This window comes from Allochromatium vinosum DSM 180, assembly GCF_000025485.1.
In the GTDB taxonomy this organism is placed as follows: Bacteria; Pseudomonadota; Gammaproteobacteria; order Chromatiales; family Chromatiaceae; genus Thermochromatium; species Thermochromatium vinosum.
In genome coordinates, this window is record NC_013851.1 from 1,083,629 (window position 1) to 1,541,033 (window position 457,405).

The 457,405-nt window shown below is 65.2% G+C and carries 399 protein-coding genes, 4 tRNA genes and 4 pseudogenes (2 of these 407 cut by a window edge); 264 read left to right on the forward strand and 143 right to left on the reverse strand.

The features are described 5' to 3' along the window. A protein-coding gene (locus ALVIN_RS04665; RefSeq protein WP_043795527.1) for a hypothetical protein crosses the window boundary here: on the reverse strand, positions 1-3 show its start. It extends 309 nt beyond the left edge of the window; only the first 3 of its 312 coding nucleotides appear in the window; its start codon is at positions 1-3; the stop codon falls past the left edge of the window. Positions 4-96: 93 nt separating this feature from the next. Between ALVIN_RS04665 and ALVIN_RS04670 the strand changes: the two genes are divergently transcribed. Continuing rightward, entirely contained in the window at positions 97-1,428 is a 1,332-nt protein-coding gene (locus tag ALVIN_RS04670; protein WP_012970161.1) for an IS4 family transposase, read from the forward strand. Between the two features lie 96 nt (positions 1,429-1,524). On the opposite strand, the gene ALVIN_RS04675 is transcribed toward ALVIN_RS04670, so the two are convergent. Beyond that, on the reverse strand, positions 1,525-2,613 hold the full coding sequence (locus ALVIN_RS04675) for an ATP-binding protein (protein ID WP_012970162.1): 1,089 nt from the start codon (positions 2,611-2,613) through the stop codon (positions 1,525-1,527). After that, positions 2,610-3,344 (reverse strand): response regulator, encoded by a 735-nt coding sequence (locus tag ALVIN_RS04680; RefSeq protein WP_012970163.1) that lies wholly within the window; start codon positions 3,342-3,344, stop codon positions 2,610-2,612. Before ALVIN_RS04680 ends, ALVIN_RS04675 begins: the two co-directional genes overlap by 4 nt. Here ALVIN_RS04680 and ALVIN_RS04685 point away from each other — a divergent pair. The 15 genes from ALVIN_RS04685 to ALVIN_RS04755 all read left to right on the forward strand — a co-directional run bounded on the left by ALVIN_RS04685 (position 3,343) and on the right by ALVIN_RS04755 (position 21,605). Further along, on the forward strand, positions 3,343-4,659 hold the full coding sequence (locus tag ALVIN_RS04685; protein WP_223295265.1) for an efflux RND transporter periplasmic adaptor subunit: 1,317 nt from the start codon (positions 3,343-3,345) through the stop codon (positions 4,657-4,659). The two genes, ALVIN_RS04680 and ALVIN_RS04685, sit on opposite strands and share 2 nt — an antisense overlap. Positions 4,660-4,675: 16 nt before the next feature. After that, positions 4,676-7,795 (forward strand): multidrug efflux RND transporter permease subunit, encoded by a 3,120-nt coding sequence (locus tag ALVIN_RS04690; protein ID WP_012970165.1) that lies wholly within the window; start codon positions 4,676-4,678, stop codon positions 7,793-7,795. 55 nt (positions 7,796-7,850) lie between these two features. Continuing rightward, positions 7,851-8,396 carry a hypothetical protein gene (locus tag ALVIN_RS04695; RefSeq protein ID WP_012970166.1) on the forward strand — a complete coding sequence of 182 codons (546 nt, stop codon included), beginning with the start codon at positions 7,851-7,853 and terminating at the stop codon, positions 8,394-8,396. Between the two features lie 230 nt (positions 8,397-8,626). Beyond that, the gene (gene ilvB / locus ALVIN_RS04700; RefSeq protein ID WP_012970167.1) at positions 8,627-10,390 is read left to right on the forward strand and encodes a biosynthetic-type acetolactate synthase large subunit; all 1,764 of its coding nucleotides are present in this window, start codon (positions 8,627-8,629) and stop codon (positions 10,388-10,390) included. Between the two features lie 17 nt (positions 10,391-10,407). After that, positions 10,408-10,899, forward strand: a complete 492-nt coding sequence (gene ilvN / locus ALVIN_RS04705; RefSeq protein ID WP_012970168.1) for an acetolactate synthase small subunit — start codon at positions 10,408-10,410, stop codon at positions 10,897-10,899. 61 nt (positions 10,900-10,960) lie between these two features. Then, positions 10,961-11,977, forward strand: coding sequence for a ketol-acid reductoisomerase (gene ilvC / locus ALVIN_RS04710; protein ID WP_190275529.1), 1,017 nt, complete (start codon positions 10,961-10,963; stop codon positions 11,975-11,977). An 82-nt stretch (positions 11,978-12,059) separates the two neighbouring features. Continuing rightward, entirely contained in the window at positions 12,060-12,482 is a 423-nt protein-coding gene (gene ybgC, locus ALVIN_RS04715; protein WP_012970170.1) for a tol-pal system-associated acyl-CoA thioesterase, read from the forward strand. A 13-nt stretch (positions 12,483-12,495) separates the two neighbouring features. After that, positions 12,496-13,170 (forward strand): protein TolQ, encoded by a 675-nt coding sequence (tolQ, locus tag ALVIN_RS04720; protein ID WP_012970171.1) that lies wholly within the window; start codon positions 12,496-12,498, stop codon positions 13,168-13,170. A gap of 22 nt (positions 13,171-13,192) precedes the next feature. After that, positions 13,193-13,636, forward strand: coding sequence for a protein TolR (gene tolR, locus ALVIN_RS04725; RefSeq protein WP_012970172.1), 444 nt, complete (start codon positions 13,193-13,195; stop codon positions 13,634-13,636). Positions 13,637-13,638: 2 nt separating this feature from the next. After that, the gene (tolA, locus tag ALVIN_RS04730) at positions 13,639-15,012 is read left to right on the forward strand and encodes a cell envelope integrity protein TolA (RefSeq protein ID WP_012970173.1); all 1,374 of its coding nucleotides are present in this window, start codon (positions 13,639-13,641) and stop codon (positions 15,010-15,012) included. An 18-nt stretch (positions 15,013-15,030) separates the two neighbouring features. Continuing rightward, positions 15,031-16,341 carry a Tol-Pal system beta propeller repeat protein TolB gene (tolB, locus tag ALVIN_RS04735; protein ID WP_012970174.1) on the forward strand — a complete coding sequence of 437 codons (1,311 nt, stop codon included), beginning with the start codon at positions 15,031-15,033 and terminating at the stop codon, positions 16,339-16,341. A 71-nt stretch (positions 16,342-16,412) separates the two neighbouring features. After that, positions 16,413-16,946, forward strand: coding sequence for a peptidoglycan-associated lipoprotein Pal (gene pal / locus ALVIN_RS04740; RefSeq protein WP_012970175.1), 534 nt, complete (start codon positions 16,413-16,415; stop codon positions 16,944-16,946). A 10-nt stretch (positions 16,947-16,956) separates the two neighbouring features. Continuing rightward, a complete protein-coding gene (gene ybgF / locus ALVIN_RS04745; RefSeq protein WP_012970176.1) occupies positions 16,957-17,826 on the forward strand; it encodes a tol-pal system protein YbgF in 870 nt (289 codons plus the stop codon). A gap of 38 nt (positions 17,827-17,864) precedes the next feature. Beyond that, positions 17,865-19,121: an HD-GYP domain-containing protein gene (locus ALVIN_RS04750; protein ID WP_012970177.1), complete on the forward strand. Its 1,257-nt coding sequence runs from the start codon at positions 17,865-17,867 to the stop codon at positions 19,119-19,121. Positions 19,122-19,169: 48 nt separating this feature from the next. Next, positions 19,170-21,605: a sensor domain-containing protein gene (locus tag ALVIN_RS04755; RefSeq protein WP_012970178.1), complete on the forward strand. Its 2,436-nt coding sequence runs from the start codon at positions 19,170-19,172 to the stop codon at positions 21,603-21,605. Positions 21,606-21,625: 20 nt separating this feature from the next. Here ALVIN_RS04755 and ALVIN_RS04760 read toward each other — a convergent pair whose 3' ends face one another. The 4 genes from ALVIN_RS04760 to ALVIN_RS04775 all read right to left on the reverse strand — a co-directional run bounded on the left by ALVIN_RS04760 (position 21,626) and on the right by ALVIN_RS04775 (position 24,417). After that, positions 21,626-21,946: a BolA family protein gene (locus ALVIN_RS04760; RefSeq protein WP_012970179.1), complete on the reverse strand. Its 321-nt coding sequence runs from the start codon at positions 21,944-21,946 to the stop codon at positions 21,626-21,628. Between the two features lie 58 nt (positions 21,947-22,004). Continuing rightward, the gene (locus tag ALVIN_RS04765; protein ID WP_012970180.1) at positions 22,005-22,892 is read right to left on the reverse strand and encodes a hypothetical protein; all 888 of its coding nucleotides are present in this window, start codon (positions 22,890-22,892) and stop codon (positions 22,005-22,007) included. Between the two features lie 61 nt (positions 22,893-22,953). Continuing rightward, positions 22,954-23,529 carry an ankyrin repeat domain-containing protein gene (locus tag ALVIN_RS04770; RefSeq protein WP_012970181.1) on the reverse strand — a complete coding sequence of 192 codons (576 nt, stop codon included), beginning with the start codon at positions 23,527-23,529 and terminating at the stop codon, positions 22,954-22,956. Positions 23,530-23,592: 63 nt separating this feature from the next. Continuing rightward, complete coding sequence (locus tag ALVIN_RS04775; protein ID WP_012970182.1) at positions 23,593-24,417, reverse strand: IclR family transcriptional regulator; 825 nt, start codon at positions 24,415-24,417, stop codon at positions 23,593-23,595. Positions 24,418-24,563: 146 nt separating this feature from the next. Between ALVIN_RS04775 and ALVIN_RS04780 the strand changes: the two genes are divergently transcribed. The 4 genes from ALVIN_RS04780 (at position 24,564) to ALVIN_RS04795 (ending at position 30,379) form a co-directional block, all read left to right on the forward strand. Continuing rightward, positions 24,564-26,816 carry a phosphoketolase family protein gene (locus tag ALVIN_RS04780; RefSeq protein ID WP_012970183.1) on the forward strand — a complete coding sequence of 751 codons (2,253 nt, stop codon included), beginning with the start codon at positions 24,564-24,566 and terminating at the stop codon, positions 26,814-26,816. A gap of 146 nt (positions 26,817-26,962) precedes the next feature. Next, positions 26,963-28,294, forward strand: a complete 1,332-nt coding sequence (locus ALVIN_RS04785) for a four-carbon acid sugar kinase family protein (protein WP_012970184.1) — start codon at positions 26,963-26,965, stop codon at positions 28,292-28,294. Positions 28,295-28,435: 141 nt separating this feature from the next. Further along, a complete protein-coding gene (locus ALVIN_RS04790; RefSeq protein ID WP_012970185.1) occupies positions 28,436-29,320 on the forward strand; it encodes an ABC transporter ATP-binding protein in 885 nt (294 codons plus the stop codon). A gap of 3 nt (positions 29,321-29,323) precedes the next feature. Then, entirely contained in the window at positions 29,324-30,379 is a 1,056-nt protein-coding gene (locus ALVIN_RS04795; protein ID WP_012970186.1) for an ABC transporter permease, read from the forward strand. Between the two features lie 106 nt (positions 30,380-30,485). Here the strand turns inward: ALVIN_RS04795 and ALVIN_RS04800 are convergent, their stop codons facing one another. After that, a complete protein-coding gene (locus ALVIN_RS04800) occupies positions 30,486-33,167 on the reverse strand; it encodes a calcium-translocating P-type ATPase, PMCA-type (RefSeq protein WP_012970187.1) in 2,682 nt (893 codons plus the stop codon). A gap of 124 nt (positions 33,168-33,291) precedes the next feature. Here ALVIN_RS04800 and lon point away from each other — a divergent pair, with 124 nt between their 5' ends. The 4 genes from lon (at position 33,292) to ALVIN_RS04820 (ending at position 39,029) form a co-directional block, all read left to right on the forward strand. Continuing rightward, positions 33,292-35,736 (forward strand): endopeptidase La, encoded by a 2,445-nt coding sequence (gene lon / locus ALVIN_RS04805; RefSeq protein WP_012970188.1) that lies wholly within the window; start codon positions 33,292-33,294, stop codon positions 35,734-35,736. 146 nt (positions 35,737-35,882) lie between these two features. After that, positions 35,883-36,140, forward strand: a complete 258-nt coding sequence (locus ALVIN_RS04810; protein WP_012970189.1) for a hypothetical protein — start codon at positions 35,883-35,885, stop codon at positions 36,138-36,140. Between the two features lie 267 nt (positions 36,141-36,407). Further along, positions 36,408-37,235 carry a GGDEF domain-containing protein gene (locus tag ALVIN_RS04815; RefSeq protein ID WP_223295266.1) on the forward strand — a complete coding sequence of 276 codons (828 nt, stop codon included), beginning with the start codon at positions 36,408-36,410 and terminating at the stop codon, positions 37,233-37,235. 117 nt (positions 37,236-37,352) lie between these two features. After that, on the forward strand, positions 37,353-39,029 hold the full coding sequence (locus ALVIN_RS04820) for a methyl-accepting chemotaxis protein (RefSeq protein WP_012970191.1): 1,677 nt from the start codon (positions 37,353-37,355) through the stop codon (positions 39,027-39,029). A 15-nt stretch (positions 39,030-39,044) separates the two neighbouring features. Here ALVIN_RS04820 and ALVIN_RS04825 read toward each other — a convergent pair whose 3' ends face one another. The 7 genes from ALVIN_RS04825 to ALVIN_RS04855 form a co-directional block, all read right to left on the reverse strand. Beyond that, positions 39,045-41,081 (reverse strand): response regulator, encoded by a 2,037-nt coding sequence (locus tag ALVIN_RS04825; RefSeq protein WP_012970192.1) that lies wholly within the window; start codon positions 41,079-41,081, stop codon positions 39,045-39,047. A 155-nt stretch (positions 41,082-41,236) separates the two neighbouring features. Continuing rightward, a complete protein-coding gene (locus ALVIN_RS16540) occupies positions 41,237-42,388 on the reverse strand; it encodes a DUF4340 domain-containing protein (RefSeq protein WP_012970193.1) in 1,152 nt (383 codons plus the stop codon). Between the two features lie 3 nt (positions 42,389-42,391). Continuing rightward, positions 42,392-45,301 carry a Gldg family protein gene (locus tag ALVIN_RS04835; protein WP_012970194.1) on the reverse strand — a complete coding sequence of 970 codons (2,910 nt, stop codon included), beginning with the start codon at positions 45,299-45,301 and terminating at the stop codon, positions 42,392-42,394. Continuing rightward, positions 45,294-46,232, reverse strand: coding sequence for an ABC transporter ATP-binding protein (locus ALVIN_RS04840; protein ID WP_012970195.1), 939 nt, complete (start codon positions 46,230-46,232; stop codon positions 45,294-45,296). The genes ALVIN_RS04835 and ALVIN_RS04840 overlap by 8 nt, the downstream gene beginning before the upstream one ends. Positions 46,233-46,476: 244 nt before the next feature. Next, complete coding sequence (locus tag ALVIN_RS04845; RefSeq protein WP_012970196.1) at positions 46,477-48,084, reverse strand: sensor domain-containing diguanylate cyclase; 1,608 nt, start codon at positions 48,082-48,084, stop codon at positions 46,477-46,479. 77 nt (positions 48,085-48,161) lie between these two features. Next, entirely contained in the window at positions 48,162-49,148 is a 987-nt protein-coding gene (locus ALVIN_RS04850) for a YhdH/YhfP family quinone oxidoreductase (protein WP_012970197.1), read from the reverse strand. Between the two features lie 120 nt (positions 49,149-49,268). Beyond that, positions 49,269-50,792, reverse strand: a complete 1,524-nt coding sequence (locus ALVIN_RS04855) for a fumarate hydratase (RefSeq protein WP_012970198.1) — start codon at positions 50,790-50,792, stop codon at positions 49,269-49,271. 251 nt (positions 50,793-51,043) lie between these two features. On the opposite strand from ALVIN_RS04855, the gene ALVIN_RS04860 reads away from it, so the two are divergent. The 13 genes from ALVIN_RS04860 to yiaA all read left to right on the forward strand — a co-directional run bounded on the left by ALVIN_RS04860 (position 51,044) and on the right by yiaA (position 61,124). Beyond that, positions 51,044-51,120: transfer RNA gene (locus ALVIN_RS04860), tRNA-Val, on the forward strand. 192 nt (positions 51,121-51,312) lie between these two features. Beyond that, positions 51,313-53,232 carry a threonine--tRNA ligase gene (gene thrS, locus ALVIN_RS04865; RefSeq protein ID WP_012970199.1) on the forward strand — a complete coding sequence of 640 codons (1,920 nt, stop codon included), beginning with the start codon at positions 51,313-51,315 and terminating at the stop codon, positions 53,230-53,232. Between the two features lie 60 nt (positions 53,233-53,292). Next, positions 53,293-53,826 (forward strand): translation initiation factor IF-3, encoded by a 534-nt coding sequence (gene infC, locus ALVIN_RS04870; RefSeq protein ID WP_012970200.1) that lies wholly within the window; start codon positions 53,293-53,295, stop codon positions 53,824-53,826. A gap of 163 nt (positions 53,827-53,989) precedes the next feature. Continuing rightward, positions 53,990-54,187 carry a 50S ribosomal protein L35 gene (gene rpmI, locus ALVIN_RS04875; protein ID WP_012970201.1) on the forward strand — a complete coding sequence of 66 codons (198 nt, stop codon included), beginning with the start codon at positions 53,990-53,992 and terminating at the stop codon, positions 54,185-54,187. 32 nt (positions 54,188-54,219) lie between these two features. Further along, positions 54,220-54,576, forward strand: a complete 357-nt coding sequence (gene rplT, locus ALVIN_RS04880; protein ID WP_012970202.1) for a 50S ribosomal protein L20 — start codon at positions 54,220-54,222, stop codon at positions 54,574-54,576. Positions 54,577-54,709: 133 nt separating this feature from the next. Beyond that, complete coding sequence (gene pheS, locus ALVIN_RS04885) at positions 54,710-55,741, forward strand: phenylalanine--tRNA ligase subunit alpha (RefSeq protein WP_012970203.1); 1,032 nt, start codon at positions 54,710-54,712, stop codon at positions 55,739-55,741. Positions 55,742-55,860: 119 nt separating this feature from the next. Continuing rightward, positions 55,861-58,239, forward strand: coding sequence for a phenylalanine--tRNA ligase subunit beta (gene pheT, locus ALVIN_RS04890; protein WP_012970204.1), 2,379 nt, complete (start codon positions 55,861-55,863; stop codon positions 58,237-58,239). A 6-nt stretch (positions 58,240-58,245) separates the two neighbouring features. Further along, positions 58,246-58,545: an integration host factor subunit alpha gene (ihfA, locus tag ALVIN_RS04895; RefSeq protein ID WP_012970205.1), complete on the forward strand. Its 300-nt coding sequence runs from the start codon at positions 58,246-58,248 to the stop codon at positions 58,543-58,545. After that, positions 58,526-58,900: a MerR family transcriptional regulator gene (locus ALVIN_RS04900; RefSeq protein ID WP_012970206.1), complete on the forward strand. Its 375-nt coding sequence runs from the start codon at positions 58,526-58,528 to the stop codon at positions 58,898-58,900. The genes ihfA and ALVIN_RS04900 overlap by 20 nt, the downstream gene beginning before the upstream one ends. Before the next feature lie 40 nt (positions 58,901-58,940). Further along, positions 58,941-59,017: transfer RNA gene (locus ALVIN_RS04905), tRNA-Pro, on the forward strand. Positions 59,018-59,306: 289 nt separating this feature from the next. Beyond that, entirely contained in the window at positions 59,307-60,308 is a 1,002-nt protein-coding gene (locus ALVIN_RS04910; protein WP_012970207.1) for a hydrolase, read from the forward strand. Between the two features lie 49 nt (positions 60,309-60,357). Continuing rightward, a complete protein-coding gene (locus tag ALVIN_RS04915; RefSeq protein WP_012970208.1) occupies positions 60,358-60,663 on the forward strand; it encodes a YebG family protein in 306 nt (101 codons plus the stop codon). Positions 60,664-60,683: 20 nt separating this feature from the next. Next, positions 60,684-61,124 (forward strand): inner membrane protein YiaA, encoded by a 441-nt coding sequence (gene yiaA, locus ALVIN_RS04920; protein WP_012970209.1) that lies wholly within the window; start codon positions 60,684-60,686, stop codon positions 61,122-61,124. A 315-nt stretch (positions 61,125-61,439) separates the two neighbouring features. Here yiaA and ALVIN_RS04925 read toward each other — a convergent pair whose 3' ends face one another. Next, entirely contained in the window at positions 61,440-62,405 is a 966-nt protein-coding gene (locus tag ALVIN_RS04925; RefSeq protein ID WP_012970211.1) for an ADP-ribosylglycohydrolase family protein, read from the reverse strand. A 296-nt stretch (positions 62,406-62,701) separates the two neighbouring features. Here ALVIN_RS04925 and ALVIN_RS04930 point away from each other — a divergent pair, with 296 nt between their 5' ends. From ALVIN_RS04930 to ALVIN_RS04940, 3 genes are all read left to right on the forward strand, one after another. Continuing rightward, complete coding sequence (locus ALVIN_RS04930; RefSeq protein ID WP_012970212.1) at positions 62,702-63,181, forward strand: cupin domain-containing protein; 480 nt, start codon at positions 62,702-62,704, stop codon at positions 63,179-63,181. A gap of 151 nt (positions 63,182-63,332) precedes the next feature. Next, positions 63,333-64,379, forward strand: a complete 1,047-nt coding sequence (locus tag ALVIN_RS16545; RefSeq protein WP_012970213.1) for a COG3904 family protein — start codon at positions 63,333-63,335, stop codon at positions 64,377-64,379. Positions 64,380-64,402: 23 nt separating this feature from the next. Next, entirely contained in the window at positions 64,403-64,684 is a 282-nt protein-coding gene (locus ALVIN_RS04940; RefSeq protein ID WP_223295267.1) for a lysozyme inhibitor LprI family protein, read from the forward strand. Positions 64,685-64,946: 262 nt separating this feature from the next. Here ALVIN_RS04940 and ALVIN_RS04945 read toward each other — a convergent pair whose 3' ends face one another. The 3 genes from ALVIN_RS04945 to ALVIN_RS04955 are packed head-to-tail and all read right to left on the reverse strand — an operon-like array spanning position 64,947 to position 66,293. Further along, on the reverse strand, positions 64,947-65,627 hold the full coding sequence (locus ALVIN_RS04945) for a M15 family metallopeptidase (protein WP_012970214.1): 681 nt from the start codon (positions 65,625-65,627) through the stop codon (positions 64,947-64,949). Between the two features lie 44 nt (positions 65,628-65,671). Continuing rightward, positions 65,672-65,998, reverse strand: coding sequence for a WGR domain-containing protein (locus ALVIN_RS18195; protein ID WP_317623703.1), 327 nt, complete (start codon positions 65,996-65,998; stop codon positions 65,672-65,674). Beyond that, entirely contained in the window at positions 65,988-66,293 is a 306-nt protein-coding gene (locus ALVIN_RS04955; protein WP_081442713.1) for an SDR family oxidoreductase, read from the reverse strand. The genes ALVIN_RS18195 and ALVIN_RS04955 overlap by 11 nt, the downstream gene beginning before the upstream one ends. Positions 66,294-66,518: 225 nt before the next feature. On the opposite strand from ALVIN_RS04955, the gene ALVIN_RS04960 reads away from it, so the two are divergent. Next, positions 66,519-67,292 carry a M15 family metallopeptidase gene (locus tag ALVIN_RS04960; RefSeq protein WP_012970216.1) on the forward strand — a complete coding sequence of 258 codons (774 nt, stop codon included), beginning with the start codon at positions 66,519-66,521 and terminating at the stop codon, positions 67,290-67,292. A 55-nt stretch (positions 67,293-67,347) separates the two neighbouring features. On the opposite strand, the gene ALVIN_RS04965 is transcribed toward ALVIN_RS04960, so the two are convergent. After that, a complete protein-coding gene (locus ALVIN_RS04965) occupies positions 67,348-67,947 on the reverse strand; it encodes a DUF938 domain-containing protein (RefSeq protein WP_012970217.1) in 600 nt (199 codons plus the stop codon). A 117-nt stretch (positions 67,948-68,064) separates the two neighbouring features. On the opposite strand from ALVIN_RS04965, the gene ALVIN_RS18200 reads away from it, so the two are divergent. Beyond that, complete coding sequence (locus ALVIN_RS18200; RefSeq protein ID WP_012970218.1) at positions 68,065-68,574, forward strand: bile acid:sodium symporter; 510 nt, start codon at positions 68,065-68,067, stop codon at positions 68,572-68,574. Here the strand turns inward: ALVIN_RS18200 and ALVIN_RS04975 are convergent. Then, positions 68,543-69,091, reverse strand: coding sequence for a DUF427 domain-containing protein (locus tag ALVIN_RS04975; protein WP_012970219.1), 549 nt, complete (start codon positions 69,089-69,091; stop codon positions 68,543-68,545). The genes ALVIN_RS18200 and ALVIN_RS04975 overlap by 32 nt on opposite strands. 8 nt (positions 69,092-69,099) lie before the next feature. Further along, positions 69,100-69,375: an oxidoreductase gene (locus ALVIN_RS04980; protein ID WP_043795530.1), complete on the reverse strand. Its 276-nt coding sequence runs from the start codon at positions 69,373-69,375 to the stop codon at positions 69,100-69,102. Positions 69,376-69,463: 88 nt separating this feature from the next. Here ALVIN_RS04980 and ALVIN_RS04985 point away from each other — a divergent pair. Together ALVIN_RS04985 and ALVIN_RS04990 are read left to right on the forward strand one after the other, a co-directional pair. Beyond that, a pseudogene (locus tag ALVIN_RS04985) lies at positions 69,464-69,706 on the forward strand (transposase); the annotation flags it as partial. Positions 69,707-69,777: 71 nt separating this feature from the next. Continuing rightward, a complete protein-coding gene (locus tag ALVIN_RS04990) occupies positions 69,778-70,104 on the forward strand; it encodes a YebG family protein (protein ID WP_012970221.1) in 327 nt (108 codons plus the stop codon). Between the two features lie 141 nt (positions 70,105-70,245). Here ALVIN_RS04990 and ALVIN_RS04995 read toward each other — a convergent pair whose 3' ends face one another. Then, complete coding sequence (locus ALVIN_RS04995) at positions 70,246-70,893, reverse strand: peroxiredoxin (RefSeq protein ID WP_012970222.1); 648 nt, start codon at positions 70,891-70,893, stop codon at positions 70,246-70,248. A 399-nt stretch (positions 70,894-71,292) separates the two neighbouring features. On the opposite strand from ALVIN_RS04995, the gene ALVIN_RS05000 reads away from it, so the two are divergent. The 5 genes from ALVIN_RS05000 (at position 71,293) to ALVIN_RS05020 (ending at position 74,945) form a co-directional block, all read left to right on the forward strand. Further along, complete coding sequence (locus tag ALVIN_RS05000) at positions 71,293-71,904, forward strand: NAD(P)-dependent oxidoreductase (RefSeq protein WP_012970223.1); 612 nt, start codon at positions 71,293-71,295, stop codon at positions 71,902-71,904. 225 nt (positions 71,905-72,129) lie between these two features. Continuing rightward, a complete protein-coding gene (locus ALVIN_RS05005; protein WP_012970224.1) occupies positions 72,130-72,519 on the forward strand; it encodes a hypothetical protein in 390 nt (129 codons plus the stop codon). A gap of 247 nt (positions 72,520-72,766) precedes the next feature. After that, positions 72,767-73,168 (forward strand): lactoylglutathione lyase, encoded by a 402-nt coding sequence (gene gloA / locus ALVIN_RS05010; RefSeq protein ID WP_012970225.1) that lies wholly within the window; start codon positions 72,767-72,769, stop codon positions 73,166-73,168. Between the two features lie 228 nt (positions 73,169-73,396). After that, a complete protein-coding gene (locus ALVIN_RS05015; RefSeq protein WP_012970226.1) occupies positions 73,397-74,269 on the forward strand; it encodes a PA4780 family RIO1-like protein kinase in 873 nt (290 codons plus the stop codon). A gap of 337 nt (positions 74,270-74,606) precedes the next feature. Beyond that, positions 74,607-74,945: a zinc ribbon domain-containing protein YjdM gene (locus ALVIN_RS05020; protein ID WP_012970227.1), complete on the forward strand. Its 339-nt coding sequence runs from the start codon at positions 74,607-74,609 to the stop codon at positions 74,943-74,945. Between the two features lie 24 nt (positions 74,946-74,969). On the opposite strand, the gene ybaK is transcribed toward ALVIN_RS05020, so the two are convergent. Then, on the reverse strand, positions 74,970-75,452 hold the full coding sequence (gene ybaK / locus ALVIN_RS05025; RefSeq protein ID WP_012970228.1) for a Cys-tRNA(Pro) deacylase: 483 nt from the start codon (positions 75,450-75,452) through the stop codon (positions 74,970-74,972). A 3-nt stretch (positions 75,453-75,455) separates the two neighbouring features. Further along, a complete protein-coding gene (locus ALVIN_RS05030; protein WP_012970229.1) occupies positions 75,456-75,635 on the reverse strand; it encodes a hypothetical protein in 180 nt (59 codons plus the stop codon). A gap of 221 nt (positions 75,636-75,856) precedes the next feature. On the opposite strand from ALVIN_RS05030, the gene ALVIN_RS05035 reads away from it, so the two are divergent. The 6 genes from ALVIN_RS05035 to ALVIN_RS05060 all read left to right on the forward strand — a co-directional run bounded on the left by ALVIN_RS05035 (position 75,857) and on the right by ALVIN_RS05060 (position 81,247). Beyond that, on the forward strand, positions 75,857-76,486 hold the full coding sequence (locus ALVIN_RS05035) for a MotA/TolQ/ExbB proton channel family protein (RefSeq protein WP_012970230.1): 630 nt from the start codon (positions 75,857-75,859) through the stop codon (positions 76,484-76,486). Next, positions 76,483-76,911: an ExbD/TolR family protein gene (locus tag ALVIN_RS05040; RefSeq protein WP_012970231.1), complete on the forward strand. Its 429-nt coding sequence runs from the start codon at positions 76,483-76,485 to the stop codon at positions 76,909-76,911. Before ALVIN_RS05035 ends, ALVIN_RS05040 begins: the two co-directional genes overlap by 4 nt. Next, positions 76,908-78,692 carry a lipid A export permease/ATP-binding protein MsbA gene (gene msbA / locus ALVIN_RS05045; RefSeq protein WP_012970232.1) on the forward strand — a complete coding sequence of 595 codons (1,785 nt, stop codon included), beginning with the start codon at positions 76,908-76,910 and terminating at the stop codon, positions 78,690-78,692. The genes ALVIN_RS05040 and msbA overlap by 4 nt, the downstream gene beginning before the upstream one ends. 33 nt (positions 78,693-78,725) lie before the next feature. After that, a complete protein-coding gene (gene lpxK, locus ALVIN_RS05050; protein ID WP_012970233.1) occupies positions 78,726-79,721 on the forward strand; it encodes a tetraacyldisaccharide 4'-kinase in 996 nt (331 codons plus the stop codon). Next, on the forward strand, positions 79,722-80,489 hold the full coding sequence (gene kdsB / locus ALVIN_RS05055; RefSeq protein ID WP_012970234.1) for a 3-deoxy-manno-octulosonate cytidylyltransferase: 768 nt from the start codon (positions 79,722-79,724) through the stop codon (positions 80,487-80,489). 161 nt (positions 80,490-80,650) lie between these two features. Continuing rightward, complete coding sequence (locus ALVIN_RS05060; protein WP_012970235.1) at positions 80,651-81,247, forward strand: EF-hand domain-containing protein; 597 nt, start codon at positions 80,651-80,653, stop codon at positions 81,245-81,247. Here the strand turns inward: ALVIN_RS05060 and ALVIN_RS05065 are convergent. From ALVIN_RS05065 to grxC, 3 genes are read right to left on the reverse strand one after another with little or no spacing between them, the layout of a single operon-like run. Then, positions 81,233-82,114 carry an SDR family NAD(P)-dependent oxidoreductase gene (locus ALVIN_RS05065; protein ID WP_012970236.1) on the reverse strand — a complete coding sequence of 294 codons (882 nt, stop codon included), beginning with the start codon at positions 82,112-82,114 and terminating at the stop codon, positions 81,233-81,235. The genes ALVIN_RS05060 and ALVIN_RS05065 overlap by 15 nt on opposite strands. Before the next feature lie 20 nt (positions 82,115-82,134). Continuing rightward, entirely contained in the window at positions 82,135-82,551 is a 417-nt protein-coding gene (locus ALVIN_RS05070) for an RNA-binding S4 domain-containing protein (RefSeq protein WP_012970237.1), read from the reverse strand. Continuing rightward, positions 82,544-82,810: a glutaredoxin 3 gene (gene grxC / locus ALVIN_RS05075; protein WP_012970238.1), complete on the reverse strand. Its 267-nt coding sequence runs from the start codon at positions 82,808-82,810 to the stop codon at positions 82,544-82,546. Before grxC ends, ALVIN_RS05070 begins: the two co-directional genes overlap by 8 nt. 110 nt (positions 82,811-82,920) lie before the next feature. Here grxC and pepN point away from each other — a divergent pair, with 110 nt between their 5' ends. The 8 genes from pepN (at position 82,921) to ALVIN_RS05115 (ending at position 94,009) form a co-directional block, all read left to right on the forward strand. Further along, the gene (gene pepN / locus ALVIN_RS05080) at positions 82,921-85,557 is read left to right on the forward strand and encodes an aminopeptidase N (RefSeq protein ID WP_012970239.1); all 2,637 of its coding nucleotides are present in this window, start codon (positions 82,921-82,923) and stop codon (positions 85,555-85,557) included. Beyond that, entirely contained in the window at positions 85,554-86,696 is a 1,143-nt protein-coding gene (lptF, locus tag ALVIN_RS05085) for an LPS export ABC transporter permease LptF (protein ID WP_012970240.1), read from the forward strand. Before pepN ends, lptF begins: the two co-directional genes overlap by 4 nt. 85 nt (positions 86,697-86,781) lie before the next feature. Next, positions 86,782-88,296, forward strand: coding sequence for an amidophosphoribosyltransferase (purF, locus tag ALVIN_RS05090; RefSeq protein ID WP_012970241.1), 1,515 nt, complete (start codon positions 86,782-86,784; stop codon positions 88,294-88,296). Further along, on the forward strand, positions 88,274-89,527 hold the full coding sequence (locus tag ALVIN_RS05095; RefSeq protein ID WP_012970242.1) for an O-succinylhomoserine sulfhydrylase: 1,254 nt from the start codon (positions 88,274-88,276) through the stop codon (positions 89,525-89,527). Before purF ends, ALVIN_RS05095 begins: the two co-directional genes overlap by 23 nt. Positions 89,528-89,573: 46 nt before the next feature. Beyond that, positions 89,574-90,215, forward strand: coding sequence for a vWA domain-containing protein (locus ALVIN_RS05100; RefSeq protein ID WP_012970243.1), 642 nt, complete (start codon positions 89,574-89,576; stop codon positions 90,213-90,215). 22 nt (positions 90,216-90,237) lie between these two features. Further along, positions 90,238-91,293 (forward strand): TerY-C metal binding domain-containing protein, encoded by a 1,056-nt coding sequence (locus tag ALVIN_RS05105; RefSeq protein ID WP_012970244.1) that lies wholly within the window; start codon positions 90,238-90,240, stop codon positions 91,291-91,293. Positions 91,294-91,298: 5 nt separating this feature from the next. Next, entirely contained in the window at positions 91,299-92,507 is a 1,209-nt protein-coding gene (locus ALVIN_RS05110; protein WP_012970245.1) for a PP2C family serine/threonine-protein phosphatase, read from the forward strand. 2 nt (positions 92,508-92,509) lie between these two features. After that, on the forward strand, positions 92,510-94,009 hold the full coding sequence (locus tag ALVIN_RS05115; RefSeq protein WP_012970246.1) for a helix-hairpin-helix domain-containing protein: 1,500 nt from the start codon (positions 92,510-92,512) through the stop codon (positions 94,007-94,009). A gap of 16 nt (positions 94,010-94,025) precedes the next feature. On the opposite strand, the gene ALVIN_RS05120 is transcribed toward ALVIN_RS05115, so the two are convergent. From ALVIN_RS05120 to ALVIN_RS17775, 5 genes are all read right to left on the reverse strand, one after another. Continuing rightward, positions 94,026-94,325, reverse strand: a complete 300-nt coding sequence (locus ALVIN_RS05120) for a HigA family addiction module antitoxin (protein WP_012970247.1) — start codon at positions 94,323-94,325, stop codon at positions 94,026-94,028. Between the two features lie 13 nt (positions 94,326-94,338). Continuing rightward, complete coding sequence (locus tag ALVIN_RS05125) at positions 94,339-94,620, reverse strand: type II toxin-antitoxin system RelE/ParE family toxin (protein WP_012970248.1); 282 nt, start codon at positions 94,618-94,620, stop codon at positions 94,339-94,341. Between the two features lie 114 nt (positions 94,621-94,734). After that, positions 94,735-97,104: a phosphoketolase family protein gene (locus tag ALVIN_RS05130; RefSeq protein WP_012970249.1), complete on the reverse strand. Its 2,370-nt coding sequence runs from the start codon at positions 97,102-97,104 to the stop codon at positions 94,735-94,737. Between the two features lie 96 nt (positions 97,105-97,200). Next, on the reverse strand, positions 97,201-97,824 hold the full coding sequence (locus ALVIN_RS05135; RefSeq protein WP_012970250.1) for a LysE family translocator: 624 nt from the start codon (positions 97,822-97,824) through the stop codon (positions 97,201-97,203). Positions 97,825-97,886: 62 nt separating this feature from the next. Beyond that, complete coding sequence (locus tag ALVIN_RS17775; protein ID WP_012970251.1) at positions 97,887-98,024, reverse strand: hypothetical protein; 138 nt, start codon at positions 98,022-98,024, stop codon at positions 97,887-97,889. Between the two features lie 171 nt (positions 98,025-98,195). On the opposite strand from ALVIN_RS17775, the gene rimO reads away from it, so the two are divergent. After that, positions 98,196-99,560, forward strand: a complete 1,365-nt coding sequence (gene rimO / locus ALVIN_RS05140) for a 30S ribosomal protein S12 methylthiotransferase RimO (RefSeq protein ID WP_012970252.1) — start codon at positions 98,196-98,198, stop codon at positions 99,558-99,560. 12 nt (positions 99,561-99,572) lie between these two features. Here the strand turns inward: rimO and ALVIN_RS05145 are convergent, their stop codons facing one another. Beyond that, on the reverse strand, positions 99,573-99,773 hold the full coding sequence (locus tag ALVIN_RS05145; RefSeq protein WP_012970253.1) for a YgaP family membrane protein: 201 nt from the start codon (positions 99,771-99,773) through the stop codon (positions 99,573-99,575). A 161-nt stretch (positions 99,774-99,934) separates the two neighbouring features. Between ALVIN_RS05145 and ALVIN_RS05150 the strand changes: the two genes are divergently transcribed. Continuing rightward, entirely contained in the window at positions 99,935-101,566 is a 1,632-nt protein-coding gene (locus ALVIN_RS05150; protein WP_012970254.1) for a bifunctional aminoglycoside phosphotransferase/ATP-binding protein, read from the forward strand. Between the two features lie 101 nt (positions 101,567-101,667). Continuing rightward, a complete protein-coding gene (locus tag ALVIN_RS05155; protein WP_012970255.1) occupies positions 101,668-102,969 on the forward strand; it encodes an EAL and HDOD domain-containing protein in 1,302 nt (433 codons plus the stop codon). Here the strand turns inward: ALVIN_RS05155 and ALVIN_RS05160 are convergent. The 3 genes from ALVIN_RS05160 to ALVIN_RS05170 all read right to left on the reverse strand — a co-directional run bounded on the left by ALVIN_RS05160 (position 102,935) and on the right by ALVIN_RS05170 (position 106,772). After that, the gene (locus ALVIN_RS05160) at positions 102,935-103,810 is read right to left on the reverse strand and encodes a DMT family transporter (RefSeq protein WP_012970256.1); all 876 of its coding nucleotides are present in this window, start codon (positions 103,808-103,810) and stop codon (positions 102,935-102,937) included. The two genes, ALVIN_RS05155 and ALVIN_RS05160, sit on opposite strands and share 35 nt — an antisense overlap. Continuing rightward, on the reverse strand, positions 103,807-104,811 hold the full coding sequence (gene dusA / locus ALVIN_RS05165) for a tRNA dihydrouridine(20/20a) synthase DusA (RefSeq protein WP_081442715.1): 1,005 nt from the start codon (positions 104,809-104,811) through the stop codon (positions 103,807-103,809). Before dusA ends, ALVIN_RS05160 begins: the two co-directional genes overlap by 4 nt. 62 nt (positions 104,812-104,873) lie before the next feature. Further along, positions 104,874-106,772: an LTA synthase family protein gene (locus ALVIN_RS05170; RefSeq protein WP_012970258.1), complete on the reverse strand. Its 1,899-nt coding sequence runs from the start codon at positions 106,770-106,772 to the stop codon at positions 104,874-104,876. Positions 106,773-107,004: 232 nt separating this feature from the next. Between ALVIN_RS05170 and ALVIN_RS05175 the strand changes: the two genes are divergently transcribed. Together ALVIN_RS05175 and ALVIN_RS05180 are read left to right on the forward strand one after the other, a co-directional pair. Then, on the forward strand, positions 107,005-110,379 hold the full coding sequence (locus ALVIN_RS05175) for an ABC transporter substrate-binding protein (protein WP_012970259.1): 3,375 nt from the start codon (positions 107,005-107,007) through the stop codon (positions 110,377-110,379). 81 nt (positions 110,380-110,460) lie between these two features. Continuing rightward, positions 110,461-111,132: a DUF3334 family protein gene (locus ALVIN_RS05180; protein WP_012970260.1), complete on the forward strand. Its 672-nt coding sequence runs from the start codon at positions 110,461-110,463 to the stop codon at positions 111,130-111,132. A gap of 63 nt (positions 111,133-111,195) precedes the next feature. Here the strand turns inward: ALVIN_RS05180 and ALVIN_RS17530 are convergent, their stop codons facing one another. Continuing rightward, the gene (locus tag ALVIN_RS17530) at positions 111,196-111,633 is read right to left on the reverse strand and encodes a DUF2934 domain-containing protein (protein WP_012970261.1); all 438 of its coding nucleotides are present in this window, start codon (positions 111,631-111,633) and stop codon (positions 111,196-111,198) included. 214 nt (positions 111,634-111,847) lie between these two features. Here ALVIN_RS17530 and ALVIN_RS05190 point away from each other — a divergent pair, with 214 nt between their 5' ends. The 6 genes from ALVIN_RS05190 (at position 111,848) to ALVIN_RS05215 (ending at position 120,140) form a co-directional block, all read left to right on the forward strand. After that, positions 111,848-113,230 carry a polysaccharide deacetylase family protein gene (locus ALVIN_RS05190; protein ID WP_012970262.1) on the forward strand — a complete coding sequence of 461 codons (1,383 nt, stop codon included), beginning with the start codon at positions 111,848-111,850 and terminating at the stop codon, positions 113,228-113,230. Positions 113,231-113,241: 11 nt separating this feature from the next. Next, the gene (locus tag ALVIN_RS05195; protein ID WP_012970263.1) at positions 113,242-114,714 is read left to right on the forward strand and encodes a polysaccharide deacetylase family protein; all 1,473 of its coding nucleotides are present in this window, start codon (positions 113,242-113,244) and stop codon (positions 114,712-114,714) included. 18 nt (positions 114,715-114,732) lie between these two features. Then, positions 114,733-115,809 carry a DUF2333 family protein gene (locus ALVIN_RS05200; RefSeq protein WP_012970264.1) on the forward strand — a complete coding sequence of 359 codons (1,077 nt, stop codon included), beginning with the start codon at positions 114,733-114,735 and terminating at the stop codon, positions 115,807-115,809. A 112-nt stretch (positions 115,810-115,921) separates the two neighbouring features. Next, the gene (locus ALVIN_RS05205; RefSeq protein ID WP_223295289.1) at positions 115,922-116,581 is read left to right on the forward strand and encodes an ABC transporter ATP-binding protein; all 660 of its coding nucleotides are present in this window, start codon (positions 115,922-115,924) and stop codon (positions 116,579-116,581) included. Then, positions 116,578-118,935: an ABC transporter permease gene (locus ALVIN_RS05210; protein ID WP_012970266.1), complete on the forward strand. Its 2,358-nt coding sequence runs from the start codon at positions 116,578-116,580 to the stop codon at positions 118,933-118,935. The genes ALVIN_RS05205 and ALVIN_RS05210 overlap by 4 nt, the downstream gene beginning before the upstream one ends. Further along, entirely contained in the window at positions 118,932-120,140 is a 1,209-nt protein-coding gene (locus ALVIN_RS05215) for an efflux RND transporter periplasmic adaptor subunit (RefSeq protein WP_012970267.1), read from the forward strand. Before ALVIN_RS05210 ends, ALVIN_RS05215 begins: the two co-directional genes overlap by 4 nt. A 16-nt stretch (positions 120,141-120,156) precedes the next feature. Here the strand turns inward: ALVIN_RS05215 and ALVIN_RS05220 are convergent, their stop codons facing one another. Both ALVIN_RS05220 and ALVIN_RS16550 read right to left on the reverse strand, forming a co-directional pair. Beyond that, positions 120,157-121,038 (reverse strand): HDOD domain-containing protein, encoded by an 882-nt coding sequence (locus tag ALVIN_RS05220; RefSeq protein ID WP_012970268.1) that lies wholly within the window; start codon positions 121,036-121,038, stop codon positions 120,157-120,159. Between the two features lie 144 nt (positions 121,039-121,182). Further along, positions 121,183-124,344 (reverse strand): hybrid sensor histidine kinase/response regulator, encoded by a 3,162-nt coding sequence (locus ALVIN_RS16550; protein ID WP_012970269.1) that lies wholly within the window; start codon positions 124,342-124,344, stop codon positions 121,183-121,185. Positions 124,345-124,879: 535 nt separating this feature from the next. Here ALVIN_RS16550 and iscB point away from each other — a divergent pair. The 4 genes from iscB (at position 124,880) to ALVIN_RS05245 (ending at position 132,789) form a co-directional block, all read left to right on the forward strand. After that, positions 124,880-126,229 (forward strand): RNA-guided endonuclease IscB, encoded by a 1,350-nt coding sequence (gene iscB / locus ALVIN_RS05230; RefSeq protein WP_012970270.1) that lies wholly within the window; start codon positions 124,880-124,882, stop codon positions 126,227-126,229. 64 nt (positions 126,230-126,293) lie between these two features. Next, positions 126,294-130,427: a PAS domain S-box protein gene (locus tag ALVIN_RS05235; RefSeq protein ID WP_012970271.1), complete on the forward strand. Its 4,134-nt coding sequence runs from the start codon at positions 126,294-126,296 to the stop codon at positions 130,425-130,427. Then, positions 130,424-132,088, forward strand: a complete 1,665-nt coding sequence (locus ALVIN_RS05240; protein ID WP_012970272.1) for a GAF domain-containing sensor histidine kinase — start codon at positions 130,424-130,426, stop codon at positions 132,086-132,088. The genes ALVIN_RS05235 and ALVIN_RS05240 overlap by 4 nt, the downstream gene beginning before the upstream one ends. Next, positions 132,073-132,789 carry a response regulator gene (locus ALVIN_RS05245; RefSeq protein WP_012970273.1) on the forward strand — a complete coding sequence of 239 codons (717 nt, stop codon included), beginning with the start codon at positions 132,073-132,075 and terminating at the stop codon, positions 132,787-132,789. The genes ALVIN_RS05240 and ALVIN_RS05245 overlap by 16 nt, the downstream gene beginning before the upstream one ends. Positions 132,790-132,907: 118 nt before the next feature. On the opposite strand, the gene queG is transcribed toward ALVIN_RS05245, so the two are convergent. From queG to ALVIN_RS05270, 5 genes are all read right to left on the reverse strand, one after another. After that, positions 132,908-133,981: a tRNA epoxyqueuosine(34) reductase QueG gene (gene queG, locus ALVIN_RS05250; RefSeq protein WP_012970274.1), complete on the reverse strand. Its 1,074-nt coding sequence runs from the start codon at positions 133,979-133,981 to the stop codon at positions 132,908-132,910. Beyond that, on the reverse strand, positions 133,978-134,475 hold the full coding sequence (locus tag ALVIN_RS17940; protein ID WP_012970275.1) for a universal stress protein: 498 nt from the start codon (positions 134,473-134,475) through the stop codon (positions 133,978-133,980). The genes queG and ALVIN_RS17940 overlap by 4 nt, the downstream gene beginning before the upstream one ends. A 37-nt stretch (positions 134,476-134,512) precedes the next feature. Continuing rightward, the gene (locus tag ALVIN_RS05260) at positions 134,513-135,913 is read right to left on the reverse strand and encodes a TRAP transporter large permease (RefSeq protein ID WP_012970276.1); all 1,401 of its coding nucleotides are present in this window, start codon (positions 135,911-135,913) and stop codon (positions 134,513-134,515) included. Beyond that, positions 135,910-136,455, reverse strand: coding sequence for a TRAP transporter small permease (locus ALVIN_RS05265; protein WP_012970277.1), 546 nt, complete (start codon positions 136,453-136,455; stop codon positions 135,910-135,912). The genes ALVIN_RS05260 and ALVIN_RS05265 overlap by 4 nt, the downstream gene beginning before the upstream one ends. 114 nt (positions 136,456-136,569) lie before the next feature. Continuing rightward, complete coding sequence (locus tag ALVIN_RS05270) at positions 136,570-137,562, reverse strand: TRAP transporter substrate-binding protein (protein ID WP_012970278.1); 993 nt, start codon at positions 137,560-137,562, stop codon at positions 136,570-136,572. Positions 137,563-137,930: 368 nt separating this feature from the next. Here ALVIN_RS05270 and ALVIN_RS05275 point away from each other — a divergent pair, with 368 nt between their 5' ends. The 11 genes from ALVIN_RS05275 (at position 137,931) to ALVIN_RS05325 (ending at position 159,127) form a co-directional block, all read left to right on the forward strand. Beyond that, positions 137,931-138,905 carry a TIGR01212 family radical SAM protein gene (locus ALVIN_RS05275; protein ID WP_012970279.1) on the forward strand — a complete coding sequence of 325 codons (975 nt, stop codon included), beginning with the start codon at positions 137,931-137,933 and terminating at the stop codon, positions 138,903-138,905. Positions 138,906-138,925: 20 nt separating this feature from the next. Continuing rightward, positions 138,926-139,921, forward strand: a complete 996-nt coding sequence (gene ubiU / locus ALVIN_RS05280) for a ubiquinone anaerobic biosynthesis protein UbiU (protein WP_012970280.1) — start codon at positions 138,926-138,928, stop codon at positions 139,919-139,921. A 28-nt stretch (positions 139,922-139,949) separates the two neighbouring features. Continuing rightward, positions 139,950-140,885: a ubiquinone anaerobic biosynthesis protein UbiV gene (ubiV, locus tag ALVIN_RS05285; RefSeq protein WP_012970281.1), complete on the forward strand. Its 936-nt coding sequence runs from the start codon at positions 139,950-139,952 to the stop codon at positions 140,883-140,885. A 12-nt stretch (positions 140,886-140,897) separates the two neighbouring features. Beyond that, positions 140,898-142,760, forward strand: a complete 1,863-nt coding sequence (locus ALVIN_RS05290; RefSeq protein ID WP_012970282.1) for a sensor histidine kinase — start codon at positions 140,898-140,900, stop codon at positions 142,758-142,760. Further along, entirely contained in the window at positions 142,757-144,115 is a 1,359-nt protein-coding gene (locus ALVIN_RS05295; RefSeq protein WP_012970283.1) for a sigma-54-dependent transcriptional regulator, read from the forward strand. Before ALVIN_RS05290 ends, ALVIN_RS05295 begins: the two co-directional genes overlap by 4 nt. A gap of 198 nt (positions 144,116-144,313) precedes the next feature. Further along, complete coding sequence (locus ALVIN_RS05300) at positions 144,314-146,419, forward strand: methyl-accepting chemotaxis protein (protein WP_012970284.1); 2,106 nt, start codon at positions 144,314-144,316, stop codon at positions 146,417-146,419. A 7-nt stretch (positions 146,420-146,426) separates the two neighbouring features. Further along, the gene (locus ALVIN_RS05305) at positions 146,427-147,110 is read left to right on the forward strand and encodes a TorF family putative porin (RefSeq protein WP_012970285.1); all 684 of its coding nucleotides are present in this window, start codon (positions 146,427-146,429) and stop codon (positions 147,108-147,110) included. A 67-nt stretch (positions 147,111-147,177) separates the two neighbouring features. After that, positions 147,178-149,808, forward strand: coding sequence for a transporter substrate-binding domain-containing protein (locus ALVIN_RS05310; RefSeq protein ID WP_012970286.1), 2,631 nt, complete (start codon positions 147,178-147,180; stop codon positions 149,806-149,808). Continuing rightward, the gene (locus tag ALVIN_RS05315; protein ID WP_012970287.1) at positions 149,805-152,042 is read left to right on the forward strand and encodes a two-component system response regulator; all 2,238 of its coding nucleotides are present in this window, start codon (positions 149,805-149,807) and stop codon (positions 152,040-152,042) included. The genes ALVIN_RS05310 and ALVIN_RS05315 overlap by 4 nt, the downstream gene beginning before the upstream one ends. A 242-nt stretch (positions 152,043-152,284) precedes the next feature. Continuing rightward, positions 152,285-156,136: a DUF3683 domain-containing protein gene (locus tag ALVIN_RS05320; protein ID WP_012970288.1), complete on the forward strand. Its 3,852-nt coding sequence runs from the start codon at positions 152,285-152,287 to the stop codon at positions 156,134-156,136. 117 nt (positions 156,137-156,253) lie between these two features. Continuing rightward, positions 156,254-159,127 carry a discoidin domain-containing protein gene (locus tag ALVIN_RS05325; RefSeq protein ID WP_012970289.1) on the forward strand — a complete coding sequence of 958 codons (2,874 nt, stop codon included), beginning with the start codon at positions 156,254-156,256 and terminating at the stop codon, positions 159,125-159,127. Positions 159,128-159,181: 54 nt separating this feature from the next. On the opposite strand, the gene ALVIN_RS05330 is transcribed toward ALVIN_RS05325, so the two are convergent. After that, positions 159,182-160,744, reverse strand: a complete 1,563-nt coding sequence (locus ALVIN_RS05330; RefSeq protein WP_012970290.1) for a glucan biosynthesis protein — start codon at positions 160,742-160,744, stop codon at positions 159,182-159,184. A 289-nt stretch (positions 160,745-161,033) separates the two neighbouring features. Between ALVIN_RS05330 and ALVIN_RS05335 the strand changes: the two genes are divergently transcribed. From ALVIN_RS05335 to cobJ, 3 genes and pseudogenes are all read left to right on the forward strand, one after another. Then, positions 161,034-161,660: a precorrin-8X methylmutase gene (locus ALVIN_RS05335; RefSeq protein WP_012970291.1), complete on the forward strand. Its 627-nt coding sequence runs from the start codon at positions 161,034-161,036 to the stop codon at positions 161,658-161,660. A gap of 5 nt (positions 161,661-161,665) precedes the next feature. Further along, positions 161,666-162,379: pseudogene (locus ALVIN_RS17945) on the forward strand (precorrin-2 C(20)-methyltransferase); the annotation flags it as partial. Positions 162,380-162,415: 36 nt separating this feature from the next. Further along, positions 162,416-163,219: a precorrin-3B C(17)-methyltransferase gene (cobJ, locus tag ALVIN_RS17950; protein ID WP_317623707.1), complete on the forward strand. Its 804-nt coding sequence runs from the start codon at positions 162,416-162,418 to the stop codon at positions 163,217-163,219. Here cobJ and ALVIN_RS05345 read toward each other — a convergent pair. The 5 genes from ALVIN_RS05345 to tcuA all read right to left on the reverse strand — a co-directional run bounded on the left by ALVIN_RS05345 (position 163,177) and on the right by tcuA (position 170,566). Then, positions 163,177-163,977, reverse strand: coding sequence for a cobalt-precorrin-6A reductase (locus tag ALVIN_RS05345; protein ID WP_012970293.1), 801 nt, complete (start codon positions 163,975-163,977; stop codon positions 163,177-163,179). The genes cobJ and ALVIN_RS05345 overlap by 43 nt on opposite strands. A 17-nt stretch (positions 163,978-163,994) precedes the next feature. After that, positions 163,995-164,543, reverse strand: coding sequence for a cytochrome b (locus ALVIN_RS05350; protein ID WP_012970294.1), 549 nt, complete (start codon positions 164,541-164,543; stop codon positions 163,995-163,997). Between the two features lie 106 nt (positions 164,544-164,649). Then, entirely contained in the window at positions 164,650-168,093 is a 3,444-nt protein-coding gene (locus ALVIN_RS05355; protein WP_012970295.1) for an EAL domain-containing protein, read from the reverse strand. Next, positions 168,094-169,224, reverse strand: coding sequence for a tricarballylate utilization 4Fe-4S protein TcuB (gene tcuB, locus ALVIN_RS05360; protein ID WP_012970296.1), 1,131 nt, complete (start codon positions 169,222-169,224; stop codon positions 168,094-168,096). Next, complete coding sequence (tcuA, locus tag ALVIN_RS05365; protein WP_012970297.1) at positions 169,211-170,566, reverse strand: FAD-dependent tricarballylate dehydrogenase TcuA; 1,356 nt, start codon at positions 170,564-170,566, stop codon at positions 169,211-169,213. Before tcuA ends, tcuB begins: the two co-directional genes overlap by 14 nt. A 147-nt stretch (positions 170,567-170,713) precedes the next feature. On the opposite strand from tcuA, the gene cobM reads away from it, so the two are divergent. From cobM to cbiB, 3 genes are read left to right on the forward strand one after another with little or no spacing between them, the layout of a single operon-like run. Beyond that, positions 170,714-171,523, forward strand: coding sequence for a precorrin-4 C(11)-methyltransferase (gene cobM, locus ALVIN_RS05370; protein WP_012970298.1), 810 nt, complete (start codon positions 170,714-170,716; stop codon positions 171,521-171,523). Positions 171,524-171,534: 11 nt separating this feature from the next. After that, on the forward strand, positions 171,535-172,761 hold the full coding sequence (locus ALVIN_RS05375) for an adenosylcobinamide amidohydrolase (RefSeq protein ID WP_012970299.1): 1,227 nt from the start codon (positions 171,535-171,537) through the stop codon (positions 172,759-172,761). Beyond that, positions 172,754-173,698 (forward strand): adenosylcobinamide-phosphate synthase CbiB, encoded by a 945-nt coding sequence (gene cbiB / locus ALVIN_RS05380; RefSeq protein ID WP_012970300.1) that lies wholly within the window; start codon positions 172,754-172,756, stop codon positions 173,696-173,698. The genes ALVIN_RS05375 and cbiB overlap by 8 nt, the downstream gene beginning before the upstream one ends. Before the next feature lie 3 nt (positions 173,699-173,701). On the opposite strand, the gene ALVIN_RS05385 is transcribed toward cbiB, so the two are convergent. Beyond that, positions 173,702-174,853: a hypothetical protein gene (locus ALVIN_RS05385; protein WP_012970301.1), complete on the reverse strand. Its 1,152-nt coding sequence runs from the start codon at positions 174,851-174,853 to the stop codon at positions 173,702-173,704. A gap of 271 nt (positions 174,854-175,124) precedes the next feature. Here ALVIN_RS05385 and ALVIN_RS05390 point away from each other — a divergent pair, with 271 nt between their 5' ends. Genes ALVIN_RS05390 through ALVIN_RS05400 form a run of 3 tightly spaced genes read left to right on the forward strand, consistent with a single transcriptional unit; the run spans position 175,125 to position 177,695 of the window. Further along, entirely contained in the window at positions 175,125-175,640 is a 516-nt protein-coding gene (locus ALVIN_RS05390) for a hypothetical protein (protein WP_012970302.1), read from the forward strand. Positions 175,641-175,693: 53 nt separating this feature from the next. Beyond that, the gene (gene mpl / locus ALVIN_RS05395) at positions 175,694-177,061 is read left to right on the forward strand and encodes a UDP-N-acetylmuramate:L-alanyl-gamma-D-glutamyl-meso-diaminopimelate ligase (RefSeq protein WP_012970303.1); all 1,368 of its coding nucleotides are present in this window, start codon (positions 175,694-175,696) and stop codon (positions 177,059-177,061) included. Continuing rightward, the gene (locus ALVIN_RS05400) at positions 177,051-177,695 is read left to right on the forward strand and encodes a flavin prenyltransferase UbiX (RefSeq protein ID WP_050750291.1); all 645 of its coding nucleotides are present in this window, start codon (positions 177,051-177,053) and stop codon (positions 177,693-177,695) included. The genes mpl and ALVIN_RS05400 overlap by 11 nt, the downstream gene beginning before the upstream one ends. Positions 177,696-177,830: 135 nt before the next feature. Here ALVIN_RS05400 and ALVIN_RS05405 read toward each other — a convergent pair whose 3' ends face one another. The 8 genes from ALVIN_RS05405 to ALVIN_RS05435 all read right to left on the reverse strand — a co-directional run bounded on the left by ALVIN_RS05405 (position 177,831) and on the right by ALVIN_RS05435 (position 186,710). After that, positions 177,831-180,071 (reverse strand): tRNA(Met) cytidine acetyltransferase TmcA, encoded by a 2,241-nt coding sequence (locus tag ALVIN_RS05405; RefSeq protein ID WP_012970305.1) that lies wholly within the window; start codon positions 180,069-180,071, stop codon positions 177,831-177,833. Between the two features lie 35 nt (positions 180,072-180,106). Further along, positions 180,107-180,268: a hypothetical protein gene (locus tag ALVIN_RS17780; RefSeq protein WP_012970306.1), complete on the reverse strand. Its 162-nt coding sequence runs from the start codon at positions 180,266-180,268 to the stop codon at positions 180,107-180,109. A 100-nt stretch (positions 180,269-180,368) separates the two neighbouring features. After that, complete coding sequence (gene fccB, locus ALVIN_RS05410; protein WP_012970307.1) at positions 180,369-181,664, reverse strand: sulfide-cytochrome-c reductase; 1,296 nt, start codon at positions 181,662-181,664, stop codon at positions 180,369-180,371. 15 nt (positions 181,665-181,679) lie between these two features. Further along, positions 181,680-182,279: a cytochrome subunit of sulfide dehydrogenase gene (locus ALVIN_RS05415; RefSeq protein ID WP_012970308.1), complete on the reverse strand. Its 600-nt coding sequence runs from the start codon at positions 182,277-182,279 to the stop codon at positions 181,680-181,682. A 138-nt stretch (positions 182,280-182,417) separates the two neighbouring features. Then, positions 182,418-183,389, reverse strand: a complete 972-nt coding sequence (locus ALVIN_RS05420) for an ankyrin repeat domain-containing protein (protein WP_012970309.1) — start codon at positions 183,387-183,389, stop codon at positions 182,418-182,420. 33 nt (positions 183,390-183,422) lie between these two features. Then, positions 183,423-183,977: a NapC/NirT family cytochrome c gene (locus tag ALVIN_RS05425; protein ID WP_012970310.1), complete on the reverse strand. Its 555-nt coding sequence runs from the start codon at positions 183,975-183,977 to the stop codon at positions 183,423-183,425. A 201-nt stretch (positions 183,978-184,178) separates the two neighbouring features. Then, complete coding sequence (gene nadA, locus ALVIN_RS05430) at positions 184,179-185,246, reverse strand: quinolinate synthase NadA (protein ID WP_012970311.1); 1,068 nt, start codon at positions 185,244-185,246, stop codon at positions 184,179-184,181. Positions 185,247-185,261: 15 nt separating this feature from the next. After that, positions 185,262-186,710 carry a dynamin family protein gene (locus tag ALVIN_RS05435; RefSeq protein ID WP_012970312.1) on the reverse strand — a complete coding sequence of 483 codons (1,449 nt, stop codon included), beginning with the start codon at positions 186,708-186,710 and terminating at the stop codon, positions 185,262-185,264. A 259-nt stretch (positions 186,711-186,969) separates the two neighbouring features. Here ALVIN_RS05435 and recA point away from each other — a divergent pair, with 259 nt between their 5' ends. The 6 genes from recA (at position 186,970) to ALVIN_RS05465 (ending at position 193,158) form a co-directional block, all read left to right on the forward strand. Continuing rightward, positions 186,970-188,013: a recombinase RecA gene (gene recA, locus ALVIN_RS05440; RefSeq protein ID WP_012970313.1), complete on the forward strand. Its 1,044-nt coding sequence runs from the start codon at positions 186,970-186,972 to the stop codon at positions 188,011-188,013. A 75-nt stretch (positions 188,014-188,088) separates the two neighbouring features. Continuing rightward, on the forward strand, positions 188,089-188,508 hold the full coding sequence (locus tag ALVIN_RS05445) for a regulatory protein RecX (RefSeq protein ID WP_012970314.1): 420 nt from the start codon (positions 188,089-188,091) through the stop codon (positions 188,506-188,508). Between the two features lie 39 nt (positions 188,509-188,547). After that, complete coding sequence (alaS, locus tag ALVIN_RS05450) at positions 188,548-191,151, forward strand: alanine--tRNA ligase (protein WP_012970315.1); 2,604 nt, start codon at positions 188,548-188,550, stop codon at positions 191,149-191,151. A 54-nt stretch (positions 191,152-191,205) separates the two neighbouring features. After that, positions 191,206-192,435, forward strand: coding sequence for an aspartate kinase (locus tag ALVIN_RS05455; protein ID WP_012970316.1), 1,230 nt, complete (start codon positions 191,206-191,208; stop codon positions 192,433-192,435). Between the two features lie 296 nt (positions 192,436-192,731). After that, positions 192,732-192,950: a carbon storage regulator CsrA gene (gene csrA, locus ALVIN_RS05460; protein ID WP_012970317.1), complete on the forward strand. Its 219-nt coding sequence runs from the start codon at positions 192,732-192,734 to the stop codon at positions 192,948-192,950. Positions 192,951-193,067: 117 nt separating this feature from the next. After that, positions 193,068-193,158 (forward strand) — tRNA-Ser (locus ALVIN_RS05465). Between the two features lie 106 nt (positions 193,159-193,264). On the opposite strand, the gene mutS is transcribed toward ALVIN_RS05465, so the two are convergent. Next, positions 193,265-195,886: a DNA mismatch repair protein MutS gene (gene mutS / locus ALVIN_RS05470; protein ID WP_050750292.1), complete on the reverse strand. Its 2,622-nt coding sequence runs from the start codon at positions 195,884-195,886 to the stop codon at positions 193,265-193,267. Between the two features lie 283 nt (positions 195,887-196,169). Here mutS and ALVIN_RS05475 point away from each other — a divergent pair, with 283 nt between their 5' ends. After that, positions 196,170-197,225: an OmpA family protein gene (locus ALVIN_RS05475; protein WP_012970319.1), complete on the forward strand. Its 1,056-nt coding sequence runs from the start codon at positions 196,170-196,172 to the stop codon at positions 197,223-197,225. 71 nt (positions 197,226-197,296) lie between these two features. After that, the gene (locus ALVIN_RS05480; protein ID WP_043795535.1) at positions 197,297-197,872 is read left to right on the forward strand and encodes a hypothetical protein; all 576 of its coding nucleotides are present in this window, start codon (positions 197,297-197,299) and stop codon (positions 197,870-197,872) included. Positions 197,873-197,886: 14 nt separating this feature from the next. On the opposite strand, the gene ALVIN_RS05485 is transcribed toward ALVIN_RS05480, so the two are convergent. Further along, positions 197,887-198,693 (reverse strand): RMD1 family protein, encoded by an 807-nt coding sequence (locus tag ALVIN_RS05485; RefSeq protein ID WP_012970321.1) that lies wholly within the window; start codon positions 198,691-198,693, stop codon positions 197,887-197,889. A 100-nt stretch (positions 198,694-198,793) separates the two neighbouring features. Continuing rightward, on the reverse strand, positions 198,794-199,555 hold the full coding sequence (locus tag ALVIN_RS05490) for a TSUP family transporter (protein ID WP_012970322.1): 762 nt from the start codon (positions 199,553-199,555) through the stop codon (positions 198,794-198,796). Positions 199,556-199,609: 54 nt separating this feature from the next. Between ALVIN_RS05490 and ALVIN_RS05495 the strand changes: the two genes are divergently transcribed. From ALVIN_RS05495 to ALVIN_RS05510, 4 genes are all read left to right on the forward strand, one after another. Beyond that, the gene (locus tag ALVIN_RS05495; protein ID WP_012970323.1) at positions 199,610-200,539 is read left to right on the forward strand and encodes an ABC transporter ATP-binding protein; all 930 of its coding nucleotides are present in this window, start codon (positions 199,610-199,612) and stop codon (positions 200,537-200,539) included. After that, positions 200,536-201,324: an ABC transporter permease gene (locus ALVIN_RS05500; RefSeq protein WP_012970324.1), complete on the forward strand. Its 789-nt coding sequence runs from the start codon at positions 200,536-200,538 to the stop codon at positions 201,322-201,324. The genes ALVIN_RS05495 and ALVIN_RS05500 overlap by 4 nt, the downstream gene beginning before the upstream one ends. A gap of 116 nt (positions 201,325-201,440) precedes the next feature. After that, positions 201,441-203,855, forward strand: coding sequence for a penicillin-binding protein 1B (mrcB, locus tag ALVIN_RS05505; RefSeq protein WP_012970325.1), 2,415 nt, complete (start codon positions 201,441-201,443; stop codon positions 203,853-203,855). 97 nt (positions 203,856-203,952) lie between these two features. Next, positions 203,953-204,756 carry a tetratricopeptide repeat protein gene (locus tag ALVIN_RS05510; protein ID WP_223295268.1) on the forward strand — a complete coding sequence of 268 codons (804 nt, stop codon included), beginning with the start codon at positions 203,953-203,955 and terminating at the stop codon, positions 204,754-204,756. 227 nt (positions 204,757-204,983) lie between these two features. On the opposite strand, the gene ALVIN_RS05515 is transcribed toward ALVIN_RS05510, so the two are convergent. After that, positions 204,984-206,315, reverse strand: coding sequence for an IS4 family transposase (locus ALVIN_RS05515; protein ID WP_012969763.1), 1,332 nt, complete (start codon positions 206,313-206,315; stop codon positions 204,984-204,986). Positions 206,316-206,375: 60 nt separating this feature from the next. Here ALVIN_RS05515 and ALVIN_RS16985 point away from each other — a divergent pair, with 60 nt between their 5' ends. The 11 genes from ALVIN_RS16985 (at position 206,376) to ALVIN_RS05560 (ending at position 216,747) form a co-directional block, all read left to right on the forward strand. Next, a complete protein-coding gene (locus ALVIN_RS16985; protein WP_012970327.1) occupies positions 206,376-207,053 on the forward strand; it encodes a DUF6602 domain-containing protein in 678 nt (225 codons plus the stop codon). 138 nt (positions 207,054-207,191) lie between these two features. Beyond that, positions 207,192-207,593 (forward strand): GFA family protein, encoded by a 402-nt coding sequence (locus ALVIN_RS16990; RefSeq protein WP_012970328.1) that lies wholly within the window; start codon positions 207,192-207,194, stop codon positions 207,591-207,593. A gap of 121 nt (positions 207,594-207,714) precedes the next feature. Beyond that, positions 207,715-208,461, forward strand: a complete 747-nt coding sequence (locus tag ALVIN_RS05520; RefSeq protein WP_012970329.1) for an SAM-dependent methyltransferase — start codon at positions 207,715-207,717, stop codon at positions 208,459-208,461. Positions 208,462-208,606: 145 nt separating this feature from the next. Next, positions 208,607-209,248 carry a hypothetical protein gene (locus ALVIN_RS05525; RefSeq protein ID WP_223295269.1) on the forward strand — a complete coding sequence of 214 codons (642 nt, stop codon included), beginning with the start codon at positions 208,607-208,609 and terminating at the stop codon, positions 209,246-209,248. After that, positions 209,245-210,600, forward strand: coding sequence for an MATE family efflux transporter (locus ALVIN_RS05530; RefSeq protein WP_012970331.1), 1,356 nt, complete (start codon positions 209,245-209,247; stop codon positions 210,598-210,600). Before ALVIN_RS05525 ends, ALVIN_RS05530 begins: the two co-directional genes overlap by 4 nt. A 338-nt stretch (positions 210,601-210,938) precedes the next feature. Continuing rightward, positions 210,939-212,132, forward strand: a complete 1,194-nt coding sequence (sat, locus tag ALVIN_RS05535) for a sulfate adenylyltransferase (protein ID WP_012970332.1) — start codon at positions 210,939-210,941, stop codon at positions 212,130-212,132. A gap of 417 nt (positions 212,133-212,549) precedes the next feature. Further along, entirely contained in the window at positions 212,550-213,371 is an 822-nt protein-coding gene (locus ALVIN_RS05540) for a hypothetical protein (RefSeq protein WP_012970333.1), read from the forward strand. Positions 213,372-213,415: 44 nt separating this feature from the next. After that, entirely contained in the window at positions 213,416-213,898 is a 483-nt protein-coding gene (gene aprB / locus ALVIN_RS05545) for an adenylyl-sulfate reductase subunit beta (protein WP_012970334.1), read from the forward strand. Continuing rightward, positions 213,898-215,760: an adenylyl-sulfate reductase subunit alpha gene (gene aprA, locus ALVIN_RS05550; protein WP_012970335.1), complete on the forward strand. Its 1,863-nt coding sequence runs from the start codon at positions 213,898-213,900 to the stop codon at positions 215,758-215,760. The genes aprB and aprA overlap by 1 nt, the downstream gene beginning before the upstream one ends. A 113-nt stretch (positions 215,761-215,873) precedes the next feature. Next, a complete protein-coding gene (locus tag ALVIN_RS05555; protein WP_012970336.1) occupies positions 215,874-216,224 on the forward strand; it encodes a hypothetical protein in 351 nt (116 codons plus the stop codon). A 13-nt stretch (positions 216,225-216,237) separates the two neighbouring features. After that, positions 216,238-216,747, forward strand: a complete 510-nt coding sequence (locus ALVIN_RS05560; RefSeq protein ID WP_012970337.1) for an FKBP-type peptidyl-prolyl cis-trans isomerase — start codon at positions 216,238-216,240, stop codon at positions 216,745-216,747. Between the two features lie 14 nt (positions 216,748-216,761). Here ALVIN_RS05560 and ALVIN_RS05565 read toward each other — a convergent pair whose 3' ends face one another. The 4 genes from ALVIN_RS05565 to cysC all read right to left on the reverse strand — a co-directional run bounded on the left by ALVIN_RS05565 (position 216,762) and on the right by cysC (position 218,645). Next, positions 216,762-217,079 carry a hypothetical protein gene (locus ALVIN_RS05565; protein ID WP_012970338.1) on the reverse strand — a complete coding sequence of 106 codons (318 nt, stop codon included), beginning with the start codon at positions 217,077-217,079 and terminating at the stop codon, positions 216,762-216,764. 108 nt (positions 217,080-217,187) lie between these two features. Continuing rightward, entirely contained in the window at positions 217,188-217,346 is a 159-nt protein-coding gene (locus tag ALVIN_RS17785) for a hypothetical protein (protein WP_012970339.1), read from the reverse strand. Between the two features lie 100 nt (positions 217,347-217,446). After that, complete coding sequence (locus ALVIN_RS05570) at positions 217,447-217,962, reverse strand: metallophosphoesterase family protein (RefSeq protein WP_012970340.1); 516 nt, start codon at positions 217,960-217,962, stop codon at positions 217,447-217,449. Then, entirely contained in the window at positions 217,959-218,645 is a 687-nt protein-coding gene (gene cysC, locus ALVIN_RS05575) for an adenylyl-sulfate kinase (protein ID WP_012970341.1), read from the reverse strand. The genes ALVIN_RS05570 and cysC overlap by 4 nt, the downstream gene beginning before the upstream one ends. A 244-nt stretch (positions 218,646-218,889) precedes the next feature. Here cysC and ALVIN_RS05580 point away from each other — a divergent pair, with 244 nt between their 5' ends. Genes ALVIN_RS05580 through radA form a run of 4 tightly spaced genes read left to right on the forward strand, consistent with a single transcriptional unit; the run spans position 218,890 to position 223,833 of the window. Beyond that, a complete protein-coding gene (locus ALVIN_RS05580) occupies positions 218,890-220,791 on the forward strand; it encodes an ATP-dependent DNA helicase (RefSeq protein WP_012970342.1) in 1,902 nt (633 codons plus the stop codon). A gap of 33 nt (positions 220,792-220,824) precedes the next feature. Continuing rightward, positions 220,825-221,895, forward strand: coding sequence for an HDOD domain-containing protein (locus ALVIN_RS05585; protein WP_012970343.1), 1,071 nt, complete (start codon positions 220,825-220,827; stop codon positions 221,893-221,895). Between the two features lie 45 nt (positions 221,896-221,940). Next, entirely contained in the window at positions 221,941-222,453 is a 513-nt protein-coding gene (locus ALVIN_RS05590) for a J domain-containing protein (protein WP_012970344.1), read from the forward strand. Between the two features lie 6 nt (positions 222,454-222,459). Next, positions 222,460-223,833, forward strand: a complete 1,374-nt coding sequence (gene radA / locus ALVIN_RS05595; protein WP_012970345.1) for a DNA repair protein RadA — start codon at positions 222,460-222,462, stop codon at positions 223,831-223,833. Positions 223,834-223,881: 48 nt separating this feature from the next. On the opposite strand, the gene pyrC is transcribed toward radA, so the two are convergent. From pyrC to ALVIN_RS05625, 6 genes are all read right to left on the reverse strand, one after another. Then, positions 223,882-224,931 carry a dihydroorotase gene (pyrC, locus tag ALVIN_RS05600; RefSeq protein WP_012970346.1) on the reverse strand — a complete coding sequence of 350 codons (1,050 nt, stop codon included), beginning with the start codon at positions 224,929-224,931 and terminating at the stop codon, positions 223,882-223,884. Between the two features lie 3 nt (positions 224,932-224,934). Continuing rightward, a complete protein-coding gene (gene pckA, locus ALVIN_RS05605; protein WP_012970347.1) occupies positions 224,935-226,536 on the reverse strand; it encodes a phosphoenolpyruvate carboxykinase (ATP) in 1,602 nt (533 codons plus the stop codon). 128 nt (positions 226,537-226,664) lie between these two features. Continuing rightward, positions 226,665-227,456 carry an ABC transporter permease subunit gene (locus ALVIN_RS05610; RefSeq protein ID WP_012970348.1) on the reverse strand — a complete coding sequence of 264 codons (792 nt, stop codon included), beginning with the start codon at positions 227,454-227,456 and terminating at the stop codon, positions 226,665-226,667. After that, on the reverse strand, positions 227,453-228,364 hold the full coding sequence (locus ALVIN_RS05615; RefSeq protein WP_012970349.1) for an ABC transporter permease subunit: 912 nt from the start codon (positions 228,362-228,364) through the stop codon (positions 227,453-227,455). The genes ALVIN_RS05610 and ALVIN_RS05615 overlap by 4 nt, the downstream gene beginning before the upstream one ends. 8 nt (positions 228,365-228,372) lie before the next feature. Beyond that, complete coding sequence (locus ALVIN_RS05620) at positions 228,373-229,509, reverse strand: ABC transporter ATP-binding protein (protein WP_012970350.1); 1,137 nt, start codon at positions 229,507-229,509, stop codon at positions 228,373-228,375. A 16-nt stretch (positions 229,510-229,525) separates the two neighbouring features. Further along, positions 229,526-230,632: a polyamine ABC transporter substrate-binding protein gene (locus ALVIN_RS05625; RefSeq protein ID WP_012970351.1), complete on the reverse strand. Its 1,107-nt coding sequence runs from the start codon at positions 230,630-230,632 to the stop codon at positions 229,526-229,528. A gap of 280 nt (positions 230,633-230,912) precedes the next feature. Between ALVIN_RS05625 and ALVIN_RS05630 the strand changes: the two genes are divergently transcribed. From ALVIN_RS05630 to ALVIN_RS05640, 3 genes are all read left to right on the forward strand, one after another. Then, positions 230,913-232,517, forward strand: coding sequence for an imidazole glycerol phosphate synthase HisHF (locus ALVIN_RS05630; protein WP_012970352.1), 1,605 nt, complete (start codon positions 230,913-230,915; stop codon positions 232,515-232,517). Between the two features lie 11 nt (positions 232,518-232,528). Continuing rightward, complete coding sequence (locus ALVIN_RS05635; protein ID WP_223295270.1) at positions 232,529-233,374, forward strand: COG3904 family protein; 846 nt, start codon at positions 232,529-232,531, stop codon at positions 233,372-233,374. 145 nt (positions 233,375-233,519) lie between these two features. Continuing rightward, on the forward strand, positions 233,520-234,740 hold the full coding sequence (locus ALVIN_RS05640; RefSeq protein ID WP_012970354.1) for an RNA-guided endonuclease InsQ/TnpB family protein: 1,221 nt from the start codon (positions 233,520-233,522) through the stop codon (positions 234,738-234,740). 52 nt (positions 234,741-234,792) lie between these two features. On the opposite strand, the gene trhA is transcribed toward ALVIN_RS05640, so the two are convergent. Together trhA and ALVIN_RS05650 are read right to left on the reverse strand one after the other, a co-directional pair. Beyond that, a complete protein-coding gene (trhA, locus tag ALVIN_RS05645; protein ID WP_012970355.1) occupies positions 234,793-235,446 on the reverse strand; it encodes a PAQR family membrane homeostasis protein TrhA in 654 nt (217 codons plus the stop codon). Positions 235,447-235,484: 38 nt separating this feature from the next. Next, positions 235,485-235,892: a DUF7884 domain-containing protein gene (locus ALVIN_RS05650; RefSeq protein WP_043795538.1), complete on the reverse strand. Its 408-nt coding sequence runs from the start codon at positions 235,890-235,892 to the stop codon at positions 235,485-235,487. A gap of 328 nt (positions 235,893-236,220) precedes the next feature. Between ALVIN_RS05650 and ALVIN_RS05655 the strand changes: the two genes are divergently transcribed. The 3 genes from ALVIN_RS05655 (at position 236,221) to ALVIN_RS16995 (ending at position 237,390) form a co-directional block, all read left to right on the forward strand. Then, on the forward strand, positions 236,221-236,781 hold the full coding sequence (locus ALVIN_RS05655; protein ID WP_012970357.1) for a lipid-binding SYLF domain-containing protein: 561 nt from the start codon (positions 236,221-236,223) through the stop codon (positions 236,779-236,781). Between the two features lie 157 nt (positions 236,782-236,938). Then, positions 236,939-237,115 carry a CsbD family protein gene (locus ALVIN_RS05660; protein WP_012970358.1) on the forward strand — a complete coding sequence of 59 codons (177 nt, stop codon included), beginning with the start codon at positions 236,939-236,941 and terminating at the stop codon, positions 237,113-237,115. Between the two features lie 110 nt (positions 237,116-237,225). Further along, positions 237,226-237,390, forward strand: a complete 165-nt coding sequence (locus tag ALVIN_RS16995) for a DUF3309 family protein (protein WP_407637051.1) — start codon at positions 237,226-237,228, stop codon at positions 237,388-237,390. A 73-nt stretch (positions 237,391-237,463) separates the two neighbouring features. Here ALVIN_RS16995 and ALVIN_RS17790 read toward each other — a convergent pair whose 3' ends face one another. Then, the gene (locus ALVIN_RS17790) at positions 237,464-238,024 is read right to left on the reverse strand and encodes a hypothetical protein (protein WP_190275524.1); all 561 of its coding nucleotides are present in this window, start codon (positions 238,022-238,024) and stop codon (positions 237,464-237,466) included. Between the two features lie 87 nt (positions 238,025-238,111). On the opposite strand from ALVIN_RS17790, the gene ALVIN_RS05675 reads away from it, so the two are divergent. After that, positions 238,112-238,504, forward strand: coding sequence for a hypothetical protein (locus ALVIN_RS05675; protein ID WP_012970360.1), 393 nt, complete (start codon positions 238,112-238,114; stop codon positions 238,502-238,504). Between the two features lie 47 nt (positions 238,505-238,551). Next, positions 238,552-239,976, forward strand: a pseudogene (locus tag ALVIN_RS05680) (diguanylate cyclase domain-containing protein); the annotation flags it as partial. A gap of 10 nt (positions 239,977-239,986) precedes the next feature. On the opposite strand, the gene ALVIN_RS17955 reads toward ALVIN_RS05680, so the two are convergent. Both ALVIN_RS17955 and ALVIN_RS05690 read right to left on the reverse strand, forming a co-directional pair. Next, the gene (locus ALVIN_RS17955) at positions 239,987-240,760 is read right to left on the reverse strand and encodes a Crp/Fnr family transcriptional regulator (RefSeq protein WP_012970362.1); all 774 of its coding nucleotides are present in this window, start codon (positions 240,758-240,760) and stop codon (positions 239,987-239,989) included. A gap of 194 nt (positions 240,761-240,954) precedes the next feature. Continuing rightward, entirely contained in the window at positions 240,955-241,674 is a 720-nt protein-coding gene (locus ALVIN_RS05690) for a Crp/Fnr family transcriptional regulator (protein WP_012970363.1), read from the reverse strand. Between the two features lie 248 nt (positions 241,675-241,922). On the opposite strand from ALVIN_RS05690, the gene ALVIN_RS05695 reads away from it, so the two are divergent. The 14 genes from ALVIN_RS05695 to ALVIN_RS05755 all read left to right on the forward strand — a co-directional run bounded on the left by ALVIN_RS05695 (position 241,923) and on the right by ALVIN_RS05755 (position 263,028). Further along, positions 241,923-242,111, forward strand: a complete 189-nt coding sequence (locus ALVIN_RS05695) for a Thivi_2564 family membrane protein (RefSeq protein WP_012970364.1) — start codon at positions 241,923-241,925, stop codon at positions 242,109-242,111. 42 nt (positions 242,112-242,153) lie between these two features. Further along, on the forward strand, positions 242,154-242,372 hold the full coding sequence (locus ALVIN_RS05700) for a hypothetical protein (protein ID WP_012970365.1): 219 nt from the start codon (positions 242,154-242,156) through the stop codon (positions 242,370-242,372). Between the two features lie 59 nt (positions 242,373-242,431). Continuing rightward, a complete protein-coding gene (locus tag ALVIN_RS05705; RefSeq protein WP_012970366.1) occupies positions 242,432-243,505 on the forward strand; it encodes a DUF2333 family protein in 1,074 nt (357 codons plus the stop codon). A gap of 73 nt (positions 243,506-243,578) precedes the next feature. Continuing rightward, entirely contained in the window at positions 243,579-244,169 is a 591-nt protein-coding gene (locus tag ALVIN_RS05710) for a carboxypeptidase regulatory-like domain-containing protein (RefSeq protein ID WP_223295271.1), read from the forward strand. Positions 244,170-244,220: 51 nt separating this feature from the next. Beyond that, on the forward strand, positions 244,221-244,511 hold the full coding sequence (locus ALVIN_RS05715) for a sll1863 family stress response protein (protein WP_012970368.1): 291 nt from the start codon (positions 244,221-244,223) through the stop codon (positions 244,509-244,511). 235 nt (positions 244,512-244,746) lie between these two features. Then, a complete protein-coding gene (locus ALVIN_RS05720) occupies positions 244,747-253,335 on the forward strand; it encodes a glycoside hydrolase family 94 protein (RefSeq protein ID WP_148217571.1) in 8,589 nt (2,862 codons plus the stop codon). Between the two features lie 78 nt (positions 253,336-253,413). After that, positions 253,414-253,830 (forward strand): phosphate-starvation-inducible protein PsiE, encoded by a 417-nt coding sequence (locus tag ALVIN_RS05725; protein ID WP_012970370.1) that lies wholly within the window; start codon positions 253,414-253,416, stop codon positions 253,828-253,830. 123 nt (positions 253,831-253,953) lie between these two features. Next, entirely contained in the window at positions 253,954-254,052 is a 99-nt protein-coding gene (gene kdpF / locus ALVIN_RS17005; RefSeq protein WP_012970371.1) for a K(+)-transporting ATPase subunit F, read from the forward strand. Between the two features lie 79 nt (positions 254,053-254,131). Beyond that, on the forward strand, positions 254,132-255,841 hold the full coding sequence (gene kdpA, locus ALVIN_RS05730) for a potassium-transporting ATPase subunit KdpA (protein WP_012970372.1): 1,710 nt from the start codon (positions 254,132-254,134) through the stop codon (positions 255,839-255,841). Between the two features lie 18 nt (positions 255,842-255,859). Then, positions 255,860-257,884 (forward strand): potassium-transporting ATPase subunit KdpB, encoded by a 2,025-nt coding sequence (gene kdpB / locus ALVIN_RS05735; RefSeq protein WP_012970373.1) that lies wholly within the window; start codon positions 255,860-255,862, stop codon positions 257,882-257,884. A gap of 9 nt (positions 257,885-257,893) precedes the next feature. Next, complete coding sequence (gene kdpC, locus ALVIN_RS05740; protein WP_012970374.1) at positions 257,894-258,520, forward strand: potassium-transporting ATPase subunit KdpC; 627 nt, start codon at positions 257,894-257,896, stop codon at positions 258,518-258,520. Continuing rightward, positions 258,517-261,192, forward strand: a complete 2,676-nt coding sequence (locus tag ALVIN_RS05745) for a sensor histidine kinase (protein ID WP_012970375.1) — start codon at positions 258,517-258,519, stop codon at positions 261,190-261,192. The genes kdpC and ALVIN_RS05745 overlap by 4 nt, the downstream gene beginning before the upstream one ends. Continuing rightward, the gene (locus ALVIN_RS05750; protein ID WP_012970376.1) at positions 261,189-261,899 is read left to right on the forward strand and encodes a response regulator; all 711 of its coding nucleotides are present in this window, start codon (positions 261,189-261,191) and stop codon (positions 261,897-261,899) included. The genes ALVIN_RS05745 and ALVIN_RS05750 overlap by 4 nt, the downstream gene beginning before the upstream one ends. 361 nt (positions 261,900-262,260) lie before the next feature. Then, the gene (locus tag ALVIN_RS05755; RefSeq protein WP_223295272.1) at positions 262,261-263,028 is read left to right on the forward strand and encodes a hypothetical protein; all 768 of its coding nucleotides are present in this window, start codon (positions 262,261-262,263) and stop codon (positions 263,026-263,028) included. Between the two features lie 29 nt (positions 263,029-263,057). Here the strand turns inward: ALVIN_RS05755 and ALVIN_RS05760 are convergent, their stop codons facing one another. From ALVIN_RS05760 to ALVIN_RS18280, 5 genes are all read right to left on the reverse strand, one after another. Then, the gene (locus tag ALVIN_RS05760; protein ID WP_012970378.1) at positions 263,058-263,711 is read right to left on the reverse strand and encodes a hypothetical protein; all 654 of its coding nucleotides are present in this window, start codon (positions 263,709-263,711) and stop codon (positions 263,058-263,060) included. A gap of 244 nt (positions 263,712-263,955) precedes the next feature. Then, entirely contained in the window at positions 263,956-264,270 is a 315-nt protein-coding gene (locus ALVIN_RS05765; RefSeq protein ID WP_012970379.1) for a DUF1840 domain-containing protein, read from the reverse strand. A 106-nt stretch (positions 264,271-264,376) separates the two neighbouring features. Continuing rightward, the gene (locus ALVIN_RS05770) at positions 264,377-265,726 is read right to left on the reverse strand and encodes a DUF2254 domain-containing protein (RefSeq protein WP_012970380.1); all 1,350 of its coding nucleotides are present in this window, start codon (positions 265,724-265,726) and stop codon (positions 264,377-264,379) included. A gap of 176 nt (positions 265,727-265,902) precedes the next feature. Then, positions 265,903-266,262 carry a hypothetical protein gene (locus ALVIN_RS18205; RefSeq protein ID WP_012970381.1) on the reverse strand — a complete coding sequence of 120 codons (360 nt, stop codon included), beginning with the start codon at positions 266,260-266,262 and terminating at the stop codon, positions 265,903-265,905. Positions 266,263-266,539: 277 nt separating this feature from the next. Then, positions 266,540-266,761, reverse strand: a complete 222-nt coding sequence (locus tag ALVIN_RS18280; protein WP_012970382.1) for a transglutaminase N-terminal domain-containing protein — start codon at positions 266,759-266,761, stop codon at positions 266,540-266,542. A gap of 149 nt (positions 266,762-266,910) precedes the next feature. Here ALVIN_RS18280 and ALVIN_RS05780 point away from each other — a divergent pair, with 149 nt between their 5' ends. From ALVIN_RS05780 to ALVIN_RS05825, 11 genes are all read left to right on the forward strand, one after another. Then, on the forward strand, positions 266,911-269,994 hold the full coding sequence (locus tag ALVIN_RS05780; protein WP_012970383.1) for a chemotaxis protein CheB: 3,084 nt from the start codon (positions 266,911-266,913) through the stop codon (positions 269,992-269,994). 33 nt (positions 269,995-270,027) lie between these two features. After that, entirely contained in the window at positions 270,028-271,536 is a 1,509-nt protein-coding gene (locus ALVIN_RS05785) for a sensor domain-containing diguanylate cyclase (protein WP_012970384.1), read from the forward strand. A 292-nt stretch (positions 271,537-271,828) separates the two neighbouring features. Then, positions 271,829-272,704, forward strand: a complete 876-nt coding sequence (locus tag ALVIN_RS05790; RefSeq protein ID WP_012970385.1) for a (Fe-S)-binding protein — start codon at positions 271,829-271,831, stop codon at positions 272,702-272,704. A gap of 138 nt (positions 272,705-272,842) precedes the next feature. Further along, positions 272,843-277,777 carry a 2-oxoacid:acceptor oxidoreductase family protein gene (locus tag ALVIN_RS05795; protein ID WP_012970386.1) on the forward strand — a complete coding sequence of 1,645 codons (4,935 nt, stop codon included), beginning with the start codon at positions 272,843-272,845 and terminating at the stop codon, positions 277,775-277,777. Between the two features lie 203 nt (positions 277,778-277,980). Continuing rightward, positions 277,981-279,366 (forward strand): electron transport complex subunit RsxC, encoded by a 1,386-nt coding sequence (gene rsxC / locus ALVIN_RS05800; RefSeq protein ID WP_012970387.1) that lies wholly within the window; start codon positions 277,981-277,983, stop codon positions 279,364-279,366. Between the two features lie 102 nt (positions 279,367-279,468). Beyond that, on the forward strand, positions 279,469-280,497 hold the full coding sequence (locus ALVIN_RS05805) for an RnfABCDGE type electron transport complex subunit D (RefSeq protein WP_012970388.1): 1,029 nt from the start codon (positions 279,469-279,471) through the stop codon (positions 280,495-280,497). A gap of 12 nt (positions 280,498-280,509) precedes the next feature. Next, complete coding sequence (locus tag ALVIN_RS05810) at positions 280,510-281,202, forward strand: FMN-binding protein (RefSeq protein ID WP_012970389.1); 693 nt, start codon at positions 280,510-280,512, stop codon at positions 281,200-281,202. 33 nt (positions 281,203-281,235) lie between these two features. Beyond that, positions 281,236-281,898, forward strand: coding sequence for an electron transport complex subunit RsxE (rsxE, locus tag ALVIN_RS05815; RefSeq protein ID WP_012970390.1), 663 nt, complete (start codon positions 281,236-281,238; stop codon positions 281,896-281,898). After that, positions 281,888-282,478, forward strand: coding sequence for an electron transport complex protein RnfA (locus ALVIN_RS05820; RefSeq protein ID WP_012970391.1), 591 nt, complete (start codon positions 281,888-281,890; stop codon positions 282,476-282,478). The genes rsxE and ALVIN_RS05820 overlap by 11 nt, the downstream gene beginning before the upstream one ends. Further along, the gene (locus ALVIN_RS17795; RefSeq protein ID WP_012970392.1) at positions 282,471-282,647 is read left to right on the forward strand and encodes a hypothetical protein; all 177 of its coding nucleotides are present in this window, start codon (positions 282,471-282,473) and stop codon (positions 282,645-282,647) included. Before ALVIN_RS05820 ends, ALVIN_RS17795 begins: the two co-directional genes overlap by 8 nt. Positions 282,648-282,741: 94 nt before the next feature. After that, positions 282,742-283,605 carry a ferredoxin reductase domain-containing protein gene (locus ALVIN_RS05825; RefSeq protein ID WP_012970393.1) on the forward strand — a complete coding sequence of 288 codons (864 nt, stop codon included), beginning with the start codon at positions 282,742-282,744 and terminating at the stop codon, positions 283,603-283,605. A gap of 97 nt (positions 283,606-283,702) precedes the next feature. Here ALVIN_RS05825 and ribF read toward each other — a convergent pair whose 3' ends face one another. Further along, positions 283,703-284,644 carry a bifunctional riboflavin kinase/FAD synthetase gene (gene ribF / locus ALVIN_RS05830; RefSeq protein WP_012970394.1) on the reverse strand — a complete coding sequence of 314 codons (942 nt, stop codon included), beginning with the start codon at positions 284,642-284,644 and terminating at the stop codon, positions 283,703-283,705. Then, entirely contained in the window at positions 284,641-285,912 is a 1,272-nt protein-coding gene (locus tag ALVIN_RS05835; RefSeq protein ID WP_012970395.1) for a Coenzyme F420 hydrogenase/dehydrogenase, beta subunit C-terminal domain, read from the reverse strand. Before ALVIN_RS05835 ends, ribF begins: the two co-directional genes overlap by 4 nt. 305 nt (positions 285,913-286,217) lie before the next feature. Between ALVIN_RS05835 and bchI the strand changes: the two genes are divergently transcribed. The 6 genes from bchI to ALVIN_RS05865 all read left to right on the forward strand — a co-directional run bounded on the left by bchI (position 286,218) and on the right by ALVIN_RS05865 (position 291,464). After that, a complete protein-coding gene (gene bchI / locus ALVIN_RS05840) occupies positions 286,218-287,246 on the forward strand; it encodes a magnesium chelatase ATPase subunit I (RefSeq protein ID WP_012970396.1) in 1,029 nt (342 codons plus the stop codon). Next, positions 287,243-289,063 carry a magnesium chelatase subunit D gene (locus tag ALVIN_RS05845; protein ID WP_012970397.1) on the forward strand — a complete coding sequence of 607 codons (1,821 nt, stop codon included), beginning with the start codon at positions 287,243-287,245 and terminating at the stop codon, positions 289,061-289,063. The genes bchI and ALVIN_RS05845 overlap by 4 nt, the downstream gene beginning before the upstream one ends. A 100-nt stretch (positions 289,064-289,163) precedes the next feature. Next, a tRNA-Ala gene (locus ALVIN_RS05850) sits at positions 289,164-289,239 on the forward strand. A gap of 84 nt (positions 289,240-289,323) precedes the next feature. Beyond that, positions 289,324-290,640 carry a sigma-54-dependent transcriptional regulator gene (locus tag ALVIN_RS05855; RefSeq protein WP_012970398.1) on the forward strand — a complete coding sequence of 439 codons (1,317 nt, stop codon included), beginning with the start codon at positions 289,324-289,326 and terminating at the stop codon, positions 290,638-290,640. Between the two features lie 131 nt (positions 290,641-290,771). Then, a complete protein-coding gene (locus tag ALVIN_RS05860) occupies positions 290,772-291,014 on the forward strand; it encodes a FitA-like ribbon-helix-helix domain-containing protein (protein WP_012970399.1) in 243 nt (80 codons plus the stop codon). 3 nt (positions 291,015-291,017) lie between these two features. After that, a complete protein-coding gene (locus tag ALVIN_RS05865) occupies positions 291,018-291,464 on the forward strand; it encodes a type II toxin-antitoxin system VapC family toxin (RefSeq protein ID WP_012970400.1) in 447 nt (148 codons plus the stop codon). On the opposite strand, the gene ALVIN_RS05870 is transcribed toward ALVIN_RS05865, so the two are convergent. Next, complete coding sequence (locus ALVIN_RS05870) at positions 291,455-292,030, reverse strand: hypothetical protein (RefSeq protein ID WP_012970401.1); 576 nt, start codon at positions 292,028-292,030, stop codon at positions 291,455-291,457. The genes ALVIN_RS05865 and ALVIN_RS05870 overlap by 10 nt on opposite strands. 330 nt (positions 292,031-292,360) lie before the next feature. On the opposite strand from ALVIN_RS05870, the gene ALVIN_RS17015 reads away from it, so the two are divergent. Next, entirely contained in the window at positions 292,361-292,792 is a 432-nt protein-coding gene (locus ALVIN_RS17015) for a pilin (RefSeq protein WP_012970402.1), read from the forward strand. Positions 292,793-292,894: 102 nt separating this feature from the next. On the opposite strand, the gene ALVIN_RS05880 is transcribed toward ALVIN_RS17015, so the two are convergent. Together ALVIN_RS05880 and ALVIN_RS05885 are read right to left on the reverse strand one after the other, a co-directional pair. Next, the gene (locus ALVIN_RS05880; protein ID WP_012970403.1) at positions 292,895-293,173 is read right to left on the reverse strand and encodes a type II toxin-antitoxin system RelE/ParE family toxin; all 279 of its coding nucleotides are present in this window, start codon (positions 293,171-293,173) and stop codon (positions 292,895-292,897) included. Further along, complete coding sequence (locus ALVIN_RS05885; RefSeq protein WP_012970404.1) at positions 293,173-293,382, reverse strand: TA system antitoxin ParD family protein; 210 nt, start codon at positions 293,380-293,382, stop codon at positions 293,173-293,175. Before ALVIN_RS05885 ends, ALVIN_RS05880 begins: the two co-directional genes overlap by 1 nt. Before the next feature lie 160 nt (positions 293,383-293,542). On the opposite strand from ALVIN_RS05885, the pseudogene ALVIN_RS16560 reads away from it, so the two are divergent. Beyond that, positions 293,543-294,034, forward strand: a pseudogene (locus tag ALVIN_RS16560) (PD-(D/E)XK nuclease family transposase); the annotation flags it as partial. A 52-nt stretch (positions 294,035-294,086) separates the two neighbouring features. On the opposite strand, the gene ALVIN_RS05895 reads toward ALVIN_RS16560, so the two are convergent. Together ALVIN_RS05895 and ALVIN_RS05900 are read right to left on the reverse strand one after the other, a co-directional pair. Beyond that, positions 294,087-296,579, reverse strand: a complete 2,493-nt coding sequence (locus ALVIN_RS05895; RefSeq protein WP_012970406.1) for an ABC transporter permease — start codon at positions 296,577-296,579, stop codon at positions 294,087-294,089. Further along, a complete protein-coding gene (locus tag ALVIN_RS05900) occupies positions 296,576-297,271 on the reverse strand; it encodes an ABC transporter ATP-binding protein (protein ID WP_012970407.1) in 696 nt (231 codons plus the stop codon). The genes ALVIN_RS05895 and ALVIN_RS05900 overlap by 4 nt, the downstream gene beginning before the upstream one ends. Between ALVIN_RS05900 and ALVIN_RS05905 the strand changes: the two genes are divergently transcribed. Both ALVIN_RS05905 and ALVIN_RS05910 read left to right on the forward strand, forming a co-directional pair. Continuing rightward, a complete protein-coding gene (locus tag ALVIN_RS05905; protein WP_012970408.1) occupies positions 297,270-297,887 on the forward strand; it encodes an arylesterase in 618 nt (205 codons plus the stop codon). The genes ALVIN_RS05900 and ALVIN_RS05905 overlap by 2 nt on opposite strands. A 124-nt stretch (positions 297,888-298,011) precedes the next feature. Next, complete coding sequence (locus ALVIN_RS05910) at positions 298,012-299,139, forward strand: NAD(P)/FAD-dependent oxidoreductase (protein ID WP_012970409.1); 1,128 nt, start codon at positions 298,012-298,014, stop codon at positions 299,137-299,139. 535 nt (positions 299,140-299,674) lie between these two features. Here ALVIN_RS05910 and secF read toward each other — a convergent pair. The 4 genes from secF to metG all read right to left on the reverse strand — a co-directional run bounded on the left by secF (position 299,675) and on the right by metG (position 305,146). After that, positions 299,675-300,625: a protein translocase subunit SecF gene (secF, locus tag ALVIN_RS05915; RefSeq protein WP_012970411.1), complete on the reverse strand. Its 951-nt coding sequence runs from the start codon at positions 300,623-300,625 to the stop codon at positions 299,675-299,677. Between the two features lie 13 nt (positions 300,626-300,638). After that, positions 300,639-302,495 carry a protein translocase subunit SecD gene (gene secD, locus ALVIN_RS05920; protein WP_012970412.1) on the reverse strand — a complete coding sequence of 619 codons (1,857 nt, stop codon included), beginning with the start codon at positions 302,493-302,495 and terminating at the stop codon, positions 300,639-300,641. A 102-nt stretch (positions 302,496-302,597) separates the two neighbouring features. Then, on the reverse strand, positions 302,598-302,933 hold the full coding sequence (gene yajC / locus ALVIN_RS05925) for a preprotein translocase subunit YajC (protein WP_012970413.1): 336 nt from the start codon (positions 302,931-302,933) through the stop codon (positions 302,598-302,600). A gap of 161 nt (positions 302,934-303,094) precedes the next feature. After that, the gene (gene metG, locus ALVIN_RS05930) at positions 303,095-305,146 is read right to left on the reverse strand and encodes a methionine--tRNA ligase (protein WP_012970414.1); all 2,052 of its coding nucleotides are present in this window, start codon (positions 305,144-305,146) and stop codon (positions 303,095-303,097) included. A 242-nt stretch (positions 305,147-305,388) separates the two neighbouring features. On the opposite strand from metG, the gene apbC reads away from it, so the two are divergent. Then, entirely contained in the window at positions 305,389-306,480 is a 1,092-nt protein-coding gene (gene apbC, locus ALVIN_RS05935) for an iron-sulfur cluster carrier protein ApbC (RefSeq protein WP_012970415.1), read from the forward strand. 49 nt (positions 306,481-306,529) lie between these two features. On the opposite strand, the gene modD is transcribed toward apbC, so the two are convergent. Continuing rightward, positions 306,530-307,384, reverse strand: coding sequence for a ModD protein (modD, locus tag ALVIN_RS05940; protein ID WP_012970416.1), 855 nt, complete (start codon positions 307,382-307,384; stop codon positions 306,530-306,532). Between the two features lie 351 nt (positions 307,385-307,735). Here modD and ALVIN_RS05945 point away from each other — a divergent pair, with 351 nt between their 5' ends. From ALVIN_RS05945 to ALVIN_RS05975, 7 genes are all read left to right on the forward strand, one after another. Further along, positions 307,736-308,269 (forward strand): ferritin, encoded by a 534-nt coding sequence (locus tag ALVIN_RS05945; RefSeq protein ID WP_012970417.1) that lies wholly within the window; start codon positions 307,736-307,738, stop codon positions 308,267-308,269. Between the two features lie 109 nt (positions 308,270-308,378). Then, entirely contained in the window at positions 308,379-309,758 is a 1,380-nt protein-coding gene (locus ALVIN_RS05950) for a hypothetical protein (protein WP_012970418.1), read from the forward strand. A 96-nt stretch (positions 309,759-309,854) separates the two neighbouring features. After that, a complete protein-coding gene (locus ALVIN_RS05955) occupies positions 309,855-310,409 on the forward strand; it encodes a SiaB family protein kinase (protein ID WP_012970419.1) in 555 nt (184 codons plus the stop codon). Positions 310,410-310,423: 14 nt separating this feature from the next. Then, a complete protein-coding gene (locus ALVIN_RS05960) occupies positions 310,424-310,819 on the forward strand; it encodes a DUF1987 domain-containing protein (RefSeq protein WP_012970420.1) in 396 nt (131 codons plus the stop codon). Between the two features lie 13 nt (positions 310,820-310,832). Continuing rightward, positions 310,833-311,654 carry a GGDEF domain-containing protein gene (locus ALVIN_RS05965; RefSeq protein ID WP_012970421.1) on the forward strand — a complete coding sequence of 274 codons (822 nt, stop codon included), beginning with the start codon at positions 310,833-310,835 and terminating at the stop codon, positions 311,652-311,654. After that, complete coding sequence (locus ALVIN_RS05970) at positions 311,647-312,453, forward strand: substrate-binding periplasmic protein (RefSeq protein WP_012970422.1); 807 nt, start codon at positions 311,647-311,649, stop codon at positions 312,451-312,453. The genes ALVIN_RS05965 and ALVIN_RS05970 overlap by 8 nt, the downstream gene beginning before the upstream one ends. Then, on the forward strand, positions 312,437-314,182 hold the full coding sequence (locus ALVIN_RS05975; RefSeq protein WP_012970423.1) for a PP2C family protein-serine/threonine phosphatase: 1,746 nt from the start codon (positions 312,437-312,439) through the stop codon (positions 314,180-314,182). The genes ALVIN_RS05970 and ALVIN_RS05975 overlap by 17 nt, the downstream gene beginning before the upstream one ends. On the opposite strand, the gene ALVIN_RS05980 is transcribed toward ALVIN_RS05975, so the two are convergent. Beyond that, positions 314,175-314,654, reverse strand: coding sequence for a DUF2939 domain-containing protein (locus ALVIN_RS05980; RefSeq protein WP_012970424.1), 480 nt, complete (start codon positions 314,652-314,654; stop codon positions 314,175-314,177). The genes ALVIN_RS05975 and ALVIN_RS05980 overlap by 8 nt on opposite strands. Positions 314,655-314,689: 35 nt before the next feature. Here ALVIN_RS05980 and ALVIN_RS05985 point away from each other — a divergent pair, with 35 nt between their 5' ends. From ALVIN_RS05985 to ALVIN_RS05995, 3 genes are all read left to right on the forward strand, one after another. Continuing rightward, positions 314,690-315,958, forward strand: a complete 1,269-nt coding sequence (locus ALVIN_RS05985; protein ID WP_012970425.1) for a multifunctional CCA addition/repair protein — start codon at positions 314,690-314,692, stop codon at positions 315,956-315,958. A 65-nt stretch (positions 315,959-316,023) separates the two neighbouring features. Beyond that, positions 316,024-318,270: a DNA topoisomerase IV subunit A gene (gene parC, locus ALVIN_RS05990; protein ID WP_012970426.1), complete on the forward strand. Its 2,247-nt coding sequence runs from the start codon at positions 316,024-316,026 to the stop codon at positions 318,268-318,270. A 147-nt stretch (positions 318,271-318,417) separates the two neighbouring features. After that, positions 318,418-319,539 carry a response regulator gene (locus tag ALVIN_RS05995; RefSeq protein ID WP_043795543.1) on the forward strand — a complete coding sequence of 374 codons (1,122 nt, stop codon included), beginning with the start codon at positions 318,418-318,420 and terminating at the stop codon, positions 319,537-319,539. An 11-nt stretch (positions 319,540-319,550) separates the two neighbouring features. On the opposite strand, the gene ALVIN_RS06000 is transcribed toward ALVIN_RS05995, so the two are convergent. The 3 genes from ALVIN_RS06000 to ALVIN_RS06010 form a co-directional block, all read right to left on the reverse strand. After that, the gene (locus ALVIN_RS06000) at positions 319,551-319,982 is read right to left on the reverse strand and encodes a DNA polymerase III subunit chi (RefSeq protein WP_012970428.1); all 432 of its coding nucleotides are present in this window, start codon (positions 319,980-319,982) and stop codon (positions 319,551-319,553) included. A 50-nt stretch (positions 319,983-320,032) separates the two neighbouring features. Continuing rightward, positions 320,033-320,548 (reverse strand): 3-hydroxyacyl-[acyl-carrier-protein] dehydratase FabA, encoded by a 516-nt coding sequence (gene fabA, locus ALVIN_RS06005; protein WP_012970429.1) that lies wholly within the window; start codon positions 320,546-320,548, stop codon positions 320,033-320,035. A 125-nt stretch (positions 320,549-320,673) separates the two neighbouring features. Continuing rightward, on the reverse strand, positions 320,674-322,392 hold the full coding sequence (locus tag ALVIN_RS06010; RefSeq protein WP_012970430.1) for a proline--tRNA ligase: 1,719 nt from the start codon (positions 322,390-322,392) through the stop codon (positions 320,674-320,676). Positions 322,393-322,568: 176 nt separating this feature from the next. On the opposite strand from ALVIN_RS06010, the gene ALVIN_RS06015 reads away from it, so the two are divergent. The 18 genes from ALVIN_RS06015 (at position 322,569) to ALVIN_RS06100 (ending at position 343,920) form a co-directional block, all read left to right on the forward strand. Beyond that, entirely contained in the window at positions 322,569-323,630 is a 1,062-nt protein-coding gene (locus ALVIN_RS06015) for a PilZ domain-containing protein (protein WP_043795544.1), read from the forward strand. Next, on the forward strand, positions 323,627-325,159 hold the full coding sequence (locus ALVIN_RS06020) for a bifunctional ADP-dependent NAD(P)H-hydrate dehydratase/NAD(P)H-hydrate epimerase (protein ID WP_012970432.1): 1,533 nt from the start codon (positions 323,627-323,629) through the stop codon (positions 325,157-325,159). Before ALVIN_RS06015 ends, ALVIN_RS06020 begins: the two co-directional genes overlap by 4 nt. Before the next feature lies 1 nt (position 325,160). Next, entirely contained in the window at positions 325,161-325,667 is a 507-nt protein-coding gene (gene tsaE, locus ALVIN_RS06025) for a tRNA (adenosine(37)-N6)-threonylcarbamoyltransferase complex ATPase subunit type 1 TsaE (protein WP_012970433.1), read from the forward strand. A gap of 100 nt (positions 325,668-325,767) precedes the next feature. Beyond that, positions 325,768-327,156, forward strand: coding sequence for an N-acetylmuramoyl-L-alanine amidase family protein (locus ALVIN_RS06030; RefSeq protein ID WP_012970434.1), 1,389 nt, complete (start codon positions 325,768-325,770; stop codon positions 327,154-327,156). 66 nt (positions 327,157-327,222) lie between these two features. After that, positions 327,223-329,151 (forward strand): DNA mismatch repair endonuclease MutL, encoded by a 1,929-nt coding sequence (gene mutL / locus ALVIN_RS06035; protein ID WP_012970435.1) that lies wholly within the window; start codon positions 327,223-327,225, stop codon positions 329,149-329,151. Positions 329,152-329,199: 48 nt separating this feature from the next. Beyond that, positions 329,200-330,153, forward strand: coding sequence for a tRNA (adenosine(37)-N6)-dimethylallyltransferase MiaA (gene miaA, locus ALVIN_RS06040; RefSeq protein WP_050750360.1), 954 nt, complete (start codon positions 329,200-329,202; stop codon positions 330,151-330,153). Positions 330,154-330,297: 144 nt separating this feature from the next. After that, a complete protein-coding gene (hfq, locus tag ALVIN_RS06045; RefSeq protein ID WP_012970437.1) occupies positions 330,298-330,549 on the forward strand; it encodes an RNA chaperone Hfq in 252 nt (83 codons plus the stop codon). Beyond that, the gene (hflX, locus tag ALVIN_RS06050; protein ID WP_012970438.1) at positions 330,546-331,877 is read left to right on the forward strand and encodes a ribosome rescue GTPase HflX; all 1,332 of its coding nucleotides are present in this window, start codon (positions 330,546-330,548) and stop codon (positions 331,875-331,877) included. The genes hfq and hflX overlap by 4 nt, the downstream gene beginning before the upstream one ends. Before the next feature lie 70 nt (positions 331,878-331,947). Beyond that, entirely contained in the window at positions 331,948-333,123 is a 1,176-nt protein-coding gene (gene hflK, locus ALVIN_RS06055) for an FtsH protease activity modulator HflK (protein ID WP_012970439.1), read from the forward strand. Continuing rightward, positions 333,123-334,004 (forward strand): protease modulator HflC, encoded by an 882-nt coding sequence (hflC, locus tag ALVIN_RS06060; protein ID WP_012970440.1) that lies wholly within the window; start codon positions 333,123-333,125, stop codon positions 334,002-334,004. Before hflK ends, hflC begins: the two co-directional genes overlap by 1 nt. A 146-nt stretch (positions 334,005-334,150) precedes the next feature. Continuing rightward, positions 334,151-334,333: a DUF2065 domain-containing protein gene (locus tag ALVIN_RS06065; RefSeq protein WP_012970441.1), complete on the forward strand. Its 183-nt coding sequence runs from the start codon at positions 334,151-334,153 to the stop codon at positions 334,331-334,333. Between the two features lie 56 nt (positions 334,334-334,389). Beyond that, positions 334,390-335,577 (forward strand): ATP phosphoribosyltransferase regulatory subunit, encoded by a 1,188-nt coding sequence (locus ALVIN_RS06070; RefSeq protein WP_012970442.1) that lies wholly within the window; start codon positions 334,390-334,392, stop codon positions 335,575-335,577. A gap of 48 nt (positions 335,578-335,625) precedes the next feature. Beyond that, the gene (locus ALVIN_RS06075) at positions 335,626-336,921 is read left to right on the forward strand and encodes an adenylosuccinate synthase (protein ID WP_012970443.1); all 1,296 of its coding nucleotides are present in this window, start codon (positions 335,626-335,628) and stop codon (positions 336,919-336,921) included. 197 nt (positions 336,922-337,118) lie between these two features. Further along, the gene (locus tag ALVIN_RS18285) at positions 337,119-339,518 is read left to right on the forward strand and encodes a DUF2868 domain-containing protein (RefSeq protein WP_012970444.1); all 2,400 of its coding nucleotides are present in this window, start codon (positions 337,119-337,121) and stop codon (positions 339,516-339,518) included. Next, entirely contained in the window at positions 339,518-340,954 is a 1,437-nt protein-coding gene (locus ALVIN_RS06085) for a GTPase/DUF3482 domain-containing protein (protein ID WP_012970445.1), read from the forward strand. Before ALVIN_RS18285 ends, ALVIN_RS06085 begins: the two co-directional genes overlap by 1 nt. Next, on the forward strand, positions 340,954-342,243 hold the full coding sequence (bioA, locus tag ALVIN_RS06090) for an adenosylmethionine--8-amino-7-oxononanoate transaminase (RefSeq protein WP_012970446.1): 1,290 nt from the start codon (positions 340,954-340,956) through the stop codon (positions 342,241-342,243). Before ALVIN_RS06085 ends, bioA begins: the two co-directional genes overlap by 1 nt. Positions 342,244-342,539: 296 nt before the next feature. After that, positions 342,540-343,244 carry a hypothetical protein gene (locus tag ALVIN_RS06095; RefSeq protein ID WP_012970447.1) on the forward strand — a complete coding sequence of 235 codons (705 nt, stop codon included), beginning with the start codon at positions 342,540-342,542 and terminating at the stop codon, positions 343,242-343,244. A 46-nt stretch (positions 343,245-343,290) separates the two neighbouring features. Further along, positions 343,291-343,920: a hypothetical protein gene (locus tag ALVIN_RS06100; RefSeq protein WP_012970448.1), complete on the forward strand. Its 630-nt coding sequence runs from the start codon at positions 343,291-343,293 to the stop codon at positions 343,918-343,920. Between the two features lie 21 nt (positions 343,921-343,941). Here ALVIN_RS06100 and ALVIN_RS06105 read toward each other — a convergent pair whose 3' ends face one another. The 4 genes from ALVIN_RS06105 to ALVIN_RS06120 all read right to left on the reverse strand — a co-directional run bounded on the left by ALVIN_RS06105 (position 343,942) and on the right by ALVIN_RS06120 (position 345,682). Next, positions 343,942-344,265 carry a DMT family transporter gene (locus tag ALVIN_RS06105; RefSeq protein ID WP_012970449.1) on the reverse strand — a complete coding sequence of 108 codons (324 nt, stop codon included), beginning with the start codon at positions 344,263-344,265 and terminating at the stop codon, positions 343,942-343,944. Further along, entirely contained in the window at positions 344,265-344,678 is a 414-nt protein-coding gene (locus tag ALVIN_RS06110) for a hypothetical protein (protein ID WP_012970450.1), read from the reverse strand. Before ALVIN_RS06110 ends, ALVIN_RS06105 begins: the two co-directional genes overlap by 1 nt. A 58-nt stretch (positions 344,679-344,736) precedes the next feature. After that, entirely contained in the window at positions 344,737-344,922 is a 186-nt protein-coding gene (locus ALVIN_RS06115) for a hypothetical protein (protein WP_012970451.1), read from the reverse strand. An 88-nt stretch (positions 344,923-345,010) separates the two neighbouring features. Further along, the gene (locus ALVIN_RS06120) at positions 345,011-345,682 is read right to left on the reverse strand and encodes a Bax inhibitor-1/YccA family protein (RefSeq protein WP_043796037.1); all 672 of its coding nucleotides are present in this window, start codon (positions 345,680-345,682) and stop codon (positions 345,011-345,013) included. 338 nt (positions 345,683-346,020) lie between these two features. Between ALVIN_RS06120 and rraA the strand changes: the two genes are divergently transcribed. Together rraA and ALVIN_RS06130 are read left to right on the forward strand one after the other, a co-directional pair. Continuing rightward, entirely contained in the window at positions 346,021-346,497 is a 477-nt protein-coding gene (rraA, locus tag ALVIN_RS06125) for a ribonuclease E activity regulator RraA (RefSeq protein ID WP_012970453.1), read from the forward strand. 4 nt (positions 346,498-346,501) lie between these two features. Next, positions 346,502-346,972, forward strand: coding sequence for a CYTH domain-containing protein (locus ALVIN_RS06130; protein ID WP_012970454.1), 471 nt, complete (start codon positions 346,502-346,504; stop codon positions 346,970-346,972). A 15-nt stretch (positions 346,973-346,987) separates the two neighbouring features. Here ALVIN_RS06130 and ALVIN_RS06135 read toward each other — a convergent pair whose 3' ends face one another. The 9 genes from ALVIN_RS06135 to ALVIN_RS06175 form a co-directional block, all read right to left on the reverse strand. Next, on the reverse strand, positions 346,988-347,836 hold the full coding sequence (locus ALVIN_RS06135; RefSeq protein WP_012970455.1) for an HDOD domain-containing protein: 849 nt from the start codon (positions 347,834-347,836) through the stop codon (positions 346,988-346,990). Positions 347,837-347,890: 54 nt separating this feature from the next. Then, on the reverse strand, positions 347,891-349,579 hold the full coding sequence (locus ALVIN_RS06140; RefSeq protein WP_012970456.1) for a Na/Pi cotransporter family protein: 1,689 nt from the start codon (positions 349,577-349,579) through the stop codon (positions 347,891-347,893). After that, positions 349,572-351,065 carry a metallophosphoesterase gene (locus ALVIN_RS06145; RefSeq protein WP_012970457.1) on the reverse strand — a complete coding sequence of 498 codons (1,494 nt, stop codon included), beginning with the start codon at positions 351,063-351,065 and terminating at the stop codon, positions 349,572-349,574. The genes ALVIN_RS06140 and ALVIN_RS06145 overlap by 8 nt, the downstream gene beginning before the upstream one ends. After that, entirely contained in the window at positions 351,037-351,690 is a 654-nt protein-coding gene (locus ALVIN_RS06150; protein WP_012970458.1) for an ATP-binding protein, read from the reverse strand. Before ALVIN_RS06150 ends, ALVIN_RS06145 begins: the two co-directional genes overlap by 29 nt. Further along, positions 351,687-352,952 carry an inorganic phosphate transporter gene (locus ALVIN_RS06155; RefSeq protein WP_012970459.1) on the reverse strand — a complete coding sequence of 422 codons (1,266 nt, stop codon included), beginning with the start codon at positions 352,950-352,952 and terminating at the stop codon, positions 351,687-351,689. The genes ALVIN_RS06150 and ALVIN_RS06155 overlap by 4 nt, the downstream gene beginning before the upstream one ends. Before the next feature lie 18 nt (positions 352,953-352,970). Next, a complete protein-coding gene (locus tag ALVIN_RS06160; RefSeq protein WP_012970460.1) occupies positions 352,971-353,669 on the reverse strand; it encodes a DUF47 domain-containing protein in 699 nt (232 codons plus the stop codon). A 131-nt stretch (positions 353,670-353,800) separates the two neighbouring features. After that, on the reverse strand, positions 353,801-354,505 hold the full coding sequence (gene cas6, locus ALVIN_RS06165; protein ID WP_012970461.1) for a type I-MYXAN CRISPR-associated protein Cas6/Cmx6: 705 nt from the start codon (positions 354,503-354,505) through the stop codon (positions 353,801-353,803). 36 nt (positions 354,506-354,541) lie between these two features. Further along, the gene (locus tag ALVIN_RS06170; protein ID WP_043796040.1) at positions 354,542-355,258 is read right to left on the reverse strand and encodes a hypothetical protein; all 717 of its coding nucleotides are present in this window, start codon (positions 355,256-355,258) and stop codon (positions 354,542-354,544) included. Between the two features lie 46 nt (positions 355,259-355,304). Continuing rightward, positions 355,305-355,496 carry a hypothetical protein gene (locus ALVIN_RS06175; RefSeq protein ID WP_043795547.1) on the reverse strand — a complete coding sequence of 64 codons (192 nt, stop codon included), beginning with the start codon at positions 355,494-355,496 and terminating at the stop codon, positions 355,305-355,307. A gap of 610 nt (positions 355,497-356,106) precedes the next feature. On the opposite strand from ALVIN_RS06175, the gene dsrA reads away from it, so the two are divergent. From dsrA to ALVIN_RS06250, 15 genes are all read left to right on the forward strand, one after another. Next, positions 356,107-357,360, forward strand: coding sequence for a dissimilatory-type sulfite reductase subunit alpha (gene dsrA, locus ALVIN_RS06180; RefSeq protein WP_012970464.1), 1,254 nt, complete (start codon positions 356,107-356,109; stop codon positions 357,358-357,360). A 54-nt stretch (positions 357,361-357,414) separates the two neighbouring features. Further along, positions 357,415-358,485 (forward strand): dissimilatory-type sulfite reductase subunit beta, encoded by a 1,071-nt coding sequence (dsrB, locus tag ALVIN_RS06185; RefSeq protein WP_012970465.1) that lies wholly within the window; start codon positions 357,415-357,417, stop codon positions 358,483-358,485. Positions 358,486-358,625: 140 nt separating this feature from the next. Then, entirely contained in the window at positions 358,626-359,018 is a 393-nt protein-coding gene (tusD, locus tag ALVIN_RS06190; protein ID WP_012970466.1) for a sulfurtransferase complex subunit TusD, read from the forward strand. 12 nt (positions 359,019-359,030) lie between these two features. Further along, positions 359,031-359,441: a sulfurtransferase complex subunit TusC gene (gene tusC / locus ALVIN_RS06195; protein ID WP_012970467.1), complete on the forward strand. Its 411-nt coding sequence runs from the start codon at positions 359,031-359,033 to the stop codon at positions 359,439-359,441. A gap of 12 nt (positions 359,442-359,453) precedes the next feature. Then, positions 359,454-359,762 carry a sulfurtransferase complex subunit TusB gene (tusB, locus tag ALVIN_RS06200; RefSeq protein WP_012970468.1) on the forward strand — a complete coding sequence of 103 codons (309 nt, stop codon included), beginning with the start codon at positions 359,454-359,456 and terminating at the stop codon, positions 359,760-359,762. A 42-nt stretch (positions 359,763-359,804) separates the two neighbouring features. Then, positions 359,805-360,143: a TusE/DsrC/DsvC family sulfur relay protein gene (locus ALVIN_RS06205; RefSeq protein ID WP_012970469.1), complete on the forward strand. Its 339-nt coding sequence runs from the start codon at positions 359,805-359,807 to the stop codon at positions 360,141-360,143. 82 nt (positions 360,144-360,225) lie between these two features. Then, a complete protein-coding gene (locus ALVIN_RS06210) occupies positions 360,226-360,957 on the forward strand; it encodes a respiratory nitrate reductase subunit gamma (protein ID WP_012970470.1) in 732 nt (243 codons plus the stop codon). Positions 360,958-361,004: 47 nt separating this feature from the next. Next, the gene (gene dsrK, locus ALVIN_RS06215; protein ID WP_012970471.1) at positions 361,005-362,579 is read left to right on the forward strand and encodes a sulfate reduction electron transfer complex DsrMKJOP subunit DsrK; all 1,575 of its coding nucleotides are present in this window, start codon (positions 361,005-361,007) and stop codon (positions 362,577-362,579) included. A 115-nt stretch (positions 362,580-362,694) separates the two neighbouring features. Continuing rightward, a complete protein-coding gene (locus ALVIN_RS06220; protein WP_012970472.1) occupies positions 362,695-364,659 on the forward strand; it encodes an NAD(P)-binding protein in 1,965 nt (654 codons plus the stop codon). 17 nt (positions 364,660-364,676) lie between these two features. Continuing rightward, positions 364,677-365,135 (forward strand): DsrJ protein, encoded by a 459-nt coding sequence (locus tag ALVIN_RS06225; RefSeq protein WP_012970473.1) that lies wholly within the window; start codon positions 364,677-364,679, stop codon positions 365,133-365,135. Positions 365,136-365,138: 3 nt separating this feature from the next. Then, positions 365,139-365,945 carry a sulfate reduction electron transfer complex DsrMKJOP subunit DsrO gene (gene dsrO / locus ALVIN_RS06230; RefSeq protein WP_012970474.1) on the forward strand — a complete coding sequence of 269 codons (807 nt, stop codon included), beginning with the start codon at positions 365,139-365,141 and terminating at the stop codon, positions 365,943-365,945. Positions 365,946-365,995: 50 nt separating this feature from the next. Continuing rightward, positions 365,996-367,246, forward strand: a complete 1,251-nt coding sequence (gene nrfD, locus ALVIN_RS06235) for an NrfD/PsrC family molybdoenzyme membrane anchor subunit (protein ID WP_012970475.1) — start codon at positions 365,996-365,998, stop codon at positions 367,244-367,246. 1 nt (position 367,247) lies between these two features. Further along, positions 367,248-368,624, forward strand: coding sequence for a cobyrinate a,c-diamide synthase (locus ALVIN_RS06240; RefSeq protein WP_012970476.1), 1,377 nt, complete (start codon positions 367,248-367,250; stop codon positions 368,622-368,624). Positions 368,625-368,721: 97 nt separating this feature from the next. Further along, positions 368,722-369,036, forward strand: coding sequence for a HesB/IscA family protein (locus tag ALVIN_RS06245; protein ID WP_043796041.1), 315 nt, complete (start codon positions 368,722-368,724; stop codon positions 369,034-369,036). Between the two features lie 15 nt (positions 369,037-369,051). Continuing rightward, complete coding sequence (locus ALVIN_RS06250; RefSeq protein ID WP_012970478.1) at positions 369,052-370,158, forward strand: hypothetical protein; 1,107 nt, start codon at positions 369,052-369,054, stop codon at positions 370,156-370,158. Between the two features lie 34 nt (positions 370,159-370,192). Here ALVIN_RS06250 and ruvB read toward each other — a convergent pair whose 3' ends face one another. Next, positions 370,193-371,248 (reverse strand): Holliday junction branch migration DNA helicase RuvB, encoded by a 1,056-nt coding sequence (gene ruvB / locus ALVIN_RS06255; protein WP_012970479.1) that lies wholly within the window; start codon positions 371,246-371,248, stop codon positions 370,193-370,195. A gap of 174 nt (positions 371,249-371,422) precedes the next feature. Here ruvB and ALVIN_RS06260 point away from each other — a divergent pair, with 174 nt between their 5' ends. The 6 genes from ALVIN_RS06260 (at position 371,423) to ALVIN_RS06285 (ending at position 376,456) form a co-directional block, all read left to right on the forward strand. Beyond that, positions 371,423-372,952 carry a DUF2491 family protein gene (locus ALVIN_RS06260; protein ID WP_050750294.1) on the forward strand — a complete coding sequence of 510 codons (1,530 nt, stop codon included), beginning with the start codon at positions 371,423-371,425 and terminating at the stop codon, positions 372,950-372,952. 52 nt (positions 372,953-373,004) lie between these two features. Then, positions 373,005-373,430: a DUF350 domain-containing protein gene (locus ALVIN_RS06265; RefSeq protein ID WP_012970481.1), complete on the forward strand. Its 426-nt coding sequence runs from the start codon at positions 373,005-373,007 to the stop codon at positions 373,428-373,430. A gap of 130 nt (positions 373,431-373,560) precedes the next feature. Further along, positions 373,561-374,334 (forward strand): hypothetical protein, encoded by a 774-nt coding sequence (locus ALVIN_RS06270; protein ID WP_012970482.1) that lies wholly within the window; start codon positions 373,561-373,563, stop codon positions 374,332-374,334. A gap of 159 nt (positions 374,335-374,493) precedes the next feature. Further along, positions 374,494-374,934 carry a hemerythrin domain-containing protein gene (locus ALVIN_RS06275; RefSeq protein WP_012970483.1) on the forward strand — a complete coding sequence of 147 codons (441 nt, stop codon included), beginning with the start codon at positions 374,494-374,496 and terminating at the stop codon, positions 374,932-374,934. Beyond that, positions 374,924-375,151: a DUF2249 domain-containing protein gene (locus tag ALVIN_RS06280; RefSeq protein ID WP_012970484.1), complete on the forward strand. Its 228-nt coding sequence runs from the start codon at positions 374,924-374,926 to the stop codon at positions 375,149-375,151. The genes ALVIN_RS06275 and ALVIN_RS06280 overlap by 11 nt, the downstream gene beginning before the upstream one ends. A gap of 15 nt (positions 375,152-375,166) precedes the next feature. Beyond that, entirely contained in the window at positions 375,167-376,456 is a 1,290-nt protein-coding gene (locus ALVIN_RS06285) for a hypothetical protein (RefSeq protein WP_012970485.1), read from the forward strand. Here ALVIN_RS06285 and der read toward each other — a convergent pair. The 8 genes from der to ndk all read right to left on the reverse strand — a co-directional run bounded on the left by der (position 376,437) and on the right by ndk (position 384,653). Further along, on the reverse strand, positions 376,437-377,840 hold the full coding sequence (gene der, locus ALVIN_RS06290) for a ribosome biogenesis GTPase Der (RefSeq protein ID WP_012970486.1): 1,404 nt from the start codon (positions 377,838-377,840) through the stop codon (positions 376,437-376,439). The two genes, ALVIN_RS06285 and der, sit on opposite strands and share 20 nt — an antisense overlap. Positions 377,841-377,845: 5 nt before the next feature. Further along, complete coding sequence (gene bamB, locus ALVIN_RS06295; protein ID WP_012970487.1) at positions 377,846-379,147, reverse strand: outer membrane protein assembly factor BamB; 1,302 nt, start codon at positions 379,145-379,147, stop codon at positions 377,846-377,848. 17 nt (positions 379,148-379,164) lie between these two features. Beyond that, positions 379,165-379,791: a YfgM family protein gene (locus ALVIN_RS06300; RefSeq protein ID WP_012970488.1), complete on the reverse strand. Its 627-nt coding sequence runs from the start codon at positions 379,789-379,791 to the stop codon at positions 379,165-379,167. Positions 379,792-379,813: 22 nt separating this feature from the next. After that, entirely contained in the window at positions 379,814-381,076 is a 1,263-nt protein-coding gene (gene hisS / locus ALVIN_RS06305; RefSeq protein ID WP_012970489.1) for a histidine--tRNA ligase, read from the reverse strand. Between the two features lie 44 nt (positions 381,077-381,120). Beyond that, positions 381,121-382,203 carry a RodZ domain-containing protein gene (locus ALVIN_RS06310; RefSeq protein ID WP_012970490.1) on the reverse strand — a complete coding sequence of 361 codons (1,083 nt, stop codon included), beginning with the start codon at positions 382,201-382,203 and terminating at the stop codon, positions 381,121-381,123. 118 nt (positions 382,204-382,321) lie between these two features. Continuing rightward, entirely contained in the window at positions 382,322-383,104 is a 783-nt protein-coding gene (gene pilW, locus ALVIN_RS06315; protein ID WP_223295273.1) for a type IV pilus biogenesis/stability protein PilW, read from the reverse strand. A 2-nt stretch (positions 383,105-383,106) separates the two neighbouring features. Next, positions 383,107-384,204, reverse strand: a complete 1,098-nt coding sequence (locus ALVIN_RS06320; protein WP_012970492.1) for a bifunctional tRNA (adenosine(37)-C2)-methyltransferase TrmG/ribosomal RNA large subunit methyltransferase RlmN — start codon at positions 384,202-384,204, stop codon at positions 383,107-383,109. Between the two features lie 20 nt (positions 384,205-384,224). Then, complete coding sequence (ndk, locus tag ALVIN_RS06325) at positions 384,225-384,653, reverse strand: nucleoside-diphosphate kinase (RefSeq protein WP_012970493.1); 429 nt, start codon at positions 384,651-384,653, stop codon at positions 384,225-384,227. Positions 384,654-384,939: 286 nt separating this feature from the next. Between ndk and ALVIN_RS06330 the strand changes: the two genes are divergently transcribed. From ALVIN_RS06330 to lysS, 3 genes are all read left to right on the forward strand, one after another. Then, a complete protein-coding gene (locus ALVIN_RS06330; RefSeq protein ID WP_012970494.1) occupies positions 384,940-385,896 on the forward strand; it encodes a hypothetical protein in 957 nt (318 codons plus the stop codon). A 103-nt stretch (positions 385,897-385,999) separates the two neighbouring features. Beyond that, a protein-coding gene (gene prfB / locus ALVIN_RS06335) for a peptide chain release factor 2 (RefSeq protein WP_148217466.1) occupies positions 386,000-387,098 on the forward strand; the annotation gives its coding sequence in 2 pieces (ribosomal slippage) (positions 386,000-386,074 and positions 386,076-387,098; 1,098 coding nt in all). 88 nt (positions 387,099-387,186) lie between these two features. Then, positions 387,187-388,704: a lysine--tRNA ligase gene (gene lysS / locus ALVIN_RS06340; protein ID WP_012970496.1), complete on the forward strand. Its 1,518-nt coding sequence runs from the start codon at positions 387,187-387,189 to the stop codon at positions 388,702-388,704. Here the strand turns inward: lysS and ygfZ are convergent. Beyond that, positions 388,701-389,753, reverse strand: coding sequence for a CAF17-like 4Fe-4S cluster assembly/insertion protein YgfZ (ygfZ, locus tag ALVIN_RS06345; RefSeq protein ID WP_223295274.1), 1,053 nt, complete (start codon positions 389,751-389,753; stop codon positions 388,701-388,703). The two genes, lysS and ygfZ, sit on opposite strands and share 4 nt — an antisense overlap. 49 nt (positions 389,754-389,802) lie before the next feature. On the opposite strand from ygfZ, the gene ALVIN_RS06350 reads away from it, so the two are divergent. Further along, positions 389,803-391,629, forward strand: coding sequence for an RNB domain-containing ribonuclease (locus tag ALVIN_RS06350; RefSeq protein WP_012970498.1), 1,827 nt, complete (start codon positions 389,803-389,805; stop codon positions 391,627-391,629). 129 nt (positions 391,630-391,758) lie between these two features. Here ALVIN_RS06350 and ALVIN_RS06355 read toward each other — a convergent pair whose 3' ends face one another. Further along, positions 391,759-392,277, reverse strand: a complete 519-nt coding sequence (locus ALVIN_RS06355) for a YcbK family protein (RefSeq protein ID WP_317623704.1) — start codon at positions 392,275-392,277, stop codon at positions 391,759-391,761. 372 nt (positions 392,278-392,649) lie between these two features. Here ALVIN_RS06355 and ALVIN_RS06360 point away from each other — a divergent pair, with 372 nt between their 5' ends. Then, on the forward strand, positions 392,650-393,327 hold the full coding sequence (locus ALVIN_RS06360) for a lytic transglycosylase domain-containing protein (protein WP_200156881.1): 678 nt from the start codon (positions 392,650-392,652) through the stop codon (positions 393,325-393,327). Positions 393,328-393,342: 15 nt separating this feature from the next. Here the strand turns inward: ALVIN_RS06360 and ALVIN_RS06365 are convergent, their stop codons facing one another. Both ALVIN_RS06365 and ALVIN_RS06370 read right to left on the reverse strand, forming a co-directional pair. Beyond that, entirely contained in the window at positions 393,343-393,561 is a 219-nt protein-coding gene (locus tag ALVIN_RS06365) for a hypothetical protein (RefSeq protein ID WP_012970501.1), read from the reverse strand. 37 nt (positions 393,562-393,598) lie between these two features. Then, the gene (locus ALVIN_RS06370) at positions 393,599-394,453 is read right to left on the reverse strand and encodes a pentapeptide repeat-containing protein (RefSeq protein WP_012970502.1); all 855 of its coding nucleotides are present in this window, start codon (positions 394,451-394,453) and stop codon (positions 393,599-393,601) included. Between the two features lie 50 nt (positions 394,454-394,503). Between ALVIN_RS06370 and holA the strand changes: the two genes are divergently transcribed. The 10 genes from holA (at position 394,504) to ALVIN_RS06410 (ending at position 404,399) form a co-directional block, all read left to right on the forward strand. After that, entirely contained in the window at positions 394,504-395,508 is a 1,005-nt protein-coding gene (gene holA, locus ALVIN_RS06375) for a DNA polymerase III subunit delta (protein ID WP_012970503.1), read from the forward strand. Positions 395,509-395,712: 204 nt separating this feature from the next. Then, positions 395,713-397,296, forward strand: a complete 1,584-nt coding sequence (locus tag ALVIN_RS06380; protein ID WP_050750295.1) for a sigma 54-interacting transcriptional regulator — start codon at positions 395,713-395,715, stop codon at positions 397,294-397,296. A gap of 178 nt (positions 397,297-397,474) precedes the next feature. Beyond that, the gene (locus tag ALVIN_RS06385) at positions 397,475-399,274 is read left to right on the forward strand and encodes a DUF1538 domain-containing protein (protein ID WP_012970505.1); all 1,800 of its coding nucleotides are present in this window, start codon (positions 397,475-397,477) and stop codon (positions 399,272-399,274) included. After that, the gene (locus tag ALVIN_RS06390; RefSeq protein ID WP_012970506.1) at positions 399,271-399,645 is read left to right on the forward strand and encodes a P-II family nitrogen regulator; all 375 of its coding nucleotides are present in this window, start codon (positions 399,271-399,273) and stop codon (positions 399,643-399,645) included. Before ALVIN_RS06385 ends, ALVIN_RS06390 begins: the two co-directional genes overlap by 4 nt. After that, a complete protein-coding gene (locus tag ALVIN_RS06395; RefSeq protein ID WP_012970507.1) occupies positions 399,642-400,040 on the forward strand; it encodes a hypothetical protein in 399 nt (132 codons plus the stop codon). Before ALVIN_RS06390 ends, ALVIN_RS06395 begins: the two co-directional genes overlap by 4 nt. 5 nt (positions 400,041-400,045) lie before the next feature. Further along, positions 400,046-401,716, forward strand: coding sequence for a SulP family inorganic anion transporter (locus ALVIN_RS06400; protein WP_012970508.1), 1,671 nt, complete (start codon positions 400,046-400,048; stop codon positions 401,714-401,716). 41 nt (positions 401,717-401,757) lie between these two features. Beyond that, complete coding sequence (locus ALVIN_RS06405; RefSeq protein ID WP_012970509.1) at positions 401,758-402,825, forward strand: AI-2E family transporter; 1,068 nt, start codon at positions 401,758-401,760, stop codon at positions 402,823-402,825. 296 nt (positions 402,826-403,121) lie between these two features. Further along, positions 403,122-403,262, forward strand: coding sequence for a hypothetical protein (locus tag ALVIN_RS17800; protein WP_190275525.1), 141 nt, complete (start codon positions 403,122-403,124; stop codon positions 403,260-403,262). 13 nt (positions 403,263-403,275) lie between these two features. Beyond that, positions 403,276-403,398 carry a hypothetical protein gene (locus ALVIN_RS18155; protein WP_263053327.1) on the forward strand — a complete coding sequence of 41 codons (123 nt, stop codon included), beginning with the start codon at positions 403,276-403,278 and terminating at the stop codon, positions 403,396-403,398. Continuing rightward, positions 403,395-404,399: a hypothetical protein gene (locus ALVIN_RS06410; protein WP_012970510.1), complete on the forward strand. Its 1,005-nt coding sequence runs from the start codon at positions 403,395-403,397 to the stop codon at positions 404,397-404,399. The genes ALVIN_RS18155 and ALVIN_RS06410 overlap by 4 nt, the downstream gene beginning before the upstream one ends. An 81-nt stretch (positions 404,400-404,480) precedes the next feature. Here the strand turns inward: ALVIN_RS06410 and ALVIN_RS06415 are convergent, their stop codons facing one another. Then, complete coding sequence (locus ALVIN_RS06415) at positions 404,481-404,759, reverse strand: hypothetical protein (RefSeq protein WP_012970511.1); 279 nt, start codon at positions 404,757-404,759, stop codon at positions 404,481-404,483. A 628-nt stretch (positions 404,760-405,387) separates the two neighbouring features. Here ALVIN_RS06415 and ALVIN_RS06420 point away from each other — a divergent pair. The 9 genes from ALVIN_RS06420 to ALVIN_RS06460 all read left to right on the forward strand — a co-directional run bounded on the left by ALVIN_RS06420 (position 405,388) and on the right by ALVIN_RS06460 (position 412,625). Beyond that, complete coding sequence (locus tag ALVIN_RS06420) at positions 405,388-405,735, forward strand: putative quinol monooxygenase (protein ID WP_012970512.1); 348 nt, start codon at positions 405,388-405,390, stop codon at positions 405,733-405,735. Then, entirely contained in the window at positions 405,732-406,577 is an 846-nt protein-coding gene (ppk2, locus tag ALVIN_RS06425; protein WP_012970513.1) for a polyphosphate kinase 2, read from the forward strand. The genes ALVIN_RS06420 and ppk2 overlap by 4 nt, the downstream gene beginning before the upstream one ends. 25 nt (positions 406,578-406,602) lie before the next feature. Next, entirely contained in the window at positions 406,603-407,082 is a 480-nt protein-coding gene (locus ALVIN_RS06430) for a hypothetical protein (protein ID WP_012970514.1), read from the forward strand. 3 nt (positions 407,083-407,085) lie between these two features. Next, a complete protein-coding gene (locus tag ALVIN_RS06435) occupies positions 407,086-408,315 on the forward strand; it encodes an HlyD family secretion protein (protein ID WP_012970515.1) in 1,230 nt (409 codons plus the stop codon). Between the two features lie 102 nt (positions 408,316-408,417). After that, positions 408,418-409,209, forward strand: coding sequence for a DUF2092 domain-containing protein (locus ALVIN_RS06440; protein ID WP_012970516.1), 792 nt, complete (start codon positions 408,418-408,420; stop codon positions 409,207-409,209). A gap of 15 nt (positions 409,210-409,224) precedes the next feature. Then, entirely contained in the window at positions 409,225-409,701 is a 477-nt protein-coding gene (locus ALVIN_RS17020; RefSeq protein ID WP_012970517.1) for a hypothetical protein, read from the forward strand. 44 nt (positions 409,702-409,745) lie between these two features. Then, positions 409,746-410,312 carry a hypothetical protein gene (locus ALVIN_RS06450; protein ID WP_012970518.1) on the forward strand — a complete coding sequence of 189 codons (567 nt, stop codon included), beginning with the start codon at positions 409,746-409,748 and terminating at the stop codon, positions 410,310-410,312. Positions 410,313-410,433: 121 nt separating this feature from the next. Beyond that, positions 410,434-411,768: an alpha/beta hydrolase gene (locus tag ALVIN_RS06455; protein ID WP_012970519.1), complete on the forward strand. Its 1,335-nt coding sequence runs from the start codon at positions 410,434-410,436 to the stop codon at positions 411,766-411,768. A 56-nt stretch (positions 411,769-411,824) separates the two neighbouring features. Continuing rightward, the gene (locus tag ALVIN_RS06460) at positions 411,825-412,625 is read left to right on the forward strand and encodes a DUF3313 domain-containing protein (RefSeq protein ID WP_223295275.1); all 801 of its coding nucleotides are present in this window, start codon (positions 411,825-411,827) and stop codon (positions 412,623-412,625) included. An 89-nt stretch (positions 412,626-412,714) separates the two neighbouring features. Here the strand turns inward: ALVIN_RS06460 and ALVIN_RS06465 are convergent, their stop codons facing one another. The 7 genes from ALVIN_RS06465 to pap all read right to left on the reverse strand — a co-directional run bounded on the left by ALVIN_RS06465 (position 412,715) and on the right by pap (position 420,463). Next, complete coding sequence (locus tag ALVIN_RS06465) at positions 412,715-414,454, reverse strand: diguanylate cyclase (protein WP_012970521.1); 1,740 nt, start codon at positions 414,452-414,454, stop codon at positions 412,715-412,717. Positions 414,455-414,566: 112 nt separating this feature from the next. Continuing rightward, a complete protein-coding gene (locus ALVIN_RS06470) occupies positions 414,567-415,667 on the reverse strand; it encodes an NADH:flavin oxidoreductase/NADH oxidase (RefSeq protein ID WP_012970522.1) in 1,101 nt (366 codons plus the stop codon). Between the two features lie 42 nt (positions 415,668-415,709). Further along, positions 415,710-416,006: a hypothetical protein gene (locus ALVIN_RS06475; RefSeq protein WP_012970523.1), complete on the reverse strand. Its 297-nt coding sequence runs from the start codon at positions 416,004-416,006 to the stop codon at positions 415,710-415,712. 16 nt (positions 416,007-416,022) lie between these two features. After that, a complete protein-coding gene (locus ALVIN_RS06480) occupies positions 416,023-416,493 on the reverse strand; it encodes a hypothetical protein (protein ID WP_012970524.1) in 471 nt (156 codons plus the stop codon). Between the two features lie 229 nt (positions 416,494-416,722). Beyond that, complete coding sequence (locus ALVIN_RS06485; RefSeq protein WP_012970525.1) at positions 416,723-418,084, reverse strand: DegQ family serine endoprotease; 1,362 nt, start codon at positions 418,082-418,084, stop codon at positions 416,723-416,725. A 108-nt stretch (positions 418,085-418,192) separates the two neighbouring features. Beyond that, positions 418,193-418,819 carry a molybdenum cofactor guanylyltransferase MobA gene (gene mobA, locus ALVIN_RS06490; protein ID WP_012970526.1) on the reverse strand — a complete coding sequence of 209 codons (627 nt, stop codon included), beginning with the start codon at positions 418,817-418,819 and terminating at the stop codon, positions 418,193-418,195. A gap of 63 nt (positions 418,820-418,882) precedes the next feature. Next, the gene (pap, locus tag ALVIN_RS06495; protein ID WP_012970527.1) at positions 418,883-420,463 is read right to left on the reverse strand and encodes a polyphosphate:AMP phosphotransferase; all 1,581 of its coding nucleotides are present in this window, start codon (positions 420,461-420,463) and stop codon (positions 418,883-418,885) included. 247 nt (positions 420,464-420,710) lie between these two features. Here pap and ALVIN_RS06500 point away from each other — a divergent pair, with 247 nt between their 5' ends. From ALVIN_RS06500 to ALVIN_RS06525, 6 genes are all read left to right on the forward strand, one after another. Then, entirely contained in the window at positions 420,711-423,485 is a 2,775-nt protein-coding gene (locus ALVIN_RS06500; RefSeq protein ID WP_012970528.1) for a molybdopterin-dependent oxidoreductase, read from the forward strand. A gap of 16 nt (positions 423,486-423,501) precedes the next feature. Next, positions 423,502-424,119: a 4Fe-4S dicluster domain-containing protein gene (locus tag ALVIN_RS06505; protein WP_012970529.1), complete on the forward strand. Its 618-nt coding sequence runs from the start codon at positions 423,502-423,504 to the stop codon at positions 424,117-424,119. Positions 424,120-424,122: 3 nt separating this feature from the next. Next, on the forward strand, positions 424,123-425,082 hold the full coding sequence (nrfD, locus tag ALVIN_RS06510; RefSeq protein WP_012970530.1) for an NrfD/PsrC family molybdoenzyme membrane anchor subunit: 960 nt from the start codon (positions 424,123-424,125) through the stop codon (positions 425,080-425,082). Positions 425,083-425,191: 109 nt separating this feature from the next. Then, a complete protein-coding gene (locus ALVIN_RS06515) occupies positions 425,192-425,764 on the forward strand; it encodes a TorD/DmsD family molecular chaperone (RefSeq protein WP_148217467.1) in 573 nt (190 codons plus the stop codon). Continuing rightward, positions 425,754-426,314 carry a [NiFe]-hydrogenase assembly chaperone HybE gene (gene hybE / locus ALVIN_RS06520; protein ID WP_012970532.1) on the forward strand — a complete coding sequence of 187 codons (561 nt, stop codon included), beginning with the start codon at positions 425,754-425,756 and terminating at the stop codon, positions 426,312-426,314. Before ALVIN_RS06515 ends, hybE begins: the two co-directional genes overlap by 11 nt. 54 nt (positions 426,315-426,368) lie before the next feature. After that, a complete protein-coding gene (locus tag ALVIN_RS06525) occupies positions 426,369-427,373 on the forward strand; it encodes a 2,3-bisphosphoglycerate-independent phosphoglycerate mutase (RefSeq protein ID WP_012970533.1) in 1,005 nt (334 codons plus the stop codon). A gap of 76 nt (positions 427,374-427,449) precedes the next feature. Here ALVIN_RS06525 and gorA read toward each other — a convergent pair whose 3' ends face one another. Together gorA and ALVIN_RS06535 are read right to left on the reverse strand one after the other, a co-directional pair. Continuing rightward, positions 427,450-428,826, reverse strand: a complete 1,377-nt coding sequence (gorA, locus tag ALVIN_RS06530; RefSeq protein ID WP_012970534.1) for a glutathione-disulfide reductase — start codon at positions 428,824-428,826, stop codon at positions 427,450-427,452. Positions 428,827-428,944: 118 nt separating this feature from the next. Then, positions 428,945-429,679: a glutathione peroxidase gene (locus tag ALVIN_RS06535; protein WP_012970535.1), complete on the reverse strand. Its 735-nt coding sequence runs from the start codon at positions 429,677-429,679 to the stop codon at positions 428,945-428,947. A 365-nt stretch (positions 429,680-430,044) separates the two neighbouring features. Between ALVIN_RS06535 and sgpC the strand changes: the two genes are divergently transcribed. From sgpC to ALVIN_RS06565, 6 genes are all read left to right on the forward strand, one after another. Next, complete coding sequence (sgpC, locus tag ALVIN_RS06540; protein WP_012970536.1) at positions 430,045-430,353, forward strand: sulfur globule structural protein SgpC; 309 nt, start codon at positions 430,045-430,047, stop codon at positions 430,351-430,353. A 196-nt stretch (positions 430,354-430,549) separates the two neighbouring features. After that, positions 430,550-431,530, forward strand: a complete 981-nt coding sequence (glk, locus tag ALVIN_RS06545; protein WP_012970537.1) for a glucokinase — start codon at positions 430,550-430,552, stop codon at positions 431,528-431,530. Beyond that, the gene (locus ALVIN_RS06550; protein ID WP_012970538.1) at positions 431,527-433,302 is read left to right on the forward strand and encodes an autotransporter assembly complex protein TamA; all 1,776 of its coding nucleotides are present in this window, start codon (positions 431,527-431,529) and stop codon (positions 433,300-433,302) included. Before glk ends, ALVIN_RS06550 begins: the two co-directional genes overlap by 4 nt. Before the next feature lie 15 nt (positions 433,303-433,317). Further along, complete coding sequence (locus ALVIN_RS06555) at positions 433,318-437,100, forward strand: translocation/assembly module TamB domain-containing protein (protein ID WP_012970539.1); 3,783 nt, start codon at positions 433,318-433,320, stop codon at positions 437,098-437,100. Then, positions 437,069-438,028: a lysophospholipid acyltransferase family protein gene (locus tag ALVIN_RS06560; protein ID WP_012970540.1), complete on the forward strand. Its 960-nt coding sequence runs from the start codon at positions 437,069-437,071 to the stop codon at positions 438,026-438,028. The genes ALVIN_RS06555 and ALVIN_RS06560 overlap by 32 nt, the downstream gene beginning before the upstream one ends. Next, positions 438,021-438,986: a lysylphosphatidylglycerol synthase domain-containing protein gene (locus ALVIN_RS06565; RefSeq protein WP_012970541.1), complete on the forward strand. Its 966-nt coding sequence runs from the start codon at positions 438,021-438,023 to the stop codon at positions 438,984-438,986. The genes ALVIN_RS06560 and ALVIN_RS06565 overlap by 8 nt, the downstream gene beginning before the upstream one ends. 64 nt (positions 438,987-439,050) lie before the next feature. Here the strand turns inward: ALVIN_RS06565 and ALVIN_RS06570 are convergent, their stop codons facing one another. After that, on the reverse strand, positions 439,051-440,010 hold the full coding sequence (locus ALVIN_RS06570; RefSeq protein WP_012970542.1) for a SphA family protein: 960 nt from the start codon (positions 440,008-440,010) through the stop codon (positions 439,051-439,053). Positions 440,011-440,213: 203 nt separating this feature from the next. On the opposite strand from ALVIN_RS06570, the gene smc reads away from it, so the two are divergent. The 4 genes from smc to ALVIN_RS06590 all read left to right on the forward strand — a co-directional run bounded on the left by smc (position 440,214) and on the right by ALVIN_RS06590 (position 447,063). Beyond that, positions 440,214-443,726: a chromosome segregation protein SMC gene (gene smc / locus ALVIN_RS06575; protein ID WP_012970543.1), complete on the forward strand. Its 3,513-nt coding sequence runs from the start codon at positions 440,214-440,216 to the stop codon at positions 443,724-443,726. An 88-nt stretch (positions 443,727-443,814) separates the two neighbouring features. Next, entirely contained in the window at positions 443,815-444,711 is an 897-nt protein-coding gene (gene zipA / locus ALVIN_RS06580; RefSeq protein ID WP_012970544.1) for a cell division protein ZipA, read from the forward strand. Continuing rightward, entirely contained in the window at positions 444,708-446,798 is a 2,091-nt protein-coding gene (ligA, locus tag ALVIN_RS06585) for an NAD-dependent DNA ligase LigA (protein ID WP_012970545.1), read from the forward strand. The genes zipA and ligA overlap by 4 nt, the downstream gene beginning before the upstream one ends. Beyond that, positions 446,791-447,063, forward strand: a complete 273-nt coding sequence (locus tag ALVIN_RS06590; protein WP_012970546.1) for a hypothetical protein — start codon at positions 446,791-446,793, stop codon at positions 447,061-447,063. Before ligA ends, ALVIN_RS06590 begins: the two co-directional genes overlap by 8 nt. Before the next feature lie 134 nt (positions 447,064-447,197). Here the strand turns inward: ALVIN_RS06590 and ALVIN_RS06595 are convergent, their stop codons facing one another. From ALVIN_RS06595 to ALVIN_RS06605, 3 genes are all read right to left on the reverse strand, one after another. Continuing rightward, positions 447,198-448,046: a peptidylprolyl isomerase gene (locus ALVIN_RS06595; RefSeq protein WP_012970547.1), complete on the reverse strand. Its 849-nt coding sequence runs from the start codon at positions 448,044-448,046 to the stop codon at positions 447,198-447,200. Positions 448,047-448,139: 93 nt separating this feature from the next. Beyond that, complete coding sequence (locus tag ALVIN_RS06600) at positions 448,140-448,439, reverse strand: YciI family protein (protein ID WP_012970548.1); 300 nt, start codon at positions 448,437-448,439, stop codon at positions 448,140-448,142. Position 448,440: 1 nt separating this feature from the next. Beyond that, a complete protein-coding gene (locus tag ALVIN_RS06605; protein ID WP_012970549.1) occupies positions 448,441-449,121 on the reverse strand; it encodes a septation protein A in 681 nt (226 codons plus the stop codon). 213 nt (positions 449,122-449,334) lie between these two features. Here ALVIN_RS06605 and ALVIN_RS06610 point away from each other — a divergent pair, with 213 nt between their 5' ends. Genes ALVIN_RS06610 through ALVIN_RS06620 form a run of 3 tightly spaced genes read left to right on the forward strand, consistent with a single transcriptional unit; the run spans position 449,335 to position 454,305 of the window. After that, positions 449,335-450,699 (forward strand): alanine/glycine:cation symporter family protein, encoded by a 1,365-nt coding sequence (locus ALVIN_RS06610; RefSeq protein ID WP_012970550.1) that lies wholly within the window; start codon positions 449,335-449,337, stop codon positions 450,697-450,699. Between the two features lie 52 nt (positions 450,700-450,751). Then, positions 450,752-451,597, forward strand: coding sequence for a universal stress protein (locus tag ALVIN_RS06615; RefSeq protein ID WP_012970551.1), 846 nt, complete (start codon positions 450,752-450,754; stop codon positions 451,595-451,597). Continuing rightward, positions 451,594-454,305 carry a cation-translocating P-type ATPase gene (locus ALVIN_RS06620; RefSeq protein WP_012970552.1) on the forward strand — a complete coding sequence of 904 codons (2,712 nt, stop codon included), beginning with the start codon at positions 451,594-451,596 and terminating at the stop codon, positions 454,303-454,305. Before ALVIN_RS06615 ends, ALVIN_RS06620 begins: the two co-directional genes overlap by 4 nt. A gap of 12 nt (positions 454,306-454,317) precedes the next feature. Here ALVIN_RS06620 and ALVIN_RS06625 read toward each other — a convergent pair whose 3' ends face one another. After that, positions 454,318-454,947 (reverse strand): biliverdin-producing heme oxygenase, encoded by a 630-nt coding sequence (locus tag ALVIN_RS06625; protein ID WP_012970553.1) that lies wholly within the window; start codon positions 454,945-454,947, stop codon positions 454,318-454,320. A gap of 60 nt (positions 454,948-455,007) precedes the next feature. Between ALVIN_RS06625 and ALVIN_RS06630 the strand changes: the two genes are divergently transcribed. Then, entirely contained in the window at positions 455,008-456,588 is a 1,581-nt protein-coding gene (locus ALVIN_RS06630; protein ID WP_012970554.1) for a GAF domain-containing protein, read from the forward strand. On the opposite strand, the gene ALVIN_RS06635 is transcribed toward ALVIN_RS06630, so the two are convergent. Then, the gene (locus tag ALVIN_RS06635) at positions 456,585-457,205 is read right to left on the reverse strand and encodes a V-type ATP synthase subunit D (RefSeq protein WP_012970555.1); all 621 of its coding nucleotides are present in this window, start codon (positions 457,203-457,205) and stop codon (positions 456,585-456,587) included. The two genes, ALVIN_RS06630 and ALVIN_RS06635, sit on opposite strands and share 4 nt — an antisense overlap. After that, positions 457,190-457,405, reverse strand: partial view of a YkgJ family cysteine cluster protein gene (locus ALVIN_RS06640; protein WP_012970556.1) — the 3' portion only. It continues 147 nt past the right edge of the window; only the last 216 of its 363 coding nucleotides appear in the window; its start codon lies off the right edge, out of view — the gene reads right to left on this strand; its stop codon occupies positions 457,190-457,192. Before ALVIN_RS06640 ends, ALVIN_RS06635 begins: the two co-directional genes overlap by 16 nt.

The following is a 457,405-nucleotide window of genomic DNA, read 5'->3' on the forward strand; positions in this document are numbered from 1 at the left end:
CATAAGGTTGCTTTGACACCCCAAAACCCATCCCATTACACAGAACTCTGGGTGTACGATAGAGAACTGTTTTTCTGAGACATGTTGGAGCACACGATGGGCTGGGCGTCGGAAGAATTGGCCTCGATTGATCTGGGCGACACGCGCCGCGACCGGCGTGCGATCCACTTGATCGAGCGCCTGGCCGAGCATCCGACGGCGAGTATTCCGGGGGCCTGCAACGGCTGGGCGGAGACGCAGGCGGCCTATCGGTTTCTCGGCAGTGAACGCTACGACTGGCTCGACATTCTGGAGCCGCATCGTCAGTGCACGCAGAGGCGCATGGCGGCCTATCCGGTGGTGCTGTGTCTGCAGGACACCACGGAGCTGGACTTCAACGGCCAGACGATCAAAGGACTTGGTCCCTTGAGCTACGAGGCCCAGCGCGGGATGTACCTGCATCCGACCTACGCGGTGACGCCCGAGCGCGAACCGTTGGGTGTCCTGGATGCCTGGATGTGGGCCCGCGAGCCAAAAGACGCCGACGGCCAGCGTCCGGGAGGCCCCGAGAGTGTGCGCTGGAAAGAAGGCTATGAACGGGTCGCGGACCTGGCCAGGGAGTTGCCCGACACCCGCCTGGTCTATGTGGCCGATCGTGAGGCCGACATACTGGACCTGATGGTGCGCGCGCGGGATTTGGCAACCCCCGCCGATTGGCTGTTGCGCGCCAAGCATAACCGCGCGTTGCCCGGTGGCGAGGGCCGGAAGCTGTGGGCGCATGTGCTGGAGACCAAGCCACTTGGGACGGTGCGCTTCACCCGGCCGCCCGGTCGCGGACGTCAGGCCCGAGAGGTGCGTCAGCAACTCTATGCCAGAGGCGTCACGCTCTCGGATCGGCGCCACGGTCACCTTGAGGTCACCTGTGTGATCGCCCGTGAAATGGAGGCTCCCAAGGGCGTCAAACCGATTGAATGGCGTCTGCTGACCAACCGCACGGCGGAGACGCTCGCGACCGTCGTCGAACTGATCGAGTGGTACCGGGCGCGCTGGGAAATCGAACGGCTGTTTTTGGTGCTCAAGGAAGGCTGTCGTGTCGAGGCCCTGCAACTGGGCACCGTCGCGCGCCTGGAGCGCGCCTTCGCGCTGTTTCTGGTGGTGGGATGGCGCATCGCCCGACTGATGCGTCTGGGGCGTACCGTGCCAGACCTGGAGGCGTCGCTGTTGTTTGAACCCGAAGAGTGGCAAGCGGCCTACATCCTGGCCAAGAAGCCCGTACCCAAGTCGCCTCCACGACTCAATGACGTGCTGCGCTTGATCGCCCGCCAGGGCGGTTTTCTCGGACGCAAGGGCGATGGCGAGCCCGGTGTGAAGACCATTTGGCTCGGTCTGCAGCGCATCAGAGACGTGGCCGCCGGGATCAAATACGCCAGGGAATCTCATGACTTATGAACATGTGTGTAATGAGATGCCCAAAACCCCGGAATTACCGGGGTTTTCGTTTCCCGGAGTTGCATGGGACGGTTCGGCTTCGTCTGCACAAAATGACTACGACAATGATGCGGGCGTAGGCGGACACAGGCGGATCGGCCAGGAAATTCCGAATGAACTCCCCCTGTCGGATGGTTGGCATTCCGCATGGCCGCCATGCGCCTCGGCGATGGCTTTGACCACGGCGAGACCTAGACCGCTACCGCCACTTTGCCGTGCACGCGAGGGGTCTCCACGGCGAAAGGCCTCGAATATGTCGATGGCAAGCGTGCTATCGATGCCGGGACCATCATCCTCCACGCTCAGGTGACACCATCCGTCCGCCTGCCGCAGGCGGACCCGCAGGTTGCCCGGATCGGCGTGCCGCAGGCTGTTTTCCAGCAGAGCCATCAGCGCCTGACGGATGCGTACCGCATCGCACTCCACCATCAGGTTTGCATCGAGTTCGCTATGCAGGTGAAAACCCTTTGCCGCCAGGGGCGCGGCGAAGGCCTGCAGGACGGTGTCGAGTTCCTCGGCCAGCCTGACCGTGGCCCGCTGCAACTCCAGATGGCCGCTGTCGTTGAGACTCAGCACGCGCAGGTCTTCGATCAGGCGATTGAGTCCTTCCACCTGTCGCAGCAGTCCCTCGAAGATCTCGCTGCTGGGGCTGAACACGCCCTCCGCCAACCCCTGCAAACGTCCGCGCAAAATAGTCACGGGCGTGCGCAGCTCGTGAGCGATGGCGGCGTTCCAGAACTCGCGCTCGCGGGTCATGCCCTGCAAGCGTTCGGCCATGGCGTTGAAGTCGCGCACCAGTTGCGCCGTCTCGCCCATGGCCTTTTCATCCATTGGCGCGCGGGCGTCGAGTCTGCCCTGGGCTACTTCGCGCAGGCTGTGCGCCACCGAGTTCAACGGCGTGATGAGGCGCTGCGACAAGCGGATGGCGACGAACACCGCCATGCCGAGCGCGGCGACGATGGTACAGACGATCCAGACCAGCTCCGTCTGCGAGGGCATCCAGGTTTCGGAAATGCTGCCCGGCAGGTAGGTCACGGCGATGGCATAGAACACGTAGGAGCCGAATACCGAGATCAGGATGATGCCCAGCGCCATCACCGTCAGGGACTGGATGATCTGCTGGCGCAGGCCCGGTGTGCGCTTCATGGATCGCCGCCGAAGCGATAGCCCACGCCCCAGACGCTGCTCGGTACGCCCTGGATGCCCAGGGCTTCGAGTTTCTTGCGCAGCTTGCTGATGTGGCTGTCGACGGTGCGCTCCTGGGTATCGCCTTCGGGCAGACAGTCGACCAGCAATTCCGCGCGGCTGAACACCCGTTTGGGCGCACGCATCAGACAGGCGAGCAGTTTGAATTCCGTCAGGGTCAGATCGAGCCGCTGCGGCCGGTCAGCGCGGCAAATGCTGGCTTCGTGGCTGTCCAGATCGATCTGGATCGCACCGACGCGCAGCCTCTGTATGGGGGCGGGCGTGCTCGGCCGGGTGCGCCGCAGCACCGCTTGAACCCGCGCCACCACCTCGGCCGGGTTGAAGGGTTTGACCACGTAGTCGTCGGCGCCCAGGCGCAGTCCCATCAGCTTGTCGATGTCCTGATCGAGCGCGGTGAGCATGATCACCGGCGTGTCGCTGCGGGAGCGGATTTCGCTGAGCACTTTCCAGCCATCGAGGTGCGGCATCTGCACGTCGAGCAACAGTAGATCCGGTTCGAGCGCCTGGTGCATGGCCAGCACTTCGCGGCCATCGGCGGCATGCCGGGTACGCAGCCCGCTGCGTTGCAGGTAGGCGGCGAGGATGTCGGCGATCTCGGCTTCGTCCTCGGCGATCAGTACCAGTGCCGGGGCAGGGGAGGCGGGGCTGACGCGCGTATTGAGATCGGACATGGGCGGTCTCGAAGACGATGGCGCTGAATCTTATCGCGCCCTCCATACTTTCTCCACAAAGCCTCGAATCATTCGCAATGGCCGCACGCCAGACTACAGCCTCGATCCGCTCCCGGTCGACATCGGGTCGCCAGGAGCAGCCTTCAGCGAGGAGTGGGTTATGGGCAGCAAACAGCGGCATCTGAGCATTCTGCTCGCAGGACTTGCCGTGTTGGGTGTGGCCGGTTGCGATTCGGCGCAGCAGAGTGAAGAAGCGCCCGCGCCGGTTCAGGTGTCGGTGATGACACTCAAGGCGCACGAACTGTCGGTCAGCGAGGATCTGCCCGGTCGCGTGGCCGCCGTGCGCAGCGCCGAGATCCGCGCGCAGATCGGCGGTATCGTGCAGCGTCGTCTGTTCGAGCAGGGCGCCGAAATCAAAGCCGGTGCCGTGCTGTTCCAGATCAATCCTGCACCGTTCGAGGCCGAGGTCGACAGTGCGGCGGCCGCCTTGCAGCGTGCCGAGGTGGTCCTGGCGCGGGCGCGCGTGCAGGTTGAGCGGCTCAAACCCTTGATGCATACCGAAGCCGTCAGCCGCCAGGTGTATGACGACGCTGTGTCACAGCGCGATCAGGCGGCCGCCGACGTGGCCCAGGCCAAGGCAACGCTGGCGCGGCGCAGGCTGGACTTGCAGTTCGCCAGCGTCGAGGCGCCGATCGCCGGGCGTATCGATCAGGCGCTGGTCAGCGAAGGTGCGCTGGTCTCGCCGACCGATGCCACGCCTATGGCGCGCATCCAGCAGATCGACCAGGTGTACGTTGATGTGCGCCAGTCCGCCTCGGCGCTGGAAGCGCTGCGTGAGCAGGCCGGCTCGGCGACGCCGGAACTCACCGCCGAGATCCTCGGCAGCGACGGCAAGCCCCTGGGCATGCAGGGACGCATCCTCTTCTCCGGCATCGAGGTGGATGCCGGTACCGGCGATGTGCTGCTGCGCGTGCTGGTCGACAACCCGCAGCGTCGCCTGCTGCCCGGCCTCTACGTGCAGGCGCGGATTCCCCGTGCGCATTACGCCGAGGCCCTGAGCGTGCCCCAGCAGGCGGTGACCCGCACGGCGGGCCAGGCCAGGGTGTGGGTGCTGGATGCGCAGGGCCGGGCGCAGCCGGTGGCCATCGAGCTCGGCGAGCTGGTGGCGCGCCGCTACCGCGTCGTGTCCGGGCTCAGCGCCGGGCAGCAGGTCGTGATCGAAGGCATCGAGCGTCTGAGTCCGGATGCGCAGGTCGCCGCGCGCCCCTGGCAGCCCGCTGCCGCCCGCGAACAGCTCAGCGCCGTCGCGCGCTGAGTCCGGAGAAACCCTCATGCCGCAGTTTTTCATCAATCGCCCGGTGTTTGCTTGGGTGATCGCCCTGTTCATCGTGCTGGCCGGCGTCATCGCCATCCCGCAGCTGCCCATCGCTCGCTACCCCTCGGTGGCGCCGCCGACGGTGACCCTGTACGCCACCTATCCGGGGGCCACCCCGCAGACCCTCAACGACTCGGTGGTGAGCCAGATCGAGCGCGAACTGTCTGGGGTGAAGAACCTGCTGTACTTCGAGTCCTCGGTCGACACCTCGGGCAGCGCGCAGATCACCGCCACCTTCAAACCGGGCACCGACGCGGAACTGGCCCAGGTGGACGTGCAGAACCGCATCAAGGCGATCGAGCCGCGGTTGCCGCAAGCGGTGCGCCAGAACGGTTTGCAGGTGGAATCCGCCGCCTCCGGCTTCCTGATGATGGTCGGCATGACCTCGCCCAACGGGCAGTTCGACGAGGTTGCGCTGAACGACTACTTCGCGCGCAACATCGTCCAGGAGCTGCGTCGCATCGACGGCGTGGGGCGCGTGCAATTGTTCGGCGCCGAGCAGGCCATGCGCATCTGGGTCGACCCGAACAAGCTCACCGCCTATGGTCTGACCATGAACGAGCTGGCCCAGGCCATCGAGCAGCAGAACGCGCCGATCGCGCCCGGGCGGATCGGCGACGAACCGGCGCTGCCGGGCCAGCGCCTGACCGTACCGCTGACCGTGCAGGGGCAACTGACCACGCCGGAGCAGTTCGCGGCCGTCGTCCTGCGTGCCGGTGCCGATGGGGCGAAGGTGGTGCTTGGTGATGTGGCGCGGGTCGAGCTGGGCGCGCAGTCCTACGGCTTTTCCAACCGCGAGAACGGCGTGGCGGCGACCAGCGCCGCGATCCAGCTCTCGCCCGGCGCCAACGCGGTGCGCACCGCCGCCGCCGTGCGCGCGCGCCTGGCCGAGCTGGCGCCGAGCCTGCCGGCGGGCATGGCCTACTCGGTGCCGTTCGACACCGCGCCCTTCGTCAAGGTCTCTATCGAGAAGGTGATCTACACCCTGTTGGAGGCCATGGTGCTGGTGTTCCTGGTGATGTACCTGTTCCTGCAGAACCTGCGCTACACGCTGATCCCGGCCATCGTCGCGCCCATCGCGCTGCTCGGCACCTTCGCGGTGATGCTGCTGGCCGGCTTCTCGATCAACTCCCTGACCATGTTCGGCATGGTGCTGGCCATCGGCATCATCGTCGACGACGCTATCGTGGTGGTGGAAAACGTCGAGCGGCTGATGGCCACCCAGGGACTCTCCCCACGGGAGGCGACCGCGCGGGCGATGCGGGAAATCACCGGCGCGATCGTCGGTATCACCCTGGTGCTCACCGCCGTGTTCATCCCCATGGCCTTCGGCAGCGGCTCGGTGGGGGTGATCTACCAGCAGTTCACCCTGTCGATGGCGGTGTCGATCCTGTTCTCGGCCTTCCTCGCCCTGAGCCTGACGCCGGCGCTGTGCGCCACCCTGCTGCGTCCGGTCAGCGCTGACCTCCACGAGAAGCGCGGCGTCCTCGGTGCCTTCAACCGTGGCTTCGAGCGCTTCACGGCGGGATACGGCACGCGCGTGGCCCGCCTGGCCGGTCGCAGCGGGCGGATGATGGCGGTGTACGTGGTGATCTGCGCGGTGCTGGTCATCGCCGCCGCGCAGTTGCCGTCGTCCTTTCTGCCCGAGGAGGATCAGGGCTACTTCATGACCTCCATTCAGTTGCCCACCGGCGCCACCAGCGAGCGGACGCTGGACGTGGTCAAGGCCTATGAGGCGCATGTCGCCTCGCGTCCGGCGCTGGACGCCAATCTGGTGGTACTGGGCTTCAGCTTCTCCGGCTCCGGTCCCAACGCGGCCATGGCCTTCACCATGCTCAATGACTGGGATCAGCGTGATGGCGCCACCGCCGCCGAAGAAGCAGAGCTGGCGCAGCAGGCCATGGCCGACACCGTCGAGGGCACGGTGATGAGCCTGATGCCGCCGGCCATCGACGAGCTGGGCACCTCCTCCGGCTTCACCCTGTTCCTGCAGGATCGGGCCAATCGTGGCGAGGCCGCGCTACTGGCCGCGCAGGCGCAACTGCTGGAACTGGCCGCGCAGAGCGCGCTGGTCAGCGATGTCTACCCGGACGGCCTGCCGCCCGGCGAGAGCATCCACCTGGAGATCGACCGGCAGAAGGTCGAGGCCATGGGCCTCTCCTTCACCACCGTGAGCAGCACCCTGTCGGCGGCCATGGGCTCGCTGTACGTCAACGACTTCCCCAATGCCGGGCGCATGCAGCAGGTCATCCTGCAGGCCGACGCCCCGGCGCGCATGCAACTGGACGATGTGCTCGGCCTGCGCGTGCGCAATGCCAGCGGCGGCATGGTGTCGCTGCGCGAGGTGGTGACGCCGGTGTGGAACGAGTCGCCGCAGCAAATGATGCGCTTTCAGGGCTTCCCGGCCGTGCGGCTCGCCGGGGGCGCCGCGCCGGGCGTTTCCAGCGGCGCGGCGATGGCTGAGATGGAACGCCTAGTGGCGCAGTTGCCGTCAGGTTTCGCCGTGGCCTGGACCGGGCAGTCGCTGCAGGAGCGCCAGTCGGCGGCACAGGCTCCGCTGCTGATGCTGCTGTCGGCGCTGGTGGTGTTCCTGGTGCTGGCGGCGCTGTACGAGAGCTGGTCGATCCCGCTGTCGGTGATGCTGGTGGTGCCGCTGGGTCTGCTCGGCGCGGTGGCGGCGGTGATGCTGCGCGGTATGCCCAACGACCTGTTCTTCAAGGTGGGGATGATCACCATCATCGGCCTGTCGGCGAAGAACGCCATCCTCATCGTCGAGTTCGCCCGCCAGTTGCATGCCGAGGGGCGCACGCTGATCGACGCCGCAACGACCGCCGCGCGCCGGCGCCTGCGGCCGATCCTGATGACCTCGCTGGCCTTCACCCTTGGCGTGATGCCGTTGATGCTCGCCACCGGCGCCAGCGCGGAAACCCAGCAGGCCATCGGCACCGGAGTGTTCGGCGGCATGCTCAGCGGCACCGTGCTGGCGGTGTTCTTCGTGCCGGCGTTTTTCGTTTTCGTCATCGGTATGCAGGAGCGCTTCGCCGCCTGGCGTGCGCAACGTGGCGCCGTTATGTAAAAATGTCCTTAACATTGGGTGCACCACGCAAGTTCATTCTCCTAGCGAGGTCTGCATGTCGCCACCGGAACCTGAACAGCCTTTCGTCAAAACAGTGGACCGGCAATGGATTTTGGTCAAAACGGCCAAGGGACAGGAGGAAATCCGCACCAAGGCTTACAAGCTCCCGGCGCGGCTCCGGCGGTTGCTGATCATGATCGACGGGCGGAGTACGGTTGGTGAGACCCTGGATCGGCTCGCCAGTCTGAACGACGATCTGGAGGGGCATCTCAACACGCTGCTGGCCGATGGTTTTCTGGCGCCCCGCGATGCGGTTCCGTCCATTGCCGCCGCTTTGTCCCAACAGCCTGAGTTCAATCTGGCGAAGGCAAAAGGCTTCGCGCGTTTCGTCATCCTCGGAACCCTGGGTCCGGTCGGCGCGCGCCGCGTACAGCGTATCGAAGCGGCCGGCTCGGTCGCTGAACTGCGTGCCGAACTGGATGATCTGCGCGATGCGCTGCCGGCCCTGCTCTCGAAACGTCAGGCCAAGGACGTCTGGGGGCAACTCGAGCCCCTGATGCTCTCCATCGGTATCGGTTCCGATCCTCCAGTCGATCACTAGCCGTCCTGCGGCCTGACCGCAGACATCGATCGCCTCGTCCAGGAGTTCTGCTCAAGGATCGATCCTTGCAGCCGAATTCGCATCTTGACCACTCACGACGATCCCTGTAACGTCAACCTCTTTTTCAATTTCTAGTCTTCTCTCTCCCGGAATCCTCAAGCCCGTCGGCGTTCCACGCCCGACGCGCGGGCGGCATTCCGGCGAGCGGGCCGAAGCGGAGGTCGCTCAAGGTGTCACTGACTGATGCACAACCGGACGGAGCCGCACCGGAACTGAGCGGGGCGGAGATCGTCATCCAGGCGCTGGTCGACGAAGGCGTCGAGCTGGTCTTCGGCTACCCCGGCGGCTCGGTGCTGCATATCTACGACGCCCTGTTCAAACAGGGCTCGCTCAAGCACATCCTGGTGCGTCACGAGCAGGCAGCGGCACACGCGGCCGACGGCTATGCGCGCGCCACCGGCAAGTGCGGCGTTTGCCTCGTCACCTCGGGTCCGGGCGCGACCAACGCCGTCACCGGCATCGCCACCGCCTACATGGACTCGATCCCGATGGTGGTGCTGACCGGCCAGGTGCCCACGCCCTTCATCGGCAGCGATGCCTTCCAGGAGGTCGACACGGTCGGCATTACCCGTCCGTGCGTCAAGCACAACTTCCTGGTCAAGGACGTGCGCGATCTGGCCCTGACCATCCGCAAGGCGTTCCATATCGCCACCACGGGCCGTCCGGGACCGGTTGTGATCGACATCCCCAAGGACGTCACCGATCCGAACATCAAGATCCCCTACGTCTATCCGCGCGAGATCAAGCTGCGCTCCTACAACCCGGTGGAGAAGGGGCATCTGGGCCAGATCCGCAAGGCCGTCGACCTGATGCTGGCGGCCAAGCGTCCGGTGTTCTATACCGGCGGCGGTGTGGTGCTCGGCGACGGCTCGGCGCAGCTGACTGAACTGGTGAAGGCGACCGGCTTCCCGATCACCAGCACCCTGATGGGTCTGGGCGCCTTCCCGATGACCGACCCGCAGTTCCTCGGCATGCTGGGGATGCACGGTACCTATGAAGCCAACATGGCGATGCACGAGACCGACGTGCTGATCGCCATCGGCGCACGTTTCGACGATCGCGTCACCGGCAAGATCGAGCATTTCTGCCCGCACGCCCAGATCATCCACATCGACGTCGATCCGTCCTCGATCTCCAAGAACGTCAAGGTCGACGTGCCGATCGTCGGTCAGGTGGCGAGCGTGCTCGCGGACATGCTCAGGCTCTACCGCGAGCAGCAGCCCAAGTCGCCCGTCAACGCGCTCGGCGACTGGTGGGCCAAGATCGGCGAATGGCGCGCGCTCGATTGCCTCAAATATCCGACCAGCGCCGAGGCCATCAAGCCGCAGTTCGCGGTCGAGACGCTCTACAAGGTCACGAACGGCGAGCTGTATCTGGCTTCCGACGTCGGCCAGCACCAGATGTTCGCCGCCCAGTTCTATCCGTTCGACAAGCCGCGGCGCTGGATCAACTCGGGCGGACTCGGCACCATGGGCTATGGTCTGCCGGCGGCGATCGGCGCCCAACTGGCCCATCCCGAGGCGCAGGTGGCCTGTATCTCGGGCGATGCCAGTATCCTGATGTGCATCCAGGAGCTGGCGACCTGCCAGCAATACCGGCTGCCGATCAAGGTGGTGCTGCTCAACAACGGCTACATGGGCATGGTGCGCCAGTGGCAGGAGCTGTTCTACGAGAGCCGCTACTCGCATTCCTATGTCGACGCGCTGCCCGATTTCGTCAAGCTCGCCGAGAGCTTCGGCCATGTCGGGATGCGGGTCGAACGGCCCGAGCACCTGGAAGACGCCATGCGCGAAGCCTTCGCCATGCGTGACCGCTTCGTCTTCCTCGACGTGATCGTCGACCCGACCGAGAACGTCTATCCCATGATCGCCGCCGGCAAGGGGCATCACGAGATGCAGCTCTCGCCGAGCCACTCCGACCGCGAACTGGCCTGATTTGTAGGAACCCGGATATGAGACACATCATCGCCGTGCTGCTGGAGAACGAGGCCGGAGCGCTCTCGCGCGTCGCCGGACTGTTCTCGGCCCGTGGCTACAATATCGAATCGCTCACGGTCGCCCCCACCGACGACCCCACGCTCTCGCGCATGACGCTGGTGACGACCGGCAACGACGAGATCGTCGAGCAGATCAAGAAGCAGTTGAACAAGCTCATCGACACCGTCAAGCTCGTCGACCTCTCCGAGGGCGATCACATCGAGCGCGAGATGATGATGGTCAAGGTGCGCGCCGAGCGTCCCGACCGCGAAGAACTCAAGCGGCTGGTGGACATCTTCCGCGCCAAGATCATCGACGTGACCGACGTGAGCTATGTCATCGAACTGACCGGCGCCTCGCGTAAACTCGACGCCTTCATCGATGCACTGCCCGAGGGACTGATCATCGAGGTCGTCCGCTCCGGTCCCACCGGCATCGCCCGTGGCGCCAAGGGCTTGACCCTCTAACCCCCGTTTCGAACCGATTTTCGAACCCGATCCATCCAAGACTAGGATTCATCGCATGACCATCAACGTGTATTACGACAAAGACGCCGACCTTTCGCTGATCCAAGGGAAGAAAGTGACCATCGTCGGCTATGGCTCGCAGGGCCATGCCCACGCCAACAACCTCAAGGACTCCGGCGTCTCCGTCACCGTGGCGCTGCGTCCGGGTTCGGCTTCGGCGGCCAAGGCCACCAATGCCGGTCTGACCGTCAAGCCGATCGAAGAGGCGGTGGCCGACGCCGACGTGGTCATGATCCTGGCACCCGACGAGCATCAGGGCGCGCTCTATCGCGAGCAGATCGAGCCGAACATCAAGCAGGGCGCGGCGCTGGCCTTCGCTCACGGCTTCAACGTCCACTTCGGCCAGATCACCCCGCGTGAGGATCTGGATGTCATCATGATCGCCCCCAAGGGTCCGGGGCATCTGGTGCGCTCGACCTACACCCAGGGCGGCGGCGTGCCCTCGCTGATCGCGGTCTACCAGGACGCCAGCGGCCAGGCGCGCGACATCGCCATGGCCTATGCTTCGGCCAACGGCGGCGGTCGTGCCGGCATCATCGAGACCACCTTCCGCGAGGAGTGCGAGACCGACCTGTTCGGTGAGCAGGTGGTGCTGTGCGGCGGTCTGACCTCGCTGATCCAGGCCGGTTTCGAGACCCTGGTCGAGGCCGGTTACGCGCCCGAGATGGCCTACTTCGAGTGTCTGCACGAAGTGAAGCTGATCGTCGACCTCATCTACGAGGGCGGCATCGCCAACATGCGCTACTCGATCTCCAACACCGCCGAGTACGGCGACCTGACCCGTGGCCCGCGCGTCATCACCAGCGAGACCAAGGCTGAGATGAAGCGCATCCTGACCGAGATCCAGACCGGCCAGTTCGCCAAGGAGTTCATGCTGGAGAATCAGGCGGGCGCGGCTTCGATGAAGGCCATGCGTCGTCTCGGCGCCGAGCACCAGATCGAGGAAGTCGGCGAGCGTCTGCGCGAGATGATGCCCTGGATCCGCGAGAAGAAGCTGGTCGACAAGACCCGCAACTGATCCCGATCCTTCGGGTCGTTTCCGGCTCCCGCGCACGGTCGCGGGGCCGGAGTCCGGATTCGTGTCGCAAGGAACGTCCAGCATGTCGACACAGACTCATGGCGCTTCAGCCGGTTTCGACTGGCCGGTGCGCGTCTATTACGAAGACACGGATGCCGCTGGCATCGTCTTCTATGCCAACTATCTGCGCTTCATGGAGCGTGGCCGCACCGAATGGCTGCGCGCGCTCGGCTTCGAGCAGGACCGGCTGCGCGCGGAACAGGGCGTCGTCTTCGCGGTCACAGCGGTCGATCTCAAATATCTGACCCCGGCGCGTTTCAATGATCTGCTGACGGTGCGCTCCAGTCTCAGCCACAAGGGCGGCGCCAGTCTGGCCTTCGAGCAGGACATCCTGCGCCTCGCCGATCAGGCCGTCTGCTGTCGCGGGTCGGTCAAGGTAGTGTGCCTCGATGCGGCGACCATGCGTCCGCGCCGTCTGCCGGATCGGCTGGCAGCGGCGATCTGAGTAAAAAAATCCCATGACATCCGATCTGTCCCTCTTCGCTCTGATCCTCGATGCCAGCCTGGTGGTGCAACTGGTGCTGCTGGTGCTGGTGGTCGCCTCGGTCATCTCCTGGACCATGATTCTGGACCGCACCCGTGTCCTCGGGCGTGCGCGCAAGCTGGCCGATCGCTTCGAGGAGCGCTTCTGGTCCGGCGGCGATCTGGGGGCGCTCTACAAGGAGCTGAGTCAGGACGAGAAGGGCGGTCAGGGGCTGGCGGTGATCTTTCGCGCCGGCTTCAAGGAGTTCGTGCGGCTGCGCAAGGTCGAGGACACCGACATGCCGTCCGTGCTGCAAGGGGCCGAGCGCTCGATGCGTGTGGCCCTGAGCCGCGAGATGGATCGTCTCGAAACCAATCTGGCCTTCCTGGCCACCGTCGGCTCGACCAGTCCCTATATCGGGCTGTTCGGCACCGTCTGGGGCATCATGCAGTCCTTCCATGCGCTCGGTAACGTCGAGCAGGCGACCCTGGCCCTGGTCGCGCCCGGTATCTCGGAGGCGCTGGTCGCCACCGCCATCGGACTCTTCGCCGCCATTCCGGCCGTCATCGCCTACAACCGCTACTCCAATCAGGTCGAGCGGCTCAACAACCGCTACGAAGAGTTCATCGAGGAATTCGCGACCCTGCTCCAGCGCCAGGGGCGCGGCTGAGCGGGGCAGGGGGCTTCGACACATGGTCAAGCACAGCCGCCGCCGCACCCGCCGTCGTCTCATGGCCGAGATCAACGTCGTGCCCTACATCGACGTGATGCTGGTACTGCTGGTCATCTTCATGGTGACGGCGCCGCTCATCACCAGCGGGGTCAAGATCAGTCTGCCCCAGGTCAAGACCGGCGCCATCACCGGGCCGGCCACCGAGTCGGTCGTCATCACGGTCGATCAGTTCGGGGACTATTACATCGACATCGGTGCCGAGAAGAATCAGCCGGCGAGCGACCAGATCCTCTATGACCGGCTGCGGGTGGTGCTCGAATACCAACCTGATACGCCGATCCTGGTGCGCGGCGACAACAGCGTCGACTATGGCCGCGTGGTGCGTGCCATGGCCATCGCCCAGAAGGCGGGCGCGCCCGAGGTCGGACTGATCACCGTGCCGCCGGAGCGCCGCGAGCCCTGACCATGTGGGAGATCCTGCGCGTCAATCCGCGCGCCTTCTACTGGTCGCTTGGACTGCATCTGTTCTTTGCGCTGCTGTTCTTCGTCGGGATCGATGTCCTGAAACCCGCGCCGGACATTGGCTCCAAGGCGCGCGTGGTGCAGGCGAATCTGGTCTCGGATCGGGCGCTGGAGGCGCTGGTATCGGACCTGGAGACTGGAGCGGCCGGATCTGCGGAGGGTGTCGCGCCAGAAGCGGATGACGGGGCCGGAGTGCCGGTTCCGGATCTGCCCGAACCCGAGCGGCCCACGTCAGACTCCACCAGGACGGAACGCCCCGCCCAACCTGAGCTGCCCGAGCCGCAACCACCCGAACCCGATCCGGCCGAGCTGGAGGCCCGGCGTCTCGCCGCCGAGGAAGAAGCCCGTCGCGCGGCTGAACTGGCCGCCCAGCGCGAGGCACAGGAGGCCGCTCGACGCGAGGCCGAGGAAGCGGCCCGGCGCGAAGCTCTGGAACTCGAAGCCCAGCGTCAGGCTGAACTGGAGGCCCAACGTCTCGCCGCTGAGGAAGCGGCCCGGCGTGAAGCTCTGGAGCTCGAAGCCCAGCGGCAGGCCGAACTGGAAGCCGAGCGTCTTGCCGCCGAGCAGGCCGCCCAGGCACGCCGCCGCGCCGAGCAGGAGGCCGAACGCCGCCGACTTGCGGAAGCCGAGGCCCGCGCGCGCGCCGAGGACGAAGCGCGTCGTCAGGCCGAACTCGAACGCCAACGGGCAGAAGAGGAACGCCTGGCCCGAGAGGCGCGTGAGCGTGCCGAGCAGGAGGCGCGGCGCATGGAGGCCGAGCGCGAACGTCTGCGTCAGGAAGCCGAGCGGCTGGCCGCCGAGGAAGCGGCGCGGCTGGAAGCGGAACTGGAACGCGAACGTCGACAGCAGCTCGCCGAGGAGGCGGAGCGACTGGCCCAAGAGGAAGAGCGCCGTCTGGCCGAGGAGATCGAGCAGCAGCGCCGCGAGCAGTTGGCGCGTGAGCAAGCCGCCGAGGACGCGCAGCGTGCCGCTGTGGCTGAAGCTCAGCGCGCGCGTGAAGAGGATCTGGCCTCGCGGCTAGCCTTCGAGCAGATCGCACGCGAGGCCGATCGCTATGTGCCGGTCATCCGCGATCGCGTGCGTCAATTCTGGGTGCGCCCGCCGTCGGCCGGACTGGATCTGGTCGCCGTGGTCTCGGTGCGTCTGATCCCCGGCGGCGAGGTGGTGCCCAACAGCGTGCGCGTCGTGCGCAGCAGCGGTCACACGGCCTTCGATCAATCCGTGGTTGCTGCCGTGTACAATGCCTCACCACTGCCCGTACCCTCGGGTCCGCCGTTCGAGCGTTTCCGCGAGTTCGACTTCACCTTTTCCCCTTGAGCTGAGGGATCACGCCACATGACTCGATACTCCTGCCTACCGCGTTCGTTGTTCGTCGTCGTCCTGATCCTCGTCGGCCTGGGACAGGCGTTGGCCGCCCCCCGACTCAACATCGAGATCACCGGCGGCATCGAGTCGGCCCAACCCATCGCCATCGTCCCCTTCGGCACCTCTGAGGGACTGATCCCGCCGGTCGACATGGCTGCCATCATCGGCGCCGATCTCGCCCGCACCGGGCGCTTCAAGCCGATGCCGACTCGCGACATGCTCGACATGCCGGCCACGCGCGAGGAGGTCGACTTCCGCGACTGGAGCCTGCTCGGCATGAACAACCTGGTCATCGGCCGGGTCGAGCCGGACCCCACCGGCTACCGGATCAGCTTCAGCCTGTTCGACGTCTTTCGCGGCACCGAACTGGCCAGTTCCAGCCTGGTCAGCACCCAGTCCGGGATGCGCCAGACCGCGCACCGCATCGCCGACGAGATCCACGAAAAACTCACCGGCCAGCCGGGCGTGGCCGCGACCCGCATCGCCTATATCACCTCCACCGGCAGCGGCGCGGACCTGACCGTGACCCTGCGCGTGGCCGATGCCGACGGCTACAATCCGCAGACCATCGTCTCCTCGGCCGAACCCCTGATGTCGCCCGCTTGGTCGCCGGACGGCCAGCGGCTCGCCTATGTCTCGTTCGAGAACAAGCGTGCGGCCATCTATATCCAGGAACTCAGCTCGGGCCGACGCGAGCTGGTCGCCAGTCATCCGGGCATCAACGGCTCACCGGCCTTCTCGCCCGACGGCTCGCGCCTGGCGATGACGCTCTCCAAGGACGGCAATCCCGACATCTACAGTCTCAACCTGCTCAGTCGCGAGCTCACCCGGCTCACCGATCACTACGCGATCGACACCGAACCGTCCTGGTCGCCCGACGGACAGTCGATCATCTTCACCTCGGACCGGGGCGGCAGTCCGCAGATCTATCGCATGGCGGCCACGGGTGGTCCCGCCGAGCGCATCAGCGTCGAGGGCGACTACAATGGACGGGCGTCCTACGCCCCGGACGGGCGCTCGATCGTCATGGTCACGCGCGTCAACGGTGCCTTTCGCATCGGCCAGCTCGATCTGGCGCGCGGCGTGACGCGCCTGCTCAGCCGCGGCGATCTGGACGAATCGCCGAGTTTCGCGCCCAACGGCGCCATGGTCATCTACGCCACCATCCACGGCCATCGCGGCGTGCTGGCGACCGCCTCGGTCGAGGGCGGCGGCAGTCAGCGTCTCACGCAGGACTCGGGGCAGGTGCGCGAACCGGCCTGGTCGCCGCTGAAGCGTTGAGACCCGCCTGTTGCAGCGCGGCAGGTGCTTTCGACAAGATAGGCCATCCATTCATCGGGAGATTCCAGAAGATGATCGAACCACGCTCCAGGCGCTTGGCGGCGCTGCTCCTGACTGTGATGCTGGGTGGCACCGGACTCGCCGGTTGTGCCTCCAAGCCCGCGCCGAGCGATACGGCGTCCAGGCCGGCACCGATTCAGGGACGCCCGGCGACCACGGCTCCCATGGAGTCCACTCGCCCGACCTATGCCGGTCCCTGGGAAGACCCGTCCAGTCCGCTCTATCAGCGCACTATCTATTTCGATTACGACACCGCCGAGATCAAGCCGCAATACCTCGACGTGATCCGCACCCATGCGCGCTATCTCGGCAGTCAGCCCGGCACGCGCGTCACCCTGGAAGGACACACCGATGAACGCGGCACGCGCGAGTACAATCTGGCGCTCAGCGACCAGCGCGCCGATTCGGTGCGCCGCTTCATGCTCGCCGAGGGCGTGCCCGCCAATCAAATGACGATCCTGAGTTACGGCGAGGAGCGTCCGGCCGATCCGGGGCACAGTGAACAGTCCTGGCGCCTGAACCGTCGCGTGATCATCCAATACTGAGGTGAGAACCATGCCGCCGTCCGTTCGATTCCTGTCACTCCCGATCGTGCTGGTTCTGGGTGGACTGACCGCGCCCAGTCTCTGGGCCGCCGATCCCGCACTCGAAGGGCGCATCGGGCGTCTCGAACGCATCCTGGAGAACCAGAGCGGTTCGGAGCTGCTGCTCCAGATGCAGCGTCTGCAGAGCGAGGTGCAGGAACTGCGCGGCCTGGTCGAGCAGCAGCGGTTCGACATCGAACGCCTCCAGCGCCAGCAGCGCGATCAGTTCCTCGATCTCGATGCGCGGCTCGCCGGTACCGGACGCGCCTCCGGTTCGGGAGGCGGCGAGACCGCCGCACCATCACTCCAGCCTGGCCTCGTGGACGCGAGCGGCACCGGGCTGGACGCGCTGCCCGGCGCGACCCCATCCGCCAATCCCGTAACGCCCCCTGTCCCCGCGAGTCCGGGGTCGGTCGGGATTCCATCCCTGCCCGCGCCCGAGACCCACGGGGCCAGCGAGCGCGATCTCTACAGCCAGGGCTTCGAGCATCTCAAGGAACGCCAATACCAGGAGGCCAAGACCGCCTTCAACGATCTGCTGCGCCGCTATCCTCAGGGCGAATATGCCGACAACGCCCGCTACTGGCTCGGCGAGACCTACTATGTCCTGCGCGAGTATCCGGCCGCCCTGGCCGAATACGACCGGCTGGTCGAACTCAATCCGGCCAGTGCCAAGGTGCCGGGCGCGCTACTCAAGATCGGCTTCATCCAGTATGAACAAAACGCCATCGAACAGGCCCGAGCGACCCTGGAGCGCGTGATCCGCGAGTATCCGAACAGCACCGAGGCCAGACTTGCCCGCGACCGTCTGGAGCGGGGCGTGCGCGAGGCAAGACCCTGAGTACCGACCCACGGCACTGGTCGCACGAAGATTCGGATATGGCCGATACTCAGGCGCGATTCATCGATGTCGACGAGCTGCGCGTCGGCCTGTACATCTATCTGGATCTCGGCTGGATGGGCCATCCATTCGCGCTCAACAACTTCAAGATCGACTCCGAAAGCCAGATCGAGACCATTCGCGGCCTCGGTCTGAGGCGGCTGCGCTGGTCGCCCGAACTCAGTGATCCGCCCACGCCGGCCAACCCCGAGACGCCGGTCGCAACACCGGCCGTGCCACTTTCGCCGGCCGAGCAGCAGCGTCGGCTCCTGCTGGACCAGCAGGCCAGTCTGGCTCGCTGCGAGCGCGAATTCGCCGATGCCACGCGCGCCTTTCGCGAGATCCTCAAGCTCGCGCCCGCCCAACCGGAGCTGGCACGCGAGCGGGCGAGGGCCATGGCCGAGGGGCTGGTGCGGGGACTGCTCGATCAGGGCGAGTCCTGCATTCGTCTGCTGTCGGAACAGGCCGGCGAGCAGACCTCACTGCATGCGATCAATGTCTCCGTCATCGCGCTGCTGCTCGGGCAGCGTCTCGGTCTGGACGCCGCCGCGCTCGACCAGCTCGCGCTCGGTGCCCTGCTGCACGACATCGGCAAGGTCGCGTTGCCCGAGCGTCTGCGCTGGCGCGACGCCGTGGTCAGCGCCGCCGAACGCAAACTGTTCCAGCGCCATGTCGAGCATGGCGTCGCGCTGGCCGCGCGCATGGGACTCGATCCAGAGATCAGCGTTATCATCGCCCAGCATCACGAATACGCCGACGGAAGCGGCTTTCCGCGGCACCTGCGCGGCGAGGAGCTGACCTATCTGTCGCGCATCGTGACCCTGGTCAATCATTACGACATCCTGTGCAATCCGTCCAACCCGGTGGCCGCCATCACGCCGCACCAGGCGCTGTCGCTGATGTTCGCTCAGTCGCGCGACAAGTTCGACGCGGACATTCTGGCCGTCTTCATCCGCATGATGGGCGTCTATCCGCCCGGTTCCGTGGTGGTGCTCAGCGATGGGCGTCATGCGCTGGTGGTCTCGGTGAACGCCGCCCGTCCACTCAAACCGCGTGTGATCGTCCATGATTCCAGGGTCGCGCGTGACGAGGCTCTGGTGATCGATCTGGACAAAGAGCCCGAGCTGGGTATCCGCCAGAGTCTCAAACCGCTGCAACTTCCACGCGCGGTCTTCGATTATCTCTTGCCACGTCAACGGATCTGCTATTTTTTCGAACGTGCGCGCGAATCCATGGATCGCACACAGGTGCCATGAGCCAGCACGCCTCTCAGATCCACAGGCGAGGACGCCGAGGGTGACGACTTGACTTCAGATATCGACCTTGCACAAGCGCTTATCGATGAGCTGATCGACGCGGTGTGGTTGGTCGATGGGAGCGATCAGCGTCTGCTGGCCGTCAATCGGGCCGCTGAGGAGTTGCTCGGTCAGGGGCGTGCGTCCCTGGTCGGGCGCTCCATGAGTGAACTGGCCTGCACGCCCGAAGATCTGTTCTTCTGGGAGGACGTGGCCGCCGGACGTGGCGATACCCTGCTGTCCGAGACGCTGCTGCGTCGCCAGGACGGCACCCTGGTGACTGTCCTGAGGCGTGTCGGCCGGGTGTCCTGCCCGGATGGCCGATGTCTCTATCTGGCCTGTTTCTCCAACCAGAGCGAGCGGCGTGCGGTCGAGAGCGAACTCGAGAAGCTGGTCGCCGAATTGCGCGCGACCCTGGAATCGAGCGCCGATGGCATTCTGGTCACGGATCTCGATGGGGCGATCCGCAGCTTCAATCAGCGCTTCGCCGAGTTGTGGCGCCTGCCGGCGGCGCTCCTGACCGAGCGCAACGATGCCGGAATCCACGACTGGATGGTGCGCGAGGTGCTCGATGCCGAGGGGTATGCCGCGCGTCTCCAGGCCATCGCTCAGAATCCGTTGCTGGAGGCCTCGGATCTGCTGACGCTGCGCCAGGGGCGCGTGCTGGAGCGCGTGACTCTGCCGCAGTACGCGCGCGGGCGTCCCATCGGGCGCGTCTATGCGTTTCGCGACATCACCCAGCGCCTGCACGACGAGCAGGGTCTGAAGCTCGCGGCGCGCGTGTTCGAGGCCAGTCTGGATGCCATCTTCGTCACGGATCCCGAGTTCAGGATCGTGGCCGTGAATCCAGCGGGCGAGCGCATGACCGGTCTTGCCGGCGCCGAACTCGTGGGCCAGCGGCTCGACCGGTCGCTACGGCTCTGGGCCAACGAGACGCTCGATCCGGACATCCGGGCGGCGCTCGATCGCAGCGGTCACTGGCAGGGCGAGATCGAACAGCACCACGCCGATGGCTCGACCTTTCCCTGTCTGGTCTCGCTGATGCGGGTGCTGGATACCGAGGGACTGCCCTTCCACTATGTCGGGTTCGTCAAGGATCTGTCCGAGACGGTGGAGGCGCGCCAGCGTATCGAGCAACTGGCCTTCAACGATGCCCTGACCGGGCTGCCGAACCGGCTCCGGCTCACCGAGCGGCTGGAGTTCAGCATCGAACTGGCCCGGCGCGAGAACACGCGCTTCGCCGTGCTCTTCATCGACATCGATCGCTTCAAGCACATCAATGACTCCCTGGGGCATGTCTTCGGCGATCGTGTGCTGATCGAGGTGGCGCAGCGCATCCGTCAGTGTCTGCGTCATGTCGACACCATTGCGCGCCTGGGGGGCGACGAGTTCGTGCTGCTGCTGCATCGCGTCGAGTCGCATGGCGCCGAGCTGGTCGCGCGCCGACTGCTGGAGTCCATGGCCCAGCCATTCGAACTCGATGGCCTGAAGTTCTCGCTCTCGTGCAGTATCGGCATCGCGCTCTACCCGGAGGATGGCGAGACACTCGACGATCTGATCAAGAATGCCGACAGTGCCATGTATCACGTCAAAGAGCACGGTCGGGGCGATTGCTGTTTCTATCAGCGTCAGATGAATGTCGGTCTGCTCGAACGGGTGCGGATCGATCACGCCATGCGTGAAGCGTTGCAGCAGGGGCATTTCTGGCTTGCCTACCAGCCGCAGATCGATCTGGTCAGCGGTCTGGTGATCGGGGCCGAGGCCCTGGTGCGCTGGAACGATCCCGATCTGGGCGAACTCGCGCCCGGACGCTTCATTCCCATCGCCGAGGAGACGGGCTTCATCGTCGCGCTCGGTGGCTGGGTGTTGCGCGAGGCGATCCGGCAGGGGGCGCACTGGCAGGCGCAGGGCATCCGTCTGTCGCTGTCGGTGAACGTCTCGGCGACGCAGTTCCATCAGGCCAACTTCATCGACTTGCTGGCGCAATGGCTGGATGAGACGGGATTGCCGCCTGGGCGGCTGGAACTGGAGCTGACCGAGTCCATCCTGATCCAGAACGTCGAGGAAACCCTGCGCCGTCTCGAAAACCTGGTGGCGCTCGGGGTGCGGCTGGCGATCGACGATTTCGGTACCGGCTACTCCAGTCTGGCCTATCTGAAGCGCTTTCCGATCCACAAGCTCAAGATCGATCGGTCCTTCGTGTGCGACATTCCGCACGACGAGAGCGATACCGCCATCGCCACGGCCGTGATCGGTCTGGCCAGTGTGCTCAAGCTGCGCGTGATCGCCGAGGGGGTCGAGACCGACATCCAGCGTCAGTTCTTGTTGGACGCCGGATGCCATGAGTTTCAGGGCTATCTGTGCGCACCGGCCCTGGAGCCGGCGGCCTTTCTGGCGCGGATTGCACAGATCGGTCTGGCCGAGTCGCCCTCTCCATCGCCCTGAAGGCCGTGGGCGCGCCTGGATCAGGCGTCGGCGTTCCTGGAGCCGCCCTGGCAGGGGGGCGAGTCGGGTACACCGCCCTTGGCCTGCCATTCCTCCGGTGTCCAGGTGTGCATGGTCAGGGCATGGAGTCCCTGGCTGAGCTCATCGGCGAGCAACTCATTGAGCCGGCGATGGCGCTCGACCAGCGAGACATCCGCGAACGTCTCACTCACGACCAGGAGCTTGAAGTGGGATTCGGAGTCCGGTGGGACGGCGTGCATATAGCTTTCGTCGACCACGTCCAGATACAGGGGCGCGAGGGTCTCTTGGATCCGGGTCTCGATACGCTGCTTACGGCTCATGATTACGGGATCTCCGTGTTGTGGATCGGTTCGCGGTTCGGTCTCGTTCGCGGTTCGGTCAGCGCTGTCCTTGATTCAGGTCCGGGGGCGGTCGAGCGTCCGCCAGTTCGATGTGCTCGGTGACGAGCCAGCTTCGCGCGGCCTCCAGGAGCCGGTGCTGGATCTCGCGGAGACGCGGATCGCTCAACGCCTCCCGCTCGATGGCTTCCAGACGCCCGTAGAGACTCAGGCGCAGATGCTCGACGGTGCGCACATGGAGCCTCAGATCGTCGAGCAGGCGCGTGAATTCACGGCGTGTCGGCGCCGCCCCGAGCGCCTCGAACAACTGGGTCAGTGCCTCGAAGACGTTCCGGGCATCCGAACCCAGACCGAAATCCGCCGGATGATAAACCAGTTGGCGCTCGGACTGGCGACCGATCCAGAGTCGGAAGCTCTCCTGACGCAGGGCGTGATAGAGCGGTTGCTCCGAGATCAGGACGATCAGCAGCCGGTTGGGATTGGCGAAATAGGAGCCGCCGCGCACCTCCCAGAATCCGTCTTTGATCAGACGGTGGAGACGGATGTGCTCGCGGAAGTCGGCGGCCTGGAGCTGGTCGAGGACCAGCACGGTCGGATCGCCCTCGCTCAGGGCGCAGGCTTCGCTGACGAGGCGGTCGAACGGCTCGATCGGCGGTTCCTCGCGCCCGAGTTCGTCCTGACTCGGCGGCAGTATCACATCCGGCAGCGGCGGATGGGTGTCGGTGAAGTCGTGGTAGAGGATCTGGGGGAAATCGAGCGCGCGGGCGAGGGCGTTGGCGAAGGCCGTCTTGCGCCGTCCGCCGTCGCCCTCGATGTTCAGGGCGCGGATACCGGAGGTCGGCGTTTCGAGCAGGCAGCGCACCTGGAATTCGTAGTCGTCGTTGGACTCGAATCCGTGCGCGTTGAGCTTTTCGGTGAGGCTTGGCATGGGGCCAAGCATAATCGCGACGGCGTTTTAGCCCAAGCGGTTGCGTGGCGGGACGATCGACTCAGCGCAGTAGGGCCAGGATCTCTTCGTGTCCGCCCTCGCGTGCCCAGTCGGCGGCGGTCTTGCCCTCGAAGTCCTTGAGCGTCCGGTCGGCCTGGTGTTCGAGCAATGCCTTGACGCTGGCGACATGGCCTTGCTTGGCCGCCCAGATCAGGGCCGTCCAGCCCATCGTCGACTCCTGATGATCGACCATGGCGCCCTTGTCGAGCAGGCGCTCGACGATGGCGGCATGGTTGTTCGAGGCCGCGAGCATCATGGCCGTATAGCCGCCCGAGTCCATGGCATCGACCTGAGCGCCGGCCTGGAGCAGACGCTCGACGATGGCGGCATGGCCATTGAGCGCGGCCTTCATGAGCGGCGTCCAGTCACAACTGTCGCGCACATTGGGCTGGCGATTGCGGGCCAGGAGTTGCTCGACGGCACTCAGGTCGCCCTGTTCGGCGGACTCGATCAGGGCCATGCCCGGACCATCGGGTGCCATGGCGGTATGCGAGCCGGAGCCTGAATCGGACGGCCCGCATCCGGCCAGCAGTGACAGGAGCGTAACGACGAGGAGGAGTGCGTAGGGCTTGTTCATGGCCGCACATTCTCGTCCTCCGGGTTGGGCCGGCCAATGACAATGCGCAGTCGTCAGGAATTCTCAGGCTCCGGTACGGACCCGTTCGCCATCGGCACGATAGCCGAGCTGAGCCGAAAGGCGGCGTCCGGCATCCATCAATGCCTCGATCCACTCCAGCCGCCGACGCGCGATCGGCGCCGACACCGACAGCCCCGCGCTGACATTCCCCGTCCCGTCGCGGATCAAGACCCCGATGCATCCGACATCGATCTCGGCCTCCTCGTCGTCGAGCGCATAGCCGCGCGCGAGCGATTCGCGACAGGCGTCGATCAGATCGGGCAGGGCGGTGAGGGTGTTGCGGGTGTAGGCGGGCAGGTTGGTGCGCTGGGCATAGGCGCGGATGGCGTCCTCGCCGCCGGCGCCCAGCATCAGCTTGCCGACGGCCGTCACATGCAGGGGCGCGCGCGAGCCGATGAGCTGCTGGACGTGGATCATGCGGTTGGGCGTGGCCTTCTCGATATAGACCACCGAGTCGCCCTCGCGGATGGTGAGATTGATGGTTTCGCCGAAACGGTCGCGCAACGCCTCCATGACCGGGCGGGCGAGGGCGCGCACGTCGAGGTTGCCGTGCAGCCGTACCCCGAGTTGCAGCAGACGCCGTCCGAGTAGGTAGTGGCTGGCGGCGTCCTTCTCGACGAACTGGTTCTGGATCAGGGACGCGAGGATGCGATGGGCGGTCGAGACGTTCAGTCCGGTCTCGGCGGCCAGGATCTTGAGACTGACCGGCTCGGGATAGCGGGCGATGGCGTCGAGCAGGGCGGCGGCGCGGTCGATGACCTGGATGCCTGGGGTGCGCGCGCTGTCTTCCGAAGTGTCGGCGGGTTGAGATGGGGTGTCTTGGCTCATGGCAATGGCTCCATTGATGAAAGCGCATAATTTCGCATAATGAAATCTATCCTTTATTGCGAAAAATCAAGACCGTCTCTACAGTCTCTCCAACGCTAAAGACCAAGCGCCCGACTCAACCGAAACCAACCACGAGGGAGACATCCATGACCCAAGCCGCCACTCCGATCAGTCACAGCGCCGCCAAGCCCGATTTCCGCGACGGCATCCTGCATTTCGGAACACTGCCGGTCGACTTCGAGCACCTGGGCCGGACACCGGCGATCGGCGAGGGTCGCGCGGCCATCGATGCCATCGACGACGCGGCCGTACAACAGACCCAGTGGACGGCCGATACCCTGCGCTATCTGACGCTCCAGCTCTGCGCCTCCAAGCAGTCCGGCCATCCGGGCGGTTTCGCCAGCTCAGCCGATGCCTATGCGGCGCTGGTGATGCTGGGTCATACCAACATCGTCACCGAGGTCGGCCATCACGCGCCCGGTTTCTACAGCGCCATGTTCCTCGACGGCTCGCTGGAATCCATGGGCATCCACACCATGACCGACCTCCAGGCGCGCTTCCGCGAGCGCGACGGGCTGCTGGGGCATCTCTCGGGCGCGGTTCCGGGACTGCTGGCCCCGGCCGGTCCGCTCGGTCAGGGCCAGCACTTCGCCATGGCCGGAGCCTATCTCAATCGCGACCGGCTCTTTCCCTGCACCATCGGTGATGGCGGTCTCGGCGAGCCCTACATCCTCTCGGCCATGAAGCACTTCCACACCGCTTATCCCGAAGTGACCAACTTCCTGCCGGTGCTGGTCTGGAACGGCTACAGCCAGGAGCATCATTCGATGGTGTCGCGGATGGACAACGACGCCATGATCGCCTACTGGCGTGCGCACGACTTCGAGCGCGTGATCCTGATCGACGCCAAGGACTTCGACGACGCGGGGCAGGAGGGGGCTTATGTCGACAGCACGCTCTTCGGTCGCGAGGCACGGCTGGCCTTCTCGCGCGCGGTGCTCGAAGGGGTGCAGGCCGCCGCCGAGTCGGCGCTCGGCGGAACGCTGACGGCGGTGATCCTCAAGCAGCTCAAGGGTGCTGGTGTGCATGCGAGCGGCGCCAAGTCGCACAACCTTTATCCGGGCGACACGGCCGAAAAACCTAACATCGCCGCCGCCTTGGAACGCGGTGCCCTGGCGCCCGAGATCTGGGTGCTGACCCGGACCAATATGAGCCGCGCCGGTGGCGGGCCGGCCGCGCGGACCGTGGTCACGGAGTTCGAGCGCCAGTTGCCCGAGATCGGTCGGCTCCCGCTGCACGAATTCGCACGTGGCGAGCAGGCCGTTCCGGCCAGCGCCCTGGCGAACCTGGTGGCTGAACTGGGTCGACGTGATCCGCAGTTCGTCGTCACCAACGCCGACGGCAACGAAGCCTCGGCCATGAAGGCTATCAACGACGCGCTCAAGATCCGCCATCCGACCGCCGATCCGCTCTACAACCAGTCGCCGAGCGGTCAGGTCTATGAGCCGCTGAACGAAGACGCCTGCGCCGGACTTGCGGCCGGGATCGCGCTCTTCGGCGGGCGGTCGCTGTGGCTGTCCTACGAGAGCTTCGCCATCAACGGCTGGCCGATCGTGCAGACCGTGGGTCAGGCGATGGCCGAGCTACGGCGCAGGACACCGGCGATGGTGTCGATGTTCACCGCCGGTGCGCTGGAGCAGGGCCGCAACGGCTGGACCCATCAGCGTCCCGAGATCGAGAACTACATCGGTGGTCAGGTGCGCAACGGCAACGTCTATCTGCTCTATCCGGCCGACGCCAACATGATCCAGGCCGCCTATGCCTGGGCGGTCGAGCAGTCCAACAAGTGCATCAGCATCGTGGCTTCCAAGTCGGCGTTGCCTGTGCACACCACGCTCGACCAGGCGCGCGAGGCGATCGAGCGCGGGGCGATCTGTCTGTATGAATCGGCGCCTGGGGCGCGTGGGACCGTGGTCTTCGCCGTGACGGGCGACATGGTGTTCCAGCCGGTGTTCGCCGCCAAGGATCGGCTGGAGGCGGCGGGCTATCGGGTGCGCATCGTCGCTGTGGTCAACCCGCGCCGGCTCTATCGCGAGCGCGATGTGGCCTGGTCGCACAGTGCGCAGCCGGATGGACGGTTCATGTCGGATGCGGAGTTCGAGGCGCTCTTCGCGGGGGATGTGTTGATTGGGGTGAGTGGCGGCGGGACCGTGGCTCTGGAGCCGGTGTTGCTGCGCTCGCGGGCGGCGGGACGCGATCTGATCGGCTGGCAGCGCGGCGAGACCACGGCCAGTCCGGCCGAGATCATGGCCTACAACGGCATCTCGCCCGAGAGCCTGGAGCGACGCGCGCTGGAGTTGCTGGACTCCGAAGACGCGCGTCTGGATCGGGCGGCTTAGGTTGGGGCGGGGCGGCTCGGGGTGCGGCTGTCGGGGGGCCGCCGTGAATACATCCCTGTAGGCTTGACGGCCGCATCCCTGCGGCCGACACCCCCCGACAGCCGCACCCCGAGCCTTGTGCCTGAGAACTTTTCGCGGAGCCGCTGATGAACGATTCTCCCAAGACCAAGATCATCGCCATCGACGACGACCCGACCGGCTGTCAGACCGTGCATTCCTGTCTGCTGCTGACGCGCTGGGATGTGGAGACACTCGTCGAGGCGCTGAACGATGAGTCACCGCTGTTCTTCGTGCTGAGCAATACGCGCGGTCTGGATGCCGTGCAGGCGGCGGCCGTGACACGCGAGATCTGTGTCAATCTGCGCGCGGCGCTCGACCGGCTCGCCGGGGATGGGCAGTCGATCCGTCCGTTGATCGTCAGCCGCTCGGATTCGACGCTGCGCGGTCACTATCCGGTCGAGACCGATGTCATCGCTGAGAAGCTTGGCCCCTTCGATGCACATTTCCTGGTGCCGGCCTTCTTCGAGGGCGGGCGGATCACGCGCGATGGGGTGCATTATCTGCTGGTCGACGGTCGGCCGGTGCCGGTCAATGAGACCGAATTCGCGCGTGATTCGGTCTTCGGTTATCGGCACGCCTTTCTGCCCGACTATGTGGCGGAGAAGACCGGCGGGCGCATTCGGGCCGATCAGGTCGAGCGCTTCGGTCTGGACGATGTGCGGGGTGAGATTGGCGCGCGTCTGCTGAGTTTGAACGGGAACCGTTGCTGTGTGGTCGATGCCGAGCGTCAGGCCGATCTCGATGGTTTCGCGCGTCAGGTGCTCGCGGCGGTGGGGGAGGGCAAGCGTTTTCTGTTTCGCAGCGCGGCCAGTTTGCTGACCGCCTTCGCCGCGCTGCCGCCACAGCCGGTCGCGGCACGGTCGATGTCGGCCTATGTGCGCGGCGGACGTCCAGGCGTGGTGCTGGTCGGCTCGCACGTGGCCAAGTCGAGCCGGCAGTTGCAGACCCTGATCGAGACGACCGACGTGGCGCCGGTCGAGATTGATCTGGAGCATCTGGTTCAGGACGAGGCGGGTCTGTTCGACACCATCATCGACCGTCTGGAGACCGCCCAGCACGAGAACCGCAACCTGGTGCTCTATACCAGCCGTGGCGAGCGCCAATTTCCGACCACGGCCGAGCGTCTGGCCTTCGGTGAGCGGGTCTCGGGCTTTCTGGTGCGGATCGTCCAAAACCTGCCGCGCGAAACGGGCTTCCTGATCAGCAAGGGCGGCATTACCTCGAACGACACCCTCAGCCGGGGTCTGGCGCTGCGCACGGCGCGCGTGCTCGGCCAGATCCTGCCCGGCTGTCCGGTGGTGCGCTGTCCGGCCGACCATCCGCGCCTGCCCGAGCTGCCGGTGGTCATCTTTCCGGGCAATGTCGGTGATGACGCCTCGCTGGCTGAGATCTATCGCGTCCTGACGCTTCGCGGCTGAACGAACTCAACGTTTCGGGTATTTTATTTGCGCGGCCCTATCCCTTACATTGAAGGCGGTCGTCTTCCCAACCAGTGGCTTCTGCTACGGATGAAGCCCGATGACATCGAGCCGTGAGCTGAAAACCAAGGAATCCAATCCATGACCGCCCTGATCGAAGCCCGCAATCTGGTCCGTCTCTATCCCGGCGGCGTGCGCGCGGTCGATGGTCTCAGCTTCCAGGTTGCGCCCGGCGAGTGCTTCGGGTTGCTGGGTCCGAACGGCGCGGGCAAGACGACCACGCTCGAAATGCTCGAAGGCATCCAGACCCCGACCTCGGGTCAGGTGCTGTTCAAGGGGCGACCGCTGGGGCGCGACGACCGCGAGTCGATCGGCATCCAGTTCCAGGCCACGGCGCTCCAGGACTTCCAGACCGTCGCCGAGTCGCTGGCCATGTTCGCCAGTCTCTATCGGCGCCGCGCCGATCGCGACGAGCTCATCCGACTCTGTCATCTGGGCGACATCCTCGACCGCGACACCCGCAAGCTCTCCGGCGGCCAGCGTCAGCGGCTACTGCTGGCCGTCGCTCTGGTCAATGATCCCGAGCTGGTGTTCCTCGACGAGCCGACCACCGGACTCGATCCGCAGTCGCGGCGCAATTTCTGGGGCCTGATCGAGCAGGTGCGCCGGCGCGGCACCACGGTGCTGATCACGACCCACTACATGGAAGAGGCCGAGCGTCTGTGCGACCGGATCGCCATCGTCGATCAGGGTCGCATTCTGGTCGAGGGACGCCCGGAGGCGCTGATTCGTGCTGAGTTCCCGGCGCGTCTGATCCGGCTGCCGGATTCGGCCTGGCCGGCCGGTGTGCCGCTGCCGCCCGAGGCTCTGATGCGCAACGGCGAGATCGAACTGCCGACCGATGAGGTCGCACCCCAGCTCGACGAGCTGGAGCGCATCGGCGCCGATCTGAGCGCCCTGCGCGTGGCCACGCCCAATCTGGAAGACCTCTTTCTCAAGCTCACCGGACATACACTCAGGACTTGACCCATGTGGACACGCATCCGCGCCATCCTGGTCGCGCGCAACCGGGAGTTCTACCGCGACCGTGCCGGTCTGGGCTGGAACCTCCTGATGCCGATGCTGATGGTGCTGGCCTTTGCCTTCATCTTCCAGGACGAACAGTCCGATCTGCTCAAGATCGGCGTGCTGACGCCGGGCGGTACGCTGAGCGGGATCGAGTCGTCCGCGCTCGACCTGGAGTATGTGACCTTCGTCCCCGTACCCGTGGCGGATCTGGCGGCAGCCATCGTCAAGGTCGAGCGCCATCAACTGGATCTGCTGCTCGATCCGGGCGCGGCGGCACCGCGCTACTGGGTCAATGGCGATTCGGCCAAGGGTTATCTGGCCGAGCGGCTGCTGCTGGCGGCCGAATCATCAGGGGGCGAGGCCGGCGCCAATATCCGGACCGGCATCGAACCCGAACGCCAGACTCTGAGCGGCGCGGCGCTGCGCTATGTCGACTGGGTACTGCCGGGCGTGCTGGCGATGAACATCATGTTCTCCAGCCTGTGGGGCGTGGGCTGGGTGATCGTGCGCTATCGCAAGAACGGCGTGCTGCGAAGGCTCAAGGCCACGCCGCTGAGTCCCTGGGAGTTCCTGACCGCACAGGTGCTCTCGCGGCTGCTGGTGGTGCTGGGGGCGAGTCTGATCGTCTATCTGGGCGCCGCCTGGCTGCTGGACGTGCCGATGCGCGGCTCCTATGTGGCGCTGGCGCTGGTCTATGTCGCCGGGTCGCTGTGCCTGATCAGTCTGGGCCTGATCATCGCCGCGCGTCTGCGCACCGAGGAACTGGCCGACGGACTGCTCAATCTGCTGTCCTGGCCGATGCTGCTGCTGTCGGGGGTGTGGTTCTCGATGGAGGGCACCAGTGCGCTGGCGCAATGGGTCTCGCAGGCGCTGCCGCTGACGCATCTGGTCGCGGCGGCGCGCGCCGTGATGATCGATGGAGCCGGTGTGGTGGAGGTCTTGCCGGAGATCGGCGTGTTGCTGGCGCTGGCGGTCGCTTTCCTGACCCTGGCGACCTGGATGTTTCGCTGGGAGTGATGGCGGCGTTCTTATTCGGAGGCGGTTAAGGTGCTGATGGTTTCCAAAGCCGCCATCCTGTTCGCAGGGCACGCCTCATAGCGTACCCTGCGGCTTCAGTGCGCGATCAGCTCACCGTGACCGGATTCCCGAACACCCGATTGCGCACCGCCTTGCGGATCAGATCCGCCGGAACGATGAGGATCGCCAGCGCCAGCACCGTCAGCCATTCGCCGAACGACAGACCGACGGTGCGCAGGATCTCGCCGCCGAAGGTGATGAAGAACACCTGGATCGCCATGATCGACGGAATGATGATCGAGAACAGCCGGTTGTCGAGCAGATGCTCGAACAGGTTCAGCCCCTGGGTGCGGGCGTTGAAGGTGTTGAACACCTGCACGAACACGAAGAAGGCAAAGAACGCCGTCAGGAACTTGGCCTGGGCCTCGGGCGTACCGACCGCATAGCCGCCGTCGAACCAGCCCTGCGTCAGATCGCTGGTCAGGAACAGAATGCTGATGGCCGCGATCAACCCGCCATTGATCAGGATCGACGACCACATATCCCGGTTGATCAGCTGCTCGTCGCGCCGCAGCGGCGGTTCGTGCATGTAGCGCCCGAGCGCCGCCTCGCCCGCAAAAGCCAGACCGGCCAGGGTGTCCATGATGATGTTGAGCCACAGCAACTGGGTCATGGTCAGCGGCAGGTCGAAGCCGAAGAACTGCCCCAGGAACACCACCAGGATCGCCGAGACGTTCACGGTCAACTGGAACACCAGGAACTTGCGGATCGACTTGAACAGCGTGCGCCCGTAGAGCACCGCCTTGGTCAGCGAGGAGAAGTTGTCATCGAGGATGACGATGTCGCCCGATTCCTTGGTCATCTCGGTGCCGCTGCCCATCGCGAAGCCCACGTCGGCGTTCTTGACCGCCGGGGCGTCGTTGACCCCGTCGCCGGTCATGCCGACCACCAGATTCAGCTCCTTGGCCAGTTTGACCAGTCGGCTCTTGTCGGTCGGGAAGGCGCGTGCCACCACATAGAGATGCGGCAGGATCTGCTTGACCTCGTCGTCTGAGCGTTCGCCCAGCTCGGCTGAGGTCATGACGATGGCCTGCGGGTCGTCCTCCAGCAGACCCACGTCCTTGGCGATCGCCTGCGCCGTCTCCTTGGCATCACCCGTGATCATGACGACATGGATGCCTGCCTGCTTTGCGGTCTTGACCGACTGATAAGACGTCGTGCGCAGTTCGTCGCGCATCCCGAACACGCCGACCAGGGTCAGCGACTCGGGCAGGGCGTTGGTCTCGGAGTCGATCGGCGTCTCGGTGACGGCGACTGCCAGCAACCGCATGGCACGCGCCGAGAGTTTGCTCATCGCCGCCTGGAGCGGCGCCGGATCGCTCAGTTCATGGACCTTGCCCTCGCCGTCGAGCCGGCGCACGCAGTTCTTCAGAATGACTTCCGGCGCGCCCTTGACCAGGGTCAGCGCCCGCTCGCCGCGTACCTGGGTGGCCGAGAACTTGCGGCTGCTGCTGAACGGGATCATGTCCACGACATCGGAATTGTTCGTCGCCAGATAGGGCGTGACGAAGCGCAGCAGCGCCTGCTCGGTGCGGTCGGCGCCGACCAGCTTGGGATCACTGGGGTCACTGGCATCGATCACGGCACTGGTGTTGTTGCGCAGCGCAAAGCCGGCCTCGTCACGCAGCGCCTGCGGAATGGCTTCCAGCGACTCGAAACGCTCGCCGGTCCCGGTCAGGAAGGCGCTCACCGACAGCTTGCCCTGGGTCAGGGTGCCGGTCTTGTCGGTGAACAGCAGATTGAGACTGCCGGCGGTCTCGATGCCGAGCAGCTTGCGTACCAGCACCTTTTCGCTCAGCAGCTTCTTCATGTTGATGGCCAGCACCATCGCGATCATCATCGGCAGCCCCTCGGGCACCGCGACCACGATGACGATGATGGCCAGGATCAGCGCCGTCACCACGTCACTGACGATGAGACCGATGTCCTGTGCCCAGTAGCTCTCCAGTCCGCCGCCTTGCAGGAAGACGTTGTTGAACATGAAGGCCAGGAAGATGAAGGTGGCCCCAACGTAACCGAAGGTGGCGATATGGCTGCCGAGCACCGTCAGCTTGTGCTGGAGCGGCGAGAGCCGGTCCTCGGCCGAGAGCAGTTCCTTCATGGTCTGACCATAGCGGGTCTTGTCGCCCACGGCGGTGGCGCGCATCACGCACTCGCCGTCGACCAGCAGCCCGGCGCGCGACAGACGGTGCTCTTCGGGCGCGGCTTCATCGGCCGTGCCAGCGGGCAGAGCGCTCTTTTTGACCGGCTCGGACTCGCCGGTCAGCGCCGCCTCGTCGACCTCGGCATGACCGCCGATCAGCAGGCCATCGGTGGGGACGGTGTCGCCCGGTTGCAGCAGCACATGATCGCCGACCACCAGATCATTGATCGGGATCTCGGTCAGATGGCCGTTGCGAAACACCTTGACCCTGATCAGCGAGGCTTCCTCCAGCAACCGCTGGAAGGACTGTTCGTTGCTGTACTCCGACCAGGTGGCGACGAAGGTGGCGATGACCACCGCAAAGGCGATACCGACGCTCTCGTACCACTCGGCATAGCCGAGGAAGGTCAGGAGCACCGTGATCGCGAGCGCCACGATCAGGATGATGATGATCGGATCCTTGAGATTGCCGAGCAGTTTGTCCCAGAAGGTCTCGGTCTCCTGGCTGGCGACGGCGTTGGATCCATGCTGGGCGCGCGAGCGCTCGGCTTCTTGGTCGGTCAGTCCCGGATAGCTGAACTTCATGGCAGGGAATCTCCGTCAGCATGAGTGAGGAACGGGGCGTCTATCTTACCGCCGCTTGCAAATCGGCGGCGAAAACCTGAAATTGGCCACTCCTGTGTGTGGTATTTCGAGTGAGGCCAACAGCATGTCGGATGAGGATCAGGTGACGAACGCAGAGCACGACGAGACCCTGGAATCGAGCGCCAATCAGGATCTGGAGCAGGATCAGGAGACCGATCAGGAATCGACCCCGATTCAACTGGCGCGCGCCAATGACGTGCTGCCCGGCGAGATCCATCTGCTCCCCGTCGCCTCGCGTCCCTTCTTTCCCGGTCAGGCGGTGCCGCTGATGATGTCGGCCGAACCCTGGGCGCCGACCATGAAGGCGGTAGCCAAGACCGATCACAAGATCCTCGGCGTGGTGCTGGTCGACAGTGAGACCTCGGAAGAGGCGACCACCGAGAGCTTCAGACAGATCGGCACCGCCTGCCGGGTGCATCGCATCCATCAGCAGGACGGGCATCTGCAAGTGCTGGTCGAGTGTCTTCAGCGATTCAAGATCGAGGGCTGGGTGCATCCGGAGACGCCGTTCCGCGCCCGCGTGACCTATCTGCCCGAGCCGGAAGGACCGCCCAACGGCGAGGTCAAGGCCTATGCGATGGCGGTCATCAACACCATCAAGGAGCTGCTGCCGCTCAATCCGCTCTATGTCGAGGAGCTGCGCATGTTCCTCGACCGATTCGGCCCCGACGATCCCTCGCATCTGGCCGATTTCGCGGCGAGTCTGACCACCTCGACCAAGGATCAGCTCCAGGAAGTCCTGGAGATCCTGCCGCTTCTGCAACGCATGGAAAAGGTGCTGGTCCTGCTCAACAACGAGCTGGAACTGGCCCGCGCCCAGCAGAAGATCCGGCGCACGGTCGAAGAGAAGATGCACAAGCAGCAGCGCGAGTTCTTCCTGCGCGAGCAGCTCAAGGCGATCCAGAAGGAGCTGGGCATCGCCAAGGACGACCGCACCGCCGAGATCGACAAGTTCCGCGAACGGCTCGAAAAGCTCACCCTGACCGAGCAGGCCCAGAAGCGCGTCGACGAGGAACTCGACAAGCTCGGGATGCTGGAGACCGGTTCGCCCGAGTATGCCGTCACCCGCAACTATCTGGACTGGATCACGCTTCTGCCCTGGGGCAAGCATTCCGACGATATCCTCAACCTCAAGCGCGCGCGGCGCATCCTCGACCGCGATCACTACGGCCTGGAGGACGTCAAGGAACGCATCCTCGAATTCCTCGCCGTCGGCATCCACAAGGGCGAGATCTCCGGCTCCATCATCCTGCTGGTCGGCCCGCCCGGCGTGGGCAAGACCTCGATCGGACACTCGATCGCCGACGCGCTCGGACGGCGTTTCTATCGCTTCTCGGTCGGCGGCATCCGCGACGAGGCCGAGATCAAGGGGCATCGTCGCACCTATATCGGCGCCATGCCGGGCAAGTTCCTGCAAGCCATGAAGGAGGCCGAGACCTCCAACCCGGTGATCCTGCTCGACGAGATCGACAAGATCGGCGCCTCCTACCACGGCGACCCTGCCTCGGCGCTGCTCGAAGTGCTCGACCCGGAGCAGAACACCGACTTCCTCGACCATTACCTGGATCTGCGTTTCGACCTGTCCAAGGCGCTGTTCGTCTGCACCGCCAATCAGCTCGACACCATTCCGGGACCGCTGCTCGACCGCATGGAGGTCATCAAGCTCTCGGGCTACATCGCCGAGGAGAAGCTCCAGATCGCCAAAAAATATCTGCTGCCGCGCCAGATCGAGCGCGCCGGAATCGGCAAGAAGGCGGTCAAGCTCGACAGCGCGACCCTGCGCGCCCTGATCGAGCGCTATGCGCGTGATGCCGGGGTGCGCCGGCTGGAGAAACAGCTCGGCAAGATCGTGCGCAAGGTCGCGGTGCGGATGCTCGAAGGCGAGGAGACCCCGATCCGGGTGCGCGAGCAGGATCTCAAGGGCTATCTCGGAAGCCCCGTGTTCCGCGACGAGCGCAAGCTCTCGGGACCGGGCGTGGTCACGGGGCTGGCCTGGACCGCCATGGGCGGAGCGACGCTCTCGATCGAGGCGGCGCACACCCACAGCTTCACGCGCGGTTTCAAGCTCACCGGCCAGCTCGGCGACGTGATGAAGGAATCGGCCGAGATCGCCTACGGCTATGTCGTCAGCCACGCCCAGGACTTCGGGGTCGACCCCGCGTTCTTCGAGAAGTCCTTCATCCATGTTCATGTCCCGGCCGGTGCCACGCCCAAGGACGGCCCCTCGGCCGGCATCACCCTGGCCTCGGCACTGCTGTCGCTGGCGCGCAACCAGCCGGTGCGGCGCATCGCCATGACCGGCGAGATCACTCTCACCGGCGAGGTGTTCCCGGTCGGCGGCATCCGCGAAAAGCTCATCGCCGCCCGTCGTGCCGGGATCAAGGAGATCATCCTGCCCGCCGACAATCAGGGCGACTTCGAGGAAGTCCCCGAGCATGTGCGCAAGGGGCTGGAGGTCCATTTCGCCTCGCGCTTCGAGGACGTGCTGCCCTGGCTGTTCAAACGCTGAGACGGGCCGGCTGAACCGCGACGCCGCACCGGCTCAAGGAATCGCACGGCACGCCGATACACTCGCCATGTAGGCGGGTGCGGGTGTCGGCGATAGGGCCGACCCGACCCCAGGTCAAATCATCGGCATCTTGCCTGGAGTCAGCGGTGAACAAGAGACTGGAACGCGCCGCCCCCACGGCGGCGGGCACGAGGGCCGTGGTCGAGCCGATCGCGGCCCACTGGCAGGACGAGCGGTTGTGGCTGGAACTCGTCTCGGACCCCAAGACCCGTCACTGGACGGTGTGTGTGCGCGATGAGTTCGGGCATCGGGTGCAGCGTCATCTCGGGTTGGATCGGGCACTGGACATGCTGGCCTGTGGCGTGCGCGGTTGTGCCCGGCCCTTCGGCTGGAGGGGGGCCTGAATGTCGGTCGAGACGCCGGTTTTACGTCGGCAGCCGGGCTTGAGCGTCAGTGAGCCGTCGTTTCAGGTCCGGATCGGGTGCCATTCCGCTCAAATACAGCCTGGGAGTCAGTTGGCACATATTTCGCCTCGCCTGGAACATGGCTCATCTTTCCGGGGGCGTCATGTGTCACCGAATCCGCAAACCGATCCGTCGCGACTGGCGCTCGTTCCCACGGCGGGGCCCAGCCGCCGTCAGCCGCCCGAGACGATCGACACCATCCGTTTTTTGCAAGCCGTTACCGCCTCGCTGGATCTGGAGGAAGTGCTCGGGGCGCTCAACGAGTTCCTGCATCAGGCGTTCGAGCATGGCGGCTGGGAGTATCATGGCCCGGGCGACGACTGCCGTCTGACGGGTGGCCAGTCCGATCGCCACCGGCTCGAATACAGCCTGACCCTCAACGGACAGGCGCTGGGTGCACTCAGACTCATGCGCGGTCGGCGCTTCTCCGAGGACGATCAGCAGCGCATCGAGGGGCTGCTGGCACTCGCCGCGCCCGCCATCCAGAACGCCCTGCGTTTCTCGCACGTCAACCGGCAACTGGAGCGCGACCCCCTGACCGGACTCGGTAATCGCCGCGCCCTGTCGGTCCAGGGCGAGCAATGGCTGGCCGACAGCGTGCGTCATCACCATCCGCTCTCGATGCTGGCTCTGGATCTGGACCGCTTCAAGGCCGTCAACGACACTTACGGCCATCCAGTCGGCGACCGCGTGCTGTGCCGGGTCGCCGAGACGCTGATGGCCGTGACGCGCACGGCCGATCTCTGCGTGCGTCTGGGAGGCGACGAATTCGTCGTGCTCTTGCCCGAGACCGGCCTGAGGGCCGCCCTGGACTGTGCCGAGCGCATCCGTAGCGCACTGGCACAACACTGCATCACAACCGAATCCGGTTCGTGCATCGCAATCAGCGTGAGCATCGGTGTCGCGACCCTGCAACCCGACATGAGCCTCGATCAGCTCTACCACCAAGCCGATGCCGCGCTCTATGCGGCCAAGCAGGCGCGCGACGCCGATCCATCGCCCCCCGTCCAGCCAAACATCGAAGCCCTGCGATAAGCGCTTGCGGGCGCAAGGAGTGATGGGATCGACACCGCTCGACGACGACTTCGTTTAGACTGTCCCGCCATGTTCGCCTCATCATCCCTCCACACAAGCCTCGGGACAGCAAGTAGTATGTTGAAGAACACTCGATTGAGCGTGAAGCTGGCCGCCAGTTTCTTGGCGATGGCGGTGATCCTATTGATCCTTGGTGTCCTGGGCATCAGGGGTGAGCTGAGTATGCGTGATCATCTCGTCGCGATGAGCCAGGAGAGCCTGCCGGCGATCGTGCAGCTCAATCGGCTCAACTACGAGCGCGCTCAGATCCGCAGTCAGACTTATGAGACTAAGGGACTGACGACCTGGGGACCGCGCACACGAGAACTGCTCGAACAGGTTCTGCGCCAGCGTGTCGCCTCCTGGACCATCGTCGAGGACGCGCTCGCCCGACTCGAGACGCTCCCGCAGTCCGTCAGTGAGCAGGCCGTCTTCTCAGCCCTCAAGACCGATTACGCGAGTTGGCGCGAGCATTACGCCGAACTCGATCGCCTGACGCGCGGGATGCTCGACGCTCAGGATCAGGACACCTATTCCGCTCTGCTTGCACAATTTGCACAACGGGTCGACGAGAGCTTCCTGGTCTCCGACCGGGTCGGCGTACTCATCGAGTCCCTGGTCGCACTCAGAAACACGTCATCCGGCGACAGGCTGACGCAGGCGCTCAAGGAGGGTGATGTCATGGTCATGCTCTATGGCATCGGCATGGCCATGGGCCTGGCGCTGGCGGCCATCCTTGGTTTCCTCATCACCCACAGCACACTGCGCCAGTTGGGCGGCGAGCCGGCACGGGTGGTGGCCATCGTCAACCAGCTCGCCGAGGGCGATCTGACGACCCGTATCCAGCTGCGTCCCGGAGACGAGACCAGCCTCATGGCGTCCATGGCGCGCATGGTCGAGAGCATGCGTCGCGTCCTGCGGGACGTCTCCAATGCCAGTTCGCAGGTGTCCGCTGCGGCCGTCGAACTTTCGGCCACCAGCGAGGAGACCAACCAGCAGGTGCGCGTCGAGCAGTCCGAGACCGATCAGGTCGCCACCGCCATGAACGAGATGACGGCCACGGTCGAAGAGGTCGCGCGCCACGCCGCCGCCGCCGCGCGCGCCGCGCAGGACACCGATCGCGAGACCGAGGCCGGCGGCCAGGTGGTGGCGCAGACGATCTCGGCGATCGACCTGCTGGCGCAGGAGGTCGAGTCGGCCAGTCAGGTGATCGCGCGGCTCTCCGAGGACAGCACCGAGATTGGCGCCGTGCTGGACGTGATCCGGGGTGTGGCCGAGCAGACCAATCTGCTGGCACTCAATGCCGCGATCGAAGCGGCGCGTGCCGGCGAGCAGGGACGCGGCTTCGCCGTGGTGGCCGCCGAGGTGCGGACTCTGGCCAGCCGGACCCAGTCCTCGATCCAGGACATCCAGGAGAAGATCGAGCGGGTGCAGAACGGCTCGGCGGGTGCGGTCGCGGTGATGGCCAAGGGCCAGGCGATGGCGCGCGAGAGCGTGGCCCAGGCTCAGCGTGCCGGCGAATCGCTCCAGGCCATCAGCGCCGCCATCACCAGCATCAACGACATGAACCGCCAGATCGCCAGCGCCGCGGAGGAACAGACAGCGGTGGCCGAGGAGATCAACCGCAACATCCACACCATTTCCACGACGGTCGATCAGACCGCCGCCGGCGCGGCCCACATCGCCAGTGCCAGCGATGAGCTGGCGCGGCTGGCCAGTATGCTCCAGGAGCGGGTCGCGCGGTTCAGGCTCTGAGGCTGGAGAATCCCGTCACTCCAGCGGATCGTCACCGTGCCGGACGAACCGCTGGATCAGTTCCTCCAGAATCGTCGGATTGAGCGGCTTGACGATATGCGCGTCGAGACCGAACTCCAGACAACGCTCGCGCTCGCTGTCCAGCCCCAGCGTACTCAGGCCGATGATGGGTGTGCGTCTCGCGCCCGGTTCCTCCAGGCGGCGCATGGCGCGCGCGACCTCGATCCCGTCGACGTCCGGCAGGTAGAGATCCAGGAAGACCAGATCATAGGCCTCGGATCGGAACTGCTCGATGGCCAGTCCGCCGCTGTTGACGATCAGCGTCTCGTGCCCCCACTCCTGGAGCAGGGTGCTGGCGAGCTTCTGGTGCAGCAGACCGCTCTCGACGAGCAGGATGCGCAGACGCTGGCGGTACTCGACCAGCGTGTGCCGCGTGAGCAGTGGACGTGCCTGTCGGGACGCATCCAGGGGCATGAGCAGTCGTGTGAGCAGTTCGCGCAACTCGCGTGGCGAGGCCGGTTTGGTGAGGAAGGCGTCGATCCCGACCTCTCGGCAACGCTGAGCGTCGCCGCGCTGTCCGATCGAGGCCAGCATCAGGAGTGCCGACCGTTCGGTCGGGCGTTCTGCCCTCAGACGGGCCGCCAACTCGAATCCGTCGAATTCAGGGAGCGTGGAATCGAAGACATAGACATCGAACCCCTGGCCCTGTGCCAGATCCAGGGCCTGACGCCCTGTGCTCGCCTCCTGGACCTCGAATCCCCAGTGTTTGAACCAATAGGCCAGTGTGCGGCGTGCGATGGTCTGGTCGTCGACGAGGAGCGCGCGTCGGCCCGGCCAGCTCGCCAGTGGTCGTGGAGCGGCTTCGCTGGAGTCTAGGCGGATGAGCGGAAGCATGAGATGCAGGCTTCCGGAGTCCTGGGTCTCGATCCACATCCGGCCGCCCAGGCGCTCGACCAGGCGTGCGCAGGTGGTCAGACGCAATCCGCTGTGGCTGAAGGCCGGTGCCTGTACCGCCTCGGTCGTCGCGGCAGGATCGATCAGACGTTGGAGTTCGGTGAGCGGACGTCTGAAGCCCAGGATCGAGAACTGGATCCAGTCCAGCGACGGATCCTCGCTGGTGAGTCGCCGTGCTTGAACACGGAGCTTGTCGTCTTGACCGAAGACGAGCGCGGCATTCCAGAGCGTGGTCAGCACCTGGCGGATGCGACCCGGATCGCCCTGGCTGTGGGTCGGCAGGGCGTCGAGTCGTTCGTAGTGGATCTCGTGTCCCTGGCGTCCCGCGTTGGTCGTGAGCGCATCGATCAGATCGGCGACCAGCACCGATGGGTTGAAAGGAATCTGCTCGATGGTCATTTGACCGGTCTCGATACGCGCGAAATCGAGCAGTTCGTCGATCTGGCCGAGCAAGCGGGCGGTCGCTGAACGAATGAGATCGAGATAATGACGCTGGGTCTGTTCGAGTGACGTATGGAGCGTCAACTCGCTGAGTTCGAGGATGTCTTTGACCGGAACGCGGATCTCATGGCCGATGTCGGCGAGACGCTGGTTTCTGGCGCGATACGCTGATTCGATTCCGTGCTTGAGTTCGGTGCGGCGGCGTGCGCCGCGCGCGGCCTGGGCCAGCATCATGGCCACCAGGGCCAGTCCCTGCTGGAGGTCGGATGTCGGCTCACCAGCTGTCGCCGGACGGACGAGGATCAGGAGACCGAATCCGGGGAGCCGCGCGGCCAGCACATGGCCCATCTCGCCCGCATTCAGGATCGGGAGTCCCAGGGGGCGCTCGGCCAGAGCCGTTTCCAGCGAGCTTGGCGACCAGTCGTCCCAGAAGGCGCCATAGAGCGGGTTGCGTGGCAGGGCTTCCGGATGCAGGCAGACGAGAGGGGGCTGTTCCGGTGGGGTGGAGACCGGAGACTCCAGCACAGCGGCTCCGCTCGCATCGAGCAGGCGCACCATCTCGGCCAGAAAACGCTGGAGCATCGGCTCCAGTTCCAGTGAGTCATCGATCGCCCGCGACAACTCGCCGAGCAGCTCGTAGGCATTGGAGGGGGTCATGATCGTCGATGGTCCGAGCGGGCGTTGCGCGATGTTCGGGTGACTCCGGGGGCCGTGGAGCGCCCCCGTCGAACCCATTCAACGAGTCACTATAGTCAAGTCGCCCCGCTTCGTCATCCTGGGACGATGGTGTTGGCGGTCCCTCGCCGTCGGATTCAGTCGGCGTCCGTGTCTGATGCCGGGCCGGGGGGCGTGCTGCCCGGAGCCGGTGTCTCGTCCGTCACAGGCGAGTCAGGCGCGGAGGATTCCGGTTGCGCGTCGGTGCCTGTCGTCGGCTCGGGCTGGACGATGAGCGTGGATCGATCCAGGTCGACCCATTCCATCAGATCGTATTTCGACAGCCTGAAGGCTTGGGGGCGCTTGGCGTCCTTGAGCACAGAGTCCTCGCTCCCGGCGAGTCCGGCGATCCGGTAGGTGCGCGATTCACCCTCGCTGAGTTCGATCTTCAACTCAAGCACAGGCTTTGACGCGTCCTCGGCTGGGGCCTCTGTCGCGGCGAAGACATCGCGATAGCTGAGGTTGGCCAGGGTACGCACCAGCTCGCGTGCCTTGTCCTGTTCCAGAGGCTCGTTCTCACCTGCATTGGCCAAACGCCAGCCCTCACCGTCCTTCTCCAGGCGCCAGTCGGCGCCTTCGATGGCGGTGATCTGTGTCTGATCGAGGCGCAGCTGCCCCTGGTCGAGCCAGTCGACACGGCGGTTGGAGACGTCCGCGATCGCCAGATCCAGCTCGTAGACGGCAGAGTCGTCCGCCGGACGGCCGAACAGACGCTTGAAGCGCGGTGTTTCACCCAGGATCAGGGTCGCGATCGGTCCCTGTGCGCCTTCGAGCGTCAGGCGTCTGTTGAAGCCGGTGTCGGCGACCTTGAAGCGTTCGCGCGCCTCGGCGCTGGTGGCCACGGGCAGCGGGCGTTTGAGCGCGGCCAGCGTGGTCAGGAGCTGATCGGCCTTGAAGCCGGCGGCGGGGAAGTCGCCCAGTTCGCCGATCACCCAGGCGCCGCCGTCGCGCCGTTCGAGGCGCACCGGATCGGCGCCGTCCGTGCCTTCGATGCGGATCGCCGTCACCTGCGCCGGCTCGAAGTCGATCAGCGGCGTTTGCGGCGCGAAGGCGCGCGTGCTCGGGGCGCTCAGGCTCTGGCCGAGCGCGATCAGCAGTTGCAGGGCGAGCAGTCCGGCCAGCCCCATGACCAGGGGCGCGCGCAGATCCGGACGCCAGCCGAGATCGGCCTTGGGCATCGGAGTCTTGGTGTCAGCGGCGGTCGGCCCGCTCGCCGATTTCGAGAGGGATGTCGTATTGGTCGCTGTCATGACTCACTGACCTCCTTGACCCAGGATGGCGGCATGGTAGCGGGCGCGACGGGCGCGGGCGCGACGATGCAGCGCGTAGACGAGCGCCAGTCCGCCGAGTGCCAGCAGATAGTTGAGCGACTCCCAGAAGAGGCGCGCCTCGCGGCCGATCGGATCGAGCAGACGCCCGAACTGCCCCTGACCGCGTAGCGACAGCAGTCCACGGTCCTCCAGCGACCAGTCGATGGCGTTCTGGACCAGTTCGAGCGGCTTGAGATAACGGCTCTGGGTGGCCTCGTTGGCAAGACTGATGGCGGTGTCGCCGAGGAAGCTGGACGAGCCGATCAGGATCAGCCGCGCCGACTCGGGCGAGCTGTCGATGACGCTCGAGATCACTGGCGGCCTGGAGGCTTGCGGACTTTCGGCGTCCTCGTTTTCGTCGCTGTCGGATTCCGGCCTGGTCTCGTCTGTGGCGAGCAAGGGCGAAGGCTGACCGGCGAACGGCGAATCGAACCGTCCTTCGACAGCCACGGCCAGCAGCTTGCGTCCGCGATCCTCGCCCTTGGGGAAGCCGAGCGCACCATGGGCCTCGAAATCGGGCTGCATGTTCTCCGAGTCACTGCTCCAGGCCGCCTCCGAACTCTGGATCAGGCGCGTGACCCGGCGGGCCGCGTTCTTCGTCGCATTGAGCGTGATCGGCGAGGACCAGTTGAGCGTGATCTGGCCCAGACCGGCCGTGATCGGGCTGTCCTCGGCCAGCCCCTCGCCCCGGATGTCGGGGAAGTAGGGATAGTCGAGCGTCTGGATCTCCTGGACCGTGAAGCCGCCCAGATCGCGCTGGACCGGGATCGGGAAGGGTGTGTTGCGCGGGTCGAGCACCAGGCTGGATTCGAGCGTCAGGCCGTGATGCGCGAGCCAGTCGCCCAGCCCGGTGTCGATCTTGCGCGCGCCGATGGCGCCGCCGGTCAGATCCAGATTGAAGCTGGACGCGGCCAGGATCACGGTCCCGCCCTGCATCAGGAACTGATCGATGGCGAAGCGCTGTTTCTCGTCCAGCGACTCGGGACCGACGACCAGCAGCAGATCGGCGTCCTCCGGCGCCTGGCCCGAGGTGAGGTCGGTCTCGCGCAGGTTGAAGCTGTCCTGGAGCGTCTGACGCAGCAGGCTGTAGTCGTCGCCCGTCGAGCCGCCCATGCCGAAGGGGTTGGGCTTGGGGGCGGGCGCGAAGAGCGCGACGGTACGCAGCACGCCGGGCGCGAAACGCTTGATCGCCGACTCGATCGAGCGGCTCAGCCCGCTGCGGTCGAGCGATTCGGGCAGCGGCACCGGGACGCTCCGGGCGCCGTCCTCCAGCACCAGATAGAAATAGAAGGGCGTGGGATCGAGCAGGCTGACCACCAGCGGCTCGAAGCCATACTGCGCCTGGATCGTCTCCGCCAGGGTGCCGTCGCCGGCCGTCGGGTCTTGAATCTCGACGCTGAAACGGCCGTTCGACTGTGATTGCAACTCACCCAGGATCGACTCCAGATCGGCGCGCAAACCGGGCAGCGGCTCGGGCAGCGTGTCCGGCGCCGAGACGAAGGCCTTGAGCGTCAGCGGCTTGGACAGGTTGGCGAACAGATCGCCGCCGCCCTGATAGCCTTGGAGCACCTTGCGGATGGTGCGCGTCAGGTCGTACTCGGGATGGCGCAGACGCACGTCGAGATCCGTCTCGCTGCGCACCTTGACGTCGATCAGATCCTGGAAGCTCAGGGTCTCGTACTGATCGCCGTACTTGATCAGGATGTCGAAATAGGAGTTGACCACGGCGGCCTGATACTTGGTCGCGGTCTGGAAGGCGACCGGACGGATGCCGTACTGCTCGCCGGCCTCGCGCTCCAGCTCGGGCGAGTGTTGTGGATCGACGATTTCGACCCGCACCCTGTCGCCGCCGGCGATCTGATATTCCTCCAGCAGGTCGCGCAGTTGCGGCACCAGCGGCGCGAGTAGCGGATGGGTCTGGGCGCTGAAATAGCCCCGGATCAGCAACGGTTCCTGAAGCTGATCCAGATAGCTCCGGGTCGCCTCGGAGAGGCTGTAGAGCCGGCCCTCGGTCAGATCGGCGCGCGCGCCGGTCACGCCCTGCATCCAGAGATTGGCCGCGATCAGGTTGGCCACCGCCAGCCCCGTGACCAGGGTCCAGCGCCTGTGATGACGCGGATTGGCCTCCGGTTCGGCCCAGCGCAGACGTTCCAGACTGTGGATGGTGAGCGCCAGGAACACGCCGGTCAGGCTCAGATAGTAATAGAGATCGCGCACATCGATCACACCGCGCGTGATCGACTCGAAGCGCGCCCCGCTACCGATCAGGCGCAGGATCTCACCGCCGCCGTGCCCGACCAGACTGGTGAGCGCCGGCGAGCCGATGACATAGAAGGCGGCGCTGACCAGGGTCGCGCCGATCAGGGCCACGATCGGATTGTCCGTGCGCGCCGAGACGAACAGCCCGATGGCGACATAGGCCGAGGCCAGCAGCAGCGCCGCCAGATAGGCGCCGATGACCGGACCCCAGTCGAGCGGTCCGAGCAGCGAGACGGTGATCGGTAGCGGCAGGGTCAGCGCCAGCGCCACGGCGACCAGCCCGAGCGCGGCCAGAAACTTGCCGAGCACCAGCCTGGGCGTGGCCACCGGCAGGGTCAGCAGGTTTTCGAGCGTCCCGGCGCGCCGCTCCTCGCTCCACATGCGCATGGTGAGCGCGGCGCACAGAAAGATCAGCAGGATCGGCATCCACTCGAACAGCGGGCGCGCATCGGCGATGTTGCGGGCGAAGAAGGCATCCACCCAGAAGAAGACGAACAGCGACACCGCCAGAAAGGTGCCGATGAAGATATAGGCCACCGGCGAGCCGAAGAAGGCCGCCAGCTCGCGGCGGGCCACGCGGACGATCTCAGCCATGGGTCGCCTCCATCCGTTCCAGGGTCACAGCGCCGAACAGCGCCTCCAGGTCTTGGCGCTCGGTCTCCAGTCCATGCAGCGACCAGCCCCGCTCGCAGAGGACGCGGGCGACGCTGGGTGCGGCGGCTTGGGCGTCTTCAGTCTCCAGGGCGAAGCGTCGGCGCGTGCCGTCGACGTCCAGCGTGACGACCGAGCCGATGCCGTCCAGCGCCGACAGCACCGGCAGCGCTTCGCTCGGGGCGCGGTCCAACGTCACCACCAGACGCGGTCGGCGCCCGATGGCGTCGAGCCGGCTGTCGAGCGCCAGCTGACCACCGCGCATGATGAGCACCCGCCCACACACCGCCTCGACCTCCTGCAGGATGTGGGTCGAGATGATGAGCGTGGCCTCGCGCGCCAGCTCGCGCACCAGGGCGCGCATGTGCTGGATCTGCGCCGGGTCGAGTCCGTTGGTCGGCTCGTCGAGGATGAGGATGCGCGGCTCGTGCAGGATCGCCTGGGCCACGCCGACGCGCTGACGGTAGCCGCGCGACAGGGTGCCGATGGCGGCGGTGGCTTTCGGGCCGAGTTCGGTGCGCTCGACGGCGCGGCGGATCGCCGCCGGGCGTTGCGCAGGCGCCAGCCCCAGCAGCGAGGCCTGATAGTCCAGTGAGTCGAGCACCGTCATCTCGGGATAGAGCGGACAGTTCTCGGGCAGATAGCCGATGCGGCGTTGTGCCTCGCGGCGTTGTTCGGCGATGTCCAGTCCGTCGATCGTGATCGTTCCGGCGCTCGGTTCGAGATAGCCGGTCAGCATCTTCATGATGGTGGTCTTGCCCGCGCCATTGTGGCCGAGCAGACCCACGATCTCACCTGTGTCGATGCTGAACGAGACGTCCTGGACCGCCTTGAGTGCGCCATAGTGGCGACTGAGGTGGCGAACCTCGATCATTGAGTCTCTCCTGTCTCGATTGCTCGCGGTGTCTTGGAGGGTGGGGCGCGGCGGCCCCATACGGGCGCGGATTTCAACCAAGCCGGTCGTGGTGCGCAAGTGGGCGCTGGTACAGGAATGGGCGCAGCACCTGTAAGCTTGGCAAAAAAACCAACTCAATCAGAATGTTGAGCGATATAAATCAAAGCTGGACGCTCGGTTAAACTTTGTTAAGGCCGGCCTGACGGAGGCTGTGCTTTCGATCTCAGTCGTCCGCCCAACAGAAACGCCCCCGCCCAGCCTCCTTGGCGCGATACATGGCCATGTCGGCTGCCGTCAGCAGGGCATCCAGGGTCCGCTCGCCGTGATCGAGCACGAGACCGAGCGAGGTGCCCAGACGGCAGTCCTGGTCCTGAACCCGAACCGGCCGCTCGAAGACACCCAGGCATTTGCGTGCCACCAGTTCGGCGACCTCGCGGGCCTCATCCGGGTCGAGATCCGCCAGCAGGATGACGAACTCGTCACCGCCGATGCGTGCCAGCGTGTCCTCGCCACGGATCACTCCGCTCAAGCGCTTGGCGGTCTCGCACAGGGCGGCGTCACCGGCTCCATGCCCGAGACGGTCGTTGATGGCCTTGAATCCATCCAGGTCGAGATAGAGGATCGCCAAGCCGTACCCATGGCGCTGTGCACGCGACTGTGCATGCTGGACATGGGTCGCCAGCAACTGGCGATTGGGCAGCCCGGTCAGGCCGTCGTGCCGGGCCAGATACTCCATCTCGGCACGGCTCTCCAGCAGTTTCTCCAGGACGCGATTGAAGGCGGCGGTCAAATGACCGACCTCGTCGTCGCGTGCCACGGGCAGAGGAGCGAGCGGGATCTCGCCGCGCGTCATGCATTCGGCGTGATGTGCCGCCTCGCGCAGCGGACGCAACTGGTGGCGCAGTCCGATCACCATGACGAGCAGGAACACGCATGCCAGGATGGCGCCGATCGTCAGCATGAAGTCGCTCAGACGCTCGATCGGTGCGAACAGCTCACGGGTGGGGATGCGTGCCACCAGGAACCAGCCGCTCGTAGACACCGAAGCGATGGCGGCCAGCTCCTCGATACCGCCGGCGTTGACGTCGATGCCCACGCCACGAAAGCCCTGCATCGCCATGTCGTGCTGACGATGCAGGCCCTCCTGGGGTGTCGGCGTCAGCGTGATGTCCCGAAACGAGGCGCCGATGAACAGCCGGTCGCGCGGTGAGGTCAGGATGAATCCTCCGGAGACGCCGACCCGGGTTTCATAGAGCGCCTGGAGGAAATTGGGCGATTTCAGTCCCGAGACCCCGACCAGCACGGCCCGCACCGGCCCATCGGCGTCGCGCAGGGGCACGGCCATCGGCAGGACCGGCGCCTTGGATGCCGAACTGAACAGAGGGCGGCCGATCGCGAACTCGCCCTGGATCGCCTGACGGAAGTAGTCGCTGTCTCCGAGCGACAGGGCGTCGCGGCCTGGCACGGACGGATGGTCGGCTATCACCCGGCCAGACTCGTCGAGCACCACCAGCCCCTCCGAGAACAAGGGATTGACGGCCTGATGTTCCGCCAGCCTGTCGCGCAGGGCGGTTCCATCCTCCAGAAGCGCCGGCGGCAGATGCCCGGCGACGTGCCGGAGCAGTTCGCGACGATTCAGGATGTCGCGGTCGATCTGAGCGGCGACATAGTTGGCCAGCGTCAGCAGTTGGTTCGAGGTCAGCTCGGTGAGATCCTGGCGCAGATGGCGGTCGAGCAGTCCGAACAGGATGAACGCATTGAGCAGGATGATGGCCATGCCCAGCAGGATCAGGCGCTGGGCCATGCTCTTCGGATTGATGAGGCGTGGCATGCGTTTGGATCGGTGCTCCGATAGGGGGCGGCGGCGACGCGCGGTTTCGCCGCGCCCCGAACAGCGTGGCGCGCTACTCAGAGTCGGACCAGGATTCGTCCATGTGTCTGGCCGGCGAGCACACGCTCGAAGACCTCGGGCAGTCCGTCCAGCGCGACGGTTTCGCTCAGCAGCGCGTCCAGGTTCGCCGGCCGCCAGTCGTCGGCCAGATGTTGCCACAGCTCGGTACGCAGCGGGTTGGGGACATCCACCGAGTTGCACCCGAGCAGACTCACGCCACGCAGGATGAAGGGCATGACGGTGGTGTGCAGTTCATGCCCGCCGGCCAGCCCGATGGCGGCGATGTTGCCGCCGGGAACCGTGGTGCGGGTGATCTGGGCCAGGATCTCGCCGCCGACGTTGTCGATGGCGCCGCCCCATTCGGCCTTCTCCAGCGGTCGGGTCGCGCCGGCCAGGGCTTCGCGGCCGATGACGCGCGAGGCGCCCAATCCTTTCAGCCAGTCGTGCAGATCCGGCTTGCCCGACAGCGCCACGACCTCGTAGCCGAGCCGGGCGAGGATGACCACCGCCATGGAGCCGACCCCGCCGCTGGCGCCCGTGACCAGGATGGGTCCCAGCTCGGGGCGCTGACCATTGACCTGCATCCGCTGCACGGCCAGCGCGGCCGTGAATCCCGCCGTGCCCAGGATCATGGCCGCGCGTGCATCGAGTCCCGTCGGCATGGGCACCAGCCAGTCGCCGGGGACACAGAGGTATTCGGCATAGGCGCCGTCGTGGTCGAAGCTCAAGCCCCAGCCGGTGGCGATGACCGAATCCCCGGCCTTGTAGTTCGGATGCCTGGAGACCTCGACCTCACCGGCCGCATCAATGCCGCCGACCAGGGGAAAGGTGCGCAGGATCTTGCCGCGACCCGTGCCGGCGAGCGCATCCTTGTAGTTGACGCTGGAATAGCGGACCCGGATCAGTACCTCGCCCTCGGCCGGTCCCGGCTTGGGTAACCGCTCGATGCCGGCGTGATGGCCCTGGTCGTCGTTGTGAATGCGGAAGGCTGAATACAGATGCATCGGGTATGACCTCGGGGTGATGATTGTTTGGAACCGCACAGACACGAAGGGCGCAAAGCATTCGAACGCTTCGACGCCCTCAATGGTTCTTACGTCTCCGTGTCTGGTGTCCGGCGCGGATCAGGCCACCGTCACCGGAATCCCCGCGATCCGTTCGCGCCACTCGGCCGGTCCGGTCTGGTGCACCGATTCGCCCCGGCTGTCGACCGCGACCGTCACCGGCATATCCTCGACCTCGAATTCGCGGATCGCCTCCATCCCGAGATCCTCGAAGGCGACCAGCCGCGAGGACTTGATGGCCTTGGAGACCAGATAGGCCGCACCGCCGACCGCCATCAGGTAGACCGCGCCATGCCGTTTGATCGATTCGATCGCCGCCGGTCCGCGCTCGGCCTTGCCGATCATGCCGATCAGTCCAGTCTGGCCGAGCATGACCTCGGTGAACTTGTCCATGCGCGTGGCCGTGGTCGGTCCGGCCGGTCCCACGATCTCGTCGCGCACCGGATCGACCGGGCCGACGTAATAGATGAAGCGATCGGTGAGATCCACGCCCTCCGGCAGGGACTCGCCGCGCGCCAAGAGATCCGCGATGCGCTTGTGCGCCGCATCGCGCCCGGTGAGCAGCCTGCCTGAGAGCAGCAGCCGCTCGCCCGGACGCCAGCTCGCGATCTCATCGCGCGTGAGTCCGTCGAGATTCACGCGCCGTGCCGCGCTGTCGGGCGCCCAGGTGATCGCCGGCCAGTCTTCCAGGCGCGGCGGTTCGAGCTGCACCGGGCCAGAGCCATCTAGGACGAAGTCCAGATGGCGGGTCGCGGCACAGTTGGGGATCATGGCCACCGGCAGCGAGGCGGCATGGGTGGGATAGGTGAGGATCTTGACGTCCAGCACCGTGGTCAGTCCGCCGAGTCCCTGAGCGCCGATACCGAGCGCGTTGACCTTCTCGAACAGTTCCAGACGCAGTTCCTCGACCGGATCGGCGGGGCCGCGTGCCTGGAGTTCATGGATGTCGATGTGTCCGAGCAGGGATTCCTTGGCCAGCAGCATCGCCTTCTCGGCCGAGCCGCCGATGCCGATGCCGAGCATTCCGGGCGGACACCAGCCTGCGCCCATGGTCGGCACGGTCTTCAGCACCCAGTCGACCAGACTGTCGCTCGGGTTGAGGATGGCGAACTTGGCCTTGTTCTCCGAACCGCCGCCCTTGGCCGCGAGCCGTACCTCGACCTGATCGCCGGGCACCAGCTCGACATGGACCACGGCCGGGGTGTTGTCGCCGGTGTTCTTACGCGCACCGATCGGCGGGGACACGATCGAGGCGCGCAGCACATTGTCCGGGTTCAGGTAGGCACGGCGCACGCCCTCGTCGACCAGCGCCTGGAGGCTCTGCTTGGTATCCCAGCGCACGTCCATACCGACCTTGAGGAAGAGCACCACCGAGCCGGTATCCTGACAGATCGGTCGCCGGCCCTCGGCGCACAGCCGCGAGTTGTAGAGGATCTGGGCCATGGCATCGCGCGCGGCGGGCGACTGCTCGGCCTCGTAGGCGGCACCCAGCGCCTGGATGTAGTCGCGCGGGTGATAGTAGGAGATGAACTGGAGTGCGTCGGCGATGCTCTGGATGAAATCGGATTCGCGGATGATGGTCATGATGGCTCGGGTTTGCGGGAGATTCGAGGGTATTTTGCGGCAGTGTATATCAGCGGCCCATCGAACCTGAAACGCAGACCGATTCATCAGCCGACTCAGACTTTTCTGATAGTTTTCAACTGCGCGCGCCCTCGATCAGGGCCGGGTCTGTCATCGGGGTCGCACCTGTTTGCGGACCCCTGTCACAGGTCACTGCAAAAAAGACTTGCAGTCGTCGGAATCGGCCTGTATTATGGCTGTCTCTTGACGACAGGCGCGTAGCTCAGTTGGTTAGAGCACCACCTTGACATGGTGGGGGTCGTTGGTTCGAGTCCAATCGCGCCTACCAACACCGGCTGCCAGCTTTCAGCGATCAGCTTTCAGCATGAAAACCGGCTGAGAGTCTTTCGCTGAAAGCTGGCAGCTTTTTTATTGCCCGCATTTCGAGCCGCGTCAGTGTAGCATCGATCCCCGATGCCGGGCGTCTCGAAAGACTCACGCGATCCCTCGTATCGATCGCCACTGAAACCCAGGATCCAAGATGCCTCTGATTACGCTCCCCGATGGCTCCCAGCGCTCTTTCGAGCAGCCCGTCAGCGTTCATGATGTCGCCGCCGCCATCGGCCCGGGTCTGGCCAAGGCCGCGCTCGCCGGTCGCGTCGACGGTCGGCTCGTCGACACCTCCCATGTCATCGATCGCGATGCCGCGCTGGCCATCGTCACCAGCAAGGACGAAGAGACCGCACTCGAACTGCTGCGCCACGACGCCGCCCATGTGATGGCGCAGGCCGTGCAGGAGCTCTATCCGGGCGCCCAGGTCACCATCGGCCCGGCGATCGAAAACGGCTTCTATTACGACTTCGCCCGCGATGAGCCCTTCACGCCCGCCGATCTGGAGCGCATCGAAGAGCGCATGCACGAGATCGTCAAGCGCGATCTGCCCATCGTGCGCGAGATCATGGACCGCGAGGAGGCCAAGCGCGTCTTCGCCGAGCTGGGCGAGCACTACAAGGTCGAGATCATCGACGACATCATCCCGGCCGGCGAAGCGGTCTCGATCTACCGCCAGGGCGACTGGTTCGACGTTTGTCGCGGCCCGCACCTGCCGAGCACCGGCAAGCTCGGCAACGGCTTCAAGCTGATGAAGCTCGCCGGCGCCTACTGGCGCGGTGACTCGCGCAACGCCATGCTGCAACGCATCTACGGCACCGCCTGGCGCGACAAGAAGGAACTCAACGCCTATCTGCATCGCCTGGAAGAGGCCGAGAAGCGCGATCATCGCAAGCTCGGCAAGCAGCTCGACCTGTTCCACTTCCAGGACGAAGCGCCCGGCATGGCCTTCTGGCACGCCAAGGGCCGCGTGGTCTATCGGCTCGCCGAGACCTACATGCGCGAGAAGCTCGACGAATACGGCTATCAGGAAGTCGAGACCCCGCAGGTGCTCGACCGCTCGCTGTGGGAGCGTTCCGGCCACTGGGACAAGTTCGCCGGCGGCATGTTCACGACCCATCTGGATGACCGTGATTTCGCCATCAAGCCGATGAACTGCCCCGGTCACATCCAGCTCTACAACCAGGGTCTCAAGAGCTATCGCGACCTGCCGCTGCGTCTGGCCGAGTTCGGTGTGGTGCATCGCAACGAGCCGTCCGGCACCCTGCACGGTCTGATGCGTGCGCGCCGCTTCACCCAGGACGACGCCCACGTCTTCTGTACCGAAGACCAGCTCCAGTCCGAGGTCGCGACCCTGATCGACATGGTGTTCGAGACCTATCGGGATTTCGGTTTCGACGCCATCGATCTGGCCCTGTCGCTGCGTCCCGAGCAGCGCGTCGGTGCCGATGAACTCTGGGACAAGGCCGAGGCCGCGCTCGCTCAGTCGCTCGACGACAAGGGGCTGACCTATCGCATCCAGCCGGGCGAGGGCGCTTTCTATGGCCCCAAGATCGAATTCACCCTGCACGACAGCATCGGGCGTGCCTGGCAGTGCGGCACCATCCAGGTCGATTTTTCGATGCCCGGTCGTCTCGGCGCGCACTATATCGCCGAGGACAACAGCAAACAGACGCCGGTGATGATCCATCGCGCCGTCCTCGGTTCGGTCGAGCGCTTCATCGGCATCCTGATCGAGCACTATGCCGGTCTGCTGCCCGTCTGGCTCGCGCCGGTGCAGGCGGTGGCGCTCAATATCACCGACCGTCAGGCCGACTATGTCAAGGAAGTCGTTAAGACCTTGCGCGACAAGGGCTTCCGCGCTGAGTTCGACTTGAGAAACGAGAAGATCGGCTTTAAAATCCGCGAGCACACCCTGCAGCGGGTTCCCTATCTGCTCGTGGTCGGAGATCGCGAAGTCGAGACCCGCTCGCTGTCGGTTCGCGACCGCCAGGGTCAGGATCTCGGCTCCTTCAGCCTCGATGCCTTTATCGAGCGTCTGAGCCAGGACGTCGCGAACCGCATCCATTGATGGACGGTTGGGCGAATCGAGCCGTTCGGCCATTCGCTTAAGCCGTGTTTATTTGAGTTTTTGGAGGAACCTGCTATCGCCGCGCCAAAGAGAAACCGCGTCAACAGAGAGATCAACATCCCGGAAGTCCGGCTGATTGGCGCGGATGGAAATCAGGTTGGGGTCGTCAACACACGCGAGGCCATCGCCATGGCCGAAGAGGCGGGTCTGGATCTCGTCGAGATCGTGCCGACCTCCGAACCGCCGGTGTGTCGTTTGATGGATTTCGGTCGGTTTCTCTTCGATCAGAAGAAGAAAAAGAACGAGGCCAAGAAAAAGCAGAAGCAGGTTCAGATCAAGGAAGTCAAGTTTCGCCCAGGGACGGATGAGGGAGACTATCAGGTCAAACTACGCAACCTGACCCGTTTCCTCAATGAAGGGGACAAGGCCAAGGTCACCATGCGCTTTCGTGGGCGCGAACATGCCCACCGCGAACTCGGGCTGGAGCTGCTCCGGCGGATCGAGAGTGATCTGGCTGAATTCAGCATCGTCGAACAGCAGCCGCTCATGGAAGGTCGGCAGATGGTCATGGTGCTCGGTCCCAAGAAGAAATAGCGACGCTCCGACACGCGAGCCTTCCTGAATTCCCAGGTCGAATCGAGTCAGGCATCGGGCACCATCGGGTGCCCGATGCGTTCTTGATTTCATTTGATTTCAATGGAACTCGCGTGTCACGTCGCCTCACAATCATCGGCAAATAGCGGAGTCATCCAGTCCCATGCCCAAGATCAAGACCAATCGAGGAGCCGCGAAGCGCTTCAAGCGCACGCCCTCCGGTGGTGTCAAGTGCAACGCCTCGCACCGTCGTCACATCCTGACCAAGAAGTCGACCAAGCGGAAGCGTCAACTGCGCGCGCCTCAGCGCGTCCATCAGTCGGATTTGCGTGCCGCGCGGCGCATGATTCCGTACTGCTAGATTGCACTGAACCCCAGACCGGAGAGTAGAGAATGCCAAGAGTCAAACGCGGCGTCACCGCCCACGCGCGGCACAAGAAGATCCTCGAAGAGGCCAAGGGCTATTATGGCGCCCGAAGCAAAGTCTTCCGGGTCGCCAAGCAAGCGGTCATCAAGGCCGGCCAGTACGCCTATCGTGACCGTCGTCAGAAAAAGCGCGAATTCCGCGCGCTCTGGATCGCCCGTATCAACGCCGCCGCGCGTGACAACGGTCTGTCCTACAGCCGCCTGATCGACGGGCTGAAGAAGGCCGGCGTCGAGGTCGACCGCAAGATGCTCGCCGACATCGCCTATCACGACAGCGTCGCCTTCGCGGCGCTGGCTGAGCAGGCGAAGGCCGCCCTGGCCTGATCCGGCGCCAGCCGCTGTCGACACAGAGGGAAAGGCCGAGGTCTTTCCCTCTTTGCTTTGATCCGTTCCGCTCCCCGCCCGGCGTCTATCTTGGGTGCCGCGAGGCCAGGGAGTCGATTTTCCGGAGACCACCATGGCCGAACAGACCGCGCTCGGTATCCAGTCGCTCCAGGAGGCCGCGATCCAGGCCATCGCTCAGGCCGCCGACGCGGCGGCGCTCGATCAGGTGCGCGTGCACTATCTGGGCAAGAGCGGTGAGCTGACCGCCCTGCTCAAGCAGCTCGGCACCTTGCCGCCGGCCGAGCGCCCAGCCGCCGGCCAAGCCATCAATCAGGCCAAGGACGCCGTGCAGCAGGCGATCGAGACGCGCAAGTCCGCGCTCGAACAGACGGCGCTCGCCGCGCGTCTGGCCGCTGAGCGCATCGACGTCACTCTGCCCGGACGCGGACAGGCGACCGGCGGGCTGCATCCCGTGACCCGTGCGCTGCGCCGGATCGAGCGGCTGTTTGCCAACGCCGGTTTTGCCGTGGTCGAAGGCCCCGAGGTCGAGGACGCCTATCACAACTTCGAGGCGCTCAACATCCCCGAGCACCATCCGGCGCGGGCGATGCACGACACCTTCTATTTCGATGCCGAGCGGCTGCTGCGCACCCACACCTCGCCGGTGCAGATCCGGGTGATGGAAGAGCAGGCGCCGCCGCTCAAGGTGATCGCTCCGGGGCGCGTCTATCGCTGCGACTCGGATCTGACCCATACCCCGATGTTCCATCAGGTCGAGGGGTTGCTGGTCGACGAGCAGGTGAGCTTCGCCGATCTCAAGGGCGTGCTCTACGATTTCCTGACCAACTTCTTCGAGCGCGATCTCAAGCTGCGCTTCCGGCCGTCCTACTTCCCCTTCACCGAACCCTCGGCGGAGGTCGACATCCAGTGCGTGATGTGCGACGGCGACGGCTGCCGCGTCTGCAAGCAGACCGGCTGGCTGGAAGTGCTCGGCTGCGGCATGGTCTATCCCGAGGTCTTCCGCCATGTCGGCATCGATCCGGAGCGCCATCTCGGCTATGCCTTCGGCATGGGCGTGGAGCGGCTGGCCATGTTGCGCTACGGCATCGACGACATCCGGCTCAACTTCGACAACGATCTGCGCTATCTGCGTCAGTTCCGTTGAGCGTGGCGTGACCGGCGAGCGGATCGAGCCGCGCCTGCGCCGTCCGTCGGGGTCAGACACCAATCATCTGGTTTTCATTTTGCCCGAGGCCGAGCAGGCGTCGGGGTGGGGAGTGGGACATGCGATTCAGTGAGGCATGGCTGCGCGAATGGGTGAACCCGCCGGTCGATACCCAGCGCCTGGCCGATCAACTCAGCATGGCGGGGCTGGAGGTCGACGCGGTCGAACCGGCGGCGCCTGTTTTCAGTGGGGTCAAGATCGGCCATGTGCTCAGCGTCGAGCCGCATCCGGACGCTGCCAAGCTGCGTGTCTGCTCGGTCGATGTCGGCGAGGACGCGCCGCTCCAGATCATCTGCGGCGCGGCCAATGTCGCGGCGGATATGAAGGTGCCGGTGGCGACCATCGGGGCCTGTCTGCCGGGGGACTTCAAGATCAAGCGCGCCAAGCTGCGCGGGGTCGAGTCGTTCGGCATGATCTGCTCGGCGAGCGAACTGGGTCTGGCCGAGTCCTCCGACGGCATCCTGCCGCTGCCTGCTGATGCGCCCCTGGGCGAAGATTTTCGTGCTTGGCTCGCGCTCGACGATCAGTGCATCGAGGTCGATCTGACGCCGGATCGCGGCGACTGTCTCGGTCTGGCGGGGCTGGCGCGCGAAGTGGCGGTCATCAATCGCGTGCCTCTGACGCCGGCGGCTATCAAACCGGTCGCGCCGACCAGCGACGAGCGTTTCCCGGTGCAACTGTTGGCACCCGAAGCCTGTCCGCGCTATGTCTGCCGCGTCATCCGTGGCATCGACCCCAGCGCGACCACGCCGCTGTGGATGCGCGAGCGGCTGCGGCGCGGCGGCATTCGCGCCATCAGCCCGGTGGTCGACGTCACCAACTATGTGCTGCTCGAACTCGGTCAGCCGATGCACGGCTTCGACCTATCCAAGCTTGCGGGCGAGATCCGGGTACGCATGGCGAGCGAGGGCGAGACGCTGGCGCTGCTCAACGGCGAACAGGCGACCCTGCGCGCCGACACGCTCGTCATCGCCGATGCCGAACGCCCGGTCGCGCTCGCCGGCATCATGGGCGGCGCGGAATCCGGTGTCGGTGACGAGACGCGCGACATCCTGCTCGAAAGCGCCTTCTTCGCCCCGCTCGCCGTCAGCGGCAAGGCGCGTAGCTACGGTCTGCACACGGATTCCTCGCATCGCTTCGAGCGTGGCGTCGATCCCGAACTCCAGGTGCGCGCCATCGAGCGTGCCACGCGGTTGCTGCTCGACATCGTCGGCGGCCAGCCGGGGCCGGTGTGCGAGGTCAGCGCGGCCGAACATCTGCCGCGCCCGACGCCGCTGCATCTGCGTGCCGAACGGGTGGCGCGGATTCTGGGTCTGCAACTGCCCAACGCAACCATCGAGGACATCCTCGAACGGCTCGGTATGGCCGTCGAGCGATGCGATGACGGCTGGCAGGTCACGCCGCCGAGCGCACGTTTCGATCTAGTGCAGGAGGTCGATCTGATCGCCGACATCGGGCGTATCCACGGCTATGACCTGATTCCGATTAGTCACGCCAGCTCGGCCTCGGCCACCCAGTCCGACTCCGAGACCCGCTTCGAACTCGACCGCGCGCGTCTGGCACTGGTCGATCGCGGGTTCCAGGAGGTCATCACCTACAGCTTCGTCAGTCCCGAGATCCAAGAACTGGTCGAGCCGGGCATCGAGACGCTCAAGCTGGCCAATCCGATCAGCGCCGAACTCTCGGTCATGCGCACCAGCCTCTGGCCGGGACTGCTGCAAACCGCCGTCTACAACCAGGCGCGGCAGATGGAGCGGGTGCGGATCTTCGAGAGCGGACTGCGTTTTCGCTTCGGCCCCGAAGGTCTGACCCAGACGCCGGGGATCGCCGGCCTGGTGGTCGGTGACCGGCTGCCGGAGCAGTGGAGCCAGAAAGGGCAGGGTGTCGATTTCTTCGATCTCAAGGCCGATGTCGAGGCGCTGCTGACCCAGACCGGCGCGTCCGCGTCCTTCCGCTTCGTGCCCGCCGAGCATCCAGCGCTGCATCCGGGGCAGACCGCGCGCATCGAGCGCGATGGTCGGACGGTCGGCCTGATCGGGATGTTGCATCCGGCGCTCGCCGCGCGGCTCGATCTGACCGGCGACCTGTTCCTGTTCGAGCTCGATCTGGCTCCGCTGACACCGGGCGTGCTGCCGCGCTACGCCAAGATCTCGCGCTATCCCGGTATCCGGCGCGATCTGGCGATTCTGGTCGACCAAGGGGTCAGCTACGAAGCGGTCGAGCAGTGCATCCGTTCGGCCGCCTCGGACCTGCTGCGCGATCTCATCCTGTTCGATGTCTACACTGGTCAGAACATCGAAACAGGTCGAAAAAGTCTCGCTTTAGGATTGATTTTACAGTCGTCTTCTCAGACACTTACAGACGAAATCATAGATGCGACGGTGGGGCGGATCCTGGAGCGCCTGACCGCTGAACTCGATGCACGCTTGAGGGATTGAACGGGTATGGCCTTGACCAAAGCCGATATGGCCGAGCATTTGTTCGAAGAGCTTGGCCTGAACAAACGCGAGGCCAAGGACATCGTCGAGATGTTCTTCGAAGAGATCCGCGCCGCGCTGGAGCGCGGCGAGCAGGTCAAGCTGTCCGGGTTCGGCAACTTCGATCTGCGCGAGAAGAAAGAGCGCCCAGGGCGCAATCCCAAAACCGGCGAGGAGATCCCCATCACCGCCCGGCGTGTCGTGACCTTCCGTCCGGGCCAGAAGCTCAAGTCGAGGGTGGAAGCCTATGCGGGAACCGAGCGATAGCCTGATCGGAACGAGCGACGGCGAACTGCCGCCGATCCCCGGCAAGCGCTATTTCACCATCGGCGAGGTCAGCGAGCTGTGCGGCGTCAAGCCGCATGTGCTGCGCTATTGGGAGCAGGAGTTTCCGCAGCTCAAGCCGGTCAAGCGGCGCGGCAATCGTCGGTACTATCAGCGTCATGACGTGCTCATGGTGCGCCAGATCCGCAATCTGCTCTATGAGCAGGGGTTCACCATCGGCGGCGCCCGTCAGCAGCTCAGCGGCGAAGGCGCCAAGCAGGATCTCAGTCAGACGCATCAGATTCTGAGACAGATGCGGCTCGAACTCGAAGAGATCCTGCATGTGCTTCGGCGTTGACGCCGGCTATGCGACGGCGTATGATTCCGCTTCTTTCGAACGGGGCGTAGCGCAGCCTGGTAGCGCACCTGAATGGGGTTCAGGTGGTCGGAGGTTCAAATCCTCTCGCCCCGACCAATAAAATCAAGCGGTTAGCTGAGAAATCAGCTGGCCGTTTTGCATTTTTGGGGTGCTGAACGATTTTGTAGTCGCGTCTGTAGTCGCGTGAAATCTTGGGTAGCGGCGACGCCCTCCAGCCGCTGGATCGATTGCCCATAGGCGCGGCCAGTCCTGGCCGCACGGGCGGCTTCCCTTGGCTGGCCTGAGTCCATTGAGCGAATGGCGCTGGTCGTGGTCGCGGGACCGCGCCGGTTATACTCAGCCTCCCCAGCGGAACCCGGATCGCCATGACCAGCGAGGCCTTTGCATGACCTCACCGCGCACCACGGGCCGCCTCACGACAAGCCGCTTCCGCCCGGCCTGGTGGCTGCCCGGTCCTCATCTTCAGACCCTCTGGCCCAGTCTGATGGGTCGGCGACCGCGTCTGGCGCTGACGCGGCGCCGGATCGAACTGGCCGACGGCGATTTCATCGATCTGGCTCTGGGTGCGCCATCCGGTCCACGGGTGCTGGTGATCCATGGACTCGAAGGCAACCTGGAGTTGCACTACGCGGGCGGTCTGATGCAGACGCTCGCGCACGGCGGCTTCCAGCCGATCTTCCTGTTTCTGCGCGGGTGCTCGGAGGAGCCGAACCGGCTCGATCGCGCCTACCATTCGGGCGCGAGCGCCGATCTGGCCGAGGTGCTGGAGGTCTTGAGCCGCGATCCCGAGGGCGCGCCGCTGGCGGCGATCGGCTTCTCACTCGGAGCCAATCTGCTGCTCAAGTATCTGGGCGAGACGCCCGCGCCACGGCTGCAACGGGCGGTAGCCGTGTCCGTGCCCTTCGTGCTGCGCGATGCCATGCTGCGGCTGGATCTGGGTGGCTCGCGCCTCTACCGGCGCTATCTGCTGGGCAGGCTCAAGGCCAGTCTGCGGCGCAAGTTCGCCGAGCGCCTCTTCCCGTTGGATGTCGATCTGGACGCCATCCGCGACTTCAACCAGTTCGACGACCAAATCACCGCGCCGCTCAACGGCTTCGCCGGCGTCTTCGACTATTACACGCGGGCCAGTTGTCGACCCTTTCTGGCCAGCATCCACACGCCCACGCTCATCCTCCAGGCGGCGGATGATCCCTTCATGTTCCCAACCACAGTCCCTTGGGCGCATGAGCTCGGTCCCGGCGTGACGCTCGAACTGGCCGCGCACGGCGGGCATGTTGGGTTCGTCGCCGGAACTTGGCCCTGGAAGCCGCACTACTGGCTCGAAACTCGTGTGCTGGAGTATCTGCGAATCCAGGATCTGTCGTGCGTTCAAGGGACGCAACCCTGAGCGCTATACTCCCCATCCCAGCTACTGATGGCCAAAACGGGGCCGCACTATGATCGAAATCGAATACATCGTCCGTGACCGCCGGGGAGTGGAACGCTTGCGCACTGCCGACAAGAAGGCCGCCGAAGCCTATGACCGCATTCTGGAGAACGCCGAGCGGCTGGCCGACTGGCTGCGCGCCGGATCGGTGTTGCCGAGCCTGCCCGATGACGAGCTGGAGACGCTGACGGTACATCTGGCGCGTCATGCGCGCGAGGTTGAGTTGATCCTGAAGGGCAAGCCAGTGGAGTCCGGGGCGGATCCGGTGGTCAGCGAACCGGCGCCCAGGGTGACGCCAATCAAGGCCACTGGTTGAGACAGTTTCTGGGGATAGCCATGAAACCACCGCCGGCACAACGACCGACCAGCGCTTTCATCGGCGCCTCCTGGAGCGCCTTGTTCATCGGCGCGCTGGCTTACCTCATCGGCCTTTGGAACGCGCCGATGCCGCTCAATGAAAAGGGCTACTATTTCACGCTGCTGATGTACGGTCTGTTCTCGGCGGTGTCGCTGCAAAAATCGGTGCGGGATCGACTCGAAGGCATTCCAGTGACGGGACTCTATTTCGGTCTGTGCTGGCTGTCGCTCGGATTGGCGGTATTGCTGCTGGCCGTCGGTCTCTGGAATGCCTCCTTCGCGCCCAGTGAAAAAGGCTTCTATGCGATGTCCTTCATCCTCAGCCTGTTTGCGGCGGTGGCGGTGCAGAAAAATGTGCGGGACATGGCTCGGTGGCGCGAGGACTCACCGGCGCATGAAGCGAAGGACAACGCGTCCTGACCATCACCGGTCAGACTCGGCTCACTGACGCGACGGCGTGTCGGCTGTGCCGACGGTTGCATCAAGCCGCGTCCGCCCTCCAGGATCACCATGACATAGGACTCGGGCTTGCCGAGCAGGTCGGCGACCGTGCGCGAGGCGCGGGCCAGCAGCTCGGGGCGGGAATCGGCGGCGATCTCGACGTTGGTCAGCAGGCGCAGTGTGGGCATGGACAGGATCTCTGGCGATTGGACGTGACAGCGGTGGTTATACTTCAGTCCGCACGCCGCCGACAGCCGAGCCTGCAAGAAGTCGTCATGGGTGCCAACCCAGACTTCAATCGATCGTCTCCAGTCCCGCCAGCTCCAGTAGCCCATCGGCCAGACGGGCGATGGCCTCGGCGTGCGTCAGTCGGGCGCGCCAGGGCGCGGGAATCGCCGCCACGCCATAGTAGGTGCCAGCCAGCTGGCCATAGATGGCCCCGGTGGTGTCGGCATCCTCGCCCAGATTGACCGCCTTGAGCGCCCCGTCCGCGAAGCTGTCGCTGGTGTGGAAGGCCCACAGCGCCGCTTCCAGCGCCTGGACCACATAGCCGGTGCCCCGGATGGTCGGGGGATGGCGCTCCTTGAAGGAACCGGCGGCGATCGTGGCGATGGCGGGAGCCAGGGGCGTGGCGTTCCAGTCGACACCCACGGGGGCGAAGTGCGGGGCGAGCAGCACGGACTTCTCTACGCCCTGGAGGGCACCGATGAGAAGTCCGGCATAGTAGCGGCAGGCCTCGACCGCCTCGGCCGCTCCATGGGTGGTGCGCGACATCTGCCCGGCCTGTTCCACGGCGGCGACCGGATCACGGGCGAAGGCCAGGGGTATCGGGGCCAGCCGCATCAGCGAGCCGTTGCCAGCGGTGTGCGGATCGGTCGCGCCGGCGAAGGGATCGCCGGTGTCGATGAAGCGGTTCAGGGCACCGGCCACGGTGTTGCCGATGTCGAAGCAGCGCCCGGTGCTGCTCCAATAGCCCTCGTCCCGCCAGCGCCGGTAGCGGCGCATCTGATCGGCGGCCTCGAAGCCCCGGCATTCGATCAGGCTCTCGGCCAGACACAGGGCCATCGAGGTGTCATCGGTCCACTGGCCGGGGGCGAGCCGGAAGGGACCGCCGCCGATCATGTCCGTGATCGGTGCGAAGGTGCCGGGACGGGTGAACTCCAGCGTGGTGCCGAGAGCATCGCCGGCGGCCAAGCCCAGCAGGGCACCGTGATAGCGAGCGCGGAGCGTGGGCGTGCCTGAAGCCTTGTCAGTGGGCATGGGGGGATGTCCTCGATGGAATGTCCCGGTCAGCCGGAGCTGATGGACGATCATGACGCGGCTCCGATGTTTCCAGCCGCCGCCTTCGCCTTCTTCTCGAACACCTGCAACGCCGGCTCTCGGTTTCGATATCGAGGCAGAGCAACGCGGATTCGGAGGGCGCGGTCGGCTCCATCCAGTCCCCTTGGGCAGCGGGCGGTGTCCAGAATAGGCGTCTCAGGAATATTACAGGACGTGGCGTTGAGGCGGCGATTGGGAGTACGATCCGCCGGACATCGCCTGCATCGAGGACTGCCATGAGCCAACTGTCATCCCGGTGTTCGAGACACGTCCGCGCGTGCCTGATCTTCAGCCTGCTCGGCGGGCTGATCGCCGCTCCTGTGGCGGCCGACCAAGCCACGATTCCCGGCGTCGAGGTCGAGCGACTCGCGCGCTCCAGCCAGAGCTGGAACGGGCATCCGCTCCCGGCCTATCGACCGGAGCAACCCGAGATCACCCTTCTGCGCTTTCGCATCGCGCCGGGCGCCCGGCTGCCGCTGCATCAGCATCCGGTCATCAACGCGGGCGTGCTGCTCTCGGGTGAGCTGACCGTCGAGTCCAAGGCCGGCGAGATCCTGCACCTGAAAGCCGGCGAGGCGCTGATCGAACTGGTCGGGGAGCTGCACTTCGGCTACAACGCGGGCACCGAGCCGGTCGATCTGATCGTGTTCTATGCGGGTAACGTCGAGCAGCCGATCATGGAACTGGCCGATGGAGCGGCTGGCCATCAACACTGAGGATTCAGCCGGTCGCGCGCCTGATGGATCGTGACCGGGTTCTCGGACGCCATCGCGGCTTCGTGTGTATCCTTCCATCCGGCTCCCGCACCCCTCATCGGACGTCGTCCGGGCGCGGTTCTTACGCATGATCCGCTTGGAGGCTCCAGACATGCTCTCGATGCACCGCCACCCCATCGCTCGGCTCCTGCCGGGGTTGATTCTGGCCTTGACCGCGTTCGCGGCCACGGCCCAGCTCGATCCTCCAACCTATCAGGGCGGACGTGGACAATGGCAGTGGGAGGGGAACGTCGCCAAGACCTTCTTCGACAATGGGCTGGCCATTGCGATTGCTTTTCCGCCCGATGACGACTGCGATACCGCCTACTTCGGTCTTATCGGCAACGATCAGGTCAAGTCGATGACCTTCACCATCGACCAGAGCCAATACAACACGCTCGACGTCGAAGCCATCGATGCCGGTGACGGCACGCCGCTGATCGGTTTCCCGCTCTCGGACCAGGCGCTCTACGACCTCAAGCGCGGCCAGATCCTGCGCGTGCGCACCGACCAGGGCAATCTGAACGTGGGACTCACGGGCACGGCCCTGGCGTTCAACAACGCCTACGGCAACTGTCGGCTCATGCTCCAGGGGACCACACTGCAACCGAGCCGCAGCCGTCCCAACGCCGAGCAGGCATTGGCCCCCACCAAGCCGTTGGCGCCCGACAAGCTCTCGCGCATCGACCTGGAGAACGGGACGGTGATCGTCATGTTCGCGGGCGAGTTCGAGGCTGGGGATGGGCAACGGATCATCGCGGCACTGGAGGAAACCGGCGCGTCGGCACTCGGACTCAACAGCGTCGGCGGGCTGGTCTCGGAAGCGCAGATGGTCGGCTACTATCTGCGCAGCCACAACCTCGTTACGATCGCGGGCGAGATGTGCGCCAGTGCCTGCACCTTTGCGCTGGCCGGCGGCGTGGATCGGCTGGCTATCGATGGAGCACGCATCGGCCTGCATCAGTCCTATACGCCCGGTGGTGGCGGCAGCCTGGAGGATGGTCAGCGTCTGGTCGGCAACTACATCCGCTACTTCCAGAGCATGGGGGTGGATGCCGAGGTCGTGGCGTTGGCGGCGACCATGCCCAGCGATGGTATCCGCTGGATCGATCCCGGTCGGGCAATGGAATTGAAGCTCATCGGGGCGGTTTTGCCCTGACACCACATCGGAGACCTTATCCCATGCGTAGACTGGCCCTGTCCGCCGTCCTGCTCAGCACCTGCACGATCTCGCATGCCAACGACGAGCTTTATACGACACGTTACTCAAGCTGCATGGACCAAGCGGGCGGCGTGACCGTTGAGATGCTGGACTGCATTGGCGAAGAACTGAACACGCAGGACGCGCGGCTCAACGGCGCGTATCAGAAGCTGAGGGCTCAGCTGTCGGCTGAACGCCGGAAAGCGCTTCAGTCGGCGCAGCGGTTGTGGATTCAGTATCGGGATGCGAACTGCGACTTCTAACTCGACCCCGAAGGTGGGACGCTCCATCGTGTGATGGCCGCCGACTGCGTGTTGCGGGAAACGGCCGAACGCGCGAAGGAGTTGGAAGGTCTGGCCGAAGTCTACGGTCACTGAGTGACGTGCATTTCAGCGGCCGCCACCAACCGCTCCATCTGCCGCGCAAGCGCAATATCGCGCTCGGCGGCGCTGGGGCGTGGTGGCGACCGTGCTGCTGCTGGTCGCTATCGAATTCATGGCGGCCAGGCCAGTTTGAATCGCCCGCTCAAACCTGAGCGTAGATCGCCTGCGGTTGCTGCGCATACGCCGCCCAATAGCCATCGCCATAGGAATAGTGCCACCATTCCGAGGGCATGGGCGCAAAGCCGGCCTGGAGCATCGCCAGCAGGAGCAATCGGCGCTGTGCCTGGGCGAGCGGCGGAATCTGTTCGGACAGTAGGTGTGAGCGTTCCTCAAGCGCATTGACGCCCGATCCCATGTCGACGCGTTCCTGGTTCTGCATCAACGCCAGATCCACCGCGCCGCCGGTCAGGTGCGGCGGGATGGAGCGGTACGGATCGGCAATGAACTGTGTGATCAGGCGATAGCGTTCGGCCGCATCCAGATCGGGGTAATCGGCTTCGCACTGCCGGGAAATGTCCTCGAACAGCTGCTGCTGCACCGCTTTCGGGCGCAGGGTTTCCAGGATGAACAGCTGATAGCCCAACAGGTGCAGTGCGTCGGCCGCCTGGAGCAACCGGAGGGCCGCACCGGCACGCATCCGGAAATCGGTCATCTGGGGCGCAAAGACCAGTCGCCGATTGGTATCGACTTCGCGCAGATCGACCAGCGGCTCACCGCCTTCGACGGTCGGGATCATGTTGGCGGCAGGTTCATCCAGGTAGGTGCGTAACCGGTCGAAGGGCGACAGGGCCAGATAGTCATCGAGTGCGTAGGCTGTTTGCATCGTTCGGATTTCCTGTGTGAACGGCGTTGTCGCCTGTCCGGCCTTCAGGCCACTGTCTCCCGATAGCCATGCTGCAGGCGTCGCTTTCCAATCGCCGCGATCTGCTTCAGTCCGGCCTCATGCGACTCGACCAATACGATGCGCTGTCCGCCCAGCTGCGAACCGATCCCTCCCCAGCACTGGAGCAGTGTCCAATCGCCGAACAGGTCGCGGACCAGAGCCACGCTGTAGTAACGCTGCTTCTCTGGATGAATCCAGCGGCATTGCGACCGCTCGCCATCCGTGTGAGGCCGGACCGGCCGGTTTGACGCTGCCTCCAGGCTCGGGCGACGTGTTGAATGAAGTGTGACCATGTCGGCGTCACGCCGCATAGATCATGGTGCGGGTCATCCCGCCATCGACGATCAGGTTGTGGCCGGTGATGAATCCCGCCTGGTCGCCGGCCAGGAAGCGCACGGCCGCGACGATGTCTTCCGGCGCGCCGACCCGTCCGACGGCATGTTGGGTCCGATCGATCGGGCGATGGTGCGGCGCGCGCCGATGGGCCGACTTCTGGAGCGAACCGGTCTCGATCCAGCCGGGACTGATGGCATTGACCCGGATCTCCGGTCCCAGACTGATCGCGGCGGCGTGGGTGAAGGCCAGCGGTGTGGGGGTGTTCGGCATCGTCGACAGAACTCCGGTATCGGTGCGGGACTCGGGCTACCCACCGCCGCGCGGCGGGACTGGCCGACTGGGGCTATACTCGTCCCCCATCTATCCAATGCAGCTCACCATGATCGAGATCGAATACAGCGTCAAGGGCCGCCGGCTGGAGTCGGGTGTTTCCCAGGCACGGATCGATCCTGGTTATCATGGCGGTTCTTCAGCCCCCTGATGGGATGTTCACGCATGTCACTGACCCGCCCCTGTCGTCTATGGCCGGCGATCCTGATGGCCGCCGTCGCTGTTTCAGTCACCGCCGAGCCATTGCCGGAGGGCTTCGTCCATCTCCAGACGCTGGCGCCTGAGATCGTGCAGGACATGCGTTATCACGGCGCCTACAATTTCATCGGCCAGCCCATCGATGGCTATCTGGCCCCCTCGTGCATCCTGACCCGCCAGTCCGCCGAGGCACTCCAGGCCGTCCAGACCGAGGTGTCTCAACAGGGTCTGCGGGTGAAGGTGTTCGACTGCTATCGCCCGACCCGCGCCGTAGCGCACTTCGTGCGCTGGAGTCAGGACGTCGCCGACCAGCGCATGAAGCTCGCCTTCTATCCGCGTGTCGACAAGGCCGACTTCTTCCGCCTCGGCTATGTGGCCGAACGCTCGGGGCATTCGCGCGGCAGCACCGTGGATCTGGCCCTGGAGCCGATCACCGTGCCGGCCGATGTCGCCGTCACGCCCGACGGACATTCGCTGGTCGACTGCACGGCCCCGCACGCCGACCGCTATCCGGACAGCGCCCTCGACTTCGGCACCGGCTTCGACTGCATGGATCCGCGCTCGCATCCGGACAACACCGAGGTTTCTGCCGCCGCCCAGGCCAATCGCGCCCGACTCACCGCCGTCATGGTCCGGCACGGCTTCCGGCCTCTGCCCGAGGAGTGGTGGCATTTCACGCTGGAAGACGAACCCTTTCCCGACACCTATTTCGACTTTCCGGTGACGGCTCCCGGCGACTGAACCAGATCCAGCCGACGCACGCGCGACCGGTTTCTCCAGTCGCTCAACCGCCGCTTCAGTTCCGCTCCCACACCAGGGTGAAGTTGTTCACCGGCATGGCGTGCTCGGCGGTGAGTTGCAGGCCATGTGCCGCCGCGAACTTCTCGAGCTGGCGCTGGTCGCGTACCCCCATTGCCGGATCCTGGTCGCGCAGCCAAGCATCGAAGCGGGCGTTGCTCGGACTGGTGTGTTGGCCATCGCGACTGAAGGGGCCATAGAGTGCGAAGAGGCCGCCCGGTTCCAGATGGGCGCCGACACCGGCGAACATCGCCTCGACGGCCTCCAGGCTCATGATGTGAGCGGTATTGGCGCTGAAGATGGCCTCGAAGCGCTCGACGGGCCAGGGCTTCAGTACATCGAGTTCCAGTGGCGGCGGGAGGTTGCTCAGGCCCGCCTCCGCGATCCACAGGCGGATCCCTGGAAGCTGCTCGGCCCGATCGCTGCATTGCCAGGTCAGATGGGGGAGGGCGGCCGCACAGTAGACCGCATGTTGTCCGGTACCGCTGCCGATTTCGAGCAGTCGACGGCGCGACCGTAACAGGGGCGCGAGCACGGCCAGGATGGGGGCGCGGTTCTGGTCGCAGGACTCGGCATAGGGCTTGTCGACGGGAGGCATGTGGCGGTCTCTCCATGTGTCTGGGTGCGCAATGATATCCTGCTGGTGCGTGAGGCCCGAGGGGTATCGCGCCCTGGCCGAGGCGCTCCATGCGGTGCTGGTTCGGGAGGGAGCATTGTGAGTCAAGCTCATGTCGACGCGCCACCAGGAAGCGTCCTGACCCGGCTGTTCCCGCTCTGGGCGTTGCTGGCGGGCTTCGTCGGCTTCATGGTTCCCGAGACCCTATCAGACTGGCGTGCGGCCGTGATGCCGCTGCTGGGCGTAGTGATGTTCGGTATGGGGGCCACCCTGCGCCCCAATGATTTCCTGGCCATTGCCCGCCGACCGGCGCTCATCGGTCTGGGGCTGGTGGCGGCGGTGATGCTGCACAATGGGCTGGGACTGATGCTGGGCTATTGGGGCGCGCGGGCGTTCGGACAGGACGTGGTCCGCGCCCGGACGCTGGCCATTGAGGTCGGGATGCAGAACTCGGGGCTGGCCGCCGCCCTGGCGCTCAAATCCTTTCCGGCGGCGGCCGCGTTGCCGGGGGCGCTGTTCTCGGTCTGGCACAACCTGTCCGGGGCCATGCTGGCGGCCTGGTGGTCGCGGCAGGCGCCTACCACTGTCCAGTCCCCGGCTCGCCCTTGAACGGCCCAACGATCTCGGTGGTGATCCAGCCGCCATAGTAGCCGCCGGCTTGCGCGCGGACTGTCTCCCCGGCGATGACACAGTGCAGCCGCGCGGGATAGGCCGCCAGCCAGCCGGCGATCACCGCCGCCTCGTCCCCGGCGTCGGGATAGCTCCAGAGCGCGTCGCGGATGAGTCCGTCCGATCCCTGGACGTGCCAATAGTGGGCCTCCCCCTTCCACTCGCACCGCGTGCGGCGCGGCGAGGGACGCAACAGCGAGGCATCGAAGGCATCGGTTGGCAGATAGACGGTCGGCGGACTGCCGGTTTCCAGCACCCGGATGCTGACATTCGATCGGGCCAGGCACCGGGTTCCGGCGTGGATCTCGATCAGGCGCGCATCGCGGACATACAGCGGCGGGCGCGGATAGTCCCAGACCGATTCCTGTCCGGTGCCGGGGACATGGGCGAAGGCGGGACGTCGCTGGCCGCGAAAGGTCCAGACGGCGCGGGCGCGTTCGAGGGCGTTCGGATCCATGGGTAGCGTCAAGACCCAAGCGTTGGATAGTCGGTGTAACCCTTGGCGTCAGCCGTGTAGAAGGTCGCCATGTCGGGCGTGTTCAGTGCGACCCCGGTCTGCATCCGTTCGACCAGATCGGGATTGGCCAGGAAGGGACGGCCAAAGGCGATGAGGTCGGCGCGATCTTCAGCGAGTGCGACTTCCGCGCTCGCCCGATCGAAACCGCCCGCCAGGATGAAGGGACCGTCGAAACACTGACGCAGTTGCCGCTTGAGCGGGTCCGGCACAGGCGGCGCCCCCATGGCCGAGTGATCCAGGACATGCAGATATGAGGTAGCCTGATGAAAACGGATACTCCCGCTTGGTAGAGTCTACCGAGCGAGGTGCAAGATGAAGAACCAGAGTTATTCACCGGAGTTTCGGGCCGAGGCGGTCAAGCTGGTTGTTGAGCAGGGGCTGTCGCAGGAGGCGGCGGCTAAGCGGCTCTCGATCCCCAAGGGCAGGCTTGGCAACTGGATGGCGGCGGTCAAGCGCGGCGGTGCTGTGGCGGTACCCGGTGGGCGTGGTGTGCCAGAACTGGAGGCGGAAAACGCCAAGCTGCGCAAAGAGTTGGCCGAGGTCAAGCTGGAGCGATCCAATGGGGCGGACCAGTGAACGCTATACTCCCCGTCCCAGACCACTGATGGCCGAAATGGGGCCGCACTATGATCGAAATCGAATACATCGTCCGTGACCGCCGGGGAGTGGAACGCTTGCGCACTGCCGACAAGAAGGCCGCCGAAGCCTATGACCGCATTCTGGAGAACGCCGAGCGGCTGGCCGACTGGCTGCGCGCCGGGTCGGTGTTGCCGAGCCTGCCCGATGACGAGCTGGAGACGCTGACGGTGCACCTGGCGCGTCATGCGCGCGAGGTCGAGCTGATCCTGAAGGGCAAGCCGTTGGAGTCTGAGTCGGGCGCGGGGGCCGCATCAGCGACTGCGGTCAAGACCGAGCAAGCCGAACCCGTGCCGCTCAAAGCCGTGAAGGTTTGACCGATGCCCGAGCGAGAGGCCGCGACCCACTCGCCCCTGATCGGCTGGATCGACAGAGGCGGGGTTTGGGTTGGCGGATAGACCAAGACCCCGCTCACGGAGCCGGGGTCTTGGTTTCAGTCACACCTGCGGGTCAGGCGGTCAGAGCGATTTCTTGCAGAAGTACCAGTCGACGCACTCGTACTCGCCGCTGACGGCGCGCGCATTGGCCTCTTCCACACTGCCCGGCGGCGGGACGATGACCTTGTCGCCCGGCTGCCAGTTCTCGGGCGTGGCGACCTTGTTGGCATCCGAGGTCTGCATCGCCTTGACCAGACGCAGGATCTCGTCGATCGAGCGACCGTTGCTCATGGGATAGTAGAGCATGGCGCGCAGCACGCCCTGGGGATCGATGACGAAGGTAGCGCGCACCGCCGAGGTGTCGCTCGCGCCCGGCTGGATCATGCCGTACGCCTTGGCCACGGCCATCGACAGATCCGCGATGATCGGGAAGCCGATCTCGACGTCGAACTTCTCCTTGATGTTGCGCACCCAGGCGACATGGCTGTAGTGACTGTCGATCGAGAGTCCGAGCAGTTCACAGCCGATGGCCTGGAAGTCGGTGTGGCGGCGGGCGAAGCCCATGAACTCGGTGGTGCAGACGGGCGTGAAGTCGGCCGGGTGCGAGAAGAGCACCAGCCATTTCCCGCGATAGTCCTCCAGCGTCTTGCGGCCGTGGGTGGTCGGGGCGTCGAAGGTCGGTGCGGGTTCGTTCAGGCGTGGCATGGTGGTGGTCGTCTCTTGAGTCATGGCTGAGCGCTCCATTCGTGTCAGTAACGTTCGGTGTGGATCCCTCTCACGAGGTTGAGGCTAGATTAGCGCTCGCTCATGAACGGATACAGTCGTTTGTCACGATCGGTTTAATTGCTCTAACGAATTGACAAATATCAATAAAAATCCGATCTGGCGGGCCAGCTTCGTGGCTCGAAGGTTTCCGGTGCCGGCGTCGTCCGATCCGGTATGAAGCGCCTGTCCCGACTGCGGCTATGAGTGGCTACAACAGGCCGATGAAGCGGGCGAAGAGGTGAACCGCTCCGAGAAACCCGGTGCGGTTCAGTCATGATTGAGGCCGTGAGCCGACCAGGACTGGAAGCGGTCAACGAGTCCCCCAGATTGTATAGAGGCTCAAACCACACCGAGGACACACCGATGCACATCGCACTGTTTGGCGCCACCGGCGGCACCGGCCGGCAGGTACTGGCTCAAGCCCTGGAACAGGGCCACCGGATCACGGCCCTGGTCCGCGATCCGTCCAAGCTCACCCCGCACCCCGATCTGACGCTCGTCACGGGCGACGTGCTCGACCCGGCGGCGGTCGCACGCTGTCTGGCCGGGACAGACGCCGTGGTCTGCGTGCTCGGCTCGCACGGCTCCAAGACCCCGATCGAGGCGCGCGGCACCGAACGCATCCTCAGCGCCATGCCGGATCAGGGCGTGCGTCGGCTGGTGGTCGTGACCTCGCTCGGGGTCGGCGAGAGTCGCGCCCAACTGGCCTGGCCCTGGCGGCTGATCATGGAGCTGACGCTCAAGGCGATCCTGGAGGCCAAGGCCGAGCAGGAGCGGCTGGTGAAGGCCAGCGGCCTGGACTGGATCATCGTGCGCCCCGGTGGGCTGACCGATGGTCCGCGCACTGGCGCCTATCGGTTCGGGACCGATCCGACGCTCAAGGCCGGGCGGGTCAGCCGTGCCGATGTCGCTGACTTCGTGTTGCGGCAGCTCAATGAGGACAGCTTTCTGCATCAAGCCCCGGCGGTGACTTGAAGGCACCGTGGCGATCCATCACCAATGCTCCGTGCCCGGCTCGCCCTTGAACGGCCCGACGATCTCGGCTGTGATCCAGCCGCTAGAGTAGCCGCCGGCTTGCGGGTGCGTTCGAGGGTGTCCTGATCGATGGGCATGACGGATCTCCTGACGGACAGTGCGCGAGGTTGGGTCGGCTTCGGGCTATCATCCACGATTTCCGTCCCTGACCACCCTGGAGCGCCCATGGAATTCTTCGCCACATCGCCCGCTCACTGGACCGCTGAGTCACTTCAGCGCCACCTGACCGGGCCGCGTCTGAGCGCGTTCTGTGCCGCCATCGATCGCGTGCTGCATTGGGACGACACCCGCGATCAGGGCGAGATCTATTGCCTCTGGGGACAGTTCCAGGTACGCCGCGAGTGCATCCGGGAGGGCGTGCGCTTTACGCTGCCGACCTGCCCCAATGCCTTGGCCTGGACGCTGACCGCTCAAGAAGACTCGGCCCCGGCGGGAACGGGTGTCCTGATCCACGCCACCATCAATCGCACCGAGCATGATCCCGACTTCATCGAATCCATCGAGGCCTTCATTGAGGACTGGCGAGCGGGACTGGCGCGTCCCGTGGCCGGCTGAGTCTACACGCCGCCGAAGCCCAGGCCCGCGCTGGCGGGCCTGGGCTGAACAGGTCGGCTGCACGCACATTGCCAGCGCGCGCGCCGCCTCGCCCGAGGCCATCCCCCTGACGGCGCGCTACGTGCTGGTGGCCCTCGTCGATGGACAGGAGCGGGTGATCCGGCACTATCATCGCCGCCCGTCGCGCGCCTTTCTCGACATCGCGACGCCCGCCCCATCCTCACAACACACAACTCAGGAGTCCTGCATGAGAATCCTCCACACCATGTTGCGCACCAGCCACCTCCAGCGTTCCATCGACTTCTACACCCAGGTGCTCGGTATGCGCCTGCTGCGCCAGAAGGACTACCCGGACGGCGAGTTCACGCTCGCCTTTCTGGGCTATGGCGAGGAGTCCGAGCAGAGCGTCATCGAGCTGACCTACAACTGGGGCGTGGACCGCTACGAGCGGGGCACGGCCTATGGCCACATCGCCATCGAGGTCGAGGACGTCTACGCCGCCGTGGAGCGGATCAAGGCGCAGGGCGGCAAGATTCTGCGCGACGCCGGCCCCATGAACGCGGGAACGACGATCATCGCCTTCGTCGAGGATCCCGACGGCTACCCGATCGAACTCATCGGCGCCGGACAGGTGGCGGGCGAGGGATAGGTGGGAGTGCCGAGCGATGACTGCGTGTTCTTGGCTTGAGTCAATTGTGATACGTTCAGCCGTCTCGTCTGAAGCTTGCTGTTGCGCCCCGTTGGTTTGGGGGCCACACCAGCGTGGTGTGTCGGCCATCACGGCTGAAGAGACCATAGAGCGCAAAGAGACCACCCGATTCACTCGGACAGAGCAATCCGCCCTGGTCTGTCCTTCCGACTGCGACGCCAAGCGCCCATGAAAATTCCCAAACGTCTCGAACCGCTGGTCCAGGAAGGACTGATCGATGAAGTCCTCGGCTCACTCAAGAGCGGCAAGGAGGCGGCGGTCTATGTGGTGCGTGCCGACGGAGTCGTCCGCTGTGCCAAGGTCTATAAAGCGGTCGACCAGCGCGGTTTCCACAAGCAGTCGCTGTATCGCGAAGGGCGGCAGGTGCGCAACAGTCGTCAGGCGCGGGCGATGGCCAAAGGCTCCCGCTATGGCCGCCGGGAGCAGGAAGACGTGTGGCAGAACACCGAAGTCGATGCCCTCTATCGTCTGGCGGCGGCCGGGGTGCGGGTGCCCCAGCCGTACAATTTCATCGACGGCGTGTTGCTGATGGAGCTGATCACCGACGCGGATGGTGAGGCGGCGCCCCGGCTCAACGATCTGGATCTGACGCCCGAGCAGGCGCGGGCCTATCACGCCTCACTGATCGCCGACGTGGTCAGGATGCTCGGCATCGGCTTGATCCATGGCGATCTCTCCGAGTTCAACATCCTGGTCGATGCACAGGGACCGGTGATCATCGATCTGCCCCAGGCCGTCGATGCCGCCGCCAACAACCATGCGCCCTGGATGTTCAAGCGCGATGTGGCCAATCTGGCGGCGTATTTCGGTCAGTTCGCCCCGGAACTCCTGACCACCAGCTATGGCGAGGAAATCTGGCATCTGTACGAACATGGCCATCTGACGCCTGAGATCAGCCTCACCGGTCATTTCAAGGGCCAGCATCGGACGGTCGATCTCGACGACCTGCTGAACGAAATCCACGATGCCGAGGAGGAGGCGCAGCGCCGCCGGCAAGCGCGTGACGGCGATCCGCTCGACGCTGAACCGGTTCCTCAGTGAGCCTCCCAGCCTTCGATTCGAGTCCCTCATGCCGCTTCGCCATCCGTCGTCCTGGCAAGGCGCGTCGGCAATGTGGGTGCGGCCGAGCGCTCGATCCGGCGCGCCAGTCTTCGACGAAGGCCTCGATGGACGCGACAAAGTCAGGGTCATGCTCGGTGCGGTTGATGGTGGCGTGGATCAGGATACGGAGAGACAGCCAATGCCTCGCGCTGCACGACAGCCGCGCCTCCATCCCGAGCAGAAAGCGTTTCCCCGACATTTCCGGTCTCCGATGTCGGTATCGTCCGATCAGGTATGATGCGACCCCCTTTCAATACAAACCAATGACGGCCAACCTATGAGTACACCTCCGCCTTGTCCCCGCTGCTCGATGGACAACACCTATCCCGACGCTGATCTCTACATCTGCGCCGACTGCGGTCATGAATGGTCGCAACAGGCCAGTGAGGATGGGGGCGAGGACGCCCTCGTGGTCAAGGACGCCAACGGGCAGGTTCTCAGCGACGGCGACAGCGTGGTGCTGATCAAGGATCTCAAGGTCAAGGGCACCTCGACGACGCTCAAGGTCGGCACCAAGATCAAGGGCATCCGGCTGGTGGGCGGCGATCATGCCGTCGACTGCAAGACCGACGCCGGGAGCTTTCTGCTGAAAGCAGAGTTTCTGAAGAAGGCGTGAACCATGTCGCCACGGGGCCGAACGTCAGACGGCCATGCCCACCAGAGCCGGCTGGAGCACGCGCAGCAGATCCGCCGTGGCCAGTGAGATGATATAGCCGCGCTTGCCGCCGTTGATGTAGAGGCGCGGCAGGTCGGCGATGCCCTGCTCGCAGTAGACCGGCATGGCGCGACGAGTGCCGAACGGGGAGGTGCCGCCGACCTGATAGCCCGAATGCTTGTCGGCGACCTTGGGATCGCAGGGCGTTATCCGTTTGGCACCGATGGCACGGGCGAGCGCCTGGGTCGAGACCTGACGATCGCCGTGCATGAGGACCAGCATGGGTTGGCGCTGCTCGTCCTCCATGACCAGGGTCTTGATGACGAGATGTTCGTCGACGCCGAGTTCGCGGGCGAACTGGGCCGTGCCGCCGCCCTCGACATAGGTGTAGGGATGGCCCTCGAAGGGCACACCGGCGGCGCGCAGTACGCGCACCGCTTGGGTGACGGGTTCCTTGGCGGGTTTCATCGGTCAGCGCAGACCTGAACCGAACAGCGCGCTCAGGATCGCCATGAACACCGAGGCGATGACCGTCAGGATGAAGACCGCCGGGATCGAGGCGATGGCGGCCTTGACCATGAAGACGACCATCGACCAGAACGGCATCTGGATGTCGACGACGGTGACGCGGGTATTGGGTTCATAGGACATCGGGCGAACTCCGTATGGTGGATGTCGTGGCACAGCACAGTATCCCGAGCCGGGACGGACGCTTCAAGCCTCACGCGCGTCTCACCGCCCGGATCCGATGATTCAGGCGCTTGCCTGCCACGAGTCCGATGCCCGCTGCGACCCATGGCAGGCTTCGAGTATCATGCTCGACCGAAACAGCGCACCGCGCTGGACGGGTCGATGACCGTGGAGGATTTCCCTTGCTTGAACTCATGTATGCCGGTGGCTGGCTGATGGTGCCGATCCTGGCCTGTTCGGTGCTGGCGACCGCGATCGTGATCGAGCGCGCCTGGACGCTGCGTCGCTCGCGCATCATGCCGGAGCGGCTGGTCGAACGGATCTGGCGCCTGCATCAGGAACAGCGGCTCAACGCAGTCGCCATCGCCCAGATCCGCGAGGGGTCGCCGCTCGGACGCATCCTGGCCGCCGGTCTGGTCAATCGTCAGCACTCGCACGAGGTGATGAAGGACGCCATCAACGATGCCGGACGCCATGTGGTGGCGCAGCTCGAACGCTTCCTGAACACGCTCGGAACCATCGCCGCGATTGCGCCGCTGCTGGGCCTGCTCGGCACCGTGCTGGGCATGATCGATGTCTTCGGGGTCATCATGGAGGCGGGCGTGGGCAATGCCGGCGTGCTGGCCGGCGGTATCTCCAAGGCGCTCATCACCACGGCCGCCGGACTCTCGGTGGCCATCCCCGCGCTCATGTTCCACCGCTTCTTCGACAGCAAGGTCGGGCGGATCGCGCTCGACATGGAGGAGCAGGCACTGCGGCTGGTCGAGGTGCTCCAGGGCGAGCGCGAGGCGACCGGAGAGGCGTCGCGATGAATCTACGCCCGCATCGCCGTCAGCCGGTGGACATCAATCTAGCCCCGCTGATCGATGTCGTCTTCCTGCTGCTGATCTTCTTCATGGTCTCGACCACCTTCAAGGACGAGGCACGTCTGCGCGTGCAGTTGCCACAGGCTCAGGGCGAGGACATCCCGGCTCAGGAGCCGGCCATGATCCGGATCGTCATCGATCGGGCCGGGCGCTTCTTCGTCGACGATCGCGAGGTGACGGATACCCGGACCGCGACCCTGGCGCGTCTCCTCACCGAACGTCGCGGCGAAGACAGCGCCATCCCGGTGCTGATCCAGGCCGACGCCGCTACGCCGCATCAGGCCGTGATGACCGCCATGGATGCCGCCAGTCAGGCCGGCCTGACCCGCATCGCCTTCGCCGCGACCCGTTCTGAAGGGGCCGCGCCATGAGTCAGGACGCGATGATCTCATCGGCCGACGCGCGTGTCGTCTATCGGCGGTTGCTTGGCTATGTCCGGCCCTATTGGCGCATCTTCGGGGTGTCGATCGCCGGGATGCTGGTGTTCGCCGTCACCGAGCCGCTGTTCGCCGCCATGATGAAACCCCTGATCGACGGCAGCTTCGTCGATCGCGACATCGAGATCGTGCGGCTCATGCCCTGGCTGCTGGTGGGGCTGTTCGTGGTGCGCGGCCTCGCCGGGTTCGTCAACACCTATTTCCTGAGCTGGGTCGGGCGGCGGGTGGTGGCCGATCTGCGTCAGGAGATGTTCGAACATCTGCTGCGCGCTCCGGCGCGGTTCTACGACACCCAGGGGTCGGGCCACATCCTGGCCAAGCTCACCTACAACGTCGAGAACGTCGCCAATGCGGCGACCTCGGCGGTCACGACGCTGGTGCGTGACGGCTTCACCGTGATCGGGCTCATGGCCTACATGCTCTATCTGAACGCGGGGCTGTCGCTGATCTTCCTGGTCATCGGTCCGGTGATGGCTGGTGCGGTCAAGTACGCCACCAAGCGCTTCCGGCGCCACAGCCGGCGCATCCAGGATCGGGTCGGCGATCTGACCCACGTTGCCCAGGAGGTCATCGACGGTCAGCGGCTGGTCAAGGCGTTCGGCGGCCAGGGGCGCGAATCGCGGCGCTTCCAGCTCATCAACGAGAAGACCCGCTCATTGCAGATGAAGATGATCGCCACCGAGGCGGCGAGCGTACCCCTGGTGCAGTTGATCTCGGCGGCGGCGATCGCGGTGGTGGTCTATCTCTCGACCATGCAGGGACTCAAGGAGAACATCTCGGTCGGCACCTTCATGTCGTTCGTGGTCGCCATGGGGCTGCTGTTGCCGCCGGTCAAGCGGCTGACGGCGGTCAATGGTCAGTTGCAGCGCGGCATCATCGCCGCCGAGAGTCTGTTCGAGCTGATCGATGCCGAGAAGGAATCCGACACCGGCACGCTGAGCCTGACGCGCGTCGAGGGGCGGGTCGAGTATTGCGGCGTCAGTCATCGGTATTCGGAGGACAAGGCGCCGGCGGTGCGGGAGCTGGACCTGCTCATCGAGCCGGGCGAGAAGGTGGCCTTGGTCGGGCGCTCCGGTAGCGGCAAGAGCACCATCGCCAATCTGCTGCCGCGTTTCTATGATCCTACGGTCGGGGAGATCCGCATCGATGGCGTCCCGATCCGGGAGCTGACGCTCGCCAGTCTGCGCGCCCAGATCTCGCTGGTGAGTCAGGACGTGGTGCTCTTCAACGACTCGGTCGCCAACAACATCGCCTATGGGCGCGCCGAACCGCCGAGCCGTGAGGCGCTGGAGCGGGTTGCCGCCAGCGCCCATGCGCTCGAATTCATCGAGGCGCTGCCCCAGGGCTTCGACACCCTGATCGGCGACAAGGGCGTGCTGCTCTCAGGCGGTCAGCGCCAGCGTCTGGCCATTGCGCGTGCCATGCTCAAAGACGCGCCGATCCTGATCCTGGACGAGGCGACTTCGGCGCTGGACACCGAGGCCGAGCGTCATATCCAGGCGGCGCTGGAGACGCTGATGGCCAAGCGCACCACGCTGGTCATCGCGCATCGGCTCTCGACCATCGAGAGCGCCGACCGCATCCTGGTGTTGCAGGACGGGCGGATCGTCGAGCAGGGGCGTCATCCGGAACTGCTGGCGCTCGGTGGCTATTACGCGCGGCTGCATCGGTTGCAGTTCCATGATCTGTCCGATGCATCCAAAACGCCGGCCTGAGTGTCGGCATCCTCTGGGGGCGGAAGTGCGCGGATGAGGCTCGATCCAACATCCATTTGGTACAGCCGCAGCCGTCGCCATCCGCTCACCCGGCTCCTGCTGCCGCTGTCCTGGCTCTATGGCGCCATCGTCCGTGTCCGACGCCGTGCCTACCAAAAGGGCTGGCTGGCCAGCGAACGATTGCCCGTACCCGTGGTCCTGGTCGGCAACCTCACCGTCGGCGGAACCGGCAAGACACCCTTGGTGTTGCGCCTGGTCGAGCTGTTACGCGCCCAGGGCTGGACACCAGCGATCATCACGCGCGGCTACGGCGGCCGTGCAGAACACTGGCCGCAACGGGTCACGCCCGAATCCGATCCCGACCGGGTCGGCGACGAGCCGGTCCTGCTGGCGCGTCGTTCGGGCTGTGTCGTGGTCGCGGGGCCGGATCGGGTGGCGGCCGGACGTCTGGCCATCGCGCTGAGCGGCTGCGGCATCCTGATCAGTGACGATGGTCTCCAGCACTATCGGCTGGCGCGCGACCTCGAGATCGTCCTGATCGACGGCACGCGCGGCTTCGGCAACGGCCACTGTCTGCCGGCCGGTCCATTGCGCGAGCCGCCCGCGCGACTGAACAACGTGGATCTGGTGCTCCACAAGGGCGGTGCGGGGCCGGGCCACCGCATGCAACTGCATCCCGGCGAGCTGGTGAATCTGCGCGATCCGACCCAGCGGCGTCCGCTGTCGGATCTGAGTGGACAGCGGGTGCGTGCCGTCGCCGGGATCGGTCATCCCGAACCCTTCTTCAGGCAACTGGAGGCGGCGGGTCTGGTGGTCGAGCGCTGGCCCTATCCGGATCATCATCGTTACCGCCCCGAGGACGGCGACCGCTGGCGCGGCCTGCCCGTCGTCATGACCGAGAAGGACGCCGTCAAGTGCGCGACCTTCGCTGCGAGCGATCACTGGATGCTGCCGGTCACGGCGATACTGGACCCGGATTTCGCCTCGCACCTTCTCCGCAAAACCGATCAACTCAGAGCGAATCGCTGAATGGACAGAGATTTCAAGGTCGTCATCCCCGCCCGCTACGGCTCGACCCGTCTGCCGGGCAAGCCATTGCTCGACATCGCCGGCAAGCCGATGATCCAGCGTGTCGTCGAGCGCGCTCGGGCCAGCGGCGCCGGCGAAGTCGTGGTCGCCACCGATGATCGGCGTATCCGCGAAGCCTGTGAAAAACTGGGGATCGCCACCGAGATGACCGCTTCGAGTCATCGCAGCGGCTCGGATCGGGTCGCCGAGGTGATCGAGCGGCGCGGCTGGAACGATGACACGATCGTCGTCAACCTCCAGGGTGACGAGCCCTGCATGCCGCCTGCGCTCATCAATCAGGTCGCGTCCAGTCTGGCCGCACGCAACGAGATCGGCCTGGCCACGCTCGCCCACCCGATCGACGACAGCGCCACGCTCTTCGATCCGCATGTGGTCAAGGTCGTCATCGACACCGCCGGTTTTGCACTCTATTTTTCGCGCGCCCCCATCCCCTGGCATCGCGACGAGTTCCTGGGTGACAAGGCCCGGCTGCCCAAGTCGGTTGCTTTTCTTCGACACATCGGCCTCTATGCCTATCGGGCCGCCTTCCTGAAGCGTTTCGTCACCCTGGAGCCCGCGCCGCTGGAGATCGCCGAGTCGCTCGAACAGTTGCGCGCCCTCTGGCACGGTGCGCCCATCCATGTCGGGTTGGCCGCCGAGACGCCGGGACCGGGGGTGGATACCCCGGATGATCTGGCGCGAGTCGTTCGGTATCTGGAAGCCATCTGAATCCGATCAAGCCGCAAACTCCGAGCATGGGTCCAGCGATGCCATACAAGCTGGCCCGCCGCTTGCTCCAGTGAGACACGAACCGCCCCGGAGCTGGACGATCACACCGATCATCCCCCTGTGGGCCATCGTGGATCTTGAGCCGTCGGGAGTTTGACAAGATGAGTATCAGCACGATCACGAGCAGCGTTGGTGATATCGGCTCCAGGCTCTACGGAGCCGCGAGCGCCATCACACGCGACTATGAGGAGCGCACCGCAACCCTGGAGCAGGTCTTCTCGAAGCTGGACACGGAGGGCAAGGGCTATCTCGATGCCGGCGACTTCGAGACAGCCTTCGAGGCGCTGGGTCTGGGCGATTCGGAAGAAGAGTCCGACGAAAATTTGACGCTTCCAGGTGTCGAGGACGTAGTCGCCGCGCTCGACATGGACGGCGACGGCAAGGTCAGCTCGGGCGATCTCACCGAGGGGGTGCGCTCGCTGACCGACAGTCTCTCGTTTCTGCAAGGGCGTGCCGAGGTGCTGGGCGCCGAGGCGATGAAGTTTACGCAGACGTTCAACAGTCAGCTTGCCGACGAGGAGGCTGAGACGCAGCAAGCCACAGAAGCCGCCGCGACAGCCAGCGCCGAGTCCGTCAGCCGCGAACAGTCCACCCGGCCCGACCTGTTCGTGATGCGGCGCGTCATGCAGCTCATGGACGCCTATGGCTCGTCCTATCGTTCCAGCGAATCCAGCGAGTCGCTCTCACTGGTGGCTTGATGTGTCCCCAAGTCCCGTGGCCGCCAGACTCAGCGTCCAGACACGCCGGTTCAGTTCGGGATCGCGTGCCTGGGCCGGAGCCTGGATCGGCCGCCCATTCCAGAGATAGGCGCCGGCGACCTGCGCCACGGAGTCGTCGAAGACCAGCCGCAGGACGCCCTGCGCGGCGCGTTCGGGAGTGGGCAGTGCCCAGCCGAGCAGCCGGTCGACCAGCCGCCAGAACAGTCCCTGAGCGCCATCCGTGCCGCCGAGATTGGAGCGGAAGACGCCCGGAAAGACACAGTTGACCCGCACGCCGCTTCCGGCGAGCCGCCGCGCCAGCTCGAAGGTGAAATGCAGGTTGCCGAGCTTGGATTGACCATAGGCCGCCATCATCCGATAGGGACGCCGCTCCCAGTTCCAGTCGTCGAGATCCAGCGCGGTGTTCATGCGCGTGCCGACGTTGATGATCTGTGCCGGCGCGCTGGCGGTGAGGCGGTCGAGTAGCCGGTGAGTCAGCAGGAAAGGCGCCAGATGATTGACGGCCAGGGCGCGTTCGATTCCGTCCGGACTTAGGCGCCGCTCGCGAAAGGCGGTGCCGGCATTGTTGACCAGCAGATGCAGGGCGCCGAATTGCTGCAGCACGGATTCGGCCAGGGCGCGCACTTCGGCCTGACTGGCCAGATCGGCGACGAAGAGTTGCAGATGAGGATTGCCGGTGGCGGACCGGATCTCGGCCAGGGCGGCTTCGCCGCGCGCCCGATCCCGCGCGACCAGACCCACGCGCCAGCCGGCGGCGGACAATCCCTGTGCGATGGCGCGGCCCAGGCCGGAGTTGGCACCCGTTACCAGGGCCGTCCTGATGTCGCTGAAGGCGTCGTTGTTCATGGCGCGACCCGTGCCCCGGCTCAGCCGACCGAGTCGCCGTGTTCGGTGAAGCGCTGGATCTGGCGACGATCGCGCTTGGTGGGGCGGCCCTTGCTGTCGGGGATCGCCGAACCGAGTTCGCGCCGCTCGCGCACCAGCGCCTGACGCCTGAGCCGGCTGGTTTCGGACTCGGCATAGAGCAGGGCGGCTTCGGCGGCTGGGCGGCGCTGCGTGTTGATCGCCAGCACCTCGATCTCCCAGCTCAGGCTATCCTTGTGGATCTCCAGCCGGCTGCCGGGACGGATGACGCGGCTGGGCTTGACGCGCTGGCCGTCGACATGGACCTTGCCGCCGTTGATGGCCTCGATGGCCAGCTGACGGGTCTTGAAAAAGCGCGCCGCCCACAGCCATTTGTCGATCCGGATGGCGTCGGCCGGATCGGCGGTGCGCTCAGTCATCGGTGTCGAGTCCGAGGCGTTCGTCGAGTTCGCCCTCCATGTCGAGCAGCGCCATGTCGTCATAGCCGCCGACGTGGAAGTCGTCGATGAAGATCTGCGGCACCGTGTGCCGGCCGCTGCGCTCGACCATCTCGGCCATGCGTGTGCGGTCGTGATCGACCGGGATCTCGGCGAAGTCGACGCCCTTGCGCCTGAGCAGACGCCGCGCGCGGTCGCAGTAGGGGCAGGTTTGGGTCGTGTAGACAGTGACCTGTGGCATGGTTTCCGAACTATTGCGAAGATTGACCTTGGTGTGCGAGCTTCACCCCTGGCTCCGCTTCAGTCAAGTCGTGTCGTTCACACTTCCTTCTCAGACGCTCAGGTTGCACCATGTATCGCGAAACCCCGCATCCCATCTACCTCAAGGATTACCGTCCGCCCGAGTTCCTGATCGACCAGGTGGAGCTGCGCTTCGAACTCGATCCCGAGTGCACGCGCGTCGAATCGCGGTTATCACTGCGGCGCCATCCGGCGGCGACCCGTGGGGATGGCCACCTGCGTCTGCATGGCGAGCAGTTGAAGCTGACGCAGGTGGCCATCGATGGGCACGTCCTGACGCCCGCCGAGTATCGGGTCGACGGCGAGGGGCTGACGCTGCATCGGGTGCCCGACCGCTTCACCCTGGAGACCCGGGTCGAGATCCATCCCAACCTCAACACCGCACTCGAAGGGCTCTATCAGTCCGGCGACCTGCTCTGCACCCAGTGCGAGGCCGAGGGTTTCCGGCGCATCACCTATTTCCTCGACCGCCCGGACGTGATGGCGCGCTACACCACCACGCTCATCGCCGACCGGACGCGCTTCCCCGTACTCCTGTCCAACGGCAACCCGATCGCGCGCGCCGAACTTCCCGACGGTCGCCACAGCGTCACCTGGGACGATCCCTTCCCCAAGCCGAGCTATCTGTTCGCCCTGGTCGCCGGCGATCTGAGCCTGATCGAGGACGGCTTCGTCACCGCTTCGGGACGGGACGTGAAGCTCCAGATCTTCGTCGAGCCGCACAATCTCGACAAGGGCGATCACGCCATGCGTTCGCTAAAGAAGGCGATGCGCTGGGACGAGGAGCGTTTCGGGCGCGAGTACGATCTGGATATCTACATGATCGTCGCCGTCAGCCACTTCAACATGGGCGCGATGGAGAACAAGGGACTCAACATCTTCAACGACAAGTTCGTGCTCGCCCGTCCCGACACCGCGACCGATGCTGATTTCGACGGCATCGAGAGCGTCATCGCGCACGAGTATTTCCACAACTGGACCGGCAACCGCATCACCTGCCGCGACTGGTTCCAGTTGAGCCTGAAGGAAGGCTTCACCGTCTATCGCGATCAGGAGTTCTCGTCCGATGTCGGCTCGCGTGCCGTCAAGCGCATCGCGGACGTGCGGACGCTGCGCGCGCACCAGTTCCCCGAGGACGCCGGCCCGCTGGCTCATCCGGTACGTCCCGACTCCTATATCGAGATCAACAACTTCTACACCACCACCGTCTATGACAAGGGCGCCGAGGTGGTGCGGATGCAAGCCGCGCTGCTCGGTCGCGAGACATTCAGGCGCGCGACCGATCTCTATTTCGAGCGCCACGACGGTCAGGCTGTCACCACCGAGGACTTCGTGCGCTGCATGGAGGACGCCAGCGGGCGCGATCTGGCCCAGTTCCGGCGCTGGTACGAGCAGGCCGGCACGCCTGAGCTGCACATCCGGGGCGAGTACGACGCGGCGGCCGGCACCTATACCCTGAGCGTGCGCCAGGAGACGCCGCCGACACCGGGTCAGCCGGTCAAGCCGCCCTTCCATATTCCGCTGGCCATCGGGCTGCTCAGCGCTGATGGGCACGACCTGCCGTTGCGGCTGGCCGACGAGTCCGAACCGCCGACGCCCGGCACGCGCCTGCTGGAGCTGACCGAACCCGAGCACCGCTTCACGTTCACTGGCCTGAGCGAACGCCCGGTGCCCTCGCTGCTGCGCGGCTTCTCGGCGCCGGTACGGGTGCATGACGACCTGATCGACGCCGACCGGATGTTCCTCATGGCCCACGACAGCGACGGCTTCAACCGCTGGGACGCCGCTCAGACGCTGCACGAGCGTCTGCTGCTGGCGCTGACGGACGATGCCGCGCATCCCATCCCCGAGGACTACATCGCCGCCTGCCGGCGCGCCCTGTGCGACGCGAGCGCCGATCGGGCGCTGCTCGCCGAGGTGCTGACCCTGCCGAGCGAGACCTATCTGAGCGACCGCATGACCGTGGTCGACGTCGACGGGCTCCATCGCGCCCATCGTCAGTTGACGCGCCATATCGGCGAGCGGCTGCGTGCCGATCTGCTCGCCGTCTATCGGGCCAATGCCGAGACCGGACCCTATGTCTTCAGCCCCGAAGCGGTCGGCCGGCGCGCGCTCAAGAATCTGGCGCTGACCTATCTGGTGCACGCCGGTGACGAGGAGGGACGCGATCTCTGTCGTGAACAGTTCGAGGCCGCACACAACATGACCGACGTCATGGCCGCCCTGCGACTGCTGGCCGAGCCGGGCGGGGTGGGCGCGGATGCCGCACTCGACGCCTTCCATCGGCGTTGGTCGGGTGAGTCGCTGGTGCTCGACAAGTGGTTTGCGGTCCAAGCTGCGGCTCCGCGCCCGGACGCCCTGGAACGGGTCATGGCGCTCCTGAGACATCCGGACTACAGCGCGCGCAACCCCAACCGGGTGCGCGCGCTGGTCAGCACTTTCAGCAACGTCAATCAGGTCCGCTTCCATGCCGCTGACGGGGCCGGCTATCGCTTCCTGGTCGATCGGGTGCTGGAACTCGATCCGGTCAATCCGCTGCTGGCCGCGCGGCTGCTCAAGCCGCTGGTGCGCTGGCGCCGGTTCGATCCGGAACGCCAGTCGCTGATGCGGGCCGAGCTGGAGCGCGTGCTGGGTGGCCGTGAGCTGTCGTCCGACGTCTTCGAGGTCGTCTCCAAGGCGCTGGCATGATCGGTACCCGCCCCCTGCTCGGTCTGCTCGACCGCTATCTGCTGCGCGAGGCCGCCCAGGTCTTCCTGGCCATCGTACTGGTGCTGGTGCTGATCCTCGCCAGCCTGATGTTCCTGCGCACCCTGGAGGAAGTGAACCTCGGCGGTCTGGGCGTGGACGTGGTCTTTCGCTATCTGAGCCTCCAGATCCAGCGCGATATATCCAGTCTGCTGCCCCCGGCGTTCTTCCTGGCGATCCTGGTGACGCTGGCGCGTTTCGCACGCGACAGCGAGCTGATCGCCATGCAGGCCTGTGGCGTGGGTCCGCCGCGGCTCTATCGCACCTTTCTGTTGCTGGCCGTTCCGGTGGCGTTCGTCACCGGCTGGGTCGCACTCGATCTCAAGCCGCATGCGGCGGCCGGCATCCAGCAGATCCGGCTTCAGCAGAAAGAGCAGGCCGCGCAGATCGCCGGACTTCAGGCCGGCCGCTTCTATGTCGAGGAGCAGGGCAAGGTCGTGGTCTATATCGGCGAGATCGACCAGCACAAGTTGCTCGGTGATGTGTTCGTACTCGATCGACGCGGGGAGAAGACGCGCTTGGTGGTGAGTGACTCCGGGCGCCATCGGATCGAGGAATCCACGGGCGATCATCTGGTGACCCTGACTCAGGGCCATCGCTTCGATGGTCAAGCCGGCTCCGGTGCCTATCTGATCGGTGACTTCGAACGCTACGAGATCCGGCTCGCTGACGCGGGGTCCGCGCCGCACGCCTTCAACAAGCGCGCGACCATTCCGACTCCGGATCTGATGCACTCGGACGAACTGGCCGACCGTGTGGAACTGGAGCACCGGCTTGCCGCGCCGCTCTCCATCCTGACCCTGGCGGTGCTGGCCATCCCCCTGGTCGATCCCTCGCCGCGCCAGCGCACCACCGGGCGTATGCTGCTGGCGTTGCTGGCCTATTTCAGTTTCTTCAACCTGCAACGGCTTGCCGAAAGCTGGATGGCCGCCGGAGTCACGCCCGCGTGGCTCGGCAGCCTCTGGTATCAATTGGCGATCCTGGTGTTCGTGCATCTCATGCTGCTGCCCGAGAACTTTTGGTTCAAACGGCTGAGCCGGTGTTTGTGGGGCGATCGCCACGGGTGTATCAAGCCATCTTGATGGCATCGGCGGGCTTCGGTTAATCTGCACGGTCCCCAATCACCCGCGCTGGCTCGCCCCAATGGCGCGGCCGAGGCTTTAATTCATGTGTGGAATCGTCGGAATCGTCGGCCAGGCTCCGGTCAACCAATCACTCTATGACGCGCTGCTCGTCCTGCAGCATCGCGGCCAGGACGCCGCCGGGATCGTCACCTGCGAAGGCGGCAAGCTCCATCTGCGCAAGGACAACGGTCTGGCGCGCGACGTGTTCCAGACCAAGCACATGCTGCGCCTGCGCGGCAACATGGGCGTGGGACACGTGCGCTATCCGACCGCCGGAGCCTCCAGCTCGGCCGAGGCCCAGCCCTTCTACGTCAACTCGCCCCACGGCATCGTGCTCGCCCACAACGGCAATCTGACCAATGCCGAGGAACTCAAGCGAGACCTGATCGTCGAGGATCTGCGTCATCTCAACACCGAGTCCGATTCCGAGATCCTGCTCAACATCCTCGCCCACGAGTTGCAGATCCAGGGCCGGTTGCGCATCGACGAACAGGACATCTTCCGTGCCGTGGCCGGTGTTCACCGGCGCTGTCGCGGCGGCTACGCGGCCGTGGCCATGATCCCCGGCTTCGGTGTCTTCGCCTTCCGCGATCCTCACGGCATTCGACCGCTGGTCTATGGCCGGCGCGAGACGCCCGAGGGGGCCGAGTACATGATCGCCTCCGAGAGCGTCGCGCTCGACACCAGCGGCTTCGATCTGGTGTCCGATGTCGCACCGGGCGAGACGGTGCTGATCACGCTCGACGGTCAGCTCCACACCCGTCAGTGCGCCGCCAATCCGGTGCTCTCGCCCTGCATCTTCGAATTCGTCTACTTCGCCCGTCCCGATTCCATCATCGACAACATCTCGGTGCACAAGGCGCGTTCGCGCATGGGCAAGAAGCTGGCGGCCAAGATCAAGCGCGAGTGGCCCAACCACGACATCGACGTGGTGATCCCGATCCCGGACACCAGCCGCACCGCCGCGCTGCAATTGGCCAATCAACTCGGCGTTCACTATGCCGAGGGTTTCATCAAGAACCGCTACATCGGCCGCACCTTCATCATGCCGGGCCAGAAGGTGCGCAAGCGCTCGGTGCGCCAGAAGCTCAATGCCATCGACCTGGAGTTCCGCCGGAAGAACGTGCTGCTGGTCGACGACTCCATCGTGCGCGGCACCACCTCGCAGCAGATCATCCAGATGGCGCGTGATGCCGGCGCCAATCGCGTCTATTTCGCCTCGGCCGCGCCGCCGGTGCGCTTCCCCAACGTCTATGGCATCGACATGCCGGCGGCCAGCGAGCTGATCGCCCATGGCCGCACCGAGGACGAGGTGGCGCGCGAGCTGGGTACGGACCGGCTGATCTTCCAGGATCTGGAGGATCTCATCGACGCGGTGCAGAAAAAGGGCAAGTCGCACGTCGACCGCTTCGACACCTCGGTGTTCGACGGTCAGTATGTGACGGGTGACGTGACGCCCGAATACCTCCAGGCGCTCGAAGATCGCCGTAACGATGGCGCCAAGGAGCAGCGCGCCGCCCGCAGCGAGAGCATCCTTGACCTCCACAACTCCAACTGATCCAGCGCCGGACGATTGGGACGGCGCGGAGGACGCGCCCGGATTCGCCACGCGCGCCATCCGCGTCGGGCATCGGCGTACCGGGGAGAGCGAGCACAGCGAGCCGATCTTCGCCACCTCCAGTTTCGTCTTCGCCAGTGCCGCCGAGGCCGCTGCGCGCTTTGCCGGCGAGCAGGCCGGCAACATCTATTCGCGTTTCACCAATCCCACTGTGCGGGCTTTCGAGGAGCGGTTGGCGGCACTGGAAGGTGGTGAGTCCTGCGTGGCCACGGCCTCGGGCATGGCGGCGATCCTGTCCGTCTGTCTGGGGCTGCTCAAGACGGGCGACCGGATTCTGGCCGCGCGCAGTCTGTTCGGCAGCACCACCATGCTGTTCGACAAGTATCTGGCGCGGTTCGGCATCCGGACCGACTATGTGCCGCTGAGCGATCTGTCGGCCTGGGAGACGGCGCTGGAGCGCGACGGCGAGCGGCGCACGCGGCTGCTCTTCTGCGAGACGCCATCCAATCCGCTCACCGAGATGGTCGATCTGCGCCAACTGGCCGCGCTCGCCCATCGGCATGGTGCGCTGCTGGTGGTCGACAACTGTTTCTGCACTCCGGCGCTGCAACGTCCGCTCGCACTCGGCGCCGACATCGTGGTGCATTCGGCGACCAAGTATCTCGATGGCCAGGGGCGCTGTGTCGGCGGGGCCGTGGTGGGGGACCGCAAGCGGGTCGGCGAGGAGGTCTACGGCGTGCTGCGCACCGCCGGCCCGACCCTGAGTCCCTTCAATGCCTGGATCTTTCTCAAGGGACTGGAGACGCTGGAATTGCGGATGCTGGCTCAGTCGCGTGCCGCAGCGGAGCTGGCCGAATGGTTGCAGAGGCAGCCGGCGGTCGAGCGCGTCCATTATCCGGGACTGGCGAACCATCCCCAGCATCATCTGGTCGGATCGCAGCAACGCACCGGCGGAGCGATCGTCGCTTTCGCGGTGCGCGGCGGTCGCGAGGCGGCCTGGCGGGTGATCGACGCGACGCGACTGCTGTCGATCACGGCCAATCTGGGCGACGTCAAGACCACCATCACCCATCCGGCGACCACCACCCACGGTCGTCTCACGCCCGAGCAGCGCGCCGAGACCGGAATCGGCGAGGGGCTGATCCGGTTGGCGGTCGGCCTGGAAGATCCGGCCGATATTCGAGCCGACCTCGAGTATGGACTGAACCTTCCGAACCACCAGGTCGAGTGACCCAAGCGTTACGTCCGAATCCTGAACCCTGCCCGAGGAGGCCATGATGAGCGTCAGACGACTCCCGGTCTACATCCTGCTCGATACCTCCGGCTCCATGCGCGGCGAACCCATCCATTCGGTGAACGTCGGTCTGCAAGCGATGCTGAGCGCCCTGCGCCAGGACCCCTATGCGCTGGAGAGCGTGCATCTGTCCATCATCACCTTCGACGTCGAGGCGCGCGAATATCTGCCGCTGACGCCCCTGGATCAGGTCCAACTCGGCGAGATCCAGGTGCCGTCCTCGGGGGCGACCTTTCTCGGCGCGGCGCTGGAGCTGCTGATCCGGCATGTCGATCGCGACGTCAGGAAGAGCACCGGCGAGTCCAAGGGCGACTGGCGGCCGCTGCTCTTCGTCATGACCGACGGCAGCCCGTCGGATCTGCACGACTACCGTCAGGCGATCCCCGAGATCCACAGACGTCATTTCGGTTCCATCGTGGCCTGTGCCGCCGGTCCCAAGGCCAAGGACGAGGCGCTGCGCGAACTGACCGATCGGGTGGTGCGGCTCGACACCCTGGACGCGGCGGCCTTCTCGGGGTTCTTCAAATGGGTCTCGGCCAGTGTCGCGGTCGGGTCGAGCAGTACGGGACTGGAGGGGCCAGTGGCTTTGCCGCCGCCGCCGGCCGAGGTGCAGCTCGTCTTGTAGAACTGACAAAGGGGGTCAGGTCATGCGCCGCTTACCCGTGTTCTTCCTGCTGGACTGCTCGGAATCCATGGTCGGAGACAATCTCCGCAAGATGGAGGAGGGGTTGCAGGCGGTCGTGCAGTCACTGCGCGCCGATCCGCATGCGCTCGAAACCGTGCACATTTCAGTCATCGCTTTCGCCGGGTTCGCCAAGACCATCGTGCCGCTGGTCGAGCTGTTCTCCTTCTATCCGCCCCGGCTGCCGCTGGGCGGCGGAACCAGCCTGGGGGCGGCGCTCGATGCGCTCATGAGCGAGATCGACCGCTCGGTGGTCAAGACCACGCCCGAGCGCAAGGGCGACTGGCGGCCGATCGTCTATCTGTTCACCGATGGGCATCCGACCGATGATCCGGAGCCGGCGATCGAGCGCTGGCGGGCGCGCTATGCCGGGTCGGCGACCCTGATCGCGGTCGGCATGGGCGGGGATGCGGATTTTTCGGCGCTGAAGCGCCTGACCGATCAGGTCATCCGCTTCGATGAGGTGCGCGCGGGCGACTACAAGCAGTTCGTCGACTGGGTGAGCGCCTCGGTGCTGGCGCGCAGCCAGCGTCTCGGTGAGGCGCTCGATCAGACCATCGAGCTGTCGCTCGACAAGCGTGTGCTCAGTCTGGTGAAGGAGGCGCCGCCGCCGACACGCGCCGATGAATCCTGCGTGACCCTGGTCGGACGCTGCCAGAGGACGCGCAAGCCCTACATCATGAAGTACGAGCGGGAGCGTCAGCATCTGGGCACCAGCGAGTTCCAGTTCGAGGTGGCGCTGTACCGGCTCGCCGGCTGCTATCCGCTCGACGAGTCCTATTTCGACTGGACCGATCCGCGCACCGGCGATCTCAAGGTCAACACCTCCGAACTCATGGGCGCGCCCGGTTGTCCGCATTGCGGCAATGCCACAGCTTTCGCCCTGTGCGGCTGCGGCAAGCTGCTGTGCATCGACGGACCGGGCCAGGCGGTCTGTCCCTGGTGCGAGCAGGTCGTGGCCTTCGCGGCGGGGCGGGCGTCCGATGACGGTGGTTTCGATGTCGGGCGCGGTCAGGGCTGAACGGCATGAGCGCACAGGACACAACGACCCGGATCAGCTTCTACGTGCCCAATGCCAGGGTCGGTGTCGAATATGCCGCCAGGATCGAAGCGCGGGGTATCGAGGGTCAGACGCTCATCGTCCAGGAGGTCGAGATCCCGGCGGGATTCGGACTGCGCTTCGACCCCGGCAGCGGCGAGTTGCGCGGTACACCGCTGACGGCCGGCGACCATCGTCTGCCACTGCGCTGGAGTTCGGGCAAGGGCGCCGGCCATTCGGGTGAGTGTCTGCTGATCGTCAACCCCGATCCCCGGAGTCTGTGGCGGGTCGTCGAGCCGCCCGAGGACGCGCCCTATCGCAAACCGCACACCGATAGCCGTCTGCTCCAGGCCGAGGAGGCCGGCCTGATCGCCGCCAGCCGTCGCGGGCGCTCGCACGAGCACGCCGGCCGCTTTCGTGAAGACGATTACCGCATCGCACTGGATGCCGAGAACGGCTGGAGCCTGCTGATCGTGGCCGATGGCGCGGGCAGTGCTCGGTTCTCGCGCGAAGGCTCCAGACTGGCCGTCACGATCGCTGGTGAGCATCTGCTGTCCAGTCTTCGAGGCGATCAGGGTGCACATCTGAACGCCGTCCTGGCCAATTGGGACACCGAGCCGGATGCCAGCGCCAAGACCTTGGGCTCGGCGTTTCAGGATCGCTTCCATGAGGCGGCGAACCGCGCCATCCAGGCGATCGAGCAGGAGGCCGCGACGCGCAGCGCCCAGCCTCGCGACTATGCCACCACCCTGCTGGCCGCCGTCGTCAGACGCCAGGGCCAGGCAACCTTCGTGGCCAGCTTCTGGATGGGCGACGGCGCCATCGCCGCTTATGGTCCACGCGGTCGGGTACGGCTGATGGGGCGGCCGGACAGCGGCGAGTTCGCCGGTCAGACCCGCTTCCTCGACCGCGCCGCGCTCGCCGATCAGAGCTTCGCCCGGCGTATCGGTCTGGGCTGTTTCCAGGATCTGACCGCCGTGCTGCTCATGACCGACGGCGTCTCCGACCCGCGTTTCGAGACCGACAGCGGACTGGCCGATCCGGGCCGCTGGGACGCCCTTTGGGACGAGCTCGCCCCGGTCCTGGATGCCGCCGAACCGGATCGGGCGCTCGTCGACTGGCTGGGCTTCTTCTCGCCGGGCGACCATGACGACCGCACCCTCGCTCTGTACTGGTTGAAGACGAAGGAGGACTGAACATGGCCAGCGTCATCACCTGCCGCACGCTCGACGGTCAGCGGCTGGAGTTCGTCGATGAGGTCATCGGTTCGGGCGCGATGAAGGAGGTCTATTTCGCCCCCGATCGCTCCTATGTGGTCGCCTTCTACAAATCGCTTCCGGATCAGGCCGCGCGTGAGCGTCTGGAGATGATCACCGGCCAGTATCGCGACAACATCTTCGGGCAGGCCGGCGGCGACTACTGGCGCGACCTCTTCTGCTGGCCGACGGCGATGCTGGAACACGATGGCCGGTTCGGGCTGGTCGCGCCGGCCTACCCGCGTCATTTCTTCTTCGAGCACGGCTCGCGCAATGACGACATGCTCAAGATCCGGGGTCGCGAGAAGGAGGGCAAATGGTTCGCGGCGGCCAATCTGCGCCACCGCTTCATGGACCCGCGCGAGCTGGGCGACTGGCTCGGTCATCTCCGCGCCTGTCTGCGGCTGGCGCGCGCCGTGCGCCGGCTGCACATGGCCGGGCTGGCGCACTCGGACCTGTCCTACAAGAACGTCCTGATCGATCCTTCACGCGGGCTGGCCTGCGTCATCGACGTCGACGGTCTGGTGGTGCCGGGCAAGTATCCGCCCGATGTGGTCGGCACGCCGGATTTCATCGCCCCGGAAGTGGTCATGACCAGCCATCTGCCCAAGACCGATCCGGCGCGTCATCTGCCCCGACGCGAGACCGACCTGCACGCCCTGGCAGTGCTGATCTACATGTACCTGCTCTACCGCCATCCGCTGCGCGGCGGCCAGGTCCACGACCTCGACGACGAGCAGCATGACGAGACGCTGTCGATGGGCCAGCACGCGCTCTTCGTCGAGCATCCGCACGACCCGCGCAACCGCATCCGGCTGGCCGATGTCCGGTCGACCGAACTGCCCTGGGCCGATACCGAGGCGCGGCCCTATCGACTCACCGGCCCCTATCTGGCACGGCTGTTCGAGCAGGCGTTCATCGACGGGCTGCACGATCCGGTGCGCCGCCCCTCGGCCAACGACTGGGAGACGGCGCTGGTCAAGACGGTCGATCTGGTGCAGCCCTGCCACAATCCCGACTGCGAGCAGAAGTGGTATGTGTTCGACAACAGCACGCGCCCGGCCTGTCCCTTCTGCGGCACGCCTTTCCACGGTCGGCTGCCGATCCTCAACCTCTATTCCTCACGCGAGGAAGGGCGCTTCCGGCCGGATGACCACCGTCTCATGGTCTGGACCGGCCAGTCGCTGTTCCCCTGGCATGCCAATGCCCTGATCGCCCCCAACGAGAAGCTCACCGAAGACCAGAAACGGCGTGTCGGCTATTTCGTCCTCCAGGGTGGGCGCTGGTGGCTGGTCAACGAGGGTCTGCCGGATCTGCTGGACGTTTCCACCCGGACGGCGGTTCCGATCGGCGGCCGGCTCGAACTCCAGGATGGCCAGCAGATCCTGCTGGCCAAGGGCGAGGGCGGGCGGTTGATCGTGGTGCAGATGGTCGAGGCGTGAGACACTGACCCTATCGTCAAGCCGCCAAATCGATCGGCTTGATCTTCTCAAGTGCGTCTCCGAGTGCATCCTTCGCGCACTCCAGTTCATAGCGCTGTTGCAGGTTCATCCATAGATCGACGGAAGTGCCAAAGACACGCGCCAAGCGCAGCGCTGTTTCCGCCGACACACCGCGACGTTCGCGCACGATTTCATTGATACGCGCCGGAGTCACGCCCATAGCGCGCGCCAGAGCATTGCAGGACAGTCCCAGCGGCTGCATGAACTCCTCGCGCAGAATCTCGCCGGGATGGATGGGGGGCAGCTTTTCGGTCATGACGATCACACCTCTAGTGATAATCGACGATCTCTACATCCGTGGGACCATCGGCCGTCCAGACGAAGCACAGGCGCCACTGGTCATTGATGCGCAGACTGTGCTGACCGGCCCGATCGCCGCGCAAGACTTCCAGACGATTGCCGGGCGGCACACGCAGGTCGGACAGGTCGCGGGCCGCATCCAAATAACTCAGCTTACGCCGCGCCTGGCTCTCGATATTCACGAAGCGCTTGACACGTCGGCGCTCGAACAAGCACCGCGTGTCAGCGCATTTGAATGACTGGATCGACATATCTTGATCGTATATCGATAACCGATATGTCGCAATGGCGTTGATATCAAAAAGCCATTTTCGATCACGAGGCAGATCTTCGTCATCAGATAGACCCGACTGCCTACTCCTGGCTCAGAATGGCCACACCCACTCATCCACATCCGGCTTGTCGATGCCGTGCTCATAGGCATAGTTGCGGCACTCGATCTGCTGGTCGCGCAGCGTTTCCTTCACATGCGCCCCGGCCACCTGGAGCCGCGGCACGCGGTTGATGACGTCGATCGCCAGACTGAAGCGGTCGATCTCATTGCTGATCGCCAGTTCGAGCGGCGTGTTGATGTTGCCCTTTTCCTTGTAGCCGCGCACATGCAGGTTCTTGTGATTGGTGCGCCGATAGGCCAGTCGATGAATCAGCCAGGGGTAGCCGTGGAAGTTGAAGATGATCGGACGGTCCTTGGTGAAGAGACTGTCGAAATCCGCGTCCGACAACCCATGCGGATGCTCGCCCGCCGGCTGGAGCTTGAACAGATCCACGACGTTGATGAAGCGGATCTTGATGTCGGGGAAATGCTCGCGCAGCAGAGCCGTGGCCGCCAGCGCCTCCTTGGTCGGGATGTCGCCGCAGCCGGCCATCACCACATCGGGTTCGGCGCCCTGATCGTTGCTCGCCCACTCCCAGATGCCGATGCCCTTGGTGCAGTGCTTGATGGCCGCATCCATGTCGAGATACTGCAAGTGGCTCTGCTTGTCGGCGACGATGACATTGATGTCGTCGCGGCTCTGGAGGCAGTGGTTGACGGTCGAGAGCAGGGTGTTCACATCCGGCGGCAGATAGATGCGCGTGACCTCGGGGTTCTTGTTGACGACGACATCGAGGAACCCCGGATCCTGGTGGGTGAATCCGTTGTGATCCTGACGCCAGACGGTCGAGGTGATGAGCAGATTGAGCGAGGAGATGCGCGCGCGCCAGGGGATGTCCTCGCAGATCGACAGCCACTTGGCGTGCTGGTTGTACATGCTGTCGATGACATGGACGAAGGCTTCATAGGTGGCGAAGAAACCGTGACGCCCGGTCAGCACATAGCCCTCGTACCAGCCTTCCAGGGTGTGCTCGGAGAGCATTTCGAGCACGCGCCCGTCGGGTGAGAGTTCGCCGCCGTCGGCATCCTCGGGCTTGTAGTCGCACAGCCAGAGTTTTTTGCTGACCTCATAGACCGCATCGAGCTTGTTGGAGCTGTTCTCATCCGGGCCGAAGACGCGGAAGTTGTCCAGGTTGCGCGCCATCACATCGCGCAGTAGCGCGCCGGTCGGCTTGGTGTTCATGGCGCGCGCGGTGCCGGGCTTGTCGACCCGGATGGCATAGTCGCGGAAATCCGGCATCCGCAGCGCGCGGCGGATCAGTCCGCCGTTGGCGTGCGGGCTGGCGCTCATGCGTTTGGTTCCTTGGGGCGCGAGCGCCTTGAGTTCGGGGATCAGCCGTCCCTGGGCGTCGAACAGCTCTTCGGGTCTGTAACTGCGCAGCCAGTCTTCGAGCTGCTTGAGGTGTTCCGGATTGTCGTGCATCCCCGAGAGCGGCACCTGATGCGCGCGCCAGAACCCCTCGACCTTGTGCCCATCGACCTCGGACGGGCCGGTCCAGCCCTTGGGCGTGCGCAAGACGATCATCGGCCAGTGGGCGCGTGTGGCCTCACCGCTTGCGCGCGCGGCGTGCTGGATGGCGCGGATCTGGTCGTGACAGGCGTCCAGCGTCGCCGCCATGGTCTGATGCAGGGTCAGCGGATCGTCGCCCGCGACGAAATGCGGCGTCCAGCCATAGCCGCGCATGAGACTGGCCAGCTCCTCGTCGGGGATGCGCGAGAGCAGGGTCGGATTGTTGATCTTGTAGCCGTTGAGATGCAGGATCGGCAGCACCGCGCCGTCGCGGATGGGATTCAGGAACTTGCTCGAATGCCAGGAGGTGGCCAGCGGCCCGGTCTCGGCCTCGCCGTCGCCGACCGCCACCGCGACCAGCAGGTCCGGATTGTCGAAGGCCGCGCCGAAGGCATGCGAGATCGAGTAGCCCAGCTCGCCGCCCTCGTGGATCGATCCGGGCGTCTCGGGCGTGCAGTGCGAGCCGATGCCGCCGGGGAAGGAGAACTGCTTGAAGAACGCCTTCAGGCCCTCCTCGTCCTCGCTCTTGTTGGGATAGATCTCGGAGTAGGTGCCTTCCAGATAGACCGGCGCCAGCACGCCCGGTGCGCCATGACCGGGACCGGCGAGAAAGATCGCGTCCTGATCGCGCTCGCGGATGATCCGGTTGAGATGCACATACATGAACGAGAGCCCGGGACTCGCGCCCCAATGGCCCAGGAGCCGCTGTTTGATGTGCTCCGGCTTGAGCGGTTCGCGCAACAGCGGATTGTCGCGCAGATAGATCATGCCCACGGCCAGATAGTTGCAGGCGCGCCAGTAGGCGTCGATCCGGTCGAGCTGCTCGGGTGTGAGCGGGGTGGCGGTCGTCATCGGCTGTCTCCTCCTGTGCCAGGGTTGCTTCGGAACACGATACAGAGCGATTGTGAACGTCTGACGGTCATCCGCCCCGATCGTTCAATCGATTTTTCAGCCGTCGATCCAGCCGAGCCAGACGCCTCCTTCATACATGAGCACCAGCCCCAGGATCATCAGCATCAGACCCAATCCACGCAGGGTGTAGAGATAGACAGGCCTGCTCATGAAGGCACGCGACCGCCCGACCAGCAACGCCAGCGCGATCTTCGCGCCGACCAACAGGGCATAGAAGCTGATCAGGAACACCAGGAGCGCGCCCGGACTCTGGCTCATGGCCTTGGCCATGATGGGCGCGCCGACGCTCGACCAGAACAGATAGGGATGCGGACTGAGCAGATTGGCCAGCATCCCCTTGGTCAGCGAACGTGAGGCCGGCGCCTCACCATCGAGTCGGACCCCTTGAGTACCGAGCGTGCGCCAGCCCAGAAACGACACGAAGCCGCCGCCAGCCAGTGACAGCACCCCGAGCACGCCATCGAGTTCCGCGAGCCGTGACAGGAGCGCCAGGGTCAGCAGGATGAGCGGTGCGTCGGTGAGTAGCGGCGCGATGGCCACCTTCATTCCGGCGCGTGCGCCATGCTGGAGCGTCTCCGAGATGACGAGCGTGAGCACGGGACCGGGCGCGAGTCCGGCAGACAGGCCCAGCACGATTCCAAGCACCAGAAAGCTCAGCATCCCGAGTCAGACCATCCCGTCCAGACGAACACCGACAGCGGCAAGAGACACCTCGTCGCGATTCAGATGAGTTCCTGGGTGACGAACAGATAACCCAGGGCGACCGTGACCACGGTGATGGCCACGTAAGGGAGTAGAATGCAGATGCCCGGCAGGTCGTTGCAGATCCGACTGTACTTGCAGAGTTTACAGCTTCTCATCAGTCTTTCTGTCCGCTCGTCTGTGTGTGAATGGCGCTTCGGCTCGCCCGTGGACGGGCCGGACGATGATCGATCCCGGGTATCGTTGAAAGCCGCGCTATCCTTACTCAAGTTTGAGCCAGGTTCAATGGTTCCTTCCGTTCATTTCTCAATCCCAGGCATCGTCATCCCTTGAAGACCTCATCCAACTCCAGTGGCGCGCTCCATCCGCACGGACTGGCTCCACGCATCGGTTTCGTCAGTCTCGGCTGCCCCAAGGCCACGGTCGACTCCGAACGCATCCTCACCCGGCTGCGCGCTGAGGGCTATCAGCTCCAGCCGACCCACGCCGAGGCCGATCTGGTCATCGTCAACACCTGCGGCTTCATCGATTCGGCGGTCGATGAGTCGCTGGACGCCATCGCCGAGGCGCTCGACGAGAACGGGCGGGTGATCGTCACCGGCTGTCTCGGTGCGCGCGCGGAGCTGGTGCGCGAGCGGCATCCCGAGGTGCTGGCCGTCACCGGCCCGCACGCGCTGGAAGAGGTGATGGCCGCCGTGCACGCGCATCTGCCGGCCCCGCACGATCCCTTCACCAGTCTCATCCCGCCGCAGGGCGTGCGGCTGACGCCAAGCCATTACGCTTATCTGAAGATCTCGGAAGGCTGCAACCATCGCTGCCGCTTCTGCATCATCCCCAGTCTGCGCGGCGATCTGGTCAGTCGCCCGATCGGTGAGATCCTCGACGAGGCCGGCCGTCTGGTCGAATCCGGCGTGCGCGAACTGCTGGTGGTCTCGCAGGACACCAGCGCCTATGGGCTGGATCTGGGCCATCGCCCCGATTTCTGGGGCGGGCGTCCGCTGCGCACCCACATCACCGAGCTGGCGCGGACTCTGGGCGAACTGCCGGCCTGGATTCGGCTGCACTATGTCTATCCCTATCCGCACGTCGACGAACTCATCCCGCTGATGGCCGATGGGGTGATCCTGCCCTATCTGGACATGCCGCTCCAGCATGGCAGCGAGTCGGTGCTGCGTGCGATGCGCCGCCCGGCGGCAACCGAGAAGGTCTTGGACCGTCTGGCCCGCTGGCGTGCCGATTGTCCTGATCTGGTGCTGCGCAGTACCTTCATCGTCGGCTTTCCGGGCGAAACCGAAGACGATTTCGAACGACTGCTGGACTTTCTGCGCGAGGCGCGGCTCGATCGGGTCGGTTGCTTTCCGTATTCAGCCGTCGAGGGTGCAGCGGCCAATGAATTGCCGAATCCGGTGCCCGAGGCCGTCAAGCAGGAACGGCTGGAACGCTTCATGGACGTCCAGGCCGGCATCAGCCGCGAGAAACTGGCCGCGCGCGTCGGTCAGCGGCTCACGGTGCTGGTCGACGCGGTGGAAGAGGACGCCATCATCGCCCGCAGTTACGGCGACGCCCCCGAGATCGACGGCGAAGTCATCATTGAGGGCGCCTGGGAGATCGATCCGGGCGACTTCATCGAGGTCGTGATCACCGAAGCCGGAGAGCACGACCTCTGGGCGCAGCCGGTCGAAGAGGACGACTGACCGTGGTCGGAATCAGAACGCCGGCCCGCTCTGTTTGCCGAGCTTCTTGAGGATGATCGCTAGCGGACAGAAGCCGGTGAAGGCCGACTGGAAGAGGTTGGCACCGACGAAGGCGGTGAACCACAGCCAGTAAGGGCTGACGAAATGGGCCAGCAGCAGTGAGATCAGGATGAAGCCGCCGGCGACGGCGAAAACGATGCGTTCGATCGACATGGAATTCTCTACACTTGACAGTGGGATGGATGACGGTCGGATCTTACTGAGTCGAGGCGGCTTTGTTCAACCGAGTCTGGATTCCAGCCAGGACATTTCACCGTGCACGGACACTCGGCCGTGTGCGCATTCCAGCGCGGGCCGGGTCACGGGGTAGGGCGATGAAGCACGATGATCTTTCACTGTTGATCGCGGGACTGCGGCACCCGAGCGCCTATCCGCACGAGGCCGACAGCGTCGAGCACATCGAGACCCACATCTCGCATGTGCTGCTGGCCGGTGAGTACGCCTACAAGTTCAAGAAACCGCTGGATCTCGGTTTCCTCGACTTCTCGACCCTGGAGCGCCGCCGCCACGGCTGCGAGGAGGAAGTGCGGCTCAACCGCCGTCTGGCACCGGATCTCTATCTTGGCGTCGTCACGGTCAATGGCTCGCTCGACGCACCGCGCATCGGCGGTCCGGGGCCGGTTCTGGAGTACGGCGTCTGGATGCGCCGCTTTCCGCAGTCGGCCCTGCTCGACCGACAGCCGGTAACGTCTGAGTTGATGACACGGCTGGCCGAGCATATCGCCGAATTTCATGCCGACATCCCCATCGCTGGTCCAAACAGCGGTTTCGGCACGCCCGCGCGGGTGCTCGAACCCATGCTGGAGAATCTGACCCAGATCCGCGTCCGTCTCGACAGTCCTGAGGATCTGGCGCGCCTGGAGGCGCTCGAGAGCTGGAGCCGCAACCGCTTCGAGGCACTGACTCCCGTGATCGAGAAGCGCCGCGCCGAGGGGTTCGTGCGCGAGTGTCATGGCGACATGCATCGCGGCAACATCGCGCTCGTCGACGGCCGGATCCGGATTTTCGACGCCATCGAATTCAATCCCAATCTGCGCTGGATCGACACCGCCAGCGAGATCGCCTTTCTCATCATGGACCTGGAGCAGGAGGGCGAGCGCGGCGCGGCTCAGCGTTTCCTCAACCGTTATCTGGAACGCAGCGGGGATTATGGCGCTCTGGCCATGCTCGACTTCTACAAGGTCTATCGCGCTCTGGTGCGGGCCAAGGTGCTGGCGATCCGATGGGGACAAGACGATCCGCCGTTCGCTGAAGCACAGGCCCTGCGCGACGACTTCGCACGCTATCTGGAACTGGCCCAGTCCTACACCTGGGCACGCCGCCGGCATCTGCTGATCGCCTGCGGCCTGCCGGGATCGGGCAAGAGCCGGTTGTCGAGTCGACTGCGCGAGGCGTTGCCGATGATCCATCTGCGCTCGGACATCGAGCGCAAACGGCTGTTCGGGTTGGGCGAGCTGGCGCGAACCGCCAGCAGCATCGATCGCGGTATCTATTTTCCGCGCGCGACCGACTGGACCTATGAGCGTCTGCATCGTCTGGCCGACGGTATCCTGGCCAGCGGCTACGACGTACTGGTCGACGCGACCTTCATCGCTCGCCAACGACGTGAGCGCTTCGCAGCGCTGGCGCGCCGGCATCGGGCCGGATTTGCGATCCTGGCACTGGAGGCGCCGCTGGAGGTGCTGCGCGAACGGGTGATGCGACGCCTCGCGCAGGGGGCCGATGTCTCCGAGGCCGATCTCTCGGTGCTGGAGTGCCAGCACGCGAGCCGCCAGCCATTGAGCGAGCTGGAACACAGACGCGCGCTCGTCATCGATACCAGTCGCGACAACGCCTTCTCAGAGATCCTCGCTCGTCTGCGCACCTTGCTCGATGCGGATTCGACACCCGATGTTGATGCATTGACCGCCGCTCCCGACCAGGATCGGTGCCAGCGTTCGCTGTGAGTCGCCTTTGCGTGTCTCCGAGACCCTGGTGTGGTGGCCCGCAAGCCGTCACAATAGCACTCAATCCCCAATGGACTGATCCTGCGATCGGCGAGTGAACGATGTCAGACACCTTTCTCGGTATACAGCCGATCTTCGACCGCGAACGACGCATCGTGGCCTATGAGTTGCTGTTTCGCAGCGCGGCCGCCGCACAGGCGTTCGACCACGGTTCGATCGACCCCGATCAGGCGACCTCGCAGGTCATCCTCAATGCTTTCATCGACATCGGTGTCGAGCATCTGGGAGACGACAAGCTGCTGTTCCTGAATCTGACCGAAGGCTTGCTGGCGAGCGAACTCATCCAGGCGCTACCGCCAGAGCGTGTGGTGCTGGAGATCCTGGAGACGGTGCGGATCACGCCCGATCTGGTCGAGTCGGCCAGACGGCTGGTGGAGCAGGGCTTTACCCTGGCGCTCGATGATTTCATTTACACGCCCGAGTGGGAGCCGCTGCTCGCTCTGGCGCACATCGTCAAATTCGACGTACTCGATGACGACCATGCGGCGATCGCGGCCAAGATCGCCTCACTGCCGGCCGGGTATCGGCCGCGTCTGCTGGCCGAGAAGATCGAGACCCAGCAGCAGTTCCAGGATTGTCTCGGATTGGGCTTCGACCTCTTTCAGGGGTATCACCTCGCCCGACCCGAGGTGCTATCCGGCAAGCGGCCGCCGGCCAATTGCCTGCAAGCCTTGCGGCTGCTGGCACGTTTGCAGGACGAGACCATCAGTCTGCAAGAGGTCGAGCGCATCGTCAGTCAGGACGTCACCCTGAGCTATCGTCTGCTGCGCTTCATCGGCAATGCGGCGATCTCTCAGGGGCGGCCCATTCAGACCCTGATGCAGGCCATCACACTCGTCGGTCTGCGCACCGTGCGTCAGTGGGCGGCGCTCCTGGCCCTGGGCGCCCTGGATCTGGGCAATCCCTATAGCTTCACGCGCTCGCTGACCTATGCGCGCTTCTGTCAGATCGTCGGTGAACGTCACTTCAATGCCGAGAAAGACGCCCTCTTCACCGTGGGTCTCTTTTCCAATCTCGACGAGATTCTGTTGATTCCCTTGCGCGAAGCCCTGGAGCACCTGCCGCTCGATGCGCGTATCAAGCAAGCCATTCTCAAGCACGAGGGCTTTCTCGGCGACGTGCTGGCGAAGGCCCAGCGATTCGAGGACGGCGATCGCACGGCCGAGGTGTCACTGCCAGGCCTGGGAGCCGAAACGCTCGCCATCTATTTTCTCGAAGCCTTTGCCTGGGCGCGCGATCTTCAGCGGCAGGTCGAGTCGAGCGATCGCGGCTCGCGCCCCCGGAGTCATCACGAATCGCGCAACGACCTCAGATCACAAGCACGACCACGCCGCCTAACATGAGCACTCCGGCCGGTAGCCGTGCGGCGATTCCGGGTTCGCGAAAGACCAGTGCGCCATAGAGGATGCCGAACAGCAGGCTGGTGCGCTTGACGGCGATCATGTAGGCGACCTCGACTTTCTGGATCGCCAGGAAGTGAGTGAAGACCATGATTCCGAGCAGCCCGCCGACCGTCAGCACCGCCCAGGGACGGCGGGCGAGTCGAACCAATCGCCCCGGACGCGGCAGGACGATCACCAGGGCGACCGCCATCCCCAGTAGCGCGAAATAGAAGGCGCCGAAGGTCTCGGGCGGCAGATAGCGCATTGCGCCCTTGCCCAGGGTCGCCGTGAGCGCATAGAGCGCGGCCACGGCGAGCATCATCCGTGATCCGGGTTCATCGAGAATGGCCACGAAGGGTGCGATCCAGCCGCGCCAGTTGCGCCGATGGGCATGGGCGCTGTTGAGCAGCCAGGCTCCGGCGACGACCAGCAGGATACCCAGGACGCCGCGCGCCGAGACCTGCTCACCGAGCAGCAGCCAGGCCACGCCGATCACGAACACCGGGGTGAAGGCCAGATAGGGCAGGGTGAGCGAGAGCGGATGGTCGCGGATCGCCGCCACATAGAGCCACATGGCGGCCATCTCCAGCGGCAGCATGACCGCCATCCAGCCCCAGAAGGCCCAGGGCAGTTCGGTGAGCGGCGGCATCCCGATCAGCAGAGGCGTCATCAGCAGTCCTGGAAGGCAGAAGCGTACCACCAGCAGTTCGCTGGCCGTGAAATCGCGCAGCCAGGCCTTGGCCGCCGCGTCGGCGCTGGCCAGGGTGAAGGCGCAGATCAGCGCCAGCGCGATCCAGCTCATGGACGCGCGTGGTTGTCGAACCCGAGTACCTCGACCCCGGCGCCCGGTCGGTGGGCCTGTTCGCTGATGCGCCGCCGCCAGGCACGCGCGCCCGGCTGGCCCTGGAAGAGCCCGAGCAGATGGCGGCTCATGGCGTTCAGCGGCACGCCGGCGGCGAGCTGACGCTCGGCGTAAGGGATGAAGGCTTCGAGCACCTGCCGGCGTGTCGGCGCCGGATGCGTGTCGCCGAAGACACGCCGGTCGGCTTCGGCCAGGATCCAGGGATTGTGATAGGCCGCGCGCCCGATCATGACCCCATCGAGATCGCTCAGGAAATCGACGGCTGCGTCCAGGGTCTCGATGCCGCCGTTGATGACGATCGGGAGCTGCGGGAAGTCGCGTTTGAGATCGCGCACGATCTCATAGCGCAGGGGCGGGATGTCGCGATTCTCCTTGGGACTCAGGCCCTTGAGCCAGGCCTTGCGGGCGTGGACGATTATGGCATCGCAACCGGCCTCGCTCAGCCGGCCGACGAAATCGACGAGTTCGGCATAGCTGTCGCGCTCGTCGATACCGATCCGGTGCTTGACCGTCACCGGCACCCGCACCGCCGCGCGCATCGCCGTCACGCATTCGGCCACCAGCACCGGCTCAGCCATGAGACAGGCGCCGAAGCGTCCGTTCTGCACACGGTCGGACGGGCAGCCGACGTTCAGGTTGATCTCGTCATAGCCCCACTCCTCGGCCATGCGCGCACAGCGCGCCAGATCCTCGGAGTCGGAGCCGCCGAGTTGGAGCGCCACCGGATGCTCGGCCGGGTCATAGCGCAGAAAACGCTCCCGATCGCCGTGGATCAGCGCGCCCGTGGTGATCATCTCGGTATAGAGCAGGGTGTGGCGGCTGATCAGACGCAGGAAGTAGCGACAGTGTCTGTCGGTCCAGTCCAACATCGGGGCAACGGATAGGCGTCGGTTGTGTTGCAGTGCGAGCCGTCGTGCGGAGCTGTCTGTCGTCGGAGGCATGAGCGTGTCGGGAATGATGGAGGCCGGGCCGGATAAGCTGACTCCATCATACCGAAAAAGGCTCAAAGCGGCGTTTGCGGACCAGTCTGAACATCAGCGGCGCGCAGGCGTCGGCTGGGTAGATGCAAGTCGAGCAAGGCATGCTGCTCACCGCTGAAGAGATCGGTACGCAGGGTCTCGACGGCCTGGAGCCAGTGCGCCGAGTCGGCACATGAATCAGCGTCGGTCTCGGCACCGCGACAGACCCGAGCCGCGTTCGCGCCATCCTCGACGACGAAGTGAACGCCCGGCAGCGGGCGGATGCGCCCGAACGCGCCGGTTTGCGCCGCGAGCCTGAGGATACTCGGTCGCTGGTCACCGAGCCGGTCGAGCAGCAGCGCCGGCAACTGGTAGGCCGGCACGTCGCCGACCGCAACCGGCCCGCGCCGACCGTCGATCAGGATGAGCGGCGTCTCGACCAGGGTGCGGAACATGGGGTCGGTGAGCGCACCGCGCTGCCTGGCCAGCAGACCGGATTCGGCATAGCCGCCGAAGTTCGGCGTCAGCGCCGGCAGATGGTCGCCGAAGAGCACGATCAGGCCGTCCGGGTCGGCCGCGCGCAGCTCGCGCAGAAAAGCCATGAGCTCGCGCGACTTGTAATAGAGCGTATTGGCATAGGCGGCGACGACCTCGTGCCCCTTGGCGGCCGTGATGACCGCCGGGCGGCGCTCATTGAGCGGGTAGGGCAGATGGCCGAAGTAGGTCAGCAGATAATCGAACACCGGACGCGGCCCGCCGAGCGCCGGCCCGAGCCGCTCCATGACCTGCCGGTAGAGCGAGGCGTCGCCGAGAAAGGCCTGATTCATGTCGTCGAGCGCGAAGTCGCGATCGGTCCAGTAGGTCTCGAAGCCGAGGCGCCGATAGGCGTTGACCCGGTTCCAGAAGGACGCCGCGTTCGGATGCGAGGCGAGACTGTGGTAGCCGGCCTCGCCCAGATGCGCGGGCAGACAGGGCACGTCGCGCTTGAGTCCGGTCTCGAAGAAGACGTTGTCGGCCGTCACCGGGAATCCGCACAGGATCTCGAACTCGGTGTTGGCCGTGTAACCGCCGAACACAGGCGCGAGCAGGTGTGAGTGTCCGGCCTGCGCCCAGAGTCGACGGAACTCCGGATCGAGCGGATCGGCCGAGAGCCTGGAGGCGGTCAGCGCCATCGGATCCCAGAAGGACTCCAGGACGATCATGTGCAGATTGCGCTTGGGTTGCGCAAAGACGGTGCCAGCGGTGTTCTGCGTGACCTGGATGAATTCGCCGGCCCGCTCGCCCGCCACCAGCCGTAGCGCCTGCTCGACCTGCGGGGCCGTCGGCGGCGGAACGCGCCGCGCCAGCGCGCGTGAGGTCTCCTGGAGCAGGTGGATCGGCAGGCCGCGTGACTGATAGTTCGCCGGCTGGTTCCAGACCGAATGCCCGAAGTGCTGGTCCATCACCCGCACCAGATCGGCCGGAAAGCTGGCGACCAGTCCGACGGCCGCGCCGATGAACGCCAGATTGGCCCAGGTCCAGCGACGTTTCCAATCGATCGACCAGACGAGCAGCAGGGTCGGCACGGCCACCAGCAACACGGCCCCGACCAGCGACCAGCCGTCGAGCAGCAGGAACATGTTGCGCGCCGCCGCGAAGTCGTCCGGCATCACGGGCGCGCCCAGGGTCGAGAGCTTCATGGCGTTGCCGAAGGTCAGAACGCCGAAGACGGCCGTGGCGGCGATCATGAAGCGTGTCAGGGAGCGGGCCATCGCGAACAGCACCGCGCCGAGCAGCAGATGGGCGGCGAGATCGCGGGTGTAGGCCGAGTCCCAGGGTTCGACCTGGAGGAAGTGGCCGCCGGCCCGGATGGCCAGCCAGTGCCAGACGAGCACGAACAGTAGAGCGGCGCACCAGGCGAGTGGGCGCGAGTGGGCGCGAACGAACGAGAACACCGATTTCATGGAGTGGAAGTCCGGCAGAGAGAGGGGCAACAAAGGCCTGTATTCACTCGAAATCCTAGCGAATCTTAACCAGGTTGTCTTCGAATCTTAACGAAATCGACATTTTTCCATAATAGACACACTGGCGAACCAGACGCGGCCAAGTTGCCTATAATCCCCTCCTGGTACTTCTTCACCTCGACAACGCTTCGAGGCCAGAGCCGACCCTGGCCGCGCCCTGCCTGGACGATCCATGACCGACTCCACCGCCAAACCGATTCGACTGGGACTCATGAGTCCGCTGACCGGCCTGGTCTCCATCTACGGACAGGAGATCGCCTGGGCCGGACGGATCGCCTGTGACGAGGTCAATGCCGCCGGCGGTGTCCTGGGCCGGACGCTGGAACTGGTCGTCGAGGACGACGGCAGCCTGCCCGAGACCGCCATACCGGCGGCCGAGCGTCTGGTCGACGAACACGGATGCGTGGCCCTGATCGGCAATCTGCTCTCCAACTCACGCATCGCCGTGGCCAGTCAGGTCGCCGAGGTGCGTCAGGTGCCCTATCTGAACTTCTCGTTCTACGAGGGCAGCATCCAGAGTCGCTACTTCTTCCATTTCGCGGCCCTGCCCAACCAGCAGATCGCGCGCATGATTCCCTACATGGCGCGCGCGATCGGACCCAAGATGTTCTTCGCCGGCAGCAACTACGAATGGCCGCGCGGCTCGATCGACGCGGCCATCCGCACCCTGCGCGATCTGGGTGGCGACGTGGTGGGCGAGGAATATCTGCCGCTGGGGAGTGCGCCGATCGACAAGCTCCTCGACCGTGTGCGCCGCTCGGGCGCGGACGTGTTCGTGCCCTATTTCGCCGGCACCGAACAAGCGCGGTTGCTGACGCGCTTCTCCCAGCTCGGGCTCAAACGGCGCATGGCCGTGGTCATGGGACATTACGACGAGGCCATGGCCGCCACGCTCGCGCCCGAGGTGCGCGAGGGCTTCTATTCCTGCAACACCTATTTCATGGCGCTCGACACCCCGGCCAACCAGCGCTATCTGACGGTCCTGGCGGCACTCCCTGGGGTCTCGGGGATCTGGCCCGACGGCAACGGCGTGCTGACCAATTTCGGCGAGGGCGTCTATCTGTGCGTGCAGGCCTTCGCGCGCGCCGCCAATCTGGCCGGTTCGCTGGAGACCCAAGCCCTGCTCGATGCGCTCGAGCACATCGAGATCGAGGGACCGCAGGGGCGGGTGCGCATGGACCCGGCGACCCATCATGTGCACGTCAACACCTATCTGGCGCGTGCCACCTTCGAGGGACGCTTCGAGATCGTCACCGCCTTTGGATGTCTGCCGCCGCGCATCCCCGAGCGTTATCGTCAAGTCACGGGGCCGGTCATGCCGTCTCTGCCGCAGATCCCCATCCTGGCCGCCGATACCGTGCCGGGTCAGGGGGGCTCGCCGGCGCGTGCGCCCGATGCCACCGACCGTATCCTGGCCAGCATCGACGTCGGTGTGCTGGCCGTCAGTGCCGATGGGGTCATCGTCGAGGCCAATCGGCGCATCGCCGAGATGTTCGGCTATGCGATCCGGGAGCTGATCGGGTTGCCGCTCCAGGAGCTGATCCCGCCGGCGTTCCGTCGCGCCCATGTGCTGCATGTCGAGCGATTCCTGCATGGATCGGCATACGACCGGCGCATGAGCGAGCGCTCCGAACTCAGCGGCTATCGCAAGGACGGCTCGATCTTTCCGGTCGAGATCTCGCTGTCCAAGATCCAGGTCGACGGCCGCTGGGTGATGGTGGCGACCATCCTCGATGTCACCGAGCGCCGGCTCGCCGAGGAGGAACTGGTCTGGCATGCCATTCACGACCCACTCACCGGCCTGCCCAACCGGACCATGATCCATGAGCGTCTGGAGCGCGCCCTGCGGCGCTCGAAGCAGCAGGGACAGAGTGTGGCCCTGCTGTTCATCGATCTCGACGGCTTCAAGCTCGTCAACGACAGCCACGGTCATCAGGCCGGCGACGAGCTGCTCAAGACGGTCGCGCAGCGTCTGGTCGACCATGTGCGGCCGGGCGACACCATCGGCCGGCTCGGCGGCGACGAATTCGTGGTGCTCTGCGATCATGTCGAGAGTCCGGCGGCGGTCGCCAATCTCGCCGACCGGCTCAACGACCTGCTGCGCGAACCCGTGACGCTCTCGGGACGGCGTCTGTTCGCCTCCGCCAGTATCGGCCTGGCCATCGGCCACGGCACCACGCACAGTGCCGACGATCTGCTGCGCAATGCCGACGCGGCCATGTATCAGGCCAAGGAGCAGGGCCGCGACGGCTGGCGTTTCTTCAGCGAGGAGATCCACGAACAGGCGCGCCGGCGGCTCGACATCATCAACGGCCTGCGTCAGGCCATCGAACGCGACGAGTTCCAGGTCCGGTTTCAGCCCATCCTCTGTGCCCAGAGCCAGATCATCCGTGGGGCCGAGCTTCTGTTGCGCTGGTTCCCGAGCGGGGGCGAGGTCTCACCGGCGCATTTCATCCCCATCGCCGAGATGAGCGGCTCGATCGTGCCGATCGGCAAGTGGGTCTTCCGTCAGGCCTGTCTGGCCGAACGCCAGTGGCGCGACCGGTTCGGTGTCGAGGCGCCCTATGTGAGCGTCAACGTCTCGGCGCGCCAGCTCAACGATGAGGCCCTGGTCGAAGAGTTCCGCCGCATGCTGGCCGAGACCGGCGCCGATCCCGAGCGTATCCTGCTGGAGCTGACCGAGACCTCGCTGATGAGCGATGTCATCTTCAACCTCAGCGTGCTGAATCAGCTCGCCGGACTGGGGCTGCGGGTGGCGGTCGATGACTTCGGCACCGGCTATTCCTCCTTGGCGCAACTGTTGCGCCTGCCCTTGAGCAAGCTCAAGATCGATCGCGAGTTCGTCGATGGACTCGACAAGCGCCACGACAGCCGCGCCATCGTGCATGCCGTCTGTAGCATGGCGCGCGCCATGAACCTCAAGGTGATCGCCGAGGGGGTGGAGAACGCCAGTCAGTTCGGCTATCTGCGTGATCTGGGGTGCGACTACGTCCAGGGGTTCCATTTCTATCGCCCGCTGCCGCCCGAGGAGTTCCTCGCCCTGCTGCACGAGACCAGCGCGACCGGGCGTCTGGCGGCCTCGGACGATCTCTATTCGTTGCTCTATGTCAGCCAGGCCGCCCGTCCCATGGGCGAGTCCGAGCTGAAGGCGTTGCTCGAAAAGGCGCGCGAGTCCAATCGTGCCCAGGGCATCACCGGATTCCTGCTCTATTTCAACGAGTCCTTCATGCAGGTCATCGAGGGACAGCGCGCGCGGGTGCGGTCGCTACTGGAGCAGATCCGGCGCGATCCGCGTCATCACGGTCTGCGGATCGTCTTCGAGGGCGGCATCCGGCAACGGGCTTTCGTCGGCTGGAGCATGGGCTTCCGCGACATGGAACACATCACCCATGCCCAGTTTCTCAGGGGCCACAATGGTCGGACGATCGACTTTCTCGAAATGGCCGAAGATCCGCGCGTCTGTTACAACTTCATGGCGGCCTTCGCGCCGGATACCAATCCGCTTCCGACAAGCTGGGGCGGGAGTCGGGACGATCCGCGACGCTGAACGCCGAATTGGCGTACTGTATGGCCCGGCGGCCTAGTCTCGCCTTTAGTACACCACCGACCCATTTAGGAACCAAGACTCGTGGCAAAGACAAAAGCGATCTCGACCGATGACGTGTTGCTGATGCTGTGCACCTCCGTGAAGAAGGTACTCTCGGTCGCCACCCAGACCCAGATCAACTATTCGCCCATGGTGCAGAAGATCACCCGGACCTGTCTGCGACCCGACATCGGTTGCTTCGTGCTGTTCGACGGCAGTTTCTCGGGCCTGGTCATCATCAACTTCTCGGCACCGTCGGCCATGGAGCTCTATCGCGCCTATATGATGAGCATGGGGATGCCGGAGTCCGAGCTGGCCACCCAGCATACGTCCGAAGAGGTCGGCAACATGCTCGGTGAGCTGATGAATCAGATCGTCGGGGATTTCACGGGCAACGTGGGCAGTGAGCTGCTGGTCTCGATCAATCAGAACCAGCCCAAGATGCTCACCATCAACAAGGAAGTGGTGGTCAGTATCGATACCAACCTGGATCGTGCCCAGGCGCGTCGCGTCTCTTTCTCGACCGCCAATCGCAACGTCTTCTACATGGAGCTGGCGATGGATCGCACCGAGTTCATCCAGCTCCATGATTTCGAGCGTGAGGAAATCGATCCCGACCGCATCGTCGATGAGGCCGGCCAGCGGGAGACACTGGCCAGCACGAGCAATCAGACGCTCGTCGATCAGAGCCTGCTCGACGAACTGGGGCTTTAGAAACCAGACTCGCCACGCGGCGGGGCGGCTCGCCGGGCGTGGCGAATGGAGGGGCGCTGGAGTTCAGTGTCCCGTCATCACCCGGGCGCGCGCGATGAGTTCGTCGATCTCGCGCTCGGCCGCCGCCCAGTCCTCGGCCTCGTGGCCGGGTGCGAAGCGGCGTTTCTCGGCCTTGTAGTAGGCCGCCTCACGGATCATGTCCTGTCGTTTCGCGGCGGAGACCGTCGCCAGTTCGTGCAGACTGCCCTGGTGATCCGAACGTTTGGGGGCGCTGGACTTGCCGCGCTTGGGCGGGGTCGCGACCGGTGTTGCCGCGGCGGCGGATACCTTCTTGCCCGTCGATTTCGACGAACTCTTCTTGGCCGGCGCGGACTCGGTCATGTCTGTGGGTGCGGCAGGAGGGCGGCTGGACTTGGGAGCCGGACTCTTGAGAGCCGTGGTCTTCTTGGTAACAGCCTTTTTTGCCGCCGTCTTCTTCGTCACGATCTTGTCGTCAGCCATGTCACTCGCTTGCCTCTCGATTCGGGGTGGCAATCGATAGGATACACAACAATCGGCGCTTCGCTGCGGTTTTTGTGTCGCCCGAGATTCATCGACCGCCGCGCCGGTATCCGGATCGAGAGTGAACGAGTCATTGGTCATGCGCGCGTGATGAATCCCGGCCCCCGGCTTTGCTATCCTTGGTTCCATCCCAAGCCGTCATCGGGGAGTTCTCATGGCAACCGTCCATCACGCGCTCGTGCTGAATCTCCACCAGCCGCCGGGCAATCTCCAGGAGCTGCTGGAACACCAGACCTGGGAGGCGCGTGAGATCCTGTTCGCTCTCGATCGCATCCCGCGCAGTCTCTGGGGGCGCGAGGAGCTGGCGCGCGTCCATCTGTCTCTGTCCGGCACCCTGCTGGAGACGCTGTCCGATCCGGTCTTCCAGGAACGGGTCTACGGCATCGTCGACTGCGGCTCGCTGCTGTGGCACTTCCAGAATCAGGCGCTGTTCGAGATCGTCGGTACCGGCTACTTCCATCCGGTGTTGCCGCTGATCCCGGAGGCCGACCGGCGCGAGCATCTGGCGCGCTGGCTCGACATCGCCCGCCATCTGTTGTGGCGTCCGCGATTCCAGGGCTTCTGGCCGCCCGAGATGGGGTTCTCGATGGAACTCATCCCGCTGCTGCGCGCCTTCGGCTATCGCTATGTCTTCGTCGACAGCGAACACGTCGAGCCGGTCACGGAGATGAGCTGGCAGGAGCTGCGCTACCGGCCGCACATCGCCCGGCATGGCGATGACGAGATCATCGTCGTGGTGCGCGACCGCGAACTCTCCGACGCCCAGGAGTCGGGGATGGATGTCGACTGGTTCCTCAACGAGGTCGCCGAGCGCACCAAGTGGTGTGATTTCACGCCGCTGGTCACGACCTGCACCGATGGTGAGAACGGCGGCTGGTTTCGCAACGTTACCGAGGGCGCGAACTTCTGGACGGCCTTCTATCTGCCGCTGTTGAATCGGGTCGCGGCGGGCGAGGCCGATGTCCGGCCGACCTTCGTCAGCGATTATCTCGATGAGCACGGCGCGCACGGCGAGGTGCGGGTACGCACCGGCGCCTGGAACACCGGCTGGCATCATGGGCGCGACTTCACCCAATGGATGGGGTCGGAGCGGCAACGTCAAGCCGTCGCCGACTTCGCCGAGGCCAGCCGCCTGATCCATGACGCGCGCTGGTTCGCGGGCGAGCGTGGTGTCACCGAGGGACCGGAGTCTAACGCGCTCGCCGAGTCGCTGTGGCATCTGCTGCGCGCTGAGACCAGTTGCCATCTCTACTGGGGCGAGTCCTGGGTGCCGCGCGCCGAGGCCGATCTGCACGCCGCGCGTCAGGCCCTGGAGCGTGCGGTGAGTCTGGCCCCGTCGCCGACCGCCCCGGAAGCCGAGACCGAACCGGACGCCAAGTTTGCGGCCATCGCGCCTGAATCCGTACCGACCCGGAGCACGTCACGCGACGCCGGGGCGGACGCTCGCGATGTCGTGCCGACAGATCGATCCCCGGATGTCGCCGCCGAGGCGACGTCCACTCGCGGCGATGTCAACCCATCCGCCACCCAACCCTGAAGGAGCCGACCGTGAATCCCATGCCCGAATACATCGGAGACGTGCCCAATCTGTCCGGACAGGAAGCGGACGTCGCGCAGGTCGTCGCGCGCGGACGCGAGCGTGAGCTGTTCGCCAAGCAGGGCGGGGTCGATTTCAGCGCCATCCGTGCCGCCACCGCCATCGCGCTGCATCAGCATCAGCCGCTGATCCCGGCCGGCGGTGCGGATCTGCGCACCGCCGCGCTCATCAGCAATCTCCAGTACATGATGGAGAACCAGCACATCGGCGACAATCACAACGCGCCGACCTTTGTTTGGTGCTACAAGCGCATCGGCGAGTTCGTGCCGCAGTTGATCGGCGAGGGCCACTCGCCGCGCTGCATGCTCGAATACTCGGGCACATTGCTGCACGGTCTGCGCAAGATGGGCGAGCATCACGTCATCGACGCGCTCAAGACCGTCACCTGCAACCCGGACTACAACTGGGCGGTCGAGTGGCTCGGGATGCCCTGGGGCCATGCGGTCGCGCCCTCCACGCCGGTGCAGGACTACCGGCTGCATGTTCGCGCCTTCCAGCATCACTTCGCCGCCATCTTCGGCTGGGAAGCGCTGGAGCGGGTGCGTGGTTTCTCGCCGTCCGAGATGGCGCTACCGAACCATCCAGACGTCGCCTACGCGTTCGTCAAGACCCTGGTCGACTGCGGCTATCAATGGGTGCTGGTTCAGGAACATACGGTGCACCGGGTCGGCACCGAGCAGCATCCCGAGCGCCCGCACATCCCGCACCGGCTGGTCTGCACCAACTCGCACGGCGAGACGGCGAGCATCATCGCCATCGTCAAGACCCAGGGGTCTGACACCAAGCTCGTGGCCCAGATGCAGCCCTGGTACGAGGCGCAGGGTCTGAACCGCGTCGATCTGGCCGGACACTCGATCCCGCCACTCGTGACCCAGATCGCCGATGGCGAGAACGGCGGGGTCATGATGAACGAGTTCCCGCCCAAGTTCATGGAGGTGGTGCGCGCGGCCAGTCACTCGGCCACGCCGTTGATGAATGCCAGCGAGTATCTGGAACATCTTTTTGCGTCCGGCGTCGAACTCAGCGACCTGCCCGAGGTCCAACCGCTTTTTCATGACCGCATCTGGTCGCGGATGCAGCCGGGCGACGGTCCCGAGAAGCTCGATCAGGTGATCGAGGAGCTCAAGCGCGAGGACGGACGCTTCCACATGGAGGGCGGGAGCTGGACCAGCGACCTGTCCTGGGTCAAGGGCTACGAGAACGTGCTCGGTCCCATGGAGGAAGCCAGTTCGTGCTTTAATGAAAACGTCTTGCGCCCCGGTGTCGCGACCGATCATCCGGCCTACCGCAACGCGCTCTTCCATCTGATGTCTTCACAGACCAGTTGCTACCGTTATTGGGGGCAGGGTCTCTGGACCGATTATGGACGCGAGATCTGCCGGCGCGCCATCGAGATCATCGAGCAGGATTTCGCTAAACGTTAACATCTCTTGGAGAATACGATGGATGTCAAAGCATCCTTGAAAAGTTTCGATATCGCCAAAAAACTCACCGATCCGTTCAGTCGGCTGATGAAGCTCTACAACCCCAAGGTCTGGCGCGAAAAGGGGCTCATGTGGACCGGCGGGCTGTTCGTCGTCACCTATCTGGTGGTGGTCGTGGTGCTGGGAATGCTCTGGTCGCGTTCACCCGAAACCTTCGACGTGCGCGCCAACGCGCTGGCGATGGTCAAGGGCGACGAGACGCGCCTGGTCACGGGTAGCTATACCACCGCGACCGCCATCCGCATCGGCGAGACCCTGCTGGGCAAGCCGGGCGGCTATCTGAGCAACGACAAGACCCCGCCAGGCGTCTATCTGGACAACATCCCGAACTGGGAATTCGGCGCCCTGACCGAGCTGCGAGATCTCACCAATTCGCTGCGCAACGAACTCAGTCGCGCTCAATCGCAGTCGATCGAGGATCGTGACCTTCAGATCGCTCAGCCGCAGTTCAATTACAATGCGGACTCCTGGATCCTGCCGTCCAGTGAGTCCGAATACCGCCAGGGTATCCAGGCGCTCGAACGCTATATGGAGCGTCTCTCCGGCCGTGAGGCCCAGTTCTTCGCGCGTGCCGACAATCTGCGCGTCTATTTGCAGGTCGTCGAGAAGCGGCTGGGCAATCTGGCTCAGCGTTTGTCCTATGCGGTCGGTCAGGATGACCTGGATACCGAGCTGGCCGGCGATCCCAGTGCACGGCGCGCGGATGGCGTCGCCAATCAGATGCACAATCAAACGCCCTGGTCGCAGATCGACGACGTTTTCTTCGAGGCGCGTGGCTACACCTGGGCGCTCATCCATACCCTTCAGGCCATGGAGATCGATTTCGAGAGCGTGCTCAAGACGCGCAACGCGCAGATCTCACTGGAGCAGATCATCCGCAAGCTGCAAAGCACACAGGATCCGGTCTGGAGTCCGCTGATCCTCAACGGCACAGGCTTTGGCCCCATGGCCAATCACTCGCTGGTGATGGCCTCCTACATCTCGCGTGCCAACGCCGCCATCATCGATCTGCGCCGCCTGCTGGAGCAGGGCTGATCCTCGCTTGATGAGTGGATCGCGTGGTTCGGCCCCGCGACCCATTCAGGGTCACGACACCGAGTCTTCCGCGCCTGTGTTCCAGGCGCGTGGACTCACCAAGATCTATGTCATGGGTGAGGTGCGGGTCGAGGCCCTGCGGGGCGTCGATCTCGATCTCTATCCGGGCGAACTGGTGGTGCTGCTCGGACCATCCGGCAGCGGCAAGTCGACGCTGCTCAATATCCTGGGCGGGCTGGATTCGCCGACCGGCGGTCAGGTCATCGCCGCCGGGCGCGATCTCACACAGGCCGGCGAGCGTGAATTGACCCGGTTTCGCCGGCAGGTCGTCGGCTTCGTCTTTCAGTTCTACAACCTGATCCCCAGTCTCACCGCGCGCGAGAACGTCGCCATCGTCACCGAGATCGCCGAGGATCCGATGACGCCCGAAGCGGCGCTCGATCTGGTGGGACTCGGCGCGCGTCTCGATCATTTCCCCGCTCAGCTCTCAGGCGGCGAGCAGCAGCGCGTGGCCATCGCGCGCGCCATCGCCAAGCGTCCGCGCGTGCTCCTGTGCGACGAGCCGACCGGGGCACTGGACTCGACCACGGGCGTGCGGGTGCTGGAGGTGCTGGAGCGGGTCAATCGTGAGCTGGGCACGACGACCGCCGTCATCACCCACAATGCCGCCATCGCGGCCATGGCTGATCGCGTGATCCTGATGGCCGATGGGCGGATTCAGTCGGTGCGCACCAATCCCGGGCGGGTCGCGCCGCGCGAGATCCACTGGTGAGCGCGCTCGACCGCAAGCTGTGGCGTGAACTCTGGAGCCTGCGCGGCCAGGTGCTCGCCATCGCGGTGGTGATTGCGGGCGGGGTGTCGACGCTGCTGATGTCGCTCGCGACGCTCGATTCACTGACCCTGACGCGCGACGCCTTCTATCGCGACTATCGCTTCGCCGAGATCTTCGTCTCGCTCAAGCGCGCACCCGAGTCGCTGCGCGAAACCATCGCCGCCATTCCGGGCGTGCAGCAGGTCGAGACGCGGGTGGTGGCGGCGGTCAATCTGGATATCCCGGACTTTGCCGATCCGGCCACCGGCGTGCTGGTCTCGCTGCCCGAACGCAACGGACTCAATCAGCTCCATCTGCTCGCCGGTCGGCTGCCCGAGCCGGAGCGCGACGACGAGACCGTCGTCAGCCAGGCGTTCGCCGCGGCCCATGGCTTTGGTCCGGGCGCGCATCTGTCGGCGATCATCGACGGGCGTCTCCAGCGGCTGACGATCGTCGGCATCGCCGTCTCGCCGGAGTACATCTATCAGATCAAGCCGGGCGATCTCTTTCCCGATTTTGCGCGCCACGGCGTGCTGTGGATGAACCGCGAACCGCTGGCGCGGGCCTATGACATGGATGGCGCCTTCAATGATCTGCTGCTGACACTCACCCGCGAAGGGCGTCCCAGGGACGTGATCGAGCGGCTGGACGACCTGCTCGAACCCTATGGCGGTCTGGGGGCGATCGAGCGTTCGGATCAGCTCTCGGATCGCTATCTCGATGCCGAACTGGAACAGCTCGCCGGCATGGCGCGGCTCATCCCCGGCGTCTTTCTCGGCGTAGCGGCCTTTCTGCTCAACGTGGTGCTGGGGCGTCTGATCGGCACCCAGCGCGACCAGATCGCCATCCTCAAGGCGTTCGGCTACAGCGCCTGGCAGATCGGCGGACACTATGTGCGCTGGGCGCTGGTGATCATCCTGCTCGGACTGGTCATCGGCCTGGGGGCCGGGCTCTGGTTCGGACTGGCGATGGCAGAGCTCTATCGCGGCTTCTTCTACTTTCCCTATCTGGAGTTCAGCCTGCGTCCGCAGGTGATCGCGGTGGCCGTGGCGGTGACGCTGGGCGCCGGACTCGCCGGCACGCTCGCGGCCGTGCGTCGTGCCGCGCGTCTGCCGCCGGCCGAGGCCATGCAGCCCGAGCCGCCGCCGCGCTATCGGCCCACGCTGGTCGAGCGGTTCGGACTCCAGCGTTTTCTGAGCCAGCCGACGCGCATGATCCTGCGCCACATCGAGCGCCGTCCGTTCAAGTCGCTGCTCTCGATCCTGGGGATCGGTCTGGCCTGCGGCATCCTGATGGTCGGGCGTTTCCAGGAAGGGGCGTTGGACTATCTGATCCAGGTGCAGTACGGGCTGGCGCAACGCGACGATCTGACCGTGACCTTCAGCGAGCCGACTTCGCGTCGGGTGGTGCTCGAACTGGGCGCGCGGCCCGGCGTCGACTGGGCCGAACCGACCCGCCAGGTCGCGGTGCGTCTGCGTCACGCCAATGCCAGTCAGTCGACGGCGATCCAGGGTCTGGAGCCGGACAGCCGCTTGCGGCGTATCCTCGACGATCGGCTCCAGGTGCAGCGACTGCCCGCCGAGGGGTTGGTTCTGAGCGATCAGCTTGCACGACGGCTCGGTGTTGGTGTGGGCGATCGGGTCGAGGTCGAGATCCTGGAAGGACGGCGCGAGCGGCATCGGGTCGTGGTCGCGGGGCTGGTGCGCGAGTTCACCGGACTCTCGGCCTATATGGATCTGGAAGCACTCAACCGGCTGCTCGGGGAGGGTGAAGCCGTGACCGGCGCGCTGCTTGCTGTCGAGCCGGGCGCGCGCGATCGGCTGGTGGCCGAATTGAAGGCGGCGCCACGGGTGGCGGGCGTGACCGACCGGCTCACCGCCATCCGGAGTTTCATGGATTCGATGACCGAGATCGTGCTGAGCTTTGCCTTCGTCAGCACACTGCTGGCCGGCAGCATCGCCTTCGGCGTGGTCTACAATGATGCGCGCATCACGCTCACCGAGCGCGCGCGCGAGCTGGCGACACTGCGGGTGCTGGGCTTCAGCCTCGGCGAGATCACGGCGATCCTGTTGGGCGAGCTGGCGCTCCTGACCGCCCTCGCCATCCCGGTCGGATTCGGCATCGGCTGGGGGCTGATCGCACTCATCGTGCGCGGTATCGAGTCCGAGCTCTATCGGATACCGCTGATCCTGGAGCCGAGTGTGTTCACCTTTGCGGCGAGCGTCATCCTGGTCGCCGCGCTTCTGTCGGGCCTCTTGGTGGCGCGCCGTCTGCGCCGACTGGATCTGGTCGCCGTGCTCAAGACTCGCGAATGAACGTCAAAGGTCTGCTCATCCGTCGTCGTGCTATCCAGATACTGGGTGCTCTGGCGTTGCTCGCGCTCCTGGCCTGGGGCTTTCGTCCCGTGCCGCGTCTGGTTGACGTCGAACCCGTCACGCGCGGTCCGCTGGCCGTCACCCTGGTGGCCGAGGGCCGCACGCGCGTCGTCGAGCGCTATCGGATCTCGGCGCCGGTCGATGGTCAGTTGCGGCGGCTGGAACTGGAGGTCGGCGATCCGGTTCGGGCGGGGCAGGTGATCGCCGTCCTCGATGCTCAGGTTTCGCCGGTGCTGGATCGGCGCAGTCAGGAACGCGCCCGCGCGCGGTTGGCGAGCGCCGAGTCTGATTTGGCCGCGACGCGCGCGGCAGTGACGGCGGCCGATGCGTCGGCGAACCTGGCGCGGATGGAACTGGAGCGCATCGAACGGTTGGCGGGGCAGGGGATGGTTTCGCGGACTCAGCTCGATCAGGCGCGCGCCGAGTCGCTTGGTCGCGATGCGGAACTGGAGGCTGCACGCTTTCGCGTCCAGAGCGCCGAGCGTGATCGGCTCGCTGCGCTCGCCGAGCTGGAACATGCCGGCGAGTCGGCATCGGGCGAGCAGGGGCGGCTGGAACTCCGGGCGCCGGTTGCTGGCGTCGTGCTCAAGCGCGAGTCCGAGAGTGCGCGGGTCGTTCATGCCGGTGATCCGATCTTGGAACTCGGCGATCCAGGCGCGCTGGAGATCGAGGTCGATGTGCTCTCAGCCGACGCCGTGCGATTGGCGGTCGGGATGCGGGTCCGGATCGAGCGCTGGGGCGAATCCAATCCCCTGGAGGCCAGGATCAAGCGCATCGAGCCGGTCGCCTTCACCAAGATCTCGGCACTCGGCGTCGAAGAGCAACGGGTCTGGGTCATCGCCGAACGGCTTGCGCCCCAGGCTGACTGGTCGCGGCTGGGAGACGGCTATCGAGTCAACGCCCGTTTCGTGCTCTGGGAGGCCGAAGACGTGCTCCAGGCGCCGACCAGCAGTCTGTTTCGGCACGGTGAGGGCTGGGCGCTGTTTCGAGCGGTCGACGGACGCGCCCGTCTCACCCCGGTCGAGATCGGACGGCGCGGTGCACTCCAGACCGAGTTGAGACGCGGCGTCGAGGTCGGTGCATCCGTGATCGTCCATCCCGATCGCGAGCTGGCCGACGGAGCGCGCATCACGCCACGCCAGTGACGGCCGTCGACCAACATCACCAACCGCCATTCACGGCCTGCCGGCAAAGCGCCTCCCATTCCGGCTCGCCGATGTCGAGCATATTCTCAGCCTGATCGCGGTACTCCAGCATCTCGGCCGTCTCATCGGTGCCGTTGGCCAGCGCAACGAGATAATGCGCCAGTTGACCGAGCGCGATCAGGCGCGGGATGCGCCGATCCTCGGCTTCCAGATGGCGTGTGCCGTGATGATGCAGGATCGCCAGCGCGATGAACTCGGGCAGCTTCCAGTTGTTCGCCAGCAGGAACCCGACCACCGCGTGATCCGTACCGAGCGTGGTGCGCTCGTGGGTCAGCAGCTCGCTGGGCGTGCTGTCGGCGCGGAAACTCCACTCAGCGATGTAGTTGTCGGTGACATTGGCGAAGATGAGACTGCCGACATCATGCATGATGCCGAACAGATAGGCCTCGTCCTCACCGATGTCCGGCGTCAGACGCGCCACGGCGGTGACGATCCGCGCCGTCCCCAGGATCGACTCCCAGAGTACGCGCACCGGCCCCTGATTGACCGCCAGTAGCCGGCTGATCGCCTCGGCCGTCACCAGATTGGTCAGACGCGCCAGCCCCAGGAGCCCGGCGGCCTGATGGACGCTGGCCACCTGCGCCGGCAGATTGAACGCCGGCGAGTTGACGACGCGCAACACCTGCCCCGTCAGCACCGGATCCAGTGCGATGAGGTCCGAGGCCACCTTGAGATCCGGCTCGGGGCGTGTCAGCTCGCGACGCAGGGCCATCACCACGTCAGGGATCTGGGGTACGGGTGCGCGGCGCACCAGGTTCAGCGCGGCCTCGAACACCGGCTTGGACGGATAGAGCGAGCGATTCGAGGTCTGGCGTTGGGCAAGGGCTTGAGCGGTCATGGCGACTCAGCGCGCTCCGTGGGGCAAGTGAGATCGATTTATACTGGATAGCGTTTTCTCGCGCCCAAACCAAGCGCGGTTTTGTGACCTCGTTCTCGATTCGATCGCCCTCAGCACGGGGGCGTGTCACCGATGGCTGTCACCTCAGGGCGAGTGCGTCTGTGCCGACTCGGACTGGAGGCGTTCCACGAGCTCGAGTGCTTCCTCGAACTCGAATCCGAGCAGGTGGCGCTCGACACGCTCGAACGACTCACCGAGACCCGACTGCAACAGGGACCGCTCGCTGCGCAGGAGCGCGATGGCCTGCGTGTCGTTCTCGCGCAGCCGGGCGATGAGTGTTGCGATCAGACGTTCCTGCTGTTCCAGATGATCGGGGGAGGCGGACGGAATCGGCGCCGTTTCGGTCTTGGGCGCTGTGTGCAGCGCTGCCAGCGCCTGGGTCAGGGGCGCGAAAGCCGTCGCGATCCGGTCGATCGCCGTGCGGATCGACTCGGCCTGGAGATCGGGATCGGCCTTGAGCATGGCATCCAGCCGGGTGGCCGCCTCGGCGATCTCGCTCGCGCCCAGCGTGGCCGAGACGCCCTTGAGGGCATGCGCCAGTTCGCGCACGCTCGTCTTGCTCCCGGATTCCAGTGCCTCGCTCATCTTGCGCGTGTCATCGCGATGGCTGTCGGCGAAGCGTTCCAGCAGCGCGAGATATTTCGTCTGGTTGCCATTCATGACCGCCAGCCCCTGTGTCGGATTCAGACCCGGCAGCGTGCTCAGTCGCGCGATGGCGGCCTCGGTGTCGGGTTCAGTCGGCGCCTGGGTCGCGCTGGCCGGGCCGGAGGCCGGAACCCGCCCGGACTCGGTCTTGGGCAGCCAGCGCAGCAGCGTCTCGAACAGATCGCGCGGTGAGACCGGCTTGGGCACGAAGTCGTTCATGCCGGCCTCCAGACAGTGCCGGCGGTCCTCCTGGAAGGCATTGGCGGTCATGGCCAGGATCGGTTTGTCGCGCCAGCCCGACAGTGCGCGGATGAGGCGGGTCGCTTCCAGTCCATCCATGACCGGCATCTGCACGTCCATCAGGATCAGCGCGTGCCGGCCCGTCATGGCCAGCTCGACGGCTTCGCGCCCGTTCTCGGCGGTATCGACCTGTAGCCCGACGGCCTGTAGCAGATCCAGCGCAACCTCGCGGTTGACGGCATTGTCCTCGGCCAGGATCAGGCGGGCGCCGGCATGGTGCGCGCGCAGTCGCTGTTCGGCCAGTGCATGGGCTTCGGACACGTCGTTCGAATCACCCTGTCCGCGTCCGAGCCGCACCTGGAGCCAGAAGGTGCTGCCCACGCCCGGCGTGCTCTCGGCGCCGGTCTCGCCGCCCATGAGTTGGGCCAGCTGCATGTTGATGGCCAGCCCCAGTCCGGTGCCTCCATAGCGGCGCGTGGTCGAGCTGTCGGCCTGCGAGAAGGCCCGGAACAGGCTCGCGAGCTGCTCGGGTGCGATGCCGATCCCCGTGTCCGCGACCTCGAAGCGTACCAGGACGCCGCTGTCGTCCTCGGCGACGGGCCGGGCACGCAGCACGACCGAGCCGCGCTCGGTGAACTTGACCGCGTTGCTGGCATAGTTGAGCAGAATCTGACGCAGACGTGTGACATCGCCATGCAGCCAGCGCGGCAGGCCGGTGCTCTCGATGCTCAGTGTCAGTCCCTTGGACTGGGCTGCATCGGCCACCAGCGAGCGCACCTGATCGAGCAGGGATTCGAGGGCGAAGTCGGCATCTTCCAGTTGCAGCCGTCCGGACTCGATCCGGGAGAGATCCAGGATGTCGTTGAGGATGGCGAGCAGATGGCGCGTGGCGCTCTCGATCTTGCCCAGACGTTCGTTCTGCGTCGCCGTCGCTCCATCGCGGCGCAGCAGATGCGTCAGTCCCAGGATGGCATTCATGGGGGTGCGGATCTCGTGGCTCATGTTGGCCAGGAAGGCGCTCTTGGCGCGCGTGGCGCTCTCGGCCAGTTCGGCGCGGTGTGCCAGCTCGACTTCCAACTGGCGCAGTTCCAGGGTACGGGCCGCGACGAGCTCCTCTAGATGGGCGCGTTGCTGGAGCTGCTGGCGCTGGCGCAACAGGTAGAGTCCGGTGACGCTCATGAAGATGGCCAGGAGCCCGGCGAGCGTGATCCAGATGGAGCGCTGGACGAACCCGGCGAGGATCTCGCGGCGATCCATCTTGGCGAGCAGAAACCATGAGGTTCCGGGGATGGGGACGACGATTCCCATGACCGGCTGCCGGCGATCGTCGAGGCCGGTGACGATCGCGCCGGGTTCGGCGGCCGCCGCCCACATCCAGTGCGCCGGTGAGCCGGGGTCGTCGAATGACTGATGATGGGAGACAGACTCAGATCGCAGAGACGCGACCTGCCCCAGAACCAGGAGCCGATCACCATCACGCCAGAAGAGCAGGGTCTCGACCGTCTGTCCGATCTCCGGGCCGGCCATGGCCTTTTCGTTCAGCCAGTATTCGGGGTCGCCATGCAGGACGACCACGGGGGCTGGCCGGGCCTCGGTGAGCGGGACGAGGAAGTCGAGCCGTGGAGTGTCGCGCAGACCCAGATAGGGATCGGCGCGATGGAGCTGACCATCCGAGCTGGCCGTTGCGGCCGCGCTTCGTACTCTGGAGGCCAGCCTGGGCGGCGCCTCGTGACTGGACCAGAGCGTCCGACCCTGCGGATCGAGCAGGGTGATGGCGCCGAAGGTGTGTGAACCGATGAATTGTTGCAGCCGCTCCTGGAGCTGCCGGCCGGATTCGGCATCGCCCCGGTGCCAGTCCTCGTAGAGCCGGGCCAGAAAGGGGCTGGTGTGAATGAAACGGGCGTCCTTCTCGCGCTCCCAGAGCCAATTCTCGATCTGATTCTGCTTGAGTATGGCCATGGCCCGCAGGCGTTCGGCCTGATCGGAGCGCTCATGGTGGTGATTGTGGACGATGCCCCCCGCCGTCAGAACCGCCAGCGCACCGGCGAGCACGAGGAACGGCCACCACTGGAAGCGCACCATGGCCGTGCCGTTCGGTTTGGCTCCGGGGGCGACGCTCAGGTCATTGGGCGACCGCAGCAGCGCATGGAGCAGCGCGGCGGTGACGGCCACGAAGAGGATTCCCTTGAGCGCGCTGGCCAGGGCGAGCTGGGCGGCATCCTGGAGCAGATGCTCCAAAAGCAGATCCGACACCAGAACCCAGAGACTGGCGAACACGGCATAGAGCAGCACGGAACCCAGGGTGCGGCGGTTGGACGGTGGCGGATTGACTGAGGGCTGGGTTCCTTGGGTATCGACCATGATCTCGGGCTGCCAGGTTGGACGGGCGCGAAGCTCGCCGGGTGGGCGGATCTCCTGGGTCTCGTCGAAGCGGCGGACTCTGGTGTGAGGCGCTGAGATTGCCCGCCAACTCGATGAAAAACTGTGACGAATGCCTCAAAAGGATAGCAATCCTTGGTTCGGCTGGTGCAATATCCCCCATATATCAAAGTTCCAACGCGCGGGCACAGCGCCCCCGCGCCAATGAATCCCGAATCAATGCATGGCGGTCAACTACCCCCGCCTGAAGGCGGGGGCTTGTGAGGGGACTCGCAAGCCGGGTTGACCAGGGATAGCGGTGAACATCCGCTGCGTTTGCAACAGGTCGTTGAGACCCACTCCGGGATGCTTCCTCAGTCCCGGACCCTGGAAGGTCGGAGTCATGCAGGCGAAAGGCAAAGCGCCGAAGGTTCCGATCGCCGCCGCGAGGCGGGAGCCGGTTGCAGACATTCCCGAGGGGAGCGAGCCGCAAGGCTCCGTCACCAGGCCCGTAAGGGCAGACGTTTGGAACAGACCAATGGCGGTATTCGTACTCGACAAACAGAAACATCCGCTGATGCCGTGCACGGAGAAACGCGCGCGGCTGTTGCTGGAGCGCGGACGCGCGGTGGTGGTGCGTCTGGCCCCCTTCACCCTTCGGCTGAAGGATCGAATCGGCGGGGCGGTTCAACCGCTGCGCCTGAAGCTCGATCCGGGCAGTCGCGTCACGGGGCTGGCCATCGTTCGCGAATCCGAAACCTGTGATCCTGAAACGGGCGCGATCGAGCGCTTGGAACATGGGCTGTGGTTTGGGGAACTGGCGCATCGTGGTCAGGCGATCCGGGAGGCGCTGACACTTCGGCGTCACTATCGCCGGGCACGCCGGTCTCGGAAGACGCGCTACCGGGCGCCGCGTTTTCTGAATCGCACCCGCCGTGAGGGCTGGTTGCCGCCGTCGTTACAGCATCGGCTCGACACGACGCTCAACTGGGTGGCGCGGCTGCGCCGGCTCGCCCCGATCACCGCCCTCAGTCAGGAACTGGTGCGTTTCGATACCCAGGCGCTCCAGAACCCGGAGATCTCCGGTGTGGAGTACCAACAGGGCGAACTGGCGGGCTACGAAGTGCGTGAATACCTGCTGGAGACATGGCACCGCACCTGCGCCTATTGTGGCGCGACGAACGTACCGCTGGAGATCGAGCACATCGTTCCACGCGCGCGGGGCGGCTCGGATCGGGTCTCGAACCTGACGCTCGCCTGCCGGCCCTGCAATCAGCGCAAGGGGAACCGATCCATCGAGGACTTTCTGAAACGCCAACCGGCGCTCCTGCACCGGATCCAGGCCCAGGCCAAAGCACCGCTCCAGGACGCCGCCGCCGTCAATGCCACGCGCTGGGCGCTGTTGAACGCGCTCCAGACCACGGGCCTAGCGGTCGAGACCGGCTCGGGCGGCCGCACCAAGTTCAATCGCACGCGCCTGGACATCCCCAAAACCCATGCCCTCGATGCCGCCTGTGTCGGCGCCGTCGATCAGGTGCGCGACTGGAACCGCCCGGTCCTGGCCATCTGCGCCACCGGGCGTGGCGCTTACAGCCGCACGCGCACGTTCAACAACGGCTTCCCGCGCGGCTATCTGATGCGCCACAAGCGCGTCCACGGCTTCCAGACCGGCGATTGGGTGCGCGCCGAGGTGCCTAAGGGCAAGAAGGCCGGCGTGCATGTCGGGCGCGTGGCGGTGCGCCAAACGGGATCGTTCAACATCCAGGCCCAGGGCGGAACCGTTCAGGGGGTTTCTTACCGCCATTGCCGCGTCCTCCAGCGCGCTGACGGCTATGGCTACGCCTTCCAACCTAAACCTGATACGGAGAAGGCGAGACGGGCGGCCTGACGGCGCTACGCGCCGCGCGCTATCCCTCCCCGCCCGGAAGGACGGGGTTTCTCGCGCAAGACTGATGAAAGACACCGATCGCGACCCCATACAGCCGGACGCCCGTAACCTCCCGAACAGGGGTGATGAGTTATCCGCCGATGAGATCCGCGAGCGTGCCCTGACAGCGCTGCATCAGGGGCGCTTCCACATTGCCGACGAGCTGTTGCAGGGCGCCAACGCCGAACTCACCGCCATGGTCGAGAGCCTGCGGATCTATCAGGTCGAGTTGCAGATCCAGAACGATGAGCTGCTGCGCAGCCAGCGTCAGACACAGTTGGCCCTGGAGCGTTTCACGGCCTTCTTCAATGGTCTGCCGATCGCCGAGCTGGTGGTCGACCGCCATGGCTTGGTCAAGGAAGCGAACTATGCCGCCCAGGATCTCTTCGAACTCAAGCATTCGCATATCCACCAGCATTATTTCACACGCTTGATCAGCGAGACCGATCGCGGTCTGGTGGCCGAACTCTGGAAGCGGCGGCTACCCGAGGAACGCAGAACCCTGACGCTCAAGGAGATCCATTTCAACGGCCGCGCTGGCGAGCCCTTCATCGGCGATCTGCATGTCGCGCCCCTGTCGGACTTCGAGGGCGAGAGCGATGATTACGTCTGCGCCATCCTCGACCGCACCGAGTCGGTGCGTCAGCGTCAGGCGCTCCACGCCTACGGGGAACGCCTCCAGCGACACGAAGCCGAACTCCAGGAGCGTCTCAAGGAGATGCGTGGACTCTATGACGTCCTGCGCGAGACCAACCGTCACGAAGCCCCCATGGAGGACGTTCTGCAACGGGTGGTCGAGCGACTGCCGGAGGCCTGGCAGTTTCCGTCTCTCGCCGAGGTGCGCCTCACCTTGCCGGAAACCGGCTTTCGGACCGCCGGTTTCGAGCACACCGATTGGATGCAGACGGCGCCCATCATGGTCGATGGGGTCAAGGTGGGCGAGATTCAGGTGGTCTATCGCGAGGCGCCGCCACTGGGCCTCGATGACCGCACCTTCCTGAACGAGGAGCAGGTACTGCTGGAGGCGGTCGCCTTTCACATCGCTGTCTATTTCGAGCGTCAGCGTGAAGCACGTCGTCTGAGCGAGAGCCGCGAGCAGTACCAGGTACTCGCCGAATACAGCCCGGATTGGGAATATTGGCTCGGCCCCGATGGGCGCTATCGTTATGTCTCGCCGGCCTGTCGCGAACTCAGCGGCCACACGGCCGATGAGTTCCTGGCGGATCCGGACCTGATCGCGCGGCTGGTCCATCCCGAGGATCGCGCACACTGGATGCGGCACTACACCGACGCCCTGGAATCCTGTCAGGCCGATCGCGACGCCATCCAGATGCGTCTGCGCGCGCGCGACGGGCGCGAGCACTGGGTCGAGCACATCTGCAATCCGGTGATCACCGCCGATGGGCGTTATCTCGGGCGGCGCGGCGTCTTTCGCGACATCACCGAGCGCAAACGGATCGAGTCTGAGCTGACCAAGCGTTCGCTCGCCGTCGAACAGAGTCCGGAGAGTATCGTCATCACCGACCTGGACGGTCGCATCGAATACGTCAACGATGCCTTCATCGCCAATACCGGCTACACCCGCGCGGAAGCACTGGGCCAGAATCCGCGCATCCTCAAGTCCGGTCGGACGCCAAAGGCGATCTTCGATGAACTCTGGGCCTGTCTGCTGCGCGGCGAGGTCTGGCACGGCGAACTGGTCAACCGGCGCAAGAACGGCGAACTCTATACCGAGGTGGCCAGTATCTCGCCCATCCGCCAGAGCGACGGACGCATCACGCACTATCTGGCCATCAAGTCGAACGTCACCGAACAGAAGCGTCTGGCCGAGGAGCTGGAGCAGTATCGCCATCATCTCGAAGAACTGGTCGAGGCGCGCACGCTGGAACTTCGCCAGCAGATGCGCTCGCTCAAGGCGTTGATCGACAACCTGCCGCACATGGCCTGGATGAAGGATCGCGAGGGGCGCTTCGTCGCCGTCAACCGGGCCTTTGCCGAAATCAAGGGACGCTCGCCCGATGAGATCATCGGCCTGACCGACCATGATCTCTGGCCGGGCGAGCTGGCCGAGCGCTATCGTGCCGATGACGCCGAGGTGATGGCCGGTCGCTGTCAGCGCACCCGCGTGATGCCGAGCGTGACCAATCCAGGCGCCATCTACGAGACGTTCAAGGCACCCATCATCGACGACACGGACGAGGTGCTCGGGACGGTCGGGTTTGCGCGCGACATCCGTCCGCAACGCGAGATGGAAGCGGAACTCGCCCACCGCGCCGAGCTGGCCGAGAGCGCGGTGCGCGCCAAGAGCGCCTTCCTGGCCAACATGAGCCATGAGATCCGTACCCCCATGAACGCGATCCTGGGGCTGGCGCACCTGCTGCGCCGCGATCTGATCGATCCGGCCAATATCAACCGGCTCGACAAGATCGAGAGCGCGGCGCGTCATCTGCTGGCCGTGATCAACGACATCCTGGATCTGTCCAAGATCGAGGCCGGCAAACTGCAACTGTCCGACGAGAATTTCTCGGCGGTGATGCTGGTCGATCAGGTCAGTTCGCTGATCCTCGACGAGGCGCGCGCCAAGGGGCTGAGTCTGAAGGTCGACCTGGACCCCGAACTGCCCTGGATGCGCGGCGACGTGACCCGGTTGCGTCAAGCCCTGCTCAACTATGCCAGCAACGCGGTCAAGTTCACCCATACCGGCTTTGTGACCATCCGCGTCCGTCTGCAGGAGCGCGACGCCGAGGGTCTCACGGTGCGCTTCGAGGTCGAGGACACCGGCATCGGCATTCCGCCCGACAAGCAGGCCAGGCTCTTCCAGGCCTTCGAGCAGGCCGATACCTCGACCACGCGCCGCTACGGCGGTACGGGTCTGGGTCTGGCGATCACGGCGCAACTGGCGCGGATGATGGGCGGCGAGGCCGGTGCCGACAGCGTGGCGGGGCGGGGCAGCACCTTCTGGTTCACAGTCAAGCTCAAGCCGGGCCAGCCCGGACTGCTGGTCACGCATGCGCATCGGTTGGCCGCCGAGTCCGAGATGCGCGACCGCTGTGCCGGAGCCCGTGTGCTGCTGGCCGAGGACAATCCCATCAATCGCGAGGTGGCCCTGGAGCTGCTCAACAGCGTCGGGTTGCGCGTGGAGACCGCCGAGAACGGTCAGGTCGCCCTGGAGATGGCCGCTGACGGGGACTACGACCTGATCCTCATGGACGTGCAGATGCCGCTCATGGATGGACTGAGCGCCACGCGCGCTATCCGCGCCCTGCCCAATTGGTGCGACAAGCCCATCCTGGCCCTGACCGCCAATGCTTTCGAGGAGGACCGACGCGCCTGTCTGGAGGCCGGCATGAACGACTTCGTGCCCAAGCCGGTCGAACCGCTGGACCTGTTCGATGCGCTGCTGCGCTGGCTGCCGGAGCGTCCCAGTGACGCCGGAGCGTCGGCGCCACAGACGCCGCGCTCGGTGTCGGAGGCGTCCGCTGTCGACGTACGGCACGCGCCGACCTCCAGCGTGCGCCGCGCCGATTTGCTGGCCGCCATCCGGAAGCTGCCCGGTATCGATCTGCGCCAGGGGCTGGCGAGTCTGCGCGGCAGTCAGGAGAAGTATCTCAAACTCATCGAGCGCTTCATCGGCTCGCATGCCGATGATCCCCGGCATCTGGCCGAAGCGCTGGCGAACCGTGATGGCGAGGCCTTGGCGCGTCTGGCGCACAGCCTCAAGGGGGTGGCCGGCACCCTGGGACTGATCGCCATCGCCGAGCAGGCCAAGTCGCTCGAGGTGGCGCGTCGTCCCGAGTCTTTCGAGACTCCCGACAGGCTCGTCGCGGCGATCGACGCCATCGACCAGGCCCTGCTGGCACTGCGCCAGGCCCTCGATCAGTCACAGACGCCGGCCCGGCCGGCCGGGCCGGCCGACACGACGCTCGATACCGAGCAGACGCGCGCCCTGCTCGACGAGCTGGCGGCGCTGCTGCGCGAGGACAACGCGCGCGCGTTCACACTCTATCAGCACGAGTCGGCACGGCTCGCGGCGATCATGCCCGATGAGCACGCCGAACTCGCACGCCGGATCGATCAGTTCGACTTCGAGTCGGCCCTGGAACTGGTCGAAACGGTCCAGGTGCGTTCGATTCGCCCCGAGGGAGCCTCGTCCCGGTGACGGCGGCCACGACGACGCGGCTCCCCGGCCGGCGAACCGCACCGCACTCCGGTCGCCTGAGGGGCGAGGCCCTGGATGAGCGTGTCCACGAGATTCTGCGCGCGACCGATCTGAGGCGCCCGCTGTGGGCGCTGGGACTGGCGCTCGCCGGCCTGGCGGTGCTGTTCGCCGCTCAGGTCGTCCGGCCCGAGGCGATCTGGGTGCGCTGGAGTCTGTTCGGGCTGCTGGGGCTGGGGCTGGCCGGTGCCGTGCTGCTCTGGCGGCGGCTGCGTGATCGGCTGCTGCGTCCGCTGGTGCGTCTGGAGCACTCGCTGACCCAGGTCTGCCAGGGCGAACCGGGGGCCAGCGACACGCTGACCGAGACCGGGGTGTTGCAGGGCATCGCTCAGGACATCCGCAGTCTCAACGAGGAGCTGACCGATCTCTATGACGACATGGACAACCGGGTTGCGCGCCAGACGCGGCGTCTGGCCCAGAAGACGGCCTCGCTCAAGATCCTCTACGACGTGGCCGCCGGCATCCATCAGGCCGAGAGCGTCGAGGCGTTGCTGTTGCGCTTCCTGCGCGTGCTCAAGGAGATGATCAATGCACGCGCGGCGACCGTGCGTCTGGTGCTGCCGGACGGCACCCGGCGGCTGATCGGCTCCATCGGTCTGAACGACGATCTGGTGCGCGAGTCGGACATGACGCCGGTCGACCTCTGTCTGTGCGGCAATGTGCTCGCCCCCGGCGACATCCTGTGCGACAACGATGCGCGCTACTGTTCGCGCATCTATGGCCGGCGCATGTTCGCCAGCTCTGAGGTCGAGGTGGTGACAGTGCCGCTGGAGCATCGCGACGAACGGCTCGGTGTCTACACGCTGTTCGTCGACCGTCCCGGACTCCAGGGGCGCGAGGACATCCTGGAGCTGCTGTTCACCGTCGGCCATCATCTGGGGGTGGCCATCGCCAAGCAGCGCTCGGACGCCGAGGCGCACCGGCTCTCGATCGTCGAGGAACGCAACGCGCTCGCCCACGAGCTGCATGACTCGCTGGCGCAGACCCTGGCCAGTCTGCGCTTTCAGTGCCGGATGCTGGATGACTCGCTGGCCGGCTGTCCGATCCCGGCCGAGGCGCGCAATGATCTGGCGCGCATCCGCAATGGTCTCGACGAGGCGCACACCGAGTTGCGTGAGTTGCTGGCGAGCTTTCGCGCGCCGCTCGACCGGCGTGGGCTGGTGCCGGCGCTCGCCAAGCTCACCCAGCGGCTCGGGCGTGAGACCGGCACCCATGTCCTGTTCCAGAACGACAGCCGTCCGTTCGAGCTGTCGGCGACCGAGGAGTTGCAGTTGTTGCGTATCGCTCAGGAGGCGCTGGCCAACATCCGCAAGCACGCCCAGGCCCATACGGTGCGGGTGTTGCTGACGCGCGAGAGCGGCGGGCGGCATGTGCTGCTGATCGAGGACGACGGGGTCGGCTTCAGTCCGCCGGACGCGCAGTCCCCGCCGGGCGAGCGCATCGGGTTGTCGATCCTGGAGGAACGCGCGCGTCGCATCGGCGCGGAGCTGCGCATCGAGAGCGAGCCGGGTGAGGGGACGCGGGTGGAGGTCGTGTTCGATGTCGGTCGGCGTTCCGGACGTCAGACGCAGAGCCGGGAGGCGGAGCGATGCGCGTACTCTTGATCGATGATCATGCCTTGTTTCGCTTCGGGCTTCAGGAGTTGCTGGAGCGGCGCGGGATCGAGGTGGTGGCGGCCGTGGGCGAGTCGAGCACCGGGCTTGAGCGGGTGGCCGAAACCCGGCCCGATGTGGTGTTGCTCGATATGCGGATGCCGGGCCTCAATGGGCTGGAGTTGCTGCGCCGGTTGCGTGCGGCCCATCAGTCGATGCCGATCGCGATGCTGACGACCAGTGCCGAGGAGCGCGATGTGATCGATTCGCTCCAGAGTGGGGCGCAGGGTTATCTGCTCAAGGATATGGAGCCGGATGCGCTGATCGCGGCGCTGGGTGAGATCGTTCAGGGGCGCACGGTGGTGGCGTCCGAGCTGACGGGGGTGCTGGCGCGGGCGGTGCGGGGTGAGTCGACGCCTGTGCCTGTCGTGAGCGGCGGTGCGGCGGATCTGACGCCGCGCGAGCAGGAGATCCTCTGTCATCTGGCCGAAGGGCAGAGCAACAAGACCATTGCGCGTGAGCTGGGGATCTCGGAAGGGACGGTCAAGCTGCATGTGAAGGCGATCCTGCGCAAGCTCGATGTGCATTCGCGGGTGGAGGCAGCGGTGATCGCGGTCGAACGGGGGTTGTGTGAGCGGGGCGGCTCTGGGGGTTGCGGTGGTGTTAGTGGTGGCGGTGGCGACTCGGGCGCCGGCGGTCGGGGGTCGCCGTGAATCCGTCCCTGGAGGCTCGACGACGGCATCCATGCCGTCGACGCCCCCGACCACCGGCGCCCGAGTCGCTTGAGCGTCGGTGGTTGCGGCCGGCGCTCAATTGTCGTTGAACCGTTGATTAGCGACACGCAAGTCCGGCAAGCGCCCAGACCACATGCTCGCGCACCAGCGGGCTGGGGTGGTCGGCGCGGGTTTCGAGTGCAAGCCGGACTTCCGGTGAATCTGGGGCATTGCCGAGCGCGACGGCGAGGTTGCGCAGCCAGCGTTCGTGGCCGAGTCGGCGGATCGCCGAGCCTTCGGTGCGTGCGAGGAAGGTCGGTTCGTCCCAGGCGAACAGGGCGATCAGGGTGGCGGTGTCCAGACCGTGACGGGGCAGGAAGTCGGTTTCTTCGGTGAGCCGGGCGAAGCGGTTCCAGGGGCAGACCAGCTGGCAGTCGTCGCAGCCGTGAATGCGGTTGCCGATCAGGGGGCGCAGCGGCTCGGGGATGGCGCCCTTGAGTTCGATCGTCAGATAGGAGATGCAGCGCCGGCCGTCGACCTGGTAGGGGGCGACGATGGCGCCTGTGGGGCAGGCGTCGAGACAGGCCCGGCAGCGTCCGCAGTGATCGGCCATGGGCTGGTCGGGCGGGAGCGGCTGGTCGGTGTAGATCTCGCCGAGGAAGAACCAGGAGCCGGCGCGCGGGTTGACCAGATTGCTGTGCTTGCCGATCCAGCCGAGTCCGGCCTTTTCGGCCAGCGGTTTTTCCATCACGGGCGCCGAGTCGACGAAGACGCGATGGCCGAAAGGGCCGATGTGAGCGGCGAGCCGGTCGGCCAGACGTTGCAGGCGCCGGCGCAGGACTTTGTGATAATCCCGTCCGAGGCTGTAGCGCGAGATGAAGGCGCCGGCCGGGTCGGCGAGCCGTTCGTGGAGGGTGGCGCGGGATTCGGGCTGATAGTCCATCCGCGCCGAGATCACGCTCAGGGTGCCGGGCACGAGTTCGTCCGGGCGCGAGCGCTTGGTGCCGTGACGCGCCATGTAGTCCATTTCGCCGTGATAGCCGCGCGCGAGCCAGTCGCGCAGACGCGGCTCGGCGTCCGTGAGATCGGTGTCCGTGATGCCGATCTGCTGGAAGCCCAGTTCACGCCCCCAGGTCTTGAGACGTTCGGCCAGTACCTGGGGCGTGTCGGGTGAGTGGGTGGCGTGGCTCAATGGGCGATGTTCGGCACGAGCAGCACCGGGATGTGACTGTGCTGCATCACCTTGCGCGCCGTCGACCCGATCGACGCGCGTCCCATCAGGGCATGGGTGCAGACGCCCATGACGATCAGATCCGCGTGACGGTCGTCGGCGGTCTTGATGATCTCCTCGGATGGCAGCCCGCTGGCGACCTCCAGCGCCTCGACGATATCGGCCTCGATCTCGGCGGGGACGGCATTGAGCTCGTCCTCGCAGAACTTGCTCAAACGCTTGTGCATGGTCGCGAGGATCTCCTTGAGTGCCTCGTGCTCGATGCGCTGGACGTCCATGTCCGGCAGATAGGCGCCGATCACCGCCCGCCCGGTGTTGCCCAGGGGTTCGACCACGTGGAGCATGGTGATGCGTGCTCCGCTTTGGCGGGCGAGCGCCACCGCGTGACGGAAGACCGGGCGCGTATGGCGTCCAAGGTCGGTGGCATAGAGGATGTGTCTGTAGTCTGGCAGCATGATGACGATGACCCTACCTGGATGTCTGTGGATGCGCTCAGCGGTAGCCCTTCAACTGATCGAGATATTCGGGCAGGAAGAGCGAGAGCTGCGGGACATAGGTGACGAGCATCAGGAACCCGAGCAGCAGCAGTATCCAGGGTAGCACCGAACGGATGACCCAGCCGAGCGTTTCGCCGGTGATGCCGGCGGTCACGAACAGATTGAGTCCGACCGGCGGAGTCAGCATGCCGATCTCCATGTTGACCACCATGATGATGCCGAAATGGACGGGATCGATCCCGAGCTGCATGGCGATGGGGAAGAGGATCGGCGCCATGATGAGCAGGATCGCCGATGGCTCCATGAAGTTGCCGGCGATCAGGAGCAGGATGTTGACCACGATCAGGAACATCCAGGGAGACAGACCCCATTGGACGATGGTCTCGGCGATCTGATGCGGGATACGCTCGGTCGTCAGCACGTGCGCGAACAGCATGGCGTTGGCGATGATGAACAGCAGCATGATCGAGACCTTGGCCGCGTCCAGCACCACCTTGCGCACCTCGGGGTGGGTGAAGCTCTGGGGCAGGGCCAGCGGCACCTGCCAGGCATTGCGCAGCAGCAGGCGTCCGAACCCTTCGCCCGGTCGGCGCCAGGGGATGGTCTTGAGCGGTCCCATGTCGCGATAGCCGATCACGGCGATCAGGAAGGCGTAGACGGCCGAGACGGCGGCGGCCTCGGTCGGACTGGCGACACCGCCATAGATCGAGCCCAGGACGATGACGATCAGCAGGATGCCCCCGGAGGCGCTGAAGGCCGCGCTCAGGACTTCGCGCAGACCCGGCCAGGGCAGGGCGGGCAGCTTCTTGACCCGCGCCACGATATAGACCGCCACCATCAGCAGCAGTCCCAGCAGGATTCCGGGCACGAAGCCGGCCATGAACATGCGCGCGGCCGAGACCTCGGTGGCGGCCGCATAGACCAGCATCACGATCGAGGGCGGGATCAGGATGCCGAGCGTTCCGGCGTTGGTGATGACGCCGGCGGCGAACTGCTTGGGATAGCCGGCCTTGACCATGCCGACGATGACCAGACTGCCGATGGCGGCCACGGTGGCGGGCGATGAACCCGAGACGGCGGCGAACAGCATGCAGGCGAGCACCGAGGCCATCGCCAGCCCGCCGCGGATGTGTCCGACCACGCCGGTGGCGAACCGGATCAGGCGTTTGGCCACGCCGCCGGTCGACAGGAAGGATGAGGCCAGGATGAAGAAGGGGATGGCCAGCAGCGTGTAGTGTCCGGACACGGCCTCGAAGAGCTTGAGCGCGATCGAGGCGAGCGAGTCGTTGGAGAAGAGCAGGATGGTGACGATGCTCGAAAAACCGAGCGCCAGCGCGATCGGCATCCCGAGCAGCATGCAGCCGAACAGCAGTAGAAACAGGGTAGCCGTGGTCATGGCTTGCTCACCTCGCGTTTGATCTCTTCGGCCAGATGCAGACTTTCGCGTGCCTCGTCAGTGCGACGGAAACCGGTCGTCTTGCCGGTGGCCACGTCCCACAACAGAACCAGCAGCCGGAGCGAGAGCAAGACCATACCGATCAGCAGAATGCTATGGGCGATCCAGGCCTGGAGCGGGATGTCCTCCAGCTCGATGCCGATGCGGTACATCTTGTGCAGATAGACCCAGGCGCCATACCCGAGCAACCCGCAGTAGCCGAGCGAGAGCAGGATGGCCAGGGCGGAGATGAGCCGCTGGCCGAGCGGAGCGAACAGTTGCACGAAGGCGTCCACACCGATGTGGGCGCCGGTCTTGAGTCCGTAGGAGGCGCCGAAGAGCACGAACCAACCCGCCAGATGCAAGGTCGCCTCCTGGCCCCAGCTCACCCCGGTACCGAAACCGAAGCGCAGGACCACCTCGGCGAAGACCAGCAGGGTGATGGCGACCAGCAGGAGCGAGATGATGGCTTCCTCGGTCTTGTCGATGATGCGCAAGAACATGGTGGATGGGCTCGCGTGGAGGTCTGGAGGCGGAGACACGACGCGCCTTGGCGTCGGGCTCCGCTCCGGACGATTCAGAGTTGAACGAACGGAGTCAGGGCGTCGGGACGCGCCTCACTCCTGGTTGGCGGCATAGGCGGCATCGATCAGGTCGGCGCCGATCTCGTCCTCGAACTGCTTCCAGACCGGGCGCATCGCCTGCACCCACTGGGCGCGCTCTTCCGGCGTCAGCTCGATGACCTCGGTGCGCTTGGAGTCGATGATGGCCTGACGGTCTTCGGCCTCCTTGTCATAGGCGATCCGGTTGCCGTAGGCGATGGATTCGTCGAGCGCGGCCTTGAGGGTGTCGCGCACGTCATCCGGCAGGCCGTTCCAGAACTCGGTCGAGGTCACGACCAGATAGTCGAGCAGGCCGTGGTTGGATTCGGTGATATAGGGCTGGACCTCGAAGAACTTCTTCGAATACATGTTCGACCAAGTGTTCTCCTGACCGTCGATGGCCTTGGTCTGGAGCAGGGTGAAGACCTCGGAGAACGGCTTCTTGATCGGGGCCGCGTCGAGCGCCTCGAACTGGGCCTCCAGCACCTCGGAGGCCATGATGCGGAACTTGAGTCCCTTGGCGTCCTCGGGCACGCGCAGAGGCTGACTGGAACTCAGTTGTTTCATGCCGTTATGCAGATAGCCCAGTCCGATCAGGCCCTTCTTCTCCATCGACTTCAACAGACCCTGACCGGCCTCGCTCTGCTGGAAGCGGTCGACGGCGTGCAGATCTTCGAACAGGAAGGGCAGGTCGTAGAGGGCGAGCACGTCGGTGTAGCGGCTGAACTTCGAGAGCGCGGGCGCGGCCAGCTGGACGTCGCCGAGCTGCATGACCTCCAGCACCTTGTCGTCACCGAAGAGCTGCGAGTTGGGATAGACCTCGACGACGACCTTGTCCCCCAGGCGCTCGGCGACCAGTTCCTTGAACCTGTCGGCCATCAGCCCCTTGGGCGTGTTCTCCGCGACCACGTGCGCGAACTTGATGACGATCGGGTCGGCGGCGGCCAGACCGGCGCCGAGCGTGGTGGCGATGGCCAGCGAGAGGGCGGCAAGGGTGCTGCGTTTCATGCGTCTGGAACCTCGTGTCTGTCTTGCGTGAGGGTTGGCGATACGATGATCCGGTTGGATCCCGACTTCCGTCAGCAATACCTGAGCCAGTCTCGCTTGTTCAGACTAAGTCGATGGTTCTAAAGGCGAATCCTGGATGGTCGACGTCATGGTTCGAGCCGCGGGTGGCGGAAAATGACCCATCGTGCGGTCCGGCGTGGTACGGAAATCCGCCCATTCCGGGTGGGTCGTCTTGATCATGGCTCCAGGGCGGCGGTCGTGAGTGGACGCGACGACCGGACGCGCGTTTTGCAGGCGGCGGGATTGATCACTATACTGACGGGTCCGGATCGAACGCCGATCGCCGCCGCTCGGTTGATGTCAGACCCATGCCTTCCCCGTCCGCTCCACATCGCGCGCTCAGTGATCGCGTCAACACCTTCGGTCAGTATCTGCTGAAGCGCTACGGCCAGCGGGTGCACAAGCTCGCGCTCAATGCCGGCTTCACCTGTCCGAACCGCGACGGCACCAAGGGACACGGCGGCTGCACCTTCTGCAACAACGTCTCCTTCGGCCCCAACGCCAAACGCTCGCCCGAGATCGACCCGCAGCTCGACGCCGGACGCGGCGTGCTCGCCAAACGCACCGGCGCGCGGCGGTTCATGGCCTATTTCCAGACCTACACCAACACCTACGACGAAATTTCGGTGCTGCGCGAACGCTACGACAGCGCGCTCATGCATCCGGACGTCGTGGGTCTGTCGGTCGGCACGCGCCCGGACTGCGTGCCGGAGGCCGTGCTCGACCTGCTCGCCGGCTATCGCGCGCGCGGCAAGGAAGTCTGGCTGGAACTGGGCTTGCAGTCGGCCAATGACGATACGCTCGAGCGCGTCAATCGCGGTCACGGCTTCGCCGAATACCGGTCGGCGGTGACGGCAGCGCATCGGCGCGGCATCCCGGTCTGCGCCCATCTCATCGTCGGGCTGCCGGGCGAGGGGCACGCGGAGGCACTCACCACACTCGACCGGGTGCTGGAGCTGGGCGTCGAGGGGCTAAAAGTCCATCCGCTGCATGTCGTGCGCCACACCCGTCTGGCCATCGACTGGCACCGGGGCGACTACAGCCCACTCGCCATGGACGACTATGTCGCCATCTGCGCCGATCTGGTCGAACGTACACCGGCCAGCGTGGTCTATCATCGTCTGACCGGGACGGCCTCGCGCGACATCCTGCTCGCGCCCGACTGGTGCAACCGCAAATGGGCGGTGCTCAACGCCATCGAGGCCGAACTTTTTCGTCGCGACACCCGCCAGGGCGACCGCGCCGACACCCTTTCCACTCATCGACTCGTCAACACCGCTTGATCCTCGGGGGTCCAAACACCATGGAGCTCGTCTGTCCCGCCGGCAATCTGCCGATGCTCAAGGCGGCCGTCGACAATGGCGCCGATGCCGTCTACATCGGTTTTCGCGACGATACCAACGCGCGCCACTTCGCCGGTCTCAATTTCAACGACAAGCAGATCGCCGAGGGCGTCAAATACGCCCATGACCGCCGGGTCAAGGTGTTCGTCGCCATCAACACCTATGCCCAGCCCAAGGGCTGGGAGCGCTGGACGGCGGCCGTCGACCGTGCAGCCGGGTTCGGGGTCGATGCCATCATCCTCGCCGACATGGGCGTGCTCGACTATGCCGCCGAGCACCATCCGAACGTCAACCTGCATCTGTCGGTCCAGGGGTCGGCCACCAATCCGGCCGCGATCGGCTTCATGCAGCGCCATTTCAACATCAAGCGCGTGGTGGTACCGCGCGTGCTGTCGCTGGCCCAGGTCGCGCATCTGATCCGGGAGACCACGGTCCCGGTCGAGATCTTCGGTTTCGGCAGTCTGTGCGTCATGGTCGAGGGACGCTGTCTGCTCTCGTCCTATGCCAGCGGCCAGTCGCCCAACACCTTCGGCGCCTGCTCGCCGGCCTCGCATGTGGAGTGGCGCGACACGCCGCAGGGTCAGGAGACGCGCCTCGGCGGCGTGCTGCTCGAACGCCGTTCGCACGGCGAAGCCGCCGGTTATCCGACCATCTGCAAGGGCCGCTACCAGATCGACGGCGAGCTGCGTCATGCCATCGAGGAGCCGACCAGTCTCAACACGCTCGACATCCTGCCCGACATCCTGGCCGCCGGGGTCAGCGCCATCAAGATCGAGGGCCGCCAGCGCAGCACGCGCTATGTGACCCAGGTCGCCAAGGTCTGGCGCGAGGCGATCGACTCCTGCAAGCGCAACCCGCAGGCGTTCCGGCCCAAGGAGAGCTGGAACCAGATCCTGGCGCAGGTCTCCGAGGGGGCGCAGACCACCATCGGTCCTTACGAGCGCACCTGGCACTGATCCGATAGCGAACGATTCGAACCCACCCATGTCAGCCTTGAACAACCCAGCCCATCGCCCGCGTCTCTCGCTCGGCCCCATCCTCTATCTGTGGCCGCGCGAGCAGGTGCTCGATTTCTATGCCGAACTGCTCGAAACTCCGGTGGACGTCGTCTATCTGGGCGAGACCATCTGCTCCAAGCGCCGTCAGCTCAAGCCCGAGGACTATTGGGAGCTGGCCGAGCGCGTGACCGCCGCCGGCAAGCAAGCCGTCATCTCGACCCTGGCCCTGATCGAGTCCGATGGCGAATTGAAGACGCTCAAGCGGATCTGTGCCGATGAGCGGTTCATGATCGAAGCGGGCGATCTGGCCGCGCTCGACTTCCTGGAAGGCCGCCCCTTCGTCGCCGGGCATTCGATCAATCTCTACAACCATCGCACGCTCGCCTTCCTGGCCGAGCGCGGACTCAAGCGCTGGGTGATGCCGGTGGAGCTGGGTCGGGCGACGGCCACCGAGCTGCTCCAGCGTCGGCCCGAGGGCGTCGAGTGCGAGCTGTTCGCCTTCGGCCGGCTGCCGCTGGCCTATTCGGCGCGCTGCTTCACGGCCTACAACCGTGGACTGGGCAAGGACAACTGCGAGTTCTGCTGCGGCGACTATCCGGATGGCGTGCTGGTCACGACCCAGGAGGGCCAGGAGTTCCTGAGCCTCAACGGCATCCAGACCCAGTCGGCCGGCACCCACAACCTGCTGGCGTCCCTTGATGAGGTGCGCGCCCTGGGCGTGGATCTGCTGCGCATCAGTCCGCAGTCCCGGCACACCGCCGATGTGGTCCGTACCTTCGCGGACTGTCTGACCGGGGATCTCGACCCCGCCGAAGGCACGGCACGCCTGCGCGGTTGGGCGTCTTCGGGTCTGTGCGACGGCTACTGGACCGGCGAGTCGGGCTACAAGGTCGGGATGCCGACTCAGGGCCGCCTCGGGTAACGGCCACCGCGATTGCCGACGCCTGAAGCCCCACCGCCGCTCATCGGCCACCCGCTCGCCTGGAGCGGGCTGATCCTGGCCATCCTGCTGGGACTCGCCGGACTGGGCCTCTGGAGCTATCGCGACGGAGTGGCACGACTCGGCGAGCAGGGCCGCAACGACCTGGATCTGCATATCGCCTATCTGGAAGGCTTGCTCGCCAAGTACGAGCCGCTGCCCGCGCTGCTGGCGACCGATCCGCGGCTCAGCGATTTTCTGCGCGCCCCCGGCGGGCACGAGAGCATCGAGGCCCTGAACCGCTATCTGGAGACCATCAACCGCATCAGCGACGCGGCCGATACCTACCTGATGGATGCCGAGGGTCTGACCATCGCGGCCAGCAACTGGCAGACCGAACGTCCCTTCGTCGGACGCAACTTCAGCTTCCGCCCCTATTTCCGTGACGCCATGGACGGCCAGCTCGGGCGCTATTTCGCCCTCGGCAACACCTCCGGCCAGCGCGGCTACTATTTCGCCTATCCGGTCATGGAGGCCGGGCAGGCGCTGGGGGCGGTGGTGGTCAAGATCGACATCGGCGAGGCCGAGCGGCGCTGGGCCAAGCCGGACCGGATCCTGCTCGTCACGGACCCGGATGGCGTCGTCTTTCTGGCGACCCGGCCCGAATTCCGCTTCCGCACACTGCATCCGCTCGCCTCCGAGCGTCGAGGCCGCATCCAGGACAGCCACCGCTATCCGGGAACCGAGCTGACACCGCTCGGGCTGGTTCCGGTCGCCGCCGTCGGGACGGGGGAACTGGTGCGTCTCGATCCCGAGCGCCCCTGGTGGCGCGAGTGGCCATGGCTCCTGCAATCACGCCCCATGCCGACGGCCGGCTGGCAGGTCCATGAACTGATCCAGACTCAGGACGCGATCCGCGACAGTCTCAAGCTGGTGCTGCTGGCCATTGCGCTCCTCACCACGCTGTTCCTGATCGCGGCCCTGCGCCGGCAGCACCAGCATGGACGGCGTCTACAGAGCGAATTCGCCGAGCAGACGCGAGCCGCGCTCGAGCGGAGCAATCTGGAACTGGAGGCGCGTGTGGCGAGCCGTACCACGGAGCTGACTCGCAGCAACCAGCGTCTGCGCGACGAGATCGAGGAACGGCGCCGTGCCGAGCAGGCGCTGCGCGAGACCCAGCAGGCGCTCATCCAGTCGGCCAAGCTCGCCACCCTGGGACAGCTCTCGGCCGGGATCAACCACGAGCTGAACCAACCGCTCGCCGCCATCCGCGCCTATGCCGACAATGGCCTGCTGCTGCTGGCCAAGGGGCGTCTGGAGGACGTCGAGACCAATCTCGGTCAGATCCTGGAGCTGACCGAGCGCATGGCCAAGATCGGCGCCCAGCTCAAGCTCTTTGCCCGCAAGACCTCGGCCGAATCGAGCGACCTGCCGCTCCTGGCCGTGCTCGAAGGAGCGGCGCGTCTGCTGGCTCCCGCGCTCGAGCGCTGTGGCGGCACGCTGGAGCCGGACATCCCGCCCGGAATCGGGGTGCGGGCCAACGACGTCCTGCTGCAACAGGTGCTCGTCAACCTGCTCGGCAACGCCTGTCAGGCCATCGCGGATCGTCCCGAGCGGCGCATCCGCGTCCAGGCCCGGCGTCGTGAGGCGCACGTGATCATCGGCGTCCGGGATACCGGCCCCGGCATCCCCGAGGCCAACCGCGATCTCATCTTCGAACCCTTCTTCACCACCAAGGCCGCCGGCGAGGGACTCGGACTCGGACTCGCCATCTCGGCGCGCATCGCCACCGACATGGGCGGTGCGCTCGTCGCCCTCCCCAGCGAGACGGGCGCCTGCTTCGAGCTGACGCTGCCGGCGGCGGATCTCCAGCCATGAACACTCCACCACGGGTCTTCTTCGTCGACGACGAGCCGCACATCCGCGCCGCCAACCAGCAGACCCTGGAGCTGGCCGGACTGCCGGCTCAGGTCTTCGACCGGGCCGAGGCCGTGCTGCCGCTGCTGAGCCGCGACTGGCCGGGAGTGCTGGTCAGCGACATCCGGCTGCCGGGACTGGACGGGCTGGAGCTGATGGCCCAGGCCCATGCCATCGATCCGGATCTGCCGGTCATCCTCGTCACCGGCCATGGCGACGTCAGCACGGCCGTCAGCGCCATGCGCGCGGGTGCCTATGACTTCATCGAGAAACCCTATCCCGTCGAGCGGTTGATCGCGCGTGTCCAGCGCGCCCTCGATAGACGGACTCTGGTCCTGGAGAACCGCAATCTGCGCGTCGAGCTGATGGCCAACAGCGCGCTCGGACCACGCATCATCGGACGCAGTCAGGAGATGTGCCGGCTGCGCGCGACCATCGCGCGTCTTGCCGATACCGGCGCCGACGTGCTGGTGCTCGGCGAGACCGGCACCGGCAAGGAACTGGTGGCCCGCTCGCTGCACGAACACAGCCGCCGACGCGATCGCAACTTCGTCGCGGTCAACTGTGGCGCCGTGCCCGACACCATGATCGAGAGCGAGCTCTTCGGGCACGAGGCCGGCGCCTTCACCGGGGCCAAGTCGCGCCGGATCGGCAAGATCGAACATGCCCAGGGCGGCACGCTCTTTCTCGACGAGATCGAGAGCATGCCGCTCTCGGCCCAGGTGCGTCTGCTGCGCGTGCTCCAGGAGCGGGCGATCGAGCGTCTCGGCTCCAATCAGTTGCGTCCGATCGACTTCCGGGTGGTCGCCGCGACCAAGGTCGATCTGCTGGAGGCGGCGGGCACGGGGGCTTTTCGCGAGGATCTCTACTATCGGCTCAATGTCGTCACGCTCCACATCCCGCCGCTGCGCGAGCGGCGTGACGACATTCCCTTGCTCTTCCATCACTTCCTGCTGGTCGCCCAGGATCGCTTCCAGTGCGACGCGCCCTTTCCGGACCCGGCCGAGGTCGCGCATCTGCTCGGATACGACTGGCCGGGCAATGTGCGCGAGCTGCGCAACCTCACCGAACGCTATGTGCTGCTCGGCGAATCCTTCGGCTGGTCGCTGCAGGAGCTGGTGGCCGGCCCCCTGGCCGGCGCGCCGCGCAGCCTGCCGGAACAGGTGGAGTGCTTCGAGAAGAGCCTCATCACGCAGGCGCTCGCCGCCAGCAAGGGCTGCATCAAGGACACCATGACGGCGCTCGGCATCCCGCGCAAGACGCTCTACGACAAGATGCAGAAGTACGGCCTGAGCAAGGAGGACTACAAGTCCTGACACGGGGAGGTTAATGTTTTCTTCATTATCGACGGTTAGACTTGAGCGCTGAAACTGCCGGCTTGCGGTCTGATGGGCCGCGCCTCGATGACCGCCAACCGGCGCTCAAACGCTGGACGAGCAGATCACTCCCGCGCAGGACATGCTTACACGGGGTTTGGCATCACGAGAGTCTCTGAACAAGAGTTATAGATCTGTATGCGAACACTCAGCCTGCGCCTGAAATTGCTGCTGGTCACCGGGATGATCCTGGTGCTGACGGCCGGTACGATCATCCTGCTGGCCACCCTGATCTTCCGCGAATCGATTCAGAGCGCCACCGACTCCATGACGCTCAACCTCTCGCGGCAGGCCGAGGAGATCATGAGCGAAACGGCGTTGGGCACCCGTCAGGAGATCCAGCGGTTGCTGGCGTCGGCCATCGCGAGCGCCTCGGTCCTGCAACGGCAGGTCACGAGTTCGGCCCTCGGCGCGGGCGAGACGGCGCCCTATGGTCGGGATCAATTGAAACGTCTGGTGCTCGACACCCTGGCGAGCAATCCGTTCGTCAGTTCAGCCTACGCCCAATTCGAACCGAACGGCTATGACGGCCGGGACAGCGAATACGCCGGCAATCTCGCTCACAGCTCCAATACCGGCACCATCGAGATCTATTTCACGCGCGAGGGCGATTCGTTCGTCTTCCATGAAACCGAAGATCCGGGCGTGAAATATCTCGAAACACTCAACGAACATGGTCAGCGCGAGGCCGAATGGTATCTCTGCCCGAAGGAGCGCCGGCAGACCTGCATCACAGATCCCTATCTCTACGAGATCAATCCGGGCCACGAGGAGCTGATGACCAGCCTGACCCTGCCGCTCGTCGTCGATCAGACATTCATCGGCGTGGTCGGCATGGACATCAACCTCGCGGCACTCCAGACAGCCGGTGAGTCGATCGCCAAACGGCTGTTTCGCGGGCAGGGCGACCTGATGCTGGTCAGTCAGCAGGGGTTGATCGCCGCCTCGACGCGCTTCCCGGATCAGCTCGGCAAGCGGGTCAGCGACGTCGCGCCGGAACTGGCGACCGCCATGACGACCCCCGGCCAGAGCAAGAGCGGCGACCGCTGGCTGCACAGCCTGGCGATCCCCATTGCGAACACCTCCTGGACACTGTCCATCTCGGTGGCTGAGGCCGACATTCTCGCGGCCGCCAGGGAGTTGGAACAGGATCTGCGCGCCGACGCCCGTACAGCCGTCCTCAAGCTGGCCGCCGGTGCCGCCGTCATGACCATCCTTGGGCTTGCCGTCATGGTGATCCTGATCCGCAGCGTCATCCAGCCGCTGGCACAACTCGCCCAGGGCATGCGGGCACTGGCCTCGTCGAACGGGGATCTGACCGCCAAGGTCATGGTGCATCATCACGTCGAACTGATCGAGCTGAGCAAGAATATCAACCGCTTCATCGACAAGCTGCGTCAGATGATCCTGGTCATGAGGGAACAAAGCCAGACACTGGCCGGGCGCTCCGCCGACCTGAGCGACTATGCCCGTCAGGTCGGCCAGGCCAGTGCGACCCAGAATGCCCAGATCGACAATGTGGCGACCGCCATGACCCAGATGTCGAGCACCGCCGGCGAGGTGGCGAACATCGCGCATCAGACGGCGGATGCCTCGCGTGAAGCGGCGGATCATATCGACCAGACCCAGCAGGCGCTCAATGGGACCAAGGACAGGGTGGGACTGCTGTCGCGCTCGGTCGAGGAGGCCTCCAGTCAGATGCATCAGGTCGCCGAGCGCAGCCGGGCGATCGACGGGATCCTGGTGACGATTCGCGAAATCGCCGGACGCACCAATCTGCTGGCGCTCAATGCCGCGATCGAGGCCGCGCGCGCGGGTGAGCAGGGGCGAGGCTTCGCCGTGGTCGCCGAGGAAGTCCGCCATCTGGCCATGCGCACCCAGGACTCGACCAAGGACGTGGATGACCTGATCAAGGGGTTGCAGGGCGATGTACAGCGCGCGGATCTGCTGCTCCAGGGCAGTCGCGGCGAAATGGAACAGACCCTGACCTTCACGCATCGCAGCGCGGAACTGCTCGACCGCGCCGTCCTGGATGTCAGGCGTATCGACAGCCATGCCCAGCAGGTGGCCACGGCCGCCGAGGAACAGAGTCAGGTCAGCGAAGAGATCAATCGCAGTCTCACCGCCATCGGTGATGCCGCGCGCGATCTGGCGCATCTGGCCCAGGTCTCCGAGGCGGCGGCCCTGGAGACCCATGACGCCATCCGGACGCTCGACGATCAGCTCAATCTGCTCAGGGTCTGAAAACGCGATGAACACACGCACCCTATGCCTGCTGGCCATGGCCGGAGGCGCCGGCACGGCTCAGGCGGACTGGTCCGCGACCCTCACCGGGGCCAGCGATTATCTGTTCAATGGTGTGACGCAAACCGGGCATCAGCCGGCGGTCCAGGGCAGTCTGGACTGGTCCGGAGACGCGGGACTGTACGCAGGTCTCTGGGCCTCCAACGTCGATTTCGGTGACGACACCGAGGCGGAAGTGGACGGCTACCTGGGATATCGCTTCGAGTTCCGCCCCGGCTACTCGGTCGATGCGGGACTCGCCCTCTATACCTATCATGGCGGCCGCGACAGTTCCGACGCCGATTATCCGGAAGCCTATCTCAAGCTGGGGATCGCCGGTTTCAACCTGAATGCCTGGTATACCCACGATTATTCCGGTCTGGATGTCGGTCACGTCGTGCTCATGCTGCAAAAGGACTTCGAGATCAACGACCGCTGGACGATCGCGACCCAACTGAGCCGATCCACCAGTCTCGACACCGACCGCTTTGCCTGGGACGGCGACCGGGATCACTATCTGCATTGGCAGATCATGAATCGAACCAGCTATGCCGGTTTCGATCTCGCGCTGGGCCTGAGCGGGACGACGCTGAGCGACGAGGCCGGCGACACCGCCGTATTGTTCACAATTGGCCGAACCTTTACTTTTTGAAGCGTGCGCCGTCGCGTCCGTCCCCGACACGTTGGCTCCTCGAACGGTGAACCGATCAGAACCCCGCGTGAGCCGCTTGCCGCTATGGCTGCTGTGTGTGGTTCTGCTGGCCGTCTCCGTAGCCGGCGACGCCGAATCCGGCGACACACTCGAGCTGACCGGGACCGAGCGCGCCTTTCTCCAGGCCCATCCGGTGATCCGCGTCGGCAACGAACTCGACTGGCCGCCCTACGATTATTTCGAACATGGAATGCCGAAGGGCTATTCGGTCGATCTGATGAGACTGCTGGCTGCACGGATCGGCGTCGAATTCGAGTTCGTGCAGGGTGAGACCTGGGACGAGCTGGTCGATCTGCTGTGCGCGCGCCGGATCGATCTGCTACAGCCCGCCGACAAACCGGCGAAGCTGCTGGACTGTGCGACCTTCTCGGCGCCCATCGTGCGGGGGGCCAACCAGTTCCTGACCCGCCGCGATCACCCGGAGGTCCGGTCCATTGCCGATCTGTTTGGCTCCGTGGCCGCGTCCCCCAAAGGATGGGAGCAGACCGAGCTGCTGAAAAAACGCTTCGGCAGCAAACTGAGGATCATCGAGACCGCCAACATCGGTGAGGCCATCGCGGCCGTGAGCCGCGGCCAGGCCGATTTCACCACCGACTTCGCCAATGTCCTGAATCACCACATCATCCAATCGGGCTACGTCGATCTGAAAGTCCAGGGGGTGTGGAGCCGGGAAGACAAGGGCGGCGAATTCTCCGCGCTCTATATCGCGACGCGCCAGGACTGGCCGGTCTTGCAGTCGATCCTCGACAAGGCGCTGGCATCGCTGACACCAGACCAGATCCTGCGCTTGCAGGACCAGTGGTTCGGCAAGACAGGCGATCCGGTCGGGCGCGTCGTACTCTCACCCCGGCAACTCGACTACCTGCGGCGCAAAGGCCCGATCCGGATGTGCGTCGATCCCGACTGGATGCCCGTGGAACGTCTCACCAAGGAGGGCGTCCACGAAGGCATCATTGCCGATGTGATGGCGCGGCTCGCCGAGATGCTCGACACCAGGATCGTGCTGACGCCCACTGCGAGCTGGGAGGAGTCGCTCGCCTTCGTCCGGGAGCGACGCTGCGATTTCCTGTCCGGGGCGCTCGCGACACCGGAGCGGCGCGACTTCCTGGATTTCACGACGCCCTATCTCTCGTTCCGCTCGGTGATCGCCACCCAGGTCCATCAGGCGTTCATCAACGATTTCGCCTCCGTTCTGGACGAGACCTTCGGTATCACACAGAGTTATGCCATGAGCGACGCCCTGAAAGCGCGCTACCCCGCCATTCGGTTGCAGGAAGTCGCCAATGCCGAGGAGGGATTCAGACAGGTGCGGGAGGGGCGCCTGTTCGGATTCATCGACGCGCTGCCGACGATCGCCTACCGCATTCAGACCCAGGCCGCCTACGACATCAAAATCGCCGGACAACTCAAAGACAGTGACAATCTCGCCTGGAACCTGGCGATCGCCACCCGCCGCGACGAGCCGCTACTGGGCGAGATCTTTCAGATCGCGATCGAGTCGCTTCCCCAGGAGCAGATCGAGACCATCGTCAGTCACTGGCTTTCGATCCGCTACGAAAAGACATTCGATTATGTGCTGATGTGGAAAATCGTCGCAGGGATCATCGGCATTGCCGGCGCCATACTCTGGGTGGTGCTGGTCTGGAACCGACGGCTGGCGAAGCTCAACCGCGAACTCGGGCAGGCACGGGCGCAGATCGCTGAGCAGAACGTCGGACTGGAGCAGCGCGTGGCCGAACGCACGCAGGATTTGCGCGAAGCCCTGGCGCAACTGGAGCGGACGCAGGCCAGTCTGGTGCAGTCGGAAAAGCTGGCGGCACTCGGGGATCTGGTGGCCGGCATCGCTCATGAATTGAATACGCCGATCGGCAACGCGGTGATGCTGGCCAGCACCCTGTCGGACCAGGAACGGAGCTTCCGGGAGCAGATGACGGCGGGGCTGAGCCGTTCGGCCCTACAGCGTTTTGTCGACGCCGTGCGCGACAGCAGCGACATCCAGCTGCGCAGTCTTCAGCGTGCGGCCGAGCTGATCAGCAGCTTCAAGCAGGTCGCGGTGGATCAGGCGAGCTACCAGCGCCGTGTTTTCAGCCTGGACGAGGTGACGCGGGAGATTGCCCTGACCTTACGGCCGCGCTTGCGCCGCTCGTCGGCGACACTGGAGGTGTGCGTCGCACCCGAGGTGCGGCTCGACAGCTTCCCCGGTCCCCTCGGTCAGGTATTGATGAACCTGATCCAGAACGCGCTGCTGCATGCCTTCGACGGCCGCACGGCGGGGCGCATCCGCATCGAAAGCCAGTCAGCCGCGCCGGGCTTCATCCTCATTCGGGTCAGTGATGACGGCAACGGCATTCCCCAAGACTATCTGGATCGGATCTTCGACCCGTTTTTCACCACCCGTTTGGGTCAAGGCGGCAGTGGACTTGGACTGCATATCGTCTATAACTTAGTGACTGGACTGCTCGGCGGCGTGATCTCCGTGCGGAGCGTTGTCGGCGAGGGTACCGTTTTCGATCTCGTACTGCCCTTGATCGCGCCCGGCGCTGTCGCTGTAGCCTCCAGCACGAGTGCGGCGGGTCGCGCTCCAAGGCTCGCGACCGAGCCGGCCCCGAACGATGCGTCAGGTGGAATACCCCTATGAGTGATGCGCCTTCCCTGGATGACGACGATATCGTCCAATTCATCGACGAGCCATCGGAGTGGGCGCCTTCCACCTCGGCCGATCCCTGGCATATCCTGATCGTCGACGATGAGCGCGATGTCCATGAAGCAACCCGGCTCGCTCTGTGTGACCTGACGATCGAGGGCCGTCCGCTGGTCTTTCTCCAGGCGTATTCCGCCCAGGAAGCGCGTGCCATTCTCGCGCGTGAGCCATCGGTGGCGGTCGTCCTGCTGGACGTGGTCATGGAATCGGAAGACGCCGGACTGCTGCTCGTGCGCTGGATTCGCCGCGAACTCGGCAATCAATCCGTGCGCATCATTCTGCGCACCGGGCAGCCCGGCTATGCGCCCGAGCTCGAAACCATCCGTTCCTTCGACATCAACGATTACCGCACCAAGTCCGAACTGACGCGGGTGCGCCTCTTCACCAGCCTGACCGTGGCCATCCGCTCCTACTGGCAGCTTCGCCAGATCGAGATGAGCCGTCGCGGTCTGGAACTGATCGTCGAGGCCAGCACGGGACTGATCCGGCTGCGCGCCCTGCAACAGTTTGCCGAAGGGGTGGTCACGCAGGTCTGCGCGCTACTCAATATCGCGCAGGAGGGATTGATCTGCGCGTCATCCTCGGGGCCGTTCGCTGACGAAGCACCGCGGGTCATCGCCGCCGCCGGACACTATCGGGAGATGATCCATCGTCCGCTGGCGGAACTGCCCGAGGCGTCCGTCCGCGAGGCGCTGCGTCAGTGTCTGCTCGAAAAACGGCACAGGTTCGACCGGACCGTCTGTCTGTATTTCAATGTCAGCGAGACGCAGGGCATGGCCGCCTATCTGGCCATGACCGGCGAACCCAGTCAGATGGATCGCCATCTGCTGGAGGTCTTCTGCGCCAACATTTCGGTGGGCTTCGAAAACGTCCTGTTGCACAACCGGCTCTTTCGGCTCGCCTATTACGATCAGTTATCGGGTCTGCCCAACCGTAACCGCTTCATCCAACTCGTCGAGGAGAAGGGCCGTGATCCGGACATGGCGCTGGCGCTGCTGGATCTCGATGACTTTGCCGACATCGCCACCACTCTCGATCATCATTTCGGCGATGAAGTGCTGCGGGCCGTGGCCGAGCGGCTGGAGCAGACCTTTGGGTCGCAAGTCATGCTGGCGCGGGTCGCGGGCGATACCTTTGGCCTGCTCGGACCCCGGGACGCCGTCACTCCGGAGCGGATACAGCAGGTGTTCAGCGAGCCGCTGACGGTGCGCGACGAGACGATCCGTCTCTCGGCCACCAGCAGTCTGATCACATTGAACGGCCAGCCGGCCAAGGACAGGGATCTGCTCAAGGATGCCGGTATCGCGCTCAAGCAGGGCAAGCGGCTCGGGCGGGGCAAGGCGAACTATTTTTCGGAGGCGCTCGGCCGGGCCGCGCGTGAGCGCATGCAGCTGCTCAGCAGCCTGCGCGCCGCGTTTTCCGCCGAGCAGCTCTCGCTCGTCTTCCAGCCGCAGATCGAGTTGGCCAGCGGCCCGGTGATCGGTGCCGAGGCGCTGTTGCGCTGGGAGATCGAACCCGGACGCTGGGTGCCTCCGGATCAGTTCATTCCGCTGGCCGAGCAGTCCGGCCTGATCGTGCCGCTCGGCGAATGGGTGCTCCGTACCGCCTGCCGGCAGCTCCATCGCTTGACCGAGCGGGGTCACACCGGGTTTCGGATGGCGGTCAATGTCTCGCACGCTCAGTTTCGCGAGCCGGGCTTCGTCTCCATGCTGGAGTGCGTACTCGCCGACAGTCGGGTCGCTGCCAGCCAGATCGAGCTGGAATTGACCGAATCGGTCGCCATGGATCACATCGATGACATCAACACCAAACTGGCCGACATCCGTCGCCGGGGCGTCACGATCGCCATCGACGATTTCGGCACCGGCTATTCGTCATTGAGCGTGCTCAGACAGCTCAATATCGACCGTCTGAAGATCGACCGCTCCTTCGTCAAAGAACTCGACGGCACGCATACCAAGGCCGGTATCGCGCAACTCATCATCGCCCTGGGGCATCAGTGCAATCTGGCCCTGATCGCCGAGGGCGTGGAGAACGCCGTGCAGCGCCGATCCCTGCTGGCCATGGGATGCCTGGAAGCGCAGGGGTTCCTATTTGCTCGCCCCATGCCGATCGAGCAACTGGAGGACTGGATGGCGGCGGCTGTCTCCAATCAGGATCAGCCGGTGTAGTCACGCCCGTACTGCACGGGTTGTCCGGCGTGAGATCCAGGGGCGAGGCTCCCGACGCGCGAGTCGGCCAAACGCTATGGACCCACCCCGAACTCATCAAAAAGCGTGCCGGCTATCCTCGGGGACTTGAAACAGCGCGCTCTCCCGGCTGTTCGACAGGTTGTCAAATGCCATGGCCGATGCCCGACGGATTTGCAGTAAAATTTGTGCACTGCAAAACTCCCAGCCCTGGTTCAGCCCTCATGTCCGATTCCGCTGCCCGTCTCCGCGAGATCCCCTACAACTACACCTCCTTCTCCGATCGCGAGATCGTCATCCGCTTCCTGGGCGAGCCGATTTGGCGCTTGATCGAGGAACTGCGCGGCACGCGCCGCACCGGGCGCTCGGCGCGGATGCTGTTCGAGGTGCTGGGCGATATGTGGGTCGTGACCCGCAATCCCTATTTGCAGGACGACCTGCTCGACAACCTCAAGCGGCGGCGTCTGCTGCTCCAGGCGCTCGACCATCGGCTCGATCAGTTCGAGCGTCGCCTGAACGACAACAAGCGCGCGGCTGAACTCCTGGCGGCGGCGCGCACGGCGGTGAAGCGCTTCGGCGACTGGTTCGAGCAGGAGAAGCACCAGCGCGCGCGGTTGCGTCTGGCGCTCGCCGGGATCACGCGCGCGGACAATCTGGACTTCGGCGGTCTGGCCCGCGTCTCGCACGCGACCGACGCCACCGACTGGCGCGTCGAGCTGCCGTTCGTGGTCATCTCGCCCGATACCGAGGCCGAGGTCGCACCCATCGTGCGTGCCTGCATCGACTGCGGGCTGACGCTCATCCCGCGCGGCGGCGGCACCGGCTACACCGGCTCGGCGGTGCCGCTGCATCCGCTGACCGCCGTCATCAATACCGAGAAGCTCGACCGGCTCTCGGGCGTCGAGCGAGTCGCGCTGCCGGGCGTCGACGGGCTGGTGCCGACGGCACATTGCGGCGCGGGTGCGGTCACGCGCCGGGTCTCGGATCTGGCCGAGTCCAACGGGCTGGCGTTCGCGGTCGATCCGACCTCGCAGGACGCCTCCTGCATCGGCGGCAACATCGCCATGAACGCCGGCGGCAAGAAAGCCGTGCTCTGGGGCACGGCGCTCGACAATCTGGCCTCCTGGCGCATGGTCACGCCCGAGGCCGAGTGGTTGGAGATCGAGCGGCTGGATCACAACCTGGGCCGTATCCACGATCAGGAGCGGGTGCGCTTCCGGCTCTCGCGCTTCGCCCCGGACGGCAAAACGCCGCGCGGCGAACCCGAGATTCTGGAGATGCCGGGGTCGAGCTTCCGCAAGGTCGGACTCGGCAAGGACGTGACCGACAAGTTCCTCTCCGGTCTGCCCGGCGTGCAGAAAGAGGGCTGCGACGGGATCATCACCTCGGCGCGCTTCGTGCTGCACCGGATGCCGGAGCAGGTGCGCACCGTGTGTCTGGAGTTCTTCGGCACGGATCTGGATCTGGCGGTGCCGGCGATCGTCGAGATCAAGGATTTGATCGAATCCCGGCCGGATGTGCAGATGGCCGGTCTGGAGCATCTCGACGAGCGCTATGTGCGCGCCGTCGGCTATGCGACCAAGGCGGCGCGTCACGAGCTGCCGAAGATGGTGCTGGTCGCCGATCTGGTCAGCGACGACGAAGCGTCCGTCAGCGCGGCCGCCGAGCGGATGGTCGCCATCGCCCGTGGGCGCGACGGCGAGGGCTTCATCGCCGTCAGTCCCGAGGCGCGCAAGCGTTTCTGGCTCGACCGCGCACGCACGGCGGCCATCTCGCGCCATACCAACGCCTTCAAGGTCAACGAGGACGTGGTCATCCCGCTCGACCGGCTCGCCGACTACAGCCGGGGCATCGAGCGCATCAACATTGAGCAGTCGATCAAGAACAAGGACGCCATCCTGGCGGCGATCCTCGACTATCTGGACTCCGAGCTGCCCGAGGCGCGGGTGGCGGGCGACTACGAAGGCTCGGACGAGGCGCGCGCCATCCTGGAGGCCAAGCGCGAGGCCGCGCGAGACTCCGTGCAGCGGGTGCGCGCACGCTGGCAGACGATCCTGGAGCGTCTGGACCAGCCCGCCGCCGACAACCTGGATCTGCTCGACGAGACGGCCCAGACCAAGCGACGCGACGGCGACACACTCGCGGCCATGATGCTGCGCCGCGATCTGCGCCAGTCGATCCGCTTCGAGGTCGCCGACCGTCTCAACGAGATCTTCTCCGGCCAGGAACTGGCGCGGGTGCGCGAGCGTCTGCGCGAGATCCATCGTCAGGTGCGCGATTCGCGTCTGTTCGTCGCGCTGCACATGCACGCCGGTGACGGCAACGTCCACACCAACATCCCGGTACACTCGTCCGATTACGCCATGCTGCACGAGGCCGATCGGGTGGTGGCGCGCATCATGGCCCTGGCGACCGGACTCGGCGGCGTCATCTCGGGCGAGCACGGCATCGGTCTGACCAAGCTCCAGTTCCTCGAGCAGGAGAAGCTCGACGCCTTCGTCGCCTACAAAAAACGCATCGATCCCAAGGCGGTGTTCAATCGCGGCAAGCTGATGCCCGGCTCGGGTCTGGACGGCGCCTACACGCCGTCGCTGCGTCTGGTCGAGCAGGAAGCCATCATCCTGGAAGAGACCGAACTCGGCGCGCTCAACGACGACGTCAAGCACTGTCTGCGCTGCGGCAAGTGCAAGCCCAAGTGCATGACCCATGTGCCGCGCGCCAACCTGCTCTATTCGCCGCGCAACAAGATCCTCGGCACCGGACTCATCATCGAAGCCTTCCTCTACGAGGAGCAGACCCGGCGCGGACTGTCGTTGCGTCACTTCGAGGAGATGAACGACATCGCCGACCACTGCACCGTCTGTCACAAGTGTCTGACCCCGTGTCCGGTCAACATCGACTTCGGCGAAGTGACCACGCGCCTGCGCCGCATCCTGGTCGAGCGCGGCCAGAAGCGCTTCAGTCCGGGGGCCTGGGCGGCGATGCAGTTCCTCAACCGCACCGATCCGCGTGCGATTCGTCTGATGCGCCTGGGGCTGGCCGAATGGGGCTTCGCGGCCATGAATCAGGCCCATCGGCTGGCCAGGACGCTGGGGCTGACCAGGAAGCGTATCGCCCAACCCGGCTCGACCACCGGCCGCCCGTCGCCGGTGGGCCAGATGGTCGAGCTGGTCGGACGCTCGGTGCATGTACCGCTGCCCAAGCGGACCTTCCGCGATGTGCTGGAACTGGAAGACCGCACCCAGGTGCCGATCCTGCGCGACCCGCGCGTGGCCGACGAAGCCGAGGCCGTCTTCTACTTCCCCGGCTGCGGCTCGGAACGGCTCTATTCCGACATCGGACTGGCCACGCTCGCCATGCTCTGGGAGCAGGGCGTGCAGACCGTGCTGCCGCCGGGGTATCTGTGCTGCGGCTATCCGCAGAGCGCGGCGGGCCTGGAGGAACGCGGACGCCGGATCACCATGGAGAACCGGGTGCTGTTCCACCGTGTGGCCAACACCCTGAACTATCTGGATATCAACACCGTGGTCGTCTCCTGCGGCACCTGCATGGATCAGTTGCTCAAGTACGAGTTCGAGCGCATCTTCCCCGGTTGCCGTCTCCTGGACATCCATGAATGGCTGATGGAGCGGGGCGTCGCCCTGGAGGGAACGACGGGCGTGCAGTATCTCTATCACGACCCCTGCCACACCCCGATGAAGACCCATGCGCCGCTCAAGGTCGCCGCCAGTCTGATGGGGCAGCCGGTACGGCTCTCGGATCGTTGCTGCGGCGAGGCCGGAACCCTCGGCGCCTCACGACCCGACATCGCCAATCAGGTGCGCTTCCGCAAACAGGAAGAACTGACCGCCGGCATCCAGGCCCTGACCGGCCGCGAGCGGGTCGAAGACGGCGCGGTCAAGCTGCTCACCGCCTGTCCGGCCTGTCAGCAGGGACTTGGCAAATATCAGGACGATACCGGACTCAAGACCGACTATATCGTGGTCGAGCTGGCCGAGCGGCTGTTGGGTGCCGACTGGCGCGAGCGCTTCATCGAGCGGGTGCGGGCCGACGGAATCGAGCGCATCCTGTTGTAGCGGACAGTCAAGGACCGAGGCGGGCGGGATCGCCCGCGTTGAGCCGCGTCGGCCGCGATGACGGCGGCGGTCCTCTAGGCTGTACAGGGAGTCGATCACCCTTGAACGAGGACCGCCATGAGCCTTCCAGACAAACGCCTGTGGACCGCCACCGCCAGCGGCGGTGATCCCCGGACCGCCATCGATGGTTCCTATTCGACACACTGGGTTGCGGAGACAGTTACGCCGCCCTGGCTCGTGATCGATCTGGGGCGGATCGCGACCCTCGGCGGACTCGAGATCTACTGGGGACGGCAGAGCGCCCAGCGTTTCTCCTGCGCCGCGTCGCTCGACGGGCAATACTGGGAGCCGCTCTGCGCCACCCGCCACGGCGAGGGCGGCTGCAACGTGTTCGCCTTCCCGCCGCAAGAGGCGCGCTTCGTGCGCTGGAGCACCGCCGAACCGTCGTCACCGGCGATCGAGATCGTCCAGATCAACCTGTATGCTCCGGACGAGGCCGCATCGGTGCTGGAGCCGGGCCGACTCACCGTGCTCGGCCAGGGCGGGCCGGTCAGGCTGGCGCCCGGCGACAGCCTCACGGTCGACTTCGGCTACATCCGCTCGCCGCTTGGCGTACTGGTGCAGTGGGGCCAGGATCACGGCACCCTCTTCTCGGTGCATCTGTCAGACGATGGTCAGTCGTTCCGTGAAGTGGGGCGTATCCTCCAGAGCCACGGCGACACCGACAGCTTCTACTGGCGCGTCACCACCAGCCGCTATCTGCGCTTCACCCTGCACGAGGCGAGCCGCCCGCAGGGCGCGATCGTCGAGGAATTGATGCTCCGCATCCTGAACAAGGATCGGATGCCGATCGGTCGGCTGGAACGCGCGGCCCAGGCCGGGAACGGCGAGTTGTATCCGCAATCGCTGCTGGGCCGACAGGTGTACTGGACCGCGCTCGGCGACGTCGACCAGGACGAGCAGGCGCTGTTCGACGAATACGGCAATCTCGAACCCCGGCCGGGCTCGGGCCAGTTGGCCCCGCTGTTGCGGCTGGACGGGTGTCTGCATGGAGCACCCGGCGCGACTGGCATCAGGCACGAACTCGCCGAGGGCGCGCTACCCATTCCAAGTGTGACCTGGCCGGCAGGCGTCGTTGAACTGCGCATGACCGCCCTGGTCCAGGCCGCCGTCGCGCATGTCGAATACCGGCTCACCAATCGCGGCGAGTCGCGCCAGTCCGGAACCCTGATCCTGGCCGTGCGTCCGGTGCAGATCAACCCCTATTGGCAGCACGGCGGCCATGCCGCCATCCGGTCGATCGCGCTCGACGGGCGTCGAGTCCGGGTCAACGGGGCGCCATACGCGGTCTTCTCGCGTCAGCCCGATGCCTTCACCGTCGCCGACTTCGACGATGGCGATGTGGTCCGATCGATCGAAAACGGGCCAGTTCGCACCGCTACCCGTCTCGACTCCGATTCGGGACTCCTGAGCGGTGCGTTCGAGTTCGACTTCTCGCTCGAACCCGGCGCGGAAGTCACGCTGGTCGCCGCGGCTCCCATGTGCGAGGGTCTTGAGCCGACGACCGAGGCCGATTTCCCGTCCCGGCGGCGGGCGGTCGTGCAGCGCTGGCGCGAGCGGCTCGGATCGCGCCGCATCCAGGTCGGAGACCCGGAGGTAAGCGATACGGTCGAGGCGCAGACGGCGCTGATCCTGGTCAACGCCACCCGGTTCGCCTTCAAGCCCGGTCCGCGCAACTATGACCGTACCTGGATCCGTGACGGTTCCTCCCAGGCGCTGGCGCTGCTCTATGCCGGTCTGGCCGAGGAGGCCAAACGCTATGTGCTGTGGTACGCCGAGCGTCTCTATCCCAACGGTCAGGTGCCGCCCATCCTCGATCCGGACGGCCGCGTCAATCGTGGCTACGGCAGTGACATCGAATTCGACGCCCAGGGGCAGTTCGTCAGGATCGCGGCCGATGTCTATCGGTTGACGCGCGATCGAGCTTTCCTCGAAGCCGTGTTCGAGCCTGTGGTCCGGGCCACGCGCTTCATCGAGGAACTGCGCGCCCGCACCAACGCCGTGCACGGCCCGGAGAGCCGTTTTCACGGTCTGCTCGCGCCCTCCATCAGTCACGAGGGCTACAACAAACCGACCTATAGCTATTGGGATGACTTCTTCGCCCTGAGTGCCTGGCGTGACTGTGCCTATCTGGCGGCGGAACTCGGCGCCGCCGACATCGCGGCCGAAGCCGAACGTCAGGCACGCGAATTCACGGCCAGTCTGACCCGCTCGCTGCGCCTGAGCGCCGAGGCGATGGGATCGGGCCTGCTGCCGGCGTCCGCCGATCGCCTGGACGTGGACCCGACCTCGACGGCGATCGCGTTCGAGCCATGCCGGGTGGAGGACGTGCTGCCGGCCGAGTACATCGGGCCGACCTATGACGACTACCGTCGGCATCTCGACATCATCCGTGCGCCCGATTTCAGCGGCGGCTTCACCCCGTACGAGATACGCAACCTCAACGTCTTCGTCGCCCTGGGGCGCACCGAGGACGCCTGCCGGCTACTGGCCGATGCGCTCGGCTGGCGGCGTCCGGCCGGCTGGCGTCACTGGGCCGAGGTGGTGTGGGGTGATCCGAGGGCGGCCGATTACATCGGTGACATGCCGCACACCTGGATCGGCGCCGAATTCGCCACCGCCGTGCGGCGGATGCTGCTGCGTGAGAACGGCACCACACTCGAACTGCTGCGGACCGTGCCCGAGCGCTGGTGGGACGGCGAGGGCATCCGGCTCGCGGGCGTGCCGAGTGCCTTTGGCACGGTGGATCTCCAGGCGCGGCGCACGGCGACGCAGGTGAGCATCGAACTGGCGCTCTCCGGTCCCGATCCGGAGCAGATCCTGGTGCACTGTCCGGGTGTGCGGCGGGCGCACGCCGACGGCATCGCCTGTGAGTGCGATGGCGTGTTCATCAGGACGGGGCGTTTCGCACGACTGGTGATTGAACTGTAGGCTGGTGGGTCACGGATGATCCGCACCAGCGTTTTGTTGCGGACGCCGATCCGGTCAAGCGCAGCGGGAACTGGCCGGAGTCCACTGATAGAGCCAGGTCTCCGTCAGTGCACCGCCCTGGGCATCGCGCAGATAACACCGCAGGTCCACAGGCTCGGCACCCTCGCTCAGCAGATCGAACGAGCAGCGCCAGGCCTTGGTGCCGATGAGCGGGCGGACGGCCTGCTCGCTGAGCTGACCGCGTGAGGCGGTGATGACCGGCGTCACCGACGCCTTGTCCGGCAGCCCATCGAGTCGACCGCCTTCGAAGTCGATGACGAACTTACGCGAGGGCGGGCGATTGTGCTGGCCGATGATGCCGCCGGCGCCGATGCGGGTGGAGATCACGGCAGCGACCGGATCGGGTATCGGCGTCTTTGAGCCCCAGTGGAGACGGTAGCTGAAACGCTGCTCCTGTCCGGGCAGGAACCCCTGAGCCGGGTTCCAGAACGCGACGATGTTGTCGAAGGTCTCGTCGGCGGTCGGGATCTCGACCAGCTGCACCGCACCGTCGCCCCAGTCGCCGATCGGCTCGACCCAGACCGAGGGCCGCCGGTCGTACCAGGCGCCATCGTCGAGATAGTGATCGAAATCGCGATCGCGCTGCAGAAGTCCAAAGCCCTTGGGGTTGCGATCCAGGAAGGAATTGACCCGCAGGACCGGCGAGTTGACCAGCGGGCGCCAGATCCACTCACCGGAGCCGGTGTGGATTGACAACCCATCGGAGTCGTGGATCTCGCCGCGAAAGTCGTCCGAGACCCGTCGATCGTTCTCGCCGTACTGATACATGGAGGTCAGGGGCGCGATCCCGAGCCGCTCGACGGTGCGGCGCGGATAGAGCGCCGCGTCGACGTCCATGCGCGTCATCTCGCCCGGAGTGATCCGGAAACGATAGGCGCCGGCCACACTCGGGCTGTCGAGCAGGGCATAGACCGTGACGCCCGTGGACTCGGGACCGGGCCGTTGCAGCCAGAACTGGCGGAACTCGGGGAACTCCTCAGGGCGCGCCAGACCTGTGTCGATGGCCAGACCGCGTGCCGACAGCCCGTATTGTTTGGTGCCGCCGACGGCGCGGAAATAACTGGCGCCGAGAAACGAGAACATGTCGCGCTCGAAATCCGGCCCGACATGGACGCGAAAACCCGCGAATCCGATGTCTTCGAGTCGCTCGGGCTGACCGACCCGCTCGCCATAGTCGAACAGACCCGCCGAGTAGTGGATCGGATAGGCGAGACCATCGACGACTTCATGGATCTGGACCGCGTGCTTGAAATACAGCCCGAGATGGAAGAGTCGCGCCTGGAAGGGCAGACCCTCGGCACGCCAGAGCGCATGTTGCGGGTCGAAGCGGATCGACTGATAGGCATCCCAGTCGAGCTGCTTGACCCAGGCCGGCAGGTTCTCGGACGGCGCGACATAGGGGTTGGCGGCCAGTCGGCGCGCCTCGCTGCGCAGCCAGTCGTAACTGAAGGGGGCCTCGGGCGTGCTTGTGGGCACCGCACGCGCGGCCGATGGAAGACTGGCCCAGGTGCCTGCCAGTGCCAAAAGTGTTTGGAGCAGTTCTCTTCGAGTCAGCATGCCGCAGGTTCCCGGCTATCGATGGGTGATGGAAGCGCGATTGTCGGGCCGAGATCCGGTCGACTGCAAGTGAATGGGTGGCTCGCGCTCACAAACCCTTGGGAGCCGCCCGCCGGTTCGCCGTCGGCACGACACTCAAACAGATCGCTCCGAAACCGCGATTTGCGATTATAATCCGTCTCTTTTCAGATCGAACGCCCATCCCCGCCGACCTTCGCGCTCAATCCGGGCCGCGCGTCCTCGCCGCCGAGCATCCGCGCCCGCTCCGCCTGACTGTGAGACCCTCTACATGATCGAATACAACCGCGATGCCCATGACATCTATCGTCAGTCGTTTGCCATCATCCGCGCCGAGGCGGACCTGAGCCGGATTCCAGCCGATCTGGAGGCGCTGGCGGTGCGCGTGATCCATTCCTGCGGCATGCCCGAGATCGCGGCTGAGCTGGAGTTCTCGCCGGGTGCAGGCGCGGCGGGATGCGCGGCACTGGAGTCGGGCGCGACCATCCTCTGCGACAGCCGCATGGTGTCCGAGGGCATCACGCGCGCGCGGATGCCGGCCGACAATCCCATCGTCTGCACTCTGCACGACCCGAGCGTCCCGGCGCTGGCGCGCGAACTGGGCAACACCCGCACCGCCGCCGCGCTCGAACTCTGGCGTCCGCATCTGGCCGGTTCGATCGTGGTGGTCGGCAATGCGCCCACGGCCCTGTTCCGGCTGCTGGAGATGCTCGACGAGGGGGCGCCCAAGCCCGCGCTCATCCTTGGCTTCCCGGTCGGCTTCGTCGGCGCCGTCGAGTCCAAGGAGGCGCTCGCCGCCGACAGTCGCGGTGTGCCCTTCGTCGCGGTGCGCGGTCGGCGCGGCGGCAGTGCCATGGCGGCGGCGGCGGTCAACGCCCTCGGTCGCGAGCATTCCTGATCGACATGGGCAAGGGACGTCTCTATGGCCTGGGCGTGGGTCCAGGCGATCCTGAACTCATCACGCTCAAATCGCTGCGCTATCTGCGCGCCGCGCCCGTGGTCGCCTACTATGCCGCGCGCGACAAGCCCGGCAATGCGCTGACCACGGTGCAGCCGCATCTGCGCCCTGAGCAGATCCGGGTGCCGCTGATCTATCCGGTCACGGGCCGGAAACCCGAGCCGCCCTACGACTACGAGGGCGCGATGCGCGACTTCTACGATGCCTCGGCCGAGCGGCTGGCCGAGCATCTGGAGGCCGGGCGCGACGTGGCCGTGGTCAGCGAGGGCGACCCGCTGTTCTACGGCTCCTTCATGTATCTGCACGACCGGCTGGCCGAGCGCTATGAGACCGAAGTGGTGCCGGGCGTGTGCTCGGTGCTGGCGAGCGCGGCCGTGCTGGGGACGCCGCTGGTCTATCGCGATCAGCGTTTCCAGGTGATCGCCGCGACTCTGCCCGAGGAGGCCCTGATCGAGCGGCTCGACGGGGTCGAGGCAGCGGCGATCATGAAGCTCGGCAGCAATTTCGACAAGGTTCGGCGGGTGCTGGCACGGTTGGGGCTGCTGGAGCGGGCGCGCTATGTCGAGCGCGCGACCATGGAGGGCGAGCAGGTACGTGCGATCGCCGACATCGATCCCGAGAGCGTGCCCTATTTCTCGATGATCCTGATTCCGGGCGAACGCTGGCCGGGATCGAGCGCCGGAGCGCCCACGGCCGTGCCGGCCCCCGAGCGGGCGACATCCAAGCCGGGCCGGCTGGCGGTGATCGGTCTGGGACCGGGGGCGGCCGAACTCATGGCCCCGGCTGTGCGCGAAGAGCTGAATCGCGCGCAAGACATCGTGGGTTACACCACCTATGTCGAACTGGCCGGCCCCTTCCGTCCGGATCAGCGGTTGCTCGACTCCGACAACCGTCAGGAGCTGGAGCGCGCACGGCTGGCCTTCGAGCTGGCGGCCCAGGGGCGGCATGTCGTGGTGGTTTCGTCCGGTGATCCCGGCGTCTTCGCCATGGCGGCGGCGGTGTTCGAGGCGCTCGAACAGTCGCAGGATCCGGTTTGGCACGCGGTGGATCTGGCGATCCTGCCCGGCATCTCGGCGGCCCAGGCCGCAGCCGCTCGCGCCGGCGCACCGCTCGGACACGATTTCTGCGTCATCTCGCTGTCGGACAATCTCAAGCCCTGGTCGATCATCGAGCACCGTCTGCGACAGGCGGCCCAGGCCGATCTGGTCATGGCGCTCTACAACCCGCGCTCCAAGGCGCGTCCCGATCAGTTCGCCCAGGCGCTGGCCGTTCTGCGCGAGACCCGCGCTTCCGAGACGCCGGTCGTGCTCGGCCGTGACATCGGCCGCCCGGATGAATCGCTGACCGTGACCACCCTCGGCGCGATCCGGCCCGAGCAGGTCGACATGCGCACCGTCGTCATCGTCGGTTCGTCGCTGACACGGCGCCTGGCGCGCCAGGATGGCGGCGAGTGGGTCTATACGCCGCGCTGGTATGGGGAGTCTTCCGCGTCCAAATAGATCGGCGTGTCTGAAAGGCCGTCGATCCAGTTGAGCGCCTCGTCGACGGTGGCGGCTCGCGCCACCTCGGCCGGTCGCGCCGGACGCTGGAGCATGACGACGCGAATCCCACGCTCACGCGCGGCGATCAGCTTGGCCGATGTGGCTTCGCCGCCGCTGTTCTTGCAAACAATGGTGTCGATGGCCCAGGTGTCGAGCAGGGCGCGTTCGTCATCGAGCGCGAAGGGGCCGCGTGAATAGAGCCATTCGGCGGCCTGGAAAGCCGGTTTCGGATCGGGCGGTGTGACGAGCCGGATCAGGAACCAGCTGTCATCGACATCGGTGAAATGGGTCAGCTCCTGACGCCCGACCGCCAGCAGGACGCGCCGCGCCGCGAGCCGGCGTAGCGTCTCGGCCGCATCCGTCCAGGTCTCGACCGGCTCCCAGACATCGTCCGGCCCGGGCCTCCAGGCCGGGCGCTCCAGCCTCAGCAACGGCACGCCCGCCAAACGGCAGCCCTCAGCCGCATTCCACCCCATGCGGGCCGCGAACGGGTGGGTCACATCGATCACGGCCCGAATCGAGCGCTCGGCCAGATAGCGCGCCAGCCCCTCGACCCCGCCGAAGCCGCCGATGCGCGTCTCGCCCGCCGGCAGCCGCGGATTGGCCGTGCGTCCGGCGAGCGAGTTGATGACGTGCCAGCCGCCGCGCCCGGCCAGACGATCGGCCAGATCATAGGCTTCGGTGGTGCCGCCGAGGATCAGCAGGTTGGCCGGCATCGGTTGCAAGACCCGGTTCAGGGCAGACTGATCCGCGTCATGACGCCATCCTTGAGGCGCCAGTGCTTGATCCCGGCGGCCATGTGCAGCAGCACCGTCAGGCCGAGCGCCAACCCACCGAGTCCGTGATAGAAGAACAGGGTCTCGCCCAGTTCGGCGTTCGCGGTCAGCGGACTTTCCAGGCTCAGCGTAAAGAATTCCAGCGGATAACCGGAAACGGCTGTGGCCACCATGCCGCCGATCGGCACGCCGAGCGAGAGCAGATAGAGCAGCAGCAGCGTCACGCCACCGACGGCGCGCTCGACACCGCTCAGCGGCGGATCATAGGGCGGGGTGGTGCCGCGCACGCGCAGCACGAGGCGCAGGATGGTCAGCAGCAGCACCAGTACGCCGATGCTCTTGTGATAGGTGAACAGCTTGCCGGCTGTCTCCGCACCGACCAGATTCGACAGCCCTTCATAACCAAGTGTGCCGAAGGTCAGTCCACCGAAGAGCAGACCGAGCACGAGCACGGCCAGCACCCAGTGCAGAAAGCGTTGGGTAAAGGTATAGCGGTTTGCAGTCAAGATCGTCTCCTGGCAGTTCACAGGCTGGGTTGATATCGGGGGTTGCGCGCTTCAGCAGCCGGGTACGGCGGCGCGGGCGTATCTTAAACCGCCTCCGCATCCAAACCTAATGAGGACTCGCATTCGGCGTGCGTAATTGGCGCTCGATGTCCTCGGGCGACTGCGGACGCCCGTAGAGATAGCCCTGGACCTGCCGACACCCATGACGTCGCAGGAACTCGGCCTGTTCCTCGGTCTCCACGCCCTCGGCGATGGTGATGAGTCCCAGCGCTGTGCCGAGGGCGATGGTGGCCTTGACGATCTCGGCATCGCCGGCATCCTGGGTGACGTCCTGGATGAATTCGCGGTCGATCTTGATCTTGTCGGTGCGGAACTTGCGCAGATACTGCATCGACGAGAACCCGGTTCCGAAGTCGTCGATGGCGAAGTGGATGCCCAGCTCGGAGAGACGCGCGATATCGGCCTGGGTCCGGGCGTCGGCGGCGATCAGCACCGTCTCGGTGAACTCCAGCTCCAGATGCTCGGGACGCGCGCCGGTCTGCTCCAGAACGGCGAGGATGTTGTCGCCGAAGTCCGGATCACCGACCTGCTGGGCGCAGAGGTTGACCGCGACACGCCCGAACTCCAGTCCCCGGTCACTCCAGTCGCGAATCTGACAGCACGCGGCCTTCAGCACCCAGTCCGAGAGTGGCCGGATCAGCCCGCGCTTCTCGGTCACCGGCAGGAAAGCGGCGGGCTGGCGCACGCCCTCGCGCGGATGATGCCAGCGCACCAGGGCTTCCATGCCGACCAGCCGGCCCGAATCCAGGTCGAACTGCGGCTGGTAGTCGATGAACAGCTCGTCGTTCTGGATGGCCTGGATCAGTTCGCGTGCGATCTCCATCTCGCGGCGCAACTGCTGGGTCATGGAATCGGCGAAGAAGGCGTGAGTGCCGCGCCCGGCTTCCTTGGCCTTGTAGAGCGCCACATCGGCGCGTGTGATGATGTCGTCGACGTCGTGGCACGCCTGGTCGGCGATCAGGATGCCGATGCTGGTGTTGATGTCGATGCGGTTGCCGTCGATCCAGAACGCCTGACCGAATGCCTCGATGATTTTGGTCGCCAGTGCGGCGGCATCGCCGATCTCGCCGATCTTGCTCTGGAGCAGGGCGAATTCGTCGCCGCCGAAGCGTGCCAGGACGTCGGTACCGCGCGTGATCGCGGTCAACCGCTCGGCCACGGCGCGCAGCAGCTCGTCGCCGACCGGATGACCGAGACTGTCGTTGACGTCCTTGAAATGATCCAGGTCCAGCATGTGCAGGGCGAAGCGCTGGTCGTCACGGCGCAGAGCCGCCAGCGCCTGTCCCAGCTCCTCCTTGAACAGCAGACGGTTGGGCAGTCCGGTCAGGCTGTCGTGGAAGGCCAGATGCTGGATCTCGGCCTCGGCGCGCTGCCGGGCGCTGATGTCGTGGAAGGTGACGACCGCCCCTTCGATGCGATGGTCGCGTCGCACGGGCGTGGCCCAGTACTCGGCCGGGAAACAACTCCCATCGCGGCGCCAGAGCACTTCGCTGGTGGCGTGGCAGTCCTGACCCTGCTGGAGCGTGGCGAGGATCGGGCAGCATTCGGGCGGCAAGGGTAGGCCATTGGCCCGTGAATGATGGATCAGAGGATGGACGGGCTGGCCGATCAGGGTCTCGGGTTCGTAGCCGAGCATGTTGGCGGCGGCCGGGTTGATGAAGGTGACGCGCCCTTCCAGATCCAGGCCGAAGATGCCCTCGGTGGTGGATTCGAGCAGCAGTCGAGCTTTTTCCTCGGCCTGACGGGTCGCGTTCTCGGCGCGATCGCGTTCGATGACGATGGCGGCCAATTCGGCGGCCGACTCGATCATCTCCAGATCCGCCGGCGAGGGCTCCATCACGCGCGTGGCATAGATCGCGACGGTACCGAGCACCTGCCCCGCGTGCCCGATGATCGGCTGTGACCAGCAGGCGCGCAGGGGTGTCTGGAGCATCAGATCACGGTAGGCCGACCAGTCGGGATGTGACAGCAGGTCAGCGATCACCACCCGCTGGCCGGTGACGGCCGCCGTGCCGCAGGAGCCGACGCCCAGGCCGACCCTGCTCCCCTCGACGGCGCGCGTATAGAATTCGGGCAACCGGAGCGCGGCGGCCGTGCTCAGCGTCTGAGTCTCGGGGTCGAGCAGATGGATCGAGCAAATGGCGTGCGGAGCGATCTCCTCAATATAAGCGACGATGGCCGTGAGCATGTCGCGCAGTGGTTGTCCGCGCGCCAGCATCTCCAGGACGCGGTTGCGTCCGTTCAGCAGTAGCCGCGCGCGCTGATAATCGGTCACATCCTTGGCAATGCTGATGAACCCGGTCACTTGACCCGATTCGTCGCGTTTGTAGTTCCAGCCCACTTCGACATCGATGGTTTGCCCATTCGCCGTCAGGTTTCGATTGTAATAGGCGCTGGGTGTCGGTTGCTCGCTGGCAAAGGTACGCAGATCCTTCAGCAGCGTCGCGCGCTCGTCGGCGGGCAACAGCATGGAGACATTGCGACCGATCAGGTCTTTCGGCTCCAGCCCCAGCAAGTGTGCGGATGCCGGATTGGCGTACTGGATGCAGCCCTCGACGTCGATCTCCTGGATGTAATACTGACTGACCTCCACCAGGGTACGAAAGCGCTGTTCGCTCTCACGCAACGCCTGCTCGGCCTGCCGACGCTGCGCGATCATGGTGCTCGCGGCTTGGGCGATGGTCTGGAATTCGCGGAATCTCAGTTCTTCGGCGGTGATGTCGGCCGCGGTGTGGATCGCCTGCTCCAGATAGTCGATACAGGATTGAGTGTCGAGACGTTCCTGGAGTGCGATGCGGCGCGTCTGCCAGGCGGCGATGAGCGAGATGACGACGAACAGCCCGGTGATGGTGGCCAGCTCGAGCCACAGGCGCTCGCGCACTTCCTGGTGCATGGCCTGGATACTGGATTCAATGTCGTCGACGAAAACACCGCTGCCGACATACCAGCCCCATTCCTCGATCGGTTCGACATAGCTCAGTTTGGGGGCCGAGCGCTGGTCCGGGAACCTGGGCATGACATAGTCGACAAAGCCGCCACCGGCGCGCGCCTGTTCGATGAGCGCTTGCACGACCTTCTTGCCGTTGACGTCAGTCTGTTCTAGGACGTTCCGCCCACGGGCGGGTCCGGCCAGTGACAGACCATCGAACCGTCCGGCGAAGATGTAGGAGCCATTGGTGAAGCGCAGCGCGTTGAACCAGTCGAGAACCGTTTCCTGGGTTCTGGCCAGTATCTCGGCCGGATCGCCCCCAGCGCCGGCGGCGCGCGTCTCGCGTTCCAGTTGATGACGCGCATAGGCGATCGCCACGCGCACGCGCGACTCCAGGCGTTCCCGGTGCTGTTGCAGGTCACGGGCACGCAGGAGGCTGCTCTCGCGTGCAAGTTCGCGATATTCGAAGACGGTGACCACCGTCAGGCACGTGACGATGGTTGCCAGAAGCACGAGCAGCATCCGGCGTGAAACGGAGACGATGAGCGAGGGCGGTGACATTTAAGCGTTGTCTCTGCGAATGGAGACTCGATCCAGCGACTCACGCACCAGTGCAATGGCACGATAACCGGAATGAACGAACTTACTGTAGGGCAGGAGCAGGAAGAAGGCGAGCACGGTCCCGAGATGGACGACGAGCAAGGGTGCCATCGCCGAGGTCGCCCGCCAGACGAGCAGGGCCAGTCCGCTGCCGGCCACCACGGACAGCAGACCAAGAAAGGCCCGGTCGAGCCGGCGCGCCTCGGGGGCGAGCGGTGCGGGATCGGCGCGCCATTCGATCCAGCCGAGTCCCAGGACGGCGACCAGCAGAGCGAGTCCGCCGAGCGTTCCGAGCAGAACCGGGGCGCTCAGGACGGGGTAGGGGGCCTCCAGTCCCAGCCCGTGATGATAGAGGGTCGCGGCCAGGGTCGCGGCGAAGCTCAGCCCCAGGCCACTGAGCAGCGTTTGATGCAGCCGGCGGCGCCAGTGCGAGAAGCGCGCGTCGAGATCGTTGCAGCCCGGACCGCCGCCGCGCAGATTGCGCAGATCCAGGATGTCGGCGAGCGCGCTCCAGAGTGCGCGCCCCGGTTGTACCGCCTCGTTCCCCACTCTGTCCTCGGGGCGGGTCAGCGTCCAGTAACGACGCCAGCCGATGCCGATGGCGAGCGCCGACCAGCCGAGCGGCAGGACACCGATCCAGACCATCACCGACCAGGGCAGGACGCGATAGAAGGCGCCGGCGCCTGTGTCCGCGTCGATCGTCGGCACGCCGGCGGCGGGGGCGAAGACCAGCATCAGCCCGAACAGCAACAGGATCGCGCCGAGCGTGACCCAGACCACAGTCGCGACCGGGCGGTTCAGGAGCGGCGCAAAGGATCTGGGCCAGACATGGTCCAGATAGCTCTGATGGCGCATCCGCGCCAGTGCGCGCGGAACGTTGACCGCGAAGGCATGGGGCGGGGCGTATTGGCAGGCATGGAAGCAGTTGCGGCAGGCATGGCAGAGATTGGCCAGATGGGCCAGATCGGCCTCGGTCAGGGCCGGGCGGCGGCGCGCGGCCTCGAACAGGTCGCAGAAGCCGTTGCAATAGCCGCAGGCATCGCAGATGCCGAGGGCGCGTCGGGCCTCGGCGCGGATCTCAGACGCGGACATGACGCGCCGCCTCCTCGCCGGCCAGACGGCCGAACACCAGCCCGATGCTCAGTGCCAGTCCCGAGACATAGCCGCGCGCCATGAGGTTGGGCGCCATGATCATGCCGGCGGCGAACAGGTTTTCCACCACGCCGCCGGCGGCCAGCCGCACGCGCGCCCGTTCGTCCACCGCGAGTCCCTGATAGGTGAAGGTGATCCCCGGACGCATCGGATAGACGCCGAAGGGCGGCTCGATCAGCGGGTGGGCGTGACGGCTCTTGGGCGGCTCGAGACCGGCCGTGTGCCAGTCGTCATGCTCGTTGGTCGGCGCCCGAACGGCGGCATTGTAGTCGGCGACCGTGGCGCGGAGCGTCGCTGAACCGATTCCGATCCTGCCCGCCAATTCGTCCAGGCTGGCGGCCTGGATCGGCGGATAGAGCGCGGGCGGTGCGGCGCGCAGACCGCGTGCGTCCAGGATCAGATAGCCGGTCTGGTCCGGCCACTCGGCCAGACGCTGCCCCCAGAGCGCATAGCGGGTCGAGGCCGTGTCGCCGCCCTCGTCGTGCCGGCGCCGTCCGTGCGCATCGACCACGATCCCCTCCGGCATACAGCGCACGCGGGTGGCGATGCCGCCATCGTCGGCCGGCGAACGCGCGTCGACCGCCACCAGATAGGCCGCCTTGGGATCACCGACCGGCCGGACACCCTGACGCAGCAGGGATTCGAGCAGTTCACCGCTGGCGAAGGGCGTGCCGCGATTGATGAAGCCGTCAGCCGCCGCGCCCCAGTGTCGGCGCAGCCAAGCGCGGTTGGCCTGGGCGCCGCCGCAGCAGGCGATGGTCGTGCGTGGCGTCGACGGGTAAGACGTGCCATCCAACCGGACGGTCAAGGTGGCCAGGCGTCCGTCCTTGATCACGGGATCACGAATCTCACAGCCGTAGCGGATCTCCACCCCCAGTTGCTCGGCGAGCGCATAGAGCCGGTTGAGCAGCGTCTTGCCGCCGCCGAGCAGAAAGGCCGTGCGGCGCGATTCGGGCAGAACGCCGCCGGCGATCGGCTGCAAGGGGACGCCGGCCCCGATCAGCCAGTCCGTGATGCCGGCCGAGCGCTCGACGAACAGACGCCCCAGGAGCGGATCGGCCGTGCCCTCGGTCGCACGCGCGAGTTCGGACCAGAACTCCGTGGCCGGATAGACGCCGTGGGTGAAGGGCGTGGGCGCGTCATGGCTGAGACGCAGATTGCGCGAATGGCGCGTATTGCCGCCGCGCAACGGTTCGGGCGCCTGTTCGGCCAGGAGCACCGAGCAACCGGCACGGCGCGCCGTGATGGCCGCGCACAGGGCCGCCGCACCGCCGCCGATCACCAGAATGTCTGGAGCTGAGCGGGAGACTGGAGGGGGAGAACGCCGCCGCCGTGGACGGAAATGCACGAAGAGGTTTGACAAGGGTTGGCTTGGATTAGAAGAATACTGGGTTTTCGCAGTGCCACCATACGCGGGGATCATCGCGCCATGCAAGAGACTTCATCGACCCAGCGACCGGGCAAGGTTTGGTTCGTCGGGGCCGGTCCGGGCGCGCCGGATCTCATCACCGTGCGCGGCAGCCGGCTGCTGGCCGAGGCCGGAGCCATCCTCTACACCGGCTCGCTGGTGGCCGAGACCGTGCTGCAATGGGCTTCGCCCGACTGCGAGATCGCCGACTCCAAGTCGATGGATCACGCCCAGGTGACGGCCTGGCTGCTCGATCGCGCCCAGCGTCACGACACCGTGGTGCGGCTCCAGACCGGCGATCCGACGCTCTATGGCGTGCTCGCCGAGCTGGCGCGTCCGCTGGATGCGGCCGGGGTTGCGGTCGGGATCGTGCCCGGCGTCTCCTCGGCCATGGCCTCGGCGGCCGCTGCCGGCGAGTGTCTGACCCTGCCCGAGATCACTCAGACCGTGATCTTCACCCGTCTGTCCGAACGCACCCAGATGCCCGAGCGCGAGTCGCTGGTCTCGCTCGCCGCGCACGGCTGTACGCTCTGCATCTTCCTTTCGATCGAGCGCATCGAGGCGGTGGTCGAGAATCTGATCACGGCCGGCTGGACGTCCGAGGCGCCCGTGGTGGTGGTGCACAAGGCGACCTGGCCGAACGAGGAACTGGTGCTGCGCGGTACGCTCAGCGACATCGCCGCGCGCTGCCGCGAGGCGCAGGTCGACCGTCAGGCGCTGATCCTGGTCAGTCCGGCACTCGGGGCGCGCGCCCAGAACGACTACAAGCCATCCAAGCTCTATGATGCCGCCTTCCCGCGCCGCTTCCGTCCGGCGCGCGAGCCGGGCTGATCCAGCGTCCCATGTGGATCGAAGACACTGACCGCTATCGCCTGACGCGCCAGGGACGCTATCTGTCGGCCATCTTCAAGCGCCCGCATCGCGTGCTCAGCACCTGCCGGCTCAACGGCGGACTGCGCGAGGATCTGACCCATGTCGCCAACCATCAGAGCTGTGAGGGCGTGGCCCATGTGGTGCGCGAGGCGTCGAACGCCGGGCATGGTCTGGAGGACTATCACCGCGCCGCCTGTGCGGCGGGCCGGTTGCCGCCCGAGTCGACCGCGCTCATGGCCACGGCCGCCAACATGCAGTGCGCGGTGCTGGCTCGGGCCGAGCACGCGGATCTGGCCGTCTCGGTGGTCGCCACGGCCGGGGTGCTCGGCAACGCGACCCGCGCCGGTGATCCGGCCGGCTGGCATGAGCAGCGCGACGGCAGCCGGCCGGTCGAGCGAAACGAGAGCGGAACCGCGACCGTAAGTGCTCTCGGCCAATCGAACCTGGCGCAAACCGCCTGCGCCCTTCCGGCACCACCCGAGGCTGGCGCCGGAACCATCGTCACCCTGGTCTTCATCAACCAGCCCTGCAACCCGGCCTGTCTGGTGCGCGCCGCAACCCTGGCCACCGAGGGCAAGAGCGCGGCCGTGCTGGATCTGCGTATGCCGAGTCTGCAATCGGCGCGACTGGCCACGGGCACGGGCACGGATCAACTGGCCATCGCCGCTCCACTGGTGCGCGCCGAGGAAGGCGAGTGGGAGCGTCACTGGGCCGGCAGTCACAACACCCTGGGCGAGCTGGTCGGACGCGCGACCCACGAGGCCGTGACCCGCTGTCTGCTGTTGCAGAACGGCGTCTGCGCCGAACTGCGCCGCAACCTCTGTGCCGCACTCGGACGTCATGGCTGCGACGAAGCGGTCCTGCGCGAGCTGGCGCGCGCCGAACTCGACCCGCCGGACGCCCACTGCTTCGAGCACAACCTGCTGGCACTCATCCACGATCCACTGAGCGCGGCGGCTGCCTATGGTCTGGCCGAAATCCTCGATCTGGTCGATGTCGGCGTGCTGCATGCCGAGGTCGCGCGCGAGTCGATCCTCAATCAGGCCTCACTGCTGGCTGCCGCCGTGGCCGTCAAACCCGGTGACTTCGCCTGTTTCCGTGAAGTCCTCCAGCCGCGCGCCGATCTCACGCCCGGACGGCTGGCGGCGCTGGCCGTGGTCCTGGGCTTCGAGCACAAGTGGAATACGCATGACTGAACATCTGATCCTGATCCTCGGCGCCTGTCTGCTCGATGCGCTCATCGGCGATCCCGTCTATCGGCTGCATCCGATCCGGCTCATCGGTCACTGGATACTCGTCTGCGAGCGCGCGCTCTTCGCGCTGGGTCTCAATGGACGACTCGGCGGCGTGATCCACTGGGGATTGGTGGTCGGGACAGCGCTCTGGGGCTGGTTCGGCGTCCGTCTCGGACTCGACGCCCTCCATCCCTGGCTCGCCTTCGGCTGGGATCTGTTCATCGCCTACAGCCTGCTCTGCACCCGCGAGCTGCTGGAACAGGGCTGGCGTATCCTGCGCGATCTCGACGATCTGCCGGCCGTGCGCCGGCGGCTGTCGCGGCTGGTGGGACGCGATACCGAGCCGCTCCAGCGCGATGGGGTGGTGCGCGCCACGCTCGAAAGCCTCTCGGAGAACCTGACCGATGGCGTGCTCACGCCGCTGTGGGCGTTCTGTCTGTTCGGTCTGCCCGGACTGATCCTGGTCAAGGCGATCTCGACGCTCGACTCCATGGTCGGCTACAAGAATGAGCGCTACGCGCGCTTCGGCTGGGCCGGCGCGCGCAGCGACGATCTGATCCACTGGCTGCCGGCGCGGCTCTCGGTGCCGTTGCTGGCACTCGCCGCCCTGTTGCGGCGCGAGCATCCGCTGCTCGCCTTCCGCGCCGCCTGGCGCTATCACGCCCTGCTGCCCAGTCCCAACTCCGGCTGGAGCGAGGCCGCCTGCGCCGGAGCGCTGCGGGTGCGTCTGATCGGCCCGGTCTGGCGCCGGGGCCGGCTCATCAACGAACTCTACATGGGCGATCCCGACTGGCCGGCCGATCTCGACGCCGGGGATCTGCGCCGGGGTCTGTGGCTGATCCTCACCGCCTGCCTGCTGGCGTTCGCGGCCGGGGTGATGCCGCTCACCCTGGCGTAGCGATCACAGTAAGCCCTGACAGATTCCGCCCTGGCAGCGGATCAGGAAACTGTCGCTGCCCTGACAGGGAACCTTGTAGACCTCGCCGTCCTGACGCGACTCGATCAACTGCGAGCCGCTGCCCGCGACCTGACAACCGCGCTGACGGGCATACTGCTCGGCATTGGCCGACCAGAGCATCCTGGAGCCTGTCGCGGTCGGCGGATTCACGGCGTCCGCTCGGGGCAGCGACACCATGTTATCCCGTGGCGTATTCAGGGTCGCCGGCATCGGTGCCGGTTCGGGCATGGGTCTGGCGTTCAGATTCGAGCTGGCGTCGACCACTGGCGCGGCGCCCGGCGTGCTGTATCTGGGTTCAGACGCGGGTCTGCGCGTATAGGTCGGTCGCGGAACGCTCGAATCGGCCCAGGTTGGCGCGGGCATGGCCGGTGTGGTGCCCGCATTGGTTCGCGATGCGGCCGGCGGCGTCTGAGCGGGTGCTGTGGGCGCCGCTGGAGCTGGCGACGCGGCTTGAGCCGCCTGGGTGTTGACGGCGGATGGTGCGGAGGCCGCATCGGGTGGCGCGGGCGACTCGTCCCAGGCGCTCTTCCAGCCCTCCGGGGGCGGGGCCGCGCGTGCCAGACGCTCACGATCACGCATCCAGCGCTCGCGCAGCGAATCGAGCGACTGCATGAGCGCATCGCGGAGCGGGTCGGTGTAGTCGGTGCGCGTCGCCGGGCGTCCGGCCTGGCTCGGGGTGACGAGTTCGGCCAGGGTTGCGACCTCGATGCCGCCGCCAGAGTCCTTGAACAGAGTCGTGACCTCGAGCGTGGAGCCGGGCGCCGCGCTCAGGCGCGGGGTCGCAAGCGCCATGACCGACGGCTCGGCGGGTCGTCCGACGACCAGGCGGTCGTTGGTCGAATCCGCATAGCGAATCGACCAGCCGCGACTGCGCGCCGCGCCCATGGCCAGCGACTTGACTTCGGACAGGGTGGCGCCAGGCAGCATCAGACGTGGCAGATAGGTCGTATCGATCGGCGCCGGCCCGGTCACTGTCGGCTGGGCCGAACCGCCGGACGAGGCGATCGGACCGCTCGCACAGGCCGAAAGCAACAGAGATGAGATCGCGATACAGCAGGTAACGGCCTTCAAGCGCGGATTCACTTCGAGCCTCATGGATCCTCGGCCGGTGTCGGCCTGGATGATCTAAAAATGGAGATGGATGTGCAGGGAGGTGTTCGGGACAGGAGTCGCCACCAAAAAGGTGGAGAACCTGGAGAATATATAACGATTCGAGTTGGGCTTACAATGGGCCGGGCGGTCGCGATCGCACCTCATGGTCAGACGCTTCCGTGTCGGTCGGGGCTGTGCGTCGATAGTGCTCCGTATTTGCGGCCGCTGTGGTTATCATTGGCGCCAATATCGATCGATTCGAGAAATCCTCATAGTGCGGGCACTGATCAAATTCTTCGTCGAACTCTGTCTGCTGCGCCGTCCGCCTCAGGATCTGCCGGCCTCCGAGATGCTCCTGGGACTGGTGCTGGTGGCCGATCTGGCGGTTGGCGTCCTGGTCGGTATCACGGCGGGACTCTCCTGGCTGACGAGCCTGCTCCAGGGCGTCGCCGAGCTCCTGCTGATGCTGGTCGCGCTCTATGCGGCCCTGACCCAGCTCAAGCTCCGCGCGCGCTTCCTGCAGGCGGCGACGGCTCTGCTCGGCAGTGGCGCGGTGCTCGGTCTGGTGGCGATCCCGCCGCTGAGTCTCAACCCGACCGGCAGCCAGGAGAACGATCTGGCCGCGCTCGGCGCCTTCCTGCTGCTGGGGCTGGTGATCTGGGGCCTCCTGGTCACGGGCCACATCCTGAGACACACCTTCTCCATCACGCTCGGCCAGGGGTCGGCGATTGCGGTCGCCTTCCAGATCGTGGTGGTCACACTCGTCACCAGTCTCTTCAGCGGTCTGTGACGCGCTCGACGCCCAGGCGGGCTCCAGCGTAGCGATTTTCCCGGAAGCCATTCATGCATCTACACATCCTTGGAATCTGCGGCACCTTCATGGGCGGGATCGCGCTGCTGGCGCGCGCGCTGGGTCATCGGGTCACGGGGTCGGACGCCAATGTCTATCCGCCCATGAGCACCCAGCTGGAAGCGGCCGGGATCGAGCTCATGGAAGGCTATGACGCCGCGCATCTGGACCCGCCGCCCGACGTGGTGGTGGTCGGCAACGCCATGAAGCGCGGTATTCCGGCGGTCGAGGCCATGCTCGATCGCGACATGCGCTACTGCTCCGGTCCCGAGTGGCTGCGCGAGAATCTGCTGCGCGAGCGCTGGGTGCTGGCCGTGTCCGGCACGCACGGCAAGACGACCACGGCCAGTATGCTGGCCTGGGTGCTGGAGGATGCGGGGCTGGACCCAGGGTTCCTGATCGGCGGGGTGCCGCTCGACTTCGGTGTCTCGGCGCGTCTGGGATCGGCGCCCTTCTTCGTCGTCGAGGCCGATGAGTACGATACGGCCTTCTTCGACAAGCGCTCGAAGTTCGTCCACTACGGGCCGCGCACCCTCATCCTCAACAATCTGGAGTTCGATCACGCCGACATCTTCGATGATCTGGGGCAGATTCAGCGCCAGTTCCATCATCTGATCCGCACGGTTCCGGGTAGCGGGCTGATCGTGCACCCGGCGCGCGTGCCGGCGGTGGATACCGTCATCGGTCTGGGCTGCTGGACTCCGCGCGAGACCTTCGGCGCCGAGGGCGATTGGCGCGCCGAGCTGATCGAGCCGGACGGTTCGCGGTTCCGGGTCTGGCTGCACGGCGCCGAGGCCGGTGTCGTCGACTGGGGACAGAGCGGATTGCACAATGTCGAGAACGCGCTCGCGGTCCTGGCCGCCGCGCGTCACGCCGGGGTGCCGGTCGGTGCGGCGGTCGAGGCGCTCGGGCGCTTCCAGGGCGTAAAGCGACGGCTGGAGGTGCGCGGCGAGGTCGCCGGCATCCGGGTCTTCGACGACTTCGCTCACCATCCGACCGCGATCGCCACCACGCTCGATGGACTGCGCCGTCGGGTCGGTGCCGAACAGCGGATTCTCGCGGTGCTGGAGCCGCGTTCCAACACCATGCGTCTGGGAACGCACAATGCTGAGCTGGCCGGTTCGCTGACGGCGGCGGATCGGGTCTATGTCCATGCGCCGAGCGATCTCGGCTGGGACGCGGCAGCGGTGCTCGCCGGCTTGGGTGAGCGGCTGGCGGTGCATGACGCCATCGAGCCGATCGTGACCCAGGTGATCGCCGACAGCCGGCCGGGCGATCAGATCCTGGTCATGAGCAACGGTGGATTCGGCGGCATCCATCAACGGCTGCTGGATGCGCTGCGTCTCAAACATGGCGCTTGAGTCGAAGTCCGTGGCCGATGCAAAGCGGGACTGGCCGCGCACGATCACGCTCGCCTTCACCGGTGCTTCCGGGGCGCACTATGGTCTGCGGCTGCTCGAATGCCTGATCCGCGCCGATGTTAGGGTCTATCTGCTGATCTCGCAGGCGGCGCAGGTCGTCGTCAAGATGGAGACGGGGTTGGATCTGCCGGCACGTGCCGGCGAGGCCGAGTCATTTCTGAGCGAGCGCTTCCAGGCGGTGCCGGGGCAGTTACGGGTATTCGGACGTCAGGAGTGGACAGCGCCCGTGGCCAGCGGCAGTCATCCGGCCGAGGCGATGGTGGTCTGTCCCTGTACGGCCGGGACACTGGGGCGCTTGGCCGCCGGACTGTCGAGCTGTCTGATCGAGCGCGCGGCGGATGTCTCGCTCAAGGAGCGTCGCCCGCTGATCCTGGTCGTGCGCGAGACGCCGTTCTCGACCATCCATCTGGAGAACATGCTGCGGCTCGCTCAGGCAGGAGCCACGATCATGCCGGCCAATCCGGGCTTCTATGGCAATCCAAGCCGGGTCGAGGACATCGTGGACTTCATGGTCGCCCGTATCCTGGACCATCTCGGTGTGACGCACACACTGGTCAAGCGCTGGGGCGATTGAGCGCGATTTCAGCGGTTGACATTCATCCAACTACATAAGAAACTGTTGATGTACTGAAGCTCTCGGCTCCAGTACACTCCTCCATCCTCCTTTGGTGGTAATTTTTCGAGCGCGATGCAACCCGTCGCGCTTTTTTTATGGGCGGATTCCAGGCGGGTGATCGATGAGCCGGCCACACACCTGGCGCAATCGCTCCAGCAACGCCTCCCGACCACGAGCGTCGAAATGTCGTGCCAAGCCGGTGAGCGGACGACATTGCAGCGCAGCCGCGACCAGCAGAGCGGCCTCCCGCCGATCGATGCGTCCGGCGCTCAGCGCGTCGGCCAGATGCCGACGTGTCAGAACCGACAGGAGCGGCAGACTGGCTTCCAGCGTCCGATGTCCCGCAACGAACGACTCCAGCTCGCGGCGCCAACCGCCCGACCCGGCGTGCAGCGCGCACTCGGCCGAGTCCGGCACGGGCAGGGCGCCGATGAGCGTGGCGGCGATCTCAGGGTCGAGTGTGCGCAGTGGACCGGCGAGCCAGACCGGCAGACTGGATGTCAGGCGTCGGCCGGCGTCTTCGAGCAGGCGTTCGCCCGCGACCGAGATCGCTCGCAGCACGACGGCAGCGTGCTCGCCACTGGCGGCATTGCGACTGGTGCCGATCTGAGCCGGCACGAAACCGCAGGTCTGCCAGAACGCCAGCAGCTCGGTCGTGGCCCCGAAGCTGGCGCCCAGGAGATCGATTCGCTCGACTCGGGCGGCCTGTTCCAGTGCGGTCAGCATGCGTCGCCCCAGACCCCGTCCTGTCACGGCCGGATGCACGACGATCCGGATCACGCGCCAATAGCGATGGATCGGCGCCTCCGGCAGACCGGCATGGGCCGAGAGCGTCTGGGGCAGGAGATGGCCGCGCGGTCGGCGCTGGCCGCGAAAGATCGCCGCGCGCAGATCCGGATCGCCCATCCCCCCTTCCTCGGCGACGAGCAGGGTGCCGATCAGGTGCCCGGCCTGGCGCAATACCAGGACGCGCACATTGGGGCCGTCGAGCAGCATCCGCAGATCCAGTGGACGGGTCTGATAGTGAGCGAGCACCAGCAGGCCGAAGAGTTCGCGCAATGTCGGCTCGTCCCGGAGCAGGGCGTCGCGATCGAGCCAGTGTGCATTCGGGCCGGCTGGATCGGCGCTGGCGGACTCCTGGATGTCCTGGCGCGCCGCTGGCGCCGCATCCAGCAGGAGCGCCCGGAAGACCAGGCGTTCGAGTGGATCATCGGCCGCCCAGCGGATCGGGGTGTCCAGGGTGATGGCGCGCCAGTCCGGTGTCAGACGCTCCAGCGTCTCGCGGAAGCGGATCTCGAATCCGCGTCCTGTCCCCTCGTAGCCATGCACGGTGCTGGCGAAGACGACGCGGCCATGGCGTTCGAGCAGCGCCGTCAGCAGTGGGGCGGGGATGCTGGCCGCCTCATCGACCAGGAGCAGATCGGCGGCGGGTTCGTCGTATTCGAGGAGTTCGGCCGGCGAACGGAAGACGAGCGACTGGAGTGCTGTCGCCCCGTCACGAGTCTGGCCGGTGCTCCGCTCGACATCGATCAAGACGGCCCCGGCATGACGATAGAGCGTCTCGACCGCGTCGCGCCGGGGCGCCGTCACCACCAGACGCCGTCCGCCCTCGATCAGGAGGCGCCCGGCGGCCAGACCAAGTGCCGCGCTCTTGCCGCGTCCGCGATGCGCGGTCAGGACCAGCGGGCGGCGCGGGCGGCCATGCGCCGTCTTGAGGATGGCGGCGACCGCCTCGGCCTGATCCGGGGTGGAGGGGCGAGCCGGATCGGTGCGTGTCGGTTGATATGTCCGGTCATGGGGGAGCGTACTCGGGACTCCGGCAACGGATGCCGTCATCGGCTCGGCTCGATCCTGGTCGATACGCACGACAGTCGGGTCAGACTCCAGCACGGCGATGAGACGTGCGATGAAGCGTCGGCTCAATCCGGACGGCTCGAATGGCCAGACCGAGATCCGCTCGCTCTGCGGATCGGGCCGGCGCAACCACTCGGCCACGGGCGGCGTCAGGAGCGCCAGGAGTCCGCCGCCCCGAATCGCTCCCGTGGCGGCGCCGAATCCATCGGGATCGAATCCGTCATGGACGTCCAGGATCAGTAGATCCAGATCCATGCCCATCAGACGTATCGCTGAGCGTAGCGGTCGGCTCGGCTCAGCGAGTATTGGGCGCTCAGCGAGACAGACCCGATCGATCTCGGGCAGGGCGGCGACGAGTCGGCGCGCCTCATCCGCCGTCCATTCGGGCGATCCGCGCAACCATAGGGTCAGACGATGACCGCGCGCACGCGCCAACGCGCGCTGATCGCGCAGCCATTGAGTGTCGAGGGAGCTATCCACGTATCAGGACTCTGTTTCGGGCGGCAGTAAAAGACTCAAGGCACCATCGCGCCCGTATCCGGGACGAAGCGCTCACGCGGCACCGTGCGCAGTGCCGGCTCGACCTGTGGGTCGAGTCGGTCGAAACCCAGCTCGCGGGTCGTGGCGCGAACCGCCATCCGAATCTGCTCAACCAAGCGATGGCGCTCAGCCGTCATGGTGTCCTCCTCCGATTCCGTCGCCTGGGAGGATAGCGCAACTGAAAAAGGGGCCAGAAGCCCCTTGAAGTCGAGATCCGGAGATCTCGCGATCTCGTGCTTATCCGAAGGTATCGTGCACGATGTTGTTGTACCAGCTATAGGCGTACTGCACCTCGCGCTCCAGCACCCAGTCCGGAGCATCGACCGGGGTGACCCCGCCCGAATCCGGCACCGATTCGATGGCCGAACCATCGGCGTTCGGCCGATAGATGGCCGCGACCGAGATCCCATAGGCCGGAGCCAGGATCGAGTAACAGGTGTTGAGATAGGACGGCGTGCCCGGCTCCTCGCCCTTGAGCAGCGCCACCACGGCGGCGGCGGCGACCTTGCCCTGGCTGTTGGCCGAATAGCCAGACTTGGGCATGGGATTGGCGATACAGGCATCGCCGATCACATGGATACCCTTGTGGATACTGGACTCGAAGGTCTTGATGTCGACCGGGCACCAGCCGGCGTCATTGGTCAGCCCGGCGATCTGTGCGATCTTGCCCGCGCGCTGCGGCGGAATGAGATTGATGACATCGGCCTTGAACTCGTCGCCGAAGGCGGTCTCGACCATCATCTCGCCGCCATCGACCTTGACCACAGCGGAGTCCGGCCCCGGATGCCATTCGATCATCGCATTCTCGGTGCCGAAACCATAGAGCCGCTCCCAGCCCTTGGAGAACTGGGACTGCTTGGAGAACGTCTGGCTGCTGTCGAGGATGATGACCTTCGACTTGGGTTTGTGAGCCTTCAGATAGTACGCGACCTGACTGGCGCGCTCATAGGGTCCGGGCGGGCAGCGGAAGGGCGCGGCCGGAGGGGCGATGACCACGGTGCCGCCGTCCGCCATGTCTTCGAGCTGTTTGCGCAGGATGGCGGTCTGTTCGCCGGCCTTCCAGGCATGGGGCAGCTTGGCGGCGGCCTCCTCGCTGTAGCCCTCGATCTTGTCGTAGATCAGCTCGATTCCAGGGGCGACCACGCAGCGGTCATAGCCGAATTCGGCCCCGCCGGCAGTCTTGACCAGCTTCTTGTCCGGATCGATGCCGGTGGCGCTGTCGTGCACCACCTGAATGCCGTGCGCCCGGAGACCGTCATAGCCGTGCTTGATCGATTCGAGCTTGCGGTCGCCGCCGATGACCTCGTTGCTCAGATAGCAGGTGTAGTAATCCGTGTTGGGCTCGATCAGCGTGACCTCGATGCTGGGATCGGCGAGCTTGATGTACTTGGCGGCCGTCGCGCCGCCCGTGCCGCCGCCGACGACCACCACTTTGCGCCCGGCGCCGAAGGCGAGGTGCGGAAAACCCAGGATACCGACCGCCGCCACGGCGGCGCCCGAGGTCTTGATGAAATCGCGTCTGTTCAACGTCATGTCCGTCTCCCCCGATTATTGCTGGCTGGCGTAGAAGGCAAAGAGTGCGTCGAGTCCTGCATCGCCCTCGGCCTTGAGCAGTTCCCTGAGCTTGCTCGCCATCTTTTTCTCCATCGGCCGGCGCTCCTCGCGGAAATCCGACATGGCGTACTGGAGATAGGGCGTCCACTGGCCGGCGAGGATGTGGTAGTCCTCCTCATCGGCAAGCGGCTTGCCGCCTTCGACATGGCACTTCTCGCAGTACTTGTCGTGCAGCTTCGCGCCCGTGTCGGCGAGTGCCGTGTCGAAGGACTGCTTGGCCGGCTGATAGGTCTGCTGCTTGAAGTAGCCGGCCATCTTCTCGAAGTCCGCCGTCGAGTAGCCCTTGGCGATACGGCCCATGATGGTCGAGGCGATCTCGCCGCTCTTGAAGCCTTCCATCACCTCGACGAAGACCATCGGGTCCATCTGGGCAATGGAGGGCGAGGCGGGGCCGACGCTGTTGCCATGGGTGCCGTGGCAGCCGGCGCAGTTGTTGGTCAGCATCTCGGCGGTAGGCTCGGCGCCGGCGTTGGATGCCAGTCCAAGCGCCAGCACGCTGGCCGCGAGCATGAGTCTCGGGGTGCTTTGGGTCATGGTGTTGCTCCTCTCCTTCTTGGTTTGATTCAGTGATTCAACCGCTTTTGTTATGAGGTTATGGGTTGAATGCGACAGGCTGCGTGAACCTGTCAGTCACCCGCGCACGACACGGGCGTGCCTTCAGGCCGGTCCGGCTCAAGGCGTCTTGGAGGCCTTGGGTGCCAGGCGTGCGATCGCCTGCCGATGGCCGAGTTGGACGGCGATGTCGGCCGCCGTGCGGTCGGCGTCGTCCTTGAGATCGGTCCGGGCACCGGCCGCGATGAGCCGGTCGATGAGTTCGGCATGATCGGTGGCGACGGCCTCCATCAGCGCCGTCGTGCCCTTCCGGTCCTGCCGGTTGGGGTCGGCGCCCATGGCGAGCAGGCGCTCGACCATGGCGACATGGCCGTGTCCGACAGCCAGGATGAGCGCGGTCGAGCCGAGCGCATCGACCGCGTCGAGCTGGGCGCCGAGTCCGGCGAGCGTCTCGACGGCGCCGGCCTGCCCCTGATCGGCGGCGATGAGCAGTGCCGTGGCGCCCTGTTTGTCGCGCGCCTCCAGATCCGCGCCGCCCTCGATCAGCAGGGGCAGCACCCCGGTCTCGCCCTTGGACGCCGCCTGCATCAGCGCCGTGCGGCCTTCGCGATCGGCGGCCTTGGGATCGGCGCCCTTGAACAGCAGCTGCTCGACCATGTCGGTGATGCCGTGACGCGAGGCGATCATGAGCGCATCCCAGCCGGAGCGGGTGCGATCATGGACATGGGCGCCGCGCTCCAGGAGCAGCGCACTGATGCCGATGTGTCCGGCCTCGGCGGCGAAGGTCAGCGGAGTACAGCCGGCGACGGTGCGGGCATTGACGTCGGCGCCACGGCTCAGAAGCAGGGCGACGGTCTCCAGATCGTCGCCCTCGACGGCGAACATGAGCGCGGTCTTGCCGAACTGATTGGGAGCGTCGACGTGCGCGCCCTGATCGAGCAGCTCGGCGGCGGTCTCGGTGTCGCCGATCATGGCGTTCAGCCGCAGCTCGGTCTCCAGATCCGGCTCGGCGGCGCAGACGGACGAGCCGGCCAACAGCAGGGCCGAGGCGAGCAGCGGGGCGCGAAGGCGGGATGTGCGGATTGGGTCCATGGCGGCCTCTTGGCGTGCGCGGCGCCTCCCGGATCAGGAGGCGTCGTCCGGCTCGGTTGGCTCGTGATGGGCCACGCCCTTGTGGCACTCGATACAGGTCTGGCCCTTGTCCTGGGCGGCGGAGTGGCGGCTGCGCGCCGAGCGGCTCTGCTCGGAGAGATCCATGTCAGCGTAATCGTGGCAGCTGCGGCATTCGCGTGAATCGCTGGCCTCCAGGCGCTTCCAGACCAGATTGGCCAGATACCAGCGGCGGGCCTCGAACTTCTCGGGCGTGTCGATGGTTCCCATGACCTCGTGATAGACGTCCTTGGCGGCCACGATCTTGGTGACGAGCTTGGGTCCGAGTTCCTTGGGCACGTGGCAGTCGGCGCAGGTAGCCTGGACGCCCGAGGTGTTCTTGTAGTGGAGCGACTCCTTGTACTCCTCGAAATTGGTCTGCATGGTGTGACAGGAGGTGCAGAATTCGAGGGTATTGGTGGTCTTGATGCCGAAGTCGACGGCCCAGACGAACACGATGCCTCCGACGAACATCAACCCCAGGGCGAGCAGTGAAAAGCGCTTGGCCGACGAGGCCGCGTGCTTCGACATTGTGGACATCCTCCAATGGCGGGCGGTTTGTTATGACACCGCTCTAATCGGCCGTTCGAGGAGGCGCCTGCCTCATCGAACGGCTCGTCGATTGATAATTGTCATGGATCTTAAAACAAAGCCGGTTGGGATGTATAGCTTTCGATCGACCGCACGAGGCCGTCGAAGCTCAGCCTCGTGCGCGGGGAGGAGGAGGGCGGGTCAGGTGCGTGCCGGACGCCCGATGCCGCGTTCGCGGGCGAAGTCGAGCATGCGCTGGATGGAGACGATGGCACGTTCACGGATGGCCGGGTCGATGCGGATCTCCTGATCGCCGGTCCGCAGCACCTGCTCCAGATTCTGGAGTGCGTTCATCGCCATCCAGGGGCAGTGAGCACAGCTCTCGCAGGTCGCGCCCTCGCCGGCGGTGGGGGCGGGGATGAGGATCTTGTCCGGGGCGATCTGGCGCATCTTCCAGAAGATGCCGGCATCGGTGGCGACGATGAACTCGCGGTTCGGCAGCTCGGCCACCGCGCGGATCAACTGGGTGGTCGAGCCGACCACGTCAGCCTGATCGACCACTTCGTCGGGCGATTCGGGATGCACCAGCACGGCCGCGTCCGGGTGTAGCTTGCGCACCCGCTCCAGGGCGAACGACTTGAACTCCTCGTGCACCACGCAGGCGCCGTTCCAGAGCAGCATCTCGGCCCCGGTCACGCGCTCGACATAGCGTCCGAGATGCTTGTCGGGCGCCCAGAGGATCTTCTCGCCGCGCGCGGCCAGATGCTCGACCACCGGCAGGGCGATGCTGGAGGTCACGACCCAGTCGGCGCGCGCCTTGACCGCCGCGCTGGTGTTGGCGTAGACGACGACGGTGTGGTCCGGATGGGCGTCGCAGAAGGCGGTGAACTCATCCGCCGGACAGCCCTCGTCGAGCGAGCAGGTGGCGCGCAGATCCGGCATCAGCACCCGCTTCTCGGGGTTGAGGATCTTGGCCGTCTCGCCCATGAAGCGCACGCCGCAGACGACCAGGGTCTCGGCATCGGTCTCGGTGCCGAAACGCGCCATCTCCAGCGAGTCGGCGACGTATCCCCCTGTTTCCTCGGCCAGCGACTGGAGTTCGGGGTCGGTGTAGTAATGGGCGACCAGGACGGCGTTGCGCTCCGCGAGCAATCGGCGGATGCGCGACCTGAGATCGGTGCGTTCGGCGGCGTTCAGCTCGGGCCACTGGGGATGCGGCGGGACATCGATCGAGCGGATCGGGAGCGCCTCGGACGAGGGATTGGTCATGCGTGTGCTCTGCTATCAGTTCTTGGGCAAGCGGTTTGGGTTGGTGAAACGCTCGTTCAAGGTCTGGATGTAGCTCTCGCAGCTCTGCAAGACCTCGTCGAGTTCGGTGCGCGTCTTGCGGCCCCAGCCGAATGGACGACCCAGGATCATGGGGCGCCAGAAGCGGGTATTGTTCTTGAAGGCCGCGACGACGTTGCCCGGAGGATCGATCTTCGCGACCTGCTTGCGCAGCCAGGGCATGAGGCTGAGCGCGGCCAGATGACGGATCGCGAAGTGGATCAGGATCGCCAGCACCAGCAGGGCGCCTTCCAGCCCCATCAGACCCCAGGGAATGCTCTTGACCAGCTCCAGCCATTCGGCGCGATAGGTCATGCCCTGCCAGTGGTTGGCCTGGAGGCTCCAGGTCATGAAGCCGGCGACGGCGCCGATCAGCAGCACGGCTTCCGTGGTCAGCGTCCGCCGGCGCCAGCGGCGCATCGTCTCCTGGAGCAGGGGCACGGAATCCCGGGTGAATTCGGTCGCGCTCTTGCGCAGTGCGGCGATGATGCGATAGGCGCGCTCGACCTCGACATGCTCCATGCGCCGGTAGATGTCGTTGAGGTCTTCGTCGCGCTTCTTCTCGAAGCGCTTGCGCCGGTGCTCGTCGGGGATGTGGATCGCCACCTCGGGGCAGTAGATGGTGTAGAAACGCCCGGCCGTCAGTCCTGCCTCGCCGATGGAGCGCAGCCAGGCGGCGACCACGTCCTCGGGGTTGTCCTCGCCGGCGGCCGAGTCGAGCTGATTGAGGATGTAGAGGAACTTGCCGGCGTCGGCGCGCTTGATGGTGTCGGAGACCAGATGCTTGAGGGTGTCGCGCATGGCGCCCGGCTCGGGGTGGCGCGCGTCGAAGAACACCAACACCAGATCCGAGAGATCGATCATGTGATCGGTGATGCGCAGCACGCCGGTGCGCTGGGCGTCGGCATCGAATCCGGGCGAGTCGATGATGATCTTGCCGCGCAGCCGCTCGCTGTTGCAGGTCTTGAGCTGGAGATAGGTGTCGATGCGGCTGCCCTCGCCGCCGGCGACTTCCTCGATGGCGTGCGACATGCGGAAGAAGGGGAAGCGCGGGTCGGAGTCGAGCGCCACGCCGGGCAGGGTGTGGCTGATGTCCTCGGGGCTGTAGACGATGACGGTGAAGCGGTCGTCGACGGCCTGGTTGCCCGAGCGCTGGAGCTTGTGGCCGAGATAGTAGTTGATGAAGGTCGACTTGCCGGCCGAGAAGGTGCCCAGGATCGAGATCAGCGGCCACCAGGGGATCTGGGTCGCGAAGGACTGATTCGGCGCCATCAGGCCCATGCGATAGGCGACGCGATCGAGCACCCGAAAGCTTTGTACCGCGCTCAGGAGCACGGGGTTCTCCTGCTCCAGGTGGGATTCGAGCTCGGACAGACGTTGCTGGAGGGCGTCGGCCGTTGACGTCATCGGGGAGTTCCTCGGTTGCGTGTGGGTTGAGCGGGCGCTGTCGCGGGTGTCGCGACGAGTCGGCACAGGCAGGGACTGGCTACCACGAAAATAGGCCGGAATATTACACCTGATATCAGGGGTGAAGGTAGTCGTTCGACCGGACAGTCCGGCTCAACCGAGGCGCATATGAAGTTGGCCGAGGCTTGTGTCATAATTTTCAGCCGATTTGCCCGCTGGGGACACTGGTTCGGGAGCCCAACTCGCACAGGAGACCGTAATGGACGAGAACCGAAAGAAGGCGTTGGCCGCCGCGTTGACCCAGATCGAAAAGCAGTTCGGCAAAGGCTCGGTCATGCGCATGGGCGATGTCGGGGCTGTGCGTAACATCGAGGCGATCTCGACCGGTTCGCTCGGGCTGGATCTGGCGCTCGGCATCGGCGGCGTGCCCAAGGGCCGTGTCATCGAGATCTACGGCCCCGAGTCCTCGGGCAAGACCACGCTGACGCTGCATATCATCGCCGAATCGCAGAAACTCGGCGGCACAGCCGCCTTCGTCGATGCCGAGCACGCACTCGATCCGGTCTATGCCGAAAAGCTCGGCGTGAACATGACCGATCTGCTGGTCTCCCAGCCCGATACCGGCGAGCAGGCGCTGGAGATCACCGACATGCTGGTGCGTTCCGGTGCGGTCGATGTCGTGGTCGTCGATTCGGTGGCCGCGCTCACGCCCAAGGCTGAGATCGAGGGCGAGATGGGCGACTCGCACGTCGGCCTGCAAGCGCGCCTCATGTCCCAGGCGTTGCGCAAGCTCACCGGCAACATCAAGCGCTCCAACTGCTGCGTCATCTTCATCAACCAGATCCGAATGAAGATCGGCGTGATGTTCGGCTCCCCGGAGACCACGACCGGCGGCAACGCGCTCAAATTCTATGCCTCGGTGCGGCTCGACATCCGCCGCACCGGCAGCATCAAGAAGGGCGACGAGGTCATCGGCAACGAGACCAAGGTCAAGGTGGTCAAGAACAAGGTCGCGCCGCCCTTCCGGCAGGCCGAGTTCGACATCCTCTATGGCCAGGGCATCTCGCGCGAGGGCGAGATCATCGATCTGGGCGTGGCCGAGGGCTTCATCGACAAGTCCGGCGCCTGGTACAGCTATGACGGCAACCGCATCGGGCAGGGCAAGGACAACGTTCGCAACTTTCTGTGCGAAAATCCCGGGATCGCCCAGGCCATCGAAGCGCGCATCCGCGACAAGCTGCTGCCCAAGGGTGGCGTCGAGGCGCCCGCCGAGGCCGATGTACCCGAGCCGTCGGAGGATTGATCCCTGAACGATCCGGTCCAAGATCCGGCCTCGACCCCGACTGATGCGGACGACGCCATCGACGAGGCGGCGCGCGTGGCTCTGCGCCTGCTGGTCGCGCGCGAGCATTCGTGCCTGGAGCTGACCCGCAAGCTCAGCGCGCGCGGCCTGACGCCCGAGGCCATCGCTGGCTCGCTCGCTCGCCTGATCGATGAGGGTGCACTCGACGAATCGCGTCTGGCCGCGCACTATGTCGCCGAACGCGCCGGCAAGGGCTTCGGCCCGCTGCGCATCCGCGCCGAGTTGCGCGACAAGGGACTTGCCGACAGCCTGATCGACCGCCATCTCCAACCCATGAACGACACCTGGCCCGAAGTCCTGGCGCGCACCCACGAGCGTCGCTTCGGCCAGTCACAACCCAGCGACCGTTCCGACTATGCCAAACGCGCGCGTTTCCTCGAACAGCGTGGTTTCACGCCCGATTCGATCCGGCGCCTGCTGCGCTTTCCTGACTGACCCGAGCCGTGCGGCGAACGGTCCATTCGAGACTTTCCAATGACCACCAGTGCAGAGCTTCGAGCGAGCTTCCTCGACTATTTCGAGCAACGCCAACACGAGCGGGTGGCTTCCAGCCCGCTGATCCCGGCCAATGATCCGACCCTGCTGTTCACCAACGCCGGCATGGTCCAGTTCAAGGACGCCTTCCTCGGCCGCGAGCGCCGCGCCAGCAACCGCGCGGTCAGCTCGCAGCGCTGCGTGCGCGCCGGCGGCAAGCACAACGACCTGGAGAACGTCGGCTATACTGCCCGGCATCACACCTTCTTCGAGATGCTGGGCAATTTCAGCTTCGGCGACTACTTCAAGCGCGAGGCCATCGAATACGCCTGGGACTATCTGACCCGGGTGCTGGCGCTGCCGCCCGAGCGCCTGTGGGTGACGGTGTTCGAGGAGGACGATGAGGCCGCCGGCATCTGGCTCAAGGAGATCGGCGTCGATCCTCAGCGCTTCTCGCGCTGCGGGGCCAAGGACAACTTCTGGTCGATGGGCGATACCGGCCCCTGCGGTCCCTGTTCCGAGATCTTCTATGACCACGGTCCCGCCATCCCCGGCGGTCCGCCCGGCTCGCCCGACGAGGACGGCGACCGCTATGTCGAGATCTGGAATCTGGTCTTCATGCAGTTCAACCGCGATGCCGATGGGAATATGACCCCATTGCCGCGTCCATCGGTCGATACCGGCATGGGACTGGAGCGGCTCGCGGCCGTGATGCAGGGCGTGCACAGTAACTATGAGATCGATCTGTTCCGCCATCTGATCGAGGCGGCCGCCCAGGCCACCGGCTGCACCGATCTGGCCGACAAGTCGCTGCGCGTCATCGCCGACCACATCCGTTCGACGGCCTTTCTCATCACCGACGGTGTGACGCCGGGCAACGAGGGGCGCGGCTATGTGCTGCGTCGCATCATGCGCCGCGCCATCCGTCACGGCTATCGGCTCGGCTGCTCCACGCCCTTCTTCCATACCCTGGTCGAGCCGCTGGCGCGCGAGATGGGTGACGCCTATCCCGAACTGCGCGCGAGTCAGTCGCACGTCGAGCGTCTCGTCAAGCTCGAAGAGGAGCGTTTCGCCGAAACGCTGGAGCATGGCATGCGTCTGCTCGACGAGGCCATCGCCGACCTGAGCGGCGACCAGATCCCCGGCGAGACCGTGTTCAAGCTCTACGACACCTATGGTTTCCCGGTCGATCTCACGGCCGACATCGCGCGCGAGCGTGGATTGACGCTCGATGTGGCCGGTTTCGAGCAGGCCATGGAGCGTCAGAAGGAACGCGCGCGGGCCGCCAGTCAGTTCGGCTCCGCTCAGACGCTGGACATCCAGATCCAGGGCGAGACCGACTTCTGTGGCTACGATCGGGTCCAGGAAGAGGCGACCATCGTCGCGCTCTATCGCGGCGGCGAGTCCTGCGATGCGCTGGAAGCGGGCGAGGAGGGTCTCGTCATCCTCGACCGTTCGCCCTTCTACGGCGAATCCGGCGGTCAGGTCGGCGATCGCGGCTGGCTCAACACCGAGACCGCGCGTTTCGGGGTCCAGGACACCCAGAAGAAGGGAGATGGCGTGCTGGTGCATGTCGGCCGGGTCGAGGAGGGGGCGTTGACCGTCGGTGATCGGGTCGATGCCCGTGTCGATGCCGACCGCCGCCGCGCCACCGCGCTCAATCATTCGGCCACCCACCTGCTCCATGCCGCGTTGCGCGAAGTGCTCGGCCCGCACGTCCAGCAGAAAGGTTCGCTGGTCGGACCCGAGCGTCTGCGCTTCGACTTCTCGCACTTCGAGCCGGTCTCGCGCGAGCAGTTGCTGACCATCGAGCGGATGGTCAACCGCGAGGTGCGCGCCAATCATCTGGTCGAGACCCGCATCATGAGCCTGGAGGATGCCAAGGCGTCCGGGGCCATGGCGCTGTTCGGCGAGAAATACGCCGATCAGGTGCGGGTGTTGCGCATGGGCGAGTTCTCGACCGAACTCTGTGGCGGCACGCACGTCAAGGCGGTCGGCGACATCGGCCTTATCAAGATCGTCTCCGAGACTGGCATCGCCGCCGGCGTGCGCCGCATCGAGGCCATCACCGGCGCCTCGGCGCTGGAGTGGGTCGAGGCCGACGAAGAGCGCCTACTGCGGCTCGCCGGTCTGCTCAAGGGCGGACGCGAGGACGTCGACGAGCGCGTGACCCAGCTCATCGACCGCGCGCGCCGGCTGGAGAAGGAGATCGAACAGCTCAAGGCCAAGGCCGCCAGTTCAGCCGGTCAGGATCTGGCCGCTCAGGCGATCGACATCCAGGGCATCAAGACCCTGGCCGCGCGTCTGGACGGCGCCGACCCCAAGAGCCTGCGCGTCACCCTCGATCAGCTCAAGGACAAGCTCGGCAGCGCCGTCGTCGTGCTCGCCACCGAGTCCGACGGCAAGGTCAGCCTGGTGGCGGGCGTCACCAAGGATCTGACCGACCGGCTCAAGGCCGGGGATCTGATCCGCGAGGTCGCCGAGAAGGTCGGCGGCAAGGGCGGCGGACGTCCCGACATGGCTCAGGCCGGTGGCAATGATCCGGCCGGACTGCCCGCCGCGCTGGAGCTGGTACCCGGTTGGGTCGCCGCGCGGCTGAACTGATTTTTCCTACTGAACGCTGATCCAAATGAAAGACGTGCAATCCAGGTATCAACGATGGCCCTGATCGTTCAAAAATACGGCGGAACCTCGGTCGGGAGCATCGAGCGCATCCAGGCGGTGGCTGAGCGCGTCAAGCGCTGGCGCGATCAGGGCGATCAGGTGGTGGTCGTGGTCTCGGCCATGTCCGGTGAGACCGACCGTCTGATCAAGCTGGCCAAACAGCTCCAGGAACGTCCCGAGCCGCGTGAGCTCGACGTGTTGCTGTCGACCGGCGAGCAGGTGACGATCGCGCTCCTGAGCATGGCGCTGACCGCCCAGGGCTGCCCGGCGCGATCCTACACAGGCGCCCAGGTCCACATCCTGACCGACAGTGCCCACAACAAGGCCCGCATCCGCGACATCGACGCCGCGCGCGTGCGCGCCGACCTCGAAGCCGGGCGGGTGGTCGTGGTCGCCGGTTTCCAGGGCATCGACGAGCAGGGCGACATCACCACGCTCGGACGCGGCGGCTCGGACACCTCGGCGGTGGCCATCGCCGCTGCGCTCAAGGCCGACGAGTGCCAGATCTACACCGACGTCGACGGCGTCTACACCACCGACCCGCGGGTCGAGCCGAAGGCGCGCAAGCTCGATCGCATCACCTTCGAAGAGATGCTGGAAATGGCCAGCCTCGGCTCCAAGGTGCTCCAGATCCGCTCGGTCGAATTCGCCGGCAAGTACCGGGTTCCATTGCGCGTGCTCTCCAGCTTCGAGGAAGGCGAGGGCACATTGATCAGTTTCGAGGACAACGACGTGGAAGACGCCAAGATCTCCGGAATCGCCTTCAGCCGTGACGAGGCCAAGCTGACCGTGCTCGGCGTACCGGACCAGCCGGGCGTGGCGCACCGCATCCTCGGTCCGATCGCCGAGGCCAACATCGAAGTCGACATGATCGTGCAGAACGTCGGCGCCGATGAGTCGACCACCGACTTCACCTTCACCGTGCACCGCAACGACTATGCGCCAGCACTCGAGATCCTTCAACGCACGGCCAATGAACTGGGCGCACGCCAGGTGACGGGCGATGCCTCCATCGTCAAGATCTCGCTCGTCGGCGTCGGGATGCGCAGTCACGCTGGGATCGCCAGCCGTATGTTCGCCAGTCTGGCCAAGGAAGGGATCAATATCCGCATGATCTCGACCTCGGAGATCAAGATCTCGGTGGTGGTCGACGAGAAGTATCTGGAGCTGGGCGTTCGCACACTCCATGATGCCTTTGGGTTGGGTCAGCCCGCTACAGCCTGACCTCGCTATCGCCGCCGCTCCATCGAGTCGTCGAATACCGACCGTTCGTCGAAAACAGGTGTTTCGAATGCTTGTTTTTGACGAATCAAGCTAAATTGTACTTGCAGTGGGATCTTGCTCTATGGCGATCCCATTGGAGTTGGTAGAATACCAAGCATGGAGCCTGGCTCTCGCAGCTTGGTTCAGGCGTGGTTCAACCCTTGCGCGGTGGCCGCGCAAGCAAGGTCGGGTTTGCCGGACCGGATGAATCATTCATTTAATTCGGATTTAGGGACTCATATAGGGAGACCGAGACAATGTTGATTTTGACTCGCAGGGTTGGCGAAACGTTGATGATCGGTGACGAAGTGACGGTAACCGTTCTCGGCGTCAAGGGCAATCAGGTCCGGATCGGCGTCAATGCTCCGCGGGATGTGGCCGTGCATCGCGAAGAGATCTATGAGCGCATCAAGCGCGAACAGGCCGGCGTCGGTCAGGACGCGCCCGTGATGGGGCAGCCCGTTCAGTACGACTGATTCGGGGCGTTTGAAAGTTCAGCCGGGTGTGTTATCATGCCCGGCCTGTTCGGTGATAAAGAGTCGAGGCTTCCGGTCGGAACGTCGGCATTCAAACCGGATAGGCTCGTTGTTCACGGAGAGATGGCCGAGTGGCTGAAGGCGCTCCCCTGCTAAGGGAGTATAGGCTAATCCCCTATCGAGGGTTCGAATCCCTCTCTCTCCGCCATTTCAATACGCAAACATTTCAATCAAATGTTTTGCACCTCCCACCTTGATTGCCCTGCTGTTTTCCCCTTCGGGGTTCAATCAAACCCTGTCGCTCTGACTATTACTCAATCTTTGAGTGCCTGTGCTCGCTTCCCGGCGAGAACCCCCTGAGACTCGATCATCCCACGCAGACGATAAATCGCTTCCAGCGCCTCGCGCGGTGTGAGTCCGTCCGGATCGATGTCGCGCAGAGCGATGCAGACTGGCGGCTCGACCGGTTCGGCGACAGGCTTGGATTTGATCTTAGTGGACTTTGGCGGCGTCGGCTCCACTGGAAACAGCGAAAGCTGCTGAGCCTCGCGCGTGGCATGCCGATGGGCCCCATCCTCCAATTCACGCAGACGCTCGCGCGCACGGGCGATGACTGCCGGCGGCACCCCGGCGAGCGCCGCCACCGCCAGACCATAGCTCTGATTGGCCGGACCCTCGCGCAGGGCGTGCATGAACACGATCGACTGACCATGCTCGACGGCATCGAGATGGACGTTGGCGATGCCCGGATATTCCTCGGGCAATGTGGTCAGTTCGAAATAATGGGTCGCGAACAGGCTGTAGGCGCCGATGCGCGTGGCCAGCTCGACCGCGCACGACCAGGCCAGCGACAGCCCGTCGAAGGTGCTGGTGCCGCGCCCGATCTCGTCCATCAGGATCAGGCTCTGAGCCGTCGCGTTGTTCAGAATGTTCGCCGTCTCCTCCATCTCGACCATGAAGGTCGAGCGCCCGCCGGCCAGATCGTCCGAGGCGCCGATGCGCGAGAAGATGCGGTCGATGGGGCCGATGACGGCGCGGCGCGCCGGCACGAAGCTCCCGGCATGGGCGAGCAGCACGATGAGCGCATTCTGGCGCATGTAGGTCGATTTGCCGCCCATGTTGGGGCCGGTGATGACCAGCATCCGCCGTTTGCCATCCAGACGCAGGCCATTGGCGACGAAGGGACCGTCGAGCACGCGCTCGACGACCGGATGGCGCCCGTCCTGGATCTCGATCTGAGCGCGGTTGGTCAGCTCCGGACAGCTCCAGTTCAGCGTCTGGGCGCGCTCGGCCAGATTGGCCAATACGTCGAGCGCGGCGATGGCGCCGGCGGCCAGTTGCAGCGGCCCGAGCGACAGGCCCAACTGACCGAGCAGTTCCTCATAGAGCCATTTCTCGCGTGCCAACGCGCGCTCGCGGCTGCTCAAGACCTGATCCTCGAAGCGCTTGAGCTCGGGCGTGATGTAGCGCTCGACGCCCTTGAGTGTCTGACGGCGCACGAAGTCCGGCGGCACCTGATCGGCCTGGGTGCGGCTGAGTTCGATGTAATAGCCATGCACCCGGTTGTAGCCGACCTTGAGGTTGGCGAGGCCGGTGCGCGTCCGCTCGCGCGTCTCCAGATCGAGCAGGAACTGGTCGGCATGCTCGGAGAGATCGCGCAGCCGGTCGAGTTCGGCGTCATAGCCGCGCGCGATCACGCCGCCGTCGCGGATGAGCATCGGCGGCTGTTCGAGGATGGCGCGCTGGAGCAGATCCAGCACCTCGGGATGCTCACCGATCTCGTCGCGCAGTTGGGCGAGCAGGGGATCGGGAGACTCGGCCAGTTCCGCACGCAGATCGGGCAGGACGGCGAGCGAGTCGCGCAGCACGGCCAGATCGCGCGGGCGGGCGGTGCCGAGCGCCACGCGCGCCAGGATGCGTTCCAGGTCGCCGATGCCGTTCAGGAGCGCCTGAATGGACGGGCCATGACCCACGCTGATCAAGGCGCGGATGGCGCCATGCCGGGCGCGGATGGCCTCGCGGTCGCGCAGCGGACGGTTCAGCCAGCGGCGCAGCAAGCGGCTGCCCATGGCGGTGACGGTCTGGTCGAGCACCCCGGCCAGTGTGTGCTCGGGGTGTCCGCCGAGGCTCTCGGTGATCTCCAGATTACGCCGGGTCGCGGCATCCAGGATCAGCGCCTCGTCGCGCGATTCGGTGGACAGGCCGCGAATGTGGGGCAGGGCGGCGAACTGGGTGTCGCGGACGTATTGCAGCAGGCAACCGGCCGCGCCGATCGCCAGTCGCATCCCGGCACAGCCGAAGCCGCCCAGGTCACGAGTGCCGAACTGCTCGCACAGGGCGCGTTCGCCGCTGTCGGACTCGAAGTGCCAGACCGGGCGGCGGGTGACGCCGCGTTCGAGCCGCAGTTCGCTGTCGAGCCGGCTGTCCTCGGCGATCAGAATCTCGGCGGGCCTGAGGCGTTCGAGCTCGCTCATGAGCGCCTCGTGCGACCCGACTTCGAGCACCGAGAAGCGTCCGCTGGAGAGCTCCAGCACCGCCAGTCCCAGTCCGGAGGCGCCCTCGGCGAGGGCGACCAGCAGGTTTTCGCGCCGTTCCTCCAGCAAGGCCTCGTCGGTCAAGGTTCCGGGCGTGACGATGCGCGTCACCTTGCGCTCGACCGGACCCTTGGATTGAGCCGGATCGCCGACCTGCTCGCAGATGGCGACGGACACGCCCTGGCGCACCAGCTTGGCCAGATAACCCTCGACGGCATGATAGGGCACGCCGGCCATCGGAATCGGTCGGCCGCCCGACTGACCGCGCCGGGTCAATGTGATGTCGAGCAGACGCGCGGCGCGCTCGGCGTCCTCGTAGAACAGCTCGTAGAAGTCCCCCATGCGGTAGAACAGCAGTCTGTGCGGATACTCGGACTTGATGCGCAGGTACTGCTGCATCATGGGCGTGTGTCGGGAGAGATCGGGGGGCGAGCTGTCTTGAGTCACGGAAGATCGCTGGAGCGTGATGAGCGCGAAGTCGCGCGCTGGAAAGTCTGGAGAACCGCGCGAGCCGGAACCCGTCGCCGCTGAAAGGGAGTGAGTTGTACCACAGATCCGGAAAGTCCGGCCAATTCCTGTAAAATCGTGCCCATTCGGCCTGTTGCGATGCCCGTCAATTGGAACCTGACTTTGTTCGACACTCACAGCCATGGCCCCCATAGCCCTCTCAATCCATCGGAAACGGATGCCTGGTCTGATACCGGGGGCGGACGGCCGACGGCTGTTCGGGCCGATCACGTGGCTGATGGCGGTCTTGGCGCTCATGGGATTCATGGGCCTGGACGGGGCCGTTGCGGCGACCGATTTCGAGCGCGATCTTCCAGACGCGACCGACATCCCCGGCCTTCCGCGCTTCGAAGGGTCGGTCATCATCGGTCATCGGGTCAGTCCTTTCGATGAGACGCTGATTCCGACCGGCCCCTGGGAGGCCGCCTCCGGAGACTGGAAGCAGACGGTCAAGGCGTCCGGCCGGCGCACGCGGCTGGTCTATCTGGCCCCGCGCAACGCCAGTTCGCTGGAGGTCATCCGCAACTACCGCCGCGCGCTGGAGGATCTGGGCTATGAGCCGCTCTATCAGTGCTCGGGGTTCGAAGAATGCGGGAACGGTGTCGATCGCTTCTATGGCGAGGTCGCCAACGGCAAACAGCTCGCCGACAGCCATCTGCTCAAACACGTCTATTCAGACACCACGGTCCAGGAGCCGCGGCTCTACAGTGCGCGCCATCAGACCCCGGACGGTGATTCCTATGTCTTCGTCTTCACCGCGCTACAGGACAACTTCGCCGATTCGGCCGCCGGCAATCGCGTGGCCATCTTCGTCGAGGAGGTGCTGTCGCAGCCGATGCGCGAGCGCATGGTCTCGATCGAAGCCAAGGAGATGGCTCAGGGACTCTCGGACGCCGGGCGCATCGCCGTCCACGGTATCCAGTTCGACTTCGACCAGGCGACCATCAAGGATGAATCCAAGCCCCAGCTCGAACAGATCGCCCTGATGCTGGTCGAGAACCCGGATCTCAAGCTCTACATCGTCGGGCACACCGACAATCGCGGCACGCTGGAGTACAACATGGATCTCTCGCGCCGCCGTGCCGAGGAGGTCGTGCGCACGCTCATCCAGAGTTATGGCATTCTGGGGGAGCGACTCAAGCCCATGGGTGTGGCCGGTCTCGCACCCCTGACCAGCAACGCCACCGAAGCGGGGCGCGCGCTCAACCGACGGGTCGAGATCGTGGCTCAATGAAAGCCCCTCTCCCCGTGCGGAAGAGGTATTGGGAAGAGGGGGAATCCAAGCGACATGACACGAGTAACCGAATGAGCGCCAATCTGAAGCTGCCGAAAGCCTACAAGACGTTCCTGATGCTGGCCCTGGTGATCGGGCCGTTCTTCTGGCTCGCCTTCACCGAAGACGGCCAGCGGCGCACCGACCTGGCTTTGATGGGGCTGCTCGGCAAGCCCGAGTTCAATGCCGCGCTCGACGCCTTCGACGGTCGGCTGACCGAGGCGAAACTGCGCGAGACCTTCCCCAAGCTCGAATTCCAGTGTGCCGACGGGGCCAATCCGTTCGGCAACCGGCTGTGCGGCGCCGAGATCGGCACCTTCAACCAGATCCCGGCCGCCTCCGTCACGCTGTTCTTTCAAGACGACCGGCTGCGCGCGGCCAAGGTGGTTTATCGGCGCGTCTATCACGACATGGTTCGACGCTGGGTCGATCAGCGGGTCGGAGCGCGTCCGGCCAATCCGCTGGCCACACCCGTGCCGGCCCAGGAGGAAGGCGTCATCGCCCAGCCGGTCGCCGATGGGCTGCTGCTGATGCGCGAGGGCGAGCTGACGGATGACGACGAACCGGCACTGATCTGGCTTTCGCAGGCGGTCATCGCGGCCGGCTGAAGCGGCGTGTCGCCTCAGTGTCCGGGCGTGTGCAGGAACAGCTCATAGAGCGTGAGCACGATCTCGACCACGATCAGGATGACGATGTACCACTCCACCCGCAGACTGCGCTTGCTCTGCAACAGATCGAGCAGGGTGCCGGCGGTGTCGTTGATCAGCGTCAGCTTGCGCTCCAGGGCCAGTTGACGCTCGCGGATCTCGTATTCGGCCTCCAGATTCAGGAACAGCCGCTCCAGATCCGGGCGCTCCCAGATGACCTCCGGTTTGTCGCCGATCTCACCGCGCCCGACCATGTCCTGCTGGATCGCCAGCGCCTCGCCGATGTGACGGATGAGGGTGTTGGCATGGCTCACCCCGCGCCCCTGACGCCGCAGGCGATCGGCCAGCGGCTCGATGCGGTCGAAGGCGTGCGCGACCCGGGCTTCCTGATCGGCCAGCAGCACGCTCTTGCCCAGGATGTCGGCCACGACCTGAAGCCGCGCCAGATCGGCATCGGCCAGTACCAGACGCTCGCGTTCCAGCGCCTCGGCGCGGCTCGGATCGATCAGGATCGGCAGGTCTTCGTGCTCAGGCTGGATCAGCGAGTCGCGCACGAAGGGGCGGATCTCCTCGACGAAGGCCGTTTCCTGGGCATCGTCGACCCCGAACAGCACCACGGCGCCCGAGCGAAAGAGCACGGCGCGGCCCGTGACGCCGATCGGCGTCACCAGCGGATTGGTCGCCAGCGCCTCCAGATGTCCGAGACGCCGGATGTCGAGATGACGCCCGAGCAGGCGCGCGCGTGCGGTCAGTGCGGTGTTGTCATTGGTCTGTGGATACATGAGCAGTCTCCCTGGCCGATTCCTCGATGCCGATCCGGATGCAATCGGCGATTATGCGCCATCAATGTGACAGCTCCGGGACAGGGCGGCCGAACGCATCTCAGCCGCCGACGACCCGCTCCCACAACAGCTTCCCCGAGACGGTGAGCGAGACCACGACCAGCACCGGCCGCACCAGGGCCGCGCCATGGCGCAGCACCAGATGCGCGCCGATCCAGGCCCCGATCATCTGCCCCAGCGCCATCGCCAGCGCGATCGGCCAGAGGATATGGCCGCCCTGGACGAAACACAGCAGGGCCGCCAGATTGCTGGTAAAGTTGAGTGCTTTGCTATGGGCGGTGGCGCGTCTGAGGTTGTAGCCGAGCAGGGCGACATAGCCCAGCGCGAAGAAGGTGCCGGTTCCGGGGCCGAAGAAGCCGTCGTAGAAGCCGACGCCCAGTCCGACGAGGACGGCGAAGAGGCTTTCGTTCAGACGCTGGTGCGAGTCGAGATCCGACAGACGCGGCGAGCGCCAGAAGTAGAGCGCGAAGGCGATCAGCAGGAGCGGGATGAGTCCTTCGAGCAGGGTGCTGTCGAGACGCTGCACCAGCCAGGCGCCGAACGCGGCCCCGACGAAGGTGCAGAGCACGGCCAGGGCGGTGCCGCGCGGCGCGATCAGGCCACGGCGGATGAACTGGACCGTGGCCGTACCGCTGCCGAAGACGGCCTGCGCCTTGTTGGTCGCCAGGCTCTCGACCGGACTGAGTCCCGCCCAGAGCAGGGCCGGGATGCTCAGCAGTCCGCCGCCACCGGCGATGGTGTCGACACAGCCGGCCACCAGGGCCACGGCCGAAAGCAGTAAGACCAGCTCGATGAATTCCATTTGAACCGCGTTTGGTTTGACGCCCAAAAGACTTCCGTCAACTGACTTCCATCCATGTTCGCACTCGACGTTCAGCAACTCACCAAGGTCTACCGCGGCGGTTTCCAGGCGCTCAAGGGCGTCGATCTCCAGGTCCAGGAGGGGGATTTCTTCGCCCTGCTCGGACCCAATGGGGCCGGTAAGTCGACCTTCATCGGCATCGTCTCGTCACTGGTGAACAAGACGTCGGGTCGGGTCTCGGTGTTCGGGCGCGATCTGGACCGTGATCCGGAAGGCGTCAAGTCGTGCATCGGTCTGGTGCCGCAGGAGTTCAACTTCAATCTGTTCCTGCCGGTGATCGAGGTCGTGCTCAATCAGGCCGGCTATTATGGCATCCCGCGCGCCGTCGCCAAGGACCGCGCCGAACGTTATCTGCGTCAGCTCGACCTCTGGGACAGGCGCGACACCGAGATGCGCCGGCTCTCGGGCGGCATGAAGCGCCGGCTGATGATCGCGCGCGCCCTGGTCCATGAGCCGCGACTCCTGATCCTCGACGAGCCGACGGCCGGTGTCGACATCGAGATCCGCCGCTCGATGTGGTCCTTCCTGCGCGAGCTCAACGCTCAGGGCACGACCATCATCCTCACCACCCATTATCTGGAAGAAGCCGAGAGCCTCTGCCGCAACATCGCCATCATCGACGGCGGCGAGATCGCCGAGCGCACCAGTCTGGCGATCCTGCTCAACCGGCTCCATACCGAGACCTTCGTACTCAATCTCAAGGGGCGGGTCTCGGAGCTGCCGGAGCTGGGCGGCTTCGTGCTCCAGGCGCTGGACGACTGTACGCTGGAAGTCGAGATGAACCGCGAGCACACCATCAACGGACTCTTCGAGGCGCTCTCGCGCAACGGCATCGAGGTCATCAGTCTGCGCAACAAACAGAACCGGCTCGAACGCCTGTTTCTGGAGCTGGTCGACCGGCGCGGTCTGGAGGTGCGGGCATGAGCGCGCGACTGGACAACTGGCGTCGTTACCGGGTGACGTTCCAGACCATCCTGGGCAAGGAGGTGCTGCGTTTCTCGCGCATCTGGGTCCAGACCATCCTGCCCTCGGTCATCACCACCACGCTCTACTTCGTCATCTTCGGACGCCTGATCGGCGAGCGTATCGGCCCCATGGACGGGTTCGCCTATCTGGACTTCATCGTCCCCGGACTGGTGCTCATGGGCGTGATCACCAACTCTTATTCCAATGTGGTCTCGTCGTTCTACAGCAGCAAGTTCTCGCGCTATATCGAGGAACTGCTGGTCTCGCCGGCGCCCAACTGGGTGATCCTGGCCGGCTATGTCGCCGGTGGCGTGGCGCGCGGCCTGACGGTGGGCGTGGCGGTGCTGCTGGTGGCGATGTTCTTCACCGAGATCCGCATCCATGATCCGCTGACGATGCTGCTGATCGGCGTCATGACGGCGACGCTGTTCTCGCTCGGCGGCTTCATCAACGCCATCTATGCCAACAGTTTCGACGACATCTCGATCGTGCCGACCTTCGTGCTCACGCCCCTGACCTATCTGGGCGGCGTCTTCTACTCGATCGAGCTGCTGCCCGAGTTCTGGCAGACCGTCTCGCTGGCCAATCCGGTGCTCTACATGGTCAACGCCTTTCGCCACGGGCTGCTCGGGGTCAGCGACATCCCGCTCGGGCTGGCCTTCGGCATGATCCTGATCTGCATCGTCATCCTGGCGGCCTATAGTCTGTTCCTGCTGCGCCGGGGTGTGGGCATCAAGACCTGAGGACGCCCGGTCGATCCGGGCGTCCGATGTGTCATAATCGAACGCCGATCATCTACTTTCCGATACACGAACGCCCGTGTTCGTGATCCGAACTCGCTCTCGCAGGTCAATCATCCGTGACTTCCAATCGTCGCTCCGGTGCGCGTTCCCGGAGACGTCCACCCAAACGCAAAGGCTTCCGGTTCGGTCGTGTGCTCGTCGGCTGGTCGCTGATCCTGGCGGTCGGGGCGACCCTGGCCGTGGGTCTCTATGGCGTCCATCTCGATCGCGTGGTACGCGGCAAGTTCGAGGGCCAGCGCTGGGCCTTGCCCGCGCGCGTCTGGGCGCGTCCGCTCGAACTCTACGCCGGACGGCGCCTGAGTCCGGATCAGTTCGAGTCCGAACTCGAGCGGCTGAACTATCGCGCCGTCGCGTCGCCGCAGACTCAGGGCCAGTATCAGCGCCTGGGTGATCGCTTCGAGGTCCGGACACGCCCCTTCCGCTTCTGGGACGGCGCCGAGCCGGAACGCCATCTGAACATCAGCTTCGCCGACGGCCAGGTCGCGACCCTGACCGACGCCGATGGCGGCGCAGATCCGGCCCTGGTGCGGCTCGATGCCATGCTGATCGCCAGCATCTATCCGACCCACAACGAGGACCGGGTGCTGGTGCGCCGCCAGGATCTGCCCGAGCTGCTGGTCAAGACCCTGATGGCGGTCGAGGATCGCAACTTCGACCATCATCTCGGCGTCGACCCCAAGGGCATCCTGCGTGCGGCAGTCAGTAATTTCCAGGCCGGCGCCGTGGTCGAGGGGGCCAGCACCCTGACTCAGCAGCTGGTCAAGAACTTCTATCTCAGTGCCGACCGCACCTTCGAGCGCAAGATCAAGGAAGCCTACATGGCCTTCCTGCTGGAGCTGCACTACAGCAAGGACGAGATCCTCGAAGCCTACGCCAACGAGATCTATCTCGGTCAGGACGGCAGCCGCGCCATCCACGGCTTCGGGCTGGCGAGCCAGTTCTTCTTCAATCTGCCGCTGAGCGAACTCGACGCCGCCAAGACGGCGCTCCTGGTCGGCATGGTCCAGGCGCCGTCGAGCCTGGATCCGCGCCGCCATCCCGAGGCGGCCGAAAACCGGCGCAATCTGGTACTCGATCTCATGGTGCGCGATGGGGTCATCAGCGAGGCTGAAGCGGCCAAGGCCAAGCGCACGCCGCTCGGCGTGCAGGACGGCGGCGGGCGTCCGGCCGGGTACTATCCGGACTTCATCACCCTGGTGCGTCGCCAGCTCCAGCGCGACTATCGCGACGAGGATCTGCGCTCCGAGGGGCTGAACATCTTCACCACGCTCGATCCGCTGGTGCAGGCCGCCGTCGAGCGTTCGCTGCCCAAGCGACTGGCCGCGCTGGAGAAGCAGCGCGGCATGAAGGCCGGAACCCTGGAGACGGCGGTCGTCGTCACCTCGGTCGAGCAGGGCGAGGTGCTGGCCATCGCCGGCGGGCGCCAGCCGGGCTATGCCGGCTTCAACCGCGCGCTCGACTCGGTGCGCTCGATCGGCTCGCTGGTCAAGCCGCCGATCTATCTGGCGGCCCTGTCGCAGCCGGATCGCTACACGCTCACCACCAGTCTCTCGGATCGCCCGGTCAGCCTGCCCGACGGCAACAAACGCTGGGAGCCGAAGAACTATGATCACAAGGTCAACGGTTCGGTCCAGCTCCACAGCGCACTGGCGCGCTCGCTGAATCTGGCCACGGTCAACCTGGGGCTGAGTATCGGGGTCAAGAACGTCGTCGACACCCTCTACAAGATGGGCGCACAGCGACGCATCCGTGTGGTGCCCTCGGTGCTGCTGGGGGCGGTGTCCATGTCGCCGCTGGAGGTGGCGCAGGTCTATCAGACCATCGCCGCCGGCGGCTATCGCGCGCCCCTGCGCGGCATCCGCGAGGTGGTCGACGCTCAGGGCCGACCGCTCAATCGCTATCCGCTCGCCATCGAGGCGGTGGTCGATCCCAAGGCGGCCTATCTGACGACCTGGGCCATGCAACGCGTGGTCTCGGACGGCACGGCCAAGTGGCTCGGCAATCAGTTGCCCAAGGGGATGACCATGGCAGGCAAGACCGGCACCACCGATGAGAAGCGCGATAGCTGGTATGCCGGCTTCTCGGGCGACAAGGTGGCCGTGGTCTGGGTCGGTCGTGATGACTACAAGCCGATGGGCTTGGCGGGCGGTACCGGCGCGCTGCGGGTGTGGGGCGACTTCATGCTGAAGCTCGATAACGAACCCTTGCCCGAGATTCCGCCCGATGGCGTGGTCCTGGCCGATGCCTGCGGACGCAAGAACGTGCCCTATATCGGTGACAGCGCCAAGAGCGCGTCCAGTTGCGGGGGCGGCAGCGGTCAGGGTTCGCGCGCCTCGGGTGGTGGCGAGTCGGTGGCGCGCAGCGAGCCGGAGCCGGCCGGAGGCGCCGTCGAGACTCCACCGGAACCGCCGCCGCCTCCCAAGCCGGCCCGGACCGAAAACCACTTCATGAGCGACTTCTTTGGTCGCTGATGCTCAATGACAGTTCAAGGCGCCTGACACCATGGAACGTTTGCATCGATTTCTGATCGTTTCGTCGCTGGTTTCGCTCGGTTTGAGCGCGTGCTCCATGGAGCCGCGCGAGGGACCACCGGCGCCCATCGTCCAGGTGACGCCGCGCGATGGACAGGCGGCGCGGCCCGTCGCGCCGACGCCCCAGCCGGAGCGCGCGGCTGTGCCTGAGCAGCCGTCCGAGCCGGTCCGGCGTGGAACCCAGGTCTATGCCTACCGCGATCCGAGCATGGCGACGGAGCCGTCCGTGCCGCCCGCGTCCGGTGCTCAGCCGGCTCAGCCCGCCATGCCGAGTGCGCCGCCGACATCTGGGGCTCCGCCTCAAGCCGTCACTCAGACGCCGGGTAGTCCGCAGGTGCAACCGGCCGTACCGGCGCCGGGGTCGTCCGGGGCGCCGGCGGCGCCTCCTCAGCGTCCGGCCGAGCCGCAGGTCGCCAAGGTCGATCCGCGTGCGGCTCTGCCCGCTGCCGAGACGCCGGGGGCCGAGCGTCCGGCCGCTCCGGCTCCGGCGTTGCCGCCCTCGAATTTCGCCACGCCCAGTCTGCCGCCGGCGGCCGCCAAGCTCGCCGGTCAGGCTGAGCAGCAGCGTCAGGCGGGTGATTTTGCGGGGGCGGCTGCTTCGCTGGAGCGTTCGTTGCGTATTGCTCCGCGCGAGGCGTATCTCTGGAATCGGCTCGCGCGTGTGCGGCTGGAGCAGGGGCAGGCGGTTCAGGCCGGTAATCTGGCCTCGCGCGCCAATGATCTCGCGGGCGGCAAGGAGGACATCAAGCGCGACAACTGGCGCATCATCGCCGAGTCCAAGCGTCGTTCGGGGGATCTCGCGGCAGCCAGTGAGGCTGAGCAGCGCGCGGGGGGGCAGTAGTATTCGAGTGTAGCGGATCAGCACGGAAGTACGAGTTGGCGAAGCGAGATCCCCAGCTTCCATGTTGTGTGAGGCAGTGGATGCATCTTGCCGTAGATTCACTATATGCTGGCAAGCTATATTCCAATTGAGGGCTAACTCGGTGCTCAATCTCACTCCCTTCGGTCGCCGGGCGCTGCGCGATGAAGCTGCGCAGCGCCGGTTAACTCATCTCATTACACACATCTTCATAAGTCATGAGATTCCCTGGCGAATTTGATTCCGGCGGCCACGTCTCTGATGCGCTGCAAACCGAGCCAAATGGTTTTTACACCGGGTTCGCCGTCGCCCTTGCGTCCGAGAAAACCGCCCTGGCGGGCGATCAAGCGCAGCACGTCGTTGAGTCGCGGGGGCTGCTTGGGTACGGGCTTCTTGGCCAGGATGTAGGCCGCTTGCCACTCCTCGGGTTCGAGCAGCAGCGAGGCCTCCAGGTCAGGCACCGTGCGTCCCAGGCGCATCAATCGTGCGATGCGCCATCCCACCACCAGAAACAGCGCGAAAGCGCGTTCCAAGCGCTCGACAGTGCCCAGTTGCAGGGCCTCGACCCGACAGCCTTCCTTGAGCACCAAGAACAGCAACTCGATTTCCCAGCGCGCCCGGTACCATTCGATCAGTTCGACGACGGCCTCGAGCGTGTCGGCTCGACGGTTGGTCAGCAGACGCCATTCGATCGGTTTGACGCCCTTGGGGGCCTCAATTTCACGCGCGATCACGCCGGTGACCTCAAGGTGACCTTGGCGCCGGTCCGAGAGGCTCACCCGCTGCGCATAGAGTTCCTGGCGCACCGTTCGGGCGGTGCGCCCGCGTCCAGGCGGCACGGTGAAGCGCACCTCCCCGAGCGGTTCAGTGTCCAGCACACGTCCCCACAGCTTCTGGCCCTCGCCACCGGGCAACGCGCGGTTATGCTTGGCGCGCAACAGCCAATCGGCGGGGGTTGCCAAATCCCGAGCGCGCACCATCAGGTCCAGTATGTCGGCCTCACGATCGGCCACATAGACCAGGCGGGTGTCGGGCAACTCCCTGGCCAGGTCCGCCACCCGTTCATAGCCTTCTTTCCAGCGCACACTCTCGGGGCCTCCCGGACGCTGGCCGTCGGCGTCTTTTGGCTCGCGGGCCCACATCCAGGCATCCAGGACACCCAACGGTTCGCGCTCGGGCGTCACCGCGTAGGTCGGATGCAGGTACATCCCGCGCTGGGCCTCGTAGCTCAAGGGACCAAGTCCTTTGATCGTCTGGCCGTTGAAGTCCAGCTCCGTGGTGTCCTGCAGACACAGCACCACCGGATAGGCCGCCATGCGCCTCTGCGTGCACTGACGATGCGGCTCCAGAATGTCGAGCCAGTCGTAGCGTTCACTGCCGAGAAACCGATAGGCCGCCTGCGTCTCCGCCCAGCCGTTGCAGGCCCCCGGAATACTCGCCGTCGGATGCTCGGCCAGGCGCTCGATCAAGTGGATCGCACGCCGGTCGCGGCGCGTGTCGCCCAGATCAATCGAGGCCAATTCTTCCGACGCCCAGCCCATCGTGTGCTCCAACATGTCTCAGAAAAACAGTTCTCTATCGTACACCCAGAGTTCTGTGTAATGGGATGGGTTAAGTCCTATGTCACGAAGCACAACCCAACGATTGGCGTTTTGACCGAAGAGATTATTAGGAGCTTTCTTAAAAGCCATCTGCCTAACTTGGTGAGCGTTGAGCAAGGGTTTGTGATTAATGAAAAAGGTGAGCTTTCTAAACAATGTGATATTTTGATCTACGACTCGCAGTCATATGCACCTTTATATAGGATCAATGATATAGTTATTGTTCCTTCAGAATCAGTTCTCGCAGTTATAGAAGTTAAAACGACAATAAATAAGAAATTTTTTCACGGCGCGATTGATTTTTTTAAAAGCTTCGACTGCCTACCGAACGCAAAAAAATACTTATTTATATTCAACTCAAAAAACATAAAAGATATCGGCAGCTACCTGCACTCATATAAGCACGAAGGTGATTATCAGCTTTTCGATCATGATTCTTTTCAGTTTTTGCCAGATGAAATAACTGGAATTAACAAATCTTATCATTTGCGCAAAGATGGCGTGATAGCATGCAGTGATATGATTGGTTATAGCTCTTGGTTCTATGAGGATTTAGAAGGCTCTGAAATAAATGCGCTTCAGCACTTTTATTCTTCAGTCAGCTCTCTCACTGAATCATACATCCATAAAATTATAGAAACATTAAAGCGAAAAATAGAGTTGGCGACAAAAAAATGAAAGTCAAATCTATTTTATCTATTGAATTATTTGATATGTGAAATGCGCATAGTAAGTGCTTCCAGGTGACGCCTGCGCGGCGCACCCAAACCAAAAGCTATGCACCTATTTGTCAGTACGGGCCACAGAAAAATTCCGATGACCGATCACTTCGGCTCTTGCTTGTGCGGTACTGTGAAATTTAAGGTGCAAGGTAAATTCGACAGCTTTTACCTGTGCCATTGCCGCCATTGCCAAAAAGACACGGGATCTGCTCATGCGGCGAATTTATTTTCGCATTCGGCCAAACTGACCTGGAAGTCAGGCGCGGATGCTGTGACTTCCTTTACGCTTCCAGGCACTCTTCACAGCAAAAGCTTCTGTAAGCTGTGTGGCTCCGCCTTACCAAACACTCAGATTCCAGGCTTGCTCGTCGTTCCCGCAGGATGCTTGGACACCACAGTCTCCATATTGCCAACAGCTCACATTTTCACATCCAGCAAATCGTCTTGGGATGCCGAACTCGGGGAAGTGCCAAAATTCGAAGGTCTGCCGGAGTGAGCCACGATCACATAACCAAAGGCGGTTGGCAGACACACCCACGCTGCGCTCCGGCGCCCCGCAAAGCCAAGCGTTAGGTTTTGATCGGATCTATTCATACTTATTAAAAAGGTTCTCTACATTGGATATCCCACGCATCTTCAATATTACCGAAAGCGCCCACCGCATTCACAACCCGCTCACGCCGGAAAAGCTCGCCACGCTCGGCGCCGTGCTGCGCCTTGAACCTGGGACTCGTGTACTCGACCTCGGCAGTGGTTCGGGCGAGATGCTGTGCACCTGGGCGCGCGATTACGGAATCACCGGCATCGGTGTCGACATGAGCCAGTTGTTCAGCCGGCAAGCCAAAGACCGTGCTGAAGAACTCGGCGTCGCCGACAAAGTCGAATTCATTCATGGCGACGCGGCCGGATACATCGCTGACCACAAGTGCGGTGTGGCCGCCTGTGTCGGCGCCACATGGATCGGCGGCGGAGTCGCCGGCACCATCGAGCTTTTGACGAAAAGCCTCGACACCAACGGAATCATCCTCATCGGCGAACCCTATTGGCGTCAATTACCACCAACGGAAGCGGTCGCCAAGAAATGCTTTGCCAATTCCATCTCGGATTTTCACGGACTTCCTGAGCTGATCGCCTCTTTCGACACGCTCGGCTACGATGTCGTGGAAATGGTTCTGGCCGATCAGGAAGGCTGGGACCGATACGAAGCGGCCAAATGGCTCACCATGCGCCGATGGCTCGAAGCCAATCCCGAAGACGATTTCGCGGAAGAGATCCGATCTCAGCTGAACGACGCGCCAAAACGCCACGTCGCCTACACGCGCGAATACCTTGGATGGGGAGTGTTCGCATTGATGGCACGCTGATGAGAGCGACTCAGCCCATGCCGATCACGCTGTAAAAACTCAAGAACGCCCGCGCCTCACCTGGATGCGCTGACGCGCGCCGGCCAACCGGCGACAGGCGAACAAACGCATGGGTTCCGCGCCATACAGAGAACTGCTGAGCGCCATGGCCATCGCGCTCACCTTTGCCGCATTCATTCCCTATGTCCGCGCCATCCTCAGCGGCAAGACCAAGCCCCATGTGTTTTCATGGATCATCTGGGGTTCGACGACTGGCGTGGTTTTTCTGGCGCAGATCGAAGACGGCGGCGGGGTCGGCGCCTGGCCTATCGGCGTGTCGGGCGTCATCACCATACTGGTTGCGTGCCTTGCCTGTTTGAAACGCGCAGACATCACAACCACGAAATCCGACTGGGTGTTTTTCGTTTCGGCACTGTCTTCGCTGCCGCTCTGGTTTCTCACATCCGATCCGCTGTGGGCAGTCGTTGTCCTGACGACCGTCGATGCGCTTGGATTCGGGCCAACGATCAGAAAGATCTATCGCTTTCCGCATTCCGAGTCATTGCTGTTTTTCGCCCTGTTCGCCATCCGCAACATCATCGCCATCCTGGCACTTGAGCATTATTCGGCTACAACAGTGCTGTTCCCAGCCGTCATCGCCATGATGTGTCTGCTGCTGATCCTGGTAGCAGCGCATAGACGGCGGGTACTGCCGAATGTGAACACACGGAACTCGTCGCCTGACGGCTGCGTCGAGATGGACACGCCTCACGCAAGCGAAACGCTAGACCGCCAAATCAATCAATGAAAAGCAATCTCGACAACAAACATTTATTGGAGCATGCCCCGGTCAGTCGGGTCTTTCTGAAATACGCGCTGCCAAGCGTCGTCACGATGGTGTTCTTTGGTGTGCAGAGCCTGGTGGACGGCGTGGTGGTGGGAAACCATCTGGGGCCTGACGCCTTGGGAGGGGTCAATATCATTCTGCCGCTGTTCAGCATCATCATGGTGCTGGCGCTGATCGTCGGCATCGGAAGTCAGGCACTGGTCAGTATGGAGCTGGGGCGCAAAAACCCGGACAGGGCGCAGGACGCAATGTCTACCGGCTTTTACGCGATGGTGGGGATCAGCCTGATTACCACGGTTTTGCTGCTGCTGTTCGGCGAACCATTGACTAGACTGATGGGTGCCGATGAACGGCTGCTGCCGTTCTCTCTTGCCTACCTCAAAGGTCTGGCGCCGTTCATCTTGCCGCTGAGCTTGTGTTTTTATTCCGATGCCATGCTGAAGGCGTTGGGGCATCCCAAGTTTTCGATGGTCATTATGTCGCTGACCATTGTGATCAATGTATTGCTCAGCCTGTATTTTGTGATCGGGCTGGACTGGGGAACGGCCGGAGCAAGCGTGGCCACAGGGGTCGCCTTCACCATCGGATTGCTGATTTCCGGAAGCATGACCTTCAATCCCAGGCAGCGGCTGTCGATGCTGAAAGGCCGGTTCCATCTGCCGCTTTTGCGACAGGCCGCCTACAATGGCTCATCCGAAGGCGTTTCGGAAATGGCGGCCGCGACCAGCATCCTGATCATCAACCTTACCGTCGTGCGTCTCTTGGGCGCCGATGGTGTGGCTGCGTTCACGGCCATCAATTACATCAACCTCATAGGCGTGCTGTTGTTCCTCGGGATTTCGGATGGTCTGATCCCGGTACTGAGCTACAATTACGGAGCCGGACATCACGAGCGGGTCAAACGATTGTTTCACTTTGCCATGGCGGTCAACATGAGCATCGGCGCGATGGTGTTTGTCATATTGCAGGTGTTTGGAAGCCATGTGATCCTGTTGTTCTTCGATAGCGACGAGAGTCAGGCATTCCAGATCGCAATCGATGGCCTGTATCTCTTCGCTTTCGTATTTCTGATCAACGGACTCAATGTACTGATCATCACCTACTTCACCGCGCTGGGTGAAGCCAAGAATTCGCTGATCGTATCCGTGCTGCGCGGATTGGTATTCGTGCTGATCGGTGTGACCGTGCTGCCCATATTCATCGGTATCGACGGCGTCTGGGTGGCAATCCCGCTGGCGGAGTTACTGGCACTGGGAGTGGCGCTCCTGCTGGTTCATGGAACACACAAGAAATTGTTTGGGCATCACATCTAGATCCATGCCGGCCTGACATCCGCACTGACTCGGACGCCCAATGGCGCGGCGCTCCGTCGGGCGCCGGTTACGGCGGACGTTAGCCACGCCCGCGAGGTGGTCGTCGGCCCGATAGCCGCCTGGAATGTGCCTTCAGACATCCCGAGTCAGGTACAGGCCGAGCGCCCGATCAGGCCGGCGACGCCCGTCGATAAGAATCGACTAAAAAGCTTTCACAAAACCGCAGCTTTTCTGCTATTTTCCCCGACCAAACGGCGATCGCCTCGCTCAGGCTACGAACTCAGGCGGATGCAACGCATCCAGTGGCGTCTTCACCCTCTGTCGAAGGAGGTTCGTGCATGATCAAGCCAGTCGGCTCTGATGAACTCAGGCCGCGTTTCGTCTATGACCCCGAGCAGCACCACCGACTCTCGAGCGAAGCCGAGTCGCTGCCCTCGGTGATCGTCAGCTCCCAGGCGGCCGGCAATGCCGTCATGCTGGGCGCCGGGTATTTCAGCCCGCTCGACGGGTTCATGAATCTGGCCGACGCGCTCAGTAGCGCGCAGTCGATGACTCTGACCGACGGGCGCTTCTTCCCGGTGCCGCTGCTCTGTCTGCTGGAATCGGCCGACGCCATCGCCGGCGCCACGCGAATCGCACTGCGTGACCCGAACGTCGAGGGCAATCCGGTACTGGCGGTCATGGATGTCACCGCCGTCGAACAGGTCTCGGACGCGCAGATGGCCCTGATGACCGAACAGGTCTACGGCACCTCGGACCCGAAGCACCCAGGCGTCGAGACCTTCAACAGCCAGGGCCGCACAGCCATCTCGGGACCGATCCAGGTTCTCAACTTCTCCTACTTCCAGACCGACTTCCCCGACACCTTCCGCACCGCCGTCGAGATCCGCCACGAGATCCAGGAGCGCGGCTGGCAGAAGATCGTCGCCTTCCAGACCCGCAACCCCATGCATCGCGCGCACGAGGAACTGTGCAAGATGGCGATGGAGGCGGTCGAGGCCGATGGCGTCGTGATCCACATGCTGCTCGGTCAGCTCAAGCCGGGCGACATCCCGGCCCCGGTGCGCGATGCGGCCATCCGCACCATGGCCGAGCTCTATTTCCCGCCCAATACCGTGATGGTCACGGGCTACGGCTTTGACATGCTCTATGCCGGACCGCGCGAGGCGGTGCTGCACGCCTATTTCCGTCAGAACATGGGCGCGACCCACTTCATCATCGGGCGCGATCATGCCGGCGTCGGCGATTACTACGGTCCCTTCGACGCCCAGACCATCTTCGATGACGCGGTTCCGACCGACGTGCTCGCTATCGAGATCTTCCGCGCCGACAACACGGCCTACTCCAAGAAGCTTGGACGAGTCGTGATGATGCGCGACGCCCCCGACCATACACCGGATGACTTTATCCAGTTGTCCGGTACTCGGGTGCGCGAGATGCTCGGCCAGGGCGAGGCCCCGCCGCCCGAGTTCTCGCGTCCCGAGGTCGCCCAGATCCTCATGGATTACTACCGGTCACTCCCTCAGTCGTAGCCCAACGGAGAGCCAGTCAACTACCCCGCCCAGAAGGGCGGAGCTTGTGTAGAGCAAGCTGAGTTGACCAGCCTAAGCCCGCCTGACCAGGAGGGTCGAAAGGGGCTACGTGTGCAACAGGTCGTTAAGACTCACCGGCGGATGCTTCCTCAGTCCGCCGCTCTGAAAGGTCAGGATCAGGCTGACGAAAGGTAAAGCGTCGAAGGTCTTGATCGCCGTGCAAGCGGGAGCCGGTTGCCCACATTGGCGAGGGGAGCGACCACGCCGCGAGGCGTCGTCCGTCACCAGGCCCTTACGGGCAGAGCCTCGCGGCCCGGCAGGTGGAAAGCCTGCACCTGTTTCCGGCGGCTGAACTGTCGTAGCCGCTATCCCTCCCCGCCCTTAAGGACGGGGTTTCTCGCGGAGGAACTGATTGAGATGATTACCAGCAATCCCTTCATCGAACTATCGGCGGTTATTCCGCCGGGCGTGATGCAGGCCTATGTCGTGTTGATGATCCTTCTGGTCATCGGCGGCACCCTGCTCGACGTCAAGCACAAGAAGAGCGCCCAGTATTTCTTCGAGAAAGGCAAGTCGCTCAAGAAACTGGCCAAGCGCGAAGTCGGCGGCGCCGAGAAGATCGGTCTGGCCGTCAGCACCCTGGCCAACGAAGTTCTGGCCTCGGGCGAGTTCGAGAATCCCGATCGGCGCAAGTCCCACCTGCTCATGATGTATGGCTTCGTCACCTTCGTGGTGACGACCGCGATCCTGATCTTCGGCGTGGAAGGGGAGACCTCGGGTTTCGTGTCCCTGCTCTGGCACCTCGGCGCACTGATGGTCTGCATCGGCGGCTACTGGTTCTGGTTCAAGATCCGCGTCGACGTGCGCTCCGAGGGCCACGCCTGGCATGACGTGCATCTGTCGGATCTGTTCATCGTCTCGCTGCTCTTGACGACGACCCTGGCCCTGGTGTGGTCGCTGCTGGATTCGATGCTCATCTTCGCGCTCTTCATCGCCGCCGCCACCACGCTGTTCGGCACCGTCTACTGGTCGAAGCTGGCGCACATGTTCTTCAAGCCCGCCGCTGCCTTCCAGAAGAAGGTCGCCAAGGCCGACGGCTCGCTCGACAAGCTGCCCGAGATGCCCGAGCTGACCGATCCCATCGTCAAAGAGCGCTATCCGGACATCCCGACCTACATGGGCGAAACCCCGCCCTACATGGGCCTGGGGATCAAGCGCGAAGCGCCGACCCATTACTGATCTCACCGCGCTGAACACAGTCGAGAGAGAAGAGGATCACGAGAATGCCAACGTTCGTCTATATGACGCGCTGCGACGGTTGCGGCCAATGCGTCGACATCTGCCCGTCGGACATCATGCACATCGACACGACCATCCGTCGTGCCTACAACATCGAACCCAACATGTGCTGGGAGTGCTACTCCTGCGTCAAGGCCTGTCCGCACAACGCGATCGACGTGCGCGGTTATGCCGACTTCGCCCCGCTGGGTCACTCGGTGCGGGTGCGTCGCGACGAGGAGAAGGGCGTCATCGCCTGGCGCATCATCTTCCGCAACGGCGAGAAGGACATGAACCTGCTCGCGCCCATCACCACCAAGCCCTGGGGGCAGTGCACGCCCAAGCTCAAGGAGGTGCCGGCGCCGTCGAACGAGATGCGCGACAGCCAGCTGCTGTTCAACGAGCCCAAGTACATTCGTCTCGATGACGGCGGTCTGCATACGCTGGAGTCCAACGGCCTGAAAATGCAAGCAGGGGTGTGCTACTGATGGCTTACAAGACAATCATCGAGGACGGCATCGACGTTCTGGTCGTCGGCGCGGGCCTGGGCGGCACGGGCGCGGCCTTCGAGGCGCGCTACTGGGGTCAGGACAAGAAGATCGTCATCGCCGAGAAGGCCAACATCGATCGCTCCGGTGCCGTGGCCCAGGGTCTGTACGCCATCAACTGCTACATGGGCACCCGCTTCGGCGAGAACAACCCGGAAGATCATGTGCGTTATGCGCGCATCGACCTGATGGGCATGGTGCGCGAAGACCTGCTGTTCGACATGGCGCGTCACGTCGACTCAGCCGTGCACCAGTTCGAGGAATGGGGTCTGCCGCTGATGCGCAACCCCAAGACCGGCGCCTATCAGCGTGAAGGCCGCTGGCAGATCATGATCCACGGTGAGTCCTACAAGCCGATCGTCGCCGAAGCGGCGAAGAAGTCGGCCGACAAGGTCTTCAACCGCATCTGCGTCACCCATCTGCTGATGGACGAGAGCAAGCCCAACCGGATCGCGGGCGCGGTCGGCTTCAACGTGCGCACCGGTAACTATCACGTCTTCAAGTCCAAGACGGTCATCGTCGCCGCCGGCGGTGCCTCCAACATCTACAAGCCGCGGTCGGTGGGCGAGGGCGCGGGTCGCGTCTGGTATGCGCCCTGGTCCTCGGGGTCGGCCTATGGTCTGCTGATCGGCGCTGGCGCCAAGATGACCCAGATGGAGAACCGCATCGTGCTGGCGCGCTTCAAGGACGGTTACGGCCCGGTCGGTGCCTACTTCCTGCACCTCAAGACCTATACGCAGAACGGTCTTGGGGAGGAGTACGAGTCCAAGTGGTGGCCGCAATTGCAGGAGATGGTCGGCAAGGAGTATCTCGACCCTGAGCTTTCGCACCGCACTCATCGCCCGATCCCGACCTGTCTGCGCAACCATGCGCTGATCAGCGAGGTCAACGCCGGTCGCGGGCCGATCCACATGGTCACGATGGAAGCCTTCCAGGACCCGCATCTGGAAGAGATCGGCTGGCACAACTTCCTCGGCATGACCGTCGGTCAGGCCGTGCTCTGGGCCGCGACCGACGTCGATCCGAAGAACGAGAACCCTGAGCTGACCACCTCCGAGCCGTATGTCATGGGTTCGCACGCGACCGGCTGCGGCGCCTGGTGTTCGGGTCCGGAGGACGTTTCGCCGCCCGAGTATTTCTGGGGCTACAACCGCATGACCACGGTCGAGGGCCTGTTCGGCGCCGGTGACGCGGTCGGCGGCACGCCGCATGCGTTCTCATCCGGCTCCTTCACCGAGGGGCGTCTGGCGGCCAAGGCGGCCTGCAAGTACATCGACGACGGCAAGGCCGAGGGCATCCGGGTCTCGGACGCGCAGATCGAGCGGCGTCGCCAGGAGATCTACAAGCCGATGGAGCACTACCGGGTCTATCGCAACGAGATCACCGCCGGTTCGGTCAACCCGAACTACATCAACCCGCGTCAGGGTCTGGATCGTCTGCAGAAGCTGATGGACGAGTACTGCGGCGGCGTGACCGTCAGCTACATGACCAATGAGAATCTGCTCAACATCGGTCTGAAAAAGATGAAACTCCTGGAAGAGGATCTCGAGAAGCTGGCGGCGGAGAACATCCATGAGCTGCTGCGCGCCTGGGAGCTGAAGCATCGTCAGCTCACCTCCGAGGCGGTGCTGCATCACACCCTGTTCCGCAAGGAGACCCGCTGGCCGGGCTACTACTACCGTGGCGATGCCCTGAAGGTCGACGACGAGAACTGGCATGTGCTGACGGTGTCGCGTCGTGATCCGGATACCGGCGAGTACACCATGGAAAAGGCGCCCTGTTACCATCTGGTCGATGCCTGACGGGATCGAGCGTGCCTTGAGATGAAGTCCGGGCTCCCGGCACCGCCGGGGGCCCGGTTTTTTTCGGGACTGAAGGCTCAAACGCCGTAGCTTGAAGACGATTTGATGGTGACATGAACATCAACGATCTGACCGACGACGAAATCATCGAGATCGCGCACCCCCTGTGGGACGATCTCGTCAAGTATTCCAACAAGGGCCAGTACGGCAAGTTCATCAAGAAGTTCTCCTATAACCTGCTGCTGGGCTTGAACGAAGTCGAAATGGGCAAGCAGTTCGCGCACAGCGAGCTGTCGCGCAATCTGGTCGAGGAGCGTGATTTTCTCGGACTCATCCGGCGCGGCGAGCATGTGACGGCGCTCTACCGCGTTCGCAGTACGGCGCGCGAAGGGGAATGGCTGGGACGCATGGTGCTCGGCTATGAGAATGGCGAAGTGCGTATCTTTGCCGCGTCGATCTTCTGATTCCGAGGCCATGATGAAACAGACCATTCGCGACGATACATTCGTCGAACTGAGCTATCGCGTCATCGATCAGAAGACGGGGAACGTCCTGACGGCCGTTGAGTTTCCGCTGGGCTATGTGCACGGCCACAATTCGGTGCTTGATCCGCGCGTCATGGCGGAACTGGACGGTCGGTCGGTGGGCGAGACGATCTCGGTTCCGATCGATTGCAGCGATCTCTATGGGGCGCGTGACGAATCACTCGTCATCACGGATCTGATCGAGAACGTGCCCGAGGAATACCGCGAAGTCGGGATGCAGATCCTGATGGAGAACGAGAAAGGGGAGACCAAGACCTTTTTCGTCACCCGTATGGACGACAGGACGCTGACGATCGACGGCAATCATCCGCTGTGCGGTCGGCAGGTGGTCTTTGAGCTGGAAGTGCTGAGCGTGCGCGAGGCGACGGACGAGGAAATCGCCGCCGGCGGCACCTTGGATCAGGGACCGGACATCGGCGGATCACCGACACGGCCGATCTGACCGGGGTTCGGACTTTACCGCGCGCTGTGAAACAGCTTTCTCATGGCGCCATAGACCTGCTCATAGGTATAGGCGTTCTCGCCCCAGTGAACGAGCGTCTCGTCGTCGGTGCGAAAGGTCAGATAGGGATGTACTTCGACGCCATCGGCCTCGATCTCGGCGAGATCGTCGATGACACCGGCGATGCTCAACGCAATGCCGGCCGTGAGGTCTTCGAGCTGGTCCGGCTCGATACCGGCCTCCTGAAGCTTGATCTTGATGCGGGTGACGATCTCAGCCGTGAATGCGGCTTGCAGATCGTTGAAGGCCGAACTGTCCAGTATCAGTTTCATGATCCGATCGAATCGTGTCGTAGGATGTGGTGAGTGTGGCGAACCGCCTCAGTCGCGATCGATGCGGTTCGCTCCTCACCGCCTCCTACAGAGCGTCCGTTTCCAGACTCAGGGACGCTTTGGAGTCTGATATGTGGCCTCTTTCTGGAACGAATCCCACATGACTTCATAGCCGACGAAGCCCTTTTCATTCGGCTGTTTCTGACGGGTCACGACGAATCGGCTACGGCCATCCGGAACCTGAGGACGGGCTTTTTGTTCGCTCATGCGTGCTGACCTTTGACGGTTGATGGGTCAATGTGTCTATGACAGAGAACAGGCTGAAGCACTATCCGGGTGCGGCAAATCCATGTCAAGCCCCGGATCGCTAGCGCTCGAGTTCCTGGAGTTCGAAGGTCATCGTCTCCAGATCCGCGAAGATCCAGGTCGCCGCCGGCGCGCCGAGTCCGGCCACAGTGCCTGGATTGACGAGCCAGGTCTGGCCGCCCTTCACGTTGTCCAGACGGCGGATCTCCGGCTCGTGGCTGTGTCCGCAGCAGACCAGGTCATGATTGCCGGCACAGGCGAACGCCTCGCCGATGTGCGGATAATGGGTCATGAAGATCCGCCGCCTGGCCAGCGTCAGATCCGCATCGTTGCCGTGATACTGAAGCTGCCCGCCGGACCCGCAGGCCAGACGCGAGATGGAGACCGGATCGCCGAGATTGTTGCCGTGGATCACATGGATCGGCAGTTCCAGCTTGAGCGAGGCCAGCAGCGTATTGGTGCCGATCAGATCGCCGCAATGCAGCACGCATTCGGCCCCGCGCGTCTTGGCCTCCGCGATGGCGGTCGCCAGCATGGGGCCGCGATCATGGCTGTCGGAAACGATGCAGATTTTCATGAGCTTCCGCCTGTCGGGTTCGAGTCCACGGGCGGCAGAATCCGGCGATCGATCAGATAGGCGATGACCTCATCGGCCAGTTCTTCCGGCGTGCGCTCGCCGGCCTGCACCACGAGCTCCGGGGCCTCAGGCGCTTCATAAGGATCGTCGATACCGGTGAAATGCTTGAGCTCCCCGGCACGCGCTTTCTTGTACAGCCCCTTGGGGTCGCGCTGTTCGCACACTTCGAGCGGCGTGTCGACGAAGACCTCGATGAAGTCGCCCTCGCGCATGCTGTTTCTGACGCGCCGACGGTCGATCCGATAGGGGCTGATGAAGGCCGTCAGGGCGATGAGGCCGGCCTCGCAGAAGAGCTGCGCGACCGCGCCGATGCGCCGGATGTTCTCTTCGCGATCGATGGCGGTGAACCCCAGTCCGAAACGCTGGGCGAATTCCTCGCCGTGCGTCTCGCGCAGCATCCCCGTGCTGGCGTTGAGTCCATGACGCACATTGTCCCCATCGAGCACGGCCGTTTTGATGCCGCGTTCCGAGAGCCTGTGGTCGAGTACATTGGCCAGCGTGCTCTTGCCCGAGCCGCTCAGGCCGGTCAGCCAGATCACACAGCCGCGATGGCCGTTGAGACGCTCGCGATCCTCGCGCGAAACGCGGTGCTCGTGCCAGGTCAGATGGACATCGGTCGTCATGCGGAATCCTTCTCTTGGTGTATGAACCCGACTGCGAAGCCGTGGCCGGAGGCCAACGAACGCGCCCGGCATTCTCAAATCCACGCCAATCCATTGTCAATCATCGTCTCGACTGGCCACCTTCACCCGAGGTCGTGATTGACTTCCAGGAACCATGAAATCATGATGGCCCGATCGAAGCCGGAGGTAACGCTACAGGGTTGAGCGCGACCTGTGCTCAAGACCCGCGCTGACACCTGAGATCATGACCGATCTGTCCCACATCCTCGGCCCTGATGGCCGGCTCGCCGACCAGATCCCCGGTTTCACCCATCGTGCCCAGCAGCAGGCGATGGCCGCGCGGGTCGCCGATGTCCTCGAATCCGGCGGCGTGCTCATCTGTGAGGCCGGTACAGGCACCGGCAAGACCTTCGCTTATCTGGTTCCGGCGCTGCTCTCGGAGCGCAAGGTCGTGATCTCGACCGGGACGCGCAATCTCCAGGACCAGCTCTTCCATCGCGACCTGCCGCTCATCCGCCGCGCGCTCGGCGTACCCGTGACCACGGCACTGCTCAAGGGTCGTGCCAACTATCTCTGCCGCCATCGTCTGAACCTGATCCTGGCCGACAGCGCCCGTCTCGACGGCGCCACGCGCGGTCAGCTCAAGCAGATCCGCGACTGGTCTAGCGTCACCCAGCGCGGCGACATCGCCGAGCTGCCGATCCCCGAGGACGCGGCCATCTGGCCCGAAGTGACCTCGACCAGCGACAACTGTCTCGGCCAGGACTGTCCCGAGTTCGGCGACTGCCATCTGGTCGCCGCGCGACGCGAGGCCCAGGACGCCGATCTGGTGGTCGTCAACCATCATCTCTTCTGCGCCGATCTGGCGCTCAAGGACGAGGGTTTTGGCGAGATCCTGCCCGGCGCCGACTGCTTCATCCTCGACGAGGCCCATCAGCTCCCCGAAACCGCGACCGGCTTCTTCGGGATCAGTCTTAGCAGCCGCCAGCTCCTGGATCTGGCGCACGACACCGAACTGGAAGCCATCCGCGACGCCAGGGACGTGCTCGCGCTGCGCGATCGGGCCGCGCATCTGCGCCGGGCCACGCAGGATCTGCGTCTGACGATGGGTGACCGCGACCGGCGCGGTCCCTGGGACGAGCTGGTGGCCGATGCGAGCGTGTCGGAGGCGCTGCTCAGCGTCGCGGAGCGTCTGGGCGATCTGATCGCGGCACTCGAAATCGTCGCCGGACGCGGCAAGGGTCTGGATGCCTGTCTGGAGCGCGCCCTGGATCTGTTCCAGCGCCTGACGCGCATCACCACCGGCGAATCGTCCGATACGGTACGCTGGTTCGAGACGCTCGGACGCGGTTTGCGGCTGCACCAGACGCCGCTGGAGATCGCCGATCTCTTCCGCGAACGCATCGGGCGCGCGGGCACGGCCTGGGTGCTGACCTCGGCGACCCTGGCCGTCGGCGACGGCTTCGAGCACTTCGCCCGCCAGCTCGGCATCGAGCACGCCGAGACGGCGCGTTGGGACAGTCCGTTCGATTATGCCCGGCAGGCGCTCTGGTTCGTGCCGCGCGGACTGCCGCAACCGGCCGAGCCGGACTACAATCGGCACGTCCTGGAGCTGGCGTGCGACGTGATCGACTCCAGTCGCGGCCGTGCCTTCCTGCTCTTCACCAGTCATCGCGCGCTGCGCGAGATCGCCGAGGGTCTGGAGGGGCGTATCCGCTATCCGTTGCTGGTGCAGGGCACGGCGCCGCGCGCCGAGCTGGTCGAGCGGTTCAGAGCGCTTGGCAACGCCGTCCTGCTCGGAACCTCCAGTTTCTGGGAGGGGGTCGATGTACGCGGTGAGGCGCTGTCATGCGTGCTCATCGACCGTCTGCCCTTCGCTTCTCCAGGCGATCCGGTGCTGGCCGCGCGCATCGAGGCACTGCGCAAGGCCGGCGGCAATCCGTTCCGCGACTATCAGTTGCCGCGCGCGGTGATTGCGCTCAAACAGGGGGCGGGGCGTCTGATTCGCGGGTCGGAGGATCGCGGCGTGCTGGTGGTCTGCGATCCCCGGTTGCTGTCGAAGTCCTATGGCCAGACCTTTCTCGACAGTCTGCCGCCGATGGCCCGGACGCGCGAGATCGAGCAGGTCCGGTGCTTTTTCGCCTGAGATGACCGGTTTCAACCTGGATGGCTCAAGCCTATGAGTTTCCTGAAGAATCTGTTCGGGCGCCTGCTGCATGGAAATCGGGTTCGCGCGCGGGACGACGAACGCGATGAGATCGACGACCGCGATTCGTCTTCGTCGCCGTCGGAAGACGACATCGCGAGCGAGTCGGATGAAGACACCAGCGAGGGCGATGGGTCGATCGACCTGGAGTTGCCGCCGATCCGCTTCGACCGCTGGTTCTATCCCTGGCTGCTCGATCTCAGCGCTTTCGCCGATCTGTCGCTGAGTCAGTCCGAGGCCCATGTGCTCGACGCCTTCGAGCAACTGGTCACCGGCCAGAAATCGAGTTCCACGCTGGTTCCGCGCCTGCCGATGGTGATTCCGCAACTGATGCGCAGTCTGAAGGACGAGACCATGACCGGGGCACAGTTGGCGCGCCAGATCACACGGGATCCGGTTCTGGTCGGCGAAGTCATCCGTGTGGCCAACAGCCCCTATTACCGGCGCGCACGCAAGATCTCGAACATCGAGCAGGCGGTCGTGCTGCTGGGGCGTGACGGACTGCATCAGCTCGTCGCGCGCGTGGCCTTCTATCCCATCTTCAACCTCAAGTCGGGGCATGTGACCAATCTGGCCGCCGCGCGCGTCTGGATGCAGTCCGAGCGCTGCGCGCTGGCCTGTCACTGTCTGGCCGAGCAGCGCGGGCAGGATGTGTTCTCGGCCTATCTGGCCGGGCTGGTCGCCAACGTGGGGCTGATGGTCGGGTTCCGGCTCATGGACCAGGTGCTCGACAAACAGCGCGACCCGATCCCGAACTCAGGGGCGTTCTACAGGGTCTTCATCGAGCGCTCCAGACAGTTGTCGCACCGCATCATCGACGACTGGAATTTTCCCGAGAGCGTCATACAGGCCATCGACGAGCAGGCCAATCCGGAGCCGAACGCCGCGCGTTCCTGGCTGGGCGCGATCCTGGACGTCGCCGATCAATATGCCAAACTGAACCTTCTGGTCGAGAAACGGCGGCTTCCCGAAGACGAGGTGGATGCCGCGATGTTCATGTCCGAACCCTGCTATCGCCGACTTTTGATCGATGTACAGAACTGACCGCACCGACGCTCTCCCTGGAACCCCGCGCGTGAGAGGCGAGGCATGATCCTGCGGCTCGTGCTCGTCATCCTGCTGCTGGCGGCGGCTTTGTGGCTGCTCCATCGGCTACGTACGATGCCGCGCGCCTTGCTGGCGCGCCGACTGCGTCAGGCGGCGATCTGGGGCTTGATTGCGGTGCTGTTGCTTGCGGTACTCACCGGACGCCTGAATCCGCTGTTCGCGCTCCTTGGCGCGGCCATTCCGGTGCTGATGCGGTTGCTCGCGTTCCTGCGTCTGGTGCCTGAGCTGCAACAGATCCTGCGCTCGCTCGGGCTCGGGGTGGGCGCTGGCGCCGGTTCGGCCGATGGCGGGGCGGGGCAGGGCGTGCCTCCAAGCTCGGGCACTCTGAGTGAGGACGAGGCGCGCGCCATCCTCGGCGTCGATGCCAAGGCCGATGCCGAGGCCATCCGTGCCGCGCATCGGCGGCTGATGCAGCGGCTGCATCCGGATCGCGGCGGCTCGGATTATCTGGCCGCCCGCATCAATGCGGCCAAACGTCGCCTGCTGGGAGATTGACGACACATGGCCACGGCTCCCAAACCCAAGAGCGCCTATGTCTGCAACGCCTGTGGCGCGCGCTATCCGAAATGGGCCGGACAGTGCCAGGAGTGCGGCGCTTGGAACAGTCTCCAGGAAGTCGCTGAGCTACGCCGCCGTCCGGCCGAGCGCAGCGGCGGCTATGCCGGAGTCGTCGATTCCAACAAGATCGAAACCCTGGCCGAAGTCAGCCCGGAGGAGCGCCAGCGCGTCCAGAGCGGCATCGGCGAGCTGGACCGGGTGCTCGGCGGCGGTCTGGTCGCCGGCTCGGTCGTCCTGATCGGCGGCGATCCGGGCATCGGCAAGTCGACTCTGCTGCTCCAGGCGTGCGCGGCGCTGGCCGCCGAGCAGCCGGTGCTCTATGTCAGCGGCGAGGAGTCACCTCAGCAGATCGGTCTGCGCGCGCGCCGGCTGGGACTGTCCGGCGGCGGCATCCGACTGCTGGCCGAGACCTGTGTCGAACAGATCCTGGCCCACGCCGAGCAGGAGCGGCCACGGGTGATGGTGGTCGACTCGATCCAGACCCTCTATACCGAGACGCTGCAATCGGCGCCCGGCTCGGTGTCGCAGGTGCGCGAGTCGGCGGCGCAACTGGTGCGCTTCGCCAAGCAGCGCGACACCGTGGTGTTCCTGGTCGGGCATGTGACCAAGGACGGCGCGCTCGCCGGGCCGCGCGTGCTCGAACACATGGTCGACACCGTGCTCTATTTCGAGGGTGAGCACGGTGGACCCTTCCGCATCGTGCGCTCGATCAAGAACCGCTTCGGCGCCGTCAACGAGTTGGGCGTGTTTTCGATGGGAGATCAGGGTCTGCGCGAGGTCAAGAATCCCTCGGCGATCTTTCTCTCGCGCCACGATCAGCCGGTCTCGGGCAGTCTGGTGATGGTCACGCGCGAAGGGACGCGCCCGCTGCTGGTCGAGGTCCAGGCGCTGGTCGACGAGAGTCCGCTGGCCAATCCGCGCCGGGTGGCGCTGGGGCTGGATCAGAACCGGCTGTCGATGCTGCTGGCGGTGCTGCACCGGCATGGCGGTATCGGCATGTTCAATCAGGACGTCTTCGTCAATGTCGTCGGCGGGGTGCGCATCGCCGAGACGGCGGCCGATCTGCCGGTGCTGCTGGCGGTGCTGTCGAGCTATCGCGACCGGCCGCTGCCGCTCGATCTGGCGGCCTTCGGCGAGATCGGGCTGTCGGGCGAGGTGCGGCCCGTCCCCAATGGACCCGACCGGCTACGCGAGGCGGTCAAGCACGGCATCCGGCGTGCCATCGTGCCCAAGGGCAACGCGCCCAAGGAGGGCGTCGAGGGGTTGGAGATCACGGTCGTCAGAACCCTGGGCGAGGCGCTGGGGGCGGCGTTCTGAAAGATCCGCCCGTCAGTGCTCGCCACTGGGGATGTGCGTTTAGGGACGCTACACCGAAGCCTCGATCCGCCAGCCGATGGTCTCACCGGCGCACATCGGAACCACCTGACTGTCTCCGAACGCATAGTGCTCGGGCAGGGTCCAGGGATCGCGGATCAGCTTGAGGCGGTCCTGGTTGCGGGGCAGGCCGTAGAAATCCGGTCCATGCCGGCTGGCGAAGCCTTCCAGCCGGTCGAGCGCGCCGGCGCGCTCGAAGACGGCGGCATAGGCCTCCAGCGCGGCATGCGCGCTGAAGATCCCGGCGCAGCCGCAATTGCATTCCTTGGTTCCGATCGCATGGGGCGCGCTGTCGGTGCCGAGAAAAAAGCGCGGATGACCGCTGGTCGCCGCCTCGACCAGCGCCAGCCGGTGGCGCTCGCGCTTGAGCACCGGCAGACAGTAGAAATGCGGCCGAATCCCGCCGGCCAGGATGGCGTTGCGGTTGTAGAGCAGATGATGCGGGGTGATGGTCGCGGCCAGCGTCTCGGGGCCGGAGCGCACGAAGTTCACCGCTTCGGCGGTCGTGACATGCTCCAGCACGATCTTGAGTCCGGGAACCTGATCGATGAGCGGGCGCAGCACCCGCTCGATGAAGATCGGCTCGCGGTCGAAGATGTCGATCGCCTCGTCCGTGACCTCGCCATGCACCAGGAGCGGCATTCCGGCCGCTCGCATCGCTTCCAGCACCGGCTGGAGCCGTGGGATGTCGGTCACGCCGCTTTCGGAATTGGTGGTCGCTCCGGCCGGATAGAGCTTGCAGGCGACCACCACACCACTATCCCGGGCGCGCGCGATCTCGTCCGGGGTGGTGCGGTCGGTGAGATAGAGCGTCATCAGCGGCGTGAAACCGCTGCCCTCGGGGAGCGCGGCGAGGATACGTGCTCGGTAGGCGAGCGCCTGCTCGGTCGTCACCACCGGCGGCTTGAGATTCGGCATGACGATGGCGCGCGCGAACTGGCGCGCGCTGAAGCCCACCACGTCGGCCATGGCTGCGCCATCGCGCAGATGCAGGTGCCAGTCGTCCGGGCGGATGATCTCGATCGCGTCGCGGGATTCCATGGTTCAATCCACCTTGGGTCCGGCGGCGGTGATACGTGGATCGACCTGATCGGCGAACTTGGCGAAGTTCGACGCGAACATGCCCGCGAGCTTGCGCGCCTGGGCGTCGTAGTCGGCGCCGTTCGGCCAGGTGCGGCGCGGATCGAGGATCTCGGCCGGAACGTCCGGGCAGGACTCCGGAATCTGGAGACCGAAGATCGGATCGAGTCGGGTCGGCACACCGTCGAGCCGGCCATCGAGCACCGCGTTGACCATGGCGCGGGTGTGCGGGATGCGGATCCGCTGCCCGGTACCATAGGGTCCGCCGCTCCAGCCGGTATTGATCAGCCACACCTGGGTGCCGTGCTCGGCCAGCCGCTGGCCGAGAAGTTCGGCGTAACGCTGCGGATGCAGCGGCATGAAGGGTGCGCCATAGCAGGCGCTGAAGACGGGCGAGGGTTCGGTGACACCCTTCTCGGTACCGGCGACCCGCGCCGTGTAGCCCGAGATGAAATGATACATGGCCTGTTCGGGTGTCAGGCGCGAGACGGGCGGCAGCACGCCGAAGGCGTCGCAGGTCAGGAACAGCACGACGCTGGGATGACCGCCGAGTCCGGTGTCGCTGGCGTTGGGGATGGCGCTGATGTGATAGGCCCCGCGCGTGTTCTCGGTCAGCGACTCGTCGTCGAGATCGAGCCGCCGGTCCTCGGCGCGCACGGTCACGTTCTCCAGCACGGTGCCGAAGCGGCGCGTGGTGGCATGGATCTCGGGTTCGGCGCTGGGCGAGAGCCGGATCATCTTGGCGTAGCAGCCGCCCTCGAAGTTGAAGATGCCGTTCGGACTCCAGCCGTGTTCGTCGTCGCCGATCAGGGTGCGCGCGGCATCGGCCGAGAGCGTGGTCTTGCCGGTGCCGCTCAGACCGAAGAAGAGTGCGGTGCGACCGTCCGGCCCGATGTTGGCCGAGCAGTGCATCGGTAGCACGTCGCGGAAGGGCATCAGATAGTTCATCACCGTGAACAGCGACTTCTTGATCTCGCCGGCATAGCTGGTTCCGCCGATCAGCACCAGCCGCTTGGCGAAGTTGACCAGGATGAAGGTCTCCGAGCGCGTCTGGTCGAGCGAGGGGATGGCGTGGAAGCGCGGCACGTCGATCACGGTGAACTCGGGCACCAGGGTGTCGAGTTCCTCGGGCTTGGGCTGGATGAAGAGATTGCGCGCGAAGAGGCTGTGCCAGGCGTACTCGGAGATGACCCGCACCGGCATCCGATAGTCGGGATCGGCGCCGACATAGCAGTCCTGGACGTAGATCTCCTTCATTTGCAGATAGGAGGCCAGACGATGATGGAGCAGATCGAAATGGGCCTCGTCGATCGGGCGGTTGATCTCACCCCACCAGATGTGATCGCGGCTGCTCGGTTCCTCGACCACGAACTTGTCGTTGGCCGAGCGCCCGGTGTGATGTCCCGTGCGCACCACCAGCGGCCCCATGTGCGAGACCACACCCTCGTGCGCCCGGATCGCCTGCTCGTAGAGCGCCGGGGTCGGCAGGTTCCAGTGGATGGTGTCGAGGTTGTAGAGGCCGTGATGGTCGAGCGAATGCTCAGTGGGTCGACCAGAGACGCGCATGGGAGGCTCCTTCGGAATGCCGGCTTCGGATGTTCGAACGATCGTGCCGAAGCCTAGCACAATCACGCCTGGCCTCGCGCCGCCGGCATCGCCTCGGATCACGGCCGCGCCGGCGTGCCCGGCGGGCTTCAGCGTCGCCGCAACGAGAATCCGGCGATCACCACGGCCAGCGCGACCAGGACGACCACCAGGGTCGCGAGCGCATTGATCTGGGGTGAGACGCCCATGCGCACGCTCGAATAGATCACCATCGGCAGCGTGGTCGATCCCGGACCGGAGACGAAGCTGGCGATCACCAGATCGTCGAGCGAGAGCGTGAAGGCCAGCAGCCACCCCGAGAGCAGCGCCGGGGCGATCAGCGGCAGGGTGATGCGCAGATAGACCGTCAGCGGACGTGCGCCCAGATCCATGGCCGCCTCCTCCAGCGAGCTGTCCATGCGCGCCAGACGCGAGCGCACCACGACCGCGACATAGGCCAGACTGAAGGTGATGTGGGCGATGGTGATGGTGCTGAAACCGCGTCCGTCCGGCCAGCCGATGGTCTGTTGCAGCGCCACGAACAGCAACAGCATCGACAGACCGATGATGACGTCCGGCATCACCAGCGGCGCGGTCAGCAGCAGCTCCAGTCCGGTGCGGCCGCGAAAGCGCCCATGACGCACCAGGGCATTGGCCGCGAGCGTGCCCAGCACCAAGGCGATGGTGGCGTTGAGCGCGGCGATGCGCACGCTCAGCCAGGCGGCGTCGAGCAACTGCTGGTTGTGCAGCAGCTCGCCGTACCACTTGAACGAAAAGCCCGACCAGACCGTCACCAGCCGCGATTCGTTGAACGAATAGAGGATCAGCAGCAAGATCGGCACATAGAGAAAGGCATAGCCAAAGGCCAGCACGCTCAGCAGCGGCCAGAAGCGTCGTTTCATGTCCGCCCGTCCTCATCGTCCTGTTGCAGCCGCTGCATGAGCACGAAGGGTACCACCAGCACCGCGAGCAGCACGATCGCCAGCGCCGAGGCCAGCGGCCAGTCCTTGTTGGCGAAGAACTCGGTCCACATCAGCTTGCCGACCATCAGGCTTCCGGGGCTGCCGAGCAGATCCGGGATCACGAACTCGCCGACCACCGGGATGAACACCAGCATGCTGCCGGCGACGATGCCCGGCATCGACAGCGGCAGGGTCACGCGCGTGAAGGCGCGAAACGGCCGGCACCCGAGATCCGCTGCGGCCTCCAGCAGGGTCGGGTCGAGCCGGGTCAGGTTGGCATAGAGCGGCAGGATCATGAACGGCAGATAGGAATAGATCACACCGATATAGACCGCCGTCTGGGTGTGCAGGATCTTCAGCGGCTCCTCGATGACGCCGAGCCAGAGCAGAAAGCCGTTGAGCAGCCCGTTGGCGTTGAGCAGCCCGATCCAGGCATAGACCCGGATCAGGAATGAGGTCCAGAACGGCAGGATGATGAGCATCAGGAGCGGAATACGCCGCGACTCGGGTGCGGTGGCGATGGCATAGGCCATCGGATAGCCGAGCAGCAGACAGCCGAGCGTGCCGACCAGGGCGACCCACAGCGAGTTGAGCAGGGCGGCCAGATACATCTCGTCTTCCCCGATCAACTGGAAGTTGCCCAGGTTGAGACGAATCTGGAGCACGCCCTGTTCGATCCACTCCCAAAGTGCGGTGTAGGGCGGCTGGGCGAGCTGCGGTTCGGCCAGACTGATGCGCAGCACGATGACGAAGGGCAAGAGGAAGAACAGCCCCAGCCACAGATAGGGCAGGCCGATGTTGAACAGCCGGCTCAGGCGGCGCTCGTTGCTCACATGTGGAGACTTCATGCCTGCGCTCAGTCGGTCAGGACCACGCCGCTGGTCGGCGACCACTCGACCCAGACCTCTTGCTCCCAGGTCAGCGCCTGCTCGGTGCGCGGCTGGATGTTGGTCAGGGTCATCTCGACCAGGGTGCCGCCACCGGTGCGGAGGCGGTAGATCGACACGTCGCCGAGATAGGCGATGTCCTCGACCACGCCCTGGAGCCGGTTGACGCCGTCATCGCTCGGGGTCTGGCACAGACGCAGCTTCTCGGGCCGGATCGCTACCACCGCCGGGGTGCCGATCGGGTGCGGCTGGAGACTGCGCATCCGCATCAGGCCGCCGAACTGGGCCTCGATCAGGATGTCATCGCCCTGGATCTCGACGATCTTGCCCTCGAACAGATTGACCGAGCCGATGAACTCGGCCACGAAGCGGCTGTTGGGGAACTCGTAGATGGCCGTCGGGGTGTCGATCTGCATGATCTGGCCGGCGTCCATGACCGCGATGCGGCTCGACATGGTCATGGCCTCTTCCTGGTCATGGGTGACGGTGACGAAGGTGATGCCGAGGCGTTCCTGGAGATTGACCAGCTCGAACTGGGTGTTTTCGCGCAGCCGCTTGTCGAGCGCGCCGAGCGGCTCGTCGAGCAGCAGCAGTTTGGGATGCTTGGCCAGACTGCGGGCGAGCGCCACGCGCTGACGCTGACCGCCCGAGAGCTGATCGGGCCGGCGCTTGCGCAGCGGCGTGATCTTGAGCAGGTCGAGCATCTCATTGACGCGCTCGGCGCGCTCGCGGCGCGGCAGCCGGTCCTGTTTGAGCCCGAACTCGATGTTCTGCTCCACCGTCATGTGCGGAAAGAGCGCATAGGACTGGAACATCATGTTCACCGGCCGCGAATAGGGCGGCACGTCGGTGACATCCACGCCGTCGATGTAGATGCGTCCGCTGGTCGGATACTCCAGACCGGCCAGCAGCCGCAGCAGGGTCGACTTGCCGCAGCCCGAACTGCCCAGGAGCGAGAAGAACTCGCCCTGGAAGATGTTCAGGCTGACGTCGTCGACGGCATAGACGTCACCGAACTGCTTGGTGACGCGATCGATGCGCACATAGGGCGCGGCCTTGGGGTCCTGCCAGGGTTCCAGCGGACGGCGATCGGATGGACTGGGCACGCAACGACTCGCCGGCTTACTGGTTGGACTTCAGACGCGTCCACAACCGATTGAGGTTGCGGATCTCGCGCTCGGTGCGCTCATCGGGCGTGAACAGCCGCGCACGGACTTCAGCCGGCGGATAGATGCCGGGATCGTCGCGCAGCTCGGCCTCGATCAGGGGCGTGGCCGCCTGATTGGGGTTGGCGTAATAGACATAGTCCGAGACCGCCGCGATCACCTTGGGGTCGAGCAGGTGGGCGATCAGGGCATGGGCCGCTTCGGGATTGGGCGCGTCCTTGGGGATGGCCATGACATCGGTCCAGAGCACGGCGCCCTCACGCGGGATGCGATAGGCGACCGTCACGCCCTTGCCGGCCTCCTCGGCACGCTCGCGCGCCTGGAGCACGTCGCCCGAATAGCCATGGGCCACACAGGTGGCGCCATTGGCCAGATCGCTGATGTACTGCGACGAATGGAAGTAGCGGATGTGCGGCCGCACGGCCTTGATCAGCTCGGCGGCGGCCTCCAGATCCTCGGGTGCCTGACTGTTGGGGTCCTTGCCCAGATAGACCAGCGCGGCGGCGAACACCTCGGTGGGATCGTCGAGCAGGCTGATACCGCAGCCGGCGAGCTTCGACGCCTTCTCCGGGTCGAAGATCAGCGCCCAGGTATCCAGTGGCGTGTCCTCGCCGAGCGCGGCGCGGACCTTGTCGGGATTGAGGCCGATTCCGGTGGTTCCCCACAGATAGGGCAGCAGATGGGCATTGCCCGGATCGATCTTGGCCAGACTGGCCATGATGGCCGGATCGAGCTGGTCGAGGCCGGGGAGCTTGGCGATGTCGATCGGCTGGTAGATTCCGGCCTCGACTTGACGTGCGGCGAAGGGATGCGCGGTCGGGAAGACCACATCATAGCCGCTCGCGCCGGCCAGCAGCTTGGCCTCCAGCACCTCGTTGGAGTCGTAGAGGTCGAGCACGGGGCGGATGCCGGTGCGTTCCTGGAAGCCGGAGAGCGTCTCCTCGGCGAAGTAGTCGTTCCAGTTGTAGACGTGGACCCGATCTTCGGCCAGGGCGGTGGCGCCGACGGCCAGCAGGAACAGGGACAACAGCAGACGTGGGGTCTTCGTGGCTTGACTGGACAATGGGGTACTCCTCGCGACGAGTCGGGGATGAGATCACAGGGCGCGCGGGGAGGAGGGCGCCCGAACCGGCGGCAATGCTAACGCATGGCGCGGTTGAAGGATATGTCGGATTCGTGACGGCGTGAACGGCCTGGTCGCCGGTGTCACGTGCTGTCCCGCACCATGGCTTCACACGGCTTCCGCCCATAAATCACCGCCAGGGGGTTAGAATAGTCCCATCCGTTCGATCCCGTCGATCGATGCTCGAATTCCATAACCGCTTCCCCGGATTCCATTGACTATGATTTCGCTCCTGGACTATGGCGCGGGCAATGTCCGCAGTCTGCGCAACGCCATACACGCGCTTGGCTTCGAACTCACCGAGATCGAGCGCCCCGAGGATATCCTCAAAGCCGAGCGCCTGATCTTTCCCGGGGTCGGCGCCTTTGGCGCCGCCATGGAGCGCCTGCACCGCTTGGGGTATGTCGAGCCGCTCAAGGAGTATCTGGCCGCCGACCGCCCCTTCCTGGCCATCTGCGTCGGTCTCCAGACCCTGTTCGAGGGCAGCGAGGAGTCGCCGGGCGTTCCCGGTCTGGGCATCATCCCCGGCCAGATCCGCCGCTTCGCCGGTCAGGGGCTGTCGGTGCCGCACATGGGCTGGAACTCGGTGCGCCTGGAACGTCCCTCGCCGCTGTTCGCGCATTACGCGGATGAGAAGTTCTACTTCGTCCACTCCTATCACGCGGTGCCGAGCGCGGAGAACGCCGACTGGCAGCTCGCGATCACCGACTATGGCCAGCCGTTCCTGAGCGCGGTGCAGCGCGGCGCCGTGGCGGCGGTTCAGTTCCATCCGGAGAAGAGCGGGGCGGCGGGGCTGGCACTGCTGCGCAACTTCCTCGCCGCAGACGAAGCGGGTGGCTCCTCGATCGCGGTCCCCCGCACCGGCAGCGAACCGACACGCTTCGCCAAGCGAATCGTCGCCTGTCTCGACGTGCGCGCCAACGATCAGGGCGATCTGGTCGTCACCAAGGGCGATCAGTACGATGTGCGCGAGAAGTCCGGCGATCGCGACGTGCGCAACCTGGGCAAGCCGGTCGAACTGGCCGCGCGCTATTTCGACGAGGGTGCCGACGAAGTCACCTTCCTCAACATCACCGCCTTCCGCGATTTCCCGCTCGCCGATCAGCCGATGCTGGAAGTGCTCAAACGTGCCTCGGAGCGCGTCTTCGTGCCGCTGACCATCGGCGGCGGCATCCGCGCCTTCACCGATGCCGACGGACGTCATTACTCGGCGCTCGACGTGGCGCACGAATATTTCCGCTCCGGAGCCGACAAGGTCTCGATCGGCTCGGACGCGGTCGCGGCCGTGGAAGCCTATCTGGAACGCGGCGGTGTGAAAGACGGGTCGACCGCCATCGAGCAGATCGCCGCCGTCTACGGCAATCAGGCGGTGGTCATCTCCATCGATCCGCGCCGCGTCTATGTCGACTCGCCCGAGGCCACCCGTCACACCGTCGTGGAGACGGCTGCGCCCGGACCCAAGGGCGAGCGCTATTGCTGGTTCCAGTGCACGGTCAAGGGCGGACGCGAGGGACGCGACGTCGACGTGGTCGAGCTGGCGCGCGCCTGCGAGGATCTGGGCGCCGGCGAGATTCTGCTCAATTCCATCGACCGCGACGGCACCGGCGCCGGTTTCGATCTGGAGCTGATCGGTCAGGTCCGCGCGGCTGTCGGCATTCCTGTCATCGCCTCCAGCGGCGCCGGCTGTGTCGAGCATTTCGCCGAGGTCTTCGCCGCGACCGGCGTCGAGGCGGCGCTGGCGGCCGGTATCTTCCACCGCCGCGAAGTGCCGATCCAGGCGGTGAAGTCCTATCTGCGCGAGCAGGGGATCGAGATTCGGAGCTGATGGACATGGCGATGCCGGTCAGATGGCTGGTTGCGATCGTCCTGACAGGGCTGGCGCTGAGTGGCTGCGTCCCCAGCGAGCGGCCCGATGTCTCGACACCTCTCGACCGGGATACGCTGCTGACGACCATCGCGTCCTGCCATCTGTTGCGTGTGGGGCAGACCAACGACGTGGCGGCCACGGACGCCACCGTCATCATAGCCGCTGATCAATACCACCTATCGATCACCGCCATCGTCGAGCGCGCCAATCGCCTGGTCAAGGACTACGAGCCGCGTCCATCCGATCTGATCGCGCACGCCATGGAATCCTGCGACCGGCTGGCCGAATTGACCGGCACGGCGCCTGCGCTGGTGCGTTTCGAGCCGGATGGCACGCTGCGCACCGCCTGGCTGCACATCGATGGCGTGGAGATCACGTCTGGGTTCGCCCAGCGCACCATCACCGAGCTGCGTCTGCGCAAAGCGATCGGGCTGGTCATCAACAGCCCCGGCGGCTCGGTCGACGAAGCGCGCAAACTCGGGCGTTATCTGCGCGCCAACGGCCTGCGTACCGCCGTCGACGACTACTGTGCCTCGGCCTGTATCGATGTACTGGCCGGCGGGGTCGAGCGCTACGCCACCCAGGGCGCGCGGATCGGTGTCCATCAGAGCAAGGTTCCGCAGCGCTACAGCAGTCATGAAGGCGGTCAGCTCTATGTCGCCGATGCCTTCCTCTATCTGCGCGAGATGGGCGTCGACGCCGATGTCGCCATCGCCGCCGCGACCGTGCCCAACAATCGCGTTCTCATCATTTCGCTCTCTGAGGCTCTGGGCGCCCAGCTCATCACCGGCATCGTGGAAGGATTCGAGCAATAGGGGAATGGAACCGCTCATAAGCGTGAACGCATGGCACGGCCTGATCCGCCCGATTGACCCAGTGCGCGACAAGCCCCGCCCTTCAGGGCGTGGAAGGATAGCGCGGAGGGCGTAGCCGTCCTGGGGTTTCAGGTATGATCGAGCCATGCAACGCCTTCAAGCCTACAAGTACGCACTCCGGCCCACGGGTCAGCAGGAGCGGCAGTTGCGCCGCTTCGCCGGATCGTGCCGGTTTGTCTACAACCGGGCGCTGGCGTTGCAGCAGGCGCGTTATGAGCACGGCGAGCCGAAGCTCGGTTACGCGGGGCTGTGCCGGTGCCTCACCGACTGGCGCAACCGCCCGGAGACGGCCTGGCTGGCCGAGGCGCCGGTTCATCCGCTGCAACAGACGCTCAAGGACTTGGAGCGGGCCTATGCCAACTTCTTCGCCCAGCGGGCGGCGTTTCCCCGCTTCAAGAAGAAAGGGCAAGGCGACAGTTTCCGCTACCCCGACCCCAAGCAGATCAAACTCGATCAGGCCAACAGTCGCCTGTTCCTTCCCAAGCTCGGCTGGCTGCGCTACCGCCACAGTCGGGACGTGCTCGGTGCGGTGAAGAACGTCACCGTGAGCCGGTCGGGTGGCCAGTGGTTCGTGTCGATTCAGACGGAGCGCGCGGTCGATCCGCCCATCCCGAACGGCGGCGCCGTCGGCCTCGACCTGGGTATCGTCCGCTTCGCCACGCTCTCCGACGGCACGTTCTACGCACCGCTCAACAGCTTCAAGCGCCATGAAACGACCTTGCGCCAGGCGCAGCAGGCACTGAGCCGCAAGGTGAAGTTCAGCCGCAATTGGAAGAAGGCCAAAGCCCGCGTCCAGAAGATTCATTCCCGGATTGGTAATGCCCGCCGCGACTACCTGCACAAGACCTCGACCACGATCAGCCAAAACCACGCGATGGTGTGTATCGAGGACTTGCCGGTACGGAACATGTCCAAGTCGGCGACAGGGACAACCGAGCAGCCGGGCAAGAACGTTCGGGCCAAGTCTGGCCTGAACAAGTCCATCCTCGACCAAGGCTGGTTCGAGTTCCGCCGCCAGTTGGACTACAAGCTGGCGTGGAAGGGCGGCCGGCTCATCGCCGTGCCACCACGCAACACCAGCCGCACCTGCCCGTGTTGTGGTCATGTGTCGGCCGACAACCGCCGGACGCAAGCCCGGTTCGCCTGTGTGGCATGTGGTTTCGAGGAACACGCCGACGTGGTCGGCGCGATCAACGTTTTAAGGGCGGGACACGCCCGGTTCGCCTGTGAAGTGAGCGGTGCAGTCAGGCCGCCAGCAGCAGGAACCCACCGAAGCGACTCCGGCACGGCTCAATGCCGCGTTTGAGCGCCGTAGGAATCCCCCGCCTTCAGGCGGGGGAGGATGTCAATCATCCCGGTCAGGAACCAACGCAGGCATCCATGTTGCGCGGACTGGCGGCAAGCAAGAGCAGGATCGCGCCGTAGTGACTCGTGCTGCCCGCCAGCACGAAGAGATGCCAGACACCATGACACGCGGGGTACCAGTGGTCGAGGACGTAGAAGAGGATCCCCGCCGTATAGAAAAGGCCGCCCACGAGTAGCCAGTGGAAGACATCCGGAGGCAAGGCGGCGAGCACCGGCGGGAGGGCGAATACGCACAGCCATCCCATCAGTAGATAGATGAGTACGGGGATGATGCGTGGTCCCTGACGCGAGAGCGCGTCGAAGACGATCCCGAAGAGCGCCAGCCCCCAGATGGTCCCGAACATCGCCCAGCCCAAGGTGCCCTTGAGTCCGACGAGCGTGAAGGGCGTATAGGTTCCGGCGATCAGCAGATAGATGGCCTGATGGTCCAGCACCCGGAAGATCTGTTTCGATCGGCCGCTCAGGCTGTGATAGAGGGTGGAGATCAGAAAGAGCAGAAAGAGCGTGAAGACGTAGATGCCGGTGCTCACGATCGCCCGGCCATCGCCCGTCTGCACGGCCAGCCTGACCAGCACGAGGCCGCCGACAAGGGCCAGAGCGGCGCCGATCAAGTGACTCGTACTATTGAAGCGTTCGGTTGGCTGCATATCGGCCTCCATCGACGTCTTGGTGCCGCCCGTTCCTTTCAGGCATCCAGAGGTCGTTCCAGAACCACGCGGAAGGCGATATCCGCCCGACGAGTCGGGGGGGCGATCCGCTGCCACAGATCGTACAGCGGATGGTGGTCATGCAAGCCGGGGCGGAGACTGGCGAACGCGAGCATGTCGCCCAGTACGTCCAGGCTTCCGTTCATATAGGCCTCGCAGATGCGCAGTTCGTCGAGTCGGCGCAGAGCGTTCAACCCCTTTCGATCCTTCACCAAGACCCTGACGGCCGGTTCATCATCGCCGGCAGGGCCAAAGCGATAGAGGCGACCACCCCACAACCGAATCTCCAGGGGGATGTTGAACCGGTCGCCGAATACATGGGTCTGAATCCGCTGATACAGTCTGTCTCGGGTCAATGCCTGAGAAGCCACAGTCGTCTTATTCATCGCGCCTGCCTCCCGATAACCGGGCCGCCCGCTGTCAGTCGCCAACGCCGGCAGACCACCGTCAAATATACCGATCGTGCGTCCACCAATTAAGGATAGTTTGAAGGAAACCGTCGGCACCTTCTGTACGGTATCGCACAGAGAGACAAGGCATCGGTCTATGTGCGCTACCGAACGGAAGGAATCTATTTAATCCGCCTACCCTGTTCAGCGTCACTCGGATATTCACGCGCGTTTCCGATGAGACAGACCGGCGCGACAGCCACCCGTATCGGCCCTGAAACCCTTGTCACGCCATCGATTCCAACACCACTGGAAGGAAAGGCCTATGAACCATCCACGAAAACTGCTGAAGCCCATCCTCGCCGTCGCGGCGGCCTTATCGCTGCTCGTCATTGGCGCACAGGTATTCGCCGCGACGGCGGAAGATCTGGATCGAGACGCCGCGCAGGCGTTGCAGCTCCTGTACAACAGCAATCCGGCGGCCAAGACGATCGGCCAGAACGCGACGGCGATTCTGATGTTTCCAAACGTGGTCAAGGCCGGGCTGGTCTTCGGCGGTAGCTATGGCGAGGGTGTTCTGAGGAAGGGTAACAAACTCGTCGGCTATTACAATTCCGTGTCCGCCTCCTGGGGCTGGCAGGCCGGTGCCCAGTCCTATAGCTATGTCGTCTTTCTCATGAACAACAAAGCCATGAGTTATCTCGACAAGTCGGAAGGATGGGAAATCGGTGTCGGGCCAACCGTCGTCGTCGTGGATGAGGGCCTGGCCAGGAATCTGTCATCGTCGACACTGAAGGACGATGCCTATGCCTTCATTTTCGACCAGAAGGGACTCATGGCCAGTCTCAGTATCGAAGGGACGAAGATCACGCCGATCAAGCGTTGATCTGAAAGGGTACGGTATCGCACGGATGAAGAATGCCTCCGCTTATGTGCGAGACCGTACCGACGGTGTTTGGCAACAGGTCCAGTATGCCGCCTGGGCGATGGGAACAGTCGTTCCGCGCTCAAGGCAGAATCAATTCACTGATCAGGAGCCTCTCATGAACAAAGATCAAGTCAAAGGCCGCTACGAAGAAGCGAAGGGCAAGGTCAAGGAAGTCGCCGGCAAGGCGGTCGGCAATGAATCGCTGGAGATCAAGGGCAAGACTCAAAAAGATGCCGGTAAGGTTCGGGCGGGTGTCGGCGATCTGAAAGAAGAGGTCAAGGACGCCGGCTGATCCATCGGGTCGCGGATCTGCGCTGATAGCTTGGGCAAGTCGGCTGCCGTATGGCAGCCACTTGTCCCAAGCTGTTCGACCCCTTCGATCACTTCAACGGAAGTGCCGTTATGACTATTTCACTGGGCACCGTTCTACTCGTCCTTCTCATCCTGTTGCTGTTGGGCGCGCTTCCAACCTGGCCACATAGTCGTGGCTGGGGTTATGCGCCAAGCGGCGTGATCGGAACCATTCTGATCATTGTGTTGGTTCTCTTCCTGCTTGGCCGCTTGTAACAATTTCAGACCTTCAGGCGGTTTATGAACGATCTCCGCTGAAACACCGCCATCGGTTCAGAGGCCAACTGAATCAACCATCCATAACACCGTCAAGGGAAACATTCTCATGAATCATGATCGCATTCGCAATGGGATTTCTGGAATCACCGCTGCCGGTCTGATCCTCGGCGCATCGCTCACGGGAATCAACACGGCGTCGGCCGGTTCCGATGATGGCTGGTATCCGGATCCCGCTCAGCGTGTCGAGCGATACATCGAGCGGATGGACAAGGATCTCGATCTGACCGAGGCGCAGCAAACGGAGATTCGCAAGATCATGGCCGCTGAACAGGCCCGGCGCGCTCAGCAGCGTGTCGAGACCAGCAAACAGATCGATGCCGTGCTGACTGACGTACAGCGGGCCAAACGCGAGGACATGATCCAGAAGCGCATGAAACGCGATCTGGACCGGATGACCGACCGGCTCGATCTCACCGATGACCAGGTGACCAAGATCAAGGATTTGTTTGATAAACAGCGGGCGAATCCGGAATTGACACGGACTCAACTGCGTGAGGGCATCGAAGCGATCCTGACCGATGAGCAGCGGGCGAACATCAGGGATCGCATGGATTCCGACGACGATTGACAAAGATCGCGGCCGACGCGGTTTCGTCGCGTTCCGGGCGTTCTGCGTCGGCTGAGGTTCTCATTCATCAAAAACCAGGTGGATGCGGCGATGACACAACCAACCACGACCGGCTTTACTGACGACGCGGCTCACCGTCGACGTTTCTGGTCTGCCCATGCGGGCACGGTCTCCCGGATGATCCGGACTCGTGCAAAGGTCGTTCCACGCCTCGGCAGGTCCGGGACAGAGCCGGACGTGAATTGGTCGGAGCAGGCGTTGCGCCTATTGGGCCTGTGTGAGGAATATCAGAGCAGTGCGATCGGCATGGACCATCTGCGCGCGGCGATCCGCCGTGAGCCATACCTGGGGACCATCCTGCAGGCGTCATTGATCGAGATGCGGTATGCTCATCAGTCACTGCGACAAGAGGTTTTGGGTTTTCTGGAAGCATTGGCCGCACACGTCGGGGATGCCGCGTCTGATCTCGATGGCACCCGATAAGCCGCTTATCCACCATCAAAAAGACAGGAGTGTCGATGACCAACCGGATGGATGACTGGAACCACGACGACCCGGAGCCGCCGACGAGCGATCTGCGCCGACGGGCCGAGTCACGACTCGCGACCGAGGAGCCTCTGCCGGGGGACGATGTGCCCGAGCCGGCCAAACGACTGATCCACGAACTGCGCGTGCATCAGATCGAGCTGGAGCTGCAGAACGAGGAGTTGCGCTGCACCCAGGAGGCGCTGGAGCGTTCGCGAACGCGCTATTTCGACCTCTACGACCTGGCTCCGGTCGGGTATCTGACTCTGAACGAGGCGGGACTGATCCAGGAGGTCAACCTCGCCGCCGCCAGACTCCTGGACGACTCGCGTGAGGCCCTGATCGACACGCCACTGACCCAGGTCATCGTCCCCGACGATCAGGACATCTATTACCACTTCCGCCACCAGCTCGGGTCCGCCGGCGAGCCACAGTCCTGCGAACTGCGCCTGCGGCGCGCCGAGGCGCGTCCGGTCTGGGTCCGGCTGGAGGCCGGCCTTGTCCCCGCGACGGCGAGTGACACACCACCCTACCGGATCGTCCTGATCGACATCGATGCACGCAAACGCAGCGAGCAGGAACTCAGCGAGGCCCAATCGCGGCTGCATCTGGTGGCTGAAATCGGCGAATTGACCTTCTGGGAATGGGATCCCAATACCGAAGAGGTGTTCTTTGCCCCCGAATGGTGGCGGCAGACCGGCTATGCCCTGGGCGAATTGCCGTTGCGGCTCAAGGAATGGGCCAGATTACTGCACCCCGAGGATCGGGAGCGGATCCTCGACCATCTGAGCCGCTTCGTCGAGACACCGAAGACGCTCAGCGAGATCCAATACCGACTGCGCTGCAAGGATGGGGGCTATCGCTGGTTCATGGCCCGCCTGACGGCGCTTCCGACGGCGGACGGTCCGCTGGAGCGTGTGCTGCTGGTGCACCAGGATGTCACTCAGAGCAAGCTATCCGCCGATCAGGCGGTCCATCTGGCGCAGCACGACCACCTGACCGGCCTGCCCAGCCGGGCCTTGCTCGATCAGCTGGCCAATCACATGCTGGCGAGCGCGCGGCGCTCCGGTGGCGGACTGGCCGTCCTGTTTTGCGACCTGGACCGCTTCAAGGCGGTCAACGACACCCATGGCCATCTGGTGGGCGACCACCTGTTGCGAGCGGTCGCGCGTCGGCTGCGAGCGGCTTTTCGCGAGGAGGATCTGGTCGCCCGGCTCGGCGGCGATGAGTTCATCGTCGTCCTGGCGAACATCGGGGACGCCGCCGACGCCGCGCTCGCGGCGCGCAACGCCATCGAGGTGCTGACGCCGGCGTACCGGCTCGATGGACTGGAACTGCACTGTCTCTCCAGCATCGGCATCAGCCTGTTCCCACAGGACGGCCAGACCATCGAGGAACTGATCCGGCGCGCGGATCTCGCCCTCTATCAAGCCAAGCGGATCAGCCCTGGTGGCTATCACTTCTCGACCGAGGACTCAACTCGGGGAGCAGGCGGTAGAATTCTTTCCGCACCACCTCGTAGCACTCGCACACCCGAGCCTCCAGACCCGGCCGGTCCACCACGGTGATGTGCCCCCGGCTGTAGCGGATCAAGCCGGCGCTCTGCAATTTTCCGGCCGCCTCGGTCACGCCCTCACGCCGCACCCCCAGCATGTTGGCGATCAGCTCCTGGGTCATGTGCAGCTCGTTGGCGGGCAGGCGGTCGAGACTGAGCAGCAGCCAGCGGCAGAGCTGCTGGTCCACCGTGTGATGGCGATTGCAGACGGCGGTCTGCGACATCTGGGCCAGCAGCGCCATCGTGTAGCGCAGCAGCAGCGGTTGCAGGGTGCCGCAGCGACGCCCCCCGGAGCGTGCGCATTCCTGTTTGAGCGCGCGACCCTTCAGGCGATAGGCCTGACCGGCGCTCTGCACCACGGCCCGATTCGGCACGGCGCCGCCCCCCATGAAGAGGGCGATGCCGACGATGCCTTCGTTGCCCACCACGGCGATCTCAGCCGAGGCGCCATTCTCCATGACGTACAGCAGCGAGACGATGGCGTTGGTGGGGAAATAGACATGGTTCAGTTCCACGCCGGGCTCGTACAGCGCCATTCCGAGGGGTAGCGGGACCAGTTCCAGCTCCGTGCTCAGACGCTCGAATTCAGCGTCACGCAGGGCGGCGAGCAATTGGTTCTGTCGCGGGTTCGGGGGCGGCGGGTTGGGCCTGATGGGCATACGTTGTCTCCAAGACGGACCGGCCGGAGTCGGACCCCGCAGACTTCAGCCGTGGCGACAGCGCGCTGTCGAGACGGCTTTCGTCCGCTGGCGTACAGAGCCAGTGTAGTCGTTTCGGCAACGATTCGCCCAGCAGTCGGCCAGCGTCCGTCAGGTCGCGACAGGCTCGGACACGACCCTGGTGATCGCGGTGCTCAACGACCGAGGAGCCGGTCATACATGGTCTCCGCCCTCCCGTAACAGCCGCAGGCGGCGGCTTTCAAACCCATGCGGTCGAGCACGGTGATCTCCCCACGACGATAGTGAATCAGCTTGCGCTCCTGCAGTGCGGTCGCCGCCTTGGTGATCCCGACACGACGCACCCCCAGCAGTAGGGCCAGACCTTCGTGCGTGACATGGAAGCGGTCGCCGTGTATCCGATCCTGGGTCATCAACAGCCAGCGGGCGAGGCGCGCCTCCACCAAGTGGAAGCGGGTGCAGACGACCAGCAGATCGCCCTGGTTCATCAGCACTTCGAGATAGCGGTCGAGCAGCGTGTGAAGGGCGTCGCTCCGGAGCAGCGCCTCGCCGAATTGCTCGCGGCTCATCCGCCACGCCGGCCCCGCCGCCTGCACGACGGTGTGCAGCAGCGTCACCTCGACCCCCAGGATGAGCGGCGTCCCGATCATGCCTTCATTCCCGACCAGACGAACCTCGAGTCCGGCGTGATCGGCGGGCGGGGTCATCAGGGACAGCACGCTGTCCGTGGGGAAATAGACCTCACGCAGCCGATCGCCCGGTTCGCTGATCACCGTACCCCGGAGCAGTTGGACGGAATCGCCATTGGCCTCGATCAGCCGCCGGTCCTGATCGGGCAGCGCGGCCAGGAGACGATTGACCGTCGGGACGGTGTTCTTCGCGGATTCAGATGGCACGCGCATGTTCCTCGGTAACCCGGTGTGTGGCGAAGAACGGACGGAACAGGCCGACCGCGATGGATGATGAATACGCGAAGTCACCGCTCCGGTCTGTGCGCCGGCAAACATAGCGCACACAGTCGATGCGGGCATGACCGCGCATGGCGCGCCCAAAACGCTTTTCTATGTGTGCTAGCGAACAGACGCCCGTCAGGGCCGGGACTACCCTGGCACATACCTCCCATGCTTCCGAAAGGAGAAACGCCATGCCGCTCATTACATTAGTCATCACACTGGTCGTCGTTGGATTGATCCTGTGGTTGGTCAACAACTACATCCCCATGGACGGAAAAATCAAAAGGATATTGAATGTTGTCGTCGTGATTGCTGTGATCCTCTGGCTGCTTTCGGTCTTTGGACTCATGCCTTCACTGACCGGCATGCGGGTCGGTTAATCGCTTGGCAAACGCTGATTTTCGATTTGAGAGGACATGAAAATGAATGCCATCAAGATTACCGCGATCGCCTTTATCATTGCCGGCGGACTGGGCTTGGCGTATGGCGGTTTCAATTATACGAAAGCGTCTCAGCAAGCCAATTTAGGGCCGCTCGAACTCACGGTGACTGACCGCCAGTGGGTCGGTATCCCAGTGTGGGCCGGTTTGGCGGCCATCGCACTCGGCGCACTGCTGCTGGCCGTGCCCAGGAAGGGCTAAGTGTTGCCGCGCTGCCGGGAACCATCACGCCCTCCTCTGTAAGGGCCAAGGAGACTGCCATGAATGCTGATACATCGTCGAAAATGGAGGTTCTGACCCGGAAATTGACCCAGGTCGCCGCCTACTATCATCCCAGTACCTGGAAGGCCAAAGGAATCTGGTGGACTGGCGGACTGTTTCTGACCACCTATCTGATTTTCATCGTCATCCTGAGCCTCTATTGGTCGCGCTCACCCGGACTCTATGATGTGCACGAACAGGCGCTGTCTCTGGTCGGTCACGATGAAACCAAACTGGTGACCGGAATGGCCACCACGGCCACGGCCATCCGCATTGGCGAGACCCTGCTCGACAAACCAGGCGGCTATCTGAGCAACGATATCAGCCCGCCCGGCAGGCTCCTAGACAACATTCCAAACTGGGAATTCGGTGCACTGACTGCATGGCGCGATCTGACAAACGCTATGCGCAACGACTTCAGTCGCGCCCAGTCCCAGTCGGTCGAAAACAAAGATCTGGAGATCGCGCAACCCCAGTCCAACTATCAATCGGACTCCTGGATTCTGCCCTCCACCGAATCGGAATACCGCCGCGGCATCGACGCGCTCTACCGTTACAACCAGGGACTCTCAGACGCGGGCACCGTGCATGCCCAGTTCTTTGCCCGTGCCGACAATCTGACCACCTATCTCGAAGTGGTCGAGAAACGCCTCGGAAGTCTGGCGCAGCGTCTGTCTTATGCCGTCGGTCAGATCCGTCTCGATACCGCTTTGGCCGGTGATCCGAACGCCCGCCAGTCGACGCCGGCTCCCGCCCAGACACAGACCAAGACGCCCTGGATCAAGATCGACGACATCTTTTTCGAGGCACGCGGCTATACCTGGGCCTTGCTGCACATTCTGCAGGCGATGGAGATCGATTTCGCTCCCGTGCTCAAGGACAAGAATGCCGAGGTCTCGTTGCAACAGATCACCCGTGAACTGAAAAACACCCAGAACTTCATCTGGAGTCCGTTGATTCTCAACGGCACCGGATACGGGCCGATTTCGAATCACTCACTGGTGAGTGCCTCCTATATCTCACGGGTCAATGCCGCGATCACCGATTTGCGCAGCCTGTTACAGAAGGGCTGAACCGGGGCGCCCCCCCAGGACAGCGCGAGCATGAATCAACGAATCCAATCCAGAGGACATCGATATGAGGATCATGCAGCAGGCGGTTTTGATGGCCATGGGACTGACCCTGACAGCCGGAATTCAGGCGCTGGCCGGTGCGCAGACGCAATATGAGGTGCCGACACGACTGATACCCGCCGGTGACGCGGTGATGCAGATGGCCGAAACATCGAAGGAATGGGCCATTCGCCCAGCCGAAGAGGTGAATCCGCTGATGCAATCCACAGATACGACCATTAGCCCGAACGTGCCGCCATTGGACACGCGCTCATCGGAAATCAAAAATGATGGCGGCATTCGTTATGTCTCGGGCGGTGTAGGTGAAAGCGAGCGCCGCGAACTCGATGCCTTGGCCAGTGAATTCAATCTGCATCTGATGTTCGCGACCCAGGGTAGCGGTGAGTATCTCTCGGCGGTGCAGGTAAAAATTCTGGACACGCATGATACCCCGCTGCTGACGGTTCTCTCGAAAGGCCCCTGGTTCTACGCGCAACTCCCGCGCGGCCGCTATACCGTGGAAGTCATCCCCACCGGCCATCGAGGTGAAGGCCAGACTCAGCGCAAAGCGGTGAATATCGATGGCTCCGGTCGGTCCAGGCTGGATTTCTACTGGACCAAATAGTGTTGTATTCCGGCAATCCGCCTGGTGAATGACCCATAACAGGAGAACGTCATGTCGAAGTCAAGAGATGAATATATCGCCGCCATGAAGAAACAGCTCGACGAATGGAGCGAGCATATCGCTGACCTGGAGAAAAAGGGACATAAAATCAAGGAGGATGCCAGAGTGGAGTATGAAGAGCATCTCGCCGCGCTGCATACCAGGCGTGCGGAAGGCGAGAAGAAGCTGGCGGAGATGCGTGCGGCCACCGAGAGCACCTGGGAACAGGTCAAGCTGGAAACGGACAATGTCTGGGAGGCTTTCAAGGATTCGTATCAGGCGTTCACGGCCCATTTCAAATAGCCGACGTGCAGGCCAAACGGCCTGACGGCAGACCGCACGTCCCGAATACCTCTCCGGACATCGGGTCCGGAGAGGGTCTCGTTTCGAGAGGGAGTCTCCGCATTTGAACATCCGCACTCCGGCGATACCTGAGATCCTGGTCAATCTGCTGGGACGACTCCCCGGTCGCCGCCGGACCAGTCCATCCATCGATAGCGAGTCGCCGTTGCGACTGGAGTTGTTCAGCGCGGCCCAGATGGAGCAGCACGGCCAGGTGCTCGCGGCCTCGCACGTCCTGATGCGCGGGCATCCGCCGGATCGCCTCGTGGCACGTCTGAACGCCAACGAAAAGATCCTGACCGAGGTCTGCCGGCGGCTCATGGCGGCCGTGACCGAGAGCCGCCGGATCGCCCCGGCCGGGGAATGGCTGCTCGACAACTTCTATCTGATCGAGGAGCAGATCCGCACCGCCCGGCGGCACCTGCCCAAGGGCTACAGCCGCGAGCTGCCGCGTCTGCGCGATGGCCCCTCGGCGGCCCTGCCGCGCGTGTATGACCTGGCGCTGGAGGTCATCGCACACGGCGATGGCCGGGTCGATCCCGAGAACATCCGCCGCTTCGTCGCGGCCTATCAGCGCGTGACCGTGCTGCGGCTCGGCGAGCTCTGGGCGTTTCCGATCATGCTGCGACTGGCGCTGATCGAGAATCTCCGCCGCGTGGCGGTCCGCCTCGCCGCCGGTCGGGTCGACCAGGATCTGGCCGATGGCTGGGCCGATCGGATGCTGGCGATGGCCGAGAGCGATCCTAAGAATCTGATCCTGGTGATCGCGGACATGGCGCGCTCGAATCCGCCGCTGTCGGGCGCCTTCGTCGCCGAGCTGGCGCGCCGGCTTCAGGGGCAGAGTGCCGCGCTGGCGCTGCCGCTGACCTGGATCGAACAGCAGCTCGCCGAGTCGGCGCTGACGATCGAGCACCTGGTGCACGTCGAGATCCAGCAGCAGGCCGCCGATCAGGTGTCGATCAGCAACAGCATCGGCAGTCTCAGATTTCTCGGGGCCATGGACTGGCGCGCGTTCGTCGAGACCATGAGCCTGGTCGAGTGTACCCTGAACGATGATCCGGGCGGACTCTATGCCCGCATGGATTTCGCCACCCGTGATCGCTATCGGCATGTGGTCGAGACCATCGCCAAGCACAGCCGATTGTCCGAAACCGAGGTCGCGCGTGAGGCGATCGGATTGGCGCAGTCCGGTGCGGCCTCACGCGAAGCGGATGGGCGCGCGGCGCATGTCGGCTATTACCTGATCGATCGTGGACGGCCCCAGCTCGAACAGCGGGTGGGCGCGCGGTTTTATGGCCTGGAATCACTGAAACGGCTGGGCCTCCGCTCGCCGCTGGTGCTCTATCTCGGCGGGATCGTTTTACTCACGGCCGGCTTTTCCTGGGGGCTGCTGGCGCAGGCCGACGGGCTTCCGGGCTGGCTGCTGCCGCCACTTGCGATCCTGGCGATGCTCGGCACCAGTCAACTGGCGGTCGCGCTGGTGAACTGGCTGGCCAGCCTGCTGGCCACGCCCTATCCGCTGCCGCGTCTGGACTGCTCCACCTGCATTCCGCCGGAGGCCCGCACCCTGGTCGTCGTACCGACCATGCTCGGCAGTGCGCGCGGGATCGAGACCCTGATCGAAGCGCTGGAAGTGCGCTTCCTGGCCAATCGCGATGCCTGTCTGCACTTTGGTCTGCTGACCGATTTCCGTGATGCGCCCACGCCGACGCTGCCGGGCGATGCGGAACTGATGCAGTCGGCGGCGCAGGGCATCGCGGTGCTGAATGCCAAATACCCCTGTCCGGACGGCGAGACCTTCTTCCTGTTCCATCGCCCGCGTCGCTGGAATCCGGGCGAAGGGCTCTGGATGGGCTATGAGCGCAAGCGCGGCAAGCTGATGGATCTCAATGCCCTGCTGCGCGGTGTCGATGACGTCTCGGGATCGAATCCCACAGACCCCGAGGAACCGGCGACGCACTCCAGTGCACGCTTCTCGCTGATCGTCGGTGATACCCGTATCCTCACGAACGTGCGCTATGTCATTACGCTGGATACCGATACCCAGCTTCCGCGCGACGCGGCCCACGAGCTGGTCGGCGCGATGGAGCACCCGCTGAACCGGGCGCACTTCGACCCGAAACTCGGGCGCGTCAGCGAGGGCTACGGCATCCTGCAACCACGGGTGGCGGTGAGCCTTCCCGGTGCGAACCGCTCCCGCTTCGCTCGCCTGCACGGGCAGGACGCGGGCATCGATCCTTATACCCGAGCCGTTTCGGATCTCTATCAGGACTGGTTCCAGGAAGGCTCCTTCATCGGCAAGGGCATCTATGCGGTCGCCGCCTTCGAGCAGGCGCTCGACGATCTCTTTCCCGAGAACCGCATCCTCAGTCACGATCTGCTGGAGGGCTGCTATGCGCGCTCGGGGCTGATCTCGGACGTGCAACTCTACGAGGACTATCCGCTCTGCTACAGCGCGGATGTGAGCCGCCGCCATCGCTGGATTCGCGGCGACTGGCAGATCGCGCAGTGGCTGCTGCCGCGTGTCCCCGGCCGTGACGGTCGGCCGCGCCGCAATCCGCTCTCGATCCTGTCGCGCTGGAAGCTGGCCGACAATCTGCGCCGCAGTCTGGTGCCGGCGGCGCTGACCGCGCTGCTGGTGCTGGGTCTGGTGCTGTTGCCCGAGCCGGGCCTCTGGACGCTGGCGGTGCTGAGTATCCTGCTGGTTCCGTCGCTGCTCACCGCGATTCTGAGCGCACTGCGCAAGCCCGGCGATCTGCGCTGGACGGCTCATCTGCGGGCGGCGATCCAGGATGCCGGCCGGCGGTTGACGCAGGCACTGTTCACGCTGGCCTGTCTGCCCTATGAAGCCTACTTCAGTCTGGATGCCGTGATCCGTACCCTGTGGCGCATGGGCGTCAGTCGGCGCGGCCTGCTCGAATGGGCGTCCTCGGGCGATCTGGAGCGCCACGACCAGCGATTGACCGATGTCTATCGCCTCATGTGGATCGCGCCGGCGCTCGCCCTGATCACGGGCGCGGTTCTGGCGGCACGCGAACCGAGTGCGCTCCTGGTCGCAGCGCCGATCCTCCTGCCCTGGCTGGCCGCGCCGCTCATCGCCTGGTGGATGAGCCGACCGCTGGTGCGGCGCGAGGCCCGGCTGACGACAGAGCAAACGCGGTTTCTCCGCACGGTCGCGCGCAAGACCTGGGCCTTCTTCGAGACCTTCGTCGGGCCGGACGATCACTGGCTGCCGCCGGACAATGTCCAGGAGCATCCGGTGGCCGTGGTGGCGCATCGCACCTCGCCGACCAACATGGGACTCTCGCTGCTGGCGAATCTGACCGCCTATGACTTCGGCTATCTGTCCACGGGCAGACTGCTCGCACGCACGGCGGCCGCGCTGCACACCATGGAGGGACTGGCGCGCCATCGCGGTCATTTCTTCAACTGGTACGACACCCGCTCGCTGGCGCCGCTGGCGCCGCACTACATCTCGTCGGTGGACAGCGGCAACCTCGCCGGTCATCTGCTGACCCTGGAACCTGGTCTGCGCGCGCTGATCGACGCCCCGATCCTCAATCCGCGCTGGCTGGAAGGCCTTGAGGATACCGTGCAGGTTCTGGAGGAAGCGGTCGCGGCCGGTTCCGAGTCCGAGCGTCGAGGCGTGGCGCCCGCCGCGCTCGAAGATGTCCGGAAGATGCTGAACTCCGCACTCCAGTCGCCGCCGATCAGTCTGAACGCCGCACGCGACTGTCTCGGAGCGCTGACGATCCGGGCCGAGACCGCCGCGCTTGAACCGCCGGCACCAGCTGAAGCCGAGGAGGCGCTGACAGCCTGGATGCCGCGTCTGGCGTACCAATGCCGTGCGCTGCTGGATGATCTGCTGGTGCTCGCGCCCCGGTCCACGGACACGCCGGCCGGTCTGTCACTGACACTGCGTCAAGTGGCTGAGCTGGAGACGGACGCCGGCGAGCAACCCGCACGCGAGCGGATCGCCCTGATCGAGCGACTGGCGCGCACCGCCGCCGATCTGGCCCTGATGGACTACGACTTCCTGTTCGACGAAGCGCAGTCGCTGCTGGCCATCGGCTACAACGTCGCCGAGCGACGGCGCGATGCGAGCTATTACGATCTGCTGGCCTCCGAGGCACGTCTGGCCTGTTTCGTCGCCATCGCGCAGGGCCGGCTGCCGCAGGAGAGCTGGTTCGCCCTCGGGCGTCTGCTGACCCGCGCCGCCGGTGAGGCCACGCTCCTGTCCTGGAGCGGCTCGATGTTCGAGTATCTGATGCCGCTGCTGGTGATGCCGACCTATGACAATACCCTGCTCGACCGGACCTATCGCACCGCCGTGGCGCGACAGATCGTCTACGGCAAGGAGCGCGGTGTGCCCTGGGGTGTCTCGGAATCCGGCTACAACGGCTTCGACGCCCAGCTCAACTATCAGTACCGCGCCTTCGGCGTGCCGGGGCTGGGACTCAAACGCTGGCTGGCCGAGGATCTGGTCGTTGCTCCCTATGCTTCGGCGCTGGCGCTCATGGTGGCGCCCGAGGACGCCTGTCTGAATCTCCAGCGACTCGCCGCCGACGGGCTGGCGGGGCCGTTCGGTTTCTACGAAGCCATCGACTACACCCCGTCGCGGCTGCCGCGCGGCCAGACGAGCGCCGTGATCCGCTCCTTCATGGCCCATCACCAGGGCATGACCCTGCTGTCGCTGGCCTATCAGTTGCTCGACCGTCCGATGCAGCGGCGCTTCGCCTCGGCCCCCTCGTTCCAGGCCACGGCCCTGCTGCTCCAGGAGCGCATTCCCAAGACCACCGCTTTCTTCTCGGACACCCACGGCGAGATCACCAGCGAACGTGCGAGCGAAAGCCCGCTGGAGTCGCCGATCCGCGTCCTCGACAGTCCCAACACCCCGCATCCCGAGGTGCAGTTGCTGTCGAACGGCCGCTATCACGTCATGGTGACGAACGCCGGCGGCGGCTACAGCCGCTGGAAGGATCTCGCCGTCACCCGCTGGCGCGAAGACAGCACCCGCGATCACTGGGGCAGCTTCTGCTATCTGCGCGATCTGGAGAGCGGCGCCCTCTGGTCGAGCGCCTACCAGCCGACGCTGACCATGCCGGAGCATTTCGAGGCGATCTTCTCCGAGGGGCGCGCCGAGTTCCGCCGCCGCGATCACGAGACCGAGTCCTATACCGAGATCGTCGTCTCGCCCGAGGACGATCTGGAACTGCGACGGTTGCGCCTGACCAACCGCTCCCGCCGCCGGCGAGTGATCGAAGTCACCAGCTACACCGAGGTTGTCCTGGCCCCGCCGATGGCCGACACCCTGCATCCGGCCTTCAGCAATCTGTTCATGCAGACCGAGATCCTGCATCCGCGATCGGCGATCCTGTGCAACCGGCGTCCGCGCTCAAGCGGCGAGGCGACGCCCTGGATGTTTCATCTGATGGTGGTGCGCGGCGGGCATGACGGCACCGTGGAACCGGCTTCGGAGCCGGAACCGATGGATTCCGCGGCACTCGAACCCTCCTACGAAACGGATCGGATGCAGTTCATCGGACGCGATCGGACGCCGGCATCCCCCCAGGCGCTCGATGAAGCCGGGGCACTCTCGGGCCGCGCCGGTTCGGTGCTGGATCCCATGGTGGCAATCCGGCATCGCCTGATCCTGGAGCCGGATCAGACCGCGACCCTCGACCTCATCTACGGCATCGGCGAGACCCGCGAACAGGCGCTGGATCTGGTCGAGAAGTACCAGGACGAGCGCCTCGCCAATCGCGTCTTCGATCTCGCCTGGACCCACAGCCAGGTGGTGCTGCGCCAGCTCAATGCGACCCCGGCCGACGCGCAGCTCTACGGACGGCTGGCCGGCTCGATCCTCTATACCAACGCCTCACTGCGCGCCGAACCCGGCGTGCTGGCGCAGAATCGTCGCGGTCAGTCCGGTCTCTGGAGTCATGCGGTGTCGGGCGATGTGCCCATCGTGCTCTGTCAGATCGCCGACCGCGCCAACATCGGTCTGGTGCATCAGCTCGTCCAGGCCCATGCCTACTGGCGGCTCAAGGGACTCACCGTGGATCTGGTGATCTGGAACGAGGATCGCGCCGGTTATCGCCAGCAGCTCCAGGAACAGATCCTGGGTCTGATCGCCGCCGGTGTCGAAGCGCATGTGGTCGACCATCCGGGCGGCATCTTCATCCGCCCGGCCGATCAGATCTCGGACGAGGATCGCATCCTGTTCCAGACCGTGGCGCGTGCCATCCTCTGCGACAGCCAGGGGACGCTGGCCGAGCAGTTGGGTCGGCGCGTTCCGCGACCGACGCGGATGCCGCTCCTGAAGCTCGCCGGCAGCCGACCACGGGAGACCGAGCACGCCGAGCCGTTAAACCCGGCGCCAGCCTTCGACAATGGTCTGGGCGGCTTTTCCGCCGACGGGCGCGAGTACGTCATCACCATCACGCCCGGTCAAACGACACCCGCGCCCTGGGTGAACGTCCTGGCCAATCCCCGTTTCGGCACGGTCGTCTCGGCCGGCGGCGGAGCCTACACCTGGAGCGAGAACGCCCACGGCTTCCGGCTCACGCCCTGGCACAACGACCCGGTGAGCGATGTCCACGGCGAAGCCTTCTATCTGCGCGACGAGGTCAGCGGTCAGGTCTGGTCTCCGACGCCGCTGCCCAGCGCCGGCACCACGCCCTATGTCAGCCGGCACGGCTTCGGTTACAGCGTCTTCGAGCACGGCGAAGCCGGTATCGAGTCCGAGCTATGGACCTATGTCGCCCTGGATGAGCCGCTCAAGTACTGGGTGCTGAAGCTGCACAATCGCTCGGATCGACCGCGCCGACTGTCGGCGACCGGCTATGTCGAGTGGGTGCTCGGGGATCTGCGCCCCAAGTCGGCGCTGCATGTCATCACCGAGATCGATCCGGCCAGCGGTGCGCTCTTTGCTCGCAATCCCTACAACAGCGAGTTCGCCGACCGGTTGGCCTTCTTCGACGTGGACGACCCGGCCCGCACCTTTACCGGCGACCGTAGCGAATTCATCGGGCGCAACGGCACCCTGAGCCGGCCGGCCGCCCTGACGCGCACGCGACTGTCCGGACGGGTCGGACCGGCGCTGGATGCCTGCGGCGCGCTTCAGGTCCAGGTCGAGCTGGCGCCCGGTCAGGCGCACGAGATCGTGTTCCGGCTCGGCGTGGTGGGTCGACGCGGTGCCGATGACGCCAGCCATCTGGTGCATCGTCATCGGGGCGCGGCGGCGGCGCGGGCGGCCCTGACGGCGGTGCAGGAGTACTGGGCGCAGACCCTGGGCGTGGTGCAGGTCGAGACCCCGGACCCGGCGCTCGATCTGCTCGCCAACGGCTGGCTGCTGTACCAGACCCTGGCCTGCCGCTTCTGGGCGCGCAGCGGCGACTATCAGTCGGGCGGCGCCTTCGGTTTCCGCGATCAATTGCAGGACGCGATGGCGCTCGTCTATGCCGAGCCGGGGCGGATGCGGGAGCACCTGCTGTTGTGCGCGGGTCGCCAGTTCCGCGAAGGCGATGTCCAGCACTGGTGGCATCCGCCCTCGGGTCGCGGGGTTCGCACACGCTGCTCGGACGACTATCTCTGGCTACCGCTGGCGATCTGCCGCTATGTCCAGGCCACCGGCGACACCGGGGTGCTCGACGAGATGATCCCGTTCCTGGATGGTCGTCTGGTCGAGGGCGAGGACGATGGTTACTACGACCTTCCGGGCCAGAGCGACGAGTCGGCAAGCCTCTACGAGCACGGCGTGCGCGCCATCCGGCATGGTCTGCGGATGGGCGAACGCGGTCTGCCGCTGATCGGCTCGGGCGACTGGAACGACGGCATGAATCTGGTCGGCATCAAGGGCCGGGGCGAGAGCATCTGGCTCGGCTTCTTCCTCTATGAGGTGCTGAAGCGTTTCGCCGAGCTGGCGGTGCTGCGCGATGATGCGCCATGTGCGGAACAGTGCGAACAGGAAGCGGAGCGGTTACGCCGGAGTCTCGAACAGCACGGCTGGGACGGCGACTGGTACCGGCGCGCCTATTTCGACGACGGCACGCCGCTGGGATCGGCGACCAGTCCCGAGTGCCGGATCGACTCCATCGCCCAGAGCTGGTCGGTGCTGTCGGGGGCCGCCGATCCGGCGCGGGCACGCCAGGCCATGGAGGCGCTGGATACGCATCTGGTGCGCCGCGAGGCCGGGCTGATCCAGCTCCTGGACCCACCCTTCGATCAGTCGGCGCTCGAACCCGGCTATATCAAGGGCTATGTCCCCGGCGTGCGCGAGAACGGCGGGCAATACACCCATGCCGCGATCTGGGCGACCATGGCCTTTGCCCGACTGGGCGACCGGACGCGCGCCTGGGAGCTGTTCGACCTGATCAACCCGATCAACCATGGCCGTTCGCCCGAGGGCATCGCGACCTACAAAGTCGAACCCTATGTGGTTGCGGCGGACGTCTATGGCGTCGCGCCGCATGTCGGGCGCGGCGGCTGGACCTGGTACACCGGCTCGGCGGGCTGGATGTATCGACTGATCCTCGAATCCCTGCTCGGGCTGCGACTGGAGGCCGACCGGCTCTCCATCGCGCCCTGTCTGCCGGCGCATTGGGACGGGTTCAAACTGAGCTATCGCTATCGCGAGACGCGCTACGACATCGTCGTCAGGCCGGGGTCAGGGTTGACTCTGGACGGCGTTCGGCAGACTGATCTGTCGATCCCTCTGGTCGACGACCGCTTGCCGCATAGCGTCGAGGTGCGCTTCGACGGTGACCGGATGCATCGATCGTGACCCGAGTGAACCGCACAAGCCGATCGGGAGATCGCTGCCGCAGTTCGGATCATCCAACGCTTGCAATCGGAGAGGCCGATGACGACTCAGACCTATCCCCCGGGTGTTTCCACCTGGATAGCCCGGATCCTGGCCGGTATCGAACTGGTTGGACTCGGCGTCATCGCCGTGGCGACCGTACTGGCCGGTGCGTTGGAAATTGCTGGCATGGTCGCCGGGCATACCGTGACCCTGGCCGATCTGCTTCTGCTCTTCATCTACCTGGAGGTGCTGAGTATGGTGGCCCTCTATCTTGAGTACGGTGCCCTGCCGGTTCGTGTGCCACTCTATATCGCCATGGTGGCGCTCGCACGGCATCTGATCCTCGACACGGATGCCCCTTCGGGCTGGCTCAGCGTCGCCACCTCGACGGCCATATTGGTTCTCGCGGGGGCGATCCTGCTCATCCGCTACGGGCATGTCCGCTTTCCCTACCAAAATCCTCGCGAAAAATAGTCGACCCAAGCGTCGACGGTGGCCGAAGGCCACAAAAATAATATGCCTTTGTTACGCCTGTCTCCGCTCAGCGCCTAGCCCTGTTACGCCCGCGCTCGCTAACCTGTCCAGCCTTGGTCAACAATGCTGAGTGAGGTCATCGTGTACTCCATCCTGCTCGTCATCGTGCTGGCGTTGCTGGTGTATCTGTCGGTCGCCCTGTTGCGGCCCGAGCGGTTCTAGCCATGAGCATCGTCAGCGCTCTCATCCTTCTTGCCCTGTTCGGCCTCTGTTTCCTGTTCATTGAATGGGAGCATCACCTATGAATGAAGTGCTGCTCATCTACGCCGCTGCATTGCTGCTGGCCTGGCCGTTGGGGCGCTACCTGGCGGCGATCTATTCGGCGACACCGACCGCGCTTGATCAGGTATTCGGACCTGTCGAGTGGGTGATCTACCGTGCCATCGGCGTCGATCCCCTTGCCCCGATGAGCTGGAAAGCATACGGCAAGGCGCTACTCAAGCTGCACCTGATCATCGCGTTGATCGCGCTCGTGATCCTGGTGCAGCAGGGGTGGCTGCCGGCGAACCCGGATGGCGTCGAGGGAATGTCTTGGGATCTGGCGTTGCATACCACGGCGTCGTTCATCACCAATACCAACCAGCAGCACTACTCGGGTCAGGCGCAACTGTCCTATTTCGCGCATCTGGTCGCCATCGTCAGTATGCAGGTGATCACACCGGCGGCCGGTATCGCGGCTCTGGTCGCTATCCTGCGCACGGCGTTCACGCAGCGCGATACAACCGCATCGACCCCGGAAGGCGCCGTATCGGTCGGAAACTTCCACGCCGATCTGGTCCGCGCCATTGTCCGGGTGATGCTGCCGGTGGCCTTCATCACCGCGCTGCTGCTCGCCTGGCAGGGTGTGCCCAACACCTTCATGGGCGCGCGGACCGTCACCCCGCTCGATAGCAGTGCCGGACTTGTCGAGCAGCGTATCCCGGTCGGCCCGGTAGCGCCCATGGTCGCGATCAAACAGCTGGGCACCAACGGCGGCGGCTGGTACGGCCCCAACAGTTCCGTGCCGCTGGAGAACCCGACGCCGGTGTCCAACTTCGTCGAGACCATCGCCATCGTACTGATCCCGATGGCCCTGGTGTTCATGGCCGGTTATCTGACCGGTCGGCGGCGATTGGCGATCCTGGTGATGGGTGTGATGCTGTCCCTGTCGGCGCTCCTGACGGGCATCAATATCTGGTCGGAGAACCAACCCAACGCCGCCTTTGCCGGCCTCGCGGCCGATGGCCCGAATCTGGAAGGCAAGGAGGTGCGCTTCGGCGCCACGGCCACGGCGCTCTGGGGCAGCTTCACCACCCAGACCTCCAACGGCTCGGTGAACGGGATGCATGACTCCTTCAACCCGCTGGGCGGCGCCGCGACGCTGATGGATATGTTCATCAACGCCACCTTCGGCGGGGTCGGCGTGGGGCTGATCAACTTCCTGCTGTTCCTGCTGCTCGCGGTGTTTCTCGGCAGCCTGATGGTGGGCCGCTCACCGGAAGTCTACGGTCGCGCGCTGGAGGCCAGGGAGATCAAACTGATCTGCATCGCGCTGCTGATTCAGCCGTTGCTCATTCTCGGCCTGACCGCTACGGCGGTGGCGATTCCGGGTCTGGCGCAGAACTCCAACCCCGGCTTCCATGGTCTGAGTCAGGTGCTCTATGAGTACACCTCCGCCTTCGCCAACAACGGATCCGGCTTCGAGGGGCTGGGTGACGATACGGTCTGGTGGAACCTCAGTTGTGCCGTGGCGCTGATCCTGGGCCGCTTCATTCCGATCCTCGCACCGCTGGCGCTGGCCGCCCACCTGGCGGGCAAGCGCGTTGCGCCCATGACCTTGGGCAGCCTGGCCGTGGAAACGCCCACCTTCGCCGTGCTGACCCTGGGCGTGATCCTGATGTTCGCGTTGCTCAGCTTCTTCCCGGTTCTGGCCCTCGGCCCGGTCGCCGAGTTCCTGTCACTGGCGAACTGATGCCTTGGAGAATGAATCATGAAACGTCAGCGCAACGCATTGAAGTTACTGGATGCCCAAACTCTGGTCCGCTTGGCGGGTGAGTCGCTGCGGCGGCTCCACCCGCGCCGGCTCGCGCACAACCCGGTGATGTTCGTGGTCGGGGTCGGTACCCTGGTGACCCTGTGGCTGACCGGCACCGATATCATCGCTGGTCGCCCCTGGGGCTTCGATCTCGCCATCACTCTGACGCTGCTGTTCACCCTGCTCTTTGCCAACGCCGCCGAGGCACTGGCGGAGGCGCAGGGCCGGGCGCAGGCCGAGAGCCTGCGCTCCACACGGAAACAGCTCGTGGCCCGGCGCGTTCGGGGGGACGATGAAGAGTCGGTGCCCGCCACCGCCCTGCGTCGCGGCGACCGGGTGCGCGTCCTGGCGGGCGAGCTGATTCCCGCCGACGGCGAGATCATCGAGGGTGCCGCCAGCATCAACGAGTCGGCGGTCACCGGCGAATCGGCGCCGGTACTGCGCGAGGCCGGCACCGACAACAGCGGCGTCAGCGCCGGCACCAAGCTGCTGACCGACAGCCTCCTGGTCGAGGTGACGGTGGAGTCTGGCCAGTCGCTGCTGGATCGCATGATCGCGCTGGTGGAGAGCGCCAAGCGGCAGAAGACGCCCAACGAGATCGCACTCACCGTGCTGCTGTCCGCGTTGACCATGGTGTTCCTGATCGTGGTGGCGACCCTGGTGCCCTTCGCCGCCTTTGTCGGCGCCGAAGTCTCGGTACCTGTACTGGTCGCGCTCCTGGTCTGCCTGATCCCCACCACCATCGGCGGGCTGCTGCCGGCCATCGGTATCGCCGGCATGGATCGCGCCATGCGGGCCAATCTGGTGGCCAAGTCGGGCAAGGCGGTGGAGGTGGCCGGCAACATCGACACCCTGCTGCTGGACAAGACCGGCACCATCACTCACGGCGACCGCCAGGCCAGCGACTTTCTGCCCTTGGCCAGGATCGCTCCTGAGCAGCTGCGCGAGGCCGCTATGCTTTCGTCACTGGCGGATCCCACGCCTGAGGGCAAATCCATCGTTGCGCTGGCGAAGAGCCGTGGGGCGACGGCCGAGGCCGACCCCAAGGCGCGCGTCCTGGCATTTTCCGCCAAGACCCGCCTCTCCGGCATCGACCAGCCCGACGGCCGTCGTATCCGCAAGGGCGCACCGGATGCCATACGCCGCTTCGTCACCGAGAATGGCGGCTCCTACCCGGATGAGACCACTGCGCTGGTGGAACGTGTGGCGCGTGGCGGCGCGACGCCGCTGGTGGTCGCGCAGGACGATCGGGTGCTCGGCGTCGTACCCCTGTCCGACATCATCAAGACCGGCATCAAGGAACGCTTCCAGCGCCTGCACGCCATGGGCATCCGCACGGTGCTGATCACCGGCGACAATCCGCTGACCGCCGCCGCCATCGCCGCCGAGGCCGGCGTGGCGGACTACATCGCCGAGGCCACGCCGGAGGATAAGCTGGAGTACATCCGGCGCGAACAGGCCCAGGGACGCCTGGTGGCCATGATGGGCGACGGCACCAACGACGCGCCCGCCCTGGCCCAGGCGGATCTGGGGCTGGCGATGAACTCCGGCACCCAGGCCGCCAAGGAGGCGGGCAACATGGTCGACCTGGATTCCGACCCGACCAAGCTGCTGGAGGTGGTGGAGATCGGCAAGCAGTTGCTGGTCACACGCGGTGCGCTGACGACCTTCTCACTGGCCAACGACGTGGCCAAATACTTCGCCATCCTCCCGGCCATTTTCGTCGCCAGCGTACCGGCCATGCAGGCGCTCGACATCATGCAGCTCAACAGCCCGGCCACGGCGGTGCTGGCGGCGGTGATCTTCAATGCCCTGGTGATCCCGGCGCTGATCCCCTTCGCCCTGCGCGGGGTGCGCCTCCGACCGGTCAGTGCCGACGCGCTGTTGCGCCGCAACCTCTTGATCTACGGTTTGGGCGGACTGGTGCTGCCGTTCCCGGCGATCAAGCTCATCGATCTTGGTCTTGGCTTGGTGATGTAGGAGGTCGTCATGAATCACACCCAATCCGTTGCCCGGACATCCCCCGCAACGCCTGTCGCACACTGGCTCCAGGCGCTACGCGGCGCCTTGGTGCTGATGGTCCTGTGTGGAGGTCTGTACCCGCTCTTTACCGTGGCGATCGGTGCCGCCCTGTTCCATGTTCAGTCGACCGGCAGTCTCATCGAACGCGACGGCCAGATGATCGGCTCGGCGCTGGTGGGGCAGCCGTTCAGTGCGCCAGGGTATTTTCACGGCCGCCCCTCGGTCGCCGGGTACGATCCATTCGCCGTGTCCGGCTCCAATCTGGCACCGAGCAATCCGACGCTGCGCGAACGGGCCTCGGTCAGCTCAAGCGCCGTTTCCGCCGCCAACGGCGTAGCACCGACGGCGATCCCCGTCGATCTCGTCGCCGCGTCCGGGTCGGGCATCGATCCGCACATCAGTCCGGCCGCCGCCGAGATCCAGATCGACCGGGTCGCCGCCGCACGCGGACGGCCGCGTTCAGAGGTCGCGGCCCTGGTGGCGGCGCGGGTGGAGCGCCCGGTGCTGGGCGTTCTGGGACAGCCGCGCGTCAATGTGCTCCAGTTGAATCTGGCACTCGACGCCCTCGGCCCAGAGGCCGGCCTAACGCCATGAACGCGACAGCGGACGACCGGCCAGATCCGCAGGCCCTGCTATCGGCCATCGAGCGCGAGCGACACGGGGCGCTCAAGATCTTCCTGGGTGCCTCCCCCGGCGTCGGCAAGACCTACAAGATGCTGGAGGCGGCGCGCGAGGCACGGCGCGAGGGCGCCGATATCATCATCGGGATCATCGAGAGCCACGGACGGCAGGAAACCGAGGCACTGTGCGAGGGGCTGGAGTCCATTCCGCTGATGCAGATGGCCTATCGCGGGGCCCAGTTCCGTGAGCTGAACCTGGATGCCATTCTCAAACGTGCGCCGGCCGTGGTGCTGATCGACGAACTGGCTCATCGCAACATTCCGGGTACCCGCCACCTGCGTCGTTACCAGGATATCGAGGAATTGCTGGAACACGGCATCGATGTCTGGACCACGGTCAATATCCAGCACCTGGAGAGTCTGAACGATGTGGTCGCGCGCATCACCGGCGTGCGCATGCGGGAGACGGTTCCGGACACCGTGCTCAGTGAGGCGCGCGACGTCGTGCTGGTGGATCTGACGCCCCGCGAGCTGATCGAGCGGCTCAAGCAGGGCAAGGTCTACATCCCCGAGCAGGCCCGCGCGGCCCTCGATGGTTTCTTCAGTCCGACGAATCTGGCGGCACTGCGCGAACTGGCCTTACAGACCGTAGCCGAGCGCATCGACCGGGATGTGCGTGAGGTCATGCGCAGCCAGGGAGTCACGGGTCCGTGGCCGGTACGGGCGCGCATCGTCGTCGCCATCGACGGCATCGGTAACGGTGAGGAACTGGTGCGTCTCGGCCGGCGTCTCGCCGAGCGTCGTCGGGCGCCATGGAGCGCGGTGTTCGTCGATCGCGGCGACACCGGCCCCGAACAGCAGGCCGGTGTCGAGCGCACCTTCGATCTGGCCGCACGCCTGGGGGGCGAAACCCTGACCCTGCGCGGCCATGATCCCGTGGAGGAGTTACTGGCCTTCGCGCGCGAACAAAATGCCACTACGCTGGTGGTGGGGCGTAGCCGGCACCGGCCCCTGGCGGGATTTTTCAGCCAGTCCTTGAGTCAACGTCTGCTGCGTTGCGGCGAAGACTTCGAGATTACGTTCGTTTCCTCACGGGTCGCCCGCGTGCGTCGGCGCCGGCACTGGTTCCGGCGACTCGAACCGATGCGTGACTATGTCTTGACGCTGGCCGTGGTGGCGGCGGCGACCGGCATCGCGGCGGTCATCGAGCCTCTGGTTCCCTTGCCCAACCTCTCGCTGGTCTTCCTGACCGCCGTGTTGCTGGTCGCGGTGCGAACGGCCATCCGCCCGGCCCTGATCGCCGCCGTCCTGAGCGCCGCCGCTTACAACTTCTTTTTCACGGAACCGCGTTTCACCTTGGCCATGCATCGGACGCACGAGCTGGCGACCGTCGGCTTTTTTCTGATCATGGGCCTGATCGGCGGCCAGTTGGCCGGGCGTCTGCGCCACCAGGTGCTCGCGCTGCGCGGTACCAACGAACAGACCCAGCGGCTACTGTCCTTGAGCCGCCGGCTGGCGACCGCCGTCGATCTCCCGACCATCCATCGCGAGTCCACCACGGCGATCGCCGAGCATCTGCACGTCCCGGTCGTCCTGCTCGCACCAGGTGACAGCGGTCGGCTGGCACAGGCAGCCGCCTCGCAGGACGAGGTGGTGCTGAATGACAAAGCCTGGTCGGCGGCACAATGGGCCTATGATCATCGGCAACCCAGCGGTTTTCAAACCCAAACCCTCTCGGCCATCGATTGGCGCTTTCTGCCGCTGGCGATCGAGCAGGAGTGCTTTGGTGTGCTCGGCGTATACCGACCAAATCCGGGCTTCCAGAGTGAACAGCTCGCCGCCATCGACGCGCTGATCACGCAGGTGACCATGGCCATGGCCCGTACCCGCCTGACCACCACTCTGGAGCAGGCCAAGGTCGCCGAAGAGACCGAGCGCTTGCGTTCGGCGCTCCTGTCATCGGTGTCCCATGATTTGCGCACCCCGCTGGCTTCGATGATCGGCGCGGCCAGCAGCTTGCGTTCTTTGGACGAGGCCCTGTCCACGGACGACAGACGCGAGCTGCTCGACTCCGTGATCAGTGAAGGCGAGCGACTCAACCGCTACATCCAGAATCTGCTCGATATGACCCGGCTCGGGCACGGCACCTTGAAACTGGAGCGGGACTGGATCGGCATCGACGACATCCTCAACTCGGCACTGCGACGTACCCGCGAGTTACTGCACCACTGTCGGCTGATCAGACACATCGAGCCGGGCCTGCCGTTGCTCTATGTTCACCCTGCATTGATCGAGCAGGCGCTGGTCAATGTCATCGAAAACGCGGCAAAATTTTCGCCCGAAGGCAGCGAAGTGCGGGTCGCAGCGATGCGCGACGACGGTGAACTGCTGATCACGGTCGCCGATGAGGGACCGGGCATTCCGGCCGATCACCGTGAAAAGGTGTTCAACATGTTCTTCACCGGCGGCGAAGGCGATCGCGGCAAGCATGGCAGCGGGTTGGGACTGGCCATCTGCAGCGGCATGATCGGCGCTCATGGTGGGCGCATCGAGGCGCTGCCGGGGCCGGGCGGCCGTGGGACCACCATCGCCACCCACCTACCGCTGATCGAGCCTCCCGACGACGATAACGAGGAACGCGCATGACTGAAGGCAACGCCTCCGCACGCCTCCTCATCATCGACGATGAGGAACAGATCCGGCGATTCCTGCGCATCAGTCTCAGGAGCCAGGGGTATCAGGTCATCGAGGCGGAGACGGCCGGCAAGGGACTCGAACTTGCGGCGACCCAGACGCCGGACTTGATCGTGCTCGACCTGGGTCTGCCCGATGCCGATGGAAAATCCGTGCTGAATGAACTGCGTCACTGGTCGACCGTGCCGGTCATGATCCTGTCTGTTCGGTCATCGGAGAGCGAAAAGGTCGCCGTGTTGGACGCGGGTGCCAACGACTATGTGACCAAGCCGTTCGGCATTCAGGAGTTCCTGGCGCGTGTGCGTGCGCTATTGCGCCTGCCTCGGGCGACTGAGCGGCCGGATGCCGGAATTTACGATGATGGCTATCTCCATATCGATCTGATCAAGCGTATTGTGTCCGTGATGGGCGAAGAGGTGCATCTCACGCGCAAGGAATTCGCCATTTTCAAGATGCTGGTCTCCAACCCCGGCCAGGTGATCACCCAGACCCAGCTACTGCGCGAAATCTGGGGACCAACGCATGCCGGCGACACCCACTATTTGCGCAACTTCATCGGTCGCATTCGCCAGAAGCTCCGCGAAGACACCGATGAACCGCGCTATCTGCGCACGGAACCCGGCGTGGGTTATCGCTTTCTCGATGGCCGAGGCGATTGAAGGGCGCCGGAGAAAGACCAAGCGCCATCGTCGGTGCCGATAAGAACCGGCTTGCTCCCCTGATCCAGCGTGGCGGACGGAGCCTCCACCGAGCGCCACGACAATGTGCGTCACCGTACAGACAAACGGTGCCGTGAAGACGATCCTGACAGCCGGGCATCGACATCTCCATCGTCGGCTCAGTGGCGTGAACTCCCAAAAAAATGCTGAATCAGGTAACGACAGATGAACACTATCTCTACAAACGCTCTTCTTCTTATCGCCATGACCTCAGTGTTGCTGCTCACGGCCTGCAGCACCGCCTCGAAGCATGAGCCGGCACCATACGTTGCCGCCCCGCAAGCCCCGATGACGCCGATGTATGAGCCAAAACCGGATCGTAATTGATCCATTAATTGTGGCCTTTGTTCGTTTCCGGTTCGCTGTGATCGGCTTCTTCGCCATACTCATCAGCCACACAGGTTCGGCGGGTACAGCCTTGATGCAGCCGATGCTCGATGACGCTCAGGGATCGGTTTCGCGGCCACTTCCACCAGAGTACGCGCTCGACCTGCGGGGGGCCGTCACGCTGCGGATCTGCTTCAACTGGTCATGCGCACGTAGACAGACCATGACCTTTACGTCCAAGGACATGGCGCGCCTGAAAAGATATCTGGCGCTGTGTCCGGGCGCGAGTCTTCACAACCGATTGCAGCGTGTGCGTATCGGCATCTGGCAGATGGAATTGCTGGCACAAACCTATCAGCCGTTGCTGGCCAACGACCTGGCCATCAACGACTCCGAGGCGGAAGTCGAGGGGCGGATGGATTGCATCGACAATGCCAGCAATACCACGACCTATCTGCATATTCTCCGGGATATCCGGGAGTTGGCCGGTTGGACGGTCTCATCGCCCACGGTGCGCCGTCTGTTCGATATCACAGCGGTCCACTGGACAGCCGTCATCCTCGATACTGAAACCGGACAGCCCTGGAGCGTCGACTCCTGGTTCCGTCCGAACGGCCATCTGCCGATGGTCATGCCCCTGTCGAGCTGGAGCGACATGAAGAAGGCTTGGGAGCCGCCCTTCGAACGGCTCAATGTCAGCCCGCGCTCGATCGACGCGCTCTGTGATACGCCGCCGCCTTAAGTTGTGTGACTCGCATCATTCAAGGATGATCAGGATCCGGCCCGCCTGGCTTCCGGCATGACATAAACGACACCGGCCGTCCCGGAGAAAAGGCGATGTATCACGTCCGTGAAGAATTCCGGCGGCACATTGATGCAGCCATAGGAAATACGGTTATCGAGCGGCGTTGGGCTGGCCAGGCGTTGCGGTCGGCGCTGTTTGGGCAGGCTGGTAATGATCGGATGCATGGAGATGGCGTTTTTGTAGTCCAGCCAGAGTATTTCCTTGCCATAGGAATTGCGGCCCATGGCCGTCAGGAAACGACCCGCCGGGGTTGTACGATCGGCGGGAGGGATACGCGACATCGGCATGTCACTGATGCCGGGGGCGACGTCATCACCTTTCCCCATACCCAGCAGCACGGGGGCCGCGCCCTTGAGTTGTCCGTCCACGCTGAAGACATAGACCTTCGCGTTGACCTTATCGACAATCGCGAACGGCATGTTGCGATGGTCTCTTGAAGCGACAACCCAATCCGCCGTCTCCCGTGTCCTGCGCGATGCGCTCTCCGACCCGAAGTCGGCCTGCCAGGTGTGCAATGGCATGGCCGTTTTTGCGTCCGTCACGAACGGAATCTCGGCCTCTTGCGTATGGTTTGCATTGAGCATCGGGTTGGGCCGATGAGCGGCATCGTCCAGCTGCATGGCCAGACGCGGGCCGCATCCGGCAGTCAATAGAACACAACACAGGCTGAGTGCCGTGCCGATCACAGGTCGATCGAGGCTCCTGTTACGAACGCGCGTCCGACGCGGGTAGCCGGTTTCCGGTCGCGCTATGTCGCCTCTTTCCAATGTCTCACCTCCGCAGATGCTCGGCGATAGGGTTGTAACACCGTTAAAGCACAGCCTTATATCCACGGATCAGCTCTCGGGAGCCGCCGCGATCCAGTCAAACATCCCACATCACGTTTTCGTGTTCGGCAGCCGCCGCCGTCAGCAGCTCGATCAGCGGCAATGCCCGATGGGCGAGGCTGACGTGCGGGCCGTCCTCGTCATCACTTGCCGATCTGCGGGTCAGATCCAGTGGGTCGTCCGGTTGCGTCTGAACCGCTGCCTTCAGACGATCCAGTGCAGCCGGCACGTCGTCGGCCATGAGGGCACCGGGCACGTTTCCGCTATGCCCCATCAGCTTGAGCAGGGCGGTGGCGACATCGCCAAACATCGTGATGCTGGCGTAGGCTTTGGTTTCGAATGTGATCAACATGGTCGCTTCAACTCCTGTCTTGATGAATACGTCACCGACGTAGCGCCAAAGGTGGCGGTCAGGCCAATGCCTCGAAACCGGCGATGACATCGAACAGTATCCTGATTCAGTTGCGGCTGGTTTGGACGAGCGACACCGGTTCCGCGATCAGGGCCTGGCGCACCTGTATCAAGCGGTTCGCTAGCCGGTCGCGGTCAGACGGGGACGCAATGCGGCGCTCGGCCGCCTCGGCGATCGCGTCGACTGTTTGTCCGATGGCCCGGCGTCTGTTGGGGCTTGGGGTCGCGCCGGCGATGGTGTGCAGCGCGCCGAGCAGCCGCAACAGGATGGCGACATTGCCTTCGGCGTTCTGCCGGATCTGGTCGAAGGCCACGCCCAGCAGGCTCTCGAAGCTCGGGCCACGGATGATCACGCGCAACGCCCCCTGATCCAGCCAATGGGGAGTCGCGATCCGGCGCGCCGCCAGTCGCGTCAGGATCGCCGCCAGATAGTCCACGCACATCACGGCGGTCGTGGTGTCGTTGATGCCGGGCGACAGAGCCTTCATGGCGACGTCGACGATCTGGCGAATGCCGAAGGCGACATCCTGCTCCACCGTGCGCTGGCGACCGATCACATAGACCGCGTTCAGCCGGACCGTCGTCGACGCGTCCAGATCACCCGGATCGATCAGTGAGATTAGGGGCGTGCCCGCGACGACGAACTCCCCAACGCCGCGCTCCATGCGCAGCAGGGTCTTCAGGCTCCGGGCCAGATCCCGCAGCGCATCGGCGTCGAGGCTCTCGATATAGCCGGTCTTACTGGCCGGGACGGCCGACCAGGGCTGCCCGGCGAGCGCGCTCGCCAGGTCGCCGCCGGTGTTCTCACGTTCAGTCTCTCCCGATGCCTCGGGAAACAGGTGATCCACGGCGGCGAGGGTCTCCAGCGCGGCCGTGGACACGATGCTCGACGCCTGGATGGAGGTCGCAATGTGATGGATGAAGTGGATCAGCACCGCGATCCCGACGAAGGCGAGCATCAGTCCGGCCCATACCGCCAGCGCTGGGACGAAGGCCTCTTCGTCACCGCCACGAATCGTCCGCAGAACCACCAGGCAGTAGGCGAAGATCCCGAGGAAGACACCGAGCACCCATTGGTTGATGCGGTCGCGCATGAAGGTGCGAATGACACGCGAGCTGTACTGGCTGGAGGTCAGCGAGAGCGCCACGAGGGTGATCGAGAACACCAGTCCGGCCACTGTGATCATCGACCCGGCGACGGTCGTGAGCAGACCGCGGGCGCCGGCCGCGCCCGCGCCGAAGAGCAGCGGCCAGCGCGCCGCCAGATGCAGATCGACGTTCATGTCCAGGGTGATCAGAAGGATGGCCAGCACCACGGCATCCACCACCAGCAGTGCCGGAACGAACCAGAAGCTCGACCGCATCGCTTGCCACCCATGCTGGAGTTTCGTGATCATGCTCGGAGATCCTTCCGTAAGGCGCCGGGTTCGTGCGTCTGCCTATGGGTGTCTCATGGGGCGGTCGCTGGTTTGGGCGCCCGCGCCTGCGTGGCGCGGCCGCGATTGACTAATGGAGTGCGCCGGCAGTTCATGCTTTGGCCCAGACGGGCAGCCAATGCACTGGAGTCGAGGGGTTATCTGGTCCGATCGTACCCTGGACCGGAGCCGCCCATCAGGCCGGGATCCATGCCGTAGCCTGGAGCCTGACCGTATCCCGGCCCGTAGCCACCCATCAGGCCGGGATGCCCCATTCCATAGCCCGGAACCTGACCGTATCCCGGCCCGTAACCGCCCATCAGGCCGGGATGTCCGATTCCATAGCCCGGACGCTGACCGTATCCCGGCCCATAGCCGCCCATCAGGCCGGGATCCATTCCATAGCCCGGTCCGTACCCGCCTTGCGGCGGTTGGGCAAAAGCGCTGACGGTCGCCAACGTTCCTATGAGAATAAGATGGGCCGCGTGCAGCGTCGTGCGAAGATTCATGCGTTTCATGGTGAAACTCCATCCGGGTTTTGTTTCGAAGCGTGTCTTCACAACGGGGCAACTGGCTCATCGGCAGTCAACCGCAATCATTGTGATACGGCCCTTATAGGCTCAGTGGCGATGGCTGTCGGTACGCTGCCGCACAGAATGGCCGGTCAGCGGCCTTGCGGATCAGCTCCTTGAGCGGTGTGGCGCGAGCTTCGACGGATTTCACCATCGGGTGATCCAGTGGAAGGCATTGCTCCTGATGGTTGGGCGTCTTGTCTCCTGAGTCATTGCAGCACCCCTATCGCAGCCTGTCGATTAGAGGCTGGACACCCACACCCCGACGCTGAGCATTGCCCCCTTCGGTCCCAGACAGAGCGGCGGGCGGTTCGATGGTCAGGGTCGATGACTCAATGCGCAACTCATGATCTTCACGCAGCCGAAGGTGCAGGACGTGTGGCCTGAGCCGTGCCGGTGCGCTGAAGCTGTAGCAGGTCCGATGCAGGATGCGATAGCGTTGCATGATCCACCTTGCAAGTTCTATTGTGGTCAGCGTGCACTGGGCCGCAGTTCTTCCGGCGCCCTGTTTTCCGTCGCCGCAAGACGAGACCGAACACCCGGCACAGTGACGCCGAACAGGAGGCGAGACTTGATTAGGACAGAGCGAATCTGATGAAAAACAACATACCGGACGCCGCCGCGATGGACACTGGCCTGTCACCCAATCGACCCGAAATGCCGGCCGGCCCGGGCGATGTCCCGGATCGTTGCGCCGATCCGGCTTCCGAGTCCGGCGTCCCGTTGCACCCGCCGCTCTTTCCGATCGTCGGTCTCGGCGCCTCGGCCGGCGGACTCGCCGCCTTCGAGGCGTTCTTTTCGGCCATCCCGCCCGATCTGAACACCGGCATGGCCTTCGTGCTGGTGCAGCATCTGGCGCCCGACCACAAGAGTCTGCTGACCGAACTGGTCAAACGCTATACCGGCATGCGGGTGCAGGAGGTCGAGGATGGCATGCAGGTCGAGCCGGACTGTATCTATATCATCCCGCCCAGTCTCGACATGGCGCTGTTCCAGGGCACGCTGCGTCTGTTGGAACCCACGGTGGCCCAGGGACGGCGGCTGTCGATCGACTTCTTCTTCCGTTCGCTGGCGCTCGATCAGCACGAACGGGCGATCGGTGTCCTGCTCTCGGGCTCCGGCAGCGACGGCACCCTGGGCGCGCGCGCCATCAAGGGCGAGGGCGGACTGGTCATGGCCCAGTCGCCCCAGACAGCGGCCTACGACGCCATGCCGCGCAGCGTCATCGCCACCGGGCTGACCGATTTCGTACTGCCGCCCGCCGAGATGCCGGCCCAGCTCATGGCCTATGTCGCCCATGCTTTCGGCAAGGGGAAGAGACTGAGCAACGCGACCGGCCGGCCCGAGGATGCTCTGAGCAAGATCTGCATCCTGCTGCGCGACCGCACCGGCCATGACTTCTCTCAGTACAAGCAGAGCACCCTGATCCGCCGCACCGAACGGCGCATGGCGCTGCACCAGATCGACCACCAGGGCGATTATGTCCGGTATCTGCAGCAAAGCCCCGGCGAACTCGATGAGCTCTTCCGCGACCTGCTGATCGGTGTCACCAGTTTCTTCCGCGACCCGGAGTCCTTCGAGGTGCTGGAGCGCGACGTCGTTCCGCGTCTGTTCGCCGGCAAACCGTCCGGCGCCCAGGTGCGGGTCTGGGTCTGCGGCTGTTCGACCGGGGAAGAGGCCTACTCCATCGCCATCCTGTTGCAAGAGCACCTCGAGACCCTGAAACAGAGTTTCCGCGTCCAGGTGTTCGCCACCGATGTCGATGCGCGCGCCATCGAGCGGGCACGGGTCGGACGCTATCCGGCCAGCATCGCCGCCGATGTTTCGGAAGAACGTCTGGCACGCTATTTTTCGCGCGATCCCGACGGCGACGGCTACCGCATTCAGAAAGGCATCCGCGATCTGCTGATCTTCTCCGAACAGGATGTGATCAAGGATCCGCCCTTCTCGCGTCTGGATCTGATCAGTTGCCGCAATCTGCTGATCTATTTCAATGGCGAGCTGCAAAAGCGCCTGATGCCGATCTTTCACTACGCACTCAATCCGGAGGGTGTGCTCTTTCTGGGCAACTCGGAGACCGTCGGCGACTCGTTCAGCCTCTTCAGTCCGCTCAACCGCAAGTGCAAGCTCTTTCTGCGGCGCGAGCATGTGTTCGGGGTGCCGGCGCCGGCCATGAGCGAGTTCCTGAGCGCGAACGTCCATGTCAGCCATCCGGCGCCGTCACCCACGCCGCGTGAGCGGCGCACGACCAAGGTCGATCTGCGCGTGCTGACCGAACAGGCTTTGTTGACGCACTACAGCCCGGTGGCCATTCTCGTCAACAGCCGTGGCGACATCCTCCATATCCTGGGCCGGACCGGTCAACTGCTGGAGCTGCCTTCGGGTGACACGGCCACCAATATCCTGAGCATGGCCCGCGACGGTCTTGCCCGCCCGCTCGCCGCCGCCCTGCACCGGAGTGTGGCGCGCAAGGAAGTGGTCCAGGTTCCGGACATCCGGGTCGACACCCAGGGTGACGGCGTTCGCGTCGATCTGACCGTGCGTCCGTTGCGGCCGGATCCGTCCGACAACCATCAGTCGACGAGCCTCTATCTGGTGGTGTTCGAATCCCCGCGCTCCCTGGCCGCGTCGGAACATCTCAGCGAGGGAGAGGAGCCCCAGCCTGAGTCAGAGCGCGATCGGCGCATCGCCGATCTGGAACTGGAACTGCGTGCCAAGGAGGAATATCTCCAGACCACGCTGGAGGAAATGGAAACCGCTAACGAAGAGCTGAAATCGACCAACGAGGAGATGCAGTCGGTCAATGAAGAGCTGCAATCGACCAACGAGGAACTGGAGACCTCGAAAGAAGAGCTGCAATCGGTCAACGAGGAACTGGCGACCGTCAATGTCGAGCTACAGAACAAGGTCGTCGATCTCTCGCGTGCCAACAACGACATGAACAATCTGCTCGCCGGCACCGGCGTGGCCACGCTCTTCGTCGACCATCACCTGCGCATCACCCGTTTTACGCCCACGGCCACCCATCTCATCAAGCTCATCCAGACCGACATCGGGCGCTCGGTGGGGGACATCGTTTCCAACCTGGTCAACTATACTGATCTCGTGGAGGACACGCTGGCCGTGCTCAAGACCCTGGTTCCGCGCGAGCAAGAGGTGCAAACGCAACAGGGCGACTGGTATCTGATGCGCATCGGCCCCTATCGCACCCTGGAGAACGTCATCGAGGGTGCGGTGATCACCTTTGTCGATATCTCCGGTCGTAAACACATGGAAGACGCGCTGCGTTCGGCACGAGCCATGGCCGAGGCGATCGTGGATACGGTGCGCGAGCCCCTGCTGGTGCTGAGCGAGGCCTGGCGGGTGGTATCGGCCAACCGGGCCTTCTACTGCTGTTTCCAGGTCAGTCCGTCCGAAATATTGAATCAGCCGCTGTTCGAGCTGGGCGATGGTCAATGGGACATTCCGGCACTGCGCCGGCTCCTGCTCGAGATCCAGTCGACCGGCGCCTCCTTCGAAGACTACGAAGTCAGCCATGACTTTACCGGCAGCGGGGTGCGCACCATGCGGCTCAACGCCCGCCGGATCGATCCGGGCGACGATCGTGGCGGTCTGATCCTGCTGGCCATTGAGGATCTCGGGGCATATCACGTCGAAGCGAATACGGCAAGCGCTTGAAACACATCGGAGTCCAGGTCACAGGGGAGCGACATGAGCGAACTGCCGAATGATGGAACCGGCCCGAGCGAAGGGTCCGCCGCACTGGATACGGGATTGCGTGAACGCGCCGAGGAACGTTTGCGAACGCGGCTGTATGAACCCCGCGCGCGCCTGACACCCGAGGCGGCCGAGCGGTTGATCCATGAGCTGCGCGTGCATCAGATCGAGCTGGAATTGCAGAACGAGGAACTGCACCGCACACAGGACGAGCTAGAGCTCCTGCACGCGCGCTACTTCGATCTCTACGAACTCGCGCCTGCCGGCTATCTCACGCTGAGCGAAACAGGTGTGATCCAGGAGGCCAATCTCGCGGCGGCTACTCTGCTCGGGGTCGAGCGCCGTCTCTTGACGCAGCAGCGACTGACCCGTTTCATCCATCCAGACGACCAGGACACGCATTACCAGGCACAACGCCGGCTCAGGTCCACGCGCAAGCCCCAGTCCTACGAGCTGCGTCTGCGACGCGAGCAGCCCCGGCCGGCGTGCTGGGTGTCGCTGGAGGTCTGTCTGGTGCCCGAGTCTCAGCCGCCGCCGGCTGGCTCCTGTCGCGTCATCCTGGTCGACATCACGGCGCGCAAGCGCGTCGAGCAGGCGCTGCGCGACAGCCAGGAGCGTCTGCGCCGAGTGACCGAGATCGCTGATGTGAGCTGCTGGGAGTGGGAGCCGCGCACAGATCACGTCCTGTTTCCGCCCGACTGGCACTGGCCGCCCCGCGAGGCGCAGGACATCCGCCCGACCTGTCTCGTCGACTGGTCGGATTGGCTGCACATCGAGGATCGTGTACGAATCCTGGCGCGACTGGCCGAATTCGTCGCCCATCCAACCGACGCCTGCGAGATCCAGTATCGGTTGCGGCGTGGGGATGGGCACTATGACTGGTTCCTGACCCGCCTGATGCCGATCCGCGACACCCAGGGTACCCTGGAGCGCGTGCTGCTGGTCGATCAGGACGTCACCCGCCGCAAGGAATCCGAGGAGCAGGCCATCCGGCTGGCCCAGCACGACCCGCTGACCGGCCTGCCGACGCGCGCCCTGCTCGACCAGCTCGCCCAGCACATGCTGGCCGGCACCCGCCGCGCAGGCACCCTACTGGCGGTGCTGTTTTTCGATCTGGACGGCTTCAAGTCGGTCAATGACCAGTACGGCCATGCCGTCGGCGATCAACTGCTACGGGCTGTCGCGCAGCGGCTACGCACAGCCTTCCGTGCCGAGGATCTGGTCGCCCGGCTCGGCGGGGATGAATTCGTCGTGGTGCTGGCCAATGTGCGGGATATCGAACAGGCCCGGCGCATGGCCCGTCATGCCATCGACATCCTGACACCGGCCTACAGGTTGGATGGACTGGAGCTGGAGTGCGTCTCCAGTCTGGGCGTCAGTCTTTTTCCGCGCGATGGCGACAGTATCCAGACCCTGCTGCAACAGGCCGATCTGGCGCTCTACCAGGCCAAACGCTCGAACCCAGGCGGCTATTGGTTCGCTGGCGATTCAGTCAAGCCATGACGCCCGGTCGACACAGTCATCAGCCAAAGCGCATCGAAACGCCACAATGTGTGCTGAAAAAGTGGATCGATAATGTTCGATCAGGTTTCAATACTCACGATTTACATAATTTGTAATTTTAATAGATCATAATTCCGTAAACTTTCCCCCGCTTCACGCTGGCGGTCTCTGCGTGCCCTTCCTCCAACGAGTACGGCTCAGACCTCCAGACATCCGAATTCCGAGTTGGTAAGCGCCGTCATCATCCTCGGCGTCGCGCTCCCCTGACTGTCTCTGCCGGATTTAGCTGTCTATGGCAACCATCCTAACCGCCGTGGGCTTCATGGCCACGCTCGGCCTGCTGCTCGCCCTGATGTTGGTCATCGCCAACAAACGGCTCTATGTATTCGAAGATCCCCGCATCGACCAGGTCGAGGATCTGCTGCCCAAAGCCAACTGCGGCGCCTGTGGCGAGGCCGGCTGTCGGCCCTTCGCCGAAAAGCTGGTCAAGGGCGAGATCGACCCGGCACGCTGTACCGTCAACGCCAAGTCGATGAACCAGATCATCGCCGACTTCCTGGGCGTCGAGCTGAGTGCGCGCGAGCGCTGGGTGGCGCGTCTGGCCTGCGACGGCGGCGGCAATGTCGCCTATCTGCGCGCCAACTACAGCGGACTGCCGTCCTGCCGCGCCGCCGCACTGGTTTCGGGCGGTGGGCGTGGCTGCACCTGGGGCTGTCTGGGGTTCGGAGACTGTGAGACGGTGTGCGACTTCGATGCTATTTATATGAACCGCCAGGGCATCCCGGTCGTCATCGAAGACAAATGCACCGCCTGCGGCGAGTGCGTCACCGTCTGCCCCAAGGATCTGTTCGAGCTGCATCCGGTCAGTCACCGGCTGTGGGTCGCCTGCAAGAACCTGGAGTTCGGCGATCAGGCCGAGCATCACTGCGAAGTCGCCTGCACCGCGTGCGGGCGCTGCGTCCAGGACTCACCCGAGGGTTTGATCCAGCTCCAGGACAACCTCGCGGTGATCGATTATTCCAACAATGCACTGGCCTCCAAGGTCGCGATCGAGCGCTGCCCGACCGGCGCCATCGTCTGGCTGGAGGCCGATGGAACCGTCGTCAAGGGACGTGACGCGCGCAAGGTGCTGCGCAAGGGGACAAAGGGCGCCTTGCCGGCCGTCTGAGGCTGCGCGAGGTGGCGATGGCCCGCCCGTAAACCGCCGTCAGAGCGGTCGCGGTCGGGCGACTCGACATCGAATCGGTTGTGAGCCGCCGACCTGCGTCCGACGGCTCCCCTTAGAGAATCAACACAGAGAAGGCCCATGTTCGGTAAGAAAGACGAAAAGCAGTTCAAGTACCCTGGCACCCGTATGGCGATGGACGGCAACAGTGCCGTCATCATGTGCGAGCGCGAGGCCTCGGATGCCGCCGGTGCCTATCCGATCACGCCTTCCACCCAGATGGGCGAGTACTGGGCCGAGGAAGTGGCCAATGGGCATCTGAATATCTCGGGCAATCCGCTGATCTTCGTCGAGCCGGAGTCCGAGCACGCGGCGGCGGCCGTGACCGCCGGCATGTCGATGACGGGACTGCGCGCCACCAATTTCTCGTCGGCGCAGGGCGTGGCCTTCATGCACGAATCGCTCTATACGGCGGTCGGCAAGCGCCTGCCCTATGTGCTCAACATCGGCTCGCGCGCCATCACCAAGGCCAGTCTCAACGTCCACTGCGCCCACGACGACTATCACTGTATCGACGACACCGGCTTCTTCCAGGTCTTCGGCAAGAACGCCCAGGAAGCGGCCGACCTGAACCTGATCGCGCGCAAGATCGCCGAGCTGACCCTGACGCCGGCCGCCGTCGGTCAGGACGGCTTCCTGACCACGCATCTGATCGAGCCGCTCAATGTGCCCGAACGCGCGCTGGTCGAGGAGTTCTGCGGCCGTCCCGACGACATCATCGAGTGCCCGACCCCGGCCCAGCGTCTGGTCTATGGCCCGACCCGTCGCCGCGTGCCCCTGGTCTGGGACGTCGACAACCCGGTCAGCTCGGGCACGGTGCAGAACCAGGACGCCTACATGCAGGCGGTCGCCGCACAGCGTCCCTATTTCTTCGATCACATCGGGCCAATCGCCGATCAGGTGATGGCTGAGTACTACGAGCTGACCGGGCGTCGCTATGCGCGCGCTTGCGGCTATCGCTGCGAGGACGCCGAGTACGTGATCGTCGGTCAGGGCAGCATGGTCGTCCAGGCCGAGGCGGTGGCCGACTATCTGCGCGAGACCCGCAAGCTCAAGATCGGCGTCATCAATCTGACCATGTTCCGTCCCTTCCCCGGCGAGCTGATCGGCCGGATGTTGCAGGGCAAGAAGGGCGTGGCGATCCTGGAGCGCACCGACCAGCCGCTGGCCGAGGATCTGCCGATCATGTGCGAAGTGCGCGCGGCCCTGGCCAAGTGCATGGAGAACGGTCTGGCCGGCAAGGGCGAGGAGATCCCCTATGCGCCCTATCCGACCTACAAGGCCGGCGACATGCCGCGCCTCTACTCGGGCTGCTATGGTCTGGGTTCGCGCGACCTCCAGCCGGAAGGACTGATCGCCGCCGTCGAGAACATGATTCCGGGCGGTGCCGGTCGCAAGTTCTTCTATCTCTCGATCGACTTCATGCGCGAAGCGGCCGATCCCAAGGACGAGATCCGCATCCAGCAGTTGAAGGACGCCTATCCGCGCATCGGCGAGCTGGCCCTGCGCGGCAGCGAGAACCCGAACCTGCTGCCCAAGGGCGCGGTGACGGTGCGCATGCACTCGGTCGGCGGCTGGGGCGCCGTGACCACCGGCAAGAACCTGGCGATGACCCTCTATGATCTGCTGGGTTACGACATCCGCGCCAATCCCAAGTACGGCTCGGAGAAGAAGGGGCAGCCGACCACCTACTTCCTGTCGGCCGCGCCCGAGCCGATTCGCCTGAACTGCGAATACACCTATGTCGACGTGGTCCTGAGCCCGGACCCGAACGTCTTCACCCACTCCAACCCGCTCGCGGGTCTGCATCGCGGCGGACGCTTCGTCATCCAGTCGAGTCTGGAGAACGCCGAGCAGGTGTGGGCCAGCTTCCCGCCGGCGGCGCGCAAGTTCATCGTCGACAACGAGATCCGCGTCTATTACATCGACGGCTTCAGGATCGCGCGTGAAGAGGCCTCCAACGCCGAGCTGCAATTCCGCATGCAGGGCAACGCCTTCCAGGGCGCCTTCTTCGCCGCCTCGCCGCTGATGGAGCGTTCGGGACTCAATGAAACCGGTCTGTTCAACGCCATCGAGGAGCAGTTGCGCTCCAAGTTCGGTGCCAAGGGCGAGCGCGTGGTGCAGGACAACCTGCGCATCGTGCGCCGTGGTTTCGACGAGATCGTCGAGATCACCGACAAGCCGCTGGTCGCCGGTCAGCTCCTGACCCGCAAGGCACCGAGCCTGCCGATCATGCTCAAGGCCCTGCCCGAGGGCGACGGCCGTATCTCCGACGTGCATCGCTTCTGGGATCAGACCGGCGCCTTCTATGCCAGCGGCCGCGGCAGCGACAACCTGACCGATCCGCACATGGCCCTGTCGCTGATGCCGGCCTCCACCGGCGTCTATCGCGACATGACCCAGATCCGCTTCGAGTATCCGAAGTTCCTGCCCGAGAACTGTACCGCCTGCGGCAACTGCTTCTCGATCTGTCCGGACAGCGCCATTCCGGGTCTGGTCAACAAGGTGTCCGATGTCTTCGCCACCGCGATCAATCGCGTCGAGCGCGGGATGCCGACCCAGTATCTGCGCCGCGAGACCCGCAACGTCGAGAAGCGTCTGCGCGAGCTGGTCGAGACCGCCGGTGAGACGGCCGACATGCGCACGCTCATGGATCAGGCTGTGCTCGAAACCCTGGCCGCCTTCAGCGGCGAGCCGGAGCAGAAGGCCGTCGCCGAGAAGGAATTCGGTCTGATGATGGAGGCGCTCGGCGACTATCAGTTCGCCATCACCAAGCCCTACTGGACCAATCGCGAGAAGAAGCAGAAGGGCAGCGGCGGTCTGTTCAGCATCACCGTCAACCCCTACACCTGTAAGGGCTGTATGGAGTGTATCGAGGTCTGTAACGACGGCGCCCTGGTCGCTGAGCCGCAGACCACCGAGAGCATCCAGCAGATGCAGAACCGCTGGGCCATGTGGCTGGACCTGCCGACCACCGATCCGGACTTCATCCGCATCGAGGATCTCGACGACAAGGTCGGCGCGCTCGAAACCCTGCTGCTCGACAAGACCAACTACCAGTCGATGGTCTCGGGCGACGGCTCCTGCATGGGCTGCGGCGAGAAGACCGCGATCCATCTGTTCACCGCCACGGTCACGGCGCTGATGCAGTCGCGCGTCAAGAAGCACCTGGCTGAGATCGACGACCTGATCAACCGTCTGGAAACCCACATCCGGCTCAAGCTGGCTTCGGGCATGGATCTGTCCAACTCGGCGGCCATTGCCAAGGCGCTCGACAGCCACAAGGACGCCGATCTGACCCTGTCCGGTCTCTCGGCCGAACTGGTGCACCAGGGCGCCCAGCCGGTCGATCCCGACTGGCTCAAGTGGGTCACTGGACTGCTGGCCAAGCTGCGTCATCTCAAGGCGCAGTACACCGACAAGCAGCCGCGCGCCAACATGGGCTTCGTCAACGCCACCGGCTGTACCTCGGTCTGGGGCGCGACCTTCCCTTACAACCCCTATCCCTTCCCCTGGTCGAACAACCTGTTCCAGGACTCGCCCTCGGTGGCCCTGGGTCTGTTCGAAGGTCACATGCGCAAGATGGGCGAGGGCTTCAAGGCCATCCGTCAGGCACGCATGGAGCTGGATGGGAAGTTCAAGCTGAACGATCCCGCGTGTGAGCTGAGCTATTTCGGCTGGAAGGACTTCAGCGACGAAGAGTGGCTGCTGTGTCCGCCGGTGGTCGCGGTCGGCGGCGACGGCGCCATGTATGACATCGGCTTCCAGAACCTGTCGCGTGCGCTCATGTCCGGCACCCCGGTCAAGATCCTGGTGGTCGACACGCAGAGCTATTCCAACACCGGCGGTCAGTCCTGTACCTCGGGCTTCGTCGGTCAGGTCGCCGACATGGCGCCCTACGGCAAGCAGTGGAAGGGCAAGACCGAGATCCGCAAGGAGATGGGCCTGATCGGCATGGCGCATCGCTCGGCCTTTGTGCTCTCCAGCTCGGCCTCGCACCTGACGCACCTGCTGGAAGGCTACATCGATGGTCTGAACGCGCGCCGTCCGGCCCTGTTCAACATCTACACCTCGTGCCAGCCCGAGCACGGTATCGGCGACGACATGTCCAACAAGCATGGTCGCATGGCCGTGGAGTCGCGCGCCTATCCGCTGTTCCGCTTCGACCCGGACGCCGGCACCAGCCTGGAAGAGTGCTGCTCGATCGAGGGCAACCCGGACATCGACCGCGACTGGATCAGCTGGACGCTCAAGTACACCGACGAGAAGGGCAACCCGGCCGAGATGGAAGTGCCCTTCACCTTCGTCGACTTCGCCATGATCGAGGGCCGCTTCCGCAAGCACTTCCGCAAAGCGCCGCCCGAGACCTGGAACGACACCATGATCCCGGTGCACGAGTTCCTGGATCTGGCCGAGGACGAGCGCGAGGGGCTGCATCCCTACGTCTGGGGCGTGGACGGCAAGAACCGTCTGATGCGCGTCCTGGTCGCTCAGGAGCTGATCCACAGCTGCGAGGAGCGGCGCGCCTACTGGACCCAGTTGCGCGGACTCTGCGGCGAGCTCAACAAGGTCGATGTCGAGTCGGTACGCCAGCAGGCCAAGGCCGAGATCGCCCAGAAGCTCACCAGCAGCCTGCTGGCACTGGCGGTCGGCGAGGGCGGACTGTCCGGTCTGGCCGGCGCGGCGCCCTCCAACGGCGCGGGTCACGGCGGAAATGGCGCGGCGCATCCGGGCGCCAACGGCTCGGGCAACGGCAGCGCCGAAGGCTGGGAGCCGGTGTGGGTCGAGACCCCCGAGTGCACCGCCTGCGACGAGTGCGTCACCATCAACCCCAAGATCTTCAAGTACAACGGTGACAAGAAGATCGAGATCGTCGATCCCAAGGGCGGACCCTACAAGGACATCGTCAAGGCGGCCGAGAAGTGCGCCGCCGGCTGCATCCATCCGGGAATGCCCTGGAACCCGGCCGAGGCGGGCGTCGACAAGCTCGTCAAGCGCGCCGAGAAGTACCAGTAGGAGACAGTGAGGAGCGAACCGCATCGGTTGCGACCGATGCGGTTCGCGACGCTCACCCCATCCTACGCGGGGCCGGCGAGACTCCGTGTTCTCTTCGCGTCCTGTGCGTCTTTGCGGTTCCAATTTGAGTGGATCTTGGTATGAAGCATCAAGCAGCGGCACTGGGTTCCAACTGCGCGCCCGACGCCGGGCATTCCAACCTGATGAAGCGAATCGGCCTGGGTTTCACGCGGCTCATCCATGGCCACAAGACCTTCGATCACGGCATCTATCCGATCGAGCACAAGGAACTCACGGCCGGCAAGCCGATTCGGCGCCTGCCGTTCGCCGACGAGCTGGTCATCCCCTTGCAGCAGCACAAGGGCCGCGCCTCGGTGCCGATCGTCAAGGTCGGCCAGGAGGTCGTGCGCGGCGAGCCGATCGCGGTGGCCGATCATTTCGTCTCCGTGCCCATGCACGCACCGGCGACCGGCGTGATCCGCGCCATCGGGCTGGCGCCGACCGCCGAGGGTCCGAAGACCCAGGCGATCTTCCTCAAGGTCTACCATGCCGCCAGCCAGCAGGTGCTCTACGGCAGCGCGTGCGAACCCGAGCAGATGAACGTCAAGGACATCATCCAGGCGGTTCAGGATGCGGGGCTGGTCGGACTCGGCGGCGGGGCGTTTCCGAGCCACGTCAAGATGCAGCCGCCCGCCGGTCGGGTGATCCATACGGTGCTGGTCAACGGCTGCGAGTGTGAGCCGTATCTCACCTGCGACCATCGCATCATGCTGGAGCAGACCGAGAATCTGATCCGGGGCATTCGGATCGCCCTGCGGGCCACGCGCGCCGAACGCGCCATCATCGGCGTCGAGGACAACAAGCTCGATGCCGTGAGCCATCTGCGCGCGCGCCTCCCCAAGCATCTGCCGATCACGGTCGAGGCGGTCCGGACCAAGTATCCGCAGGGCGCCGAGAAGATGCTCATCACCGCGCTGCTCGATGCCGAAGTTCCGGCCGGCGGTTTGCCCGCCGATGTCGGCGTGGCGGTGTTCAACGTCGGCACCCTGGCGCAGATGGGTGAACTGGTGCCCAGGGGACAGGGACTCATCGAGCGCGTGGTCACGGTCAGCGGACCGGCGGTCAAGAATCCGGGCAACTTCCTGGTGCCGATCGGCACCCCAGTGCGCTTCCTGCTCGATCAGGTCGGCTTCAAGGGGCCGCTGGGGCAGGTGATCCTGGGTGGCCCCATGATGGGTATGGCTGTGGCCTCGCTCGATGTGCCCGTCACCAAGTCGGTCTCGGGCGTGGTGGCGCTGGAGCCGGAAGATCCGGCGCTGGCGCGGCGTCAGGTCTATCCCTGCATCAAGTGCGGCGAGTGTCTGCGTGCCTGTCCGGTCTCGCTCAATCCCTCGATGCTCGGTGAGCTGGCGGTGGCGCGCGAATACGGCGTCATGGCCGAGCAGTTCAATCTCGACCAGTGCTTCGAGTGCGGCTGCTGTGCTTTCGTCTGTCCGTCCAACATCCCGCTGACCCAATATTTCCGCATCGCCAAGTCGATCAATCGCGATGCCCGGCGGCGGGACGAGGCCAAGCAAACCCAGCACTGAGCGGCCTGAGCATCCCCCTCTCCCCAACCCCGCTCCCGCGAGGGAGGAGGGGGCGTGCCGGCACCGAGAAATCACTGAATCACTGAAGACTGATGACGAACCATGTCTAGAGGCATCGAAATCCGCACCTCCCCGCATCTCAAGCGGGTGGTGACGGTCGACAAGATCATGCGCACCGTGGTGCTGGCGCTACTGCCGATCGCGGCCTTCGCGGTCTGGCAGTTCGGGCTGAGCGCGCTGCTGCTGCTCCTGACCACCACGGGCGTGGCCATCCTGACCGAAGCGTTCTTCGCCCGCGCCAGCGGTCGAGGCAACACGGTCTCAGACTGGTCGGTGGTCATCACCGGTCTGCTGCTGGGACTGACCCTGCCGCCCGGCTTTCCGTTGTGGATGGCGGCGGTGGCGGCGTTCGTCGGTGTGGCGCTCGGCAAGGCGCTGTTCGGCGGGCTGGGCTACAACGTCATGAATCCGGCCCTGGTCGGACGCGCCTTCGTGCAGGCGGCCTTTCCGGTGGCCATCACCACCTGGACGCCGGCCTTCGCGCCCGGTCGCTTCACCGAAGTCATTCCCTCGACCCTGACGCTGCCCTTCATGCAGCCGATCCCGGTCGGCGACTGGATCGCGAGTCTGAACCTGGACGGCTGGAGCGGAGCTACGCCCCTGGCGATCCAGAAGTTCCAGCACATCGAAACGCCGATCATGGATACCTTCAGCGGGATGATCGCCGGTTCGGCGGGCGAGACCTCGGCGATCCTGATCCTGATCTGCGGTCTGTGGCTGGCCTGGCAGCGGATGCTCGACTGGCGTATCCCGGTCAGCGTCATGGCCGGCGCGGTCCTGGTGGCGCTGCCGTTCTGGCTGCTCGATCCGAGTCTCTATCCGAGTCCCTGGTTCGTGCTCTGCTCGGGCGGGCTGATGCTGGGCGCCTGGTTCATGGCCAGCGACATGGTGGCCTCGCCGGTGACGGCGACCGGCGTGGTGATCTACGGACTCTTCATCGGTGCGCTGACGGTCGTCATCCGGCTGTTCGGCGGTCTGGTCGAGGGCATCATGTACGCCATCCTGCTCGCCAATGCGCTCGGGCCGCTGATTTCGAGCTGGACCCAGCCGCGCGTTTACGGCTCCAAATAGAGTAGGGTAGAGATGACGACCGAAGTACAGATTCAACCTCAAGCGGCGAGCACGCCGGCCTGGGCCATGCTGCGCACCCTGGGCGGCATCGCGCTGCTCTCCGGGCTGCTGGTGGCCCTGGTCTACCAGTTCACCCTGCCGATCATCGCCGAGAATCAGCGTGTCCTGACCGAGAAGGCCGTGTTCCGCGTGCTGCCGGGCGCGGTCGGCAAGCGCGATTTCGTCATCACGCCCGAGGGCGGACTGGCGCCCGCCGAGGCGGGTGCGAGCGGCGATCTCATCTACGGCGCCTATGATGCCGGCGGCCGGTTGCTGGGTCTGGCCATCACCGGCTCGGGTCCGGGCTATGCCGGTCCGGTCAAAGTGATGTTCGCCTATGACCCGAGCTGCGACTGCATCACCGGCAGCAAGGTGCTCCAGTCCAACGAGACGCCCGGTTTCGGCGACAAGCTCGACTTCGACCCCGACTTCCTCAAGAACTTCGAGGCACTCGACGCGCGTCTGGATGCCGCCGGCACGGCGCTCGCCAATGCCATCGTCACCGTCAAGCACGGCACCAAATCCGAGCCTTGGCAGATCGACGCCATCACGGGCGCGACCATCTCATCCAAGGCGATGGGCCGCGCGGCCAACAGCGCCGCGCAACGCGCCGTACCGGCCATCGAGCGTGATCTGGCCGTGCTCACGTCGCCACCCTCGCCCTGAACAACCGAGAGAGCCACTGCGAGACTCCGAGTCATGCCTGAATTGCTCAATCCACAAGAAAAACTCACCCCGGACACCTTCCTGCGCGGTCTGTGGGAGGAGAACCCGGTGTTCGTGATGCTGCTCGGCATGTGTCCGGTGCTGGCGGTCACGAGCACGACCCTGAATGCCATTGCGATGGGACTGGCGACCACCTTCGTGCTGGTCTGCTCCAGCCTGCTGATCTCGCTGCTGCGCAACTGGATACCCAAGCAGGTGCGCATCGCCAGCTACATCGTCATCATCGCCACCTTCGTCACTATCGTCGACTATGCCATCCAGGCCATCAGTCTGGAGCTGTACGCGGCGCTCGGCGCCTTCATCCAGCTCATCGTCGTCAACTGTGTGATCCTGGGCCGCGCCGAGGCCTATGCCTCCAAGCAGCGGCTGCACACCACCCTAGTCAACAGTCTAGGCATGGGTGTGGGCTTCACCTTGGCGCTGCTGGCGCTCGGCACGGTGCGCGAGGTGCTGGGCAATGGCACCCTGCTCGGTATTCCACTCTTCGGGCCGGATTTCCAGCCCTGGCTGGTGATGATCCTGCCGCCGGGCGGTTTCTTCGTGCTCGGCGTCTGGCTGTTGCTGTTCAACTGGCTGCGTCAGAGCAAGGTCCGCCGCGCCGCGCAATTCTCGGGAGCACCCGCCGATGCACGCTGAACCCTTGTCGCTGATCTTTCTCAACGCCGCCATCGTCAACAACTTCGTGCTGGCGCTGTTTCTCGGCATCTGTCCCTTCCTCGGCGTCTCGGGCAAGAAGGAGACGGCCTGGAACATGGGTCTGGCCACGATGTTCGTGATGCTGGTCAGCTCGGCCGCCGCCTATGGCATCAACTGGCTGCTGACCCAGCTCGGGCTGGAGTTCCTGCGTCTGATCTGCTACATCGCCGTGATCGCCTCGGCGGTGCAACTGGTCGAGATGTTCGTCAAGAAGACCAGTCCGGCGCTGTTTCGCTCGCTCGGTATCTTCCTGCCGCTCATCACCACGAACTGCGCCATCCTGGGTCTGGCGCTGTTCCAGACCTCCAAGGAATACGACTTCGTGCAGAGTCTGGTCTATGCGCTGGGCGCGGGTGTGGGCTTCACCCTGGCGCTGATGCTGATGGCCGGTCTGCGCGAAAAGCTGGCGCTGGCCAGGGTGCCGAGCGTCAGTCAGGGCGCGGCCCTGAGCCTGATGCTGGCGGGGCTGCTGTCGCTGGCGTTCATGGGTTTCGCCGGACTGGGAGGCGGGCATGGTTGAGATACTGCTCGCGCCGCTGGTCGTCTTTCTGGCGCTTGCCGGCTGGGTCGGGGTGCAGCAGCTCTATGCACGCTTTCAGGCCCGCTATCCGCAACTTGGCCCTTTCCGCGACTCGGGCGGGGGCTGCTCTTGCACCAAGGGGCACTGCTCCTCTAAAAACGCTTGCTGATTCGCACCGATCCGCTCGGTTCGCGTTTCTCTCGATCACATCAATGCATCCTCTCGCGTCCAGCCAGCGGTCGCCAGAGTGAAGGAGTGACTGGATGAGTCAACAAGACATCAGATACATCGGCCCGACCGCACCGGCGGTCATCAAGGCCAGCCAGCGCATCACGCCCGAGACCACGGATGAGGTGCGCCACATCACGCTCGAGGTGCTCGACCCGGCCTTCCAGTTCGTCGAGGGCCAGAGCATCGGCGTGCTGGTGCCCGGACCGCACGAATTCGGCAATGCGATGCACGTGCGCCGTTACTCGATCGCCAATGCGCGCAACGTCCCGATTGGCGGCGGGGTGCATCTGGACGTTCTGGTGCGTCGCTGTTTCTACCTCGACGAAGTCAGCGGCGAGCGCTATCCGGGCGTGGCCTCGAACTATCTGTGCGATGCCAAGCCGGGCGACCAGATCACCATCAGCGGCCCCTATCTCAGCCCCTTCCGTATGCCGCTCGACAATCGCGCCAATCTGCTGATGATCGGTACCGGCACCGGCATTGCGCCCTTCCGCGCCTTCGCTCAGCTCATCTACGAGCGTCGCGGCGACTGGAAAGGGCAGGTGCGGCTCTACTACGGCGGTCACAGCGGTCTGGACCTGATGTACGCCAACGACGAGACCAGCGACCTGACGCACTACTACGACGAGAAGACCTTCCAGGCCTTCCGCGCGCTGGGCACGAAGCCGCTGATGAGTTCCTCGCAGGCGCTGGAGCAGGGTTTGACCGAGCACGCCGCCGAGGCCTGGCGTCTGATGCGCGAGCCGAACACCCATGTGTTCCTGTCCGGTCTGAGCAAGGTCACGCAGGCGTTCGATCGGGTCATGGCCAAGCAGGCCGGCTCCGAGGCGGAGTGGAAGCGGCTCAAGCAGCGTCTGATCGACGATGGACGCTGGTCGGAGCTGATCTACGACTGATCGCAAACCACAGGGATGCGCCCACCGCCAAAGGCTCGTATGCCCCAGCCGATATGGATGGGGTGTGCGCCTTTGGCGTCGCTGTGATCCCGGCGGCTCAGGCGCCCAGAAACGCCCGCGCCGTCCCGGCGTCGCGCTGGATCTGCCCCCGAAGCGCCTCGAACGACTCGAAACGCTGCTCGTCGCGCAGACGCAGCACCAGTTCGACTTCCAGATGCCGGCCGTAGATCGACTGGTCGAAGTCGAACAGATGCACCTCCAGCCGCGCGCCGGTCCCGTCGACCGTCGGGCGCGTGCCGATGTTGGCCACGCCCGGCCAGGGTTCCGAACCCAGCCCCTTCACCCGCACCGCATAGACTCCGCGTACCGGGCTGACACGCCTGTGCAGCGCGATATTGGCCGTCGGGAAACCGATGGCGCGACCGCGCTTGTCGCCATGCACCACGCGCCCTTCCAGGCAATAAGGTCGGCCGAGCAAATGCCGCGCCTGTTCCAGATCGCCGCGCGCCAGCGCCTCGCGCACCCGTGTGCTGCTGATGCGCTCGGCGCCATGGGTGATGGTGTGCAGATCCTCGACCGCGAATCCGGCCCCGTTCGCCTCGGCTACGCGCCCCATGTCCCGCAGCAGCGCGAAATCGCCCGTGCGTCCGCGTCCGAACCGGAAGTCGTCGCCGACCAGCAGGAAGCGCACGCCCAGCCCCTCGATCAGCAGCCGCTGAACGAACTCCGGCGCCGGCATCGCCGCCAACCTTGGCCCGAACTCCAGCAGCATCACCCGTTCGATGTCGCTCGCGCGCAGTGCCCCGAGCTTCTCGCGCAACCGGGTCAACCGCGCCGGCGCCGACTCGGGTGCGAACACCTCCATCGGCTGAGGCTCGAAGGTGATCACGGTCGCCGGCAAGCCCAGCTCACACCCGCGCGCCAGCAACCGCTGGAAGACCGCGCGATGCCCCAGATGCACCCCGTCGAAGTTGCCGATCGTGGCGACACAGCCGCGATCGGCGGGGCGCAGATTGTGCAGGCCCCGGATCAGTCTCATTCTTCGGTCTGCGAAGCGAGTGGACGCCCGAAGACCTCCCGGTAGGTGTCGGCATAGGGTTCAAGCGTCTGATAGACATGCTCGGGCACCACGCGCGCCTCGAAGCGCGGAAACTTGCTGCGCACATAGTTCAGGTTGCGCAGCAGCTTCATTTCGATGATGGCGCGCGCGAACTCCAGTCCCTTCGAACCCTTCTTGCGCTGCATGTAGGCGACCAGCTTGCGCACCAGGAACGGCGGCTTCTTGGCCCCCGGCGGCTGGGTCAACCGCGCGATGTAGTGCGGCATGCCGCGCGTGCGGTCCCCGCTCGAGGTCAGCTCGCCGATCTCCAGATCCGGGCGGATCAGCTCGAACAGCTCCTCGCCGATCTCGGTACGCGCCAGCACCCACTGCCAGCCCAGTTCGGCGCCCATGTAGCCGACGGTCAGGTCGCACAGCGTATTCGGATAATCGAAGCAGGACAGACACGACGACGGGAAGATCCCGTGCAGCTTGTCCATCGGGAAGTCGATGTAGTTGACGCGCTCCTTGTGGCCGTCCTCGTGGCGCATCCAGAGACTGAAGTCCTGCATGAACTCGTAGTGCACGATGGTCTGCGGCGAGCGCGAAACCTGGGTCAGGAAATATTCCAGATCCGGATAGGTGACGTTGTCGCTACAGGGGATGCCGATCACATAGAGCTTCTCAAGCCCGAGTTCGGCCTCAACCGCGCGCAGCATGTGCACCTGACAGCTTGTACCTATGAAAGCCAGACGCTTGATGCCCTGTTCGCGCACCTGATCGAGCAGGCGCAGGTTGGGTGACAGACAGGGCTTGTTGCCGGCGGTGGCCAGGACTTCGGCGGGCGTGCGCGCGAGCACCGGCTCGGACTTGAAACGGGTGCCGGGCGCCGCGCCCGTGGTGATGACGGCCTCGACCCGACCCTGTTCGAGCAGACGCGCGCCGAGCGAGGTGACGATGCCGCTCCACTGCGCCTGGGGGTTGGGACGGCGCATCCGGGCGGCATACTGGGTGCGATGGATGCCGAAGCGCCGCTCGTCGTCGGGCCGGCGCGCGCGACCGTGCAGGCGCTGCTCGATCTCGGCGGTCTGGTTGCGCACGAAGATACAGGCCGATGACATCCGTCCCTTGAGCGTGCTGTCGCAGAGTCCGCAGTCGCTACAGAGCTTGGGACGGCCCTTGAGCCGCTCGTCGCTGCTCAGGAGCGAGATGGTGGCGAGTCCCTTGGAGGGGCCGGTGTCCTGTGGGTCGAGCACGGCGTCGTTCATGCGGCGGCCTCGATGGCGCGCGCGGCGCGCGTGCTGGCGGGAAGGGTGGCGAAGATCATCGTTGTCGTCCTCCGGCAGATGGATCTGTGCTCGGGTCGAGCCGAACGGGGCGCTATTGTATGCCATAAGCGCTTCGGACTCGCCGCCGACACATTAAACTTGACCTTGCCTAGCGATGGGCGCTAGGGTCGCGAGTTCGATTTTCGCGCCCGCGCCTGAGCGCGCTCGATTCGGGTGCTCGCGCTCGCCAGACCCTGTACACCCATTTCGACACACTAGAAACACTAGAACTAGGTTCGCCGCGTATGCCCATCCCTTTTCCCTTTTCCGCCGTCGTCGCCCAGGAGGAGATGAAACGCTCCCTGCTGATGGCGGCCATCGATCCCTCCATCGGCGGCGTGCTCGTCTTCGGTGATCGTGGCACGGGTAAGTCCACCGCCATCCGTGGACTGGCCGCCCTGCTGCCGAAGATGCGCGCGGTCGACTGCACCTACAACTGCGACCCCGAGGCCGGCGACGACTACCTGTGCCAGGAGTGCCGCACCAAGAAGGCCGAGAAAGGCAGTCTCAAGAGCCGGCAGGTGCCTGTGCCCGTGGTCGATCTGCCGCTCGGCGCCACCGAAGACCGCGTCATCGGCGCACTCGATCTGGAGCGCGCCCTGACCAAGGGCGAGAAAGCCTTCGAGCCGGGCCTGCTGGCGCGCGCCCATCGCGGCTTCCTCTACATCGACGAGGTCAACCTGCTCGAAGACCATCTGGTCGACTCGCTGCTGGACGTGGCCGCGTCCGGTCAGAACCTGGTCGAGCGCGAGGGGTTGAGCGTGCGTCACCCGGCGCGCTTCGTGCTGGTCGGCTCGGGCAACCCGGAAGAGGGCGAACTGCGTCCGCAGTTGCAGGACCGTTTCGGCCTTTCGGTCGAGGTCAAGACGCCCACCGATCTGCCCACACGTATGAAGGTCGTGCGTCTGCGCGACGAGTTCGAGCGTGATCCCGAAGCCTTCGTCGAGAAGTGGAAGGCCAAGGACGCCAAGGTCAGCCGCCAGATCCAGAAGGCCAAGAAGCTGCTGCCCGAGGTCGAGGTGCCGGATCGGACGCTCGAAGAGACCGCCAAGCTCTGCATCAAGCTCGGCACCGACGGTCTGCGCGGTGAGCTGACCGTGATCCGCTCGGCGCGTGCGCTCGCCGCGCTCCAGGGCGACAAGACCGTCACCGTCGATCACGTCAAGACCATCGCCGTCTCGGCGCTGCGCCATCGTCTGCGCCGCGATCCGCTCGACGAGTCCGGCTCGACCAGCCGTGTCGAGCGCGCGATCAAGGAGCTGTTCGGCGAATGAGCACACCCGGCCCGAATCCCGCTGTCGCGGACGGCGGCACACCGGCCCCGCTTCAGGCGGGTCCGGGCCACTCGCCCTGGGACGATGCCGTCCTGGCCGCCGTCCTGATGACGATCGATCCGGTCGGTACCGGCGGCGTGGCGCTGCGTGCGCTGCCCGGTCCGGTGCGCGATCAGTGGCTGTCGATCATGCGCGACCTCCAGCCCGAGGGCACGCCGATGCGGCGCATTCCGCTGCATGTGGCCGATGGGCGACTGCTCGGCGGTCTGGATCTGGCCGCCACGCTCAATGCCGGGCGTCCGGTGGCCGAGAAAGGGCTGCTGGTCGAGGCCGATGGCGGTGTCGTCGAGCTGGCGATGGCCGAGCGCATCGCGCCCGGCACGGCCGCGCGGCTCAACATGGCCTTCGACTCGGGCGAGGTGGTCCTGGAACGCGATGGGCTGGCCATGCGCACGCCGTCGCGCTTCGCCGTGGTCGCGCTCGACGAGGGCGTGGGCGAGGACGAGGGACTGTTGAACGCGCTGCTCGACCGGCTGGCCTTCCATCTGGAACTCAACTACGTCCGCTACGATCAGGCCATCGCCTGTAACTACGACGTTGAGGACGTGCTCGCCGCGCGACCGCGTCTGCCCGGCGTCACGATCACCGATACCCAGGTCGAGACCCTGTGCAATATCGCGCTGGCGCTCGGCATCCCCTCGCTGCGCGCCTCGATCTTCGCCAGCCGCGTGGCCTGTGCCCATGCCGCGCTCGAAGAACGCACCGAAGTGACCGACGAGGATCTCGCCGTCGCTGGACGTCTGGTGCTCGCTCCGCGCGCGACCCAGCTCCCGCCGATGGAGCCGCCGCCGGACGCCGAACCGCCGCCGCCCGAGCCGGAAGAGCCGAATCAGGACGAGGAACAGTCCAACCAGGAGCCGCAGGAACCCCAGGAGCTTCAGGACAAGATCCTGGACGCCACCAAGGCGGCGATCCCGGCCGGTCTGCTGGCCCAGCTCCAGATGGGCAAGCTGCGCCGCTCGCGCGCGCGCGCCACCGGCAAGGCGGGGGCAGTCCAGAATGCGCCCTCGCGCGGACGGCCGGCTGGGGTGCTGCGCGGCGAGCCGCGTGCCGGACAGCGGTTGAACGTGATCGAAACCCTGCGTTCCGCCGCGCCCTGGCAGCGCATCCGCCGCGAGGAACGCGCGCGCGCCGGCAAGCCGTCCAACCGGCTCGAAATCCGTCAGGACGACTTCCGCATCACCCGCTTCAAGCACAAGTCCGAGAGCACGACCATCTTCGTGGTCGATGCCTCCGGCTCTTCGGCGCTGCACCGTCTGGCCGAGGCCAAGGGTGCGGTCGAGCTGCTGCTGGCCGACTGCTATGTGCGGCGCGATCAGGTCGCGCTGGTGGCGTTCCGGGGGCAGGGGGCCGAGGTGCTGCTGCCGCCGACGCGCTCGCTGGTGCGTGCCAAGCGCAGTCTGGCCGGGCTGCCGGGCGGCGGCGGCACGCCGCTGGCCTCGGGCATCGACCTGGGGATGATGCTGGCCGATGGCGTGCAGCGTCGCGGCGGCACCCCGGTGCTGATCGTCATGACCGACGGTCGGGCCAATGTCGCGCGCGACGGTACGGGCGGGCGCACGCGCGCCAACGAGGAAGCGCTGGCCGCCGCGCGCGCGGTACGCTCGCTGGAGATCCCCGCACTGGTGATCGACACCTCGCCGCGTCCGCAGCCGCAGGGGCGTGAACTGGCCAAGGAAATGGGCGCGGTCTATCTGCCGCTGCCGCATGCCGATGCCAACGCGCTCAATCAGGCCGTGCGGGCGACGGCGGGCTGATCGCCGCTTCGCACCGCTTGTCACGCCGGTCGGAATGACGCAGAATGACAGCCGCTCGTCCTCCCCATCGCGGGGAGGGCGGCTGTCGATACCCGATCATGGGGCTGTAGCTCAGCTGGGAGAGCGCCGCGTTCGCAATGCGGAGGTCAGGGGTTCGATCCCCCTCAGCTCCACCACTCACTCTTGAACGGCTTCGAGCCGGTCTCCGTTCTTGCAGGGCAGGCTCTTCGCCCCTGGAAGCCAAAGGCTGGAAGCTGGATATGTCCAGACCCCTGGCGCTCGTCGTCGACGACGAAGCCGACATCCTCGACCTGATCCGCATCACGCTCGGGCGCATGAATGTGTCGGCGGTGACGGCGCTGACGGTCGCCGAGGCCAAGCTCCAGCTGGAGCGCCATCGGCCCGATCTCTGTCTCACCGATCTGAGTCTGCCGGACGGCACCGGACTCGATCTGCTGCACCACATCAACACCCATCACCCCGATCTGCCGGTGGCCATGATCACCGCGCACGGCAACATGGAATCGGCTGTCGCCGCCATGAAGGCCGGCGCCTTCGATTTCGTCGCCAAGCCGGTCGATCTGTCGGCCCTGCGCAACCTCGTCGAATCGGCGCTCAGACTGCGCGGACGGGCTACGCCGACCGAGGAACGCACCGATTCCGAGCCGCCCCTGCTCGGCGACTCACCGGCCATGCAGCAGATTCGCGCCCTGATCGCCAAGCTCGCCCGCACCCAGGCGCCGGTCTTCATCACCGGCGAGAGCGGCACCGGCAAGGAGCTGGCCGCGCGTCTGATCCATGCTCAGGGGCCGCGTCGCGATGGTCCGTTCGTGCCGGTCAACTGCGGGGCCATCCCGCACGATCTGGTCGAGAGCGAGCTGTTCGGGCACAAGAAAGGCAGTTTCTCCGGCGCGCTGGCCGACAAGGACGGGCTGTTCCAGGCGGCGGCCGGCGGGACGCTCTTTCTCGACGAGCTGGCCGATCTGCCGCTGCCGGCGCAGGTCAAGCTGTTGCGTGCCATCCAGGAGAAGTGCGTGCGTCCGGTCGGTGCCGCGCGCGAAGTGCCGGTCGATGTGCGGATCATCAGCGCCAGTCATCGCGATCTCGCTCAGGAGGTCGAGAAGGGGCGCTTCCGGCAGGATCTCTTCTATCGGATCAATGTCATCGAGCTGCGGCTGCCGGCGCTACGCGAGCGTCCCGAGGACATCCGTCCGCTGGCCGTCCATATCCTGCGGAAACTCGCTCGGGCGGCGAGTGAGCCGACGGCGGTCGAACCATGGCTCTCCGAGGAGGCCGGCGCGGCACTCATGCGCTATGCCTTCCCCGGCAATGTGCGCGAGCTCGAAAACATCCTGGAACGCGCCGTGGCGCTGTGCGAGGGCGAGCGCATCGAGGTCGGGGATCTCTATCTGCCTGTCAATGAGCGCGCAGGCGCGCTCGAATCCAGTGGGGCGGCGCGGGTGGCGCTCGATCAGACACACCTGAATCAGGCGACCGCCCGCGCGCTCGGTATGACTCCGCTGGCGTTCAGATATCGTTTGGCCAGGCTCGGGATCGATCGATGTGAGGCGGCCTGAGCATCGAGTGATGCCGGTCAGTCCCAGGGGAGACATCGATCCAAACCTCGTGCAGGTCGGGTGAGTCTTGACGCACCTTGCATGCGATGCGCACAATGCATGCATCGCAATCAATTTGGGAGTGATGTTTGATGGCGGCTTTGACGATCCGTAACCTGGATGAATCGATCAAGTCGGCGATTCGCGTGCGCGCGGCGCAACATGGGATATCCATGGAAGAGGAAGCGCGGCGTCTGCTGCGCGAGGCGGTGTCTCGCTCCAGTTCTCCAGTGCCCATGGGGCAGTGTTTGCTCGCGCGTTTCGGCGAGACGGCGACCGAGGACTTCAGTGTTCCCGAGCGCCATCGGCCGCGCGTAGCGCCCGAGTGGGACTGAGTGATGCTGTTGCTCGATACGAATGTTTTGTCGGAATTCATGCGGCCACGGCCTGATGCCGGCGTGGTGGCCTGGCTCGATGCGCAGGATCAGCCGGATCTGTTCATCAGTGCTATCAGCCGCGCCGAGATCGAGCTGGGATTGGCGTTGATGCCGGCCGGTAAACGGCAAGCCGGGCTGGCGCGGGCGGCGCGAGCCATGTTCGAGCACGACTTCGAGAGCCGTTGTCTGGCGTTCGACGATAGCGCGGCGAGTCATTATGCGCGCCTGGTGGCCGAACGGACTCGTCGGGGACGTCCGATCAGTGTGGAGGATGCGCAGATTGCCGCGATTGCTTTGGCGCGGGGGTTGCGGCTGGCGACGCGCAATACGTCTGATTTCACGGATATCGACGGGTTGGTCTTGGTCGATCCATGGCGTTGGCATGGCGCAACGATCGCTCAGGACTGATCGGTGCCGGCTGTCGCGTTCAGGGCATTCAGGAGCGTTTGGCGCTCGATGTCGTCGAGGGCGGTCTTGAGGGCGGTGTGGTTCTGGGCGTGCAGGAGTTCCTGGCCGGCGGGGCTGTGCAGGAAGGCGTGCAGGGCTTGGGCGAGTGGGTGGCCTTTGCGGGCGGCTGTGTCGAGCCAGTGGAGGCCGGTTTCGAGGTGGCATTCGACGCCCTCGCCGGACAGGTAGGCGCGTGCGAGCCAGCACATGGCGTCGGGGTAGAAGGCGTTGGCGGCGCTTTGGAACCAGGGGATGGCGTCGGCGGGGCGGTCGGCGGTGAGGAGGAGGATGCCGAGGTCGCATTGGGCGGCGGGGTCGCCACGGTCGGCGTCGACGATGATGGGGTGGTGTTCGGGGGCGATGTTGAGGTGTGAGAGTGGGAGGATGTCTTGCAGGCGGACGCGGGTCTTGTCTCCCGGCTCGGTGGGGCCGGCGGCGGTCAGGCGGCCGCTGTCGATGTAGCGCCAGAGGGTGCGTTTGGTCAGGCCGGTGAGGGCGACGGCGGTGTTGAGGCTGATCAGGTGCATCGGGCTTGGGTGCAGCAAGGCGGCGATGGATTGGGGCTTTAGTTTATACAGTCATGGGGGGTGTGACATCGGTCCGCATCTGTCACTGTGTGGAGTGACAGGAGCGGGGGCTGTCATTGGGGGGGGCGACAGAGGCATGTGGGGCAGACAGCGAAAGTGTGATATCGATCACAGGAAAACCCCGGATTTGGGCATGGATGACTCATCCGCTGCATAAAGATGGTTGGCACGTAAGCTGCTCTATGGCGTGCGGAAGGCTGTGAAGGCAGAAGCAAATCGCATTTTGCTTTCCACTTCAGGCGAGGTTAATCATCTACTGCGGAGCAGATTATGAAAAAGCATCAACAAGGCTTCACCTTGATCGAACTCATGATCGTGGTGGCGATCATTGGTATTTTGGCGGCGCTTGCTTTGCCAGCTTACACGGATTATACCGTTCGCGCAAAAGTCGCAGAGTGTGTTGGTATTATTTCTGCCTGCAAGACCTCGGTATCCGATTATTACGCATCGATGAACGCACTTCCAGCTGATGAAACTGCAGCCGGATGCGCGACCACCACTACGCAATACTGCGCGGCACCAACAGTAGTAGATGGTGTTGTTACTGTTGATATTGACGATGCTGCCGTCGGAGGAGACTGGACTGGAGATGGGGATCTAGTATTAACGCCTGATGCGACTGTTTCGGCGTGGACTGGTGGTACTAACGCTGATGCTGCGGATTATAAATATTTGCCGGCTAATTTCCGTGCAGCTCCGTAAGGAGGGGATAAGGGGTTAGGTTCGGTTTTCTGCTGATCCTAAACCCTGACCCGGATGTCACACCATAACGCCCTCGGACCACCGGGGGCGTTTTACATGGGATCAGCTATCCAGCCGCTTGAGATCGCGGTAGAAATTCTCGTGCGGACCAAACATCAGCAGCTTGAGTGTGCACTCATCGAAAATCCGGTAGGCCAGCAGGCAGAGCAAGCGGTCCATGCGGAACTTGTAAACCCGCACGCCGGCCAGATTCCCCACCTTTGTTTCGCCGGCCTCGGGCTGACCGGTAATGGTCCGCACCGCTTCGTCGAGCGCCGCTTTCTGTGGCTTGTTCAGCTTCTTGACCGCCCGCTCGAATGTCGGAGTGACGAGCAGGCGCATCAGCCGAACCGGTACTCGCCGACAGGCTCTTCCTGATCGGCAATGAGGATGTCGCGGATGACACTGAACGGCAGATCGGGATTCTCAGCCGCAATCTTGCCGATCTGCGACCAGTACTCGATCTGCTTCGGTACCGAGCGATGCTCGATAGCGCCGTAGCGCTTTGCGCTTTCGACAAGGGCTTCCGACAGTTTGACGTTGATGGCCATAACCAACCTCCATGAGAGTGGGCCTCATAATAGCCCCTCATAGACCAAAACGGAACCTTTGTTGTTTCTCCGTCACAGCACCAGCCTGGATGTCGCACTCGATCCGCCAAGACCCTGGCCACACCTCCACATGCTCTTCCGGCAACGGAATCGCCCACTCATGCGCGACAGCACCGGACGTCTGCTGCTCGACCACGGCGGCATCTGGCTGCTGGAGCTGAACAAATTCCACGCCGACGCCGTCCACACCGAACAGGAACGCTGGCTGAAATTCTTCACCGAAGGCGAACGACTCGACCCCGACGCCCTGCCGACCTGGATGCACACCGACGAGATGAGGCAAGCCATGAGCACCCTGAAAGCCTTCTCCGACAAAGACCGTGCCTATCACGCCTACCAGGCGCGCCAAAACTACCTGCGCGAACAGCGCAGCATCCAGCGCCATCTGCAAGAGCTGAAGACTGAAACCGAACAGCAACGTATCGCACTGGAACAGGCGCAAGCCGAGAGGGAGCGGGCGCAAGCCGAGAAGGAGCGGGCGCAAGCCGAGACAGAACAGGAGCGAGCCGCGAAAGAAGCGGCCCTGGCCGAAATCGCACGCCTCAAAGCCCAACTGCACGACCAGGGCCGCATGGATTCGATGCCCGACTGAGCCGGACTGCGCCAAAGCCGTCCCAGCCATCTGCCCCGTTGCGCGCGTAGGATCAGTTGCTCCCGCCTCTCAATGCCCGCAACGGCGGATGGATCAGCAGCGGATAGGTCGCCAGCGTCCCCGCCAGCCCGATCGCCAGCCCCGACCCCAGGACGCCAACCGCCCAGAGTCCTGGATTGAACCCGAACTCCAGCTCGAAGATCTGCTCGGCGAGCAACCAGCCGGTCGCCTCGGCGAAGACCGACGCCAGCAGCCCCGCCAGCAATCCCGCCGCCGTGAACTCGACCGCGAGACTGGTCAGGAGCGTGCGCCGTCCGGCCCCCAGCGTGCGCAGAATGCCATGCTCGGCCCGACGCTGCTCCAGACTGGCCTGAATACCGGCGTACATGACCAGTAGCCCCGCCCCCAGCGTGAACAGGAAGACGTACTCGACCGCCAGCACGCCCCGATCGATGACCTGACGCACCTGCCCCAGAATCGCCTCGACATCGAGCGTGGTCACGCTCGGAAAGCGCCGCGCCAGTTCCGCGACCACCGCCTCGCGCTCGGCCGGCAGATGGAAGCTGGTGATGAAGGTCGCCGCCTCGTCCCGGAGCAGGGCGGGGGAGGCGACGACGAAGAAGTTGACGTTGAAACTGTCCCAGCGCACCTCGCGCAAACTGGTGACGGGTCCGCTGACTTCGTGCCCCGAGACCCAGAAGGTCAGGGTGTCGCCCAGCGCGATCCCGAGCGTCTCGGCGATACCGCTTTCGACCGAGAACTGCGGCGCGGCCTCGGCGCCCTCTGTCCACCAGCGCCCGGCGACGATCCGGTTGTCCGATTGCGGCTCGGTGCCGTAACTGAGATTGAACTCACGGCTGGCGAGCCGCTCGGCACGCGGGTCGTCGTAGTCCGACGGCTCGACCGCACGCTCGCCAATCCGGGTCAGCCGGCCGCTGATCATCGGATGGAGTCTGGCCGTGGCGATCCCGGAGTCGTTCAGAAACGCCCGCAACGGCTCGACCTCGTGCGGCTGGATGTTGATGAGGAAGTAGTTGGGTGCGCCCTCGGGCAGGGTCTCGCGCCAGGATTCGAGCAGATCCACCCGCACCACCGCGAGCAGCAGCAGCGCCAGAATCCCGATGCCGAAGCCGGCGATCTGGAGCACGGCCGCGCCCGGACGCCGGGTCAGGGCCGCCAGCCCGAGCCGCCAGACCCCGCGCGCGCGCCCGGCGAGCCGTCCGGCCAGATGCACCAGCAGCCGCACGACGCCGATCAGGGCCAGCAGGGTCGCCAGCACCCCGCCCAGGAGCTTCAGCCCGAGTTCCAGATCCTGGGCCTGCCACAGGATCAGCAGCGCCAGCGCCAGCCCGGCCGCGCCAAGAGCGAGCGCCGCCGAGACGCGCGGCGTGCCCAGATCGCGCCGGATCGCGCGCAACGGCGGCACCCGCGCCAGTTGGATCAGCGGCGGCACGGCAAAGCCGAGCAGCGTGATCAGCCCCGTCGCCAGCCCGACCAGGACAGGGGCGGGCGAGGCCGGCGGCAGATCGGTCCCCAGCCAGTCGGCCAGTGCCGCCAGCAGCCCCGCCTGACCCAGCCAGCCGAGCAGACAGCCGATCAGACTGGCCGCCAGTCCGAACAGCACCAGACGCCCGATCAGCACCCGCATCAGCAGATGACGCGGCGCACCCAGACAGCGCATCACGGCCACGGCATCGGTCTGGCGCTCGACCAGACGCTGACTGGCGAGCGCGATCGCCGCGCCGGCCACCAGCAGCGTGACCAGGGTCGCCAGATGCAGGAAGCGCGAAGCGCGTTCCACCGCCGAGCCGAACTCGGGCCGCGCCTCCAGCGCGTCGGTCAGGGTGACATTGGCTGCGAGCCGGGTGCCGGCCCAGTCGCGATAGGCGTCGATCGCCGTGGCCGCGCCCGCGATCAGCAGCCGGTGGGTGACACGGCTCGCCGGGCCGATCAGCCCGGTCGCGTCGAGATCGGCGCGGTTCATCAGCACACGCGGGGCGATGTTGAAGAAGCTACGGCCCTGATCCGGCTCGTCGGTCAGGATGGCACCAAGGCGCAGACGCGCCTCGCCCACGCTCAGGCTGTCGCCGATCCGGAGATCCAGGAGCCGCAGGAGTCTGGATTCGACCCAGACCTCACCGACGGGCGGACCGGAGTCGACGGGACGATCGGGCGCGTCCGGCGCCTCGCTGATACGCAACTGGCCGCGCAGCGGATAGTCAGGGTCGACCGCTTTCATCAGCACCAGTTGCGGTCGCTCGCCCATGACGACGCTGCGGAATTCCAGCGTGCGCGCGGATCGGAGACCCCGTGCCTGGGCCTCGGCGCTGAAACGCACGTCGAGCGGCTGGGAGGATTCGAGCGCCAGATCGGCGGCGATCAGCTCGCTGCCCTGGCGCTCCAGGGTCGCCTCGACCCGATCGGTGAAGAAACCGACGGCTGTGATGGCCGCGACCGTCAGCACCAGCGCCGCCGACAGCAGATAGAGTTCGCCGCTGCGCCAGTCCTGGCGCAGCAGACGCAACGTCAGACGCCAGGCGTTCATGTCAGCGGCTCCAGCCGCCCGTCGTGCATTCGCAAGCGCCGGTCGCAGCGCTCGGCCAGACGCGGATCATGCGTGACCAGCACCAGGGCCGCGCCCGTGCCCGTCTCCTGGCGCAAGTCGAGCAACAGGTCGATGATGTGCTCGCCCGTGGTCTGATCCAGGTTGCCGGTCGGCTCGTCGGCGAAGAGCACGGCGGGGCGGGGCGCATAGGCGCGCGCAATGGCCACGCGCTGCTGCTCGCCGCCCGAGAGCTGGCGCGGATAGTGTCCGGCGCGTGCGCTCAGCCCCACGCGATCGAGCGCCTCGTCTGCGCGGCGCGCGGCGTCCGGGGTGCCGGTCAGCTCCAGCGGCAGCAGCACGTTCTCGCGCGCGGTGAGTGTGGGCAGGAGCTGGAAATTCTGGAACACGAAGCCGACCCGGCCGGCACGCAATTCGGCGCGTCCGTCCTCGTCGAGACGATCGACCCGGCGACCGCACAGCCACACCTCACCGTCGGTCGGGTCGTCGAGTCCGGCCAGGAGTCCGAGCAGGGTCGACTTGCCCGAGCCGGAGGCGCCGAGGATGGCGACCGCCTCGCCGGCGTGGATCTCCAGATTCAGTCCGGCGAGGATGGTCAAGCTGCCGGCCGGGCCGGTAACATGCTTCCCCAATCCAATGGCTTGCGAGACGGCCGAGGCCGCTTGATCCGACATGAGACATCGACTCCTGATTCTGATTGCGACGCTGTGTCTGCCGCTGGGAGCGGCATTGGCCGAGGCGCCCGTGGTGCTGGTGCTGGGCGACAGTCTGAGCGCCGGGTATGGCATCGACACCGAACGCGGTTGGGTGGCGCAGCTCGCCGCTCGCATCGAGCGTGCCGGTCTGCCGCATCGCGTGGTCAATGCCAGTGTGTCCGGCGAGACCACGGTCGGTGGGCTGACGCGCCTGCCGGCGCTGCTCGAACGCCATCGTCCGGCCGTGCTCGTCATCGAACTCGGTGCCAACGATGGACTGCGCGGCTGGGATTTCGCCGTGATGCGCGAGAATCTCACGCGGCTCGTCGTCCAGGGGCGTGAAGCGGGCGCGCGCGTATTGCTCATTGGGGTACGACTGCCGCCAAACTATGGTGCGTCCTACACGGACGGCTTTCAAGCCGTGTTTATGGAGGTCGCCGCCGAGCAGGGCGTGCCCCTGGTGCCGACCCTGCTCAAGGGCGTGGCCGAGGACTGGAGTCTGATGCAGGCGGATGGGCTTCACCCGACCGCCGAGGCGCAGGAGCGAATCCTCGACAATGTCTGGCCGACGCTGCAACCCGTGCTAGCGGACTGACGGTCGGCCATGTCAATGCGCCCCAGGCCGGCGCATGGTATCAAGGCCGGGTGCGATTCGAGCCTTCCGGTCGGATCGCGATCGAACTGGAATTCAACCTTTCTGGACTGGAGTCACTGACATCATGCAACGCGTCACTATCGTCGGTTCCGGTTTCGCCGCGCTGACGGCCGTTATCGAATTGCGCAAGCGTGCCCCTGAAATCGAGATCACGCTCGTCAGCCGCCGACCCGAGTTCGTCTACTATCCAGGGCTGATCTGGGTGCCCAGCGGTCTGCGCACGGGCGACGATCTGGTCATCGATCTGCGCCGGTTCTTCGAGCGCATGAAGGTCCGGCATCTGGCCGGCGAGGCGACCGGACTCAAGAACGGCGGTCGCCTGCTGGAGACCACGCACGGCTCGGTCGAGAACGATGGTCTGATCATCGCCAGCGGCGGGCGCTTCATCAAGAAGCTCCCCGGCATCGAGCACGCCATCGTGCCCTGCGAGGGCGTCGTGGCGGCGAAGGAGATCCGCGACCGGGTGCGTGCGATGGATGGCGGTCACATCGCCATGGGCTTCGCCGGCAATCCCAACGAACCCAGCTCGATGCGCGGCGGTCCGGTCTTCGAGTTCCTGTTCGGTATGGACAATCAGCTCAAGCGCGAAGGGCGGCGCGACAAGTTCACTCTGCATTTCTTCACGCCTGCCGAGCGTCCCGGCAACCGGCTCGGACCCAAGGCGGTCGATGGTCTGCTCGCCGAGATGGCGCGTCGCGGCATCCGGACCCATCTGGGCCACAAGCTCAAGGGCTTCAGCGACAGCCAGGTCACGACCGAGGCCGAGACCTTCGACGCCGATCTGATCCTCTTCATGCCGGGTCTGACGGGCAACGCCTGGTTCGACGACACGGATCTGCCGCGCTCGCCGGGCGGCCTGCTCCAGGCCGATGCCCACTGCCGGGTGCCGGGCTTCGAGCGGGTCTATGTCGCGGGCGACTCGGGCAGTTTCCCCGGTCCCGACTGGATGCCCAAGCAGGGTCACATGGCCGATCTTCAGGCGCGGGCGGCGGTGCGCAATCTGCTCGCCGAGTTCGCCGGTCGGGAGCCGAAGGAGACCTTCCGCGTCGAGTTGCTCTGTATCGTCGACACCAACGACAGCGGCATGCTGGTCGCGCGCACCGAGAAGTTCAACCTGGTCCTGCCCTCGATGCGGCTGTTCCACTGGCTCAAGCGGTTTTTCGAGTGGCTGTATCTGCGCCGCTATCGCTAATCGAATCAATGGGTTGATCGCTATTTCGCAGTAAAATAGTGCGATATTTCCACGGACTAAAAGCGGTATTCGTTGAAGTCGCTGGAAAGGCGACTATCTTGGTCACCGTAGGCGGATGGATGGAGCGACATAGCGCAGGAGTCGAAGTCGAGCCATTCCACGCCTCTTTCGATCAAACATCGATTCAAAGGTGACCAAGATGAGCGAAGAAGCACTGCGCACTCAAGACCGTCGGGCCTTCTGGTATATCGTCGCCATTTGCCTGCTGCCCCTGGTGCCCTACGCGATTCGGGGCTGAGGCGTCGAATCATCCTGCAATCGATCAACCATTTGACTCACAAGGTGACCAAGATGAGCGAAGAAGCACTGCGCACTCAAGACCGTCGGGCCTTCTGGTACATCGTCGCCATTTGCCTGCTGCCCCTGGTGCCCTACGCGATTCGCGGCTGATGTCTGCGAGTCGTCATTGATCCGACACTGAGAACGAACGACGGGGCCTGATGGCCCCGTCGTCGTGTCAGCTTTCTTCTCGCGGTTAAGGCAGCGGATCCAGCTCAGCGCCTTCCTTCTTGACCGGCAGCAGGTCGTCGCGGCTCAGGCCGAGCCAGACCACGATCGCCGTGGCGACATAGATGGTCGAGTAGGTGCCGACCAGGATACCGATGATGAGCGCCAGCGCGAAGCCGTTGATGGTCTCGCCGCCCAGGAAGTAGAGCGCCACCAGCACCAGCAGCGTGGTGCCCGAGGTGACGATGGTGCGCGAGAGCGTCTCGTTGATCGAGTTGTTGATGATGCCGATCACCGTGCCCTTGCGCATCCGGCGGAAGTTCTCGCGCACCCGGTCGAAGATGACGATGGTGTCGTTGAGCGAGTAGCCGATCACCGCGAGCACCGCCGCGAGCACCGTCAGATCGAAGGGGATCTGCAACAGCGAGAAGACGCCGACGGTGAAGAGCACGTCATGGATGAGCGCCACCACGGCGCCGACCGCGAAGCGCCATTCGAAACGCAGCGCGACATAGATCAGGATGCCGATCAGCGAGAACAGCACGGCCAGTCCGCCCTGTTCGCGCAGTTCCTCGCCGACCTGGGGACCGACGAACTCGACTCGGCGCAGTTCGACCTGACCCTCGGCGGCGCGGCTCAGCGCGGCGAAGACGCGATCGCTGAGCTGGGCGCTCGCCTCCTCCTCACCGTCCTGCGGCGCCAGCCGGATCAGGATGTCGGTCCGCGAGCCGAAATACTGGATGGTCGCGCTACCCAGTCCTTCGGTCTCCAGGGCGGTGCGCACGTCGCTCAGCTCGGTCGGCTGGGCATAGCCCAGTTCGATCACCGTACCGCCGGTGAAATCCAGCCCGAAGTCGAAGCCGCGAAAGACGATCGACAGCAGACAGACGATCAGGACCGCGCCCGAGAGCCAGGCCGCCGCCTTGCGCTGGCGCATGAAGTCGATGTTGAGTTCGTTGATGGTGCGTTTTTGAGTCATGGCGCGCGCTCCCTCAGATGGCCAGCTTGTTCAGTCGCCGACCGCCGTAGATCAGATTGATCAGGGCGCGCGAGCCGAGGATGGCGGTGAACATGGAGGTGACGATACCGATGAACAGCGTCACCGCGAAACCCTTGACCGGTCCGGTACCGAAGCTGAACAGCACCACGGCGGCGATCAGCGTGGTCACGTTGGCGTCGACGATGGTCGAGAACGCCTTGTCATAGCCGGCATGGATGCTGGCCTGGGGCGAGTTGCCGTTGCGGATCTCTTCGCGGATGCGCTCGTAGATGAGCACGTTGGCATCCACGGCCATGCCGATGGTGAGCACGATACCGGCGATGCCGGGCAGGGTGAGGGTCGCTTGCAGCATCGAGAGCACGGCGATGGTCAGCACCAGATTGACCACCAGGGCCAGATTCGCGACCAGACCGAACACCCGGTAGTAGACGGCCATGAACAGCAGGACCAGTCCCAGGCCGAGCATGACCGATTCCAGACCCTGATCGATGTTGTCCTGACCCAGACTGGGGCCGATGGTGCGTTCCTCGACGATCTCGATCGGGGCGGCGAGCGCGCCGGAGCGCAGCAGGAGCGCCGTGTCGTGGGCCTCGTTGCTGCTGTCGAGTCCGGTGGTCTGGAAGCGCCGTCCGAACGGCTCGCGGATGGTCGCGACACTGATGACTTCCTCGACCTTGCGCGTGGTCTTGACCGGCTCGCCGTCGACCATCTGCGTCGTGGTGCGGTTCTCGATGAAGACCACGGCCATCGGCTTGCCGACGTTCTCGGTGGTCACGTCGCGCATGCGCCGCGCGCCCTGGCCGTCGAGATTGACGAACACCGCCGGGCTGCCGCTCTGGCTGTCGAAACCGGCCGAGGCGTCGGTGATCTGGTCGCCGGTGACGATCACCCGGCGCTTGAGCAGGATCGGGGTGCCGTTGCGTTCGTAGTAGAGCTTGCTGCCCACGGGCGGGCGTCCGGCGACGGCGTCGGCGACACTGCCCTCGGTGTCGACCAGACGGTATTCGAGCGTGGCGGTGGCGCCGAGGATATCCTTCAGCCGGCCCGGGTCCTGTGCGCCCGGCAGCTCGACGACGATGCGCCGATCGCCCTGACGGGCGATGCTCGGCTCGGCCACGCCGAGCGCGTTGACGCGGTTGCGCAGGGTGGTGATGTTCTGCTGGAGCGCGAAGTCCTTGATCTTCTGCTGCTCGGTCTCGGGCAGGCCGGCGCGCAGCACGAAGGCGCCGGACTCTTCGCTCGGCTGGAAGTCGAGTTCGCGGAACTCGCGCTTGAGCTTCTTTTCGCCGGCTTCGCGGGAGGCGGCATCCTCGAAGCGGATCAGGATGTTGGTGCCGTCGCGGGTCAGGGTCAGATAGCGGATTTTGTCCTCGCGCAGCAGGGTGCGCAGATCGCCGCTGTAGCGCTCGACGGCCTGTTCGATCGCGGCCTCCATGTCGACGTCGATGACGACGTGGATACCGCCGCGCAGATCCAGACCGAGCGACATCTGATTGAGACCCAGCCAGCGCATCCAGCCGGGCAGGTCGGCCGACTGGGTGAGCGCGGTGCGGTAGCGTTCGGACAGGGTGCGCTCGATGGCCTCCTGACCGCGCAACTGTTCGCCGGGCGTGTCGAAACGGGCGAGCAGCTTGCCGCCTTCCAGGGACTCGATGCCCTTGAGCGGCACCTTGGCGTTCTCGAGCGCGGCCTTGATCTCGCCGGAACTGGCCGCGCCGATCTCATGACCGCGCGCGGCCGTGATCTCGATCGATGGGTCCTGGGAATAGAGGTTCGGCCAGGCCAGCAGCAGGCCGACCAGGATGACGCCCAGGATGAGTAGATTCTTCCACAAGGGGTATCGGTTCATTGGGACTCCAACATTGGAGGATGGCGGTTCGCCGTGCGTGCTGGCGGGAGGCGTCTGGAGGGATCGCCGGACGGCGATCCGCTCCGGATCAGGAAGGCGGGATCAGAGTTCCTGCAGCGTGCCCTTCGGCAGCACGGATTCCACGGCGGAGCGACGGATCTTGACCTTCATGCCGTCGGCGACCTCGACCAGGGCGAAGTTCTCGCCGAGATCGGCGATGCGTCCGGCCATGCCGCCCATGGTGATGATCTCGTCACCCTTGGCCAGGGCCTCGATCATCTTGCGATGTTCTTTCTGGCGCTTGGCCTGCGGACGGATCAGCAGAAAGTAGAAGACGACCGCAAACAGCACCAGCGGCAGCAGGGCCATGAAGGGATCGCCGGCTGCCGGCGCGACGGCCTCGCCCTGGGCCAGGGCGTCGGAGATGAGAAAGCTCATGGATCGGTTCCTTGGTTCAAGTGTCAGGTGGATCGCGCGACCAGCGGCGATTCACATTGGGCGCCAAGGGGCGCAAACGGGCCGTCGCGTTCGGGTCGAGGGACGGCCCACGAAAACAGCGCGGGATTATCGCACAGCCGGGACGCTGGAGTCTCCGCGCCTCACTTTACCTTCATCCCCGGCTCGGCCCCCGAATCCGGGCTGAGGATGAAGAGATCCTTTCCGCCCGGACCGGCCGCCAGCACCATGCCCTCGGAGACGCCGAAGCGCATCTTGCGCGGAGCCAGGTTGGCGACCATGACCGTCATCCGGCCTTCGAGTTCCTTGGGGTCATAAGCCGAGCGGATGCCGGCGAAAACGTTGCGCGTCTCGCCGCCAAGGTCGAGCGTGAGTTGCAGCAGCTTGTCGGCGCCCTCGACCAGACGGGCCTCGCGGATCAGGGCCACGCGCAGGTCGACCTTGGCAAAGCTGTCGTAGTCGATCGGCGCGGCGACGGGGTCGCGTTCGAGGTGCGGATTGACTGCGGCCGGAGCGGCGGCGGCCACTGTCGACCCGGTGGCGCTCAGGTCTTCCTTGGACGCCTCCAGCATGGCTTCGATCTGCTTCGGGTCGACGCGCGTCATCAGCGGTTTGAAGGGAGCGATGACGTGATCGATCAGGGGCGTGGCCAGCGCCTCCCAGGTGAGCGGATCGATCCGGAGGAAGGACTCGGACTCGGCCGCCGTGGCGGGCAGGATGGGGCGCAGATAGCCGATCAGCACCCGGAACAGGTTGAGTCCCATGGAGCAGATGTCCTGCAACTCGGCCTCGCGTCCGTCCTGCTTGGCCACGACCCAGGGCGCCTTCTCGTCGATGTACTGATTGGCGCGGTCGGCCAGCGCCATGATCTCGCGCACGGCACGGCTGAACTCGCGCTTCTCATACGCCGCCGCGATCGAGTCACCGGCCGCGATGAACTCAGCGAACAGCTCGGGTTCGGCCAGCGCGCCCGAGAGCCGCCCGTCGAACCGCTTGCCGATGAACCCGGCGCAGCGGCTGGCGATGTTGACCACCTTGCCGACCAGATCGGCGTTGACGCGCGCCGTGAAGTCTTCGAGGTTCAGGTCGATGTCGTCGACGCTCGACCCCAGCTTGGCGGCGAAGTAGTAACGCAGATACTCGGGATTCAAGTGATCCAGGTAGGTGCGCGCCTTGATGAAGGTGCCGCGCGACTTGGACATCTTCTGTCCGTCGACGGTGAGGAAGCCGTGGGCGAAGATGGCGCTCGGCGTACGGAAGCCGGCCCCGTGCAGCATGGCCGGGAAGAACAGGGCATGGAAATAGATGATGTCCTTGCCGATGAAGTGATAGAGCTCAGCGGTCGAGTCCCGGCCCCAGAAGCGGTCGAAGTCCAGTCCGGGCGTCTTGTCACACAGGTTCTGGAAACTGGCCATGTAGCCGATGGGCGCATCCAGCCAGACATAGAAGAACTTGCCCGGATGGTCCGGGATCTCGAAGCCGAAGTAGGGCGCATCGCGCGAGATGTCCCACTCCTGGAGTCCGGCCTCGAACCATTCGTCGAGCTTGTTGGCGACCTCCTTCTGGAGACTGCCGCCGCGCGTCCATTCCTTGAGCATCGTCTCGAAATCGCCGAGCCGGAAGAAATAGTGATCCGACTCGCGCTGTTCGGGCACCGCGCCCGAGACCGCCGAGCGCGGATTCTTCAGCTCGGCCGGCGAATAGCTCGCCCCGCACGCCTCGCAGTTGTCGCCGTACTGATCGGGCGCGCCGCACTTGGGGCACTCGCCCTTGATGAAGCGATCGGGCAGAAACATCTGCTCCACCGGATCATACGCCTGGGTGATCATGCGCTTGGCGATGTGTCCGGCATCGCGGTTGCGTTCGTAGATCAGGGTCGCGTAGTGCTGGTTCTCGGGCGAGTGGGTCGAGTGATAGTTGTCGAAGCCGACGCGGAAGGCGGCGAAGTCGGCCTGATGCTCCTCGGCGACCCGGGCGATGAGCTGCTCGGGCGTGATGCCCTCCTGGCGCGCGCGCAGCATGATCGGCGTGCCGTGGGCGTCGTCGGCGCAGACGTACCAGCAGTTGTGACCGCGCATCTTCTGGAACCGCGCCCAGATGTCGGTCTGGATGTACTCGACCAGATGGCCGATGTGGATCGGGCCGTTGGCATAGGGGAGGGCGCTGGTGATGAGGATGTCGCGGGGCTGGCTCATGGAGTGGCTCGGATACTCTGGGTGCGGATTGGATGTCTGGACGGCGAGGGCGGCGCTGCGCGCCCGCGCCCTTGGCCGGGAATTATCTCATGATTCGCGGTCGCCGCAGCCGGGTGTCTCTGGCGCGGAACTCATCCCATGCCTTATCCTTAGCGTTTTTCGCGGTTTTATCCGCGTTGAATTAGCGGCGGCTGATACCAAACTTGCAGCCAGCATCCGACCCAATCCAAGTGGAGTACCCCATGTCCCAACCCACGAAAGACGCCATCGAATCCGCCATCAAGGAGTACAGGGAGCCGCATCTCGGGCGCGACCTGGTCGCCGCCCATGCCATCCAGGACATCGCCATCGAAGGCGATCAGGTGCGGATCAAGGTCGTGCTCGGGTTTCCGGCCAAGGGGATTCAGCAAACCATCGCCGAGGCGCTCACCGAGCGGGTCTCAAAGGTGGACGGCGTCGGCGCGGTCGCAGTCGACGTGAGCTGGGAGATCAAGGCCCATTCGGTCCAGAAGTCCTTGAAGCCCATCGACAACGTCAAGAACATCATCGCCGTGGCATCGGGCAAGGGCGGCGTGGGCAAATCGACCACGGCCGTCAATCTGGCCCTGGCGCTGGCGGCCGAAGGGGCCAAGGTCGGACTGCTGGACGCCGACATCTATGGCCCCTCGCAGCCGCGCATGCTCGGCATCAGCGGCCAGCCCGAGTCGAAGGACGGACGCACGCTCGAACCCATGGTCAGCCATGACATCCAGACCATGTCGATCGGGTTCCTGATCGAGGAAGAGACCCCGATGATCTGGCGCGGCCCCATGGTCACTCAGGCGCTGGAGCAGCTGCTCAACGACACCAACTGGTCGGATCTCGACTATCTGGTCATCGACCTGCCGCCGGGCACGGGCGACACCCAGCTCACCCTGGCGCAGAAGGTGCCGGTCTCGGGCGCGATCATCGTCACCACGCCGCAGGACATCGCGCTGCTGGACGCGCGCAAGGGTCTGAAGATGTTCCAGAAGGTCGAGGTGCCGGTGCTCGGCATCGTCGAGAACATGAGCATCCACATCTGCTCCAAGTGCGGTCACGAAGAACACATCTTCGGTCAGGGCGGCGGCCAGAGCATGTCGGATCAATACGGGATCGATCTGCTGGGCGCGCTGCCGCTCGACATCCAGATCCGCCAGGAGACCGACGGCGGCAAGCCCACGGTCGCCGCTCAGCCCGAGTCGCGTATCACCCAGATCTATCGCGAGATCGCCCGCAAGACCGCCGCCAAGCTCTCGCTCCAGGCCAAGGACTATGCGTCCAAGTTCCCGCGCATCGTGATCCAGAACACCTGACAGCCCGCTCTCCGACCCCTCTCGCTCGCCGGGAGGGGGCGCAAACGGTTCAGGCCGTGAAGCGGACCTGTACGTCCCGTGGCGGAGCCTGATGTGGGGCGCTCGTGACCAGCAAACGGGCGCCGGCGCGGACATAGTCTTCGGCATTGCGCGCGTTGATGCCGCCGGCCGCACCCACCAGCACTGTCAAACCGCGCGCGCCGAGCGCGTCGACGACCTCGGCGACGCCTTCCGGCATGAACTTCTCCAGTTGCAGCACATCGGCTCCGGCCTTGGCCCAGTCGAGCGCTTCCTCCAGGCTATGCACCTCGACCACCACCCGCTTCTCGGGCGCCTGTCGCCGCAGGTCGGCGATGGCCGTGGCGGGTGAGGCGTCGGTCAGGAACTGGCGATGCTCAGCGAATACCAGGATAGTCTCCGACAACCCGCAGCGATGCATCACGGCTCCACCGGCGCGGAACGCCTTGACCGCCAGACGGCGCGTTCCAGGCACATTCTTGCGCGTGCCGGCGACGATGGCGTCGGGATGACCGCGCCGTGCGGCGGCCTGGATCGCCGCCGCGCTGCTGGCCATTCCCGAACACCATTCCATCAGCGTCTGCGCGCTCTTCCAGGCGCGATGCAGCGCGCCGGCCGACCCGGTCGCCGTGAGCAGCGGCGTTCCAGGTTCGGCCGTGCGTCCGGACGGTGCCTGGAGTTCGCTCCGGGCGCCGCACAGCGCAAACAGTCGCACCGCCTCCTCGGTCCCGCAGACGACCATGGGGTCGCGTGCCTCGAACCGGATACGGCCGGCACGTCCGGCGATGCCGAGCGCCTCGGTGGTGAGATCGCCGAAGGGAACGTCCTCGGCGAGCAGGGCCTGGAGTTCGTGGTCGCTGAGCACGGGTGTGTCTGTCGAATACATCAGTATCGTGTCCTTGGGTCGAATCGAGTCTCGCCGATGGGCGGGTGTCGTGTTTCGCGCACGCGTCCTGGGGCCGCGAGCAGACGGGCTTCGCGCGGCCGGCCGTCGCCAAACGCTTGATTCCCTGACATCGGGAGGTCGAAAGGCGGGTTTTTTGGTAGTGTGTCCCAAACAGGGGCCGGCCGCATCGAAAAGCATCAAGGCAAAAAGCAGACCGATCTGCGCGTCTGTCGTCGCCGGCTGGTATTCGGGCGCGACGGATCACACATGGATTACAGTAGGATTCGTCCGGACTCTCGACATCCGCCATGTCGACAGCCTTAGAACCGTCAACTCAGGAGCACGCCCAGCATGATTTCCCAAGCCATGGCTCAGCGCCTCAGCACCCAGATCAATCGCGAACTGTATTCGGCCTATTTCTATCTCGGACTCTCGGCCCAGGCCGAGTCCATGAACCTCCGGGGCGTGGCCGCTTGGTTCTTCGCCAAGCATGGCGAGGAGCAGACGCATGCGCTCAAGATGTACCGCTATCTGATCGACCAGGGCGCAACGGTCGCCTTCAGCGACGTGGCCGCACCGGCGAGCGTCGAGCGCGGCGTGCTCCCCATGTTCGAGCGCACCCTGGAGCACGAGCGCTCCGTGACAGCGGCCATCAACGAGCTGGTCGATCAGGCACTCTCCGAGAAGGATCATGCCACCCACATCTTCCTGCAATGGTTCATCACCGAGCAGATCGAGGAGGAGGCCACGGTCGACGACATCATCGGGCGGGTGCGGCTGTTCGGGGATCAGGGGCAGTCGCTGCTCATGATCGACAACGAACTCGGGGCTCTGGCCAAGCAGATGGCGACCGGCGCGGCGCCCGCCTCCGGTACCGCAGCCTGAGATCGAGGCTATACGAGGCACGCGAGATCCATGGCTAAGAAGTCCGACAAATGCTGTAAGAAGTACCGCGAGGGCAAGCGTTGCAAGAAGTGTCCAAAGGGCTGAACGCTTGAACGCTCGCCTCACCGATCGCTTCTCGCTCCAGCATCACATCGAGCATTCGGCACTCACAGCGGCCGCCCCGCTCCTGGAGGATCTCAGGACCAAGCCGGGGTTGATCTTTCGGCTGGGCATCAAGAGCGCCCCGCTGTTCGTCGGTCAGGCGCTTTTCATCGCCGAGCAGTCGATCATCGACGACGTCGAGGCGATCTATTTCTTCACCCGCGAGGGTGAATTCTTCGAGCGTGTCTTCGCGTCCGTGGTCCCGAACGGGCGTCTGGCCAATCATCGCCTGCCGAACAGCCGCCTGCTGGAGGTCAGCCGGCTGGCGACCTTCTCGGCTTCGCTGCGTACCGTGAGTCTCGACGAGATGCGCCGGCTCTGGAGTCTCTACGACAGCCAGTCGCTGTTCGCGCTCGCCCGCTCGCTCGGTCTGGAGCCGCAGGCTCTGGAGCCGATCTGCGCACGGCACGGCCTGCCGCTCGCAGAGACCATCGTGCATCCCTGGCTCGATGTACGGGTCAAAGCGCTCTTCACCGATCCGGTCTTCGTGCGCTTCGTCTCCGACAAGATCGCCGCCGATCGGCGCGCGGCTCTGAGCTATTTTGCGCAACAGGGGTTGGTCGATGGGCGCGGCCCCTTTGGTCTGGTCGATATCGGCTGGCGCGGCACCATCCAGGACAATCTTGCGTTGCTGCTGCCGAACACACGCTTCTTCGGGTATTACCTCGGGTTGCAGCGCTTCCTCAACCCCCAGCCACCGAACGGTCTCAAGCGCGCCTATGGTCCGGACGCCAACCTGAGTCTGTTCTTCAGTCACCTGCTCGACGCCGTCTCGCCGATGGAGATGCTCTGCAATTCGCCGCACGGCAGCGTCATGGGCTATCGCCTGGAGGGAGGAGGCGCGCATGCGCTGCGTCTGAGCGAGCCGACCGAAAACACCGTCCATGCCGAAGTGGTGCGACACTTCCAGGACGGCGTGCTCTTCGCCTGTCGCCACTGGGCGCCTCATGTCGAGGCCCATTCGATCCGCAGTCAGGATCTGCGCGAGCAGGCCTGCCAGCTCTGGAACGACCTGATCGAGCGGCCCGACCGCCAGGTCTCGGAGGCCTATGCCGCGCTCAAGCACAACGACGTCTTCGGTGTCGGCGGCTTCGTCGACAAGCGTGTCGTGCCATCGCCTTGGCGCATGATTCGCGGGATCGTCTCGCCGGAGGACAGGCGCGCGGTCATCCTCTACATCAAGCAGACCCAATGGAGTTCGGGTCTGTGGCAGCGCCGCGACCTGCGGCCGGTGCATCGCCTGATGCTGATAGCCGCTCTGACCCTGGGGCGGACTTACAAACATCTGCGCATGTGGATGCATTACCATCTCGTGACCAGGCGTTGACGGCATCGCAGATGACCGAGGATTGCATTGACCTCGGCCCCGTTCGGTCGCTACCTTAAGTCATCGATGCGAATTACCGCTCTCAACGAGGCCCGCATGCCGATCGCCACCCAGTACTTCGACGTTCACCAGCGGATGCGCGATCAGGGCGTGATTTTCTCCTTCGTCGGCTATGTCTCCGAGGGCATCCTGTTCTCGCTCGGCGAGGCGCTGAAACAGAAGATGCGCCTGGAGGAGACCGACGCCAATGTCACCAAACGTGTCTTCTCGATCTTCGTCGAACAGGTCCAGAACATCATCCGCTACTCGGCCGAGCGGCTGCACGCCGACAGCGGCACTCCGGCCGAGATGAGTTCGGGCCTGATCACGGTCGGGCGCGATGCCACGCACTTCTTCGTGGTCTGCGGCAACATCGTCGGGCGCTCCGAGGGCGAGGATCTGCGCGTCCGGCTCGATGAGCTGGTGCGCATGGATCCCGACACGATCAAGAGCTACTACCGCGAGAAGCTGCGCGAGCCGCCCGAGGCCGGCAGTCGCGGCGCGAGCATCGGTCTGATCGAGATCGCGCGCCGCTCGACGCGCCCGATCGAGTTCGGACTGACTGAACTCGACGCGGATCGCGCCTTCTTTTGTCTCAAAGCCTATATCTGAATACAGTCCGACCGATGGATAGACTCCAGCTTCCCCAGACCGAGCGCTCGCCCCTGGTCGATTTCGATTTCGACCGGCAGCAGCTGCGCCTTGAAGGCGAGTCCTACCCGGAGGACGCGGCGGCCTTCTTCGGTCCGCTGATCGCGGCCCTGGATCGCTATCTGGAGCGTCTGCGGGCCGAGCCGCCCGCCTCGGCCCTGATCGTGGATCTGCGCCTCGCCTATTTCAACAGCAGTAGCGCCAAGGCGTTCATGAACATCTTCCAGCGTCTGGAAGCGGCGGCGCGCGACGGGATCGAGGTGCGGGTCAACTGGCACTATCAGACCGATGACGAAACCATGATGGAGTTCGGCGAGGACTTCAGGGAGGATTTCCAGGCCGCTCGTTTCGAGCTGTGTGTCTTCGACTGAAACGGGATCCCGTATGTCCATCCACGACCTAGAGCCTCAGGAGACCTACTCGCTCTATGCCCACGAGGAGTCGGTCATCCGCCAGGCCGAGTCCATGCTGGGCAAGCTCGACGATGTCGCCAACGGGGTGCGCGTGCTGGCCCAGGCGTATCGCGAGGGCTATCGCGAGACGGTGCGGCTGGTGCGCATCAGCGATCGGATGCAGGAGGAACTGCATGCGGCCAATCGCACGCTCCTGGATCAGGCCGCCGATCTGCAACAGCTCAACGAAGTCTTGCACAAGGAAATCGAACGGCGCGAGGCGCTCGAACACGAGCTCAGGCGCATCGCCTCGCTCGACGAGCTGACCGGCACCCATACGCGGCGCCATGTGCTCGAACTCGGCGAGCACGAGCAGCGCCGGCGCGCCCGTCATGGCCATGATCTGGCGTTGCTCATGGTGGATCTCGATCACTTCAAGCGCGTCAACGATGGCTTCGGTCATGCCGCCGGTGATCAGGTGCTGCGTGATTTCGGTTTCCTGCTGCGCTCCTGTCTGCGCAAGGGTGATATCGCCGGGCGCTTCGGCGGCGAGGAATTCCTGGCGATCCTGCCCGAGACCGATCTGGCGACCGCCCGATCCATCGCCGAGCGTCTCTGCGATCGGGTGCGCGAGAACCGCACGCTGTGGAAGGATCACGTGCTGGCGGTCACGGTCAGCATCGGTCTGGTGACGGTTCACGGCGATGAGTCGCTGGACAAGGCCATCGCGCGCGCCGATCAGGCGCTCTATCTGGCCAAGCGTGCCGGGCGCGATCAGGTCATGGTCGGGACCGAGCCGGACGTTGATGACTAGGGGCGCGCGCGCGAATGGCGCCACGGGGTGGGGCGATCGTGTCCTGGGTCTGCTCGTGCTCCTGGCGCTCATCACGGGTGCGCCTGTTCCGGCGGCCGAGCACTATGTGGTGGGCGTGGAGAATATCGACTACCGACCCTATCAGGCTGGTCACGCCGGGGACTTCGAGGGCTTCGGGCGCGAACTGCTCGACGCCTTCGCCGCCGAGGCCGGCATTGTCTTCGAGTATCGGCCGCTGCCGCCACCGCGTCTGCTGGCGAGCCTGCTCCAGGATCGGGTCGACTTCAAATATCCCGACGACCCGGGCTGGACTCCCGAAGCGCGCGCCGGTCAGCTCATCCATTACAGCCGTCCCATCGTCGCCTACCTGGACGGCACCCTGGTGCGGCCCGAGCGTCTCGAACAACCGGCGTCGATGCTGCGCGTACTCGGAACCGTGGTGGGTTTCACCCCGCTGGCCTGGCGCGCGGCGCTCGATTCGGGCGCCGTCAGTCTCAGGGAGAACGCCGATTTCAGTGCGCTCTTCCAGCAGGTTCTGAGCGGACGTGTCGATGGCGCCTATGCCAATGTCGCGGTGGCGCGCGATCAGTCGCGGCGTTTGCTCGGACATCCTGACGCCCTTGTCTTCGACCGTCGTCTTCCGTCCGCACGCGGCGACTATCGACTCTCGACCCGCCATCATCCGGTTGTGATCGAACGCTTCGACCGCTGGCTCGTCGAGCGCGCCGACCGGATATCCGCGCTCAAGGAGCGCGCCGGTCTGAGCGAAACGGATCGAAGCCGTGACGCAGTCGACTGAGCTCGCGGCCGGCACGACGCTCAGCCGTATTCCGCTTCGACATGGCCTGACTTTCAAACAGGCGGCCGTCACGCTTCTGGTGGTCCTGCTGCTGGGGCTTTCGGTCGGTACGCTCGAACTGATCCTGGACTGGCGCGCCATGCGCGTCGAGGTCCGTGTGAATCTGGAAAATACCCTGGATCTGGTCGAGGGGTCGGCCGCCGAGGCGCTCTATCAGCTCAATCCCGAACTGGGGAGTCGGGTCGTCGATGGACTCCTGGTCTTCGATCTGGTGCGGTACGTCGAGCTGCGTGACGACTTCGGCCGGGTGCTCGCCAGTCGCCAGAACCCGCCCCTGGGCGCCAGTGCCTTTCATCGCTGGTCCGGGCTTTTCGCCGACATGACCGATTTCAGCCGACCGCTGCGTCAGGTCGAACCCGATGGTGCCCGGACCGAGGTCGGCGTACTCCGGGTCGAGCTGTCGCCCGAGCGGCTGACCGAGCGGTTCCTGCAACAGGCCGCACGTAGTGCCTTCTTCGGCGTTGCGCGCGCGGGCGGCATCTCGCTGCTGGTCGTGATCCTGTTCTATTTCATGATCACCCGGCCGCTGCTCAGGCTGGCGCGCGCCGTCGCCGAGATCGACCCGACACGCCCGGGGTACTGGCCGACGCCCGAACTGCCCGGCCATGGGCACGACGAACTGGGTCTGCTGCTGGCGCATCTGCGCCGGCTCCTGGGCGCCTCGCAGGATGGACTCGATCAGCGCGACCGGGCGCAGGCCGAGCTGACCGCGCTCACACGCGAGCTGGAGCAGCGCGTCCAGGAGCGCACCCAGGCACTCGAACAGGCCATGCTCGATCTGGAGACGCGCAAGGACGAAGTCGAGCGCGCCTTCGAAGAACTCGACTGGACCCATCGGCGTCTGAGTGAGGCCAATCGGCTCTTGCTCGAAAGTCATGCCTATGCACGGCGCATCCAGACCACGATGCTGCCCGATCCGGCGGTGCTCGGCGATGATGCCGGCGAACTCCGTGTCCACTGGGAGCCATTGCATCTGGTTGGCGGTGACTGGTATTGGCTGGAGCGGCGCGGCGATCAGTGCCTGATCCTGCTCGCCGACTGTACCGGGCATGGTGTGCCGGGCGCCTTCGTCACGCTGGTGCTGGCCTCGGTGACGGAGCAGGTGTTACGCGAGACGCCGGTCTGGGAGCCGGCGACGATCCTCGCCGACATCGACCGCCGGGTCAGGCGGCGTCTGGGTCAGGACCGATCGAGCGGCTGGACCGGGCTGGATTCCGACGATGGACTCGACGCCGCCGTCCTGCTGTGGGAGGTCGGATCGGGCACTCTGGAGTTTGCCGGCGTGGGCAGCATTCCGCTGCTGTGCCTCGACCCGGACAAGGGAATCGGCACGCTTCGCGGCACACGCGGCCATCTCGGCTACCAGAGTCTGAAGCCGCCGGCCGCCATCGCCACCCAGCGCCTCGTCCTGGCGCCCGGCGCGACCCTCTATCTGCTGACCGACGGTCTCACCGACCAGATGGGCGGCTCGCCGCGCCGCCTGCTTGGGCGGCGACGCCTCGTCGAATGGCTGGAGTCGCACGCCGCACTCGGTCTGAACGACCAGATCGCCGGGCTGTGCCGGATGCTCGCCGATTACCGCGCCGAGGAGTCGCGACGCGACGACATGACCCTGATCGCCTTCAGGCCGATCGTCAGGCCGCCGCTCGGAGCGGACGGGATCAAATGATGTCGGTGATCGTCCACTGGGTACCGATCCGCGACAGACGGATGTGGGTGGCGTTCTCGCCGAGCCGGCCGAGCCGGATCAGGAAGCGGTCGTAGGACTCGAAGAAGGCGAAATCGACCGCGCCGATCAGATAGGGCGGACTCTGGCCCGTGACGCGCGTGATCGCATCGCCCAGCGCCTCGCGCACCCAGTCGAGCGTGATGGTCTGCTCCAGGGCCGAATCGCCCAGCCGCTCGACATTCTGCTGAATCCAGCCGCTGACGCTCTGCGGATCGGCCGCCGGAAGCATGCCGCTCACCCCGGCCGACAGACGGCGCTTGTAATTGGCGCGGATGGCTGGAAGATCCACCAGGGTGGCCAGCTCGGTCGTGTCCGGGCGCACGAGGGCGCCGTCGAGCCGATAGAGGCTGTAATAGGGCCAGAGACCATAGGCGATGAGCGCCAGGAGCAGGAGATAACCGATGAATCGCATGAGCGTCGTCTCAGTGTCAGTAGTGGAGCGATCGATTGAAGTCTAAACCCTTTAGCGGCGCGGGCGCGACCCAGGGACTCGAAACCTATCTGGTCGGCGGCGCCGTGCGCGACCTTTTGCTCGGACGCACCACGCACGAGCACGACTATGTGGTGGTCGGCGCCAGCGTCGAGGAGATGCTGGCCCGAGGTTTTCGGCAGGTCGGCAAGGATTTCCCGGTCTTCCTGCACCCGGAGAACCAGGACGAGTACGCGCTCGCCCGCACCGAGCGCAAGACCGCGCCCGGTTATCGCGGCTTCCAGGTCCAGGCCCACCCTGACGTGACGCTGGAAGAGGACCTGCTGCGGCGTGATCTCACGGTCAATGCCATGGCGATGGACGCCGACGGCCGGGTGATCGACCCGCATGGCGGTCTGGCCGACCTGAAAGCGCGTATCCTGCGCCACGTCTCGCCGGCCTTCGCCGAAGATCCGGTGCGCATCCTGCGTCTGGCGCGGCTGGCCACGCGCTTCGTCGGACTCGGTTTTCGCATCGCCGAGGAGACGCTTGAGCTGACGCGCGCCATGGTCGCGGCCGGCGAGGTCGACGCCCTGGTGCCGGATCGCGTCTGGCAGGAGATGTCGCGCGCGCTCGGCGAGGAGCGGCCCGCGCGCTTCTTCGAGGTGTTGCGCGACTGCGGCGCCCTGGCGCGTCTGCTACCCGAGATCGACCGTCTCTGGGGCGTGCCCCAGACCCCGAAATGGCACCCGGAGATCGACACCGGGGTGCATGTGATGATGGTGCTCGACATGGCGGCGCGGATCTCGCCCGAGCTGGAGGTCCGTTTCGCCGCGCTCTGTCACGACCTGGGCAAGGGCACCACGCCGCCCGAGATCCTGCCCAGCCATCATGGCCACGAGGAACGCGGTCTGCCGATGGTGGAGGCCATCTGCGACCGCTTCCGCGTCCCCAACCGCTGCCGCGAGCTGGCGCGCCTGACCGCCGCCGAGCATGGCCGGGTCCACAAGGTCGATGAACTGCGCACCGGCACCATCCTGGATCTCTTCGAGCGCACCGACGCCTTCCGCCGTCCCGAACGCTTCGAACAACTGCTGGTCGCCTGCGAGGCCGATTTTCGCGGGCGCGGCGACTATGCCGAGCGTTCGTATCCGCAGGCCGATGTCTGGCGCCGTCTGTTCGAAGCCGCCGCAGCGGTCGACGCCGGTGCCATCGCACGCGCGGCGCGTGAGCCGCGCCTGATCCATCAGCGCATCCGCGCCGCGCGGCTGGAGTCCATCGGGCGCGTTCGTCCGGATTTGTCTTGATGCCGTGCATGTCGCATCATGCGTTTCCCTGATCGAACGAAACCTCAAGAACCCAAAGATTGCCGATGCCGGACACTGCCATCTACACCGCCGAGGGCCTCGAACGCCGCCCGCTGAAGGACTTCACCGAAAAGGCGTATCTGGACTATTCCATGTACGTCATCCTCGACCGCGCCCTGCCGCACATCGGCGACGGCCTGAAGCCCGTGCAGCGGCGCATCCTCTATGCCATGTCCGAACTCGGACTCTCGGCCACGGCCAAGTTCAAGAAGTCCGCCCGCACCGTCGGCGACGTGCTCGGCAAGTTCCATCCGCACGGCGACTCGGCCTGTTACGAAGCCATGGTGCTCATGGCCCAGTCGTTCAGCTATCGCTATCCGCTGATCGACGGGCAGGGCAACTGGGGTTCACCCGACGATCCCAAGTCGTTCGCCGCCATGCGCTACACCGAGTCGCGGCTGACGCCCTATGCCGAGCTACTGCTGGCCGAGGCCGATCAGGGCACCATCGACTGGCAGCCCAACTTCGACGGCACGCTCGACGAGCCGCGCCTGCTCCCGGCGCGCCTGCCGAACCTGCTGCTCAACGGCGCCACCGGCATCGCGGTCGGCATGGCCACCGACATCCCGGCGCACAATCTGCGCGAGGTCGCCCGCGCCTGCATCCATCTGCTCGAACATCCGGACGCGACCCTCGAAGACCTGGTCCGGATCATCCCCGCGCCCGACTTCCCGACCGAGGCCGAGATCGTCACGCCCGCCGACGAGATCCTCAAGCTCTACCGCACCGGCAACGGCAGTCTCCGGCAGCGCGCCCGCTACACCCGCGAGCAGGGCGACATCGTCATCACCGCCTTGCCGTATCAGGTCTCGGGTAGCCGGGTGCTGGAGCAGATCGCCGCGCAGTTCAACGCCAAGAAACTGCCCATGATCGAGGACTTCCGCGACGAGTCCGATCATGAGTATCCGACCCGTCTGGTCATCGTTCCGCGCTCCAACCGGGTCGACGTCGAGCGGCTGATGTCGCATCTGTTCGCGACCACGGATCTAGAGCGCAGCTATCGCGTCAATCTCAACCTGATCGCGCTCAACGGCCGCCCGCGCGTCATGGATCTGCGCGAGATCCTGAGCGAGTGGCTGATCTATCGCACCGAGACCGTGCGCCGACGGCTCCAGCACCGGCTGGAGAAGGTGCTGGAACGCCTGCATCTGCTCGACGGCCTGCTGATCGCCTTCCTCAATCTCGACGAGGTGATCCGCATCGTGCGCACCGAGGATGAGCCAAGGCCGGTGCTGATGGAGCGTTTCGGACTGACCGAGCCGCAGGCCGACTATGTGCTCAACACCCGCCTGCGCCAGCTCGCGCGTCTGGAAGAGATGAAGATCCGCGCCGAACAGGCCGAACTGGCCGCCGAACGCGACGGTTTGCAGCGTCTGCTGGGCGACGAGCGCGCGCTCAAGGGTCTGGTCCGCGACGAGATCGCCGCCGATGCCGAGCGCTATGGCGACGCACGTCGCTCGCCCCTGGTCGAACGCGCCGCCGCTGCCGCCATCGACGAAACCGAGCTGACTCCGAGCGAACCGCTGACCGTCGTCCTGTCCGAAAAGGGCTGGGTGCGCGCCGCCAAGGGGCACGAAGTCGATGCGACCACCCTGAGCTATCGTGCCGGCGACGCCTTCCTGAGTCTGGCGCGACTGCGCAGCAACCAGACCGCCGTCTTCCTCGACTCGACCGGGCGCAGTTATGCGCTCCCGGCGCATACCTTCCCCTCGGCGCGCGGCCAGGGCGAGCCGCTCACCGGACGGCTCGACCCGCCGCCCGGCGCGCGCTTCGTCACCGTGCTCGGCGACAACGCTGAGACGCGCTATCTGCTCGCCTCCGATGCCGGCTATGGCTTCATCGTCCGCTTCGATGAGCTGATCGCCAAGCCCAAGGGCGGCAAGGCGGTGCTGACCCTGCCGGACGGGGCGCGCCTCCTGGACCCGGTGCGTATCGCCGGGATCGAAGGCTCCAGCGTAGCCGCCGTCACCACGGCCGGGCATCTGCTCCTGTTCCCGCTCGCCGAACTGCCCGAGATGGCGCGCGGCAAGGGCAACAAGATCATCGGCATCCCCGCCGGACGCGCCGGTGCCGAGGGCGAGCGTCTGATCGCCGTCGCCGTGGTGGGGGAGGGCGCGAACCTGACCGTCCTGTCCGGCAAGCGCGAACTCACGCTCAAGCCCGCTGATCTCGCGCTCTACCGTGGCGAGCGTGGACGGCGTGGTAAACTGCTGCCGCGCGGTTTTCAGCGAGTGGAGGGGCTGCGGGTCTGAGCGGGCGACTTGGCGCTGTTTCCGAGAATCGCCCCACGGCTTTGCCGGGTCCACACAAACTGGAGATCCCTTGTCAACTGTCATTAGATCGATGGTCCGCGCCGGACAGGAAGGACAACGCCCCCTCGACCTCATACCGGAGACTCAATGATGGATGCTGGTCTGGCGACGATCCTCATCGTCGACGACTCGCCCGAGAACCTGGCGGTGCTCAGCGAGTTGCTGCAAACCGACTACCGCGTGCGCGCCGCCACATCGGGTGACAAGGCGCTGCGTGTGGTCAAGACCGCACCCAAACCGGATCTGATCCTGCTCGACGTCATGATGCCGGAGATGGACGGTTACGAAGTCTTCTCCCGTCTGCGCGCCGACAGTGAGACGCGCGACATTCCGGTCATCTTCGTCACCGCCATGGACAGCACCGAGGCCGAGATCCGCGGGTTGGACGTCGGCGCGGTCGACTACATCGCCAAGCCGATCGTGCCGCCGATCCTGCGTGCGCGCGTCCACACCCAGCTCGAACTCAAACAGGCGCGCGACTGGCTCAAGAACCAGAACGACTATCTGGAGATCGAGCTGGCGCGACGCATGAGCGAGAATCTGGTGGTTCAGGACGTCAGCATCCATGCCCTGGCGCATCTGGCCGAGATCCGCGACCCCGAGACCGGCAACCATCTGCGCCGCACCCAGGGCTATGTCCGCGCGCTGGCCGAGTACCTGTCCGATCATCCGCGTTTCGCCGATTTCCTCACGCCGCATGCCATCGATCTGCTGGTCAAGTCCGCGCCCCTGCACGACATCGGCAAGGTCGGCATCCCGGATCACATCCTGCTCAAACCCGGCAAGCTCACGCCCGAAGAGTGGGAGATCATGAAGACCCACGCCAAACTCGGGCGCGATGCCATCGAGCAGGCCGAGCGCGACGTCGACCGACCGCTCGAGTTCCTCGTCATGGCCAAGGACATCGCCCACTACCATCACGAGCGCTGGGACGGCAAGGGTTATCCCGAGGGACTGGCCGGCGACGACATCCCCATCGCCGCACGGCTCATGGCGTTGGCCGACGTCTTCGATGCGCTCATTTCGCAGCGCGTCTACAAGCCGCCGATGTCCTTCGAGGAAGCCTACACGATCATCGTCGCCGGGCGTGGAACCCATTTCGATCCCGACGTGGTGGATGCCTTCATCATCCGCTTCGATGAATTCCAGGACATCGCGATCCGTTACGGCGAGGCCGAGACGGCGGCTCTGGCATTCGCCGTCGGTTGATGGGGCGCGGTCTATAACCGAATCTTGTGGTGATCGGGTTCGTAGCCGCGTTCGCGATACGCCCGAAAACGCTCGCGTCCGGCCTGACGCACCGCCGGGTCGTTGTCGACCAGATCGCACAGCCGTTCGAAGCGTTCCAATCCCGCCGGCAGTGCGCGTGAGAGATTGAGGAGCACCGGGCAGCCGTGTTCCGAGGCGCCGTCCAGGCTGATGAGGATGGGGGTCAGGTCCGTATCCACTGTCCCGACCAGACCATGCGGCAGGAAACTCTCCTGCCGCATGGTCCAGAGCAGACGGTCGAGATGGCGCGCCTCCTCGCGATCGGGGCAGAGGATGAGTACGCGCAGATCCTGGGCGCGGATACGCTCGACGAGCCGACAGGCCAGGATGAAGCGATCACCCCGGCTGTCGGGTTCGAGACTGTAGAAATCGACTCGAGTCACGTCGCGACCGGCTCGTCTTCGCGTTGCTCCGCGTTCCAGGTGTTCACGGCCTAGAAGCCGTCGGTCGAGGTGAAGAGTCCGACGCGCAGATCCTTGGCGGTATAGATGGTGCGTCCGTCGACCTGGACCACGCCGTCGCCGATGCCGAGCACCAGCTTGCGGCTGATGACGCGCTTCATGTCGATGTGATACGTCACCTTGCTCGCCGTCGGCAGCACCTGACCGGTGAACTTGACCTCGCCCACACCCAGTGCCCGGCCATGTCCGGGATTGCCGATCCAGCCCAGATAGAAGCCGACCATCTGCCAGAGCGCGTCGAGTCCCAGACAGCCGGGCATCACCGGATCGCCCGGAAAGTGGCACTCGAAGAACCAGAGATCCGGGCGGATGTCGAGTTCGGCCAGGATCTCGCCCTTGCCGTTGGCGCCGCCGAAGTTGGCGATGCGCACGATGCGATCCATCATCAGCATGTTGGGCGTCGGCAACTGGGCATTGCCCGGGCCGAACATCTCGCCGCGCCCGCAGGCGAGCAGTTCATCGCGAGTGAAAGAGGCTTCTTTGTTCACATTCGATCCTAGATTGAGGCACGCGGGGCGTGCTGGAGGCCGGGCGACACAGGGCCGCGTCAGGCGTTGGGGGTTGATTTCGAGGCGGCGGCTCCACCCGGACGATGGAGTCCGCCCGCCGGGTTTCAGGCGCGCAGACGCTCGCGCACGAATTCGACGATGGTGTCGATCGGGATGAGCTGCATCTCCGCGTCGGCGCGGCCCTTGTACTCGACCTGTCCGTCGTCGAGTCCCTTGTCACCGACGACGATGCGATGCGGGATGCCGATCAGTTCCATGTCGGCGAACATGAAGCCGGGGCGCGCATCGCGGTCGTCGAGCAGGACGTCGATCCCGGCGGCCTGGAGTTCGGCATAGAGCTTCTCGGTCGCCTCGCGCACCCGGTAGGACTTGCCGAGCTTCATCGGCAGCAGCGCGACCTCGAAGGGCGCGATCGGCGCCGGCCAGCAGATGCCGCGCTCGTCGTGATGCTGCTCGATGGCGGCCGCGACCACGCGCGAGACGCCGATGCCGTAACAGCCCATGGTCATGACGGTCGCCTTGCCGTCCTCGCCGAGCACCGTGGCCTTCATCGCCTCGCTGTATTTGCGACCGAGCTGGAAGATGTGCCCGACCTCGATGCCGCGCGCGATGGTGAGCGTGCCCTGACCGTCCGGACTCGGATCGCCCTCGACCACGTTGCGCAGATCCGCGACCTCGGGCAGCGGCAGATCGCGGCCCCAGTTCAGGCCGAACCAGTGCTTGCCGTCCTGATTGGCCCCGGCGCTGAAGTCGGCGGTGACGGCCACGGTGCGATCGACGATGCAGGGGATCGGCAGATCCTTCGGCCCGAGCGAGCCGGGGCCGGCACCGATGGCGGCGCGGATCTCGGCCTCGGTCGCCATACGCAGCGGCGAGGCGACCTGGGGCAGTTTCTGAGCCTTGATGGCATTGAGCTCGTGATCGCCACGCACCAGGAGCGCGACCAGATCGGCGTCGATCTCATCCGAAGCCGCGACCACCAGGGTCTTGACCGCGCGCTCGATCGGCTGATCGAATTGTGCCACCAGATCGGCGATGGTGCGCGCCTCGGGCGTCTCGACCAGACGCGCGTCCTCGGTCGGCGCGGGCGCTGTCTCGGCCAGGGCCACGGCTTCGGCCAGTTCGACGTTGGCGGCATAGTCGCTGCCGGTCGAGAAGGCGATGGCGTCCTCGCCCGAGGAAGCCAGCACATGGAATTCGTGCGAGGCGCTGCCGCCGATGCTGCCGGTGTCGGCGCTCACCGGGCGGAAATCGAGTCCGCAGCGAGTGAAGATGCGGCAGTAGGCCTCGTGCATGCGCTGGTAGGTCTCGGCCAGCGAGGCGTCGTCCAGATGGAAGGAATAGGCGTCCTTCATCAGGAACTCGCGCGCGCGCATCACGCCGAAGCGCGGCCGGATCTCGTCGCGGAACTTGGTCTGGATCTGGTAGAAATTGATCGGGAGCTGCTTGTAGCTCTTGAGTTCGTTGCGCGCCAGCTCGGTGATGATCTCCTCGTGCGTGGGGCCGAAGCAGAACTCGCGCTGATGGCGGTCCTTGAAACGCAGCAGTTCGGGGCCGTATTGTTCCCAGCGCCCGGACTCCTGCCAGAGTTCGGCTGGCTGCACGGCCGGCATGGAGACTTCCAGCGCCCCGGCGCGGTCCATTTCCTCGCGCACGATGCGCTCGACACGGCGCAGCACGCGCAGTCCGAGTGGCAGCCAGGTGTAGAGACCGGCGGCGAGTTTGCGGATGAGACCGGCGCGTAGCATCAGCCGGTGACTGGCGATCTCGGCGTCGGCCGGCGTCTCTTTGATGGTCTGGAGCGGAAACTCTGAGGTGCGCATCGGATCGGAAATCTCGACAGGTAAAGCGCGGAAGTCTATTGGTCCGGCGACGTCGAAACAACACCCGGCACGCAAAGAGCCGTATGCACTCGATGGTTGGGGCCGAAACCCTCGGGTCGATGATGGTAGAGTAATGCGAGCCAGTCGCGAACAGTTCTCATGTGGAAAGCGTATCAATGACTCAGTCGGAACCGGGATCGATGGCCATGGAGAGGCGCACCCAGGCACGTATCGACCTGCGGATTCCAGTCGAGCTGACCATTCCCGGTCAGAATGCACCTGTACGTGCCGTCACGCGCGACCTCTCCTGGGGAGGCGCGCTCCTGCATCTTGCCGATTGCCCACCCAACGACGTCGACATCCTGGTGCTGAGCCTGCCATGGCGACGGGGTAAATCCATCCGGGCGCGCGCGCGGCTGCTACGCGCGCGTCCGCACGATGAGGGCGGGTATCTGGCCGCCGTGCGCTTCATCAGCCTGTCGCCGCGCAGCCAGAGTCGCCTGGAGCGACTGCTCAGGATGCTGTACCCCTCGGACCCCACGACAGGGGCGAGTGGCAGGAATGCCTTGTTTCGCGAGCTGGAGGTGACGGTCTGCGACACCGAAGAGCTGCGCCAGAAGCTGTTGCAGATCCTCGAGGGCCACTATACGGTGACTGTCTTCGAGGCCTATCAGGTCGGGCAGAGCATCAGCCTGTCGATCACCGGCACCTTCGATCTGCCGAGCATCCGGCTGCGCGCGCGCGTCTCGAAGGTGCGCAAGTCCGAGGTCAAGGGGTTCGACTGGGCCGAGCTCTACACCCTGTCGCTCGAATTCGAGCATCCGAGCAATACGATTCGCACCTTCGTCGATCTGGTCCTGAATCGCTTGTCCGACACGGAGGACGAAAGCTCCGTTTTCAGTTATCTGGAGGGAGCGCCGGATTGGCTGCGATCGGTGGCGGCGGCGACGGCGCGCTCCAGCGCGAGCGCCCAGAGCACCGAGGCCGCCGGCAGGGACGAGATCCGATCCTGTCTGGAGTCCGAATTCCCCGATGCCATCGCGCGGCTCGTCGCCGGCTGGGGCCATGTCGCCGACTTCGAGATGGTCTTCAGTAGCCTGGTTCTGAGCCGTAACGACCTGCCGGATGCCTGGTCGCGGGAGGCCTGGGAGGAGCTGGAGATGCTCCAGAGCGTTCATGATTGCGCCTACGGGGTCTCGACGCACCGTCTCAGTCTGCTCAAGGGCGGACGGCTGTGAGGCGCGCTCGCCTGAATCGACCGCTTCCGGACGGCGGTCGTCTGCCCCATGCACTCTACCGCGCCGAGCAGGTGCGCCGCCTCGATCGTCTGGCCATCGAGCGTTTCGGTGTCCCCGGGATCGAGCTGATGAACCGTGCCGGAGCGGTGGCCTATCGGGTGCTGCGCGCGCGCTGGCCGAACGCGCGCCGTCTCACCATCCTGGCCGGGACGGGCAACAACGGCGGCGACGGTTATGTGGTGGCACGGCTGGCGCGCGCCGATGGCCTGGACGTGCGGCTGTTGCAGCTCGGCGAGGTAGATCGGGTGCGCGGCGAGGCCGCCCTGAGTCTGGCCGCCTATCGCGACGCCGGCGGTATCATTGAGGACTGTCTCGGCTTGCCGCGCGAGACCGATCTCTATGTCGATGCGCTGCTCGGTACCGGGCTGGAGCGTCCGGTGGCGGGTCGCTGGGCCGGGGCCATCACGGCGCTCAACGCCCAGCGCGCGCCCGTGCTAGCGCTCGACATTCCCTCCGGACTCCACGCCGACACCGGGCGCGTCCTGGGCGTGGCGGTGCGGGCGAGCGCGACGGTGTCCTTCATCGGACTCAAGCCGGGACTCTTCGTCGGTGCCGGCGCCGAGTATCGGGGTGAACTCCACTTCAGCGCGCTCGACGTCCCGGCCCAGGTCTACGCCAGCGAGATCCCGGCGGCGGCCCGGATCGACTGGGCGCGTGAATCGCGCCTGCTCGCACCCCGTTCGCGGATGGCGCACAAGGGCGATTGCGGTCATGTTCTGGTCGTCGGTGGCGCGCCCGGCATGTCGGGTGCGGTGCGTTTGGCCGGCGAGTCGGCCCTGCGCGCCGGCGCCGGGCTGGTGACGATCGCCACCCATCCGCGCCATGCCGACTGGCTCAATCTCGATCGGCCCGAGCTGATGGTCTCTGCCGTCGCGCACCCTGACGACCTGGAGGCCCTGATCGAACGAGCCGATGTGATCGCGATCGGTCCGGGATTGGGGCGGACGGACTGGGGGCGCGGACTCTGGGCGCGCGTGCGAACCCGGCCGCATCCGCTGGTGGTGGATGCCGACGCGCTCAATCTGCTGGCCGAATCCCCCGGCCCCGGGCCGGACTGGGTGCTGACCCCGCATCCCGGCGAAGCGGCACGTCTGCTCGGTGTCACGACGGCCGAGATCGAATCCGACCGTCTCGCCGGCGCGCAACGCCTCCAGACGCGCTTCGGTGGGGTGGTGGTACTCAAGGGCGCCGGCTCCATCGTGCATGGTCCGGCACCGCGCGTCCCGGCCGTTTGCAGTGACGGCAACCCCGGCATGGCGACCGCCGGCGCGGGCGATGTCCTGACCGGTGTGATCGCCGCCCTGCGTGCTCAGGGGCTGGAGGCCGAGGACGCCGCGCGCGCCGGTGTCTGCCTGCACGCGGCAGCGGGCGATCACGCCGCGCGCGCCGGCGAACGCGGCCTGATCGCCACCGACATCATCGCGTCTCTGCGCGCGCTGTCCAATGGCCTCACCGAGGTGGACCCTTAAGATGGAAACGACCCTGGAGATCGAACTCGACACCCCCGAGTCACAGATGGCCTTCGGCGCGCGTCTGGCTTCGGCCCTGAAGCCGCCCTGCGTGATCTTTCTCGAAGGCGATCTGGGTACGGGCAAGACCACCCTGACTCGTGGTATCCTGCGCGGCCTCGGACACTCCGGTGCGGTACGCAGCCCGACCTATACCCTCGTCGAACCCTATGCTTTGACGGGGTTCGAACTCTACCATTTCGACCTCTATCGCCTGGGCGATCCCGAGGAGCTGGACTATCTCGGGCTGCGCGACCTGTTGGGGAGTGCCTCGATCTGGATCGTGGAATGGCCGGCGCGCGGAGCCGGTCTCCTGCCCAAGCCGGATCTGTGCATCCGGCTCGTTCATCTTGACATGGGACGGCGTCTGACACTGATGGCGATGAGCCCATCGGGCCAGACCCTGCTTGCTGACGTGATTTCTACCGCCGATGTCGTCTTTGCGCCACATCTTCGAGCCGATACTTGAAAAACATCCTCTAATCGACGGAGTTGACTTGGAAAGATCGGCGATGACCTGCTATCTTTTAAGCGACGCTCGTACCCCATCCAGGCTTCGAGGCGGCATCGTGAACAGGCTCATCGTGCTCTTTCTGCTACTGATCGCTCTGCCCGTGTCGGCTGTCGCGGTGGAGGTCGACTGTCACTGGAATTCAGAGAATTCGGGTAGAACCCAGTTGCTCCTCGGCGTCACGGCGCCGGTCGCGCACCGCATCTTCGCCCTCGATCAGCCCGACCGGGTGGTGATCGACATCGCCGGGGCCCGGCTGCGGGGAGCCTTGCCGGCGGCACGCACCGACGACCCGGTGCTGATCGGTGTGCGCGCCGGCGTGCGACCCAACGGGGATTTGCGGATCGTGCTCGACCTCAAGCGTCCGGTGCGCGTCAAGAGTTTTGCCGCCAAGGCCGGTGGGCGACAGCCCCAGCTGGTCGTCGAGCTCCTGCCCAAGTCGCCTCAGGCCGCCGGATTCCAAACCGTCTCCAATCAGACTCCGGCCCCGCCGGTCTGGTCGAGCCGTGGGCGCACGGCCATCGTCGCGATCGATGCCGGGCACGGGGGCGAGGATCCGGGGGCGATCGGGCCGAACGGCACGCGCGAGAAGGACGTGACCCTGGCCATCGCCCGCAAGCTGGAGCGCATGATCGAGCGCGAGCCTGGGATGCGCGCCGTGATGATCCGTGATGGCGACTATTATGTCGGACTGCGCGAACGCACCCTGATTGCGCGCGAGCACAAGGCCGATCTCTTCGTCTCCATCCACGCCGATGCCTACGACAATCCGGAGGCGCAGGGGTCGTCGGTCTATACGATCTCGCATGGCGCAGCCAGCAGCGAGGCGGCCAGTTGGCTGGCCGACCGCGAGAACAAGGCCGATCTCATCGGCGGCGTGGATTTGGCGACGAGCGACGATGTGCTGGCCTCGGTGTTGCTCGACATGACGCAGAACGCGACCCTGGAGCACAGTACCGAGGCGGCCACCTCAATGCTGCGTTATCTCAAGCGTGTCGGCCCGGTGCACAAGAGCGATGTGCAGCGCGCCGGTTTCGTGGTGCTCAAGTCGCCCGATATTCCCTCGCTGCTGGTCGAAACGGCCTTCATCAGCAATGTCCATGAGGAACAGCGACTCCGCAGTAACGCCTATCAGCAGCGCATGGCCGAAGCGATCCAGGCCGGGATCAAGGGCTATTTCGCCAAGTATCCGCCTCAGGGTCTGCTGGCGGCCGACGCGGGCCGGAGCATCGAGCGTTCCGGTTCCAGCGCCGCGTATGGGCTGAGATCCGCGTCCAGCACGCGCCCGAGCGGTCTGCGTGAGTATGTGATCAGCCAGGGCGATACCCTGTCCGGCATCGCCAAGCGCCATCGCGTGAGCCTCAGTTCGCTGCGTGCCGAGAACGGCCTCGGCGAAACCGATATGATCCAGGTCGGGCAGGTCATCGCCATCCCGACCGATTCCTGACGTCTTTCGGGTGGAGCCACGCCGGCTCGACCCTGAGTCGGCGTTTCGTTCGTCTTTCATCCATCCATGTCCAATCCGATTCGCGTCCTCTCCGATCATCTCGTCAATCAGATCGCTGCCGGCGAGGTCGTCGAGCGTCCGGCCTCTGTGATCAAAGAGCTGATCGAGAACAGTCTCGACGCCGGCTGCGCGCGGCTGGAGATCGATGTGGAGCAGGGCGGCATCAAGCGTCTGCGCGTGCGCGACGACGGTCGCGGTATTGCGCGCGATCAGCTTGCACTGGCTCTGGCGCGGCATGCGACCAGCAAACTCTTCGAGCTGGCCGACCTGGAGGCGGTCGGTACGCTCGGCTTTCGCGGCGAGGCGCTGCCGAGCATCGCCTCGGTGAGCCGGTTGACCCTGACTTCGCGGGTGCGTCCGGATTCGGACGACGCCGCATCCGATCGGGCGGGCGACTCGGCCTGGGAGGTCGCGGTCGCCATCGATGGACGTCTGGAGGGGCCGCGACCGGCTGCGCATCCGTCGGGGACCAGCGTCGAGGTCCGGGATCTGTTCTTCAACACGCCGGCGCGGCGCAAGTTCCTGCGCACCGAGAAGACCGAATTCGATCATGTCGATCAGGTGGTGCGTCGTCTGGCCCTGGCACGCCCGGATGTGGCGCTCGAACTGCGTCACAACGGACGGGTCGTCCATCAGTTGCCGGCGGCCGATGGGCGGCCCGAGTCCGTGCTCGCACGCCTGGATCGGCTGCTCGGGGCGGGATTCGCCGAGCAGTCGCTGGAGATCGACGTCTCGGCCGTGGACTTGCGCCTGCATGGCTGGGTGCGGCGTCCGGCCTTCTCGCGCAGTCAGCCGGATCAGCAGTTCTTCTATGTCAATGGGCGCCTGATCCGCGATCGGCTGATCACCCATGCCATTCGTCAGGCGTTCAGCGATTTTTTGCATCAGGCGCGTCATCCGGGCTATGTGCTCTTTCTGGAACTGCCGCCGCGTCTGGTCGACGTCAACGTCCATCCGGCCAAGCACGAGGTGCGGTTTCGCGAGTCGCGTCAGGTGCATGATTTCATCCAGCGCGCGCTGCAACGGCGTCTGGCGCAAGGCGTGTTGGGCGGTGCCGAGTCGGATGCGCCGATGCCGGAGACTTCCGGCATGGCGGCGGGGGCGTTCGGTGGCGCTCCAGACAGGTTGGCCGGATCACCCGGAGGGGGTGGCGACAGCGCCATCCAGTATCGATCTCCGCCGCCGCGAGCGTCCGGTGTCGGGACACGTCACCCGACTTCCGCGCTCGGCGTCGGCGATGGACGGCGGGTCTATCAGGCGTCATTGGCACTTCAGCGCCCAGCGGTGGACGCGGCACGCGCCGCCCGGGCAGGCGGCGATACCGAGCCATCCGTAGCCGCCGCGACCGATCTCCCGCCCCTCGGCTTCGCTCTGGCTCAGCTCAACGGCGTCTATCTGCTCGCCGAATCGGCCGAGGGGCTGATTCTGGTCGACATCCACGCCGCCCACGAGCGCATCGGCTACGAACGGCTCAAGCGCGCCTGGAGCGCGGGCCGGGTGACGAGCCAGCCGCTGCTGGTGCCGCACAGTCTCCAGGTCGACCCGCGCGAGGCCGATCGTCTGGAGGAACAGCGCGAGACACTGGCCCGTCTCGGTCTGGTGCTGGATCGTCTCGGCATCGACCGGGTGGTGGTGCGCGAAGTGCCGGCGCTACTGCGGCAGGCCGACATGGACGCCCTGGTCCGCGATCTGCTCGCCGATCTCGCGGCGCAAGGGGAGAGCACCCGCCTTGAAGAGGCCATCGACAGCGTCCTGGCGACCCTGGCCTGTCATGGCTCGGTGCGCGCCAACCGCCGCCTGACGCTCGACGAGATGAACGCCCTGCTGCGCGACATGGAGCGCACCGAACGCATCGACCAGTGCAATCACGGCCGTCCGACCTGGGTTCGGCTCTCGCATGCCGATCTCGACCGACTCTTTCTGCGTGGACGCTAGACCTTGACCGACCCGACACTCGACACCCGCCCCTGGGCGATCCTGCTCATGGGGCCGACCGCCTCGGGCAAGACCGATCTGGCCATCCGACTGGCCGAGCGTCTGCCGTGCGAGATCATCAGCGTCGACTCGGCCATGATCTATCGCGGTCTGGACATCGGCACCGCCAAGCCCGACCCCGAGATCCTGGCGCGCGCCCCGCATCGCCTCATCGACATCCTCGACCCGACCGAGTCCTATTCGACCGCGCGCTTTCGCGAAGACGCTCTCGCCGCCATGACCGAGATCAGCGCACGCGGACGCATTCCGCTCCTGGTCGGCGGCACCATGCTCTATTTCCGTGCCCTGCAACAGGGATTGGCACGGCTGCCGAGCGCCGATGCCGAGGTGCGCGCCGAACTGGAAGCGGAAGCCGAGCGCCTCGGCTGGGCTGCCATGCACGCGCGTCTGGCCGAACTCGACCCGGACGCCGCCAGGCGCATCCATCCCAACGACCCCCAGCGCATTCAGCGTGCGCTGGAAGTCCAGGCGCTCAGCGGACGTGCGATGAGTGACCTGATTCGCGACGCCGAACACACAGCCCTGCCATTCAGGCTGCTGAAACTTGTACGCGCGCCGGGCGACCGTGCCATCCTGCACGCACGCATCGAGCACCGTTTTCGCGTCATGCTGGAACTTGGCTTGGTCGACGAGGTCTCTCGGCTCTGGGCGCGCGGCGATCTGACGCCGGATCTGCCTTCGATGCGCTGCGTCGGCTACCGGCAGGTCTTGAACTATCTGCTCGGCGAAAGCACTTGGGAAGACATGGTGCAACGCGGCATCATCGCCACCCGTCAACTCGCCAAGCGGCAGATGACCTGGCTGCGTGCCGAGCCGGACTGTCACTGGCTCGACGATGAACCTGATCCGTTGACGACCGCACTCAGGCTCATCGCGTCCACACTCAAGGACGAGGGACAGTCCACAGGTTCGCCGTTTGATGGCCGCCTGAACGACACCTGATGCATTCACTGGAGAGTCTTGCGCGGAGCGGTGGTTCGTCCCGGCTGCCACCCCTCCGCATTCGGCCCGACCTCGCGACCCGAGGTCGAGGCGGTTTTCAGCCGGGCACACCTGCTTCATCCAAAACAACAAGGAGCCAACCTCATGTCCAAGGGACAGAGTCTTCAAGATCCCTTTCTCAACGCTCTACGGAAGGAGCGCGTTCCAGTCTCCATCTTCCTGGTCAACGGCATCAAGCTTCAGGGCCAGATCGAGTCGTTCGACCAGTTCGTGGTGCTGCTCAAGAACAACGTCAGCCAGATGATCTACAAGCACGCCATCTCGACCGTGGTCCCGGCGCGCAACGTCCGGCTGCCGACGAGCGACACCGACGGCGCTGAGCCGGAGGCGCATTGAACGATACACCCGTAGCGGTTCCGTCCGTCGAGGCTCGGCCTGTCGCCGTCGGCCCGTCGCTCGTCTTCGAGCGGCCCAAGGCCGGCGAACGGGCGGTGCTGGTCGATCTCGACATCGGGCGCGGACCGGCGAGCGAGGCCGACGAGCGCGAGGAATTCGTGCTGCTCGCTCAGGCCGCCGGCGCCGAGGTGGTGGGGAGCATCGGCGGCTCGCGCGCCACGCCCGACTCGCGCCTGTTCATCGGCTCGGGTAAGGCCGAGGAACTCAGGGCGCTGGTGGCGGCGACCGAGTCCGAGCTGGTCATCTTCAATCATCCGCTCAGCCCGGCTCAGGAGCGCAACCTGGAACGTCTGCTGCAATGCCGGGTGATCGACCGTTCCGGGTTGATCCTCGACATCTTCGCCCAGCGCGCGCGCTCCTTCGAGGGCAAGCTCCAGGTCGAACTGGCCCAGCTCAAGCATCTCTCGACCCGGCTGGTGCGCGGCTGGACTCACCTGGAACGCCAGAAGGGCGGCATCGGTCTGCGCGGTCCGGGCGAGACGCAGCTGGAAACCGACCGCCGTCTGCTGGCCACGCGCGTGGCCATGCTGGAGCGCCGGCTCCAGCGCATCGAGGGCCAGCGCGCCCAGGGGCGCAAGGCGCGCGCCAAGGCCGAGTTGCCGGTGGTCTCGCTGGTCGGCTATACCAATGCCGGCAAGTCGACCCTATTCAATGGGCTGACGGAAGCGGGCGTGCTGGAAGCCGATCAACTGTTCGCGACCCTGGATCCGACCCTGCGGCGGCTGGATCTGCCCAGCGGCGGTCATGTCCTGCTGGCCGACACCGTGGGTTTTGTCAGCCGGTTGCCGCACGAGCTGGTTGCCGCTTTCCGCTCGACGCTGGAGGAGACGCGCGGCGCCAGCCTGCTGCTGCACGTGATCGACGCGGCGGCGGCCAATCGACCGCGCCTGATGGCCGATGTCGAGACCGTGCTCGCCGAGATCGGCAGCCATGAGCGGCCTCGGCTGGAGGTCTTCAACAAGATCGACCGGCTGGAGGGCGAGACGGCCCGTCTGGAGCGCGACGCCGAGGGACGCCCGGTACGGGTCTGGGTCTCGGCGCGCACGGGCGAGGGACTGGATCTGCTGCGTCAGGCGCTGATCGAACTGACCGGCGGTGAACGACTGATCGAGACCTTCGATCTGGACGCCACCGATGGCCGTCGACGCGCCTGGCTCTACCAGCACGCGCGTGTGATCGAGGATCGCCCGCTCGACTCGGGCGGCTGGAAACTGCGCTGCGAGATCGCGCGCGTGGATCTGGAGCGTCTGCGGGCGCGTTTGCCGTGATCGGACCGGCTCCCGTACAATCGGGTGCCATCGATCGATGAACATTCTGATATAGAAAGACGGAGAAGCTATGGCCTGGAATGAACCAGGTGGCGGTCCAAAAGACCCCTGGAGCGGCAAGGGCGGCGGTGAGCAAGGCCCGCCGGATCTCGACGAAGTGGTGCGCAAGCTCCAGGAGCGGCTCGGCGGTCTGTTCGGCGGCCAGCAGCCGCCCGGCGGCGGCGGGGCGTCCGGCGGACATCCGGGTGGCGGCGGTCGGCTCAGCACCAAGGTCGTCGGTGCCATCATCGGTGTCCTGATCGTCATCTGGCTGGCGACCGGCATCTATATCGTCGAGCCGGCCGAGCGCGGCGTGGTGATGCGCTTCGGGCGCTATGTCGATACCACGGGGCCGGGGCCGCACTGGCATATCCCGCTACCGATCGAGTCCGTGGTCAAGGTCAATGTCGACGAGATCTCGACCCTGACCCATCGCGCCGCCATGCTCACCCAGGACGAGAACATCGTCGAACTCGAGCTGACGGTCCAGTCGCGCATCCAGGATGCAGCCGACTATCTGTTCCAGGACCAGGATCCCGAGCGCACGCTCAACGACGCCACCGTCACGGTCGCGCGCGTGGTCATCGGTCAGAGCAAGCTCGATTTCGTCATGACCGAAGGCCGTGGCGCCGTGGCCGTCACCATCAAGGAGCGCATCCAGAAACTGATGGATCGCTACAAGACCGGCCTGATCGTCACCTCGGTCAACATGCAGCCGGCCAAGCCGCCCGAGCAGGTCAAGGCCGCCTTCGACGACGCCATCAAGGCGCGCGAGGACAAAGAGCGCCTGGAGAACCAGGCCGAGGCCTACTCCAACGAGGTGCTGCCCAGCGCCCGAGGCAATGCCGCCCGCATCCTCGCCGACGCCAAGGCGTATCGCGATCGCGTGATCGCCTCCTCCGAGGGTGAGGCCGCGCGCTTCTCGGCCGTGCTCGCCGAGTACAGCAAGGCGCCCGAAGTCACCCGTCAGCGTCTCTATCTGGAGACCATGGAAGAGGTGCTCAGCAAGAACGGCAAGGTGGTGCTCGACGTGACCGATGGCGCCAACAGTCTCATGTATCTCCCCATCGACCAGCTCATGAAGCAGACGCAGACTCAGACTCCATCCGAGCCGCCGGCTCAGCCGGCCGTCAATGGGTCGCCGGCACGGCCTGAACGGGTCGAGGCGCCGCTGCGGGCAGTCGATCGTGAGCGGAGGGTTCGCTGATGCGCCAGTCCAATCTGATCAAGACCTGGCTGCCGGTCGGTCTGGCGGCGGTCGTGATCTTCTTCTCCAGCTTCACCTTCGTGGTGCGCGAGTACGAAGTCGCGCTCAAGCTGCGTCTGGGTGAGATCGTCTCCGATACCTATGCGCCTGGGCTGCACTTCAAGATCCCGATCATCAACCAGATCCGCAAGTTCGACCGGCGTTTGCAGACGCTCGATTCGCAGCCCGAGCGGTTCCTGACGATCGAGAAGAAAGACGTGATCGTCGATTCCTACGCCAAGTGGCGCATCGCACGTCCGGCGCAGTTCCTGCGCTCGACCGGCGGCAACAACGCGCGCACCAGCCGGCTGCTATCCGAGCGCATCAACACCAGTCTGCGCGACGAATTCGGCAAGCGCACCATCCAGGAAGTCGTTTCGGACGACCGGCTGGCGCTGATGGAGGCGCTGACCAAGGACGTCAACGCCAACGCGGCCGATCTGGGTGTCGAGGTCGTCGACGTGCGGGTCAAGAAGATCGACCTGCCGCCCGAGGTCAGCGAGTCGGTCTACCAGCGGATGCGCGCCGAGCGTGAGCGCGTGGCCCGCGATCTGCGCGCCAAGGGTGCCGAGGCGGCCGAGCGTATCCGCGCCGATGCCGACCGTCAGCGCACCGTCATCATCGCCGAGGCCTACAAAGAGTCCGAGGAGATCCGGGGTGAAGGCGACGCCAAGTCGGCTGAGATCTATGCCAGCGCGTTTACCGCGAACCCCGAGTTCTACGCCTTCTATCGCAGTCTCGCCGCCTATCGCGAGAGTTTCGGTCAGGGCGGCAGCGTGATGGTGCTGGAACCGGACTCGGACTTTTTCCGCTTCTTCCGCGAGTCGAGCGGACAGCCCTGATCCCAATGGCTGGAGACCCGCACTGCCGACGTCTCCAGCCATTGGACAAATCCCCGATCCTCTGAGAGGATAATGCCCTTTGGCGTGCCCGGCCGTCGTGTGCTCCGGGCCACTCTCGATCAATCTCGCGGGATCCTTTCATCATCGTGCATGACATCCTGGTCGCCCTCTCGCTCGTGTTCATCATCGAGGGGATCTGGCCCTTCCTCAGCCCGATCAGCTTCCGGCGTCTGCTGGCGATGGTCGCGCTCGAAAGCGAACGCTCGCTGCGCCTGGCTGGACTCGTCAGCATGATCTCGGGTCTCGGACTGTTGTATCTGGTCAACTGAATCCCGCTGTTCAACCGAACCCGAAACTCTGCCGCCCAACTGTCATCATGTCATCCATGAACGAGGAACGCTGGCTGCTGCCCGCCGGCATCGAGGAAGTTCTGCCGCCCCAGGCCCGGATCGTCGAGGGTCTGCGCCGCGAGCTGCTGGATCTCTACGCGAGCTGGGGCTATGAGCTGGTTATTCCGCCCTTCATCGATTATCTCGATTCGCTCCTGACCGGGACCGGGCAGGATCTGGATCTCCAGACCTTCAAGCTCACCGATCAGCTCACCGGGCGTCTGCTGGGCGTGCGCGCCGACATGACGCCCCAGGTGGCGCGCATGGATGCCCATCATCTGCGCCGCGAGGCGCCGACCCGGCTGTGCTATCTCGGGACCGTGCTCCACACGCGCCCGGACGGCTTCGCCGGCACCCGCAGTCCGCTCCAGCTCGGCGCCGAGATCTATGGTCACGCCGGCATCGAGAGCGATACCGAGATCCTGCGGCTGGTGCTCTTGACGCTGCGCACGGCCGGGATCGCCGAGACCTATCTGGATCTGGGGCATGTCGGGATCTATCGCGGACTGGCGCGTCAGGCCGGACTCGATGCGGCGCAGGAACATGCGCTGTTCGACGCGCTCCAGCGCAAGGCCATCCCCGAGATCGAGTCGCTGATCGGCGACTTCGGGCTGACCGGCGCGCCGGCCGGGATGCTGGTGGCCCTGGCCGAACTCAACGGCAGCGATGCACTCGAGCGGGCGGCTCAGGTACTGGCGGCGGCGGATCGTCCGGTGCGTGAGGCGCTCGACTATCTGCGCCGGCTGGCCGAGGAACTCAATCACTGGCTGCCTGAGGTCTCGATCCATTACGATCTGGCCGAACTGCGCGGCTATCGTTACAAGACCGGCGTGGTCTTCGCCGCCTTCGTGCCGGGCTGGGGTCTGGAAGTCGCGCGCGGCGGGCGCTATGACGACATCGGGCGCGTCTTCGGTCGGGCGCGTCCGGCGGTCGGTTTCAGCGCCGATCTCAAGGGGCTGCTTCAGCATGGCCGGGGACTGGATGAGCGCTATCGCCGGCCCGGAGCCGTCCTGGCGCCCTGGTCGAACGATCCGGCTTTGCGCGAGACCGTCGAGACTCTGCGTGCCTCCGGACGGTGTGTGATCCAGGCGTTACCGGGACTCGACCCGGATCTGCGCGAGCTCGGCTGCGATGAGCGCCTGGAGTATCACGACGGGCGCTGGCATGTGCGCCCGTTGCCGTAGGCGGCTCGATCATCAACTTTCTCTTCATACATTTTGGAAGCGTGACAGATGGGCAATAACGTCGTTGTGATTGGCACCCAATGGGGTGATGAGGGCAAGGGTAAGGTCGTCGACCTGCTGACCGACCGTGCGGCGGCCGTGGTTCGCTTCCAGGGCGGTCACAATGCCGGCCATACCCTGGTCATCGACGGCGAAAAGACCGTGCTGCATCTGGTGCCCTCGGGCATTCTGCGCGACAACGTAAAGTGTCTGATCGGCAATGGCGTGGTGCTCTCGCCGTCGGCCCTGTTCGATGAACTCGACATGCTGGAGCGCGCCGGCGTGCCCGCGACCGAGCGTCTGGGCATCAGCGCCGCCTGTCCGCTGATTCTGCCCTATCACATCGCGCTCGATCAGGCGCGTGAACGCAAGCGCGGCGCCAAGGCGATCGGCACCACCGGACGCGGCATCGGTCCGGCCTACGAGGACAAGACCTCGCGGCGCGGCATCCGTCTGGGCGAACTGCTCGACGCCAAGCACTTCGAGGAGCGTTTGCGCGAGGTGATGGAGTATCACAACTTCGCGCTCGTCAACTACTACGAGACCGAGGCGGTGGACGTCCAGGCCGTGCTCGACGAGGCGCTGGTTCAGGCCGAGCGTCTGCGTCCGCTGGTGGTCGACGTGCCCGGTCTGCTGCACAGTCTGCGCGCCCAGGGCCATGACGTGCTGTTCGAGGGCGCGCAGGGCGCACTGCTCGACATCGACCACGGCACCTATCCCTATGTCACCTCCTCGACCACCACGGCGGGCGGGGCGGCGAGCGGCAGTGGCGTGGGTCCGCGCGATCTCGACTATGTGCTCGGTATCGTCAAGGCTTATACGACGCGCGTCGGAGCCGGTCCCTTCCCAACCGAACTGCACGATGACGTGGGCGAGTATCTGGGCACGCGGGGCAACGAGTTCGGCGCCACCACCGGGCGCAAGCGCCGTTGCGGCTGGCTCGACATGGTGGCACTCAAGCGCTCGTTCGCCATCAACAGCGTCACCGGCATCTGCATCACCAAGCTCGACGTGCTCGACGGGCTGGAGACGATCAAGATCTGCACCAGCTACCATCTCGACGGTCAGGACGTCGACGCTCCGCCGGTCGGCGCCGATTCTTTCGAGCGCTGCCAGCCGCGCTACATCGAGTGTCCCGGCTGGAACGAATCCACCGCCGGTGTCTCGTCGCTGGAGGCGTTGCCCGCCAACGCGCGCCGCTATCTGGAGACCATCGAGCAACTGAGCGGTCTGCCGATCGACCTCATCTCGACCGGTCCGGATCGGATGGAGACCCTGATCCGGCGTCATCCGTTCGACGTCTGATCGATCGGGCCACCGGCCGTCCGGTCTGGACGGCGGCTCCATCTCCACCTTCGGGACGGGATAGCGTCGAGGCCCGGCTGGGGGCCAGGGTCTCTGGCACGTGAATCCAAGTCCCGTCTGTGGGATCATCCAGGCTTCAGGCCGCGTCCGTGCTGGCGGACGCGGCATTTCGCTGCCTACAACGATACGCACAGGCCATGGATCCACGACACTCAGCAGACGATTCGAGCCGTACCGAGGGCACGCCCGTCAGGGTCGCGGACTGGACAGCCGCCGATCTCATCGACCTGGAGTATTACCTCGACGCCGACGAGCGCGAGCTGCGCGAGCGCCCTTCGTCGCGCAAGACGCTGGCCGAACGCGACCGCGCGATCTATCTGGACCGCGTCGAGCGCGACCTCGGCGGCACATCACCGCATAGCCCCGAGCATCGTCGTCTGAGTCTGCGCCTGTGGCTGAAGGCCCGGCGCGCCGACGAGGATCCCGCGCTCAGACCGTTGTTGCCCGGCATGGCCTTTGCCCAGGCCCAGCGACTGGGACTCTGGATCCTGGGGCTGCTGGGGTTCGTGCTCGGTATCAGTTTGACCTCGACCCTGCTCGACTACGACGGGCATCTGCCCATCAGCGTGCCCTGGTTCGTGTTCCTGCTGGTGGTGGTGCAGTTCGTGCTGTCGGTCGGGGTCATCTGGACCTGGCTGCGTCGCTCGCTGCGGCAGCGTCAGGCCGGCGTCGATGAGTCCTGGCTGCTGAGTCATCTGATCCAGCCGGCGCTGGAGAAGGTCGCGCACTGGCTCCAGGAGCAGCATCTGGCTCGCTCGCCCCAGGAGATCCGCGAGCGCGCGCTGTCGACCAAGGGGCTGGTGCGTGCGCATTTCAGCGTCTACGGGCCGCTCTCGATCCTGTCGCTGCTGATTCCGCTGCAAGTGTTCGGTGTCGCCTTCAATCTGGGGGCCATCCTCACCACCATCGTGCTCGAATGGTTCACCGATATCGCCTTCGGCTGGGGCACTTCGCTGGCGGCTCATCCGCAGACCATCTATGACCTGGTGCGCTTGATCGCGGCGCCCTGGAGCTGGCTGTTCGGCGAGGGCGCCGGTTATCCGACCCTGGAGCAGATCGAGGGGTCGCGGGTCTACCTTGAACAGTGGGCCGTGATCGGGACAGGTTTCAAGCCCAATCCCGAGCATCTTCGTTCCTGGCGCTGGTTCCTGGTACTCGCCGTCATCACCTATGGTCTGCTGCCGCGTCTGCTGCTCTTGATCGGCTCGATCCTGGCGCAGCGGCTCACCCTCAAGCGCCTGACCTTCACGCACGGGCGACTCCAGGCGCTCTATGCGCGGATGCTCACGCCGCGTTTGGACACCCATACCGGCGAAACGGGGCAGGGGCCGGAGATGCACATCCCGGCCGAGATCCCCCCCGGCAAGCCGCGCACCGGACTGGTCGGTCCGCTCAAGACGGAAGGGCCACCCGTCAGTCGCCGTCCCTGGCGTGACGAGCACCCGAATCGCGCTGAGACGGTTTCAACCGAGGCGCGAAGCGACGGGATCGCACCTGTTGCCAAGCCGATACCTGCGCCATCTGTGGCCGAAGCGCCAGTGCCCGATGACGCGACGGCTGCATGTGAACCACGGCAGGAGCCAAAGCGTGCGGCAGAACCCGAGTCTGAGACACATGGTGCAACACCGGAACAGGCGCCCGAGTCCCGGCCCGACACTCAGCCGCAATCCGAAACCGAGTCAGCCTCTGAGCTGAAGCAGGCTCCAGAGTCCGCGTTACAGCCAACTCCGCCGCCAGAATTGGAGCCGGAACCCGAGTCGCGCGCCGAGGCCGAACCGGAGCCTGTGATCGAGTCCGAATCCGTGTCTGAGCCGGAGTCCGCGTCTCGACCCGAGACGCCTGTCGAGCCACAATCCTTGCCAGAGCCAGAGCCAGAGCCAGAGCCAGAGCCAGAGCCAGAGCCAGAGCCAGAGCCAGAGCCAGAGCCAGAGCCAGAGCCAGAGCCAGAGCCAGAGCCAGAGCCAGAGCCAGAGCCAGAGCCAGAGCCAGAGCCAGAGCCAGAGCCAGAGCCAGAGCCAGAGCCAGAGCCAGAGCCGCCCGTTCAGGCTCCAGTCGTCCCGCGCGCGGGCGCAACCGAGTACAGTCCGGACGCCTGTCTGCTGCTGATCCATGTCGACGTCGATGATGTGCTCGAACCCGAGGATCGGCCGCGTCTGGAGCAACTGCTGCTCGACCTCAGCGGCTGGCGCGTAGGCGCCCAAGCGACCTTCGGCGCCGGCAGCCAGATGACGGCGCGCGCGCTGTCCATGATCGATGAGGGCAACTGGCAGGCGCCACCGCCCCGGATCGCCGTGATCCAGGACGGCTCCCAGCCGCCGATCACCGAGAATCTGGTCTTCCTGCGCGAACTGCGTGCCGTTGCCGGCTCCGAGGCCCAGATGCTCCTGGCCCTGGTCGGCGACCCGGGCGACGACGACCGGCTGCCCCCGCTGCGCGCCTTCGACTATCGCGACTGGCAGTCCAAGATCGATCAGATGGCCGATCCCTATCTGCGTCTGGAGATGTTGACCCCGCCCAACGAGGATGGAGAAGACTGATGGCGGCGAAGATTCCACGCCTGGCGATCATGGGACACCCGAACGCGGGCAAGTCCTCCGTGGTCGCGACTCTGACCGAGAACGATCGCGTTGCGATCGACAAGCGGGCCGGTACCACCACCAAGTCCGACTTCTATCCGGTGGTGATCGATGGGCGCACGGTCATCGAGTTCATCGACACACCCGGCTTCCAGAACCCCAATGCCATCCTGGAATGGTTCCAGGCCCATGATGACACCCCGGATCTGGCACACGCCTTCGTCAAGGCCCATCGCGACGATCCGCTCTATGCCCACGATGTGGCACTGATGGATCCGGTCGCCGAGGGCGCCGGCATCATCCTGGTGGTCGATGGCTCCAAGCGCATCAAGGAGAAGGATCGGGTCGAGATCGAGCTGCTACGACTCACGGCGCGTCCGCGCATGGCGATCCTCAACAATCTGAGCCGTCAGGACCGCTACATGGATCAGTGGCGCGATGCCCTGAGCAAGGCGTTCAACTCGGTGCGCGAGTTCAACGCCCATCGCGCGACCTACGATGAGCGCATCAAGCTCCTGAACGCGCTCAAGAGCATCGATCAGCGCTGGGAGCCGATGCTCGAAGAGGCTGTCGACGCCTTTGCCCACGACTGGGAACGGCGCATTGATCAGGCCGTGAGCACCATCCTCGACCTGCTCAGACAGGCGTTGAGCTACAGGGTGTCGCGCACGGTCAAGAGCGGCAAGGTCATCTTTCAGAGCGGGCGCGATCGCGTCAAGGCCGAGATCACGGCCGAGTTCGAGGATGGTCTGCGCCGGATGGAGGTGGAGGCGCAGGAGCAGATTCGCGCCCATTTCCGGCACAATGTCTGGAACGTCCCGCCCGATTCGATCCTGGGTCAGGATCTGCTCTCGGAGGATGTCGGTCAGGCACTCGGACTCTCGCGCCGTCAGCTGGCGATGGTCGGCATGGCGGCGGGTGCGGCCTCGGGTGTGACCATCGATTTGGCGACAGCCGGGCATTCGCTCGGCACCGGCGCCCTGCTCGGCGCGGCGGCCGGCGGCTTCCTGGGCATGATGGGCGGCAAGGCGCTGGCCAAATTCGATATCGAGCGCGCACCCAACACCTATGTCTACACCATCGGCCCGGTCTCCAATCCGCGCTTTCCCTTCGTGCTGCTCGACCGCATCGTGCTCTACAGTGCGCGCGCCATGAACTGGGCGCATGGCCGTCAGGCTGCCGACGAAGAGGATCCGAACAAGGTGCCCGACCGCGAGATCCGTCCGCGCGGGTTCGCCGAGGAGTTGAGCGCTCAGGATCAGCGTGAACTCGGGCGTTTCTTCGCGGCGGCCCGGCGCGGAAAGGGCGCCGAACACGAAGCCGCCTGTCGCGACATCATCAAAAGCATCCTGCGTGGCGTGTCGCTGAACGAGATCGACAGTCGTATCGACCTGTGATGAACCTCGACGACGTCCTCGCCATCGACCAGGCTCACGCCTGGCATCCCTACACCTCGACCCTCGATCGCGATCCGGTCTATCCGGTACGCTCGGCGCGCGGCTGCCGGATCGAATTGATGGACGGGCGGACCCTGATCGATGGCATGGCCTCCTGGTGGTGCGCCATCCACGGCTACAACCATCCCGTGCTCAACCAGGCGGCGCGCGATCAGCTCGATCGCATGGCGCATGTGATGTTCGGCGGCCTGACCCATGAGCCGGCGATGCGTCTGGTGCGCTCGCTGGTCGAGCTGACGCCCGAGCCGCTCCAGCACGTCTTTCTGTGCGATTCGGGCTCGGTCGCGGTCGAGGTCGCGATCAAGATGGCGCTCCAGTTCTGGATCTCGGCCGGACGACCCGAGCGCCATCGGTTGTTGACCATCCGCTCCGGCTATCACGGCGACACCTTCAATGCCATGTCGGTGTGCGATCCGGTCACGGGGATGCACCATCTGTTCAACCGCGTGCTGCCGGAGCAGATCTTTGCTCCGGCGCCGAGCTGTCGTTTTGGCGAACCCTGTACGGACGCCGACATCGCGCCCTTCGCCGAACTCATCGAGCGCCACCGGCACGAACTGGCCGCCGTGATCCTGGAGCCGATCGTGCAGGGGGCGGGGGGGATGCGTTTCTACAGCGCCGAGTATCTGCGGCAGGTGCGCGAACTCTGCGACCGCTTCGACGTACTCCTGATCGCCGACGAGATCGCCACCGGCTTCGGGCGCACAGGGCGGTTGTTCGCCTGCGAGCACGCCGGGATCGCGCCGGACATCCTGACCCTCGGCAAGGCGCTGACCGGCGGCTATCTGACGCTGGCCGCCACGCTCGCCAGCCGACGGGTCGCGGACGGCATTTCCTCGGGCGAGCCGGGCGTCTTCATGCATGGTCCAACCTTCATGGGCAACCCGCTCGCCTGCGCCATCGCCAACACCAGTATCGCGCTGTTGCTGTCGCAGGACTGGGCGGCCAATATCCTGCGTCTCGAACGCGGCCTGACGGATGGACTGGCGCCCTGCCGGGGGCGGTCGGGGGTGGCCGAGGTCCGGGTGCTCGGCGGAATCGGCGTCGTCGAGATGGAGCGCCCGGTGCCGATGCGCGAGATCCAGCGCCGTCTGGTCGAGGCGGGTGTCTGGGTGCGTCCTTTCGGGCGTCTGGTCTATCTGATGCCGCCCTATGTGATCTCGGACGCGGAACTGGCTCAGCTGTGCGCCGCCGTGGCCGAAGTCGTCAGCGAGCGTTCAGGATTTTGAACGCGCCGATCTGTATCATGAGAGGCTTTCGACAGCTTGGCACCCTCTGCATGACATTCGTTTCTCGCGCTCGCTCGATTCAGATGGCTCGATGGTCGCTCCTGGGCCTGCTGACGCTGACGCTCGCTGGGTGTGCCGCGACGACGTCCGTGGTTTCGTCGACACATCCGTCCATGGCGACGCTCGATCGACCGGCGTCGACGGTTGAGGCGGCTCCGGCTCCAGTCGCCGCTTCAAGGCCGGCGGCGTCGCTACCCGACCGCGATGAGGATCGGTCACGCATCTCCGAGCCGGACATGAGCGCCCACGACGCTGAAGCGGATGGCACGGGCTATGGCATGCTCTATTTCCCCTCGGCGGGCCAGAGCGTACAGCTCGTGACCGATATCGCGCTCAACCGGCTCTACGAGGACGCCTTGCCGGGCTATGGGCTCTATACCTTCGTGCTGCTCGGTGACGGCTTCGAGCGTACCAGCGGAGAGAATCTGGAGCGTCACCGCGAACTCTTCAGGATGATCGAGACCTATGTGGCCGCATCCGGCACAACCTCGGAGCCGAGCGCCGAGGCGCATGTCTTCCTCGTCCCGATCCGCGCCGGCCGCTCACCGGCAGCGCCGCTCATGGATCTGGCCGCCGTCGACCTTTCGGACCTGATGCGCCGCCGGCTCGGTGAACTCTTGCGTCAGCGCGGACAGGTGCGTCTGGCCGGGCGGATCGAGCGCGGCGCCGGCCCCTTCCTGGTGTCCGGGCTGGAGTCGAGTCTGCTGCCGCTGGACGGCGAGGCCCCGCGACTGGTCGCGGATCTGTCCGGTCTCGGTCCCGAGCATCTCTACAACCTCGTCGATGCCTATGATCGCGACATTCCGCCCGAGTCGAGCGGCCGTCCCGAAAGTCTCTCGGCGCTGCGCCAGCGTCTGCTCGAACTGTCGCTGAAGTCGCGATCGGCAAGCGGTCCGGGTCGCGGCGAAGCGGACGGCAAGCGCTGGATCTTCCTGATCTGAGGTCGGTCCATTCCCCGGCCCATCACCCTGATTTCGATTCAGAGCCATGAACATCATTCCCTTTGGTCTCGGTAGTTTTATCCGCTTCCTGATCGGGATCCTGCTGCTGCAAGGGGTCACGGTCCTCCTGATCTATACCGCGCTCCAGACTGACTGGATGACGACCTGGCCGCTGTTCGCTCTCCTGGGCGGATTCATCGCCGTGATGGTGGCGCTCTGGTTCAACACCATCGTCTCGGCCGACCGGCATCGCGTGGTCTCGCGGGTCAGCGAGCGTCATTCCAAGGAGCGCGAAAAGATTCGGGTGCGCGCCGAGCAGCAGCGCGTCAAGGCCACGCGCGAGGCGGCTAATCTGGCGGCCAAAGTCAAAAAGCGCGCCTCGGCGGGCGTGAGTCTCAAGACCGGCCTGGTCGTGGGCGGCACCTTTGGTGTCGGCGTAGCCATGATGCTGGCTCAGTTCATGACGCTGGGATTGGCCACTCTGGCCGCTGCCGGCGGCGGGGCGCTCGGCTATACGGTGCGGGCGCGTCAGGAGAAGGCGATCGCCGCCCGGCGACTCGCCGCCGAGGAGCGCGCCCTGCGGGTGATCGAGGTCGATGAGGAGATGCCTGTCTTGCCGCGCCGCAAGGCCAGGACCAGCCGAGACGATGGCGAATCACCGGTCGAATCGGTATAGCCGAGCATCACGGGCGACGGCTCAATCCGACACCAGTTTGAGTCCGAGAATGCCGATCACGATGACTCCGACAAAGAAGATGCGCGCAAGCGTGGCCGGCTCACCGAACAGCAGGATGCCGAGCACGAAGGTTCCGGCGGCGCCGATGCCGGTCCAGACGGCATAGGCCGTGCCGATGGGAATGGTCTTCTGGGCGATCAGGAGCAGGGCGCCGCTGGCGATCATGCAGAGCACGGCGAACAGGATCCAGCCCCAATGCAGGCCATCCTCGGTCAGGCCGAGTTTGAGTCCAACGGGCCAGCCCCATTCAAAGAGGCCGGCGACGAACAGATAGACCCAGGCCATCAGGATTCGGCTCGATCCTTGGCGGGCGTCGGCGCGGGCGCGGGTGTGTCGGCACAGCGCGTCAGGCATTCTGCGTGCTGCACGCCGCAGAGACCCATATCCTCACCCAGGCAGGCCGTGGGCTTGGGGCAGAGCGGATTGGTCGTGGTATTGCAGGGCGTCGTGTCGTTCTGGAGACGTGTCGTCTGCTCCTGGCAGAGCTGCTCACGCAGTCGCTGCCGTTCCTCGCATTGCGTCCTGGCCATGTCGCAGTCGGTCGCGCAGGCGCTCTCCAGCGCGGTGCTCGTGGCCGGAGCGTCGTCCGATTTGGGCTTGAGCGGATTGAACTGACAGCCGGCCAGCAGAAGCAGGGCCGTGGTCAGCGCGATGATCGAGAATCCTTGGATGGTCGAGCGTTCGGGCCTGATTGGCATGGTGTGAATCCTCCTGGCAAACGAGCGCGCTACTCTATCACAGCTCGGTATCCAGCCATCAGCGAACCGCCAGCACCAGCAGCACGACGAACACCACGACCGCCCCGAGCGGCAGGATGGCCGCTGCCCAGTCACCCTTTTGGGCCTTGGGACCATTCTCCTGCCAGTGCTTGTACACCGGCCACAGATAGAACAGCATCATCCCGAACAGAATGGCGGCGGTGATCTTCAGAAAGAGTTCCATGGGGCACCTCGTCGGTTGACTCGAAACGAAAACCCCGGCACGGGGCCGGGGCTGCATGGAGGCGAAACGAATCGCGAACGCCGATGGATCAGTCGTCGCCGCCCATGATGCCGAGGATCTGCAACAGGCTGACGAAGATGTTGAAGATGCTCAGATACAGGCCATAGGTGGCCAGGATGTAGTTGGTCTCCTCGCCACGCGCGATCCGGCTGGTGTCGAACAGGATGAAGCCGCTCATCAGCAGGATGATGACCGAGGAGATGGCCAGCGACAGCGCCGGCATCTGCAGGAAGATGTTGGCGATCACCGCAATCATCACCACCATCATGCCGGCGAAGATGAAGCCGCCCATGAAGCTGAAGTCACGCTTGCTGGAGAGCGCATAGCCCGACAGACCCAGGAAGATCGCCGCCGTGCCGCCGAAGGCCAGACCCACGGTCTGCGGACCGTGCGGCAGGGCCAGATACATGGTCAGGATGGCGCCGAGCCCGAAGCCGAGCAGACCCGTGATCAGGAAGATGACGCCGATGCCGGCGGCCGAGTTGGCCGTGCGCGGCAGCACGAACATGCCCAGCACCATGGAGACGATGACGGCCGCCATGTAGACCCAGGAGGGCATGGCCAGCACGATCGAGAGCATGGCGGTCAGGGCGCTGAAGCCGAGCGTGGCCGACAGCAGCAGATAGGTGTTCTTGAGTACCTTGTTGGCCGCGACCGCCGAATCAGCGGTTTTGACGAAGGAAATACCCGGATTGGCCATGTCGAAATTCACTCCTGTCGTGTGAATGTAATGGTCGATGAAAAAGATTGCCGGTCCTGAGACACGGCGATGCGTTCGGAGTTCCTGAAGGATACCCGACCCGCGCATGGGTGCAAATCCTCGACTGCAGGTCGGCGCCGCCGCCAAACGCTGTCTTATGTGTCATCATCTGGGGCCGGCAGCGATCACTCTCAATCCTGTCACCGGCCATTGCCCGGGGTGCGATTCGACGGTTCAATACACCCGACTGCACCGACTCCTCTTGCGTATCCGCTCCGGTTTGCAATGTTTGCTCCGAGACGCGCTTCGACGTGTGTCCAACCTTCAGCGAGCCTCCCATGACCTTCAAGACTGCCGACCTCTACGATCAATACGGTGACGATCTTCGGACCTGTGAGCCGATCTTCCGCGATTTCGGCGGAAAATCCCGGTTTCATGGCCCCATCGTCACGGTCAAGTGCTTCGAGGACAATTCGTTCGTGAAATCCACGCTCGCCGAGCCGGGGGCGGGACGGGTGCTGGTGGTCGACGCGGGCGGCTCACGCCGCTGTGCCATGCTCGGGGATCTGATCGCCGCGAGCGCAGTCGAGCAGGGCTGGGCGGGTGTGGTGCTCTTCGGCTGTGTGCGCGATACGGTCGAGATCGGCCGGATGCCGCTCGGGATCAAGGCGCTCGCCAGCATTCCGCGCAAGAGCGAGCGGCGCGGCGAGGGTCAGCGCGACATTCCGGTGAGCTTTGCCGGCGTGCGCTTCGCGCCCGGCGATCACATTTACTGCGACGAGGACGGCATCCTGGTCGCCGATCGGGCGCTCTAACCCGATGGCCATCGAGATCGAGCGCAAATTCCTGGTCGTCGGCGATGGCTGGCGCGATCAGGTCGAGGACGAGATCCGGCTCGTGCAGGGCTATCTGACCGAGGATGCACGCACCACCGTGCGCGTGCGCATCCGTGGCGAGACGGCCTATCTGACCATCAAGGGCGCGACCCAGGGAATCAGCCGGCTCGAATTCGAGTATCCGATCCCGGTCGCCGACGCCGAGACGCTGCTGCACGAACTGGCCGTCTCGCCACTGATCGAGAAGATCCGTTATCGCGTGCGTCATGGCGGCCATCTATGGGAGCTGGATGTCTTCGCCGGCGCCAATGCCGGTCTGGTGCTGGCCGAGCTGGAGCTGGAGACGGTCGACGAGGTGTTCGCTCGCCCCGACTGGCTCGGGTCGGAGGTCTCGGACGATCCGCGTTACTTCAACGTCAATCTGGCTCAATGGCCGTACGGCAACTGGTCGTGAAGGCCAGGGGCGCTCTCAGCCGGTCATGGTTGCCTCGATCGCGGCGATGTCGACCGATTCGTCGAGCACCACCAGCGTCCCCCGCTCGCTGACCGGACCCGGGTCGACCTTCTCATAGGCCGGCAGACTCCGCATCTCGGGCAGATAGCGCGCCGGATCGTTCTCCAGCCGAAGTTCGTGCAGATTGACCAGCATCACCACATCGGCCAGATCGGCCCGGCCGCGATGCTCGCGCGACCAGACGTGGCGGCTGCGCGCCACTTCCTGCAATTCCGCGTCCAGCCCCCAGGAGTCCAGCAGCGTCAGGCTGATGGTGGCGCAGAAGGTCTCTTCCAGATCCTGGAGGATCTCGGGGTTGCTCAGGGCCTCGGGGTAGTTCTCCAGCCGCACATAGAGCAGCGGCATCCCGATCTGCTGCAACAGGCCGGCGAGCAGGGCGCGATCCGGACTGATGCGCCGCACCTGTCCGGCCAGTACGGCGCAGAAGGCGGCGCGATGCGCGCTACGCTTCCAGTGGTCCGTCAGGAGTGCCTTGAGCTGCGGATCGCGCGCGCGGAACATGGCGCGCAGCGAATAGCCCAGACAGAGGTTGCGCGTCATCTCCATGCCGAACAGCGAGAGCGCGCGCTTGAGATCCTTGGTCGCGAGCCAGCCGCGATACATCGGACTGTTGGCCATCTGGATCAGATAGCCCGAGAGTCCGGCATCGGTCTTGATGATGCTCTCAATGCGCGCCAGGTCGCAGTCGGGATCCTGCATGGCGCGGCGGATGCGCAGCGCCGCGTCGGGCAGGTTCGGCAGGCTGGCCTTGCCGGCGATGATGTCGTGAGCGATCTTGGCGTAGATCCCGAAACCCGTTTGCATCCGCGTGTCTCCGTGAGGCGCCTCGTCGTTGATGATAGGCCGGTCTCCGGCCGCTCAAGCATTGTCGGTCGCCGTGTCGGTCTCGACCGTCTTGGCCATGCGCTTGGCGAAATAATAGATGCGCTGGAGCTTTTCGATGATGTCGATCTCCAGCGTATAGGCCGGGATGCGCTTGGGTTCCTCGGCGACCAGACGCCGGGCCTCGTGCGCGGCGGCCGAATCGGCGATGGCGCTGATCTCGCTCTTCATGGCCGTGACCGTGCGCGCGGCGATCTCGTTGTTCTGCGCCACCGCTTGCAGGGCCGCGCCGAGCGCGCGGCTGACGGCGCGATGGAAGTTCAGCAGCACCTCGCGCGTCGGTTCGCTGACCGAGACGCCCTGGTCGATGCGCTCGCGTCCGAGGACGACGAGATTGGTCTCGATCAGATCGCCGATGTTCTCCAGATCGTTGGCGGCGGCGAGCAGCGACATCAGCTCGCGCGTCTGATGCTCGGTCAGGCTCTGGCGGCTGATCTTGCCGAGATAGCTGACGATCTCGGCATGGAGGCTGTCGACATCGTTGTCCATCAGCTCGATCTCGCGCAGTGTCTGGCGGTTGCCGCCGAGGATGGCCGGCATGATCGACTGCATCATCTCGCGCACGCTGTCGCCCATGTGCAGGATCTCCAGCCGCACCCGGTCGAGCGCTAGCGAGGGCGTGGTTAGCAGTTCCTCGTCGAGATAGCGTGGCCGGACGATGAAGGCGTCCTCGCTTGCCGGCTTGTCCGGCACCAGCCATTGGACAAGGCGCGCGAGCTGGCTGGTCAGCCCGATGAACAGCAGGGTGTTGGCAATGTTGAAGAGCGTATGCGCATTGGCGATCTGACGCGGCACCTCGGCGGCCAGCCGGGCCTGTCCCGTGAGATCCGGTCGCGTCGGCGAGATCAGCTGCACCCACTCGGCCAGATGGCCGATGAAGCCGAACCACACCAGGACGCCGGCGATGTTGAAGATCACATGCACCAGTGCCGCGCGCACCGCTTCGCGCGGCTTGCCGATCGAGGCGAGCATGGCGGTGACGCAGGTGCCGATGTTGGCCCCGAAGGCGAGCGCGATGCCGGTCTCCAGATCCATGAATCCCTGACTGGCCATCACGATGGCGATACCCATGGTAGCCGCCGAGGATTGTATCAAGCCGGTGAACAGCGCCGCGATCAGGATGGCGAGCACGGGATTGCGCAGGGTGGCCATGAAGTCGAGGAACGGCGCGTAATCGCGTAGCGGCGCCATGGCCTCGCTCATGAGCGTCATGCCGAGGAAGACCAGCCCCAGCCCCATGATCATGCCGCCGTAGTGGCGTGCCGCCTCGCGCTTGACAGCCACCAGCAGCATGAAGCCGAATCCGATCATCAACAGCGCCATGTTGTCGAGCTGGAAGGCGATCAGTTGGGCAGTGACGGTCGAGCCGATGTTGGCCCCCATGATGATGCCGACCGACTGTGACAGCGACAGCAGTCCGGCGCTGATGAAGCCGACCACCAGCACCGTGGTGATCGAGGATGAGTTGATGACGGCGGTGACGAAGGCCCCGGTGAGCGCGCCCATGAAGCGGTTGGTGGTCAGGCGCGCCAGGATGTCCTTCATGCGCTCGCCGGCGGCGGCCTTGAGTGCGGTGGCCATCTGCTCCATGCCGTAGAGGAAGAGCGCCAGCCCGCCGAAGAGTCCGACGCTCATCGTCCACCAGTCGACCATCGACTCATCCATAGGCGTCCTCGCTCGACTGGGCGGCACGCGCGCGCCGGTTGTAGACGCTGAGCATGGGTTCGCTCGGATAGATCAGGGGCACCAAGCGTTTCTCCGGGCGGGTGATGACGCCGATCCAGTCAGGATGGGAGCCATAGACGATATGGTGGTTGGGGATGCCGCCGGCGTTCATCCAGCAGGTCTGGGTGTGACGTGGCGGGGTATGGCCGACGATGACCGGCGCCTCGCGCTTGACGCCGAGCCGCTTGCGCAGGCGTGCCAGATCACCGGGGCCATAGCCATAGCCGTTGGCGCGACCGGACTGGCGCAGCCGCACATGGGTGAGCTGATGGGCGAGCTTGGGATGGCGCTCGATGTCGACCAGCGCCTCCCAACTGAGCTTGCCGAGCGGCGGCCCGGCATGACAGGCCAGATAGCCCGAGGAGGCGGCGACATAGGGCAGACGATCGTAGAAGGTTTGCATGGCGTCACGATAGCGCATTCCGCGCCCTTCGATCAGGGCCTGTTCCCACAGCACCCCCTGGGGGACGCCGGACTTGCTGAGTTCGTCGGAGAAACTGTCGTGATTGCCGCGCAGATAGAAGACGCGCTCGGGGAAGCGTCGCTTGAGCCGGAAGATCAGATCCATCATCAGCATCGAGTCGTCCATCTCAGCCTCCCGTCCGGGCGCGTCGGACTGGACCGCATCACCGAGCAGGATGAGCAGGGCGCTACCGTCGATGAGTGCATTGAGGAAGGCGCCCTGGGTCAGGATCACCAGCAGGTTGTCGAGTCGGGCGTGCAGGTCGCCGACGAAGATCGGACGCGGCCGGTCGGGCAGGGCCAGCAGCCCGCTGTTGCGACCCTGAGCGTTGGGGACACGATAAGGCTCGTCGCGCATCAGCGCATTGACCTCGTCGATCAGGGCGAGCGCGGCGGTGGTTTCCAGCGGCTCGATCGGCCCGCCGAGCACCTCGACCAGCCGGTCGAGCGCGCGCAGACGCTGTTGTGCCAGGCGTTCGACCCAGTCCTCGCGCGTGAGCGGTGCCAGACAGACTCCGGCCTGCTCGGACTTGTTCTTGAACGCCAGCCCCTTGGTCGAGAGTTTCAGGCGCAGATGCCGCTCGGCGACCGACTTGGGGTAGCGCAACAGTAGCCGCTGGAGCGGGTCGCCGCGCCCCAGGGTCAGGGTTTCGCCCTGATCGAGCCGCAGAAAGCCGCTGATGTCCTGGAAATAGCTGTCGGGATCGACCAGCAGATAGTCGCCGGAATACACCAGCGTGCCGTCTTCCTCGAAGCGCGGCTCCGGATAGAGATGCAGCGGATAGCCGTCCTCGCCGCCGAGCCGGATGCTCAGCGGCAGGGCCGGGGCCGGCACCCTGATCTTGTCCCCGCCCAGACGCAGGGCGTCCTTCAGATCCACGTCCTCGCAGGCATCCATGCCCTGGAGCAGCTCGCGGAAGCGTTTGAGGAGACTCTTACGGGCGAGTCGTTTGGGTTTCGCCATGCTCGTGGATTCGCCGTGGTGGCCGGTCGGCCCGTTCGCGCAGATGGACGATCATACCCTGTCGCTGGAAATACAGCGCCACCTGGCTGTAGAGCATGACCTGGGCGCGAATCTGCTCCGGGTCGATGCTGGCGTCGATCGGATGCGTGCCCCAGCGCGCCCGCGCCCGGCGCAGCACGACGATGGTGTCGGGCGACGGCAGCAGGAACTCGAAATCCAGGCGTGCGCGCCAGTCGGTCGACCAGAGATGGCGCTTGGGCGGCGGCAGGCGGATGCGTGCCGGGTCCAGCTCCAGCGCGCGCCAGCGACGCAGCCATTGCGGATCGAACAGCGCCAGCGCGCGCGGTTCGCCGACGAAGGGCAGCCCGAAATGGACCTCGCGCGGACGCAGCGCCAGCGACCGGGCGCGCCACCAGCCGTCACGGGTCAGATCGACATAGCCTTCCTCGGGCCAGCCGCCGAGCCGCCGGATGAGCGTCGACTTGCCCGACCCCGGCGGACCCGTCACCAGGATCTGGCCGAAACGCACGCCGCGCGCCAGGGACACGCTGCGGGTCTCGACCAGATCCGTGACCGGCTCGCTCGCGACGAAGGGATAGTCGGCGTGCGTCGGACGTTCGTTCAAGAGAAGCTGAACTTGAACAGATAGAAGAACGCCGCCGCCAGCACGGCCCCGGCCGGCAGCGTGATCAGCCAGGAGACCACGATGTTGCCGATGACGCGCAGATCCAGCGCCGCGATCCCGCGCGACAGCCCGACGCCCATGACCGCGCCCACGGCGATATGGGTGGTCGAGACCGGCAGCCCGGTCTTGGAGGCCAGCACCACCACGGCAGCGGCGGCCAGCGTGGCTGAGAAACCGCGCGTGGGTGTCAGTTCGGTGATCCGGGTGCCGATGGTCTGCATGACGCGATAGCCCAGGGTCGCCAGCCCCACCACGATGCCGATGCCGCCGAGCAGCAGGATCCACAGCGGCAGTTGCGCCTTCTGGGCCACGGCGCCGCCGGACTGGATCACAGACACCACGGCTGCCAGCGGCCCGATGCCGTTGGCCACGTCGTTGGAGCCGTGGGCGAAGGCCATGGCGCAGGCGGTGAAGATCATCATCGGCGTGAAGACCTTCTCGACACTGGCGAAATGGAAGGCGCGGTCGGCCTTCTCGTCGAGCTTGACGCGGTCGATCAAGACCTTGCCGATGAGGCCCGTCACCAGGCCGAAGACGGTCGCCACGATCAGGCTCTCCGTGGTCGTCAGGTGCAGATCCAGATGCTTGAGTCCCTTGAACAGCGACACCAGGCTCACGATCCAGCCGACCAGGAACACATAGACCGGCCCCCAGCGCTTGGCCTGCCGGAACGGATTCTCGGCGTTGAGGATCAGATGACGGATGCTCAGCATGATCAGCAGTGCTGCCAGACCGCCCAGCAGCGGCGAGATCACCCAACTGGCGACGATCTGGCCGATCGTCTCCCAATGTACGGCATGCAGCCCGATCCCGGCGACCGCGAAGCCGACGATGGCGCCGACGATCGAATGTGTGGTCGAGACCGGCCAGCCGCGCGCCGAAGCGATCATGAGCCAGACTCCGGCGGCCAGCAGCGAGGCAAGCATGCCGTAGACCAGGAGTTCGGGCCGACCGTCCAGCGTTTCGGCATCGATGATGCCGCTGCGGATGGTCTCGGTGACATCGCCGCCGGCGACGAAGGCGCCGATGAACTCACAGACGGCCGCGATCAGGATCGCCTGCCGCACGGTGATGGCCCCCGAGCCGACCGAGGTGCCCATGGCATTGGCCACATCGTTGGCGCCGATGCCCCAGGTCATGTAGAGGCCAAAGACGATGGCCAGGATCAGGAACACTGATCCCCATTCAGTGATGATTTCCACGCTCTTCTCTCCCGGACTTCAGCGCGCGATGAGCGGCAGCAGGTGATCGCCGATGCGGGCAGCGCGGTTGGCGAGCGCACTGAGCGCGCGCACGAGCTGGTGCGTGAGTGGCGGCGTGGCGGGGGGCAGGGCGTCGCCCTGGCCGGCGTCGTCGATCGGTGCGAAGAGCGCGCGAGCCAGTGCAGGCACCTGCGCGTCGGTCTCACCGGCGAGCCGGTCGAGGGTCTGGATCATGGTCTCGACGCGGGTGGCTTCCGGGCCGCGAAAGCCGGTCTCGATGAGTTCGTCGATCTCGTCGACGATGGCGGTGGCTTGCTGACAGGTCGCGGTAGCGCTCCGGGTCAGGTTGAGTAGCGCCGTGTGGAGTTCCGTCGGGAGACGCATGGCGTGCTGCAACGGCAGATCGGCGATGGCGCGGACTTCACGCCCAATCCATTCCTGACGGTCGAGCAGTTCGAGCAGATCGCGCCGGTCGACCGGCATGAACAGACTGCGCGGCAGGTGCAGCCGGATCTCGCGCGCGAGTGCACTGGCCTGGGGGATGGGCGCGCGGATGGCGTCCTGGCGTGAGGTGATGTCGGAGACATCGGCCGTGCCCAGCGCCTCGACGAGTGCCGGAAGCTGGACGACGGCGGACTGGACGAGCCGCATGTGTTCCTGCGTCGGCCCAAAGGGTGAGCGGCCGAACAGGGCGGCGATCGGGTTGGTGGTCTTCATGAGATCACATGACTGTGGTTGACGAAACTGGATTGGCGTCGTCCGGCCGATGAGCCGGGTACGCGAGGGGGTGCCAGTTTGTCAAAAAAAGGTCATTAGATCGTCATATTTTTTACGGCCAGGTGAATGACTCAGGCCGGACTCTTCACCGGATCGATGCCCTTGTGCGGGATGAAGAGACCGCAACCGAGCGCACGATGCGGCCCCAGCCCCTCACGCTGAAGCCGCATCGACTCCTCGCGCGTCAGTCCGGCGAGCATGAGGGCGCGGGTAGGGATCGGGCCGGCCGGTGTATGCAGGGTCGTGGCCTTGCCGCAGAGCGCCTTGCGCACGCGGATGTCGAGTGCGCCGAGCGCTTGCGCGGCGGCTTCGAGAAAGCGCGATTCGTCGGCGAACGCCTCGGCATCGGCACTGGGGTCCGTCGCCAGATAACGCGCAAAGATGGTCGTCTCCTGACTCAGGGGCTTCGGCTTGGCCGCGCCGATCGTCAACGGCTGACCACCGACATCGATCCGCCGCCCCTGGAGACGCGCCGCCAGATCGTCCGCCCGCGCGCTCGGAACGCGAATCGTCAGCTTGGTGCGGCGCGAGACCATGATCAGCGCCTCGGGCGAGTGCTCGGGCCGCTCCCAGCCGTTCTGCGATCCGGCGACATGGATGGTATGCACGCCCAGGCGCGGTTCCTCATCGAACCAGGGCACCAGAGCGCGCACCGCGCTCGACAGGGCGTAGGCATGGTCGACCGGCAGACGCTTGCAGTCGATCGCAAACAGCAGATCGACGATATCGTCCGGCAGTCGGAGCGCGTCGGTCGGTTCGTCTTCGTTCCAGAACATTCGGTCGGTCTCGGAATCCTTGGAATCAGGGATGGATCAATAGGGCAGGCGCCGCTGAAGCGCCTCGCGGTCGAACCACCAGTCGTCCTGGACCAGCACATCGACGACATTGCGCAGACGTACCAGGAATTTCTCGGGTTCCTTCAGTTCCAGCCGCTCCATCCAGTGATCGAGCTGCTCGGGCGTCTCGATCTGACTGTGACGGTGCGCCACCGTACCGAGCAACTGGGTGGTGAAGAACATCAGATTCTCACGATGGTGTCCCTCGGCACGCACATCGGCCAGGAACAGCGCCGTGGTCGCCGCCACCGCCGCGCCATCGGCGTCGTCCGGCGTCTCGTCGATCACATGATTGAGCAGCTCGATGGTCAGCTCGGGATCGATGGGGCAGGTGACGGCCAGCCAGATCCCCTGCCCGAGCGCAGCGACCGAACCGGGCTGTTCGGACTGGAACAGCACGTCACAGGCATCGGCCGCCGACTCGAACTGGTCCCATTCGATGAAGTGATCGAAGGCGGCACGCGCCAGCGGCCAGGCTTCCACTCCACGCTCCAGATTGACCAGGGTCCGTGCGACCTGCAAGCGCAGATCAGCCAGCTCATGCGCCGAGCCGCTGCCGTGCTCGATGGCCGCGAGCCGTTCGTTGAGCACCTGAAGATGCGACTCCAGCGCCGCGAATTCACTGCCATGATTGAAGACGGAATCGGCGGCAGTGTCCGGCAGTCGGATGGCGAAGGGGTCGAATGACTTCATGGTGTTCATGGCGTGAGAAACCCTGCTGGTCGTTAGGATCGTGGAATCAGCGCAGCAGGCCGCTGAAGGCGGCCTCGAGTCGGTCCTCCCAGTTCTCCGGCGTGTCCGGGTAGGGCGGCTTGACGTCCATGCGGAAGAACCGCTCGCCGGAACGCGCCACGGCCTGGACGAGCGGGATGAGTTCGTCGAAGGATTCGAGGTCTTGGTTGGCAACCAGGATTTCGCTGAGCTTGAGCATCTGAGTCTGAGTGTCTGTATGGATCGAAGGGTTCGGAGCATGCCACGTCATCGGTATCCATGCGAATCATCCGTCGCGAGAGGCGAGCGCCGGTACCTGGGTGTGGTTGAATGTGCAGGCGTCCGGACCCGAAAACAACAGCGCCCGACCAGCCCGCGCCCTGATGCGTCGGCGATCATGGAAACTTAGGTGGAGTATTCTGATGACCCTGAATTTTAGAAAACTGTAATATTAGAGTTTATTGACTTTCTGGTGAGCTGGCTTGTAGGATTTTTCGCCAATCCGGCCGCTGTCTTTGATCGCTGGGCCACATCACCTGCGGAAGGCTCCAGGCACTGGCGTATATCTCCAAAGGGATAGAGGTCGAGGAGGATATCCCCCCCCGATCGTGGAATGGGCGCGCATCCTGTCCATGGGTATATTAGAAAACGCCGATGGGGTTGAGGGTCCGGCTCGATACGCACGCCGAGCGTGTCGGTACCACCGGCTCCACACACAGACCCGACGCGATGCAGCGATCCGCGCTGTCCCGGCCAAGCGGTCGAGACAGGTTCGTGCACGCGCACAAACCATATCCGTTCCTGGTTATATCGATAGGAGAGACCGCGCAATGGCTATCGACAAGCACGCGACCCCGATGCTCGACCAGCTCGAGACCGGTCCCTGGCCCAGCTTCATCTCCGGCATCAAGCGTCTGCGCGACCAGCACCCGGACGCGCGCATCAATGCCGTGACCAACGACCTGCTCGGTCAGCTCGAACACTCCTACGAGACCCGCAAGGGCTACTGGAAGGGCGGTACCGTGTCGGTGTTCGGCTATGGCGGCGGCATCATTCCGCGCTTCTCCGAAGTCGGCAAGGTCTTCCCCAGTTCCAAGGAATTCCACACCGTCCGCGTCCAGCCGCCGGCAGGCAACCACTACACCACCGCCATGCTGCGCCAGCTCGCCGATACCTGGGAGAAGTACGGCTCGGGTCTGATCACCTTCCACGGCCAGACCGGCAACATCATGTTCATCGGTGTCGATACCCCGAACACCCAGAACTTCTTCGACGAGATCAACGACTACGGCTGGGATCTCGGCGGCGCCGGTCCCTGCGTGCGTACCGCCATGTCCTGTGTCGGCTCGGCGCGCTGCGAGATGTCCTGCACCAACGAGCTGAAGGCCCATCGGCTACTGGTCAACAACTTCACCGACGATGTGCACCGTCCGGCGCTGCCCTACAAGTTCAAGTTCAAAGTCTCCGGTTGCCCCAACGACTGCCAGAACGCCATCGAGCGTTCCGACTTCGCCGTCCTCGGCACCTGGCGCGACGACATGAAGGTCGATCAGGCCGAAGTCAAGCATTACATCGCCGACAAGGGCCGCCAGTACTACATCGACAACGTCATCACCCGCTGCCCGACCAAGGCACTGTCGCTCAACGACGACGACACCCTCGACGTCAACAATCGCGACTGCGTGCGCTGCATGCACTGTCTGAACGTCATGCCGAAGGCGCTGCATCCCGGCGACGACAAGGGTGTCACCATCCTGATCGGCGGCAAGCGCACCCTCAAGATCGGCGATCTGATGGGCACCGTGGTCGTGCCGTTCAAGAAGCTGGAGACCGAGGAAGACTACGAGTCGCTGGTCGAGCTGGCCGAGACCATCATCGATTTCTGGGCCGAGAACGGTCTGGAGCACGAGCGTTGCGGCGAGATGATCGAGCGCATCGGTCTGGCCAACTTCCTGGAAGGCATCGGCATCGAGCCGGACCCGAACATGCTGAGCCACCCGCGCCAGAGTTCCTACATCCGCATGGATGGCTGGGACGAGGCGGCCGAAGAATGGTTCGCGCGTCAGGCCGAGGCCGGTCGCTGAGCGGCGCCGACCCCATCGTACTCCCCAAGAATCGAAACACTGGAGGATCAGTCCATGGCGGAAATGCGTGAGCCCATCGAGTCCGGCTGTCCGGACCCCTGGCAGTACATGCATCCGGTGATGCGCAAGAATTTTGGCATGTGGAAGTATCACGAGCATCCGCGTCCGGGCGTGCTGCTGCATGTGGCCTACAGCGGCGACAAGATCTGGACGGTCAAGGCCGGCACCCAGCGCATCCTCGACGTCTTCACACTGCGCAAGCTGTGCGACATCGGTGACGAGTTCGCCGACGGCTATGTCCACTTCACCATCCGCTCGAACATCGAGTATCTGGTGAGTGACGAAGCCAAGGTCCAGCCGCTGATCGACGCCCTGGAAGGCGCCGGCTTCGTCGTCGGCGGCACCCAGAACTCGGTGGCCATGATCTCGCACACCCAGGGCTGGCTGCACTGCGACATCCCGGGCACCGACGCCTCGGGCGTGGTCAAGTCGATGATGGATGAGCTCATCGACGAGTTCCGCAACGCCACCATGCCCAACCGCGTGCACATCACCACCTCCTGCTGCCAGATCAACTGTGGCGGTCAGGGCGACATCGCGATCAACATCCAGCACACCAAGCCGCCGAAGATCAACCATGATCTGGTGGCCAATGTCTGCGAGCGTCCGTCGGTCGTGGCCCGCTGCCCGGTCGCCGCAATTCGTCCGGCGATGGTCAACGGCAAGCCGTCGCTCGAAGTCGACGAGCGCAAGTGCATCTGCTGCGGTGCCTGCTATCCGCCCTGTCCGCCGATGCAGATCAACGACGCCGAGCACTCCAAGCTGGCCATCTGGGTCGGCGGCAACCACTCCAACGCGCGCGGCAAGCCGACCTTCCAGAAGCTGGTGGCCGCCGGCATCCCGAACAATCCGCCTCGCTGGCCGGAAGCGACCGCCATCGTCAAGCGCATCCTGAAGGCGTACAAGGAAGGCGCGAAGGACTGGGAGCGCATCAACGAGTGGATCGAACGCATCGGCTGGCCGCGCTTCTTCGAGGAGGTCGAGCTGCCCTTCACCAAGTATCACATCGATACCTGGCGCGGCGCGCGCGCGAGCTTCAACAGCTCGTCCTATATCCGCTTCTGATCCGGAGCGGACAGGGGGAGGCGCATCCGGCACAGCACGGACGCGCCATGATCGAACGACAATCCATCGCCTCGGGTCGGACGCCGCGCGCGACCGACCCGAGAGCGCGATGACTGGATTTGGATAGCCACGAGGTCTGCATGAAGTTCGCGCTTCAGATCAACGAGGGGCCCTATCAGCATCAGGCGTCCGACTCGGCCTATCAGTTCGCCAAGGCCGCGCTGGAGAAGGGGCACGAGATCTTCCGGGTCTTCTTCTATCACGACGGCGTCAACAACTCGACCCGCCTGACCACGCCGCCGCAGGACGATCGTCACATCGTCAACCGCTGGGCCGAGCTGGCCGAGCAGTACGAGCTGGACATGGTCGTCTGTGTCGCCGCCGCCCAGCGTCGCGGCATCGTCGATGAGGGCGAGGCCAGTCGCAACGGCAAGGACGCGACCAACATCCATCCCAAATTCCGGATTTCCGGACTCGGGCAACTGGTCGAGGCGGCGATCCAGGCCGACCGTCTCGTCGTCTTCGGTGACTGAGGGAGCGCCAACATGTCGGAAGTCGTGAAGAAATTCATGTACCTCAATCGCAAGGCGCCCTACGGCACCATCTATGCGTGGGAAGCCCTGGAAGTCGTGCTCATCGGCGCCGCCTTCGATCAGGACGTGTGCGTCCTGTTCCTCGACGACGGTGTCTACCAGCTCACCAGGGGCCAGGACACCAAGGGCATCGGGATGAAGAACTTCTCCCCGACCTACCGCACCCTGGGCGACTACGAGGTGCGTCGCATCTATGTCGACCGCGACTCGCTGGAAGCGCGCGGACTGACCCAGGACGATCTGGTCGAGATCGCCTTCGAGGACATGGAGACCGAGGAAGAGTTCGACAACATCGTCGAGGTCATCGATTCGGCGCGCGTCAGCGAGCTGATGAACGAATCCGATGCGGTCTTCAGCTTCTAAGGGGAGGGTGGAATGAGCATTCTGCATACTGTCAACAAATCACCCTTCGAGCGGAATTCGTTAGAATCCTGCCTGAAGTTTGCCACCGAGGGCGCGAGCGTCCTGCTGTTCGAGGATGGCATCTATGCCGCGCTCGCGGGTACCCGCGTCGAGTCTCAAGTGACCGAGGCGCTCGGCAAGCTCAAGCTGTACGTGCTCGGCCCCGACCTCAAGGCCCGGGGCTTCAGTGATGAGCGCGTCATTCCAGGGATCAGCGTCGTGGACTACGCCGGCTTCGTCGATCTGACGACCGAGTGCGATACCGTCCAGGCCTGGTTGTAATTTTCGATTTTTCTTTACCGAAACCAAGAGAGGAAGATTCCAATGGCCGACACGATCGAAGTCGATGGCAAGCAATTCGCCGTGGATGAGGAGGGCTATCTCTCCAACCTGAACGATTGGGTTCCGGGCGTGGCCGATGTCATGGCCAAGCAGGACAACCTGGAGCTGACCGAAGAGCACTGGGACATCATCAACTTCCTGCGTGAGTACTACGAGGAGTATCAGATCGCTCCCGCCGTGCGCGTCCTGACCAAGGCCGTCGGCAAGAAGCTCGGCAAGGAGAAGGGCAACAGCAAGTATCTCTACAGCCTTTTCCCCTATGGTCCGGCCAAGCAGGCGTGCCGTTTCGCCGGCCTGCCCAAGCCGACCGGCTGCGTCTAAGCGGACGAGCGTCCGGCGCGCGCGGTTCTTTTGAACCTGTGGCGCGCCGGATTCCATCAAGCTCCACCGAGGGTGCGGAAACATGGCGTTTCTGACGAACTTCTATGCCTTCCTGTTCTATTTCGCCGCCTTCGTGCTGGTGGCGGGTCTGGCTCGCAAGATCATTCAGTACGCGCTCACACCCGCGCCGCTGAAGATCCCGACCACCCCGGCGCCGACGACCGGACGCGGTGTGGTTCTCAGGATGATGCGTGAGGTCGTCCTGTTCGAGAGCCTGTTTCGCGGCAACAAGTGGACCTGGATCTTCGGCTGGATGTTCCACTTCGGCCTGTTCCTGGTCACGCTGCGCCATCTGCGCTACTTCATCGAACCCGTGTGGTTCCCGATTCAACTCGTCCAGCCGTTCGGCATCTATGGCGGTATCGCCATGGTCGTGGGGCTGGCCGGACTCTGGGCGCGGCGCTTCCTGGTCGATCGCGTCAAGTACATCACCTCGACTTCGGACCATCTGATCCTGGGCCTGCTGGTCGCCATCGGCTGCACCGGACTGCTGATGAAGTTCGTCTTCCATGTCGACGTGGTCGAGATCAAGACCTTCTTCCTGGGACTCTACAGCTACGACATCGAGCCGCTGCCGGCCGATCCGCTGCTGCTGCTGCATCTGCTCCTGGTGGCGCTGCTCATGATCATCTTCCCCTACAGCAAGCTGCTGCACATGCCCGGACTCTTCTTCAGCCCGACGCGCAATCAGGTCGACAACCCGCGCGAGCAGCGTCACATCGCGCCCTGGGCCAGGAAGCTCGAGCAGTCATGAGCCGCCTGATTCGAGCGCCCCAGTCGTCCGCTTACAGAGGTTGATCCATGGCCAAGGCAACGTTCGAAGTCCCAGAACTGACCCAATACACCGAGGTTCCGTCCGTCACGCCCGGAGCCATGGCGCACAGCGCGCCCTTCAAATCCAAGGAAGATTTCCAGACGCCGCTCGGTTTCCCCGGCGAGCTGGTCGACGACTGGCAGACCAAGGCCATCGACAAGATGGGCGAGCTGCTGGGCAAGTACCGCTCGCTGCGCGTCTACATGGACGCCTGCGTCAAGTGCGGTGCCTGCACCGACAAATGCCATTATTTCCTCGGCACCGGCGATCCGAAGAACATGCCGGTCGCGCGTCAGGATCTGATGCGCAAGGTCTACCGGCGCTATTTCACCCTGAGCGGCAAGCTGTTCCCCAAGCTGGTCGGTGCCGAGGACTTCACCGAGGAAGTGCTCGACGACTGGTATAGCTACTTCCATCAGTGCTCGCAGTGCCGGCGCTGTTCGGTGTTCTGTCCCTATGGCATCGATACGGCTGAGATTTCCATGGCCGCGCGCGAGATCATGGACTCGATCGGCGTCGGTCAGAAGTACTGCAACGAGATCATCGGCAAGGTCTACAAGATCGGCAACAACCTGGGGTTGCCCGGCCCGGCGCTGGTCGACACGCTCGAAGGGCTGGAAGAAGACGTCTACGACGACACCGGCGTCAAGGTGCGCTATCCGATCGATGAGGAGGGCGCTGAGATCCTGTTGGTGACGCCCTCGGCGGACTTCTTCGCCGAACCGCACGTCGACGGCCTGATCGGCTACGGCAAGGTGTTCCACGAGGCGGGCGTGTCCTGGACCCTGAGTTCGTATGCCTCCGAGGCGGCCAACTTCGGCATGTTCATCGGCTCCTACGACAACATGCGCCGCGTGGCCCAGCGCATCCGCGAGGCGGCGATCAAGCTCAAGGTCAAGCGCATCGTCTTCGGCGAGTGCGGACATGCCTGGCGCGTGGCCTATTCGTTCCTGAATACGCTGGCCGGTCCCTGGGACTTCCTCGATCCGCGCTATCCGGTGCCGCAGCACATCTGCGAGTTCACCTATGAGCTCATCCAGCAGGGCAAGCTCAATCTCGACAAGAGCGAGAACGACGATAAGGTGCTGACCTATCACGACTCCTGCAACGTCGCGCGCGCCTCGCGCATGGGCAGCACGCCGGGCGGTCAGTTCGAGATCCCGCGCGCCATCATCCGCGCGACCTGCAACAACTTCTACGATATGGACGAGGACACCATCCGCGACCGCACCTTCTGTTGCGGCGGCGGCGGTGGGTTGCTGACCGACGATCTCATGGAGCTGCGCGTCAAGGGCGCCAAGCCGCGACTCGATGCGCTCAACAACGTGATCCAGGAAAAGGGCGTGACGCACATGGCCGCCATCTGCGCCATCTGCAAGAGCCAGTTCACCAAGGTCTTGCCCTATTACGGCCTGGAGATGGATCAGATCGTCAGCGTCCATCAACTCGTTTCCAACGCCATCGTGCTCACGCCTGGGCCGGATGACGACGAGGACGAAGACGACGACGAGCCGGATCTGGACGATCCGAACGAAGAAGAAGAAACAGACGAGGCGGCCTGACCGGGGCCATCGAAGCGCGGCGTCTCCGGATCAATCCACTAGAGCCGGCTGCGCGACCTGATACGAATCCCCTGATCCCCGCGTCAGGGTTCAACTGGTACGGAGAACGATTGAGATGGCGACTTCCAGCGACGAGATGAAGATGAAGCCGACCTGGCGTCGATTCGAGGACGGCGAACACGTCTGGGACAACCTGACCGACAAGATCTTCAATCAGGACCGCTCCCACAAGTGTCCGACCTATGTCCACAAGACGCCGCCCTGTCAGGGGAGCTGTCCCTCGGGCGAGGACATCCGCGGCTGGCTGCAGATCGTGCGCGGCATGGAGAAGCCGCCGCAGGGCATGGACTGGCAGGAGTATGCCTTCCGTCGTTCCACCGATGCCAACCCCTTCCCGGCGATGATGGGCCGCGTCTGTCCGGCGCCCTGTCAGGACGGCTGTAATCGCAACGAGCTGGAAGACTTCGTCGGCATCAACTCGGTCGAGCAGTTCATCGGCGACACCGCCATCGCCAACGGTTACACCTTCGAGGCGCCCGAACTCGACACCGGCAAGCGCATCGCCATCGTCGGCGGCGGTCCCGCCGGTCTGGCGGCGGCGTATCAACTGCGTCGCAAGGGCCATAGCTGCACCATCTTCGAGGCCAACGACGGTCTGGGCGGCATGTTCCGCTTCGGCATCCCCGGCTATCGCGTGCCGCGCGACAAGCTCGACGCCGAGATCCAGCGCATCCTCGACATGGGCCGGGTCGAGGTCAGGCTCAAGACCCGCATCGGCACCGATGTCACGGTCGAGCAGCTCGAAAAGGACTATGACGCCATCCTCTGGGCCATCGGTTGTCAGAGCGGTCGCGGTCTGCCGGTGCCCGGCTGGGAAGGCACGCCGAACTGCGTCACGGGTGTCGCCTTCCTCAAGGCGTTCAACGAAGGCCGCATGAAGGTCACGGCCGGCAAAGTCGTCTGCGTCGGCGGTGGCGACACCTCGATCGACGTGGTCTCGGTCGCGCGTCGTCTCGGCCATGTCAACAAGAGCAACCCGAACGAGCTGCCCGAGACCGTGATCCGCGACGGCTATGTCGCCCACGATGCCGCCAGTGCCGCCGCCGCTCAGGGCGCCGAGGTCACGCTGACCTCGCTCTTCACCCGCGACAAGATGACCGCCTCCGAGCACGAGGTCGATGATGCGACCCGCGAGGGCGTGACCATACTCGACGGCGTGATGCCGGTCGAGGTCATCAAGGACGCCAATGGCCGCGCCATCGGTTTGAAAGTCGCCGACTGCACCATGACCGACGGTCGTCCGACTCCGGTCGAGGGCACAGAGCGCGTGCTCGAAGCCGACCTGATCGTCTCGGCGATCGGGCAGGGCGGCGATCTCTCGGGCCTGGAGCAGCTCGACAACGGGCGCGGTCTGATGGACTCCGACAAGTTCTATCAGGTGCCGGGCAAGGCCGGACACTTCGTCGCCGGCGACATCATCCGTCCGCACCTGCTGACCACCGCCATCGGTCAGGCCTGGATCGCCGCCGACTCGATCGACGCCTATGTGATGCAGGCCGAGCACAAGCGCCGTCCGAAAGTCGACGTGCACCACTTCAACCTGCTCGACAAGCTCACCGAAGCCCATCTGGCGCCTGAGTCCTTCGTCGCCGGTCAGGCCGGCGATATGCGCGGAACCTCGGATGCCAACTATGCGATCCACAACTATGAGGATCGCTCCGGCGCCGAAGTCATTCCGCACGAAGAGTTGTTCCTGGGGCACTTCAACTATGTGCCGCGCAATCTGCGCAAGGAAGAGGTGCCGAGCGCCGACGAGGTGCTGGGCCACTTCCACGAGCGCGTCATCGGTCTGACCGAGCCGGAAGCGATCGACGAGGCCAAACGCTGCATGAGCTGCGGTCTGTGCTTCGAGTGCGACAACTGCGTCATCTTCTGTCCGCAGGATGCCGTGTTCCGGGTCGACAAGGGTAGCCGCACCACGGGTCGCTATGTCGATACCGACTATGCCAAGTGCATCGGCTGTCACATCTGTGCCGACGTCTGTCCGACCGGCTACATCAAGATGGGTCTGGGCGAGTGAGGCCCCTGGAGGCGTCGATGGTCAACGCTGTAGTCAGAGCCGGCCTGCTGACGCTGGGTCTGGTGTGGGCGGTACTTGCCGCCGACACCGCCCTGGCCGATGAGGTCAAGCGATACGTGGTCGAGGGCTCGCCCGCCGCCGAGCGGGAGTCCTGTGTCGAACCGACCGAGACGATGCGCCGCATGCACATGGAATTCATCAAGCATCAGCGTATCTCCACGGTTCACGAGGGCATCCGGGGCACCAAGTACAGCCTCACCGGGTGCGTCGACTGTCACATCAGTTATGACGCGAACCGGAATCCCCAGCCGATCGATCAGCCCGATCAATTCTGCGGGGCCTGTCACAACTATGCCGCCGTGGATCTGAACTGCTTCGACTGTCACGCCTCCGTGCCCAACCGGCCCGGTGCCGATGCCGAGGCCGCGCATCGCGCGGCCGGTGTCACGGGTGCGCCTCATGGGGGAGGGCACTGAACCATGAACGAGAACACAACCAATATCGACGCCAATGCCAAGACTGAGGCGGTCGAGGCCATCGACGCCGGACGTCGCGGCTTCATCGGCACCGCCGCCGGATTGAGCGCCGCCGCCCTGGTGGCGCCGGGCGTTTTTCTGCACAGCGTCGCGGCCGCGCCGCGTACCGAGCCGGTCACGGGCGATGTGCGCTGGGGCCTGCTGATCGACACGGCCAAGTGCGCCGACGGCTGTTCGGCCTGTGTCGACGCCTGCGACCGTGAAAACGGCCTGGATCTCCAGGAACCGCACGGCTCCGAGTCCAAGTGGGAGCATCAGAAGTCGGTCTGGATCCGCAAGGTCAAGCTCCAGGACAACCAGACCGGGCGCATCACCCAGCTCCCGCTGATGTGTCAGCACTGCGAGCATCCGCCCTGTGTCGACGTCTGCCCGACCGGCGCCTCCTTCAAACGCGCCGACGGCATCGTCATGGTCGACCGCCATCTGTGCATCGGCTGTCGTTACTGCATGATGGCCTGCCCCTACAAGGCGCGCAGCTTCATCCATCAGCCGACGACCGGCCAGTTGACCGCCGTGCCGCGCGGCAAGGGCTGTGTCGAGAGCTGCAATCTGTGCGTGCACCGGCGTGACAACGGCGAGGAATCGACCGCGTGCGTCGATGCCTGCGCGCAGGAAGGGCACGGGGCCATCGTCTTCGGCGATCTCAAGGATCCCGACAGCGCCATCAGCCAGCGTCTGCGCGAGATCCCGAGCCGGCAGATCCGCGAGGATCTGGTGTTGAACACGGGCGTGCGTTACGCCGGCGTCTGAGTCCACTTTTCAGCCTTCGCGTACCGAGGCGAGGCCAGGGGTTTATCGAAATGAAACGAGTCGTCTATCGCGAATGGCGCATCCCGCCCGAGCGTTACTGGAGTCTGCTGGGCTTCCTGGCGGCCCTGATCGGGATCGCGGCGCTCTCATTCGGCTACATGGAACACCAGGGCCACTGGGTCAGCGGCATGAACAACTCGGTGGTCTGGGGCACGCCGCATGTGTTCGCGGTCTTCCTCATCATCGCGGCCTCGGGGGCGCTCAACATCGCCTCGATCGGCACCGTGTTCAAGAAGCCGATCTACAAACCGCTCGGACGGCTCTCCGGCCTGCTGGCGGTAGCGATGCTGATGGGCGGTCTGCTGGTGCTGGTCATGGATCTCGGGCGCCCGGAGCGTCTGATCGTGGCCATGACCAACTACAACTTCAGCTCGATCTTCGCCTGGAACATCTTCCTCTATACCGGCTTCATGGCCATCGTCATCGCGTATCTGTGGTCGATGGCCGACCGTCAGGGCGGACCGTTCAACTATCCGATCGGCATCCTGGCGCTGGTCTGGCGTCTGGCGCTGACCACGGGTACCGGCTCGATCTTCGGCTTCCTGGTGGCGCGTCAGGCCTATGATGCCGCCATCCTCGGTCCGATGTTCGTGGCGCTGTCCTTCGCCTATGGGCTGGCGGTGTTCATGCTGGTGCTGATGTTCGGCTTCGAGGAGGAGGGACGCCCGATCGGCCCGCGCATGATGCGCCGGTTGCGCAATCTGCTGGCGCTCTTCATCGGCATCGCGCTCTATTTCACGCTGGTCTATCACCTGACCAATCTCTACATGGCCAAGAACGACAGCCTGGAGCACTGGTTGCTGCTCAGCGGCGGGATCTACACCTTCCTGTTCTGGGTCGGCTGGATCCTGGTCGGCAGTCTGGCACCGATGTGGATCCTCTATCATCCGGTGCTGAGTCAGAAGCGCGAGTGGATCATTGGCGCCTGCACCCTGGTCATCGTCGGCGGCTTCTCGGCCATGTATGTCATCATCATCGGCAGCCAGGCGTTCCCGATCGCGATGTTCCCCGGTCACACCATCCTCGAATCCGGCTTCGCCGATGGCGTCAATGGCGCTGCCGCGCCCTACTGGCCGACCATCCCTGAGATCCTGCTCGGCGTCGGCGGCGTGGCCGTAGCGCTGCTGATCACGGCGGTCGGCGTGCGGGTGCTGCAATTCATGCCCGAGTCGCTGGCCGATGACGTGGTCGCACCGGACGAGGAGACGCTGGACGCGGCGCCCTTCGCCAAGCCGGCCTGAGATGGCGTCGCTCTACATCGCCGCGCCGCAAAAGTCCTCCGGCAAGACCACGCTCTCGATCGGTCTTTGTCGTGAATTCACGCGGCGCGGTCTGGTCGTCCAGCCGTTCAAGAAGGGGCCGGACTACATCGATCCGTTGTGGCTCGGTCAGGCGGCCGGGCGTTCCTGCTTCAATCTCGACTTCCATACCATGTCCGAGTCCGAGATCCGCTCGGCCTTCGCCCGCGAGCTGGGCGCGGCGGATCTGGGGCTGATCGAGGGCAATGTCGGACTGTTCGACAGCACGCGGCTCGACGGTGCGCACAGCAACGCCGAGCTGGCCAAGCTGATCGGTGCGCCCGTGGTGCTGGTGGTCAACTGTCATGGTCTGGCGCGCGGGATTGCGCCGCTGCTCCAGGGCTATCTGGCCTTCGATCCGGAACTCGACATCGCGGGCGTGATCCTGAACAAGGTCGGCGGCGGGCGGCATGGCGAGAATCTGGTGCGGGTCGTCGAGCATTACACCGATCTGCCGGTCCTGGGGCTGCTGCGCCGCACCGATGAGATCAGCATCGACGAGCGTCATCTGGGTCTGATGCCGAGCAACGAGACCGAAGACGCCGAGGTCTGGATCGAGCGCATCCGCGCCCGGATCGCCGATCAGGTCGATCTGGATCGGCTGTTGGAGATCGCCGAGCACGCACCGACTCCAGAGCCTGAGCCAGTCGGGGTCATCCAACCTGCTCGCGATGGCGATCTGGTGCGCATCGGCATCGCCCGCGACGCCGCCTTCGGGTTCTACTATCCCGACGATCTGCGCGCACTCGCCGCCGGCGGGGCCGAACTGGTGCCTTTCAGCCCGATTTCCGACAGCGTGCTGCCCGAGGTCGACGCGCTCTTCATCGGCGGCGGTTTCCCCGAATACCGCATGGCCGAGCTGGAAGACAATCGGTTGATGCGTCAGGCCATCCGCGATTTCGTCGCCGACGATCGCCCGTTGTATGCCGAGTGCGGCGGCCTCATGTATTTGTGTTCGCGGTTGTGCTGGAAGGGCGAGCGGCGCTCCATGGTCGGCGCCCTCGATGCCGATGTCGAGATGTGCGACCGACCCCAGGGTCGCGGTTATGTGCGTCTGAGTGAAACCGAAGCGTTTCCCTGGCCGCGTCTGGAATCCGCGCCGCCCGACGAGATCGCCGCTCACGAGTTTCATCATTCGGCCATCCTGAAACCCGATCCCGACTGGCGCTATGGCTATACCGTGCGTCGGGGTACCGGCATCGACGGCTCGCATGATGGCATCGTCCAGGGTAATCTGTTGGCCTGTTACAGCCATCTGCGCGCCGTGGGCGGCAACCGCTGGACCGATCGTTTTCTGGCTCATATTCGTCGCACGCTCTGAAAGCGCGCGGCCCGCTGTTCACCTTCGACATTGAGCCGTGTCGCCGATGCGGTCCGTTGGCCTGTCGTGCTGGACGTGGTTCAAAAGGGGTCTGATGATGTTCAAGCTGACACCCGCCGCCGCCGAGCAAGTCCTCAAGGCGGCCAAGCAAGGCGGTACCGAGGGCATGTGCCTGCGTCTGGCCGCCGGCCGGAATCCCGATGGAAGCATCGATTACCGCATGGGGTTCGACGACCTCACCGAGGACGACATCCGTCTGACCAGCGAGGGCGTGGAGATCGTCATCGCGCCCGACTATGTTTCGCTGCTCGACCAGACGACACTGGATTATGTCGAACTGGAGCCGGGGCAGTTTCATTTCATCTTCCTCAATCCCAGGGATCCGACCTATCGCCCGCCGAGCGGCGGCTGATCGCGTGTCCGGATCATGGACCTCAGTCACGAGGACAGTCTGCGGCTCCACGTCCTGCTGGCCAGTCAGCCGCTGGCCATCCGCATCGACGAAGACCGGATGCGGGTCCAGGGCCTGACCGAGCGCGGCGAGTCGAGCGTCCAGCTCAATCCCAATACCGCGCCCGAGCGCTATCTGCGCCAGGTGCGCGAACTCATCTCCGGGCATGTGCTTGGCTCGCCCGGTGGGTATCCGGTCTATCTCAGCCGCTGGACCCGTCTGGGTCAGATGCGCGACGAGAGTCTGGCGCAACTGCTGCGGCTCGGCGAACCGGAAGCCGTGGTCGCCGCCGTCGGCTCGCCTGGACTGACCGACGAGCTGGCACGCCGCGCCTGGTGGGTGATGGAGGACGCCGGCAACGCGCGCCGGATGCTGGCCAATCCGCGCGTGCGCGACGGACGCATGGGGCCGGTCCTGGCCGAGTATCTGCTCCAGTATCTGCCGTTCGAGACCGACTCGGAGGCAATGATTGAGAGTGTGCGGCTGATCCTGCACCCTGGACTGCTCGACGACGAACGGCGGCGCGATCTCTGGACGCGCGCGGCGCGCAGGCCGGCCTGGCTGGCGGGGTTTCTGTGTGCCGGGTTCGACGACTGGCCCGAGCCGGCGCCGGCCCGCGCACGCCCTGAATCGCTGAGGTCTCCGGCGAACGCTGATGATCCGGTCGCGCACCTGTTGGTGCGACTCCATACGCCTGCCGGTCAGGGTTATCTCAAGACCATGGCGCGCATCCTGGACAAACCGCCCAACCAGGATGTCCTGCTGACTGTCCTCGACTGTCTGCGTGCAACCTTCGCGCCCCTGCGCCCCGAGGGCGATCCCGATCTCGGACTCGAAGCCCTGATCCGCGACGCCGAGGACTTCCCGTCCTCTGATCCGCGCCTGCTCGAACTGGCGCATGTCTGTGCCGACTGTCGCGCCGAACTCCAGGCCATGCGTTTCCTCTCCGGTGTCGGCTATGCCCTGATCCGGCCGCTACTGTCCGATCCGACCACCCAGGGCACCCTCATGCGCCGCAAGCTGGCCCCCGTGCTGACAGCGATGGCGAACCAGATCGAACGCTTGATCGCGGACCGGGATTAGCCGCTGGCGTCGATGACGCTGAGCGGTTTGAGCGTCAGGAGGTTTCCGATTCAGAGCCGAAAAGAGTCGTGCCAGTGCTCAACGGTGTTTGGATGCCACTGAGTCCGAAATGCTGATAGGCCGACTGGGTGGCCATGCGTCCGCGCGGGGTGCGCATCAGAAATCCCTGCTGGATGAGGAAGGGTTCGAGCACGTCCTCGATGGTTCCGCGTTCCTCACCGATGGCGGCCGCCAGGCTTTCGACCCCGACCGGACCGCCGTCGAACTTCTCGATGACAGCCGAGAGCAGGCGCCGGTCCATGTGATCGAAGCCGAGCGCATCAACCTTGAGCATGGAGAGCGCGCGGTCGGCGATCTCGGCGCTGATGCGTCCGTCACCGCGTACCTGGGCATAGTCGCGTACCCGGCGCAGCAGCCGATTGGCGATGCGCGGCGTGCCGCGCGCGCGCCGCGCGATCTCGGCTGCACCGTCCGGTTCGGCCTCGATGCCGAGAATGCCGGCTGAGCGTTGCACGATATGGGTCAGATCTTCGGCCGAATAGTATTCGAGCCGCTGCACGATACCGAAACGGTCACGCAGCGGCGAGGTCAGCAGTCCCGCGCGCGTGGTGGCGCCGACCAGGGTGAAGGGCGGCAGATCCAGCTTGATCGAGCGCGCCGCCGGTCCTTCACCGATCATGATATCGAGCTGATAGTCCTCCATCGCCGGATAGAGCACCTCCTCGACCACCGGACTCAGACGATGGATCTCGTCGACGAACAGCACGTCGCCCGGATCGAGATTGGTCAGGAGCGCAGCCAGATCGCCGGGTTTCTCCAGCACTGGCCCGGATGTCTGACGCAGATTGACCTGCATCTCGTGGGCGATGATGTGCGAGAGCGTGGTCTTGCCCAGTCCGGGCGGGCCGAAGATCAGCACATGGTCGAGCGCCTCCTTGCGCCCACGCGCCGCGCCGATGAAAATCTCCATTTGCTCGCGCACCGCCGGTTGTCCGACATAATCGGCGAGCTTACGTGGACGGATGGCGCGATCGATGGCGCGGTCGTCGGCGCCAGCCTCGGCGGTGATGAGTCGGTCTGGATCGTTCATGGGGTTCGAGTGGAAGCGAAGAAGGATCGGTTGAGCTGGGAGCGGACCGCGATCGGCACATCTCGCTGTACAGGTGGCCCTGGTGTCTCCTAAGGTGTTGTGGTCAGCTTAACGGGATGCGCTCATAATGTCTGCAATCGAATCGCCAACTGCTCGCTCCAGGGCCTCATGAGGATGCCACGCCTGACTCCGACGCTCGGCCTGACGTTACTGCTGACACTGGCCATCGGCCTGCTCACGCCGCTCGACGGCTGGGCCAAGAAGCGCGGTTCCTCCAGTGGCGGCTATTCGCGCCCCGCGTCGAGCCTGAGTCAGCGCACGCCATCGACACGCCCGAGCGCCATCAAACGTACCCCATCGGTCAGCGGTGGCTACAGCCGCCCGCGTACATCGCCATCGGCCATCAGCTCTCCCGCAACACGCGGCAGCGCCACGGATCAGACGCTCTCGCGCCAGGGCTCGAAACGCGCGCTCGACGACTTCCGTCGCCAGCGCGAACCCGAGGCGCCCGCCATCGAAACGGTCTGGAACCGGCCCTCGACCAGCGGAACGGCCCCGAGTGCGCCACGCCGGCCCTCGACGCTCGATTCCATTGGCGACGCCATCGGCGGATACGGCGGACGTGGCAGCGCCACCCCCTGGACGGGCGGCGGCCGGCAGATACCGGCGACGCGGCCGGCTCGGTCCCCGTCTTCGTTCGGTCCCTGGAGCGCCGTGCTGCTCTGGGGATTGCTCGAAACCCTGTCGCGGCCCGGACATGCCGAGTTCTTCTACCATCATGCCGATGATCCGGGCTATCGCCAATGGCGCGCCGATGCCGAAGAGCAGGCGCGCGAGGATCCGGCGCTGGCGCGCCAGTTGACCGAACTCGACACCCGGCTGGCCTCGATGTCGGGGCCGCGTGACCCCAATTATCCAGCCCCCGAGATCGAATCGCCCGGCTTTCCCTTCGGAGCCTTGCTGACGGCGCTGTTTCTGCTGCTCATCGCGGCCGTATTCATCGTCGTGCTTTGGCGGCGCTTCTTCGGCGAGGTCGGCCGGCGCCGGCCCGCCGTGAAGCATGATAGAGGCTCGGGCAAGCGAACGGCCTATCGTCCCGACTGGTTCCGCGTCGGCATGACCCTGCCGGTCGATCCATCGCTGTTCATCCTGGCCGAGCCGCTGACCAAGCTCCAGGCGCCACGGTCGGCGAGCGGCAGCGGTCTGGTTTCGGTCGAGCGTGTGGGCGAGGTCCGAGGCGAAGGCGTGACCTGGTACCGACTCTACGTCTCGGGCGGCGACGGATTCTTCCAGGTGCACCTGGATGCGCCTGGTCAACCCGACGAGTGCCGCTATTTCTCGCGCCTCGACGTGGTCGAACCGGCCGATGCAGACGAGTGGGGCGTCTGGCTCGATCGCGACGAGGGTCTGATCGGCTGGCCGGAGTTCCAGACCCAGGATGGCCAGCTCTATGCCCGTCTCTGGTCGCCGGGCCAGACGCGCCGCGAACCGTACTCGCTTCGCGAAACCCTGGAGGCCGCCGACGGCACGGACATCGAGCCGTGCCGGCAGCAGGCCATGCTCTATACGCGCGCCACCGGTGCCCAGCCGCCGATGCCGAGTACCGAATATCTGCTGGTGGCCGCCAACGAGCAGGGTGACGGCGCCTGGGTGTCACTCCATGTCGGGATCGATATCCCCGTCGCCAGCCTGAACCTGAGCTGACCGCCTCAGCCGTCACGAACCGCTTGCCCGCAACACTCCTGGAGTCCATAACGTGACCGATACGCTCGATATCCTGTGGCAGACGCTCAACAGCGGACTGCCGATCCTGTTGCTGCACTTTCTCACCACCCTGGCGCTGCTGGGGTTGGGTGTCGGCTGTTATGCCCTCATCACGCCCTTTCGCGAGCGCGCCCTGATCCGGCAGGGAAACACCGCCGCCGGACTGACGCTCGGCGGCGCCTGGGTCGCCCTGGCCATCCCCCTGGCCGCCACGCTGGCCACCAGCGGCGTCTGGCTCGACATCCTGCTGTGGGGGAGCGTGGCGGTGCTGATCCAGCTGCTGACCTTTGGGGTCTTCATCGTATCGTTTCGCGATTTTCGCGCCGCCATCGAGTCGGGCAACGTGGCCGCTGCCGCGCTGTTGGTCGGAGTGCAGATGGCCGTCGCGCTGCTGAACGCCGGCGCCATGGCCGGTTGATCGGCCCGCTCGATCGTCCAGTCAGTCGGCCGTCACGCGACTCCGCTGTCAGCTGTCGCCCGCTCGCTTGAGACACCAACGTATTTCCGTACTCGAACACCTTTTCTGTCATCGTCAGGAGCTGCTGTCCATGTTCAATTTCATCCGTCACTTCGTTGGGGTCAAGACCGACCAGGCCGTCCAGAGCGGCATCGAGGCCCTGGTGCGCTGGGACCCCAAGGGCGCGACCGAGGCCGAGCTGCGTGTCATGGAGCAGCATCTCGACGAACTGGGCCTGGAAGTCGCCCAGGCGCGCGCCGTCTACGAGCGCGAGAAACAGGAGGCCGACGCCATCCAGACGCTGCTCGATCAGCGCATGGCGGCCGCCGAGATGCTGCAAGGCCAGCTCGCGACGGAGGCCGATCCGACCCGTCGCACGGCACTCGAACAGAGTCTGCACACCCTGCTCGACATGCTGGAGCAGATGACCCCGGACGTGGAGCGCGAAGCCAGCGAGGCGACGGATGCCCAAGCGTTCCTGGCGATGCTGGAACAGACCTATGCCGATGCAGGAACCAAGCTCAAGGAGGCCCGCCGTCAGCTGGAGCGTGCCGAGCGCGACATGCGGCGAGCCGAGCAGCAGCGCGAGCAGGCCGAGCGTCAGGCCGAAGCCGCGCGCCGCGCCGCCGGACTCAGCGGCACCACCAGCAGCCTGAACGTGGCTTTGAAGGCGATGAACGACGCGGCGGCACGCGATCTGGCCCAGGCCGAGGCCGCGAGCCTGAAGGCCAAGCTGCTCGCGCCCACGCGCCCCGAGCAGGATGATCCCAACATCGCTGCCGCCCTGGCCGCTGCCAGTGGCAAAGGGCCCGTTCCGCAGTCGGCCAGTGAGCGTCTGGCACGACTGAAGGCGCGTCAGGGCTGAGCCACCTCTGAGCTATCTGGACAATCAGCGATCGTGGCGCCGAAGCGGATGGGAGTCTGGCGCGGATGACTTGGATCAAGGCGGGGGGCTGCACCGCCTTGCAGAATCGCGTCCGGCTTTCGTCCATCCTGTCCAGTCATCCTGCGAGTCGATCCAATCATGTCATCCATCATCACCGACGCCTTCACCCACGATCATCATGCCTGTGACCATCGGCTGGCCGCCGCCGAGAAGAGCCTGACCAGCGGCGACTGGGAGGCTATCGGCCGGGCGTCCGAGGCGCTGATCTCGGCCGTGAACCATCATTTCGACGTCGAGGAACAGACGCTCTTCCCACGTCTGGCGAGCCTCTATCGGGTCGCGGCCAATCCGATCGAGGTCATGTGCTCCGAGCACGCTCAGATGCGCGCCCTGCTCGGTGATCTGGGCGAGGCGGTCGCGCAACGCGACCGCGATACCTGCCAGGGCGTGCTGGAGACCTTCCATTTCCTCACCCAGCAGCACAACTCCAAGGAAGAGATCGTGCTCTATCCCATGGCCGATGGCGCGCTGCGCGATCAGGCGACCGAGATCGCCGGGCTGGTGGCGCGTGAGTCCTGAGACCGACGCGACGCTCGAACTCGACGTGCGCCGGCTCGAACCGCCCGAGCCGCTCGAACGTATCCTCGATACGCTCGCCGACATGCCTAGGGACGCGCGACTGCGGGTCGTGCATCGGCGCGAGCCGTTCCCGCTCTACGACCTGCTGCGCCGTCTGGGCTACCAGTGGCACACCGAGGGCGCGGACGAGTATTTCGAGATCCTCATCTGGTCCTGAAGCGGAGATCACGCCGTGCTCAATACCGCTGGACTCAGCCTGGATCAGGCACCGCCGATCCGGGTGCCTTTTTCCTTCTTCCTGGCCGCGCCGTTCTTCGTTTTCCTGGCGGGTGCGCTACTGCTGTGGCAGGGCGAGTCGGCCCTGCTGACGCGCTGGTCGCCGAGCGCCCTGGCGCTGACCCATCTGATCGCACTCGGCTTTCTGACTCAGGTGATGCTGGGCGCCTTGTTCCAGATGCTGCCGGTTCTGATCGGCGCGCGCGTGCCGGGGGCGAACTGGATTGCACCGCTGGTGCAGGGGTGCCTGATCCTGGGGACGCTGGCGCTCGCGGTTGGACTCCAGTGGGGCGGGGCCGTCTGGCTCAGTCTGGGGGGCGGTGCGCTCGCGATCGGGCTGGCCGCGTTCATGGGGGCGGCCGGGATCGCGCTCGTACATGGCCGGGGTGCGCTGCGCACGCTCCAGGCAATGCGGCTGGCGCTCTTCGGATTGCTGATGACGCTGCTGCTCGGCGTGTGGCTGGTGGCTGGCCTGGTCGGCGTGCCGGTCGACGGACTGACGGCCTGGGTCGATCTGCATCTCGGCTGGGCGCTGCTCGGCTGGGTCGGAATGCTGATCCTGGGCGTCGGCTATCAGGTGGTGCCCATGTTCCATGTCACACCGGCCTATCCGGCCTGGCTGGCGCGACCGGCAGCCTGGGTGATCCTGAGCGGCCTGCTGCTGGCTACAGCCGCGACGCTCATGGGTTGGGGCGGTCTGGCGGTCTGGGGATTCGGGTCCGCCGTCGGAGTTCTGGCCGTCTTCGCGCTGGTGACGCTGGACCGGCAGCGCCAGCGCGAGCGTCCGCGTATCGATGTCACGCTGCTGTACTGGTGGAGCGCCATGCTGAGCGCATTGCTGGCGGCTGTGGTCTGGCTGTCAGGCGGGCGAGCGGAACTGGTCGGGGTACTGGTCCTGATCGGCGTCGGACTCGGACTGCCGAGCGGGATGCTGTTCAAGATCATGCCGTTTCTGAGCTGGTTCCATCTCCAGCATCGGCAGGTCGCGGCGCGGCGTTTCGACGTGCGGCTGCCGCACATGCAGGCGTTCATCCCCGAGCGCTGGGCGCGCGTGCAGTTCGGGCTGCATCTGAGCGCACTGCTGGCGCTGACGCTGGCGACCACCTGGCCTGAAACGGTCTGGCTGACGCCGCTCGGCGCACTCATGATGATGAGCGCCGCCGCACTGCTGAGCTGGCTCCAGCTCGGCTGCTATCGGCGTCATCTCCAGATCGGACGGCGTTTCCTCACTTCTTGCGCTCGGTGAAACGCTTGAGCCGCTGCTTCTTGGCGATCTGACGCGCCGTGAGCGTGTTGCGCTTGCCCTGATAGGGATTGGAACCGCTCTTGAACTCCAGCCGCAACGGCGTGCCCAGCAGATCGAGCTCCTTGCGGAAGCGGTTGATGAGATAGCGCTTGTAGGTCTCGGGTACCACGTCGGTCTGGTTGCCGTGGATGACGATGATCGGCGGGTTGCGTCCGCCCTGATGGGCATAGCGCAGTTTGATGCGCCGGCCGTGGACCAGCGGCGGCTGATGCTCCATCACCGCCGCTTCCAGCAGCCGGGTCAGTTCAGGCGTCGACAGGTCGCGCGTGGCATTGGCATAGGCCAGATCGACATCGTCGAGCACATGGCCGACACCACTGCCGTACAGCGCCGAGACCCGGTGCAGCTTGGCGAAATCCAGAAACGCCAGCTTGCGCGCGAACTGATCGCGCACCCGGTTGCGTGCATCCGGGTCCAGCCCGTCCCATTTGTTGATCGCCACCACCAGCGCCCGCCCGCTCTCGATGATATGCCCGGCGAGCGTGGCGTCCTGCTCGCCGATGCCCTCATGCGCATCGATCACCAGGATGATGACGTTGGCCTCTTCGATCGCTTGCAGGGTCTTGATGACGCTGAACTTTTCGATCGGGTCATGGACGCGCGCGCGCCGGCGCAGTCCGGCCGTATCGATCAGGGTGTAACGCTGGTCGTGGCCGGGCCGCTCGAAGGGGATGAAGATACTGTCGCGCGTGGTGCCCGGACTGTCGAACGTGACCTGCCGTTCCTCGCCGAGCAGCCGGTTGATGAGCGTGGACTTGCCCGCATTCGGACGCCCGACGACGGCGACCTTGATCCGGTCGTGCTCGATGTCCGCCGCATCCTCTTCCGCGCTCTCGGGTAGATGCTCGAAGACATGGTCGATGAGTCCGCGCACCCCCAGACCCTGGGTCGCGGACGCCGCCCAGGGATCGCCCAGCCCGAGCCGATGGAAATCGGTCACGGCCAGCGTCGGATCCATGGTGTCGCTCTTGTTGACGACCAGGGTGATCGGCTTGCCGAGCCGACGCAGTCGCTGAGCGATGTCGATGTCTTCGGGCGTGCAGCCGTCGCGGGTATCGACCATGAACAGCAGATGATCGGCCTCCTCGACGGCGCGCTGAACCTGACGCTCCATCAGTGCCTCGATTCCTTCCGCCGCAGTACCGATGCCGCCGGTGTCGACGATGACATAGGGGCGCGGTCCGATGCGCCCGATACCGTACTGCCGGTCGCGCGTCAGACCGGGGAAGTCGGCGACCAGCGCATCACGGGTACGCGTGAGACGGTTGAAGAGGGTCGATTTGCCGACGTTGGGGCGGCCGATCAGAGTGATGACGGGCAACATGCGGATCAGCGCTTCCCTTGAGTTGTGGTTTGATCGGATGGCGGCGTGCCGGATGAGGACTCGGCCGCCGGTGTCCGGGTCGCCGGCGGCGTCTTGGCGGCCGGCGCAGAGGGTGGGGTCGTCGTTGCGCCCAGCGTCAGCGCGGCGAGCGTGCCGTCGTCGGCATAGACATAGACGCGGTTGCCCGCGACCAGCGGGCGGGCGGTGATGCCGGACTTGGTCAGACGCATCCGCCCCACCAGTCGTCCATCACGCTTGTCGAGCAGATGCAGATAGCCCTCGAAGTCGCCGACCAGCAGCCGTTCGCCGAGCAGCGCGGGCGCGGTGAGCCGACGATAGCGCAGTTGGTCCTGACTCCAGCGCCCGGCGCCATCGGCCATCTCGGCGCCCCAGACCTGATCCTTGGAGTCGGTCACATAGAGTCCGCCGTCGTCGGCCACCAGTCCGGCGTGAGCCGAGAGTTCGCGTCGCCACAGCACTTCGCCCAGCTCGCGATCCACGGCGGCCAGATCGCCATTGTAGGCGCCGACATAGACCGTCGGGCCGACCACGACCGGATCGGCATCGATGTCGGCGATGCGCGCCAGTTCAGAGCGTCCGCTCGGACGGCTGACGGTCACTTCCCAGATCGGCAGACCATCCTTGGGATCGAGCTTGACCAGCTTGCCGCCCGAGAGTCCGACGATGATCCCGTTTTCGGTCAGGGCCGGGGTGCTGCTGCCGCGCAGGGTCAGGACCGGCGGCGGATAGTCGATGCGCCACTGGCTCTGGCCGGTTGCGGCGTCCAGGCCATGGAGACTGTCGTCGAGCGTATGGACGAAGACCCGGCCATCGGCCCCCAAACGCGGCACCGAGAGCACCTCGCTGCCGAGCTGGGCGCGCCAGAGTTCATGCCCGTCCCGGGTCGAGAGCGCGACCAGCTCGCCCTGGCTGGTGCCGAGCACCAGACGCTCGCCGGCCACGTCCGGTCCGCCGCTGAAGGCCAGCCCCGTGTCGCGCTGCCAGAGTTCGCGTCCCGAGTCGGCGGCGAGCGCCACCACCCGGCCGCGCGCATCGGCGACATAGAGCCGCCCCTCGGCGAGCGCCGGAACCAGATAGAGCCGCCGCTCCTCGGTGCCGCGCGTCGGGCGTGCCGACCAGAGTGTGTCGAACCGCGTCTCCTGCGCCAGGGGCGGCAGCGGCGAGGGCGGTGTCGGGTCTTTCTCCTTGCCGAACCAGGGGATACCGCCGCAGCCGGCCAGCAACAGGGCCGGCGCCAGAACCAGGCTGAGCCGCAAGAGCGAAGATCCGAAGCGAAGTCTCATCATGGCGGTATCCGGGCCGCTCAACCGGCGGCAGGCAGGTTGTCGAGCTTGAGTCGGATCAGTTGCGAGAGGCTGCTGCCCGACTCGATCGCACGCTGATAGGCCGCGCGCGCCGCGTCCAGATCACCGCGCGCGGCGGCGATGTCGCCACGCACGGCAGCGAACTCACCGGCGAAGGCGGGGCTGACGTCATATTTGTCGAGCGTCCTGGCGGCCGCGTCCAACTGGTTCTCGGCGAACTGGAGACGCGCCAGACGCAGTGCGGCCAGACGCGCGATGGCCGGATCGGGCGCGGTGTCGATCGCGTTCTGGAGCGCGGTCATGGCCTCGGCCGTCTGGCCGGCCTCGTGGAGCGCCTTGGCCGCGACCAGGGCGCCGAGCGCCGGGTAGGGCGTGGAGCCGAAGTCGTCCTCAAGCCGGTCGATCTGCTTGCTCACCGCCTCGGTCTGCTTGTCGGCGGCATCGAGCATCAATTGCTCGAAGGCCATGGACGCCTGGCTGGCGGTGCTCTCCTGATGGCCGATCCACAAGCGCCAGCCCCAGATGGCAGCCAGACCGATGGCCGCGCCGGCGATCACCGACAGACCATTGTCTTTCCACCAGGTCTTGATCGCCTCGACTTTCTCGTCGTCGGTTTCGTAGCTCACGACAGTCTCCGTCAATAGGGGGTCAAAGCATCTCGGTGAGGAAGGCGGCCACGTCCTCATGGCGCAGCTCGCGCTGCCCGGACTCGCCGCGCAGATCCTTCACGCCGATGACGCCGCGTTCCAGTTCCTCGTCGCCCAGGATCAGAGCGAAGCGCGCTCCGCTCTTGTCGGCCTTCTTGAACTGGCTCTTGAAGCTGCCGCCGCCGCCGTTGGACTGTAGACGCAGACGGGGCAGGGCATCGCGCAGTCGCTCGGCCAGCGCGGGCGCGGCCGCTTCGGCGCGTTCGCCGACGGCGACCAGATAGGCGTCGAGGCGCCGCTCGGGGGCGAATCCGGACTGCTCCAGGATCTCGACCAGCCGCTCCAGCCCCATGGCGAAGCCGACCGCCGGGGTCGCTCGCCCGCCGAGCTGCTCGACCAGTCCATCATAGCGCCCGCCGGCGCAGACCGTCCCCTGAGCGCCGAGATCCTCGGTGATCCACTCGAAGACGGTGCGATTGTAATAGTCCAGACCGCGCACCAGACGCGGGTTGATCTGATAGTCGATGCCGGCGGCATCGAGTCCGGCACGCAGACGCTCGAAGTGCGCGCGCGTCTCCTCGCCCAGGACGTCCATGAGACTGGGCGCGTCGACCAGCAGCCGCTGGGTCTCGGGGTGCTTGGAGTCCAGGATGCGCAGCGGATTGGTGCTCAGGCGCCGCTGGCTGTCGGCGTCGAGCTGGTCGGCGCGCGCCTGGAGATAGTCCACCAGTCGCTCGCGATAGACCTGACGCTCGGCGCTGTCGCCCAGGGTGTTGATCTCCAGCCGGAAGCTGTCGAGTCCCAGACGCCGCCACAGCCGCGCCGTCAGCAGGATGACCTCGACGTCGATGTCGGGACCGGCCAGCCCGAAGGCTTCCACGCCGATCTGATGGAACTGACGATAGCGTCCGCGCTGCGGGCGCTCGTAGCGGAACATTGGTCCCTGATACCAGAGCCGCTGCGGCTGCACCAGCAGGCCGTGCTCGATGGCGGCGCGCACGCAGCTCGCCGTCCCCTCGGGACGCAGACTGAGGCTGTCGCCATGACGATCGGCGAAGCTGTACATCTCCTTCTCGACGATATCGGTCACTTCGCCGATGGAGCGTTTGAACAGCTCCGTCACCTCGACCAGTGGCGTGCGGATCTCGCTGTAGCCATAGCCGGCCAGCACCTCGCGCGCGGCTTCCTCGATACGGTGCCAGATGGCGATGCGCTCCGGCAGGATGTCGTGCATCCCGCGGATGGCTTGGATGTATTTGCTCATGGATGAGGGCGCAAGTCAGGGTTGGCCGGAATCCGGCCAACGGATCATTCGAAGGAACTCGGGTCGAGCGTGAAGCGCGCGACATTGCCGCGGGCGCGACGCTGGAGATCGAAGGGGCGACCACCGATCGTCAACTGGGTCGCGGAGGCATTGCCGATGACGAATTTGTAGGGCGGTTCCCCATCGAGCACGCGCCGATCCCCCGAGCGCATCTCGCCATTGAGCACCACGCCGCCACCGGCGCCGCGCACGTCGATCCAGGAAGTACCGGTGAACTCGAGCACGACCTCGGTGGAGGTCGGTTCGGGAGCCGGTTCTTCCGTCACGGATTCGGCCTGAGCTTCCGCGTCCGATGCCTCCTCGTCAGCGAGCGCCTCGTTGGTCGTGCTCTGAGCGCTCGTCAGCGTGCTGGCGGCGACGAGCGTCTCGACGGGTGCCGGGGTGGCCGGCGCGGCGGGTTCGGCCGGCTCGGCTGGCGTCGCGCCGGCAGGCGACTGGGATTGAGCGCCTCGAAGCGGGATGCTCTCGGGTGGCGCGGCGATCGTCGACTCGGGGCCGGCGGCAGAGACCGACGTCGCATTCGCCGCCGTGGCCACACCGGACGTATCCGAAGGCTTGGCGGGGGCGGCGACCGTGCTCGCCGACTCCTCGCCCTTGGGCGACAGGGCGAGCGCGTCCGATTGCAGCGTGGAGTCGCTCTGTCCGCGTAGCCAGAGCGTTGCCATTCCGGCGACGACGCCGACCAGCAGGACGGCGACCGCCCAGACCCAGCGCCCGCCGCCGGACGACTGCGAGGAATCGTCCGGAACGCTCAGCGCATGACTCAGACCGACCTCGCGGACCGGAACCATGGCGCGATAGGCCGTGACGATGGGCGCCGGGTCGGCCCCCAGCAGTCTGGCGTAGTTTTTGAGATAACCGACGACGAACACGGGCGCCGGCAGACGCTCGTACTGATCGCCCTCGATCGCCTCCACCACATGGCGCTGAAGATGGAGTTGAGCCGCGACCCGCTCGACGTCGAGCTTACGCGACTCACGCAGTGCCCGCAGTCGGCGACCCGGGGTATCGTTTGGCTCCAGCATGTTGGGATCGTCTGACAGCGTGGTGTTGATCGATGGACTCATGGCGTGATCAATGGTCGGTTTTCAAAGTGCGGTATCACTTGCTTGGGTGATTCGCGGGGGCGGCCGACTGGCGGTGAACGCCAATGGGCCTGATCCGGTCGGTCTCGTCTTGGTCATCCTAGGGGACGCGGCCGGTCGTCGCCGGCTCAGGGAAGTTTTTGTCGAGGGCGTCCTGGTAGAAGGCGGCGCGCTTGCGGTTGCCGAGCGCGCGCTCGGCTTTGATGCCAGCCTGGAGGGCAATGCGCGAGGCGGCGGGCGTGCGCACCGTCTCTGACTTGAAATAGCGGTCGATATAGTCCTTGGCGGCCTTGGCGTCGCCGCGCCTCATGGCCAGTTCGGCCAGACTGGCCAACGGGACACCGAAGCCGGCGTTCGACTGGAGGGCCGCGCGATAATGGGTCTCGGCCTTGGTCGTATCGCCTGCCTCAACGGCGCAATTGCCGGCGTTGGTCAAGGCGATCCAGGGCGAGGTGTAGATGGGGTTGGCGGCAGCCTTGAGGAACTGGGCATCGGCCTCGGCATAACGGCGCTGATTGCACAGGAAGGAGCCATAGGCATTGAGCACGTCCGGATTGTTCGGAGCGAGCTGGATGGCGCGCTCATAGTGCTTGGCCGCCTCGTCGCTCTGCTGCAACTGTTCGAGCAGGAAGGCCAGCCAGACGTGTGCCGGTGCATATTTGGAATCGGCCCTGACGGCCTGCTGGGCGCGGCGCAGGGCGACCTCGGTCTGTCCCAGCCGATGGTATTCCTTGGCCAGGTCGACATAGAGCTTGGCCGGACTGTCATCCGGGGTCAGGCCCAGCGCCTCGTCGCCCGTCTTCAGGGTCGACTTGCCGCCACAGGCCAGCAGCGTCAGGCAGAGGCCGAGCACCAGAGACAGACGTGGAGCGAATCCGTGCATCGTCATCGCAGATCCACCCGTGTGTCCGCCTCGACCCGGATGCGCCCGAGCCGTCCGGTGCGATCCTGGACGCGCCCGACCAGTTGTCCGCAGGCAGCGGCGATCTCGTCGCCACGGGTCTTGCGCGTCATGGCGAAGATCCCCGAGCGGGCCAGCCGCTCGCGGAAGGTTTCGACCCGATCCGGCGGCGAGGTGCCGAAATCGCTGCCGGTGAAGGGGTTGAAAGGAATCAGATTGACCTTGGACGGCACGCCCTCGAGCAACCGGATGAGCTGCTTGGCGTGGGCCGGGCTGTCGTTGATGCCGTCGAGCATCACGTATTCCCAGGTGATCTTGCGCCGCTTGTCGCCGGCGACATAGTGCTTGCAGGCGGGAATCAGCTCGGCGAGCGGATACTTGCGGTTGATCGGCACCAGTTCGTCGCGCAGTTCGTCGTTCGGTGCGTGCAGCGAGACGGCCAGGGAGACGTCGCTGACTTCGCGCAGCCGGTAGATGTTCGGCACGATGCCCGAGGTGCTCAGGGTCACGCGCTGCTTGGCCAGCATGTAGGCCAGATCGTCCTGCATGACGTCCATGGCCTTGACCGCCGCCTCGAAGTTGGCCAGCGGCTCGCCCATGCCCATCATGACCACGTTGGTCGGTGCGGCGCCGAGCTGGCGCGCGGCATGCCAGACCTGACCGATGATCTCGGCAACGCTCAGGTTGCGGTTGAAGCCCTGGCGCGCGGTGGCGCAGAAGGCGCATTCGAGCGCACACCCGACCTGAGAGGACACGCAGATGGTGCTGCGCTTGCCCTCGGGGATGAACACGGTCTCGACCCGCTGTCCATCGACCAGCTCCATCACCCACTTGACGGTGCCGTCGGCGGAGGGATGGGTCTGGAGGATGCGCGGCAGCCGGATCTCGACCGTCTCGAGCAGGACGGTGCGCAGGCTCTTGGGCAGATCGGTCATGGCGTCGAAGTCGACGACGCCATGCTTGTGCATCCACTTGAAGAGATTGCGGCCATGGAACGCCTTGAAGCCGAGCGCCGTCACCAGCGACTCGCAGCCGGCGAGGTCGAGGTCGAGCGGATTGGGCTTGGTCGAAGTGGCGTTCATGGCAATCCTGATCGTCTCGATCAGCGGGTGCGGGGGCAGACGCCCTCGGGGAAGAAGAAGGCGATCTCGACGGCGGCGTTCTCGGGCGAATCCGAGCCGTGCGCGGCGTTCTCGGTGAAGGAGTCGGCGAAGTCGGCGCGGATGGTGCCGGGCGCGGCCTGGGCCGGGTTGGTGGCGCCCATGATCTCGCGGTTCTTGGCCACGGCGTCCTCACCCTCCAGCACCTGCACCATCACCGGGCCGGAGATCATGAAGTCGACCAGCTCATCGAAGAAGGGCTTGCCCTGATGGATGGCGTAGAAGGCGCTGGCCTGCTCGCGGCTCATGTGCAGCATGCGCGCGGCGACGATCTTGAGTCCGGCGGCCTCGAAACGGCCGAGGATGGCGCCGATGGCGTCCTTGGCGACGGCGTTCGGCTTGATGATGGAAAGGGTGCGCTCAATAGCCATGCGGGCTCCTAACGAAATGGGGCGTTTGATAATGGGAGTTTAGAGTCGGAATTCGACGCGGATTGGAACGCTGTCGGGAGGCGGCTGGTCCGGTCCGAACGCGGACTGTCCGACGGATTCCAGCGACGTCTGTGTCAGGTCGATCCCTAAGTCTAATGGTAGCGGCGTGGTCGGGCAATGGCGCAATGCTTTGGATCGCGGCTGGAGTATTGTAGAGTCGTGCGCGTTCGCACGCCTCAGCCTGATGGCGATGCGACACTTGAACACGATTCGATTAGAGATTTGCATGAGCCGATACGACGTTTTCAATGGTGATGCCGACGGGCTGTGCGCCCTGCATCAATTGCGGCTGATCGAGCCGCTCGACACCCGGCTCGTGACCGGTCCCAAGCGGGAGATCGATCTGCTCGCGCGTGTTCCCGTGGATCAGGCCGAGTCTGTGACCGTGCTCGACCTCTCGATGGAGAAGAATGGCGCGGCACTGCGTGCTCTGCTGGAGGCCGGCGTCCGTGTGACTTATTTCGATCATCATCTTCCCGGTGAGATCCCGGAGCATCCGGGGTTGAGTGCGCATCTGGACATGCGGCCCGAGGTCTGTACCAGTCTGCTGGTCGATGCCTATCTCGACGGACGGGCGCGGGCCTGGGCCGTGGTCGGAGCCTTCGGCGACAATCTCAATCGCTCGGCGCGGCGTGCAGCCGAGTCGCTGAGTCTGGACGCGCTCGAGGTCGAGCGCCTGCGTGAGCTGGGGATCTGCCTCAACTACAACGGTTACGGCCCCAGTATCGAGGATCTGCACTTTGCGCCGGATGCGCTCTATCGGCGCCTCCAGCCCTACGCGGACCCGTTCGATTTCATTAGAGAAGAGGCGGCCTTCGCGCGCCTGCGCGACGGCTATGCCGATGACATGGCGTGCGCACGCGCACTGAAGTCCGAATACGAGGACGACCGGCATCGTCTCGTCATCCTGCCGGCCGAACCCTGGGCGCGGCGCGCGAGCGGTGTCTATGCCAATGAACTGGCACAGGCCGCGCCCGAACAGGCGCACGCCATCCTCACGCGCCTGAGCGCGGGCGGCTTTCTGGTCAGTGTCCGCGCTCCGGTGGCCCGTCCTCAGGGCGCCGACCAGCTCTGCCGCCGCTTCCCGACCGGGGGCGGGCGCACGGGCGCGGCCGGTATCAACCATCTGCCCGAGGCCGATTACGACGCCTTCGTGGAAGCGTTCCGCGCGGCTTTCGTCTGAACGCCTGTCGTCAGCGGGCGTTGGTATTCTCGATTCGCCATCACTGGAAAGCCCGTGTGACGACGGGTTATGATTTCAAACTTTTATCCGGCCGGGACTGCTCATGCTCGACATCAATCCGATCGCCCATCAAATCGCCGACCTGAAGGGACGTGTCGAGTCCCTCAGGGGGTATCTTTGACTACGCCGAACGCAAGGATCGGCTGACCGAGGTTCTGCGCGAACTGGAGGATCCGACCATCTGGAACGATCCGGGCCGCGCCCAGGCGCTGGGGCGCGAGCGCGCCACGCTGGAAGCCGTGGTGCTCACAATCGACGAGCTGACCGGCGCGCTCGCTGACGCCGACGATCTGCTCGCGCTCGCCGCCGAGGAATCCGACGAAGCGACGCTCGAATCGCTGGTCGCCGACCTCAAGAGCCACGAGGCGCGCGTGTCGGAGCTGGAATTCCGGCGCATGTTCTCCGGTGAGATGGACGCCTGCAACGCCTTCGTCGACATCCAGGCTGGTTCGGGCGGCACCGAGGCGCAGGACTGGGCCGAGATGCTGTTGCGCATGTATCTGCGCTGGGGCGAGCGGCGCGGCTTCAAGACCGAGCTGATGGAGGTCTCGGCGGGCGAAGTGGCCGGCATCAAGTCGGCCACCGTCAAGTTCGAGGGCGATTATGCCTTCGGCTGGCTGCGCACCGAGATCGGCGTGCATCGTCTGGTGCGCAAGTCGCCCTTCGACTCGGGCAACCGGCGGCATACCTCGTTTTCATCGGTGTTCGTCTCGCCCGAGGTCGATGACTCGGTCGAGATCGAGATCAACCCGGCCGACCTGCGCATCGACGTCTATCGCGCCAGCGGCGCCGGCGGTCAGCACGTCAACCGGACCGAGTCGGCGGTGCGTATCACCCACAACCCGACCGGCATCGTGGTCCAGTGTCAGAACGACCGTTCGCAGCACAAGAACAAGGATCAGGCGATGAAGCAGCTCAAGTCCAAGCTCTACGAGCTTGAGATGCAGAAGCGCCGCGCCAGCCAGCAGGCGCTGGAAGAGACCAAGTCCGACATCGGCTGGGGCAGCCAGATCCGTTCTTATGTGCTCGACCAGTCGCGCATCAAGGATCTGCGCACCGGGGTGGAGATCGCCAACACCCAGGGCGTGCTCGACGGCAATCTCGACCCCTTCATCCAAGCCAGCCTCAAGAGCGGGCTTTGAACCGCTGTCCGTTTCAGCCAGCGCGATCAGCCGGCCGCCAACCCAGGCCGCCGGCTGATCGCCGGATCACCTGGAGACTCCCAATCCGATGAGCGACGCGCCATCAACCGCCACCGAGGCACTCGACGAGAACAAACTGATCGCCCAGCGGCGCGAGAAGCTGGCGCGGCTACGCGAGCGCGGCAACGCGTTCCCGAACGATTTCCGGCGCGATGCGCTGGCGGGCGACCTGCTGGCTCAGTACGAGGCGCTGGAGGCCGAGGAACTGGAAGCGCGTGCGGTGCGCGTCAAGCTGGCCGGTCGACTGATGACCCGGCGCGTCATGGGCAAAGCGAGCTTTGCGCACATCCAGGACATGTCGGCGCGCATCCAGGTCTTCGTCCAGCGCGATCAGGTCGGCGAAGAGACCTACGACCACTTCAAGCGCGAGCTGGATCTCGGCGACATCATCGGCGTCGAGGGTCAGGTGTTCAAGACCAAGACCGGCGAGCTGTCGGTGCGCTGTGATTCGCTGCGTCTGCTGACCAAGGCGCTGCGTCCGCTGCCCGAGAAATTCCATGGTCTGACCGACATGGAGAGCCGCTATCGGCAGCGTTATCTCGATCTGATCATGAACACGGGCACGCGCGACACCTTCCGCGTGCGCACCGCGATCGTGCAGTTCATCCGCGACTATCTCAACGGTCGCGGCTATCTGGAAGTCGAGACGCCGATGATGCAGGTGATTCCGGGCGGTGCGGTGGCGCGGCCCTTCATCACCCATCACAATGCGCTCGACATGCAGCTCTTCCTGCGCATCGCGCCCGAGTTGTTCCTCAAGCGGCTGGTGGTCGGCGGGTTCGAGAAGGTCTACGAGATCAACCGCAACTTCAGAAACGAAGGTCTCTCGACCCGGCACAACCCCGAGTTCACCATGCTGGAGTTCTACGAGGCCTATGCCGACTATCACGATCTGATGGATCTGACCGAGGACATGCTGCGCCGGATGGCGATCGAGGTGCTGGGCACGACTCAGATCCAGTATCAGGGCGCAAACTATGATTTCGGTCGGCCCTTCGCGCGGCTGAGCGTGCGTGACGCGATCCTCCAGTTCAATCCCGAGCTGACGGCGGCGGACGTCGACGACCTGGATCGCCTGCGCGCGGTGGTCGAGCGTCATGGCGTCGTACCCAAGGCGACCTGGGGGTTGGGCAAGCTGCAAGTCGAACTCTTCGAGCAGACGGTCGAGAGCCGGCTGATGGACCCGACCTTCATCACCCGCTATCCGACCGAGGTCTCACCGCTGGCGCGGCGCAATGACGAAGACCCAAGCGTCACTGACCGCTTCGAGCTCTTCGTCGGCGGACGCGAGATCGCCAACGGTTTCTCGGAGTTGAACGACGCCGAGGATCAGGCCGAGCGCTTCCGCGCCCAGGTGGCCGAGAAGGAGGCCGGCGACCAGGAGGCCATGTACTATGACGCCGACTATGTCCGCGCCCTAGAGCACGGTCTGCCGCCGACGGCGGGCGAGGGCATCGGCATCGACCGGCTGGTGATGCTCTTCACCGACTCGCCCTCGATCCGCGACGTGCTGCTGTTCCCGCACATGCGCCCGGAGTCGATCTAGGCCGGAAACCCATAGGGCGGCTCGCGCAGACTGAGCGTCGGCCCATCGGCGCCGAGCCGGATGTCGTGACCGCTGTCGACGGCCGCCGTTTCGGTGACGACCAGCAGGGCATGGCGCCGGTCGCCGATCGGGCAGGCATCGACCACCCAGCCTTCAGTCTGTTGTGAAGCACTGGAGGCGGCCGAGAGTTCCTCGCCCGGTTGGGGGGGAGCGTCGCGCTCGACTTCGGCCAGATACATGCGCCGCTTGAGCTTGCCGAGGAACTGCATGCGTGCGACGACTTCCTGGCCGGTATAGCAGCCCTTGTTGAAGCTCACGCCGTCGATGCGTTGCAGATTGAGCATCTGGGGCACGAAGGTCTCGACCGTGCGGTCGTAGACGTTCGGCAGACCGGCCTGGATGTCGAGCCGGGTCCAGTCGGTGGCGTTGGCGGGTGCGGCCTGGGGCGCGAGCGCCTCCCAGAGTGCGCGCAGCGGCTCGAAGGGGCCGATCAGTTCGAAACGTGGCGTGGGGCCGGGAATCCGGATCACGGCGACGTCATCAGACTGAACCAGTCCATTGTCGCGCTCGGGCACTGGCAGACCCTGAGCAGCGAGTAGTGCCGGAGCTGTCTCGCCTGCCAGCCCGATGCGGATCAGCTCGTCACTGGCATCGTTCAGCGTGACCTTGGCGCGCAGGATGAAGCGGCTCAGGCGCTGGATGCTCTCGGCCACACGCTCCATCGGCGTCTGGAGATAGATCGTCTCGTCCAGACGCAGCGCGCGAAACAGCGTCAAGATACGTCCCTTCTGGCTGCAATGGGCGCTGAGTTGGGTATGGCTGGCCGACAGCTCGCGAATGTCGTTGGTGAGCTGTCCCTGCAGAAAGCTCGCTGCGTCCGCACCGCGCGCCGCGATCAGCCCGAGATGCGAGAGATCGAACAGCCGGCAATCCGTGGGTGTCGCCGGTTCCGGGAACTGGACGCGCCCCTGGGCGTCGATGGACGCCGTGCCGGCGGTCAGGAAGTCTCGCCATTGATGCATCATGATATGGACCTCGAAAATAGACATCTAAGCCGCGTCCAGTATGACATGCGGTTCCACCGGAGATAACAGCGCTTTGCCGACACATCAAGTGACACCCCCTCTCGATAGCCTGGTGCTCTACAAGAGCCGGCCGGCGCGCGTGGCCGCGCTCGGCGAGAAGATCGAGATCGAGCTGGAGGGCGGTCAGACCAAGCGCGTCCGGCCCAAGGACATCGAACTGCTGCATCCCGGACCACTGCGCCGGTTGTCCGAACTGGTGCCGCTGGAGGGCGAACTGAACGCGGCCTGGGAATTGCTGGAAGGCGGCGAGACCACGGTGCGCGAGCTGGCCGAACTGGCCTTCGACGACTACACACCGGCGAGCGCCTGGGCCGTCTGGCAGCAGGTCGCCGAAGGGCTGGCTTTTGTCGGCACGCCCGAGTCGATCCAGGTCCGACCGCGCGCGGTGGTCGAGCGCGAGCAGGCCGAGCGTACCGCCAAGGAGGCCGCCGAACGCGACTGGCGCGCCTTCCTGGAGCGCATGGCCGCCGCGCGTCCGGCGCCCGAGGATGCGCCCCGGCTCAGCGAGGTCGAGCGTCTGGCGCTCGGCCAGTCCGAGCACAGCCGCATCCTGGAAGCGCTCGGCCATCCGCAGACTCCGGAGAGCGCCCATCGTGCCCTGGTCCAGGTCGGACATTGGCCCGAGCGTCACAATCCGCATCCGCGCCGCTGCGGCGCCCCGATCGGCGACATCGAACTGCCGGTCCCGGATCTCGACGAAGAGACGCGGCTCGATCTCACCCATCTGCCGGCCTATGCCATCGACGACGAGGGCAATCAAGACCCCGACGATGCCTTGAGCCTGGACGGCGACCGCCTCTGGGTCCATGTCGCCGACGTTGGCGCTCTGGTGCGTCCGGACAGCGAGCTGGAACGCGAGGCGCGCGCGCGCGGCTCGAACCTCTATCTGCCCGAGGGCGTGGTCAACATGCTCCCCTGGCGCGTGACCGAACATCTGGGTCTGGGATTGCAGGAGGTCTCGCCCGCGCTCTCGTTCGCCCTGCGCTGCGACGCGGACGGCGAACTCCGCGACATCGAGGTCCACCGCACCTGGGTGCGCGTCACCCGTCTGAGCTATGAGGCCGTCGAGCAGCGGCTGAGCGAGGAACCCTTCGCCGCCCTGCGCGCCTTCACCGACCGCTTCCGCGCCCGGCGCTTTGCGCAGGGCGCCAGCCGTCTGGCCCTGCCTGAAGTCAGCGTGCGGGTCGAGGACGGTCGGGTCAACATCCGTCCGCTGCCGCGGCTGATGAGCCGCGAGCTGGTCACGGATGCCATGCTGATGGCCGGCGAGGCCGCCGCGCGCTTCTGTCTGGAGCGCGAGATCCCGATCCCCTTCGCTGTCCAGCCGCCGCCCGAATCGACAGATGAGAGCACGGACCTGGCCAGCATGTATGCCCGTCGGCGCGGCTTCAAGCCGACCCGGCTGGTGCTGGAGCCGGACCGGCACGCCAGCCTGGGTCTGGGGCACTACACCCGCGCGACCAGTCCGCTACGGCGCTATTCCGATCTGCTGGTGCATCAGCAGATCCGTGCCTGGCTCGACGGCGCTCCGCCGCTCGATCGCGCTCAGGTGCTGGAGCGCATCGGCGAGGCCGAGCAATCGTCGATCGCGGTGCGACGCGGCGAACGACTCTCCAACCAGCACTGGAAGCTGGTCTATCTCAAGGAGAATCCGGGTTGGAAGGGGCAGGGCGTGGTGGTGGCGCTCGAAGAACGCCGGGCCGTGATCCTGGTGCCGGATCTGGCGCTGGAAGCGCGCATTCGGGTGCGCGATGCCGTGACGCTCAACCAGCCGCTCCGGATCGCCGTCAACGAGGTCGATCTGCCGGATCTCAGCGCCAGTTTCCGTGCGCTCGGCTGAACGGGTCGAGAGTCGACCGATAGTTGGAGCACAGGGTCCGCGAAGCGAGTTGGTGATGAGCCGGCATGCGGCCTGCAAACATCGAGCGAGTCGCCGATCTTCGCGTCCCCGTGGTGTCAGTCGCGCCGATCAGGCGCCCCAGGAGCGGACCGCGCCCGTGTCGAGATGCACGAAGTCGGAGCGTCTGTAATACCCCACGCCGCCACGTCCGAGCGACACGGCGGCATCACGCAGACGACGGGTCGAAAGATCGGGGAAGCGCACATCGATGGCTTGGCCGTGCAGATGGAGGCTGTTCTTGGCGACACCTCTGGACGCCTTCCTCAGCCGGGCGTTGGTGGCAGGAGAGCGGTAGGCGCTGATGACGTCGAACCGGGCGTCGGGATCGCCGAGCCTCAGCTTGAGATCGTAGAGGATGTCGAAGAGCTGCGGGTCCATCGTCGTGACGTCGCCGGTGCGAAAGTCGCGGAAGAACTGGTTCAGTCGCAGCAGGGCGGATCGTTGATAGGTGTCGCCGATGCGATAGGTGACGTCGACCCATTCGTCGGTGTGCAGGTGGCGGAAAGACAGGACACGCGGGCGTTCGGCCGAGCGGCGTGAGAAGAAGGGTGAGGCGGCAACGGGAGCGGCCGCCGCGGACAGGGCCATCCCTAGGAAGTAACGTCGATTCATGTTCCCCCCGGTACATTGGTGACGTTAGTCATAATTGGAGGCCAGATTATAGTGTGCTCGGCAATCGAGGCCAATGAAAATTTGTTCGATCTCAATTCCGATCCGATTTTTATACTCGACACTAGAAACCAATCATAACTATCGAGATTGAAAGCAAACCGTCAGGCGCCTCGGGCACGATATGATTGCGTTGCAAGTGACTTTTGGACCCAGTGGTTGGGCCTGGTCATGGAGGTGCCTGGATGGAGCGAGACAGGCTGATTTCAGGGTGGGAATGCACTATGCTATCCCTGTTCGTCGAATCTCAAAGGGGGATGGGGGATGTGTGTGACGCTGAGAGCGGCCGTGATGCTCGGTGCCGTTGCGGTTGCATCCTGGGGAACGGTACGCGCTGATATCTACAAATATGTCGACGCGGCGGGGAACGTCTACTTTACAGATGCGCCGCTTCAGGGCAGCCGCTACAGGCTCGAATGGCATCGAGAATCGCGCAAGGTCGCGCGTGAGGTCACGACCCGGTTGAAGCCGGAGCCGAGCACGAGCATCGCCAGTCGGGGACGCATCATTACCAGCCAATCAGTCGCCGTGCTGAACCAGTCGCAATCACAGCGACGCGCCCTCTACCATCATTTCGTCCTGGCCAACGCGCGCCGCTACGGACTCTCGCCGAGTCTGCTCCATGCCGTCATCCGTGCCGAATCGGCCTACAATCCGGCGGCCGTCTCGCGCGCCGGCGCTCAGGGACTGATGCAGCTCATGCCGGGCACGGCCGCGCGCTACGGCGTCAGGGACAGCTTCGATCCGGCCGAGAACATCCGTGGCGGTTCGGCCTATCTGCGCGATCTGCTCGACCTCTTCGATCAGGACGTCAAGCTCGCGCTCGCCGGCTACAACGCGGGCGAGGGAGCCGTGATCAAGCATGGCCGCCAGATCCCGCCCTATACCGAGACGCAGGACTATGTGCGCAAGGTGCTGAGCTTCTACGCCGCTGAGCGGCCGAACAGCTTCATCATGTCGGCGCGCTAGCGGGTCCGCTCGGCCTCAATCCTCGCCGATCACGCGCGTGTCACGCGGAGTCGAGAGCAGGCGCTCGGCCTCGCCCTGCTGACGCGCGAAGATCAGGCGATACTCCGCCCCCGTCTCACGCGGTTCGCTCTGACGCCGTTCGCGCACCAGTTCGCGCGCGCGCTGATACTGATCGACCGTATCGAGATGTTCCAGCTGGCGGGGTGGGGAGATCTTGTAGACGAAGTAAGGCATGTCTTTGGTTCCCGGTTCGATTCCGTATGAGGTCGTGCTAGCGGAGATTCTGCTTGTAGCTCGGAACCTGGGCGTTGCGCGCCTTGGAGACGTTGGCGAACTCCAGGGTGACGCTGGCCAGCTCGACGCCCGAAAAGTCGGCGTTGGTGAGATCGGCCCGATGCAGGATGGAGCCGCCAAGGCTGGCGTTGGTCAGGTCGACGTTGGTGAGATTGGCGTGACGGAAGTTGGTATCCTGAGCCAGGATCCCGCGCAGTCGGGCGCCATTGAGATTGGCCCCTTCCAGATTGGCCAGATTGATCACGGTGAAACCTTCGGGAGTCGTGCTGGTCAGGTCGGCCTGGCTCAGATTGGCGCGGACCAGATTGGCGTCGTTGAGATGACAGTCGCGCAGATCGGCGTCCGAGAGATCGGCCTCGCGCAGATTTGCACGGATGAAGAGCGCACTCGTCGCCTTGACCGAACGCAGGTCGCTGCCGTGGAAATCCGTCCCGCGCAGATCGGCGTGACTCAGATCCGCGCCCTGGAGATTGGCATAGCGGATCTCGACGCCGCGCAGATCGGCCTGGGCCAGTCGGGCGCCGGCGAGGTTGGCGTGATTGAGCATGGCCGAGCGCGCCGGATGCTCGGAGCCGAGCCGGGCGCGGGTGAGATCCGCCTCACTCAGATCGGCCTGTTTCAGATGGACGCCGATCAGGATGGTATCGACCAGACGCGCACCGGCCAGACAGGCACCGTCGAGGTCGCTCGATGTCAGGTTGGCACCGCTCAGATCCATCCCGCGCAGATCCGCGCCGCTCAGTTGCATGTCGCGCAGATCCGCGCCGACGAGCGAATCGGCGGCGATGGTTTCCAGGATCGCTCCGGTTTCGCGATGTTTGATCTCGACCATGTCCAGTGTGCTCCACGGGATGACGGGTTTTGGTTGGCTGAAAATATATCATGGCTATTCGTTTCAACGAGCTTGGCTCCAAGCTCAAGGCCGGACTGGCGCCGGTCTATCTGATCTGCGGCGACGAGCCCTATCAGTTCGGCGAGGCCGCGCGCCTGGTGCGCGAGGCGGCGCGCCGTGCCGGGTTCGACGAGCGCGAGATCCTCGACACCGAGGGGCCGTTCCAATGGGGAGCGTTGGCGGCGACTGCGGATGCGATGTCGCTGTTTTCGTCACGGCGGCTGATCGAGTTGCGCGCGGCCAACGGCAAGATCGGCAAGGAGGGCAGCGAGGCGATCCGCGCCTATTGCGAGCGTCCCTGTCCGGACAATCTGCTGCTGATCCTGGCGCCTGGAATGGATCGCAAGGAATTGCAGTCGGCCTGGGCCAAGCGGGTCGAGTCGATCGGAGCCGTGATCCAGGTGTGGCCGTTGAAGGAACGCGAGCTGGAAGCCTGGCTGGCGCAACGGTTGCAGTCGGCCGGCCTCCAGCCGGGCACAGGCGTGGCGGGACTGTTGGCCGAGCGCTCTGAAGGCAATCTGCTGGCGGCGGCGCAGGAGGTCGAGAAACTGCGTCTGCTGCACGATCCGGGGCCGCTCGAACTCGACGATCTGCTCGGCAATCTGGCCGACAGCGCGCGATTCGATCTCTTTGCGCTGACCGATGCCGCGCTCGGTGGCGATCGGGCGCGGGTGCAGCGTGTGCTGGCGGTGCTGCGGGCCGAGGGGACGGCGGATGTGCTGGTGCTCTGGGTGCTGGCGCGCGAGCTGCGGATGCTGGCCGAGGCGGCGGGAGCCGTCGCGGCGCGTGCCTCGCTCGACGCGGTCTATTCCAGACATCGCGTGCCACGGATGCGTCAGGAGACGATCGGGCGAGCGCTGAAGCGGCTGTCTCCGGGGCGCCTGCGCGAGCTGCTGGCTCAGTGCGCCGGCGTCGATCGCGCCATCAAGGGCGTCGAGCCGGGCGACTCCTGGCATCGGCTCGCCGTCATCGCCGATGGGCTGAGCAGCGGGTAGGAAAGAAACCGGTAGCTCAAAGCGTTGCCTGAAACGCCAATGTATCGCCCATCGATTCAATGGGTTGCACCGATGACTGGAACTGGGTCACGAAGGCTTTGAATCATCCTCCGAAATATCGGATTTTCTATGACAAAGAACGCCAATCCAGGTAGCGGAATCACGAGCGATGCAGCGAGGCCGGCGAGTGGCGTGCCCCCGTTCATGGTGGATAGGCGCCGGCCGTCGAATGCGACCGAGGTCTCGCTCGCCGAGCGTCTGGCCTTCGAGCGTTTGCTGGGTGATCTGTCGGCGCTCTTCGCCAACCTCCCGCCTGAGCGGGTCATCGCTGAAATCGAAGCCGCCTTGGCGCGTTTGGTCGACTTTCTCGGATTCGATCGCAGTTCGTTCGGTGAATTCAGGGACGAGGATTCTCCGATCGAGGTGCTCTGCTCGGTGGCGCGCAACGGGATCGAAACCACTCCACTGGGCGTCGGGTTGCCGCTGCCCTGGTATTTCGGCGCGCTGCGCTCCGGTCAATTGCTCGTGCTGCCGGATCTCCCGGCGGATCTGCCGCCCGAGGCCGAGATCGAAGCTGAGTTCAGCCGTCAGAGCGGATTGCGCTCGAACCTGAGTATCCCACTGCGGGTCGGTGGGCGCGTCATGGGCGTGATCGCCTTCTCAGCCTTCCATCGTACCCGCGCCTGGCCGGAGGATCTGATCGTCCGGCTCAAGATCGTCGGCGAGGTGTTCGCTCAGGCGCTGGCGCGCAGTCGCCGCGAGACCGAGCTGGCGGCCGCGCTCGCCGAGATCACGCGCCTCAAGGAGCGGCTGGAGGCCGAGAACAGCTATCTGCGCCAGTCCGGATGTGCGCGTCCCGCCCAGATGCTGGCCAGCCGTTCACCGCGCTTCAATCAGGTGCTCGACGAGATCGCCCAAGCGGCCCCGACCAACGCCACCGTGCTCCTGCTCGGCGAGACCGGCACCGGCAAGGAGGTGCTGGCCGATACCCTCCATGCGCTGAGCCAACGCCGTGAGCGCCCCCTCATCAAGGTCAACTGCGCGGCCCTGCCGGCCTCCCTGATCGAGACCGAGCTCTTCGGGCGCGAAAAGGGTGCCTATACCGGCGCACTGGCGCGTCAGCCCGGACGCTTCGAGCTGGCCGATGGCGGCAGCCTCTTTCTCGACGAGGTTGGCGAGCTGCCGCTGGAGCTTCAGGCCAAGCTGTTGCGCGTGCTCCAGGACGGGGTGTTCGAGCGCGTCGGCGGCACCCGGACGATCCGGGTCGACGTGCGTCTGATCGCGGCGACCAACCGTAATCTGGCGCGCGCCGTCCAGGCGGGCGGTTTTCGCGAGGATCTGTTCTATCGCCTCAACGTCTTTCCGGTGACGCTGCCCCCTCTGCGCGAGCGGCGTGAGGACATCCCCTGGCTGGCCTGGGAGTTCATCAAGCACTTCAGTGACTCGATGGGCAAGCCGATCGAGCACGTCGCCGAGGACTCGATGCAGGCGCTGCTCGACTATCACTGGCCGGGCAATGTGCGTGAACTGCGCAATCTGATCGAGCGCGCCATGATCCTGGCGCGCGGCCCCACCCTGCATGTGGCGCTCGAATGCGCACCGGCGACGACCACACGACCGACCGCGACCGACACGCTCGCCGACAACGAGCGCGCCCATATCCTCCAGATCCTGGAGCAGACGCACTGGCGCATCCGCGGCGCGGGCGGGGCGGCGGAACGGCTCGGTCTCAAGCCGACGACGCTCGAATCGCGCATGAAACGGCTGGGATTGAGCCGATCCGGTTGAGGCGGATCGGTGTTTCGTGCGAATTCCGAAATATCGGAGTTTCGACCTCCAGACCGTGGTTCGAGATCGACCGCGTCATCCTTCAAGGCGCTGATTCAGCAGCCGATCTGAATCGCGGTGGAGTTGGTAAATTTTTTGCTTAGCTCTGCCAAGGTTTCGATATTACTGAGGACGGGGCATGAGTCCGACGCAGAACCAGGTTCGCTACGCCGATTATCTCCGCGCCATCGGGGCGGGGCGGCGCGAGCTGAGTTTCAACGCCATCGTCCCATCTGAGGGCCGCGATGCGCGCGGGCGTCCGCTGCCCAAATCCGCCCCCGGCCCCATCCGGTTGCATCCGGACGAGATCCTGCGTCTGCTCCAGCCCTACGTCTCGGTGCGCTTCCTGGATCAGCTCAAGGCCGTCGCGCCCCTGGCACTCTATCTGGCGCTGTTCCAGATCCTGATCCTGCGCCAGTTGATCGACGACTCCTGGCTGATCACCGGCGGTCTGTTCGCGGTGATCCTGGGTCTGATGTGTTTCATGGAGGGCTTGAAACTGGGCCTGATGCCCTTCGGCGAGCTGATCGGCCACCGCCTGCCGCGTAAGTCGCCGCTGCCGCTGGTGCTACTCATCACCCTGCTGCTCGGCATCGGCGTGACCTTCGCCGAGCCGGCGATCGGCGCGCTCCAGGCCGCCGGGCAGAACGTCTCACCCGAGCGCGCGCCCTATCTCTGGGCGCTGCTCAACCCCTGGTCGGGCGCGCTGGTGCTGGTCATCGGCGCCGGCGTCGGACTCGCCGCCGTGCTGGGTACACTGCGCTTTCTCTATGGCTGGAGCCTCAAGCCCCTGATCTATGCGTCGCTGGTCCCGGTGATCGGGCTGACGCTCTATGGCGCGAGCCAACCGGAGCTGGCCAAGGTACTGGGTCTGGCCTGGGACGCCGGGGCCGTGACCACCGGGCCGGTCACGGTTCCGCTGGTGCTGGCGCTCGGCATCGGCATTGCGGCGGCGGCCGGGCGGGGCGACTCAGGTCTGTCGGGTTTCGGCATCGTGACCCTGGCCTCGCTTTTCCCGGTCATCGGCGTGCTGTTGCTGGCCTTCTACATCGCCGGCACCGTCACGCCGACCGAGATCCTCGCCGCCGCGACAGCCGCCGCCAGTGCGTCGACCGGGGATCTCGCCTGGTACGCCCGCAGTCCGGGAGTGGAGGTGCTGATGGGCCTCCGCGCCATTCTGCCGCTGGTGCTGTTCCTGTTCGTCATCCTCAGGCTGGTGCTCAAGGACGAGCTGCCACGCCCGCGCGAGATCGGACTCGGCATCGCCCTGACGGTGATCGGCATGTGTCTGTTCAACCTGGAACTGACCTATGGCCTATCGGCCCTGGGCGGGAGTGCGGGCTCGCTGGTTCCGGCGGCCTTCATGGAGATTCCGGGGGCGGAAGACTCGCCGCTCTATCGCTATGGGGTCGGATTGACGCTCGCGGTGGTCTTCACCTGGGTGCTGGGCTTCGGGGCGACCTATGCCGAGCCGGCCCTCAATGCCCTGGGTGTGACCGCCGAGCAACTGACCAACGGCTTCTTCAAGAAGCGCACCCTGATCCTGGCGGTCTCGATCGGGGTCGCCTGCGGCATCGCCCTGGGCCTGACCAAGCTGGTGTTCGACCTGCCGCTGGTGTGGCTAATCGTCCCGCCCTATCTGTTTGCTGCCATTTTGACCCTGATGTCCTCGGAAGAATTCGTGAACGTCGCCTGGGATAGCGCCGGCGTCACCACGGGGCCGATCACCGTGCCCCTGGTGCTCGCCATGGGGCTGGGTCTGGGTCAGGCGACGCACGCCGTCGAAGGCTTCGGCATCCTCTGTCTGGCCTCCATCGGCCCGATCATCAGCGTACTGCTGACCGGACTCCGGGCGCGTCGGCGACTCGGGCGGCAAACGCGCGCCGCCCAGCGCGCGCCCGTCACGCATGCCGCACTGGAGGTTCAGTCAGCACTATGAAAGACGACAAGATCACCTATTTGACCGACGTGGTGCTCATCACCTGCATCGTCGAGGCCGGGCGCGGCGACGCCGTCATCCAGGCCGCCCAGGCGATGGGTGCGGCCGGGGCGCTCGTCTACCACGCCCGTGGGATCGGGCCGCGCGAGCGGCTGGGACTGCTCGGCATCGCGATCGAGGCCGAGAAGGACGTCGTCAGCCTCCTGGTCGCGAGCGATTATCAGGAGGTGGTCTTCGAGGCGGTCTATCGCGCCGCCGATCTGGATCGCCCCGGCGCCGGTCTGGCCTACATCACGCCCGTGGAGCGGCTGGCGACCTATATCCCGCGCGAGGTGCTGGCGCAGGTGTCGGGTCAGGAGTCCGGGCAATGAGCGACCGCGAGCCTTCGGTGCCGACGCCGATCCTCGGCGGCCCGGCCAAACTCATTTCCTGCATCCTCCCGGATGACGGCCGTGACCGGCGCCTGCTGGCCTGGCTGCGCGACCAAGCGGGCGTGATGCGGGCGAATTCCGTCTATTGCCGTGGTCACTCGGTGCTCCAGGAGACGCGCGCGCGCCGCAGCCGGCTGGCCGAACCGACGCTGGTGCGACTGCTCAGCCTCGTGGTGGACGCCGCCGAGGCCGACGCGCTCTTCGAGCGCCTCTATGTGCAGGCCGATATTGGTCGACCGAACGGCGGTGCGCTCATGATGACGCCGCTGAGTTTTGCCACCCCGTTCCAGCTTCCCGCAGACGTCTCCAACGAACCCGGCGAGCCGGCGGAGTAATCCTCATGGCTTTGATCCCGATGCGCGACTGGCTCGGCGACTATCAGCGCGGCTGGCTGCGCCTGGATCTGGTGGCGGGCCTGACCACGGCCGCCGTGGTCATCCCCAAGGCGATGGCCTATGCCACCATCGCCGGATTGCCGGTGGAGGTCGGACTCTACACCGCCTTCGTGCCCCTGGTGATCTACGCCATCCTCGGCACCTCGCGACCGCTCAGCGTCACCACCACCACGACGCTCGCGATCCTCACCGGCACCCAGCTCGCGCTGGTGGTGCCGAACGGCGATCCGGCGGCGCTGCTGACGGCCTCGGCGACGCTCGCGATCCTGGTCGGGGCGATGCTGATCCTGGCGGCGGTGCTGCGGCTCGGGGTCGTCGCCAGCTTCATCTCGGAGCCGGTGCTGACCGGATTCAAGGCCGGCATCGGGCTGGTCATCATCCTGGATCAGGTGCCCAAGCTGCTCGGGATCCACTTCGAGAAAGAGGGCTTCGTGCGCGACATCTTCGCGCTCATCGCGCATCTGCCCGAGACCTCGCTCGCGACCCTGGCGGTCGGCGTGGCCATGCTGGCCATCCTGCTCGGAGTCGAGCGTCTGGTCCCGCGCGCTCCGGCCCCGCTGGTCGCGGTCGCGCTCGGCATTGCCGTCTCCGGGCTGCTCGCCTTACAGGATCAGGGCGTGGCCATCATCGGCCACATCCCCCAGGGATTGCCGGCCCTGAGCCGGCCCAACCCGGATCTGATCGCGCAACTCTGGCCCGGCGCGCTCGGTATCGCGCTGATGAGCTTCACCGAATCCATCGCCGCCGCGCGCGCCTTCGCGGGGCGGGGCGAACCACAGCCGCAGCCGAACCGCGAGCTGGTGGCGACCGGACTCGGCAACCTCGTCGGCGGCCTGTTCGGCGCCATGCCGGGCGGCGGCGGCACCTCACAGACGGCGGTGAACCGGCGTGCCGGCGCCCGTACTCAGGTCGCCGGTCTGGTGACGGCAGTGGCCGCCGTCGCGACCCTGCTCCTGCTCGCACCCCTGATGGGCCTGATGCCGCAGGCGACCCTGGCGGCTGTGGTCATCGTCTATTCGATCGGGCTGATCCAGCCGGTCGAGCTCTTCGACATCCTGAAGATCCGGCGCATGGAGTTTCTCTGGGCGCTGGCCGCTTTCGCCGGCGTGGTGGTGCTCGGGACGCTCAAGGGGATTCTGGTGGCCATTATCGTCTCCCTGGTGTCGCTGGCCTATCAGGCCGCGCATCCCCGGCTCTATGTGCTGGGGCGCAAGCCGGGCACGGATGTCTTCCGTCCGAGAACGGATGCGCACCCGGAGGACGAGACCGTCCCCGGACTGCTGATGGTGCGGCCGGAGGGGCGTCTGTTCTTCGCCAATGCCCAACGGATCGGCGAGCAGCTCTGGCCGCTGATCGAGGCCGCCGAACCGCGCGTACTGGTGATGGACTTCAGCGCCGTGATCGACATCGAGTACTCGGCGCTCAAGATGCTGGTCGAGGGCGAGGAGCGGCTGCGTGCGCGCGGTATCGAACTCTGGCTGGTGGCGCTCAATCCCGAGGTGCTCGGCATGGTCCAGCGCTCTTCACTCGGCGAGACCCTTGGTCGCGAGCGGCTCCTGTTCAATCTCTCGCTGGCCGTCGAGCGGTTTCGCACTCAAGTCGCTCCGGTTGATTGAGGCATCCGCCAGACACAGTCCGCGACGTTGAGAAATTTCCCATGCAGCCGCAAAACGCATTCGTGGCCAATGCCCTTGAAGCGACCATCCGTATCGCTCTACTGCTGGTGCTGGCGGCTTGGTGCTTCGATATCGTCAAGCCGTTCGTCATCCCCATCGCCTGGGGGATCATCATCGCGGTGGCGCAGTACCCCGGTTATCTCAGGCTGCGCGCCTGGCTCGGCGGGCGCCGGCGCGCCGCCGCCACCCTGATGGTCGTGATCGATCTCCTGGTGCTGCTGGTCCCGGCCGTACTCTTGAGCGACACACTGTTGGACGGCGCCCAGAATCTTGCCAAAGGGTTGCAAGAAGGCACGCTGGCTGTTCCGCGACCACCTGAGTCGATCAAGGACTGGCCTCTGGTCGGCGAGCCGCTCAACGTCTTCTGGAACCAGGCGTCCCAGAACCTGGCCGAGACAGCCGCCAAGTTCGCTCCCCAGCTCAAGGCGTCGGCTGGATGGTTGCTGGCCACCGTTGCGGGAGCTGGGTTCAGCGTCCTGCAGTTCATCATCGCCATCATCATTGCGGGAGCGCTGCTGGCGCATTCGGACGCTTCCGCTGAATTCGCCCGGGCCGTCGCCACGCGCCTGGCGGGCGAGAAGGGCGAGGAGCTCGCCCGGCTCGCGGAGACCATCGTGCGTAGCGTCACCAAGGGCATTCTGGGGGTGGCGCTGATCCAGGCCATCCTGGCGGGGATCGGCTTCATGGTCATGGGGATCCCTGCCGCCGGACTCTGGGCACTGCTGTGTCTGCTGCTCAGCACGGTGCAGATCGGCATCTTTCCGATCACCCTGCCGATCCTGATCTATGTCTTTGCGACGGCCGACACGGTGCCGGCGGTGCTCTTCCTGGTCTGGAGTCTCATCGTCGGCAGCCTGGATAACGTGCTCAAGCCCCTGGTGCTAGGACGTGGTGTGCAGGTGCCCATGGCCGTGATCTTCGTGGGCGCCATCGGCGGCTTCATCAGCTCCGGCATTATCGGACTCTTCGTCGGTGCCGTGGTGCTGACGCTCGGCTACAAGCTGCTCCTGGCCTGGGTGTATGAGCGACCCAAAGAATCGTCCGTGTAGGTGTGGAACCGCCGCACGCCTAAACCCAGACCTGCGGCACCGCCGATCAGGCGTGCGAACGCATCAGGTTTCACTGGGTTTCAACTATAGTGTATTCGCAGGGTCTCCATTCGAGTTGCTGCGCTGGCCCAAGCTTCTGTGCTCACTCCTCTGTGCCGATTCACTGGCGCTCCCGCCTTGCAGGCGCGCCGGAGCGATCTGCTGCTGCGCAACACCTTCTGGACCCTGGCCCGCGAGGCCATCCTCAAGCTCCAGTTCCCGGCGATCATCCTCTACGCGACGGTCAGGGGTTCGTGGTGCCGGCCCTACTCGGAGTCTGTGTGCTGCTGGCGCTCGGGCTGCTGGACCGCAACGACTTGCTGGAGGCGTCCAAGGTCGCGGGCGGACCGCTCGCGCTTCTGTTCGGCGGCATGATGGTCACGCGCGCTCCGGGTTGACTTCGTCGGACCCATGATTCTGGCTACGCTGGCCAGCAACTCGGCCGGCATGCTGACCCTGGTCGCGCTGCTGCTCGCCGGAATCGGGATGCTCTACAGTGGGCGTCATGATGATTCTATGAGGACGGACGCATGAAGCTCTTTCAATCCATCTTCGGCAGCGAGACGCGCCAAAGCTACCCGGAATCACTCATCGAGACGGCCATCGAGCGCGCGGTCGACGGCACGGACTCGCGCCTGCGGCTGCTGCCGGGCTATCGCAAGCGGCTACGCGCTCCGGTCATAAAGGCGATCGATCATGTGATCGCACTGGTCGACGCCATCCAGGCGCCGCTGCCGGCGAGCGTGCGCCAACATGGAACCGAGCCGCGCCTGTCGACCGTCTTCTCCTCGGCGGGCGACATGCTGGAGATCCTGGTGCGTGATCCGGCCCTGTCGCGTTTCCTCGCCGGCCCGGAGGGCAAGGGTGCCGAACAGGTCGCGGCCCTGCTGATGACCGAGCACGCGGAACGCAACATCCTGGGTCTGGATCTTGTGGGCGATCAGGTGCGGCGCGACGTACCGCAGGTCACGGTCAATTTCACGGGACACCGGCTGCTCGACCCGACCACGAACGAGCCCGAGAGCCGGCGTCTGTGGAAGCGTCGCGCCTTCGACCATCTCCTGACCCTGGCCTTGAGCCGCATCGCCGAGACGCGGGTGGAACGGGCCGATCTGACCCGCCAGCGTGATCTCCTGCGGCGCAAACTCAAGACCCTGGAGCGCGCTGGCTGGAGCTTCGAACAAGCCGAGGACGACGCCCCGGATCCGGCAGCGCTCGCGGCCGAGCTGGACACCATCACGGCGCAACTGGAGAGGCTGGGGGCGAATCAGGATGTCTTGCAGGCGCATCTGGGCATCGTCAGCGAGCTGCTGGCGGATGCTCCGGCCCAACTCTGGGCCGAACCGATCGCCTTCGTCCTCGATCCCATGAACATCCAGCGCGCGCCCAGTGATCCTTCGGCGCGCCGCATCGAGTTCCAGGAGCTACGCAATGCCCAGGGACGGCGCGTGGTGGCGTTGCCGCTGACCATCGTGCCGGCGGATCTGCCCGAGCGCGAGGATCTGGTCAGCGCGGCTTCGCGTTATCTGCAATGAGCCGGCCCGGCTCCAGCGGAAAGACAAGGCCGGCGTCCCGCTGTTACGCCAAGCCGTTTTGGCCGATCCGCATGCCCCTGATCAGGCTCCCGGCTCGTTCTTCAACGCCTGGTCCGTGATCTCTTTATACAGATGAACCGCGCGGGCATAGAGCTTCTCGTATTCCGGCCGCTTGTCGATGTACGACTTGATGTGTTCGGCATCCTCCATGACCTGCTTGAGGTGACTGATGTCGGAGTCATCGAGCGGCTCACCCCGATCGACCTTGGCCTTGATGTCGAGCGCGCGCGGAAGTCGAAACTTCTCGAAGCGCTCAAGGATGGTGACGATCACGCCTTCTTCATGTGAGAGCTCGCTCATGGTGTCTTCCTGGGCTGTGTGTCGAATTTGAAATGCACGACGGCGACTAACGCAGAGGCGGAGTCATCACCGCGCCTCGCGGGTGAGGATCAAGGGCGGCACAGATCGAGTTCTCATCTGGAATCGTTGATCGGATCGTTCTGTGCGACCCGATGAAAGCAAATCGCCCGCCAACTGGACGCAAAGCCGTGTGCTATGGCGCGAATCGCGTCAAATCAGAGTGTTGGGCGCCTCCAGTATCGATGGAGACATTGTGTCGCGACAGAGGCCCACGACATATCGGAGGATCTACGAATCGCAACGGGGTCGCGCCCGAATCGAAGGCGTCGATGCCGTGGATGACATTGACGTCGCTCCGAGACGAATGCGGCGCGTCTGATTCGTGGAAACTCTGATATTTCAGAGGATGAGATCGGAGCCATGCCGTCTTTCGGACCCGATGTGACGATCAAACCATTGATCGGAAAAGCCATCTTCATCTCCAGCCGTGCTTTCAGTTCATGGCCCTTTTTTTGCTGTATAGCCCGTATCGTTCAGCCGCGTCGAGTCTGTGGGCGCCATAGATCCCACGCCAGGCGCCTGCTGGCCGAACGAACCGGCTCCCTGTCGTTTTGCACGAGACCTCCGAATGATCATCTTTTCGATGAGCATCTTCGTCCCGTCGTCGCAACACGCCGATCTGGCGCGCACACTGGGCGCCCTGCTCGAACCCGTCCGGGTGGCGCCGGGCTGTCTGCGCTGCCAGCTCTATACCGACTTCGATGACCCCAATGGGTTCATGCTGGTGGAGGAATGGGACTCACAGGCCATGCTGGACCGGCATCTGCGATCCGATGCCTGCAAGACGCTGCTTGCCGCAATCGAACTCTCCACCCGACCGCCCGTGATCCGTTTCGATCATGTGGCGCGGCGCGCCGGGATCGAGGTCATGGAACGGGCGCGCCGTCCGACCAACATCCAGGAGATCCGCCGATGAAGAAGAACACGTCCGCCAAACCGTCCGACGTCGTCGAAGAGGCGGCCGCCCAGGAACCCGAGACGCTCGTGAAGCTCAAGACCAAGACCTACGAGAAAGAACTGGCCAAGCTCCATGTCGAGCTGGTCAAGCTCCAGGAGTGGGTGCGTCACGCGGGACTCAAAGTGTGCATCGTCTTCGAGGGTCGTGACGGCGCGGGCAAGGGCGGCACCATCAAGGCTATCACCGAGCGGGTCAGTCCGCGCGTCTTCCGCGTGGTGGCGCTGCCGGCGCCGACCGAGCGCGAGAAGACCCAGATCTATATCCAGCGCTACATGCGCCATTTCCCGGCGGCCGGGGAGATCGTCATCTTCGACCGCAGCTGGTACAACCGCGCCGGGGTCGAGCGGGTCATGGGGTTCTGCACCGAGGAGCAGACCGAGCGCTTTCTGAGTCTGGCGCCGATGTTCGAGCGGGCGATGGTCGACTCGGGCCTCATCCTGATCAAATACTGGCTGGAGGTCAGTCCCGAGGAGCAGACGCGGCGTCTTTCAGCGCGCATCGAGGACGGGCGCAAGCTCTGGAAGCTCTCGCCGATGGATCTGCAATCCTACAGCCGCTGGTACGACTATTCGCGGGCGCGCGACGCCATGTTCGCGGCGACCGATACCGAGTTCGCGCCCTGGTTCGTGGCCCGCTCCGACGACAAGAAGCGCGCGCGGCTCAACATCATCCGGCATTTGTTGAGCCGTATCCCCTACGAGGAACTGCCGCGCGAGCACATCGTCCTGCCCAAGCGTCAGAAACCGCACGGGTATCGCGAGCCGGATTATCCGTTCAAGTTCATCCCAGAGACGGTCTGACCGTCGCCATAGGAGCCTGATCGATATGACGGACTCGTTACACCTGCTGCATCCGGAAGCGATCCCCCATCTGCCCATCTTCATCACCGCGCCGGGAGAGACGGATGTGCTGTTCGTGGTGAATGCCATTTTCGTGCTGATGGCCGTCACTGGTCTCGGACTCTTCTATTTCAAACTCCACGCGCTGCCGGAGCAGTTGGCGCATCGCGGCCAGAAGATCCAGTTCCAACTCGTCGCGGTACTGGGTCTGCTGGCGCTCTTCACCCACAACCACGCCTTCTGGATCGCCGGACTGCTGCTGGCCCTGGTGCCGCTGCCCGATTTCACCACGCCGCTCGGCACGATCGCGCGTTCGCTGGAGCGGTTGGCCGATGCGGCACAACCGGCGGCTGTTCCACCGACTGAACCCAGTCGAGAAGTCGCGGCGCCCATTCCTTCCGCCACGCCCGCGCGTGAGGCGCCGCCGAGCACCGCCGGCCAGTCGCCTGAGCCAAAGGAGGATTGAGTCATGCTGGAACTCTTCCTCTGCTCGATGCTGACCATCCTGCCGGACTTCCTCTATCGGCGCTTCGTCCAGGGCAAGCGGCTCGGACATGAGATCAACCTGTTCTCGGTCTGGTTCGAGCTGCGTTGGGGCATCACCCTGTGTCTGATCCTCACCCTGAGCCTGATCACGACCATCTTCTATTTCCATCCCTCGACCAAGGCCGCGACCTCGGTGTTCCGCACCGTGACCATCCTGCCCGAGCGCAATGGCCGCGTGGCCGAGACCTATGTCGACATCAATCAACGGGTGACGGCTGGTCAACCCCTGTTCCGGCTCGACAGCACCGAGCAGGAGGCGGCCATCGAAACCGCCCGGCGCAAGATCGCCGAGATCGAGGCGACGATGATCGTCGCCCAGTCGCAACTGGCGGAAGCCGACGGGCGAATCGTCCAGGCGCGCGGCGGACTCCAGCAGGCCACCGATGAGTTCAGGGCGCGCGCCGAGGTACAGAAGCGCAGTCCGGGGTCGGTCGCCGAGCGCGACGTCGAGCGGGCGCGGGTCAATATCGAGACCCAGCAGGGTGCGCTCGATGCGGCACTGGCTGGCCGCGCGGCCGTGGTCTCGGAGATCGAGTTCCAGCTCCCGGCCCAGAAGGCCAGCGCCGAGGCCGCGTTGCGCGAGGCCCAGATCGAACTCGACAAGAGCCTGATCGTGGCCGGAACCGACGGCGTCGTGCAGCAGTTCGCGTTGCGTCCGGGCGATGTAGTCAATCCCATGCTGCGGCCCGCCGGCATTCTGGTGCCGGACCGCAAGGTCACGGGGCTGATGGCCGGTTTCGGCCAGATCGAGGCGCCGGTACTCAAGGTCGGCATGATCGGCGAGGTCACCTGTGTGGCCAAGCCGTGGCAGATCGTCCCGGTGGTTATCACCGAGGTCCAGGACGTCATCGCCTCGGGTCAGGTTCGGGCCACCGACCAACTGGTCGATATCCAACAGATCGCACGCCCGGGAACCCTCACCGCCATCCTCGAACCGCTCTATGAGGGCCAGCTCGACGATCTGCCACAGGGCGGCGTCTGCATCGCCAACGCCTATACCAGCAACCACGAGGCGCTCGCCGATCCCGACATCGGCGCTCTGCGCTGGCTCGGTCTGCACGCCATCGACGCCGTCGGGCTGGTACATGCCATGCTCCTGCGCATCCAGGCGTTGCTGCTGCCGATCCAGACGCTGGTACTGGGCGGGCATTGAGAGAAAGGCCGTTGGCGGCCGGCCTCCAGCCGCTATCCAGCAACATTCCGGACTGTCCGGAACATACTGCGTTCGGATAAAACAACCAGGAGAGACACAGGCATGAAACCCATCGATCCACGTCCGGTCCTGCTCCTGCTGGCCGGTCTGACACTCTCGGGGGCCGCGCTGGCCGAGGAGCCACGGGAGGCGGCGCCGAGCGAGGACGCAACGCCCCTGATCGATCCCGCCGCCATGCAGGCGCTGGAACGCATGGGCGCCTATCTGCGCGGGCTGCAATCCTTCAGCGTGAAGGCCGAGGATACGCTCGACGAGGTGCTGGAGTCGGGCCAGAAGATCCAGCTCACCAAGACGGTCGAGATCCAGGCACGCCGTCCCGATCGGCTGCGCGCCGACGTCGAGACCGATCGCAAGGCGCGCGAACTCTATTACGACGGTCGGAATTTCACCCTTGTGGCCCCGGAGAGCCGCTACTACACCACCATCCCCGCACCGCCCACGATCCGCGAGACGCTCGAATATCTTCAGGCCAAGTATGACGTCGAGTTTCCACTCGCCGATCTCTTCCTCTGGGGCGAGTCGGGTGATGACTCAGGCGCGATCCAGGAGGCGATGCGGGTCGGCGCCAGCCGCATCGCCGGTCAGTTGGCCGACCACTATGCCTTCCGTCAAGCCGATGTCGACTGGCAGATCTGGATCGCCCAGGGCGAGGCGCCTCTGCCGCTACGCTATGTGATCACGAGCAAGGACGTCGAGGGCGAGCCGCAGTTCACGGCCAATCTGAGCTGGGACACCACGGCCAAGCCGGAAGAGGCCGTATTCAGCTTCACGCCGACCAAGGACGATCATCCCATCACCATCGTCGTGACGGATGATGCCCCGGCCACACCCTAACCCGAGAGCCTGCCCATGCGATCGCGTATCCAACGATTCGTCCCGATCGCCGTGATCGCCTCTCTGGCGACCGGACTGAGCCTGATCAGCCTGGAGACTGAGGCGCGCGGCGGTGTTCATGCCTCTGCGCGGGTCTCCGTTCACGGTGGCGGTGGCGGCGCACGTCCGCGTCCGCCAGCCGGTCGCCCTCCTGCTGGTGGCGGCGGCATGGCTCGTCCGCCCGCCGGCGGTCCGCCTCCCGGCGGTGGGCGCCCACCCGCGCCCGGCTATCGCCCACCTCCGCCGGGTAATGCCTGGGCACATCCGGTTGCTGCCGGGGTCGCAGTCGCTACCACCGCCGCTGTGGTCGGCTCCATCATTTATTCGCTGCCACCGTCCTGCACCACGGTCTCGGTCAACGGACTCACCTATCAGCAATGCGGCTCGACCTGGTATCGGCCGCAATATGTCGGAACCAGCGTTCAGTACGTCGTCGTGACCTCGCCCTATTGATCGTTCCTGTCGTCGTTTCACTCAACCACTGAGGATTCATGAGCATGAAGACACCTACACGCCCGATCCATCTGGCCTGCGCCCTGACCCTGAGCCTGATCGGTCTTTCGGCTACCGTCCAGGCCGAGACCCTGCCCGTCGCGGGCGGCGCGGTTTCCACCTCGCTCACTGGTACCGTGACCGTGGTCAATGTCGAACAGCGCATGCTTACCATCAAGACTCCTGAGGGGCGGTTCGAGGTGTTGCGTGTTCCCGCCGAGGTCAAGCGTCTCAACGAGATAAAGATCGGCAACACCCTGACTATCACCGAAACCGAACTCCTGCTGGTCGACCTGCAGAAGGGTGCCGATGTCGGTGAACCGAGCGTGTCGAGTGAATCGGTGATCGTGCGCGATCCGGGCGCTAAACCCGCCGGCATGATGATCGATTCGCTGACCGTCACGGGAATCGTCACGGCGCTGGACAAGAAGAATGCAAGCGTGACCATTCAGGGACCGGATGAGCACATCACACTCAAGGTCGAGGATCCGAGCGTGCTCGATTCAGTGGCCGTGGGCGATGGCGTGAGCGCCTCCTACATGCGGGCGATCAGCGGTGAAGTGACCTTCTAGAAGACCGACCGGTCCCCGCAATCGGCGTCCATACGGCCGCGGGGGCCGGTGTTTGGCCAAATCACCCTTTTCGATGGAGCGGACTTTCCTGGATATCACCTGAAAAACGGGTTTCGACACCATGCCATGCTCATCGCGCGCCACCGCCGCCGTCCTGCTCGCCGTCGTCCTACTCGGTGGTTGCGCCACCAGCGGGCGCCCGCTGATGCCTACGCCCACGCTCTATCAGACCCCGGACGGACCGGCGCTCTTCGAGCCGTCCGGTCAGGCGCACCCGAACACGGATCTCGACCTGCTCTATCTCACCGACCGCGCGCCCGAAACCGCGCCCGAAAGTCCTCTGCCCTATGGTCAGGAACGGGCGCGCAACATCCGCTTCGGTCGCGCCCAGGTGCGACTGATGCCGCCGATGGATTGGGAAACGCTGCGCGCCCGGAGCCGGTCGGCCAAGCGCGCCCCCGAGATCACGCTGGAACTGGGCGCGGTGCAGGAGCTGGGCGCCTTTCCAGAGGAGCCCTATCGGCTAGGCCGCGATGCCCAGGGGAAGATCCTGCGCGACCGGGAGGAATTGGCACAGCATGCCGCTTCCAAGTCGCGGCTCCAGGGCGAGGTCCAGCGCCGACTGGCCGGTGTGCCCAAGAAAGAGGTGCTGCTCTATATCCACGGCTTCAACGAAACCTTCGAAACCGCCGCCTTCACCACGGCGGAGCTGTGCCACTTCCTGGGGCGTGAACAGGTGTGCGCCTTCTTCACCTGGCCGGCATCCTCCAGCGGCAACTTCCTGATTTCCTACACCACCACCACCGAGTCGGCGGACTACGCGGTCGAGCATCTCAAGAAATCCATCCGAATGATCGCGGCCACGCCGGGTCTGGAGCGGTTGCAGATCCTGGCCCACAGTCGCGGCACCGCGCTCACGCTCAAAGCGGTGCGCGAACTGGCGCTGGAGGCCATCGCCGCCGGCAAGGAACCTGTGGATCTCTACCACATCGAGAATCTGGTTCTGCTCTCGCCCGATATCGATGTGGACATCGCCGGTCAGCAGCTCACAGGCTTTCTCTCCGACCCGGATCTGGTCACGGTCTGGCCAGAGGCGCGGCTGCCGCGCGTGCTCAAGGGACGCCTGACGATCTACGCTTCCCCCGAGGATCGGGCGCTGCGGGTCTCGCGCTGGCTGTTTCGCAGTCGCAACCGTGTCGGACAAGTGCGTCCCGAGGACATCCCGGACAAAACCCAGCGCTATTTCGCGATCCTGGACCGGGCCGATTTCATCGGCTACGAAGGTCGGCGGACCGATTTCTTCGGACACTCCTACTTCACGAGCAATCCGATGGTCAGCTCGGACCTGATCCAGTTGATCCGCTACGGCAAACGCCTGGGCGAGCCGGGACGCGAGCTGGTCAAGACCGGACTGGTGACCTGGGAGTTTCCGGTCGAAGCCGCGATGCAAAACTGAACGGCATCGATGCGATTCACCGGATCGACAGCATGTTTCACATGAGAAAACACGATATGACCGACAGACACTTCGATACCTCGTCCTGGATGCGCGGCCTCGCCTTGACGGCAGCCGTGCTCGCCGCCGGTTGCGCCTCCACCGGCTCCAATCCGCTCGGCAGCGGTACCGGCGTCACCGTCAGCGATCCGGGCCGGCTGACCCAGAGCGGGTTTCTGTCGAACTATGCCCGTCTCAAGCCGGTGGCCTGGGCCGAGGGCATCCAGTGCTGGCGCCGGCCCGGTCTCGACATCAAGCGCTACGACAAGGTGCTGATCGCGCGTATGAGTGTCTCGCTCAAGCCCGGCCAGCAGACGACGATCGACCCGACCGATCTCAAGACGCTGACCGACTATTTCCATGACTCGATGGTCAAGGCGCTCCAGCCGCAGATGAAGGTGGTCGAGAAGCCCGGACCGGGCGTGCTCGGACTGCGGATCGCCCTGACCAATCTCGTTCCCACCGACGTGACCCGCAGTGTGACCGGAACCGTCATCCCCTATGGCTTCGTGGCCGAGGCCGGCGCGGGAGCCGCCACGGGACGACCCGCCGGCTCCACCCCCTATCTGGGCGAGACCGGCATGGAGATGCAGTTCGTCGACAGCGCCAAGGGAACCATCCTCGCCGAGTGCCGAGATACCCAGATCGGGCGCAAATATGCCGCCGAGCTGGATACCGGGGCGACGGGCGCGGCCCAGACCTGGGCCAGCGGTTATGTCAACTCCTTCCAGAGCTGGGCCTATGCCAAGAATGCGTTCGACAAGTGGTCGGCGCTGACCGCGCAGCGTCTGGCCGCGTTGCGCGGCGCGGGGCGCTAGCATCGTGTCGTCATGAGTCGCGTCCGAGGCATGGCAACGCCCATGTGAAAGCGTCTGGGGCTGGATTGCCGGATCTGGGCCCCGTGGCGCTATTTAGCTACCACGCTCGGATTCTCAGCCTGGTAGCCGTTGCGATGGCCATCGTAATGCCAGCGGTTACGACCGTCTTGCTTTGCGCGATACATCGCCTGATCGGCCACTTGCAATAGACGGGCGAGTTGTTGTCCGTCCGCCGGGGACAGCGCAATGCCGATACTCGCGCCGATACGGACCTCGCCGGCGGGAGTCGGTATGGCGGTCGCCAGACTCTCCAGCAGTTTAGCGGCGACGACCCCCGCATCGGTTTCGTGTGTCATGCCGCGCAGAATCAGCACGAATTCATCGCCACCGATACGCGCGACGCTATCACCCTCGGCACGCACCAGGGCGCGCATCCGCTCGGCGACCGCGATCAGCACGGCATCACCGGCCTCATGACCCAGTTGATCATTGACGGGCTTGAAGCGATCGAGATCCACGACCATCAGTGCATAGGGTGCCCGTCGATCACACAGATCGCTGACTCGCCGTGACAGACCTTCACGGTTGAACAGTCCGGTCAACGGATCGGTTTCTGCCCGTTGCTGGGCCTGCTGTTTCTCCTGCCTCAGCAACTCGATCCGCTGCGCCAGGGCGAGCGAGAACAGCATCACTTCCAGCGACACGCCCATCTGGAACGCATGCTCAATCCAGAGTGTATCCGGGGCAAGCCCAAGCGCACGCGCCAGGGTCAGGAGCGCGCCGACCAGTGGTGCGAATTGAGCGAGCAGAAACAAGCGTGCAGGTCGATAACCGCGCCACAGAACGCGCAGCGTTGCAACGAAGATCAGGAGCGTCATGGTGGTGCCGACCCAGAACGCCAGTTGATTGCCAATCGCGTACTGATCGGCGATGCTCAAGGCGATCATTCCTAGCGCGGCCAGCGTGATCCCGCGCAGCGCCAGATCGAAAACCGGCGCCTTTCTGGGCGTGTCGAGAAAGCGGCGCACCCACCAGGACAGGGCGATGAAATGCAGCGCGGGTATCAGCGCATGCTGGTAATCGGCCAGCCAGAGATTCGTTGGCCAGAGGTACTGGTAGGCGTGGCCGTTCAATTCGAGAATGACCACCAGCGAGGTCAGACAGGCCAGCACATAGATGCCATAGAGCGAATCGCGCAACGCGATCCAGAGAAAAGCGTTGTAGATCAGCATGCCCAGGATGAGGCCGTAGCTGATGCCCAGCCAGAGATTCTCGTGCGCCATGCGCTCGCGTAACGACTGCGGCCCCCACAGTCGCACGGGAACTGCCAGACTGTCGCCGGTCGCCACGCGCAGATACAGGCTGTAGGTGCCGGGGCCGGGAAGTGCGAGCGGAAATATGAACAGTCGATGGGCGAGCGGACGCTCGGCAAAGGGTTGGTGGTCGCCCACGCGGGTCATCCGGTAGTGCCCATCGGCATCGGGCACGTAGAGACGCAGGTCGTCCAAGGACGGCAGGGCCACTTCCAGCCACCAGTGACCGTCATCAGGCTCCAAAGCCCCGGTATTCTCATGAACGTCGAGTTTCAGCCAGATCGCATCATGGGTAAAGCCAAATCCAGCTTGCCCTGCAAGCGGGGTGAAGGAGCGTTCGCGAACCTGATCGAAGTCCAGACGGCCGCTGGGATCGCGCAACACGGAGAGATAGCCCTCGGCGCGCTGGCCCTGGGGGCGATCCTCCAGCACTAGTGGGGCGGACAGGGCATCACTCAGCCGGAAAATCGTCAGTGTCAACAAAATCACGACCTTGTATAAAAAACTGTTTTTCATTGTGATTTTGTTTAGGTTCAGGTGACGCGAAGAATAGCGATGATAGGGATGTTGAATATGTTGGTGACGGCAAAGCTGGAAGAGTGAGACTCTGAGCGTTCAAGTTCATGGCTCAGGCGCTGGGCCGATACTTCTCCAGCCAGTGCGCATAGGGAGCCGGCAAGACCCAGGACGCCCTGTCTTCGTTCAGCGCCAGGGCCGCCTGATAGGGCCAGTGCGGGTTGGCCAGATGGGCGCGCCCGACCATCACCAGATCCATCTGCTGCTGCTCGATGACACGATTGCAGGTGGCGGGGGCATCGATGCCCCAGGCCGAAGCGACCGGCAGCTCGGCTTCGCGGCGAACGCGCTCGGCGATGGGGGCCAGAAACGCCGGTCCCCAGGGAATCTGGGCGGTCGGCGTGGAAAACCCGACGCTGACGCTCAGCAGATCCAGACCGCCACGCCGCCAGTCTCGCACCAGCTCAATCGACTCGGCCAGCGTCTCCTCGTCGTGGCCATCGAACTCGATGACGCCGAAGCGGGCCGTCAGCGGCAGACGTTCCGGCCAGACCTCGCGCACGGCCGCCAGGGTCTCGCGCAGGAAACGGCCGCGTCCGGCGGCGTCGCCGCCGTAGTCGTCGGTACGCTGGTTGGAGTGGACGGAGAAGAAGCTTTGTCCCAGATAGCCATGAGCGAAGTGCAGTTCGAGCCATTCGAAACCGGCCTCGCGGGCACGGTTGGCGGCGGCCACGAAGTCGCCGCGAACGCGGGCGATCTCCTCTAGGCTCATGGCCTTGGAGACGCGCGGCAGATTGGCGCCGAAGGCGATCGCCGAGGGAGCGAGCGGTGTCCAGCCGCGCGGGTCGCCTTCGGGAATGTGGTCGTCACCCTCCCAAGGGCGGTTGGCGCTGGCCTTGCGGCCGGCATGGCCGATCTGGATACCCGGAACCGCGCCACCGGCTTTGATCGCGGCCGCGATGCGCGCCAGACCTTCGGCCTGGGTCTCGTTCCAGAGTCCGAGACAGGCCGGGGTGATGCGACCCTCCGGGGCCACGGCGGTGGCCTCGACGATCACCAGTCCGGCCCCACCGCGCGCCAAGCTTGCGTAATGGGCCTGGTGCCAAGCGTTGGTGAGGCCGTTTTCGGCACTGTACTGGCACATCGGCGGGACGGCGATGCGGTTACGCAGCGTGATGTCCTTGAGCCTGAAGCTGGAGAAGAGTGCGGACATGGTGAGTTCCTGAATGCCGTTTGGGCGCGGTGGGTGCGGCGGTTACTTGAACAGATCCTGTGCGGCTCTGGCCAAGTCTTCTGGCGCTGGGGAGGTTCCCGCCGCCGCTGGGGTGAGGCTGGATTCGAAATGCTCGCAGAAGTTGGCGCGTGTCTTGTCGAGCACGCGCTCGGCCAGCGGTTTCAGACAATCGTTGGGGCGACCGGACGCGTGGTGGCGGCAGTTGCGACACACGCGGGTTGGCTTGCCGCACGCCATGCAGCACGTCTCCCGCCCATAGTCCGACTGGTCCAGGCCGGCGCCGCGGTACCAGCATGTACCGACGATCTCGGTGTGCATGACCCCGCCTGCCACGCTAGGCCGTGAGTCCGAGACGGGCGCGTAGGGCACTCACATCGCTCATGAATGCGATGGATGCCACGCTTTCCCCGTTCAGTTCGATCACTGTGACTTGGCCCGCTTGGCGCGGCAGGTTCATCGTGTCCTCAGCCGCTCGTCCCAGGAGCACCGGGTACGGGCGCTTGCGCAGCTTCGGCATGGCGAACATCTTCGTCACCATCGCCGGCATGGCGCTGATGTCGGCCACATAGGCGATGCCTGCCTGCTCCATGGTCTCGCCCGTCTGTCCCTCCAGCACCGCATCGGCCAGATTCGATCCGTCCTTGTCCGCAGAGAAGAGCAGGAACCGGCTCACACTGAGCGTCGTCCGGGCTGTGTCGTGCTGATCGTTCAGCGACAGGGCCGGGGCGGTATCGCCGACCTGAAGTTCGGCCGTGCCGGCCAGAGCGGGGAGCATGAGCGGAAGCAGGGTAAAGCTGGAAGGCATGGCTGGACTCGTGTTCGATGGTTGGAAGCGTGGCAACGCTAGCGTCTGGCGTGGACGAAGACAAGCTGAGTGAAGCCGCGCTGAACAGATCCGCACGCTCGGGCAGATCCTGATCTGTTAACGCGCGCCTGAGTGGGGCAAGTCTTGTGAGCAAAAATGGATCTGTTCTCGTGGCCATGGACATTTCGATCAAGCGTTACCCGATAGCGAACGGGGCGAGCCGAGACGCTCAGCGTCGCGACAGCAGGATCAGATCATCACCGCGCTGGATGCGCAGGCTATACAGCCCCTTGGAGGCGCGCAGGATCTGGGCGATATCGCGTGGATCACCGATGCGCTGGCCATTGACCTGGACCAGACGATCGCCCTCGCGCAACCCGGCCAGCCAGGCCGGACTCTCGGGGTCGACGGTCCCCACGGGCACGGCCGGGATGCCCGAGGTCGTGTCCAGTTCGCCGAATCGGGCGCCGGCCAGAACCGGCGACAGGCGTTCGCCCGGAATGTAATGGCGATAGGGATCGGCGACGCGCCCGGTCAGCCGACGCGGCTTGCCGTCACGCAGGATGTCGAGCGTGATCGACTCGCCGACCCGCAGCAGTCCGAACTGATTGCGCAGATCCGATGCGCCGCGCACGGCTTTGTCGTTGAGCTTCAGGATGATGTCGCCCACGCGCAGTCCAGCCTCGTCGGCCGCCGAACCGCGCTCCACGGTCGTGATCAGGGCGCCATCGAGGTTGCTCAGACCCAGAGCGCCGGACAGATCATCGGTCAGATCCTGCACCGCGACACCGAACAGACCGCGCCGCACCGCGCCGAACTCGACGAGTTGCTCCAGGATGGCGCGCGCCATGTTGGTTGGGATCGCGAAGCCGATGCCGATGTTGCCGCCGCCGGGGGCGAGGATGGCGGTGTTCATGCCGACCAGCTCGCCGTTCAGGTTCACCAGCGGTCCGCCCGAGTTGCCGGGGTTGATCGAGGCATCGGTCTGGATGAAGTTCTCGTAGCCTTCGATACCCAGCCCCGTGCGTCCCAGGCCGCTGACGATGCCCGAGGTCACGGTCTGGCGCAGTCCGAACGGGTTGCCGATGGCGACCACGAAATCACCGACACGCAGCCGGTCGGAGTCGGCGAGGGGCAGGGCGCTCAGATCCTGGACCGGGATGCGCAGCACGGCGACATCGGTCTCCGGATCGCTGCCGATCAGGGTTGCCTCCAGGGTGCGCCCATCGTGCAGCGTCACCCGGATCGCGTCGGCCTTGGCGATGACATGATGATTGGAGAGCACCAGACCGCGCCCGGCGTCGACGATGATGCCCGAGCCGAGACTGCTGTTCTCGCGCGACTGGCGCCGGCTGGGAATGTCGAAGAAATGACGGAAGAAGGGGTCGCGCAGCAGGGGATGTTCGGCCGTCTCGATGCGGGTGACGGTCGAGACGTTGACCACGGCGGGCAGCACGCGCTCCAGCATGGGCGCGAGCGTCGGCAGCGGCTGGCCGTCGACGCTCAGCGGCAGCGCGGCCTGAGACACGGTCGTCAGACACAGGAGCAGCGGCAACAGGCTCCAATAAGACTGGGTAAGCCGGGAGTACATGGATTTCACCGTAATCTCTGGACGTTGGCGATTCGATCGCTGAAAACTAGCGAGCCGCCTCCACCTGTGCAAGTCCGGATCTGGCCTCGGAGAATTACCGATTCGTCATCATCGGTCGTGATCGTCAGCGGATTTTTGACCGATCTGCTCGGCGAACCGCTGGAGTTCCTCGGGCGTATTGAGATTACCGAACGCCTCGGGCTGGTCGCTGAAATCGGCCAGCGCGAGCCGATGGCTGCGCTGCCAGTCCTCGACCCGGCGACCGCCCTCGACCAGAAAGCGCTCGAGATCCTCGGCGAGCGCGACCGGCAGCAGTGCATGGACCGACTGCCGGCGCCGGCCATCCGTGGCCACGGCCAGTTCGGCGTCCTGCTCGACCAGTGCCGCGATCAGCCGCGCGGCGAGATCCGGCGGTGGCCGTGGAGCATCGCAGGGCAGGGTGAGTATCCAGTCGGTGCGGGCGGCGCGCATCCCGGCCAGGAATCCGGCCAGCGGACCCTGGTAGTCCGGTATCGAGTCGGTGATGACCGGATAGCCAAACGTGGCATAGCGCTCCAGATGCCGGTTGGCGTTGATCAGCACGGGGCCGACCTGGGGGGCGAGGGCGGCGAGCGTCCAGGCGATCAGCGGCCGTCCGTCGACCGGCAGCAGTCCCTTGTCCACGCCGCCCAGGCGTCGCGCACGACCGCCGGCCAGAACGACACCAGTCAGGGGCGCGGCGAGAGGTGAGGTCATGGAGTCGTGCACCTGTGACAGGATGATCGAGCGTGACGGGGCAGGATGCCGCACCGAACGATTTCACCCGCCGCCAGTCTTCACCGGCTTGCCAGTGGCGGCCGGCTCGACGCGCTTCTCGCCACAGGGCAGATAGCCGGCGGTCGGTGCCGGCGGTCCCTTGAGCGCCTCGTTGAGCGCGTCGCAGACGGTGCGCAGCACCTTGACGCGCGCATAGGGTTTGTCGTTGCCCTCGACCAGGGTCCAGCCGGCATGGCGCGTGCTGGTGCGCACGATCATCTCGTTGACGGCCTCCTTGTACTGCGGCCACTTCTCGCGATTGCGCCAGTCGTCCTCCGTGATCTTGTAGCGCTTGTAGGGCACCTCCTCGCGGTCCTTGAAACGCTTGAGCTGCTCGTCCTGGCTGATGTGGATCCAGAATTTGACCAGCACGATACCGCTGTCGACGAGCTGTTCCTCGAAGCGGTTGATCTCTGAATAGGCACGGCGCCACGCGGACGCCCCGGCGAATCCCTCGACACGCTCGACCAGCACGCGCCCGTACCAGGAGCGGTCGTAGATCGTCATGAGGCCGGCGCGCGGGATGTGACGCCAGAAGCGCCACAGGTAGTGATGGGCCTTCTCTTCGTCGGTCGGCGCCGCGACCGGGATGGAGCGGTAGAGCCGTGCGTCGACGGCCTGGGTGATACGGCGGATGGCGCCGCCCTTGCCGCCGGCATCCATGCCCTCGAACACCAGCACGGCCGAACGCTGCTTGTTGTAGGCGCTCCAGGCCAGCTCGTTGAGTTCGGTCTGCAACCGCTTGAGTTCGCTCTTGTAGTCCTCGTGCGGCAGGGCCAGATCGAGGTCGAGCTGATCGAGCAGGGTGATCTGGGCGCTGTCGCTCTCGGGCAGTTCCGGGCTGGTCGGGGTGCCGTTGGCCTCGTTCGCTCCGCTCTCGGCCAGCCGCGAGCGGATGGCGTGCAACAGCGTCTTGCCGACGGTCAGGTCGCGATAGCGCCGGTCGCCGGCCTCGATCAGATACCAGGGCGCACTGCCACGGTCGGTATGCAGGATGACGCGCTCGGCCACCTGCTCGAAGGCGGCATAGTGCTCGGAGAACTTGCTCTTCTCCGGCAGCATCTTCCAGCGGCTGCGATCGTCGCGCGAGAGTTCCTTGAGCCGCGCCTTCTGGTCGGACTCGGACATGTGGAACCAGAACTTGACGATCAGCGCCCCGTCCTGGACCAGCATCCGCTCGAAGTCGACGATGCGATTGAGTTCGCCGTCGAGTTCGGCGTCGCTGCACTGACCGCGAAAGCGATGCTCGATCGGCGTCTGGTACCAGCCGCCGAACAGGATCGAGATCTCGCCGCGCGGCGGCATGGCACGCCAGAAACGCCAGTAGCGGGGACGCTCGCGCTCTTCGTCGGACTCGTTCCAGAAGGCGAAGGTCTGCACGCCGCGCGTGTCGAGCCATTCGTTGAGCCGGTTGACCACCTCGCCCTTGCCGGCCGCCTCCACCCCGGAGACCAGCACGATCACCGGGATGTTGGTGTGCCGGAGTTCGCGCTGGACCTCCAGGAGCTGGGTGCGCAGTTCTTCCTGCTGCTCCTTGTAATCCTGCTTGCTGACCGAGCGGCCGACCTTCGTTGCCTCGAACATCTGTCGTGTCCTCTATGTGCTAGTCGCGGCGAGCTTGCCATATCGGTTGGGGTGTTGTCTGCACGGCGGGACCGCCAGCGCTCCACACTTGACCCATATCAACCAATTAGAATCTTCCGATGGACCTCGAACGGGCGCTTGCCGTAATGTTGCCGACCGGCCCACGCTTGCCGTCTGAATCGCGCAAGACCCCCTAATCCCGTGGCCAAGACCCGGGCTCCTATCGACCACCTCGGAGGACATCCTCATGGCTTGGAGCATTCCACGCCTCTCCCGCCGTGCCTTCCTCAAAACCACAGGCTACGGCGCGGCCGGGCTGACACTCCTGTCGCCGGCCACCCAGTTCGTCAAGACCGCCGCCGCCAAGGATGAGACCATCGAAGAGGTCTCCTACAGCATCTGCAACTTCTGCTCCTCGGTGTGCAATCTCAAGGTCACGACCCACACCCGCAACGGCGAGAAGCGCGTCGTCAAGCTCGACGGCAATCCGCATTCGACCCTCAACCGCGGCAAGATCTGCGCGCGCGGTCAGTCCGGACTGCGCCAGACCTACGACACCGACCGGCTCAAGACGCCCCTGATCCGCGTCGAGGGTTCCAAGCGCGGCGAATACGCCTTCCGCGCCGCGAGTTGGGAGGAGGCCTACGACTACATCGCCCGAAAGACCCAGGCGGCCGCGATCCAGCCCTGGGAGTGGACCATGGTCGGCGGCTGGACCTCATGCGTGTTCTACATGAGCTGGGCGGTGCCCTTCGCCATGGCCAACGAGGTGCCCAACATCGTCGCCTCGCCGATGCAGCACTGCGTCACCACGGGGCACCTGGGCACGGATCTCGTCACCGGCAACTTCAACATCCACGACGAGATGCTGCCGGACTTCGACAATGCCAAGTACATCCTCTTCATGGGCAACAACGCCTCCATCGGCGCGGTCTCGACCTGCCGCATGGTGCGTTTCGCCCAGGGGCGCAAAAAGGGCGCCAAGATCGTCGCACTCGACCCGCGCCGCTCGGAGACGGCGGCCAAGGCGGATGAATGGATCCAGATCCGCCCCGGAACCGACCTGCCGTTCCTGCTGGCGATGATGCGCATCCTGATGGACGAGGGACTGTACGACGCGGCGTTCCTGCGCAAGCACACCAATATGCCGTTCCTCGCCTATCGCGACGAGACCGGCGAGCTGCGATTGCTGACCGACGAGCAGGGGCGGCCCAGGGTGCGGGTCGAGGGCCGTGACGAGGTGCGCACGGTCGCCGCCTTCAGCAACGACAATACCGTCGATGTCGACGGCAACGCCTTCACCCCGGCGCTCAAGACCCCCAAGGATTACAGCCTCGACGGACGGGCGGTGATGACGGTGTTCGAGGCCCAGCTCCAGGAACTCGAACCCTACACCGCCAAATGGGCCGCCGACATCACCGGCATCGACGCCGAGGTGATCGAGCGCATCGCCCATGAGTTCGGCACCACGCGCCCGGCGATCATCGATCCGGGCTGGCATGGCGCGCGTTACGGCAACATCATGATGACGCGCCGCGTCCAGGCCATGATCCAGGCGCTCACCGGCGGACTCGATCGCGTCGGCGGCTGGATGAACTCCGCCGAGGTCCATCACAAGGCCGCGCGTATGTACGAGGCCATGGAGCACGGCTATGAGATGGGCTCGCCGCTGGCCACGCTCGCCGGCATGGCCTTTGCCAAGATGGTGATCGGCGCGCTGTCGAAGCGCGAGAACTTCTCGCACGGGCGTCCGGGTTGGACCTGGGCCTGGAACGCGCAGGAGAAGGCCGCCGGGCACTTCAGTGTCGCCCTGCCGGTGATGACCGAATCCGGGTTGCGCGAGTCGGTCGAGGGTCGTGTGCAGTTCAACGGCGAGCCGTATCTGACGCGCGCCTTCCTGATCAACGCCTCCAATCCGGTGCGTCACTATTATCCCGACTCGCGCTGGAAGGAGACCCTGAGTCACGAAAACGTCGAGCTGGTGGTGATGATCGAGGTGCTGCCTTCGGACACCGCGCCCTATGCCGACGTCATCCTGCCCAACACCACCTATCTGGAACGCGACGAGCCGACCCTCTACGGCAACGGCGTCAACCATGATCTGGCGCTGACCACGCGCTATGCCGCCATCCCCCCGCTCTACGACACCGAGGAGACGGCCGACATCCTGCTCAAGATGACCGAGATCATCTCGGGCAACACCGACACCTTCCACGACTGGGTCGAGAAGCTGACGGGCCTCAAGGCCGCGCCGATCAAGGCCGCGCTCGAACGCAACCGTCAGACCATGAAGAAGGGCGCCTATCAGCTCGCCTGCCGCGAGGTCGCCTTCAATCAGGCCGCCGAACGGCTCGGCGTGACGCCCGACCACATCGATCGCGTGCTGCGCGCCAAGGGCGTCTATCACGAACTCGACCGCGAGCAGATCCTCGAAGAGCACGCCATGCCCTGGCGGATGCCGGTGCCGACCGAGAGCGGACGGGTCGAGTTCTTCTCCAGCCTGATGCGCCAGTTGCGCGACGGCGGTCACACCGCGCCCAACTTCAACGTGCTCGCCGCCAATGTCCCGATCCAGTTGCGCTCCGGCTCGCCGCGCGAGATCGCCGCACCGCTGGCCAAGGACGAGTTCTATTTCACCTATGGCAAGACGCCGACCGTCTCGCACGCCTCGACCAACAGCAACAATCCGGTGCTCTCGGCGATCAACGAGTTCAAGAGCGACGTTTACAAAGGCGTCTGGATCCATCCGGAGCGCGCCAGTCGGCTCGGGATCGCGATGGGCGATCCGATCCAGTTGACCAACACCCAGTCCGGCCAGCAGACCACGGGCAACGCCTATGTGACGCGCCTGATCCATCCGGACGTCATCTTCGTCTACAGTTCGTTCGGCGTCGAGAACAAGGCCCTGTCGCGCACCCACGGCGACGGCACCGCCACCAGCAAGCTCATCCCCTATCAGGTCGAGCCGGTGGTCGCGGGCTTCCGCTCACAGGAGTTCACCGTCCGCGTCAACCGGGCCTGAAGGAGGATTCTGATCCATGACTCACTATGCGATGGTCATCGACCTCAACACCTGCGTCGGCTGCAATGCCTGCATGGCCGCCTGCGCGATGGAGAACCAGACCCCGGTCTGGGACAAGAACAAGTGGCGCACCTATGTGCACGACAAGGAGATCGGTGTCGGCTCGGACGTGCAGCGGCGTTTCTTCCCGCGGCTGTGCAACCACTGCGACAACCCGCCCTGCATGACCGTCTGTCCGACCGGCGCGACCCAGAAGAAGGCCAACGGCATCGTCTTCGTCGATCAGGAACTGTGCATGGGCTGCGGCGCCTGCGCCATGGCCTGTCCCTATCATGCGCGCGTTCCGGTCACGCGGCGCGACATGCGCCAGGGACGCGAGTTCTATGGTTCGGACTATCGACGCACCAGTCCCAGCATGGACAAGTGTTCCTTCTGCGATCATCTGGTCGAGCAGGGCCGCAAACCGGCCTGTGTCGAGACCTGCGTCGGCTACGCGCGGATGTTCGGCGATCTCGACGACCCCAATGATCCGGTGGCCCAGATGGTGGCGAGCGGCGCGGCACGGGCGCTGATGCCGCACATCGGCACCCGGCCCAATGTTTACTACATCGACGATATCCGCTGGAGGGGCTGAACGATGGACGTCAACATGACCTATGCGACCCAGGACATGTGGACCTGGTGGCTCGCCATCTATCTCTACTTCGGCGGTCTGGGCGCGGCGACGCTGGCCGTGACCTTTCTGACCGATATGTATCTCAAGCCCAATCGCGCGCTGGTGATCTGGGGCGCGGGCGCGGGCGTGGTGCTGCTGGCGCTCGGTTCGCTGATGCTGTTCGGCCATCTGCTCGACAAGACGGCGGTGCTGACCGTGCTCAATCCGCTGGCGCTGTTCAACCAGTCGAGCGCCTGGATCGCCTGGGGCACCCAGTTCATCATCTGGATGATGGTCTGGGGCGTGCTCTACGCGCTGCCCTATGTGCGCGAGACCGAGTTTCCGCATAAGGTGCCGGTGATCCGCGACCTGATCGACAAACCGTTCGTCATCGGCACCTCCAGGCTGGTGCAGCGGTTCCATCGCAGTGTCGGCTGGCTGGCGGTCATCAATGGGGTGGGTGTGGCCGTGTATACCGGACTGCTGCTGCAATCCTTCCCGGCGGTGGCGTTGTGGCACAATCCGGCGGTACCGCTGCTGTTCACGGTCTCGGCCTTCTCGACCGCGATGGCGTTTCTGCTGGTCCTGATGTATACGCTGCTGCACGATCAGGCCGATGAGCACGTTCGGGTGCTCTATGAGCGCATCGACCTGGTGCTGATCGCCGCCGAGCTGGTGATCCTGTTCTCGCTCTACCAGTATCTCAAGAACGGCTCGGAGTCCGGCGTGCGTTCGATGGAGCTGCTGTGGAACGACTACGGCTGGCTGATCGGCTTCATCGGCTTCGGTCTGATCGTGCCCTTCCTGCTCGAACTCAAGGGCGTGATGCGCGGCTGGGCCAGCCGGGTGCCGATCCTGACGGCGGCCGTGCTGGTGCTGGCGGGCGGCTATCTGCTGCGGCATTACTTCATGTATGCCGGGGTCTACGCCTATCCCTGGTGAGGAGTTTTTTTCACCGAGGAACGAACCGCATCGATTGCGAATGATGCGGTTCGCTACGCTCACCACATCCTACGAGGATCGTTTTCTGGAAATCACTCAAGACCAGTCCATGACATTCGACCGAGACCCAAGCCATTTGCGCCGGCTGGCGATGCTATTGGCGATGCCGGAGGCGGGCGCATTGGAGGCGCTGCGCGAGATCTCCAGCCAGGAACCCTGGTTGTCCGAACCCATCGCCGAGCTGGAGTCCCTGCCGCTGGAGCGCTGGCAGGCCGAACATACCCGGCTGTTCGTCAGCGGCTACCCCAAGACACCCTGTCCGCCCTTCGAGTCGGCCTATCGGCAGGGCAACATGGGCGGCACGGCGATGCAGGATCTCCAGGGACTCTATCGGCGTGCCGGTCTGGAGTCGGGCGAGGTGCCGCCCGACTATCTGGGCACGCAACTGGAGTTTGCGGCCTATCTGCTCGATGTCGCGCCGGGGGAGGGCGACGCTGACTGTCCGGCCGGCGCACTCACCGCCGAGCTATGGGACGAACATCTGTGCCGGTGGCTGCCGCGTTTTGCCCGCGATCTGCACACCCAGGCCGAATTGATGCTCTATCGCGGACTCGGCGAGCGTTTGGCATGTCTCTGTCCGGCGGACGACGATCAAACGTCGGAGCATCCGGATGACGCCTGAAGCCGCCTGGCGCCTCTGTTCCGAAGAGCTGGACGAAGAGCAGGCGCTGAGCGCGGCGGTCATCGCGATCCATGAGCGCCTCCTCAGAGAAACGCTGGCGGGCGATCCCATGCTCAATCTCGCCCTGCCGGTCGAAGTCCGCGCCCTGCGTCGCGTCGAGGACTGGCGCGTACTGCTGGTGCTGACGCCCTGGATGCTGGCGCGTCTGCTGTTCCCCGACCGGCCGCCGCCGCTGGCACTGCCCGAGGGGTGGTCGGCCGCCGAGCGCGCGGATGCCGAGTATCTGGTCCTGGGGCCGCGTCTGGGCTTCGCGCTGTTCGGCCAGTCGCAACAGGCCCACCTCGGTTATCACGACCGGCTCGGGCACTATCTGCTGCAACCGCTGTGTCTGAACATGGAACCCTACCGCGATGCCGATGCCGTCTTCGAGCACTGGAGCGAGGTCATCCGCGTGCGCGACGAGAACATGGAGGCCGCACGCCGCGATTGCCCGATGCAGAAAGAGATCTCGCGGCGCGAGCTCTTCCGGCGCCTGAAGCCTGAACGCTAGCGTCCCGGCCGAATCCTGCAACCACCAGCTGATGTCGATGAGATTGGGCCTGAGATGCCGACACTAGACATTGTGTGCCCCTACCTGCTCGAACCCGTCTCGGAGCGCACGGGCCTGAGCGTACAGGCACCGTCCATCGCGCGCCTGCTGGCGCGCGCCGATCGTCTGCCGGACGCTGATCGCGATCCCTTCGCCACATTGATGTGTGCGGCCGGCGTCGAGTGTTCGTCGGCGGATGTTGTAGCGCCGACCGCTGCGGTGGCGCTGCTGGGCGAGGGCGAGGCGGTCGAACCGGAGGCGATCTGGATGCATGCCGATCCGATCCATGCGCGCCCCGATCGTGATCGGCTGCTGGTCTACGCGGGCCAGCGCATCGAGCCGGATCGTGCCGAAGCCGATGCGCTGGTCGAGACCTTCAACCGGCATTTCGCCGACGAAGGTCTTTCGCTGCTGGCTCCGACACCGGCGCGCTGGTATCTGCGGCTCGCTCGCCCCCTGTCTGGCCTGTGGACTTCGCCGCTGCATGCGGTCCAGGGCGGCTCGATGGCCGAGCATCTGCCGCGCGGGCCGGGGGCACGGGAGTGGATTCGAGTGCTCAACGAGACACAGATGCTCTTTCACGCCGATCCGGTCAACCGGCGACGCGAGGCGAACGGCCGGCCGGTCATCAGCGGAATCTGGACCTGGGGCGCCGGATCGCTTCCGGCGCCATCGGATTCGGCGCCGGACAGGCTGATCGGCGATCATCCGCTGATCGCCGGGTTGGGGCGCCTGACCGGACGCCCGTATCGCTCGCTGGCGTCCTGGCAGGACGACCCCGTGTCCGGTTCCGGGCGCCGGCTCGTCCTGTGGGATCGGCACTGGCGTGCTTGGCTCGACCAGGATCTGGATGCCTGGTCAGACGCCATGACCGCACTGGACACAGCGATCGAGCGATCCTGGGCGGCGTTGCGCGCTGGGCATCTGGCGGCGATCCGGCTCGATTCCTGTCGCGGACCTGTGTTCCGGATCACCCCGAGACACACATGGCGTCTGTGGCGGCGACGGACGGCGATCTAGCCCGACATCCAGGCGGCGCAATGGGGCGCGCGGGGCAGCCCTGGTCCACCCCGCCGCCTGGACGCATCCCAGTCGTTCAACCGGACTGACCCGGCCGCCGCACCGGCACCTTCAGCGTCACCAGTTCCTCGGCGCTGCACGGATGGATGGCGACCGTATTGTCGAGATCGGCCTTGGTCGCGCCCATCTTCACCGCCACACCGAAGCCCTGCATCATCTCGTCGACGCCATCGCCGATCAGATGGATGCCGACCACCTTCTCGTCCTCACCGGCACAGACCAGCTTCATCGCGGTCTTGGGTCCGTGTGCGTTGAGCGCGTAGCGCATGGGCGTGAAGCTGGTCTCATAGATGGTGAGCGTGTCGCCGTAACGCTCGCGCGCCTCAGGCTCGGTCAGACCGACCTTGCCGATCGGCGGATGAGCGAACACCACCGTGGGCACGTTCTCGTAGTCGAGCTTTGAATCCGGCTTGTCGTTGAACAGGCGTTCGGCCAGACGCCGTCCGGCGGCGATCGCTACCGGAGTCAGCGGCTCGCGCCCGGTGATGTCGCCGATGGCATAGATGCCGGGAACAGTGGTGTTCTGCCAGGCATCGGTCGGGATGACACCGCTACGCTCGACCGTGATCCCGGCCGCCTCCAGGTTCAGCTCGCGCGTGTTGGGCGCGCGCCCGACGGCCCAGATGACCTGATCGAAGCCGGTCAGACGCTGACCGTCGCGCGCGGCCAGCACCAGTCCCTGTTCATCGCGCTCGATCCCGGCGACCTCGAATTGCAGGTGCATGTCGATGCCATGCAGCGTCATGTTCTCGGCCAGGGTCTCGCTGATAAGCGGATCGAACAGCGCGAGCATCCGGTCTTCCAGCGCCACGATGGTGATCTCGGTGCCGAGCGCGCTCAGCACGCCCGCCAGCTCCACGCCGATATAGCCGCCGCCGATGATGGCGACGCGCTTGGGCTGTTCTTCCAGCGCGAAGAAGCCGTCCGAAGTGATGCCCAGTTCAGCGCCCGGCATTCGTGGCACGATCGGCCGGCCGCCGGTGGCGATGACGATGTGGTCGGCGGTGTAGTGCTGGTCGCCGACCGCGACCGTGCGCGCATCGACAAAACGCGCGAAGCCGTCGATCCGGGTGAGGCCCAGGCGTTCGGCATAGCCGTCCCAGTAGCCGTTGATGTCGGCGATGTACTGGTTGCGGCCGGCGATCAGCTTGCCCCAGTCGAGACCGTCCGAACGGGCCTGGATGCCGTAGTCGGGCGCATCCGCGACGGCCGCCGCCAGATTGGCGGCATACCACATCACCTTCTTGGGTACACAGCCGGCGTTGACGCAGGTGCCGCCCAGTTTGGCGCCTTCGATCAGGGCTACGCGACGGCCGAACTGCGCCGCTTTCTCGGCGACCGCCAGGCCGCCGCTGCCGCCGCCGATGGCGATCAGATCAAAATGCTGGCTCATAGTCATAACTCCTGTTTTTTCAAAGCCGATGCCTGAACGCAAAAGGCTTCGGGCGACCGCCTGCTCGCGATCACCCGAAGCCTCGTCAGGTTAAGGCCAGAGCGGATTCAGCGTGATCTCAACGCGACTCCAGCCAGGCGATGACCGCATCCGAGCCGCCGATCAGCTTGCCGTTGACGAAGACCTGGGGCACGGTCGCGGCATTGGAGACGGCGCGCAGACCCTGTTCAGTGTAATCCTCGTTGAGCACCAGCTCCTCGAAGTCGAGACCGGCGTTACGCAGCGCTTCCTTGGCCTTGACGCAGAAGGGGCAGCCATCGCGACTGAACACGGCGATGTCGAGCGGCTTGGGCTTGTTGGGCGCCAGATACTCCAGCATGGTGTCGGCGTTGGAAACTTCGTAGGGGTCGCCTTCGACCTCGGGTTCGATGAACATCTTCTCGACCACGCCGTCGCGCACCAGCATCGAGTAGCGCCAGGAGCGCTTGCCGAAACCGATCGCGTCCTTGTCGACCAGCATTCCCATGCCCTCGGTGAACTCACCATTGCCGTCCGGGACGAAGATCAGGTTGTCGGCGTTCTGGGCCTTCTGCCACTCGTTCATGACGAAGGTGTCGTTGACCGACACACACACCACGGAGTCGACGCCCAGTTCCTTGAAGGCCGGAACCAGCTGGTTGTAGCGTGGTACGTGCGACGACGAGCAGGTCGGGGTGAAGGCACCCGGCAGCGAGAAGACGACCACGGTCTTGCCGGCGAAGAGTTCGTCGGTGGTCACATCGACCCACTCATGACCCCGGCGGGTGTGGAAGGTGACGCTGGGGATACGGCTTCCGGTACGGTCCTGGAACATGGTTCGGTTCTCCTGATGGGTGATGAATCGTCTGGTTGGTGGATGATCGGGTTGGCCCCGCAGGGCCGACGGACATAGATTAACCCGGAAAAAGTGGTCGAATTAAATGGATTGTAAGAATCGTTTCGATCGGCTGTGGCGATGATTCGCGTGCCGCCATGGCACATCGAGCCTGGCGCCAAGGGATTGGGGGCAGCGGCGTCGATCTCAAGCCCGAAGCGCGTCGGTGGTGACGAATGCGCGTATTGATTGATGCGGATCAAGGTCGCGCGCGCGCGTCCGCCTTAATCTTGCGCGTTGCGGCTCGACCGCATGATGAGCGCCGTTCATGCGAACGGTGCTGTCTATTTCGTGGAGGATCAAAGATGACGATGAAGCGACTCCTGCTGGTCTCGACCCTGGCTGGTGCCTCTGCACTCGCCACCTTGCCCGCCAATGCCTTCTGGGGCTGGAATCCCTTCGGCTGGGGCGGCGGCCCCTGGGACGGTCCCTGGGGCGGCGGACCCTGGGGTAGCCCCTGGTACGGCGGCTATCCGTACCATGGCGGTTACTATCCCTACGGACTCTACGGCGTACCCTATGGTTGGGGGGCACCCGTCTATGGTTATCCCGGCTATGTCTATCCGGGGTATGCCTATCCCGCCCCCACTCAACCGAGCACCAAGAGCCAATAAGCCTTTCAGCGCTTGATCCTGGCGCCCCCGTCCGTACCCTTGCGGGTTCGGGCGGGGGGCTTCGACTGCGGTGCGCCCATGCGGTGATTTCGCCGCCACGCGCACATCTTGCTATGATCCCCGCCGACTGATCGCGACCCCTCATTCCCGCCGATGGCGACAGCGTGTTCGCCGCCCGGTGACTGGAGATCTGGATATGCGCTTGTTGGTAGGTGACATCGGTGGCACGAAGACGGCCCTTGGCCTGGCCGAGACGGATGGCGGGTCCGTGCGTCTCGGAGAGACCCGGCGCTATCCCAGCGCGTCCTTCGGCTCGCTCGATCAGATCGTGCAGCGTTATCTGCTCGAAACGGGCGCCACATGCCGGTTCGCGGTCTTTGCCGTCGCCGGCCCCATCCATGATCGGCGCTGCGAGACGACCAATCTGCCCTGGGTGCTGGACGCCGAGGCCCTGGAGCAGAGCCTGGGTCTGACCTGTGTGGAACTGCTCAACGATCTGGAAGCCGTCGCCTGGGGTGTACCCATCCTCAGCTCGGACGATCTGGCCGAACTCCACCCCGGCGATCCGTGCAGTCAGGGTAACGCCTGTGTCGTGGCCGCCGGGACCGGACTCGGACAGGCGGGGCTGTTCTGGGATGGACTGCGTCATCATGCCTTTGCCACCGAAGGCGGACACTCGGACTTCGCCCCGGCCGACGATCTGGAGTTCGCGCTGCTGACCTATCTCAAGTCGCGCTTCGGGCGTGTGAGTTGGGAGCGGGTCGTCTCGGGTCCGGGGATCGTCAATCTGTTCGATTTCCTGCGTTTCCATCACAGTGTCCAGGCGCCTGACTGGCTGCAAGCGGTCATCGACACCGGAGGCGACACGGCGGCCACCATCGCCCAGGCCGCCGCCGACGATCGGTGTCCGCTGTGCCGCGAGACACTGAATCTCTTCATGCGTCTTTATGGACGCGAGGCCGGCAATGCGGCGCTCAAGCACATGGCGCTCGGCGGAGTCTATCTGGGCGGCGGCATCGCCCTGAAGAATCTGGCCTGTCTGCGTCGGGGCGGTTTCCTGGAAGGGTTCTTCGACAAGGGGCGCATGGGCTCGCTGATGCGGCGCATGCCGGTGCGCGTCATCCTGCAACCCAACACCCCGCTGCTCGGTGCGGCGCGCTTCATGGCCTTGCAATGAGGCTTTGGCGGCATCGACAGCCTTGGGTACTGCTCTCGCTGACGCTCGGGTTGCTCGGCAACACGTCAGCCTGGGCACTCAAGCTGGAGGTCCGGGTCGAGGGACTCAAGGGTGAGCGCGAGGCCAATGTCCTGGCACTCCTGAGCATCTACAACGAACGCACCGAGGCCGATCTGACCGCCACGCGCGTCGAGGCGCTGCATCGCCGCGCCCCGGATCAGATCCGCGAGGCGCTTGCCCCCTTTGGACTCTACCGTGTCCAGGTCGAGGATCGACTCGAACGCCCTGCCGATGAGGCGGGCACTTGGCGTGCCCAGTATCGCGTCGAGCCGGGCGAGCCGGTGCGGATCACCACGGTCGACTATCAGGTCACGGGGGAGGGCGCAGCCGATCCGGTCTTCCCCAAGACCTTCCCCATGAAGGCCGGCGATGTACTCCGCCACGCCGCCTACGAGAAGGCCAAGTCCGACCTCCGCTATGCGGCGACCTCGGCCGGCTATCTGGACTATCGGCTCGATCGTCATCAGGTGCTCATCGACCCGCTGGCCTATGAGGCGCACGTTTTCTTCCACCTGGAGACCGGCCCGCAATACCGTCTCGGCACGGTGCGCTTCAAGCAGGATCTGCTCGACGAGGATCTGCTCGAGCGCTATGTCCGCTTCAAGTCGGGCGATGTCTACGACCCCGACGTCCTGCTCGGACTCCAGGGGCGTCTGCTCGGCAGCGAATACTACAGCGATGTCGAGATCGTGCCGCTGAAGGACGAGGTCGACGCCGACAATCGGGTGCCGATCGAGGTCGTGGCCCAGCGCAACAAGGCCAACAAATATCGTATCGGTCTGGGCTTCGCCACCGATGTCGGGCCGCGTCTGACCCTGGACTACCGGCGCCGCTATCTGAATTCTCAGGGCCACAAGCTGCGCACCGAGCTGAGCCTGTCGCCCGCGTTCTCGCAGTGGGAGCTGGACTATCGCCTCCCGATCCAAGACCCGACCCGCGACTACATCATCGTCAAGCCGGTCTCGGCCTACTACGACACAGCCACGCGCCAGGGCTGGGTGCACAGTATCCAGGCCGCGCACTCGACCCTGAGTCCGGGCGGCTGGCGGCGCAACATCGGTCTCGACTATCGCTACGAGGATCTCAGCATCAACGAGAGCGCGATGGACGCGACGAATGAACTGGCTCCCAATATTTCCTGGTCCAAGACAGTTGCCGACGACCCGGTCTTCACCAACGACGGCTATCGGCTCAAGTACAGTCTGGTCGGGGCCATGCAGGGTGTGGTCTCGGAGGCGTCCTATCTGAGCGGTCAGGTTCAGTTCAAATGGGTGCGGCGCTTCGCGCGCGACTATCGCTTCATCACCCGCGCCGATCTGGGCGCGACCTGGGCCGAGAGCGTCGATGACCTGCCGGCCGGCCGACGCTTCTATGCCGGTGGCGACAACTCCATTCGCGGCTGGGGCTTCGATGCCCTGGGGCCGAACGATCCCGTGACCGACGAGACGGTCGGCGGGCGCTATCTGGCCGTGGGCAGCCTGGAGCTGGAGCGCCGCGTCAAAGGACCGTGGAGCGCGGCCGTTTTCACCGATTTCGGCAATGCCTTCGATCCGGACTATGAGCAGGAACTGGCCCAGAGCGTTGGAGTAGGCGTGCGCTGGGCCTCGCCGATCGGTCAGGTGCGTTTCGATCTGGCCTTTGCCGTATCCAAGGACTCAGACGGCGGCACACCGCCGGCCCGGCTGCATATCGTGATCGGGCCGGATCTCTAGGCGAGCACGCGAGCGATGGACGACATCAAGGCATCCACCACACCGCCTGCGACTGGATCGACAGCGACCGGGGCGAGTGAGACCGTACCGGCGCCCGAGCCGCGTTCGTCCGGACCACGCCGCCTGGGTTGGCTCGGTTGGCTGATTGGCTCACTGCTGGCGCTGGTCCTGATCCTGGCGGCCGGACTCGGCGTGCTGCTCGGCACCGAGAGCGGGCTGCGCCTGGGCCTGGAGCTGGCGCAGCGGGTTGTGCCCGAGACGCTGCGCGTGGGCGGGATCGAGGGGCGCGTCCTCGGCCGTCTCCGGCTGTCGGACGTGGCGCTGGACCGGCCGACACTGGGTCTGCGGATTGGTGTGCTCGAACTGGACTGGTCGCCGCGTGCGCTCCTGTCCGGTGTGCTCGACATCGAACGTCTGGCGGTGCGCGATCTGGACGTGGCACTGGGGCCGAGCGCCGAGGACGACGAGCCGCTGACCCTGCCGGCGATCGTGCTGCCGCTCGGCGTCGAGGTCGGTGAGCTGAGTCTGGAACGCTTGCGAATACTGAGGGCGGGGGCCGACGAACCGCTGTTCGCCCTGGAGTCGGCCCGACTCGCTGACAGCCGTCTCGCCGGTGGTGAACTGGATCTGGGGCGCCTGGAAGCCCGTCTGCGCGCTCCCGCCTTGAGTGCCGGTCTTCAGGGGCGGGCGACCCTGACCAATCAGTATCCGCTCGACCTTGATCTCGATTGGGCGCTGGAGCTAGCGCCGGAGGTTCATCTCGCCAGTGAAGGCCGACTGAGCGGCGATCTGCAACGACTCGAACTGACCCTGGCGTTGAGCGGTCCTGTCGATGCCCAGCTCTCCACCGAGGTGCATGATGTGCTAGGCGCTCTGGGTTGGGATGGCCGGATCGAGGTCGCGCGGCTCGATCCGGCGGTCTTCCGACCGGATCTGCCGCCGATCGAGATCCAGGCCCAACTCGAGACCCAAGGCTCGCTCAAGAACGCCGTGCTCTCAGGTACGCTCGACACGCGCGCGCCGGATCGACCCGAACTCGGACAGCTCGCACTGGAACTCGATCTGCTGTGGAAAGAGAACCGGCTGACGGTGCGTTCGCTGGAGCTGACCGAGCAGGTCTCGAACGCCGATCTGCGCCTCCAGGGCGAGCTGGATCTGAGCCGGGAACCGGGCCGCTTTGCGCTGGAGGGCGACTGGAAACAGCTGCGCTGGCCGCTGAGCGGTGAGCTGGTCGCCGAGTCGGCCGAGGGGGCGCTGACGGCCTCGGGCAGCTTCGAATCGTTCGTCTATCGACTCTCCGGAAAGGTCGCCGGCCCGAGCGTCCCGAGCACCGGCCTCGAACTGGCAGGGCAGGGGACGGCCAGCGGCACCCAGCTCGGCTCCTTCGCGCTCGACACGCTCGATGGCCGTCTGGAGGGGGCGGGCGCCCTGACCTGGGCGCCGGAGCTGACCTGGGATCTGAGTCTGCGCGCGACGGGCCTGAATCCTGGTGTCCAGGCGCCCGACTGGCCGGGACGGATCGATGGGCGTCTGACCAGCCAAGGGCGTCTTGACGCGGAGGGACGCCCGGAGTTGACGGCGGTCATCGAGGAGCTGAGCGGACGTCTGCGCGAGTATCCGATCGCCGCCAGCGGTCAGGTGCGGATGGCGGGCAACAGGCTCCGGATCGAGCGTCTGACGGCCTCCTCGGGACCGAGCCGGTTGAATCTCGATGGGCATATCGAACAAGACCTGGATCTCCGCTTTGCGCTGGAGTCGCCTGACCTGGCGAGTCTGTGGCCCGAGGCGCGCGGGCGCCTGAGCGCGTCCGGGCGGGTTCAGGGAACACGGGAGACGCCGCGCGTCACGCTCGACCTCAAAGGCGAGCGGATGTCGCTGGCCGGGAACGCCCTGACCGAGCTGCGTGGAACGGCCGATCTGGATCTGGCGTCCAATGGCCGCTTCGCGCTCCAGTTCACCGGCCGCGATCTCGCCGCCGGCGGGATGACCTGGAGCGGACTCGAACTGCGCGGCGATGGACGCATAGCCGATCATCGCCTCTCGGCACGGCTCACGGGCCAGCCGCTCGGACTCACCCTGGAGGCCACGGGCGCGCTTGCCGCGAGCGGCGGCTACAGCGGCCGGGTGTCGACCCTGAAGCTCGACAGCCGGGACTGGGGCGTCTGGTCGCTCCAGCGTCCGTTGCCGCTGACGCTCGACGGCGCCCGGATCGCCGCCGGGCCGGTCTGTCTGCGTCAGTCCCAGGGCGCCGGCGGCTGTGTCGGCTTCGAGCAGACCGAATCGGGACGCTGGCGCGCGGAACTGGACCTGGACCGGCTCGACTTCGCCTTGATCAAGCATCTGCTGCCGGACACCCTGGCTGCTGAGGGTGCGGGTCGGATCAAGGGGCGCTTCCAGGCCAATGGCGCTGTCCTCAGCGGTCAGGCCACCGCCGAGATCCCTCAGGGACGGGTCACGCTCGATCTCGGACAGAACAAGCGGGAACGACTGGATTTCTCCAGCGCGCGTCTGACGCTCGACGCCGGGGCCACCGGACTCGCCGCACGTCTGGCCGTTCCGGTCGCCGGGCTGGGCCGGATCGACGGCGAGCTGAGTCTGCCGGGCTGGCGTCTGGACGCTCCGGCGCGGCCCGCACAGTCACTGCGCGGCCGTGTGCGCGCCGAGATCGGCGATCTGAAACCGCTGGCCAGTCTGGCGCCCGACATCAGCGGACTCCAGGGCTCGATCTCGGCCGACCTGAATCTCGGCGGGACACTCCAACGGCCCGGTGTCAGCGGACAGTTCGACATCAAAGGCGTGAACTTCCAGCTGCCGCTGCTGGCGCTCGGCGTCGAGGACATGAACATCGAGGCCAAGGCGCCCTCGTTCGAGCGCTTCGACATCCGTGGCGCGGCCAAGCTCGGCGGCGGCACCCTGACCCTGACCGGGGAGGGACGCACCGGCGGCCAGGGGCCGATGGCCAGGCTGCGTCTCGAAGGCAACAAGCTCAAGCTCGCCAATACCAAGGAGTATTTCGTGCGTCTCTCGCCGGGGATCGACATCGAGGTCGGCCCCAGCGGCGCCGTGGTGCGCGGCGAGATCCGCGTGCCCGAGGCGCGTATCCGCCCACGCTCACTCCCGGCCGGCACCGTCTCGCCGTCGAGTGACGTGGTGCTCGAAGCCAAGGAGCGCGGTACACCCTTCCCGGTCACGCTCGATCTGCGTCTGGTGCTCGGCGACGAGGTGACGATCGACGGTTTCGGCGTGCGCGGGCGTCTCTCCGGCGCGCTGAGCGTGTTGCAGGATCCGGGGCGCGACATGCTGGGCGATGGTCAGTTGCAGATCACCGAGGGGCAGTATCGGCTCAGCGGCGGTTTCGGCATCGCGGCCGAGCTGGGCGCGCCGCTCACCATCACCCAGGGCCGGCTGATCTATGCCAAGAGTCCGATCGGCAATCCGGGGCTGCTGCTCCAGGCCGAACGCCAGGGCGGCGACACCACGGCCGGGGTGCGGGTGGTCGGCACATTGCGCAATCCCAAGATGACCTTCTTCTCCGACAGCGATCCAGGCCTGACCCAGGCCGACATCACCAAGTATCTGATGACCGGCATCCCGCCCTCGGCCAACGATCGAACCGATCAGGCGGGGCTGGCGGTCGGTACCTATATCGCCCCAAAGATCTATATGGAATACGAAAGCGGACTCGGCGACGAGTCAAACAAAGTCAAGCTGCGTTACGACGTCTCCAAGCATATCGAACTCCAGACCGAGACCGGAGAGAGTCAAGGTGCCGACATCTTCTTCAAATTCGAGAACTGACCGGGCGCTCCGGCATCCGCGCGCCTGGCCGAGTTGGTTCGGTGTGTGGCTGATCCTGGCGCTGGGCCGGCTGCCCTTTCCGCTACTGTGGGTGCTCGGCTCGGTGTTCGGGCGTCTCGCCTATCTCATGGCCGGCTCGCGGCGTCTGGTCGCGCGGCGCAATCTGGAACTGTGCCTGCCCGAGAGCACGCCTGCCGAGCGCGAACGCCTGCTGCGCGCCCATTTCGGCCGGCTCGGCGTGGCCGCGTTCTGTCAGGGTGTGGCCTGGAGCGCGCCGCGCGCGCGGCTGGCGCGTCTGGTGCGGCTGCGCCACCGCGAGCGCGTCGATGTCTGTATCGCCGAAGGACGACCGGTCATCATCCTGCTGCCGCATTTCGTCGGACTGGAGCTCGGCGCTCAGGCCTTTTCGGCCCTGGTGCATTCGGGCAGCTGCATGTACCAGAAGATTCGCAATCCGGTGTTCGAGCATCACGTCAAGCGCACGCGCGGGCGCTTCGGCGGTCTCTCGGTCGAGCGTCAGGACGATCTGCGCGGTCTGGTGCGTGAGATCAAGCGCGGCACGCCTTTTTTGTACCTGCCCGATCAGGATGGCGGGCGGCGCGGGATCTTCGTCCCGTTCTGCGGTATCCCGGCCTCGACCGTGCCCATGCTCGGGCGCTTCGCGGCCATGACGGGGGCCGTGGTCATTCCGGCCATTCCGCGTTTCCTGCCCTGGGGACAGGGGATGGAGCTGATCTTCGAGCCGCCGCTCGACGACTTCCCGAGCGGAGACCCGGAGCACGACACGGCGCGCATGAACCGGATCATCGAAGCCTGCGTGCGTGACACACCGGATCAATACTTTTGGGTCCATCGTCGCTTCAAGACCCGCCCGCCGGGCGAGGCGCCCATCTATCCGCCCAAGCGCAAGAAGCGCAAACATGGTTGATCCGGACGTTCGCACGGGCGCCTTGCGTCTGGGGCGAGTACGCGACTGGCTGCTCGGCGGATCGCTGCTGCTGGCGCTGGTGGTCGCGGTCGAGTTTCTGGTCGGCTGGGGAGCGTTGCTGGCGCCCTGGCGCGAACTCTCGCCCTGGCTGCTCGCCTGGCTGTTCCTGCTCACGGCGCTGAGCTATGGACTGCGCGCGGTGCGGGTGAGCGACTATTTCGGCGCGCGGCTGGCCGGGCGCTTCCCGGCCGTGCTGCGTCTGAGCATCCTGCACAACACGGCCAACAATCTGCTGCCGATGCGCGCGGGCGAGCTGGTCTTTCCCTGGCTGATGCGCCGCTATTTCGGGCAGGGGCTGCTGGACGCGGCCGCCGCACTGGTCTGGATCCGGCTGCTCGATCTGCACTTCCTGGCGCTGATCGGGCTGCTGATCTTACAGCTCGGGCATCCCTCCTGGCTGTGGTGGCTGGCGGGCGGACTCTGGATCCTGGGACTCGGCGTCCTGATCGTCCTGTCCGGGATGGGTGATTCGGCCAAGCTGGCCGGCGCGGGACGTCTGCGTTCGATCCTGCGCCGGGTGCTCCAGGCCGCGCCGGGCGACCCCTGGCTGATCGTGCGTGTCTATGGCTGGACAGCGCTGATCTGGAGCCTGAAGTTCGTCGCCTTCACCAGTCTGCTCAGGTTCTTCCTGCCGATCGATGTCTGGCGGCTGCTGGCTGGGGTCATGGGGGCTGAGCTCTCCAGCGTGCTGCCCTTTCACGGCATCGCCGGGTCCGGCAGCTACGAGCTGGCGGCGGTCGCGGCCCTGGCCCCGCTCGGAGTCGATCCGAAGCTGGCGCTGGCCGGCGCGGTCAATCTGCACCTGTTCCTGCTCGGCAGCACGCTGTTGCTCGGCGCGCTGGCGTTTCTATTGCCCAAAGGCGCGAGGCCGGCCGAGGCGCGCGCCACCGCTCTTTGAGTCGCAACCAGCCGCGACGACGCGCGATCGCTCATGAACGGCCGCGCGGCTGGCGGAGGCTGGCTCAGAAGTGATGCACGTAGCGCAGATTCAGCCGCGCACCCTCGGGCCGATTCTCGGCCAGGGTCTCCCAATAGAGATTGGCGAACAGGTGATCGTTCTTGGAGACGTGATAGACGAGACCCGGCCCGATACCGAGCACCTGCTCCTGGCTGTCCGACAGCTCGCGCCCGTCGACCTTGCTCTCGGTGATCTGCTTGAGATAGTAGCCGTTGAGGCCGAGCCGCAGACGGTTGGGGATGACCTCGTAGGCGCTGGCGAAATTCAGATGGATGGCCTGACCGGCCTGTGAGTCGTCGGCGCCGAGCGCACTGCTGGGGTCGGAGTTCTCAGCGTTCCAGAGATAGTGCAGACGCCAGGAGACCGTCCACTTTGGATCAATGAAGAGGGTCGCCGCCCAGTAGGGATTGAAGGAGAAGACGTTGCTGCCCGGATTGAGCGCATGATCGGGGTCATAGTCCCCGGTCGGCAGGAGCATCTGCAACTCGATGCGCTGCATGAAGCGCGGTCCGTTCGGTCCCATGACGGGATCCCATTGCAGAAAAGGGCCGACCAGCAGATCGCCGAGATTGCCGCTGTTGTTCGAGAGCGCCAGATTGTCGCCGGGATCGATATCGAAGCCGGCGATCGGCAACATGAAGTTCAGACCCCATTTGCCGCCCAGCAGCAGCTCCTGATCGGACGAGTAGAGCAACTGCGTCAGACTGACGTTGACGTCCACCTCAGCCTTTTCGAGTCCGCGCCCGGTCGGCAGGCGCAGGTCGTCGCCATCGGCATCCTTGAGACGTCCCTGACGATAGACCTGGACGTACTGCTGGGCATACCAGCCCGGACCGGCCGGCGGTCCGCCGTCGAGGAAACTGGTGAATCCGAGATTCACAGACGGCAGATCATAGGCCGACACCAGAGAGGACGTGGTTGCCATCAGGGTGGCGGCAAGGGATTTGAGAACGGCAGAGCGCATCTGAAGCCTCTTGTCATTGTTTTGGGGAACCCACGAGCAGGCGGAAGGTAACACAAGCGCCTGTGTTCGGGGTGGAGCCGCCAGCCGGGATGCAGACCGCGCGGGCTGTGACGCCACGGCTTCTGGAGACATCCGGTCCCACAAGGTATGCTCCGCACCTCGACAACCACGGCTTGAACCAACTGGAATCCAACACTTCACCCATGAGACTCGAGCGCATCAAGCTCGCTGGCTTCAAATCCTTCGTCGATCCCACGACCGTTCACTTTCCGAGCAATCTGGTCGGCATCGTCGGCCCGAACGGCTGCGGCAAATCCAATGTCATCGACGCCGTGCGCTGGGTGATGGGCGAGTCCTCGGCCAAGATGCTGCGCGGCGAGTCCATGGCCGACGTCATCTTCAACGGCAGCACCGGGCGCAAGCCGGTCGGCGTGGCGAGCATCGAGCTGATCTTCGACAACAGCGACGGCGGGGCCGAGGGCGAGTACGCGGCCTTCGATCAGATCTCGGTCAAGCGTCAGGTCGCGCGCGACGGTCAATCCAGCTACTTCCTGAACGGCACGCGCTGTCGGCGCCGCGACATCCAGGATCTGTTCCTCGGCACGGGGCTCGGGCCGCGTTCCTACGCCATCATCGAGCAGGGGATGATCTCGCGCATCATCGAGGCGCGTCCGGAGGATCTGCGGCTGTTTCTGGAAGAGGCGGCCGGGATCTCCAAGTACAAGGAGCGCCGGCGCGAGACCGAGAACCGGATGCGCCACACGCGCGAGAATCTCGACCGGCTCAACGACGTGCGCGAGGAGGTCGGCAAGCAGTTGCTGCATCTGGAGCGTCAGGCGGCCACAGCCGAGAAATACACCCAGTTGCGCGCCGAGGAACGCCGTCTGGATCTGGAACTCAAGGCGCTGCGCTGGCGCGCGCTCGACGATGAACTCCAGGCGCTGAGCCGGCGTCTGGCCGAGGCCGAGAACCAGGGCGAAGCGGGTCTGGCCGAACAGCGGCGGCTGGAGGCTGAGATCGAGTCTAAACGCGAGGCGTACAACGCCGCTTCCGACGACTTCAACGCGATCCAGGGACGCTATTACGCCGTCGGCGCCGAGATCGCCCGCGCCGAGCAGGCCATCCAGTTCGCCAACGAGGAACGCGGTCGGCGCGAGGCCGAGCTGGTGCGGCTCGATCAGGAGCTCTACGAAGCCGGGCAGCATCTGGAGCGCGACCGCGAGCGTCTGACTGAGATCGCGCGCGCGCTCGCCGAGGACGAACCCCAGTTGGAACAGGCCGAGTCCGAGCTGTCGGAGGCGACGGGTTCGCTCATGACGCTCGAAGACCAGCTCAAGTCCTGGGAATCCGAGTGGGACGCCTTCAACGCCGAGGCCGCGCGGCCATCCGAGCAGGCGCAGTTGGAACGTGCCCGACTCACGGCGCTGGAGCAGGCCCAGGGACGCGAGCGCGAGCGTCGGCGCCGGATCGAGGAGGAACGCGCGCGGCTGGATGCATCCGACGTTTCGGCACGGCTGGAAGAATTGAGCGAGCGCGAATCCGTGCTCGACGAGCGGATCGAGGCCCTGGAAGACGAGCGCGACGCGGTGCTCGAATCGCTGGCCGGACATGAGACCGCACTGCGCGCGCTGGCCGATACGCTCGATCAGGTCCGCACCCGTCTGCGCGAAGCCAAGGGACGTCTGGCCTCGCTGACGGCGCTCCAGGAATCGGCGCTGGCCGATACCGATGTCGAGCGCCGCGACTGGCTGGCGAGCCGGGGGCTGGCGGGCGCGGCGCGTCTGGTCGAGCAGCTCAAAGTCGAACCGGGCTGGGAGCGCGCGGTCGAGATCCGGCTTGGACAGGCCCTGCGCGCCGTGACGGTCGATGCATTGGAGACGGCCGTGGCGGACGCCAACGAACTGCCGCCCGGTCTGGTGTTGCTCGAAACGGCGGGCGATCCCGGCTCGGAACCCGAGCCTGAGACCGGATACTGGCGGCTCGGCCAGCGCGCCCAGTCGCCCTGGCCGATCGGCGGGCTGCTCGGCCCGACGCACACGGTCGCCCATCTGCGCGAGGCGCTGGCGGCGCGTCATGATCTGAGCCGCGACGCGACCCTGATCACGCCCGAAGGCATCGAGGTCGGCCGTCACTGGCTGCGCGTCCCGGAGCGCGACGGCGCCTCGGGCGTGCTGGAACGCGCCGAGACCATCGCCGCGCTCGAATCCGAGCTGGCCGCACTCGCCGACGAGGAGGCCGAGCGGCTCGACGAGGAGCTCGAACTGCGCGACGCGCGCACCGACTCCGAACAACGCCGGCTCGCGCTCGAATCCGAGTTGACCGGCCTGGAGCGCGAGCGCTCGGCCCTGCGCTCCGAACTGAGTGCTCTGCGCACGCGCGTCGAGCATCAGTCCGAGCGTCGGCGCGCGCTCGACGAGGAATGGGCCGACCTGGAGCGCCAGAGCGCCGAATCGCTCGCCGAGATGGAGGATACGCGCGAACGTCTGCACGACTGGCTCGATCAGATGGAGACCCTGGCCGAACAGCGGGTCACGCTGGAACAGGAGCGCACCCGTCTGCGCACCCAGGTCGCCGAGAGCCGCGAGCGCGAACGTACTTGCCGCGACCGGGCGCAATCCCTGCGCATCCGGGTCGAGTCCAACCGCGCCGCGCGCGAGGCGACCCGCCAGAGTCAGACGCGCGCCCAGGCCCAGCAGACCCAGCTACTCGACCGGCGCGATGAGCTGATCGCCGCGCTGGAGGAGGGCGTCGAGCCGCTGGCCGAGCAGCGCGAACGACTCGACGAACATCTGGTGCGTCGCGTCGAGGTCGAGGACGAATTGCAGGAGGCCCGCCAACGGCGCGAAACGCTGGAAGCCGAGGTCCGCACGCTGGAGCAGTCGCGTCAGCGCGCCGAGCAGGCGGTCCAGGCCAACCAGCGCGGACTGGACACCGTGCGGCTGGAGCGTCAGGAGCGTCTGGTCCGCCAGCGCACGCTGGAGGAACAGTTCGCCGAACTCGGCGCCAGTCAGGGCGCGATCCTGGAATCACTCGATCCGGCGGCGACCGAGACCGTCTGGCAGGAGGAACTGAGCAAGGTCGCCGCGCGCATCCAGCGTCTGGGCGCGGTCAATCTGGCGGCGGTCGATGAATTCAAGGAACAGTCCGAGCGCAAGACCTACCTCGACGCCCAGCACGACGACATCGCCCGTTCGCTGGAGACCCTGGAGCAGGCGATCCGCAAGATCGATCGCGAGACCCGCAGCCGCTTCAAGGAGACCTATGATCAGGTCGATCAGGGCTTCCAGCAGCTCTTTCCGCGTCTGTTCGGCGGCGGACAGGCCTATCTGGAACTGACCGACGAGGATCTGCTCGAAACCGGCGTCAGCGTCATGGCACGCCCGCCCGGCAAGCGCAACGCCAGCATCCATCTGCTCTCGGGCGGCGAGAAGGCCCTGACCGCCGTGGCGCTGGTGTTCGCCATCTTCCAGCTCAACCCGGCGCCCTTCTGTATGCTCGACGAGGTCGACGCCCCGCTCGACGATGCCAACGTCGGGCGTTTCTGCGAACTGGTGCGCGCGATGTCGGACCAGGTGCAGTTCATCTTCATCAGTCACAACAAGGTGACGATGGAGATCGCGCATCATTTGATGGGCGTGACCATGCACGAGCCGGGTGTGTCGCGTCTGGTCAGCGTCGACGTCGACGAGGCGGTGCGTCTGGCGGCGGTGGCCTGAGAAACGATCTCGGGCGATACAGCCCGAACCGGCATTGTTATACTTGCGCCCTTACAGCTTAAAAACCCACTAAAAAACCAACACACGAATGGACGCCAGCACCATCCGCCTGATCCTGATCGTCATTGGAGCCATCCTGATCGTGGCGCTCTATCTCTGGGAGCGTCATCGCGAGCGCCAGGGGGGCTATCACGACGACTACGAAGACGATTATCTGGTCGAGGACGAGGGCGCGGACGAACCCTATGGCGTGCGTCCGAGCCGGCATGATCCCGCGCCCGACCGCTACGAAGCCGCCGAGCCGCCGCCCGTGCAAGAGCCGCCTGCGGCCAAGCCGGCGCGATCCAAGTCCTGGTTGCGGTCGCGCATCAGCCCGGAACCGGACGTCGAGTCGAGTCCCGAGCCCGGTCGGGTGGAGCGCATGCGCGAGCCTGAGCCGATGCCGGATGAGGCCGAGGACATCCCGGAGCCGAAGACGACCAAACCGGCCAAGGCAGCTCCAGCCGCTTCTTCGGCGCCCAAGGCTCCCAAACGCCGCGAGGTCTCGGTGTCTGATCCGCTGCTGATCCAGTTGAGCGTCAGCGCGCGCCGTTATCCCTTCAAGGGTCCGGAGATCCTGGAGGTAGCTGCCGGTTGCGGACTCTATCCGGGCGAGATGGACATCTTCCACTGTCTCGACGAGTTCGAAGACGAGACCCGGGTCTATTTCAGTATGGCCAACATGGTCAAGCCGGGGCGCTTCCCCTTCGATGAGATGGACGGCTTTTCGACCCCCGGACTGGTGCTCTTCGCTCAGTTGGAGGGCGATCCCGAAGACATGACCATCCTCGACGAGATGGTGGCCACGGCGCGCAAGCTGGCCCTGTCGCTCAATGGGGACGTGCTCGATGCGGCACGCCGGCCGCTGACCGTCAAGAAAGAGGAAGAGCTGCGTCAGGCCGTGACCGACAACGAACTACGCTGGAAACGGACCCGGCGGCGGTGACGTCCTCCGCCATCACCCAGCGCATCGAGGCGCTGCGCGCCGAGATCCGCTATCACAATCATCGCTACTACGTACTCGACGATCCTGAGATCCCGGACGCCGAGTACGACCGCCTGTTCGCCGAGCTCCAGCAGCTGGAAGCCGAACACCCCGCTCTGATCACGCCCGATTCGCCCACCCAGCGCGTCGGCGCCGAGCCGCGTCCGGAGTTGGGCGAGGTTCGGCACGCTGTCCCCATGATCTCGCTCGACAATGCGATGAGCGATGAGCGGCTGGTGGAGTTCCATCGTCGTCTCACGGTTGCGCTGCCTGAATTCGATCCTGTGCTCTACACCGCCGAGCCGAAGTTCGACGGGCTGGCGATCACGCTGCGCTATGAATCCGGGGTGCTGGTGCTGGCCGCGACCCGTGGCGACGGCACGCGCGGCGAGGACGTGACCCACAACGCGCGGACCATTCCGAACGTGCCGTTGCGGCTTCTCGGTGAGGACTGGCCCGAGGTGCTGGAGGTGCGCGGCGAGGTCTACATGCCGCGTGCCGGATTCGACCGGCTCAACGCGCGTCTGGAGGAACGCGGCGAGCGTCCCTTCGCCAATCCGCGCAATGCCGCCGCCGGCAGTCTGCGTCAGCTCGATCCGCGCGTCACCGCCCGTCGGCCGCTGCGTTTCTGCGCCTATGGCTGGGGCGAGATCGCGGGCGAGCCGGGCGAGAGTCAGTTCGAGATGCTCCAGCGTCTGGCTGGCTGGGGGCTGCCGATCTCGCCCGAGCTACGGCAGGTGGCGGGACTCGATGGCTGTCGCGACTATTTCGAGGCTTTGGGACGGCGGCGCGCGACGCTCGATTACGACATCGACGGCGTGGTCTTCAAGCTCGACCGGCTGTCGGCGCAGACGGCGCTCGGGGCCACGGCGCATCATCCGCGCTGGGCCATCGCGCGCAAGTTTCCGGCTCAGGAGGCGCTGACCGAGGTCGAGGCGGTCGAGTTTCAGGTCGGGCGCACGGGGGCCGTGACGCCGGTGGCGCGGCTGCGTCCGGTGCAGGTCGGCGGGGTGACCGTCTCCAAGGCGACGCTGCACAATCTCGACGAGGTGCGGCGCAAAGACGTGCGCATCGGCGACAGTGTCTACATCCGCCGTGCAGGTGACGTGATCCCCGAGATCGTGCGGGTGCTCGTCGAGCGGCGTCCGGACGGGGCACGGCTGGTCGAGCTGCCGACCCAGTGTCCGGTCTGCGGTTCGGACGTGATCCGGCCGGAGGGCGAGGCGGTCGCGCGCTGTAGCGGCGGACTCTGGTGTCCGGCCCAGCGCAAGGAGGCGATCCGGCATTTTGCCGCGCGCCGGGCGCTGGACATCGAGGGGCTGGGCGAGAAGCTCATCGAGCAGCTCGTCGATCTGGAGTGGGTGCGTGAGCCGGCCGATCTCTATCGTCTGACCGCCGACCGCTTGGCTTTGTTGGAGCGCATGGGCGAGAAGTCGGCGGCCAATCTGATCGCGGCCCTGGAGCACAGCAAACGCACGACGCTGGCGCGCTTCGTCTTCGCGCTCGGCATCCGCGAGGTCGGCGAAACCACGGCGCAGCTGCTGGCGGAACACGTTGGCGGGATCGAGGCGCTGATGGCCGCGAGCGTCGAGGATCTGGTCGCGATCAAGGGTATCGGGCCTGTGGTGGCGGCGCACATCGTCGGCTTCATGGCCCAGGCGCACAATCGCGAGGCGATCGCGCATCTGCTGGCGGCCGGCATTCACTGGCCCGAAGTCGAGCGCTCCGATTCGATGCCCGCCGAGCCGAGCGCGGCGCCCCTGACCGGCAAGACCTTCGTCATCACCGGCACCCTCAGTCGTCCGCGCGAGGAATTCGCGGCCCGGTTGCAGGGACTCGGCGCCAAGGTGACGGGCAGTGTCTCCAAAAAGACCGATTATCTGCTGGCGGGCGCGGAAGCCGGCTCGAAGCTCGCCAAGGCCGAAGCCCTGGGTGTGGTCGTGATCGACGAGGCCGGACTCGAATCCTTGATCGCGCGGCTCCAGGCGCTACATGGAGACGATGGCCGTTCAGACACACCGCAACCGGGAGCACTCGCTGATGACTGATTTATCGAAGGAACAGCAGATCATGATCGCCATGCGCAAGACGCTGACGGCGATCGTCAAGGATGTCACGCCGCCGCCGGGGATGCGTCATCCGCTCTCGGATGCGACCATCCAGCAGGTGCGCCAGTGTCTGGGCCTGATCGCCGAGCGCGAGCAGGAGCTGGCCGTGGAGCAGGGGCGCGGCGGCGAGCGGCCCTACTACAGTGACGAGCGGCAGGACGTGCAGCTCGTGGCGTTCGATACGCTCAAGCGCCGGCCCAATTGAGCCTTGCTGGTCTCGCCCGTGTCCACCGGATGACGACTTCGGTTTCCGGTCGGCCGCGCTGGGTGCATCCAGTCGCTCCGGCATGACCGGCCACGGATCGCCGGTCATGCCAGTGAGACGGCCGATCGTTATCTTCAGTCCTTCTTGGCGTCCTCGCCTTCGGCTTTCAAGCGCACGACCTCTTCGTTGAGTTCGACCATCGCGTTGTTACGCATTTCGGCGAGCTTCTGGCGCCTGACGAGCGCGGTCAGCTGCGGCTTGGCGTCCTCGAAGGCCGGCGGTTCGGCCTTGCGGGTCTCCTGAAGCTCGATGATGTGCCAGCCGAACTGGGTCTGGACGGGTTCCTTGGTATAGGAGCCAGGCTCCAGCTTGGTCACGGCCTCGGCGAAGGGAGCCACCATCTGGGCCGGATCGAACCAGCCCAAGTCGCCGCCATCCTTGCCGGTCGGTCCCTCGGAGTGTTTCTTGGCCAGTTCCTCGAACTTGGCGCCCTTGTCCAGTTGCTTGATCAGCTTCTTGGCCTCGTCCTCGCTCTTGAGCAGGATGTGGCGCGCCTTGTATTCGGTGCGGGTGGCCTGTTCCTTGATGCGGTCATAGGCGTCCTTCAGTTCCTTCTCGCTGGGCTCGATCTCGTCGGCCATGGCCGAGAGCGCGGCGTTCGACATGACTTTCATGCGCTCCAGTTCCAGCGCCGCGACCACGTTGCGCTCGCCCTCGAGCTTGCGACGATCGCCTTCCTGCGAGGCGACGATCAGGTTCATGAACTCATCGAAGAGCTGCTGCTGGACCGCCGGATCGTTGCTGGCCGGACGTCCCTGGAGACGCTCCATGAAGAAGACGCGGAACACATCGAGTCGATACGGTGTGCCATTGACGGTGGCGATCAGAGTCTCGGGCGAATCGGTGTCCTTCTTGTCCTCGGCAACGACGCCGCCAGTGGCGAGCAGGGTGCACAGCAAGAGCGCAAGGGGTGTTTTCTTCATAAGGACGATTTCCATCGATTGAACAGAATAGACTGATTGAGACATGTGTGAGCCGGCCAGATTCGGCACACGAGCAAACCTGGACGCGGCGACTCAGGGAAAGACCTGTTTGAAGGGCTTGACGCTGACGGTGCTGTAGACGCCTGCCTCGCGATAGGGATCGGCGGCGGCCCAAGCCTCGGCGGCAGCCAGATCGGAAAACTCGGCGACGATCAGTGAGCCGGTGAAACCGGCCTCACCGGGGTCCGGGCTGTCGATGGCCGGATGCGGGCCGGCGAGGATCAGTCGGCCCGCGTCGCGCAGGGCTTCCAGTCGGGCCAGATGCGCCGGACGCGCCTGCCGGCGGGCAGGCAGGCTGTTGGGGTGATCGACAGCGATGATGGCGTAGAGCACGTCAATCCGTCTCCAGGGCTTGGGGTTGTTGGTCTTCTTTGACGTGACGCGAGAGATAGAGCGTCTGCGCGATCACGAAGGCGATCGTCAGTCCCATCATACCGAAGAGCTTGAAGTCGACCCAAGTCGACTCGCGCGCCTGGGCCGCGTTGCAGAGATCCAGCACCGTCCCGGTATAGAGCGTCGCGCAGGCCGAAAGATCCACGCCGGACTCGCCGGTCGCCGCCAGCAGTGCCTGATGCGCTTCGTAGAAACCGCTGCCGACATAGACCACGAACAGGTTGGCCAGCCCGAGAAAGACGAAGAACCCGCTCCAGAGCGCATTGAGTCGCGCCCAGATCGGCTGGGGCAGTTCGATGGCCTGGCCCATCATGCGCTCGATCAGGGTGCGCTGGCCGATCCAGTGACTGCCGATGAAGACGGCGGCGAACAGCCAGTTGACCAGGGTCGGCTTCCACATCACGAAGATCGGGTCGTGGAGCGCGATGGTCAGACCGCCGAAGACGACCAGCAGCCCGAGCGTGGCCAGCGGCAGCGTCTCGACCCGGCGCCGGCGCGCCCAGAACCAGGCGACCTGAACCGCCGTGGCGCCGATGGCCACGGCCGTCGCCCAGTAGATGCCGGCGAACTTGTAGGCGACGAAGAAGAGCAGGATCGGAAGGAAGTCGATGAGGAGTTTCATGAAGACCCGGAGCTTGAAGAGAGTCGAGCGAGCATACGGCCTGGAGGCGTTCGCGGTAAAGCCGTGAGCATGGAACGCACGCGGCGCACCTCCCTTGTCGCCCGCCTGGCCTTGCTATAGTGTCGCGCGGGTCGCGTCCGGCGTGGATCGGGGGCGAACGGCTCGATTTTCGACAGACTTCAACTCGACGCATTCTACGGGGGCACGACGGCAGTGGAACAGATAACCGCTTGGATCAACGTCTTGAACGGCTGGGTCTGGGGGCCGCCGATGTTGGTCCTGATCCTTGGGGTCGGCTTCTTTCTGATGCTGGGACTGCGCTTGATGCCGCTCATCAAGCTCGGCTTCGGTTTCCGCATGCTCTGGCGCGGGCGCGTCAGCCAGGGCAATGGCGACATTCCGCCGTATCACGCGCTCATGACGGTGCTCTCGGCGACCGTCGGCACCGGCAACATCGCGGGCGTGGCCACGGCCATCTTTCTCGGCGGACCGGGCGCGCTGTTCTGGATGTGGTGCACGGCTCTGGTCGGCATGGCGACCAAGTACGCCGAGGCCGTGCTGGCGCTGCACTATCGTGAGATCGACGGCAAGGGCCGTCATCTCGGCGGTCCCATGTACTACATCAAGCTGGGACTGGGCAAGAAGTGGCTGTGGATGGCCACGGCCTTCGCCGTCTTCGGCGTGCTGGCCGGCTTTGGGATCGGCAACACGGTCCAGGCCAACTCGGTGGCTCACGCCACCCAGGAGGCGTTCGGCGTGCCCTTCTGGATCACCGGCGTGGTGATGGCAGTGTTCGCCGGTCTGGTGCTGCTCGGCGGCATCAAGCGCATCGGCGATGTCTCGGCGGCGCTGGTGCCGCTGATGGCCGTCATCTATGTCACGGGCGGTCTGGTGGTGCTGGGGCTCAACAGCGAGCAGATCATGCCGGCACTGGAGCTGGTGTTCACACAGGCGTTCAATCCGACGGCGGCGACCGGCGGCTTCGCGGGCGCCACGGTCGCGGCGGCGATCCAATATGGCGTGGCCCGTGGCGTGTTCTCCAACGAAGCGGGTCTCGGCAGCGCCCCGATCGCGCATGCGGCCGCGCAATCGAACGATCCGGTCGCCCAGGGCGCGGTGGCCATGACCGGCACCTTCATCGACACCCTGGTCATCTGCACCATCACCGGACTGGTGATCCTGGTCACGGGCGTCTGGGACTCGGGCGCGACGGGTTCGGCCCTGTCCTCGCAGGCGTTCGAGACGGCACTCCCCGGTGTCGGTTCCTACATCGTCGCCATCGGGCTGATGCTCTTCGCCTACACGACCACGCTCGGCTGGAGCGTCTACAGCGAGCGCTGCGCGCAGTATCTGCTCGGCGACCGGGCCATCCTGCCGTTCCGGGTGCTCTGGGTGCTGGCGCTGCCGATCGGGGCCATCGCGCAACTGGACTTCATCTGGCTGGTGGCCGACACGCTCAACGCGCTCATGGCCCTGCCCAATCTGGTGGCGCTGCTGCTGCTCAGTCCGGTCGTCTTCCGGCTGACGCGCGACTATTTCGCACGTCCGCGCCTGGAATCGGCCCCCGAGGACGCCTGAGATCGACTAGGCTTTGAACCGTGGCCAAGGCTCATCATGGGCGCGGTTCAAGATGTTCAGCTTCGCTTACGACGGTTCGATCAACGGCGACTGGGTCAGTCACTATGCCGTGCAGCTGGCGGGCGCCCATCCCGACCGGACGCTGAGGCTCGTCCATGTCCGGGACGGACGGATCGAACCCTCGCGACTGGCCGAGAAGCTCGACCGTCTGCGGCTGGAGTCTGAGCACCAGGGTGTGCAGCTCGAAACGCATCTGCTGGAACCTAAATCCAGCGGGCGTTTCGAGGTGCTGCGTTCGGCGCTGACCCAAGGCTCCGAGCATTTCCTGATCTGCGGTACGCCGCCGCTGGACCGGCGCCGGGGCGGTCTGCGCGGCACGCTCGCCGAGCGTCTGCTGCGCGAACTCCACTGCAATGTCCTCGCCGTGCGCGTCGTGCAGCCGGGTCTGCTCGGCTCGCCGCGCCGGCTGCTGGCGCCGATCGACGAGCAGCCCGAGGGCTTTCGCGCCGCCCTGCCATTCCTGCGGCTGTTCGGTCCGCAACTCACCCATCTGCATCTGGTGCTGATCGCGCGTGTCGGGCGCGGGCGTCTGCATCGGCTCTCGCACGAGCACGGTGAGCGGTTGCGCCTACCGGGTCTGGCCTATTGCGAGCGCGTCGAGCGCGAGATCGCCGAGCGGCTCGGGCTGGGCGCCCGCGTCATGGATGCGCAGGTGCTGGTCTCGGATCGGGTCGATCACGAGATCCTGCTCGCGGCCAATCGCACCAAGTCGCGTCTGATCTATCTGGGCGTCTCCGAGCGCGGACGCGCCGAGCGTTTCTGGCATGGCGATCCGGTCGAGCAGGTGTTGCGCGAGTCGACCTGTGATGTCGCCGTCTACCGGGGGATCGGCGGATGACGACACCGGCCCAGATCCATGAAGTACCGGCCTCTGCGGTCTTCACCCTGCTGCGCGGCCGTCCCGATGGACTCAATCCCGCCGAGGTCGAGTCACGCCGCCGCGAGCTCGGTCCAAACCGGCTGCGTCCGCCCTCGCGCTGGCGCTGGGCGCGGCTCCTGGCCAAGCATGCCTTCAACTTCTTCAGCCTGCTCTTGGATCTGGCGGCCGGCGTCTGTTTCGTCGCCGATGCCATCCAGCCGGGCGAGGGCATGGGGCTGCTCGGCTGGGCGTTGCTCGGGGTCTCGGTGCTCAATATTCTCTTCGCCTTCGCCCAGGAGATGCGCGCCGAGCAGGCGATGGAGGCGCTGAAGCGCTTCCTGCCGCAACAGGTGCGCGTGCGGCGCGCGGGCGTCGAGTGTCAGGTACTGGCCGAAGAACTGGTGCCGGGCGACGTGCTGCGGGTCGGGGAGGGCGATCGCATCGCCGCCGATGCGCGTCTGGTCGAGAGCGAGGATCTGCTGGTCAACAATGCCCCGCTGACCGGCGAGTCACGCTCGCAGGCGCTGCGGACCACGGCGGCCAAAGGGCGTCTGATCGAGAGTCCGAACATCCTGTTCGCCGGCTGCGGCGTGCTGCGCGGGCGGGGCACGGCCGTGGTCTTCGCCACCGGACATCGCACCGAGCTGGGCAAGATCGCCGCCCTCTCGCGTGACGTGCGCCGCGCGCCTTCGCCGCTGCAACGCGAGACCGGTCGCATGGTGCGGGTGCTGACCCTGATCGCGGTCGTCATGGGCCTGATCTTCTTCGCCTATGGCGTGGCGAGCGGGCGTTCGCTGTGGATCAACATCGTCTTCATGCTCGGCATCATCGTCGCCAACGTGCCCGAGGGGCTGCTGCCGACCTTCACCCTGGCCCTGTCGATGGCCAGTCTGCGTCTGGCGCACAAACAGGTGCTGGTCAAGAACCTGGAAGCGGTCGAGTCGCTGGGCGCGGTCCATGTGATCTGTACCGACAAGACCGGGACGTTGACGCTCAACCGGCTGGCGATCTCGGATCTGGTCGATCCGGTGAGCGGCGCATCCATGGACACCCCGGATGGACGGCGCGGTCTGCTCGAAGCGGCGCTGATCGCCTCTGAACTCCGTCCGGCGACGAGTCAGGAAGCAGGAGCGCCCTGCTGGTCGGGCGATCCGCTGGACGTGGCGCTCGCCGCGTACCATGCCGAACAGATCGGCCCGCCCGAGCGTCTGCTGGCCGAGACACGCCGTCACTTCCCCTTCGATCTGGCGCGGCGGCGCGAGGCCGGGGTCTTCGCCGAGGGTGATGAGATCCTGTTCGCGATCAAAGGGGCTTGGGAGTCGCTGCGTCCGCTGATCGGCCAGATCCAGGATGGCGCGGGTCAGCACCATGTCGCTGACGATCAGACGCTGGCCGTTTGTGACAGGGCCGTGCACCGGCTCTCGTCCCAGGGCCGGCGTGTCATCGCGGTGGCCGCGCGCCGGCTCGAACGTCTGCCCGATCCCAAGGCCCCGGAGGAATCGCTCGAACGCGGTCTGGTGCTGCGCGGCCTGATCGCGCTCGACGATCCGATTCGGCCCGAGGTGCCGGCGGCCGTGAGCCGCTGTCAGGGGGCCGGCATCCAGGTCGTGCTCATCACCGGCGATCATCCGGACACCGCCGAAGCCGTGGCGCGCGCCTGCGGTATTCTGCGCCCGGACGAACCGGCCGCGCGGCGGGTTCTGCATGGCGAGGAACTGGAACGTCTGCGCGAACACCGGCTCGTCGAACGTCTGCGCGAGGGCGTGGCGGTGTTCGCCCGCACCACGCCCGAGCAGAAGATGAAGATCGTGCTCGCGCTCAAGCGTCTGGGGCGGGTGGTGGCCATGACCGGCGATGGGGTCAACGACAGTCCGGCGCTCAAGGCCGCCGATGTCGGCATCGCCATGGGCGCGAGCGGGACCGATGTCGCGCGTGAGGCCGCCGACATCGTGCTGCTCGACGACAACTTCGCCTCGATCACGGCCGGGGTCGAGGAGGGGCGGGCAGTGTTTGCCAACATGCGCCGCTTCACCACCTATGTGCTCGCCAGCAACGTCCCCGAGATCGCCCCCTTCCTGCTCTATATCCTGCTGCCGGTGCCGCTGGCTCTGACTGTGATTCAGATCCTGTCGATCGACCTCGGGACCGATCTGCTGCCGGCCATCGGTCTGGGGCAGGAACCGCCCGAGCGCGATCTCATGCGCCAGCCACCGCGCCGGCGCGACGAGCGGCTGCTGTCATGGCCGCTGATGCGTACGGCCTATCTGTTCCTGGGGCTGATCCAGGCCGCCTTCTCGCTGGTGCTGTTCTTCCTGGTGTTGCATCAAGGCGGTTGGCAATGGGGACAGGAACTGGCCGAGACCGCGCCGCTCTATCAGTCGGCGACCGGCCTCACCCTGGCCGCGATCATGTTGATGCAGGTCGGCAACGTCATCGCGCGTCGTTCCGAACACGGCAGCGGACTCGATCGGGGACTCTTCGCCAACCGACTGATCCTGCTCGGCATCGCGGTCGAGATCCTGCTGTCCTGGGCCGTGCTGTACTTCGAGCCGATACGCTCCGTGCTGCACACCGGCCCCGTCGAACTCTGGGTCTATGCGCTGGCCTGGCTCGGTATTCCGCTCGTCTTCGGCTTGGATGGAGTGCGTAAATTTATGGGGAAACGGCACGGCCGGACGGTCGGCTGATCGACCGCTCCTTCAAGCGCCGCCGGACGATTCGAGGCGTTTGTAGACGTGGTCGAACACCGCCAGGGCTCCCGCGATCACGCGATCCGGGACCAGCGTGTGTTGTGCGGCGAGTGTATTGAGCGCCCCGGTGAACGCTTTCCAGGACGCCGATGTCTGTTGGCCGTGGAAGTCGAGGAAGCGCGTCGAACCCAGTGGTTCACCGATGAGACGGCGCAGATGACGGGCGATCGTCCGGCCGCCGAGTGTGGCGCCCTCCAGGACATAGAGTCCGCCAATGGTGGCGCTGAGATCGTTTGGAAGTGCGATGGCCGGCGTAACCGTCAAGACCGCCATGTTGTATTTCAGACCCTGTTCATCCAAATCGTTGAGCAGAGCCGGCAGCTTGGGGCGAACGCCGAGTCGCTCGTTGACGGACGCATCGAGCCGGGCGTAGAGCGTCTGTTCCAGCGGGGCATGGATGGCCAGGATAGCGCGCAGATAGTATCGATAGTCATCGAGCGTCACCGTCTCCGAGGTCAGACGCGACATCAGCGGCAAATGTTCGATCTCAGCATGGATGCCGGCCGTGGCGCGGCGCAGGGCAATGGCCAGATCGATCTCAGGGGGGCGTGACGTGGAGCGGAATTCGGGAGACGGCATGGATGGGTCCATAATGGTTTAAGATCGCGCTAACCGAGTCAAATACCCCGAGCACAGACCATGAGCGAATCCCTAGCCCCGGGCTTCCTGGCCGAATGCGAGCGTGAGCAGCTTCATCGGGTGCAGTCTATCCAACCTTGGGGCTGTCTGCTAGGCGGGCGGTCAGGCGATCCGGTCATTCGTTTCGCCAGCGCCAACCTGGAGGAGTGGACCGGCTGGACACCCGATTCGGTCCTCGGTCGTGTGCTCACCGAGCGCTTGCCGGACTTTCCGCCCAAGACCGAACTGGCCGACATCGCCGGTGCGCCCGATGCCTGGATGCACGCCTCGGCCGGCAAGCGCCTCTATCCGAACCTCCTGTCGGGGCCGCATGGCGCACTCGATGGTCTGCTCTCCTGCAACGAACACACCTGGCTGCTGGAGTTGGAAGTCGCATTGCCCGCCGGTCAGCACGGCGAAGCCTACCGCCCCGTCCCGCATCGCCTCTATCGGATGCCGTACTCCGAGCGCGACTGGGCGAGCCACTGTCAGTATCTGGCCGACGAGTTGCGAACCGCGACCGGCTTCGAGCGGGTCATGATCTACCGTTTTCGGGACGATGGCTGCGGTGAGGTCATCTCGGAGAGTCTGGAGGAGGGGCGGCCGCCCTATCTGGGTCTGCGGTATCCGGCCTCCGACATCCCCCTGATCGCGCGCAACCTCTATCGGCTCAATTCCCATCGTCAGATCCCGGACATTCAGGTGGGCAGCGTCCCCGTCCTGAGCCTCGACGCCGGCGAGGTCGCCGACCTCACGCTCTCGGACCTGCGCGCCGTCTCGCCGGTGCATCTCGAATACCTCAAGAACATGGGCGTCACCGCCTCGCTGTCGTTCTCGGTGCTCATCGCCGGTGAGCTGTGGGGACTGATCGCCTGTCACCATTCGCAGCCGCGCCATTTGCCGCTGCCGGTGCGGCTGCGCTGCGCCGAGATGACCCAGGTGTTCACGCTCGCCATTTCCGGCTACCAGAGCACGCAGCGCCTGATGGATCTCAACGAGAGCGATCAGGAGATCCTGGCCCTGCTGTCGGCGCTGCATCTGGCGGAAGACGAACGCGATCTGGTCGTGGAACTACAGGACGGGCGGGCCAATCTGGCCGACAAGACGCTCGGACAGGTGCTGCTGTCGCTGGCGCGCGCCACGGGCGCGGCACTGGTCGACGACCACACCATCGTGACCTTCGGCCGTCCCCCGGAAGCCGCCGACATCCGCGCCCTGGTCGACTGGCTGGGCGAGACGGTCCCCGATCCGATCTTTGCCACCGACCGGCTCTCATCACTGTTCCCGGAAGCCATGCACTATGCCGAGCAGGCCAGCGGCCTGCTGGCGGTACGTGTCGACGGCTATCGCGAGACCGGCGACCGCTGGTTCCTGTGGTGGCGTCCCGAGCAGCCGCACAGCGTCTACTGGGCCGGCGACCCGCGCAAGAGCGCGCTCTTCGACGAACAGCGTCAGGTGCTCTCGCCGCGTTCGTCCTTCGCGCGCTGGGTGGAGACCACGGCGCGCCAGTCCGAACCCTGGAGCGAGGCCGATCGGCTGCGCGCCAAGAAGTTCCGCAGCCTGATACTGCACGACATCAACGCGCATCTCCTGGGGCGTTAGCGCGCCTGACCGCGCAGCAGCTTGACCTGGAACAGCGTGTTGCGCTCCTCTTCCTCCAGCGAGGACTGGATGAAGCGGATGGTGCGGTGATAGCGCGGGATGATGTTGTACTTGAGCGCATTGACCCGCTTCTGAGCCTTGCGCTGTTCTTCGAGCAGACGATGGAGCGCGATCTCGACCTCCGAGAGCCGCGCGAGCTGCACGGCGGCCTCGGCCAGATGATCGCGCGTGGTGTCGAAGCTCACGTCCGTCCCCAGCAGTCCCACCGGCTTGAGCGGCAGGCGCTCGCTCGTCACGGCCGGATATTCCACTCCGAGCGCCCGGCGCGGCAGGATGTCGACCTGTAGGGCCGGCTCCACGCCGAGCGATGCCTGACGGATGGCGCGGCTGCCCATGCGCAGATGGGTGATGGCCAGACAGCGGTACGCCTCGGCCAGTGCGCGTTCGGACTCGGCGCGCAGCCGGCGATATTCACCGATGCGCTCATAGACCAGGCGCGTGAGCAGCTCGCGCTTGCGCTCCAGCAGGTCGTGACCGTCCTCCAGGAACCGGACCTGCTTCTTGAGCTTGAGCAGGGTGTTCTTGGTCGGCGGAACCTTGATCAGTTGCTGTCCCATGCGGCCTCCCGCTCGGCGAGACAATCGGGACCGCCCATCTCGAACTCGCGGCACAGCAGCGGCCGTTGCGCATAGATGCGGCAGAGCAGGGTGTCGCGGTCGAGCGCCGCGCACCAGCCGTCGTCCAGACGCTCCATGACGACCGCGCCCCAGGCATCGCGCGTGGTGAAGTGACGCGGCACCCCGGTCTCGGTCAGGCA

Excerpts from the sequence above, each read along its gene's own strand:
- ALVIN_RS06240 (WP_012970476.1), top strand. The coding sequence starts at position 367,248 with ATGGCGTCGCTCTACATCGCCGCGCCGCAAAAGTCCTCCGGCAAGACC.
- ALVIN_RS04800 (WP_012970187.1), bottom strand. The coding sequence starts at position 33,167 with ATGAAGTTCAGCTATCCGGGACTGACCGACCAAGAAGCCGAGCGCTCG.
- ALVIN_RS05585 (WP_012970343.1), top strand. The coding sequence starts at position 220,825 with ATGAGTTTCCTGAAGAATCTGTTCGGGCGCCTGCTGCATGGAAATCGG.
- ALVIN_RS06625 (WP_012970553.1), bottom strand. The coding sequence starts at position 454,947 with ATGCCGTCTCCCGAATTCCGCTCCACGTCACGCCCCCCTGAGATCGAT.
- ruvB (WP_012970479.1), bottom strand. The coding sequence starts at position 371,248 with ATGAACGATCCAGACCGACTCATCACCGCCGAGGCTGGCGCCGACGAC.
- ALVIN_RS06515 (WP_148217467.1), top strand. The coding sequence starts at position 425,192 with ATGACATTCGACCGAGACCCAAGCCATTTGCGCCGGCTGGCGATGCTA.
- ALVIN_RS18205 (WP_012970381.1), bottom strand. The coding sequence starts at position 266,262 with ATGAAACGCATGAATCTTCGCACGACGCTGCACGCGGCCCATCTTATT.
- ALVIN_RS05895 (WP_012970406.1), bottom strand. The coding sequence starts at position 296,579 with ATGAACGCCTGGCGTCTGACGTTGCGTCTGCTGCGCCAGGACTGGCGC.
- ALVIN_RS04835 (WP_012970194.1), bottom strand. The coding sequence starts at position 45,301 with ATGGCTGAGATCGTCCGCGTGGCCCGCCGCGAGCTGGCGGCCTTCTTC.
- ndk (WP_012970493.1), bottom strand. The coding sequence starts at position 384,653 with ATGGCTATTGAGCGCACCCTTTCCATCATCAAGCCGAACGCCGTCGCC.
- rplT (WP_012970202.1), top strand. The coding sequence starts at position 54,220 with ATGCCAAGAGTCAAACGCGGCGTCACCGCCCACGCGCGGCACAAGAAG.
- ALVIN_RS05565 (WP_012970338.1), bottom strand. The coding sequence starts at position 217,079 with ATGAAACTGATACTGGACAGTTCGGCCTTCAACGATCTGCAAGCCGCA.
- ALVIN_RS05765 (WP_012970379.1), bottom strand. The coding sequence starts at position 264,270 with ATGTTGATCACATTCGAAACCAAAGCCTACGCCAGCATCACGATGTTT.
- ALVIN_RS17785 (WP_012970339.1), bottom strand. The coding sequence starts at position 217,346 with ATGAGCGAACAAAAAGCCCGTCCTCAGGTTCCGGATGGCCGTAGCCGA.
- ALVIN_RS04775 (WP_012970182.1), bottom strand. The coding sequence starts at position 24,417 with ATGAGCCAAGACACCCCATCTCAACCCGCCGACACTTCGGAAGACAGC.
- ALVIN_RS05215 (WP_012970267.1), top strand. The coding sequence starts at position 118,932 with ATGAACGTCAAAGGTCTGCTCATCCGTCGTCGTGCTATCCAGATACTG.
- ALVIN_RS06170 (WP_043796040.1), bottom strand. The coding sequence starts at position 355,258 with ATGAAGTCATTCGACCCCTTCGCCATCCGACTGCCGGACACTGCCGCC.
- gorA (WP_012970534.1), bottom strand. The coding sequence starts at position 428,826 with ATGAGCCAGCATTTTGATCTGATCGCCATCGGCGGCGGCAGCGGCGGC.
- metG (WP_012970414.1), bottom strand. The coding sequence starts at position 305,146 with ATGAGCCAGCCCCGCGACATCCTCATCACCAGCGCCCTCCCCTATGCC.
- ALVIN_RS05720 (WP_148217571.1), top strand. The coding sequence starts at position 244,747 with ATGGAGCAGCACGGCCAGGTGCTCGCGGCCTCGCACGTCCTGATGCGC.
- ALVIN_RS05540 (WP_012970333.1), top strand. The coding sequence starts at position 212,550 with ATGATTACCAGCAATCCCTTCATCGAACTATCGGCGGTTATTCCGCCG.
- ALVIN_RS05495 (WP_012970323.1), top strand. The coding sequence starts at position 199,610 with ATGTTCGCACTCGACGTTCAGCAACTCACCAAGGTCTACCGCGGCGGT.
- ALVIN_RS06120 (WP_043796037.1), bottom strand. The coding sequence starts at position 345,682 with ATGGCCAATCCGGGTATTTCCTTCGTCAAAACCGCTGATTCGGCGGTC.
- ALVIN_RS17955 (WP_012970362.1), bottom strand. The coding sequence starts at position 240,760 with ATGCCCATCAGGCCCAACCCGCCGCCCCCGAACCCGCGACAGAACCAA.
- dsrB (WP_012970465.1), top strand. The coding sequence starts at position 357,415 with ATGGCGGAAATGCGTGAGCCCATCGAGTCCGGCTGTCCGGACCCCTGG.
- ALVIN_RS05725 (WP_012970370.1), top strand. The coding sequence starts at position 253,414 with ATGACGACTCAGACCTATCCCCCGGGTGTTTCCACCTGGATAGCCCGG.
- grxC (WP_012970238.1), bottom strand. The coding sequence starts at position 82,810 with ATGCCACAGGTCACTGTCTACACGACCCAAACCTGCCCCTACTGCGAC.
- cysC (WP_012970341.1), bottom strand. The coding sequence starts at position 218,645 with ATGACGACCGATGTCCATCTGACCTGGCACGAGCACCGCGTTTCGCGC.
- aprB (WP_012970334.1), top strand. The coding sequence starts at position 213,416 with ATGCCAACGTTCGTCTATATGACGCGCTGCGACGGTTGCGGCCAATGC.
- pheT (WP_012970204.1), top strand. The coding sequence starts at position 55,861 with ATGCGATTCAGTGAGGCATGGCTGCGCGAATGGGTGAACCCGCCGGTC.
- ALVIN_RS04680 (WP_012970163.1), bottom strand. The coding sequence starts at position 3,344 with ATGTCCGATCTCAATACGCGCGTCAGCCCCGCCTCCCCTGCCCCGGCA.
- ALVIN_RS05420 (WP_012970309.1), bottom strand. The coding sequence starts at position 183,389 with ATGGACCCAATCCGCACATCCCGCCTTCGCGCCCCGCTGCTCGCCTCG.
- hfq (WP_012970437.1), top strand. The coding sequence starts at position 330,298 with ATGTCCAAGGGACAGAGTCTTCAAGATCCCTTTCTCAACGCTCTACGG.
- tusC (WP_012970467.1), top strand. The coding sequence starts at position 359,031 with ATGTCGGAAGTCGTGAAGAAATTCATGTACCTCAATCGCAAGGCGCCC.
- ALVIN_RS05120 (WP_012970247.1), bottom strand. The coding sequence starts at position 94,325 with ATGACCGAAAAGCTGCCCCCCATCCATCCCGGCGAGATTCTGCGCGAG.
- ALVIN_RS04765 (WP_012970180.1), bottom strand. The coding sequence starts at position 22,892 with ATGCCAAGCCTCACCGAAAAGCTCAACGCGCACGGATTCGAGTCCAAC.
- ALVIN_RS06630 (WP_012970554.1), top strand. The coding sequence starts at position 455,008 with ATGAGCGAATCCCTAGCCCCGGGCTTCCTGGCCGAATGCGAGCGTGAG.
- kdpA (WP_012970372.1), top strand. The coding sequence starts at position 254,132 with ATGAATGAAGTGCTGCTCATCTACGCCGCTGCATTGCTGCTGGCCTGG.
- ALVIN_RS05160 (WP_012970256.1), bottom strand. The coding sequence starts at position 103,810 with ATGAGCTGGATCGCGCTGGCGCTGATCTGCGCCTTCACCCTGGCCAGC.
- pap (WP_012970527.1), bottom strand. The coding sequence starts at position 420,463 with ATGTTCGAGGCAACGAAGGTCGGCCGCTCGGTCAGCAAGCAGGATTAC.
- ALVIN_RS05705 (WP_012970366.1), top strand. The coding sequence starts at position 242,432 with ATGAATGCTGATACATCGTCGAAAATGGAGGTTCTGACCCGGAAATTG.
- ALVIN_RS04845 (WP_012970196.1), bottom strand. The coding sequence starts at position 48,084 with ATGCCACGCCTCATCAATCCGAAGAGCATGGCCCAGCGCCTGATCCTG.
- ALVIN_RS05750 (WP_012970376.1), top strand. The coding sequence starts at position 261,189 with ATGACTGAAGGCAACGCCTCCGCACGCCTCCTCATCATCGACGATGAG.
- ALVIN_RS05000 (WP_012970223.1), top strand. The coding sequence starts at position 71,293 with ATGCACATCGCACTGTTTGGCGCCACCGGCGGCACCGGCCGGCAGGTA.
- ALVIN_RS05455 (WP_012970316.1), top strand. The coding sequence starts at position 191,206 with ATGGCCCTGATCGTTCAAAAATACGGCGGAACCTCGGTCGGGAGCATC.
- ALVIN_RS05480 (WP_043795535.1), top strand. The coding sequence starts at position 197,297 with ATGAGCGCCAATCTGAAGCTGCCGAAAGCCTACAAGACGTTCCTGATG.
- ALVIN_RS06370 (WP_012970502.1), bottom strand. The coding sequence starts at position 394,453 with ATGGTCGAGATCAAACATCGCGAAACCGGAGCGATCCTGGAAACCATC.
- ALVIN_RS05900 (WP_012970407.1), bottom strand. The coding sequence starts at position 297,271 with ATGTCGGATCAAGCGGCCTCGGCCGTCTCGCAAGCCATTGGATTGGGG.
- ALVIN_RS06430 (WP_012970514.1), top strand. The coding sequence starts at position 406,603 with ATGACGGACTCGTTACACCTGCTGCATCCGGAAGCGATCCCCCATCTG.
- pckA (WP_012970347.1), bottom strand. The coding sequence starts at position 226,536 with ATGCGCGTCTCTGGTCGACCCACTGAGCATTCGCTCGACCATCACGGC.
- rsxC (WP_012970387.1), top strand. The coding sequence starts at position 277,981 with ATGAAGCGAATCGGCCTGGGTTTCACGCGGCTCATCCATGGCCACAAG.
- ALVIN_RS06475 (WP_012970523.1), bottom strand. The coding sequence starts at position 416,006 with ATGCACACCGAGATCGTCGGTACATGCTGGTACCGCGGCGCCGGCCTG.
- ALVIN_RS05515 (WP_012969763.1), bottom strand. The coding sequence starts at position 206,315 with ATGGGCTGGGCGTCGGAAGAATTGGCCTCGATTGATCTGGGCGACACG.
- tusB (WP_012970468.1), top strand. The coding sequence starts at position 359,454 with ATGAGCATTCTGCATACTGTCAACAAATCACCCTTCGAGCGGAATTCG.
- ALVIN_RS05640 (WP_012970354.1), top strand. The coding sequence starts at position 233,520 with ATGCAACGCCTTCAAGCCTACAAGTACGCACTCCGGCCCACGGGTCAG.
- ALVIN_RS05820 (WP_012970391.1), top strand. The coding sequence starts at position 281,888 with ATGCACGCTGAACCCTTGTCGCTGATCTTTCTCAACGCCGCCATCGTC.
- tolQ (WP_012970171.1), top strand. The coding sequence starts at position 12,496 with ATGACATCCGATCTGTCCCTCTTCGCTCTGATCCTCGATGCCAGCCTG.
- ALVIN_RS06135 (WP_012970455.1), bottom strand. The coding sequence starts at position 347,836 with ATGCAAACGGGTTTCGGGATCTACGCCAAGATCGCTCACGACATCATC.
- ALVIN_RS05590 (WP_012970344.1), top strand. The coding sequence starts at position 221,941 with ATGATCCTGCGGCTCGTGCTCGTCATCCTGCTGCTGGCGGCGGCTTTG.
- thrS (WP_012970199.1), top strand. The coding sequence starts at position 51,313 with ATGCCTCTGATTACGCTCCCCGATGGCTCCCAGCGCTCTTTCGAGCAG.
- ALVIN_RS05530 (WP_012970331.1), top strand. The coding sequence starts at position 209,245 with ATGAAAAGCAATCTCGACAACAAACATTTATTGGAGCATGCCCCGGTC.
- ALVIN_RS04955 (WP_081442713.1), bottom strand. The coding sequence starts at position 66,293 with ATGCCGAACACCCCCACACCGCTGGCCTTCACCCACGCCGCCGCGATC.
- ALVIN_RS05235 (WP_012970271.1), top strand. The coding sequence starts at position 126,294 with ATGAAAGACACCGATCGCGACCCCATACAGCCGGACGCCCGTAACCTC.
- cobM (WP_012970298.1), top strand. The coding sequence starts at position 170,714 with ATGCAAGAGACTTCATCGACCCAGCGACCGGGCAAGGTTTGGTTCGTC.
- ALVIN_RS16985 (WP_012970327.1), top strand. The coding sequence starts at position 206,376 with ATGGGATGGGTTAAGTCCTATGTCACGAAGCACAACCCAACGATTGGC.
- ALVIN_RS06320 (WP_012970492.1), bottom strand. The coding sequence starts at position 384,204 with ATGAACGCCACTTCGACCAAGCCCAATCCGCTCGACCTCGACCTCGCC.
- ALVIN_RS05190 (WP_012970262.1), top strand. The coding sequence starts at position 111,848 with ATGGCAACCGTCCATCACGCGCTCGTGCTGAATCTCCACCAGCCGCCG.
- ALVIN_RS05105 (WP_012970244.1), top strand. The coding sequence starts at position 90,238 with ATGCGCCGCTTACCCGTGTTCTTCCTGCTGGACTGCTCGGAATCCATG.
- mutS (WP_050750292.1), bottom strand. The coding sequence starts at position 195,886 with ATGATGCAGCAGTACCTGCGCATCAAGTCCGAGTATCCGCACAGACTG.
- ALVIN_RS04855 (WP_012970198.1), bottom strand. The coding sequence starts at position 50,792 with ATGACCATCATCCGCGAATCCGATTTCATCCAGAGCATCGCCGACGCA.
- ALVIN_RS06130 (WP_012970454.1), top strand. The coding sequence starts at position 346,502 with ATGGCCATCGAGATCGAGCGCAAATTCCTGGTCGTCGGCGATGGCTGG.
- alaS (WP_012970315.1), top strand. The coding sequence starts at position 188,548 with ATGACCACCAGTGCAGAGCTTCGAGCGAGCTTCCTCGACTATTTCGAG.
- ALVIN_RS05960 (WP_012970420.1), top strand. The coding sequence starts at position 310,424 with ATGGATAGACTCCAGCTTCCCCAGACCGAGCGCTCGCCCCTGGTCGAT.
- ALVIN_RS04785 (WP_012970184.1), top strand. The coding sequence starts at position 26,963 with ATGAACGATTCTCCCAAGACCAAGATCATCGCCATCGACGACGACCCG.
- ALVIN_RS05065 (WP_012970236.1), bottom strand. The coding sequence starts at position 82,114 with ATGAACAACGACGCCTTCAGCGACATCAGGACGGCCCTGGTAACGGGT.
- ALVIN_RS05865 (WP_012970400.1), top strand. The coding sequence starts at position 291,018 with ATGCTGTTGCTCGATACGAATGTTTTGTCGGAATTCATGCGGCCACGG.
- ALVIN_RS05335 (WP_012970291.1), top strand. The coding sequence starts at position 161,034 with ATGATCGAATACAACCGCGATGCCCATGACATCTATCGTCAGTCGTTT.
- ALVIN_RS06460 (WP_223295275.1), top strand. The coding sequence starts at position 411,825 with ATGACCGACAGACACTTCGATACCTCGTCCTGGATGCGCGGCCTCGCC.
- ALVIN_RS05905 (WP_012970408.1), top strand. The coding sequence starts at position 297,270 with ATGAGACATCGACTCCTGATTCTGATTGCGACGCTGTGTCTGCCGCTG.
- ihfA (WP_012970205.1), top strand. The coding sequence starts at position 58,246 with ATGGCCTTGACCAAAGCCGATATGGCCGAGCATTTGTTCGAAGAGCTT.
- secF (WP_012970411.1), bottom strand. The coding sequence starts at position 300,625 with ATGACTCAAAAACGCACCATCAACGAACTCAACATCGACTTCATGCGC.
- ALVIN_RS04790 (WP_012970185.1), top strand. The coding sequence starts at position 28,436 with ATGACCGCCCTGATCGAAGCCCGCAATCTGGTCCGTCTCTATCCCGGC.
- ALVIN_RS06415 (WP_012970511.1), bottom strand. The coding sequence starts at position 404,759 with ATGAGCGAGCTCTCACATGAAGAAGGCGTGATCGTCACCATCCTTGAG.
- ALVIN_RS06405 (WP_012970509.1), top strand. The coding sequence starts at position 401,758 with ATGCAGCCGCAAAACGCATTCGTGGCCAATGCCCTTGAAGCGACCATC.
- ALVIN_RS05015 (WP_012970226.1), top strand. The coding sequence starts at position 73,397 with ATGAAAATTCCCAAACGTCTCGAACCGCTGGTCCAGGAAGGACTGATC.
- ALVIN_RS05770 (WP_012970380.1), bottom strand. The coding sequence starts at position 265,726 with ATGATCACGAAACTCCAGCATGGGTGGCAAGCGATGCGGTCGAGCTTC.
- gloA (WP_012970225.1), top strand. The coding sequence starts at position 72,767 with ATGAGAATCCTCCACACCATGTTGCGCACCAGCCACCTCCAGCGTTCC.
- ALVIN_RS05650 (WP_043795538.1), bottom strand. The coding sequence starts at position 235,892 with ATGAATAAGACGACTGTGGCTTCTCAGGCATTGACCCGAGACAGACTG.
- ALVIN_RS05715 (WP_012970368.1), top strand. The coding sequence starts at position 244,221 with ATGTCGAAGTCAAGAGATGAATATATCGCCGCCATGAAGAAACAGCTC.
- ALVIN_RS06270 (WP_012970482.1), top strand. The coding sequence starts at position 373,561 with ATGTTCAATTTCATCCGTCACTTCGTTGGGGTCAAGACCGACCAGGCC.
- parC (WP_012970426.1), top strand. The coding sequence starts at position 316,024 with ATGCCGGACACTGCCATCTACACCGCCGAGGGCCTCGAACGCCGCCCG.
- ALVIN_RS05760 (WP_012970378.1), bottom strand. The coding sequence starts at position 263,711 with ATGCAGCTGGACGATGCCGCTCATCGGCCCAACCCGATGCTCAATGCA.
- lptF (WP_012970240.1), top strand. The coding sequence starts at position 85,554 with ATGATCGGTACCCGCCCCCTGCTCGGTCTGCTCGACCGCTATCTGCTG.
- ALVIN_RS05100 (WP_012970243.1), top strand. The coding sequence starts at position 89,574 with ATGAGCGTCAGACGACTCCCGGTCTACATCCTGCTCGATACCTCCGGC.
- ALVIN_RS05040 (WP_012970231.1), top strand. The coding sequence starts at position 76,483 with ATGAATCTACGCCCGCATCGCCGTCAGCCGGTGGACATCAATCTAGCC.
- ALVIN_RS18155 (WP_263053327.1), top strand. The coding sequence starts at position 403,276 with ATGATTCTGGCTACGCTGGCCAGCAACTCGGCCGGCATGCTGACCCTG.
- ALVIN_RS05415 (WP_012970308.1), bottom strand. The coding sequence starts at position 182,279 with ATGACCCAAAGCACCCCGAGACTCATGCTCGCGGCCAGCGTGCTGGCG.
- ALVIN_RS04820 (WP_012970191.1), top strand. The coding sequence starts at position 37,353 with ATGTTGAAGAACACTCGATTGAGCGTGAAGCTGGCCGCCAGTTTCTTG.
- ALVIN_RS04960 (WP_012970216.1), top strand. The coding sequence starts at position 66,519 with ATGTCACTGACCCGCCCCTGTCGTCTATGGCCGGCGATCCTGATGGCC.
- ALVIN_RS05490 (WP_012970322.1), bottom strand. The coding sequence starts at position 199,555 with ATGGAATTCATCGAGCTGGTCTTACTGCTTTCGGCCGTGGCCCTGGTG.
- ALVIN_RS05320 (WP_012970288.1), top strand. The coding sequence starts at position 152,285 with ATGTCCGATTCCGCTGCCCGTCTCCGCGAGATCCCCTACAACTACACC.
- ALVIN_RS05795 (WP_012970386.1), top strand. The coding sequence starts at position 272,843 with ATGTTCGGTAAGAAAGACGAAAAGCAGTTCAAGTACCCTGGCACCCGT.
- ALVIN_RS05710 (WP_223295271.1), top strand. The coding sequence starts at position 243,579 with ATGCAGCAGGCGGTTTTGATGGCCATGGGACTGACCCTGACAGCCGGA.
- ALVIN_RS06635 (WP_012970555.1), bottom strand. The coding sequence starts at position 457,205 with ATGGGACAGCAACTGATCAAGGTTCCGCCGACCAAGAACACCCTGCTC.
- ALVIN_RS04990 (WP_012970221.1), top strand. The coding sequence starts at position 69,778 with ATGATCGAAATCGAATACATCGTCCGTGACCGCCGGGGAGTGGAACGC.
- nrfD (WP_012970475.1), top strand. The coding sequence starts at position 365,996 with ATGAAACGAGTCGTCTATCGCGAATGGCGCATCCCGCCCGAGCGTTAC.
- ALVIN_RS05220 (WP_012970268.1), bottom strand. The coding sequence starts at position 121,038 with ATGACCGCTCAAGCCCTTGCCCAACGCCAGACCTCGAATCGCTCGCTC.
- ALVIN_RS17775 (WP_012970251.1), bottom strand. The coding sequence starts at position 98,024 with ATGAGAAGCTGTAAACTCTGCAAGTACAGTCGGATCTGCAACGACCTG.
- ALVIN_RS06010 (WP_012970430.1), bottom strand. The coding sequence starts at position 322,392 with ATGCGCACCTCAGAGTTTCCGCTCCAGACCATCAAAGAGACGCCGGCC.
- ALVIN_RS06385 (WP_012970505.1), top strand. The coding sequence starts at position 397,475 with ATGAGTCCGACGCAGAACCAGGTTCGCTACGCCGATTATCTCCGCGCC.
- ALVIN_RS06605 (WP_012970549.1), bottom strand. The coding sequence starts at position 449,121 with ATGAAACTCCTCATCGACTTCCTTCCGATCCTGCTCTTCTTCGTCGCC.
- ALVIN_RS05265 (WP_012970277.1), bottom strand. The coding sequence starts at position 136,455 with ATGTTCTTGCGCATCATCGACAAGACCGAGGAAGCCATCATCTCGCTC.
- holA (WP_012970503.1), top strand. The coding sequence starts at position 394,504 with ATGGCTATTCGTTTCAACGAGCTTGGCTCCAAGCTCAAGGCCGGACTG.
- ALVIN_RS05135 (WP_012970250.1), bottom strand. The coding sequence starts at position 97,824 with ATGCTGAGCTTTCTGGTGCTTGGAATCGTGCTGGGCCTGTCTGCCGGA.
- ALVIN_RS06590 (WP_012970546.1), top strand. The coding sequence starts at position 446,791 with ATGACTGATTTATCGAAGGAACAGCAGATCATGATCGCCATGCGCAAG.
- ALVIN_RS06310 (WP_012970490.1), bottom strand. The coding sequence starts at position 382,203 with ATGAGTCCATCGATCAACACCACGCTGTCAGACGATCCCAACATGCTG.
- ybaK (WP_012970228.1), bottom strand. The coding sequence starts at position 75,452 with ATGAAACCCGCCAAGGAACCCGTCACCCAAGCGGTGCGCGTACTGCGC.
- ALVIN_RS06620 (WP_012970552.1), top strand. The coding sequence starts at position 451,594 with ATGACGACACCGGCCCAGATCCATGAAGTACCGGCCTCTGCGGTCTTC.
- ALVIN_RS05880 (WP_012970403.1), bottom strand. The coding sequence starts at position 293,173 with ATGCGCCTGCTCGTCACTCCGACATTCGAGCGGGCGGTCAAGAAGCTG.
- lon (WP_012970188.1), top strand. The coding sequence starts at position 33,292 with ATGTCGGATGAGGATCAGGTGACGAACGCAGAGCACGACGAGACCCTG.
- ALVIN_RS05965 (WP_012970421.1), top strand. The coding sequence starts at position 310,833 with ATGTCCATCCACGACCTAGAGCCTCAGGAGACCTACTCGCTCTATGCC.
- ALVIN_RS05485 (WP_012970321.1), bottom strand. The coding sequence starts at position 198,693 with ATGTATCCACAGACCAATGACAACACCGCACTGACCGCACGCGCGCGC.
- ALVIN_RS05325 (WP_012970289.1), top strand. The coding sequence starts at position 156,254 with ATGAGCCTTCCAGACAAACGCCTGTGGACCGCCACCGCCAGCGGCGGT.
- pheS (WP_012970203.1), top strand. The coding sequence starts at position 54,710 with ATGGCCGAACAGACCGCGCTCGGTATCCAGTCGCTCCAGGAGGCCGCG.
- ALVIN_RS05695 (WP_012970364.1), top strand. The coding sequence starts at position 241,923 with ATGCCGCTCATTACATTAGTCATCACACTGGTCGTCGTTGGATTGATC.
- ALVIN_RS05125 (WP_012970248.1), bottom strand. The coding sequence starts at position 94,620 with ATGTCGATCCAGTCATTCAAATGCGCTGACACGCGGTGCTTGTTCGAG.
- ALVIN_RS05560 (WP_012970337.1), top strand. The coding sequence starts at position 216,238 with ATGAAACAGACCATTCGCGACGATACATTCGTCGAACTGAGCTATCGC.
- hflC (WP_012970440.1), top strand. The coding sequence starts at position 333,123 with ATGCGCCAGTCCAATCTGATCAAGACCTGGCTGCCGGTCGGTCTGGCG.
- miaA (WP_050750360.1), top strand. The coding sequence starts at position 329,200 with ATGGGGCCGACCGCCTCGGGCAAGACCGATCTGGCCATCCGACTGGCC.
- ALVIN_RS05805 (WP_012970388.1), top strand. The coding sequence starts at position 279,469 with ATGTCTAGAGGCATCGAAATCCGCACCTCCCCGCATCTCAAGCGGGTG.
- ALVIN_RS04915 (WP_012970208.1), top strand. The coding sequence starts at position 60,358 with ATGATCGAAATCGAATACATCGTCCGTGACCGCCGGGGAGTGGAACGC.
- ALVIN_RS06095 (WP_012970447.1), top strand. The coding sequence starts at position 342,540 with ATGAGCGCCCACGACGCTGAAGCGGATGGCACGGGCTATGGCATGCTC.
- ALVIN_RS06485 (WP_012970525.1), bottom strand. The coding sequence starts at position 418,084 with ATGTACTCCCGGCTTACCCAGTCTTATTGGAGCCTGTTGCCGCTGCTC.
- ALVIN_RS04675 (WP_012970162.1), bottom strand. The coding sequence starts at position 2,613 with ATGAAGCGCACACCGGGCCTGCGCCAGCAGATCATCCAGTCCCTGACG.
- ALVIN_RS05175 (WP_012970259.1), top strand. The coding sequence starts at position 107,005 with ATGACCGACTCCACCGCCAAACCGATTCGACTGGGACTCATGAGTCCG.
- rsxE (WP_012970390.1), top strand. The coding sequence starts at position 281,236 with ATGCCTGAATTGCTCAATCCACAAGAAAAACTCACCCCGGACACCTTC.
- ALVIN_RS05030 (WP_012970229.1), bottom strand. The coding sequence starts at position 75,635 with ATGTCCTATGAACCCAATACCCGCGTCACCGTCGTCGACATCCAGATG.
- ALVIN_RS05755 (WP_223295272.1), top strand. The coding sequence starts at position 262,261 with ATGAGCCAAAACCGGATCGTAATTGATCCATTAATTGTGGCCTTTGTT.
- pepN (WP_012970239.1), top strand. The coding sequence starts at position 82,921 with ATGTATCGCGAAACCCCGCATCCCATCTACCTCAAGGATTACCGTCCG.
- ALVIN_RS06410 (WP_012970510.1), top strand. The coding sequence starts at position 403,395 with ATGAAGCTCTTTCAATCCATCTTCGGCAGCGAGACGCGCCAAAGCTAC.
- pyrC (WP_012970346.1), bottom strand. The coding sequence starts at position 224,931 with ATGGAATCCCGCGACGCGATCGAGATCATCCGCCCGGACGACTGGCAC.
- ALVIN_RS05970 (WP_012970422.1), top strand. The coding sequence starts at position 311,647 with ATGACTAGGGGCGCGCGCGCGAATGGCGCCACGGGGTGGGGCGATCGT.
- dusA (WP_081442715.1), bottom strand. The coding sequence starts at position 104,811 with ATGCCTCCGACGACAGACAGCTCCGCACGACGGCTCGCACTGCAACAC.
- ALVIN_RS18285 (WP_012970444.1), top strand. The coding sequence starts at position 337,119 with ATGGATCCACGACACTCAGCAGACGATTCGAGCCGTACCGAGGGCACG.
- ppk2 (WP_012970513.1), top strand. The coding sequence starts at position 405,732 with ATGAAGAAGAACACGTCCGCCAAACCGTCCGACGTCGTCGAAGAGGCG.
- ALVIN_RS17940 (WP_012970275.1), bottom strand. The coding sequence starts at position 134,475 with ATGCTGCCAGACTACAGACACATCCTCTATGCCACCGACCTTGGACGC.
- ALVIN_RS06220 (WP_012970472.1), top strand. The coding sequence starts at position 362,695 with ATGGCGACTTCCAGCGACGAGATGAAGATGAAGCCGACCTGGCGTCGA.
- ALVIN_RS05660 (WP_012970358.1), top strand. The coding sequence starts at position 236,939 with ATGAACAAAGATCAAGTCAAAGGCCGCTACGAAGAAGCGAAGGGCAAG.
- ALVIN_RS06105 (WP_012970449.1), bottom strand. The coding sequence starts at position 344,265 with ATGGCCTGGGTCTATCTGTTCGTCGCCGGCCTCTTTGAATGGGGCTGG.
- kdpF (WP_012970371.1), top strand. The coding sequence starts at position 253,954 with ATGCTGAGTGAGGTCATCGTGTACTCCATCCTGCTCGTCATCGTGCTG.
- ALVIN_RS06455 (WP_012970519.1), top strand. The coding sequence starts at position 410,434 with ATGCCATGCTCATCGCGCGCCACCGCCGCCGTCCTGCTCGCCGTCGTC.
- ALVIN_RS06435 (WP_012970515.1), top strand. The coding sequence starts at position 407,086 with ATGCTGGAACTCTTCCTCTGCTCGATGCTGACCATCCTGCCGGACTTC.
- ALVIN_RS16545 (WP_012970213.1), top strand. The coding sequence starts at position 63,333 with ATGCTCTCGATGCACCGCCACCCCATCGCTCGGCTCCTGCCGGGGTTG.
- ALVIN_RS04795 (WP_012970186.1), top strand. The coding sequence starts at position 29,324 with ATGTGGACACGCATCCGCGCCATCCTGGTCGCGCGCAACCGGGAGTTC.
- ALVIN_RS05150 (WP_012970254.1), top strand. The coding sequence starts at position 99,935 with ATGAAGCACGATGATCTTTCACTGTTGATCGCGGGACTGCGGCACCCG.
- ALVIN_RS05580 (WP_012970342.1), top strand. The coding sequence starts at position 218,890 with ATGACCGATCTGTCCCACATCCTCGGCCCTGATGGCCGGCTCGCCGAC.
- ALVIN_RS06480 (WP_012970524.1), bottom strand. The coding sequence starts at position 416,493 with ATGCCTTCCAGCTTTACCCTGCTTCCGCTCATGCTCCCCGCTCTGGCC.
- ubiU (WP_012970280.1), top strand. The coding sequence starts at position 138,926 with ATGGAGCTCGTCTGTCCCGCCGGCAATCTGCCGATGCTCAAGGCGGCC.
- ALVIN_RS04690 (WP_012970165.1), top strand. The coding sequence starts at position 4,676 with ATGCCGCAGTTTTTCATCAATCGCCCGGTGTTTGCTTGGGTGATCGCC.
- ALVIN_RS05745 (WP_012970375.1), top strand. The coding sequence starts at position 258,517 with ATGAACGCGACAGCGGACGACCGGCCAGATCCGCAGGCCCTGCTATCG.
- ALVIN_RS06505 (WP_012970529.1), top strand. The coding sequence starts at position 423,502 with ATGACTCACTATGCGATGGTCATCGACCTCAACACCTGCGTCGGCTGC.
- ALVIN_RS06470 (WP_012970522.1), bottom strand. The coding sequence starts at position 415,667 with ATGTCCGCACTCTTCTCCAGCTTCAGGCTCAAGGACATCACGCTGCGT.
- tolA (WP_012970173.1), top strand. The coding sequence starts at position 13,639 with ATGTGGGAGATCCTGCGCGTCAATCCGCGCGCCTTCTACTGGTCGCTT.
- ALVIN_RS05355 (WP_012970295.1), bottom strand. The coding sequence starts at position 168,093 with ATGTCACCGCCCTCGCTCATCGTCTCCGTTTCACGCCGGATGCTGCTC.
- ALVIN_RS05635 (WP_223295270.1), top strand. The coding sequence starts at position 232,529 with ATGCCGGTCAGATGGCTGGTTGCGATCGTCCTGACAGGGCTGGCGCTG.
- dsrK (WP_012970471.1), top strand. The coding sequence starts at position 361,005 with ATGGCCAAGGCAACGTTCGAAGTCCCAGAACTGACCCAATACACCGAG.
- ALVIN_RS05955 (WP_012970419.1), top strand. The coding sequence starts at position 309,855 with ATGCCGATCGCCACCCAGTACTTCGACGTTCACCAGCGGATGCGCGAT.
- ALVIN_RS05130 (WP_012970249.1), bottom strand. The coding sequence starts at position 97,104 with ATGACGACCGCCACCCCGCTCACACCCGAGCAGCTCGACCGGATCGAC.
- ALVIN_RS06615 (WP_012970551.1), top strand. The coding sequence starts at position 450,752 with ATGTTCAGCTTCGCTTACGACGGTTCGATCAACGGCGACTGGGTCAGT.
- ALVIN_RS05780 (WP_012970383.1), top strand. The coding sequence starts at position 266,911 with ATGAAAAACAACATACCGGACGCCGCCGCGATGGACACTGGCCTGTCA.
- ALVIN_RS06145 (WP_012970457.1), bottom strand. The coding sequence starts at position 351,065 with ATGGCGAAACCCAAACGACTCGCCCGTAAGAGTCTCCTCAAACGCTTC.
- ALVIN_RS06140 (WP_012970456.1), bottom strand. The coding sequence starts at position 349,579 with ATGGATGAGTCGATGGTCGACTGGTGGACGATGAGCGTCGGACTCTTC.
- ALVIN_RS05845 (WP_012970397.1), top strand. The coding sequence starts at position 287,243 with ATGAGCACACCCGGCCCGAATCCCGCTGTCGCGGACGGCGGCACACCG.
- ALVIN_RS06525 (WP_012970533.1), top strand. The coding sequence starts at position 426,369 with ATGCCGACACTAGACATTGTGTGCCCCTACCTGCTCGAACCCGTCTCG.
- ALVIN_RS06085 (WP_012970445.1), top strand. The coding sequence starts at position 339,518 with ATGGCGGCGAAGATTCCACGCCTGGCGATCATGGGACACCCGAACGCG.
- msbA (WP_012970232.1), top strand. The coding sequence starts at position 76,908 with ATGAGTCAGGACGCGATGATCTCATCGGCCGACGCGCGTGTCGTCTAT.
- ALVIN_RS04925 (WP_012970211.1), bottom strand. The coding sequence starts at position 62,405 with ATGCCCACTGACAAGGCTTCAGGCACGCCCACGCTCCGCGCTCGCTAT.
- ALVIN_RS05785 (WP_012970384.1), top strand. The coding sequence starts at position 270,028 with ATGAGCGAACTGCCGAATGATGGAACCGGCCCGAGCGAAGGGTCCGCC.
- hisS (WP_012970489.1), bottom strand. The coding sequence starts at position 381,076 with ATGAGCAAATACATCCAAGCCATCCGCGGGATGCACGACATCCTGCCG.
- ALVIN_RS05245 (WP_012970273.1), top strand. The coding sequence starts at position 132,073 with ATGCGCGTACTCTTGATCGATGATCATGCCTTGTTTCGCTTCGGGCTT.
- ALVIN_RS05630 (WP_012970352.1), top strand. The coding sequence starts at position 230,913 with ATGATTTCGCTCCTGGACTATGGCGCGGGCAATGTCCGCAGTCTGCGC.
- ALVIN_RS04695 (WP_012970166.1), top strand. The coding sequence starts at position 7,851 with ATGTCGCCACCGGAACCTGAACAGCCTTTCGTCAAAACAGTGGACCGG.
- ALVIN_RS05835 (WP_012970395.1), bottom strand. The coding sequence starts at position 285,912 with ATGAACGACGCCGTGCTCGACCCACAGGACACCGGCCCCTCCAAGGGA.
- kdpC (WP_012970374.1), top strand. The coding sequence starts at position 257,894 with ATGAATCACACCCAATCCGTTGCCCGGACATCCCCCGCAACGCCTGTC.
- tusD (WP_012970466.1), top strand. The coding sequence starts at position 358,626 with ATGAAGTTCGCGCTTCAGATCAACGAGGGGCCCTATCAGCATCAGGCG.
- ALVIN_RS05525 (WP_223295269.1), top strand. The coding sequence starts at position 208,607 with ATGGCCATCGCGCTCACCTTTGCCGCATTCATTCCCTATGTCCGCGCC.
- kdpB (WP_012970373.1), top strand. The coding sequence starts at position 255,860 with ATGAAACGTCAGCGCAACGCATTGAAGTTACTGGATGCCCAAACTCTG.
- ALVIN_RS06570 (WP_012970542.1), bottom strand. The coding sequence starts at position 440,010 with ATGCGCTCTGCCGTTCTCAAATCCCTTGCCGCCACCCTGATGGCAACC.
- ALVIN_RS05610 (WP_012970348.1), bottom strand. The coding sequence starts at position 227,456 with ATGAAACGACGCTTCTGGCCGCTGCTGAGCGTGCTGGCCTTTGGCTAT.
- trhA (WP_012970355.1), bottom strand. The coding sequence starts at position 235,446 with ATGCAGCCAACCGAACGCTTCAATAGTACGAGTCACTTGATCGGCGCC.
- ALVIN_RS04685 (WP_223295265.1), top strand. The coding sequence starts at position 3,343 with ATGGGCGGTCTCGAAGACGATGGCGCTGAATCTTATCGCGCCCTCCAT.
- pal (WP_012970175.1), top strand. The coding sequence starts at position 16,413 with ATGATCGAACCACGCTCCAGGCGCTTGGCGGCGCTGCTCCTGACTGTG.
- lysS (WP_012970496.1), top strand. The coding sequence starts at position 387,187 with ATGAGCGACGCGCCATCAACCGCCACCGAGGCACTCGACGAGAACAAA.
- ALVIN_RS06110 (WP_012970450.1), bottom strand. The coding sequence starts at position 344,678 with ATGCCAATCAGGCCCGAACGCTCGACCATCCAAGGATTCTCGATCATC.
- bioA (WP_012970446.1), top strand. The coding sequence starts at position 340,954 with ATGAACCTCGACGACGTCCTCGCCATCGACCAGGCTCACGCCTGGCAT.
- ALVIN_RS16995 (WP_407637051.1), top strand. The coding sequence starts at position 237,226 with ATGACTATTTCACTGGGCACCGTTCTACTCGTCCTTCTCATCCTGTTG.
- ALVIN_RS05005 (WP_012970224.1), top strand. The coding sequence starts at position 72,130 with ATGGAATTCTTCGCCACATCGCCCGCTCACTGGACCGCTGAGTCACTT.
- ALVIN_RS05810 (WP_012970389.1), top strand. The coding sequence starts at position 280,510 with ATGACGACCGAAGTACAGATTCAACCTCAAGCGGCGAGCACGCCGGCC.
- ALVIN_RS05435 (WP_012970312.1), bottom strand. The coding sequence starts at position 186,710 with ATGACGTCAACGGCCGACGCCCTCCAGCAACGTCTGTCCGAGCTCGAA.
- ALVIN_RS05330 (WP_012970290.1), bottom strand. The coding sequence starts at position 160,744 with ATGCTGACTCGAAGAGAACTGCTCCAAACACTTTTGGCACTGGCAGGC.
- ALVIN_RS16990 (WP_012970328.1), top strand. The coding sequence starts at position 207,192 with ATGACCGATCACTTCGGCTCTTGCTTGTGCGGTACTGTGAAATTTAAG.
- fccB (WP_012970307.1), bottom strand. The coding sequence starts at position 181,664 with ATGACGTTGAACAGACGCGATTTCATCAAGACCTCGGGCGCCGCCGTG.
- ALVIN_RS05980 (WP_012970424.1), bottom strand. The coding sequence starts at position 314,654 with ATGCGATTCATCGGTTATCTCCTGCTCCTGGCGCTCATCGCCTATGGT.
- ALVIN_RS16550 (WP_012970269.1), bottom strand. The coding sequence starts at position 124,344 with ATGGTCGATACCCAAGGAACCCAGCCCTCAGTCAATCCGCCACCGTCC.
- pilW (WP_223295273.1), bottom strand. The coding sequence starts at position 383,104 with ATGCACGGATTCGCTCCACGTCTGTCTCTGGTGCTCGGCCTCTGCCTG.
- ALVIN_RS05425 (WP_012970310.1), bottom strand. The coding sequence starts at position 183,977 with ATGTCGAAGCACGCGGCCTCGTCGGCCAAGCGCTTTTCACTGCTCGCC.
- ALVIN_RS06595 (WP_012970547.1), bottom strand. The coding sequence starts at position 448,046 with ATGAAGAAAACACCCCTTGCGCTCTTGCTGTGCACCCTGCTCGCCACT.
- ALVIN_RS05500 (WP_012970324.1), top strand. The coding sequence starts at position 200,536 with ATGAGCGCGCGACTGGACAACTGGCGTCGTTACCGGGTGACGTTCCAG.
- der (WP_012970486.1), bottom strand. The coding sequence starts at position 377,840 with ATGTTGCCCGTCATCACTCTGATCGGCCGCCCCAACGTCGGCAAATCG.
- sat (WP_012970332.1), top strand. The coding sequence starts at position 210,939 with ATGATCAAGCCAGTCGGCTCTGATGAACTCAGGCCGCGTTTCGTCTAT.
- ALVIN_RS06075 (WP_012970443.1), top strand. The coding sequence starts at position 335,626 with ATGGGCAATAACGTCGTTGTGATTGGCACCCAATGGGGTGATGAGGGC.
- ALVIN_RS04910 (WP_012970207.1), top strand. The coding sequence starts at position 59,307 with ATGACCTCACCGCGCACCACGGGCCGCCTCACGACAAGCCGCTTCCGC.
- ALVIN_RS06395 (WP_012970507.1), top strand. The coding sequence starts at position 399,642 with ATGAGCGACCGCGAGCCTTCGGTGCCGACGCCGATCCTCGGCGGCCCG.
- ALVIN_RS06330 (WP_012970494.1), top strand. The coding sequence starts at position 384,940 with ATGAGCCGATACGACGTTTTCAATGGTGATGCCGACGGGCTGTGCGCC.
- ALVIN_RS05115 (WP_012970246.1), top strand. The coding sequence starts at position 92,510 with ATGGCCAGCGTCATCACCTGCCGCACGCTCGACGGTCAGCGGCTGGAG.
- ALVIN_RS05260 (WP_012970276.1), bottom strand. The coding sequence starts at position 135,913 with ATGACCACGGCTACCCTGTTTCTACTGCTGTTCGGCTGCATGCTGCTC.
- ALVIN_RS06360 (WP_200156881.1), top strand. The coding sequence starts at position 392,650 with ATGCTCGGTGCCGTTGCGGTTGCATCCTGGGGAACGGTACGCGCTGAT.
- ALVIN_RS04945 (WP_012970214.1), bottom strand. The coding sequence starts at position 65,627 with ATGCAAACAGCCTACGCACTCGATGACTATCTGGCCCTGTCGCCCTTC.
- smc (WP_012970543.1), top strand. The coding sequence starts at position 440,214 with ATGAGACTCGAGCGCATCAAGCTCGCTGGCTTCAAATCCTTCGTCGAT.
- ALVIN_RS05475 (WP_012970319.1), top strand. The coding sequence starts at position 196,170 with ATGCCTGGTCTGATACCGGGGGCGGACGGCCGACGGCTGTTCGGGCCG.
- ALVIN_RS05275 (WP_012970279.1), top strand. The coding sequence starts at position 137,931 with ATGCCTTCCCCGTCCGCTCCACATCGCGCGCTCAGTGATCGCGTCAAC.
- ALVIN_RS05345 (WP_012970293.1), bottom strand. The coding sequence starts at position 163,977 with ATGCCGGCCAACCTGCTGATCCTCGGCGGCACCACCGAAGCCTATGAT.
- radA (WP_012970345.1), top strand. The coding sequence starts at position 222,460 with ATGGCCACGGCTCCCAAACCCAAGAGCGCCTATGTCTGCAACGCCTGT.
- purF (WP_012970241.1), top strand. The coding sequence starts at position 86,782 with ATGTGTGGAATCGTCGGAATCGTCGGCCAGGCTCCGGTCAACCAATCA.
- ALVIN_RS05385 (WP_012970301.1), bottom strand. The coding sequence starts at position 174,853 with ATGAGGCTCGAAGTGAATCCGCGCTTGAAGGCCGTTACCTGCTGTATC.
- ALVIN_RS05945 (WP_012970417.1), top strand. The coding sequence starts at position 307,736 with ATGATTTCCCAAGCCATGGCTCAGCGCCTCAGCACCCAGATCAATCGC.
- ALVIN_RS05155 (WP_012970255.1), top strand. The coding sequence starts at position 101,668 with ATGTCAGACACCTTTCTCGGTATACAGCCGATCTTCGACCGCGAACGA.
- ALVIN_RS06070 (WP_012970442.1), top strand. The coding sequence starts at position 334,390 with ATGAACGAGGAACGCTGGCTGCTGCCCGCCGGCATCGAGGAAGTTCTG.
- ALVIN_RS05855 (WP_012970398.1), top strand. The coding sequence starts at position 289,324 with ATGTCCAGACCCCTGGCGCTCGTCGTCGACGACGAAGCCGACATCCTC.
- dsrA (WP_012970464.1), top strand. The coding sequence starts at position 356,107 with ATGGCTATCGACAAGCACGCGACCCCGATGCTCGACCAGCTCGAGACC.
- ALVIN_RS05555 (WP_012970336.1), top strand. The coding sequence starts at position 215,874 with ATGAACATCAACGATCTGACCGACGACGAAATCATCGAGATCGCGCAC.
- ubiV (WP_012970281.1), top strand. The coding sequence starts at position 139,950 with ATGTCAGCCTTGAACAACCCAGCCCATCGCCCGCGTCTCTCGCTCGGC.
- ALVIN_RS05375 (WP_012970299.1), top strand. The coding sequence starts at position 171,535 with ATGTGGATCGAAGACACTGACCGCTATCGCCTGACGCGCCAGGGACGC.
- hybE (WP_012970532.1), top strand. The coding sequence starts at position 425,754 with ATGACGCCTGAAGCCGCCTGGCGCCTCTGTTCCGAAGAGCTGGACGAA.
- csrA (WP_012970317.1), top strand. The coding sequence starts at position 192,732 with ATGTTGATTTTGACTCGCAGGGTTGGCGAAACGTTGATGATCGGTGAC.
- ALVIN_RS06260 (WP_050750294.1), top strand. The coding sequence starts at position 371,423 with ATGCCACGCCTGACTCCGACGCTCGGCCTGACGTTACTGCTGACACTG.
- ALVIN_RS06565 (WP_012970541.1), top strand. The coding sequence starts at position 438,021 with ATGGTTGATCCGGACGTTCGCACGGGCGCCTTGCGTCTGGGGCGAGTA.
- ALVIN_RS04965 (WP_012970217.1), bottom strand. The coding sequence starts at position 67,947 with ATGCCTCCCGTCGACAAGCCCTATGCCGAGTCCTGCGACCAGAACCGC.
- secD (WP_012970412.1), bottom strand. The coding sequence starts at position 302,495 with ATGAACCGATACCCCTTGTGGAAGAATCTACTCATCCTGGGCGTCATC.
- ALVIN_RS17530 (WP_012970261.1), bottom strand. The coding sequence starts at position 111,633 with ATGGCTGACGACAAGATCGTGACGAAGAAGACGGCGGCAAAAAAGGCT.
- ALVIN_RS05200 (WP_012970264.1), top strand. The coding sequence starts at position 114,733 with ATGGATGTCAAAGCATCCTTGAAAAGTTTCGATATCGCCAAAAAACTC.
- ALVIN_RS05400 (WP_050750291.1), top strand. The coding sequence starts at position 177,051 with ATGGCGCTTGAGTCGAAGTCCGTGGCCGATGCAAAGCGGGACTGGCCG.
- cas6 (WP_012970461.1), bottom strand. The coding sequence starts at position 354,505 with ATGTTCTGGAACGAAGACGAACCGACCGACGCGCTCCGACTGCCGGAC.
- ALVIN_RS06390 (WP_012970506.1), top strand. The coding sequence starts at position 399,271 with ATGAAAGACGACAAGATCACCTATTTGACCGACGTGGTGCTCATCACC.
- tolB (WP_012970174.1), top strand. The coding sequence starts at position 15,031 with ATGACTCGATACTCCTGCCTACCGCGTTCGTTGTTCGTCGTCGTCCTG.
- ALVIN_RS04995 (WP_012970222.1), bottom strand. The coding sequence starts at position 70,893 with ATGACTCAAGAGACGACCACCACCATGCCACGCCTGAACGAACCCGCA.
- recA (WP_012970313.1), top strand. The coding sequence starts at position 186,970 with ATGGACGAGAACCGAAAGAAGGCGTTGGCCGCCGCGTTGACCCAGATC.
- ALVIN_RS04770 (WP_012970181.1), bottom strand. The coding sequence starts at position 23,529 with ATGAACAAGCCCTACGCACTCCTCCTCGTCGTTACGCTCCTGTCACTG.
- ALVIN_RS06555 (WP_012970539.1), top strand. The coding sequence starts at position 433,318 with ATGGACGACATCAAGGCATCCACCACACCGCCTGCGACTGGATCGACA.
- bamB (WP_012970487.1), bottom strand. The coding sequence starts at position 379,147 with ATGATGAGACTTCGCTTCGGATCTTCGCTCTTGCGGCTCAGCCTGGTT.
- ALVIN_RS06250 (WP_012970478.1), top strand. The coding sequence starts at position 369,052 with ATGGACCTCAGTCACGAGGACAGTCTGCGGCTCCACGTCCTGCTGGCC.
- yiaA (WP_012970209.1), top strand. The coding sequence starts at position 60,684 with ATGAAACCACCGCCGGCACAACGACCGACCAGCGCTTTCATCGGCGCC.
- ALVIN_RS05860 (WP_012970399.1), top strand. The coding sequence starts at position 290,772 with ATGGCGGCTTTGACGATCCGTAACCTGGATGAATCGATCAAGTCGGCG.
- ALVIN_RS17020 (WP_012970517.1), top strand. The coding sequence starts at position 409,225 with ATGCGATCGCGTATCCAACGATTCGTCCCGATCGCCGTGATCGCCTCT.
- mobA (WP_012970526.1), bottom strand. The coding sequence starts at position 418,819 with ATGACCTCACCTCTCGCCGCGCCCCTGACTGGTGTCGTTCTGGCCGGC.
- ALVIN_RS05070 (WP_012970237.1), bottom strand. The coding sequence starts at position 82,551 with ATGACTGAGCGCACCGCCGATCCGGCCGACGCCATCCGGATCGACAAA.
- ALVIN_RS06210 (WP_012970470.1), top strand. The coding sequence starts at position 360,226 with ATGGCGTTTCTGACGAACTTCTATGCCTTCCTGTTCTATTTCGCCGCC.
- tcuB (WP_012970296.1), bottom strand. The coding sequence starts at position 169,224 with ATGTCCGCGTCTGAGATCCGCGCCGAGGCCCGACGCGCCCTCGGCATC.
- ALVIN_RS06160 (WP_012970460.1), bottom strand. The coding sequence starts at position 353,669 with ATGAAGACCACCAACCCGATCGCCGCCCTGTTCGGCCGCTCACCCTTT.
- ALVIN_RS05870 (WP_012970401.1), bottom strand. The coding sequence starts at position 292,030 with ATGCACCTGATCAGCCTCAACACCGCCGTCGCCCTCACCGGCCTGACC.
- ALVIN_RS05655 (WP_012970357.1), top strand. The coding sequence starts at position 236,221 with ATGAACCATCCACGAAAACTGCTGAAGCCCATCCTCGCCGTCGCGGCG.
- ALVIN_RS05305 (WP_012970285.1), top strand. The coding sequence starts at position 146,427 with ATGAACACACGCACCCTATGCCTGCTGGCCATGGCCGGAGGCGCCGGC.
- ALVIN_RS17015 (WP_012970402.1), top strand. The coding sequence starts at position 292,361 with ATGAAAAAGCATCAACAAGGCTTCACCTTGATCGAACTCATGATCGTG.
- ALVIN_RS18195 (WP_317623703.1), bottom strand. The coding sequence starts at position 65,998 with ATGCGGCGTGACGCCGACATGGTCACACTTCATTCAACACGTCGCCCG.
- tsaE (WP_012970433.1), top strand. The coding sequence starts at position 325,161 with ATGGAAACGACCCTGGAGATCGAACTCGACACCCCCGAGTCACAGATG.
- ALVIN_RS06225 (WP_012970473.1), top strand. The coding sequence starts at position 364,677 with ATGGTCAACGCTGTAGTCAGAGCCGGCCTGCTGACGCTGGGTCTGGTG.
- ybgC (WP_012970170.1), top strand. The coding sequence starts at position 12,060 with ATGTCGACACAGACTCATGGCGCTTCAGCCGGTTTCGACTGGCCGGTG.
- sgpC (WP_012970536.1), top strand. The coding sequence starts at position 430,045 with ATGACGATGAAGCGACTCCTGCTGGTCTCGACCCTGGCTGGTGCCTCT.
- ALVIN_RS05315 (WP_012970287.1), top strand. The coding sequence starts at position 149,805 with ATGAGTGATGCGCCTTCCCTGGATGACGACGATATCGTCCAATTCATC.
- ALVIN_RS06500 (WP_012970528.1), top strand. The coding sequence starts at position 420,711 with ATGGCTTGGAGCATTCCACGCCTCTCCCGCCGTGCCTTCCTCAAAACC.
- ALVIN_RS04670 (WP_012970161.1), top strand. The coding sequence starts at position 97 with ATGGGCTGGGCGTCGGAAGAATTGGCCTCGATTGATCTGGGCGACACG.
- zipA (WP_012970544.1), top strand. The coding sequence starts at position 443,815 with ATGGACGCCAGCACCATCCGCCTGATCCTGATCGTCATTGGAGCCATC.
- cbiB (WP_012970300.1), top strand. The coding sequence starts at position 172,754 with ATGACTGAACATCTGATCCTGATCCTCGGCGCCTGTCTGCTCGATGCG.
- iscB (WP_012970270.1), top strand. The coding sequence starts at position 124,880 with ATGGCGGTATTCGTACTCGACAAACAGAAACATCCGCTGATGCCGTGC.
- ALVIN_RS16540 (WP_012970193.1), bottom strand. The coding sequence starts at position 42,388 with ATGACAGCGACCAATACGACATCCCTCTCGAAATCGGCGAGCGGGCCG.
- ALVIN_RS05790 (WP_012970385.1), top strand. The coding sequence starts at position 271,829 with ATGGCAACCATCCTAACCGCCGTGGGCTTCATGGCCACGCTCGGCCTG.
- ALVIN_RS06465 (WP_012970521.1), bottom strand. The coding sequence starts at position 414,454 with ATGAAAAACAGTTTTTTATACAAGGTCGTGATTTTGTTGACACTGACG.
- ALVIN_RS04760 (WP_012970179.1), bottom strand. The coding sequence starts at position 21,946 with ATGAGCCGTAAGCAGCGTATCGAGACCCGGATCCAAGAGACCCTCGCG.
- mutL (WP_012970435.1), top strand. The coding sequence starts at position 327,223 with ATGTCCAATCCGATTCGCGTCCTCTCCGATCATCTCGTCAATCAGATC.
- ALVIN_RS05675 (WP_012970360.1), top strand. The coding sequence starts at position 238,112 with ATGACACAACCAACCACGACCGGCTTTACTGACGACGCGGCTCACCGT.
- ALVIN_RS06275 (WP_012970483.1), top strand. The coding sequence starts at position 374,494 with ATGTCATCCATCATCACCGACGCCTTCACCCACGATCATCATGCCTGT.
- modD (WP_012970416.1), bottom strand. The coding sequence starts at position 307,384 with ATGTATTCGACAGACACACCCGTGCTCAGCGACCACGAACTCCAGGCC.
- apbC (WP_012970415.1), top strand. The coding sequence starts at position 305,389 with ATGTCCCAACCCACGAAAGACGCCATCGAATCCGCCATCAAGGAGTAC.
- ALVIN_RS05615 (WP_012970349.1), bottom strand. The coding sequence starts at position 228,364 with ATGAAGTCTCCACATGTGAGCAACGAGCGCCGCCTGAGCCGGCTGTTC.
- kdsB (WP_012970234.1), top strand. The coding sequence starts at position 79,722 with ATGGACAGAGATTTCAAGGTCGTCATCCCCGCCCGCTACGGCTCGACC.
- ALVIN_RS04975 (WP_012970219.1), bottom strand. The coding sequence starts at position 69,091 with ATGGATCCGAACGCCCTCGAACGCGCCCGCGCCGTCTGGACCTTTCGC.
- ALVIN_RS06450 (WP_012970518.1), top strand. The coding sequence starts at position 409,746 with ATGAAGACACCTACACGCCCGATCCATCTGGCCTGCGCCCTGACCCTG.
- dsrO (WP_012970474.1), top strand. The coding sequence starts at position 365,139 with ATGAACGAGAACACAACCAATATCGACGCCAATGCCAAGACTGAGGCG.
- ALVIN_RS05145 (WP_012970253.1), bottom strand. The coding sequence starts at position 99,773 with ATGTCGATCGAACGCATCGTTTTCGCCGTCGCCGGCGGCTTCATCCTG.
- ALVIN_RS17780 (WP_012970306.1), bottom strand. The coding sequence starts at position 180,268 with ATGACGGCTGAGCGCCATCGCTTGGTTGAGCAGATTCGGATGGCGGTT.
- ALVIN_RS06365 (WP_012970501.1), bottom strand. The coding sequence starts at position 393,561 with ATGCCTTACTTCGTCTACAAGATCTCCCCACCCCGCCAGCTGGAACAT.
- ALVIN_RS05700 (WP_012970365.1), top strand. The coding sequence starts at position 242,154 with ATGAATGCCATCAAGATTACCGCGATCGCCTTTATCATTGCCGGCGGA.
- ALVIN_RS06015 (WP_043795544.1), top strand. The coding sequence starts at position 322,569 with ATGACTCAGTCGGAACCGGGATCGATGGCCATGGAGAGGCGCACCCAG.
- ALVIN_RS06245 (WP_043796041.1), top strand. The coding sequence starts at position 368,722 with ATGTTCAAGCTGACACCCGCCGCCGCCGAGCAAGTCCTCAAGGCGGCC.
- ALVIN_RS05910 (WP_012970409.1), top strand. The coding sequence starts at position 298,012 with ATGCAACGCGTCACTATCGTCGGTTCCGGTTTCGCCGCGCTGACGGCC.
- ALVIN_RS06355 (WP_317623704.1), bottom strand. The coding sequence starts at position 392,277 with ATGGCCCTGTCCGCGGCGGCCGCTCCCGTTGCCGCCTCACCCTTCTTC.
- ALVIN_RS06175 (WP_043795547.1), bottom strand. The coding sequence starts at position 355,496 with ATGCTCAAGCTCAGCGAAATCCTGGTTGCCAACCAAGACCTCGAATCC.
- ALVIN_RS05300 (WP_012970284.1), top strand. The coding sequence starts at position 144,314 with ATGCGAACACTCAGCCTGCGCCTGAAATTGCTGCTGGTCACCGGGATG.
- ALVIN_RS04750 (WP_012970177.1), top strand. The coding sequence starts at position 17,865 with ATGGCCGATACTCAGGCGCGATTCATCGATGTCGACGAGCTGCGCGTC.
- nadA (WP_012970311.1), bottom strand. The coding sequence starts at position 185,246 with ATGACCAATCCCTCGTCCGAGGCGCTCCCGATCCGCTCGATCGATGTC.
- mpl (WP_012970303.1), top strand. The coding sequence starts at position 175,694 with ATGCATCTACACATCCTTGGAATCTGCGGCACCTTCATGGGCGGGATC.
- aprA (WP_012970335.1), top strand. The coding sequence starts at position 213,898 with ATGGCTTACAAGACAATCATCGAGGACGGCATCGACGTTCTGGTCGTC.
- ALVIN_RS04825 (WP_012970192.1), bottom strand. The coding sequence starts at position 41,081 with ATGACCCCCTCCAATGCCTACGAGCTGCTCGGCGAGTTGTCGCGGGCG.
- nrfD (WP_012970530.1), top strand. The coding sequence starts at position 424,123 with ATGGACGTCAACATGACCTATGCGACCCAGGACATGTGGACCTGGTGG.
- ygfZ (WP_223295274.1), bottom strand. The coding sequence starts at position 389,753 with ATGTCTATTTTCGAGGTCCATATCATGATGCATCAATGGCGAGACTTC.
- ALVIN_RS05110 (WP_012970245.1), top strand. The coding sequence starts at position 91,299 with ATGAGCGCACAGGACACAACGACCCGGATCAGCTTCTACGTGCCCAAT.
- ALVIN_RS18280 (WP_012970382.1), bottom strand. The coding sequence starts at position 266,761 with ATGCAACGCTATCGCATCCTGCATCGGACCTGCTACAGCTTCAGCGCA.
- bchI (WP_012970396.1), top strand. The coding sequence starts at position 286,218 with ATGCCCATCCCTTTTCCCTTTTCCGCCGTCGTCGCCCAGGAGGAGATG.
- ALVIN_RS04980 (WP_043795530.1), bottom strand. The coding sequence starts at position 69,375 with ATGGGGGCGCCGCCTGTGCCGGACCCGCTCAAGCGGCAACTGCGTCAG.
- ALVIN_RS05270 (WP_012970278.1), bottom strand. The coding sequence starts at position 137,562 with ATGAAACGCAGCACCCTTGCCGCCCTCTCGCTGGCCATCGCCACCACG.
- ribF (WP_012970394.1), bottom strand. The coding sequence starts at position 284,644 with ATGAGACTGATCCGGGGCCTGCACAATCTGCGCCCCGCCGATCGCGGC.
- ALVIN_RS04840 (WP_012970195.1), bottom strand. The coding sequence starts at position 46,232 with ATGATCGAGGTTCGCCACCTCAGTCGCCACTATGGCGCACTCAAGGCG.
- ALVIN_RS05205 (WP_223295289.1), top strand. The coding sequence starts at position 115,922 with ATGGGTGAGGTGCGGGTCGAGGCCCTGCGGGGCGTCGATCTCGATCTC.
- ALVIN_RS04850 (WP_012970197.1), bottom strand. The coding sequence starts at position 49,148 with ATGCATCTGTATTCAGCCTTCCGCATTCACAACGACGACCAGGGCCAT.
- ALVIN_RS06440 (WP_012970516.1), top strand. The coding sequence starts at position 408,418 with ATGAAACCCATCGATCCACGTCCGGTCCTGCTCCTGCTGGCCGGTCTG.
- ALVIN_RS05825 (WP_012970393.1), top strand. The coding sequence starts at position 282,742 with ATGAGTCAACAAGACATCAGATACATCGGCCCGACCGCACCGGCGGTC.
- ALVIN_RS06380 (WP_050750295.1), top strand. The coding sequence starts at position 395,713 with ATGGTGGATAGGCGCCGGCCGTCGAATGCGACCGAGGTCTCGCTCGCC.
- glk (WP_012970537.1), top strand. The coding sequence starts at position 430,550 with ATGCGCTTGTTGGTAGGTGACATCGGTGGCACGAAGACGGCCCTTGGC.
- ALVIN_RS17795 (WP_012970392.1), top strand. The coding sequence starts at position 282,471 with ATGGTTGAGATACTGCTCGCGCCGCTGGTCGTCTTTCTGGCGCTTGCC.
- ALVIN_RS04940 (WP_223295267.1), top strand. The coding sequence starts at position 64,403 with ATGCGTAGACTGGCCCTGTCCGCCGTCCTGCTCAGCACCTGCACGATC.
- ALVIN_RS06420 (WP_012970512.1), top strand. The coding sequence starts at position 405,388 with ATGATCATCTTTTCGATGAGCATCTTCGTCCCGTCGTCGCAACACGCC.
- ALVIN_RS05170 (WP_012970258.1), bottom strand. The coding sequence starts at position 106,772 with ATGAAATCGGTGTTCTCGTTCGTTCGCGCCCACTCGCGCCCACTCGCC.
- ALVIN_RS06550 (WP_012970538.1), top strand. The coding sequence starts at position 431,527 with ATGAGGCTTTGGCGGCATCGACAGCCTTGGGTACTGCTCTCGCTGACG.
- ALVIN_RS06400 (WP_012970508.1), top strand. The coding sequence starts at position 400,046 with ATGGCTTTGATCCCGATGCGCGACTGGCTCGGCGACTATCAGCGCGGC.
- ybgF (WP_012970176.1), top strand. The coding sequence starts at position 16,957 with ATGCCGCCGTCCGTTCGATTCCTGTCACTCCCGATCGTGCTGGTTCTG.
- hflK (WP_012970439.1), top strand. The coding sequence starts at position 331,948 with ATGGCCTGGAATGAACCAGGTGGCGGTCCAAAAGACCCCTGGAGCGGC.
- ALVIN_RS05060 (WP_012970235.1), top strand. The coding sequence starts at position 80,651 with ATGAGTATCAGCACGATCACGAGCAGCGTTGGTGATATCGGCTCCAGG.
- tolR (WP_012970172.1), top strand. The coding sequence starts at position 13,193 with ATGGTCAAGCACAGCCGCCGCCGCACCCGCCGTCGTCTCATGGCCGAG.
- ilvN (WP_012970168.1), top strand. The coding sequence starts at position 10,408 with ATGAGACACATCATCGCCGTGCTGCTGGAGAACGAGGCCGGAGCGCTC.
- ALVIN_RS04900 (WP_012970206.1), top strand. The coding sequence starts at position 58,526 with ATGCGGGAACCGAGCGATAGCCTGATCGGAACGAGCGACGGCGAACTG.
- ALVIN_RS04780 (WP_012970183.1), top strand. The coding sequence starts at position 24,564 with ATGACCCAAGCCGCCACTCCGATCAGTCACAGCGCCGCCAAGCCCGAT.
- ALVIN_RS06535 (WP_012970535.1), bottom strand. The coding sequence starts at position 429,679 with ATGTTCCAGGACCGTACCGGAAGCCGTATCCCCAGCGTCACCTTCCAC.
- ALVIN_RS05510 (WP_223295268.1), top strand. The coding sequence starts at position 203,953 with ATGGAGCCGCGCGAGGGACCACCGGCGCCCATCGTCCAGGTGACGCCG.
- lpxK (WP_012970233.1), top strand. The coding sequence starts at position 78,726 with ATGAGGCTCGATCCAACATCCATTTGGTACAGCCGCAGCCGTCGCCAT.
- rraA (WP_012970453.1), top strand. The coding sequence starts at position 346,021 with ATGACCTTCAAGACTGCCGACCTCTACGATCAATACGGTGACGATCTT.
- yajC (WP_012970413.1), bottom strand. The coding sequence starts at position 302,933 with ATGAGCTTTCTCATCTCCGACGCCCTGGCCCAGGGCGAGGCCGTCGCG.
- ALVIN_RS05295 (WP_012970283.1), top strand. The coding sequence starts at position 142,757 with ATGAACACTCCACCACGGGTCTTCTTCGTCGACGACGAGCCGCACATC.
- ALVIN_RS05020 (WP_012970227.1), top strand. The coding sequence starts at position 74,607 with ATGAGTACACCTCCGCCTTGTCCCCGCTGCTCGATGGACAACACCTAT.
- ALVIN_RS05885 (WP_012970404.1), bottom strand. The coding sequence starts at position 293,382 with ATGGCCATCAACGTCAAACTGTCGGAAGCCCTTGTCGAAAGCGCAAAG.
- ALVIN_RS05570 (WP_012970340.1), bottom strand. The coding sequence starts at position 217,962 with ATGAAAATCTGCATCGTTTCCGACAGCCATGATCGCGGCCCCATGCTG.
- ALVIN_RS06100 (WP_012970448.1), top strand. The coding sequence starts at position 343,291 with ATGAACATCATTCCCTTTGGTCTCGGTAGTTTTATCCGCTTCCTGATC.
- ALVIN_RS04930 (WP_012970212.1), top strand. The coding sequence starts at position 62,702 with ATGAGCCAACTGTCATCCCGGTGTTCGAGACACGTCCGCGCGTGCCTG.
- ALVIN_RS05995 (WP_043795543.1), top strand. The coding sequence starts at position 318,418 with ATGATGGATGCTGGTCTGGCGACGATCCTCATCGTCGACGACTCGCCC.
- ALVIN_RS06205 (WP_012970469.1), top strand. The coding sequence starts at position 359,805 with ATGGCCGACACGATCGAAGTCGATGGCAAGCAATTCGCCGTGGATGAG.
- ALVIN_RS06115 (WP_012970451.1), bottom strand. The coding sequence starts at position 344,922 with ATGGAACTCTTTCTGAAGATCACCGCCGCCATTCTGTTCGGGATGATG.
- rpmI (WP_012970201.1), top strand. The coding sequence starts at position 53,990 with ATGCCCAAGATCAAGACCAATCGAGGAGCCGCGAAGCGCTTCAAGCGC.